At 54.5% G+C, this 461,373-nt stretch carries 436 protein-coding genes, 7 tRNA genes, 4 rRNA genes, 1 other RNA gene, 3 pseudogenes and 1 riboswitch (2 of these 452 only partly in view); of the genes and pseudogenes, 180 read left to right on the forward strand and 271 right to left on the reverse strand.

Annotated elements, in window-relative coordinates; genetic code table 11:
* Positions 1-763 carry the 5' portion of a cytochrome d ubiquinol oxidase subunit II gene (gene cydB / locus AC6I8W_RS17280; RefSeq protein WP_497835994.1) on the reverse strand. Its footprint begins 242 nt before the window's first position, so the window shows 763 of its 1,005 coding nt (coding positions 1-763); its start codon is at positions 761-763; its stop codon lies off the left edge, out of view.
* Positions 764-2,176, reverse strand: coding sequence for a cytochrome ubiquinol oxidase subunit I (locus AC6I8W_RS17285; protein WP_497835995.1), 1,413 nt, complete (start codon positions 2,174-2,176; stop codon positions 764-766). It abuts the gene before it with no gap.
* A 230-nt stretch (positions 2,177-2,406) separates the two neighbouring features.
* Between AC6I8W_RS17285 and yghX the strand changes: the two genes are divergently transcribed.
* On the forward strand, positions 2,407-3,297 hold the full coding sequence (yghX, locus tag AC6I8W_RS17290; RefSeq protein WP_497835996.1) for a YghX family hydrolase: 891 nt from the start codon (positions 2,407-2,409) through the stop codon (positions 3,295-3,297).
* Between the two features lie 94 nt (positions 3,298-3,391).
* Here yghX and AC6I8W_RS17295 read toward each other — a convergent pair whose 3' ends face one another.
* Positions 3,392-3,763, reverse strand: a complete 372-nt coding sequence (locus AC6I8W_RS17295; RefSeq protein WP_497835997.1) for a winged helix-turn-helix transcriptional regulator — start codon at positions 3,761-3,763, stop codon at positions 3,392-3,394.
* Between the two features lie 101 nt (positions 3,764-3,864).
* On the opposite strand from AC6I8W_RS17295, the gene AC6I8W_RS17300 reads away from it, so the two are divergent.
* On the forward strand, positions 3,865-4,719 hold the full coding sequence (locus tag AC6I8W_RS17300; protein ID WP_497835998.1) for an SDR family oxidoreductase: 855 nt from the start codon (positions 3,865-3,867) through the stop codon (positions 4,717-4,719).
* A 75-nt stretch (positions 4,720-4,794) separates the two neighbouring features.
* Here the strand turns inward: AC6I8W_RS17300 and AC6I8W_RS17305 are convergent, their stop codons facing one another.
* Positions 4,795-5,664, reverse strand: a complete 870-nt coding sequence (locus AC6I8W_RS17305) for a LysR family transcriptional regulator (protein WP_497835999.1) — start codon at positions 5,662-5,664, stop codon at positions 4,795-4,797.
* A 94-nt stretch (positions 5,665-5,758) separates the two neighbouring features.
* Between AC6I8W_RS17305 and AC6I8W_RS17310 the strand changes: the two genes are divergently transcribed.
* The 4 genes from AC6I8W_RS17310 (at position 5,759) to treF (ending at position 10,315) form a co-directional block, all read left to right on the forward strand.
* On the forward strand, positions 5,759-6,259 hold the full coding sequence (locus AC6I8W_RS17310) for a lactoylglutathione lyase family protein (RefSeq protein ID WP_497836000.1): 501 nt from the start codon (positions 5,759-5,761) through the stop codon (positions 6,257-6,259).
* A complete protein-coding gene (locus AC6I8W_RS17315) occupies positions 6,252-7,202 on the forward strand; it encodes a zinc-binding dehydrogenase (protein ID WP_497836001.1) in 951 nt (316 codons plus the stop codon). The genes AC6I8W_RS17310 and AC6I8W_RS17315 overlap by 8 nt, the downstream gene beginning before the upstream one ends.
* Before the next feature lie 18 nt (positions 7,203-7,220).
* Positions 7,221-8,324 carry an NADH:flavin oxidoreductase/NADH oxidase gene (locus AC6I8W_RS17320; RefSeq protein WP_497836002.1) on the forward strand — a complete coding sequence of 368 codons (1,104 nt, stop codon included), beginning with the start codon at positions 7,221-7,223 and terminating at the stop codon, positions 8,322-8,324.
* Between the two features lie 332 nt (positions 8,325-8,656).
* Positions 8,657-10,315, forward strand: coding sequence for an alpha,alpha-trehalase TreF (gene treF / locus AC6I8W_RS17325; RefSeq protein WP_497838218.1), 1,659 nt, complete (start codon positions 8,657-8,659; stop codon positions 10,313-10,315).
* 130 nt (positions 10,316-10,445) lie between these two features.
* Here treF and AC6I8W_RS17330 read toward each other — a convergent pair whose 3' ends face one another.
* Complete coding sequence (locus tag AC6I8W_RS17330) at positions 10,446-11,267, reverse strand: alpha/beta fold hydrolase (protein ID WP_497836003.1); 822 nt, start codon at positions 11,265-11,267, stop codon at positions 10,446-10,448.
* Positions 11,268-11,485: 218 nt separating this feature from the next.
* On the opposite strand from AC6I8W_RS17330, the gene AC6I8W_RS17335 reads away from it, so the two are divergent.
* Positions 11,486-13,075 carry an MFS transporter gene (locus AC6I8W_RS17335; RefSeq protein WP_497836004.1) on the forward strand — a complete coding sequence of 530 codons (1,590 nt, stop codon included), beginning with the start codon at positions 11,486-11,488 and terminating at the stop codon, positions 13,073-13,075.
* Between the two features lie 2 nt (positions 13,076-13,077).
* Here AC6I8W_RS17335 and AC6I8W_RS17340 read toward each other — a convergent pair whose 3' ends face one another.
* Complete coding sequence (locus tag AC6I8W_RS17340) at positions 13,078-13,986, reverse strand: LysR family transcriptional regulator (protein ID WP_497836005.1); 909 nt, start codon at positions 13,984-13,986, stop codon at positions 13,078-13,080.
* A gap of 122 nt (positions 13,987-14,108) precedes the next feature.
* Here AC6I8W_RS17340 and AC6I8W_RS17345 point away from each other — a divergent pair, with 122 nt between their 5' ends.
* Together AC6I8W_RS17345 and AC6I8W_RS17350 are read left to right on the forward strand one after the other, a co-directional pair.
* Positions 14,109-14,669: an antibiotic biosynthesis monooxygenase gene (locus AC6I8W_RS17345; RefSeq protein WP_497836006.1), complete on the forward strand. Its 561-nt coding sequence runs from the start codon at positions 14,109-14,111 to the stop codon at positions 14,667-14,669.
* An 18-nt stretch (positions 14,670-14,687) separates the two neighbouring features.
* Positions 14,688-16,556, forward strand: a complete 1,869-nt coding sequence (locus AC6I8W_RS17350; protein WP_497836007.1) for an amidohydrolase — start codon at positions 14,688-14,690, stop codon at positions 16,554-16,556.
* 8 nt (positions 16,557-16,564) lie between these two features.
* Here the strand turns inward: AC6I8W_RS17350 and AC6I8W_RS17355 are convergent, their stop codons facing one another.
* Positions 16,565-17,512 (reverse strand): diguanylate cyclase domain-containing protein, encoded by a 948-nt coding sequence (locus AC6I8W_RS17355; protein ID WP_497836008.1) that lies wholly within the window; start codon positions 17,510-17,512, stop codon positions 16,565-16,567.
* A 369-nt stretch (positions 17,513-17,881) separates the two neighbouring features.
* Here AC6I8W_RS17355 and uxuA point away from each other — a divergent pair, with 369 nt between their 5' ends.
* Positions 17,882-18,946: a mannonate dehydratase gene (gene uxuA, locus AC6I8W_RS17360; RefSeq protein ID WP_497836009.1), complete on the forward strand. Its 1,065-nt coding sequence runs from the start codon at positions 17,882-17,884 to the stop codon at positions 18,944-18,946.
* A gap of 58 nt (positions 18,947-19,004) precedes the next feature.
* On the opposite strand, the gene AC6I8W_RS17365 is transcribed toward uxuA, so the two are convergent.
* Positions 19,005-20,090 carry an oxidoreductase gene (locus tag AC6I8W_RS17365; protein WP_497836010.1) on the reverse strand — a complete coding sequence of 362 codons (1,086 nt, stop codon included), beginning with the start codon at positions 20,088-20,090 and terminating at the stop codon, positions 19,005-19,007.
* 203 nt (positions 20,091-20,293) lie between these two features.
* Between AC6I8W_RS17365 and AC6I8W_RS17370 the strand changes: the two genes are divergently transcribed.
* Both AC6I8W_RS17370 and AC6I8W_RS17375 read left to right on the forward strand, forming a co-directional pair.
* The gene (locus AC6I8W_RS17370; protein WP_497836011.1) at positions 20,294-21,358 is read left to right on the forward strand and encodes a sugar ABC transporter substrate-binding protein; all 1,065 of its coding nucleotides are present in this window, start codon (positions 20,294-20,296) and stop codon (positions 21,356-21,358) included.
* Between the two features lie 8 nt (positions 21,359-21,366).
* A pseudogene (locus AC6I8W_RS17375) lies at positions 21,367-22,611 on the forward strand (LVIVD repeat-containing protein).
* A gap of 30 nt (positions 22,612-22,641) precedes the next feature.
* Here the strand turns inward: AC6I8W_RS17375 and yfiB are convergent.
* From yfiB to yfiR, 3 genes are read right to left on the reverse strand one after another with little or no spacing between them, the layout of a single operon-like run.
* Positions 22,642-23,115, reverse strand: a complete 474-nt coding sequence (gene yfiB / locus AC6I8W_RS17380; RefSeq protein ID WP_497836012.1) for an outer membrane lipoprotein YfiB — start codon at positions 23,113-23,115, stop codon at positions 22,642-22,644.
* On the reverse strand, positions 23,112-24,326 hold the full coding sequence (dgcN, locus tag AC6I8W_RS17385; RefSeq protein ID WP_497836013.1) for a diguanylate cyclase DgcN/YfiN: 1,215 nt from the start codon (positions 24,324-24,326) through the stop codon (positions 23,112-23,114). The genes yfiB and dgcN overlap by 4 nt, the downstream gene beginning before the upstream one ends.
* A gap of 1 nt (position 24,327) precedes the next feature.
* Positions 24,328-24,903 (reverse strand): regulatory sequestration protein YfiR, encoded by a 576-nt coding sequence (gene yfiR / locus AC6I8W_RS17390; RefSeq protein ID WP_497836014.1) that lies wholly within the window; start codon positions 24,901-24,903, stop codon positions 24,328-24,330.
* Positions 24,904-25,378: 475 nt separating this feature from the next.
* On the opposite strand from yfiR, the gene AC6I8W_RS17395 reads away from it, so the two are divergent.
* Positions 25,379-27,916 carry a M60 family metallopeptidase gene (locus tag AC6I8W_RS17395; RefSeq protein WP_497836015.1) on the forward strand — a complete coding sequence of 846 codons (2,538 nt, stop codon included), beginning with the start codon at positions 25,379-25,381 and terminating at the stop codon, positions 27,914-27,916.
* Between the two features lie 144 nt (positions 27,917-28,060).
* Here AC6I8W_RS17395 and AC6I8W_RS17400 read toward each other — a convergent pair whose 3' ends face one another.
* Together AC6I8W_RS17400 and AC6I8W_RS17405 are read right to left on the reverse strand one after the other, a co-directional pair.
* A complete protein-coding gene (locus tag AC6I8W_RS17400; RefSeq protein WP_497836016.1) occupies positions 28,061-29,611 on the reverse strand; it encodes a lytic polysaccharide monooxygenase in 1,551 nt (516 codons plus the stop codon).
* Between the two features lie 199 nt (positions 29,612-29,810).
* Positions 29,811-29,886, reverse strand: a tRNA-Phe gene (locus AC6I8W_RS17405).
* Positions 29,887-30,080: 194 nt separating this feature from the next.
* Between AC6I8W_RS17405 and AC6I8W_RS17410 the strand changes: the two genes are divergently transcribed.
* The 5 genes from AC6I8W_RS17410 (at position 30,081) to AC6I8W_RS17430 (ending at position 34,382) form a co-directional block, all read left to right on the forward strand.
* Positions 30,081-31,403 (forward strand): methyl-accepting chemotaxis protein, encoded by a 1,323-nt coding sequence (locus AC6I8W_RS17410; RefSeq protein ID WP_497836017.1) that lies wholly within the window; start codon positions 30,081-30,083, stop codon positions 31,401-31,403.
* Between the two features lie 86 nt (positions 31,404-31,489).
* The gene (locus tag AC6I8W_RS17415; RefSeq protein ID WP_497836018.1) at positions 31,490-32,713 is read left to right on the forward strand and encodes a SpoIIE family protein phosphatase; all 1,224 of its coding nucleotides are present in this window, start codon (positions 31,490-31,492) and stop codon (positions 32,711-32,713) included.
* Positions 32,714-32,729: 16 nt separating this feature from the next.
* Entirely contained in the window at positions 32,730-33,281 is a 552-nt protein-coding gene (locus AC6I8W_RS17420; RefSeq protein ID WP_497836019.1) for a SiaB family protein kinase, read from the forward strand.
* A gap of 7 nt (positions 33,282-33,288) precedes the next feature.
* Positions 33,289-33,675: a DUF1987 domain-containing protein gene (locus tag AC6I8W_RS17425; protein ID WP_497836020.1), complete on the forward strand. Its 387-nt coding sequence runs from the start codon at positions 33,289-33,291 to the stop codon at positions 33,673-33,675.
* Positions 33,672-34,382, forward strand: a complete 711-nt coding sequence (locus AC6I8W_RS17430; protein WP_497836021.1) for a GGDEF domain-containing protein — start codon at positions 33,672-33,674, stop codon at positions 34,380-34,382. Before AC6I8W_RS17425 ends, AC6I8W_RS17430 begins: the two co-directional genes overlap by 4 nt.
* On the opposite strand, the gene mrdA is transcribed toward AC6I8W_RS17430, so the two are convergent.
* The 13 genes from mrdA to AC6I8W_RS17495 all read right to left on the reverse strand — a co-directional run bounded on the left by mrdA (position 34,379) and on the right by AC6I8W_RS17495 (position 48,049).
* Positions 34,379-36,271, reverse strand: a complete 1,893-nt coding sequence (mrdA, locus tag AC6I8W_RS17435; RefSeq protein ID WP_497836022.1) for a penicillin-binding protein 2 — start codon at positions 36,269-36,271, stop codon at positions 34,379-34,381. The genes AC6I8W_RS17430 and mrdA overlap by 4 nt on opposite strands.
* A 149-nt stretch (positions 36,272-36,420) precedes the next feature.
* Positions 36,421-37,134: a purine-nucleoside phosphorylase gene (gene deoD / locus AC6I8W_RS17440; RefSeq protein WP_497836023.1), complete on the reverse strand. Its 714-nt coding sequence runs from the start codon at positions 37,132-37,134 to the stop codon at positions 36,421-36,423.
* Positions 37,135-37,166: 32 nt separating this feature from the next.
* The gene (gene deoB, locus AC6I8W_RS17445) at positions 37,167-38,390 is read right to left on the reverse strand and encodes a phosphopentomutase (RefSeq protein WP_497836024.1); all 1,224 of its coding nucleotides are present in this window, start codon (positions 38,388-38,390) and stop codon (positions 37,167-37,169) included.
* Positions 38,391-38,485: 95 nt separating this feature from the next.
* Positions 38,486-39,808, reverse strand: a complete 1,323-nt coding sequence (gene deoA / locus AC6I8W_RS17450) for a thymidine phosphorylase (protein ID WP_497836025.1) — start codon at positions 39,806-39,808, stop codon at positions 38,486-38,488.
* A 53-nt stretch (positions 39,809-39,861) separates the two neighbouring features.
* On the reverse strand, positions 39,862-40,641 hold the full coding sequence (gene deoC, locus AC6I8W_RS17455) for a deoxyribose-phosphate aldolase (RefSeq protein ID WP_497836026.1): 780 nt from the start codon (positions 40,639-40,641) through the stop codon (positions 39,862-39,864).
* A gap of 270 nt (positions 40,642-40,911) precedes the next feature.
* Positions 40,912-41,688 carry a TatD family hydrolase gene (locus AC6I8W_RS17460; RefSeq protein WP_497836027.1) on the reverse strand — a complete coding sequence of 259 codons (777 nt, stop codon included), beginning with the start codon at positions 41,686-41,688 and terminating at the stop codon, positions 40,912-40,914.
* Positions 41,685-42,737 carry a patatin-like phospholipase family protein gene (locus AC6I8W_RS17465; RefSeq protein WP_497836028.1) on the reverse strand — a complete coding sequence of 351 codons (1,053 nt, stop codon included), beginning with the start codon at positions 42,735-42,737 and terminating at the stop codon, positions 41,685-41,687. The genes AC6I8W_RS17460 and AC6I8W_RS17465 overlap by 4 nt, the downstream gene beginning before the upstream one ends.
* A 142-nt stretch (positions 42,738-42,879) precedes the next feature.
* Positions 42,880-43,041, reverse strand: coding sequence for a DUF1328 domain-containing protein (locus AC6I8W_RS17470; protein ID WP_013510475.1), 162 nt, complete (start codon positions 43,039-43,041; stop codon positions 42,880-42,882).
* Positions 43,042-43,153: 112 nt separating this feature from the next.
* Entirely contained in the window at positions 43,154-43,768 is a 615-nt protein-coding gene (gene osmY, locus AC6I8W_RS17475; RefSeq protein ID WP_497836029.1) for a molecular chaperone OsmY, read from the reverse strand.
* A 257-nt stretch (positions 43,769-44,025) separates the two neighbouring features.
* Positions 44,026-45,615 (reverse strand): peptide chain release factor 3, encoded by a 1,590-nt coding sequence (gene prfC / locus AC6I8W_RS17480; protein ID WP_497836030.1) that lies wholly within the window; start codon positions 45,613-45,615, stop codon positions 44,026-44,028.
* Between the two features lie 188 nt (positions 45,616-45,803).
* A complete protein-coding gene (locus AC6I8W_RS17485; RefSeq protein WP_497836031.1) occupies positions 45,804-46,907 on the reverse strand; it encodes a M20 peptidase aminoacylase family protein in 1,104 nt (367 codons plus the stop codon).
* A 10-nt stretch (positions 46,908-46,917) separates the two neighbouring features.
* Positions 46,918-47,391, reverse strand: a complete 474-nt coding sequence (locus AC6I8W_RS17490; protein ID WP_497836032.1) for a YjiG family protein — start codon at positions 47,389-47,391, stop codon at positions 46,918-46,920.
* Positions 47,381-48,049, reverse strand: a complete 669-nt coding sequence (locus AC6I8W_RS17495; RefSeq protein ID WP_497836033.1) for a nucleoside recognition domain-containing protein — start codon at positions 48,047-48,049, stop codon at positions 47,381-47,383. The genes AC6I8W_RS17490 and AC6I8W_RS17495 overlap by 11 nt, the downstream gene beginning before the upstream one ends.
* 95 nt (positions 48,050-48,144) lie before the next feature.
* On the opposite strand from AC6I8W_RS17495, the gene AC6I8W_RS17500 reads away from it, so the two are divergent.
* Positions 48,145-48,399, forward strand: coding sequence for a hypothetical protein (locus tag AC6I8W_RS17500; protein ID WP_497836034.1), 255 nt, complete (start codon positions 48,145-48,147; stop codon positions 48,397-48,399).
* A 117-nt stretch (positions 48,400-48,516) separates the two neighbouring features.
* Entirely contained in the window at positions 48,517-49,023 is a 507-nt protein-coding gene (gene ftnA, locus AC6I8W_RS17505) for a non-heme ferritin (protein ID WP_497836035.1), read from the forward strand.
* 32 nt (positions 49,024-49,055) lie between these two features.
* Here the strand turns inward: ftnA and AC6I8W_RS17510 are convergent, their stop codons facing one another.
* From AC6I8W_RS17510 to AC6I8W_RS17565, 12 genes are all read right to left on the reverse strand, one after another.
* The gene (locus AC6I8W_RS17510) at positions 49,056-49,814 is read right to left on the reverse strand and encodes an HNH endonuclease family protein (protein ID WP_497836036.1); all 759 of its coding nucleotides are present in this window, start codon (positions 49,812-49,814) and stop codon (positions 49,056-49,058) included.
* On the reverse strand, positions 49,811-51,079 hold the full coding sequence (locus AC6I8W_RS17515; protein WP_497836037.1) for an AAA family ATPase: 1,269 nt from the start codon (positions 51,077-51,079) through the stop codon (positions 49,811-49,813). The genes AC6I8W_RS17510 and AC6I8W_RS17515 overlap by 4 nt, the downstream gene beginning before the upstream one ends.
* 117 nt (positions 51,080-51,196) lie before the next feature.
* On the reverse strand, positions 51,197-54,046 hold the full coding sequence (locus AC6I8W_RS17520) for a sensor domain-containing protein (protein ID WP_497836038.1): 2,850 nt from the start codon (positions 54,044-54,046) through the stop codon (positions 51,197-51,199).
* Between the two features lie 195 nt (positions 54,047-54,241).
* Positions 54,242-55,984: an ABC transporter permease gene (locus tag AC6I8W_RS17525; RefSeq protein WP_497836039.1), complete on the reverse strand. Its 1,743-nt coding sequence runs from the start codon at positions 55,982-55,984 to the stop codon at positions 54,242-54,244.
* Between the two features lie 2 nt (positions 55,985-55,986).
* Complete coding sequence (locus AC6I8W_RS17530) at positions 55,987-56,988, reverse strand: ABC transporter substrate-binding protein (protein WP_497836040.1); 1,002 nt, start codon at positions 56,986-56,988, stop codon at positions 55,987-55,989.
* A gap of 6 nt (positions 56,989-56,994) precedes the next feature.
* Positions 56,995-58,062 carry an ABC transporter ATP-binding protein gene (locus tag AC6I8W_RS17535; protein ID WP_497836041.1) on the reverse strand — a complete coding sequence of 356 codons (1,068 nt, stop codon included), beginning with the start codon at positions 58,060-58,062 and terminating at the stop codon, positions 56,995-56,997.
* 73 nt (positions 58,063-58,135) lie between these two features.
* Positions 58,136-59,857: a bifunctional ornithine lipid synthase OlsF gene (gene olsF, locus AC6I8W_RS17540; RefSeq protein ID WP_497836042.1), complete on the reverse strand. Its 1,722-nt coding sequence runs from the start codon at positions 59,855-59,857 to the stop codon at positions 58,136-58,138.
* 158 nt (positions 59,858-60,015) lie between these two features.
* A complete protein-coding gene (locus AC6I8W_RS17545) occupies positions 60,016-60,720 on the reverse strand; it encodes a proteasome-type protease (protein WP_497836043.1) in 705 nt (234 codons plus the stop codon).
* Positions 60,721-60,743: 23 nt separating this feature from the next.
* Positions 60,744-61,541 (reverse strand): transglutaminase family protein, encoded by a 798-nt coding sequence (locus AC6I8W_RS17550; protein WP_497836044.1) that lies wholly within the window; start codon positions 61,539-61,541, stop codon positions 60,744-60,746.
* Positions 61,538-62,467 carry an alpha-E domain-containing protein gene (locus AC6I8W_RS17555; RefSeq protein WP_497836045.1) on the reverse strand — a complete coding sequence of 310 codons (930 nt, stop codon included), beginning with the start codon at positions 62,465-62,467 and terminating at the stop codon, positions 61,538-61,540. Before AC6I8W_RS17555 ends, AC6I8W_RS17550 begins: the two co-directional genes overlap by 4 nt.
* Positions 62,461-63,900, reverse strand: a complete 1,440-nt coding sequence (locus AC6I8W_RS17560; RefSeq protein ID WP_013510490.1) for a circularly permuted type 2 ATP-grasp protein — start codon at positions 63,898-63,900, stop codon at positions 62,461-62,463. Before AC6I8W_RS17560 ends, AC6I8W_RS17555 begins: the two co-directional genes overlap by 7 nt.
* A gap of 124 nt (positions 63,901-64,024) precedes the next feature.
* Positions 64,025-64,645, reverse strand: a complete 621-nt coding sequence (locus AC6I8W_RS17565; protein ID WP_497836046.1) for a cupin domain-containing protein — start codon at positions 64,643-64,645, stop codon at positions 64,025-64,027.
* Positions 64,646-64,906: 261 nt separating this feature from the next.
* Here AC6I8W_RS17565 and AC6I8W_RS17570 point away from each other — a divergent pair, with 261 nt between their 5' ends.
* A complete protein-coding gene (locus AC6I8W_RS17570; protein ID WP_497836047.1) occupies positions 64,907-65,389 on the forward strand; it encodes a YlaC family protein in 483 nt (160 codons plus the stop codon).
* Positions 65,390-65,421: 32 nt separating this feature from the next.
* On the opposite strand, the gene AC6I8W_RS17575 is transcribed toward AC6I8W_RS17570, so the two are convergent.
* From AC6I8W_RS17575 to AC6I8W_RS17585, 3 genes are all read right to left on the reverse strand, one after another.
* Positions 65,422-66,834 (reverse strand): aminotransferase-like domain-containing protein, encoded by a 1,413-nt coding sequence (locus AC6I8W_RS17575; protein WP_497838219.1) that lies wholly within the window; start codon positions 66,832-66,834, stop codon positions 65,422-65,424.
* Positions 66,835-66,931: 97 nt separating this feature from the next.
* Entirely contained in the window at positions 66,932-69,022 is a 2,091-nt protein-coding gene (locus AC6I8W_RS17580) for a putative bifunctional diguanylate cyclase/phosphodiesterase (protein WP_497836048.1), read from the reverse strand.
* 152 nt (positions 69,023-69,174) lie between these two features.
* Positions 69,175-71,274, reverse strand: a complete 2,100-nt coding sequence (locus AC6I8W_RS17585) for a putative bifunctional diguanylate cyclase/phosphodiesterase (RefSeq protein ID WP_497836049.1) — start codon at positions 71,272-71,274, stop codon at positions 69,175-69,177.
* A gap of 545 nt (positions 71,275-71,819) precedes the next feature.
* Here AC6I8W_RS17585 and AC6I8W_RS17590 point away from each other — a divergent pair.
* From AC6I8W_RS17590 to AC6I8W_RS17610, 5 genes and pseudogenes are all read left to right on the forward strand, one after another.
* Complete coding sequence (locus AC6I8W_RS17590) at positions 71,820-72,389, forward strand: spore coat protein U domain-containing protein (RefSeq protein ID WP_497836050.1); 570 nt, start codon at positions 71,820-71,822, stop codon at positions 72,387-72,389.
* A gap of 29 nt (positions 72,390-72,418) precedes the next feature.
* A complete protein-coding gene (locus AC6I8W_RS17595) occupies positions 72,419-72,928 on the forward strand; it encodes a Csu type fimbrial protein (RefSeq protein ID WP_497838220.1) in 510 nt (169 codons plus the stop codon).
* A gap of 25 nt (positions 72,929-72,953) precedes the next feature.
* On the forward strand, positions 72,954-73,643 hold the full coding sequence (locus AC6I8W_RS17600) for a fimbrial biogenesis chaperone (RefSeq protein ID WP_497836051.1): 690 nt from the start codon (positions 72,954-72,956) through the stop codon (positions 73,641-73,643).
* Entirely contained in the window at positions 73,643-76,081 is a 2,439-nt protein-coding gene (locus tag AC6I8W_RS17605) for a fimbria/pilus outer membrane usher protein (RefSeq protein ID WP_497836052.1), read from the forward strand. Before AC6I8W_RS17600 ends, AC6I8W_RS17605 begins: the two co-directional genes overlap by 1 nt.
* Positions 76,078-77,054, forward strand: a pseudogene (locus tag AC6I8W_RS17610) (Csu type fimbrial protein). The gene AC6I8W_RS17605 and the pseudogene AC6I8W_RS17610 overlap by 4 nt, the downstream one beginning before the upstream one ends.
* Before the next feature lie 47 nt (positions 77,055-77,101).
* Here the strand turns inward: AC6I8W_RS17610 and AC6I8W_RS17615 are convergent.
* The 3 genes from AC6I8W_RS17615 to exbB form a co-directional block, all read right to left on the reverse strand.
* Positions 77,102-78,418 (reverse strand): MFS transporter, encoded by a 1,317-nt coding sequence (locus tag AC6I8W_RS17615; RefSeq protein ID WP_497836053.1) that lies wholly within the window; start codon positions 78,416-78,418, stop codon positions 77,102-77,104.
* Positions 78,419-78,661: 243 nt separating this feature from the next.
* On the reverse strand, positions 78,662-79,084 hold the full coding sequence (exbD, locus tag AC6I8W_RS17620; protein ID WP_021183429.1) for a TonB system transport protein ExbD: 423 nt from the start codon (positions 79,082-79,084) through the stop codon (positions 78,662-78,664).
* A 5-nt stretch (positions 79,085-79,089) separates the two neighbouring features.
* Positions 79,090-79,815, reverse strand: a complete 726-nt coding sequence (exbB, locus tag AC6I8W_RS17625; RefSeq protein WP_497838221.1) for a tol-pal system-associated acyl-CoA thioesterase — start codon at positions 79,813-79,815, stop codon at positions 79,090-79,092.
* 344 nt (positions 79,816-80,159) lie between these two features.
* Here exbB and AC6I8W_RS17630 point away from each other — a divergent pair, with 344 nt between their 5' ends.
* From AC6I8W_RS17630 to AC6I8W_RS17650, 5 genes are all read left to right on the forward strand, one after another.
* Positions 80,160-81,137 (forward strand): TRAP transporter substrate-binding protein, encoded by a 978-nt coding sequence (locus AC6I8W_RS17630; protein ID WP_497836054.1) that lies wholly within the window; start codon positions 80,160-80,162, stop codon positions 81,135-81,137.
* 49 nt (positions 81,138-81,186) lie between these two features.
* Positions 81,187-81,693 (forward strand): TRAP transporter small permease, encoded by a 507-nt coding sequence (locus AC6I8W_RS17635; protein WP_497836055.1) that lies wholly within the window; start codon positions 81,187-81,189, stop codon positions 81,691-81,693.
* 15 nt (positions 81,694-81,708) lie between these two features.
* Positions 81,709-82,995, forward strand: a complete 1,287-nt coding sequence (locus AC6I8W_RS17640) for a TRAP transporter large permease (RefSeq protein WP_497836056.1) — start codon at positions 81,709-81,711, stop codon at positions 82,993-82,995.
* 154 nt (positions 82,996-83,149) lie between these two features.
* Positions 83,150-84,340: a cystathionine beta-lyase gene (gene metC, locus AC6I8W_RS17645; RefSeq protein ID WP_497836057.1), complete on the forward strand. Its 1,191-nt coding sequence runs from the start codon at positions 83,150-83,152 to the stop codon at positions 84,338-84,340.
* A gap of 106 nt (positions 84,341-84,446) precedes the next feature.
* The gene (locus tag AC6I8W_RS17650) at positions 84,447-85,109 is read left to right on the forward strand and encodes a DedA family protein (protein WP_013510509.1); all 663 of its coding nucleotides are present in this window, start codon (positions 84,447-84,449) and stop codon (positions 85,107-85,109) included.
* On the opposite strand, the gene AC6I8W_RS17655 is transcribed toward AC6I8W_RS17650, so the two are convergent.
* Positions 85,104-86,030, reverse strand: coding sequence for an AraC family transcriptional regulator (locus AC6I8W_RS17655; protein WP_497836058.1), 927 nt, complete (start codon positions 86,028-86,030; stop codon positions 85,104-85,106). The genes AC6I8W_RS17650 and AC6I8W_RS17655 overlap by 6 nt on opposite strands.
* A gap of 204 nt (positions 86,031-86,234) precedes the next feature.
* On the opposite strand from AC6I8W_RS17655, the gene dkgA reads away from it, so the two are divergent.
* From dkgA to AC6I8W_RS17675, 4 genes are all read left to right on the forward strand, one after another.
* On the forward strand, positions 86,235-87,062 hold the full coding sequence (dkgA, locus tag AC6I8W_RS17660) for a 2,5-didehydrogluconate reductase DkgA (RefSeq protein ID WP_497836059.1): 828 nt from the start codon (positions 86,235-86,237) through the stop codon (positions 87,060-87,062).
* Between the two features lie 179 nt (positions 87,063-87,241).
* Complete coding sequence (locus AC6I8W_RS17665) at positions 87,242-87,799, forward strand: fasciclin domain-containing protein (protein ID WP_497836060.1); 558 nt, start codon at positions 87,242-87,244, stop codon at positions 87,797-87,799.
* 56 nt (positions 87,800-87,855) lie between these two features.
* Positions 87,856-88,407, forward strand: coding sequence for a sigma-70 family RNA polymerase sigma factor (locus AC6I8W_RS17670; protein WP_497836061.1), 552 nt, complete (start codon positions 87,856-87,858; stop codon positions 88,405-88,407).
* Positions 88,404-89,063: an anti-sigma factor gene (locus AC6I8W_RS17675; RefSeq protein ID WP_497836062.1), complete on the forward strand. Its 660-nt coding sequence runs from the start codon at positions 88,404-88,406 to the stop codon at positions 89,061-89,063. The genes AC6I8W_RS17670 and AC6I8W_RS17675 overlap by 4 nt, the downstream gene beginning before the upstream one ends.
* Positions 89,064-89,088: 25 nt before the next feature.
* On the opposite strand, the gene ftsP is transcribed toward AC6I8W_RS17675, so the two are convergent.
* From ftsP to parC, 3 genes are all read right to left on the reverse strand, one after another.
* Complete coding sequence (ftsP, locus tag AC6I8W_RS17680) at positions 89,089-90,516, reverse strand: cell division protein FtsP (RefSeq protein WP_497836063.1); 1,428 nt, start codon at positions 90,514-90,516, stop codon at positions 89,089-89,091.
* 120 nt (positions 90,517-90,636) lie between these two features.
* A complete protein-coding gene (locus AC6I8W_RS17685) occupies positions 90,637-91,374 on the reverse strand; it encodes a 1-acylglycerol-3-phosphate O-acyltransferase (RefSeq protein WP_497836064.1) in 738 nt (245 codons plus the stop codon).
* Positions 91,375-91,423: 49 nt separating this feature from the next.
* Positions 91,424-93,694 carry a DNA topoisomerase IV subunit A gene (gene parC / locus AC6I8W_RS17690; RefSeq protein ID WP_480365838.1) on the reverse strand — a complete coding sequence of 757 codons (2,271 nt, stop codon included), beginning with the start codon at positions 93,692-93,694 and terminating at the stop codon, positions 91,424-91,426.
* A 410-nt stretch (positions 93,695-94,104) separates the two neighbouring features.
* Between parC and AC6I8W_RS17695 the strand changes: the two genes are divergently transcribed.
* From AC6I8W_RS17695 to AC6I8W_RS17720, 6 genes are all read left to right on the forward strand, one after another.
* Positions 94,105-95,664 carry a BglG family transcription antiterminator gene (locus tag AC6I8W_RS17695; RefSeq protein WP_497836065.1) on the forward strand — a complete coding sequence of 520 codons (1,560 nt, stop codon included), beginning with the start codon at positions 94,105-94,107 and terminating at the stop codon, positions 95,662-95,664.
* 18 nt (positions 95,665-95,682) lie between these two features.
* Positions 95,683-96,153, forward strand: coding sequence for a PTS sugar transporter subunit IIA (locus AC6I8W_RS17700; RefSeq protein WP_497836066.1), 471 nt, complete (start codon positions 95,683-95,685; stop codon positions 96,151-96,153).
* Positions 96,154-96,175: 22 nt separating this feature from the next.
* Positions 96,176-96,490 carry a PTS fructose transporter subunit IIB gene (locus tag AC6I8W_RS17705; RefSeq protein ID WP_497836067.1) on the forward strand — a complete coding sequence of 105 codons (315 nt, stop codon included), beginning with the start codon at positions 96,176-96,178 and terminating at the stop codon, positions 96,488-96,490.
* A gap of 11 nt (positions 96,491-96,501) precedes the next feature.
* Positions 96,502-97,593, forward strand: a complete 1,092-nt coding sequence (locus tag AC6I8W_RS17710) for a PTS fructose transporter subunit IIC (protein WP_497836068.1) — start codon at positions 96,502-96,504, stop codon at positions 97,591-97,593.
* A 9-nt stretch (positions 97,594-97,602) separates the two neighbouring features.
* A complete protein-coding gene (locus AC6I8W_RS17715; RefSeq protein ID WP_497836069.1) occupies positions 97,603-98,454 on the forward strand; it encodes a class II fructose-bisphosphate aldolase in 852 nt (283 codons plus the stop codon).
* Positions 98,455-98,589: 135 nt separating this feature from the next.
* The gene (locus AC6I8W_RS17720; protein ID WP_497836070.1) at positions 98,590-99,453 is read left to right on the forward strand and encodes a ketose-bisphosphate aldolase; all 864 of its coding nucleotides are present in this window, start codon (positions 98,590-98,592) and stop codon (positions 99,451-99,453) included.
* Positions 99,454-99,531: 78 nt separating this feature from the next.
* Here AC6I8W_RS17720 and AC6I8W_RS17725 read toward each other — a convergent pair whose 3' ends face one another.
* The gene (locus tag AC6I8W_RS17725; protein WP_480365852.1) at positions 99,532-100,299 is read right to left on the reverse strand and encodes a transporter substrate-binding domain-containing protein; all 768 of its coding nucleotides are present in this window, start codon (positions 100,297-100,299) and stop codon (positions 99,532-99,534) included.
* Positions 100,300-100,452: 153 nt separating this feature from the next.
* Between AC6I8W_RS17725 and AC6I8W_RS17730 the strand changes: the two genes are divergently transcribed.
* Together AC6I8W_RS17730 and AC6I8W_RS17735 are read left to right on the forward strand one after the other, a co-directional pair.
* The gene (locus tag AC6I8W_RS17730) at positions 100,453-101,034 is read left to right on the forward strand and encodes an NAD(P)H-dependent oxidoreductase (RefSeq protein WP_497836071.1); all 582 of its coding nucleotides are present in this window, start codon (positions 100,453-100,455) and stop codon (positions 101,032-101,034) included.
* A 30-nt stretch (positions 101,035-101,064) separates the two neighbouring features.
* Positions 101,065-101,376, forward strand: coding sequence for a putative quinol monooxygenase (locus tag AC6I8W_RS17735; RefSeq protein ID WP_497836072.1), 312 nt, complete (start codon positions 101,065-101,067; stop codon positions 101,374-101,376).
* A gap of 60 nt (positions 101,377-101,436) precedes the next feature.
* Here AC6I8W_RS17735 and AC6I8W_RS17740 read toward each other — a convergent pair whose 3' ends face one another.
* The 6 genes from AC6I8W_RS17740 to nudF are packed head-to-tail and all read right to left on the reverse strand — an operon-like array spanning position 101,437 to position 106,848.
* The gene (locus tag AC6I8W_RS17740; protein WP_497836073.1) at positions 101,437-102,336 is read right to left on the reverse strand and encodes a LysR substrate-binding domain-containing protein; all 900 of its coding nucleotides are present in this window, start codon (positions 102,334-102,336) and stop codon (positions 101,437-101,439) included.
* Positions 102,337-102,391: 55 nt separating this feature from the next.
* Complete coding sequence (gene parE, locus AC6I8W_RS17745; protein WP_497836074.1) at positions 102,392-104,287, reverse strand: DNA topoisomerase IV subunit B; 1,896 nt, start codon at positions 104,285-104,287, stop codon at positions 102,392-102,394.
* 47 nt (positions 104,288-104,334) lie between these two features.
* Positions 104,335-104,916: an esterase YqiA gene (yqiA, locus tag AC6I8W_RS17750; protein ID WP_497836075.1), complete on the reverse strand. Its 582-nt coding sequence runs from the start codon at positions 104,914-104,916 to the stop codon at positions 104,335-104,337.
* 3 nt (positions 104,917-104,919) lie between these two features.
* Positions 104,920-105,747, reverse strand: a complete 828-nt coding sequence (gene cpdA, locus AC6I8W_RS17755) for a 3',5'-cyclic-AMP phosphodiesterase (RefSeq protein WP_497836076.1) — start codon at positions 105,745-105,747, stop codon at positions 104,920-104,922.
* Between the two features lie 43 nt (positions 105,748-105,790).
* Positions 105,791-106,216: a DUF1249 family protein gene (locus AC6I8W_RS17760; RefSeq protein ID WP_013510528.1), complete on the reverse strand. Its 426-nt coding sequence runs from the start codon at positions 106,214-106,216 to the stop codon at positions 105,791-105,793.
* Positions 106,213-106,848, reverse strand: coding sequence for an ADP-ribose diphosphatase (nudF, locus tag AC6I8W_RS17765; protein ID WP_497836077.1), 636 nt, complete (start codon positions 106,846-106,848; stop codon positions 106,213-106,215). The genes AC6I8W_RS17760 and nudF overlap by 4 nt, the downstream gene beginning before the upstream one ends.
* Before the next feature lie 213 nt (positions 106,849-107,061).
* Here nudF and tolC point away from each other — a divergent pair, with 213 nt between their 5' ends.
* From tolC to AC6I8W_RS17780, 3 genes are all read left to right on the forward strand, one after another.
* The gene (gene tolC / locus AC6I8W_RS17770) at positions 107,062-108,534 is read left to right on the forward strand and encodes an outer membrane channel protein TolC (protein ID WP_497836078.1); all 1,473 of its coding nucleotides are present in this window, start codon (positions 107,062-107,064) and stop codon (positions 108,532-108,534) included.
* 142 nt (positions 108,535-108,676) lie between these two features.
* On the forward strand, positions 108,677-109,336 hold the full coding sequence (locus AC6I8W_RS17775) for a DUF1190 family protein (protein ID WP_497836079.1): 660 nt from the start codon (positions 108,677-108,679) through the stop codon (positions 109,334-109,336).
* Positions 109,337-109,344: 8 nt separating this feature from the next.
* Positions 109,345-110,508, forward strand: coding sequence for a glutathionylspermidine synthase family protein (locus tag AC6I8W_RS17780; RefSeq protein ID WP_497836080.1), 1,164 nt, complete (start codon positions 109,345-109,347; stop codon positions 110,506-110,508).
* An 86-nt stretch (positions 110,509-110,594) separates the two neighbouring features.
* Here the strand turns inward: AC6I8W_RS17780 and ygiD are convergent, their stop codons facing one another.
* Positions 110,595-111,380 carry a 4,5-DOPA-extradiol-dioxygenase gene (ygiD, locus tag AC6I8W_RS17785; RefSeq protein WP_497836081.1) on the reverse strand — a complete coding sequence of 262 codons (786 nt, stop codon included), beginning with the start codon at positions 111,378-111,380 and terminating at the stop codon, positions 110,595-110,597.
* 155 nt (positions 111,381-111,535) lie between these two features.
* Positions 111,536-112,192: a 3,4-dihydroxy-2-butanone-4-phosphate synthase gene (ribB, locus tag AC6I8W_RS17790; protein ID WP_013510534.1), complete on the reverse strand. Its 657-nt coding sequence runs from the start codon at positions 112,190-112,192 to the stop codon at positions 111,536-111,538.
* Between the two features lie 108 nt (positions 112,193-112,300).
* Positions 112,301-112,450: riboswitch (FMN riboswitch) on the reverse strand.
* Positions 112,451-112,621: 171 nt separating this feature from the next.
* Between ribB and ubiK the strand changes: the two genes are divergently transcribed.
* Positions 112,622-112,906 (forward strand): ubiquinone biosynthesis accessory factor UbiK, encoded by a 285-nt coding sequence (ubiK, locus tag AC6I8W_RS17795; RefSeq protein WP_497836082.1) that lies wholly within the window; start codon positions 112,622-112,624, stop codon positions 112,904-112,906.
* Between the two features lie 104 nt (positions 112,907-113,010).
* Here the strand turns inward: ubiK and hldE are convergent, their stop codons facing one another.
* Genes hldE through AC6I8W_RS17810 form a run of 3 tightly spaced genes read right to left on the reverse strand, consistent with a single transcriptional unit; the run spans position 113,011 to position 118,690 of the window.
* Positions 113,011-114,435 (reverse strand): bifunctional D-glycero-beta-D-manno-heptose-7-phosphate kinase/D-glycero-beta-D-manno-heptose 1-phosphate adenylyltransferase HldE, encoded by a 1,425-nt coding sequence (gene hldE / locus AC6I8W_RS17800; RefSeq protein ID WP_497836083.1) that lies wholly within the window; start codon positions 114,433-114,435, stop codon positions 113,011-113,013.
* 54 nt (positions 114,436-114,489) lie between these two features.
* A complete protein-coding gene (glnE, locus tag AC6I8W_RS17805; RefSeq protein ID WP_497838222.1) occupies positions 114,490-117,348 on the reverse strand; it encodes a bifunctional [glutamate--ammonia ligase]-adenylyl-L-tyrosine phosphorylase/[glutamate--ammonia-ligase] adenylyltransferase in 2,859 nt (952 codons plus the stop codon).
* A 31-nt stretch (positions 117,349-117,379) separates the two neighbouring features.
* Positions 117,380-118,690, reverse strand: a complete 1,311-nt coding sequence (locus AC6I8W_RS17810) for a CYTH domain-containing protein (protein WP_497836084.1) — start codon at positions 118,688-118,690, stop codon at positions 117,380-117,382.
* 202 nt (positions 118,691-118,892) lie between these two features.
* Between AC6I8W_RS17810 and AC6I8W_RS17815 the strand changes: the two genes are divergently transcribed.
* A complete protein-coding gene (locus AC6I8W_RS17815) occupies positions 118,893-119,513 on the forward strand; it encodes a TIGR04211 family SH3 domain-containing protein (protein WP_497836085.1) in 621 nt (206 codons plus the stop codon).
* A 136-nt stretch (positions 119,514-119,649) separates the two neighbouring features.
* The gene (locus AC6I8W_RS17820; RefSeq protein WP_497836086.1) at positions 119,650-120,882 is read left to right on the forward strand and encodes a multifunctional CCA addition/repair protein; all 1,233 of its coding nucleotides are present in this window, start codon (positions 119,650-119,652) and stop codon (positions 120,880-120,882) included.
* A gap of 17 nt (positions 120,883-120,899) precedes the next feature.
* Here the strand turns inward: AC6I8W_RS17820 and bacA are convergent, their stop codons facing one another.
* Both bacA and folB read right to left on the reverse strand, forming a co-directional pair.
* Complete coding sequence (gene bacA / locus AC6I8W_RS17825; RefSeq protein WP_497836087.1) at positions 120,900-121,718, reverse strand: undecaprenyl-diphosphate phosphatase; 819 nt, start codon at positions 121,716-121,718, stop codon at positions 120,900-120,902.
* A gap of 190 nt (positions 121,719-121,908) precedes the next feature.
* On the reverse strand, positions 121,909-122,268 hold the full coding sequence (gene folB, locus AC6I8W_RS17830) for a bifunctional dihydroneopterin aldolase/7,8-dihydroneopterin epimerase (protein WP_013510542.1): 360 nt from the start codon (positions 122,266-122,268) through the stop codon (positions 121,909-121,911).
* A gap of 106 nt (positions 122,269-122,374) precedes the next feature.
* Here folB and plsY point away from each other — a divergent pair, with 106 nt between their 5' ends.
* The gene (gene plsY, locus AC6I8W_RS17835) at positions 122,375-122,980 is read left to right on the forward strand and encodes a glycerol-3-phosphate 1-O-acyltransferase PlsY (RefSeq protein WP_497829554.1); all 606 of its coding nucleotides are present in this window, start codon (positions 122,375-122,377) and stop codon (positions 122,978-122,980) included.
* 30 nt (positions 122,981-123,010) lie between these two features.
* Here the strand turns inward: plsY and tsaD are convergent, their stop codons facing one another.
* A complete protein-coding gene (tsaD, locus tag AC6I8W_RS17840; protein ID WP_480365897.1) occupies positions 123,011-124,024 on the reverse strand; it encodes a tRNA (adenosine(37)-N6)-threonylcarbamoyltransferase complex transferase subunit TsaD in 1,014 nt (337 codons plus the stop codon).
* Between the two features lie 280 nt (positions 124,025-124,304).
* On the opposite strand from tsaD, the gene rpsU reads away from it, so the two are divergent.
* The 3 genes from rpsU (at position 124,305) to rpoD (ending at position 128,475) form a co-directional block, all read left to right on the forward strand.
* Positions 124,305-124,520 carry a 30S ribosomal protein S21 gene (gene rpsU / locus AC6I8W_RS17845; protein WP_001144069.1) on the forward strand — a complete coding sequence of 72 codons (216 nt, stop codon included), beginning with the start codon at positions 124,305-124,307 and terminating at the stop codon, positions 124,518-124,520.
* Between the two features lie 119 nt (positions 124,521-124,639).
* Positions 124,640-126,385, forward strand: a complete 1,746-nt coding sequence (dnaG, locus tag AC6I8W_RS17850) for a DNA primase (protein WP_497836088.1) — start codon at positions 124,640-124,642, stop codon at positions 126,383-126,385.
* Between the two features lie 245 nt (positions 126,386-126,630).
* On the forward strand, positions 126,631-128,475 hold the full coding sequence (rpoD, locus tag AC6I8W_RS17855) for an RNA polymerase sigma factor RpoD (protein ID WP_480365902.1): 1,845 nt from the start codon (positions 126,631-126,633) through the stop codon (positions 128,473-128,475).
* Positions 128,476-128,523: 48 nt separating this feature from the next.
* Here rpoD and mug read toward each other — a convergent pair whose 3' ends face one another.
* Complete coding sequence (mug, locus tag AC6I8W_RS17860) at positions 128,524-129,036, reverse strand: G/U mismatch-specific DNA glycosylase (RefSeq protein ID WP_497836089.1); 513 nt, start codon at positions 129,034-129,036, stop codon at positions 128,524-128,526.
* Positions 129,033-129,620 (reverse strand): TetR/AcrR family transcriptional regulator, encoded by a 588-nt coding sequence (locus AC6I8W_RS17865; protein ID WP_497836090.1) that lies wholly within the window; start codon positions 129,618-129,620, stop codon positions 129,033-129,035. Before AC6I8W_RS17865 ends, mug begins: the two co-directional genes overlap by 4 nt.
* 136 nt (positions 129,621-129,756) lie before the next feature.
* On the opposite strand from AC6I8W_RS17865, the gene AC6I8W_RS17870 reads away from it, so the two are divergent.
* Together AC6I8W_RS17870 and AC6I8W_RS17875 are read left to right on the forward strand one after the other, a co-directional pair.
* Positions 129,757-130,548 (forward strand): SDR family NAD(P)-dependent oxidoreductase, encoded by a 792-nt coding sequence (locus AC6I8W_RS17870; protein ID WP_497836091.1) that lies wholly within the window; start codon positions 129,757-129,759, stop codon positions 130,546-130,548.
* Between the two features lie 193 nt (positions 130,549-130,741).
* A tRNA-Ile gene (locus AC6I8W_RS17875) sits at positions 130,742-130,817 on the forward strand.
* 24 nt (positions 130,818-130,841) lie between these two features.
* Here AC6I8W_RS17875 and AC6I8W_RS17880 read toward each other — a convergent pair.
* The 14 genes from AC6I8W_RS17880 to tssB all read right to left on the reverse strand — a co-directional run bounded on the left by AC6I8W_RS17880 (position 130,842) and on the right by tssB (position 149,697).
* Positions 130,842-131,897 (reverse strand): VasL domain-containing protein, encoded by a 1,056-nt coding sequence (locus tag AC6I8W_RS17880; protein ID WP_497836092.1) that lies wholly within the window; start codon positions 131,895-131,897, stop codon positions 130,842-130,844.
* Positions 131,898-131,938: 41 nt separating this feature from the next.
* Positions 131,939-132,379 carry a type VI secretion system baseplate subunit TssE gene (gene tssE, locus AC6I8W_RS17885; RefSeq protein WP_497836093.1) on the reverse strand — a complete coding sequence of 147 codons (441 nt, stop codon included), beginning with the start codon at positions 132,377-132,379 and terminating at the stop codon, positions 131,939-131,941.
* Positions 132,376-132,912 (reverse strand): type VI secretion system lipoprotein TssJ, encoded by a 537-nt coding sequence (tssJ, locus tag AC6I8W_RS17890; RefSeq protein WP_497836094.1) that lies wholly within the window; start codon positions 132,910-132,912, stop codon positions 132,376-132,378. The genes tssE and tssJ overlap by 4 nt, the downstream gene beginning before the upstream one ends.
* Positions 132,890-133,960 (reverse strand): type VI secretion system baseplate subunit TssG, encoded by a 1,071-nt coding sequence (gene tssG / locus AC6I8W_RS17895; RefSeq protein WP_497836095.1) that lies wholly within the window; start codon positions 133,958-133,960, stop codon positions 132,890-132,892. Before tssG ends, tssJ begins: the two co-directional genes overlap by 23 nt.
* On the reverse strand, positions 133,924-135,678 hold the full coding sequence (gene tssF, locus AC6I8W_RS17900) for a type VI secretion system baseplate subunit TssF (protein ID WP_497836096.1): 1,755 nt from the start codon (positions 135,676-135,678) through the stop codon (positions 133,924-133,926). Before tssF ends, tssG begins: the two co-directional genes overlap by 37 nt.
* 30 nt (positions 135,679-135,708) lie before the next feature.
* Entirely contained in the window at positions 135,709-137,286 is a 1,578-nt protein-coding gene (gene tssA, locus AC6I8W_RS17905) for a type VI secretion system protein TssA (protein WP_497836097.1), read from the reverse strand.
* A 20-nt stretch (positions 137,287-137,306) separates the two neighbouring features.
* Positions 137,307-140,657 carry an ImcF-related family protein gene (locus AC6I8W_RS17910; protein ID WP_497836098.1) on the reverse strand — a complete coding sequence of 1,117 codons (3,351 nt, stop codon included), beginning with the start codon at positions 140,655-140,657 and terminating at the stop codon, positions 137,307-137,309.
* Between the two features lie 77 nt (positions 140,658-140,734).
* Positions 140,735-143,359, reverse strand: coding sequence for a type VI secretion system ATPase TssH (tssH, locus tag AC6I8W_RS17915; RefSeq protein WP_497836099.1), 2,625 nt, complete (start codon positions 143,357-143,359; stop codon positions 140,735-140,737).
* Between the two features lie 131 nt (positions 143,360-143,490).
* Positions 143,491-143,991 carry an Hcp family type VI secretion system effector gene (locus AC6I8W_RS17920; protein ID WP_497836100.1) on the reverse strand — a complete coding sequence of 167 codons (501 nt, stop codon included), beginning with the start codon at positions 143,989-143,991 and terminating at the stop codon, positions 143,491-143,493.
* 6 nt (positions 143,992-143,997) lie between these two features.
* The gene (locus AC6I8W_RS17925) at positions 143,998-145,590 is read right to left on the reverse strand and encodes an OmpA family protein (protein WP_497836101.1); all 1,593 of its coding nucleotides are present in this window, start codon (positions 145,588-145,590) and stop codon (positions 143,998-144,000) included.
* On the reverse strand, positions 145,587-146,267 hold the full coding sequence (gene tssL / locus AC6I8W_RS17930; protein ID WP_497836102.1) for a type VI secretion system protein TssL, short form: 681 nt from the start codon (positions 146,265-146,267) through the stop codon (positions 145,587-145,589). The genes AC6I8W_RS17925 and tssL overlap by 4 nt, the downstream gene beginning before the upstream one ends.
* Complete coding sequence (gene tssK / locus AC6I8W_RS17935; protein WP_497836103.1) at positions 146,264-147,604, reverse strand: type VI secretion system baseplate subunit TssK; 1,341 nt, start codon at positions 147,602-147,604, stop codon at positions 146,264-146,266. The genes tssL and tssK overlap by 4 nt, the downstream gene beginning before the upstream one ends.
* Before the next feature lie 15 nt (positions 147,605-147,619).
* Entirely contained in the window at positions 147,620-149,161 is a 1,542-nt protein-coding gene (tssC, locus tag AC6I8W_RS17940; RefSeq protein WP_497836104.1) for a type VI secretion system contractile sheath large subunit, read from the reverse strand.
* A gap of 38 nt (positions 149,162-149,199) precedes the next feature.
* Complete coding sequence (gene tssB / locus AC6I8W_RS17945) at positions 149,200-149,697, reverse strand: type VI secretion system contractile sheath small subunit (protein ID WP_497836105.1); 498 nt, start codon at positions 149,695-149,697, stop codon at positions 149,200-149,202.
* Between the two features lie 576 nt (positions 149,698-150,273).
* On the opposite strand from tssB, the gene ddlA reads away from it, so the two are divergent.
* Complete coding sequence (gene ddlA, locus AC6I8W_RS17950; protein WP_497836106.1) at positions 150,274-151,368, forward strand: D-alanine--D-alanine ligase; 1,095 nt, start codon at positions 150,274-150,276, stop codon at positions 151,366-151,368.
* Between the two features lie 3 nt (positions 151,369-151,371).
* Here the strand turns inward: ddlA and AC6I8W_RS17955 are convergent, their stop codons facing one another.
* The 4 genes from AC6I8W_RS17955 to AC6I8W_RS17970 form a co-directional block, all read right to left on the reverse strand.
* The gene (locus AC6I8W_RS17955) at positions 151,372-152,796 is read right to left on the reverse strand and encodes a GGDEF domain-containing protein (protein WP_497836107.1); all 1,425 of its coding nucleotides are present in this window, start codon (positions 152,794-152,796) and stop codon (positions 151,372-151,374) included.
* Between the two features lie 254 nt (positions 152,797-153,050).
* Positions 153,051-154,505: a SulP family inorganic anion transporter gene (locus AC6I8W_RS17960; RefSeq protein WP_497836108.1), complete on the reverse strand. Its 1,455-nt coding sequence runs from the start codon at positions 154,503-154,505 to the stop codon at positions 153,051-153,053.
* Positions 154,502-155,143 (reverse strand): carbonic anhydrase, encoded by a 642-nt coding sequence (locus tag AC6I8W_RS17965; protein ID WP_497838223.1) that lies wholly within the window; start codon positions 155,141-155,143, stop codon positions 154,502-154,504. Before AC6I8W_RS17965 ends, AC6I8W_RS17960 begins: the two co-directional genes overlap by 4 nt.
* Before the next feature lie 558 nt (positions 155,144-155,701).
* On the reverse strand, positions 155,702-156,511 hold the full coding sequence (locus AC6I8W_RS17970) for a 5'-nucleotidase, lipoprotein e(P4) family (RefSeq protein WP_497838224.1): 810 nt from the start codon (positions 156,509-156,511) through the stop codon (positions 155,702-155,704).
* Positions 156,512-156,620: 109 nt separating this feature from the next.
* Between AC6I8W_RS17970 and AC6I8W_RS17975 the strand changes: the two genes are divergently transcribed.
* Entirely contained in the window at positions 156,621-157,340 is a 720-nt protein-coding gene (locus AC6I8W_RS17975; protein WP_497836109.1) for a purine nucleoside phosphorylase YfiH/LACC1 family protein, read from the forward strand.
* Here the strand turns inward: AC6I8W_RS17975 and idnR are convergent.
* From idnR to idnD, 4 genes are all read right to left on the reverse strand, one after another.
* Positions 157,304-158,317: a DNA-binding transcriptional regulator IdnR gene (idnR, locus tag AC6I8W_RS17980; protein ID WP_497836110.1), complete on the reverse strand. Its 1,014-nt coding sequence runs from the start codon at positions 158,315-158,317 to the stop codon at positions 157,304-157,306. The two genes, AC6I8W_RS17975 and idnR, sit on opposite strands and share 37 nt — an antisense overlap.
* 29 nt (positions 158,318-158,346) lie before the next feature.
* Positions 158,347-159,666, reverse strand: a complete 1,320-nt coding sequence (locus tag AC6I8W_RS17985) for a gluconate:H+ symporter (RefSeq protein ID WP_497836111.1) — start codon at positions 159,664-159,666, stop codon at positions 158,347-158,349.
* A gap of 70 nt (positions 159,667-159,736) precedes the next feature.
* Entirely contained in the window at positions 159,737-160,501 is a 765-nt protein-coding gene (gene idnO / locus AC6I8W_RS17990; RefSeq protein WP_497836112.1) for a gluconate 5-dehydrogenase, read from the reverse strand.
* Between the two features lie 9 nt (positions 160,502-160,510).
* Entirely contained in the window at positions 160,511-161,542 is a 1,032-nt protein-coding gene (idnD, locus tag AC6I8W_RS17995) for an L-idonate 5-dehydrogenase (protein ID WP_497836113.1), read from the reverse strand.
* Between the two features lie 309 nt (positions 161,543-161,851).
* Between idnD and AC6I8W_RS18000 the strand changes: the two genes are divergently transcribed.
* Positions 161,852-163,855 (forward strand): 2,4-dienoyl-CoA reductase FMN-binding domain-containing protein, encoded by a 2,004-nt coding sequence (locus tag AC6I8W_RS18000; protein ID WP_497836114.1) that lies wholly within the window; start codon positions 161,852-161,854, stop codon positions 163,853-163,855.
* Here the strand turns inward: AC6I8W_RS18000 and rlmG are convergent, their stop codons facing one another.
* Positions 163,856-164,974 (reverse strand): 23S rRNA (guanine(1835)-N(2))-methyltransferase RlmG, encoded by a 1,119-nt coding sequence (rlmG, locus tag AC6I8W_RS18005; RefSeq protein ID WP_497836115.1) that lies wholly within the window; start codon positions 164,972-164,974, stop codon positions 163,856-163,858. It abuts the gene before it with no gap.
* 81 nt (positions 164,975-165,055) lie between these two features.
* On the opposite strand from rlmG, the gene AC6I8W_RS18010 reads away from it, so the two are divergent.
* From AC6I8W_RS18010 to AC6I8W_RS18035, 6 genes are all read left to right on the forward strand, one after another.
* Positions 165,056-165,556 carry a M48 metallopeptidase family protein gene (locus tag AC6I8W_RS18010; RefSeq protein WP_480366056.1) on the forward strand — a complete coding sequence of 167 codons (501 nt, stop codon included), beginning with the start codon at positions 165,056-165,058 and terminating at the stop codon, positions 165,554-165,556.
* A gap of 72 nt (positions 165,557-165,628) precedes the next feature.
* The gene (locus tag AC6I8W_RS18015) at positions 165,629-166,552 is read left to right on the forward strand and encodes a LysR family transcriptional regulator (protein WP_497836116.1); all 924 of its coding nucleotides are present in this window, start codon (positions 165,629-165,631) and stop codon (positions 166,550-166,552) included.
* Positions 166,553-166,683: 131 nt separating this feature from the next.
* Positions 166,684-167,973, forward strand: a complete 1,290-nt coding sequence (locus AC6I8W_RS18020) for a flavin-containing monooxygenase (RefSeq protein ID WP_497836117.1) — start codon at positions 166,684-166,686, stop codon at positions 167,971-167,973.
* Between the two features lie 13 nt (positions 167,974-167,986).
* Entirely contained in the window at positions 167,987-168,682 is a 696-nt protein-coding gene (locus AC6I8W_RS18025; RefSeq protein ID WP_497836118.1) for an SDR family NAD(P)-dependent oxidoreductase, read from the forward strand.
* A 50-nt stretch (positions 168,683-168,732) separates the two neighbouring features.
* On the forward strand, positions 168,733-170,091 hold the full coding sequence (locus AC6I8W_RS18030) for an MFS transporter (protein ID WP_497836119.1): 1,359 nt from the start codon (positions 168,733-168,735) through the stop codon (positions 170,089-170,091).
* A gap of 36 nt (positions 170,092-170,127) precedes the next feature.
* Positions 170,128-170,508 (forward strand): Rid family hydrolase, encoded by a 381-nt coding sequence (locus AC6I8W_RS18035; protein ID WP_497836120.1) that lies wholly within the window; start codon positions 170,128-170,130, stop codon positions 170,506-170,508.
* A 42-nt stretch (positions 170,509-170,550) separates the two neighbouring features.
* Here the strand turns inward: AC6I8W_RS18035 and AC6I8W_RS18040 are convergent, their stop codons facing one another.
* On the reverse strand, positions 170,551-172,239 hold the full coding sequence (locus AC6I8W_RS18040; protein ID WP_497836121.1) for a chloride channel protein: 1,689 nt from the start codon (positions 172,237-172,239) through the stop codon (positions 170,551-170,553).
* A gap of 151 nt (positions 172,240-172,390) precedes the next feature.
* On the opposite strand from AC6I8W_RS18040, the gene AC6I8W_RS18045 reads away from it, so the two are divergent.
* The 3 genes from AC6I8W_RS18045 (at position 172,391) to sstT (ending at position 176,195) form a co-directional block, all read left to right on the forward strand.
* The gene (locus AC6I8W_RS18045; RefSeq protein WP_497836122.1) at positions 172,391-173,386 is read left to right on the forward strand and encodes a Gfo/Idh/MocA family protein; all 996 of its coding nucleotides are present in this window, start codon (positions 172,391-172,393) and stop codon (positions 173,384-173,386) included.
* Positions 173,387-173,755: 369 nt separating this feature from the next.
* A complete protein-coding gene (locus AC6I8W_RS18050; RefSeq protein WP_480366062.1) occupies positions 173,756-174,727 on the forward strand; it encodes a TerC family protein in 972 nt (323 codons plus the stop codon).
* Between the two features lie 232 nt (positions 174,728-174,959).
* Positions 174,960-176,195, forward strand: a complete 1,236-nt coding sequence (sstT, locus tag AC6I8W_RS18055) for a serine/threonine transporter SstT (protein ID WP_497836123.1) — start codon at positions 174,960-174,962, stop codon at positions 176,193-176,195.
* Positions 176,196-176,264: 69 nt separating this feature from the next.
* Here the strand turns inward: sstT and AC6I8W_RS18060 are convergent, their stop codons facing one another.
* From AC6I8W_RS18060 to uxaC, 3 genes are read right to left on the reverse strand one after another with little or no spacing between them, the layout of a single operon-like run.
* Entirely contained in the window at positions 176,265-177,755 is a 1,491-nt protein-coding gene (locus AC6I8W_RS18060; RefSeq protein ID WP_497836124.1) for a UxaA family hydrolase, read from the reverse strand.
* Between the two features lie 4 nt (positions 177,756-177,759).
* Positions 177,760-179,208 carry a tagaturonate reductase gene (locus AC6I8W_RS18065; protein WP_497838225.1) on the reverse strand — a complete coding sequence of 483 codons (1,449 nt, stop codon included), beginning with the start codon at positions 179,206-179,208 and terminating at the stop codon, positions 177,760-177,762.
* A gap of 2 nt (positions 179,209-179,210) precedes the next feature.
* On the reverse strand, positions 179,211-180,626 hold the full coding sequence (uxaC, locus tag AC6I8W_RS18070; protein WP_497836125.1) for a glucuronate isomerase: 1,416 nt from the start codon (positions 180,624-180,626) through the stop codon (positions 179,211-179,213).
* Between the two features lie 397 nt (positions 180,627-181,023).
* Here uxaC and AC6I8W_RS18075 point away from each other — a divergent pair, with 397 nt between their 5' ends.
* The 10 genes from AC6I8W_RS18075 (at position 181,024) to AC6I8W_RS18120 (ending at position 187,908) form a co-directional block, all read left to right on the forward strand.
* Positions 181,024-182,325, forward strand: a complete 1,302-nt coding sequence (locus AC6I8W_RS18075) for an MFS transporter (protein ID WP_497838226.1) — start codon at positions 181,024-181,026, stop codon at positions 182,323-182,325.
* 91 nt (positions 182,326-182,416) lie between these two features.
* Positions 182,417-183,190 (forward strand): transcriptional regulator ExuR, encoded by a 774-nt coding sequence (gene exuR / locus AC6I8W_RS18080; RefSeq protein ID WP_480366068.1) that lies wholly within the window; start codon positions 182,417-182,419, stop codon positions 183,188-183,190.
* Positions 183,191-183,512: 322 nt separating this feature from the next.
* Positions 183,513-184,187, forward strand: a complete 675-nt coding sequence (locus AC6I8W_RS18085) for a DedA family protein (protein WP_497836126.1) — start codon at positions 183,513-183,515, stop codon at positions 184,185-184,187.
* Positions 184,187-184,555, forward strand: a complete 369-nt coding sequence (gene mzrA, locus AC6I8W_RS18090) for an EnvZ/OmpR regulon moderator MzrA (protein WP_497836127.1) — start codon at positions 184,187-184,189, stop codon at positions 184,553-184,555. Before AC6I8W_RS18085 ends, mzrA begins: the two co-directional genes overlap by 1 nt.
* A 173-nt stretch (positions 184,556-184,728) precedes the next feature.
* Positions 184,729-185,103 (forward strand): DUF1090 domain-containing protein, encoded by a 375-nt coding sequence (locus tag AC6I8W_RS18095; RefSeq protein ID WP_497836128.1) that lies wholly within the window; start codon positions 184,729-184,731, stop codon positions 185,101-185,103.
* A gap of 154 nt (positions 185,104-185,257) precedes the next feature.
* Positions 185,258-185,563: an ElaB/YgaM/YqjD family protein gene (locus AC6I8W_RS18100; RefSeq protein ID WP_497836129.1), complete on the forward strand. Its 306-nt coding sequence runs from the start codon at positions 185,258-185,260 to the stop codon at positions 185,561-185,563.
* 2 nt (positions 185,564-185,565) lie between these two features.
* On the forward strand, positions 185,566-185,964 hold the full coding sequence (locus AC6I8W_RS18105) for a phage holin family protein (RefSeq protein ID WP_497838227.1): 399 nt from the start codon (positions 185,566-185,568) through the stop codon (positions 185,962-185,964).
* Complete coding sequence (locus AC6I8W_RS18110; protein WP_497836130.1) at positions 185,961-186,245, forward strand: YqjK-like family protein; 285 nt, start codon at positions 185,961-185,963, stop codon at positions 186,243-186,245. Before AC6I8W_RS18105 ends, AC6I8W_RS18110 begins: the two co-directional genes overlap by 4 nt.
* Positions 186,246-186,455: 210 nt before the next feature.
* On the forward strand, positions 186,456-186,866 hold the full coding sequence (locus AC6I8W_RS18115) for a DoxX family protein (RefSeq protein WP_497838228.1): 411 nt from the start codon (positions 186,456-186,458) through the stop codon (positions 186,864-186,866).
* 67 nt (positions 186,867-186,933) lie between these two features.
* Positions 186,934-187,908 carry a glutathione S-transferase family protein gene (locus tag AC6I8W_RS18120; protein ID WP_497836131.1) on the forward strand — a complete coding sequence of 325 codons (975 nt, stop codon included), beginning with the start codon at positions 186,934-186,936 and terminating at the stop codon, positions 187,906-187,908.
* A 362-nt stretch (positions 187,909-188,270) separates the two neighbouring features.
* Here the strand turns inward: AC6I8W_RS18120 and rnpB are convergent.
* Together rnpB and rsmI are read right to left on the reverse strand one after the other, a co-directional pair.
* Positions 188,271-188,649: RNase P RNA component class A (gene rnpB / locus AC6I8W_RS18125), an RNA gene on the reverse strand.
* Between the two features lie 33 nt (positions 188,650-188,682).
* Positions 188,683-189,546 (reverse strand): 16S rRNA (cytidine(1402)-2'-O)-methyltransferase, encoded by an 864-nt coding sequence (gene rsmI / locus AC6I8W_RS18130; protein WP_497836132.1) that lies wholly within the window; start codon positions 189,544-189,546, stop codon positions 188,683-188,685.
* 62 nt (positions 189,547-189,608) lie between these two features.
* On the opposite strand from rsmI, the gene AC6I8W_RS18135 reads away from it, so the two are divergent.
* Genes AC6I8W_RS18135 through dolP form a run of 4 tightly spaced genes read left to right on the forward strand, consistent with a single transcriptional unit; the run spans position 189,609 to position 193,199 of the window.
* Positions 189,609-191,657 carry a penicillin-binding protein activator gene (locus AC6I8W_RS18135; protein WP_497836133.1) on the forward strand — a complete coding sequence of 683 codons (2,049 nt, stop codon included), beginning with the start codon at positions 189,609-189,611 and terminating at the stop codon, positions 191,655-191,657.
* Positions 191,615-192,010: a YraN family protein gene (locus AC6I8W_RS18140; protein WP_480366086.1), complete on the forward strand. Its 396-nt coding sequence runs from the start codon at positions 191,615-191,617 to the stop codon at positions 192,008-192,010. The genes AC6I8W_RS18135 and AC6I8W_RS18140 overlap by 43 nt, the downstream gene beginning before the upstream one ends.
* Before the next feature lie 14 nt (positions 192,011-192,024).
* Positions 192,025-192,612 (forward strand): DnaA initiator-associating protein DiaA, encoded by a 588-nt coding sequence (gene diaA / locus AC6I8W_RS18145; protein ID WP_013510648.1) that lies wholly within the window; start codon positions 192,025-192,027, stop codon positions 192,610-192,612.
* A gap of 14 nt (positions 192,613-192,626) precedes the next feature.
* Positions 192,627-193,199: a division/outer membrane stress-associated lipid-binding lipoprotein gene (dolP, locus tag AC6I8W_RS18150; RefSeq protein WP_497836134.1), complete on the forward strand. Its 573-nt coding sequence runs from the start codon at positions 192,627-192,629 to the stop codon at positions 193,197-193,199.
* A 28-nt stretch (positions 193,200-193,227) separates the two neighbouring features.
* On the opposite strand, the gene AC6I8W_RS18155 is transcribed toward dolP, so the two are convergent.
* A complete protein-coding gene (locus AC6I8W_RS18155; protein ID WP_480366091.1) occupies positions 193,228-193,929 on the reverse strand; it encodes a pirin family protein in 702 nt (233 codons plus the stop codon).
* A 129-nt stretch (positions 193,930-194,058) separates the two neighbouring features.
* Here AC6I8W_RS18155 and AC6I8W_RS18160 point away from each other — a divergent pair, with 129 nt between their 5' ends.
* On the forward strand, positions 194,059-194,958 hold the full coding sequence (locus AC6I8W_RS18160) for a LysR family transcriptional regulator (protein ID WP_013510651.1): 900 nt from the start codon (positions 194,059-194,061) through the stop codon (positions 194,956-194,958).
* A 123-nt stretch (positions 194,959-195,081) separates the two neighbouring features.
* Here AC6I8W_RS18160 and AC6I8W_RS18165 read toward each other — a convergent pair whose 3' ends face one another.
* The 11 genes from AC6I8W_RS18165 to pmbA form a co-directional block, all read right to left on the reverse strand.
* Positions 195,082-196,992: a BglG family transcription antiterminator gene (locus AC6I8W_RS18165; RefSeq protein ID WP_497836135.1), complete on the reverse strand. Its 1,911-nt coding sequence runs from the start codon at positions 196,990-196,992 to the stop codon at positions 195,082-195,084.
* A 23-nt stretch (positions 196,993-197,015) separates the two neighbouring features.
* The gene (dagF, locus tag AC6I8W_RS18170; protein ID WP_497836136.1) at positions 197,016-197,753 is read right to left on the reverse strand and encodes a 2-dehydro-3-deoxy-phosphogluconate aldolase; all 738 of its coding nucleotides are present in this window, start codon (positions 197,751-197,753) and stop codon (positions 197,016-197,018) included.
* The gene (locus AC6I8W_RS18175) at positions 197,750-198,871 is read right to left on the reverse strand and encodes a DgaE family pyridoxal phosphate-dependent ammonia lyase (RefSeq protein ID WP_497836137.1); all 1,122 of its coding nucleotides are present in this window, start codon (positions 198,869-198,871) and stop codon (positions 197,750-197,752) included. Before AC6I8W_RS18175 ends, dagF begins: the two co-directional genes overlap by 4 nt.
* Positions 198,855-199,988 carry an amidohydrolase/deacetylase family metallohydrolase gene (locus AC6I8W_RS18180; protein ID WP_497836138.1) on the reverse strand — a complete coding sequence of 378 codons (1,134 nt, stop codon included), beginning with the start codon at positions 199,986-199,988 and terminating at the stop codon, positions 198,855-198,857. The genes AC6I8W_RS18175 and AC6I8W_RS18180 overlap by 17 nt, the downstream gene beginning before the upstream one ends.
* A 9-nt stretch (positions 199,989-199,997) precedes the next feature.
* Positions 199,998-200,639, reverse strand: coding sequence for a DUF4310 family protein (locus AC6I8W_RS18185; RefSeq protein ID WP_497836139.1), 642 nt, complete (start codon positions 200,637-200,639; stop codon positions 199,998-200,000).
* A gap of 12 nt (positions 200,640-200,651) precedes the next feature.
* Entirely contained in the window at positions 200,652-201,428 is a 777-nt protein-coding gene (locus tag AC6I8W_RS18190; RefSeq protein ID WP_021183537.1) for a DUF4311 domain-containing protein, read from the reverse strand.
* A 27-nt stretch (positions 201,429-201,455) separates the two neighbouring features.
* Positions 201,456-201,755: a DUF4312 family protein gene (locus AC6I8W_RS18195; RefSeq protein ID WP_480366104.1), complete on the reverse strand. Its 300-nt coding sequence runs from the start codon at positions 201,753-201,755 to the stop codon at positions 201,456-201,458.
* 2 nt (positions 201,756-201,757) lie between these two features.
* Positions 201,758-202,120, reverse strand: coding sequence for an SFCGS family glycine-rich protein (locus tag AC6I8W_RS18200; protein WP_480366106.1), 363 nt, complete (start codon positions 202,118-202,120; stop codon positions 201,758-201,760).
* Positions 202,121-202,139: 19 nt separating this feature from the next.
* Positions 202,140-202,472 carry a glycine dehydrogenase gene (locus tag AC6I8W_RS18205; protein ID WP_497836140.1) on the reverse strand — a complete coding sequence of 111 codons (333 nt, stop codon included), beginning with the start codon at positions 202,470-202,472 and terminating at the stop codon, positions 202,140-202,142.
* Between the two features lie 254 nt (positions 202,473-202,726).
* On the reverse strand, positions 202,727-203,113 hold the full coding sequence (cybC, locus tag AC6I8W_RS18210) for a cytochrome b562 (RefSeq protein ID WP_497836141.1): 387 nt from the start codon (positions 203,111-203,113) through the stop codon (positions 202,727-202,729).
* A gap of 68 nt (positions 203,114-203,181) precedes the next feature.
* Positions 203,182-204,522: a metalloprotease PmbA gene (gene pmbA, locus AC6I8W_RS18215; protein WP_497836142.1), complete on the reverse strand. Its 1,341-nt coding sequence runs from the start codon at positions 204,520-204,522 to the stop codon at positions 203,182-203,184.
* A gap of 115 nt (positions 204,523-204,637) precedes the next feature.
* Between pmbA and yjgA the strand changes: the two genes are divergently transcribed.
* Positions 204,638-205,183, forward strand: a complete 546-nt coding sequence (gene yjgA, locus AC6I8W_RS18220; protein WP_497836143.1) for a ribosome biogenesis factor YjgA — start codon at positions 204,638-204,640, stop codon at positions 205,181-205,183.
* Positions 205,184-205,306: 123 nt separating this feature from the next.
* Here the strand turns inward: yjgA and mpl are convergent, their stop codons facing one another.
* Positions 205,307-206,662, reverse strand: a complete 1,356-nt coding sequence (mpl, locus tag AC6I8W_RS18225; protein ID WP_497836144.1) for a UDP-N-acetylmuramate:L-alanyl-gamma-D-glutamyl-meso-diaminopimelate ligase — start codon at positions 206,660-206,662, stop codon at positions 205,307-205,309.
* Between the two features lie 169 nt (positions 206,663-206,831).
* On the opposite strand from mpl, the gene fbp reads away from it, so the two are divergent.
* Positions 206,832-207,839: a class 1 fructose-bisphosphatase gene (gene fbp, locus AC6I8W_RS18230; protein ID WP_497836145.1), complete on the forward strand. Its 1,008-nt coding sequence runs from the start codon at positions 206,832-206,834 to the stop codon at positions 207,837-207,839.
* 45 nt (positions 207,840-207,884) lie between these two features.
* On the opposite strand, the gene AC6I8W_RS18235 is transcribed toward fbp, so the two are convergent.
* On the reverse strand, positions 207,885-209,444 hold the full coding sequence (locus AC6I8W_RS18235) for a methyl-accepting chemotaxis protein (protein WP_497838229.1): 1,560 nt from the start codon (positions 209,442-209,444) through the stop codon (positions 207,885-207,887).
* Positions 209,445-209,617: 173 nt separating this feature from the next.
* On the opposite strand from AC6I8W_RS18235, the gene AC6I8W_RS18240 reads away from it, so the two are divergent.
* The 3 genes from AC6I8W_RS18240 (at position 209,618) to ppa (ending at position 211,182) form a co-directional block, all read left to right on the forward strand.
* Positions 209,618-210,031, forward strand: coding sequence for a lysozyme inhibitor LprI family protein (locus AC6I8W_RS18240; RefSeq protein WP_497836146.1), 414 nt, complete (start codon positions 209,618-209,620; stop codon positions 210,029-210,031).
* 70 nt (positions 210,032-210,101) lie between these two features.
* Positions 210,102-210,551 carry a DUF441 domain-containing protein gene (locus tag AC6I8W_RS18245; RefSeq protein ID WP_497836147.1) on the forward strand — a complete coding sequence of 150 codons (450 nt, stop codon included), beginning with the start codon at positions 210,102-210,104 and terminating at the stop codon, positions 210,549-210,551.
* A 100-nt stretch (positions 210,552-210,651) separates the two neighbouring features.
* Positions 210,652-211,182: an inorganic diphosphatase gene (ppa, locus tag AC6I8W_RS18250; protein ID WP_013510669.1), complete on the forward strand. Its 531-nt coding sequence runs from the start codon at positions 210,652-210,654 to the stop codon at positions 211,180-211,182.
* Between the two features lie 74 nt (positions 211,183-211,256).
* Here the strand turns inward: ppa and AC6I8W_RS18255 are convergent, their stop codons facing one another.
* From AC6I8W_RS18255 to tamA, 4 genes are all read right to left on the reverse strand, one after another.
* Positions 211,257-212,738 carry a glucosyltransferase domain-containing protein gene (locus tag AC6I8W_RS18255; protein ID WP_497836148.1) on the reverse strand — a complete coding sequence of 494 codons (1,482 nt, stop codon included), beginning with the start codon at positions 212,736-212,738 and terminating at the stop codon, positions 211,257-211,259.
* 177 nt (positions 212,739-212,915) lie between these two features.
* Complete coding sequence (locus AC6I8W_RS18260; protein WP_497836149.1) at positions 212,916-213,272, reverse strand: gamma-glutamylcyclotransferase family protein; 357 nt, start codon at positions 213,270-213,272, stop codon at positions 212,916-212,918.
* Between the two features lie 2 nt (positions 213,273-213,274).
* Positions 213,275-217,045: an autotransporter assembly complex protein TamB gene (gene tamB, locus AC6I8W_RS18265; RefSeq protein WP_497836150.1), complete on the reverse strand. Its 3,771-nt coding sequence runs from the start codon at positions 217,043-217,045 to the stop codon at positions 213,275-213,277.
* Positions 217,042-218,781 (reverse strand): autotransporter assembly complex protein TamA, encoded by a 1,740-nt coding sequence (gene tamA, locus AC6I8W_RS18270; protein WP_497836151.1) that lies wholly within the window; start codon positions 218,779-218,781, stop codon positions 217,042-217,044. Before tamA ends, tamB begins: the two co-directional genes overlap by 4 nt.
* A gap of 452 nt (positions 218,782-219,233) precedes the next feature.
* Between tamA and paeA the strand changes: the two genes are divergently transcribed.
* Positions 219,234-220,577, forward strand: a complete 1,344-nt coding sequence (paeA, locus tag AC6I8W_RS18275; RefSeq protein WP_497836152.1) for a polyamine export protein PaeA — start codon at positions 219,234-219,236, stop codon at positions 220,575-220,577.
* Between the two features lie 65 nt (positions 220,578-220,642).
* Here the strand turns inward: paeA and AC6I8W_RS18280 are convergent, their stop codons facing one another.
* Positions 220,643-220,849 (reverse strand): DUF1107 domain-containing protein, encoded by a 207-nt coding sequence (locus AC6I8W_RS18280; RefSeq protein ID WP_208724257.1) that lies wholly within the window; start codon positions 220,847-220,849, stop codon positions 220,643-220,645.
* 317 nt (positions 220,850-221,166) lie between these two features.
* Between AC6I8W_RS18280 and AC6I8W_RS18285 the strand changes: the two genes are divergently transcribed.
* Entirely contained in the window at positions 221,167-221,721 is a 555-nt protein-coding gene (locus AC6I8W_RS18285; protein WP_497836153.1) for a YtfJ family protein, read from the forward strand.
* 65 nt (positions 221,722-221,786) lie between these two features.
* Here the strand turns inward: AC6I8W_RS18285 and cysQ are convergent, their stop codons facing one another.
* Entirely contained in the window at positions 221,787-222,533 is a 747-nt protein-coding gene (gene cysQ, locus AC6I8W_RS18290) for a 3'(2'),5'-bisphosphate nucleotidase CysQ (protein ID WP_497836154.1), read from the reverse strand.
* Positions 222,534-222,817: 284 nt separating this feature from the next.
* Here cysQ and AC6I8W_RS18295 point away from each other — a divergent pair.
* Positions 222,818-224,765, forward strand: a pseudogene (locus tag AC6I8W_RS18295) (bifunctional 2',3'-cyclic-nucleotide 2'-phosphodiesterase/3'-nucleotidase).
* 39 nt (positions 224,766-224,804) lie between these two features.
* Here AC6I8W_RS18295 and bamJ read toward each other — a convergent pair.
* Positions 224,805-225,425 (reverse strand): BamJ family beta-barrel-assembly machinery protein, encoded by a 621-nt coding sequence (bamJ, locus tag AC6I8W_RS18300; RefSeq protein ID WP_013510680.1) that lies wholly within the window; start codon positions 225,423-225,425, stop codon positions 224,805-224,807.
* Between the two features lie 216 nt (positions 225,426-225,641).
* On the opposite strand from bamJ, the gene AC6I8W_RS18305 reads away from it, so the two are divergent.
* Positions 225,642-226,286 carry an OapA family protein gene (locus AC6I8W_RS18305; RefSeq protein ID WP_497836155.1) on the forward strand — a complete coding sequence of 215 codons (645 nt, stop codon included), beginning with the start codon at positions 225,642-225,644 and terminating at the stop codon, positions 226,284-226,286.
* Positions 226,287-226,332: 46 nt separating this feature from the next.
* Here AC6I8W_RS18305 and rplI read toward each other — a convergent pair whose 3' ends face one another.
* From rplI to rpsF, 4 genes are read right to left on the reverse strand one after another with little or no spacing between them, the layout of a single operon-like run.
* Positions 226,333-226,782 carry a 50S ribosomal protein L9 gene (gene rplI, locus AC6I8W_RS18310; protein ID WP_497836156.1) on the reverse strand — a complete coding sequence of 150 codons (450 nt, stop codon included), beginning with the start codon at positions 226,780-226,782 and terminating at the stop codon, positions 226,333-226,335.
* A 38-nt stretch (positions 226,783-226,820) separates the two neighbouring features.
* Complete coding sequence (gene rpsR / locus AC6I8W_RS18315; protein WP_000135199.1) at positions 226,821-227,048, reverse strand: 30S ribosomal protein S18; 228 nt, start codon at positions 227,046-227,048, stop codon at positions 226,821-226,823.
* Positions 227,049-227,052: 4 nt separating this feature from the next.
* Positions 227,053-227,370, reverse strand: a complete 318-nt coding sequence (gene priB, locus AC6I8W_RS18320) for a primosomal replication protein N (RefSeq protein ID WP_013510683.1) — start codon at positions 227,368-227,370, stop codon at positions 227,053-227,055.
* Positions 227,371-227,376: 6 nt separating this feature from the next.
* Positions 227,377-227,772, reverse strand: a complete 396-nt coding sequence (gene rpsF, locus AC6I8W_RS18325) for a 30S ribosomal protein S6 (protein WP_013510684.1) — start codon at positions 227,770-227,772, stop codon at positions 227,377-227,379.
* Positions 227,773-228,160: 388 nt separating this feature from the next.
* Here rpsF and AC6I8W_RS18330 point away from each other — a divergent pair, with 388 nt between their 5' ends.
* Positions 228,161-228,367 (forward strand): hypothetical protein, encoded by a 207-nt coding sequence (locus tag AC6I8W_RS18330; protein WP_497836157.1) that lies wholly within the window; start codon positions 228,161-228,163, stop codon positions 228,365-228,367.
* A gap of 49 nt (positions 228,368-228,416) precedes the next feature.
* Here the strand turns inward: AC6I8W_RS18330 and yjfP are convergent, their stop codons facing one another.
* Entirely contained in the window at positions 228,417-229,166 is a 750-nt protein-coding gene (yjfP, locus tag AC6I8W_RS18335; RefSeq protein WP_497836158.1) for an esterase, read from the reverse strand.
* Positions 229,167-229,327: 161 nt separating this feature from the next.
* Between yjfP and AC6I8W_RS18340 the strand changes: the two genes are divergently transcribed.
* Positions 229,328-231,259 carry a methyl-accepting chemotaxis protein gene (locus AC6I8W_RS18340; RefSeq protein ID WP_497836159.1) on the forward strand — a complete coding sequence of 644 codons (1,932 nt, stop codon included), beginning with the start codon at positions 229,328-229,330 and terminating at the stop codon, positions 231,257-231,259.
* Between the two features lie 55 nt (positions 231,260-231,314).
* Positions 231,315-231,641 carry a biofilm peroxide resistance protein BsmA gene (bsmA, locus tag AC6I8W_RS18345; protein ID WP_497836160.1) on the forward strand — a complete coding sequence of 109 codons (327 nt, stop codon included), beginning with the start codon at positions 231,315-231,317 and terminating at the stop codon, positions 231,639-231,641.
* On the opposite strand, the gene AC6I8W_RS18350 is transcribed toward bsmA, so the two are convergent.
* The 15 genes from AC6I8W_RS18350 to nnr form a co-directional block, all read right to left on the reverse strand.
* Positions 231,615-233,243: an isovaleryl-CoA dehydrogenase gene (locus tag AC6I8W_RS18350; protein WP_497836161.1), complete on the reverse strand. Its 1,629-nt coding sequence runs from the start codon at positions 233,241-233,243 to the stop codon at positions 231,615-231,617. The genes bsmA and AC6I8W_RS18350 overlap by 27 nt on opposite strands.
* An 89-nt stretch (positions 233,244-233,332) precedes the next feature.
* Complete coding sequence (gene rlmB / locus AC6I8W_RS18355) at positions 233,333-234,067, reverse strand: 23S rRNA (guanosine(2251)-2'-O)-methyltransferase RlmB (RefSeq protein ID WP_480366144.1); 735 nt, start codon at positions 234,065-234,067, stop codon at positions 233,333-233,335.
* Between the two features lie 111 nt (positions 234,068-234,178).
* Entirely contained in the window at positions 234,179-236,617 is a 2,439-nt protein-coding gene (gene rnr, locus AC6I8W_RS18360; RefSeq protein ID WP_497836162.1) for a ribonuclease R, read from the reverse strand.
* 16 nt (positions 236,618-236,633) lie between these two features.
* Positions 236,634-237,077: a nitric oxide-sensing transcriptional repressor NsrR gene (gene nsrR, locus AC6I8W_RS18365; RefSeq protein WP_497836163.1), complete on the reverse strand. Its 444-nt coding sequence runs from the start codon at positions 237,075-237,077 to the stop codon at positions 236,634-236,636.
* Positions 237,078-237,268: 191 nt separating this feature from the next.
* Positions 237,269-238,567: an adenylosuccinate synthase gene (locus tag AC6I8W_RS18370; protein ID WP_497836164.1), complete on the reverse strand. Its 1,299-nt coding sequence runs from the start codon at positions 238,565-238,567 to the stop codon at positions 237,269-237,271.
* Between the two features lie 160 nt (positions 238,568-238,727).
* Positions 238,728-238,925, reverse strand: coding sequence for a DUF2065 domain-containing protein (locus tag AC6I8W_RS18375; protein WP_480366152.1), 198 nt, complete (start codon positions 238,923-238,925; stop codon positions 238,728-238,730).
* A 57-nt stretch (positions 238,926-238,982) separates the two neighbouring features.
* Positions 238,983-239,987: a protease modulator HflC gene (hflC, locus tag AC6I8W_RS18380; protein WP_497836165.1), complete on the reverse strand. Its 1,005-nt coding sequence runs from the start codon at positions 239,985-239,987 to the stop codon at positions 238,983-238,985.
* 3 nt (positions 239,988-239,990) lie between these two features.
* On the reverse strand, positions 239,991-241,226 hold the full coding sequence (gene hflK / locus AC6I8W_RS18385; RefSeq protein WP_497836166.1) for an FtsH protease activity modulator HflK: 1,236 nt from the start codon (positions 241,224-241,226) through the stop codon (positions 239,991-239,993).
* 80 nt (positions 241,227-241,306) lie between these two features.
* Entirely contained in the window at positions 241,307-242,587 is a 1,281-nt protein-coding gene (gene hflX / locus AC6I8W_RS18390) for a ribosome rescue GTPase HflX (RefSeq protein ID WP_013510697.1), read from the reverse strand.
* Between the two features lie 82 nt (positions 242,588-242,669).
* Entirely contained in the window at positions 242,670-242,981 is a 312-nt protein-coding gene (gene hfq, locus AC6I8W_RS18395) for an RNA chaperone Hfq (RefSeq protein ID WP_480366160.1), read from the reverse strand.
* 102 nt (positions 242,982-243,083) lie between these two features.
* Positions 243,084-244,034 (reverse strand): tRNA (adenosine(37)-N6)-dimethylallyltransferase MiaA, encoded by a 951-nt coding sequence (gene miaA, locus AC6I8W_RS18400; RefSeq protein WP_497836167.1) that lies wholly within the window; start codon positions 244,032-244,034, stop codon positions 243,084-243,086.
* Positions 244,027-245,868 (reverse strand): DNA mismatch repair endonuclease MutL, encoded by a 1,842-nt coding sequence (gene mutL, locus AC6I8W_RS18405; RefSeq protein WP_497836168.1) that lies wholly within the window; start codon positions 245,866-245,868, stop codon positions 244,027-244,029. The genes miaA and mutL overlap by 8 nt, the downstream gene beginning before the upstream one ends.
* A gap of 43 nt (positions 245,869-245,911) precedes the next feature.
* A complete protein-coding gene (gene amiB, locus AC6I8W_RS18410; protein WP_497836169.1) occupies positions 245,912-247,561 on the reverse strand; it encodes an N-acetylmuramoyl-L-alanine amidase AmiB in 1,650 nt (549 codons plus the stop codon).
* Complete coding sequence (tsaE, locus tag AC6I8W_RS18415) at positions 247,558-248,034, reverse strand: tRNA (adenosine(37)-N6)-threonylcarbamoyltransferase complex ATPase subunit type 1 TsaE (RefSeq protein WP_497836170.1); 477 nt, start codon at positions 248,032-248,034, stop codon at positions 247,558-247,560. Before tsaE ends, amiB begins: the two co-directional genes overlap by 4 nt.
* A gap of 3 nt (positions 248,035-248,037) precedes the next feature.
* Complete coding sequence (gene nnr / locus AC6I8W_RS18420) at positions 248,038-249,555, reverse strand: bifunctional ADP-dependent NAD(P)H-hydrate dehydratase/NAD(P)H-hydrate epimerase (protein WP_497836171.1); 1,518 nt, start codon at positions 249,553-249,555, stop codon at positions 248,038-248,040.
* Between nnr and queG the strand changes: the two genes are divergently transcribed.
* A complete protein-coding gene (gene queG, locus AC6I8W_RS18425; protein ID WP_497836172.1) occupies positions 249,554-250,693 on the forward strand; it encodes a tRNA epoxyqueuosine(34) reductase QueG in 1,140 nt (379 codons plus the stop codon). The two genes, nnr and queG, sit on opposite strands and share 2 nt — an antisense overlap.
* Before the next feature lie 425 nt (positions 250,694-251,118).
* On the opposite strand, the gene AC6I8W_RS18430 is transcribed toward queG, so the two are convergent.
* From AC6I8W_RS18430 to orn, 4 genes are all read right to left on the reverse strand, one after another.
* Positions 251,119-251,194: transfer RNA gene (locus AC6I8W_RS18430), tRNA-Gly, on the reverse strand.
* A gap of 25 nt (positions 251,195-251,219) precedes the next feature.
* A tRNA-Gly gene (locus tag AC6I8W_RS18435) sits at positions 251,220-251,295 on the reverse strand.
* A gap of 26 nt (positions 251,296-251,321) precedes the next feature.
* Positions 251,322-251,397, reverse strand: a tRNA-Gly gene (locus AC6I8W_RS18440).
* Positions 251,398-251,678: 281 nt separating this feature from the next.
* Positions 251,679-252,227 (reverse strand): oligoribonuclease, encoded by a 549-nt coding sequence (gene orn, locus AC6I8W_RS18445; RefSeq protein ID WP_497836173.1) that lies wholly within the window; start codon positions 252,225-252,227, stop codon positions 251,679-251,681.
* Between the two features lie 102 nt (positions 252,228-252,329).
* Here orn and rsgA point away from each other — a divergent pair, with 102 nt between their 5' ends.
* The 3 genes from rsgA to mscM all read left to right on the forward strand — a co-directional run bounded on the left by rsgA (position 252,330) and on the right by mscM (position 257,753).
* Positions 252,330-253,379, forward strand: a complete 1,050-nt coding sequence (gene rsgA, locus AC6I8W_RS18450) for a small ribosomal subunit biogenesis GTPase RsgA (protein ID WP_497836174.1) — start codon at positions 252,330-252,332, stop codon at positions 253,377-253,379.
* Between the two features lie 127 nt (positions 253,380-253,506).
* Complete coding sequence (gene asd / locus AC6I8W_RS18455; protein ID WP_497836175.1) at positions 253,507-254,403, forward strand: archaetidylserine decarboxylase; 897 nt, start codon at positions 253,507-253,509, stop codon at positions 254,401-254,403.
* Between the two features lie 14 nt (positions 254,404-254,417).
* Positions 254,418-257,753: a miniconductance mechanosensitive channel MscM gene (mscM, locus tag AC6I8W_RS18460; protein WP_497836176.1), complete on the forward strand. Its 3,336-nt coding sequence runs from the start codon at positions 254,418-254,420 to the stop codon at positions 257,751-257,753.
* Positions 257,754-257,788: 35 nt separating this feature from the next.
* Here the strand turns inward: mscM and mdh are convergent, their stop codons facing one another.
* Positions 257,789-258,724, reverse strand: coding sequence for a malate dehydrogenase (gene mdh, locus AC6I8W_RS18465; protein ID WP_497836177.1), 936 nt, complete (start codon positions 258,722-258,724; stop codon positions 257,789-257,791).
* A 428-nt stretch (positions 258,725-259,152) separates the two neighbouring features.
* On the opposite strand from mdh, the gene argR reads away from it, so the two are divergent.
* From argR to yhcN (AC6I8W_RS18485), 4 genes are all read left to right on the forward strand, one after another.
* Entirely contained in the window at positions 259,153-259,623 is a 471-nt protein-coding gene (argR, locus tag AC6I8W_RS18470) for a transcriptional regulator ArgR (protein WP_480366182.1), read from the forward strand.
* A 490-nt stretch (positions 259,624-260,113) separates the two neighbouring features.
* Complete coding sequence (gene yhcN, locus AC6I8W_RS18475) at positions 260,114-260,377, forward strand: peroxide/acid stress response protein YhcN (protein WP_013510711.1); 264 nt, start codon at positions 260,114-260,116, stop codon at positions 260,375-260,377.
* Between the two features lie 89 nt (positions 260,378-260,466).
* Positions 260,467-260,739 carry a YdgH/BhsA/McbA-like domain containing protein gene (locus tag AC6I8W_RS18480; protein ID WP_497836178.1) on the forward strand — a complete coding sequence of 91 codons (273 nt, stop codon included), beginning with the start codon at positions 260,467-260,469 and terminating at the stop codon, positions 260,737-260,739.
* Positions 260,740-260,842: 103 nt separating this feature from the next.
* Positions 260,843-261,106, forward strand: a complete 264-nt coding sequence (gene yhcN / locus AC6I8W_RS18485; protein ID WP_013510713.1) for a peroxide/acid stress response protein YhcN — start codon at positions 260,843-260,845, stop codon at positions 261,104-261,106.
* Between the two features lie 57 nt (positions 261,107-261,163).
* Here the strand turns inward: yhcN (AC6I8W_RS18485) and AC6I8W_RS18490 are convergent, their stop codons facing one another.
* The 4 genes from AC6I8W_RS18490 to aaeX form a co-directional block, all read right to left on the reverse strand.
* Entirely contained in the window at positions 261,164-261,433 is a 270-nt protein-coding gene (locus tag AC6I8W_RS18490) for a barstar family protein (RefSeq protein ID WP_480371681.1), read from the reverse strand.
* 186 nt (positions 261,434-261,619) lie between these two features.
* A complete protein-coding gene (gene aaeB, locus AC6I8W_RS18495) occupies positions 261,620-263,572 on the reverse strand; it encodes a p-hydroxybenzoic acid efflux pump subunit AaeB (RefSeq protein WP_497836179.1) in 1,953 nt (650 codons plus the stop codon).
* Positions 263,573-263,581: 9 nt separating this feature from the next.
* Positions 263,582-264,511, reverse strand: coding sequence for a p-hydroxybenzoic acid efflux pump subunit AaeA (aaeA, locus tag AC6I8W_RS18500; protein ID WP_497836180.1), 930 nt, complete (start codon positions 264,509-264,511; stop codon positions 263,582-263,584).
* Positions 264,512-264,519: 8 nt separating this feature from the next.
* Positions 264,520-264,723 carry a p-hydroxybenzoic acid efflux pump operon protein AaeX gene (gene aaeX, locus AC6I8W_RS18505; protein ID WP_013510717.1) on the reverse strand — a complete coding sequence of 68 codons (204 nt, stop codon included), beginning with the start codon at positions 264,721-264,723 and terminating at the stop codon, positions 264,520-264,522.
* A 269-nt stretch (positions 264,724-264,992) separates the two neighbouring features.
* Here aaeX and aaeR point away from each other — a divergent pair, with 269 nt between their 5' ends.
* Positions 264,993-265,910: an HTH-type transcriptional activator AaeR gene (gene aaeR, locus AC6I8W_RS18510; protein ID WP_497836181.1), complete on the forward strand. Its 918-nt coding sequence runs from the start codon at positions 264,993-264,995 to the stop codon at positions 265,908-265,910.
* A 123-nt stretch (positions 265,911-266,033) separates the two neighbouring features.
* Here the strand turns inward: aaeR and tldD are convergent, their stop codons facing one another.
* From tldD to csrD, 8 genes are all read right to left on the reverse strand, one after another.
* Positions 266,034-267,479 carry a metalloprotease TldD gene (gene tldD / locus AC6I8W_RS18515; RefSeq protein WP_497836182.1) on the reverse strand — a complete coding sequence of 482 codons (1,446 nt, stop codon included), beginning with the start codon at positions 267,477-267,479 and terminating at the stop codon, positions 266,034-266,036.
* A 65-nt stretch (positions 267,480-267,544) separates the two neighbouring features.
* A complete protein-coding gene (gene yhdP, locus AC6I8W_RS18520) occupies positions 267,545-271,360 on the reverse strand; it encodes an AsmA2 domain-containing protein YhdP (RefSeq protein WP_497836183.1) in 3,816 nt (1,271 codons plus the stop codon).
* A 166-nt stretch (positions 271,361-271,526) separates the two neighbouring features.
* Positions 271,527-272,996 (reverse strand): ribonuclease G, encoded by a 1,470-nt coding sequence (gene rng / locus AC6I8W_RS18525; RefSeq protein ID WP_480366204.1) that lies wholly within the window; start codon positions 272,994-272,996, stop codon positions 271,527-271,529.
* Complete coding sequence (locus tag AC6I8W_RS18530; RefSeq protein ID WP_497836184.1) at positions 272,986-273,579, reverse strand: Maf family protein; 594 nt, start codon at positions 273,577-273,579, stop codon at positions 272,986-272,988. Before AC6I8W_RS18530 ends, rng begins: the two co-directional genes overlap by 11 nt.
* A gap of 8 nt (positions 273,580-273,587) precedes the next feature.
* Positions 273,588-274,076, reverse strand: coding sequence for a rod shape-determining protein MreD (mreD, locus tag AC6I8W_RS18535; protein WP_013510723.1), 489 nt, complete (start codon positions 274,074-274,076; stop codon positions 273,588-273,590).
* A complete protein-coding gene (gene mreC / locus AC6I8W_RS18540) occupies positions 274,073-275,098 on the reverse strand; it encodes a rod shape-determining protein MreC (RefSeq protein WP_497836185.1) in 1,026 nt (341 codons plus the stop codon). Before mreC ends, mreD begins: the two co-directional genes overlap by 4 nt.
* A gap of 199 nt (positions 275,099-275,297) precedes the next feature.
* Positions 275,298-276,341 (reverse strand): rod shape-determining protein MreB, encoded by a 1,044-nt coding sequence (gene mreB, locus AC6I8W_RS18545; RefSeq protein WP_003855260.1) that lies wholly within the window; start codon positions 276,339-276,341, stop codon positions 275,298-275,300.
* Positions 276,342-276,651: 310 nt separating this feature from the next.
* A complete protein-coding gene (gene csrD, locus AC6I8W_RS18550) occupies positions 276,652-278,598 on the reverse strand; it encodes an RNase E specificity factor CsrD (protein ID WP_497836186.1) in 1,947 nt (648 codons plus the stop codon).
* Positions 278,599-278,626: 28 nt separating this feature from the next.
* On the opposite strand from csrD, the gene AC6I8W_RS18555 reads away from it, so the two are divergent.
* The 15 genes from AC6I8W_RS18555 to AC6I8W_RS18625 all read left to right on the forward strand — a co-directional run bounded on the left by AC6I8W_RS18555 (position 278,627) and on the right by AC6I8W_RS18625 (position 291,961).
* Complete coding sequence (locus tag AC6I8W_RS18555; RefSeq protein ID WP_497836187.1) at positions 278,627-278,857, forward strand: hypothetical protein; 231 nt, start codon at positions 278,627-278,629, stop codon at positions 278,855-278,857.
* Positions 278,858-278,892: 35 nt separating this feature from the next.
* Positions 278,893-279,897, forward strand: a complete 1,005-nt coding sequence (gene msrP / locus AC6I8W_RS18560; protein ID WP_497836188.1) for a protein-methionine-sulfoxide reductase catalytic subunit MsrP — start codon at positions 278,893-278,895, stop codon at positions 279,895-279,897.
* Positions 279,898-280,500: a protein-methionine-sulfoxide reductase heme-binding subunit MsrQ gene (gene msrQ / locus AC6I8W_RS18565; protein WP_497836189.1), complete on the forward strand. Its 603-nt coding sequence runs from the start codon at positions 279,898-279,900 to the stop codon at positions 280,498-280,500. It begins immediately after the preceding gene.
* A gap of 232 nt (positions 280,501-280,732) precedes the next feature.
* Positions 280,733-281,185, forward strand: coding sequence for a type II 3-dehydroquinate dehydratase (gene aroQ, locus AC6I8W_RS18570; protein WP_480366222.1), 453 nt, complete (start codon positions 280,733-280,735; stop codon positions 281,183-281,185).
* A 21-nt stretch (positions 281,186-281,206) separates the two neighbouring features.
* Complete coding sequence (gene accB, locus AC6I8W_RS18575) at positions 281,207-281,677, forward strand: acetyl-CoA carboxylase biotin carboxyl carrier protein (protein ID WP_497836190.1); 471 nt, start codon at positions 281,207-281,209, stop codon at positions 281,675-281,677.
* An 11-nt stretch (positions 281,678-281,688) separates the two neighbouring features.
* Positions 281,689-283,035: an acetyl-CoA carboxylase biotin carboxylase subunit gene (gene accC / locus AC6I8W_RS18580; protein ID WP_497836191.1), complete on the forward strand. Its 1,347-nt coding sequence runs from the start codon at positions 281,689-281,691 to the stop codon at positions 283,033-283,035.
* 74 nt (positions 283,036-283,109) lie between these two features.
* Positions 283,110-283,352: a YhdT family protein gene (locus AC6I8W_RS18585; RefSeq protein WP_497838230.1), complete on the forward strand. Its 243-nt coding sequence runs from the start codon at positions 283,110-283,112 to the stop codon at positions 283,350-283,352.
* Positions 283,342-284,787, forward strand: a complete 1,446-nt coding sequence (gene panF, locus AC6I8W_RS18590; RefSeq protein ID WP_497836192.1) for a sodium/pantothenate symporter — start codon at positions 283,342-283,344, stop codon at positions 284,785-284,787. The genes AC6I8W_RS18585 and panF overlap by 11 nt, the downstream gene beginning before the upstream one ends.
* 11 nt (positions 284,788-284,798) lie before the next feature.
* A complete protein-coding gene (prmA, locus tag AC6I8W_RS18595) occupies positions 284,799-285,680 on the forward strand; it encodes a 50S ribosomal protein L11 methyltransferase (RefSeq protein ID WP_497836193.1) in 882 nt (293 codons plus the stop codon).
* A 291-nt stretch (positions 285,681-285,971) separates the two neighbouring features.
* Positions 285,972-286,937, forward strand: coding sequence for a tRNA dihydrouridine synthase DusB (gene dusB, locus AC6I8W_RS18600; RefSeq protein ID WP_013510734.1), 966 nt, complete (start codon positions 285,972-285,974; stop codon positions 286,935-286,937).
* 24 nt (positions 286,938-286,961) lie between these two features.
* Positions 286,962-287,258, forward strand: a complete 297-nt coding sequence (fis, locus tag AC6I8W_RS18605) for a DNA-binding transcriptional regulator Fis (RefSeq protein ID WP_003855228.1) — start codon at positions 286,962-286,964, stop codon at positions 287,256-287,258.
* 546 nt (positions 287,259-287,804) lie between these two features.
* A complete protein-coding gene (locus AC6I8W_RS18610) occupies positions 287,805-288,830 on the forward strand; it encodes an amino acid ABC transporter substrate-binding protein (RefSeq protein ID WP_497836194.1) in 1,026 nt (341 codons plus the stop codon).
* A gap of 66 nt (positions 288,831-288,896) precedes the next feature.
* The gene (locus AC6I8W_RS18615) at positions 288,897-290,075 is read left to right on the forward strand and encodes an amino acid ABC transporter permease (protein WP_497836195.1); all 1,179 of its coding nucleotides are present in this window, start codon (positions 288,897-288,899) and stop codon (positions 290,073-290,075) included.
* Positions 290,076-290,090: 15 nt separating this feature from the next.
* Positions 290,091-291,191 (forward strand): amino acid ABC transporter permease, encoded by a 1,101-nt coding sequence (locus tag AC6I8W_RS18620; RefSeq protein WP_497836196.1) that lies wholly within the window; start codon positions 290,091-290,093, stop codon positions 291,189-291,191.
* Positions 291,192-291,199: 8 nt separating this feature from the next.
* The gene (locus AC6I8W_RS18625) at positions 291,200-291,961 is read left to right on the forward strand and encodes an amino acid ABC transporter ATP-binding protein (RefSeq protein ID WP_497836197.1); all 762 of its coding nucleotides are present in this window, start codon (positions 291,200-291,202) and stop codon (positions 291,959-291,961) included.
* Between the two features lie 243 nt (positions 291,962-292,204).
* Here AC6I8W_RS18625 and rrf (AC6I8W_RS18630) read toward each other — a convergent pair.
* From rrf (AC6I8W_RS18630) to AC6I8W_RS18655, 6 genes are all read right to left on the reverse strand, one after another.
* Positions 292,205-292,320: ribosomal RNA gene (gene rrf / locus AC6I8W_RS18630) — 5S ribosomal RNA — on the reverse strand.
* Positions 292,321-292,353: 33 nt separating this feature from the next.
* Positions 292,354-292,429 (reverse strand) — tRNA-Thr (locus tag AC6I8W_RS18635).
* Between the two features lie 14 nt (positions 292,430-292,443).
* A 5S ribosomal RNA gene (rrf, locus tag AC6I8W_RS18640) occupies positions 292,444-292,559 on the reverse strand.
* Positions 292,560-292,705: 146 nt separating this feature from the next.
* Positions 292,706-295,610 (reverse strand): 23S ribosomal RNA (locus AC6I8W_RS18645).
* Between the two features lie 213 nt (positions 295,611-295,823).
* Positions 295,824-295,899: transfer RNA gene (locus AC6I8W_RS18650), tRNA-Glu, on the reverse strand.
* A gap of 84 nt (positions 295,900-295,983) precedes the next feature.
* Positions 295,984-297,525 (reverse strand): 16S ribosomal RNA (locus AC6I8W_RS18655).
* The 16S, 23S and 5S rRNA genes sit together here with 2 tRNA genes alongside, the layout of an rRNA operon.
* A gap of 465 nt (positions 297,526-297,990) precedes the next feature.
* On the opposite strand from AC6I8W_RS18655, the gene AC6I8W_RS18660 reads away from it, so the two are divergent.
* Positions 297,991-298,545: a gamma carbonic anhydrase family protein gene (locus tag AC6I8W_RS18660; protein WP_497836198.1), complete on the forward strand. Its 555-nt coding sequence runs from the start codon at positions 297,991-297,993 to the stop codon at positions 298,543-298,545.
* Here AC6I8W_RS18660 and AC6I8W_RS18665 read toward each other — a convergent pair.
* Genes AC6I8W_RS18665 through dprA form a run of 6 tightly spaced genes read right to left on the reverse strand, consistent with a single transcriptional unit; the run spans position 298,521 to position 302,308 of the window.
* A complete protein-coding gene (locus tag AC6I8W_RS18665; protein WP_497836199.1) occupies positions 298,521-298,769 on the reverse strand; it encodes a DUF1488 family protein in 249 nt (82 codons plus the stop codon). The genes AC6I8W_RS18660 and AC6I8W_RS18665 overlap by 25 nt on opposite strands.
* Positions 298,766-299,584, reverse strand: coding sequence for a shikimate dehydrogenase (aroE, locus tag AC6I8W_RS18670; protein ID WP_497836200.1), 819 nt, complete (start codon positions 299,582-299,584; stop codon positions 298,766-298,768). The genes AC6I8W_RS18665 and aroE overlap by 4 nt, the downstream gene beginning before the upstream one ends.
* Before the next feature lie 3 nt (positions 299,585-299,587).
* The gene (gene tsaC / locus AC6I8W_RS18675; protein ID WP_497836201.1) at positions 299,588-300,163 is read right to left on the reverse strand and encodes an L-threonylcarbamoyladenylate synthase type 1 TsaC; all 576 of its coding nucleotides are present in this window, start codon (positions 300,161-300,163) and stop codon (positions 299,588-299,590) included.
* Between the two features lie 5 nt (positions 300,164-300,168).
* A complete protein-coding gene (locus tag AC6I8W_RS18680) occupies positions 300,169-300,714 on the reverse strand; it encodes a DNA topoisomerase family protein (RefSeq protein ID WP_497836202.1) in 546 nt (181 codons plus the stop codon).
* A 24-nt stretch (positions 300,715-300,738) separates the two neighbouring features.
* Positions 300,739-301,212 (reverse strand): DUF494 family protein Smg, encoded by a 474-nt coding sequence (gene smg, locus AC6I8W_RS18685; RefSeq protein ID WP_480366244.1) that lies wholly within the window; start codon positions 301,210-301,212, stop codon positions 300,739-300,741.
* Positions 301,184-302,308 carry a DNA-protecting protein DprA gene (gene dprA / locus AC6I8W_RS18690; RefSeq protein ID WP_497836203.1) on the reverse strand — a complete coding sequence of 375 codons (1,125 nt, stop codon included), beginning with the start codon at positions 302,306-302,308 and terminating at the stop codon, positions 301,184-301,186. The genes smg and dprA overlap by 29 nt, the downstream gene beginning before the upstream one ends.
* A gap of 117 nt (positions 302,309-302,425) precedes the next feature.
* On the opposite strand from dprA, the gene def reads away from it, so the two are divergent.
* The 5 genes from def to mscL all read left to right on the forward strand — a co-directional run bounded on the left by def (position 302,426) and on the right by mscL (position 307,174).
* Positions 302,426-302,938 carry a peptide deformylase gene (gene def, locus AC6I8W_RS18695; protein WP_497836204.1) on the forward strand — a complete coding sequence of 171 codons (513 nt, stop codon included), beginning with the start codon at positions 302,426-302,428 and terminating at the stop codon, positions 302,936-302,938.
* A 21-nt stretch (positions 302,939-302,959) separates the two neighbouring features.
* Positions 302,960-303,904 (forward strand): methionyl-tRNA formyltransferase, encoded by a 945-nt coding sequence (gene fmt / locus AC6I8W_RS18700; RefSeq protein ID WP_497836205.1) that lies wholly within the window; start codon positions 302,960-302,962, stop codon positions 303,902-303,904.
* Positions 303,905-303,952: 48 nt separating this feature from the next.
* Positions 303,953-305,239 carry a 16S rRNA (cytosine(967)-C(5))-methyltransferase RsmB gene (gene rsmB, locus AC6I8W_RS18705; protein WP_497836206.1) on the forward strand — a complete coding sequence of 429 codons (1,287 nt, stop codon included), beginning with the start codon at positions 303,953-303,955 and terminating at the stop codon, positions 305,237-305,239.
* Between the two features lie 30 nt (positions 305,240-305,269).
* The gene (gene trkA / locus AC6I8W_RS18710) at positions 305,270-306,646 is read left to right on the forward strand and encodes a Trk system potassium transporter TrkA (RefSeq protein ID WP_497836207.1); all 1,377 of its coding nucleotides are present in this window, start codon (positions 305,270-305,272) and stop codon (positions 306,644-306,646) included.
* 117 nt (positions 306,647-306,763) lie between these two features.
* Positions 306,764-307,174 carry a large-conductance mechanosensitive channel protein MscL gene (gene mscL, locus AC6I8W_RS18715; protein WP_497836208.1) on the forward strand — a complete coding sequence of 137 codons (411 nt, stop codon included), beginning with the start codon at positions 306,764-306,766 and terminating at the stop codon, positions 307,172-307,174.
* Positions 307,175-307,210: 36 nt separating this feature from the next.
* On the opposite strand, the gene AC6I8W_RS18720 is transcribed toward mscL, so the two are convergent.
* The 42 genes from AC6I8W_RS18720 to fkpA form a co-directional block, all read right to left on the reverse strand.
* Positions 307,211-307,411 (reverse strand): alternative ribosome-rescue factor A, encoded by a 201-nt coding sequence (locus AC6I8W_RS18720; protein WP_497836209.1) that lies wholly within the window; start codon positions 307,409-307,411, stop codon positions 307,211-307,213.
* Between the two features lie 43 nt (positions 307,412-307,454).
* On the reverse strand, positions 307,455-307,898 hold the full coding sequence (gene zntR / locus AC6I8W_RS18725) for a Zn(2+)-responsive transcriptional regulator (RefSeq protein WP_415173407.1): 444 nt from the start codon (positions 307,896-307,898) through the stop codon (positions 307,455-307,457).
* Between the two features lies 1 nt (position 307,899).
* Positions 307,900-308,271: a DnaJ family domain-containing protein gene (locus AC6I8W_RS18730; RefSeq protein ID WP_497838231.1), complete on the reverse strand. Its 372-nt coding sequence runs from the start codon at positions 308,269-308,271 to the stop codon at positions 307,900-307,902.
* A gap of 112 nt (positions 308,272-308,383) precedes the next feature.
* Positions 308,384-308,770, reverse strand: a complete 387-nt coding sequence (gene rplQ, locus AC6I8W_RS18735) for a 50S ribosomal protein L17 (RefSeq protein ID WP_003850180.1) — start codon at positions 308,768-308,770, stop codon at positions 308,384-308,386.
* 40 nt (positions 308,771-308,810) lie between these two features.
* Entirely contained in the window at positions 308,811-309,800 is a 990-nt protein-coding gene (locus AC6I8W_RS18740; protein WP_007891688.1) for a DNA-directed RNA polymerase subunit alpha, read from the reverse strand.
* Between the two features lie 25 nt (positions 309,801-309,825).
* Complete coding sequence (rpsD, locus tag AC6I8W_RS18745; RefSeq protein WP_013510754.1) at positions 309,826-310,446, reverse strand: 30S ribosomal protein S4; 621 nt, start codon at positions 310,444-310,446, stop codon at positions 309,826-309,828.
* Between the two features lie 32 nt (positions 310,447-310,478).
* Positions 310,479-310,868 (reverse strand): 30S ribosomal protein S11, encoded by a 390-nt coding sequence (gene rpsK, locus AC6I8W_RS18750; RefSeq protein WP_004160563.1) that lies wholly within the window; start codon positions 310,866-310,868, stop codon positions 310,479-310,481.
* Between the two features lie 16 nt (positions 310,869-310,884).
* Entirely contained in the window at positions 310,885-311,241 is a 357-nt protein-coding gene (gene rpsM / locus AC6I8W_RS18755) for a 30S ribosomal protein S13 (protein ID WP_013510755.1), read from the reverse strand.
* Positions 311,242-311,387: 146 nt separating this feature from the next.
* Positions 311,388-311,504, reverse strand: coding sequence for a 50S ribosomal protein L36 (rpmJ, locus tag AC6I8W_RS18760; protein WP_004160566.1), 117 nt, complete (start codon positions 311,502-311,504; stop codon positions 311,388-311,390).
* A 32-nt stretch (positions 311,505-311,536) separates the two neighbouring features.
* Positions 311,537-312,868, reverse strand: coding sequence for a preprotein translocase subunit SecY (gene secY / locus AC6I8W_RS18765; RefSeq protein ID WP_013510756.1), 1,332 nt, complete (start codon positions 312,866-312,868; stop codon positions 311,537-311,539).
* Positions 312,869-312,875: 7 nt separating this feature from the next.
* On the reverse strand, positions 312,876-313,310 hold the full coding sequence (gene rplO, locus AC6I8W_RS18770; protein ID WP_013510757.1) for a 50S ribosomal protein L15: 435 nt from the start codon (positions 313,308-313,310) through the stop codon (positions 312,876-312,878).
* A gap of 3 nt (positions 313,311-313,313) precedes the next feature.
* A complete protein-coding gene (gene rpmD, locus AC6I8W_RS18775) occupies positions 313,314-313,493 on the reverse strand; it encodes a 50S ribosomal protein L30 (protein WP_013510758.1) in 180 nt (59 codons plus the stop codon).
* A 5-nt stretch (positions 313,494-313,498) separates the two neighbouring features.
* A complete protein-coding gene (rpsE, locus tag AC6I8W_RS18780; protein ID WP_480366263.1) occupies positions 313,499-313,999 on the reverse strand; it encodes a 30S ribosomal protein S5 in 501 nt (166 codons plus the stop codon).
* 14 nt (positions 314,000-314,013) lie between these two features.
* Positions 314,014-314,367 (reverse strand): 50S ribosomal protein L18, encoded by a 354-nt coding sequence (gene rplR, locus AC6I8W_RS18785; protein ID WP_013510760.1) that lies wholly within the window; start codon positions 314,365-314,367, stop codon positions 314,014-314,016.
* 9 nt (positions 314,368-314,376) lie between these two features.
* Positions 314,377-314,910 (reverse strand): 50S ribosomal protein L6, encoded by a 534-nt coding sequence (gene rplF / locus AC6I8W_RS18790; protein WP_497836210.1) that lies wholly within the window; start codon positions 314,908-314,910, stop codon positions 314,377-314,379.
* A 12-nt stretch (positions 314,911-314,922) separates the two neighbouring features.
* Positions 314,923-315,315: a 30S ribosomal protein S8 gene (rpsH, locus tag AC6I8W_RS18795; RefSeq protein WP_013510762.1), complete on the reverse strand. Its 393-nt coding sequence runs from the start codon at positions 315,313-315,315 to the stop codon at positions 314,923-314,925.
* Between the two features lie 32 nt (positions 315,316-315,347).
* The gene (rpsN, locus tag AC6I8W_RS18800; protein ID WP_006120592.1) at positions 315,348-315,653 is read right to left on the reverse strand and encodes a 30S ribosomal protein S14; all 306 of its coding nucleotides are present in this window, start codon (positions 315,651-315,653) and stop codon (positions 315,348-315,350) included.
* A 14-nt stretch (positions 315,654-315,667) separates the two neighbouring features.
* Positions 315,668-316,207, reverse strand: a complete 540-nt coding sequence (gene rplE / locus AC6I8W_RS18805) for a 50S ribosomal protein L5 (protein ID WP_013510763.1) — start codon at positions 316,205-316,207, stop codon at positions 315,668-315,670.
* 14 nt (positions 316,208-316,221) lie between these two features.
* Positions 316,222-316,536: a 50S ribosomal protein L24 gene (gene rplX / locus AC6I8W_RS18810; RefSeq protein ID WP_013510764.1), complete on the reverse strand. Its 315-nt coding sequence runs from the start codon at positions 316,534-316,536 to the stop codon at positions 316,222-316,224.
* Positions 316,537-316,546: 10 nt separating this feature from the next.
* Positions 316,547-316,918, reverse strand: a complete 372-nt coding sequence (gene rplN, locus AC6I8W_RS18815; RefSeq protein WP_013510765.1) for a 50S ribosomal protein L14 — start codon at positions 316,916-316,918, stop codon at positions 316,547-316,549.
* Between the two features lie 170 nt (positions 316,919-317,088).
* Complete coding sequence (rpsQ, locus tag AC6I8W_RS18820) at positions 317,089-317,343, reverse strand: 30S ribosomal protein S17 (RefSeq protein ID WP_013510766.1); 255 nt, start codon at positions 317,341-317,343, stop codon at positions 317,089-317,091.
* The gene (gene rpmC, locus AC6I8W_RS18825) at positions 317,343-317,534 is read right to left on the reverse strand and encodes a 50S ribosomal protein L29 (protein WP_013510767.1); all 192 of its coding nucleotides are present in this window, start codon (positions 317,532-317,534) and stop codon (positions 317,343-317,345) included. Before rpmC ends, rpsQ begins: the two co-directional genes overlap by 1 nt.
* Positions 317,534-317,944, reverse strand: coding sequence for a 50S ribosomal protein L16 (rplP, locus tag AC6I8W_RS18830; RefSeq protein ID WP_002438716.1), 411 nt, complete (start codon positions 317,942-317,944; stop codon positions 317,534-317,536). Before rplP ends, rpmC begins: the two co-directional genes overlap by 1 nt.
* Positions 317,945-317,956: 12 nt before the next feature.
* Positions 317,957-318,655: a 30S ribosomal protein S3 gene (gene rpsC, locus AC6I8W_RS18835; protein ID WP_009087585.1), complete on the reverse strand. Its 699-nt coding sequence runs from the start codon at positions 318,653-318,655 to the stop codon at positions 317,957-317,959.
* Positions 318,656-318,672: 17 nt separating this feature from the next.
* On the reverse strand, positions 318,673-319,005 hold the full coding sequence (rplV, locus tag AC6I8W_RS18840; protein WP_007891659.1) for a 50S ribosomal protein L22: 333 nt from the start codon (positions 319,003-319,005) through the stop codon (positions 318,673-318,675).
* Between the two features lie 13 nt (positions 319,006-319,018).
* Positions 319,019-319,297 carry a 30S ribosomal protein S19 gene (rpsS, locus tag AC6I8W_RS18845; protein ID WP_001138115.1) on the reverse strand — a complete coding sequence of 93 codons (279 nt, stop codon included), beginning with the start codon at positions 319,295-319,297 and terminating at the stop codon, positions 319,019-319,021.
* A 16-nt stretch (positions 319,298-319,313) separates the two neighbouring features.
* Positions 319,314-320,135, reverse strand: a complete 822-nt coding sequence (gene rplB / locus AC6I8W_RS18850) for a 50S ribosomal protein L2 (RefSeq protein ID WP_480366270.1) — start codon at positions 320,133-320,135, stop codon at positions 319,314-319,316.
* A 17-nt stretch (positions 320,136-320,152) separates the two neighbouring features.
* Positions 320,153-320,455 (reverse strand): 50S ribosomal protein L23, encoded by a 303-nt coding sequence (gene rplW, locus AC6I8W_RS18855; protein WP_010618574.1) that lies wholly within the window; start codon positions 320,453-320,455, stop codon positions 320,153-320,155.
* A complete protein-coding gene (rplD, locus tag AC6I8W_RS18860; protein ID WP_013510769.1) occupies positions 320,452-321,057 on the reverse strand; it encodes a 50S ribosomal protein L4 in 606 nt (201 codons plus the stop codon). The genes rplW and rplD overlap by 4 nt, the downstream gene beginning before the upstream one ends.
* A 10-nt stretch (positions 321,058-321,067) precedes the next feature.
* On the reverse strand, positions 321,068-321,694 hold the full coding sequence (gene rplC / locus AC6I8W_RS18865) for a 50S ribosomal protein L3 (protein ID WP_021186408.1): 627 nt from the start codon (positions 321,692-321,694) through the stop codon (positions 321,068-321,070).
* Positions 321,695-321,726: 32 nt separating this feature from the next.
* On the reverse strand, positions 321,727-322,038 hold the full coding sequence (gene rpsJ, locus AC6I8W_RS18870; protein WP_006120582.1) for a 30S ribosomal protein S10: 312 nt from the start codon (positions 322,036-322,038) through the stop codon (positions 321,727-321,729).
* A gap of 313 nt (positions 322,039-322,351) precedes the next feature.
* A complete protein-coding gene (gene bfr, locus AC6I8W_RS18875) occupies positions 322,352-322,834 on the reverse strand; it encodes a bacterioferritin (RefSeq protein WP_497836211.1) in 483 nt (160 codons plus the stop codon).
* Between the two features lie 101 nt (positions 322,835-322,935).
* On the reverse strand, positions 322,936-323,130 hold the full coding sequence (gene bfd / locus AC6I8W_RS18880; RefSeq protein ID WP_013510772.1) for a bacterioferritin-associated ferredoxin: 195 nt from the start codon (positions 323,128-323,130) through the stop codon (positions 322,936-322,938).
* Between the two features lie 182 nt (positions 323,131-323,312).
* Positions 323,313-324,497: an elongation factor Tu gene (gene tuf, locus AC6I8W_RS18885; RefSeq protein ID WP_013507398.1), complete on the reverse strand. Its 1,185-nt coding sequence runs from the start codon at positions 324,495-324,497 to the stop codon at positions 323,313-323,315.
* Between the two features lie 69 nt (positions 324,498-324,566).
* Positions 324,567-326,681 carry an elongation factor G gene (gene fusA / locus AC6I8W_RS18890; protein ID WP_497836212.1) on the reverse strand — a complete coding sequence of 705 codons (2,115 nt, stop codon included), beginning with the start codon at positions 326,679-326,681 and terminating at the stop codon, positions 324,567-324,569.
* 93 nt (positions 326,682-326,774) lie between these two features.
* Positions 326,775-327,245, reverse strand: a complete 471-nt coding sequence (gene rpsG / locus AC6I8W_RS18895; protein ID WP_084877349.1) for a 30S ribosomal protein S7 — start codon at positions 327,243-327,245, stop codon at positions 326,775-326,777.
* Between the two features lie 96 nt (positions 327,246-327,341).
* Positions 327,342-327,716: a 30S ribosomal protein S12 gene (gene rpsL / locus AC6I8W_RS18900; RefSeq protein ID WP_003852912.1), complete on the reverse strand. Its 375-nt coding sequence runs from the start codon at positions 327,714-327,716 to the stop codon at positions 327,342-327,344.
* Between the two features lie 130 nt (positions 327,717-327,846).
* Positions 327,847-328,134, reverse strand: a complete 288-nt coding sequence (gene tusB, locus AC6I8W_RS18905) for a sulfurtransferase complex subunit TusB (RefSeq protein WP_497836213.1) — start codon at positions 328,132-328,134, stop codon at positions 327,847-327,849.
* Between the two features lie 9 nt (positions 328,135-328,143).
* Positions 328,144-328,503 carry a sulfurtransferase complex subunit TusC gene (gene tusC, locus AC6I8W_RS18910; RefSeq protein ID WP_497836214.1) on the reverse strand — a complete coding sequence of 120 codons (360 nt, stop codon included), beginning with the start codon at positions 328,501-328,503 and terminating at the stop codon, positions 328,144-328,146.
* Positions 328,503-328,889, reverse strand: coding sequence for a sulfurtransferase complex subunit TusD (tusD, locus tag AC6I8W_RS18915; RefSeq protein ID WP_497836215.1), 387 nt, complete (start codon positions 328,887-328,889; stop codon positions 328,503-328,505). The genes tusC and tusD overlap by 1 nt, the downstream gene beginning before the upstream one ends.
* Positions 328,889-329,611 carry a helix-turn-helix transcriptional regulator gene (locus tag AC6I8W_RS18920; protein WP_013510778.1) on the reverse strand — a complete coding sequence of 241 codons (723 nt, stop codon included), beginning with the start codon at positions 329,609-329,611 and terminating at the stop codon, positions 328,889-328,891. Before AC6I8W_RS18920 ends, tusD begins: the two co-directional genes overlap by 1 nt.
* 168 nt (positions 329,612-329,779) lie before the next feature.
* Positions 329,780-330,610 (reverse strand): FKBP-type peptidyl-prolyl cis-trans isomerase, encoded by an 831-nt coding sequence (gene fkpA, locus AC6I8W_RS18925; RefSeq protein WP_021184810.1) that lies wholly within the window; start codon positions 330,608-330,610, stop codon positions 329,780-329,782.
* 272 nt (positions 330,611-330,882) lie between these two features.
* Here fkpA and AC6I8W_RS18930 point away from each other — a divergent pair, with 272 nt between their 5' ends.
* On the forward strand, positions 330,883-331,101 hold the full coding sequence (locus AC6I8W_RS18930) for a protein SlyX (RefSeq protein ID WP_013510780.1): 219 nt from the start codon (positions 330,883-330,885) through the stop codon (positions 331,099-331,101).
* Positions 331,102-331,136: 35 nt separating this feature from the next.
* Here AC6I8W_RS18930 and slyD read toward each other — a convergent pair whose 3' ends face one another.
* The 4 genes from slyD to kefG all read right to left on the reverse strand — a co-directional run bounded on the left by slyD (position 331,137) and on the right by kefG (position 334,479).
* Positions 331,137-331,694 (reverse strand): peptidylprolyl isomerase, encoded by a 558-nt coding sequence (gene slyD, locus AC6I8W_RS18935; RefSeq protein WP_480374464.1) that lies wholly within the window; start codon positions 331,692-331,694, stop codon positions 331,137-331,139.
* A 196-nt stretch (positions 331,695-331,890) separates the two neighbouring features.
* Positions 331,891-332,091 (reverse strand): YheV family putative zinc ribbon protein, encoded by a 201-nt coding sequence (locus AC6I8W_RS18940; RefSeq protein ID WP_152521888.1) that lies wholly within the window; start codon positions 332,089-332,091, stop codon positions 331,891-331,893.
* A gap of 34 nt (positions 332,092-332,125) precedes the next feature.
* Complete coding sequence (gene kefB / locus AC6I8W_RS18945; RefSeq protein WP_497836216.1) at positions 332,126-333,928, reverse strand: glutathione-regulated potassium-efflux system protein KefB; 1,803 nt, start codon at positions 333,926-333,928, stop codon at positions 332,126-332,128.
* On the reverse strand, positions 333,928-334,479 hold the full coding sequence (gene kefG / locus AC6I8W_RS18950; RefSeq protein WP_497836217.1) for a glutathione-regulated potassium-efflux system ancillary protein KefG: 552 nt from the start codon (positions 334,477-334,479) through the stop codon (positions 333,928-333,930). Before kefG ends, kefB begins: the two co-directional genes overlap by 1 nt.
* A 116-nt stretch (positions 334,480-334,595) precedes the next feature.
* Here kefG and AC6I8W_RS18955 point away from each other — a divergent pair, with 116 nt between their 5' ends.
* On the forward strand, positions 334,596-336,503 hold the full coding sequence (locus AC6I8W_RS18955) for an ABC transporter ATP-binding protein (RefSeq protein WP_480366291.1): 1,908 nt from the start codon (positions 334,596-334,598) through the stop codon (positions 336,501-336,503).
* 45 nt (positions 336,504-336,548) lie between these two features.
* On the opposite strand, the gene tauD is transcribed toward AC6I8W_RS18955, so the two are convergent.
* The 5 genes from tauD to AC6I8W_RS18980 all read right to left on the reverse strand — a co-directional run bounded on the left by tauD (position 336,549) and on the right by AC6I8W_RS18980 (position 340,745).
* Positions 336,549-337,388 (reverse strand): taurine dioxygenase, encoded by an 840-nt coding sequence (gene tauD / locus AC6I8W_RS18960; RefSeq protein WP_497836218.1) that lies wholly within the window; start codon positions 337,386-337,388, stop codon positions 336,549-336,551.
* Positions 337,385-338,218 carry a taurine ABC transporter permease TauC gene (gene tauC / locus AC6I8W_RS18965; RefSeq protein ID WP_497836219.1) on the reverse strand — a complete coding sequence of 278 codons (834 nt, stop codon included), beginning with the start codon at positions 338,216-338,218 and terminating at the stop codon, positions 337,385-337,387. Before tauC ends, tauD begins: the two co-directional genes overlap by 4 nt.
* On the reverse strand, positions 338,215-338,982 hold the full coding sequence (gene tauB / locus AC6I8W_RS18970) for a taurine ABC transporter ATP-binding subunit (RefSeq protein WP_497836220.1): 768 nt from the start codon (positions 338,980-338,982) through the stop codon (positions 338,215-338,217). Before tauB ends, tauC begins: the two co-directional genes overlap by 4 nt.
* A gap of 11 nt (positions 338,983-338,993) precedes the next feature.
* A complete protein-coding gene (gene tauA / locus AC6I8W_RS18975; RefSeq protein ID WP_497838232.1) occupies positions 338,994-339,971 on the reverse strand; it encodes a taurine ABC transporter substrate-binding protein in 978 nt (325 codons plus the stop codon).
* Positions 339,972-340,142: 171 nt separating this feature from the next.
* Entirely contained in the window at positions 340,143-340,745 is a 603-nt protein-coding gene (locus tag AC6I8W_RS18980; protein ID WP_497836221.1) for a LysE family translocator, read from the reverse strand.
* Positions 340,746-340,806: 61 nt separating this feature from the next.
* Between AC6I8W_RS18980 and AC6I8W_RS18985 the strand changes: the two genes are divergently transcribed.
* The 3 genes from AC6I8W_RS18985 (at position 340,807) to AC6I8W_RS18995 (ending at position 342,975) form a co-directional block, all read left to right on the forward strand.
* Positions 340,807-341,823 (forward strand): hydrolase, encoded by a 1,017-nt coding sequence (locus AC6I8W_RS18985; RefSeq protein ID WP_497836222.1) that lies wholly within the window; start codon positions 340,807-340,809, stop codon positions 341,821-341,823.
* A 2-nt stretch (positions 341,824-341,825) separates the two neighbouring features.
* On the forward strand, positions 341,826-342,044 hold the full coding sequence (locus AC6I8W_RS18990; RefSeq protein ID WP_497836223.1) for a YheU family protein: 219 nt from the start codon (positions 341,826-341,828) through the stop codon (positions 342,042-342,044).
* Between the two features lie 61 nt (positions 342,045-342,105).
* On the forward strand, positions 342,106-342,975 hold the full coding sequence (locus AC6I8W_RS18995; RefSeq protein WP_497836224.1) for a phosphoribulokinase: 870 nt from the start codon (positions 342,106-342,108) through the stop codon (positions 342,973-342,975).
* An 80-nt stretch (positions 342,976-343,055) separates the two neighbouring features.
* On the opposite strand, the gene AC6I8W_RS19000 is transcribed toward AC6I8W_RS18995, so the two are convergent.
* Complete coding sequence (locus AC6I8W_RS19000; protein ID WP_497836225.1) at positions 343,056-343,460, reverse strand: OsmC family protein; 405 nt, start codon at positions 343,458-343,460, stop codon at positions 343,056-343,058.
* A gap of 302 nt (positions 343,461-343,762) precedes the next feature.
* On the opposite strand from AC6I8W_RS19000, the gene crp reads away from it, so the two are divergent.
* Complete coding sequence (gene crp, locus AC6I8W_RS19005) at positions 343,763-344,395, forward strand: cAMP-activated global transcriptional regulator CRP (protein WP_000242755.1); 633 nt, start codon at positions 343,763-343,765, stop codon at positions 344,393-344,395.
* A gap of 58 nt (positions 344,396-344,453) precedes the next feature.
* Positions 344,454-346,529, forward strand: a complete 2,076-nt coding sequence (locus AC6I8W_RS19010; protein WP_497836226.1) for a YccS/YhfK family putative transporter — start codon at positions 344,454-344,456, stop codon at positions 346,527-346,529.
* Position 346,530: 1 nt separating this feature from the next.
* On the opposite strand, the gene argD is transcribed toward AC6I8W_RS19010, so the two are convergent.
* The 5 genes from argD to ppiA all read right to left on the reverse strand — a co-directional run bounded on the left by argD (position 346,531) and on the right by ppiA (position 349,881).
* On the reverse strand, positions 346,531-347,751 hold the full coding sequence (gene argD / locus AC6I8W_RS19015; RefSeq protein ID WP_497836227.1) for a bifunctional acetylornithine/succinyldiaminopimelate transaminase: 1,221 nt from the start codon (positions 347,749-347,751) through the stop codon (positions 346,531-346,533).
* Between the two features lie 87 nt (positions 347,752-347,838).
* Positions 347,839-348,414 (reverse strand): aminodeoxychorismate synthase component II, encoded by a 576-nt coding sequence (locus AC6I8W_RS19020; RefSeq protein WP_497836228.1) that lies wholly within the window; start codon positions 348,412-348,414, stop codon positions 347,839-347,841.
* A gap of 41 nt (positions 348,415-348,455) precedes the next feature.
* A complete protein-coding gene (locus AC6I8W_RS19025; protein ID WP_497836229.1) occupies positions 348,456-349,049 on the reverse strand; it encodes a putative adenosine monophosphate-protein transferase Fic in 594 nt (197 codons plus the stop codon).
* Complete coding sequence (locus AC6I8W_RS19030; RefSeq protein WP_497836230.1) at positions 349,039-349,209, reverse strand: YhfG family protein; 171 nt, start codon at positions 349,207-349,209, stop codon at positions 349,039-349,041. Before AC6I8W_RS19030 ends, AC6I8W_RS19025 begins: the two co-directional genes overlap by 11 nt.
* A 99-nt stretch (positions 349,210-349,308) precedes the next feature.
* Positions 349,309-349,881 carry a peptidylprolyl isomerase A gene (gene ppiA / locus AC6I8W_RS19035; protein WP_497836231.1) on the reverse strand — a complete coding sequence of 191 codons (573 nt, stop codon included), beginning with the start codon at positions 349,879-349,881 and terminating at the stop codon, positions 349,309-349,311.
* A gap of 263 nt (positions 349,882-350,144) precedes the next feature.
* Here ppiA and tsgA point away from each other — a divergent pair, with 263 nt between their 5' ends.
* The gene (tsgA, locus tag AC6I8W_RS19040; RefSeq protein ID WP_497836232.1) at positions 350,145-351,323 is read left to right on the forward strand and encodes an MFS transporter TsgA; all 1,179 of its coding nucleotides are present in this window, start codon (positions 350,145-350,147) and stop codon (positions 351,321-351,323) included.
* Between the two features lie 33 nt (positions 351,324-351,356).
* Here the strand turns inward: tsgA and AC6I8W_RS19045 are convergent, their stop codons facing one another.
* On the reverse strand, positions 351,357-352,640 hold the full coding sequence (locus AC6I8W_RS19045; RefSeq protein ID WP_497836233.1) for a cytosine deaminase: 1,284 nt from the start codon (positions 352,638-352,640) through the stop codon (positions 351,357-351,359).
* Positions 352,641-352,879: 239 nt separating this feature from the next.
* Between AC6I8W_RS19045 and nirB the strand changes: the two genes are divergently transcribed.
* From nirB to cysG, 4 genes are read left to right on the forward strand one after another with little or no spacing between them, the layout of a single operon-like run.
* A complete protein-coding gene (gene nirB, locus AC6I8W_RS19050) occupies positions 352,880-355,420 on the forward strand; it encodes a nitrite reductase large subunit NirB (protein ID WP_497836234.1) in 2,541 nt (846 codons plus the stop codon).
* Positions 355,417-355,743: a nitrite reductase small subunit NirD gene (gene nirD / locus AC6I8W_RS19055; protein WP_497836235.1), complete on the forward strand. Its 327-nt coding sequence runs from the start codon at positions 355,417-355,419 to the stop codon at positions 355,741-355,743. The genes nirB and nirD overlap by 4 nt, the downstream gene beginning before the upstream one ends.
* Before the next feature lie 30 nt (positions 355,744-355,773).
* Complete coding sequence (nirC, locus tag AC6I8W_RS19060; RefSeq protein WP_497836236.1) at positions 355,774-356,577, forward strand: nitrite transporter NirC; 804 nt, start codon at positions 355,774-355,776, stop codon at positions 356,575-356,577.
* A 56-nt stretch (positions 356,578-356,633) separates the two neighbouring features.
* Positions 356,634-357,998, forward strand: coding sequence for a siroheme synthase CysG (gene cysG / locus AC6I8W_RS19065; RefSeq protein ID WP_497836237.1), 1,365 nt, complete (start codon positions 356,634-356,636; stop codon positions 357,996-357,998).
* Between the two features lie 56 nt (positions 357,999-358,054).
* Here the strand turns inward: cysG and trpS are convergent, their stop codons facing one another.
* The 12 genes from trpS to pilM form a co-directional block, all read right to left on the reverse strand.
* The gene (gene trpS / locus AC6I8W_RS19070) at positions 358,055-359,059 is read right to left on the reverse strand and encodes a tryptophan--tRNA ligase (protein WP_497836238.1); all 1,005 of its coding nucleotides are present in this window, start codon (positions 359,057-359,059) and stop codon (positions 358,055-358,057) included.
* Positions 359,060-359,075: 16 nt separating this feature from the next.
* Positions 359,076-359,753 (reverse strand): phosphoglycolate phosphatase, encoded by a 678-nt coding sequence (locus AC6I8W_RS19075; protein WP_497836239.1) that lies wholly within the window; start codon positions 359,751-359,753, stop codon positions 359,076-359,078.
* Complete coding sequence (gene rpe / locus AC6I8W_RS19080; protein WP_497836240.1) at positions 359,737-360,420, reverse strand: ribulose-phosphate 3-epimerase; 684 nt, start codon at positions 360,418-360,420, stop codon at positions 359,737-359,739. Before rpe ends, AC6I8W_RS19075 begins: the two co-directional genes overlap by 17 nt.
* A 65-nt stretch (positions 360,421-360,485) precedes the next feature.
* Entirely contained in the window at positions 360,486-361,298 is an 813-nt protein-coding gene (gene dam, locus AC6I8W_RS19085) for an adenine-specific DNA-methyltransferase (RefSeq protein WP_497836241.1), read from the reverse strand.
* A 96-nt stretch (positions 361,299-361,394) separates the two neighbouring features.
* Positions 361,395-362,396: an SPOR domain-containing protein gene (locus AC6I8W_RS19090; protein ID WP_497836242.1), complete on the reverse strand. Its 1,002-nt coding sequence runs from the start codon at positions 362,394-362,396 to the stop codon at positions 361,395-361,397.
* Between the two features lie 70 nt (positions 362,397-362,466).
* Positions 362,467-363,558: a 3-dehydroquinate synthase gene (aroB, locus tag AC6I8W_RS19095; protein WP_497836243.1), complete on the reverse strand. Its 1,092-nt coding sequence runs from the start codon at positions 363,556-363,558 to the stop codon at positions 362,467-362,469.
* 38 nt (positions 363,559-363,596) lie between these two features.
* On the reverse strand, positions 363,597-364,118 hold the full coding sequence (gene aroK, locus AC6I8W_RS19100) for a shikimate kinase AroK (RefSeq protein WP_041525861.1): 522 nt from the start codon (positions 364,116-364,118) through the stop codon (positions 363,597-363,599).
* Positions 364,119-364,498: 380 nt separating this feature from the next.
* The gene (gene hofQ, locus AC6I8W_RS19105; RefSeq protein WP_497836244.1) at positions 364,499-365,764 is read right to left on the reverse strand and encodes a DNA uptake porin HofQ; all 1,266 of its coding nucleotides are present in this window, start codon (positions 365,762-365,764) and stop codon (positions 364,499-364,501) included.
* Positions 365,700-366,089, reverse strand: coding sequence for a HofP DNA utilization family protein (locus AC6I8W_RS19110; RefSeq protein ID WP_497836245.1), 390 nt, complete (start codon positions 366,087-366,089; stop codon positions 365,700-365,702). The genes hofQ and AC6I8W_RS19110 overlap by 65 nt, the downstream gene beginning before the upstream one ends.
* Positions 366,079-366,573, reverse strand: a complete 495-nt coding sequence (locus tag AC6I8W_RS19115) for a HofO family protein (protein WP_497836246.1) — start codon at positions 366,571-366,573, stop codon at positions 366,079-366,081. The genes AC6I8W_RS19110 and AC6I8W_RS19115 overlap by 11 nt, the downstream gene beginning before the upstream one ends.
* The gene (locus AC6I8W_RS19120; RefSeq protein ID WP_497836247.1) at positions 366,566-367,108 is read right to left on the reverse strand and encodes a PilN domain-containing protein; all 543 of its coding nucleotides are present in this window, start codon (positions 367,106-367,108) and stop codon (positions 366,566-366,568) included. Before AC6I8W_RS19120 ends, AC6I8W_RS19115 begins: the two co-directional genes overlap by 8 nt.
* Positions 367,108-367,923 (reverse strand): type IV pilus biogenesis protein PilM, encoded by an 816-nt coding sequence (gene pilM, locus AC6I8W_RS19125; RefSeq protein ID WP_497836248.1) that lies wholly within the window; start codon positions 367,921-367,923, stop codon positions 367,108-367,110. The genes AC6I8W_RS19120 and pilM overlap by 1 nt, the downstream gene beginning before the upstream one ends.
* Before the next feature lie 232 nt (positions 367,924-368,155).
* On the opposite strand from pilM, the gene mrcA reads away from it, so the two are divergent.
* A complete protein-coding gene (mrcA, locus tag AC6I8W_RS19130; protein WP_497836249.1) occupies positions 368,156-370,705 on the forward strand; it encodes a peptidoglycan glycosyltransferase/peptidoglycan DD-transpeptidase MrcA in 2,550 nt (849 codons plus the stop codon).
* A 73-nt stretch (positions 370,706-370,778) separates the two neighbouring features.
* On the opposite strand, the gene nudE is transcribed toward mrcA, so the two are convergent.
* Complete coding sequence (gene nudE / locus AC6I8W_RS19135) at positions 370,779-371,345, reverse strand: ADP compounds hydrolase NudE (protein WP_497836250.1); 567 nt, start codon at positions 371,343-371,345, stop codon at positions 370,779-370,781.
* A 405-nt stretch (positions 371,346-371,750) separates the two neighbouring features.
* On the opposite strand from nudE, the gene AC6I8W_RS19140 reads away from it, so the two are divergent.
* From AC6I8W_RS19140 to pckA, 5 genes are all read left to right on the forward strand, one after another.
* On the forward strand, positions 371,751-373,892 hold the full coding sequence (locus AC6I8W_RS19140) for an intracellular growth attenuator family protein (RefSeq protein ID WP_497836251.1): 2,142 nt from the start codon (positions 371,751-371,753) through the stop codon (positions 373,890-373,892).
* A 53-nt stretch (positions 373,893-373,945) separates the two neighbouring features.
* Positions 373,946-374,614 carry a GMP/IMP nucleotidase gene (gene yrfG, locus AC6I8W_RS19145; protein WP_497836252.1) on the forward strand — a complete coding sequence of 223 codons (669 nt, stop codon included), beginning with the start codon at positions 373,946-373,948 and terminating at the stop codon, positions 374,612-374,614.
* Positions 374,615-374,627: 13 nt separating this feature from the next.
* A complete protein-coding gene (hslR, locus tag AC6I8W_RS19150; protein WP_013510824.1) occupies positions 374,628-375,029 on the forward strand; it encodes a ribosome-associated heat shock protein Hsp15 in 402 nt (133 codons plus the stop codon).
* 25 nt (positions 375,030-375,054) lie between these two features.
* The gene (hslO, locus tag AC6I8W_RS19155) at positions 375,055-375,921 is read left to right on the forward strand and encodes an Hsp33 family molecular chaperone HslO (protein WP_497836253.1); all 867 of its coding nucleotides are present in this window, start codon (positions 375,055-375,057) and stop codon (positions 375,919-375,921) included.
* A 259-nt stretch (positions 375,922-376,180) separates the two neighbouring features.
* Positions 376,181-377,803, forward strand: coding sequence for a phosphoenolpyruvate carboxykinase (ATP) (pckA, locus tag AC6I8W_RS19160; RefSeq protein WP_497836254.1), 1,623 nt, complete (start codon positions 376,181-376,183; stop codon positions 377,801-377,803).
* 90 nt (positions 377,804-377,893) lie between these two features.
* Here pckA and envZ read toward each other — a convergent pair whose 3' ends face one another.
* On the reverse strand, positions 377,894-379,252 hold the full coding sequence (envZ, locus tag AC6I8W_RS19165; protein ID WP_497836255.1) for a two-component system sensor histidine kinase EnvZ: 1,359 nt from the start codon (positions 379,250-379,252) through the stop codon (positions 377,894-377,896).
* On the reverse strand, positions 379,249-379,968 hold the full coding sequence (ompR, locus tag AC6I8W_RS19170; RefSeq protein WP_001157751.1) for an osmolarity response regulator transcription factor OmpR: 720 nt from the start codon (positions 379,966-379,968) through the stop codon (positions 379,249-379,251). Before ompR ends, envZ begins: the two co-directional genes overlap by 4 nt.
* A 491-nt stretch (positions 379,969-380,459) precedes the next feature.
* On the opposite strand from ompR, the gene yjbE reads away from it, so the two are divergent.
* Complete coding sequence (gene yjbE / locus AC6I8W_RS19175; protein WP_497836256.1) at positions 380,460-380,705, forward strand: exopolysaccharide production protein YjbE; 246 nt, start codon at positions 380,460-380,462, stop codon at positions 380,703-380,705.
* A gap of 100 nt (positions 380,706-380,805) precedes the next feature.
* Here the strand turns inward: yjbE and greB are convergent, their stop codons facing one another.
* Positions 380,806-381,309 carry a transcription elongation factor GreB gene (greB, locus tag AC6I8W_RS19180; RefSeq protein WP_497836257.1) on the reverse strand — a complete coding sequence of 168 codons (504 nt, stop codon included), beginning with the start codon at positions 381,307-381,309 and terminating at the stop codon, positions 380,806-380,808.
* Positions 381,310-381,516: 207 nt separating this feature from the next.
* On the opposite strand from greB, the gene AC6I8W_RS19185 reads away from it, so the two are divergent.
* Together AC6I8W_RS19185 and AC6I8W_RS19190 are read left to right on the forward strand one after the other, a co-directional pair.
* The gene (locus AC6I8W_RS19185; protein WP_497838233.1) at positions 381,517-383,847 is read left to right on the forward strand and encodes a Tex family protein; all 2,331 of its coding nucleotides are present in this window, start codon (positions 381,517-381,519) and stop codon (positions 383,845-383,847) included.
* Positions 383,848-383,973: 126 nt separating this feature from the next.
* Positions 383,974-385,662, forward strand: coding sequence for a sugar phosphorylase (locus AC6I8W_RS19190; RefSeq protein ID WP_497836258.1), 1,689 nt, complete (start codon positions 383,974-383,976; stop codon positions 385,660-385,662).
* Here the strand turns inward: AC6I8W_RS19190 and AC6I8W_RS19195 are convergent, their stop codons facing one another.
* Both AC6I8W_RS19195 and bioH read right to left on the reverse strand, forming a co-directional pair.
* Positions 385,663-385,932, reverse strand: a complete 270-nt coding sequence (locus AC6I8W_RS19195) for a YdgH/BhsA/McbA-like domain containing protein (protein ID WP_497836259.1) — start codon at positions 385,930-385,932, stop codon at positions 385,663-385,665.
* Between the two features lie 114 nt (positions 385,933-386,046).
* Positions 386,047-386,823: a pimeloyl-ACP methyl ester esterase BioH gene (bioH, locus tag AC6I8W_RS19200; RefSeq protein WP_497836260.1), complete on the reverse strand. Its 777-nt coding sequence runs from the start codon at positions 386,821-386,823 to the stop codon at positions 386,047-386,049.
* 34 nt (positions 386,824-386,857) lie between these two features.
* On the opposite strand from bioH, the gene gntX reads away from it, so the two are divergent.
* Positions 386,858-387,535 (forward strand): DNA utilization protein GntX, encoded by a 678-nt coding sequence (gene gntX / locus AC6I8W_RS19205; protein ID WP_497836261.1) that lies wholly within the window; start codon positions 386,858-386,860, stop codon positions 387,533-387,535.
* Positions 387,536-387,593: 58 nt separating this feature from the next.
* A complete protein-coding gene (gene nfuA, locus AC6I8W_RS19210) occupies positions 387,594-388,169 on the forward strand; it encodes a Fe-S biogenesis protein NfuA (RefSeq protein WP_480366372.1) in 576 nt (191 codons plus the stop codon).
* A gap of 39 nt (positions 388,170-388,208) precedes the next feature.
* On the opposite strand, the gene malQ is transcribed toward nfuA, so the two are convergent.
* The 5 genes from malQ to glpE form a co-directional block, all read right to left on the reverse strand.
* A complete protein-coding gene (gene malQ / locus AC6I8W_RS19215; RefSeq protein ID WP_497836262.1) occupies positions 388,209-390,260 on the reverse strand; it encodes a 4-alpha-glucanotransferase in 2,052 nt (683 codons plus the stop codon).
* A gap of 115 nt (positions 390,261-390,375) precedes the next feature.
* A complete protein-coding gene (gene malP / locus AC6I8W_RS19220; protein ID WP_497836263.1) occupies positions 390,376-392,781 on the reverse strand; it encodes a maltodextrin phosphorylase in 2,406 nt (801 codons plus the stop codon).
* Between the two features lie 148 nt (positions 392,782-392,929).
* A complete protein-coding gene (locus AC6I8W_RS19225; protein ID WP_013510838.1) occupies positions 392,930-393,688 on the reverse strand; it encodes a DeoR/GlpR family transcriptional regulator in 759 nt (252 codons plus the stop codon).
* Positions 393,689-393,736: 48 nt separating this feature from the next.
* Entirely contained in the window at positions 393,737-394,564 is an 828-nt protein-coding gene (glpG, locus tag AC6I8W_RS19230; RefSeq protein WP_497838234.1) for a rhomboid family intramembrane serine protease GlpG, read from the reverse strand.
* 33 nt (positions 394,565-394,597) lie between these two features.
* Positions 394,598-394,924, reverse strand: a complete 327-nt coding sequence (gene glpE / locus AC6I8W_RS19235) for a thiosulfate sulfurtransferase GlpE (protein ID WP_497836264.1) — start codon at positions 394,922-394,924, stop codon at positions 394,598-394,600.
* A gap of 228 nt (positions 394,925-395,152) precedes the next feature.
* Here glpE and glpD point away from each other — a divergent pair, with 228 nt between their 5' ends.
* A complete protein-coding gene (gene glpD, locus AC6I8W_RS19240) occupies positions 395,153-396,661 on the forward strand; it encodes a glycerol-3-phosphate dehydrogenase (RefSeq protein WP_497836265.1) in 1,509 nt (502 codons plus the stop codon).
* Positions 396,662-396,769: 108 nt separating this feature from the next.
* Here glpD and iolE read toward each other — a convergent pair whose 3' ends face one another.
* From iolE to iolD, 3 genes are read right to left on the reverse strand one after another with little or no spacing between them, the layout of a single operon-like run.
* Positions 396,770-397,666, reverse strand: coding sequence for a myo-inosose-2 dehydratase (gene iolE / locus AC6I8W_RS19245; RefSeq protein ID WP_497836266.1), 897 nt, complete (start codon positions 397,664-397,666; stop codon positions 396,770-396,772).
* 12 nt (positions 397,667-397,678) lie between these two features.
* Positions 397,679-398,692: a bifunctional inositol 2-dehydrogenase/D-chiro-inositol 1-dehydrogenase gene (gene iolG, locus AC6I8W_RS19250; protein WP_497836267.1), complete on the reverse strand. Its 1,014-nt coding sequence runs from the start codon at positions 398,690-398,692 to the stop codon at positions 397,679-397,681.
* 59 nt (positions 398,693-398,751) lie between these two features.
* Complete coding sequence (gene iolD / locus AC6I8W_RS19255) at positions 398,752-400,686, reverse strand: 3D-(3,5/4)-trihydroxycyclohexane-1,2-dione acylhydrolase (decyclizing) (RefSeq protein WP_497836268.1); 1,935 nt, start codon at positions 400,684-400,686, stop codon at positions 398,752-398,754.
* A gap of 205 nt (positions 400,687-400,891) precedes the next feature.
* Here iolD and AC6I8W_RS19260 point away from each other — a divergent pair, with 205 nt between their 5' ends.
* Positions 400,892-401,158: a hypothetical protein gene (locus tag AC6I8W_RS19260; RefSeq protein WP_497836269.1), complete on the forward strand. Its 267-nt coding sequence runs from the start codon at positions 400,892-400,894 to the stop codon at positions 401,156-401,158.
* A 56-nt stretch (positions 401,159-401,214) separates the two neighbouring features.
* Positions 401,215-403,128: a bifunctional 5-dehydro-2-deoxygluconokinase/5-dehydro-2-deoxyphosphogluconate aldolase gene (locus tag AC6I8W_RS19265; RefSeq protein ID WP_497836270.1), complete on the forward strand. Its 1,914-nt coding sequence runs from the start codon at positions 401,215-401,217 to the stop codon at positions 403,126-403,128.
* Between the two features lie 39 nt (positions 403,129-403,167).
* Here the strand turns inward: AC6I8W_RS19265 and AC6I8W_RS19270 are convergent, their stop codons facing one another.
* Positions 403,168-404,169 (reverse strand): IS110 family RNA-guided transposase, encoded by a 1,002-nt coding sequence (locus AC6I8W_RS19270; RefSeq protein WP_497835483.1) that lies wholly within the window; start codon positions 404,167-404,169, stop codon positions 403,168-403,170.
* A gap of 464 nt (positions 404,170-404,633) precedes the next feature.
* Here AC6I8W_RS19270 and AC6I8W_RS19275 point away from each other — a divergent pair, with 464 nt between their 5' ends.
* Positions 404,634-405,476 carry a MurR/RpiR family transcriptional regulator gene (locus AC6I8W_RS19275; protein WP_013510847.1) on the forward strand — a complete coding sequence of 281 codons (843 nt, stop codon included), beginning with the start codon at positions 404,634-404,636 and terminating at the stop codon, positions 405,474-405,476.
* Between the two features lie 107 nt (positions 405,477-405,583).
* Positions 405,584-406,498 (forward strand): LysR substrate-binding domain-containing protein, encoded by a 915-nt coding sequence (locus AC6I8W_RS19280; RefSeq protein ID WP_497836271.1) that lies wholly within the window; start codon positions 405,584-405,586, stop codon positions 406,496-406,498.
* A 123-nt stretch (positions 406,499-406,621) separates the two neighbouring features.
* Here AC6I8W_RS19280 and AC6I8W_RS19285 read toward each other — a convergent pair whose 3' ends face one another.
* A complete protein-coding gene (locus AC6I8W_RS19285) occupies positions 406,622-406,903 on the reverse strand; it encodes a CBU_0592 family membrane protein (protein WP_497836272.1) in 282 nt (93 codons plus the stop codon).
* Between the two features lie 193 nt (positions 406,904-407,096).
* Between AC6I8W_RS19285 and AC6I8W_RS19290 the strand changes: the two genes are divergently transcribed.
* The 5 genes from AC6I8W_RS19290 to AC6I8W_RS19310 are packed head-to-tail and all read left to right on the forward strand — an operon-like array spanning position 407,097 to position 414,104.
* Entirely contained in the window at positions 407,097-408,686 is a 1,590-nt protein-coding gene (locus AC6I8W_RS19290) for an ABC transporter substrate-binding protein (protein ID WP_497836273.1), read from the forward strand.
* Positions 408,686-409,633, forward strand: coding sequence for an ABC transporter permease (locus AC6I8W_RS19295; RefSeq protein ID WP_497836274.1), 948 nt, complete (start codon positions 408,686-408,688; stop codon positions 409,631-409,633). Before AC6I8W_RS19290 ends, AC6I8W_RS19295 begins: the two co-directional genes overlap by 1 nt.
* A 3-nt stretch (positions 409,634-409,636) precedes the next feature.
* Positions 409,637-410,467 carry an ABC transporter permease gene (locus tag AC6I8W_RS19300; protein ID WP_497836275.1) on the forward strand — a complete coding sequence of 277 codons (831 nt, stop codon included), beginning with the start codon at positions 409,637-409,639 and terminating at the stop codon, positions 410,465-410,467.
* On the forward strand, positions 410,464-412,086 hold the full coding sequence (locus tag AC6I8W_RS19305; RefSeq protein ID WP_497836276.1) for an ABC transporter ATP-binding protein: 1,623 nt from the start codon (positions 410,464-410,466) through the stop codon (positions 412,084-412,086). The genes AC6I8W_RS19300 and AC6I8W_RS19305 overlap by 4 nt, the downstream gene beginning before the upstream one ends.
* On the forward strand, positions 412,083-414,104 hold the full coding sequence (locus AC6I8W_RS19310) for a CocE/NonD family hydrolase (protein WP_497836277.1): 2,022 nt from the start codon (positions 412,083-412,085) through the stop codon (positions 414,102-414,104). Before AC6I8W_RS19305 ends, AC6I8W_RS19310 begins: the two co-directional genes overlap by 4 nt.
* A gap of 68 nt (positions 414,105-414,172) precedes the next feature.
* Here AC6I8W_RS19310 and iolB read toward each other — a convergent pair whose 3' ends face one another.
* Positions 414,173-414,988, reverse strand: coding sequence for a 5-deoxy-glucuronate isomerase (gene iolB, locus AC6I8W_RS19315; RefSeq protein ID WP_497836278.1), 816 nt, complete (start codon positions 414,986-414,988; stop codon positions 414,173-414,175).
* Between the two features lie 22 nt (positions 414,989-415,010).
* On the reverse strand, positions 415,011-416,516 hold the full coding sequence (locus AC6I8W_RS19320) for a CoA-acylating methylmalonate-semialdehyde dehydrogenase (RefSeq protein ID WP_497836279.1): 1,506 nt from the start codon (positions 416,514-416,516) through the stop codon (positions 415,011-415,013).
* A 293-nt stretch (positions 416,517-416,809) separates the two neighbouring features.
* Between AC6I8W_RS19320 and AC6I8W_RS19325 the strand changes: the two genes are divergently transcribed.
* A complete protein-coding gene (locus AC6I8W_RS19325) occupies positions 416,810-417,625 on the forward strand; it encodes a TIM barrel protein (protein ID WP_497836280.1) in 816 nt (271 codons plus the stop codon).
* A gap of 165 nt (positions 417,626-417,790) precedes the next feature.
* On the opposite strand, the gene AC6I8W_RS19330 is transcribed toward AC6I8W_RS19325, so the two are convergent.
* A complete protein-coding gene (locus AC6I8W_RS19330) occupies positions 417,791-419,011 on the reverse strand; it encodes an MFS transporter (RefSeq protein WP_497836281.1) in 1,221 nt (406 codons plus the stop codon).
* A 234-nt stretch (positions 419,012-419,245) separates the two neighbouring features.
* Here AC6I8W_RS19330 and AC6I8W_RS19335 point away from each other — a divergent pair, with 234 nt between their 5' ends.
* The 8 genes from AC6I8W_RS19335 to AC6I8W_RS19370 all read left to right on the forward strand — a co-directional run bounded on the left by AC6I8W_RS19335 (position 419,246) and on the right by AC6I8W_RS19370 (position 429,342).
* On the forward strand, positions 419,246-419,959 hold the full coding sequence (locus AC6I8W_RS19335; protein ID WP_497836282.1) for an ABC transporter ATP-binding protein: 714 nt from the start codon (positions 419,246-419,248) through the stop codon (positions 419,957-419,959).
* Positions 419,937-420,911, forward strand: a complete 975-nt coding sequence (locus AC6I8W_RS19340) for an ABC transporter substrate-binding protein (protein WP_497836283.1) — start codon at positions 419,937-419,939, stop codon at positions 420,909-420,911. Before AC6I8W_RS19335 ends, AC6I8W_RS19340 begins: the two co-directional genes overlap by 23 nt.
* Positions 420,912-420,914: 3 nt before the next feature.
* Positions 420,915-422,567 (forward strand): ABC transporter permease, encoded by a 1,653-nt coding sequence (locus AC6I8W_RS19345; RefSeq protein ID WP_497836284.1) that lies wholly within the window; start codon positions 420,915-420,917, stop codon positions 422,565-422,567.
* Between the two features lie 289 nt (positions 422,568-422,856).
* Positions 422,857-424,461: an EAL domain-containing protein gene (locus AC6I8W_RS19350; protein ID WP_497836285.1), complete on the forward strand. Its 1,605-nt coding sequence runs from the start codon at positions 422,857-422,859 to the stop codon at positions 424,459-424,461.
* Entirely contained in the window at positions 424,436-425,395 is a 960-nt protein-coding gene (locus AC6I8W_RS19355; RefSeq protein WP_497836286.1) for a D-2-hydroxyacid dehydrogenase family protein, read from the forward strand. Before AC6I8W_RS19350 ends, AC6I8W_RS19355 begins: the two co-directional genes overlap by 26 nt.
* A gap of 257 nt (positions 425,396-425,652) precedes the next feature.
* On the forward strand, positions 425,653-427,158 hold the full coding sequence (gene proP / locus AC6I8W_RS19360; RefSeq protein ID WP_497836287.1) for a glycine betaine/L-proline transporter ProP: 1,506 nt from the start codon (positions 425,653-425,655) through the stop codon (positions 427,156-427,158).
* A gap of 123 nt (positions 427,159-427,281) precedes the next feature.
* Positions 427,282-428,259, forward strand: coding sequence for a porphobilinogen synthase (gene hemB / locus AC6I8W_RS19365; protein ID WP_497836288.1), 978 nt, complete (start codon positions 427,282-427,284; stop codon positions 428,257-428,259).
* Positions 428,260-428,373: 114 nt separating this feature from the next.
* The gene (locus AC6I8W_RS19370) at positions 428,374-429,342 is read left to right on the forward strand and encodes a GGDEF domain-containing protein (protein WP_497836289.1); all 969 of its coding nucleotides are present in this window, start codon (positions 428,374-428,376) and stop codon (positions 429,340-429,342) included.
* A 17-nt stretch (positions 429,343-429,359) separates the two neighbouring features.
* Here the strand turns inward: AC6I8W_RS19370 and AC6I8W_RS19375 are convergent, their stop codons facing one another.
* Positions 429,360-430,367, reverse strand: a complete 1,008-nt coding sequence (locus tag AC6I8W_RS19375; RefSeq protein WP_497836290.1) for an alpha/beta fold hydrolase — start codon at positions 430,365-430,367, stop codon at positions 429,360-429,362.
* Positions 430,368-430,673: 306 nt separating this feature from the next.
* On the opposite strand from AC6I8W_RS19375, the gene AC6I8W_RS19380 reads away from it, so the two are divergent.
* A complete protein-coding gene (locus tag AC6I8W_RS19380; protein ID WP_497836291.1) occupies positions 430,674-431,168 on the forward strand; it encodes a helix-turn-helix domain-containing protein in 495 nt (164 codons plus the stop codon).
* Between the two features lie 79 nt (positions 431,169-431,247).
* On the opposite strand, the gene AC6I8W_RS19385 is transcribed toward AC6I8W_RS19380, so the two are convergent.
* The 5 genes from AC6I8W_RS19385 to AC6I8W_RS19405 all read right to left on the reverse strand — a co-directional run bounded on the left by AC6I8W_RS19385 (position 431,248) and on the right by AC6I8W_RS19405 (position 435,017).
* The gene (locus AC6I8W_RS19385; RefSeq protein WP_013510869.1) at positions 431,248-431,520 is read right to left on the reverse strand and encodes a YdgH/BhsA/McbA family protein; all 273 of its coding nucleotides are present in this window, start codon (positions 431,518-431,520) and stop codon (positions 431,248-431,250) included.
* 123 nt (positions 431,521-431,643) lie between these two features.
* Positions 431,644-431,994, reverse strand: a complete 351-nt coding sequence (locus tag AC6I8W_RS19390) for a hypothetical protein (RefSeq protein ID WP_497836292.1) — start codon at positions 431,992-431,994, stop codon at positions 431,644-431,646.
* A gap of 133 nt (positions 431,995-432,127) precedes the next feature.
* Positions 432,128-433,420 carry an NAD(P)/FAD-dependent oxidoreductase gene (locus AC6I8W_RS19395; protein WP_497836293.1) on the reverse strand — a complete coding sequence of 431 codons (1,293 nt, stop codon included), beginning with the start codon at positions 433,418-433,420 and terminating at the stop codon, positions 432,128-432,130.
* Positions 433,421-433,440: 20 nt separating this feature from the next.
* Positions 433,441-433,863: a RidA family protein gene (locus AC6I8W_RS19400; RefSeq protein ID WP_497836294.1), complete on the reverse strand. Its 423-nt coding sequence runs from the start codon at positions 433,861-433,863 to the stop codon at positions 433,441-433,443.
* Between the two features lie 14 nt (positions 433,864-433,877).
* Positions 433,878-435,017 (reverse strand): ornithine cyclodeaminase family protein, encoded by a 1,140-nt coding sequence (locus AC6I8W_RS19405; protein WP_497836295.1) that lies wholly within the window; start codon positions 435,015-435,017, stop codon positions 433,878-433,880.
* Between the two features lie 179 nt (positions 435,018-435,196).
* On the opposite strand from AC6I8W_RS19405, the gene AC6I8W_RS19410 reads away from it, so the two are divergent.
* The 6 genes from AC6I8W_RS19410 to AC6I8W_RS19435 all read left to right on the forward strand — a co-directional run bounded on the left by AC6I8W_RS19410 (position 435,197) and on the right by AC6I8W_RS19435 (position 440,803).
* A complete protein-coding gene (locus tag AC6I8W_RS19410; protein WP_497836296.1) occupies positions 435,197-436,030 on the forward strand; it encodes a helix-turn-helix domain-containing protein in 834 nt (277 codons plus the stop codon).
* Positions 436,031-436,179: 149 nt separating this feature from the next.
* Entirely contained in the window at positions 436,180-437,577 is a 1,398-nt protein-coding gene (locus AC6I8W_RS19415; RefSeq protein ID WP_497838235.1) for an APC family permease, read from the forward strand.
* Positions 437,578-437,667: 90 nt separating this feature from the next.
* A complete protein-coding gene (locus AC6I8W_RS19420; RefSeq protein WP_497836297.1) occupies positions 437,668-438,579 on the forward strand; it encodes a DMT family transporter in 912 nt (303 codons plus the stop codon).
* A 361-nt stretch (positions 438,580-438,940) separates the two neighbouring features.
* Positions 438,941-439,423, forward strand: a complete 483-nt coding sequence (locus tag AC6I8W_RS19425) for an Hcp family type VI secretion system effector (RefSeq protein WP_480366449.1) — start codon at positions 438,941-438,943, stop codon at positions 439,421-439,423.
* Between the two features lie 46 nt (positions 439,424-439,469).
* Complete coding sequence (locus AC6I8W_RS19430) at positions 439,470-439,952, forward strand: Hcp family type VI secretion system effector (protein WP_497836298.1); 483 nt, start codon at positions 439,470-439,472, stop codon at positions 439,950-439,952.
* Between the two features lie 17 nt (positions 439,953-439,969).
* The gene (locus AC6I8W_RS19435) at positions 439,970-440,803 is read left to right on the forward strand and encodes a hypothetical protein (protein WP_497836299.1); all 834 of its coding nucleotides are present in this window, start codon (positions 439,970-439,972) and stop codon (positions 440,801-440,803) included.
* A 75-nt stretch (positions 440,804-440,878) separates the two neighbouring features.
* On the opposite strand, the gene AC6I8W_RS19440 is transcribed toward AC6I8W_RS19435, so the two are convergent.
* Positions 440,879-442,063: a BaiN/RdsA family NAD(P)/FAD-dependent oxidoreductase gene (locus AC6I8W_RS19440; RefSeq protein ID WP_497836300.1), complete on the reverse strand. Its 1,185-nt coding sequence runs from the start codon at positions 442,061-442,063 to the stop codon at positions 440,879-440,881.
* A 241-nt stretch (positions 442,064-442,304) separates the two neighbouring features.
* Here AC6I8W_RS19440 and pitA point away from each other — a divergent pair, with 241 nt between their 5' ends.
* The gene (gene pitA, locus AC6I8W_RS19445) at positions 442,305-443,804 is read left to right on the forward strand and encodes an inorganic phosphate transporter PitA (protein WP_497836301.1); all 1,500 of its coding nucleotides are present in this window, start codon (positions 442,305-442,307) and stop codon (positions 443,802-443,804) included.
* Positions 443,805-443,848: 44 nt separating this feature from the next.
* Here the strand turns inward: pitA and uspB are convergent, their stop codons facing one another.
* Positions 443,849-444,184: a universal stress protein UspB gene (gene uspB, locus AC6I8W_RS19450; protein WP_497836302.1), complete on the reverse strand. Its 336-nt coding sequence runs from the start codon at positions 444,182-444,184 to the stop codon at positions 443,849-443,851.
* Positions 444,185-444,594: 410 nt separating this feature from the next.
* Between uspB and uspA the strand changes: the two genes are divergently transcribed.
* Complete coding sequence (uspA, locus tag AC6I8W_RS19455) at positions 444,595-445,029, forward strand: universal stress protein UspA (protein ID WP_013510885.1); 435 nt, start codon at positions 444,595-444,597, stop codon at positions 445,027-445,029.
* Positions 445,030-445,061: 32 nt separating this feature from the next.
* On the opposite strand, the gene rsmJ is transcribed toward uspA, so the two are convergent.
* Positions 445,062-445,814: a 16S rRNA (guanine(1516)-N(2))-methyltransferase RsmJ gene (gene rsmJ, locus AC6I8W_RS19460; protein ID WP_497836303.1), complete on the reverse strand. Its 753-nt coding sequence runs from the start codon at positions 445,812-445,814 to the stop codon at positions 445,062-445,064.
* A gap of 8 nt (positions 445,815-445,822) precedes the next feature.
* Positions 445,823-447,865 carry an oligopeptidase A gene (gene prlC, locus AC6I8W_RS19465; RefSeq protein WP_497836304.1) on the reverse strand — a complete coding sequence of 681 codons (2,043 nt, stop codon included), beginning with the start codon at positions 447,863-447,865 and terminating at the stop codon, positions 445,823-445,825.
* 186 nt (positions 447,866-448,051) lie between these two features.
* Between prlC and AC6I8W_RS19470 the strand changes: the two genes are divergently transcribed.
* Entirely contained in the window at positions 448,052-448,894 is an 843-nt protein-coding gene (locus tag AC6I8W_RS19470) for a 23S rRNA (adenine(2030)-N(6))-methyltransferase RlmJ (protein WP_013510888.1), read from the forward strand.
* 5 nt (positions 448,895-448,899) lie between these two features.
* Here the strand turns inward: AC6I8W_RS19470 and rnz are convergent, their stop codons facing one another.
* Positions 448,900-449,811, reverse strand: a complete 912-nt coding sequence (gene rnz, locus AC6I8W_RS19475) for a ribonuclease Z (RefSeq protein ID WP_497836305.1) — start codon at positions 449,809-449,811, stop codon at positions 448,900-448,902.
* Between the two features lie 125 nt (positions 449,812-449,936).
* On the opposite strand from rnz, the gene gorA reads away from it, so the two are divergent.
* From gorA to AC6I8W_RS19490, 3 genes are all read left to right on the forward strand, one after another.
* The gene (gorA, locus tag AC6I8W_RS19480) at positions 449,937-451,289 is read left to right on the forward strand and encodes a glutathione-disulfide reductase (protein WP_497836306.1); all 1,353 of its coding nucleotides are present in this window, start codon (positions 449,937-449,939) and stop codon (positions 451,287-451,289) included.
* A 146-nt stretch (positions 451,290-451,435) separates the two neighbouring features.
* Positions 451,436-452,368 (forward strand): nucleoside recognition domain-containing protein, encoded by a 933-nt coding sequence (locus tag AC6I8W_RS19485; protein ID WP_497836307.1) that lies wholly within the window; start codon positions 451,436-451,438, stop codon positions 452,366-452,368.
* 321 nt (positions 452,369-452,689) lie between these two features.
* Complete coding sequence (locus AC6I8W_RS19490) at positions 452,690-453,469, forward strand: L-threonylcarbamoyladenylate synthase (RefSeq protein ID WP_497836308.1); 780 nt, start codon at positions 452,690-452,692, stop codon at positions 453,467-453,469.
* 57 nt (positions 453,470-453,526) lie between these two features.
* On the opposite strand, the gene AC6I8W_RS19495 is transcribed toward AC6I8W_RS19490, so the two are convergent.
* The 3 genes from AC6I8W_RS19495 to AC6I8W_RS19505 form a co-directional block, all read right to left on the reverse strand.
* Positions 453,527-454,543 carry a zinc-dependent alcohol dehydrogenase family protein gene (locus tag AC6I8W_RS19495; RefSeq protein WP_497836309.1) on the reverse strand — a complete coding sequence of 339 codons (1,017 nt, stop codon included), beginning with the start codon at positions 454,541-454,543 and terminating at the stop codon, positions 453,527-453,529.
* Between the two features lie 46 nt (positions 454,544-454,589).
* Positions 454,590-455,729: an epoxide hydrolase family protein gene (locus AC6I8W_RS19500; RefSeq protein WP_497836310.1), complete on the reverse strand. Its 1,140-nt coding sequence runs from the start codon at positions 455,727-455,729 to the stop codon at positions 454,590-454,592.
* A gap of 133 nt (positions 455,730-455,862) precedes the next feature.
* Positions 455,863-456,504 carry a hydrolase gene (locus AC6I8W_RS19505; protein ID WP_497836311.1) on the reverse strand — a complete coding sequence of 214 codons (642 nt, stop codon included), beginning with the start codon at positions 456,502-456,504 and terminating at the stop codon, positions 455,863-455,865.
* Between the two features lie 238 nt (positions 456,505-456,742).
* Between AC6I8W_RS19505 and AC6I8W_RS19510 the strand changes: the two genes are divergently transcribed.
* The gene (locus tag AC6I8W_RS19510) at positions 456,743-457,657 is read left to right on the forward strand and encodes a bestrophin family protein (RefSeq protein WP_497836312.1); all 915 of its coding nucleotides are present in this window, start codon (positions 456,743-456,745) and stop codon (positions 457,655-457,657) included.
* Between the two features lie 8 nt (positions 457,658-457,665).
* Here the strand turns inward: AC6I8W_RS19510 and AC6I8W_RS19515 are convergent, their stop codons facing one another.
* From AC6I8W_RS19515 to AC6I8W_RS19530, 4 genes are all read right to left on the reverse strand, one after another.
* A complete protein-coding gene (locus AC6I8W_RS19515; RefSeq protein ID WP_497838236.1) occupies positions 457,666-458,562 on the reverse strand; it encodes an alpha/beta hydrolase in 897 nt (298 codons plus the stop codon).
* A 174-nt stretch (positions 458,563-458,736) separates the two neighbouring features.
* Complete coding sequence (locus AC6I8W_RS19520; protein WP_497836313.1) at positions 458,737-459,084, reverse strand: hypothetical protein; 348 nt, start codon at positions 459,082-459,084, stop codon at positions 458,737-458,739.
* A 32-nt stretch (positions 459,085-459,116) separates the two neighbouring features.
* Positions 459,117-460,460 (reverse strand): cation:proton antiporter, encoded by a 1,344-nt coding sequence (locus AC6I8W_RS19525; RefSeq protein ID WP_497836314.1) that lies wholly within the window; start codon positions 460,458-460,460, stop codon positions 459,117-459,119.
* A 53-nt stretch (positions 460,461-460,513) separates the two neighbouring features.
* Positions 460,514-461,373, reverse strand: partial view of an MFS transporter gene (locus AC6I8W_RS19530; RefSeq protein WP_497836315.1) — the 3' portion only. It continues 349 nt past the right edge of the window; the window shows 860 of its 1,209 coding nt (coding positions 350-1,209); its start codon lies off the right edge, out of view — the gene reads right to left on this strand; the stop codon is at positions 460,514-460,516.

Raw genomic sequence — 461,373 nt, forward strand, 5'->3', positions numbered from 1 at the left:
GTGCTTCACGTTTGATGCCCCGCACAATGCCCCAGGCACACACCAGCACCAGCACCGGAACCGGCAGGAACCAGAACAGGTTCGGACGGGTGAACCAGCGCTGTGCAATGGCTTCATGGCCGAACGGCGTCCACAGGCTGATAATGCCGACAATCACCAACAACGTGATCACCAGCGGCGTTGCCAGCGCTGACATCTTACGATGCAGGTCATGTTCGGTTTTCATAATCAACCAGGTACAGCCCAGCAGCGCATACGCTACCACCAGACCGACACCGCAGAACAGCGGGAACGGTGCCAGCCAGTCCATGGTGCCACCGACGAAGGTACGGCCACTCACCGGGAAGCCGTTGATAATGGCACCAACAGACACCCCCTGGCTGAAGGTGGCGAGAAACGAACCACCGATAAAGGCTTTGTCCCAGAACGGGCGGTGCGATTCAGTCGCTTTAAACCGGAACTCGAACGCGACGCCACGGAAAATCAGGCCAATCAGCATCACCGTTAGCGGGATGGTCAAGGCATCAGCAATCACCGAGTAGGCCAGCGGGAACGCCCCGAACAACCCGGCACCGCCGAGGATCAACCAGGTTTCGTTACCGTCCCAAACCGGGGCAACGGTATTGACCATGATGTCGCGTTCAACCGCATCTTTGTTGAACAGGAACAGCAGGCCAATGCCGAGATCAAAGCCATCCATCACGATATACATCAGAATGGCGAAAACGATGATCGCAAACCAGATAATAGAAAAATCAATCATTTATCGGCTTCCTTCATGATGAGAAACAGCAGACAGTGGACGAGCCGGGGTGTTGCTCTGACCCGGACCTCCTGGATTCACATCGTGACCTTCACCGACTTTCGGCCCCTGCTTAATCAGACGCATCATGTAGACATAACCCACACCAAACACTGAGCTGTACACCAGGATAAACGCCAGCAAGCTGATACTCATATGCAGATCGCCATGGGCAGATACCGCATCAATGGTGCGCTGCACGCCATACACCACCCACGGCTGACGGCCAATTTCCGTAGTGAACCAGCCCGCCAGCAGCGCCAGCAGACCGGATGGCCCCATCAGCAGCGCAAACCACAGGAACGGACGCGACGTATACAGGCGGCCTTTGAAACGCAGCCACAGGCTGACCACGCCAAGGGTGATCATCAGCAAGCCCAGCGCCACCATCACCCGGAACGACCAGAACACCACGGTGGAATTTGGCCGATCTGCTTTCGGGAACGACTTCAGCGCCGGAACCTGTTTGTCGAGGCTGTGGGTCAGAATCAGGCTGCCAAGGTACGGGATCTCCAGCGCATATTTGGTGCGCTCCTGCTCCATATCCGGGATACCGAACAGGATCAGCGGCGTGGCTTCACCCGGCGGATTTTCCCAGTGCCCCTCAATCGCGGCGATTTTCGCGGGTTGATGCTCAAGCGTATTCAGGCCGTGTGCGTCACCGATCATCGCCTGAATCGGCGACACGATCAGCGCCATCCACAGCGCCATAGAAAACATCTTACGAATCGCCGGATTGTCATTACCTTTCAGCAGATGCCAGGCCGCCGAGGCACCCACAAAGAAGGCGCTGGCGAGGAACGCCGCCGTCGACATATGCAGCAAGCGGTACGGGAACGAGGGGTTGAAAATGATTTTCAGCCAATCCTGCGGTACCACGACACCGTTCTGAATGATGTACCCCTGCGGCGTATGCATCCAACTGTTGGACGCCAGAATCCAGAAGGTGGAGATGAGGGTGCCCAACGCAACCATGCAGGTGGCAAAGAAGTGCAGGCCTGATCCAACGCGATTCCAGCCAAACAGCATCACACCGAGAAAACCCGCTTCAAGGAAGAAGGCGGTCAAGACTTCATAGGTCAACAGCGGACCGGTGATGCTACCCGCAAACTGCGAGAAGCCGCTCCAGTTCGTACCAAACTGATACGCCATCACCAGGCCAGAGACCACGCCCATACCGAAATTGACGGCAAAAACTTTGGACCAGAAATGGTAGAGATCGCGCCAGGTCTCATTACGGGATGTTAGCCACAGACCTTCCAGCACCGCCAGGAAGCTGGCGAGACCGATGGTGATAGCCGGAAAAATAATATGAAAGGAGACAGTAAACGCGAACTGTATCCTTGCCAGGTGAAAGGCATCTAATCCAAACATTGCTTACTTCGCTACAACAGAAGGGAGGGAGCACAACTGTAAAAGGAAGTGGTGAAAACAGAAATAAACAGTGGGGATCGATAAAACTATAACAAAACCAAGCGGCCTGTTTAGATTTGGCACCAGGATAAAAAGTTATTAACCCTCTGCGGCATGAGATTTGCCAGCGGTCAAAAGCTGTGCTTTGTTAGAGCGGCAATACCATCTGGTTAATCAGCGAAGGAGAGGTTATGACACGTCTTACCGCACAGGATTTTCCGCAGGAACTGCTGGAGCTTTACGATTATTACGCCCACGGCAAAATCAGTAAACGCGAGTTCATCGCGCTGGCCGCGAAGTTCACCATTGCCGGGATGACCGGTGCTGCGCTGCTCAGCGCGATGAGCCCGAATTATGCGCTGGCACAACAGGTCGAATTTACCGATCCTGATATTGTCCCGGAGTACATTCACTATCCGTCGCCGCAGGGTCACGGCGAGGTGCGCGGTTATCTGGTACGTCCGGCCAAGGCCAGCGGCAAAGTGCCTGCCGTAGTGGTGGTGCATGAGAATCGTGGCCTGAATCCCTATATCGAAGACGTGGCACGTCGTGTGGCCAAAGCGGGCTATATCGCGCTGGCACCGGATGGTCTGAGTTCAGTGGGGGGCTATCCGGGCAACGATGAAGAAGGTAAAGCCATGCAGGCGAAGATCGATCCGGTCAAACTGATGAACGACTTCTTCGCGGCGGTGGATTTTCTGATGCATCACGAAGCTGGCACCGGCAAAGTTGGCATCACCGGTTTTTGTTATGGCGGCGGTGTTGCCAATGCGGCAGCCGTGGCCTTCCCGGAATTGGCTTGCGCGGTACCGTTTTATGGTCGCCAGCCGAAGGCAGAAGATGTGCCGCGTATTCAGGCTCCGCTACTGCTGCATTACGCCGAGTTGGATAAAGGCATCAATGAGGGCTGGCCCGCCTATGAAGCCGCGCTGAAGGCGAATAACAAAGTGTATGAGGCGTATATTTATCCCGGCGTGAACCACGGTTTCCATAATGATTCGACACCGCGTTACGACAAAGCAGCAGCCGAGCTGGCGTGGAGCCGCACACTAGGATGGTTTAAAAAGTATTTGCACGGTTAATACATTTTGCACCTGCGTAGCGGTGCGATTTATCGCGCGGATTTTCTGGCGCCACGCACAGAACTGCGCGCGATAAATCGTGCCGCTACGATCGTCAGGCATTGTCACGCACATCCAGAATCCGGTGCAAATTGCTCTCCAGCCAGTCAGCCAGACCTATCACCTGCCCTTCCACCTCTCGCCCCAGCTCAGTCAGGTGATATTCCACATGCGGCGGCACCACGTCATAGGCGATGCGTTGCACAAATCCGTCTTCTTCCATATAGCGCAGCGTCTGCGCCAGCATACGTTCGCTGACGCCGCCAATCCTGCGCCGCAGCTCGCTAAAACGCAGAGTTTCCTCGCGCAATGCCAGCAGCACCAGCACGCTCCAGCGGCTGGTAATACGCTTCAGCACCTCGCGTGACGGACAGTTAACGTTAAGCAACTCTCCGCGACTAAATTTTTCACTCAGGTTATCAGACATTTAACATCATCTCGTCAAACTAACAAATCTGTAAGTACTTACTAAAAGTTAGTTTATCTCCTAACCTGATGGCATACCAGTTCAAACTGAAGGAGAACAACATGATTGCGATTACAGGTGCCACCGGTCAGCTTGGCCGTTTAGTGATTAACGCGTTACTGAAAAAAGTCCCGGCCAGTGAAGTGATTGCCGCAGTCCGCTCACCAGAGAAGGCAGCCGATCTGGCTGCACTGGGCGTTACGCTGCGCACCGCTGATTACAGCCAACCGGAAACGCTACAAAGTGCTTTTGCTGGCGTGGACAAACTGCTGCTGATTTCCTCCAGCGAAGTGGGCCAGCGTGAAGCGCAGCATAAGGCGGTGATTGACGCGGCCAAAGCGGCAGGCGTGGGTTTCATTGCGTATACCAGCCTGCTGCATGCGGATACCACGCCGCTCGGTCTCGGTGTCGAGCACCGTGCCACCGAAGCGCAGCTGAAGGCTTCCGGTATTCCGTTCGCGCTGCTGCGCAACGGCTGGTACACCGAAAACTATGCCGCCAGCATCGCACCGGCACTGGCGCATCACGCGTTTATCGGTTCGGTCGGTGAAGGCCGCATCGCCTCGGCGGCGCGAGCTGACTACGCGGCAGCGGCAGCGGAAGTCATCAGCCGTGACGATCAGGCGGGTAAAATCTACGAACTGGCGGGTGACGACAGCTATTCACTGGCAGAATTCGCGGCAGAGATTGCTAAACAGTCCGGCGAGAAAGTGGACTATGTCAACCTGCCGCAGGCAGACTTCGCTGCGGCGCTGAAAGGCGCAGGTTTGCCGGACGGACTGGCGGAGATGCTGGCGGATTCAGATGCCGGTGCTGCGCAGGGCGGATTGTTTGATAACAGCAAAACCCTGAGCAAACTGATTGGGCGTCCGACAACCGGTTACGCTGAAGTCATCAAAGCTACTCTGGCAAAATAAGTCCTCTGTAGCGGCGCGATTTATCGCGCGGATTTTTCTTGCACCGCGCACAGAATCGCGCGATAAATCGCGCCGCTACACCAGCTTATCATCCAGCCATATCAGCGCTTGTCGCGCACGTCCCGACAACGGCCACTCGGCGCGATGGATCAACCAGATGGTATCCACCAGCGACACACCGCAACTCTCCACCTGAATATGCTCTTGCCTGCCGAACGCCAGCCGCGCCGACTGCGGGATCACCGCAAAACCTAACCCACGCGCCACCGGTTCAAGAATCAAACTGATCTGATTGCTGAAGCCACGTTGCGGCAAATTCCGCACCCCCGGATTGCCGGGGAAACGACGGCTAAGCAAACGCGTCGCCATCGCCTGACCATCAGGATGATCGATATAACCCAACGTTTCCAGATCCAGCCAGCTGTGGATTTTCACCCCGGCAGGCACCACCAACTCCAGCGGCTCCTCAGCAAATTTTTCCGCCACCAACCGCTTATCATCCGGCTTTTGCGTCACCAGCCCCATTTCATAGCGGTTATGCAGCACCGCATCCATCACCTCGCTATCCGGCGCAAAACGATGACGAATACTCAGATCCGGGTGCTGTTGTTGCAACTCCAGCAGCAGCGGATAGAGGCGCAGGCCAATGCTACCCGGCGAAATCAGGCTGACTTCGCCGCAGGTCACATCCTCCTCGCTTAAACGCAGCGTCAGATGGCGCTGGGCGCGATCCACCTCCTGACAGTAATCCAGCAGCGCCAGCCCGGCGGGTGTCAGCTCCAGCGGGCGCTTCGTGCGCAGGATCAGTGGCCCCAGTTGCTGCTCCAGATGGCGAATGTGCTGACTCACCGCCGCCTGGGTAATCCCCAGCCGGTCAGCGCTGTCAGTAAAACTCCCCAGCTCTGCCAGCATGGCGAAGGATTTCAACCATTGTGGATTGAACATAATGAAATTTTATAAAACCCATAACCGAATCACTGTTTTCATTATACCTGTTGCGCAGTAGCCTGTAGATCTTTTCGACACATGGAGAACGCAGATGACTGCTCCTTACCCTCGTACCTTTTCCCATATCGGCCTGTCGGTCACCGATCTCGACGCGGCCGTCAAGTTTTATACCGAAGTGATGGGCTGGTATCTGATTATGCCGCCGACCGAAATTCAGGAAGATGATTCCGCCATCGGCGTGATGTGCAGCGACGTATTTGGTGGCGGTTGGGAGAAATTCCGCATCGCGCATCTCTCCACCGGTGACCGCGTTGGGGTGGAAATCTTTGAATTCAAAGCGGCGGAAAAACCCGCGAACAACTTTGAATACTGGAAAACCGGCGTGTTCCATTTCTGCGTCCAGGACCCGGATGTCGAAGGTCTGGCCGAGAAAATTATCGCTGCTGGCGGAAAACAGCGCATGCCAGTGCGCGAATATTTCCCCGGCGAGAAGCCGTACCGCATGGTGTATATGGAAGATCCATTCGGCAACATCATTGAGATCTACAGCCACAGCTATGAGCTGACCTACTCGGCAGGTGCCTATGTTTAACGTGCCAGACGACTGGCGCGGCTGGGTGTGGCAGGGCGGTAACACGCCGAATGATTTGCAGGATCGTTATCTGGCAACCGAACCCTTAGCATCCGGCGATGTGCTGGTACAGAACGCGGCGATTGGCCTCAATCCGGTGGACTGGAAGGTGCTCGACAGCCAAATCGGCAAGGTGCCCGGCGTGGATGGCGCAGGCACCGTGGTGGCGATCGGCTCCGAAGTCGATCAACGCTGGCTTGGCGCGCGCGTGGCTTATCACCAGAGCCTGCAACGTCCCGGCAGCTTTGCTGAATTCACCCCGATCGCTGCCCAGGTGTTGATGCGCATCCCGGACGCTATCGATTTCGCTACCGCCGCTGCCTTCCCCTGCCCGGCCCTCACCGCCTGGCAGGCGATTGAGAAAGTGCCCGCACAACCGGGCGCACCGCTATTGATTGCCGGTGCTGGCGGGTCCGTCGGGCATTTTCTGGTGCAGTTGGCGCAGGCACGCGGTTTTGAGGTGACGACGCAGAGCAGTGAGCGCCACTTTTCGCGTCTGCAAGCACTGGGGGCGAAGTACACGGTCAGCGATCCCCGGCACAATGCAGGGCGTTTCTATGCCGTGATTGATGCCATCAGCCCGGAACATGCCGCAGGTCTGGCTGATCTATTACGGGCGAACGGCCATCTGGTGTGTATTCAGGGTCGGGTCGAGCAGTGGCCCTGCACGCCATTCGGGCGCGCGCTGTCGCTGCATGAAGTGGCGCTGGGTGCGTTGCATCTGCATGGTGACGCGCAGCAGTGGCATGCGTTGACGCAACAAGGTGAACGGATGCTGGCGCAAATCGTACAGGGAACCTTACACAGCGAGTTACTGCTGCATTTTCCTTACGACCAGCTTCCGGCGCAGTTGCAGGCGTTGCAGCATCGTAACTTCAGCGGCAAACAGATTATTTTGCTTTAACCATATTAAGGGGTTGTTATGTCAGGGTTATTTTCTCCGTTCACGCTCAAAGACGTGACGCTGCGTAACCGTATCGCGATTCCACCGATGTGTCAGTACAGCGCCATCGATGGCCTGAGCAACGAGTGGCACTATGTTCACTACAGCAGTCAGGCGCGTGGCGGTGCCGGTCTGGTGATTGTTGAAGCTACCGCAGTATCGCCGGAAGGCCGCATCACTCCGGCGTGTCTGGGGATCTGGAATGATACCCAAGCCGAAAAGCTGGCGCGTATCGCGCGGGAGATCAAAGCCGCAGGCGCGGTGCCAGGTATCCAGATTGGTCATGCTGGCCGTAAAGCCAGCGCTAATAAGCCGTGGGAAGGTGACGACCATATCGCGGAAAATGATGCCAACGGCTGGGAAACGCTCTCGCCTTCTGCCATCGCCTTTGGCAACAACCTGCCGCGCGTGCCGCAAGCCATGACGCTGGATGACATCAAACGCGTACGTGATGATTTCGTCAGCGCCGCCAAACGGGCGCGTGACGCCGGTTTCGAATGGCTCGAGCTACACTTCGCCCACGGCTATCTGGCGCAGAGTTTCTTCTCGGTTCACGCCAATCAGCGCACCGACGAATATGGCGGCGATGCCTTGGGTCGCAGCCGTTTCCTGCGCGAAACCTTTGATGCCGTGCGTGAAGTGTGGCCGGAAAACCTGCCGCTGACCGCGCGTTTCGGCGTGCTGGAGTTTGATGGCCGCGACGAAGAGACGATGCAGGAAGCCATTACCCTGACCCAATATTGGCGCAGCAACGGGATGGATCTGCTCAGCGTCAGCATGGGCTTCTCTACCCCGGATGCCAATATTCCCTGGGGCAGCCCGTTTATGGCCCCGATCGCCGAGCGCGTGCGCCGCGAAGCCGACATTCCGGTCGCGTCCGCCTGGGGTATTGATACGCCACAGATCGCTAACGCCGCTGTTGAACAAGGACAGTTGGATCTGGTGATGGTGGGCCGTGCGCACCTGAAAAACCCACACTGGCCGTATCATGCCGCGCTGGCGCTGGGTAAAAGTGAGCCATCGTGGGTGCTACCGGCACCGTATGCGCACTGGCTGGAGCGCTACAGGGTCAGTGAAGATTAAGTTTTGACACCAACCGTAGCGGCGCGATAAATCGCGCCGCTACGGGTTTGCCGCTGCGTTTGCCATCATTTGATCAATATTTTCCGCCTGATTTTGCCTGCCCGTGGCGATTTTCTTATTTACAGATAATTCTGCCTGCTTATTTATAGCTTCATTTCATATGCTGCTTTCATTTCCTGAAATATAGGGCGTTGTAATCGCTGAAAAATCGTCAAAATAGCCGATCAATCGACATGTTTTATTACGTTCATAGATATTTCGCATTGTTGCCCTGAGGGTTGAGAGATCTATAATTTGGTCTTTGTGCAAACCGGACGTTTCAGGAGGCCGCTATTAATACTAACCACCAGCAAAATAATGCGTTCGAGGAAAAACGTACTGATGCTGAACTGGAGTATCAATACGATCCTCACGAGTTAATACTTGAAGGCATGGAGGATTCTGAGCCGGAGCCGGAGCTGATTGAAGGCCTGCCCGCCCCGGATGCGTTGACGCCTGCCGATCGTTATCTGGAGCTTTTCGAGCACGTACAGATGTCGCGTATATTTGCCGACAGCAAAACCTTTCCTGACTGCGCGCCAAAATATGATCCGCTGGATATTTTAATCCGCTATCGTCGCCGGAAACGTTCTGTCGAATTCGATCTCGCTAAGTTTGTGCATGATCATTTTTATCTGCCGCAGCACCATGAAAGTTTTTATGTTTCGAATCCGGATAAAACCCTGACAGAACATATTGATGAACTGTGGCCGGTGTTAACTAAAATGCCGCAGCAACATATGCCACATTCGTCGCTGCTGCCGCTGCCGAAACCCTACGTGGTGCCGGGCGGGCGGTTTGGCGAAACCTACTACTGGGATTCTTACTTCACCATGCTCGGCCTGGCGGAGAGCGGTCGCGACGATTTACTGCGTGATATGGCGGATAACTTCGCCTGGCTGATTGATAACTACGGTCATGTGCCCAACGGCAACCGTACCTACTATCTCAGCCGTTCGCAGCCGCCTGTATTTGCGCTGATGGTGGAGTTGTTTGAGGAAGACGGCATTCGTGGTGCGAAGCGCTATCTCGACCATCTGATGAAGGAGTACCAGTTCTGGATGGACGGGGCCGGTTCGCTGATGCCGGATCAAGCGTACCGCCATGTGGTGCGCATGCCCGATGGTTCGCTGCTGAATCGCTACTGGGACGACCGCGACACGCCGCGTGATGAATCCTGGATTGAGGATGTAGAAACCGCCAGCAAATCAAGCCGTCCGGCCAATGAGGTCTACCGTGATTTGCGTGCCGGTGCGGCTTCCGGCTGGGATTACTCATCACGCTGGCTGCGCGACCCGCACCGCCTGGCGAGCATTCGTACCACGCAGTTCATCCCGGTCGATCTGAACGCGTTTCTCTACAAACTGGAGTTGATGATCTCCACCCTGTCACACGCTAAAGGCGAGGAGCTGACGGCGTTGGCGTGGCAGAAGAAGGCCGAGGTGCGTAAACGCGCTATCCACCGCTATCTGTGGGATAAAACCGCCGGGGTGTATCGTGATTACGACTGGCGTCGCCAACGTTTTGGTGCCTTCACCGCAGCGTCGGTAGTGCCGCTGTTCCTCGGCTTATCTACCCCAGAACAGGCACATTTGCAGGCTGTGGCACTGCGTCAGCTGCTGCTGACCCAGGGTGGCCTGGTCACCTCGATGGTGGAGAGCGGCGAACAGTGGGACAAACCCAACGGCTGGGCGCCGCTGCAATGGATGGCGATAGTCGGGCTGAACAACTACGGCGAAGAGACGCTGGCAACTGAGATTGCGGTGAACTGGCTGACCACAGTGAAGAACTTCTATTCACTGCACCATAAGCTGGTGGAGAAGTATGACATCAGCGGCGATCGCGCCCGTCCGGGTGGCGGTGGTGAATATCCGTTACAGGACGGTTTTGGCTGGACTAACGGTGTCACCCGCCGCCTGATGGCGATGTACGGGCATTTGCTGGCGGATTGAGATCATTGATTAACAGCGCGCGGTAAACCGCGCCGCTACAATGCGTGCAGCATTTCGTAGCGGCGCGATTCATCGCGCAAGTTTTTAGCGATTCATCGCGCAAGTTTTTAGCGATTTATCGCACGGGTTTTTAGTTGCGTTGTAAAAACGCCAACAGATCCGCATTCAACTGCTCCTGGTGCGTCACCGCAAAGCCGTGCGGGCCATTCTCATACACCTTCAACTCAGAACCTTTAATCATCTCGTGTACCAGCTTACCGGTGGCTTCAAACGGCACAATTTGGTCATTGCTGCCGTGGATCACCAACGTCGGCACATCCACTTTGGCGATATCTGCACGGAAATCGGTCTCGGAAAACGCCGTGACACAATCCAGCGTACCTTTCAGTGAGGCCAGCAGCGCAATATTCAGCGTCTGAATCATGACGCCATCCGACACGGTCTGTCCGGCATTAGTGCCATAAAAAGGAACCGCGAAATCTTTGATAAATTGGGCACGATCCTGACGTAATCCTGCTTTAATGCCGTCAAATACCGCACTTTCCACCCCTTCAGGGTGATCGCTGGTTTTACCAAAAATTGGGGTGACTGCGCCCAGCAGTACCAATCCTTTCACCTTCGCGCTGCCGTAACGACCAATGTAACGCGACACATCGCCGCCGCCCATTGAGAAGCCCACCAGGGTGACATCGCTGAGTTGCAGATGCTCAATCAGGCCATGAATATCATCGGCAAAAGTATCGTAGTCATACCCTTCCCACGGTTGTTCTGAGCGACCAAAGCCACGGCGGTCAAATGCAATCACCCGGTAGCCACGTTCCGCCAGGAAATTCATCTGGCTATCCCACATGTCGGCATCCAGCGGCCAGCCGTGGCTGAACAGAACCGGTTGGCCTTTACCCCAATCTTTGTAGTACAGGTTTACGCCGTCTTTAGTCTTGAAAGTGCTCATAATTTTTCTCCGTCAGGTGAGTGATGTTGTGTCTCGCTAATCAAACTACCCTGCGCTGCCGGAAAAACCTAAAGCAGAGATTTTGACGACTTGTTCAAACTTTTTTGCGCTTCTAAGCTGTCAAAAAAGCCTGGACAAGATGGCCGATTTTTTCCGCTATCAACCACCGCGCTGGATTCGTAAGGTGCAGATATCGCAACCTTGATTGGAGAATGACCATGAGCCAGCCCCCAACCGCCGCCGCGCGCAGCAGTGCCTTTTCCCCCTTCGCCTACGGGCTATTTGCCCTGATCTGGACCGCCTCGGTATTGGGCAACACCGGCAGCTTTATCCGTGATGTCGCCAGCGCCTGGCTGGTGACCGGACTGTCAGATAACCCTGCCGCCGTGGCACTGATGCAAACCGCCGCCACGCTACCGGTATTTCTGCTGGCGCTGCCTGCGGGCGTGCTGTCCGATATTGTCGACCGTCGTCGTTTGTTAATTGCGGTGCAGATATTGATGGCGAGCGTCAGCGGCACCCTGCTGGTGTTGTCACATAACAACTGGCTGACTACAGAATGGTTGATCGGCCTGACCTTCGTCGGCGGTATCGGGGCCGCATTGTTTGGCCCGGCCTGGCAGGCGATTGTGCCGGAACTGGTGCCGCGCCATGAGTTGAAAAACGCCGTGGCGCTCAACTCACTGGGTATTAATATCGCGCGTGCTATCGGACCGGCCACTGGCGGTTTGCTACTGGCCAGTTTTGGCGCGATGGCGGCCTACGGCGCAGATGTCGCCAGTTACTTCTTCGTGGTCGCCGCGTTGCTGTACTGGAAACGCCCGGCGAAAGCCAAAACCGAACTCAACGAACACTTTTTCGGTGCCTTCCGTGCCGGTCTGCGTTATGTGCGTGCCAGCCGCGATTTGCATCGCGTTCTGTTACGCGCTGCGTTGTACTTCGCCTTCGCCAGCGCCGTCTGGGCGCTGCTGCCGCTGGTCGCGCGTAATATGCTGCACGGCACCGCCGGATTCTACGGTCTGCTGCTCGGCGCGGTCGGTGTTGGGGCGATTGGCGGAGCGTTGTTGTTACCACGCCTGCGTCAGCACATGGGCAACGATGGCCTGCTGCTGCTCTCCGCCGTGCTCAGTGCTGGTGTGATGCTGGCGCTGGCGATCAGCCCGGCGCAGTGGCTGGCGTTACTGTTGATGGTGCTGCTCGGCGTTGGCTGGATTATCGCCCTCACCACCCTGAATGGCGTGGCGCAGGCGGTGCTGCCGGATTGGGTACGCGGACGCGGTCTGGCCGTCTATCTGATGGTGTTCAACGGTACGCTGGCTGGCGGCAGCCTGGCATGGGGCTTAATTGCCCAGCATATCGGGCTGGCATATGCGCTGTTGTTAGCCGGTGGCTTGTTGTTGATCACTGCCCTGCTGCTGAAACGCCTGGTGCTGCCTGCCGGAGAAGCGGATCTGCAACCCGCGCAGCATTGGGCTGACCCGGCCGTGAGCGGTGAAATGAATGGCCATCGTGGCCCGGTGATGATTCAGGTACGCTATCAGGTGCCGCAGTCCGATCGTGCCGACTTCAAACGCGCCATGCGCAAACTGGCTGCTGCGCGCCGTCGTGATGGTGCCTATGCCTGGGGATTGATGGAGCAGAGCGACGACCCCACCGCTCTGCTGGAGTGGTTCCTGGTGGAATCATGGCAGGAGCACCTGCGCCAGCACCAGCGCGTCTCACGTGCTGATGTGGCGCTGCAACAGGCGGTGCTGCAATATCATCAGGGTGACGAACCGCCACAGGTCAGCCACCATATATCCCTCTAAACTCAGGCTGGCAGGTAGATGTCGTGCAGCCCCGGTAGCGTGAGTAAGCGCTCACGCCACCAGCTGGCGGCATTACCGGTGGCGCTTTCGTTCCACGCCAGATAGGCCATATCGCGTCGGCACTCGCTATCCAGTTGACGCTCCACCAATGCGCCACTGCGCAGATGCGGCTCCGCCAGGTAACGTGGCAGATAACCACAACCCAACCCGGCGAGTTGCGCCTGCAATTTAGCCGGAAAATCATGCACGCTCAGGGTCTTCTGCTCATCCAGCACACGCAAATCCATTCCCGCCCCGTGACGTGATGAATCATGCACCGTCACTGCACGATATTGACGAATTTGCTCACGCAGCAACGGTTCCGGCGCGGCAGCCAGCGGATGCTCCGGGGCAACAGCAAACACATACTCCAGCCAGCCCAGCGGCTGGCAGCCAATCTCTTTGCGCGTGGCCGGTTCCTGCACCGCACCAAACACGATATCCGCCTCACCGTAATGCAGCGCTTCCCAGCACCCTGCCAGCACGTCATGGCGGAATTGCAGCTGGGTATGCGAATGCTGCTGATAAAACTCATCAATCAGCGGCGTCAGCAGGCTAAACGGCACCGAGGCATCTACGCTTATCACCAGTTGGCTCTCCCAACCACTCTCCACGTAGCGCGCCTGCTGCTCCAGCTCATTCACGGCACGCAGCAACGTACGGCCCTTTTCCAGCATCAGACGCCCGGTTGGCGTAAAGGTGGCACGATGACCAGAACGATCCAGCAGCGTGATTTTGAGATCGCTCTCCATCTTCTGCACGGTATAGCTCAACGCCGACGCGGTTTTAAACAGCCGTGCCGCCGCAGCGGCAAAAGTACCATGACGATCGAGCGCATCCAGAATCAGCAGCGCCTCGAGGTTTAAACGCATTCCAACCGCCTCCCCAAAATTTGTTAAACAACAACCCAAAAACAATCCGTTATCAATAAACGCTCTCATTTCGTATTTTTTTACTCAACGACGCAAGCACTTTCACCAGCAAGGAACCGAACATGAATTACTCACAACAGGCTCATCACGTCACGCTGGTGATCACCCACAGCATCCAGCCGGAAAAACAGGCCGACTATGAAAAGTGGCTGGAAACCATCATGCCGCAGGCAGCCAGCTTTCCGGGCCACCTCGGGGTGAACGTGCTACGCCCGGTACACGGCGATAACGCCTACACCGTGCTGATTCGTTTTGTCGGTATGGATGAGCTGTACGCCTGGCTGAAATCGCCAGCCCGTCAGGAACTGGTCAAGGAACTCCCGGCCATCCTGGCACAGCCGGAACATATTGAAGTCCGTCCCGGTGCCGCGTTCTGGTTTACCCCCACGCAAAAAGGCCAGGTCAAACCGGCAAAATGGAAACAATACTTACTCACGCTGGGGGTGATTTTTCCCTCAGCCAACCTGGTCCCCTGGTTCTGGAATACGGTGTTGCCTGTCAGCCACGGCACGCTGTGGGGGAATTTTCTCGATAATGCCAGCGTCGTGGCTTTAGTGGTTTTCCTGTGGATGCCACTGCTGACCCGCGTGTTGAAACAATGGCTGATTGGCAGCAAAGCATAATCTGACAGGAGAACAAGCATGACCACCGCTTCACTGATTTTGACCAACGGTAAATTCCACACCGTTGACCGCGCCAATCCGCTGGCAACCGCTGTGGCGATTAAAGATGGCAAATTCCTTGCCGTGGGAAGCGAAGCCGAGGTGATGCGCTTTGCCGGTAGCGATACGCAAATCATCGATGCCAAAGGCCATACCGGCATTCCCGGCCTGAATGACTCGCACCTGCACCTGATTCGCGGCGGTCTGAACTACAACCTCGAACTGCGCTGGGAAGGTGTGCCGTCACTGGCGGATGCGCTACGAATGTTACGTGAGCAGGCACTACGCACGCCCTCACCGCAGTGGGTACGCGTGGTAGGCGGCTGGACCGAATTCCAGTTTGCCGAACGTCGCATGCCGACATTGGATGAAATCAACGCGGCAGCGCCGGATACGCCGGTGTTCATTCTGCACCTGTATGATCGTGCGTTACTGAATCGCGCGGCACTGAAGGTTGTCGGCTACACCAAAGATACGCCGAACCCACCGGGTGGCGAAATCCAGCGCGACAGTCACGGCAACCCAACCGGGATGTTAATTGCCCGTCCCAACGCCATGCTGCTGTACGCCACGCTGGCGAAGGGTCCGAAGCTGCCGCTGGAGCAACAGGTCAACTCCACCCGTCAGTTTATGCGCGAGTTGAATCGCCTCGGCCTGACCAGCGCCATCGACGCAGGCGGTGGTTTCCAGAACTACCCGGATGACTATGATGTGATTTCTGAGCTGCACGCCAAAAAGCAGCTGACGGTGCGTATCGCTTACAACCTGTTTACCCAACGTCCCGGCCACGAACTGGAAGATTTCGAAAAATGGACCGATATGCTGAAGCCAGGCCAGGGCACCAATTTCCTGCGACATAACGGCGCAGGGGAAATGCTGGTGTTCTCCGCAGCAGATTTTGAAGACTTCCTCGAACCGCGCCCGGACCTCGCACCCGGCATGGAAGATGAGCTGGAGCGCGTAGTACGCCACCTGGTGGAGCATCGCTGGCCGTTCCGCCTGCACGCCACTTACAACGAATCGATCAGCCGCATGCTGGATGTGTTCGAGAAAGTAAACCGCGACATTCCGTTTAACGGTCTGCACTGGTTCTTCGATCACGCGGAGACCATCACCGAAGCCAATATTGAACGCGTCAAAGCGCTGGGCGGCGGCATCGCGGTGCAGCACCGCATGGCGTTCCAGGGGGAATATTTTGTCGATCGCTATGGCAAACAAGCGGCCAAACAGACCCCACCGGTGGCACGCATGCTGGATGCGGAGGTTCCGGTCGGTCTCGGCACCGATGCAACACGCGTCGCCAGCTACAACCCGTGGACCGCGCTCTACTGGCTGGTCTCTGGCCGTACTGTCGGCGGAATGCAGCTGTACGATGATAACGCCCGCATCGACCGCGAAACCGCGCTGATGCTGTGGACCAAAGGCAGCGCCTGGTTCTCCAGCGAACAAAGCGCCAAAGGGGAGATTAAAGTGGGGCAGTTGGCAGATCTGGTGCTGCTGTCAAAAGATTTCTTCAGCGTACCTGAAGAGGAGATCAAAGGAATTGAATCCGTGCTGACCATCGTCGATGGCGACGTAGTGTATGCGGCGGGGAGCTTCACCCCACTGGCACCGCCACCGGTGCCGGTGTTACCGGAGTGGTCGCCGGTGGTTACCGTGCCGGGTCATTACCGTAGCGCCCCACCACAGGCTGCGGGTCGTGCCGCGATGATGCCGAAAGTACATCAATGCAGCGGGCCGTGTGGCGTGCACAGTCATGCGCATGATGTTGCGCGTCAGTCATCGGTGCCGGTGTCTGATAACAACGCCTTCTGGGGCGCACTGGGCTGTTCCTGCTTTGCGTTTTAAATACTGCGTTACGGCACCAGGCCAAATCCCTGTTTGCCGTTCTTTTTAATGCTGTACATGGCTTCATCGGCGCGCGTCAGTGCGTCATTGAAGCCATCACGCTCCTGCACTTGAGCAATACCAATCGACGCGCCAATTTCTGCCGTGCCATTCCCCAGTTCGAACGGTGTGAGGGCGGCGTCCAGCAAAGTCTGAGCCATGATTCTCACTTTAGGAAAATCGATCAAAAACGGCATCAACAGCACAAACTCATCGCCGCCAATACGACCAATTACCACCGAAGGCAGCACCGCATCCCGCATCCGCTGACTAAGCTGCATCAACACTTCATCACCGCTACGATGCCCGAGGGTATCATTGACGTGCTTAAAGTTATCCAGGTCGATATAGGCGAGACACAGCGGCCCCTGCTTTTTCATCTGACTGAAATGGTTTTGCAGCGAATGACGATTGGTGAGGCCGGTGAGCGGATCGTGATTCGCCAGCGTTGATAGCTGCGCCTCATAATTCTTCTCTTTGGTCATATCGATATGGGTGCCCGTGACTTTCAGCGGGTTCCCCTGCTCGTCCCATTCGCTGACACGCCCGCGATCCAACACCCAGGTGATGGTGCCGTTTTTCGCCACCATACGATGCAGCGCTTCGTAGTATGGGGCGCGGCCTTCGATATGGTCGTAAAACGCTTTCAAGACCTCATCCGCATCCTCAGGATGCAGATGCTCACGCCAGACTTCAAACTTAGCGTTCAGCTCTTTCGGTTGGAAGCCGAGCATCGCTCCCCAGCGCCGGTTGAAAATCACCAGTTTGCCGCTGGGAATATCCAGTTGCCACAGGCATAACCCGGTGCCGTCCAGCGCCGCGCTCAGCTTGTTGCGGGCGTCATGCGCGATACGCTTGAGCCGCGCATTATGCTTTTTCAGGTTCTGAATCTGCTGGAGCAGCGCTTCATCGGCCATGGTTCACGGAGGGAGAGCAAATAAGGTTTATTGTGCCTGCCAGGAATATTCTGTAAATGCCCCAATTGAAAAGCCGATCAGTGGCGTTAAAACATCATAAAATCAGATGCTATAGCGCCATCACCACCAAATAGCAGCAAACAACGCTGTTTTCGCTATTTCTGGTAGTGGATAAGACATTTCCACATGCGTATTAGGATTGCATTTCGCGTGATTGCGGTTTATCCGTGGTCGCCTGTGCGCAAACAACGGATAAATTGTGTTCTGTGACACGGATCAAGGGTTATGGGGTGTGTGACGCTGTTATCATGAATACTAGAATGGTAGCTTATTAGTTATCACAGAAACACGATGACGATGGATGACATTATGCAGCTGACAATGCGTTGGTTTGGTCCGAAAGAAGATAAAGTTTCACTGGAATATATTCGCCAGGTACCCGGTGTGCGTGGCATTGTCGGGGCGCTCTACGATGTGCCCGTAGGAGAAACCTGGCCGAAGGATAAGGTGAAAGCGCTGGTCGATCAGGCACATGCTGCGGGTCTGACCGTTGAAGTGATCGAGAGCGTCAACATTCATGACGACATCAAAATCGGCCTGCCGAGTCGCGACCAATATATTGAGAACTATAAGCAAAGCATCCGTAATCTGGCCGAAGTCGGGGTGAAGGTCATTTGCTACAACTTTATGCCAGTGTTCGACTGGATGAAGACCGAGATGAATTACGTGCTGCCGGACGGCTCCATCACTATGGCGTTCGAGAAGAAAGGCATCGACAAGAGTCTCGACGAGGTGGTGCAGGAGGTGCTGGCCAGCTCCAACGGTTTCGTTCTGCCGGGCTGGGAACCGGAGCGCCTGGCGAAAGTGCAGGAGTTGTTTGCCAGGTATGAAGGGGTAGATGATGCAAAACTGCGTGAAAACTTGGCGTATTTCCTGAAAGCGGTGATCCCGGTGTGTGAAGAAGTGGGTGTGAAGATGGCGATCCACCCGGATGATCCGCCGTACTCGATCTTCGGTCTGCCGCGCGTGGTAAAAAACCGCGACGATCTCGACTGGATTTGTAATGTGGTCGATTCCCCAGCCAACTGCATTACCTTGTGTACCGGCTCTATCGCCGAAGACCCGCAGAATGATGTGTATGCGATTCTGGCCGAATTCTCGCGCCGTAAACGTATCCCGTTCGCCCATGTGCGTAACATCAAAATCATTCAGGACAAAGATTTCTACGAATGCGCGCACCCCACCGAATACGGTTCGCTGGATATGTATCAGGTGTTGAAAGCAATGTACGACAATGGCTTCGATGGTTATATCCGTTCCGATCATGGTCGCTTTATCTGGGGCGAAACCGGACGTCCGGGTTATGGATTGTATGACCGCGCGCTGGGTACAACCTATCTGCTCGGACTCTGGGAAGCGCTGAGTAAGCGTTGATCTGCGCGATAAATCGCGCCGCTACGGACTGTTCCGCACTGTAGCGGCGCGATTTAGTTTAAACGCCCAACGCCTCCACCTGCTCAATCGCCGCCCACAGCGTCTCGGGTGTCAACGTCACCGGCAAATAATGAATGGATTCCACCGGCCGCAGCGTGTGTTGAATGACACGTTCAACCTGATCTCGTTGGTGGATATCCACATCCAGCTGCGCCAGCGAGGTCGGTAAATCAAAACGTTTATAGGCGGCAATCAGCTGACGAGTGACCTCGTGCTGACCCAGCAATGCGCTCTGCACCAAAATCCCATAAGCGACTTTGGTGCCGTGCAGAAACTGCGCCGTTTGCGGCAGCGTGGTTAAGCCATTATGCACCGCATGGGCCGCTGCAATGCGGGTATAGCGCTCGCCAAGTCCTCCCACCATGCCTCCCCCGGCGATAATCGCGTCAACCACATCGCGGAACGCCAGCGTCAGTTGCTGTGCGCGTTGGTCGTTAAGTGCTGCTTCGCTTTTCTCCAGCAATACATCACGTAGCGTCTGCGCTACATCCAGCCCGAGCCGCACAGTCAGCGGCAGGCTTTCTGGTTGCGGTGCCAGCACCACCGCTTCGTACCACTTTGCCAACGTATCGCCGATGCCCGCCTGCAAATAACGCGCAGGAGCCTGCAAAATGATCTCCGGCTCCAGCAGCAGCAGATGGTTAGCCTGCGGGAAGATTTCAAAATGCAGCGCTTCACCCGCCTCGTTGTACCAGACGGAAAGCGGCGTCCAGGCCGCGCAGGTTGCGGCGATGGTCGGAAGAGTGACAACGGGCAAATTCAGCCGATGTGCCAGCGCTTTGGCGGTATCCAGCACCGTACCGCCGCCGACGCCAATCACTACCTGACGATCGTTGCCTGCCAGTTGCGCCAGCCGCGCGACTTCATACTCGCTGCAATGGCCGCCAAAGATATCAATAATGGCCCCCGGCAACGTCAACGGCTCCAGCCAGGGCTGTGCCGCCGCCAGTGCCTGGCGGCCACCAACCCAGATGGCGTGACGCAACTGATCTTCGCTGTAGTAATCACGCAGCCGGGCAATCGCGCCAGGATGTGAGTAGTAGTTTGCCGGGCCAGGCACGACCTGAATATGATGCTCGCTCATGATGCGGTTCCCTGAAAAAGAAACCGTTATCGTCATCCCGTGCCGCCAGCAAAGCTAATGATTTATCTGGCATTGCTTATGCCTTTTCCTTGATTGCCAACCTTACGCAGAGGATGAAAAATCCGCTCAGATCGCCCGCTTACCACAATAAAAATCGGCGGTGCGCCACCTGCTTATCATTCATCACTATTCGGGGAAATTGCATGAAATCATTGGCCGTTACGTTGTTATCGTTGAGCCTGCTCAGCAGCTTTGCCAGTGCCGCACAGACGCTGGCACCGTTACCTGCCGTGCTGGCGAATCATCAGGGACCGATTCGGGTCGCAGTGATCCGTAACCTGGGTTCCGACGATAACACCACTCAATTTGTTGCGGGTGCCATCCAGCAAGGTAAACAGCTGGGCTTTAAAGTGAGTACCTTTCTGAGTCAGGGTGACGATGCGCGTTTTCAGGACTTTGTGAATCAGGCAATCAGCCAGAAATATGACGGCATCATCCTGTCGCAGGGACGTGCGCCCTACTCCACCGAGCTGGTGAAGCGTATTCATGACAGCGGTATTGCGCTGTCCGTGTTTGATACCGCGGTGGATAACACACCGGCAGGCGTTACGGTGACGCAGCAGGATGACGCATCCCTGACGCAGCTGTCACTGCAACCGTTGATCAAAGACTTCAACGGCAAAGCCAACATCATCAAATTATGGGTGGCGGGCTTCCCACCGATGGAACGCCGCCAGGCCGCCTGGCAAGAGATCAAGAAGGCTAATCCGGGCATTCATGAGCTGGAATCAGTCGGCGCAGTTTCTGCCGATGTGCAGGGCGACACTGCCAACAAAGTCGGGGCGCTGCTCGCAAAATATCCGAAAGGGAAAATCGACGCGATCTGGGGCACCTGGGATGCCTTCAGTCAGGGCGCATATAAAGCCTTGCAGGAGAATGGCCGTACCGAAATCAAACTCTATAGCATCGATATCTCCAACGGTGATTTGCAGCTGATGCGCGAGAAAAACAGCCCGTGGAAGGTCAGCGTAGCGGTCGATCCGAAGCTGATTGGTGCCATCAATATGCGCCTGATTGCCTATAAACTGGCGGGCGAAGCCACCCCGGCTAGCTATGACTTTAAAGCCGCAGCCATTCCGCAAGCGCTGGTAACAGGTCAGCCTGGCGCGGCTAACGTCGCCGCCTTGCAAAAAGTGATCCCCGGCTGGGGTCAAAGCAATGATTTTGTCGCCCCGTGGTTCGCCACGCTGGCCGCCAAAGCGCAATGAGGCCCACCATGACAAGCTCGCTTCCTACCCCGGAATACAGCCGTAATATGCGGCTGATTGGTCACAGCGATCAGGGCGGACGCCCGGATGGCGTGCAGGTGATGGTGCATCGCGGCTTTGCTTACGTCGGCCATATGGTGTCACAGGGCTTTAGCGTAATTGACGTGCGTGATGCGCGTCAGCCCAAAACCGTCAATTATCTCGCGGCACCGCCTGGCACATGGAACGTGCATTTACAGGCCCATGACGATCTGCTGTTGGTGATCAACGCGCGCGATTTGTTTGCCGATGTACGTTTCGCGGATGAGAAGGTGTACTACACCCGCGCAGTCGGTCAGACCACGGCCGATATCTAGGAAAAAAGCTGGCAATCCGGGCTGCGGATTTTTGATATCTCTTCTCCGGCGCAGCCACGTGAAATCGCCTTTCTGTCACTCGACGGTATCGGCATCCATCGTATCTGGTATGTTGGCGGGCGCTGGGCCTATGTGTCCGCGCTGATTGAGGGTTTCAGTGATTATATTTTGCTGACCATTGATTTAGCCGATCCGCGACGCCCGACGGTAGCCGGACGCTGGTGGCTGCCGGGCATGCATACTGCTGGCGGTGAAACACCTGATTGGCCAGAGGGGAAACGCTATGCGCTGCACCACGCGATTATTAGCGGCAATACCGCCTATGGCTGCTGGCGTGATGGCGGGCTGACGCTGCTGGATGTCAGCGATCGCAGCGCACCGCAGTTAATCAGCCATCGCAACTGGAGTCCGCCGTTTGGCGGCGGCACTCATACTGCGTTGCCGCTACCTGCGCGTGACCTGCTGGTGGTGCTGGATGAGGCGGTGCTGGATAACCAGCAGGATGGTGAAAAGCTGATCTGGCTGTTTGATATCCGCGAGCCAGCCAATCCAGTGAGTATCGCCGCCTTCCCGCAGCCTGATGAACGTGATTATGTGGCTAAAGGCGCACATTTCGGCCCGCATAATTTGCATGAAAACCGCCCAGGCAGCTTTGTCAGCGACACGCTGATTTTCGCTACTTACCAGAATGCCGGGGTGCGCGCGTACGACATCTCCAATCCGTATCAACCCAAAGAAACTGGCGCGCTGGTGCCCGCAGCACCTGCACGGATGATGGATACCCGACCCGATCGCCCGCAGGTGATTCAAAGTTGTGATGTGTTTGTCGATGTGCAGGGGATTATCTACAGCACCGATTACAACGGTGGGCTATCGATTATTGAGTATTTGGGGTAGAAAATCTGTTCTGCGCGATAAGTCGCGCCGTTACGGCGCGGTAATCACCACCGCAACACGTCGGTTCTGTGCACGCCCCTGCGTGCTGTTGTTGCTGGTGACCGGAGATTTCTTCCCTAAGCCACGGGTGACGATATTACTGCGGGGCAGTGACGCCCCCTCTGCCCACTGCGCCGCCACCGCATTGGCCCGTTTCAGCGACAGCTGTTCGTTGTAACTGTCAGTGCCGTAATTATCGGTGTGGCCGTCAATACGCAAATGTTCAATACCGGTCGCGGCAAGATTGGTCGCCATGCGGTTAATGGTGGTTTTGCTTTGCGGCGTCAGTTCTGACTCATTAATTCCAAACAGAATTTTGTCAGACATGCCCAGTCCCCAGCCTTCCGCATTCGGGCTGAATCCCTCCTGACGCATGGCCGCAATCTGCTCGTCGGTAAAGGTTCGTTTCGACTGGCATCCAGCACAAGCAATGATGCATAAGAGAAGGAAAGCTTTAATTTTCATCCTGATACCTTTGTAATCCCTTTGTTTTTATACATGTGCATATCCGCACGCTCAAGAATGGAGGTCACCGAATCACCGTGCTGCGACCAGGCGTAGCCAATCGTCACTGACGTGCTGATATTGACGCCTGCGGAGATGACGATCTTTTGCGTGATGCTGGTTTCAATCCGCGCGGTGAGTTGCTGCAACTCTTCTTCACTGGTCATGCTGGTGATCAAAATAGCAAATTCATCACCGCCCAGACGCGCGACAAGGTCACTCTTCGTCACCAGTCCAGAGAGTCTGGCGGCGATGCTTTGCAACACTTCATCACCCGCAGCATGCCCCCAGGTGTCGTTAATGCTTTTAAAGCGGTCACCATCGAGAAATAACAGGACAAAATTTTCCTGCGCCAGTTGTTGATCCAGCAGTTGGTTAAGTTTGCTGATAAAGGCCGTGCGGTTTGCCAGCCCGGTCAGTGGATCTCGCAGCGCTTTAGCTGCCAGTGACTTATTATCCCGCAACAGCGAGGCCTTCAAGGTTTGCATCTCTGCCAACAACGAATTGAGGTCTTCGGAGAACACCTGAAACTCTTTAGTAGAGCTGCCGGAGATACGCGGGGAAAAATCTCCGGAACGAATCACATAATGGATGGTACTGGTGATATTTCTGAAGGAGGCGAGAATGCCACGATGTAACAGCTCGCTGACCAGAAACGAAACGATAAAGACGAATATCATGCTACAGGAGAGAATAATGACTGAATATTCAATAAAGTCAGCCACATTGGTCACTGTCCCTGACAGTGTCAGCTTACCCACGACGGCATCTTCATGGGTAACATTCACAGTTAACGGCTCGGCATAGATCCAGTGGCGGAGCGTGCGCTGAAATCGGCTGTCATCATTCGTATTATCCTGCCAGTCCACCAATACCGTTTGTTCTGACGAGGTAAGTTTTGCCGCAGAAAACATGCCCTGCGAACCGAGCAGCAGCACCTTTTTCTTCGCATCATAGCTGTCTTCAAACACAGTGGCCGCAGTCAGACTGGTACTGAGCGTAGTGGCAATCAGTTCAAGATTTCTTTTTTCATAACTTTTAATAAACAACATAGAAGTAGAAAAAAGTAATAACCAACACAGCAGCAAAATAACGGCAGCATTGATGGTACTGATTTTACGTAACTTATTTCGTATAGATGATTTTTCTGTTTTTATATTTTCGAATTTCATCTTACTGACTTCCTTTGCGAGACAGTAACAACACTTCTGGATTTACTTTCACGCCGCTTCTGGCCAGTGAGTCGAGATTGACGAAAAAAACCGGCCTATCTTTATGAAAAATAAGGCAAAAAGATGCACCAATGGTACACTCCGGGTTATTTTCCGCGATAGCCAGCACCGGTCTGCTGTTGATTTTTTCCAACAGATCAACCTGCTGCTGCGGAGATTCTTCGCCAAAATACACGGCATCACATTGCCGGGTTAACAGATCATTCTCGCTGGAGAGATAATCCACGCGATAAGCGGTGCCAACGGCAGTTGCGGGTAAAGAGAGATGCCGTGACGAGGGCAATACACAAAGCTGAGGCGGATGCAACAGACCTGGCCAATGAGTAAAACTGATAATGCCACTGACAATACGATTCGCTGCATCGTCTTGTGCAGCTACGGCACGTAAGGGCATTAAAATAAACAGTAAGATGCAGGGGAGGACGATAATAAACATCCTGGTGACGGTGATAACCGATATAAAGGCGTTTATTCCAATTCCACTCAGGATGCTGAGTTTTTCTTGTTTTTTTGGCATACATCCATCCCTGAAGGTTATGGGTAAAATTTTACCATCGTCGTCTAAATATGAATAGATCCCGACCATGAGCTCATGAGAAATAGCGCAGAATCCGGGCGAATTGTACCGGGTATTTCGATAAATACCTGGTCATTATTGGCCCTGACATTGATCATTACCTTTATATATAGCTGGCACTGATTAAATAGCTAACAAGCTATTTTATATGGGTTTTAATTATTAAATATAGATCCACTGTTAAACAAAAAGACACCAACAAGTACGGCTTCCCGCAATTTTATCGGATTTTTCTGTCCCATAAGCTAACACCTGATGAAACCTGGTATGGTTTTGGTGAGGCCGGTGTGGCGGCCAGGTGAGCCACATCTGAGTGCAAGCTGGAGTTTTCTTGATACCTCCTTCCGTCATCTGATTTCAAAGTATTGTTACAAAAAGAAAAATACAGGATTACATCTCAATGGAATGAAATATCGTGAAGTTAAATCAACTGGCTACGGGTATAGCCCTGGCACTTTCCCCGCTGCTGCTTACAGGTAATGCAAGCGCCAGCAGTTCTCCGTGGTGGGAAGAATTTAGCAGTAATACCGGGTTTATTGAGGCATTACCTCATATTGGCACCAGCCTGGAAGAGCTGCGTCAGGATACGGAGCAAGGACTACGTGATTCGGTCGACAGCCGCACGCCTTTGTTCTGGCTAAAACGAACAATGGAGATGTATCCCCCCGGATACCCGGACCGTTACAATATGCCGGTTGCCCATCATGAAACCAGAGATTGGGTTAACGCGCCTTATGCAACAATGGGCCGTGGCATTTTCTTTTTTACCCGCACATTTGGCGAAGCCGGACAAACGGTGACTGTCAGCGTTGGCAATATTCCTGCCGAAGCAAAGTGCTACGCGGCAACAGGGCGTGAGTTTGCTGATAAAGATGCAATGTATCTGGATCAACAACAATTAACTGCGCAAAGTGATAACACCTACACGTTCAAAAAATCTGGAGTGTTATTATTAGGTTGTGGTGATCCTGATAAACAACAACCCGGAGAGTTTGTTCCCTTCAAAATCAGCGGGGGCAGCAACAGTCATTTGTTTATATTGGGACAAAATAGCCAAAAAGACTGGGCTGGCAGTAAAACTATCGCCGATAATTTTGGCTTTGCACTATTGTATGATGGGCATGCAAATACGGTGGTGCCCGCCAGAATTACGCAACACACCGACGAAGTGATCGGCAAAGTATTAGGGGATAATCTTCGCGTCGCAGCATTATATGAAAAAATCAATGGGATGGATGGTTCGGATTATCTGTTTACCTCCCCAATGGGTTCGATGTTCACGAATTACGACAAATGCTGTTTCGCGGATTATCGTAACGGTTACATCGGTGTCGGGTTTCATGCCAACAGTATGAATGATAAGAATGGTGATAATTGGGGTGTCTGGCACGAAATAGGCCATGAGTATGAGCCGATTAAAGAAGCCTTTAGCACCTTCTCTGAAATTCAAGTTAACCGTTATTCCATTGAAGCCTGCCAGATGTTTATGGGTCGCGAAGTCCCACTGAATAAATGCCATGTTGATATTTCGCCTGAAGAAGGTAATTGGGATAAACAGGCAGTGGCTAACTTTATTACCTCAGGTATGCACTACCCTGACTACAGCACCATTAATAACTTATGGAAACAGCTTGACTTCTTTTCGCGTCTGCGTTTTTCCTACGGTGAAGATTTCTTCCCGAAAGTGAATCAGACGCGTTTAAAAACTATTCAGCAAGCACCCGGTAATACCATTGCAGAAAAGACCGATTACGTGATTGGTTCAAAACAAAAGGTCATCGACTTTAGTGTGGTGGCCTACAGCCAGACCGCCGGGCAGGATTTGCGTCAGTACTTCACGCAATGGGGGCTGAATTTTAGCGCACAGGCTGGAGAGAGAGTCGCTGAACTGAAGCTGCCGCAACCCGGTACAGACCAGGGGGAACAGCAGACACCGCAGATGAGTCTGAGTCGCGATAACATTATCGCCGTCGCGACGTATAACAATGGTTACGGTTATCAAGTCACAGCCAGCAGCGATCAGAATGATGTTAGCTATCAATGGAGGCGTCTTGATGGCAATGCGCGTATCTATACCAAAACTAGCAACACCGCGACCGTAGAAGTGGTGGTTCCCCAGAATGTCGCCAACGTCACGACTCGTTTTGAAGTCACTGCTACCGGTAAGTACGGAGAAGATAAAAAGATTCTGACCGTTTCCGTCGTTGCACCGAAGGTAGAAATTACGGGTCCGGTAAATATGGATTCCGCTGCCCCGGTTCAGTTACAGGCGCAGGCCAACTTTGAACAGGCCAGATATAATTGGTCACTGTTAAAAGGCAATCAGCTTGTTACCGCAGGAATTGACCAACATGGGCAGGTTAAACCGGGTCTTGAGGCGGGCAACTATACCGTCAAAGTCGTAGCGAACAGCGCTGCGGGAGCACGTACCGCTACCCAAACCCAATCCCTGAGCGTTACCGCCTCGTTGCAAAATAATGACCAGGCGTTTATTGCTGCCGCGAAACTGAAAATGAATGCCAGCGACAGAGGAGAAATAATGACCTTCAGTGGCGGTGTTGCTGCTGACGTCTCAGCAACCAGCAATCCAACTTATCGCTGGACACTGCCCGTTGGTGCCATCGGCGGCACTAACGGTTGGGCTAACCAGAGTTTCTCAGTCACCAAAACCTCTCAGCCACAAAAGCTGAAAGTTAAAGTTACCGTTACCGCGGGAAAACATAGCCGTGATTTGGAGCAGGATATCACTGTTCCAGCCGCTGTGACCGGAGGTCATGACTATCCTGACTGGGTTTATGGTTTCCAGTATGCGAAAGGTGACGTGGTGAAACATAACGGTAAACTTTTTGAGTGTACCGTTGCCGGTTGGTGCAGCCAGACAGGCCAGTGGTCACAACTGCATTATGAACCAGGTAAAGGCATCAACTGGACTCAGGCGTGGAAAGCCCATTAATCACACCTGATAATTAGCAATAAATAAAACGAGCTGCCCCAGAGATGAGGCGGCTCGTTTTGTATTGAGCTTCCCTCCAGAGGGGCAACTTCATGACGGCAAAAAAAAGCAACCCCGGAGGGTTGCTTTAGGTGATAAATCAATTTATTTGCACTGGTTACCTGAAGCGTTAACCGGCTGCCAGGTTATGCCCCATTGCCCCAGTGGGCCTGGTTCATCACCGGCATTCGCCCACCATTGGTTTTGCCAGATTTGACCTTTATGCGAAACCTTGGTGCATTTCTGCGAATAGTTGGTGGCTTTCCAGGCTGGAATGGTCTCTCCGCCAGCGCTGGCAGCGTTAACCGTGACGGTAATATCCTTTGAAGCCTTACCGTAGTCATTGGTGACTGTCAGACGGTAGGTCGCCGTGCCGCTGGTTCCACCTTTCACCCACGCACGAACAGTATGTAAATCCTCACCTTCGAGTGGTGTCGCATAATACGTCGGCGTCCCCGCTTTTTTCTGTAACTGGAAAGTGTTGTCGCCTGCAATGATCTCCCAGCGATAATGGCTGGCATAGAGCGATTGGGAGGCATCCATTGTGTAGCCTGCATTTTGTTGCTGCTGATCAACGGTGATATGCTCCGATTTCAGTTGAATAACGGGCGGTAATTTCTCTGTCTCACCACCACCGTTGCCAGGCACTTCGGTATTATTATTCTCAATCACAACAGCAGTACCGTATTTGTTGCCATTTTTACTAAAGACATCATAGTGGGTTTTGCCAGCTGGCAGCGTGATATCGTTATTTACCAGCGTACCGATGCGTACCAGATTGGTGTCAGCATTGACCGTATTTGCCAGTTGATACAACCACTGTGCTTTACCCATATTGGTTGCAACGGTGATGGTTTTTTCATAGGCAACAGTACCGTTGCGCGTATGGTCGAATAAACGGAAAGTCGCTTTTGCACCCGTACTCAGATTTTCATTGGCGTTAATACCGTCAGGATTGACTGTTTCCCAACCAGAACCGGGGTTGGCATTTTGATCGTTGTTAATCACCACATCGGCACAGTTGGTAAACACTTCATTAGTACCGTGTTGTGCAGATACCGGCCATACCGCCCAGATCAAATGACGCCCGGACTGGTTAGAAGGTAATTTGCAATGACTGAACGTGCGTGCCCCGGATCGACCACCATCATCAGGTGGTAATTCACCATCTTCACGACACAGCAATTCTAAATCATTGACCGTAAGGGTTTTGGCGGGGTCGTAATTTTGTTTAGTAATATAAAAGGCGATATGGTCTGTACCATGATAAGCGGTATAATTATATTTCAGATCAATTTCACCATTATGGGCAGTGATAGCAGTCACCGGCCAGTCACCGTTTTTGACCAGAACGTTAATTCCATGATTAGCCGCGTTATTACTATAATTGGTACTACAAATCTGCCCCTGCGGGGTGGCATTCAGATAATCACGCCCACCTTTTCCTGTATGACCACCTTGTTCATTAATACCCGGATTCCCTTCACTTTGATAGGCCTTACAACCTTCAGTTGCCGCCCCCTGATCTCTACACATCAGGTGACGTGATTTTGGTTCGGAAATATTTCCATGTGCCTGAGATAATGATGGTGCCAGTAATGCTGCGGGAAAAAGCAGTGACAGCGAGGTTGCCAATAATGTTTTGCGGAATTCCATTTGTTCATCCAGAAAATGAGGTTGGTTAAATCAAAGGGAATTATTTTAGGGAAAGATAAACGAAGCCGATTTAGGGAAGGTTTATGATGATATCAGAATGTGATAAATAATGCTGAGAAATGGCTGATCTGCTGGTGTAGCTACGGTGTTCTGCCCCCCAAAAGCAAAAACCCAGCCATTGGCTGGGTTTTCTGAATTTTGGTGCCCGAACCCGGAATCGAACCAGGGACACGGGGATTTTCAATCCCCTGCTCTACCGACTGAGCTATTCGGGCAACGGGGCGCATTAAACCCTAACCAAGCCGCACCGTCAAACGCTTTTCGGTGAAAATCGACTGACTGCCGTCTTTTGCAGCAACCAATGGACTGAATGGTAAAAAACTCTCTCCAGCCACGCTTTTTCCGGTGAATTTTTAATCACCCCTGCCGATAACCGAACTGATACCATACCAATAAAATAAGGTTCACCATGTTTACCACCATCACATCAGGAATTCTGTCACGCCTTGCGTGGCAGCGGCGCAGCCATCGTACAGCCACGCTTAACGCGTTGCATGATGCTATCGCTATGATTGAGTTCACACCGGAAGGACGCATCCTGACGGCCAATGAGCTGTTTCTCACTTGCATGGGATATACATTGGCGGAGATCGTCGGCCAGCATCACAGCCTGTTCTGTACGGCTGATCTCATCCAGTCACCACAATATGGCGATTTCTGGCGACGACTGAATCGCGGCGAAGCTTTTAGCGATAAATTTCTGCGTGTGGCAAAAAACAGCCGCCCGATCTGGCTGGAAGCCAATTATGTGCCGGTGCAGGATCGTAGCGGTCGGGTGATCAAAATCATCAAGCTGGCGACAGATATCACCGGACATATTGTCGATGCCCAGGAGCAACGCGCCATGACCGCCGCCATTGAACGTTCGATGGCGGTCATTGCCTTTAACCTGAAAGGTGAGGTGCTACAAGCCAACGCCAATTTCCTCAACACCATGCATTATGATGCCGACGAAATCGTTGGTCGCCATCACAGCCAATTCTGCACTGCCGAGTTGCGTAATAGCCCGGAATACCAGCAGTTCTGGCAAAAACTCAATCGTGGCGAGTTTATCTCCGGCCAGTTTCAGCGCCAGAACAAACAAGGTGGCATCGTCTGGCTACGCGCCACCTATAACCCGGTATTTAGCGAAAGCGGCGAGCTGTATAAAGTGGTGAAATTCGCCACCGATGTCACCGCGCAGGTGGAGAAGAACCAGCAAGAACGTAAAGCGGCACAGCAGGCGTATCAAACCGCCCAGCAAACCACAGAAAACACCCGGCTGGGTGCCACGGTCATTGAGAACAGCGTGCGAACCATGCATGACCTCGCCAGCGATCTACAAGGTATTTCCGGCGATATCAATAACCTGAGCAATTCTTCCGATCGTATCGGCGCTATCGTGGATAACATTCGTAGCATCGCGAATCAAACCAATCTGCTGGCACTCAACGCCGCGATTGAAGCCGCGCGTGCCGGTGAACATGGCCGCAGTTTCGCTGTGGTTGCCAACGAGGTACGAACACTGGCGGCCAACATTAATCGCGCCACCAGCGAAATTGAAAGCAAAGTCCAACAGAACCACCTGCTGGCTGAGAAGGCGCTGAAAGGTATTGAATCCAATCTGAAACGTGCCGATCAGGGCGTGGTGCTGGCACAGCAGGCCGGTGGCGTGATGACTGAAATCCGTGACAGCGCCGACGATGTCGTGCGCGCTATTAGCCACGTTTCCGAGACATTAAAAGGCGAGTAATCCCTCGCCACGGCACCGCTGACATAAAACTGTCATCGCGGTGTCGTACCCTCGGATTATTCTTAATATCATGCCAGATCTCCGCTATGCAGTTGCCCGACTTACGCGCAGGGCTTGCCGCCCTGTCGAGCCGTTACCGCGCACGTTCGCTCTGCATCGCGGTGCCCTTTGTCACACCCGCCAGCGATAACCTCGCCGTCATGGCGTTGTTTACCGAACACAAAGATTTGATTGGTCTTCCGGTAGTCGAAGAGGGCAAACCCTTCGGCATGATTAACCGTCACATCTTCCTGTCGCAAATGGCACGCCCGTTCTTTCGCGAGCTGTATGACCGTAAAAGCTGCATCGCCTTTATGGATAAGCATCCGCTGGTGATCGATGCCGACACGCCGCTCGACCATGTCGCGCAGCAGGTGGTCGCCAGCGGTGACAAATCCGTGACTGACGGTTTTATCCTCACCGAGGCAGGTCACTACATGGGCATTGGCCTCGGTATCGACCTGATTCGTACCGTCTCCGATTTGCAGGCGCAGCAGCATCAACAGATTTTACAAAGCATCGATTATGCCCGTGTGATTCAGGACGCGATGCTGGAGCGCTCAAGCCAACAAATGGCGTTGCAGTTACATGACTGGTGCCTGCACTGGCAACCGCGCGACGGCGTAGGCGGCGACTACTATGCCTTTCATCAGGATGAACAAGGCTGGCTGGCATTGATTGCCGATTGCACCGGCCACGGTATTCCGGGAGCCTTTATGACGGTGATTGTGCAGTCCGCGCTGGAGAATGCACTGCAACAAAATCGGCGTTCCCCGTCGGAGCTGTTGCAGGCATTGAATCGTCATATCAAACAGACCCTCGGGCAGCTTAGTGCGTCACAACAAACCTCGCACTCCAACGACGGTTGCGATGCCATCGCGCTGCGGCTGGATACCCGGCAGCATCAGCTGAGTTGGGCCAGCGCACGCCTGCATGCCTTACTGCAACCCGCCGCTGGTGCCGCCGAAGCGCTGACCGCCGATCGTACCGGCGTGGGTTATACCGATACACCACTGGATTATGTCTGGCAACAGCACCAACGCCCCCTTAACCAGGGCGATATGTTGTTGGTGATGACCGATGGTGTCACCGATCAGCCCGGCGGCGATCGACAGATTATGTTTGGTAAGAAACGTATTCAGGCGCTGGTCAGTCGCTATCAGACCCTACCGATGAGCGAACTTTCCCGGGCGTTTCAACAAGATTTTCTCCACTGGCAAGGCAACCAGCCGCGACGCGATGACGTCACCTGGTTTGGCTTCCGTTATTAACTGAGCCGTAAACATCATGAATCACGAGTCGCACGCCAGTGTCGTACTGCCCGAACAGGTGGCACTGCACTACACCGGCTTTTTTTCGCCACAGAACATCACGGCGATGGGTGAGGTGATCAAGGTTTTTCTCGAAAATCAGCAGGCACCGGTGAAGGTGCGCCGCCGCCTGTTTTCCAGCTTCGTCGAGATTGTGCAAAACATCCTGCGTTACTCGCAGGACAACCGCGCCTTGAGCCACGAAGAACAGGAATTCCGGTTTGGTACCGTGTGTTTGCGTATCGACGGAAATAACTACGTACTGGAGAGCAGCAACCTGGTTGATCAGGCGGCATGTGACCAGTTGCGTTACTGGCTCGATATGCTGCGCACCATGAGCAATGAAGAGATTAAACAGGCATATCGTGTTGGCCTGCGCAGCGAAAGCCCTGTCACCAGCAAAGGGGCGAATATTGGCTTATTAACGCTGGCGCGGGATGTCAGCGAACCGCTGGAGTATGAACTGCGCCCGCTGGAAACCAGCGACTTCGCAACGTTTTGGCTGAAAGCCACCATCCACCAGGATTGATTTTGTTATGCAAAACCTCGTTATCGCCGCGACCGACAGCACCCCCGATGTAGACTTCAATTTTGCCGATCACCTTTTCTCCCTGCGTGGTGAATCCTGGCCGGAGAATGCCGCAGCGTTTTATCGCCCACTGCTGGATACGCTGGAAGGCTGGGCACCAGCAGACCAACGTCCGCTGACAGTCAATATCGCCCTGCGCTACTTCAACAGCTCCAGCACCAAGATGCTGTTCAGCCTGTTTGATTTGTTTAATCAGCGAGCGCAGGCGGGACTGACGGTGGAACTGAACTGGTTTTATGATGAAGAGGACGATGTCTCGGAAGAATTTGGTCAGGAGCTGGCGCTGGACTTCACCGATATCCAGGTGAAGCTGCGGGCGGAAATGACCTCATGATCGATCTCAATGAGCTGTTCCGTGAAGAGAGCGAGGTACTGCATCGCTCACAGGACGTGGCAGCACAATCCTCCCTGAGCGCCGAGGATTATCGCGATGCGTTGCTCAGGCTGAATCGCCACTACCAACGGTTGATGCGTGAAACCTATCGTCTGATTTCGCGCAGCGACCGCGCCGAGCGCGAGCTAAACCGCGTCAATGAACAGCTCAACCAACTGGCGCAGGAACTGGAATATAAGGCCACGCACGATCCGCTGACCGCCGTCTGGAACCGCAGCGCTATTATTCAACGTATTACGCTCACCCTGGCGCATGGTCCGGCCGCGTTGATCATTCTCGATATCGATCACTTCAAGAAGATCAACGATGAGTTCGGCCATCCGATGGGCGACAAAGTGATTTGCGACCTGGTTGCGCGCGTGCAGGCGCACTGCCCACCAGAAGCCAACATCGGTCGTATCGGTGGCGAAGAGTTTACCGTGCTACTGCCCCATTTCCGCCTGTCCGACGCGGTGATCGTCGCCGGAGCGATTCACGCTTCACTTAACGCCTCGCCGCTGGCGGTGCTGCCGGGCCAGTTAGTGACCGCCAGTCTCGGCGTGAGCCATGGCAAACCCGGCTCTGACTTCGAAACCCTCTACAACAACGCCGACGCCGCCTTGTACGATGCGAAGAATCATGGCCGAAACCGGATATTTTTTCGTTAACGAGCCGCAGGCGCGTTGGCGATATTGGCTGTCTCCAGCGGCACGGCTGGCGGTGGCAGGAAGATATGGTCGAGGATGTTACGCATCACTGGCGCAGCGGTAATCCCTTCATTTCCCCCGTTTTCCAGAATCAGCGCCACCGCCACTTTGGGATCGTTGAACGGCGCAAAGGCGGTGTAGAAGATATGGTCACGCAGGCGCGTCGGGATCATCTTCGCGTTATAGACCTGGTTCTGCCGCAGGCTAAACACCTGTGATGTCCCACTTTTTGCCGCAATGCCATAAGGGGCGGTGTGGAAATATTTATAACCGGTGCCGTTTGGCGCATTCGCCATACCAAACATCGCATGACGCACCAGCGACCAGTAAGGTGATTTTGGGTCACCAATTTGCGGTTGCGGATCTTTTGGCGCATAAGGTTGCTGGACCGTACCAAGCTGCACCTTCCCCAACAGATGCGGATTAATCACCCGGCCATTGTTAATCAACGCCACTAACGCTTTTACCATCTGAATCGGCGTGGCAATCCAATAGCCCTGTCCAATGCCTACCGATACCGTATCGCCCTGATACCAGCCACGCTTATGTACCTTCTGCTTCCATTCACGGCTCGGCAACAGACCAGCGTACTCTTCGTTAAGATCGATACCGGTCGGTCTACCGTAACCAAACTGGCTGAGCATATGATGGATGCGGTCAATACCCATCATAAATGCCACCTGATAAAAGAAGGTGTCAGCCGATTCCTCGATCGCGCGCGTGACATCCAGCATGCCGTGGCCACTTTTTTTCCAGTCGCGATACTTACGATCGGTACCCGGCAGCGTCCAGGTTGGTGCACCGAAGAAGGTGGTTTGCGGGGTGATGACGCCGGTCAACAACGCCGACATCGCCATATAGGGTTTCACCGTCGATGCAGGCGGATAAAGCCCCTGCGTTACACGGTTGATCAGCGGCAGGTTCTTATCCTGCAACAAGGTCTTATACGCCTGATAACTGATGCCTTTCACAAACGGATTCGGGTCATAACTGGGGCTGGAGACCATCGCCAGCACACTGCCATCATGCGGATCTTCAATCAGCGCAGCAGCGCGCTGCCCCACCAGCTGGCTCTCAACATACTGTTGCAGATGCAGATCGAGGGTGAGATAGATATTTTTCCCGGCCACGGGAGGCACTTCTTTCAACACCCGGACGATACGACCATGGTTATCCACCTCGACTTCCTGATAACCGGTTTTGCCATGCAGAATTGATTCGTAATAACCTTCAATCCCCTGCTTACCGATGTTGTGGTCAGCAGCGTAGTTCTCACCCACACCCTCTTCGTTCAGGCGTTTGTAGTCGTTATCGTTGATTTTCGACACGTAGCCGACCACGTGCGCCAGGTCGGCACCGTAGGGATATTGGCGATCCTGGTAGGTATCGATACTTACGCCGGTGAAGCGGAACTGGTTTACCGCGAAACGCGCCACCTGCTCGTCAGTCAGTTCTTCTTTCAACACCACCGGTTTGTAGCGACTGTTTTGCTTGAGATTTTTCCAGAAAGTATCGATCTCTTCCGGCGTTAAATCGATAATCGGTGTCAGCGCCGCAATGGTCGCCTTCATATCATCGATTTTGTAAGGGGTCAGCAGGATGTCGTACCAGGTGACATTGCGCACCAGCGGAATGCCGTTGCGATCGTAAATCAGCCCTCGCGTCGGCGCGATGGGGATCATTTTGATGTCGTTTTCGTTGGAGCGCGTCGCGTAATAGCTGTGCTCATCCACCTGTAAATGGTAGAGGTTAACGCCGAGGATAGTGAAACAGATCACCACCAACGCAAAGGCCACGATTGCGCGGCGAACAAACAGTTTCTCTTCGGCTTCGAAATTACGAAAATTCATCGGGGGGCTTTATCTCATCGTTAGCCCGCTAATGATAGGGCGTTCTCGCCTCAGAGCCAGCAAGAAGATGCACAAGCCTGGGTAAAAGTGTGACAGATGGTTTCCGTAACGGCGCGATTCATTTAGCGCGCCGTTACGATGTGTGCGGGTTAATCCCCCAGCAGCACCGACTCCAGCGCGATCTTAATCATATCGTTGAAGGTGGTCTGACGTTCCGCTGCGGTGGTCTGCTCGTGGGTACGGATATGGTCCGACACGGTACAGATCGCCAGCGCTTTGGCACCAAATTCTGCTGCCACGCCGTAAATACCCGCTGCTTCCATCTCCACACCAAGGATGCCGTACTTTTCCATCACGTCGAACATCTGCGGGTCTGGCGTGTAGAACAGGTCAGCGGAGAAGATGTTGCCTACGCGCGCATCGACGCCCAGCGTTTTCGCCGCATCAACGGCGTTGCGCACCATATCGAAATCAGCGATCGCAGCGAAATCATGATCTTTGAAGCGCATACGGTTCACTTTGGAATCGGTACTGGCACCCATACCAATCACGATATCGCGCAGTTTCACATCGGCACGCACCGCGCCGCAGGAGCCCACACGGATAATCTTCTTCACACCAAACTCAGTGATCAGCTCTTTAGCGTAGATCGAGCAGGATGGAATCCCCATACCGTGACCCATCACCGAAATTTTGCGACCTTTATAGGTTCCGGTGTAGCCCAGCATGCCGCGTACGTTGTTCACTTCAACCGCATTTTCGAGGAAGGTTTCTGCAATGTGCTTCGCACGCAGCGGATCGCCCGGCATCAGAACCACGTCCGCGAAATCACCCATTTCTGCATTAATATGAGGCGTTGCCATCGTTATTTTCCTTATTAAAATTGGTCGCTGTTTTACAGCATGCTTTTGCCGTAGTCCATGCTGGACAGGCCAAAATAGTGCGCGATTGTCTGGCCGATATCGGCAAAGGTATCCCGATAGCCGAGGGAGCCGGGTTTAACTTTCGGCCCATAGATCAGCACCGGAATATGCTCACGCGTATGTTCAGTACCTTCCCAACTGGGATCACAGCCGTGGTCGGCGGTGAGGATCAGAATATCATCCTCTTTCACCAGTTCCATCAGCTCCGGCAGGCGACGGTCAAACAGTTCCAGGCCGCCAGCATAACCTGCGATATCACGACGATGACCCCAGGTTGAGTCGAAATCGACGAAGTTAGTGAACACAATCGACTGATCCGGTGCTTTCTTCATCTGCGCAATAGTGGCGTCGAACAACTCATCCAGACCGGTGGCTTTCACTTTTTGCGTGATGCCCTGCTGAGCATAGATATCCGCGATTTTACCAACGGAAATCACTTCACCGCCCTTCTCATCGACCAGCTTTTTCAGCATGGTCGGTGAGGGGGGTTCGACCGCGAGATCGTGACGGTTGCCGGTACGCTGGAAGTGACCGGCCTTGTCGCCAACAAACGGACGGGCAATCACACGGCCAATGTTGTAGCCGCCTTCGGTCAGTTCTTCACGGGCGATTTCACACAGCTCATACAAACGCTCAAGCCCAAAAGTCTCTTCGTGACAGGCGATCTGGAACACCGAATCTGCCGAGGTGTAGAAAATCGGCTTACCGGTTTTCATGTGCTCCTCGCCGAGTTGATCGAGAATCACCGTCCCGGACGAGTGGCAGTTGCCAAGGTAGCCCGGCAGATCAGCGCGTTGCACCAGTTTATCCAGCAGTTCCTGTGGGAAGCTGTTCTCTTTGTCGCTGAAGTAACCCCAGTCGAACAGCACCGGCACACCGGCGATTTCCCAGTGGCCTGACGGCGTATCTTTACCGGAGGAGAGTTCACTGGCATAGGCATATGCGCCGATAATTTCCGCACGCGGATCCAGCCCTGGCGGGAAGCGCCCGGTGGAAAGTTCAGCGGCTTTACCCAGTCCCAGCGCGGTGAGGTTTGGCAAGTGCAGCGGCCCTTCGCGGCCTTCATTGGCGCGGCCTGCAAAGCACGCTTCGGCGATATGGCCGAGCGTATCCGATCCTTCATCGCCGAACTTAGCGGCGTCTTTGCTGGAGCCGATCCCGAAGGAGTCGAGCACCATAATAAAAGCACGTTTCATGCAAGTCTCCTGCGCAACTGCGCGATGACAAGTCAAAAAAAAGCGATCAGATCAGTATACCTGAATGCCTTCTACCTGGCACGCAGCGGCGGCAACTATTCGCTGACGCGGCGATAAACCACCGGTGTCTCCGGCGGGGCACTATCGCTTAAGGTGATGGCCGCTTTGACCGCAGCGGCGGCCTGCTGCCACTGCGCTTCGGTTGCGGCGTGAATGATCGCCAGCGGGCGCTGTGCATCCGCCGTTGCCCCGAGGGTAATCATCTCGCTCAGACCGACACTGTAATCAATGGTATCGCTGGCGCGTTGACGACCACCGCCCAGTGCCACCACCGCCATGCCGAGTGCGCGGGTATCCATCGCACTGATGATACCCGGCTGGTCGGCATACACCGCTTTGCTCAGCATCGCGGCGGGCAGATAGTGGTCCATACGCTCGACAAAATCTGCCGGGCCTTTTTGCGCCGCAACCATGCGGCCAAACACCTCTGCGGCCTGGCCATTGTCCAGCACCCGTTGCAGTTGCTGCCGTGCCTCGGCATCATTTGCCGCCAGCTTGCCGGATATCAACATTTCACTGCACAGCGCCAGCGTCACTTCCAGCAGACGTGGATTACGCGCTTCGCCAGTCAGGAATTGCACCGCTTCCCGCACTTCCAGTGCGTTGCCAGCGCTGGAGGCCAGTACCTGATTCATATCGGTCAGCAGCGCGGTGGTTTTGCAGCCTGCGCCATTGGCAACGCCCACAATCGCCTGCGCCAGGTTTTCTGAGGCTTCGAAGGTCGGCATAAAGGCACCGCTGCCCACTTTGACATCCATCACCAACGCATCCAGCCCCTCTGCCAGCTTTTTCGCCAGGATCGAGGCAGTGATCAGCGGGATCGAATCAACAGTGGCGGTGATATCGCGCGTGGCGTAAAAACGTTTGTCAGCCGGTGCCAGCGAGTTGGTCTGGCCGATGATCGCCACACCATTTTCTTTGATGATCTCGCGGAAACGATCGTCACTCGGGAAGATGTCAAAACCGGGGATCGCTTCCAGCTTATCCAACGTGCCACCGGTGTGACCAAGACCACGACCGGAGATCATCGGCACGTAACCACCGCAAGCGGCGATCATCGGGCCAAGCATCAGCGACGTGACATCGCCTACGCCACCGGTCGAGTGTTTATCGACAATTGGCCCGTTAAGGTTCAGCGCCTGCCAGTTCAGCACCGTGCCGGAATCGCGCATCGCCATCGTCAGCGCCACGCGTTCGGCCAGCGACATATCATGGAACCAGATGGTCATCGCCAGCGCGGCGATTTGTCCCTCTGATACGCTGTTATCACGCACCCCGTTGATAAAGAAACGGATCTCCGCTTCGCTCAACTCTCGACCATCGCGTTTTTTGCGAATAATTTCTTGTGGCAGGAACAAGGTTGCCTCCCCGGCTGATAATCGCGCGAAAAATCGCGCCGCTACGAAAACAATTAATACCCAGCTTTGCTTGCGGTGGTGGCATGGCCCAACGTATTGAGCAAACTCGCCAACAGGCTGGAAGCACCAAAGCGGAAATGGCGCGCATCCGCCCAACCCGCACCGAGGATATCGTCAGCCAGTTGCAGATAATGGGCCGCGTCTTCAGCACTGCGCACGCCGCCTGCCGGTTTAAAGCCTACCTGCTGCTGCACGCCTTTATCACGGATCACACTCAGCATGATGGCGGCGGTTTCCGGCGTAGCGTTGACCGGCACCTTACCGGTGGAGGTTTTGATAAAGTCAGCACCGGCATCGATGGCGATCTCGGAGGCTGTACGGATCAACGCGGGATCTTTCAGCTCACCGCTTTCAATGATCACTTTCAACAGCACGCCCGCTTCCGCGCAGGCGTCTTTACAGGCTTTCACCAGATCAAAACCGATCTGACGGTTGCCCGCCATAAGCGCACGATATGGGAACACCACGTCCACTTCATCAGTGCCGTAAGCGATCGCAGCGCGGGTTTCTGCCAGAGCGATATCCAGATCATCGTTGCCATGCGGGAAGTTGGTTACAGTGGCGATACGGATTTCCGGTGTGCCCTGCTCACGCAGCACTTTGCGTGCCACCGGGATAAAGCGCGGATAAATACAGATAGCGGCAGTGTTACCAGCGGGCGATTTGGCCTGGCGGCACAGTGCGATCACTTTTTCGTCGGTATCGTCATCGTTCAGCGTGGTCAAATCCATCAGTTGCAGTGCGCGCTGCGCGGCTGCGGTGAAATCAGTCATGGTGCTCTCCAAAAAAGTCAGCCTGACGGATTGCGCCCGCCAGAGAATGTGAGAATTATAACAACGTAAGTGATGAAATATTCGATCCCTCATCACATGAAAAAAGTAATCTGTGTAAATAATACATTAATTTAGTGATTTTTATCACAAAAAGTCGCAGAAATGCCCGAGAATATCGATGTGACTATTATCACATGAATTGGGAAAATTGTGCCTTTACCGCCCTGTAAATGTAGTCAATTCAGAGCAGCGTGCAGGGATCAGACCGGCTCAGTTGGAGAGATTGAACACGCGCAGGCTGTTTTGCCATAGCGCATCGGCGATGACAGCCGGTGATTCGTGGCGTAGCTGGCACAGCACATCAAATACCAGACGCGCACGCTCCGGACGGTTGGGTTCGCCCTGATAACCGTTCAACGGCATATCGGGCGCATCGGTTTCCAGTAGCAGGGAGTCCAGCGGCAACGCCGCGATGGTGTTACGGGTTTTACTGGCGCGTTCATAAGTAATGGTGCCACCGACGCCGATGGCATAACCGAGCTGGATAAAACGCTGTGCCTGTTGCAGGCTACCGGCAAAACCGTGCACCACACCACGCCGCGGCAGATCGTGACGACGCAAATACAACGCCAGTTGATCGTGGGTACGGCGTGAATGCAGGATCACCGGCAGATCGTAGCGTTTGGCCAGTTTCAACTGCCCATCCAGCAGCCGGGTTTGTTTGTCGAACTGAGGATCGTCCATATAAAGATCGAGACCGATCTCCCCCAGCGCCACGCGTTTGGCATCCGGGACGTGGAGATATTCCGCCAGTTGATCGAGGTGCACATCCTGATGTACGGCAATCTGGATCGGATGCAGCCCCAGCGCGGCATACAATGCCGCATGTTGTTGTGCCAGCTGACTGACCAGCGCAAAGCGGCTGGCATCAACACTCGGTACAATAATCCGCTCGACCCCTGCCTGCGCAGCGCGCGCAATGCTCGCTTCCGCCGTATCAATAAAGGGCGGGAAGTCAAAATGACAGTGGGTATCGATAAATCTCATGCCAGCGAACCTGCATCATAATCAGCATCGTTACCGGCCACGTCTGGGGTATTGACCTCACGGTTATCCGGCGCATTCGCCACCGCAGCAGGCGGCGTGACGACAGTATGCCGCACAAATGGCTCGGCATCACTCAACCACTGACCGAGCGTGGCGAGAAAATAGCGTCCACAGCGCCGCCCCAGATGGTAATCCTGATTCAGCGAGGCGATCCGACTCCCCAGCGCATTACTGGCTAACGGTTTGGGCGGGAAGATTTCAATGACACGCAGATCACCGGGTGGCAGATCAATAAATTGCTGAATGTCGTGATAACTCTCTTCATGCTGATGCAGGATGTTGATCATCGGCTGCAAAGCGCTGTCGCTGAGCCAGCGCTCCATCCGCTTGATCCACTTCGGCGTATATGACACCTGTGAAGGTACGGTGCGGATCACCACAACGGTATCGGCCCCTCGTCGGGCTGCTTCACGCACCGGAATTGCATCGCTGATACCGCCGTCAAGATAGCTGATACCTTCCATCTCCACTCCACTGCGGTAGAACCCCGGAATCGCGCTGGAGGCTCTGATGATATCGAGCCAGGTATTACGGGTCGGGCTGAAGTAATGCGCGCTGTAATCATCGCTGCGGCAGGCGCACATATAAAACTCGCTGCCTTTAGCAAACAACCCTTCCGCCGTACTCATCGCCAGTGGCAGCTCCTGGCTGGTGATATCCACCAGCCAGTCAAGATCAATCAGATTGCCGCCACGCACAAAACGCAGCGGATCAAAGAACAGTTTGCTGGTGGTATAACGTGTGATCACCCGGCGCGCATAACCCGGTTGAGCACAGACAAATGCCGAGAGATTTTGCGCCCCTGCGGAGGTGCCAAGCATCAGATCAAAAGGATTGAAGCCTGCGCGCTGAAACTCATCCAGCACGCCAGCAGTAAAGATACCCCGCTGGCCGCCGCCTTCGCACACCAGGGCAATTTTGTTTGATTTAAAGGGGGTGAGCGCTAAGGGTTCGATGGTTCCCAGCGTCACAGGGATGCGTATACCCAAGATATGTCCCTCAGCGGTTCTTTCTCTGAGGGTGCTAAAGCGCAGAATCGCCACCGCTCGCAACCCGGAGAACCAGTCATTATTATGCCCTGACTGGTCTCCGCTTCAGGCTACTGCCGGGTGAGCGAACTATGACACAAAGTCAGGGTCGTTTACGCCCGGTAAACAGGCTGATGAGGAACAGAATAATACCGACAATAAAGACGATTTTAGCTGCCCATGCTGCCGTACCCGCCAGACCGCCAAAACCTAATGCCGCAGCAATCAATGCGATCACCAGAAAGATAATACCCCAACGAAACATAAGCCTCTCCTTTTACCATCGTGAAAATAGAACTGCTTAGTTCATCCCAGTTTGGGTGTGCAGAAAGATGTTGTTACGCTGCGGCGGATACCCATGGCCGCAGCGCCCAAGGTTAAGATTTGACCGTCAGGTCATTCTTGACACTTTTCACGCCTTCAATGGCTTTCGCAATCTGCTCAGCGCGATCTGACTGCGCCTGATTCGCAACCGTACCGGACAACTGCACCACACCATCGGTGGTTTCCACCTTCACGTTGCGTGATGGCACGATGTCATCCGCTAAAAGTTTAGCTTTGATTTCACTGGTGGTTGCCGCATCCCCGGCATAACCTTTCAGCGACGTAGTTTTGCTGTCTTTCACGTGCAGTTTGTCACTGACGGATTTCACCCCTTCAACTTTTTGCACCACGGCTACGGCTTTTTCCGCCTGGTCCTGCGAGGTGACAAAACCGCTCAACGTCACCACGCCTTGATGCGTTTTCACTGAGATATCCGTGCTTTTTATCGCTTCATCATCCACCAACGCGGCTTTCGCTTTGGCGGTGATGCCGCTGTCATCCATATACCCACCGACTTTTTTCATAGAACTATCGATTTTCGACCCTGCACTGTCGGCGGTTGCCTGCGCTTTTTGCGTCAGGGATTCGTCGGCCAGCGCTGCGCCACTCAGCAGGGCCGAGCCAGCCAGAGCAACAATCAGGGTTTTGGCAATCTTAGTCTTAATCATCGATATCATCCTTCTATCAGTTAACTCATCCGCAACCGCGAATGCGCCAGCAACAAACGGCGTTGCTGCGATAATGGACGTAATGAAACAGGAGTTTCTTTTCTCGTCCGACAGAATGATCATAGACGGGGCTGAGGGTTTTGCCGCTTTTTGTGGTTGATATCTCGCCAAAAAGCGAAAAATATAGCGTTTTTAGGATGAGTCTGGAAGGGAAAAACAGGGCCAGCGGAAACCACCGGCCCTGAGAAAAACGGCGATTAATGCTCGCGCGTTTTGCGGAAAATCACATCAGGATAACGTTCCTGGGTGATGTTGAGATTGACCATGGTCGGGGCGATGTAAGTGAGGTTATCACCGCCATCCAGCGCGAGGTTTAGCTCGCTTTTGCGTTGAAACTCATCGAATTTCTTCACGTCAGCACATTCAACCCAACGCGCGGTTGCCACGTTGACCGATTCGTAAATCGCCTCAACGTTGTATTCGCTTTTCAGGCGCGCGACCACCACGTCAAACTGCAGCACACCCACCGCACCGACGATCAAATCGTTGTTATGCACCGGACGAAATACCTGCACCGCGCCCTCTTCCGACAGCTGCACCAATCCTTTCAGCAGTTGTTTCTGCTTCAGCGGATCGCGCAGGCGGATACGACGGAACAGTTCCGGGGCGAAGTTCGGGATACCGGTGAACTTCATGTTCTCGCCCTGGGTGAAGGTGTCGCCAATCTGGATGGTGCCGTGGTTGTGCAGACCGATGATATCGCCCGGATAAGCTTCTTCCACGTGCGAGCGGTCACCCGCCATAAAGGTCAGAGCATCGGAGATCACCACATCTTTGCCGATACGCACCTGACGCAGCTTCATGCCTTTTTCATACTTACCGGACACCACACGCATAAAGGCCACGCGGTCACGGTGTTTCGGGTCCATGTTGGCCTGAATCTTAAACACAAAGCCGCTGAATTTTTCTTCTTTGGCTTCCACGGTACGGGTGTCGCTCTGACGCGGCATCGGTGCCGGTGCCCAGGAAACAAGGCCATCCAGCATATGGTCAACGCCAAAGTTACCCAGCGCGGTGCCGAAAAACACCGGGGTGATTTCGCCGCTCAGGAATAACTCTTCATCAAATTCGTTGGATGCGCCTTGCACCAGCTCCAGCTCATCACGCAGCTGCTGCGCCAGATCTTCACCGACAGCTTTGTCGAGGTCCGGGTTGTTCAGCCCTTTAACGATACGCACTTCCTGAATGGTGTGCCCCTGGCCAGTCTGGTACAGGTAGGTTTCATCGTTATAGAGGTGATACACGCCTTTAAACAGCTTGCCGCAGCCGATCGGCCAGGTGATAGGCGCACAAGCGATCTTCAGCTCGTTTTCGACTTCATCCAGCAGCTCCATCGGATCGCGGATATCACGGTCAAGTTTGTTCATAAAGGTGATGATCGGCGTGTCACGCAGACGGGTCACCTCCATCAGCTTACGGGTACGATCTTCAACACCTTTGGCAGCATCGATCACCATCAGGCAGCAGTCCACCGCCGTCAGGGTGCGGTAGGTATCTTCTGAGAAGTCTTCGTGCCCAGGGGTGTCCAGCAGGTTCACCAGGCTGTTGCGATAGGGGAACTGCATCACCGAGGTGGTGATGGAGATACCACGCTGTTTCTCCATCTCCATCCAGTCGGATTTGGCGTGCTGGTTTGATCCACGGCCTTTTACCGTACCGGCGGTCTGGATCGCCTGTCCGAACAGCAGAACTTTCTCGGTGATGGTGGTTTTACCGGCGTCCGGGTGCGAAATGATCGCAAAGGTACGGCGGCGCGCCACCTCTTGTAAAAAGGGAGCATTAGACATGAGTGAAATCTTCTTAAAAGGCAACGCACGAGCCGGGCGCTGCAAACAAAATCAGGTGACCGGGACAGAGCCAGCGGTTATTCAGGCGGCATAGCATACAATATTTCGGCGGGGTGGGGAAATTGACAACACACAGCATAGTATTCGTCGCGGCGCGATTTATCGCGCCGCGACGGAGGAAGCTCAGATTATCCCAAGACCCTCGTCACGGCGGCTTTGAAGATCTTCACCCCAATTTCCAGCGAACTCAGTTCAAAACGCATCTCCGGGTGATGCAGGCCCGGCACCAGATTGGTGCCCAATCCCCAGAACCCGGCTTTCACCGTCGGGCATTTTACCGGGTAATAGAAGAAATCTTCACTACCGGGCGTGGTTTTCGCTCCCAGCAGTCCCTCTTCGCCCAGCACGTCGACAATCGCTGCACGGATCACCGCTGTAGCTTCCTCATGGATCTCTGCCGCAGGCATCTCCTTCAGCACCACCACCTCGGCAGTCGCCCCCAGCGCCGCGACGCTATTAATTACCGCCTGTGTTACCTTGTGTTTGAGGATATCCATTGGTTCGTTTTCCTGCGAACGCAGATCCCACACCACGCGGGCTTCATCCGGCACCGAGTTGGTCACACCGGCATCACAGAGAAAACGTGTCGCTTTGACGCTCCAGTTCAGCCCCGGCGACAGGTGAATGCTATTCACGGCCTGCACAGCCTGCACTGCCGCATCCAGTGCATTGACGCCAAGATGCGGTCGAGCCGCATGGGCCGGTACGCCTTTAATGGTGGCTTCCAGCGTGCTACAGGCGGAATAGATCACCGCAGGCGTCGCTTGTCCCACATGACACTCCTCCAGCGGACGCACATGGAAACCGAGGATCATCTCGACATCATCCATCGCCCCGCCTTCGATCATCGACAGCGCCCCTGCCCCCAGTTCTTCGGCGGGCTGGAACAACAGCTTAAGACGACCTTTTTTGATTGCCCCCTCTTTCAGCAGCTCCTGCGCCGCCGTCAGCACCACCGAGGAGTGACCATCATGGCCACAGGTATGCCGCGCACAAGGAACGCCATCAATCACATGTCCCAACGCATCCATATCCGCACGCAATGCCAGCACCGGGCCGGGCACACCACTGTCAATTTCCGCTACAATCCCGGTGGTGTTGTTAATATCGCGGGTTACCTTTATCCCCGCCTGTTCCAGCTGGTCGGCGATATAGGCCGAGGTTTTAAACTCCTGAAAACCCAGTTCCGGGATTTCATGCAGAAAATGATAATGATCTAAGACGTTGGACACCGGTTAGCTCCTAAACAAAAAAACGCATCACAAGCATGGCGATCACCGCATTGATGATGCTGGTCAGCATCAGCAGCGGCCAGTATTTTTTCGGCACATCGGCAACACCCAGCAGGCGGCCCATATACTGTAGCTGCGCCCCCATCAGGAAAATGGCCGGGGCAAGGATCGAGATATCCGTGCCGCTCAGGAGACCTTTGGTCAGCAGGCTGACCGCCACCCCCACACCCGCCGATGACGATAACCAGGCCGTAAGCAGCACGGTAATGGCTTCACCCGGCAGGCCAAACAGCCCCATGACCGGCGCGAAGACATGTCCGAGAAATTGCATGATGCCGAGTAAATTCAGTACTTCCGCCAGCACATAAGCCATCACCACATTCGGCATCAGGTTATGGATAGCAATATGGAAGCCTTTACGCGCGCCAACGATAAAAATATCGAACGGGTTGTTATTCACCCTGGTCTGAGCATTATTTGACATCAGCAAAATCCTTTTTATAAACACTATTTAACATGAAACGGACAAAAGCCGCACCGACGAATTTGAGAACAAACATTAATACCAACGGAATAATGATCGGCACCGTCATCGAGGCAAACAGCGCTGAGCCGATGGCAAAATAGTTATTGATTAAACCCGCACCGGAATATTGCCAGGCAGACATAACCACCACATCTTTTTTGCTGACTTGTTGCTGGTCATACATCTCTTTGGTTAATGCGGCACCCGCATCGGTACTTTGCAGATCGGTAATTAACGCCAGGCCACAGCGCCCCGGCAAGCCCATCAATGGTTTTAGCAACGGCGTTAGCAGGGTGTGAGCGGCACGAATCGCGCCGTAATGGGTAAAGATTTCCAACACGCCCAGCGCCAGCATCACCGTCGGAGCCAACGACAGCGCGAACAGAAAGCCCGCTTTGGCACTCAAGCCGCCGGAACCGAGGAAGGTATTAGCCGACTCCTTCATGGTGCCGAAACTCCCCCCCAGCGTGGTGAAATCAAACGCTCCCAGCCAACTAAAGCCCTCTACCTTATAAAATAAGCCGGAGAAAAAGAGAATGGCCAATATCAGCGCGACGTAACTACCAATACTTGCCGTCACCCGTTCCGGTACGGCGATGTTTTTTTCTTCAGACATAGAACCCTCCTGCTGGTGTTATTTTTTAACCAGTCAGTTGCAATATATGGAACTTAGTTCTAAGCAGGATTTATGCCAGCTGGTATTTTCTTTAATTGCGAAACCGCGAATTTTGTTCAGTAACATTCAAACTGCCGCAATATCAATCCTTCGCGCTAAAGACCTTAATCGCTGCAGTCTTTATTGTCCCGGATGAATATTTTCGCCACGTCAGCAGATTGCTGAAAATAAAATCAATTAAACGCAAGGTGCACGCTTATCAGGCACAACGGCTGCACTATCATGGTGCGACGGCCCTTGATGAAAAGAAGACAAAAATGAGAATCGGTCGCATTCAAAAACCTGAATAATTCCATTTATAATCAATAAGATAAATTCAACTTTTTGACGAAAATCACTTCACAAAAAAGTGAAGATTGATGCATAATTCGTCGCACTCACCTGAAAAATTTAAAAAGGAATCAGCCATGTTAACTGCTGAAATGACCGCTCGTCTTAATGACCAACTGAATCTGGAATTCTTCTCTGCCAACCTCTATCTGCAAATGAGTGCCTGGTGCAGCGACAAAGGCTTTGAAGGTGCAGCGTCTTTCCTGAAGATGCACTCGCGCGAAGAGATGGAACATATGCAGCGCCTGTTCGACTACCTGAGCGATGCCGGTTCGTTACCGCTTCTCGGCAGCATCGCGGCTCCGCCGGTCAGCTGGAATTCCCTGGCTGAGCTGTTCGAAGAAACCCTGAACCATGAAAAGCTGATCACCAGTAAAATCAATGAACTGGCGCATGCGGCGATGACCACGCAGGATTATTCCACCTTCAACTTCCTGCAATGGTACGTGGCTGAGCAGCATGAAGAAGAGAAGCTGTTCAAAACCGTGCTGGATAAACTGGCGCTGGTGGGCAGCAAAGGTGAAGGCCTGTTCCTGATCGACAAAGATCTGGGCCGTATGAATACCGAAAGCCACGGCGCATAAGATGAACCGGCCCGCAGAACGGGCCGATTTGTTTAGCCTGCACGTTGACGGTTCAACCGCTGCGCCCGCTTTTCCAGTTTTCCTGCATGTTGAATGGCAGCTTGTTTAATCGCCACACAGAATGCCCGCATCGACCCATCAGGTTGTGGCTGCATAATTTCTTCAGCTAACCTGCGAGCCTCAGCAGCAGAAATTTCCTTACCACGCGGCCTGATGGCCCCATCAATGGCAGCGGCACGGCGAGAAACCAGCTCTGGATGATCCAGATTGAGCACCTTAACCGTGTTTATCCCCTGTGGGGTCTCACCACAGACATGACCATCACCGGTAAATGAAAAATGATGCTCAACCGCAGCGACATGCGGAAAAACAAATAGGTCATCAGCGTTTGGATCATAATCATCTTTAAATTTCGCACCATAATCGCAATGAATTTGACTTCTGCTATCGGGATAACAGGCCACCATATTCAGGTAATCAATATCTTCTCCCGACCGAAAACGATTGACTATCTTCCCGTCAAGAACTTGCTTCTCACGGCATTGCGGTAGCAGGTGCTCAATGTGGCAACTATGTGCAGTTTTGAATTCAAGAATTGCGCATTGTTCAGGTGTTTTTAAACGCTGCAATGTGTATGCACATAAATAATGCTGTTCGTTTAACAATGCGCAACGAACCTCTTCAGAAGGAAAGTTCGCTCGACCATATTTTAGATTATCCGGTATTGCTGCATTGACACGCTTCCAGTTGAGTAATGCGTGTGGCTCCCCACCTTTGTTCACCGCTCTCATTCATCCCCTCCAGAAAGCAGTTCCAGTGTGTCAATACTGCTACGCAAACGCAGTACATCTGGAATATCACCCACATCATGATCTAAAGATTGCAACTGTGCTTTTGCTTCGGCAAATTTATCTTCATCAATCAGATCGGCAATCGCCTTAATTTTCTGGCGGATCGATAGATTCTGGGCTTCACCTTCCATAACATGCTCAAGGACTTCATTGCTACTTAACCCCAGTGCCGTTGAAGGATGACCCAATAATTTACCGCCGCGTAACAACAGCACATTCTCCGGCGGGGTTTCGCCAACGATCTGCGGTGAATGGGTAGACACAATAAACTGACAGTTTGGAAAGGTTTCCTGCAATTTATTCACGACATTCCTTTGCCATTTTGGGTGGAGATGCAGATCAATTTCATCAATCAACACAATGGCTTCACCCAATAATGGATTGTTCGATTGCGGATTGACCAATGCCAGGCGGCGTGCAAGATCCCCCACTAACGCCAGTAGACACTTTTCGCCATTCGACAGCTGGTTGATGCTCAACTCGGTACCGTTTTTATTCACCACCATACGCAAGTAAGGTTTACGATTGATGTGAATATCAGTGAAACCAGTAAACAGTTCTATCGCCTTACGCACCGCAACCAGTTTGGGATCCGCATAATTTCGGTCACGACGAATGCGTTCATTTTCCACATCTTCCTGATTACGAAACCAGTTAAAGAAACGTTTGAAATCAGCTCCACCATTTGACAATGCCCCCTCATAACCTTCGAATGGGGTATTCGACAGTTTCTCACGGATGCGAAGTGGAATATCCATTACTGCACGATGCACATCATAGTAGATCGCAACAGGCAGAGATATTTCCATTACCTGATCCGATTTGAAATTTTTATTTTTTTTAGTCAGCGGTTCTACCGCAGTATTTAATTCATCAAAATAACTTGAACGTTCACCCGGATGTTTTCCTGCACGTTTATTCAGTGCAACCGCAAAATTAACATATTTCTGGTTAAGCGTAATATTAACAACAGCACGCGTATAATGACTATTGACTCGAATATCGTCCGGAGAAAAACTCCTGGCTTTTTGCGCGCTATCAAAAATGCGACTGGTAAGATGGGAGAGTGAAATAGCTAGTGCATCTAATAAGGTTGATTTACCTGCACCATTAACTCCGACAATAATGGTCGGCTTCTCATTAAACGTAACATCGAGTTGTTCGATGCCACGGAAATTGGTCAACGTTAAATTTTTCAGCTTCATGCATTCACCTGCTAAGTCAGACATTCCGTTATATTCAAACGAACTGCCCGCCAAATTAGCACGCTGGGGCAAAGCTGTCATTGCCCCAGCGCTGGAGAAGGCGATTAAGGTAGAAGATCAATCCAGTTTTTTTAAGCGCAGCTCCGAAGGCTGCGGGCGACCAAACAGGTAGCCCTGGAACAGCGTACAACCCTCTTCACGCAACCGGGCAAACTGCTCGCTGCTCTCCACCCCTTCTGCGGTAATCTGAATATCCAGACTCCGGCTCATCCCGGTGATAGCGCGGATAATTGCCAGCGCTTCACGACTGTCGCCCATATCGTTGATAAACGACTTGTCGATTTTGATCTTGTCGAACGGGAAAGATCGCAGGTAACTGAGTGACGAATAGCCGGTGCCGAAATCATCCAGCGCAATTTGCACGCCCAGCGCTTTCAGGTTTTGCAGGGTACGGATATTCCCGAGGGTATCATCCAGCAGCACCGACTCGGTGATCTCCACTTCAAGGCGATGTGGTGCCAACCCTGATTCGCGCAACGCACCTTCCACTACAGACACCAGCGAACTGTTTTTGAACTGCAACGGCGACAGGTTAACCGACACCGATTGTTCCCCTTCCCAGCTTGCCGCTTCGCGACAGGCTTCATACAGCGCGTATGCTCCCAGCAGGTGGATCAGGCCCGTCTCCTCGGCGATCGGGATAAAATCATTCGGCATGATTAGCCCTTTGATCGGGTGATGCCAGCGCATCAGCGCTTCATAACCAATGATCCCTTTTTCATTACCATCGGTGATCGGCTGATAATAGAGCTTGAGCTGACGCCCGCTGATCGCATCGCGCAGATCGTTCTCGATCACCCGGCGACTGCGCGCCAGATCATCCATCTCCAGCGTGAAATGCTCGTAGCGATTACGACCGTTGCGTTTAGCTTCATAAAGCGCCATATCGGCGCAGCGCAGCATATGTTCCGGGGTGTTGACCGCCTGCGAACTCAGCGCGATGCCGACACTCAACCCTACTGACAGATTGTGCCCTTCCAGATTGACCGGAGGACGGATGGCTTCAATCAGGCGCTGCGCCACCACTGCGGCTTCATCCGCGTTGCGGATGCCCGGCAGCACGATGGCAAATTCATCACCCCCAATACGCGCCAGGGTGTCATGGTCGCGCAGCACATTGCGCAAACGCTTCGCCACCGTGCGCAGCAGGTCATCACCAATCTGATGGCCCAGCGCATCATTGACGTTTTTGAAGTTATCCAGGTCGAGGCACAACCCCGCAGTCACGTGTCCGCCTTGATGATCAGCACGTAGTGCTTCGCTTAACTTCTGACGGAACAGGATACGGTTAGGCAGGCTGGTCAGGTTGTCATGATGCGCCATATGGTGGATACGGGCATCGGCTTCGCGCTGGTCGGTCACATCCTCAACAATCAGCATCACGAAGTTCTGACGCAGATCTTTTCCGGCGATGGTGGTAGCACGGGTATGCAAAATGCGCTCGCCGCCCGCCGTCATCAACAGTTGTTCACGCGTATGGATGCCTTCGCTACGCAGGGCAATATCCGCCAGGCTGTTGAAGTAATCACTCAACTCGGCCGACATGCATTCATGCGGCCGTTTATGCATGATCAATAGCTTGTTGATACCAAACAGCTGTTCGGCTTTGTCGTTGACCATCAGGATTTCGCGGGTGATGGCGTCTTCGACTATCACGCAGGACGGGATATGGGTGATGATGGTGTCGAGGAATTTCGACAGTTCAGACGCTTTGGCACTCTGCGCTTCGGCCAAATCCCGCGCACGCAACAGCTGCTGTTCATGTTCACGGCGTTCGGTCACGTCGCGGGTGATTTTCGCAAAGCCAATCAAACGGCCTTCTTCATTGTGGATCGCATCGATTACCACATGCGCCCAAAAGGCAGAACCATCTTTGCGGTAGCGCCAACCCTCATCTTCGAAGCGCCCGGTTTTCAGCGCGATACCAAGGTTGGCATCCGGCGCATTCGACTGACGCTCCTGCGCACCATAGAATATCGAGAAATGCTGGCCGACGATCTCTTCCGAGCGATAGCCTTTCGCCCGTTGCGCCCCAGCATTCCAGTTCACCACCCGTCCCTGCACATCCAGCATGTATATGGCGTAATCCCGCACTCCGGTCACCAGCAGACGGAAGGTTTTTTCCTGCTCACGCTGGGCACGTAATAACGCCTGCTGTTCGGTACAGTCGCGAGTGATTTTGGCGTAACCAATCAACTTGCCAGCATCATCACGAATGGCATCGATGATGACATGCGCCCAAAAAGCACTGCCATCCTTGCGGTAACGCCAGCCTTCATCCTCAAAACGACCGGTTTTGAACGCGATACCGAGGTTCTTCTCCGGGATGTGGTTAAGGCGATCCTGGGCGCTGTAAAAACGCGAAAAGTTCTGCCCAACGATCTCTTCCGCGACATAACCTTTGGCGCGTTGCGCTCCGGCATTCCAATTTTCAACGTTGCCGTCCAGATCCAGCATATAGATGGCGTAATCGGTGACGCCCTCTACCAGCAAACGGAACCGTTCTTCCTGCTCCCGCTGCCTGCGTTGTTGTTCCTGCTGTTGGGTGCAGTCACGGGTGATTTTGGCAAAGCCGAGCAGTTCGCCATATTCATCGCGGATCGCATCAATAATCACATGCGCCCAGAAAGCGCTGCCATCTTTGCGATAACGCCAACCTTCAGTTTCATAACGACCTGTGGCGCTGGCGCTGGCTAAGCCACGCAGCGGCGCACCGTTTTTACGATCGTCTTCGCTATAAAACAGCGCGAAATTCTTGCCGATAATTTCTTCAGCGGTGTAGCCCTTGGCACGTTGTGCACCGGCGTTCCAGCTCGCTACCGTACCGTCCGGCTTGAGCATGTAAATGGCGTAATCAAGCACGCTTTGCACAAGTAAGCGGTACATGACGTCAGAGTTATTATCCATTGTTATTTGCCTATTGCTGGCCTGATGCCACCTGGTAACCCAGGAAAATTCTTAATCGCTCTGCAGACTTAATAGCAAATACGCAGCGTTGACAAGCGCTATCAGCTTACAGGCGAAAGTTGGTAGTTTGGTTATCGGCAGTGGCGAGATATTGTTCAGTGGGATACTCAATCAATTATGCGGCGTTGACGGCGTTCAGGCTTGCCAGGGCAAAACCCCCTGCGGCAGTCGGCGTGCCAGACGGGTTGCCAGTGCCATTAGCAGGCATACCACCACAATCATCAGACAACCGACCGCCGCCGCCAGCGACGCTGAACCGCCTTCATCGAGAAAGACAATGGTTGGACCGATAGTCTGCGTTTGAGACGTCACCAGCAGCACCGATACCTGGATTTCATTCAACGCCGTCAGGAATACCAGTACCGTCCCGGCCAGCGTCGATGGTGCCGCCAGCGGCAGCAAAATATCGCGCATGCGCCGTAGAAAACCGGCCCCACACAGACGCGCCGCTTCATCCAGCGCCGGTTCCAGTTGAGCAAACCCGGCCAGCGTTGGGCGCAGCACCAGCGCGAGGAAGTTTGCCAGATAGGCGGCAAGGATGATCCAGACCGTGCCGTACAGCGACACCTCAATCAGCGGTAGGGGACGCAGAAAAAACAGCAGCGCCGCCACGCCCGTAACGATACCGGGTAGCGCATAAGTGAGTTCACTGGCCAGCCATAAACCCCGTACCAGTCGCGTGCGCCGCCAACTGAGGAAATACGCCAAAAACAGCGCCATCAGCGTGAGGATAATTGCCGCCAGGCTGGTGAGGCCGAGGCTGGTGAAAAACGCCTGGCGCACCGCCGGATAGCCCCATAACGCCGCACGGAAATTCTCCAGCGTCAGGGTTTGCCAGGTTAATGCCTGGCCGTAACCGTGCGTCAGCGCGGTGATCAGCAATGCGCTGACCGGCAGAAGCAAGGTCAGCACCATCCAGAGCCATGCGCTGGCCTCAACGGCATAGCGTGAGCGGCCCAGCGGTTGCCGCCACAGGCGAGGTGCGCCGCTGACCCGGACATCATGACGACCACCCAGCCAGGCACTCAGACCCATGCCCGCCAGCGTAATCACGGCGATCAACAACGCATACACCGCCGTATTGGGTAGCGCACCAGGCCCAATACCGTTCAGTTGCTGATACACCAGGGTGATCAGCGTCGGCACGCGCGCCGGAATGCCGAGCATCGCCTGGATACCAAAATTGCCCGCCGCAGCGACAAAGGTTAGCGCTGCGCTGGCAAAAATGGCCGGACGCGCTAACGGCAGGATAATGGTGAACAACACCCGCCAGCGCGAAGCACCACTCACCTGCGCCGCTTCCACCAGATCGGCAGGCAAACGGCGCAACCCGGCGCGCACGGTGAGAAACACCAGCGGCGCATTATGTATCCCCAACAACAGCACGATGCCGGTCATGGAATACAACGGTTGCTCGCCGGGGGCAAACCACGGCAACCCCAGCGCGGCAAACAGCAGCGCCAGCGGGCTGGAAGGGGCTAACGCTTGCAGCCACGCCAGTGCGGTCACCTGCGGTGGGATCATCAGTGGCAGGATAAAGGCAAACACCCAGGCGGTTTTCGCACGTAAATCGGTGAGCGCCACCAGCCAGGCGGCAAAGGTGCCGAGCAACAAAGAAAGGGCGGTTGAGCTAAGGGCGATCAGCAGCGTGTTACCGGTGGCGACCAGCACCCGCTCGCTGCCCAGCAAGCGCAACAGCCGCGTCATATCCGGTACGCCCTGCGGTGCCAGTGCGGTCCCCACCAGACGCAGCAGCGGAGCGACCGACAGGGACGCAATCAGCAGAGCCAGCAGCGCCAGCACCACCCCTTCACTGCGCAGCCGCCAACGCTGGCCGCCGCGTGCCACATTGCGCCATTCGTTGCTCAGCACGCTCATCGTCAGCCGCCGAACAGTTGGGTGAACTGATCCCGGACTTCGGCATCATCGTTGATGGCTTTGGCCACATCCGGCGTCAGAAGCTTGATCTGGCTGATGGGGGTAAAGCCTGCCGGTGCCGCCACACGATCGTCCACCGGGCGGTTGCCCTGTTCTACCACCAGTTTCTGGCCCTGTTCCGACAGTATAAAGTCGACAAAGGCTTTCGCCGCAGGCAGGTTATGCACCGTCTTCATGATCGCTACGGGTTCAGTAACATAAGAGACGCCCTCTTTGGGATACACCAGATCGACCGGTGATCCCTTTTTCTTCGCCAGAATCACGTCGGCATCGGTGATCACACCATATTTATCCAGACCACTCGCCACCGCTTTCAATGCCGGGCCGTTGCCGCCCTGCGGTGCTACGCCAATCGCCGCCAGTTTTTTGTAGAAATCCCAACCGATGTTTGGTGTGTTGATGTCGGTATGCAGTTTGTACAATGCTGCCCCGGAATAAAGCGGGCTGGGCATCGCGATTTGGCCTTTATTCGCCTCTACTGCCAGTGCATTCCAGCTGTCGATCGGTTTGGCATGCTGGGTATTATACGCAATCACCGTAGAGATAATTTTGGTGCCGAAGAAGGTTTTATCTTTGTCGTAGAACGACGGCTTGATATGGCTGACCGGCGCGTCCTGATAGCTGTAAAGCTGGTGCTCTTTTTTCAGCGCGCCGAGGTTGATGGCATCTGCAATCAGCAACACGTCAGGCTTCGCCTCACCGCTCATCATCTCGGTACGCAGCACATTCATCAATTGGGTTGTGCCGTTGCGCGTCCACTCCACCTCCACATTGGGGTAAGCGGCTTTAAAGGCATCAATAGTTTGTTGCGCAATTTCGGGTGCCTGTGAGGTATACACCACCAGCTTACCCGACGGCGTCTCGGCAGCCTGGCTGATGGCAGCAAGTAGTAATCCACTGGATAACAGCAAAACATTTAACGAAGTGCGCATAGCCTTTTCCATGAGTTGTTATGAAGGAAGAATCCAGCCGTCACGCAATGCCACACCCACAGTGGCATCGACAACGGGTACAGGGCCATCCGCCAGCATCAGCGTCAGGCTGCTTGCGGGCGCGTCCAGTGGTATCAGGTTCAGTTGATGGTAGCCGCCACGATAAATCACACGCTGCACGCGCGCGGCTAATTGTGCTTCGCGAGGCCCCGCCAGAGAGAAATCGACCGCATGAAAACTGGCTTTGCCTTGCGGACAGGATTGCTGCTGCGGTGCGCAGCGCAACGACACCCGTAGCCCGCACAGGGTGGCAAATGCACGCCCTTCACCGACGGGTTCGATATCACTGACAGGCAGCACTTTGCCATCGTCAATGAAGGTGGCGACCATCTCGTTGGCCGGTTCACGCCACAGGGTTTGCGGGGTGGCGAACTGCATCACCCGTCCGCCATCCATCACCACGACGCGATCGGCCAGCGCCATCGCTTCCTGTTGATCGTGGGTGATGTAAAGCAGCGTGGCATGACTGTGACGATGGAAGCGACGGAACTCCTCCTCCATGGTGGTGCGCAGATGCACATCCAGATTGGCGAGCGGTTCGTCCAGCAGCACCAGCGACGGCTGGGCCACCAGGCAGCGCGCCAGCGCCACCCGCTGCCGCTGTCCACCGGAGAGATCGGCCGGACGACGCCCGGCAAAGGCTTGCAACCCAACCAGCGCCAGTGCCTGTTGAGTGCGCTGCTCACGCTCGTTGCGTGCTAAGCCGTTGACTTTCAGGCTATAAGCAACGTTTTCCGCCACTGTCATATGCGGCCACAGCGCGTAACTCTGAAACACCATACCAAGCTGGCGTTCTTCCGGCGGCAGATGCAAACCGGACGCGGCAAAGCAGCGTTCGCCGACATGGATCTCACCGGCATCGGCGGTTTCAAAGCCCGCCAGCAGACGTAACAGGGTCGTTTTGCCGCAGCCGGAAGGGCCAAGTACGGCGATAAATTCTCCCTGCGCAATATGCAGGGAGATATCATGCAGAACCGGTTGTGCGCCGAAAGATTTGCACAGTCCGCGCAGGGTAATTGCCGCCATCAATTCAGGCCTTTATCTAACTGTCCGGGCAAGACCCTACCACATGCATGATGACAGCGTCGTGACACCTGGCTTAGGTTTGCGAACCAGCTCCAGACAAATGCATCGCGATATAGCGCTCGTAACGCGCGGCTTTGACGCGTGTCAGATCGACTAACACCAGGCCATCGATGCAGTGGTTAAAATCGGGATCGCTGCCGAAATCAATAAACTGCACCCCACCCGGTTCGCATAGCTCCGAATATTGCTTGTAGAGCGTCGGGATGGCAGTACCGAGGTTGGCGAGCAGATGCTTTAGACGACGCAAATCTTCCTGGTAATTGTCGCCGGTAAACTGCGCCAACACTTCGGGCAATGAAGCCGGATAGGGACGACGCGATGTCGCCAGCGGCAGCTCGGTAGGGAAATAGAGGCGATAAAACGCCACCAACAGGTCGCGGGCCGCCAGCGGCATCCCGCCGGAGATGGACACCGGGCCAAACAGATAACGGGTTTCCGGGTAGCGAGCGATATAGGCACCGATCCCCATCCACAGGTAATCCAACCCACGTTTGCCCCAGTAAGCGGGCTGAATAAAGCTACGCCCCAGCTCCAGCCCCTGGCGGATAATCGGCAGCATACGTTCGTCATAATGAAATAAGCTGTCGCTGTAGATCCCTTCCAGACCGCGTCGCTCCAGCTGTTCCCCACCCGGAATAAAACGGTACGCGCCCACAATCTCCAGCTCGGCGTCATCCCACAAGATCAGGTGATAGTAATCATCATCGTACTTATCCAGGTCACGACGCCTGCCACTGCCCTCACCGACCGCACGAAACGCAATTTCACGCAGACGCCCCAGCTCGCGTAACAGCGGCACCCAGCTTGCGCCGTTGCGTCGCCACAGGTAAATCTGCTTACCATCAGGCAAGGTGCCGAGCCGTTCGCTCTCCAGTAAAGCTTTTCTCAGCTCGGCGCGATCTTCCGGGCGGGCAATGGCCGCTTCGGTCTGAAACAGGCCGCGCCGCCCCTGACCGACACGATACAAATGCTTACGCAAGCGCTTCGCCAGCTCCTTACCCGGCGTGTGTCCATCGTGCCAATGTGCAAACGGGATCTGCTCGCCGATATGCAGCTTGATACGCGAACCGCGCTGGCGGAACATTTCACGCACCAGCATCAGTAAGGCCAGCGGAGGCGCAATCTGAGTGGCAGCATAAAAAGCTGCGCTATTGCGTCCTACCACATGTACCGGCACCAATGGCGCCCGGGCGCGGGCCGCGAGGCGCAGGAAACTGTGGTGCCAGCGCCGATCGCGCACCCCACGCGTGGACAGGCGAGATACTTCACCTGCCGGGAAAATGATCAGCGCGCCTTGATTGTCGAGATGCTGCTGCATGCGGGTAAGCTGTTCACGGCTGGTGCGGTTGCCCATGTTATCCACCGGCAGCATCAGATTATTCAGCGGCTCCAACATCATCAGCATGCGGTTGGCGACGATTTTCACGTCGCGTCGTACCTGTGACACCGCTGCCAGCAGCGCCAGGCCATCCAGAGCGCCAAGCGGATGGTTAGCGACAATCACCACCGGGCCATAAGAGGGAATTTGTTCCAGATCGCGTTCGCTTAATTCGCAGCGTACATCGAGGTGTTCCAGCACCTGCTCCACCATATCCACCCCTTGCAGGTGGCGGTAACGCGCGGCAAATTGTTGAAATTCGTTTTCACGTAGCGCCCATTTCAGCAGGCTTTTTTGCCATCCCGCCGGTTGGAAGCCAGGCCAGTAAGTATTGAGAACCTGATCAACAGAAAACATCGTTCACCTTCTTGTATGGAGCGGGTATCGCCCCGAAGGTAAAACGGCTTGTTTTCAGATTTATGAACGTCGTTATAGGGGTGAACAGACGCGCGATAAATCGCGCCGCCACGGTATCGAAATGTAGCGGCGCGATTTATCGCGCTTATTGGCAGGAATTACAATTTCAGCGGCGGTAACTGCGAGAAGACGCTCAGCAGCCCCTTGCTCCACAGCTGGCGGATCTGTGAAAAATAGGGATGCTGGTCGGTGATATGGTACTGCTCGTTGTCGCTGAAACTGTCGCTGTGATAAATCATCACATCCAGCGGCAACCCGACCGAAATATTACTCGCCAGGGTGGAATCCATCGAAATCAGCGCACACTGCATCGCCTGGCTGAGGGGAGTTTCGTAGCGCAGCACACGGTCAATAATCGGCTTACCGTATTTGCTTTCGCCAATCTGGAAATAGGGTGTATCCACGCTGGCCTCAATAAAATTCCCCTGCGGATAGATCTGGAACAATCGTGGCTCCTCGCCACGGATCTGTCCACCAAGCAGCAGTGTGCCGCCAAACTCTTCACCATCGCGCTTGATCACTTCGCGTAGCATCTCGCCCACCAGTAACGCAATGTCGTACAACGATTTTCCGTTCAACAGATTGGGTTGGTCGTGGTCATCATTAGCGCGTCGGAGCAGGCTCATCACGCTTTGCGTGGTGGCGAGATTGCCAGCGCTTTGCAACACCAGCGTGCGTTCATCATCCACCTGAAACACATGCAACTTACGAAACGACGAAATATGGTCGACGCCCGCGTTGGTGCGTGAGTCGGAAACAAAAATCATCCCTGATGATAAACGCATTGCCACACAATAAGTCATAGTCACGCCTGCAAAGAGAATTACTACTGCGAGTGCACCTGTTGCACCGCGGCCACCGCCAGCATATCTTCACCCCCACCACCCAGCCGCATGCCGCGCACCGGACAGGCATCGAGATAATCCACACCCACCGCCAGCCGTAAGTGCTGCCGGGTACTGCGCGTATTATTGGTGATATCAAAGCTGTGCCAACTGCCATCCAGCCAGGCCTCAACCCAGGCATGGGTAGCAACGTGTTCGACATTGTCAGTATAGAGATAACCACTGACATAACGCGCCGGAATCCCCAGACTGCGACAGCAGGCGAGAAACACGTGGCTGTGATCCTGGCAAACGCCAGAGCCGGCGGCAAATACTTTCGCGGCGGTATCACTCACCTGCGTGCTACCGGGTCGATACGGCATTTTCAGCAGCAGCTCACCCATCAGTTTTTCCAGGCTGGCGAGCGGCGCTCCAGGTCGCCAGTAACGCAGAGCAAAGTCGCGGATGGCGCTATCCGGCTGGGTCAGCGGCGTGCCTCGCAGGAAAATTAATGGCGACAGCGCGCATTCCGGGTCAGCAGCCAACTCACCATCATCAAGAATTTCAACCACCCCACGCGCGGCAATCTCCAGTTGTTGGTGTGGTGTATCCAGCGTCAGTACGTGCATCACGTTGCCGTAGGCATCAACGGTGCGTGTCGCTTCACAAGGTAATGACAATTCCCACGACAGAATTTGTTGATGCACCGTATCTTGCGGTGTCAGGCGCAGATACTGGGTGCTGAGTTTGACCTGCTGCTCATAGGCATACCAGGTTTTGTGCTCGATATTCAGTCTCATTTCGCCTCCAGATAGGTATGGTTGATGCTCACAGCCAATGCATTAATGTTTTCGAGAAAGTGATTCAGCCAACTGTACAGCCCGTCACGCGTCAGGCTCTCCCAGGTGCTGAAGCGCATTTCGGCCAGCATAACGGTAGCCAGATAGCGCGGGCGATTTTCGCCGCTACTGCCGATCTCCTCCAGTTGGTTGGCGATCTCTTCAATGCAGGAGTGCAGCGATCGTGGGCTTTCGCTGCGCAGAATCAGCATCTCGTTGACCAGATCGGGCATCAGTTGTTGCTTGAAGATAGCGTTGTACGCTTCACGCGCTGATACCGCACGCAGCAGGGTGTCGAGGCAGTAATATTCACGCACCGAATCGGGATGCTGTTCCAGCAATTGTTGGTTAATACTGAGCAGACGTGCACTGCCATCGGCACGCTCCATCAGCGTTCCCAGCCGAATAAAGCGCATGGCATCGCCGCGCAGCAGGGTGCCAAACATCGCGCCGCGAAACAGGTGTGAACGTTCTTTTACCCAATCGAAAAAGCTGTCGGCATTGGCGCTGGTAATCCCGCGACGGCGCATTTTTCGCATCTCAATCCAGGTGGAGTTGATGCTCTCCCACACTTCCGAGGAGAGGCTGCCACGCACTGCATGGGCGTTATTCCACGCCGATTGCCAGCAACTAAAAATGCTGCTGGGATTGCGCTCATCAAGGGCGAAAAAGTTAAACAGCTGCGACATGGTGAAACGCCCGTTGAGGGTTTCAAACAGCTGACGCGTGCCGGTGAGATTGAGCGGCAACAGCAGCTCATCACCGTGGCTGTTACGCACCGGCATCAGCGACAGCCGGTTGGTCACATCCAATACCCTGGCGAGTTGTTCCGCGCGCTCCAGATAGCGCGCCATCCAATAGAGGCCACTGGCCGTGCGGCTTAGCATGATGCGTCATCCTCCAGAACCCAGGTATCCTTGGTGCCGCCGCCCTGCGACGAGTTCACCACCAGCGAGCCTTCGGTCAGCGCTACGCGGGTTAAGCCGCCCGGCACCAGACGAATATCCGCCCCACACAACGCAAACGGACGCAGGTCGATATGACGTGGTGCCAGGCCGTTGTCGATAAAGGTCGGGCAGGTCGAAAGCGACAGGGTATTCTGCGCGATGTAATTGTCCGGCCTTGCCTGGAGACGGGCACGGAAGTCACTCAGCTCCTGCTGGCTCGCCACCGGACCAATCAGCATGCCGTAGCCCCCTGCACCATGCACTTCTTTCACCACCATCTGGTCGAGGTTCGCCAGCACGTAGGAGAGATCTTTCGGGTTACGGCACTGCCAGGTGGGGACGTTATTGAGGATCGGATCTTCGTCGAGGTAAAAGCGGATCATATCCGGCACATACGGATAGATCGACTTGTCATCCGCCACCCCGGTGCCGATGGCATTTGCCAGCACGACGTTACCGGCACGATACACCGACAACAATCCTGGCACGCCGAGCATGGAATCCGGGCGGAACGCCAGCGGATCGAGGAAGGCATCATCCACGCGTCGATAGATCACATCCACCTTGCACGGCCCGGCAGTGGTGCGCATCATCACCGCGCCATCTTTGACAAACAGATCGGCGCTTTCCACCAGCTCGACGCCCATCTGCTGCGCCAGGAAGCTGTGTTCGAAATAGGCGCTGTTGAAACGACCTGGCGTCAGCACCACCACCACCGGATCGTTCACCGGCGAGCTTTCACGCAACGTCTGCAACAGATGCGACGGATAACGCTCCACCGGTGCCACATGCTGCTCGGCAAACAACTCCGGGTAGAGGCGCATCATCATCTTACGGTTCTCCAACATATAGGAGACGCCAGACGGGGTGCGCAGGTTATCTTCCAGCACGTAATATTCGCCATCGTTGTTACGTACCATATCCACGCCGACGATATGCGCATAGATATTACGATGCAGATCAACCCCTTGCATGCACGGCTGGTACTGATCGTTGACCAGAACTTGCTCGGCAGGAATGATGCCCGCTTTCAGGATGTGCTGCTGATGGTAGATATCGTGCAGGAAGGCGTTGAGGGCTTGTACCCGTTGTCGGATGCCACGATCGAGCATTGCCCATTCGCTGGCAGGAATAATGCGCGGCACGCTATCGAACGGAATCAGGCGCTCTGCGCCACCGTCCTCGCCATAGACGTTGAAGGTGATGCCGACGCGATGAAACAAAAGTTCCGCTTCTTCGCGTTTACGCGCCACTGCCTCTTTGTCCGCCGCTTGCAACCATTCCCAGTAGTGCTGATAGTGAGCGCGGTGTTGGCCGTCGCTCAGCAACATCTCATCATAGAAGTGCGATGCTATCTGGTAGCTTTCTTTCATGATTTACCCGGCGCTTATCAGAGGACCTGTTTCCACTGCTGCACAAACTGTGCCAGGCGCGTGCGTGCTGCACCGCACGCGCACCTTATCAGTGAGTTAACGCCGGAAATGAGTGCATTGCACCTTATTGGTGCAAAATCTGCTGCGCGACCGGTAACCAGATTTCTGTCATAGCCCCCTCCCCGCCGGTGAAAGGGTCACGCTTCGGCATGGATACGCGCTGAATCTGCATCTGAGAACTCCTCAAAAAGCGCGGTTCATCACGTAGCGTTTCCGGCGATATACCTTCAGGATAGGCGCCAACGGTGAAGAAATCCTCACTGGCATGGATCTGTTTATGGCCGACACCCGCCGGGATTAGCACCGCATCCCCTTCGCGCAGCGTCACCATGCGACCACTGTCGCCACCAAATAACACTTCCGCCCAACCCGCAGCCACGCCAAGTACTTCATGCGTATTGGGGTGGTAGTGGGTATACGGGAAGATGGGAGAACGCCACGCAGCGGGCCAGCCGTTGCGGGTAAAGGTTTCTTCAAACCAGATGGCGGTGTCCTGATTTTCTTCGTCCTCGCTGTCATTGTCGGGTGCCACGCCCGGCCAGATGATCAATGGCAGCGGATTATTTGGCACCCCGCCAGACGGGATAGATAACATCAGATGCTGCGGATTACTGGAAGCCCCTGCGGAAAAGGTGCCAGCGGCGAAAGACATCAGTAACAGCAGGCTGGATGGGTAGGCAGTCATACTCTTTCTCCGGTTAGCCACGTTGCTTAAGTGTGGCAAAAACGGATGACAATACAATGTGCTCAGACCCGCAAAATTCACATAAAAGCATGATTTTGCTAACTAAAGCCAAATTAATGATTAACCTCTTTAACAATTTGAGCGCTGCCCCCGGCTGATGCGATTTTCTGCGCAACTGTTATAAAAATTCTGTACTGATCTGTGTCTGCCACGCTTCACTGTTACGTGCTTTACTGGCAGGCAGTGAAAGAGAGGTGAACAATGGACGCCATAAAACAAATCCTGATTGATGAGATCGCCACACTGAACCGCGAAGAACGCCGTGATAATTTGCCGCGTTTTAGTTTTTCGTTTCTTAAAACGCACCCGGGTCTGTGGGCGGTGATGTACCTGTGCTACGCGCTGTGCGTGGCGCTGATTTTCTCGACCGACATGCTCGGCTGGCCTGCGTTCTGGTTTGCCACGATATTCGTGCTGGTGATGAGCTTTTTAATGCTGCTGGATATCAATCCGAAATACCGCTTTGAAGACATTGATGCGCTGGATCTGCGCGTTTGTTACAACGGCGAGTGGTATTACATTCAGCCGGTGTCGTCACAGGGCATCAGCAAAATTCTGGATAATCCTGGTACGCCGGATCGCGTGCGTAGCGGCATTCATCGTCTGATGCAGCAGAAGGGCGAAGTCGATTTTTACGATGTTTATTACCTGACCTGGGGACATCAACAGGCTGCCCAAGTATAAAAACCCTCGTAGCGGCGCGATAAATCGCGCCGCTACGGGTGAAGTTGTTTGATCAAGGTGCCAAGAATTTCCACTGCCGCTTCGGCGCGCGCATCCCACGGCCAGGCGGTATTGAAGCGGAAGCAGTGACGAAAATCTTCACTGCTGGAAAATAACTGCCCCGGCGCGATACTGATCCCCTGCTCTAACGCCAGATGATACAGCTGCGTGGTGTTGATGCCCTGAGGTAAGGTCACCCACAAAAAGTAGCCTCCCGGTGTATCACTGATGCTGGCATCCGTTGGCAGCACCTGACGTAGCGCGGTGCGCGCCAGCTGTTTACGCTTTGCCAGCGTCTGGCGCAACCGTTTCAGGTGGCTGTCATAACTACGGGTTGAGAGAAAATCTGCCAGCGCCAGTTGCATCGGCGCGCTGGTGGAAAGTGTACTCATCAGTTGAATGCGCTGGACGCGTTGCGCATGTCTGCCCGCTGCCACCCAACCGATACGAAAACCCGCCACCAGGTTCTTCGAAAAACTGCCGCAATGCATCACATCGCCAGTGCGATCGAAAGCTTTCGCCGGTAGTGGTTTTTCCTCGCCAATCCAAAGCTCGCTGTAAACATCGTCCTCAATCAACGCCACGCCATAGCGCGCCAACAGCGCCACCAGTTGTTCCTTGCGCGTGTTGCTGAGGGTAAAACCCAGCGGGTTTTGCCGATTGGTCATCAGCCAACAGGCTTTAACCGGCCAGCGTTGCAGCGCCTGTTCCAGTTCTTCAAAATCCATTCCTTGCTCGACATCGCTGGCAATGGCGATAGCGTTCAGCTTCAGGCGTTCAATTGCCTGTAGTGCCCCGTAGAACGAGGGATTTTCGATCACCACCCAATCCCCCGGCTCTGTCACCGCCTGCAAACTCAGATTGAGGGCTTCCATGGCTCCATTGGTGATGACGATGTCATCTGGCGAAATGGTGATCCCCTGCTGAGCGTAGCGTTGCGCAAGGATTTTGCGCAGCTCAGGGTTACCCGGCGGCAAATTGTTGAGCGCATCAGTCGGTTTCAGGTTATGCGAGACTTTGACCAGCGAACGCATCAGCTGGCGTTGGGGAAACAGTTCCGGGTCGGGAAAGGCGGAACCAAACGGCATAATTGCCGGATCGCGTGTCGCCTGCAGGACATCAAATACGAAGCTGTTGGTATCGGTTTGCTCCGGGCGTTCAACTGTTTGCGTCGCCAGTCGCGTCCGCGCTGCCGCAGCACGTGGCGCGATGTAATAACCGGATTGCGGCTTTGACAGGAGCCAGCCCTGACTCTCCAGTACTTCATACGCGTGCATCACCGTCATCAGGCTGAGGCCCGATTGATCAGCCTGCTGACGCAGTGAAGGCAATTTTTCTCCGGGCTGCCAGATGTTGGCTTCGATTTGTTCGCGCAGTTGATCGACCAACTGCTGATATTTCGCCACCTGAATCTCCGTCAGAATGATATACGGGGGATTTTCCCTCACCGTGGCCCTTTCCCGCAAGCGATCGTAGCGGCGCGACTTATCGCGCCGCTACGGATTATTTCGCGGCGGTTTCCAGTTCTTCAGCCGAGACGACAAATTCCGGCAGTTCGCCAATACGCTCTGGCGGCAAGGGTCTGCCCAGCAGATATCCCTGCAACGAGTTACATCCCAGTCCGGTTAGGAACGCTTGTTGTTCCTCGGTTTCCACCCCTTCGGCCACCACTTTTAAATCCAGTGACTGCGCCAGTGCCACAATCGCCGACACAATGGTGGCATCTTCTGATTTCGCCTGTAACTCATTGACAAATGCACGATCAATTTTCAACTCACTGGCCGGTAATCGCTTGAGATATAACAGGCTGGAGTAACCGGTGCCGAAATCGTCAATTGAGGCTTTCACCCCCATATTGGTCAACTCGGTCAGAATGCGCACGCTCTCTTCAGGGTCACGCATCGCCGTAGTTTCAGTCACCTCCAGCGTCAGCAGTTCTGCCGGAATCTGGTGCTTTGCCAACGCCGAGGTGACGGTCTCCACCAAATTAGATTGTTCAAACTGTAACGCCGACAGGTTCACGGCAACTGACCAGTGAGGATGCCCCTGCAAATGCCAGCTATGCAGCTGGCGACAGGCTTCATTGATTACCCAGTTGCCAATATTGACGATCATCCCGGTCTTCTCTGCCATCGGCAGGAATTTGTCCGGCGTCAGTAACCCCCGCGTCGGGTGCTGCCAGCGCAACAAGGCTTCAAAACCAATAATCGGGCCGCGCGGTGCACAATATTTCGGCTGGTAGAACAAGCGTAGCTCGTCGTTCTCCAGCGCCTGCCACAAATCGTTGTTCAACTGGAGCTGGCTTTGCGCCAGGGTGTTCATTGAGGGCTGGAAGAAGTTGTAGCCGTTGCGTCCGTTGTTTTTGGTGTGATACATCGCGGCATCGGCATTGAACATCAGCTCGCGCTCGTCCACACCATCGCCAGGATAGACGGCGATACCAATGCTTAACGACACCACTAACTCGTAACGCGAGATGCTGAACGGCTTTTCAATCGCTTTCACCAGCGCATCCGCCGCTGCTGCTGCATCGTTAGGATCATCAATCTCGATCAACAGGACAAACTCATCACCCCCCATGCGTGCCAGGGTGTAATGTCCTTTCATCTGCCCGGTCATGCGCTCGGTCACGGCAATCAACAGATTGTCGCCAACGTGATGCCCAAAAGCGTCATTAACCGCTTTGAAGCCGTCCAGATCCATAAACATCAACGCAAAATGAGACTGTTCACGGTCGGCTTTATTGATGGCCTGATCGAGGCGGTCTTCCAGCAAAATACGGTTCGGCAGGCGCGTCAGATTGTCATGCAGAGCCAGCTGTGCCAGCTCCCGATTGGCCTCCGCCAGCGAACGGGCAAGGATCGAGGTGCGCGCCTGCATGCGGGCGTCGAGCATCGAGACTAGCAAGGTAATACCGAGGATGGCGAGCGTCACTACCGTCACCAGCATCGCCAGCCAGTTGCTGTTGACGCCCATATGAGTGGCGTGGCTTTGCATCGGGAAGTTGGCCGCCGCCATGCCGGTGTAATGCATACCCGCGATGGCGCAGCCCATGACCACCGACGCCCCGAGGCGCAACAAGGTGACACGGCCAGTCCCTTCGCGCAGGGTGAACGCCAACCACAGCGCCACGCCCGACGCCACCAGCGCAATTACCACCGATGCGGCGACCCAATACCCATTCCAGATGATACCGGGCGCAAACATCAGAGCCGCCATGCCGGTGTAGTGCATCGCCACCACACCAAAACCTAATACCAATGCTCCGCCGCAGAGTCGTGTCCAGGGCAATTCACCTGAACACACCAGCCACAATGCAAAGATCGATGCCAGCACCGCAATGATCATGGATGTCGCGGTGAGCAGCGGATCGTAGCTCATCACCATATCGAGGCTCATCGACAGCATGCCGATAAAGTGCATCGCCCAGATGCCGACGCCCATGGCAAAGCCACCGCCCAATAGCCATACCAACGCCGATTTGCCGCTGGAGGTTGCCACCCGTCCCGCCATATCGAGCGCGGTAAAGGAGGCCAACATCGCCACCAACACGGAGACGATGACGGTAAACCAATCGTACGAAGTCACTAACATAGTGAGTTCCCAAGTCAGAGCTGGATTCACAGCTGCGGTGTTAAAAAAACGTAAAATACATAAATATTATTGTATTATTTATCGGCAGTCATGCTGCCGTTATTGGTCGTTGAACGATGAAAGATTACGATTCAGAAAATCAAAATTACTCGTCAGGCACCCGCCAAAGGTGCAATATTATCAGGGATAGTCAGTGGTGCAGCCACTGCCACAGTGAATTCGCTGATACGCTCTGCGGGAGTCGGCTTACCCAGTAAATAACCTTGCAGGGTATCAAAACCCAGTCCGGTTAATAAGCGTTGCTGTTCTTCCGTTTCAACACCCTCGGCAACCATACGTAGATTCAGGCTCTGCGCCAGGGTTATCATTGCACTGACGACGGTGGCATCTTCGCTGTCAGCACGCAGGCTGTTGATGAAGCTGCGATCAATCTTCAGCTCCGTCGCCTCCAGATGTTTCAGATGGAGCAGGTTGGCATAACCAATACCGAAATTATCAATCGCCACCTTCACCCCCAACTGATGCAATTCAGCAATACGTTGCTGGCTGAACTGCGGGTCACGCATGGCGATGGTTTCGGTAATCTCTAACATCAGCGTCCCTTCCGGTAAGCTATGCCGTTGCAGAATTTCCCGTAGGCTGTCGATCAGATCGCGCTGATGGAATTGCAGCGCTGACAAATTGACGGAGACACTCCAGTGGCTGTGCCCCTCTTCATGCCATTGACGCAACTGACGGCAGGCTTCATTCATTACCCAATTGCCCAGCGCGATGATCTGCCCGGTTTTTTCCGCACGCGGCAAGAACATATCTGGCATCAGCAATCCGCGACGCGGATGTTGCCAGCGCAGCAGCGCTTCAAAGCCCATCAGCAACGTCCCACCAGCACGAAACTTCGGTTGGTAGAACAGGCGCATCTCCTGGTGCTCCAGCGCGTGCCAGAGATCGTTGGCCAGCGCCAGCTGATGTTGCGCAACTGTGCTCATCGCCGGTTCAAACAGGCACCAACCGTTACGTCCGCTGTGTTTGGTGTGATACATCGCTGAGTCGGCATTGAACATCATCTGCTGCTTGCTGCGACCATGCAGCGGAAAGATCACGATGCCAACACTCAGCGACACACGTAGCGAATAGCGATCGAGTTCAAAGGGTGCATCTACGGTGTTCACCAGACGCTGCGCGAGAGTCGCGGCCTGTAAGCCATCGCTGTCGGGACTTAACAGCACAAACTCATCACCACCGAGGCGAGCCAGAATGACATCCTCACGCAGCTGATTGCGCAAGCGCGCAGCCACCGCCACAAGTAAGCAATCACCAACGTGATGTCCCCAGGTGTCGTTGACCGCCTTGAAGCCATCAAGATCCATAAACATCAGTGCGAAGGTTTGATCGTTGAGCGTGGCGTGTTTAATGGCAGCATCCAGTTGCTGCTCCAGCAGCACCCGGTTAGGTAAGGTGGTGAGATTGTCATGCATTGCCAGTTGGCGCAATTCGTTGTTGGCGTTCTTCAGTTTTGCCGCCAGCCGCGCCGCACGCAGCTGCGCATCCAGCATCGACATTAACAGTGTGATGCCGAGAATGGTCAGGGTGATGATGGTGACCCATACCGCCAGCCCCTGATCGCTGACCCCATGTTCCATCATGCTGCTGGTGTTGTTGAACTGCGCGGCTGCCATGCCGACAAAATGCATCCCGGCAACGGCTGCTCCCATCACCAACGAGGCACAACCGCGCATCAGCAACAAGCCATCGCCGTGGCGCAGATGAAACGCCAGCCACAGTGCAGCACCGGATGCGGCGTAAGCAATCACTACCGACAAAGCAACCAGCTTCATATTCCAGTGAATGGCCGGTTCGATCATCAGCGCGTTCATGCCGAGGTAATGCATCGCCACTACCCCACTGCCGAGGATCAACGTACCTCGCACCAGACGGCGCAGGGTCAGGTGGCTACCGCGAACCACCTGCGCAAACGAAAAAATGGAGGCGATGATCGCCACCGCCAGCGACCATGTGGTGAGCGGCACATCATAACGCATGGTCATCGGCAGCATCATGGCGAGCATTCCGATGAAATGCATCGCCCAGACGCCAATCCCCATCGCCGTACCCCCGGCGATCAGCCACAAACGGGCGATGCAACCACGCGATACCGCGACGCGTCCGGCAGTATCCAGTGCCGTAAATGAGGCGATAAAAGCGACGATCAATGAACTCGTCACCAAAACGCTATCCCAGGTAATCAGCAACATGAGCGCTCCTCACTAACCCGCTAGCGAGCAGGTGCTGAATTATCGAACAGGAACAAAGATTAAAAAGCATGCATAAACGGTCAGTTAACTTTTTAAAAGCGATTCAGCCGCTAATCGTGCCAGCAGAGTCTGGGGACTAGCGCACCGGGACTTTTTTATGTTCATCATCTATCGCTGAGTGGAGAATCGTTATTATGTCTGATTAATGTATGAACATAACACTGAACCTTGCATCGCGGTAGAGGGAGAAATAATTCCTGGTTCAGTTTTTTTGACCTGCCGGGATCCCTTGCTATCACTGAATTATCGGCGAGTTGTGTAAATTGATTAGGGAAAAATTATTGGTGGACCTGACAGGCTTCGCTTTGCTGAACTATAGTAAAGAAAACTGATATAAATCATTTCCCTGCCGCATAAGAACATTCTTAGATGGTAGGGGTTTTGCTGTACCGCCTAATCAGGCTTCTTATTATTTTTCGCTGCATTTCATAAATACATCATCAGGTGAAAAAGCACTGACCCTGGATAATCAGTAAGGAATGATTATGAAACTCAAGCTTTTTCTTTTGGCCGCCAGCCTGAGCACTACCTTCCCGCCGTTTGCTGCTTTCGCCGCCACTACAACGGGAACCATTAACGCTACGCTCACCCTGACCACCGGCTGCCTGGTGAATGGTCAATCAGCCACTACCGGGGTGAATTTCGGTACGTTGAACTTCGGTAGCAGCGCTGCCACTTTTGATACCCTGAATGCGACCCTGGTTGGGGCTTCCGGCAACGGTATCTACGTTCGCTGCACCACCGGTCAAACCTTTAACGTGCAAGTTACCAGCAGCAATGCCGCACCGGCCACCATTTATGGCACCGTGAGTGGGCAGCCACGCTATCTAATCCTCGGCTCCAACAACACACAAGGCATCGCTTACACCCTATACAGCGATGCGGCCTTTACCACCGCCATCGCCAATAACACCAATATCGCGCCAAGCGGGACCACCGACCCGACACTGGGCACCAACTACGCCATTTATGGGCGCGTGGTGGGTGGTGGCTTTAACCCGTTAATTCCGGCGGGCACCTACACCGATGTCATTAACGTTGCTGTGAATTACTGAGGCACGCATTCCGGTTAAACAGGGTGAGAGTGGTCAAAGGGTGGACGCGTATTGCTGGCGGTCTGGCCCTGCTGATAGGGAGTGTCAATGCCTGGGGATTGCCAACCGCAACCTTCCAGGTCTCTGCCTCAGTGGTGGCTGGCTGCGTGGTCTCCGGTTCTAATCCCGGAGTTTTTGGCACGCTTGATTTTGGCACCCAATCCGGTGTTGCCAGCAGCAGCGTCAGTGCCAGCTTTGTCCAAAGCTCTACCATCAGCCTTGCCTGTACGCCAGGCACCACCGTCAGCATGTCAATTAACGGCGGCAGCAACTACGCCTCCACCCGCAACCTGAAACTGGCCAGCTTCACCAATACCGTGGCTTACAGCCTGTATAGCAACGCCAGTCACACCACCGCGATTGGGGTGAATTCTCCTGTCACGCTCAGCTACAGCAACGCCAACAATATCACGCTGCCAATTTACGGTGTGTTGCAACTACCCGGTCCAACACGTGCCGGAGTTTATACCGATACCTTAACCGTCACCCTGAGTTGGTGAGGGAACAACGAAGAAGGAAAAATGCATGAAAAACCTGCTGTTGGTATGGCTGCTCACATTCAGCGCCCTCAGCCATGCCGCCAACTCGCTGATGATCTGGCCGATTGATCCTGCTATCAATCCCGACGACAAAGCCAGCGAGCTGTGGCTGGAGAACCGTGGCGATGCAACCACCTTAATGCAGGTGCGCATTTTCGCCTGGCAGCAGGTAAACCAGCGCGAGCAGTACCAGACGCAGACGCAAGTGGTTGCCAGCCCGCCGCTGGTACGCATTGAGCCGGGGCAAAGACAGCTGGTGCGTTTAATCAAACAAACACCACCCAGTGCAGGCAAGGAGATGGCGTATCGCGTGGTACTGGATGAGATCCCCACTCCGCGTACGCCTGGAGCCAATCAGGCCGGGTTGACGTTCCAGATGCGCTACTCAGTGCCCCTCTTCGTTTATGGCAACGGCCTGACTGTCGACAGCGCCAAACCCGACCTGAGCTGGCAGGTAGAAAACAGCGATGGCAAGCGCTGGCTCCTGCTGACGAATCACGGCACCGGTCATGCGCGACTGAGCAATGTCACCATTGGCGGACGCAAATTGGGCAATGGCCTGTTCGGCTACGTGCTGGCAAACAGCAGCAACCGCTGGCCGCTTAACGGCAGCGTCAGCGGAGAGCTGGAGGCCGAGATGAATAAAGGCCACTGGCGCAGCGCAGCCCTGCGCTAATGCGATTTTCGCCCCATCCCTGTGCGCTGGCAGTGACCAGCGCCCTGTGCTGTCTGATACCCCTGATGAGTAGCGCGGAGACTTTTTCCGAGCTGCCGCCTCCCCCTGCGCTACAAAACAACGCGGCAGGCCAGCAGTACATGCTGGAGCTGATCATCAATCAGGGGGAGCAAGGCAACATCGTGCCAGTTGAACAAAAGAACGGGGATTTCTGGCTACGACGCGGCGATTTAGAACGTGCCGGGATCCCGGCGGATAAATTGCAAGGCCAGCAGATTAATGTAAACCAACTGAACAACGTTAAAGTCGATTATGACAATCAACGCCAGCGTCTGCTGCTGACCGTTCCCCCCGCATGGTTGCCGGGCCAGGTGATTGGTCAGTCGCACAATGGCCCACGCTATCCCGGCCGTAGCAGCAACGGCGCGCTTCTTAATTACGATTTCTACGCCAATCGCACCGATCATAGCGGCACACGGCTCGCCACCTGGAATGAGTTGCGTTTGTTTGGTGCTGCCGGACAATTCTCCAGCAACGGCGTGTTGCAACAGCAATTGGAGGGCAGCGCGCCGCAGCAGCAGGACGGCTATATCCGTTATGACACCTGGTGGAGTAACGAAAACGAAGAGGCGATACTCAGCTGGCGTGCCGGAGATTTAGTCACCGATTCTCTCTCCTGGACCAACAGCGTGCGTTTGGGCGGTGTGCAGATGGGTCGTGACTTCAGCGTACGTCCGGACCTGGTCACCTATCCTTTGCCACAATTTTCCGGCCAGGCGGCGGTGCCTTCCACCGTCGATCTGTTTATCAACGGCTATCGCTCCAGCCAGGCCAACGTTCAGCCGGGTCCCTGGTCGCTCACCAACGTGCCCTTTGTCAATGGTGCAGGCGATGCGGTGATCACCACCACCGATGCGGTGGGTCGCCAGGTCACCACCACCTTGCCATTTTATGTTTCCAGCAATCTGCTCAGGCAAGGTTTATCGGATTACTCGTTCTCAGCCGGGGCGATGCGTGAAAACTATGGCATCAAAAACTTCGACTATGGCGCAGCAGCGGCCAGCGGTTCATATCGCTACGGCCTGACAAACTGGCTAACGCTCGAAACCCATGCTGAAGGCAGCGATGAGGTTGCCATGGGTGGCGCTGGCGGCCAGCTGAAACTCGGCAGTTGGGGAGTGATCAACGGCGCGTTAGCGCAGAGCCAGATGAGTGGCAAACCAGGCACGCAATACAGCTGGGGTTATCAGTACAACAACAGCTGGCTCAGCCTTGGCACCCAACACACGCTGCGCACGGTGGATTTTGGCAATCTGGCTCTGGTGGGCAATCGCAGTGACTCGGAGGACACCTCCTATTCTCTGGCGCGGCGCAGTGCGCAATACACCGCCAGCGTGTCGATGAATCAATACGGCAGTCTCGGACTGGCATATCTCGATATCAATAGCGGCGATGGCGAACGCACACGCCTGTGGAATTTGTCATGGAGTAAAAATCTCTGGGGTAACAGCAGCCTGTATATTTCCGCCAGTCGCGACCAGCAGCAAGGGGAATGGAGCGGAGCCATCTCATTGGTCATCCCGTTCGGCGAACAGGGTAGCGCCTCGGTGAGTATGGAGCGCGACCAGCAGGGAGAAAATAACCAACGGATCTATCTGTCACGTGCCATGCCCAGCGACGGCGGTTATTCCTGGGACGCGTCCTGGGCCAATCAGGGTGGCAACAGCGGGGATTATCGCCAGGGCAGCCTGCGCTATCGCAACAACAAAGTGGATACTTCGGCAGGCTTTTATGGCGACGACGATAACACCACCCAGTGGGCTGATTTCAGTGGTGCGTTGGTGCTGATGGATAACCGCCTGTTCGTTGCCAATCAGATCAACGATGCCTTTGTGCTGGTGAAAACCAACTATCCCGACGTCAACATCCGCTACGAAAACCAGTCAATGGGACGCACCGACAAAGAAGGTTATCTGCTGGTGCCCTCCATCAGCAGCTATTACGCGGCGAAATACGATATCGATACGTTGGATCTGCCCGCCGATATGACCTCCCCACGTGTTGAGCAACGTTTCGCCGTGAAGCGCCAGAGCGGCTATCTGCTGAATTTCCCGGTGGAGAAACTGCGTTCCGCCAGCGTCATTTTGCATGATAGCGACGGGAAGCCGTTACCGGTCTCCAGCCAGGTGCTGCGCGCCGGACAGGCCACCGAGTATGTCGGCTGGGATGGTATCGCCTGGATGGAGAACCTGGAGGCGAGCAACCCGATTCAGGTCACCACGCCCGACGGTCGTCGTTGCCGTACTGAACTTACGATCGCCAACGGCCAACCGCAAGCACTGAAAACCTATGGTCCACTCACCTGCGCGCTGCCATCTCCCTCACCCGGTGCCGCACTGCCGAATAGCGAAAACTCCACTTCAGGCATCTCCCCATGAAAAAATTTTTGATCCTGCTGACGTTGCTGCTACTGCCAGGTCTGGCGCAAGCCGCCTGTAGCCTGCCCGCTTCCACCGCCAGCTTTGGCTCGGTCACCACCTTTGTGGCCAATTCAACCATCAGCTCCACGTCAACCACCGCGAATGTGAACTGTGGCGCGGGTTCAGCCCTGACCTTATTAGGGTCCAACCAAATCACTTTCCAGCTCGCCAGCGCTTCAAATGTCAATGGCACACGTGGCACCCTGAAACGCAGCGGCGATACCGGCAGCGATAACATCCCGCTCCGCCTGTGTATGGACAGTTCCTGCGCGACAGAACTCACCGTAGGGGGATCAACCTATACCTTTTCGCAGACGGTGCTGGCGAACCTTGCCGGTCTGTTTGGCAGTTTGAACTTTGCCTTACCGGTGTATCTGAAGACAGTGACGGGGCAGACGGTGGCGGCAGGCACCTATACCGCGACACTTAACCTGTACGTCACCTATAACATCTGTACCAGCCTTGGCATAGCGGGTCTTTGCCTGACACCACAAACTGGCACCGGCACCATTCCGATCACAGTGACGGTGGTGATATCGAATGATTGCACTACTATCACCGCCCCTAATGTTAGCTTTGGCAGTGCGCCGTTGGTCAGCAGTTTTTCCACCGTGCAGCAGACTATCAGTGTGGTGTGCAGCAAAGGCAGCACCTATACGGTGGGATTGAGTAATGGCAGCTACGCGGCTAATGGTGTGCGCAACATGGCGAGCGGCACCAATCGGTTGAGCTATGACATCTATCAGGGAACCACCACCACCACGCGCTGGGGCCGACCGGTACGGATCGCTGGGGCAGCAGTACCTCAACCACCGTCAGCGCCGATGGCCTGACGCGCGGTTATACTTACACCGCACAGATTCTGACCTCGCAGAATACCCCGGCAGCCGGTAATTACACGGATAGCGTGGTGGTGGATTTGTCGTTTTAAATTCTTCTGTAGCGGTGCGATAAATCGCGCCGCTACGACAGGAATAATCAGGCATTGACCGCCGCAGGGCTGTGACGCGTGCGATACTGCTTCACCATCCGGCCAATCAGCAACGTCCCCACCAGACCGCACACCGCCGCGAACGACAGCCATACGCCGGGCATCGCTTTATCACCCGTGGCGTGAATCAGGTAGCTGGAAATGGCCGGGGTAAAGCCACCAAACAGCGCGGTCGCCAGGCTGTAAGCCAGTGAGAAACCGGATGCGCGCACCTCCGCTGGCATGATCTCCGCCAGATACACCACCATCGCCCCGTTATAGCTGGCATAAAGGAATGATAGCCAAAGTTCAGCCACCACCAGATGGGCAAAGGTCGGCGATCCTACCAGCCAGTGCAGCACCGGCCAGGCGGTGAGAATCATCAGGATGGTGAAGAAAATCAGCAAGGGACGGCGGCCCACACGGTCCGACAACGATCCCATTACCGGTAACCAAAACAGGTTGGAGAGGCCGACAAATAACGTCACCAGGAAGCTATCCTTGTCACTCATCATCAGCACCGTTTTGCCAAATGTCGGGGTAAACGCGGTGATCATGTAGAACATCACCGTGGTCGTGACCACCATCAGCATACCGGCTAATACCAGCGCCCAGTTTTGTCCCACCGAGCGCATAATTTGGCGCATGGTCGGATGATGTTTGCGCTGGCTGAAGGCTTCGGTCTCCTCCAGCATGCGCCGAATCCAGAACAGGAATGGCACAATCATACAGCCAATGACAAACGGGATACGCCAGCCCCAATCGGTCACCGCCTCTTTTTCCAACAGATGGTTCAACCCCAGTCCCAACAAGGCCGCAAAAATCACCGCTACCTGTTGGCTGCCGGATTGCCAACTGACATAGAAGCCTTTACGCCCTTTCGGTGCCACCTCAGCCAGATAAACCGATACACCGCCCAATTCAACCCCGGCGGAGAAGCCCTGCAATAAACGACCGATAAGAATCAACACCGGTGCCGCCGCCCCGAGGGTGGCATAACCTGGCACCACGGCAATCGTTAGCGTACCCAGCGCCATAATGCCGAGGGTTAACAACAATCCTTTGCGGCGACCGTGATGGTCAATATAAGCACCGAGCACAATCGCCCCTAACGGACGCATCAGGAAGCCGGCACCAAAGGTCATCAGCGTCAGCATTAATGACGCGAAAGGGTCATCACCCGGGAAAAAGGTTTTCGCAATGGCGGTCGCGTAATAACCAAACACCATGAAATCGTACATTTCAAGGAAGTTGCCGCTGGTTACGCTAAAGATTGTTTTGGCACCGCTCTGCGATGACTTTTGTAAAGAAGAAGGTGAGCTCATAGAATTTTCCAGTGTCTTCCATGCGGAAAGTCCCTTTTAGCGTGACGCCCTGCTGATGAATGTGATCGTCTTCACCATTGCACTTTACAAAAGTACGGTTATAGGTAACCAAACATTAACAAAGTTGATCTACAGAACAATTGCCCGTTTATCTTCCCGATTCGCGGTTTTCCTGTTTGGCTGGTCACAGCGCCCATAACAAAAAGGGCGCCGATTAGGGCGCCCTCATAACTTTCAGTGCGATTACTTCTTCACCGTTTCCATACCCATCAAGCCGATCTTCAAATATCCGGCTTCACGCAGTTGGTCCATCACCGACATCAGGGTTTCATAACTGACTGATTTGTCGGCCTGGAAGAAGATGGTGGTCTCTTTATTGCCTTCCGTCTGCGCCGTCAGCGCATTCACCAGCGTCTCTTTGGTTACCTGGTCGTTGCCGATATAGACCTGATTATCTTCTTTAATCGACAAGTAGACCGGTTTTTCCGGACGCGGTTGCGGCGCACTGGTGGAAGCGGGCAAGTTGACACGAACATCCACGGTTGCCAGCGGTGCAGCCACCATAAAGATGATCAGCAGAACCAACATCACGTCGATAAACGGCGTCACGTTGATTTCATGCATTTCGCCATCGCTTTCCAGGTCGTCGTTTAAACGCATCGCCATCGCAATTACCCTACGCGCAGTTTCTGTGCGGCAGCCGCCGGACGAGCCACTTCGTTAGTCACGTTTCCCAGATCGAGGTCACGGCTTTGCAGCAGCAGTACCTGCGCCGCGACATCACCGAGTGACGCTTTGTAACCGGCGATCATACGGGCAAACACGTTGTAGATAACCACAGCCGGGATCGCAGCGACCAGACCAATCGCGGTGGCTAACAGCGCTTCCGCAATCCCAGGTGCTACCACGGCCAGGTTGGTGGTTTGTGTTTGCGCGATACCGATAAAGCTGTTCATGATGCCCCATACTGTACCGAACAAACCGATAAAGGGAGCAACCGAACCAATAGTGGCGAGGAAACCATTACCGCGACCGGCATGACGGCTGAAAGCCGCAACACGACGCTCAAGGCGGAAGCTGGTACGCTCTTTAATCCCGTCGGTGTCTTCAACACCGGCTGACAGTTCCAGCTCGTTCTGTGCATCGTTGAGCAACACGGCGCTGTGGCTGTTACCTTTGAAGCTGGCGGCAGTACTGGAGGCGTCATCTAACGATCGCGCATCACTCAGGGCGATATGTTCGCGTTTCAGACGGCGCTTCGCTGAAGTCAACTCAGCAAACTTACCAAAGAAGATTGCCCAGGTGACCACAGAGGCCATCAGCAGGCCAATCATTACCACCTTTACCACGATATCGGCATGATGATACATGCCCCAAACGGAGAGGTCCGTCTGCATCAAATCACTGGCTACCACGCTGCATCTCCAACTTCAATTGCACAATTCACGATCGAGCGCCGGATCATAACAAATTAGCTTGCCGAATTGATAGTAGTTCTCATTACTATTTACAAACGAAAAGTGCGTTTTTCCACCACAGTTTCTTCCCATTGTGAAGAGGTTTTATAAATGTGACGCACCGTATAAAATTATTAAAACAACGTTTCAAAATGTGATGCATTTCATTCAATCAACATCTGCCCACTTTTTCACCATTCTTTTTTCATTATTCTGAGCCAGCCCTGCCTTTTAACGGTGCCGTTGCACTGTCCGATTTCGATACCTGTTTGCTGGAGCAAAAAATGACGCTGAAAAAACGACTACTCGCAGTTTCGTTGTCCTCCATGATCGCCCTGCTGGCCTGCGGCGCTCAGGCCAAAGTCCTTAAGGTGGCGGAAGTGCAGCCCGCCGGTTATCCCACCGTAGTCGCGCTGGAACATATGGGGGAGAAACTCAAACAGGCCACCGATGGCCGTCTGGAGATGAAGGTGTATGCCGGTGGCGTGCTGGGCGATGAAGATCAGACCCTGCAACAGGTACAACTGGGTGCGATCGATATGATCCGCGTCTCGCTGGCTCCTGTGACTACTATCGCGCCGGAAACTGGCATTCTCACCCTACCCTATATCTTCCGCGATGAAGACCATATGCATAAGGTTCTGGATGGCAACGTTGGTGCGCAGATCGTCAAAAAATTCGAGAGCGATCCCAATGCTCGCATGATTTTCCTCGGCTGGACCGATGCCGGAACCCGTAACATGATCACCAAAAAGCCCCTGACTAAGCCCGAGGATTTGGCAGGGATGAAAATCCGTGTGCAAAACAGCGCGATCTCACTTGCCACACTGAAAGCGATGGGAGCTAATCCGGTAGCAATGGGCGTGAGTGAAGTGTTTAGTGCCATGCAAACCGGCGTCGTCGATGGCACTGAAAATAACCCGCCGACCTTTGTTGCCCATAACTATCTGCCCGTCGCGAAATACTACACCCTCACTGGCCATTTTATTCAGCCGGAAATGATCCTGTTCTCAAAACCGGTATGGGATCGTCTCTCTGCTGACGATCAAGCTCTGCTGAAAAAATTGGGGACGGAAGCGCAGAATGAAGAACGCCAGTTGTGGGCCGCTTACACTCAGCAATCGATCGACAAAATGAAAGCTGGCGGTGTCACTTTCCAGCAAATCGACCGTGACTACTTTGTCAAAGCCACCCAGCCGGTTCGGGATCAGTTTGGTGGTAAGTATCAGGATCTGATGAAGCAGATCGCCGACGTGAAATAACTCACCTGACGTCACGCCAGGGCGTGACGTCACTATCAGGACCCCAATAATGAACGCATATTCCCGCTGGATGGATGTCTTGTACCTGGTGTGCATGTGGGTAGCTGCCATCGCGTTGATGATGATGGTTACGGTGATCCCGATCGGAATTTTTGCGCGCTATGTTCTTAATGGCGCGCTTTCCTGGCCGGAGCCGATCGCCATTATCTGCATGGTGATATTTACATTTATTGGCGCACCTGTCGGGCTGCGTGCCGGTACGCATATTAGTGTCTCTATGCTCACTGACCGCCTGTCGCCGAGCGGGCAAAAATGGGCTCTGCTGGTAAGCAATCTGCTGTTGATCGTCTTATGTTTGATTCTGTTTCGTGCCAGTTACAACCTGTGCGAGGCGATGTGGGTCCAACCGCTGGCCTCTCTGCCGGATGTGACTTACGGCGAAATGTATTTGCCCATCCCGATTGGGACAGTCTTCACCTTGTTGTTCGTTCTGGAACGCCTGCTAAGTGGCGATCAAAGCCAGCGTCCCATTGTCAGCCTCGGCGGCACTCACTAACTTCGGAGCATCACGATGGACGCACTTATTCTGATTGGCAGCCTCGTCCTGCTACTGTTAGTCGGCTTTCCGGTCGCTTTCGCGGTAGGGTTTAGCGCCTTTATCGGTGCCTGGTGGATCGATCTGCCGCTGGAAGCGGTGGTGATCCAGGTGACCAACGGCATCAATAAGTTTTCGTTACTCACCATCCCATTCTTCATTCTGGCGGGCGCGATCATGGCCGAAGGCGGCATTGCGCGACGGCTGGTGAATTTTGCCTATATCTTCGTCGGCTTTATTCGTGGCGGCTTGTCGCTGGTGAATATCGTCGCCTCAACCTTTTTCGGTGCTATTTCCGGTTCATCGGTGGCAGATACCGCCTCAATAGGCTCGGTGATGATCCCACAAATGGAGGAGAAAGGTTATCCGCGTGATTTCGCGGCGGCGGTCACCGCCAGCGGATCGGTACAGGCAGTGCTGACGCCCCCTAGCCATAATTCGGTGATTTACTCCCTGGCAACCGGCGGTGTGGTGACCATTTCCTCGCTGTTTGTCGCGGGTATTCTGCCCGGGTTGATGCTGGGTGGATGTCTGATGGTAATGTGCCTTGGCTTCGCGCGTAAACGCGGTTACCCCAAGGGAGAAGCGATCCCGTTTCGCCAGGCGCTGAAGATCTTCTTTGATGCCTTCTGGGGATTGTTCACCATCGTCATCATTCTCGGTGGCATTCTGTCCGGGATTTTCACTGCCTCGGAGTCGGCGGCAATTGCCTGTCTGTGGGCATTCTTCGTTACCATGTTTATCTATCGTGACTTTAAGTGGAGCCAGTTGCACATCCTGCTGTTTCGCACCATCAAAACCGTCACCATCGTGATGGTGTTGATTGCCTTCGCGGCCGGTTTCGGCGCAGTGATGACCTTTATGCAACTGCCCACCGCGATTACCGCAGCCTTTACCAGCCTGTCGGACAATAAGTATGTGATCCTGATGTGTATTAACGTACTGCTGCTGGTGATCGGGACGCTGATGGATATGGCACCGATCATTCTGATCCTGACACCGGTATTGCTGCCGGTTGCGACTGCGCTCGGCGTTGATCCAGTGCATTTTGGTATGATCATGATGACCAATCTCGGCATCGGCCTGATCACCCCGCCAGTCGGCACTGTATTGTTCGTTGCCAGCGCGGTCAGTAAACAGAAGATTGAACAGGTGGTCGGCGCAATGCTGCCGTTCTACTGCATGCTGTTTCTGGTACTGATGCTGATCACCTATATCCCGGCGCTATCACTGTGGCTGCCGCATATCATGGGGGTGATGTAACGGCATGGCCGTCGCGGCGCGATAAATCGCGCCGCGACGGATCAGGCCTTGTCTCAACGCTGGTGACTGTCTGATATTCCACAATCGGGGGCAACGCGCAGGGCCGATTCGTGTTAACGTGGTTGTTTTGTGGAATGCGGCAGGAAAGGCAGTGATGGCAACGAAAAAAATAGACACCACGCTGGTCAGCGCGGGACGCAGCAAACGTTACACCCAGGGTTCAGTCAACAGCGTTATTCAGCGCGCTTCATCGCTGGTTTTTGACACCGTAGCCGATAAAAAACGTGCCACCGCCGGACGGGCGAAAGGCGAATTATTTTATGGCCGTCGTGGCACATTAACGCACTTCTCTCTCCAGGAGGCGATGACCGAACTGGAAGGCGGGGCCGGTTGCGTGCTCTATCCCTGTGGTGCCGCTGCGGTTGCCAATGCCATTCTGTCTTTTGTCGAAGCCGGCGATCATCTGTTGATGAGTGGCGCGGTCTACGAACCGACGCAGGATTTTTGCACCAAAATCCTCAGCAAACTTCAGGTCACCACCACCTTTTTTGATCATTGCATTGGCAGCGAAATCAGCACGCTGGTGCAACCCAACACCCGCGTGGTATTTCTGGAATCCCCGGCCTCCATCACCATGGAAGTGCAGGACATCCCGGCGATTGTCGCAGCAGTGCGTAGCAAAGCGCCGGATGCCATCATTATGATCGATAATACCTGGGCGGCAGGCGTATTGTTTAACGCTCTGGAGCATGGCATCGATATTTCGATTCAGGCGGGCACCAAATATCTGATTGGTCACAGCGATGCGATGATCGGCACCGCTGTCGCCAATGCGCGCTGCTGGGATCAGTTGCGTGAAAATTCTTACCTGATGGGACAGATGGTGGACGCGGACACTGCCTATATGGCAAGCCGTGGCCTGCGTACACTGGGTACGCGTTTACGTCAGCATGAAGAAAGCGGCTTACAGGTGGCGGAGTGGCTGGCGGCACGCCCGGAAGTCGCACGCGTCAACCATCCGGCCCTGGCGCAGTGCAAGGGCCACGAATTCTGGCAGCGTGATTTTACCGGCAGCAGCGGCCTGTTTTCGTTCATTCTGCATGAGAAGCTGAGCAGCGAGCAGCTGGCGCACTATCTCGACGGTTTTCACCACTTCAGCATGGCGTACTCCTGGGGAGGATATGAGTCGCTGATCCTTGCCAATCAGCCGGAAGAGTTGGCTGAGATCCGCCCGGCAGGTGGCGTAGATTTTACCGGTACGCTGGTGCGGGTACATATTGGTCTGGAGCACGTTGCCGACCTGATTGAGGACCTGCAAGCCGGATTTGAGCGCCTGAAAGGCTAAAATCTTCAACAAAACCTCAACCAACCCGGTGCTGCGTGGCAGAGATCAACGTCTGCTGCTACGCACACCGTTAAAATAAAATCCTTGAGACTTGATGGAATAGCAGATGGGTGTTTTACATGAGATTGTCCAAGCGCTCTGGCACCAGGATTTTGCCGCGCTGGCCAATCCGGACGTGGTGTGGATTGTCTACGGCGTGATGTTTGTGACGCTGTTTCTGGAGAATGGTTTATTGCCCGCCTCTTTTCTGCCGGGCGACAGCCTGCTGCTGCTGGCCGGTGCGATGGTTGCCAAAGGTGTGATGGATTTTGTCCCGACCATGCTGATTCTGACCACTGCCGCCAGCCTCGGCTGCTGGCTGAGCTACCTACAGGGGCGCTGGCTGGGCAACACCAAAATTGTGAAAAGCTGGCTGATGCACCTACCGGCTCAATATCACCAGCGCGCCTGGCAGCTATTTAATCGCCACGGGTTGATGGCGCTGCTGGTGGGTCGTTTTCTGGCGTTTGTTCGGACCCTGCTGCCAACCATGGCGGGCATTTCCGGTTTACAGAATGGTCGCTTTCAGTTTTTTAACTGGCTGAGTGGCTGGTTGTGGGTGTGCATTGTGGTGGCGTTCGGCTATGGCATCAGTCAGGTGCCGTTTATCAAGCGCCATGAAGACCAGGTGATGGCGATTCTGATGCTGTTACCGGTGGTTTTGTTGTTCGTCGGCCTGGCGGGCAGCATTCTGGTGATCTGGAAAAAAAGACGCCCGAAGGCGTCATAGCAGCGGCGTGGCGTCAGCGGTTGACTCAAACACCGTCTGGCGCACGCGGCTCGCCTCCTCTCCCGGTGTGACGCCGAAATAGCGTTTAAACTCGCGGGAAAACTGCGAAGGGCTTTCATAACCAACACGCACCGCCGCAGTACTGGCCCGCATTCCATCCTGCAACATCAGCAGACGCGCCTGGTGCAGACGATAGCGCTTCAGGTACTGCAACGGCGAGGTTTGCGTCACGGCTTTAAAATTGTGATGGAACGCCGATACGCTCATGTTCACCTCTGCCGCCAGCGTCTCCACGCTGAGGTTATCACTAAAATGACTCTCGATACGGCGCAGCGCGCGGGCGATCTGGCTAAACTGCGTCTGGCGGCTGGTCAATGACAGCAGCGCCCCCCCACAAGGTCCGGTCAGCACGTAGTAGATAATTTCACGCACGATTTGCGGCCCAAGCACGCGCGCATCGCGCGGTTTACGCATTACATCGAGCAGACGCTCAGCAGCACAGAGCATCTCTTCACTGAGAAAGGCAGAGTGGATACCGGAGGTTTGTGGCTGCGGCTGGAAATCTTCGTCATCACCAATCTCCAGCAACAAATCCTGTAGGCTGGCGTTATCCACCGTCAAACACATCCCCGCCAGCGGTTCTTCAGGTGTAGCTTCAGTTTCACACTCCACCGGTAGCGGTACGGTGAGCATCAGATATTTGGTGGCGTCATAATGGAACACCGTGCTGCCGAGATAACCGGTTTTACGCCCCTGGAACAGAATGACGATACCGGGCTGATACATCATCGGTGTACGTGGCAGGGGTTCGTCGGCGTAAATTAAGCGCACATTATCCAGCTGACACAGCGGCTGGCTGCCTGGCTTCATCAGCGCAATCACCTGCTGAGCCAGTTGGCGGCAAAGGGTGTCATTAGGCATGGCATATTCTCACGCAACAAAAAAAGCAGTTTGCCGCACCTCAGGCGAAAGCTCCAGTCGGCTGGAGAATCAGGCAAGATTCCAGCAGAAACAGACAGCACAAAAATGCCACAGAGTTGCCACAATGAATCCGGGGCTAAGGTTTGTTGACTAGACTTAACCTCAGCGTTTCCGGTGAGTCACTGCGACAAATAAGGAGCAACTATGGCAGACCAACCACTGATTAAACTGCACGACGGCAATATGATGCCTCAGCTCGGGCTGGGTGTCTGGCAGGCAAGTATTGATGAGGCACGTAAAGCGGTGTTAAAGGCGCTGGAGGTGGGTTATCGCTCCATTGATACCGCCGCCGCCTACAAAAATGAGGAGGCGATTGGTCAGGCGTTGCAGGAAACAGACGTGCCGCGCGAACAGGTTTTTATCACCACCAAGCTGTGGAATGATGATCAGAAAAACGCGCAACAGGCGCTGGAAACCAGCCTGGAAAAACTCAAACTGGATCAGGTAGATCTTTACCTGATGCACTGGCCCTGCCCATTTAAAGATCTGTACCTGAGCGCCTGGGAACAGATGATTAAGTTGCAGCAACAGGGGCTGACCAAAAGCATTGGCGTGTGTAATTTCAACGAAGCGCATCTGAAACGTCTGATGGATGAGACCGGGGTTTCACCGGTGGTGAACCAGATCGAACTGCATCCGATGCTACAACAACGCACCCTGCACGCGTGGAATGCCCTGCACCAGATCCAGACCGAATCCTGGAGTCCACTGGCGCAAGGCGGTCAGGGCGTGTTTGATCAAGACGTGATTAAAGAACTGGCGAAGAAATATGGCAAAACCCCGGCGCAAATCGTTATTCGCTGGCATCTGGACAGCGGGCTGGTGGTGATTCCGAAGTCAGTGACACCTGCGCGTATTGAGGAAAACTTTAAGGTGTTTGACTTCCGGCTGGAAAAGACCGAGATGACAGATATTGCCACGTTGGATAGCGGTAAGCGTCTGGGGCCAGATCCGGAGCGTTTTGGCGGATAAGGTCCGTGCGTTGTGCCCCTCTCCCGCAAGCGGGGGAGGGGAATAGTTATGCAAATCGTCTAAATGCCCCCCCAAAAAATTATTTTCACTTTTCTGCATCCGTTTAACGGGCTGAAACGTATATCGCTATGAGGGCGCAGTTGAGCCTGACCATCATTTCGATTACGAGGAAAGTGAAAATGAAAACATCCCTGTCCTGTCTGATTTTTTCTGCTCTGGTTTTGACCGCAGCCTCCCAGGCTGCCATGATGGATAACAGCGTAATGGTTGGCGGCGCGGCCATGTATCCATCGAAAAACATCGTACAAAATGCGATGAATTCAAAAGATCACACCACCCTGGTGGCAGCGGTTAAAGCCGCTGGTTTGGTAAATACCCTCGAAAGCAAAGGCCCTTTTACCGTATTTGCCCCGACCAATGCCGCCTTCGCCAAATTACCTGCGGGTACGGTGGACAACCTGCTAAAACCTGAAAATAAAGCCATGCTGACCAGCGTACTGACCTATCACGTTGTAGCCGGTAAATATGACATGAAAGCGCTGGAGAAAAAAATCAAAGCCGGAAACGGTAAAACTGAACTGAAAACCGTCAATGGTGAAACTCTGTGGCTGATGAATAACGGCCCACATAATATTCAGATTAAGGATATGAAAGGGGATATCGCCAATATCAGTACTTACGATGTGAATCAAAGCAATGGCGTAATAAATGTTATTGATACGGTCCTGATGCCCTGATTCGTTATCTATACTGGATGCAGCCACATGATGTGGCTGCCCCTTTAGGTTACTTCATGCCGATACATGAAAAAAATAGCGATGAGTTGCTGCTCAGACTGATAGTGCATCAGGATATTCATGCGCTGTCGGTGTTGTATCAACAGACGTCTCCCTGGTTATTCGCGGTTATTTTACGCCTGGTAAGGCGGCGCGATTGGGCAGAAGACGTGTTGCAGGATGCATTTATTCAGGTGTGGCAATCTGCCGCCAGCTATGACCCTGCGCTCAGTGCCGTCAGGACCTGGCTCAGCCAGATTGCCCGCCATCGCGCTATCGACTATCTGCGCAAACGTGAACATCAAAACTGTTCAACCGAAGAGATCAGCGAGGCTGAGCAGGCATTTAAGACGCCATATGATGAAGATGAAGTCGAAGATAATGAAGCGCATCGCTTGCAACATTGCCTGCAACATCTGCCCTCCGAACAGCGGCAGAGTATTGCGCTAGCCTATTATCGTGGCCTCTCTCAGCAGGAAATAGCCCTGACGCTGAATCAGCCAATGGGTACGGTTAAAAGCTGGATTCGGCGTGCTTTAGCCCATCTCAAAGAGTGTGTCGGCCTATGAATACAAAACATGACGATCTGGCAGCCGCAGAATATGTGCTGGGTACTCTGGATGAAGTGCAGCGTCTGGCACTGGAAGCACGTATGCAGCAGAACCCCGAATTAAAACGGGAAGTAGCCCACTGGCAGCGCGCGTTGGGTTATGTGGATCTTGCCATGCCAGAAGAAGTGCCGCCAGAATACGTCTGGCCACGTATTCTGGCAGAGCTTCAGGTGAAAAAAGAGGCTTGGCCGTTCACTTTCTTCAGTATGGCTGGCTGGCTCATTGCCGCCATGCTGGGCGGCATACTGGTATTTAATTTTGTACAGCATCCAGCAGAAACCGGCCTGAACCAGCCTTTGGTGGTGTTAAATGCGTCGGACGGGAAGAGTCAGTTTGTAGTATTTGCCGACCCAAACCGACAGGAAATCTCCGTTGCTGCGCTGAATGTCACCCTACCAGACAACCACAGCATGCAGTTATGGGCCATCGCCGGTAAAAATGCACCGGTGTCACTGGGACTTCTGCGACAGGATGCGAATACTCGCATGCCGATTCCGAACAATATTGGGCTAAATGGACTCACCCTGGCGGTAAGCCTCGAACCCAAAGGGGGATCTAAACTTGCCGGCCCTTCCGGACCGGTGCTGTACAGCGGAGTGGTGAAGAGGTTGTGATGGGTTTAGTACCGGCGGGAGGAGGTCAGGCCGAAGGCATAACCTGCAACTGCCCCGCCGTGCCGCGATCGGCCAGCTCCAGCGTCTGGCTGTAATAAACAAACGGGAAGTGATCCGACGAACTCTGGGTAAAGCTCACCAACAACTCCACATCACCATCAACCCACACCGTATCTTTCCAGCCGCGATCTTCACCCATTGGCTGCGCGCCGTTGACGCTTTTGATCAGGAACATCACGCCCTGAATATGCAGTGACTGCGGGCGATCGGCATGCAGGATCCAGCGTTCAAAACTGCCCTGCTGCGCCGTGGTGTCGATACGCCCCATATTCCACATTGCGCCATTGATGCCCGGCATACTGTCGCCGATGCGGAATTCACGCGTGCGCACTGCCGCGCCATCAAGAATCTGATCCGCCAGCAAACGCATCGGCAGATTGTCCGTCACCAGCGGCAACAAACCGGTCGGACGCAGCGACAGTACCAGGGTGTTAGCGAGGATCGACGAAGGCTCGAACAGCCCGCGTAAACGATCCATCAAACCCGCTGCGGTGCCTGCGGTGATCGACACTTGATCGCCCTGTGACATATCCACCAGCACTTCACGCCGTTCACCCGGAGCCAGTGACAAACGTTGCACCGCAACCGGCGCAGGCAAAAAGCCCTGATCGCTGGCGATCACCATAAAGGGTCGGTTATCGGAGAACGCCAGATCATAGCGGCGTGCGTTAGAGGCGTTCAGCAGGCGCAGACGTACCCAGCCACGGGAAACTTCCACATACGGATTCTGTACGCCGTTGACCAACAAGGTATCCCCGAGGAAGCCGCCATCCTGCGGCGGGTCGTACACCGGGGTCGCAAAATTATCGAGGCGCTTATCCTGAATCACCAACGGGAAATCATCCACCCCGTAATGCTTCGGCAGTGGCAACGCTTTACTCACGTCATCTTCGATCAACCACATCCCTGCCAGACCGTTGTAGACATGCGGGGCCATGCGGTTGGGCGTATTGGCGTGATACCACAGGGTCGCCGATCCTTGACGAATAGGTAATACCGGCGCCCAGTCAACCCCCGCCGACATCATGCGTGGTGCGCCACCCATCAGCGCACCCGGCACCTGGAGACCGCTCACCGTCATCGCCACCGGTTCGTTAAGGCGATTACTGTAAATCAGTTTCACGTCGTCGCCGCTGTACACGCGCACCGTCGGGCCAAGATACATGCCGTTGATGCCCCAAACCGGGACTTTGTTACTGTCGCCATTGAATGACCAGTGGCTACGTTGAAGCGTGAGAAAGAGCGGCTGACCGCGGCGTGATTCAATCAACGGCGGAACCGGCAGGGGGGTATCGCCGGGTGCGGAAGCGGCACGTGCGGCGTGAGGCATGGCGCTGGAAACCAGCGCAACACCGGCAGAAAGCTGAATAAACTGACGTCTGCTGCAAGACATAAAACTTCAGACCCTTTGAGCGTGGCGTGAGGACGCCGTCCATTTTTTCTAATTGCTATTGCTGTGCTGTTCCCCGAGGAGGAAATGACACGGGGCAGATTGCCTGCCCCGTGAGAACGGTCAGATTTTACCGTTTTTTTCGCGTTCGGCGACTTCGGCGTTCAATTCTTCCAACTTCGCCGACATTAATTCGCGGCAGTGAGTCGCCAGCTTGCGCACCGAGCTGTCGGCAAACGCGGCGGTATCCACCGGCGGTAGCATCTCGACAATCACCAGACCGTTGTTCCAGCGGTTGAGTTTGATTTTGTCATGGGTGTTGGAAACCACCACCGGGATAATCGGCACACCCGCCGCCATGGCAGCATGAAACGCACCGGTTTTAAACGGCAGCAGACCACGTCCACGGCTGCGCGTCCCTTCCGGAAACATCCAGAACGAAATGCGCTTCTTTTTAAACTGATCAATCAGTTCACCGATGGTGCCATGCGCTTTGGCACGGTTATCACGATCAATCAACAGGTTACCCGCCAGCCAGTACAACTGGCCAAAAAACGGGATCCACAACAGGCTTTTTTTGCCCACCGTCACCGTGGTCGGCTGCACAATTTTGGCTGCGGTAATCATGTCAAAGTTGTTCTGGTGGTTAGCGATGTAAATGGCGTTGCCATAACTTTCGGCATCGGCCGGTTTACGCAGTTCCACTTTGACACCAAACACCGTCGATAAGCGACCAAACATGTGACCAAATGTGGCCACATGACGTGGATTGCGCGGTGAAAACAGGCACCAGATACAACCCAATATGCAGACCAAAATCGAATAGATGACTACAAAAATAGTCCTTAAAATTAGTAACATAGCTTCCTCAATAATGGCATACCCTTGCCTGCTTTATCTTTTTGCAGGGTTATTCTTCACTCGCTTCACGGTGGCGCGTTGGGGCATCCAGTTCGACACGGTCGATACGTTGCAGACCACGCGGTAACAACGTACCACGACGACCGCGATCGGCGCGGAACTTCTGCAACTCTTCACTGCGCAGCACCAGCTTGCGCTTGCCCACGTGCAGAGTGATGGCACTGCCGGTCGGCAGGATCAGCAGCCACACCAGCTTGTCGCTGCCCGCCGCCGCTTCTGCGGACGGAATCGAGATGATTTTGTTCCCCTTGCCCTTCGACATTTGCGGCAGTTCCCCCACAGGGAACATCAGCATACGTCCCGCCTGAGTGATCGCCAGCAGCATGTCATCTTCGTGATTCACCGCCATTGGCGTCATCACTTTGGCATTTTCCGGCAGCGTCAGCAGCGCTTTACCGGAGCGATTACGTGAGACCAAATCGGCAAAGGTACAGATAAAGCCATAACCGGCGTCGGAAGCCATCAGCAGTTTCTGCTCATCCGGCTCCATCAGCACCTGCTCCATCACCGCCCCCGGTGGTGGCGTCAGTTTGCCCGTCAGCGGCTCACCCTGACCACGTGCCGATGGCAGCGATGTCGGGTCAAGAGTATAGCTGCGGCCGGTGGAATCGATAAACGCCACCGGTTGATTGCTCTTACCGCGCGCAGCGGCCAGGTAGTTGTCCCCTGCTTTGTAGCTGAGACCAGCAGGGTCGATATCGTGGCCCTTGGCGCTACGCACCCAACCCATTTGCGATAGCACAATGGTGACCGGCTCGGCGCTTACCAGATCAGTCTCGCTCAGCGCTTTGGCTTCTTCGCGTTCGCGCAACGGCGAACGGCGATCGTCGCCGTAGGTCTGGCTGTCGGCCTGCAACTCTTTCTTCAGCAGGTTGCTCATCTTGCGCTCAGAAGCCAGGATCGCCTGCAACTGATCGCGCTCTTTCTCCAGCTCCGCCTGCTCACCACGAATCTTCATCTCTTCGAGTTTTGCGAGGTGGCGCAGTTTTAATTCCAGAATCGCTTCAGCCTGCGTCTCGCTGATGTCAAAGCGCGACATCAACACCGCTTTCGGCTCGTCCTCAGTACGGATGATGTGGATCACTTCATCGATATTGAGGAATGCCACCAGCAAACCTTCGAGGATATGCAGACGACGCAACACGCGATCCAGACGGTAGTTCAGACGACGGGTTACGGTATCGCGACGATATACCAACCATTCTGAGATAATTTCCAGCAGGTTTTTCACCGCCGGACGGTTATCCAGTCCGATCATGTTGAGGTTAACGCGGTAGCTTTTTTCCAGATCGGTGGTGGCAAACAGGTGGTTCATCACCTGATCCAGATCGACACGGTTGGAACGCGGCACAATTACCAGACGGGTCGGGTTCTCATGATCGGATTCGTCACGCAGATCTTCCACCATCGGCAGCTTTTTATTGCGCATCTGTGCGGCAATCTGCTCCAGCACACGCGCACCCGAAACCTGATGCGGCAGCGCGGTGATCACCACTTCGCCATCTTCTTTTTTCCACACCGCACGCTGGCGGATGGAGCCGCGACCATTCTGATAAATCTTACGGATCTCATCACGCGGGGTGATGATCTCGGCTTCGGTCGGGAAATCCGGTCCGTGCACGATATCCAGCAACTCATCCAGCGTGGTGTTTGGCTTTTCGATCAGGGTGATCGCCGCCTGTGCCACTTCGCGAACGTTATGCGGTGGGATATCGGTCGCCATACCTACGGCGATGCCGGTCGTACCGTTCAGCAGGATGTTCGGCAGACGCGCCGGTAACATTTTGGGTTCCTGCAAGGTGCCGTCAAAGTTGGGGATAAAATCCGATGTGCCTTGTCCCAGCTCGCTCAGCAGAATCTCGGCATATTTGGACAGGCGCGATTCGGTATAACGCATCGCGGCGAAGGATTTCGGATCATCCGGCGCCCCCCAGTTACCCTGACCATCTACCAGTGGGTAGCGGTAGGAGAACGGCTGCGCCATCAGCACCATCGCTTCATAGCAGGCGCTGTCGCCGTGCGGATGGTATTTACCCAACACGTCACCCACGGTACGCGCTGATTTCTTAAATTTGGCGCTGGCATTAAGCCCCAGCTCAGACATCGCATACACAATGCGGCGCTGTACCGGCTTGAGGCCGTCACCGATATACGGCAACGCGCGATCCATGATCACGTACATGGAATAGTTCAGGTACGCGTTCTCTGTAAATTTGTGCAGGGCAAGACGCTCTGCACCATCCTGCGTCAATTCGCTCATTAAGCTTGCATCCTCACTTCGTGGCCCACGGCGGCGGGACATCCGGCGGTCGTTTGGCGAGGATAGTACCTTATTCCCGTGGCTTAGTCACAGGGGAAGCCATCTCGCACATCAGAATCATTGCCGAAAAATAAATGTGAGGCAGATTGAAAAAACAAAATAGAATGAGATCAGGATCACAATGAATATTTCCGACGCTCTGTGATCACGATCTCAATTAATTTTCAGATAATCCGATTCGTATTAATCCTGTCCTCTTCGGAGGACAACATTTAGTATTGTTGCTTTCCCCGTCCTTTTCTAAATTCATACTCCATAAGAAAGATTTTTTGCGCTCCTGATTTCTGGCATCTGGAAAATATAAAAAACAACCTGACGAGACACTGTTTTGCCAAAATAAAGGTGAACGAATGCAAATACTGACTTCGCGACAACACCGATTAGTAAAACTGCTGTTGCAGCAGGCCGCACCGCAGCCGCTGAAGCAACTGGCGCAACAGCTCGGCGTATCAGAAAAAACCATCTACCGTGACCTGCAATGGCTGGAGAACTGGCTAAATAACTGGGCGATGGTATTGGAGAAAACCCCTGGCCGTGGCGTACGCTTGCGTGTTGATGATATTCAGCAGCGCCTGCAACTGGAACAACAGCTGAACGGCGATGACAACAGCGAAGCGTTGAGCCACAACAGCCGCCGGGTAAAGATTGCTTCCCAGTTGCTGAGTGACGCACCGCGTGAAACCTCAATCAGCAAGCTGTCCGAACGGTATTTTATCAGCCATGCCTCGATCGTGAATGACCTGAAAGTGATTGAGGAGTGGCTGCAACCGCTGGGATTGACGCTGGCACGCGGCCCTTGCGGCACCCATATTGAAGGCAACGAACAGACGCTGCGTCAGGCGATGGTGTCGCTGATTAATGATGTGATGCAGCAAAACGTAGCCGGAACACCCTTACTACCACGGCTCGATCCCGGCAGCCATCAGGCACTGGTGCATTACTTCGGTGATGAGGACGTGGCCTTTGTCCAGGCGCTGCTGCAACAGATGGAGCAGCAACTGAGCTACCCGCTGGGCGATGCCTGGTATCTCAATCTCTGCACTCACATTTTGATCATGATGCACCGCATGGCGCAGGGAAACGTACTGGCGTTACAGACGCTGCTGGCGGCGCAGGATCTTGATAAACGCATCCTGACCATCGCACAGCAGATGGTTACGCAGATTGAAGCACGTATCGGCTGTGCGCTGCCCGCCGACGAAGTCGGGTTTATTTATCAATATATCGTCTCCTCCGGCATTGTGGTGGAAGAACGTGGAGATAATACGCCGCTGCATAATAAATTTTCCACCACTGAATCAGTTAAAATAACCTGTGAATTAATCGATCGCTTCTCAGCCTTTATTCAGCAAGATTTATCTCAGGACCGTTTATTATTTGACGGCCTGCTGGTGCATATTAAGCCATTATTAAATCGCCTTAAATATCACATCCATATTCGTAATCCGCTCCTGGATGATATTCAGCAGGAAATGAAAGAAATATTTTCACTGACGCAACAGGCAATGCAGCTGACGGCGCACACCTTCGATCTCTCGCCAGTCGCCGATGACGAAATTGGTTACCTTTGCGTCCATTTTCAGGCCGCGCTGGAGCGACAAATCGCCCACAAACGCATTCTGGTGGTGTGCTCCAGTGGGGTTGGCACATCACATCTGTTGAAAAGTCGCATCCTGCGTGCCTTTCCGGACTGGGAAATCGCGGGGGTGGTATCAGCCAGCAATCACGCGGCATTTTGCCAGCGCGAAACGGTGGATTTGGTGATTACCACCATTCACCTCAACAGCGGTGCTGTCCCCAGCGTGTATGTCAGTGCATTTTTTAACGATGACGATATCCGGCGGGTTACCGACGCCATGATTGGCAGCCAGCTGCCACAGGGGACGATCTGCGTCCTGGCTGAACATTAATTGAATGAGGTCTGACTGATGGATATTTCTCGCATTCTGACGCCGCGCCGCGTCAATCTGTCCCTGACTGCCACCAGCAAAGAAGAGGTGATCAACGAGCTGACCGAGTTGCTATATCAGGACGGTGCCATCAGCGATCGCGACGCATTTATCGCCGACGTATGGCTGCGTGAATCGGAAGGCTCAACCGGATTTGAAAACCATATCGCCATCCCGCACGGCAAGTCTGCCGCCGTGCGGCAAACCACCTTAGCTATCGGTCGAACCCAACAGGATATCCCGTGGGAAACGCTCGATGGCAGCCAGGTGCGCTGCATCATCCTGTTCGCGGTGCGACTGGAAGATCAGAACACCACCCATATTCGCCTGTTGTCGCAGGTGGCCAGCGCGCTGGCCGATGATGAGGTGATTGCCCAACTGCTGGCGGAAAACGACCCCAGCAATATCATCCGGCTGTTTAGCCAGTACGCCGAAACCGACCTCTGTTAACCCTACTTCTCTGAGGTGACACATGAACATTGTCTGTGTAGCGGCCTGCACGGCAGGCATCGCGCATACCTATATTGCGCGCGAAAAACTGATTAAGGGCGCCCGTGCACTGGGCCACACCATCCACGTCGAAACCCAGGGCACCATCGGCACCGAGACGGAGCTGACGCGGGAAGCGATCGCTGCGGCCGATGTGGTGATCCTCGCCGTTGACGTCAAGATCAAAGGCGAAGAACGCTTCCAGGGCAAACCTATTGTGAGGGTCAAAACCGAAGTGGTGATCAAATCACCGGTGAAATTCCTCGAAAAAGTGGCGGATTCACTGGCGCGTGCCTGAGGAGATCCATCATGAATGACAACAAACGTCAGTACGGCCAGGAGATCAAAGGCCATCTGCTCACCGGTATCTCCTGGATGATCCCGCTGATCGTCGCCGCCGGGATCTGTATCGCCCTCGGCCAGGTGATTGGTGGGCCGGACGTCGGTAAACAAACCGGCACCATCGCCTGGATGTTGAACCAGATCGGCGGCTGGGGAATGGGGCTGATTGTGCCGCTAATCAGCGCGGCGATCGCTTATTCGATTGCCGATCGCCCCGGCTTTGCCCCGGGTTTGATCGTCGGTTTTATCTGCGGCCAGATCGGCACCGGTTTTATTGGCGGGATTCTCGGTGGTTTCCTCGTCGGTTACACCGTGCTACTGCTGCGCCGTATCATAAAACTGCCACAATCGATGCAGGGCCTGATGCCGATTATGGTGCTGCCACTGCTCAGTACCATCATCGCCGGTCTGCTGATGATGACCTTTATCGGCCAGCCGATTGTCTGGTTGCAAAAGGCGCTGATTCATCTGCTGGAGTCAATGCAAGGTGGTTCGAAGTTTGCTATGGGCGCGATTCTCGGCGCGATGGCAACCTTCGACTTTGGCGGCCCGATCAATAAAACCATGTCGCTGTTTGCCGACGGCATGCTGGTGGATGGCATCTACGGGCCAGAGGCGGTGAAATTTGTCGGCTCAATTATCCCACCATTCGGCATCACCCTCTCCTTCCTGTTGACGCGACATAAGTACACCAAAGCAGAGAAAGAAGCGCTAAAAGCCGCCTTCCCGATGGGTATCTGCATGATTACCGAAGGGGTGATCCCGATTGCGGCCCGTGACCTGCTCCGCGTGGTTGCCAGCTGTGTGGTGGCCTCGGCGATTGCAGGTGGGCTGATTATGGTGTGGGGCGTGGAAGCACCGGTGCCGCACGGCGGGATGTTTGTGGTGCCGCTGTTTACCAAACCCTGGCTGTTCTGTCTGGCGCTCGGCATTGGCACCGTGGTGTGCGGCGTGATGCTGTCGCTGATGAAGAAGACCGTGACCCAGGCGGATGAAGAGTTCGACGATGTGGAAGCCCCCGGCGTCCGCGATGAAGAGATCAAATTCACACTGGAATAAGGAGCCACCATGTTTGCCATGATGAATGACCTGATTCAGGTTGCAGCGCAGCAGCACTACGCGGTGCTGGCGATTAACTGCTTCAACCTGGAGACCACGCGAGCGGCGATTCAGGCCGCCGAGCAGCAGCGCGCGCCATTGATCCTCAATGTTTATCAGGGACATAGCACGCATTTGCCACCACCGATTGCCGTGCCGCTGGTACGAGCGCTGGCAGAAAGCGCCACGGTGCCGATTGCATTGGCGCTCGACCATGGTAAAGCCTTCCCGTTGATTGGCCAGGCGTTTCGCGCCGGGTTTACTGGCCTGATGATCGATGCCTCGTCTGAGCCGCTGGCGGAGAACATTCGTCAAACTGCGCAGGTGGTGAAGATGGCGCATACCGCCGGGGTGTGCGTTGAGGGCGAGCTGGGCCATATCGCCGATGCCCCGACCTATGAGCTGGCGGATGCCGCGGTGAAGATGACCCAGGTGGCCGATGTGCTGCCGTTCGTCGAGCAGACGCAAATTGATCTGCTGGCAGTATCGGTGGGCACAGCACACGGGTTATACCCGGCTGGCGTCAAACCGAAGATCGACTTCCAACGTTTGCAGGAGCTGCATGCCGTGTCGCCCTTACCGCTGGCACTGCACGGAGGATCAGGCACTCCGGCCGAGGATCTGCGGCGCGTCAGCCAGTTTGGCGTCGCCAAGATCAACGTCGGTGCTGCGGTCTTTGATGCCGGTAAAAACGCGTTGCAGCAGGCACTCAAGCAACATCCCCACGCCGAGCTGGCGGATTTGCTCGGGTTGATGGAATCCGCCTGCCGCGAAGTAGTGGTCGAGTATCTGAGCTGGTCGGGGTCGGCCGGTAAGGTTTAATTTCCGGGCACAGCATCGTAGCGGCGCGATTTATCGCGCAGGTTTACGGAAGGCAGATTTCTTCCCAATTTTATTCATCATCGGGCCGGCGTTGCCGTCGACCCTGACTAAACATCACCTTAAGGAAAACATAACATGTTGATTTCTATGAAAGAGATGTTGACACCTACCCGTGAAAACCGTTTTGCCATCGGCGCATTTAACGTTGCGGATAGCTGCTTTATTCGCGCGGTGGTGGAGGAAGCTGAGGCGACACAAACCCCGGCGATCATCTCCATCCATCCCAGCGAACTGGAATTCGTAACCGATGCATTCTTTGGCTATGTGCGTGAACGCACGTTGAAAAGCACCGTCCCCTTTACCCTGCACCTTGACCACGGAGCTTCCATCGCTCAGGTGCTGCGTGCCATCCAGTGCGGCTTTACCTCGGTCATGATCGACGGCTCACTGCTGCCGTATGAAGAGAACGTGGCGCTGACCAAAGAGGTGGTGAAGCTGGCGCATGCGGTAGGCGTGTCGGTCGAGGGTGAACTGGGCACCATTGGCGATACCGGCACCACCGTAGAAGGTGGCGTCAGCAAGGTGATCTACACTGAACCAGCACAGGCCGAGGATTTTGTTCAGCGTACCGGTGTCGATACTCTGGCGGTAGCCATTGGCACCGCACACGGCATCTATCCCAAAGATATGAAGCCAGAATTGCAGATGCATATTCTGCGAGACATTTCGCAGCGTCTGAGCATTCCACTGGTGCTGCATGGCGGCTCCGCTAACCCGGATGCAGAGATTGCCGAGGCGGTGACGCTGGGCGTAGGTAAAATCAATATCTCCAGTGACATGAAGTTCGCCTACTTCCAGAAAGTTCGCGAGATTCTGGCGCGTGAAACCTGGTGGGATCCGAATGTGATCTATCCGGATGCAATTGCCGCAGCAAAAGAGGTGATTCGCTACAAAATGAACCTGTTTGGTGGATTGGGTAAAGCCAGTTTGTATCGTTGATATTGTGTCCGTAGCGGCGAGATTTATCGCGCGGTTTTTGCAAAAACGCGCAATGAATTGCGCCGCTACGACCGGTTTTTATTTAATTACACCCAACCACTGCTCCGCGATCCGCGCATAATCGCCGGTGGCGGTACTGAGATGCAGCCACTGATCAACGTACTGCTTCCAGCTCATATCATCACGCGGGATCATGTACGCCTTCTCACCATACTGCATCGGTTGCTGTGGATTGAGCGCACACAACTGCGGGTAATGTTTCTGCTGGAACATCGCTTCCGACGCATCGGTAATCATCACATCCGCTTTGTTATCCACCAGTTGCTGAAAAATGGTGACGTTATCGTGGAACAGCGTCAGCGAGGCGTTGGGCAGATGACTGTGTACAAAGGCTTCGTTGGTGCCGCCTGCTGGCTCAATCACCCGCACCTGCGGCTGGTTAATTTGTTCAATGGTTTGGTACTTCGCCTTGTCGGTACAACGTACCAGCGGGATCTTGCCGTCCACCCCCAGCGGTTGGGCAAACCAGGCAATTTGCTGACGCTTCAGGGTTACTGACACGCCCCCCAGCGCGATATCGCAATGCTGCGCCACAAAGTCGTCGCTCAGCGTTTTCCAGGTGGTCGGCACCCACTGCACTTTGGCACCGAGACTCTCGGCCAGCGATTGCGCCATGCTGATATCCAACCCTTCATACTTTCCGTCACTGCGCAGATAGCTGTAAGGCTTGTAATCCCCGGTGGTGCAGACTTTTAGTGTTTTGCTTTCACGTACCTGATCGAGATGAGATTGCGCCTGCACGACGCCGCTGACCAGAAGTAACGCACTGAATAACATGGTTTTCATTTTTCTTCTCTGTTTAGTGTTTGCACGTCAATTGTTCCACACGCTGATGCATTATTGCGTTAAAAGCAAAAGTCTTGTGATCTGACACGCATTTTTCTGTCTGGTTCTCGCGCGTAGAGTGAGCGTTAATTTCTCACAAGGAGCGCATGCAGCATGAGCAAAATTTTGATTATCGATGGTGGTAAAACCTTCGCCCATTCTAAAGGGGAGCTAAACCATACGCTAACCGAGGTGGCAGCGAGCCTGCTGCGTGATTTGGGCCATGAAGTCGATATTACGCTGGCGGATAGCGACTATACAGTGGCCGATGAAGTACAAAAATATCTCGCCAGCGATGTGGTGATTTATCAGATGCCAGGCTGGTGGATGGGTGAACCCTGGACCGTGAAAAAATATATTGATGACGTATTTACTGAAGGTCATGGCGCACTCTATGCCAGCGACGGTCGTAGCCGCTCAGACGACAGTAAAAAATACGGCTCCGGCGGCCTGATCCAGGGTAAAAAATATATGCTATCGCTGACCTGGAATGCGCCACTGGAAGCCTTTAACGATCCTGAGCAGTTCTTCGAAGGGGTTGGCGTTGATGGTGTGTATCTGCATTTCCATAAAGCCAATCAGTTCCTTGGCATGACCGGGCTGCCGACCTTTATTTGTAATGACGTGATTAAACAACCGGACGTGCCGCGCGACATCGAACGTTATCGGACTCATCTCAGCCAAATCTTTGCTTAACTATAAGTACCACAGGAAAAAGGACATCTCATGCTGACTGTCGTTGCAGAAATTTGTATCAAACCAGGGCGTCGTGCGGCGGTACTGGAGGCGATTAATCGTCTGATCCCTACCGTGTTGCAGGAAGAAGGTTGCCATCAATATGACGCGCTGGTGGATCATCAGGCGCAGGTGCCGTGGAAACACAATTCCCCCGACTCAATCTTTATGCTGGAGCAGTGGGATTCGCTGCGCCATCTGGAGCAACATCAGCAGATGCCGCATATGGATGCACACCGCGCGACTATCAAAGATGACGTAGTGGATGTGAAGATTCTGGTGCTGGAAGCTGCAGATAAATAACCACGTAGCGGCGCGGTTTATCGCGCAATTTCGTTAAAACCCGAGCGATAATTCGCGCCGCTACAGCAAGCCTTTTTCTTCGATTTGTTCGCGCAAAAAATCCAGAAAGCAGCTAATCCGTGAAGCCAGCGACTGGTTGCGGTAATACACGGCGTGAATCGGCAGCCGCAGCTCACGCGTCTCCGCTTCCAGTACCTGCACCAGCCTGCCGCTGACGCGGTCGCCGCGACTGACAAAATCGGATAACCGCACGATGCCCTGACCGGCCAGCGCCAGCTGACGCAGGGTTTCACCACTCGAAGCCGACAGCGTTGGTTTGACGCGCAGAAACTCCCCTTCCTGCTGCCAAACCGGCCAGACGTTGTGCGCCTCCAGTTGGCTGAATCCCAGCAGTTGATGATCGTGCAAACTGGCCACCGTCTCCGGCACACCATGTTTTGCCAGATAAGCCGGACTGGCCAGCAGGCGGATGGCGCTGCTACCCAGTACCCTGGCGCGTAGTGAAGAATCGCGTAATTCGCCGACGCGAATGGCGATATCGGTTTGCTGCTCCAGCAGGTCAATCACGATATCGTCGGTATTCAGTTCCAGCTGAATTTGCGGAAAGCGCTGACGAAATGCGTCCACCAGCGGCACGATCACATGCAGCATAAAGGGGGCGGCGGCATTGACCCGTAAGCGCCCGGCGGGGACATCACGCCGTTGGGCGATTTGTTCTTCCGCCATTTCCACCGACGCCAGGATTTGTCGCGCATGTTCAAGGAAGATTTGTCCCTCTTCCGTCAGCGCCAGACGGCGCGTGGTGCGATGCAGCAGCGTGGTTTCGAGCTTGCTCTCCAGACGACTCAGTGCCCGACTGATGCCGGAACTGGTCTGCTCCAGTTGCTCGGCGGCGCTGGTTATCGAACCGGTATCCACCACCGTGACCCAGGCACGTAACTCTTCCAGCGTGATCTTCACTCTTTGCTTCCTTCAGCGGTGCCGATAAAAAAGGGCGCCGTAGCGCCCTGATTTCTTAAACTTCGATGTCGGCTAAATCGCCTTTTTCCTGTAGCCAGTTACGGCGATCTTCGGATCGTTTCTTCGCCAGTAACATGTCCATCACGCGCAGCGTCTGCTCGACATCATCATCGCTGACGGTAAGCTGTACCAGGCGACGGGTGTTGGGATCGAGCGTGGTTTCGCGCAGTTGTAGTGGGTTCATCTCACCCAGCCCTTTAAAGCGCTGCACGTTCGGCTTGCCTTTCTTACGCTTCAACTGCTCCAGCACGCCTTCTTTCTCGTCTTCATCCAGCGCGTAATACACTTCTTTGCCGAGATCGATACGGTACAGCGGCGGCATCGCCACATAGACGTGGCCATTCTGCACCAGGGTGCGGAAATGCTTCACAAACAGCGCACACAATAGGGTCGCGATGTGCAGACCATCGGAGTCGGCATCGGCGAGGATGCAGATTTTGCCGTAACGCAGTTGGCTGAGATCGTCGCTGTCCGGATCGATACCGATCGCCACCGAGATATCATGTACTTCCTGCGAGGCCAATACCTCATCTGAGGAGACTTCCCAGGTATTCAGGATCTTACCTTTCAGCGGCATGATCGCCTGATATTCACGATCGCGCGCTTGCTTGGCCGATCCACCTGCGGAATCACCTTCGACAAGGAACAGTTCGGTTTTATTCAGATCCTGTGCGGTACAGTCTGCCAGCTTACCCGGCAGTGCCGGACCGCTGGTGAGTTTTTTACGCACCACTTTTTTCGCCGCACGCATACGACGCTGGGCGCTGGAGATCGCCAGCTCCGCCAGCTGTTCTGCGGCCTGAACGTTCTGATTCAGCCACAGGCTGAAGGCATCTTTCACCACTGCCGAGACAAAGGCCGCACACTGGCGCGAAGACAAACGTTCTTTGGTCTGCCCGGCGAATTGCGGATCCTGCATTTTCACCGACAACACATAGGCGCAACGATCCCAGATATCTTCCGCTGACAGTTTCACGCCGCGCGGCAGGATGTTGCGGAACTCACAGAATTCACGCATCGCATCCAACAGCCCCTGACGCAGACCGTTAACATGCGTACCACCCTGCATGGTTGGGATCAGGTTGACGTAGCTTTCTGTCAGCAGTTCACCGCCTTCCGGCAGCCACAGCAGCGCCCAGTCAACCGCTTCCACCTCACCGGCGAAGCTACCGACAAAGGGTTTTTCCGGCAGCGTCGGCAGACCATTCACCGCTTCACACAGATAATCGGTCAGACCATCCTGATAGCACCAGCTCTGTTCAGTGTTGTTCACCTGATCTTTAAACACGATCTCGACGCCCGGGCAAAGTACTGCTTTGGCTTTCAGCAGGTGACTCAGACGGGAAACGGAAAAGCGCGGGCTGTCGAAGAAACTTTCATCCGGCCAGAAGTGCACGCTGGTCCCGGTGTTGCGCTTCGCAACCGTGCCGGTAACGTGTAAATCCTGCACTTTCTCGCCGTTTTCAAACGCGATGTCATAGATTTCGCCATTGCGGCGCACCGTGACTTCCACACGTTTTGACAGGGCATTAACCACCGAGATCCCCACGCCGTGTAGGCCACCGGAGAACTGGTAGTTTTTATTGGAGAATTTGCCACCCGCATGCAGACGGCAAAGGATCAGCTCAACCGCCGGCACCCCTTCTTCCGGGTGGATATCAACCGGCATGCCACGGCCGTCATCAATGACTTCCAGTGACTGGTCAGCATGCAGAATCACTTCAACCCGTTTGGCGTGACCGGCCAGCGCTTCATCGACGCTGTTATCGATCACTTCCTGGCCGAGATGGTTCGGGCGCGTGGTATCGGTGTACATGCCAGGACGACGACGTACAGGTTCAAGGCCGGTAAGGACCTCAATGGCATCGGCATTATAACTTGATTGGCTCATCGTAACTGTCTGATTAGCAATATGAATATTGGCACACTACGCAATGATTAAGGGTGATTTAACCCAAGAAAATCAACAATCTGCGTAAAATGGCGTTCGAATCCGATAAAGGTATGATTGCCGCCCTCTTCGACCGTCTGACGACATGCGCTGTAATAATCCAGCGCCTGACGGTAGTCGAGCACTTCATCGCCGGTCTGTTGCAGCAGCCAGATTAGATCGGGCGCTTCCAGGGGGTCAATCTGCATCACTTTCAGATCGTAAATGTGGCGTGACTCTAACACATATTGCTGACCGGTGTAGGGATTCCGGTTCTCACCAAGATAATCAGCCAGCAGCTCAAAGGGCCGAACCGCGGGATTGACCACCACCGCTGGCAGCATAAAACATTGTGACAGCCAGGTCGCCAGATAGCCTCCGAGCGAGGACCCGACTAAACCCAATGTCTCCCCCGAATGCTGTAGTACCAGGTCTTCGAGCATCAGGGCGGCATCCGCCGGGAATGGCGGCAGTTGCGGCACAATCACCTCAACCGCCGGATGATTTTGTTGCATCCATTGCTGCAACTGCGTGGCTTTTGCCGAGAGCGGTGAACTGTTGAATCCGTGCAGATAAATCAGTGCCGCCATCGTTTAGTAGCCCTCAGAGTCAAGATCAGGCCGGAATGCGTCACTTTGCAGACGGTTCACCTCTGTGTGCAACGAGCCATCCGACTTGAGCGTAAACCAGCGCCAACCGGGCGCCACGGTATCAATGGTGAAGTTGGTGCAGTGCGGTTTGAACTGCACACAGGTGGATGGCGTCGCCAGCACGCGACGGCCATGCCAGTCGAGATCCAGTTCCTGATGAATGTGACCACACACCAGATTACGTGCGCGCGGAAAGTTTTGCAGCACCGCTTCCAATTGATGCGGATTGCGCAGGCTGTGTTGATCCAACCAGGTACAACCAGAGGCCAGCGGATGGTGATGCAGCAGCACCAGCGTATGGCGATCCGGGAATTTCGCCAGCGTTTTTTCCAACCATTCGAGCTGATATTCGCTCAGCATGCCGTGAGGAACGCCAAACACCTGGCTATCCAGCAATACCAGTTGCCAATGCTCTCCCAGCAACACATGCTTGTCTGCCGCAATCCCGGCATCAGCCAGCGTGTTGACCATGGCAGGCTGGAAGTCGTGATTCCCCGGCAACCAGACACAGGGTTTCGGCAGACGCGCAATGCCGGACACAAAATGCTGGTAAGCTTCGACTGAATGGTCCTGAGCAAGATCGCCTGTAGCGATAATCAGGTCATACTCTCGCTGCTGTGCCTCAATGGCGTCCAGCACCGCATCAAAACTCGACCAGGTGTTCACCCCAAGCAGCGATTGGTGTTTTCCCGCGAAAAGATGGGTATCGGTGATTTGTAAAATCCTGATATCGGCCCCACTTGCCGCAGAAAGAGTTAGCAGGCTATCCAAAGCGTTTCCTTAATCTCCACGCCATTGCGCGCATTATACGCTATCAGCAGACGGGTAGTGCCACAGCACCGTGCGCCAGACAATAGCGTAACCAATCCGCAAGGAACTGGTTTATCTGATGTTTTTCATCGCGCTGATGCAATTTTTTATTAGGATAATCATAGCGCGCTTTAAAACGATAGATCTGCTGAGTGGAACACACTTCAGCGACCATCGCATCATGGTAGAGCCGCACCGACATCGACGGCAGGCTCCAGTAACTCACCGCTGGCGCGACCTGGCGGATCTCCACCAGCGTAGTGTAACGGGTTGATTCCTCAATGGTCAGCTGATAACTGGCGCCATTCACCTGATAGGTCACCGAAGCACCTGCCTCATCGCTTTTTGGCAGCAGGCGACGTAACTGAGCGAAATTGGTTTCGCACAGGCGCATCATTTCGGGAAAGTCAGGGGTGTAGCGCTGTCTCATTTTGGCTTCCACTCTTCTCTTAGTTTTTCATGGTGCAACGCCAGCCATTGCAGAGCGATGACAGACGCGGCGTTATCGATAATCCCCTCTTCCACCCAGCGATAAGCCTGTTCGCGACTGACCACATGGACAAGAATATCCTCATTCTCTTCCTCCAGCCCGTGATTTCCCTCTGCCTGGCTGGCATCCACTTCGCCCACCAGAATCGACAGGCGTTCTGAGGTGCCGCCTGGACTGGCAAGGTAACTCACTATCGGTTTAGTGCGCCCAACCTTGAGGCCCGCCTCTTCGACGGCTTCGCGACGCGCCACCTGCTCCGTGGTTTCACCCGGTTCGATGATGCCGGCTACCATCTCCAGCAGCCAGGGCGTTGAACTGGAGTCAAGCGCCGGGATGCGGATCTGTTCGATCAGCACCACTTCATCACGCAGGGGATCATAGGGTAGCAGTACGGCAGCATGGCCGCGCTCAAAAACTTCGCGCTGCACTTCACCACTCATTTCGCCATTAAACAGACGATGACGGAAACGGTAACGCACGATGGAAAAAAAACCGTCGTAAAGTGTTTCGCGTGCAATAATTTCTACATCGTTTTTTGTGAAAGTCACAGGGGATTTTTTTTCATCTGCCATCTTCTGGCTCCTTATGCAGATTGGGATGGAGCGAAGAAAAGCCAACCCTTGTGCTCCGTCCGAGTGGTTCTTTCTGAATTATTTACGTAAATTAGGGGAAGAAGGCACGTTCAGCCAACTTATCTGTCGCGCCGTCTCTGCTAGAATCGGCGATTATTTTTTGGCTTACCTGCAGCGCTACCAGTGCAATTTGCTGCAACAAAAGGAATGCAAATGAAAAAACTGCTCCCACTTTTTATTGGACTGAGCCTGGGCGGTTTCAGCCTTGCCAGCCAGGCAGAGAACCTGCTGCAGGTTTATCAGCAGGCGCGTTTAAGTAACCCGACCCTGCGTGCCTCTGCCGCCGACCGCGATGCCGCATTTGAGAAAATAAATGAAGCGCGCAGCCCGTTACTGCCGCAATTAGGCTTGGGTGCAGATTATACCTATAACAACGGTTTCCGCGACAGCAGCGGCCTTCATTCCAACACGACCAGCGGCTCACTGCAATTAACACAAACGATTTTCGATATGTCGAAATGGCGTGCTTTGACGTTGCAGGAAAAAACCGCCGGTATTCAGGATGTCACCTATCAGATCGCCCAACAGGATCTGATTCTGAACACCGCTACCGCGTACTTCAACGTGTTAAACGCCATTGATACTCTTTCTTACACCGAAGCGCAGAAACAGTCGATTTATCGTGAACTGGATCAGACAACGCAACGCTTTAACGTCGGCCTGGTTGCCATCACCGATGTGCAGAATGCCCGCGCGCAGTACGACAGCGTACTGGCCAGCGAAGTGACCGCACGTAACAACCTTGATAACTCAGTCGAAGCGCTGCGCCAGATCACCGGCATGGACTATCTGTCGCTGGCGGAACTGAATATTGATCGTTTCAAAACCACACGTCCTGATGAGGTCAGCGCGCTCCTAAAAGAAGCAGAAAGCCGTAACCTCAGCCTGTTGTCAGCCCGTCTGAGCCAGGATCTGGCGCGTGAGCAAATCCGCTCTGCTGAAACCGGCCATATGCCGACGCTGGATCTGACCGCCTCTACCGGTTTGTCGAACAGTAAGTATGGCGGTAGCCGTGCCAACCAAAGCTCCAGCACCTCTGACTCCATCACCGGCTCTAACCAGGTGGGTCTGAGCTTCTCGCTGCCGCTGTACAGCGGTGGTTCGGTGACATCACAGGTGAAACAGGCGCAGTACAGTTTTGTTAGCGCCAGCGAACAGCTGGAAAGCGCTCATCGCAGCGCTATTCAGACCGTGCGTTCCTCCTTCAACAATGTGAACGCCTCGATCAGCAGCATTGATGCCTACAAACAGGCTGTCGTGTCTTCGCAAAGTTCATTGGATGCGATGGAAGCCGGTTATCAGGTGGGTACACGTACCATCGTTGATGTATTGGATGCCACCACTACGCTGTATAACGCCAAGCAGCAGTTAGCGGATGCGCGTTATAACTACATGATTAACCAGCTCAATATCAAATATGCACTGGGTACACTGAACGAGCAGGATCTGCAATCGCTCAACAGCCAACTGGGGAAAGAGACCTCCACCTCGCCGGAAACGGTAGCGCCGGAAAACACGCAGCAGTCTGCACGCGTGGATAATGGCCCTAAAACCACTTCCGCGTCTGCCGCCGCCAAAGCGCGTCCGGCAGCGGCACGTAGCACCAGCAATCCTTTCAGTAACTAAGTTGATTAGGGGCTGCTTGCAGCCCCTTTCTCATTCAAACGTATAGCTACGTAAAGATCCACTTCCTGCCCGGCCTGTCGCTTCAATTTCCACCACTCATCCCCTATCCTAGGCGTCACCTTTGGGCACAGGATGAAAACAAATGAAACGGACTAAAAACATTAGACATGCCGCTTTTCGTAAAAGCTGGCAGGCACGCCATTTGACGCCCGTAGCACTCGCGATCACCGCAGTGTTTATGCTGGCTGGCTGCGAACAGAGTGACGAAACAGTTTCGCTTTATCAGAACGCGGATGATTGCACCAAAGCCAATCCAGGCCAGAGCGCGCAATGTACCACTGCGTATAACAACGCGCAGAAAGAAGCCGAACGTACTGCACCGAAATACGCAACACGTGAAGATTGTGTGGCGGAATTTGGGGAAAACCAGTGCCAGCAAGCCCCAGCTCAGGCGGGCACCAATGCTGAAGCCCAGCAGAGTGGCAGCTTCTGGATGCCGCTGATGGCGGGTTATATGATGGGCCGCATGATGGGTGGTGGTGCCGGGTTTGCGCAGCAGCCGCTGTTCTCCCCCAAAACCCCCAATAGCCCGGCTAACGGCCAGTTTGTGGATGCATCCGGCAAGAACTACGGTTCGGCGACCTCTGGCCGCACCATGACCGTGCCGAAAACTGCCATGGCTCCCAAACCCGCGACCACCTCGACCATCACCCGTGGCGGCTTTGGTGAAACCGTAGCGAAGCAAAATACCATGCATCGTAGCAGTGCCACTGGCACCACGACTCGCTCGCTGGGAGGCTAAGCAGCACCATGCAACGTATTGCCATTACCGAGCGCCCGGACTGGCGCGCAAAGGCCACCGAGTATGGTTTTCAGTTTCATACCATGCACGGCGAGCCTTACTGGTGTGAAGAAGCGTATTACCAGTTCACACTGGCACAGGTTGAGCAACTGGAAGAAACCACCGCTGAGTTGCATCAAATGTGCCTGCAAGTGGTGGAGAAAGTGGTGAACAGCGAAGCGCTGCTCACCCGCTTCTGCATTCCGAAACACACCTGGGATTTTGTGCGTGATTCATGGAAATTACGTCAGCCGTCACTCTATTCACGCCTCGATCTTGCCTGGGATGGCAAAAGTGACGCTAAGTTATTGGAGAATAACGCCGACACGCCAACTTCTTTATATGAAGCGGCTTTTTTCCAATGGATCTGGCTCGAAGATCAGCTCAATGCAGGCAACCTGCCACAGGGCAGCGATCAGTTTAATAGCCTGCAAGAGAAACTGATTGAGCGCTTTGCAGCTCTACATCAACAGCATGGTTTTAACTGGCTGCACTTTGCCTGCTGCCGTGATACCGAAGAGGATCGCGCCACCGTGCAATATTTGCAGGATTGTGCGACCGAAGCCGGGTTGCCGAGTGAATTTCTGTATATCGACGAGATTGGCCTGGGAGAAAAAGGGCAGTTCACTGACGTCAATGATCAGGTGATCAGCAACCTGTTCAAGCTCTATCCGTGGGAGTTCATGCTGCGTGAGGTGTTCTCCACCAAGCTGGCAGATGCCGGTGTGCGCTGGCTGGAACCGGCATGGAAAAGCATTATCTCGAATAAAGCACTGTTGCCGTTGCTATGGGAGATGTTCCCCAACCATCCTAATTTGCTGCCCGCTTATTTCGCCGATGCCGCCAATTTGCCGCCGATGGACAAATATGTGGTGAAACCGCTGTTTTCGCGCGAAGGTGCCAATATTCGCATCATCGAACACGGACAAGAAATCGCGCGTGCTGATGGGCCATATGGCGAAGAAGGTATGATTGTGCAGCAGTTCCATCCGCTGCCAAAGTTTGGCGATAGCTACACCTTGATTGGTAGCTGGCTGATTGACGATCAACCTGCCGGGATCGGTATCCGCGAAGATCGCGCGCTGATCACCCAGGATCTGTCACGCTTCTATCCGCATACCTTTGTTGACTGAATCTGTAGCGGTGCGATTTATCGCGCAATTTCGTGCGCGGTGCTGGTAAAACCCGCGTGATAAATCACGCCGCTACGGTAAAAGCCTTATCCCACCTGAACCGACAGCATACTGATTGCGCCCATCTCCATTCCTTCCACCGGAAGAGAAATTGCCTCATCTTCGCTACGTGCGCCCAGGATATACAGCAGCGGCAGATAGTGGTCCGGGGTTGGATTCGATAACTTTGCGCCGTCATGTTGCAGATAGTTCACCAGCGGATGCGACTCGATATCGCCCTGATAATCCAGGTTATCCAGCACATATTGGTTGAAACTCTCTGCCCACGGATAGGCTTCTGTCGCGCCTTCCCAGCGCAGCATCCGCAGGTTATGCACCACGTTGCCGCTGGCAACAATCATCACGCCGCTATCACGCAACGCGGCCAACTTGTGGCCCAGTTCAAAATGCCAGGCGGGCGGTTTTGTTCCATCGACGCTTAGCTGTACCACCGGAATATCCGCATCCGGATACATTTTTGCCAGCACTCCCCATGAACCATGATCAAATCCCCATTCCTGATCGAGGTGTACCATTACCGGTGACAGCAACTCTGCCACTTCCTGCGCCAGCTCCGGTGAACCTGGTGCCGGGTAGCGCACATCAAACAACGCCTGCGGAAAGCCGCCGAAGTCGTGGATAGTGCGTGGATTGTTCATCGCCGTCACCGCTGTGCCACGGGTATACCAGTGCGCTGACACCGCAAGGATGGCGCGCGGGCGCGGTAAAGTCGCCCCCAGTCTCTGCCAGGCCTGGGTATAACGGTTATCTTCCAGTACGTTCATCGGGCTGCCGTGACCAAGAAACAGCGCTGGCATGCGAGTGTTGCTCATGATTAATCCTCTGACAAAAGTGACGATTTATTAATCGTTAAGATACGCCGATTTACATCAGGATTAACGCTGATAACTATGATGATCTTCATCAGAGAATTTGAATAAAAAAAAGGCCGGATCATCGATCCAGCCCTTTTCTCACTCCGCGCAGCTTAGCTGGCGTGACGTGTTTCGTGCTGACGGCGATACGCCACCAGATCTTCAATCGTCACCACAGGCATATCATGCTGTTTCGCAAACACCACGGCTTCCGGCGCATGCGCCATGCTGCCATCATCATTGGTCAGTTCGCACAGCACACCAGCGGGTTTAAAACCGGCCAGCGTAACCAGATCGATGGTCGCTTCAGTGTGACCACCGCGTGCCAGCACGCCGCCTTCACGGGCGCGCAACGGGAACACATGGCCCGGACGGTTCAGGTCACTCGGCTTCGCGCCATCAGCGATGGCGGTACGGATGGTGGTGATGCGGTCTTTCGCAGAAACACCGGTCGTCACGCCCTGCGCCGCTTCGATGGTCACGGTAAAACCGGTGCCGAATGAGCTGGTGTTGTTGTCCACCATCATCGGCAGGTCGAGCTGCTGACGGCGTTCTTCGGTGAGGCAGAGGCACACAATTCCGCTGCCGTGGCGAATCGTCAGCGCCATCTGCTCAACGGTCATGGTTTCGGCGGCGAAGATCATGTCGCCTTCGTTTTCACGATTTTCATCGTCAAGTACCATCACACCGCGACCATTACGCAGTGCCTCGATAGCACGTTCTACACGCTGTTCCGGCGTGCCAAATTCAGAAAGTAGCGTCTGATTCATGGTAAAAAACCTTTATTTAAAAATATGAGTTACCAGAATCAGGGCGAGCTTAGGAGTGCGTTTAAAACACATGGCAATAACGTGACACGGGCATAGCCCGTTTGATGTCGTTACCCTCTCCCATCCGGACTCTAACCGTCGGCTCCGGAATTACACCGGATCTGCTGACCTTTCACTTTGCAGCAAAAGCGCTCGCGGGCTTTCAGCCGAAACTGATTTACCGCCGGTGGGGAATTTCGCCCCGCCCTGAGAATAAGCAAAATAACTATAACGCCAATCACCTGGTCGGGCAATCAACAAAAGCGCAAATGCTTTTGCATTTCCTGCGGTGCAGATTTCAGGTTTAACCTTTTCGTTTCTGGCATTACACTTAATGCTTATTAAGACCGAATACGCGCTGTCATCGGCCCCCGTAACCAGGAAATTATCATGATCGACACGAAAAAAATTGAACAACTGGCTCGCCAGGTGCATGAAGCCATGCCGAAAGGCATTCGCGAATTTGGCGACGATGTCGAAAAGAAAATTCGTCAGGTGTTGCAGGCACAATTAACCCGTATGGATTTGGTTAACCGTGAAGAGTTTGATGTACAGACTCAGGTGCTGCTGCGCACGCGTGAGAAGCTGGCCGCACTGGAACAACGTCTGGCCCAGCTGGAAAGCCGTACCGCGCCACCTGCTGCCGATGTGATTAAGTCAGAAGAAACAAAATAATCGATTAGAAACAACCGTAGCGGCGCGAATTATCGCGCGTCTTTGACTTTCATGCAGCCAACAACACGCGCGATAAATCGCGCCGCTACGAAACATCAGGCAGCTTAATGGCTGCGAATGGTTTTGATGATATTGGTGGTGGAGATACCATCCTCAAAGTTGAGCACCCGCACGTCGCCGCCGTTGGCCCACACTTCTTTGCTGCCCGCGATATCTTCCGGCTTGTAGTCACCGCCTTTCACCAGCAAGTCCGGCAGCACCTCAGCAATCAGGCGTTGTGGCGTATCTTCTTCAAACGACACCACCCAATCCACGGCTTCCAGCGCACCCAGCACGATCATCCGATTTTCCAGCGGGTTAACCGGCCGTGTTTCGCCTTTCAGGCGTTTGGTCGAAGCATCGCTGTTGACGGCCACAATCAGACGATCGCCCAGCTTGCGGGCATTCGCCAAATAGGAAACATGCCCGGCATGCAAAATGTCGAACACACCGTTAGTCATCACCACCTTTTCACCGCGCTGACGCGCCTGTGCCACCGCAGCTTTTAACTGTTTTTCGTTCATCACACCAAAGCCGCTATCCGGGCGGGCGTGAATGGCGTTTTCCAGCTCCACGGTACTCACGGTTGAAGTACCCAGTTTACCCACCACGACACCAGCCGCCGCGTTCGCCAGGAAACAGGCATCTTCGAGGCTTTCACCGGCAGCCAGCACCGCAGCCAGCACGCCAATAACCGTATCACCGGCACCGGTAACGTCATACACTTCCTGCGCTTGCGTAGGCAGGTGCAGCGGCGCTTTACCCGGCTGCAACAGGGTCATCCCATTTTCGGAACGGGTCACCAGCAGCGCAGACAGATCATAATCCGCCACCAGCTGCATACCACGGCTGACAATTTCCTCTTCGCTTTTGCACTTACCCACCACCGCTTCAAATTCTGACAGGTTCGGCGTCAGCAGCGTTGCACCGCGATAGCGAGCGAAATCGGTGCCTTTCGGGTCGATCAATACCGGTACTTTGGCTTCGCGCGCCAGCTGGATCATAGTCTGCACGCTATTCAGCGCCCCTTTGGCGTAGTCAGACAATACCAGCGCACCCGCTTGAGCCAGTGACTGACGCAGACGTTGATGGATCGGCTCAGGATCAACCTGCTCAAATCCCTCTTCAAAATCGAGACGGATCAGCTGCTGATTACGTGACAAGACGCGCAGTTTAGTGATGGTTGGATGGCTTTTAACCGCCACAAAATCGCAGTCTACTTTCACCTGCTGCAACGTGTTACTCAGCACACGAGCCGCATCATCTTCGCCAGTCAGGCCAATCAGACGTGAAGCCGCGCCCAGTGCTGCAATGTTCATCGCTACGTTGGCCGCGCCGCCAGGGCGCTCCTCCACGGTATCGACTTTCACCACCGGCACCGGGGCTTCAGGCGAGATACGGCTGGTAGGACCATACCAGTAGCGGTCTAACATCACATCACCGACAACCAGCACAGCGGCCTGGTTAAATGCGGGCAGTGTTACTTTCATTCCAGAGACTCCAGACTGCGATAAAAATAGTGCGCAGATCATAGCACAGATGGCTTAGTGTTCCGCGTTGTCAGATTCAGCCCCGGCCAACCAGCGCTGCCAGCTGGCATTGACCGTGGCGCGTTCTGCCGCGAAGGCTTCCGGCTCCACATGACCAGGCAGTTCCTGCAATGCCAGATGGTGCAATGCATCACGCAGCGTGACATAAGCATGCGTCAGCGCACGCGCTTCTTCATCCGGCATAATGTCGTGCTGCGCCATCAGCTCAAAAATACGCACATTATCTGACCAGCGCGTTAGCACTGGCTGTTGGGCGGCGTAGCCTAAGACAAGATATTGGGCGATGAATTCAATATCGGTGATACCGCCTTCATCGGTTTTAATTTCCCAACGCCCTTTGTGTTTGTTGCTGAGATGGGCGCGCATTTTCTCGCGCATCTCGCGCACATCTTTTTGCAGGGTGTCAGCATCACGCGGCAGGCAAAGAATGCCACGCCGAATCTGATTGAATTTTTCGCACAGTGCCGACTCACCAAACACAATGCGCGCTCGTACCAGGGCCTGATGTTCCCAGGTCCAGGCTTCAGTACGTTGATAATCATCGAAAGCCGTGAAGGTGCTGACCAACATCCCGGCCGCACCGGATGGGCGCAGACGTGCATCAACTTCATACAAAATACCCGACGAAGTTCGCGTGCTGAACAGATGCATCACACGCTGCGCCAGACGCAGATAGAACTGACGGCCATCAATCGATCGTTCACCATCGGTAACCGCATCATCCGGACAATCATGCAGGAAAACCAGATCCAGATCCGAGCTGTAACCCAGCTCCCAGCCGCCCAGCTTGCCATAACCCACAACCGCAAAACCGCGTTCGCTGTCATTACTCAGATGCGACGGGCGGCCATAACGCTGCACCATCATGTTCCACGCCTGCTGTACCACCGATTCGATGATCGCCTCGGCCAGCCAGGTTAAGTGATCACTCACTTTCATCACTGGCAGCGTTTCGGCAATGTCAGCGGCGGCGATGCGCAGATGCTGCGCCTGCTTAAACTGACGCAATGCTTCCAGTTGCTGCTCTTCATCGTCGGTAGGAATGCGCATCAGATACTGACGCAGCTCATCACGGTAGGCATCCGTCGCGGTGGGTTGATACAACGTCGCCGGGTCGAGCAGTTCATCAAGCAACAAGGGATAACGTGCCAGCTGGCTGGCGACCATCGGCGAAGCGGCACACAGGCGGATCAAATGACGCAGGGCACCATGATATTCCGTCAGCAGCTCAAGATAGGTACTGCGCGTCAACACGCCCAGCAACAACGGGGTCAGGCGGTTGAGGATCACCGCGGCATCGTTGCGCGGGCACACCTCGCTGAGCAAACGCGGCATCAGTTGATCGAGCGCCTGACGACCACGCGGTCCAATAGTACGGCGCCCGACATCCAGACGAAAATCGTTCAACGCGTTGTACAACGTATGTCGCTCTGCCTCACCTAACTGCGGCACCAACGCGGCCAGCTCGCTCTCTTCCAGGGTGTCCTGCCACAACACCGCGAATTCTGCCAGTTCACGCTGATCGTCGATATCGGGTGTATCGTCACCAATTAATTCATCGAAGATAGCGCGCACACCGGCCATATGTTGTTCAAGCTCGGCGAGAAGCCCAGGCCAATCCGCCATCCCCATGCCCCAGGCCAGACGCTGGCGATCCAGCGCATTTTCCGGCAGGGTCTGAGTCTGTTCGTCATTCAGGCTTTGCAACAGATTTTCGAGGCGACGTAAAAACAGATAGGCAACACGTAAGTGCCCAACCTGTTGTGCTGTCAGTAATCCCAGTTCACCAATCGCCGACAGCGTTGGCAGCAGAGAACGCAACTGAAGTGAACGCTCACGTCCACCGCGTATCAACTGGAACACCTGGACAATAAATTCAGTTTCACGGATGCCGCCCGCACCCAGCTTGATGTTGTCTTTCAGGCCGCGACGTCGCACTTCGCGCGCGATCATTCCCTTCATATTTCGCAGCGACTGAATGACGCTGAAATCAATATAACGACGATAGACAAAAGGCCGCAGCATCTGCTGCAACTCCTGGCTCCAGCGTCCCTGGTCATCGCCCATCAGACGCGCTTTGACCATGGCATAGCGTTCCCAGTCACGCCCCTGTTCCTGGTAGTAATCCTCCAGCGCCGCAAAACTCAGCACCAGCGGGCCGCTGTCACCAAACGGACGCAGGCGCATATCCACACGATAGACAAAGCCGTCCACCGTGGGCTGATCGAGCACTTTGATCAAACGCTGCCCCATGCGGGTAAAGAACTGGGCATTATCAAGCTCGCGCCGACCACCGCGCGTCACGCCATTTTCAGGCCAGGCAAAAATCAGGTCGATATCTGAAGAAAAGTTGAGTTCATTGCCGCCCAGTTTGCCCATGCCGAGAATTAACATCGGTTGAGCTTCACCAGCTGCATTGCAGGGAGTACCAAAGTCGCGGCAGCAATCCTGCCATACCCAATCGCGCGCAGCTGCAATCAGGGTTTCTGCCAGCACGCTCAGTTGTTGCAGGCTCTCGGTAGTATTGGCCTGGTGCAGACACTGCATCCAGGCAATACGCACCAGCATATGCCGGCGAAACAGACGCAACTCGCGCATCAAGCCGTTTTCGCTGTCGATGTCTGCCAGCGCATCATTAAGCCAGGTGACGTAGTGCTGCCACTCATCAGGCTGGGGAGATTGTTGTTGCAACTGCTGCCACCACTCAGGGTGCTGTTGCAGGTTGTCGACAATAAAGTCACTGAATGCGATCGCGCCCGCTTGTTCAGGCGTTAACGCGTCTGGCGACACCTGTAATTTTTCGGCCGCACTGTTCAGTTGTGCCTGCATCAACGCTGATAACGGTAACAATATCTCCCCTCCCTGAATGATTGTGTGCCTCGCGTTAACGCGAAACGCCGCTACTCAGCCAGAACGGTGCCTGCTTAGTAGCCTGATTGACCAACGTGTTCAAACCACGTTCCTGTTGGATATAGATAGCATGCTGCAATGTCTGCCAGGCTGACATCCAGCTGTTAACGTCTTCAGCCGGGTACGCCCCCGCCAGCAGATGGACCGCCAGCAGTTGGCGATTAAGGCGGGTCGCTTTATCCTGGAACTCATTAAACAGCTGCACATCAATAAAGGTTTCTCTCAAATCGGCGGAGATACGACTCAACATAATGTCGCTGAAGCGCTTGAAGGAACCCTGCAATTTGTTTTTACTTTTATCATCCAACCAGTTTTGCCACTGAGTTTCGACCAACCAGTGAGTAAGCGCTAACTGGGCTTCGACAGAGGCCAGAGAAAAGCACAAGGTTTGTGCATCTTGATCGTTATTTACCAGCGCCTCTTCAATACGCGTTAATTTCTGACGTAAATCGCTGCTGGCCTTACGTGGCACCAGTGCGCCGAACAGAGAGAATGTCTGACGCAACGTTTCCAGTGCTTCCTGCACCGCTGCTTTCGCTGCCGGATTACCACGTAACCAGACCTCTTCATGGTATTGCCAGTGGTTCAGGCCCGCAGACAAGGCATTGATCATCCCCTGTTCTACCGTCGCTTTCGCCGGGATTTTTAGTAGGGGGAAGGTGCGCAGCGGACGTGGCGCATTTCCTTGTGCCAGTTGGTAACCCCGGGCGGCTTTGCTCAGGCTGCCAAGACGTAATCCACCCATATCGATCAGTTTTGCGGCAAGATTCAGCAAATCCGTACGGCTACCCTGTTTCAGCTCAAGCTCCACTTCATACAGCGGTTCGCTGAATTCACCGGCAGCTACGGCTCCGCGGTCAAACGCCACTTCTATTTCGCTGTCAAGAAACTGCACCAGCCACATCTCGCGCTGGAAATGGGTGCTGAATAACGGTTCCAGACGCTGCTGCAACGCCGCAACATCGGTGTCCTGCGGCCAGATTTCGGCAGGCAGCAACGCGATGTCCAGCTCCGGCGCATTGAGATCCACGTTGTATTCCGGCCGCTGATGCAATCCGCCCACCGTTTTGCCGGACGCTTTAAGCGTCATTTCATAGCGTTGGTCAACGCCACGAATACGCAGCCCCATATCCCAACGACGTAGCTGATTGTCATCGGTTTCAAAATAGATGTTGGTCAGCTCACGTGCCGCCACATGTTGATGAGGCATTGCCGCCAGGGTTGTCGCAAGTTTTTCGGCTGCTTCAGGCGTGGCAATGAACTTTAATTCAATTTCGATGGTCATAATTTTTTTGAATACGCTGCTGGCACTTTAGAAGTTAATCTGGCGAAGAGTAATGCACTGGATGCGCGCTGTCTTGGGTTTCTTTTGCTTTTACGACCCTTTTCGCACCAGATTGAGACCAGGATAGTTCTCATTCAGATTTATGAGAAGGCTCTCCAGACTGTGCCAGTGTTTTTACGCCTTTACCAAACTTTGATATCGAATGAAAAAAATTACTTTTGCCGCCCTTTCTTTGCTGGCTTTCAGCGCCATCACGCCAGCACATGCTGACGAAAAGCGTTATATCTCCGATGAATTATCCACCTGGGTACGCAGCGGGCCTGGCGATCAATATCGTCTGGTTGGCAAGCTGAATGCCGGGGAGGAAGTGCAGTTGGTGCAAACCAATAACGACTCCCAGTATGGTCAGATCAAAGACTCACAGGGTCGTACCACCTGGATTCCGCTGTCACAGCTGAGCACCGACCCGAGCCTGCGCACTCGCGTGCCGCAGTTGGAACAACAGGTGAAAGATCTCACTGACAAACTGCAAAACATCGACAACAGCTGGAACCAGCGTACGTCGGAAATGCAGAATAAAGTGGCCAACAGCGACAGCACCATCAACGATCTGAAAGACGAAAACCAGAAGTTGAAAAACGAGCTGATCGTCGCGCAGAAAAAAGTCAGTGCCGCCAACGTTCAGTTGGATGACAAACAACGCACCATCATCATGCAGTGGTTTATGTATGGCGGTGGCGTGTTAGGTGTTGGTTTGCTGCTGGGCCTGGTTCTGCCGCACATGGTGCCGCGCCGCAAGAAGAACAATCGCTGGATGAACTAAGCACATCCTTGTTCTTTTCCGGAAGGGGATCGTAAGATGCCCCTTTTGGCATGTCCGAATTTTGGCCAAACTATGTAACAATTAAAGTCAGATGCGTGGATAACACGCAAGGGCAGTTGACCTCTGGAGTAGTTGAGTGAAGACGTTTCTGGTCGGTGGCGCGGTGCGCGATGCGCTGTTGCGTTTACCGGTAAAAGACAAAGATTGGGTGGTGGTCGGCGCCACGCCTGATGCGATGCTGGCGCAGGGATATCAGCAAGTAGGCCGGGATTTTCCGGTTTTTTTGCATCCGCAAAGTCGCGAAGAGTATGCACTGGCACGGACTGAGCGCAAAAGCGGTAACGGCTATACCGGTTTTGTCACCTGGTTCGCACCGGAGGTCACGCTGGAGCAGGACCTGCAACGTCGCGATCTCACCATTAACGCTATCGCTCAGGCTGACGACGGGGCGTTGATCGATCCTTACGGCGGTCAACGCGATCTGGCGAATCGTACCCTGCGCCATGTCTCAGCGGCTTTTCATGAAGATCCCCTGCGCGTGTTACGCGTGGCGCGCTTTGCCGCCCGTTTTGCTCACCTCAATTTTCGTATTGCCGAAGAGACTCAGGCGCTGATGCGCGATATGACCACCAGCGGTGAACTGGCACATCTCACGCCAGAACGCGTCTGGAAGGAAACGGAAAAAGCGCTACTGACACATAATCCGCAGGTTTATTTCCAGGTGCTGCGCGATTGTGGCGCCTTGCAGGTACTGTTCCCGGAACTCGATAACCTGTTTGGCATTCCCGCGCCCGTCAAATGGCATCCGGAGATCGATACCGGCATCCATTCGCTGATGACCTTAACCCTCGCCGCCGCCCTCTCCGATGAGCTGGACGTCCGTTTTGCGACGCTATTTCACGACGCAGGCAAAGCCGTTACGCCGCCCGAAAAGTGGCCGAGTCACCATGGTCACGGTCTGGCGGGCGTGCCGATTGTGGCAGCGTTGTGCGAGCGGTTACGTGTCCCCAATGCGATACGCGATCTGGCGATGATTGTCGCCGAATTTCACGATATGGTGCACACCATTGAGCGTCAGTCGGCCCAGGCATTGATTGCGCTGTTTGATCGTGTTGATGCCTGGCGCAAGCCGCAGCGCGTGGAGCAGATGGCGCTGACCAGCGAAGCCGACGCACGAGGCCGGGCCGGACTGGAAAGCAACGCCTATCCGCAGGGGGATTATCTGCGCAGCGCCTTTGCACTGGCACAGACCGTGCCCACCAAAGCGGTCGTTGAGGCTGGATTCAAAGGGCCGGAAGTGCGAGAGGAATTAACGCGTCGGCGTATCAAAGCGGTGCAGGAAGGCTTGATTGACACGCGGCCAGCCTGAGTTGGCCGCGCAAGGCATTACATGAACAGCATGTAAACCACGCCCGCAATGATAAAGCGGTAAATGGCGAAGGAAACAAACGAGATACGTTTAATCAATTCCAGGAAGACCTTAATCGCAATCAACGCCACCACGAAGGCCGTCACGAAGCCGATAGCGAACATCGGCAGATCCTGCATCGTCAGGAAACTCATACTCTTGTAGAGATCCAGCACCGTTGCGCCCATCATCATCGGCACCGCCAGAATGAACGAGAATTCCGATGCCGCATAACGGCTCACACCCATCAGCATCCCGCCAGAGATGGTCGCACCAGAACGCGAGAACCCCGGCCACAGTGCCAGACACTGGAAGCAACCGATCATAAACGCCTGACGATAGGTAATATCGTCAATACCCACCGCTTTCGGCTGTTTCGGTTTGAGGAATTCTGCCACCAGCAGCAGCACCCCCCCCACCACCAACGCGTACATCACGTTAATCGGGTTAAACAACGTTTTGATTTGATCGTGCAACACCAGACCAATAACCACCGCAGGAACCATGCCCAGCAGAATGTGGATCAGGGTCAAATGACCTTTACCTGTACCCTTATGTTTGACTTCACCAAAGTGAATACCAATTAAGCCAAAGAGCCGACGCCAGAACATCACCACGACAGCAAGAATGGAACCGAGCTGAATGACCACTTCAAAGGTTTCGGCGGTTTCACCCTCAAAGCCTAACAGGTGGCCGACAATAATCATGTGGCCAGTGGATGAGACCGGTAAGAACTCGGTCAGACCTTCCACTATCCCCAGGATTGCAGCTACCCAAAGCTGATGAATATCTGCCATCAACATTTTCCTCTATCCGTTTTAAACAGTAAAAAGGCGGTCGCATCTGCCCACCGCCTTAAATTATGCCTGCACCAGTCTGAAGGAAACCTTAAGGTTTCCGGCAACTAAGCCGCACTAAACGCGACGGCTGTAACTGAGACACACCATAATTTGGTTTGGTTTCATTGTGATGGCAATCACATCGGATTTATTTAGGAATAGTCCCGCGCTCAATACGCACGCCAACCGTTGCTGCCTGCGCTACAGCCCCCGGTTTGCCTACGCGGATGCGCACGCCGGGCGTTTTGAAACGGTTCATCAACAGATCCGCAATTTCTTCTGCTACCCGCTCAACCAGGGCAAAACGCTGGCCGTTAAGATGGTTTAAGATCGCTTCCGTGACGTCAGCATAACTGAGGCAATCATCAACATCGTCACTGGCAGCCGCCTGACGGTTGTCCCACGCCATTTCGACATCGAGCACCAGCTTCTGCTGCATGCCCTGCTCCCAGTCGTAAACGCCAATGGTAGTGAATACGGTAAGTTGCTCGATAAATACGATATCCATGATGTAGTCTCTGTTTTTGGCTATGCCGGATACCACTTCCGGCGGATTATGCGTATTATCCACACTTACCGAGAACAAAACGACCCTACAGGAACGGTATGGAACTATGAGTGCTATCGCGCTTGGTATGATTATTTTCGCGTATCTTTGCGGCTCCATTTCCAGCGCGATACTGGTATGCAAACTCGCTGGCCTGCCCGATCCACGCACGCAGGGATCTGGTAATCCGGGTGCAACGAACGTGCTGCGCATTGGGGGGAAAGTACCGGCAGCTGCCGTGCTGATCTTCGATATCGCCAAAGGCATGTTGCCGGTGTGGATTGCTTATCTGCTGCATGTTGCTCCGCTCTACCTTGGCCTGACGGCCATCGCCGCCTGCCTCGGTCACATCTATCCGGTATTCTTTCGTTTTCGCGGTGGCAAAGGCGTGGCGACAGCATTTGGTGCCATCGCGCCGATTGGCTGGGACCTGACTGGTTTGATGACCGGCACCTGGCTGCTGACGGTACTGCTGAGTGGTTACTCGTCGTTGGGCGCAATTGTCAGCGCGTTGATTGCGCCGTTTTACGTCTGGTGGTTTAAGCCGCAATTCACCTTCCCGGTATCGATGCTTTCCTGCCTGATTCTGTTGCGCCATCACGACAACATTCAACGCCTGTGGCGCGGGCAGGAAAACAAAATCTGGAAGCGGAAGAAAAAAACGAAGGAATAAAAAAACCGGCGCAAAGCCGGTTTTTTTATTTTAGATGGCAGGCAATTCCGCCAACGGCCAGCGTGGCCGGACGCTGACGCCCAACTCACCACGTGTACCGCCTTTCAGACGTACCATGCCTGCGTAGGCAATCATCGCGCCGTTGTCGGTGCAAAATTCCGGGCGAGCGTAAAAGACTTCGCCACCACGCGCCTGCATCATCTCCGCCATGCGCTCACGCAGCGTGCGGTTGGCACTCACGCCACCGGCAATCACCAGACGTTTAAAACCGGTCTGATCCAGCGCACGTTTGCATTTAATCATCAGGGTATCCACTACCGCGTCTTCGAAAGCGCGAGCGATGTCAGCACGCGCCTGCTCATCTCCCGCATGTTCGCGGATGGTGTTGGCGGCAAAGGTTTTCAGGCCGGAGAAGCTGAAATCAAGGCCAGGGCGATCGGTCATTGGGCGCGGAAAGGTGAAGCGACCTGGTGTGCCCTGCTGTGCCATACGCGACAACATTGGCCCGCCGGGATAGTCGAGTCCCAGCAGCTTGGCGGTTTTGTCGAAAGCTTCACCCGCTGCATCATCAATGGACTCACCCAGCAACGCATATTCGCCAATACCCGTGACGCTAATCAGTTGAGTGTGTCCACCCGATACCAGCAGCGCGACAAACGGGAAATCCGGTGGGTTATCTTCCAGCATCGGAGCCAACAGATGGCCTTCCATATGATGGACAGGCACCGCTGGCACATTCCAGGCAAATGCCAGTGCACGTCCTACGGTCGCGCCGACCAACAGCGCCCCGACCAGGCCCGGCCCGGCGGTATAGGCCACCGCATCAATCTGCTGTGGCTGTAATCCGGCCTGTTTTAACGCCGCCTGAATCAGCGGCACCGTTTTACGCACGTGATCGCGCGATGCCAGTTCCGGCACCACGCCACCGTAATCGGCATGCAATTTTACCTGGCTATATAATTGATTTGCCAGCAGACCGGCTGCATCGTCATAAATCGCGATGCCGGTTTCATCGCAGGACGTTTCAATACCCAGAACTCGCATAGCTTTCGTACCCTCTTCTTGCGGCGCGCAGTGTAACACAGGGAGATCACCGCTCGGACAACTTTGGGTTGGAAAAAGTGTTTTTCCGCCGCGCAAAGAGTGCGCTATACTCCACGGCCTGAAAAAACCGGCAGCCGCAAAGGCAAACGCCCCTGTTGGTTTCAATTTGTCCTTGGTGCTTTACAAGCCAACCGCGGTTGGAGTAGAATTATGCACCATTTTGAAATGTGCTGGCGCCGCAGCCAGCAGCAAAACCGAATTTTATCGAGGTGAGAGTTACATGCCGGTAATTAAAGTACGTGAAAACGAGCCGTTCGACGTAGCACTGCGTCGCTTCAAGCGTTCCTGCGAGAAAGCAGGCGTTCTGGCTGAAGTTCGTCGTCGTGAGTTCTATGAAAAACCGACTACCGAACGTAAGCGCGCTAAAGCGTCTGCTGTTAAACGTCATGCCAAGAAACTGGCTCGCGAAAACGCACGCCGCACTCGTCTGTACTAATATCTTTTCGGAGGTTCGCCTCCGCCGCGTGATCAACGCAGACAGAGTCAAGTAAGAGGCCGTGCTTTCCGAAAGGAAGCGCGGCTTGTTGCCGTTTATGAGCTGAAAAATCGGGGCTTATGGCTGGACGAATTCCACGCGTATTTATCAATGACTTACTTGCCCGCACGGACATCGTGGATCTTATCGATGCCCGCGTAAAGCTGAAAAAGCAGGGTAAGAACTATCACGCGTGTTGCCCATTCCATAACGAAAAAACGCCCTCTTTCACCGTAAACGGTGATAAGCAGTTTTATCACTGCTTCGGCTGTGGTGCCCACGGCAATGCCATCGACTTTCTGATGAATTTCGATCGTCTGGAATTCGTTGAAAGCATCGAGGAGCTGGCTACCCAACACGGCCTTGAAGTGCCATATGAAGCGGGTAACGGCCCCAGTCAGATGGAACGCCATCAGCGCCAAAGCCTTTATCAGCTGTTGGAAGGTCTGAACACCTTTTATCAGCAGGGTCTGCGCCAGCCGCAGGCACAGCCCGCTCAGCAGTATCTCGCTACCCGCGGCCTGAGCCAGCAAGTGATTGATCACTTTGCCATTGGTTATGCTCCCCCGGGATGGGATAACGCATTGAAGCGTTTCGGTCAGCAAAAAGACGATCGCGAGTCGCTGATGGAAGCCGGCATGCTGGTCAGCAATGACAAAGGCCGGACATACGATCGCTTCCGCGACCGCATCATGTTTCCGATTCGCGATAAGCGCGGACGGGTGATTGGTTTTGGCGGCAGGGTGCTGGGCAACGACACGCCGAAATACCTGAACTCGCCGGAAACACCGATTTTCCATAAAGGCCGTCAATTGTATGGCCTGTATGAAGCGCAGAAAAACCATCCGCAACCCGCGCGTCTGCTGGTGGTGGAAGGATATATGGATGTGGTGGCTCTCGCGCAGTTCGGCATTGATTATGCCGTTGCCTCGCTGGGAACCTCAACCACCGCTGAGCATATCCAGTTGCTGTTTCGCTCGACCGAAAACGTGATTTGCTGTTACGACGGTGACCGTGCTGGCCGTGAAGCCGCCTGGCGCGCGCTCGAAACCGCATTGCCTTACATGAACGATGGTCGTCAGCTACGCTTTATGTTTTTGCCTGATGGCGAGGATCCGGACACGCTGGTGCGCAAAGAGGGCAAAGCAGCATTTGAAGCGAGGATGGAGCAGGCGATGCCGCTCTCCACGTTTCTGTTCGACAGCCTGCTACCGCAGGTTGATCTGAGCACACGCGACGGTAAAGCACGCCTGAGTACGTTGGCGCTGCCGTTGATCCGCCAGATCCCAGGCGAGACCCTGCGTATTTATATGCGCCAGGAATTAGGTAATAAACTCGGCATTCTTGACGATAACCGTTTAGAGAAGTTGCTGCCAAAACAGGCTGAGAGCGGAGTCGCACCTACTGCACCGCCACTGAAGCCCACCACTATGCGTGTACTGGTCGCTTTACTGGTGCAGAACCCGCAATTTGCCGCGATGGTGCCTGCTCTTGAAGGTCTTGAGCAGTCAAAAATTGCAGGCTTGCCGTTGTTTGTGGAGTTAGTTAGTCATTGTTCTGAGAATCCTGGCCTGACAACCGGACAGCTACTAGAGTTATATCGCGGGACAAATTTTAGTCAGACACTTGAAACACTGGCCACCTGGAACCACATGATAGTGGATGAGGATGCCGAAGAACAGTTTCAGGACTCGCTGGCTAAAGTATACGATTCAGCGCTTGAACAGCGACTCGAAGAACTGATTGCACGTGAACGCACGCACGGTCTCAGTGCCATTGAACGACGCGAAATATGGGCGCTGAACCAGGCTCTTGCTAAGAAATAATCGTTTTAAGCGCTCTGGTTGCCGATACCGTTAAAATGGCAGGGAACCGGGGCGATAAGCATTAGCGGAACCTGGCGAGAAGCCAGGCCCGAAAAAAGAATCCAAGCGGCTTAAGTGCCGATTAAAGAAGGGCAAAAGCCCTGGCCGCGACGAAGGCAGCGGCAAAAACACAACGCCTTCACTGTTATTGTTGGCTCGCTGCCGACCGACACCAATCTAATTAACAGAAGTGTGGATACCGTCTTATGGAGCAAAACCCGCAGTCACAGCTTAAGCTACTTGTCACCCGTGGTAAGGAGCAGGGCTATCTGACCTATGCTGAGGTCAATGACCATCTGCCGGAAGATATCGTCGACTCCGATCAGATCGAAGACATCATCCAGATGATTAACGATATGGGTATTCAGGTGGTGGAAGAAGCCCCTGATGCCGATGATCTGATGCTGAATGAAAACAGTGCCGATACTGACGAAGATGCTGCGGAAGCCGCCGCTCAGGTCTTATCCAGCGTTGAATCTGAAATTGGCCGTACCACCGACCCGGTGCGCATGTACATGCGCGAAATGGGTACTGTTGAACTGCTGACGCGCGAAGGCGAAATCGACATCGCTAAACGCATCGAAGACGGCATCAACCAGGTTCAGTGCTCCGTTGCAGAATATCCGGAAGCCATCACCTATCTGCTCGATCAGTACGATCGTGTTGAAGCGGGCGAATCACGTCTGTCCGACCTGATCACCGGTTTTGTTGATCCGAATGCTGAAGAAGATCTGGCACCGACCGCGACACACGTTGGTTCTGAGCTGTCTGAAGAAGACCGCGATGACGACGATGAAGACGACGAAGAGAGCGACGACGACAGTTCTGACGACGATAACTCTATCGACCCGGAGCTGGCGCGCGAAAAATTCGTCGAGCTGCGTACGCAGTACGAAACGACCCGTACGGTAATCAAAGCCAAAGGACGCAGCCACGCTGACGCGGTTGCTGAAATTCAGAATCTTTCTGAAGTGTTTAAGCAGTTCCGCCTGGTACCGAAGCAGTTCGATTACCTGGTGAACAACATGCGTGAAATGATGGAGCGTGTGCGTACTCAAGAACGCATCATCATGAAGCTGTGTGTTGAACTGTGTAAAATGCCGAAGAAAAACTTCATCACCCTGTTCACCGGCAACGAAACCAGTGAAAGCTGGTTTAAAGCGGCGTTGGCAATGAACAAGCCGTGGTCAGAAAAACTGCTGGAAGTGCAGGATGACGTCATGCGTTGCCTGCAAAAACTGACGCAGATTGAAGAAGAAACTGGCCTGACCATTGAGCAGGTGAAAGACATCAACCGTCGCATGTCTATCGGCGAAGCCAAAGCCCGTCGTGCGAAGAAAGAGATGGTGGAAGCTAACCTGCGTCTGGTGATTTCAATCGCCAAGAAATATACCAACCGTGGTTTGCAGTTCCTTGACCTGATTCAGGAAGGCAACATCGGCCTGATGAAAGCGGTTGATAAGTTTGAATATCGTCGTGGTTATAAGTTCTCAACTTACGCCACCTGGTGGATCCGTCAGGCCATCACCCGTTCTATCGCCGACCAGGCGCGTACCATCCGTATTCCGGTGCATATGATTGAGACTATCAACAAACTCAACCGTATTTCGCGCCAGATGCTTCAGGAGATGGGTCGCGAACCGACGCCGGAAGAACTGGCTGAGCGCATGCTGATGCCAGAAGATAAAATCCGCAAAGTGCTGAAAATCGCTAAAGAGCCGATCTCCATGGAGACGCCGATTGGTGATGATGAAGATTCACATCTGGGCGATTTTATCGAAGACACCACGCTGGAGCTGCCACTGGACTCTGCTACCTCTGAGAGCCTGCGTTCTGCCACTCACGACGTGCTGGCAGGTCTGACTGCGCGTGAAGCGAAAGTACTGCGTATGCGTTTCGGTATCGATATGAATACCGACCACACGCTGGAAGAGGTGGGCAAACAGTTCGACGTAACGCGTGAGCGTATCCGTCAGATTGAAGCCAAGGCGCTGCGTAAACTGCGCCACCCGAGCCGTTCTGAAGTGCTGCGTAGCTTCCTCGACGACTGATTCGATGCAAAACAAAAAACCCCGGCAAGCCGGGGTTTTTTATTGCCATCAAACAGGCTGTAGCGATTCACGCAGCTGGCGATAGGCGGCAGCCATCTCTTCCAGCGAGGCACGGTTCAGGCCACTCGGGTTAGGCAGTACCCATAAACGGGTATCACCGAGCGTTTGCGGCTGCTCGCCCCACTCTACCTTACGTTGGCGAAACGCGCGCTGGAAGGCATCTTTGCCCAGCACCGCCAGCGCATGAGGCTGATAACGCAGCACTTTATCCAGCAATCTGCTGCCACCATCGCGCAGTTCATCACCCGCCAACTCTGTAGCCTGCACAGTAGGACGCTCCACCAACATGGTGATACCGCAGCCCGTCTCCAGCAAGCGTTGCTCCTGCTCTGGTTTGAGCTGCTCGTGGGTAAATCCCGCCAGATGGATCACCTTCCAGAAGCGATTACCGGGGTGCGCAAAATGGAACCCCGTATGCGCCGAAGATTGGCCTGGATTAATGCCGCAAAACAGCACCTGCAAATGTGGGGCGATGATATCGCGAATATTGTGATCACTCATGCCAGCACCAACCCTGCGCGTTGTTTCACCGACTGACGGCTGGCAGCCAGGATATACTGCGCCTCGGTGTCGTCCGGGCAAGCACGAGCCAGTGCCATCGCTCCGACCATCTCGGCCAGCATACTAGCGGCAAGACTATCAGCCCGATGATTTCCCAACTGCTGCAAGGGTTCAGCCAGACGCTGGCATACCACTTCACGCCGCCGGGAAAACAGCGTGCGCGCCTCCAGCGGCAGATGCGCCATTTCACTGGCAAGAGCCGGGAGCGGGCAACCTTCACCTGGCGTAACACGATGGCTATCGGACAGGTAATTATCGATCAACTGGTCCAGCCGCTGGGCCGGGTCTTCGATCTGCACAATCTCAGCCAAACGCTGCGCGGAGTCGGTAAACATCTGCTCGATCACCGCCTCAACCAGGGCGTCGCGCGATGCGAAATGGGCATAGAAGCCACCATGCGTTAAACCGACACGCTTCATCAGCGCCGCCACGCCAATGCTCTCAGTACCGCACTCACGCATCACTTTTGCCGCCTCATCCAGAATGCGCTGGCGCGTGCGCGCTTTGTGACTCAGCTTTTCCATCTCCTGTCCCTCCCGATCATCAGTTACGACAATCATAGTAATTATTACGACCATCATATTCCAGCTTGACGATAAATATTACAATCGTCATATTTAGCATATCAAATATGATAATCATCATTCAGAGGAACCGACCATGTCATCATCTCAACTGGCTTTGATCACCGGCGCATCAAGCGGTATTGGTGCAACTTACGCAAAACAACTGGCCGCTCGCGGTTACAACCTGATTCTGGTCGCACGCGATGCCGCCCGCCTCAACACGCTGGCCCAGAGCTTACGAGAATCAGCAGGCGTGGAAGTCTCCGTGCTCCCGGCTGACCTCACCAATGCGCAGGACTTGCAGCGTATCGAACAGGAGCTGCGCGATAACCACCGCATCACCCTGCTGCTTAACAACGCGGGAATGAGCGTGGAGGGAGAATTTATTGACGCGGATATCGAGCGCATTCAAACCATGCTGGCGTTGAATATTTTCGCTCCAACCCAATTAGCCCATGTCGCTGCCCAGGCTTTTCGTGCGCGCGGGCATGGCACCATCATCAATATTGCTTCAGTGCTGGCGTTAATGCATGAGCGTTTCAATGGTGCTTATGACGCTACCAAATCTTTTGTCTTAACCCTGACGCGTGCCATGCAGCGTGAGCTGGTTGATAGCGGCGTTAACGTGCAGGCAGTGTTGCCAGGTGCAACGCGCACTGAGATTTTTGATCGATCCGGTACACCGATAAGCACACTACCGACAGAAATGTTAATGGAGGTGGAAGATCTGGTGAGCGCTGCGCTGAGTGGACTGGATTCCGGAGAGCTGGTAACCATCCCTTCACTGGAAAACACTGAGCTGTGGCAGGATTTCGATAATGCCCGCATGGCACTGCAACCTTATTTATCGCTGAACAAACCAGCATCACGTTATCAGCAGGCATGATGGCAACAAGAGGCAGGGCATTCCAGCCCTGCCTCAGATTCGTCTGCGGATTAAGGGGGCTTTGTTGCCACGGGTGTGAGATCTGCGAATTTTCTTATGGATATCAAAGAGTCAGGCAGTGTGCTAATTTTGAGCAACCAGCTATCAATGGCTGGATTGCCCTGGCGAGATACTTTATAATCCCCGCTCCGCTGGCCCCTTAGCTCAGTGGTTAGAGCAGGCGACTCATAATCGCTTGGTCGCTGGTTCAAACCCAGCAGGGGCCACCAAATTTAGTGAATAGCCCCACCCCATCACTCCACCTTCTCATCCCGCAACAACTGATACCGATACTCCAACTGCCTCAACAATATCCCGGTCTGCACCTGATCACTGCTCTGATTCCCTTCACCTTCGGCGTAACGTCGCAGTTGCTCCTCAACGGGCGGGTGCTGACTAAATGCCTGCATGGCGGAAAAGATGCTCGATTTCAGTTCACTGACTGTCAGGTATTTACCACGTGTTTTATCCAGGCCATTAAGTTGTTCGACCAGGTGCTGCAACCCGGCCATGCCCTTATGCCAGCTCTGAAGACGCTCAAGCGGGATAGCTTCTTTTATTATGCGCTGTTGTGCCAACTGAGCCTGCTGCTGCATCTGCTTATTTCCAAACCAGCAAACACCTCCCAGCACCATAGCCACAGCCAACAGCGCGCAACAGGCACCACTGACAAAAGGTTTTAACCATGAACCCGATACTTCTGGTTCTGGCTGAATGACATAAACTCTTGGGACCAGCAGTTCGGAGGGGGGCCTGGTGACAACCTGCGGCATATTCACCCCCCCTTCCTTGAAGTGAGCAATCGCAGACTTTATCTGCTCGTACAGGGTGCCAGTCTGACCAGCATCCCTCATGCCGTAGCATGTCAGCGCATCACGCAGTGACTGCAACAATTTTTCACTGCGACATAACTCGGTTAGCTCATCCTCATGCTGGAACGTCCAGCGCCGCAGAATATTTTGCAGTCGACGGACCAATGTATTGATGATATCCGTGCGCGCCTGTGGGGCTTGCGGCCACAATACCGCCCACTGACGTACGATGATCGCCTCCAGAATGCTAAGCCCTTCATTCAACCCACATGCGCCTGCCGTATACGTTCGCGCCAGGGTGTACCAGGCGGCGCTTTGCAACTCCACACCGTTCAACTCAAACAATGCCAGACAGAGTTTCTCAACCTGTATCCAGTCCACATCAGGTCGAGCGGGATGGGTAAGCTTGCCGATCTCATCACGCAACATGGCGTATTCACTGAAGGTGCGCGGGTCTCCACCGATCAGGATCGATTGGGGAGAACGTTCGGTCATCATCCGTTGATTATCCTTTTCCAGATTTACACATCACCCCGCGGTTACAGAGTCTTGTTTTCGAGAAACTGCTGTTGTTGCAGATGACGGATAAGTACACGCCCTTCCGGCATAAATACCGTGCCAAATCGCACCAATCCAACCTGTTTCATCTCGGCTTCAATGACATAACGCAGGTCGCCGGGATCAGTTTGCTCCAGCAGCACAACATCGATTTTTGCCAGTCGTGGCTCGTATTTCAGCAATACCTGCACAAGGGTGAAAAGCAACTGATGGGCGGTTGCTGGCATCCCCGCCAGAATTTGCGTCATATCTGGCAGGCCATAGTCCGGAATATGCGCCAGCGATCCAGCGCGGGTATTCAGAATGCGTTGCATATTGTCCAATACCGACAATATGATCTGGTTCTGCTCACTGACCTGATGCAGCGCTAGCCCACCGCTAAAACAACCTTTCAGCAATTCATAAAGCGAGAGCTGGCTCATGATGGCTTCTCCGCACGCAGCATCAGATGCCGACTATCCAGCTCAATCACCCTTGGTTTATCCGGGTTCAGGTCGTTACGTTCCAGCACTAACCGCCAGCTATTTTTTGCCATGTCGGGATGCTGAAACAGGCCGACAACGGCCACAAATCGGGTTCCTGGCTCCATAGGCATATTCAGTGCAATATCCCCGCCGGGCGTCACAATCAGATCGCGTTCTGCCAACAGGTCTGCATACAACACCTCCGCAGACTCATGTATCAGTTGCTGATAAACCGTGCCATCAAAGGTTTTTCGCGCTTTCAACTGATAAATTCGCACCATAACCGGCTCGGAAAGCGGATGGTGTTCGCGGGTATCGCTATTAAGGCTTTCACGGGCGGAGAAGTCGAGATGCAGGATCTTTATCTGTTTATAAAATATCGAGTTAAATGCGGAAGAGGTACTATCAACCACACTCTGCTGGAGCCCACAGGCTGAGAGATTCAACACAGCAGTGCACAGCACCAGGTTACGTAAAATGGTAGGTGACACGTCGGGTTCCTTGTGATGATGTGGCGGGTTCCATGCCGGTATAACTGCCCAATTCGGTGGTAAAAGTGGCGGGGATATCAGCAGGACAACTCTCTTCCCCCGCGCCAAGTACGCCGGTCATTCCCAGCCAAAAAGGTGCGGTGCCAAGGGCTGGAGGCGCGAGCAGCCGGGTATGCAACGTGAGTCTGATGCGTGCTTTATAACGCCAGCCAAGATACACACGCAGCATCACCTGCAAGTCCTGGTACAAAAGCCCCTCCGGCAACCAGCCCCGGGCTTCATCTGCACATTCAGTTTGCAAATCAATCAGGATCTGGCTGCTGGCATCCATCACTTCATCGCCCAGCGGAAGATTGCCATCAAGCAAACAACCCTGCTCAGTGAGGACCAGTGGATCGTTCACCAGCACCGGATGCAGACAATGCGGCTGCACCTGAACTGCCGTCTGTGGAGCAAGCAGGCGTACCAACGCCGTAATACCCTCTGCCGTTCTGCCGGGTTGACGCATGACACTCAGCAGCGCCAGAAAACGTGATATCGGCGTCGCAATATGTTTTCCGGTGCCGGGAATGCCCAATCCAATCAAACCGAGCAACGACTGAGAGGTGCTGTCCTTACCTCCCTCTTCAAAAGTGGCGGGGTAAGAATATTTACGCCAGATACGGTAGAACTGCGTCAGCACACGGTGGTTAAAGATATCGAGAAACCCCTGTAACGCTTCGTGCCCTTCATTGTGCTGCGTGATGTCATCAAGATAAGCCCCAGCCAAAGGTGCATCTACGCCATAAAGCCCAAGAAAGGTGGTGCGCACCACCGGTGGCCCCTCGCCATACTCCAGCGCCTTCAGTTCACTGACGGGAAACCCCATACCGGCATGGGGCAACAGGCGAATAGGATCATCTGCTGGATGGCTGGTACTACCGAGTGGCGGATCGTCACGGTGCTGATGTTCAATCAGTTGGCAGAAGCGGTAAAAATTCAGGCAGTTCAGTTCACGCTCAAGACGTTGCGTCAGCCGGGGATGCGGCGGTTGTGCTTCTCTTCCCATTGCAGACGTTCTCCGGTAGGTTGCAGAATCAGGATCAGGCAGTTAAACAGATGGATATCGGTATACAACGCAAAAAAACGGCTGAGCATTTCGCCAAACAGGCAAATATCACCGCTACCGGCAAAACCGTTACTGTCGAGGGTGATTTCGATCTGTACCCCACGCAGCAGATAACCCTGTTCAAAACGCGTCACTTCGTGGTGGCAAACGTGCAGAATGGCCTCCAACCTGCGGCGATTCATCTCACTGTGCGTCCAGTCATAAAGTGCCAGCGTGCCGCGCAGGACATCAGCGTTATCCATCATCCACAGGAAGCTGGAACCGAGATGGCTCAATACCCGCCAATGAAAGCGGTCGCGATTGGGGGGATAGCAGGGCAGCGTTGGCGCACAAAGATTACGCACCTGCACCTGAGAGGCGGTGGATTTAACCACCTGATCCAGTAACGTGCTTTGTAACGCCCGGCGCGGCAGTTGCCCATTAGTGCCGGTTACGCTGACGGAGAGGCTCTCATCCGGTGGCACGCTATGGTTATCAAACGCTTCGCCGCCGAGGATCAACCAGGTTTCATGTAATCCGGATGGCCCCTGACGTACCCGCGTATGGTAGTAATGTTCCGGCGCAGCGGGATGCAGCATCCCACCTTTGTGACGGAAGCTGGTAAACGGCACATAGGGGGTGTTATGGCAGGACGTCACCTCATCCACCGAATAAATTTCGGTATGCCCATCCTGCACACGCATCGGGCGTAACAGGTATTCGGTCTGTAAACCATCAATGGTCAACGGGTCAGATTCCAGCGCAAAAAGATTGATGACCGGAACCACGTTCAAACGCAGATGCTTTTCGCTGAAGATAAAATCATGTTCCCAACGTCTGGAGAGCGTCAACTCCAGCTCAAACCATGGCAGAACAGCCGGGAGATTTGCCTGCTCCAGCCCATGCAGGCCCACTGTCATAAACTTTTCCCGGAAGGTGAAATATTCCAACAGCAACTGATAGCCGCTGAAGCTACTGTCACTGCCAGGCCACAGGCGGTCATCACTGTCAAAACCTTGCGCGCTAAAATGTCCCGCGACTATCCGACTCTCACTCTCCCCCGCCAGGCGCAGTTTGATATTGGCGACATGCAGGGTCAGCGTTTCGTGCAGAGCACAAGCCAGAGGTGCGTCGGCGTTAAGATAGAGCGGAATATGGCTAACATCCATCCGGCTCCAGTCGGCCAGCTCGCCGCTCTTAAAGCGCAGACGGATCACGGATCGCCCCTGCGTATCAGTGGTAAGCGCTACCTTTTCCAGTACCAGCGGCAGCAGTTCAAGATCGCGGGTGGTGGTATAACGACAACGCGTTCCTTTCTCCCCAATCGGGCGAGACAGCACTTCAAAACCGCGCGCAATACGCTGCGGTTCCTTCATCAATCGCCAGTCAGGGGTAAACTCCACCACAGATAAGGAGGGAATGGTGCGCAGGTAATGTGGCCACAGCAGGCTTACCAGCCCTTCCGTCAATTCAGGCAGGTCATCATCCAGCTTTTCCCGCAACCTCCCCATCAGGAAGGCAAAACCTTCAAACAGACGTTCTACATAGGGATCGCGTGCACCGGCTTTATCCAGATTAAGCATTGCCGCCTGTTCCGGGTAAGCTCGGGCAAACTCTTCACCGGCTTCCAGCAGGTAGCGCATTTCAGCGTCGTAATAACGCAGAGTTAAGTTTTCCATAGGGAATTCACCTAAGAGTCTATGAGGAGATTAGCCGCAAAGTACTGTGGCCTGCGCCGGATCAAGGGCAATCAGCCCGACCAACAAACTGTCCATCTCAGATTGCAGCCGGGCTTTGTCGCTCTCGCTGCGGGCCGTTCGGTTTCTTAGCAGTTTCAGCCGTCTGGCCCTGACTTCGAACATCAATTCAGGTGACCAGTGGGTCAGCGTAAGGCTCTCCGCATGGATGTCTAATTCGCGCAATAGATGCAAGGCCATGTCATTCTTACCCAGTTGTTCGCACACCCTCGCCATCAGCAGACGCAGCAACCACCGGGCGCGCACGCTATTGACGCCAGGCCGCCGCTGTAGCCAGCAAAGTGCGGCTTCCACGCCCTCCGCATCAGCGATCGCCAGCGCTTCGCTCTCCAGCGCGAGGATGTCACCCTCCTGCTCACAAGCGGGTGCCACCGCTACCGGTTCGCGATAAGAAACATCGTTTCTCACCTGCCGGGAGATCCAACTCAGCGTCACTTCATCGGCAAAAGGCGTACCGTCGGAGAAGGTCAGGCACTCCAGTTCTGGCAGGCGTAATAACAACGCAGCCAAATCCTGCTCAACCACGGTTGCCAGTCGGGAGTCAGCCTTCCCACGACTGAGCGCTTCCCAGGCGTACCATTGCACATCCAGCCATAGATGGTTGACGCTTTGCGCGAAGAGTGAATCAGTCAGTTCCAGCAGTGCCTGCCAGCTTTGCTGCGACCAGAGGCGTTTCAGTTGTGCCAGATGTTCAGGTTTGGGCGGTGCCAGACGCGTCCTGCCACTGGTATCCAATGGCGGCAGATGATGGAGTGTGTCCCAGCGTATGCTTTTCATCAGATGATGCGCGGCCAGCCATCCCTCTGGCTGTTCACGCAGGTAGCGGGCCAGCAGCCTGGCCTGGTCAAGCAGGTCACGCCCCGAGGAGATCGGGGCCAACATTGGTGTAATGTTTTTGTCAGCATCCGTCGGTTCGCTGCTGTTTTGTGGCACCAGTGCATCCGCGCCGCCACTACGTGCCAGGCGCACCTCCAGCGCCTGAATCAGCGGTCCCAGAGTCTGGCGCTCTTCTTCACTGATCAGGTCATCTACCCACAGCAGCACCGCACAAATGCGACGGATCAGCGTCATGTCCACTTCCGGCCACAGCGCGAGACTGTTCAGCATTTTGCCACTGCCGAGCCAGGCCAGAGCGCTTTGCCTGCTACGAAGTCGCTGTGGATGCAACAGTTCACCATATTGCTGCAACGCGGCAGCCAGGAGTTCCAGACCTTCGGCCAGGCCCTGCTCTCCGTGCTGATGGAGACGCGCCCACAGGTAAAAGGTGATCACACGAATATCTTTACTGACTGAGATCAGCAATGGCTCTGCCAGCGCAATAATTAACGCCGTATCAACGCCGGAGAGTTTGTTGACCTCGGCAAAAATTTGCTGGAAATGGTCGTCATACGTCGGATCTTGCCCGGTTGGTGCCAAATCGTTGATCGGCTCCATCCAGCGCGCCCAGGCGCTGATGCGCTGTTCTGCTTCTGCACGCAAGGCAACGTCTTCTGCGCCACAGGCGCTGATTAACACGGCAATCCCTGTCATGATATTGCTCCGTCCCTGGGTTATTCATATCGCGTCAGCACCTGTGCAGCCGCGTCTGCATCTACGCTGAAGATCTCATCCGGTAAGGTGAAGCCGCGTAACCGTAACAAAGCCAGAGGGCCATCACTCATTTGGCTACGCAGCACCCATTGCAGGTTGCGTTTATCGGCGGTGGCAAAGCTCAGCATCCACTGGCTGTGATCCAGTTGCTGACGCTTCCCCTGCTCCAGCCAGCGAATAAACCCCCAGGTGCCAGCGTAATCGCCGTACACACGGCCTCCGCTGCCCACCGTCGACCAACTCAACAGCGCACCCGGTTTTACACTCTCACCCGGCCAGCGGAAGGCATGCCATTCCGCCATCTGATTGAAGTAGCGGAGCTTTTGCCCATCTATCGTCAGATGCGTTTCCATTACCTCGGACACCGGACGCCCCTGCAATTCAAAGCTGATGCCCTGGGTGCCGTCGGTGAACAGAATATCCGCCAGCTCGCGTAACTGATTGACCGCTTGCAGGAAGGCCGGATTGAACGTCAGCCCCTGGCTGTGTGCGCGATCTGGCACCCAGTGGCTGCCCTCTTTTTGCAACACCCCAGCGAGACGATGGTTCAGGAAACTATCGAGGCGGCCAGCATCTTTACGGATGAACTCCGCCAGCATTGGCAGCGAAGCGTCGCTGTTGCTGGCAGCAAACGGATAGCGGCCATCAAACGCATTACGCCAGTTGTCCACCACTGCCCGCCGCCACTGCGCATTCAGACTGACTGCCGAGGGTTGCAGGATGGTCTCCCACGCCTGCGCTAATGGCTGGACAAACAGCGTCTGACCAAAACCACTCCACTCTTCCCCGAGACTGGCCGCCATCAGGCTGCCATACTGCTGGGTGTCGGTCAGGTCTACGCTTTTGCCCTGAAAAATGGTCTGGGCCAGCGCCTGTAACATCTCCTGGGGATCAGGCGCGGCAGCTACCTGCTGTAATCTGAGACGAACCCGAGTGATACGTGTCAGGTAAGTTTGCAGGCTGAGAGAGCTGTCGGCCGCCATCAGTTGCGATCCGTTGCTCCGTCCCACCAGCGCCAGCAACGGGCCGAAGGTGCTATCCAGCGGCCCTGTGGGTTCAGCGGGTTGCTGGTCAATGACCGGTTGCGCCTTACGGCCAATCAGCGTTTTCGCCGAGTTAAGCAGGCTGGCGGCAACCGCCTCACGCCGTTGTCCGGTCTGCCCTTGCCACGCGAGGGTATTAATCAATGCAATCAACGGCGACTGACGCACGTCACTCATCAAAGTGAGTTGGTCCGTCACATCGGCGATGTTGTGGGTCGGGTTCAGCCGCAACTCGTTGAGAAAATTCAGCCAGCTGGCGGCAAAATCGGTGAAGTAGCGCTGCGTCAACCGCTCCTGTAGCGCCTCGGGTGAGACATCCTGCGCCAGCGCGCTGCGGCTATCGCTCAATACCCAATCTATCTCCTCACGGCGTTCCCGCGCGGCTTTCTCAATCGCCTGCTGCACTCCGCCTTCCCATGCCTGACGGGTAAACATGCCGGGAACCACCTTATCGCTGGTAAACAGTCGGTGTGGATCGGTGCCTGCCGTCATATCTTCCAAATCGACATCAGCATAGTTACGCCGCACCGCCTGCAACAGATTGGTATACAGCGTGCTCTCCGCATTGCGGCGACTAATTTGCTGGAGTAAGACCTGCCGCACCTGCGCAAGCAGCTCCGGGTCAGGTTGAATCGCCCATTGGGGTTGCGAGGATAACGAGGCAGCATAGAAGGCCCATAAGTCCGGTGCCAGGCTTTGCCACAGACTGGTGGAGATCCCGTCACGTTGTGGTTCCACCTCTTTCATCGTCTGCGCAAAGAAATCGGCTGCGGCACGGTCGGGGCGTGACATCATCAGCCAGGCCTGCAATTGGTTATAGCCGGAGGGCGCCAGGGACGCACGCAGCGGGCTATCAGGCGGCAATTCTGCCAGGCGGGTGAGCTGCGCTTCGAGCGCCACACGGGCGGAATCGTGAATCACACGATGACTCGTCACGCCATACCAGGGTAGCAACGCGCTATAAAGTTCACGGGTATGACTGAGAGCGAAACGTTGATACCAGGGCGTACCCTGCGCCATCCAGTGCTGCTGACGGCCAAGATCATTACGCAGATGATGTAATGTGATCAGTTGCTCGTCATTGATGGCCGGGTTCTTCACCAGCGTCCTGACCTCCTGTGCAGCACTCATCACCTGCGATCGGTTAACCATAAACGACACCAGCATACCCGTTGCCCACAGCAGCATCAGCCCCAGCAGCGACCAGACCAGCGTCTTCTGCCAGGGCAATCCGATGCGACGGCCTTTCATCTCATCGCGGGTAATCTGCTGCCAAAGAGAGGGATGCGGCAACGCATGCGGATAAACATCGATGGACGTTGCGTCTGGCAAACTAAACATCAAGCCGCATAACGGTACGGAAGATTGCGGAGCGAACCAGGGTGCCAGGTGCTGCTGCCAAAGCAGGCTGCCCCCCTCGGCAAGTTGTTGCGACAAGCGTAATAACCAATCATGACTGATGTTGTGCGCGACCTGCGCCATTCCCCGCGCGCGCAGGGCAGGTTGCACATTATCCAGCTGCTGCTGAATATCTTCAGACTTTGCACCAGCGGCAAAGGTTACACCCACCGCGCAGGGCTCATGCCCTTCCTGTGGCCATTTGCTGCCGAGTGACTGCCATAGCCAAACCGGAGCCTGCCAGCGCAGCATAGCGCTGATGCCCTCCAACGCACGCAGGGACGTATCACTGCGGTGCGCAGTTAAAACGTCATCCGCCCCCAACACCAGCACGATACCATCGAGTGGGCAGCGGGGGCGTAACGTACGCAAAGCAGCGAGTTTTTCCCGATCTACCTCGGTGCGCAGATTGCCGCCATAAATCAGTACCGTACGCTGGCCTTCCAGCCATTGTTGTGTCCTCAAACCGGGAACCAGGGCATCGATAGCGGCATCCTCCCCGGTGATCAGTAACAGACGGACGTTACTGCGCCAGAACAGGGTGTAGCGGGCGCGCAAATGGTGAAGTAACACTGTTATCATCGGTTGCTGAGTCTCTTCTGGCGGGCATTTTTCGGTTTTGGTCCTCACGGCACCACGAATATTGCCCTTGCCGATAGCAACACCAAGAACAAGCAGGCAAAGCAATCCCACCCAAGCGGCTAAGCCGCTCATCAAAAGATGGAACAGCGCGTTCCACTCCGTGGCGCGTTCCAGTAAGAAGATCCACGCCAGTACTCCCCCCACTATCACCGGCACAGCAGCAGTCACAAGGGTCACTACTACCGTTAACGCCGTTGAGAAAGTGGTCAGTTTTTCTTGCTTATTCATAGGGTCTTACAATTCCTGTTGTTACCCTTCCAGAGAGATCGCGGGCAATCAGCACCAACATCACTTAGCGCAGCGGGTTAAGCTCCGGCCACAGCGATAGTGTGATCGTGCAACGACAGTACGATGCCCTGCTCCTCATCCCAGCCCAGCGTCAGGATGGCGGGTTTCCGTCCGGCGGCGATCAGCGTCAGCAATTGTTGGCTCAGCACCGGAAGAATCTGTTGGTTCAGCAAGCTGTCGATGTTGCGGGCGCCAGTATCCGGCAACAGGCAGGCGGTGGTCAGCGCCTCATACAGGCTCTCTTCAAGGTGAGTACGGATGCCGTAATGACGAGCCAGCCGCTGGCTGACCTGCTCCAGTTTCATGGCAACGATGGTACGCAGCGCCGTCGGAGCCAACGGTCGGTATATCACCGTCTGGAAGCGCGCTAACAGGGCGGATTGGAAATGGTCGCGCAATAGCGGACGTAATCTTTGCTGTAAATCGGCATCACTGGCGTCAGGTTGTTGCTCCAGGTGCTGCATCAGTTGGTCACTGCCGAGATTGGAGGTCATCAGAATAACGGTGTTCCGAAAATCGATCTCACGCCCTTCACCATCACGCATAAAGCCGCGATCGAACACCTGATAAAACAGGTTCAACACATCGCGGTGCGCCTTTTCCACTTCATCCAGTAGCACCACGCTGTAGGGACGTTTGCGCACCGCTTCCGTCAGGACACCTCCCTGTCCATAACCGACGTAGCCGGGCGGTGAGCCTTTGAGCTGACTGACGGTATGCGCTTCCTGATATTCGCTGAGGTTGAGGGTAATCAGTGACCGCTGTCCACCGTAGAGGGTATCTGCCAGCGCCAGCGCAGTTTCGGTTTTCCCTGTACCGCTGCTCCCCACCAGCAGAAATACACCCTGTGGCCCATTTTCTGCGGCGAGACCGGTTTTTGTCGCGCGTAGCCGCTGCGCAATCGCGTGCAACGCGTGATCCTGCCCAACAACACGCTCGGCCAGGGCGACGTCCAACACCAGTAGCTCGCTTTGCTCATCTTTCATCAACAAGGAGTGTGGGATGCCGGTCCAGTCAGCCACCACATGCGCCACCGTGCGTGCGTCCACATCCAGCGCCAGTAGCGGGGTTGCCTGTTGAATCTTCACCAGTCGATCCTGTAGGGCGGCAATCTCTTGCTCCCGGGAAGGGTCGCTGCGGCAGGCCAGTAACTGCTCCGTCAGCCCTTTTTCCTGCTGATAACGCATTTCTAACGCGGCAAGATCATCATTACGCTGACGGATAAGCTGCCGGGTTTCGGCGAGACGGTTGTTACCGTCATAATGGCCCACCGCACAATCCTCCAGTAACGCCTGCTGCTCCATTTCCAGACCGGTGATCTGTGCCCTGAGTCGTGTGAGCGATTCCGGTACGGTGTCCAGGCTCATCCGCACCTGCGCACTGGCGGTATCCAGCAGATCAACGGCCTTATCCGGTAATTGGCGGCCCACCAAATAACACCGCGAAAGGCTTACCGCTGCCCGTACCGCTTCGTCCGAAATATAGACGCCGTGATGCTGTGCATAGCGGGACTTCAAACCGCGTAACATCAGGCAAGCGGTTTCATCATCCGGTTCATCAACCTGCACACGTTGAAAGCGCCGTTCCAGTGCTGCATCACGCTCGAAATATTGTTTGTATTCACTCCAAGTGGTGGCCGCGATAGTGCGTAGTTCACCTCGCGCCAGTGCCGGTTTCAGCAGATTGGCGGCATCAGCACCGCCCACCTGATTACCTGCGCCGATCAGGGTATGGGCTTCGTCAATAAACAGCAGTACTGGACAGGGTGACTGCTGCACGGCGGCAATAATATTTTTCAGCCGTTGCTCAAACTCACCTTTTACACCGGCTCCCGCCTGGAGCAGACCCGGATCAAGCGTGCGAACGCTCACCAACTTCAGGCTATCTGGCACGTTACCCTGCACGATGCGCAGCGCCAGCCCTTCCACCAGCGCAGTTTTACCTACGCCAGGTTCCCCCACCAGAATCGGGTTGTTTTTACGCCGGCGGGCCAGGATATCCACCATCTGACGGATTTCACTGTCACGACCAAAAACCGGGTCAATATGACCTGCTCGAGCGCGGGCAGTGAGATCAAGGGTAAAGCGATCCAGCACCGCCTGATGGCAATCGCTATTCGCCATGGATGGAGGCAATGCCAAAGCAGCGCTGAAAATCTCGGGCGGTCTGACCCGTTCATCAGACTGCTCCTCAAGCAGCGGGCACAAGCGATCAAGCTGGGTTTTGCCCAGCGTCAGTAACGGCCAGAGTTCATCGCACTCCAGCAGCATCGGGGTATCCGCCAGCGCCATTAGCAAATGAAGCGTACGAATCTGTGTGCTTTCATTTTCCAGCGAAGCGCACAGCCAGCCCTGTTTCAACAAGGCTTGCAAGCGTGCTGAAAGCGAGGGATTGCTGCGTACGGAGCGAGGCTGAGTCTCCAGATAACGCAACAGGGATTGCCAGATATCATCCAAATCCCACGCATAACGACGGGCGATCACCGTCAGATCGCCTTCGCCTGCTTCCAGCAGCTTCAGCAGCCAATGTTCGGGGGTGATTTCCGTGTGGGCACGGCTCTGACATAAAGAGGCCGCAGCTTCGAGCGCACGGGCGCAGAAGGGGTTGAGACGTCGTAGCAGAACGGCGGACTGGTGTTCCATTTTTATTTCTCCATTTCAGGCACGCTACCGCCCCTGGCCGTAACCCATGCCCATCAGGTGTCAACTTCCGATGTTTATTGAAAGCCCGCGCAGGCAGGAAAAGAGCGGACGGTATTACCGTCCGCATGGGTTTAGCCAGCAAGGGCGACCTGCCGCGCATTCCACTCATCAGAATGAATGATGTTGCCTTCTTTGAAGGTCCAGATGATTTTTTCGTAGTGCAGCTCAATCTCTTCCAGGTGATTGTGCTTCTCTTTGGAGGGATCTTTGATGTCATGCATCAGTGGGCTTACCTTTACGACCTTGACGTTTTCCAACGTGGTATTGAAGTACTCCACTTCGTTCCCACCGCTATCAATGAGATACCATTTAAACTCGGCGCTTTTAAGTGTCTGACCGGTGGTTACCGCCTTGTAGAGATACGGGCTCGAGGAGTCGACCGCTTTGGTAAACTGCAAGGGGGCATGCACACGAGCGCCCGTCACCTTGCCGGTATTACCATCGGTAGGAATATGCACCTGATGTTTCAGTGCCACGACCTCAACACTTCCCTCCCGATGCTCGGCCTCAACCGAACCTTTAATATCGACGCCGCCATCGTTTTTCAGCCACAGATAAACTGGAATCGCCATAATTTTTTACTCCGTTAAGTGTTGGTTACCGTCACCATCCCGTGATGACAGCAGGGTGTCATCCGGCTCCTGACAGGCATCAGCCTGCGGCACCAGACGAATTTCGACACGCCGGTTGGTTGCGCGCCCCTCCGGGGTATCGTTAGTAGCAAGTGGACGACTCACACCGTACCCCTGCACCGCAAAACAGCTCTCCGCGATAGCCCCGCTATCTCGCATCCAGTTACGTACCGCCTCCGCACGTTTTAGCGAAAGCTGCTGATTAAATCCGGGGTCACCGGTATTGTCGGTATGGCCGCTAATCACAATCAGCCAGCCCGGTTTTGCGCGAATGCCAACCAGGGCGTTGATCAACATTTTGGTGGAACCCGACTTCAGCTCTGCCTTGCCAGAATTGAACAGAGCCAGGCTATCGAGCTGCGCAATTGTCGCCTGTGGTTGGATAGCAGGCTGACGTGGATGTGATGGAGGAGGGTGCCAGCTACGAATGGCATCCAGCACCGACAGTTGCAAACGCTCGCCACGATACAGCCCCATTCCCAGTGAGAAGGGTTCACCCTGGCGCGCCCACTGATCCAACTGTGCTGCATCCTCGCGCAGCACCGCGACAGCCGCGGCTTTCGGAGCCACATCGATCATGGTGATACGGTGGTAATGGGCGAGATCGAACGCGATACGATGGATAAGCGCCTGGTTATTCCATGCGCTGCAACAGAGCGCGATAAAAGCAAACCCGAGAAATAAGCTCAGCGCCATCGGCAACACCCGGCGAAGAGGGGTAACGTCCTGCCCGCGCGGTAACAAGGGTAAAATGAAGTTGGGTTGGACATTCCCCCCATGGTTTGCCGACCAGCCAGCAACCGACCGCAGCGTGGTGCAGCCAGACAATCCTTGCTGCCAAAGCGAATCAGACTGCTCCTGTGGCAGCGTGGATTGCAGCGCGCAGAGCATGGCATGAGGGGCAACCGGCGCCACATCCGGGTGTTCTGCGGATAAAAAACCCAGCACACGCTGACTGAAGTTGCTATCCAAGGCGTTAAACAAGATCTGCTGCTGGATTACGTTGGCATCTGCCTGCGCTAACCACTGCTCACTGGATTGCGGTGCCTGGCCTTCATACCAAATCTGTGTACCCGTCCCTGCCAGGGTGACTTGCCACAGCGGTTGTGCCGTCAGTGTGATGTTGCCCGCCACCCGTATGCTTAACAGCAGCGGCAGCGCCTGCCGCACTTCACGACGCAGCATGGCAATCTGCCAACGTAATTCATGCAGCTGTTTTTCCAGGGTTGTCAGCTGTGTATGTTGTTGCGGATTCACGCTGACACAGATGGCAATCTGGGCTCCCCAGCCAGGACGCCATTGCAGCAATTGCCGTAGTACGTGCTGTAGTTCGCTGCTGGCGTGGATGCGTATCCAACATCCCTGTGGCACCAGACGGACGGCTTCCACTTCCGGCCAGTCATGCGTGTCATCACCGCAGCACAGCACCACCGGCAGGCGATAACTCTCTTCGGGCAGCGCCTCGCTGAATGGCAAGACGGAAGGTGGGCGGTGGATCGCAGCCCAACCTCTCTTTATGCGCCGCAGTAAAGCGGTCATCCCTTCACCTCTGGCAGCAGAGTCGCTATCAGTTGATCCAACCAGCTATCCAGCCCCCACCACATTGCCAACAGCATTAATCCTGAAAGCCCCAGACGCACCGACCAGTGGCTCAATATACCCCGCCTTAGACCACTATCCGCCACGGCCAGCAGGCGTTGATCGGTAGCATGCCCGAAGGGAGGAACACGCTTATTCAACGCGCTGACCAGATTTTGGCGTTCTGCGGTTTCCAGTGACGGATAGCCACCAAGAAATCCCAGCAACATCACCCTATGAAAGCACATCAACACCATGGCATCCGCCACTGGCTGGCTAAGTACCTGCCGCATTCGGTCGCACAAGGTTTCACCGGCATCGATGGAGTGCAGAAAGTGCCCCTGAAGTGGCAGGTGATACCACTGCATACAAGCGTCATCCTGCACGCCACGCCCTTTCACGGCTTCATCAAGCAATGCACAATGCGCCAACAGAATGTCCTGACGGCATTCGTCACTGGCACCCGCATCGCGCAGTACCTGCTGCACCTGCTTAACATCGGCTACGCAACGCTGCCATAGCGCTTTACCCTCCCCCTCCTTAAATCGTGGCTGATGCCGCAGACTAATGACCTGCAGCCAGCTGTTCTGCATCAGTGCATCGATATCCACAAAACCTCCCTGTTGGTTGTCACTCATGTTCTTAGTACTGCGAAGAGTTCAAGCTCCGGGTCTCCCAGTGTTCCGGGAACGTAAAACATACAGCAGCCACTCTCCAGCATCGTACGTGCAGCCGGGTGTGACAGGTCGAGGGAGAAATATTGATTTTCCAGCCGCAAAGGAAGGGCTGCGGGAACACGGCTCAATGGCTGGAGCGGAATCCCCAACTGTGAGGTATTCACCAGACTCATCACATCATCCGGGCTGCCCACTTTGCACTGGCGTGGTACTTGTTCCTGTAGTTGCACCACCGGTAAAGGTGAACGCACCGAAAGATAAAAATCAGCCTCTTCACGCAAACGCGGATCATTGAGACGAGCCAGCCACTGGCGCAGTCTTCGGTCATGGCTCATCTCAATCGCCACCACGCGCGATGGCAGGCTGGCTTCCAACAGCCTGGACAGCAGACTGAATAACGCCGGAAATACGTTGTTAAGATCATCATGTCGATAGAGCGGGATGGCATTGGTCTGATGCTCAAGGGAAAAGGTCAGCAAACCACCGGCCAGCCGCGCTAACTCCGGGTATAACCGCTCCGGCGCACTTTGTGGATGACGCAGGAAATTCGCCAACACCGGTTCAGCGCTGTTTAACGCATTCAACAGCCAGAACAGCGACACATCTGCGACGGCAAAATCGGCCATGCGCTGGTTGCTTTCGCGACGCATCGCCATCAGCCGGGTCAGCCGTGCGCGCAACTGCGTCATCAGTTGTTCCAGCGCGGTCATTAACCAGCAGCTTCCGCTCAGCACCAATAACGGGGGAAGAAACTGGTGGTCCAATGTCCAGCCCCCCTGAGTATCCCGTTGCAGACGCGCGACCGGACAAGTCAACCACTCGCTGTTGTCCTGATGGGCATAACGCAGCGCCAGCTCAGGATGTAACACGGCAATCTGTCGTGAGTCATCGCCAAACAGATTACGGATGTCACGCCAACGCTGACGAAAACGCACCGGACGTTCCGCTACCTGGTCGGGTTGTAGGCAGTTACCACCATTCGCGTACATCTGTGGCAGTGCCAGAACGACCTCCACTTCCTGGTGTTCAGCGCTCAACGTCAGTGTGGGCGGGAGCGGATCGGCATTCTGGGTATCAATCAGCGTTCCATCGCTGAAGCGAACATGCAGATGGCGAGGCTGGAGCCGCTCCTGCTTCAGTGACTCTGGTTCGAACTCGGCCTGAAACACCCCCCAGGGGTGATTAAGTCCCATCTTTGCCAGACACTCACTGCGCCACTCGGTCCATGTTGATTGCTGCTGAAAATGCTGGGGCGAGATCATCACCCCCCGCCCCCAGAGCGGTTGTTCTGTTTTCATCCCTGAATACCACCCTTACGATTTCGCTTTTGGCATCTGTGAAACCAGCGACAGGTTGACATCCATACCTTCCACCTGGAAATGTGGCACTGCGAACAACTTCACGCGGAAAAAGCCAGGGTTATCCTCAATGTCTTCCACCACCACCCTGGCATCACGCAGTGGATGTGATGCCTGGAGATCATCACCAGGGTCGGTCATCTCGGTGACCAGACTTCGTACCCAGGCGTTCAACTCCATCTCCAGCAAACGCCGATCCTTGGTCGTACCGATATTTTCGCGCTGGATCATCTTCAGGTAGTGCGCAATTCTCGACAGCAGAAAAACGTAAGGCAGACGGGCGTTGATGCGACTGTTAGCAGTCGCATCGGCAGTGTCATACTGGATGGGTTTTTGCGTCGAATTTGCCGAAAAAAAGCAGGCATAATCGCGATTTTTGTAGTAACTCAGCGGGATAAAGCCAAGATTGGCAAACTCAAACTCACGGGTTTCCGGGATCATCACTTCAGAAGGAATTTTCACCTGATTGCCGGTGCCAAGATCATAGAGATGAATTGGCAGGTCCTGCACCGCTCCTCCGGCTTGCGGACCGCGAATTTGTACGCACCAGCCGTTGTGGATAAAACTGCGCACCATATTGGTGGCAAAGGCAAAAGATGCGTTGATCCACAGATACTTGTCATGATCCGGGCCTTTTACCTCCTCCTGGTAGTTGAAGCTACGCACCGGCAGGGTATCCGGACCATACGGCAAGCGTCCCAACACACGCGGCATGGTCAGGCCGATATAACGTGCATCATCGCTTTCGCGGAAGGACTTCCACTTGAGGTATTCGGCGCGGTCGAAGTAGTTGCCAATATCCTTGATGGCCGCGACCTCTTCCATATTCTCTTTCAGGAAGAATGCTGGCCCCACGGATCCGATAAACGGCATGTGCGCCGACGCGGCGACCTGCGCAATATTACGCAACAGGGCAACATCCTGTGCGGAGGCATCAAACTCCCACGCTGAGATAATGGCAGCAATCGGTTCGCCACCGGGCGTGTCATATTCGCTGACATAAGTCTGGAGATAGAGGCCGCTCTGGATAATCTCTGGAGAATCTTCAAAATCCTGACGTAAAGCTTCTTTAGAAAGATCCAACAAGGTAATTTTGACGTTTTGGCGAAAATCAGCCTTATCAACCAGCGATTTAAGCCCACGCCAGGTGGACTCGACTTGCTGAAAAATGGGGTGATGCATCACCAGGTCAAGTTGACGGCTGATTTGCTGATCCAATTGTGCAATATGATGATCCAGCAGCGTTTTATTGAGTTTCTCTACTTTCAATCCACTCTGCTTCAGGCACTCCAATAGCACCTGCATCGCTGCGGTGACGCGTTCATCAGTGCTGGCATCAGACATGGCCTGGCTGTCCTGCCAGACCTCCAAATCACTGAGATGCGCTACTGGATTGAGATTAATTTTTTCGAACAGGGAGGTATAAACACAGGCTGATTCAGGTCTTTCAAGCACAGTCGCTTGACCGCCAGTAGCAGTTTCATTTTTTGCAGACATGACTTTTCTCTCGTATTAATCCATTAAATCGCTGGTGATCAAGCTTTTCCCGGCACCAGGGCAGTCAGTTCAGCGCGTAATGCATCGCTCAGCGCGGGATCTTTCAGGATGGCTTCAAACTCTTTGCGGAAGGTTACGTTATCGAGCAGATTGGATTTAAGATCGCGCAATAAATTGCGCATGGCGAGCATCGCTTTCAGTTGGGGAATTTGGCGGGCAACCTGTTCCGGTTCAAAATCTTTGATCTCACGGAAGGTCAGATTTAACCACTGTTCGCTACCGTCTGCAGCCAGGGTGTCCGTTACATTCAGATTGATGGCAGGCGAAAATGCCGCCAATACATTGTTGAAATTGTTTTTGTTAACCTCGATTTTTTCTCGTTCAGAGAGCAGGCGGGTCTCCTTGCCGTGACTAAAATCCCCCGTAACCAATAGCTTGAGCGGCAACTCAACTTTCTTCTGACTTCCCCCCGTATGCAGGTCGAGCTTGATATTGACACGTGCTTTAGGAATCTCATTTTGATAAGAATTGCTCATATTTACTCCTTGTAAAAATGGCATAAAAATCGACTGGACAACCCTTTCCGTGTGTAAAACTTGAGCAATATAAATGAGAATTCTTAAAAGATGCAACGCCTGAAATTATATATTTCGGTACGTATCGCAGAAAAAAACGGCTGACAATAAACAGCCTGGTGCAAATAAATACCAGGAATTTTCATATTTTTTTATGAAAAAAAATAAAGAAATCAGATTAATAATTCATTCCTCATAAATAAAAAACATCCAAAATTTCAACTCATTACGTAATGCCATCCAGTTAACCCCATCGCGTAACTGGCAAGCATTAAACGAAGTTGTCGGAATTGTCTTCCTACAGCTACTGCTCACGAGAATCAATTTTCCAATTTTTTGATCAACCCGACATTTACGCTAACTATACTTTGGTATAGTTAAGATATTATTTCCCTGGTGTTCGCCTGAATAGATTAGGCATCCCCTCTTCCGAGGGGATTTTTTTCGCCGCTATCCGCCCTTCTCCTCATCTGATTTCCCCCCTTAACACCCCGTGCTATCTTAGCCATTCGCTTTATCGTAACCGGACAAAAAACAATGGCAAAACAGCGCGTGGGGATCATTTTTGGCGGCAAGTCAGCCGAACATGAAGTGTCATTACAATCAGCCAAAAACATTCTTGAGGCCATCGATACCAGCAAATTCGAGGTGGTGCTGCTGGGTATCGATAAGCAAGGCGAGTGGCATCTGAATGATGCATCCGGCTTTCTGCTGAATGCGGAAAACCCATCGTTGATCGCTCTCAATCGCTCCGGCGAGAATGTGGCGCTGGTTCCCGGCCAGGCATCGCAGCAGCTGATTACGCGCCAGAATGCTCATCCGCTGTCGCAAGTCGATGTGATTTTCCCGATTGTGCACGGCACCCTGGGTGAAGATGGTTCGCTGCAAGGTTTGCTGCGCATGGCTAATCTACCATTTGTCGGTTCCGGGGTGCTGGGTTCTGCCGTCAGCATGGATAAAGACTTTACCAAACGCCTGCTGCGCGATGCCGGACTCAACGTTGCGCCATGGATTAGCGTCACTCAGGCGCAGCGCGTCCGCCTCGATGTACAGGCGGTGGTGGATAAATTTGGCCTGCCGTTATTTATCAAACCCGCCAACCAGGGTTCTTCGGTCGGCGTCAGCAAAGTCAGCTGCATGGAAGAATTCGCTGCGGCACTTGATCTCGCCTTTACCTTTGACCGCAAAGTCCTGATTGAACAAGGCATTAAAGGGCGTGAAATCGAGTGTGCTGTGTTGGGTAATGATGAACCTGTCGCCAGTCCCTGCGGAGAAGTGGTGGTGCACGATGCGTTTTATTCGTATGACACCAAGTACATCAACGAGAGCGGTGCCCAGGTGGTGGTGCCCGCCGCAATTAGCACAGAAGATAGCGAAGCGATTCGTGCCGTGGCACTGCAAGCGTTTCAGACACTGGAGTGCAACGGGATGGCGCGTGTCGATGTGTTCCTGACAGAAGACGGAAAGATCATCGTCAATGAAGTCAATACGTTACCCGGCTTTACCAACATCAGCATGTATCCGAAGTTATGGCAGGCAGCCGGTCTGGGCTACAGTGCGCTGATCACTCGCCTGATTGAACTGGCGCAGGAACGCCATCAGCAGAGCTGCGCACTGAAAAGTAGCATGTAAACGTCAGGCCACGTCGTTAACCAGCGCGCGTGGCTCCACAACTGGCGAAGTTTGATTGCGGCCATTGCGTTTCGACAGGTAGAGGTTTTTGTCAGCCGCCGAAATCAAGCGGTTAACCACCCCTTGCCACTCACGCTCGTTCACTGCATTGCTCAACGCCAGCCCCAGGCTGGCGGTAACCGTGACAGTATTCCCCTGCAACCAGAATTTCTCTCTGACCATTGATTGGCGGATAGCTTCAGCCAGTTGATACAGCTGGCTGTGATTGTAATCAAACACCACCACCACAAATTCTTCGCCGCCAAAGCGGCAAACCAGGCCACGATTGTTCACCACATCCTGAATGCGGCGCGCAATCTCCTCCAGCACGCCATCACCGGCATCATGACCAAAGTTATCATTAATGGTTTTGAAATAATCGACATCCAGCATCACCACCCCTGCTGCACGCTGCGGTGAGAACGGCTCCTGACGCAGATTTTCATACAGCCCGGAACGCGACAACAGTTGGGTGAGAAAATCAAAATTGGCGCGCAATGACAAACGCTGATTCAACTGCCGGATGGCATCCATACTGACGGCCACCAACAGCGGGCTAATGGTGATGGTCGCCACCCCCAGGCGTACCGAGGTCAGATGGCTGATGGGCAACAAGGCATCATCCCCTTGAATATTCATCACGCCGTGCGAGACCAGAATAATTTCGGTGATACCGGTGATCAACAGCACAAGGCTGGTGATCGGAATCGGCAATACAATGGCACACCAGATCAGCGCTGGCACCGGAAAGGTCAGGCTACCAGCCCCACCGATCATCGCGCCAATGGTGAGCGACACCACCACACCCGTCAGCGGCAGCAGTTTTCCAGGATGCAACAATGAACGCCACGGGACGGTGCGCAACGGACGCGCCAACAGCACGGGAAGCAACATTAATGACGTGGAAAATTGTTCGCTGAACCAATCGCCCCAGGCGGTAATAAAGCGTGCGTTGAAATCCACTTCCTGCACCCAGGCTCCCCAGGTGGCACAGGCCAGCGCCGCCAGCAGGCAGGCGGGGAAAATACGCATCGCGTTGATCACCTGGCTATTCGCTGAAGGTGGCAGCAGATGCTTAATTAGCATGCTCACCGCCACCAGAATAAACAGAATATTGGCCACATTGAGGGTGACCGCAGGCAGCGCCCAGCCAGAAAATACCGTGTCGTTAAACACCATCGCGACAAAGCACACCAGATAACTGGAAATGCGATGCAGAAACGGATTACGCACCATCAACCCGGCAATCAGCGCGTTGACCGGCCAGAACAGCGACAGCTCCTGCGGCACACGCAAATGGCTGCCAATAAAGCAGAAAAAAAGCGTGATGAGGAACAGTGAGAGAGCATTCTTTTTAAAATTATTCTCTGCAAACAGCTTAACGCGCATACGTCTGAACCCTGTAACCTGGAAAGTCGCTGCCATACGCCGGTGGGCATCAGCAGGCATTAGACCTGAAAAGTTAGTAATCTGATTCGTTAATTAAGCTCGTGTTCATCCTTCAACTCTACGGCTGAATCCATGTCCGACATAGAAGGATGTTGGAGAAAAGCGGGATAATTATGCCCTGTAAACAAAAAAATCGGATATCCGAGATATCCGATTTTTAAGCCAAAACACAAATTTCAGTGGCTAACCGATTGCTATTTTACCGCAACCGGCCACTGACTCAGACGAATGCCACGTTTATCTGCACTTTCGCCAAAATCCTGTAGCACTGCTTTGACGTCGGGGTCGAGATACTCGGCATTGTCGTGGTCCACAATCACCACACTATTTTCCGGGATCTCCGCCAGTAGCCCCTGCAATTTGGGGTTGTGAATAAAAGTCAGATTCTGCTGGAAGCGCAACACGTAATGGTCGTCATAGCGGGTCAGCTGCAACGCATTTCGATGGCTTTGATAGAGGCTGCACAGGAGTTGGGTCGCGATACCGATACCAATCCCCGCCAGCATGCCAAACACGATGATGCCGCCGATGGTGGCGAGGAAAGGGATATATTGCTGCGCGCCCATACGCATCTGTTCGATGAACAGCCGCGGTGTCGCCAGCTTATAGCCGGTGTAGAGCAACACCGCCGCCAGACTGGCGAGCGGGATGGCGTTCAGCAAATCGCTAAACCATAAACCGCAAATCAGCAGCAACACGCCATGCAACAGAATCGATACCTTGGTTTGCGCGCCGACACTGACGTTGACCGAACTGCGTACAATCACCGCGGTGATCGGCATCGCCCCGAGCAAACCAGCGGTAAGATTACCCACCCCCTGCGCAAACATCTCTTTATTCGGCGAAGGTGCCGGATGTTGTGGGCGCAGCTTTTTCAACGCCTCCTGACTCAGCAGCGTTTCCAGGCTAGCAACCAGCGCCAGCGTCACCGCCACTACCCACACCGACGGATTACGCCAGGCCAGCCAGTCCGGGGTTTCCAGCTCGCCTGCAAGCTGTGCCATGCTATCAAACTCTGGCAGGGCGATACGCGGCAGGCCCGCGATGCCAGACACCGTGGCCAAACATCCCACCAACACCGCCACCAATGGGCCGGGTATCCAGCTCAACGCTTTGATCGATTTGACCAGCGGCGTGGTCCACAGCCAGAGGATCGCTAATCCAACGCCCGCCACCAGCATCGCCGACGCGGAGAAAGCAAACTCGCCGTTGACCAACGACACCAGCTCCGCATCGCCTGCGGCCCCTAGTGCCACCGGAATCTGCTGGATAATCAGCAGAATACCAATCGCGGCCAGCATACCTTTGATGACGCTGCCCGGCACCAGTGCGATAAAACGTCCGGCGCGCAGCAAACCAAACAGACACTGCAATAAACCGGCAAGCATCAATGCCGTCAGAAAGGCGGAGAAGCTACCCAGCGTCTCAATCGATGCCACCACAATGGTGACTAACCCGGCAGCCGGGCCACTGACGGCAAAACGCGACGGACTCAAGGCGGTGACCAGCAAACCGCCAATCACCCCAGTCAGCAGACCGGCAAATGGCGGCAGGCCACTGGCCTGGGCAATACCGAGACAGAGTGGCAGCGCCACCAAAAAAACCACCAGACCGGCCGGAATATCCTGGCGCAAGGTTTGTAGATTCATGGTATCGATTCCTCTGTAGATTGCTGAATTAACTCTTTAAGATGCCCGGATTGCAGGTCATACACGCAACCAAACACATCCAGCGACTGACCGGCCTGCCATGCCGATCGTACCGGTTCGCTGCCAGTCAACTGAGCAAACTGGGCCAGTACGTTGGCTTCCACCAGGCGGTTCAGCTTGTGGGTCTCCTCTTCCTGCTCATCAGCGGTACGATACGCCTCCAGCCCCTGCGCCAGGCCACTGCGCAGGGTCGCAATGCGCCGCGCCAGCGCCGAATCTTCTTTAGCAAGCGGGCTTTCAGGCAGTCCCAGTGCGGCCTGAACCCCGCCACAGCCGTAATGGCCGCACAACACAATGCGTTGTACGCCAAGATAGAAAATCGCGTACTGCAATACGCTCATCAGGTTGTCGTCATCCGGCACCACCATATTGGCGATATTGCGATGGACAAACAGCTCGCCGGGGTGCGCTCCGGTCAACACTTCCGCTGGCACACGGCTATCGGAGCAGCCAATCCACAGGGAGTGCGGTTTCTGCTGATGAAGATATTTTTCAAAATAGTGCGGATTACGCTGGCGGCGCTGTAATGCCCAACTGCGATTTTTCGCTAATAAGGGTTTGAGTGTCGTCACAATTATCTTCTCTTAATGTCCGGGAATATCGCATCCAGGCGAATAACGCCGTGAATAAGATATAGCTCAGGGGAAAAAGTGGAGCTTCCTCACAGAAAATGGTTATAGACGCTTAAGAGTGGTTATGCACACTGAATATTTCCCGTGCATCTCAATGTAAATTGAGATTCAGTTTATGTCAGATGAATGTAAGGTTATGCAAGAGGCAGCGGTAATGTTACGCGGAATGATACGAATTAAAATCAACTAGTTAAATAAAATAAAAATGATGGATTTTGAATGCAATGACAAAAAAATACACACACAGCAATTAAGCCTTTAACCCTTCCATACCAGATCGGCCATTTTTACCAGGAAATATCTTAATTATAAAATTTATGATTAGATGATTTCACCATCAAATACCGATTATTACCGAATAACACGCTATTTTCGGCCGGTTAAGATGGCAAGAGATCAGGAAAATAATGAGGGGGGTAATAGTTGCAAGGAAAAGTAAATATTGCTGGACCTAAAAAGGATTAAACAGCGCCCGACCTGGCAGGCGCTTTTGGGTCTGACGAATTATTTACCGTCCCACGCTTTGAGTCGCGCTTCACGTACTTGCAATTGCTGTTCCGGCGTCAGTTTGTTGTAGTTTTCCGCCATCCCGCTCTCCCAGTCACCATACAGGGGATTAGGTAGCACGATAAATTGTGTGCCAAAACGTTGATGGTTACTGCTCACGAAGGCCTGGCGCTGCGCATTGCCTTGATGCCAGGTGGCACCACCGAAGTCATTCAGGTTATCCCCGGCGTACAGCACCACGTTATAGCCTTCTGCTTTGATAGCATCAAAACGCGCCTGTTTGTTGGAACTACCAGTACTGAGTCGCACCGTTTTTTCACTCACTCCGGTAAAACCGAGTTTCTTCAGGTTGTCCACCGTCGCGGCGTAATCTTTCTGGTCACGATTGGAGACGTAGAACATGATGCCGCCATGGCTGTTAACGTAGTTGGCAAACTCCACTGCCCCCGGCACCGCCGTTGCCTGACGTGCCTGCGTCCAGGCTGACCAGGTTTTGCCACTGAATGGCTGGCCATTTTTCGCCTGCCACGCGCTGTAGGCGCTGTTATCGATCATGGTTTCGTCGAGATCGACAATCGCCGCTTTCGGCTTACCGGCCAGCGAAGGTGCCTGATCAAACGCCATACGCGCGGTATTGAATGCCTGCCAGCTGAGCGCCTGATATTCACCCGATTGCTGGAACCAGTTGACGGCCAGCACTGATTGCTGGGCAAGTTGCGTCTGTGCCTGCTGTTTTGCTGGCTGCGCGCAGCCGGTCAGCACCAGCACCATCAGGCCAGAGCCAGCCAGCCAGGTGGTTTTTTTCATCATTTCATCCTTAAGCGATTGCGGTCAGTTTAGGTAAAGCGTTAAAAATGTAGCAGTTAACTCACGCTGTTGGCAGTACAAAACGTTCGGCAAGATAAAGGAGATACTTATGGCTCACCACCCACCCCAGGTTCCTCGTTCCGCGCTGCTGGATGCGTTGAGCTGGCTGGAGTATGCCTTTCAGCCTGCGGGCATCGCGGTACCCGACGATGCCGCCTTTGGTCATCAGCGCCACAGTGCTACCGTGGTGATGGCGTCAGATAACCTGCCGCCTAAAAGCTGTGAGTCTGATGCACTGATTGGCGAGGGGACGCGCCCGGTGGCGGTTTACACCGCTGATTGTTTGCCGGTGTTGTTTGCCGATAGTCAGAGCCATCAGGTCGCGGCGGTACATGCTGGGTTGAAAGGTACGCTCTCCGGGGTGCTGAGCAGCACCATCGATCGCCTGCTGACGTTGGGTGCGCAAACCAGCACGCTGCATGTCGCCATCGGCCCGGCAATTGGTCCCTGCTGCTACGAGCTGGGCAGAGATTTGGTGGATCAGATGCAAGCGCAGCCGGGCTTGCCGCCCTTAAGCTGGTCCGAAACCCAGCCGGAAAATCTGCGTGCCATCCGTCCCCAGGCGCGTGCGCAGCAGCAAGGAATCTGGTTTGACTTGCCGCATCTGGCGCGGGGTTTGCTGCAACAACGTGGCATTCCTGCCGCGCAGATTGAAGTGGTGGAGATGTGTACCTATTGCATGGCCGAAAGTGGTTCCAGCTACCGCTACAACACCCATTTTGCCAGCGGTTATCAGTCGCGTTTTTCGTGGATCCGTTGTCGCGACTGAAGAGTTTCGCCGACAAAAATCTGGTAGTTAAGATCGACACTGTCGACCGTCAACGCCGGATCGGCGATCTTCTTCAGCAGTAGCTCTGCCGCCTGGTAGCCAATCTCATAGCGTGGCGTGACCACACTGGCGAGGCTGGGGTACATTTCACGGCTGCTCTCCAGGCCGTGAAAACCGGTGATGGCGATCTCATCCGGCACCACAATCCCCCGGCGCTGACACCACAACAACGCGCCCAATGACAGATCGTCATGAGTACAAAAGATCGCGTCCAGTTCAGGATGCAGCCGCAACGCCTGTTCCAGCATAGTGGCCCCCAGCCGCTGGGATGACAGGGCGCGGGGATTGATGCGCGCTGCACGTAACTTCCGCTCCTGCATCGCCTTACGAAACCCCTGGAAACGACACTCATCACGCCGATCGTCCAGCGAGCCGAGATAGACGATGCAGCGCCGCCCCTGCTCCAGCAAAGTGCGCGTCATGTCGTAGCCAGCATTGAAGTTGCTGTAACCCACCTGCATATCCAGGCAGGGTCCCTGAGTATCCATCACCTCGACGATGGGGATCTTTGCCGCGCGCAGATACTTCACCGTACGGTGCGTATGCTGTTTATCGCTGAGGATAATGCCGTCAATGTGCCAGGAAAGCAGGTTGCGCACCTGTTCCTCTTCGCTGCGTGGATCATAGTTGTAGTTGGCGATCAGCGTTTGATAGTGTCCTGCACGAGTCGCCTGTTCAATGCCGCTCAGCAGGTCGGCAAAGATCTGATTTTTAAACGATGGGATCAGGACGCCCAAGGTACGGCTCGGCGGTTGACCCGCCTTGGGGGGGTTGGGTGTGTAATTGATTTCTGCCATCGCAGACGCGATGCGGTCGCCGGTGCCGCTGGCGACCTTCTCCGGTGTGCGCAGATAGCGGCTGACGGTCATCCGGGTGACGCCTGCCCGCTCGGCAATGTCCTGCAACGTTTTCGTCATAGCTCACCTCCCTGTGCAGCCATGGTGAATCAGTGGATCAACGCGTTAAGGATCAACACGCCAGCCAGACCCAGGATCGAAATCAGCGTCTCCATCACCGTCCAGGTTTTCAGGGTCTCAACCACGCTGAGATTGAAATACCCTTTGAACAACCAGAAGCCGGGATCGTTAACGTGCGAGGCGATCACACTACCGGATCCGACAGCCAGCACCATCAACGCGGGATCGGCATGGGTCGCCGCAATGATCGGCGTCACGATACCCGCCGTAGTGATCGCCGCCACCGTGGCGGAACCGAGTGCCACACGTAGCATCGCGGCGACCGTCCAGCACATCAACAGCGGAGACAGCGAGGAGCCTTTCATCATATCGGCGATATAGTTACCCACGCCGCTATCGACCAGCACCTGTTTGAAGGCACCGCCACCGGCAATGATAAAGATGATCATGGCAATGGCGGCAATCGACTCACCACACATATCCATCACCTGCTCCATCTTGCGCCCATTGCGCAGGCCAAGGGTGAAGACCGCAATCACCACGGCGATAAACAGTGCCACCGCCGGGTTGCCGATAAATTCAAAGAATTGACGCAGCGGATTCTCTTTCGGTGTGGTTAATTCAAACACCGCGGCGATCGCCATCAACACCACCGGGATCACAGCGGCGAAGATACTGATCCCGAAACCCGGCATCTCCTCCTCCGTAAAGATTTTCGGGTTATACAGTCCTTCCGGCGGCGACTTTTCAAAGCTCTTGAGGAACTTCGAGAAGATGGGGCCGGCGACGATCACCGTCGGGATGGTGATGATCATGCCATACAGCAGCGTGGTGCCGAGGTTAGCGCCGAAAATGGTCGCGATGGCGGTCGGACCGGGATGCGGCGGCAGGAAGCAGTGCGTGACCGACAACGCAGCGACCATCGGCACACCGACATACAACAACGGCAAACCGGCAGCAGCGACGATGGTGAACACCAGTGGCAGCAGCAGTACAAAGCCCACTTCATAGAACATCGCCAGGCCAACAATCAGCCCGGTGACCACCAGCGCCCATTGCAGCCGCTCCTTACCGAAGGCGGCAATCAACGTGGTCGCGACCCGTTGCGCGGCCCCGGTGTCCGACACCAGCCGCCCAAGCATGGCACCGAAGCCGAGGATCATCGCCAGTCCGCCCAGCGTGGAGCCGATACCTTTCTGGATCGACGCCATCACATTCAGCGGCGTCATCCCTTCAGCTATCCCCACCACGGCGGAGACAAATACCAACGCGATAAAGCCGTTGACCTTGAAAACAATCATTAAAACCAGCAGGAGAACCACGCCCAGAACGATTATGGTTATTGGCATTTTTTATTATCCATAGAGAAACAAGAGGTGATTAAGGTTTAGGCGCACCCGCAGGAATGCGCCAATATCCTTACACCGCCACGCGCATGCCGCCATCGACGAACAGCAAGTGACCATTGACGAAATCGGACGCTTTAGATGAGAGGAACACCGCTGCACCAATCAGTTCTTCAGGCTTGCCCCAGCGCGCCGCCGGGGTGCGTTTGGTGAGCCAGCCGGTGAAAGCCGGATCGTCTGCCAGCGCCTGGGTCATCTCGGTGACGAAGTAACCCGGTGCGATGGCGTTGACCTGAATATTGTGACGCGCCAGCTCCACGCACATGCCGCGCGTCAGCATGGTGACGGCCCCTTTGGAAGCGGCATACGGGGTGATGGTGTCGCGGCCCAATTCGCTCTGCATCGAACCGATATTGATGATTTTGCCCTGCTGACGTTCCACCATCTTCTTCGCCACGGTTTGCGACACGAGGAATACCGCCGTCTGGTTGACGGCAATCACGTCATTCCAGTCCTGCTCCGGGAATTCGAGGAATGGACGGCGACGCTGAATACCCGCGTTATTGACCAGCACATCGATGGCGCCCCACTCGGCTTCGATTTCGTCCACCGCCTGCTGCACCTGTGCCGATTGCGTGACATCAAAAGCTTTCGACTGCGCGCGCAGACCGAGGTCGCGCAATTGCGCTGCCGCCTGCTCGGCCCCTGCCGGAGTGGTGGCATTGACAATCACTTCAGCACCCGCTTCCGCCAGGCCGCGTGCCAGCAGGAAACCGATACCGCGCGCCGAACCGGTGATCAGCACGCGTTTACCTTCGAGGGAAAATAGCTGACTCATAGCATCTCCTTAAAATGTTAACTGGACTTTTGCCGCACGGGTTTTGTCGCCGGCAAACTGCAACGCCGCATCAATGTCCTGCCAGCCATATGCACAGCTGAACAGCGGCAGTGGGTTGACCACGCCCTGAGCCAGCCACTCAACGGCGGTATTGAATTCGTGGGTAAAGCGGAAGGAACCCACCAGGTTAATCTCTTTAGCGATCAGTTGCATAATCGGGAACGAGGGGATTGCGCCGCCCATACCCACCTGCACCAGGGTGCCTTTGGCGCAGGTTACATCGAGGCAGCGTTGCAGCGAAGAAGGATGACCAGAGGCTTCGAATGACACGTCAAAGTAACCTTTGTCAGCCAGGTACGGGGCGAAGTCACCGTTGGCAGCATGGATCACCTCTGTTGCTCCCATCTGCTGTGCCATTGCCAGCGAACGTTCGCTGATGTCGCTGCACACAATCGAGGCCGCGCCACGCGCTTTGGCCGCTGCGGCAATCAGGCAGCCAATCGGGCCTACGCCGGAGATAAACACATGCTTACCGGTGAGCTCGCCCGCCTGGTGGGTGGCGTGAATGCACACCGCCAGCGGCTCGGCAAACACCATCACGCTGTCATCCGCGTCCTGCGGGAAGGGCACGCACTGCGCGCTGTCCACCACTTTGTACTGGGTAAACCCGCCATCGACATGCGGCACATACATGGCGCTACCGAAGAAACGCATCGAGACGCACTGGTTCTCCTGCTCGCGACGGCAATATTTGCATTCACCGCAGGGTTTGGACGGGTTAACCGCCACTTTCTGCTCCGGCTTCAGGTGCGGATCATCACTCTCCACCACCAAACCAATCACTTCATGGCCAAGGATCATCGGCATTTTGACTTCATAGCTGCCGACTTTCCCTTCCTGGTAGTAGTGCAGGTCGGAGCCGCAAATACCGCCGCGCGTAATGCGCACCAGCGTACCTTTGCCGTTCCAATCCACCTGCTGCTGCGCCACGCTGACTTGTTGTTTTCCGGTGATCACGCAGGATTGCGTCTCGATTTTCATAACTTCCCCATTAGTGGTGTTGCAATGGGGGTCATAAAACCGGGTTACGAGGGCTAAAACTGTGATGAAGATCACTCAAAACCATGTTACGGAAAAGCTGTTACGCATAACGTGATACGGGCAAGCTCCTCCGGCGTCGGAGGCGAGATCGCGCAATATATTGCGCCGCTACCAAGCGTAGCACCTTGCCGTAGCGGCGCGATTTATCGCGCTTTTTTGACGTTTCTCACAGGATGAATACATCCCTCTTCCTTCGCGCTAAATACCCGCTACAGTCAACTCATCCGACCACTTAATTAGTGAGTGATTATGACTCAGCATCCTGCGCTGTTCGCCCCGCTGGATTTAGGCTTTACCCAACTTAAAAACCGCTTTCTGATGGGTTCGATGCACACTGGTCTGGAAGAACACGCTGATGGCGCACCCCGGCTCGCCGCCTTCTATGCAGAACGCGCACGTGAAGGAGTGGCGCTGATTGTCACCGGCGGCATTGCGCCCAATCCACAAGGGGTAGTGGCCCAGGGCGGGGCGATTCTTAACCGGGAAAGCCAGTGCGGCTGGCATCGCACCATCACCGATGCGGTGCATGCCGCTGGCGGTAAAATCGCCCTGCAAATCCTGCATGCCGGACGCTACAGCTATCAGCGCAATCTGGTCGCGCCCTCACCGTTGCAGGCACCGATCAATCCGTTTATGCCTCAGGCCCTGAGCGATGCCGATATTCGGCAAACCATCGCCGACTTCGCCCAATGTGCGCGACTGGCCCAGCAGGCCGGTTACGATGGCGTCGAAATCATGGGTTCCGAAGGCTACCTGATAAATCAGTTTCTGGTGGCGCACACTAACCAGCGGGATGATGACTGGGGTGGTGATGTGGCGCGCCGTCAACGTTTCGCGTTGGCAGTGACGCATGCCGTACGTGAAGCAGTCGGTAACGATTTCATTATTATCTTCCGCATCTCGATGCTCGATCTGGTGTATAACGGCAGCACGCTGCATGAGACGCTGGATCTGGCGGAGAAGCTGGAGCAGTGTGGCGTTACGCTGTTTAACAGTGGCATTGGCTGGCACGAGGCGCGTATTCCGACCATCGCCACCTGCGTGCCACGTGCCGGATTTGCCTGGGTGACCAAACACCTGCGCGAGCGAGTCTCCGTCCCGGTAATCGCCACCAACCGCATCAACCATCCGGCGGTGGCGGCCGAGCTGTTACGTGACGGCATTGCGGATATGGTGTCAATGGCGCGCCCGTTTCTCGCCGATGCCGCCTTTGTCAGCAAAGCCCTGGCGGGAGATGACGCGGCGATTAATACCTGCATCGCCTGCAATCAGGCCTGCCTCGACCAAATTTTTGTCGGCAAAGTCACCTCCTGCCTGGTCAACCCCCGTGCCTGCCATGAAACGCTGATGCCAGTGACCGCCGCCATCCACCCCAAACGGCTGGCGGTGGTAGGCGCAGGACCGGCGGGGATGGCGTTTGCTTTGCAGGCGGCACAGCGCGGTCATCAGGTGACGCTGTACGAAGCCGAGGCGCAGATTGGTGGGCAGTTCAATATTGCCCGTCAGATTCCCGGCAAAGAGGAATTCAGTGAAACGCTGCGTTATTTCCGCCACCAGCTCCAGGCCGCAGGCGTGGCGATACATACCCAGTGCCGCGTCAGCGCCGACCAACTGGAGGACGCCGATGAAGTGATCGTCGCCACCGGCATCGCGCCGCGTCTGCTGACGTTACCCGGCATCGACCATCCTTGCGTGCTGAGTTATCTCGACGTGTTGCGCGATAAAAAACCGGTCGGCAAACGGGTGGCGATTATTGGCGCGGGGGGCATCGGTTTTGATACCGCAGAATATCTGCTGCATCAGACGGGCCACCACGAAGACTTCTATCAAAGTTGGGGCGTTGACCGCGCGCTGGAGGCGCGGGGAGGATTGATCGCCCCCCAGCCGCTGCCCGCCGATCGGCAGATCTGGTTGCTGCAACGTAAATCGGGTAAACCGGGTGCCGGTCTGGCGCGCACCACCGGCTGGATTCACCGCGCCAGTTTGCAGGCCCACGGCGTAACTATGTGGGGTGATGTCGAGTATCTGAAGATTGACGACCAGGGTCTGCACCTGCGTCATCAGGACGAAACTCTGGTTCTGGCGGTGGATAACGTGGTGATTTGCGCCGGTCAGGAACCGCTGCGCGAACTGGCGGATCAACTCAACGCACGCGGCAAAAAGGTCAGGCTGATCGGCGGAGCCGATGTGGCGCAGGAGCTGGATGCCCGCCGCGCCATCGCACAAGCTACCGAGCTGGCGCTGAGTCTCTGATTAACGCAGTTTGACCGAGCGTAGCACCACAAACTTGGCATTCGACGCTACCAGCGTGCAGTTGCCGAACAGCTTCTTCATTTTGTGGTGATAATCGAGGTGGCGGTTGCCAACGATACGCAACTCGCCGCCATATTGCAGACAACGTTTGGCATCACGCAGCATCTGCCACGCCAGGTGGTCGGTCACCGCATGCTGCTGATGGAACGGCGGGTTACAAAGCACCGCGTGCAGGCGATCAGACGGGAAACCGCTCAGCGCGTTATTGACGCGGAACTGGCTACGCGCCAGATCCTGCGGTCGGTTAACTTCAACGTTCAGACGGCTTGATGCCACCGCCATATAGGATTCATCAAAGAACAACACCTCGGCCTGCGGGTTCTGTTCCAGCGCCATCAGGCCAATCACCCCGTTACCACAGCCGAGGTCGAGGATCTCCCCTTCCACATCATGTGGCAGATGCTGCATAAAAAAGCGCGCGCCAATATCCAGCGAGCTGCGGGAAAATACGTTGGCGTGGTTGTGGATTTGGTAATCGGTGTCGTCGAGCGGCCAGACGGTGGTTGGTGCCTGTACAGGCAGCTTCGGCGCGGTGTAACGGCTGTAAATCAGACGCGCTTTTTTCCATGCCAGCGAGGTTTTGCTTTCGCCGAGGATGCGTTCAAACAGCTGCAACGTGGAGCTATGAATGTCTTTCGCTTTTGCCGCCGCCAGAATCAGTGTGTCTGGGGTGACGACGTCGCGCAGCGCACGCAGCTGATGCTCCAGCAGCGCCAGCGCTTTGGGGATCTTAATCATCACCACCGCTGGGGCCGATGGTAGATCCGCCAGGCTATCAAGAAACGTCACCTGATCTTCATCCTGCTGATTAAGATGCAGATTCTGGCGTGCCGCCTGCTGGCTCAGCCAGGAATCGCTGACGTGCCACACCTGACGCGGATTTAATCCACAGGTCAGCGCGCCGAAGCTGTCGTTAAACACCAGCACCGGACCGTCCGGCAGCGCCTGCTGCAACAGATATTCATCTGCCGCATCCCACGCCTGCAACGGGCTTTCTTCACGCATCGGTGGAAAGCGGTGCAGTGTCAGGGTGCGTTCGGTCAGTTCAAGTTGGCTCATGGAATCTCCGGCGTGGTACACTTTGCGCGATTTTCGCCCTAAAAAGGGGGCGCAGTATACTGTCTTTCGTCAGGAATCCCAATGTCATTAATCTACCTACAGGGCTACCCTGAACATATCCTCACCCAGGTCCAGACGCTGATTGACCACCAACGCCTGGGGGCTTTTCTCCAGCAGCGCTACCCGGATACCCACGATGTGGTGAGTGACAAGGCGCTGTACGACTACACCCAAAGCCTGAAAAACCGCTATATGCGCAGCGCACCGCCGGTGAGCAAAGTCATCTGGGATAATAAAATCAAGGTGATGAAGCATGCCCTTGGCCTGCATACCGCTATTTCGCGCGTGCAGGGCGGCAATCTGAAAGCCAAAGCGGAAATCCGCATCTCCACCTTTTTCCGTCTTGCGCCAGAGCCTTTTCTGCGCATGATCGTGGTACACGAACTGGCGCACCTGAAAGAGAAAGATCACAACAAAGCCTTCTATCAGCTCTGCTGCCATATGGAACCGGATTACCATCAGCTGGAGTTCGATACGCGGCTGTGGATGACCGATCAGGCACTGCGAGGCAACGCCGCCTGACCGGTTTGCTTTTCCTGTGGTAGCGCATATGCTCAGAGGCGTCTGATTTCCCTCACTTAATGAGTTGGCGCTATGACACTCCAGCAGCTGAACTATTTTCTTGCCGCTATCGATTTTGGCACCATCTCGAAAGCGGCTGAGGCGTTACATATCTCGCAGCCGTCGCTGTCCGACCAGATTCTGCGGCTGGAAAGCGAGATGGGCACCCATCTGTTTATTCGCACCAACCGTCGTCTGATCCTCACTGAAGCCGGGCTACGTCTCGAACCCCATGCTCGCGCCACCACCCAGGCGGCACAACGCGGCTATGAAGCGGTGCAATCGGTGCGCCAACTCAAGGATGGTCTCGCCTCGTTCGGCACCTTCAGCTCCGCCTACCAATATTTTCTCGCCGATTTGATTTGTGAGTTCCGCGCGCGTTATCCAGGGGTACGGATGAGGCTGGTCGGCACCAACTCCTCAGAGGTCGCGCGATCGGTGATTGATGGCGAAATCGAAGCGGGCCTGGTGATGCTGCCAGTGAACAACAAAAACCTGGTGATCAGTGAACCAGTGTGGTCCACGCAAATTGGCTATATCTCGGCCAGCGACGCACGGCTGGAAGGCAGTAAAGACATGCAGGCGCTGCTCAATGCCCCGTTGATCCTCAGCGAGGCCACCTGGCATAACAGCGATCCGATTCGCCGCCTGCTCAACCAACGGGCGCAGGAGATTGGCGCGCGGCTGGAGCCGATCATTGAAGTGGAGCACCAGGCCACGGCGCTGGAACTGGCGGCGCGGGGATTGGGAGATCTTATCGCTACGCGTCCGATCCTCCATCATCTTGGCTACAGTGACAAACTGAAGTGGGTGCCGATCGAACCTCCGGCTTTTGAGGTGTTCGCCTTTATCCACCGCGCCGATACCGCGATCTCGTCCGCCACCCGCGAAATGATGCAGCTGATGCGACGTTATTTACATGAGGTGCAGATGGCGTACAGCCATATCGAATGCTGATGGAAAACGGTGGGTATAGGGCAAACCTATATGAACCAAAATCATAACCCTATTCATCCCGCGCAAATAGCCGCTTAAAACTATGTCAATCACGTTACCCCAATGTTGCAATAACTTTGCAGGAGAGACGTATGACATCACAGGCGCGCTATTGTGTGATTGGTGCTGGAGCTGCTGGTCTGGCGGCGTTACGCACCTTACAAGAGCTGGGTATCCATGCTGATTGCTTTGAGAAAAGCAGCCAGCTCGGCGGTCACTGGCATCATGACTACGATGCTCTGCATCTGATTACCCCGAAAAAAAGCTCCGGTTTTGATGGCTTCCCGATGCCCGAGTCGTGGCCGGTCTATCCCAGCCGCGATCAGGTACGGCACTACATTGACAGCTACGCCGACCACTTCGGACTCAGAGCGCAGATCCATTTCAACAGCACGGTAGAACGCCTTGTGCCGCTGAGTAAGGCGGGCAGTGAGGGCTGGCAGGTGACGGTAAATGGACAGACACGTCACTACCAGGGCGTGCTGGTCGCCAATGGGCATCTGTGGGATTGCGCGTTTCCAGCAGAAGCGAGCCACTTCAGTGGCATTTCGCTGCATTCCGGCCAGTATCGCAACACCGACCAGTTACAGGGCAAGGTGCTGGTGGTCGGCTGCGGTAACTCCGGCTGCGATCTGGCGGTAGACGCTGCCCAGCATCGCTTGCCCACCGATATCGTGATTCGCCGGGGTCAGGTGTTCCAGCCAAAAGCACTGCTCGGCGTGCCGCGCGCCGAAATTCCTTTCCTGAATCAACTCCCGCCAGAAATGCAGAACGCGGTCACCCAGGTGCTGACCATGATCTCAGTGGGCCGCTGGGAAAACTATCCCGGCATGCCGGAACCAGAAAGCTGGGATCTGGAACAACAGCCACCGGTGGTCAACACCCTGCTGATGTACTGGATCCAGCATGGCCGTATTGGCGTGCGCCCGGCAATCGATCATATCGACGGCAAAACGGTGCATTTCAGCGATGGCAGCGCCACAGAATACGACAGCATTCTTTGGGCCACCGGTTTTCACACCCGTTTACCGTTCCTCGATGCGTCCCTGCTCGACTGGCGGGATGGCGTACCGTTACGCACCGCCGCCATGACCCTGCCGACCACGCTGGAGAACCTGTATTTTGTCGGGCTTTCTGCCCCACGCGGCCCACAATGGCCGACCTACTGCCAGCAAACGCGGCTTATCGCGCGCATGATTCAACTGCGTGAACAGGGCATCCCCAACATCGCCAGCCTGCTGGCTGCCCAGCAGCCGCATGAGGCGCGTATCGATATCGTGCGCCGTTTGTGGCAAGCCAATCTCGACGAAACCTGGCGCACGCTGGACCTGCTGGAAACCATGCATAGCAGCCTGTTGCACAACGCTTCCTTAACCGCCTGACGGGAGAAAAACCATGAACACACAACCTGTTGCCCTGGTCACCGGTGCCGCCTCCGGGATGGGCAAAGCCGTGATGGAGAAGTTTCAGCGCGAAGGCTGGACGGTGATCGCCATCGATCGCAGCGAAATGCCGCCACAACCCGGCATCACACCGGTGGTGGCCGATATCACCAGCTACAGCGCGTTACGCGACGCGGTAGCCGGGGCGCTCCAGGGCCGTCGCGTTAGCGCGCTGATCAACGCTGCGGGGATTTTTCCGGTTTCCACGCTGGAGAGCAGCAACGATGCGCTCTATCGCCAGATCTTCGACGTCAACGTGCTGGGGAGCGTTAACACCGCCAAAGTCGCCAGTGAATTTATCAGCGAACAGGGTGGCGCGTTGTTGATGTTTGCCTCGGTCGATGCCTTTGCCGTCTCGCCGGGTCAGCTGTTGTACAGCGCCTCGAAAGCCGCAGTGGTATCGCTGGTGAAATCGCTGGCGATTGAACTGGTTGGCAAAAAAATTGTGGTAAACGCCATCGCCCCCGGCTGGGTCGAGACCGAAGGCACGCTGAAAAGCGGACGAATTCATGAAGGTGTTAAAGCCGTGCCGATGCAGCGCGCGGCCAGTGTCGGAGAGATCGCCGACTGGGTGTGGGCCTTCAGTTCACAACCGGGCTATATCACTGGCGAAACCCTGGTCATCTCCGGGGGCAGTTATATGCGTTAAGCATTTTTTCACAGGCGTCGTACTCCACTTCAAACAGACAGGGTAAGACAATGAAACAACAAACAATAAATCCAGCACTTCAGGGAGCAGTTCGCTATGTAAAGGAGCGACCAACATCGCGTCACATGGCGCGCGACGGTAATTTAACCCGCGCAGTCACCGGCGTCACACTGGGGAATATGGTGGAGTGGTTCGATTTCGCCATCTATTCCTCGATGGCGATGACGATGGCAAAAGTTTTCTTCCCCACCAGCAACAGCTACAACGAGTTGATCGCCATTTATGCGGCGTTTGCCGCCGGATTTGTCATCCGGCCGTTAGGGGGCTTTCTGTTTGGCCCGATTGGCGATAAATATGGCCGCCGTACCGCGCTGGTGGCCAGCATCAGCCTGATGTCGATTGCCACCCTTTGCATCGCGCTAATCCCCGGTTATCACAGCATTGGCATCGCCGCCCCGATTTTACTGGTGCTGATGCGCATGTTGCAGGGGCTTTCCACCGGCGGTGAATATGGTGGTTCCTGCATTTTTATCGCCGAACATAGCCCGGATAAACGCCGTACTTTTTTCACCAGTTGGCTGGAGTTCGGCAACATTTCCGGCTTTCTGGTGGGCGGGATTATCGTCAATGTGATCAGCAATGCATTAGGCAATGACACCATGGTCGCCTGGGGTTGGCGGGTGCCGTTCGTGATTGCCGGGTTGCTGGGCATTGTGGCGCTGTTTATCCGCTTGCGCGTCGAGGAAACCCCGGTATTTCGAGAAATGCAGGCCGGTAAAGCCCGGTCCGCAACACAAGCACCGGCGCGCTGGACGTTATTCCTCAAAGAGTGGCCGCAACTGCTGCGCTGCGCCGGCCTGGTCGCTACCTTCAATATCAACTACTACATCGTGCTGGGTTATCTCCCAAGCTACCTGGTGAGCTTTATGGGGAAATCCGCGGAGTTCAGTGCCCGGCTGTCGCTGATTGCTACCCTGGCGTTGCTGCTGTTTATCCCGTTGTTCGGCATGCTGGGTGACCGGGTTGGCAGAAAGCGCATGCTCATCACTGGCTGTGTGCTGATCATCCTTTCTGCGATCCCCGTTTTCTGGGCCATTCAAAGTCACGGCCTGGCCGCCATAGTTATCGGTATGGCGGTGTTGATTCTCGGCATGTTGTTCTTCGAGGGTACTATCCCCGCCACCCTGACCTCGCTGTTCGGCACCACCGTCCGCTACAGCTGCTTCGCCATTAGCTACAACTTGTCGGTTTCACTGCTCGGTGGCACTGCGCCGCTGGTGAATACCTGGCTGATCGAAAAAACCGGTATCACGCTAATCCCGGCGTTTTACCTGATGGGCGGTGCAGTGCTGGGTTTGCTGGCGCTGTGGAAAATGCAGGACCTTACCGGCAAAGCGTTGCCGTCCTGATCCCTCTTTATCACCTGTGTATCTATGGAGCATAAAATGAGCCTGACCACCAAAGTAAAAATCTCTTCCGGCGGTGCCTATGAGTCTGTTTTTGGTTACTCACGGGCGGTCAAAGCCGACAACCAGCTGCATATTTCGGGTACCTGCGCCACACCCGACTTTGAAAAAGCCGACGCTTACGAGCAAACAAAATCGATCCTGAACACTATCGCCAGCGTGATTCAACAGGCGGATATGGAAATGGAGGATGTGGTACGTACCGTGGTGTATGTGCGTGACATCAACGATGCAGAAAAGGTGGCTAAGGCGCATCTTGAAACCTTTGGCACCATCCGTCCGGCCAGCACCATCGTACAGGTGGATTCGATGCTGCGAACCTGGCAACGGGTAGAGATCGAAACTTACGCCATTCGTTAAACCACCAGCAGCGCCCCGTGGTGGGCGCTGCTCCTGACGGGATTACAAAAACTCCTGCGCCTTCTGAATCAAACTGGTTTTAGTCAGTGCGCCAAGGAAGCGACGCTCCTGCGGGTTATTCAACACCGGCAAACGCTCCAGCGTCACACGGGCAAACGCCTCCCAGCCTTCACGCATGCTTTGGTTCTGATAAATACACGGAAAATTGCTGTCCATCACCGTACTGACGGGGGAATGCAGGGTTATCTCTTCCGCCAGTACTTTGCGCGCAATATCGTGAATCGACACTACCCCAAGAAACTGGCCGCTGGCGTTGATGACATAAACATAACGCTCACGCTTCAACGAGCTGACCGCCAACGCCTGCCCCACTGATTCCTCCGGCTGCAAAGCGGCACCGGGGATGATCAGTTGATCGACACGCATATTGTCGAAATCATATTTGGCTTCGGAGCGGCTCAGATGCCCGCTGACCACCGGATAGGTGCTGGCGGATTGCAGACGGTACACCAGCATAGAGGCCAGCACCGAAGCAATCATTAGCGGGAACAACAGGCTGCTGTTAAGCGTCATCTCCAGCACCATCAACATCGCCATCAACGGTGCCTGGCTGACGGCCGCCAGCACCGCCGCCATACCGACCGCCGCGTATAACAGCGTATCACCCACCGGCAGATGCAGTAGCGCCCCGAGGCTTGCCAGCAGCGCCCCCAGCAGCGCGCCAATCAATAATGAAGGGGTGAACAACCCGCCTACCGCATTGGAACCGACCGAAAGCGTGGTCGCCAGGGTTTTTAACACCAACAGCACCAGTAGGCCGCCCAGCAGATAATGACCGTCGATGATTTTGACAATCACTTCATAGCCGTTACCCAGAATATCGGTGGAGATCAACGCCAGAAAGCCCACCGCTAACCCTCCAGCCCCCAGACGTAGCGGTAGCGAACGCACCCGTCCGAACAGCGCTTTACTGCGTGCTATCAGTTTGATCAGCAGCCAACCGGCCAGCCCGGATGCCAGCCCAATCACCACCGTCAGCAGCAGACTGGTGATATCCATCTGGAAAGTGACGTCGGCGAGTGGATAGAGCGCGCTGCGGAACCCCAGCGACCACATGGTCATCACCGCCACCGCCGACGCGATCACCAGCGGGATCAGACGCTGCAACGCCGAAATACCAAAGGCAATCTCCGCGACAAAAATGGCTGAGGCGAGCGGCGCATGATACACCGATGAGAGTCCGGCAGCAGCGGCCATCGCCACAATATCGCTGTTACGCAGGCCGAGCGATTTTGGCAACCAGCGCCCAATCAGGCTGCCGCACAAGGCCGAGAGCTGCACCATCGGCCCTTCTTTACCGATTGAGGCACCACTGCCGATACTGGCAATCGATGACAGGGCGCGAAACAGCGACGTTTTGGTCGGCACCGCATCCAGCCGGGCGTTGATCACCTCCAGATAATCGGTTTTTACCGTTTCCTGCTGCTCAATGGTCACGGCATAACGTAAAAACCACCCGGCCAGCAAACCACCCGCACCAACCAGCAGCGGCCAGAAGATCCACGGCCAGACATGCATCGCGACGGTGATTTCGCTATCACTGTTGAATAGCAGACGGTTAATCAGGTCGATCACACCGCGAAAAGCCAGCGTGACCAGCGAGGCCGCACATCCTACGGGGATAGCAATCAGCAATGTGGTCCAGTTCAGGGCATGTTTACTTCCGCTCACCCGCGCATCCTCTTCTTTCCGGGTTAAAAATCGTAGCTGCATCATCATATTGGAATGCGGATCTCAGGATCAAATTTCGCCTGCGTTTGCTAATTACGCCACCGGGTCCGCGTGTTACTCTGCCGTTTTACCCTTGCCGGAGAAACCGCACGTGATTCGCTTCGCTATTGTGGGAACCAACTGGATCACCCGCCAGTTTATCGACGCCGCGCATGAAAGCGGCAAAATGAAACTGAGCGCTATCTATTCGCGCAGCCAACAGCAGGCGGAGGCCTTCGCCGCTGATTATCCTTGTAAGCTGACATTCACCTCTCTGGAAGAGATGGCCGCCAGTGATGCCATTGAAGCCGTGTACCTTGCCAGCCCCAACGCGCTGCACTGCGAGCAGGCATTGCTGTTTATGGCACACGGCAAGCATGTAATCTGCGAAAAGCCGCTGTCCTCGAATCTGCGCGAAGCAGAAGCGATGATCGCCTGCGCACGTGACAACAACGTGGTGCTGTTTGAAGCCTTTAAGACCGCCAGCTTACCGACCTTTTTGCAGTTGCAAAAAGCGTTGCCGCAGGTGGGTAAATTGCGCAAAGCGCTACTTAATTATTGCCAGTATTCATCACGTTATCAGCGTTATCTCGATGGTGAAAACCCCAATACCTTTAATCCGCGTTGGTCGAATGGTTCGATCATGGATATTGGTTACTACTGCCTCGCCGCTGCGGTGACGCTATGGGGTGAACCGCAGCGGGTAACGGCGCAGGCCTCATTGCTGGAAAGCGGCGTGGATGCGCACGGCGTGGTGGTATTGGGCTATGGCGATTTTGATGTGACGATTTTGCACTCGAAGGTCAGCGACTCCCTGATTCCGAGCGAAATTCAGGGCGAAGCCGGATCGATAGTGATTGAGAAAATTTCCGAGTGCCAGCAACTACGCTTTACCCCGCGTGGCGGCGAGAGCCAGAACCTGACGCAGCCGCAGCACATCAACTCGATGTTGTACGAGGCCGAGACCTTTGCGCAGCTGGTCAGCCAGGGACAGGTAGAGCATCCGGGTTTGCAGGCGTCGCGCATCACCGCAGCGCTGCTGACGGAAATCCGCCGTCAGACCGGTGTGGTGTTCCCGGCGGATCATGCAGTGTCGCCTGCCAATTAAGTGCACGTATCCGTAGCGGCGCGATTTATCGCGCTGTATTTCAGGCAGTTAACGATTTAATAAAATCCGCGCGATAAATCCCGCCGCTGCGAAATGTCGCTTGTTGTGTAAATATGTCTAAATATTTCCGACATCTTATTGCTTATTCACTTTGCAGCACGTAATTTACGCAACAGCAAAGGGGAGTAACTTGTAAGCTGATTGATCGTCATTACGATGCGCTATTTGCCCATCCGGTCATCAGGCAACGCGGAATCTATTCTGAGTTGTAAGTGAGACCTTGCCGGAAGGCGAGGTTTGCTTATGCTTTAAAAAGCGGCTGACGTCTTCTGACTTCAGCCTTTTTTATTTTCAGGACAGGATACGCTTATGCAATCTGTAGGTACGCCACTACTCTGGGGCAGCTTTGCCGCCGTAGTGCTTATCATGCTGGCGATCGATCTCTTTCTTCAGGGACGACGCGGCGCACAAACGATGTCATTCAAACAAGCGGCTGCCTGGTCGCTGGTTTGGGTTTCCATCTCACTGCTGTTCAGCGCCGCCTTCTGGTGGTATCTCAATGGCACCGCCGGACGTGAAGTTGCCACCGCCCAAACCCTCGCCTTCCTCACCGGGTATATTCTGGAAAAAGCGCTGGCGGTGGATAACGTCTTCGTCTGGTTGATGCTGTTCAGCTACTTCGCTATTCCGGCCCAATTGCAACGTCGCGTGTTGATCTACGGCGTATTGGGCGCAATCGTGCTGCGTACCATCATGATCTTCGGCGGCAGCTGGCTGGTTACACAGTTCAGTTGGATTCTGTATATCTTCGGTGCCTTCCTGCTGTTCACCGGTCTGAAAATGGCGCTGGCAAAAGAAGAAGATGACAACGCGGTGGGTGACAAACCGCTGGTACGCTGGCTGCGCAAACACCTGCGCATGACCGATAGCCTGGAAGGTGAGAAATTCTTCACGCGTAAAAACGGCGTGTTGTTCGCCACTCCGCTGTTACTGGTGTTGATCATGGTGGAACTGAGCGACGTGATCTTCGCTGTCGACAGTATCCCGGCGATCTTTGCTGTCACCACCGACCCCTTTATTGTGCTGACCTCTAACCTGTTCGCCATCCTCGGTCTGCGTGCCATGTATTTCCTGCTGGCAAACGTGGCCGAGCGTTTCTCAATGCTCAAATATGGTCTGGCGATTGTGCTGGTGTTTATCGGTATCAAGATGCTGATCGTCGAGTTCTACCATATCCCGGTCGCGGTCTCGCTGACGGTGGTCGGGGTGATTTTGGGGGGAACACTGCTGATTAATGCCTGGGTAAACCGCAGAAACGACCAGAAGAAGATATCATCATAATCTGCTACAGGGGCGTTAATCGCCCCTGCTTTATTTTGCCACAACAAATAGTCACATTTTATACTGCTATCACAGTTATCAGCAGCAGCAGATCGAAAATCTAACCACCACCACAAAGACAGAATTTTCTCTTTCTTCAACGCATGTTTTCCTTATACTCCGCCCGTTAAACGAGGGCTGCGTGGTGGCTCCGCGCAGCAAACTTATTACCGCCATATAAAAAGATCGTGATATGCAAACAAACATCATTGGACGTCTGGGCGCGCTGTTTGCGGGCAGCCTGGTAAAACAAATTATGCTGGGTCTGATTGCCGGTGTGGCGTTGGCCTGGTTTTCGCGTGATGCCGCGCTGGCGGTCGGCCTGTTGGGTGAGCTGTTCGTTCGCGCACTGAAAGCCGTGGCACCACTATTGGTTTTGGTGCTGGTGATCTCCTCGATTGCTAACCATCAACAGGGGCAGAAAACCAAAATACGACCGATTATCATGCTGTATCTACTCAGTACCCTCTTTGCGGCGATGGTGGCAGTGGTTTTCAGCCATTTGTTCCCACAAATGTTGTCGCTGAATGTCGGTAAAACTGAAATCACCCCACCGTCCGGGATCGCTGAGGTTTTACATGGCCTGCTGATGAGCATGGTAGCAAACCCGATTGATGCTCTGATGAACGCCAACTACATCGGCATTCTGGTGTGGGCAGTCGGACTCGGGCTGGCGTTTCGTCATGCCAGTCCGAACAGCAAAGACTTTCTCAACGATGCTTCGCACGCTGCCACATGGGTGGTGCGTTGCGTGATCCGTTGTGCCCCCTTGGGAATTTTCGGCCTGGTCGCCTCGATTCTCGCCTCAACCGGATTTTCCGCATTGTGGGAGTATGCCAACTTACTAACGTTGCTTATCGGCTGTATGTTGGTGATGGCCTTAGTGGTGAATCCTCTGCTGGTCTTCAGCAAGATCCGCCGTAATCCCTATCCGTTAGTTTTCACCTGCCTGCGCGAGAGTGGCGTCACCGCCTTCTTTACCCGCAGTTCGGCGGCCAATATCCCGGTCAATATGGCGCTGGCTAAACGCCTCGGTTTGGAAGAAGACACCTACTCAGTCTCAATTCCGCTGGGTGCCACCATCAGCATGGCGGGTGCATCAATCACCATCACCGTGCTGACGCTGGCAGCAGTGCATACGCTGGGGATTTCTGTCGATGTGCCGACGGCGATTCTGCTTAGCCTGGTGGCCTCGCTGTGTGCCTGTGGCGCGTCCGGGGTGGCGGGTGGTTCACTGCTGCTGATCCCGGTCGCCTGTAATATGTTTGGCATTCCAAATGACCTGGCGATGCAGGTGGTTGCGGTGGGCTTTATTATTGGCGTGTTGCAGGATTCAGCCGAAACGGCGCTGAACTCGTCAACCGATATTCTGTTCACCGCGGCGGTATGTCAGGCCGAAGCAGAGCGTGAGACACGCACCGCAGCATAATCTTCCCGTAGCGGCGCGATTTATCGCGCGGGATTTAAAAGGCGCGCGATGAATCGCGCCGCTACGGGTTTACAACGTCACACCGCTTTTAAAAATCGCCAGTTCACGGAAGTCATTGGCTTCATTGCGCGCAGGCTTGCCGTTGGCAATGGCGACGATCATCTCGACAAAATCGGCCAGCATCGCCTCCATACTCATGCCCTCAATCAATCGTCCGGCATTGAAATCAATCCAGTGCGGTTTTTTCTCCGCCAATTGCGTATTGGTGGCAATTTTCACCGTCGGCACAAAGCCGCCATAAGGCGTGCCGCGTCCGGTGGTGAACAACACCATATGGCAGCCCGCACCCGCTAAGGCGCTGGTGGCAACGGCATCATTGCCTGGCGCGCTAAGCAGATTAAGGCCTGGCGTTTTCAGGCGCTCACCGTATTTCAGCACATCCACCACCTGGCTCTGCCCGGCTTTTTGCGTACAACCCAGCGACTTCTCCTCCAGCGTGGTGATGCCCCCGGCTTTATTGCCCGGTGAGGGATTTTCATAAATCGGCTGTTGATGGTCGATAAAGTAGCGTTTGAAGTCGTTAATCATCGCCACCGTTTTATCAAAGGTGGCCTCATCGCGGCAGCGGCTCATCAGAATGCGCTCCGCCCCGAACATCTCCGGCACTTCGGTCAGCACCGTGGTGCCGCCATTGGCGATCATCTGATCGGAGAAACGCCCCAGCATCGGGTTCGCCGTGATGCCGGAAAAACCGTCCGAACCGCCACACTCCAGACCAAACTTCAGCTCGCTGAGTTTGCCCGGCTGGCGCTGATCGTGACGCATCACGTTGTATAACGCGTGCAGCCGCTCAAGTCCGGCCTCCACTTCATCGTCCTGCTGCTGACACACCATAAATTGCACGCGATCGCTTTCATACACGCCAAGGGTGTCGCGGAACACATCCACCTGATTGTTCTCGCAACCCAGACCAATCACCAGCACCGCGCCGGCATTCGGATGACGCACCATATTCTGCAACATGGTGCGGGTGTTTTCATGGTCCTGGCCCAACTGCGAACAGCCAAACGGATGGCTGAACAGATGCACGCCATCGATCCCCGCCGCATCGCCCGTCTCTTTGAGAAAACGTTGCAGGATCTGGCGAGCAATGCCGTTAACACAACCCACGGTTGGCAGGATCCACAATTCATTGCGAATCCCCACCTCGCCGCTGGCACGACGGTAGATCTGCACGTCGCGATCCCCGGCCTGCGGCGGCAGTTCAAGAAAATCAGGCTGATAATCATATTCGTCGAGATCGCTCAGGTTCGTGCGCGCGTTCTGCGAATGGATGATTTCACCAGCGTCAATCGGCTGCGTGGCGTGCGCAATCGGCAATCCGTATTTGATCACCAGCGCATCGGTCGCCAGCGGTTGCAACGCAAATTTATGACCGCGCCCCACGGCCTGACGCAGCTCAACACGGACGTGATCGATTTCAACGAGGGTATTGGCTTCCAAATCGCGCAACGCCACAGCGACGTTATCGCGTGAATGTATTCTTATCGCATCTTGCATAGCGTTATCTCAGTTGTGTCAGCGCCGTTCGCATCCCGTGAACGATGATGTTTTGCAGGTGTTGGCTTACCGCAGCCACCAGCCCTGGCTGCCGGGTTAAATCTTCGCCCCAGTGGCTGGCGTCGCTCAGTACGGTGCTGACCAGTTGTTCCACAGGAAGTTGCTGCGCCTGCACCGCTGGCCAGAGTTCGGCATAGCGCTGCAACCAGTGGTCATCGTCCTGCAACGGCCAGCTTTTATCGGCCTGCTGGCCGCGATAAAACGCCAGCAACGCCGCCAGGGCGAAGGTCAGGCGCGGCGGCCAACTGCCCTGCTGTTGCTGTGCCAGTAACAGTTGCGGCAGCAGGCGGGTGCGGAATTTGGTCATGCCATTCAGCGCGATGGAAAGCAGCGCATGGCGAATAAACGGATTGCGGAATCGACGCTGCACCGCAGCGGCAAAGGCGTGCAGTTCAGCGGGCGGCAGATCGAGCGTGGGAATCACCTCGTCACGCAGCAACGCTTCAACAAAGCCTGCGATCTGCGCATCATCCATGGCTGCACCGACGCTCTCCAGCCCTGACTGGAACGCCACCGGCACCATCGCGGTATGTGCGCCATTGAGGATCGCCACTTTTTGCGCTTTGTAAGGGGTGATGTCCTCGACCAGCTTAACTTCCGGTACCAGCGCGGCCAGCTTCAGCTCCTGTGCCAGGACATCCGGTCCCTGAATCACAAACTGGTAATACACCTCTCCCGCCACCAGAAAACGATCTTCGTAGCCCAGTTGTGTGGCGATCGCTTCGCTATCCGCCGGGAAACCGGTGACGATACGGTCCACCAGCGTGTTGTAGAACGCGCAATGCTGCTGCACCCAGTGGGCAAATGCCTGCGGTAACTGCCAGTGGGTGGCATAGCGCAACACCAACTCGCGTAGCGTATCGCCGTTGTAGTCAATCAATTCGCAGGGAACGATTAGCCAGCCTTTATCCGCTGCTCCGGCGAAGTGCTGGTAACGCGCCCACAGCAACTGGGTCAGCTTGCCGGGGAAAGAGGAAGCGGGCGCATCATCCAGCCGATCCTGTTCGGCAAAAGCGATCCCCGCTTCGGTGGTGTTGGAAAACACAAAGCGCATCTCTGGCGCACGCGCCAGTTCAAGAAAGGCGTCGAACTGTTGATACGGCTGGATTTCCCGGTTGAGGCTGCGGATCAGGCGAGCTTCACTCACCTGTTCCCCCGCCGGGTTCAACCCGCGTATCAGCGTGGTATACAAACCATCCTGCTGATTCAGTGAATCTTTTACTTCCCGGTTACGCGGCCGCACCACCACCACACCGGCATCGGTGCCCTGATGTTCGTTCAGCCAGTCGAGCTGCCAGTCAATAAAGGCACGCAGAAAATTCCCCTCACCAAACTGGATCACGCGATCGGTATAGCGAGCGCCGGGAAAATCGTGACGGTTTAGCCGCTGCATCATCAGGCTCCCAACTCAATGCCGAAGTAATCACGCGCATTGTTGAAGCAGATGTTTTGTACCATCTGTCCCAGCAACGCTTCGTCAGCGGGTGCCTCGCCGCGATCCACCCAATTGCCGATCATTTGACACAGCAGGCGGCGGAAATATTCGTGACGGGTATAGGACAGGAAGCTGCGGCTGTCGGTGAGCATGCCAACAAAACGACTGAGCAGGCCAATCTGCGCCAGTTGTGTCATCTGACGATGCATGCCGTCGAGTTGATCGTTGAACCACCATGCCGAACCAAATTGCATCTTGCCCGGCTCGCCTTCGCCCTGGAAATTTCCGGCCATGGTCGCCAGCACTTCGTTGTCGCGTGGGTTCACGCAATACAGAATGGTTTTGGGTAACGCGTTCTGGCGGTTTTGCGCATCCAGCAGGCGTGCCAGCGGAATCGCCAGCGGCATATCGTTGATGGAGTCAAAGCCGGTATCCGGTCCCAGCAGCTCAAAATGATGGCGATTGGCGTTACGTAACGCGCCAATGTGGTACTGCTGCGCCCAGCCGCGACGGGCATATTCACTGCCCAGCCACACCAGTACCGCTGTTTTAAATTGGGCCGTCTCTTCGCTGGATGGCGCGGCACCCTGTAAACGACGCGTCAGGATGCCATCGAGCGTGGCCTCATCAGCGTCGGCATACACCACCACATCCAACGCGTGGTCGGAGATCTTACAACCGTGAGCGGCAAAGTGATCCAGGCGTTTGCTTAAGGCCCGACGCAGATCGTCAAAACGCTGCACGCTGACATCCGCCACTTGCTCAAGTTTTTGGATCCACGGCAGGAAGGTTTCCAGCTCGATGTTAAAGGCTTTGTCCGGACGCCAACTCGGCAGCACTTTGACGCTAAAGCTGTCATCCTGCGCCAGGACGCGATGATGCTGTAAATCGTCCAGTGGATCATCGGTGGTGCCGACCATTTTCACCTTCATCTGCTGCATGATGCCACGTGCGGTGAAGGCATCCTGCGCCAACAAAGCATTGCAGCGATCCCAGATAGCATCTGCCGTTTTGTCAGACAGCAGCACATCGGTAATGCCGAACGGGCGGCGCAATTCGAGATGTGTCCAGTGATACAACGGGTTACCAATGGTGTGCGGCACGGTAAGCGCCCAGGCGTTAAATTTTTCACGGTCAGTGGCGTTGCCGGTACAAAGCGCTTCCGGCACGCCATTGGCGCGCATCGCTCGCCATTTGTAGTGATCGCCTTTCAGCCAGATGTCATAGAGGTTGGTAAAGCGATAATTTTCGGCAATCTGCTGTGGTGGCAGGTGACAGTGATAATCGAAAATCGGTTGGTCTTTGGCGTAGTCATGATAAAGACGACGCGCAAATTCGCTTTCCAGTAAAAAATCCTCACTCATAAAACGCGACATACCTGCTTCCTCATTTTTGTAGCCTGTTGGCTAATGACACAAAGTTATCATACCAATTTTGATAAACGGCGGAATTCTTTGCGACGAACCTCACATTAATGACAGATCTTTGATGTGGATATGGATAAAAAAGCCGCAGAAATACCGCTAACCTGCTGTTATTACGTCGAGGAACAGTATCACACACCCCTTGAAGGGTTTTTGTGATGGCTCTCAACTTTTAAAGTTGTATAACAAGTTAACCTCTCGCTCCATTGATGCCACACCGATGGCACAGGCAAGGAAATAAAGGCGCGCTTTTAGCGCCAGCGGGCGTGAAGAGAGCTGTCTCACGTGCAGTCCCGCTCCAGATAACAACAGCGGCAACGCCGCAACGACAAACTGGAAGAGGTTAATGATGCGTAAGATCAAAGGGCTACGCTGGTACATGATTGGACTGGTGACCATGGGCACCGTCCTCGGTTACCTGACGCGTAATACCATTGCCGTAGCAGCACCCACGCTGGCAATCCAGCTTCACATCAGCACCCAGCAATATTCATATATCGTCGCCGCGTATTCGGCCTGTTATACCGTGATGCAGCCGGTCGCCGGTTATGTGCTGGATATGCTGGGCACGAAGGTCGGCTATGCGGTGTTTGCGATACTCTGGGCTATCTTCTGCGCCGCTACCGCGTTGGCAGGGAGTTGGGGCGGGTTTGCGCTGGCACGTGGTGCGGTCGGTGCCGCCGAAGCGGCGATGATACCGGCGGGATTAAAAGCCAGCAGCGAGTGGTTCCCGGCGAAAGAGCGATCCGTCGCGGTGGGCTATTTCAACGTGGGTTCATCAATTGGCGCAATGCTGGCTCCCCCCCTGGTGGTATGGGCTATCGTGGCACACAGCTGGCAGATGGCGTTTATCATCACCGGTATCTTAAGCATGATCTGGGCGTTGTGCTGGCTGGTGTTTTATAAACATCCTAAGCAGCAAACCAAGCTGAGCGAAGAAGAACGTCACTACATCATTGCCGGCCAGGAAGTGCAGCATCAAACCGGCAACAGCAGCAAAATGTCGGTCAGTCAGATCCTGCGTAATCGTCAGTTCTGGGGCATCGCGCTACCACGTTTTCTTGCCGAACCAGCCTGGGGCACCTTCAACGCGTGGATTCCGCTGTTTATGTTTAAGGTGTATGGCTTCAATCTGAAGGAGATTGCGCTGTTTGCCTGGATGCCAATGCTGTTTGCCGACTTTGGCTGCATTCTGGGTGGGTATCTGCCGCCGCTGTTTCAACGCTGGTTCGGCGTCAATCTGATCGTCTCACGTAAGTTGGTGGTGACGATGGGCGCAGTGCTGATGATCGGCCCCGGTACCATTGGCCTGTTTACCAGCCCGTATGTGGCGATTGGTCTGCTGTGTATCGGCGGTTTTGCGCATCAGGCCTTATCTGGCGCGCTGATCACCTTGTCATCAGATGTCTTTGGTCGTAATGAAGTGGCAACCGCGAACGGCCTGACCGGCATGGCAGCCTGGACCGCCAGTACCCTGTTCGCGCTGGTGGTGGGTGCACTGGCTGATACCCTTGGCTTTAGCCCGCTGTTTGCCGCCCTGGCGGTGTTTGACCTGATTGGTGCAGTTGTTATCTGGAGCGTGCTGAAAAATAAACCGGTTTCCGAGCTGGAAAGCGCGCCGCCAGTACAAACGGTGGTCGCCCGCAGTTAATCTCTTCGGGCTGGTGTGAGCCAGCCCATTTCTTCCGCCCGCCTGAAGTGGTATAACAACTCCTCGTTTACCTGCATAGCGGAACCGCGCAATGGACCTGACCGAATCCCGACGCCTTTATCAACAGCTGGCCAGCGAGCTGAAACGCCGCATTGAAGCCGGTGAATACCCGGTGGGTGATAAACTCCCTGCCGAGCGTTTAATCGCCGAGGAGATGCAGGTCAGCCGCACCGTAGTACGTGAAGCGATTATCATGCTGGAAGTCGAAGGCTACGTGGAGGTGCGTAAAGGTTCCGGCATTCACGTCATTGCCAGCCAACAGCAAAATCGTATCGTGACCTCCAGCCAGTTGGAATTCGCCAGTTTTGGCCCGTTTGAACTGTTGCAGGCGCGTCAGCTGATTGAGAGCAACGTGGCGGAGTTCGCCGCGACCCAGGTGACGCGTCAGGACATTATGGCGCTGATGGCGATTCAGGAAAAAGCCCGTCAGGAAGACCATTTCCGTGATTCAGAGTGGGACATGCAGTTCCATGTGCGCATTGCGCAATCGACGCAAAACAGCGCCTTAGCCGCGATTGTCGAAAAGATGTGGCTACATCGCCTGCACAATCCCTACTGGCTGAAATTGCATGAACATATTGATCAGCGCAATATCCTCAGCTGGTGTGACGATCACGATCAGATTTTGAAAGCACTTATCCGCAAAGATCCCGCCGCCAGTAAGCTGGCTATGTGGCAGCATCTGGAAAATACTAAACAGATGTTATTTAACGCCACCGCAGACGATTTTGAGTTTAATGTTGATCGTTACATGTTTGCTGAAAACCCGGTCATCCTGCCGGAAGCTACTGATAATTCCCGCTAATTTTGCTGATTTTTCAGTCAGGAAAGTCAGTTAATCTGCAATAGTGTCAGCTCATGTAAAGCTCCTTTTGACCAGTTGCATCTAAAGGTAAAACTCCTCTCTTGCGGGAACTTTCTACTGTCTCAGATCCATGATTTTTGTTACAGTTATCGCCCTTTTCTTACCCTTTGCGACAGGGCATTAAAAAGTTGCTGATTTAACAATCAATTCTGGAAGGATCCGGAAAATCCGGCTTAGCTGCGCTCCTAAAATGCATAACCAAACTGCCAGCTAGTGCTCCAGCCCTTCGGGCACGTTTAACAATGATGTTCAGGACCGATTGATGGATATTTTGCAGGCATTGCTGCATGCCTTATGGCAGCAGGATTTTGAAACTCTCTCCGACCCGACACTGGTGTGGGCCATTTATGGCGTGCTGTTCATGATTCTGTTCCTGGAGAATGGCCTGCTGCCCGCAGCATTTCTGCCCGGTGACAGTTTGCTGATTCTGGTGGGCGTGTTGATTTCCAAAGGCACCATGAACTTCCCTCTCACCATTCTGGTGCTCACCACCGGTGCCAGCCTCGGTTGCTGGGTCAGCTACATTCAGGGACGTTGGCTGGGAAATACCCCCACCGTACAAAAATGGCTTTCCCATCTGCCCGCGCAATATCACCAACGCGCGCATAGCCTGTTCCACCGTCATGGACTCTCCGCCCTGCTGATTGGCCGCTTTATCGCGTTTGTTCGCACCCTGCTGCCGACCATTGCTGGCTTGTCTGGCCTCAGCAACGCGCGTTTCCAGTTCTTTAACTGGGTGAGCGGCTTGCTGTGGGTGGTGATCCTTACCGTGCTCGGCTTCGCACTCGGCAAAACCCCCATTTTCCGTCGCTATGAAGACGAACTGATGTTCTGCCTGATGATGTTGCCACTGGTGTTGCTGGTATTTGGGCTTGTCGGTTCGCTGGTAGTGCTGTGGCGTAAGCGTCAGTCTGATCAGAACGGGAAATCACAGTGATGAACATTCTGACCCGTATCCCCAGACGTCTGCTGCCCTGGTTGTTAGGTGGTGCGCTGGCCCTCGTTGCCGTCAGCTTTACCCCTGCGCTGCTGAGCCATGAAACGGTGGTGCAGATTCGCGTTGCCAACAGTGGCACCCCGCTACCTGATGGCTTCTATCTTTATCAACAGCTCTCTGCCCAGGGTGTGCGCATCAAGAGCATCACCCCTTCTGGTGATGCATTAGTCATTCACTTCGAAAACGAAGAACAAAGTCTGGCTGCGCAGAAAGTCCTGCGTCGCTTGTTGCCACAGGGGTTTGTGGTGGCAGCGGGCCATCAGGCATCACAACAGAATCAGGACGCTAACCGTTCGATTTACAGCTAAATCAGGTTGCCTGCTTACTCCCCCAGGCAACCGTTACTCCTCGCTATCCCCGCGTCTTCTTTGAATTTTTTCATCCGCTGTCTATGCTTAAAGGTAGCGCGAGCACAAGACAAGCTGGGAAGCCTCTCCTGCCCGGTTTGCGGCAGGTCATTCACAAAGGAAGGTTTTACCTGATGAAACGTCGATTACTCCTGGGTGCTGTTCTCTTCTCCCTCTCCGGCTCACTTCTGGCAGCAGAATCACTGTGTCAGCAGAAGGAGCAGGACATTCAGCACGAAATTGGTATGGCAAAGCAGCATGATAACCAGCGCCGGGTAAACGGACTGGAGCGTGCGCTGACCGAGGTGCGCGCCAGTTGTACCGATGCAAAACTGAAAGCCGCGCATCACGAGCGTATTGAAGCGCAAAAGCATGATGTGGCCGAACGTGAGCGTGAGTTGAAAGAAGAACGCCAGGAAGGTAATGACAAAGAGAAGATCGCTAAACGCGAGCGCAAGCTGGAAGAAGCGCGCCACGAACTGAAACAACTCGAGGCTGAGCGCTATTAATCGGACTTACTGTTATATGCCCTAAATAATTCAGGTTACAGGAAGGCGGCAAGCTCATAGACTTCAGGAGCTTACTCAAGTAAGTGACTGAGGAATATGAGCGCAGCCAACGTACCTGTAGCCTGAAGTATGACGGGCATAAAAGGAGATTTTCATGGCTAAAGACACAACATCAGAACATTTGCGTGCAGAACTGAAAAACCTGGCAGATACCCTGGAAGAGGTACTGAGCAGCACGGGTGATAAATCGAAAACCGAGCTGGATAAACTGCGTCAGAAAGCGCGTGAGGCGCTCGACACCTCGCGTGAACGTCTGGGCGAATCCGGTGAACGCCTGGCGCAATCCACTCGCGAAGCCGCCCACAAAGCCGATGACTACGTGCGTGAAAATCCGTGGCACGGCGTCGGTATTGGTGCCGCAGTGGGTGTGGTCATCGGCATTCTGCTTTCACGGCGTTAATGATGAGTGACAGTCAGCAAAGCCACGGCCCAGGCAAAGGGGTCATCAACATTGGTCAACGTATTGTTACCGCGCTGGTCAGTATCGTTGAGACACGCATCCGGCTGGCAGTGGTGGAACTGGAAGAGGAAAAAGCCAACCTGATTCAAATGCTGATGATGGTGGGGCTGACCATGCTGTTTACCGCTTTCGGGTTAATGAGCCTGATGGTGCTGATCATCTGGGCGGTGGATGCGCAATATCGGCTGATGGCGATTGCGATTACCACTGCCGTCCTGTTCCTGCTGGCGTTGATTTTTGGTGTCTGGACACTGCGCAAATCCCGCCAGTCCACGCTGCTGCGTCACACGCGGAAAGAGCTGGAAACCGATCGCGAATTGCTGGAGGAACATCGCTCATGAGCCGCCGCGAGCGCGAAGCACGCATCCACGCATTGCTTAATCAGGTGCAGCAGCAGCGGCTGGATCTCAGCGCTGCCCGGCGTGACTGGCTGGAAAGCACGGTGCATTATGACCGCGGTTGGCTCACCTTCCTCAGCCTGCGACGCTATCTGGCGATTGGTAGCAGCGCGCTGGCAATATGGTCAATTCGCAGCCCTAATCGGCTGTTGCGCTGGGCAAAACGCGGCTTTGGCCTGTGGAGCACCTGGCGCATGATCAAATCAGCGATGCCGCCACGTTAAGCTAACGCCTTCTATCAACGGACCTTTTTCAGGTCCGTTTTTTCCTTCATCAGAATTCCTGAACAACATCGACAGATTATCTCGCTTACAACCTTTCCAACCCGCGATTATCATCTCTAGCCATCAGCCCAATGAATCCGCAGACGCGATTCGACGGGATACATTGCCGCAGGCCAGCAACCTGCAATAAAAACCTTGTTGGAGTAGATGATGAAAAAATTCGAAGATTCTGGCCTGTTACTGGCACGCATTCTGATGACTATCCTGTTTATCACCGCTGGCTGGGGCAAACTGACCGGTTATTCTGGCACCGCACAGTATATGCAGGCCATGGGTGTCCCTGGCTTCCTGCTGCCGCTGGTGATTCTGTTGGAACTGGGTGGCGGTCTGGCGATTCTGTTCGGTTTCCTGACCCGTTTCACCGCGCTGTTTACCGCTGGCTTCACCATTCTGACGGCGTTTCTGTTCCACAGTAACTTTGCGGAAGGTGTTAACCAGCTGATGTTTATGAAAAACCTGTCAATCGCAGGTGGTTTCCTGGTGCTGGGTCTGGTGGGCCCGGGTGCTTACAGCATCGACCGCGTGATTCGTCAGCGTTTCCAGACAGCAGCCGCACGCTAAGCACACAAGCAGCGTATACTGAAAAGGGGCGAGGATATTCCTCGCCCCATTTTTTTATGGAGGGCTTATGGGACAACTGATTGACGGTGTCTGGCATGACACCTGGTACGATACGAAGTCAACCGGTGGCCGCTTCAAACGCACAGAAGCGGTGTGGCGTAACTGGGTTACCGCCGATGGCAGCGCAGGCCCCACCGGGAAGGCGGGTTTTGCCGCCGAACGCGACCGCTATCATTTGTACGTTTCGCTCGCCTGCCCGTGGGCGCATCGCACCCTGCTGATGCGCAAGCTGAAGGGGTTGGAAGAGATGATATCCGTGTCGGTGGTGCATCCGCTGATGCTGGAAAATGGCTGGACCTTCGACAACGATTTCCCTGACGCCACCGGTGATTCGTTGTATCAGAACGAATATCTGTATCAACTCTATCTGCATGCCGACCCGCATTACAGCGGCCGCGTTACCGTGCCTGTGCTGTGGGACAAACAGCAACACACCATTGTCAGCAATGAATCTGCCGATATCATCCGTATGTTGAATAGCGCGTTTGATGCCCAGGGCGCTCGTGCTGGCGATTATTATCCCGAGGCACTACGACCACAGATTGATGAGTTGAATGGCTGGATTTACGACACGGTAAATAATGGCGTGTATAAATCGGGCTTCGCCACTTCGCAGGCAGCTTATGATGAATCGGTGACGGCACTGTTCCATTCGCTGGCACGTCTGGAGCAGATTCTCGGTCAGCATCGCTACCTCACCGGCAATCATTTAACCGAAGCGGATTTGCGCCTGTGGACCACGCTGGTACGTTTTGATCCGGTGTATGTCACACATTTCAAGTGCGATCGCCACCGGATTAGCGATTATCGCAACCTCAGCGGCTTTCTGCGCGATATTTACCAGATGCCGGGAATTGCCGATACAGTCAATCTGCCACATATCCGTCATCACTATTATTGCAGCCACAAAACCATCAACCCAAGCGGGGTGATTTCTCTCGGACCAGCATTTAACTGGGATGAACCGCACGGACGGGGATGATGACATGCATTCATAGCGGCGCGATTTATCGCGCGCCACTCCGTGCGCGGTGTCGGAAAAATCCGCGCGATAAATCGCGCCGCTACGGTTCATTGCATTCTCAAAAACAAAAACCCCGCCGAAGCGGGGTCTTTGCGTTAAAAAGTCGAAACTGACCGATAAGCCGCGTTCTTTTCATAGAAAGAGGAGTGGGCAGTCATTCATTTCCTACAAAAACAAAAACCCCGCCGAAGCGGGGTCTTTACGTTAAAAACGTCGAAACTGACCGATAAGCCGCGTTCTTTTCATAGAAAGAGGAGTGGGCAGTCATTCATTTCGTACAAAAACAAAAAACCCGCCGAAGCGGGGTTTTTGCGTTAAAAAGTCGAAACTGACCGATAAGCCGGGTTCTGTCGTGGACAGTCATTCATCTAGGCCAGCAATCGCTCACTGGCTCAAGCAGCCTACCCGGGTTCAGTACGGGCCGTACCTTGTGAACCCCTATTTGGCCTTGCTCCGGGTGGAGTTTACCGTGCCGCGAACTGTTACCAGCCGCGCGGTGCGCTCTTACCGCACCCTTTCACCCTTACCTGATCCCATTACTGGGCCATCGGCGGTTTGCTCTCTGTTGCACTGGTCGTAGGCTTGCGCCCCCCAGGCGTTACCTGGCACCCTGCCCTATGGAGCCCGGACTTTCCTCCCCTCTGCCCGTCTCCCCCCGAAGAGGGACGACGACAAAGCGGCGACTGTCTGGTCAGCTTCGGCGCGGGATAATAGGCGATCCGTCGTCATTTGTCACGCCTCTTGCTGATCGAGTGCGTAGCGATACAACGCGTTCTTCTTCACACCGTGAATTTCCGCCGTCAGCGCCGCCGCTTTCTTCAATGGCAGCTCCTGCTGCAACAGAGCCAGAGTACGCAGGGCATCAGCAGGTAAGGCTTCTTCATCAGCCTTATGGCCTTCCACCACCAGCACCATCTCACCTTTGCGGCGATTTTCATCTTCCAGCACCCATGCCAGCAGCTCGGCCACCGGCGCACCGTGTAACGATTCCCAGGTTTTGGTGATTTCACGCGCCAGCACCACATAACGATCAGCACCCAGCTCGCTCACCATATCCTGTAAGCTATCAATTAAACGATGGGTCGATTCGTAGAAGATCAGGGTGCGTGGCTCCTGCGCCACCGCACGCAAAGCATCGCAGCGTGCCTTAGTTTTCGCGGGCAGAAACCCTTCGTAACAGAAACGATCGGACGGTAATCCCGCTGCGCTTAATGCTGTAATCGCCGCGCAGGCGCCCGGTAAAGGCACCACGCGGATACCTGCTTCACGGCAGCGACGCACCAGATGATAACCGGGATCGTTGATTAACGGCGTTCCGGCATCAGAAACCAGCGCAATGCTTTGGCCTTCCTGCAATTTGGCCAACAGCACTTCGGCCTTCTGCTGCTCATTGTGGTCGTGAAGTGCGAACAGTCGCGCATTGATGGCGAAATGTTGTAGCAACAGCCCGGTATGACGTGTATCTTCCGCAGCGACCAGATCGACGCTCGCAAGCACCGTTAACGCACGCTGCGTAATATCACCCAGGTTACCGATCGGGGTAGGAACGATATAGAGCGTGCTGGCAGAAATGTCTGCCCGATCGAGTTGTTTCATTGTTTCATCCGAATTGCCGATTTAATATTGAGCATCTAGAAAAAAACATCACTGGATACAGTATGCTTCCTTCAAAAGTCTTACGTCGTAAAGCAGGACGCTTTGTACCTGTACTTCTCGCTGGGCTAATTTTAGCCGCCTGTAGCGGTCAGGGACCACAGCAAACGTCCACCGTCAATGTTCAGGGACCGATCACGGCCCAGTCTGACTATTACCTGCAACAGGTGCAACAAAGCAGCGATGATAGCAAGACCGACTGGCAATTACTTGCCATCCGTGCCTTGTTGAAGGAAGGAAAGTATCCACAGGCCAGCGATCAGATCAAACAATTGCCGCAGCAGCTCTCTGATGTGCAGCAGCAGGAATTGCAGTTGCTGCGTGCGCAGATGCAGATTGGTCAGCAGGATTTTAATGGTGCACAGCAGCTGTTGAGCCAGGTGAAAACTGACGGCCTGTCGCAGGATCAGCAGGTTCGCTATTACGGTCTGCAAATCGCTGCCGCCCAGAATCGCCCTTCGCTGGCACTGCTGCGCGCCTATATCGCTCAGGAACCGCTGCTGAAAGCGGCCGATCACCAGAGCAATATTGACGCCACCTGGCAGGCGCTGACGCAGATGACCAAAGATCAGTTGAACAGCCTGGTGATCAATGCCGACGAGAATACCTTGCAGGGCTGGCTGGATCTGCTCAACACCTGGCATACCAACAGCCAGGACCCGGAAATGCTGAAAGCCGCCATCAAAGATTGGCAAACCCGCTATCCGCTCAATCCCGGTGCCAAAACCCTGCCGACCGCCCTGAGCCAGGTGCAGAACTTCAGCAAAGCCTCTACCAGCACCATCGCGTTGCTGCTGCCACTGAATGGCCAGGCGCAGATTTTCGCCAATGCTATCCAGAAAGGCTTTAACGATGCGAAGAATGGTGTGTTAACGGCCCCGGCAGCCGCACCACAGCCGACAGCGACACCGGCCAGTGCTGATGCCAACGCCCAGCAACCACAACCAGCCGCTGCAACGCCAGATGCAACCGCCAATACCGTGGTCAGCCCGGCTGCGGCGGCCATCACCCCGGATCAAAGCGCCCAGCCGCAGCCGGCTGCTGCACCTGTCCCGGCAGCCAGCGCAGGCGACAGCAACGCTCAGGTCAAGGTGTATGACACCAGCAGCCAGCCGATTCAGCAGGTGATGCAGCAAGCACAGCAGGATGGCGCGACTATCGTGGTCGGTCCGCTGCTGAAAAGTGATGTAGAGACCGTCGCCAACAGCAACTCACCGCTCAACGTGTTAGCGTTGAACGAGCCGGAACAGATCCAGAACCATCCGAATCTTTGTTACTTTGCGCTTTCTCCTGAAGACGAAGCGCGTGATGCCGCTCACCATATGTGGGACCAGGGCAAGCGCCAGCCATTGCTGCTGTTGCCACGTAACAGCTATGGTGATCGTGTTGGGAAAGCCTTTGCGCAAGAGTGGCAGACGCTGGGTGGTTCGACCGTGTTGCAGCAACGTTTTGGTTCCGTCAGCGAGCTGAAACAAGGCATCAACAGTGGTGCAGGCATTAACTTAAGCGGCACGCCGCTGATAGTGGAACCGGCACAGCCGCAGGGTGTGTCGATTGCCGGATTGAACATCCCGGCACCGCAGACCAGCGCACCGGTGGCCGATACCAGCGGCGGGAGCCTCGATGCGGTGTATATCGTCGCCAGCCAGGATGAGCTACAGCTGATTAAGCCAATGATTGCGATGCGTACCAGCAGCCGTAGCAATATCGCGTTGTACGCCAGCTCACGTAGCTTCCAGGCGGGTGCCGGCCCGGACTTCCGTCTGGAGATGGATGGCCTGCAATTCAGCGATATTCCGCTGCTCTCCGGTAGCAACCCGGCACTGATGCAGCAAGCAGCAAAATCGTTTAATAACGATTATTCGCTGGTCCGCCTGTACGCGATGGGCATTGATGCCTGGACGCTGGCGAACCACTTTAACCAGATGCGTCAGGTTCCTGGCTTTGCCATTGATGGCAATACCGGCAAGCTGAGCGCCACCCCGGATTGCGTGATCAACAGGAAGTTGGCATGGAACCAGTATCGTCAGGGACAAATCGTTCCGGTACAGTAAACCGCCAGCGCATTGGCGCTGAGCAAGAGCAGCAGGCGCGCCGCTATCTGGAGCGCGCCGGGCTGCGATGGATTGCCAGCAATGTTCGCTGTCGCAGCGGTGAGATTGACCTCATCATGCAGGATGGCGATTGCTGGGTATTTGTTGAAGTGCGCTATCGGCGCGATGCGCGTTTTGGCGGTGCGGCCGCCAGCGTGACGCGTCAGAAACAACAAAAGCTACTCCGTACCGCAGCGCTATGGCTGCTGGGACGTAACGGCAGTTTTGACACGGTAAATTGCCGCTTTGACATCATAGCCATTACCGGGCGCGAGCTGGAGTGGCTGCCCGATGCCTTTCATGCCGATGTGTAGAACCAGGTGGTCTTGTGCAGGACAGAATTAAAGCGTGTTTTACCGAAAGTATTCAGACTCAAATCGCGGCCGCTGAGGCGCTGCCGGATGCCATTTCCCGTGCTGCCATGACGCTGGTGCAGTCGCTGTTGAGCGGTAACAAAATTCTCAGCTGTGGTAATGGCGCGTCAGCGGCTAATGCCCAGCATTTTGCCGCCAGCATGATTAATCGCTTTGAGACCGAGCGTCCCAGCCTGCCTGCGCTGGCGCTCAGTGCCGACAACGTGATGCTGACGGCCATTGGTAACGATCGGTTGCACGATGAAATTTATGCCAAGCAGGTGCGAGCGCTTGGTCAGGCCGGTGATGTTCTACTGGCCATTTCCACCCGTGGCAACACCCGCGACATTATCAAAGCGGTTGAAGCTGCGGTTACACGCGATATGACCATCGTGGCGCTGACCGGCTACGACGGCGGTGAGCTGGCTGGCCTGCTCGGCCCACACGATGTGGAAATTCGCATTCCGTCACATCGCAGTGCGCGTATTCAGGAGATGCATATGCTGACGCTGAACTGCCTGTGCGATTTGATCGATAACACCTTGTTCCCCCACCAGGAATGACTGAAGGAGCTAAGATGAAAGCATTGAACGCTATCGCCATTCTTTTCACCGCCATGATGTTGCAGGGCTGCGTTGCTGTCGTCGCAGGCGGTGCCGCAGTAGCCACCAAAACCGCCACCGACCCCCGTACTGTGGGCACCCAGGTGGATGATGGTACGCTGGAGTTGCGCGTTAGCAACGCGCTGGCAAAAGATGAACAGATCAAAAACCAGGCGCGCGTCGTGGTGACCGCCTATCAGGGCAAAGTGCTGCTGACCGGCCAGTCACCGTCCCCGGACCTCGCCAACCGTGCGAAACAGATCGCGATGGGCGTCGATGGCGCGACTGAAGTGTACAACGAAATCCGTACCGGCCAGAAAGTCAGCCTCGGAACATCCTCCACCGACACCTGGATCACCACCAAAATCCGCTCACAACTGCTGGGCAGTGATCAGGTGAAATCGTCGAACGTGAAAGTCACCACCGAAAACGGCGAAGTGTTCCTGCTGGGTCTGGTCACCCAACAGGAAGCGACTGCGGCGGCAGATCTTGCCAGTCGGGTGAGCGGCGTGAAGCACGTCACTACCGCCTTTACCATTCTGAAATAAACCTTCAGGGCGGCTCCGCCGCCCTTTTTCACACCGGAATATCAATCACCAGCGCACGTAACGGCGTTTTCGCCTGCAACGTAATTTGCTGTTCTTCGGCCAGAAACGCCCCATCGCCGCAGCTCAATTTTTCCTGATGCGCACTGCTCGCCTGCACGTCCAGCGATCCGTGAATCGATTGCAGATAGGCACGTGGACCGTTCAGCTTCACGCTGTGCTGCTCACCGGGTGCCAGTGTCACCTGATGAATCCACACCTGCTGACGCAGTTGCAAACTGCCTTCCGCACCGTCTGGTGAGGCCAACAGAAAAGACGTCTGCGCGGGCAGTGTCATTTTCTGTAACAACGGGTTCTCGCGCTCCGGGCAAGCCGACAGCCACAGTTGCATACGGGTTAGCGGTTGATCTTTGCTGAGATTGATTTCGCTGTAGTTCACCCCCTGGCGTGCCGACAACAGCAGCGCTTCACCAGCACGCGCGATGATATGGTTGCCCTCGCTATCGCGGTACTCCGCCTCGCCCTGTAGCACCAGGTTGAGCACATCAACCTGCGGATAGGTACGTGGCTGGAAGGCGGCACCGGGTGCCAGTACTTCCTGATTGAGCACGCGCAACGAGGCATAGCCCATCAGTTTTGGGTCAAAATAGTGGCCAAATGAGAAGCTGTAACGCGCCTGCAACCAACCGAAATCGGCCTGGCCACATGCTGACGCGCAGCGGGTTGTCATCATGATAGTCCTCCGACGCTCTGCGGGATAATTCGGCCGCAGGCTTTATAGGATTATGGTAAAAGGCTGGACGCCGGATTGTTAGCCAGTTAATCTGCCTGGCATGTTCAAATTTCCTGACAGAGAATCGGCATGGCAAAAGAGCGCGCGTTAACCCTTGAAGCTTTACGTGTGATGGATGCTATTGACCGGCGCGGCAGCTTTGCGGCTGCGGCCGACGAGCTGGGACGTGTACCTTCCGCATTGAGCTACACCATGCAGAAGCTGGAAGAGGAGCTGGATGTGGTGCTGTTTGACCGCTCCGGTCACCGCACCAAATTCACCAACGTGGGCCGCATGCTGCTGGAGCGTGGGCGCGTGTTGCTGGAGGCCGCCGACAAACTCACCACCGACGCCGAAGCACTGGCTCGCGGCTGGGAAACCCATCTCACCATCGTCACTGAGGCGCTGGTGCCGACCGAACACCTGTTCCCGCTGGTGACCAAACTGGCGGACAAAGCCAATACCCAGATTTCCCTGGTGACCGAAGTGCTGGCCGGAGCCTGGGAGCGGCTGGAGCAGGGGCGTGCCGATATTGTGATTGCGCCGGATATGCATTTCCGCGCCTCAACCGAAATCAACACCCGCAAGCTGTACAGCATGATGAGCGTGTATGTCGCCAGCCCGGACCATCCGATTCATCAGGAAGCTGAGCCACAGTCTGAAGTGACACGCGTGAAGTATCGTGGTATTGCCGTGGCTGATACGGCCCGCGAGCGCCCGGTACTCACCGTGCAACTGCTGGATAAGCAACAGCGTCTGACGGTGAGTAGCATGGAAGACAAACGCAAAGCGCTGCTGGCCGGTCTTGGCGTGGCGACCATGCCCTATTCCCTGGTGGAGCAGGATATTGCTGAAGGACGTCTGCGTGTAGTGAGTGCGGAATATACTCGTGAGGTGGATATCATCATGGCGTGGCGACGCGACAGCATGGGGGAAGCTAAAGCCTGGTGCCTGCGTGAAATCCCTCGTTTGCTGGCGAAGAAAGGTTAATCAGCGAAGCTGATTAACTCTTCCGTAGCGGCGCGATTTATCGCGCTCTTTTGACCTTTGCGATGGAAAAAACGCACGATAAATCGCGCCGCTACGAATGGGTGCAATGCGTATTGGGCACCGTTACAGGCGACTGAGACAATCCATCGCCACCGCTTTGAAGCTGGTGAAATCACCGCAGTCGCGCAGTCGGGTGGTTGCGCGTTCGCGCAGGAAGGTGACGAACAGGTCATAAATTGCCATCGCCTCTTCATATTCACTTTTGCTGATCGCCAGCAGGAAAATCACCGACGCGGTTTCATCGCCCCAACTGATACCCTGTGGGGCCAATACGGTGTAGACCACGGTTTTCTTCGCCAGCAGACCCAGCGAGTGCGGCAGCGCAATGCCTTCACCCAGCATGGTGCTGACAATCGCTTCGCGTTCCTCAACCGACGGATAAAAATCCGCTTCCACATAGCCTTCAAGCTGTAGCTGGTCGCACAGCTGGCGGAACAGTGCCGATTGCGTCATCGGCTGGTCCACCACCAGAAAATGCTGCGCATCGAAGTATTTTTCCAGCATATAAGGCCGGGTACGATCCACCAGCACCAGCTTGCCGAGTTGCTCCAACTGGAATTCCGTTGGAAATGGCGACATCACCACCACCGGGCTGTTTTTCTCGCGCAATCGAGCGGTAGATATAACAAAATCTTCATCAATAACTTCAAGCGTCTCATACTCACGCTGCGACAGGCGTCCCGTCACCTGTAATTGGGGATACTTACGCAGCAGCATCGCCTCAATCATACGTAACGTAGAATTGCCGCTGTCGCACACCAGCAGCACCTGTGGGTGGCGCTGATAACCCACGTCGTAATGACGCTCCAGTCCAACGCCAACATGCAGCACCAGAAAACCGATTTCGTTTTCGCTGATGGTGTAAGGCGTATATTTCCCCCAGCTGGTGACCGCCGCCAATGTCATGTCGTAGGCCATCGGGTAATGCTGCTTGATATTGCTCAGCAGCGGGTTAGGGATATGGATCTGATAACGCACGCGGGTAATCATGGTTTTGATATGGGTGAGCAGATCGGCGCGCAGTTGCTCATCTTGTTGCAGACGGTAGTTGTAGTGGGTGTTGATGTAATTCAGCAGGTAATCCACCAGTGCATCCGCGTCATCAGCATTGATAGTGCTGGGAGCCAGCGCCTGAATCTGGCGGGCAGCAATGTTGACGCGCAACCAATTCTCTTCCGCCTGAGAAATCGGTTTGCCCACCAGCGGCCGCATCAGGTTAACCAGTTGATGTGCGGCTTCACGTACCTCCTCGCCCACATCTTCCGCGCCAGGATCGTTGAGTGGGAAACCTTCGCTGATGCGCCTTACCGCCACCGCGCAATAGATTTGCAGATAACGCTCAGCTTCATCACTGAGGCGAATGGCGTGATGCGAGAAACATTGCTGGAGCAGCGGTTGCAGCTGCTCCAGCATCCCGCTGTGTAACGTTTCCACCGTCAACAGCGGGCTATCGGGCATTTCCTGATCGATTTGCCACAACAAATCAGTCAGGCAGGTGCGAATCGCCGCTTCACTGCCGAACAGCTTCATACCGTAACGCGGTTTGGTTTCGATATTCAGGTGATAGCGCCCGAACCATTCACGCACTTCGGCCATATCGCCTTGCAGGGTAGCGCGGCTGACAAACCACTCTTCCGACAGATCTTCCAGCTTGAGCGAATAGGCAGAGGTGAGAAAGCGGCTGAGCAGATAACGCACCCGGTCCTGTGAGGTGCGAGGCACGCGCAGCGGTGCTGAGGTCTGTGCCTGGAGTTGCCCAAAACGCAGCGCGTCCTCCACCTTCAGTTGATAACCCTCGCCACGCGCCAGCACAAACTGTGCGCCATGCTGCGCCAGCAGCGCATTGAGCGCCGTGATATCGGTGCGCACCGTGCGTGTCGACACGGAAAAACGCCGTGCCAGCTCATCCTGTGGCAGCGTTTCGTTTTGTAGCGCAGCGAAAAGTTGGGCCAGACGCTGGTTGGGAAATCTCACGGGCTTCACCTGTTACTTAATTGTTACAACAACTTTTTGCACGTTGCCAAAAGCTGGCGCACGTCGTCAATGCGGGTGTCACCCGTCGCGCTATCGATAATCGAGCTGTAGATATGCGGAATCACTTTACTGACGCCAGCCTCCAGCGCAATGCGAACAATCTCTTCAAAATTGTCGAGATCAATGCCACCGGTCGGTTCCAGCCAGAAGTTGTGACGCGCACAGGCTTCCGCCACCGCACGATACTCCGCCACCGCTTTCAACCCGCCCATCGGGAAATATTTCACCGAGCTGCCGCCCATGTCCTGCAACAAGCGAATGGCGCTGTCGATCGGCACGATGGCATCCGGCCCCTGCGCACTCAGCGGCCCGGTGGAGATTTTGACCAAGCCCGGCGTACCGGTAGGGGAAATCAGACCGTTGACCACGGTGTCGTGCTGGCCAAGTAGCGCACGGCTGGTGGCGACGCCAGTGAACACCTGGTTAACGTGTTGCGGTTGCAGCTCAGCCGCAATCTCACTCACCATCGCCGATTGATTGGGATCGCCGGCACCCAGCCCGACAGAAATCGCGTTATCAATCAGCGCGGCATATTCGCGCATGTCGGCAATCGCCGCCTCGGTGCTGGCGTAGTTTTTCGACAGCACCCCGACCAACACATAACCGTCCGCCGCTTCCCAGATATCACGCGCGTTCTGCTTTGAACCCGCCAGCACATTGAGGCACAGACGGCCCTGATAAAATTTTGGTGTCAGAGTCATGCGCGTTTCTCCCCGCTCAGCAGCGCCTGGATGGCGGTAAAAATGGTATGCAGTTGATCAGCGCTGACGCTGCGTACATCGGCCTCGATAATACCTTCATTGGCTTTGTAGCCACGGAAGTAGATGGCGATAGTACCGGTTTTCAGCGCCTGTACCAGCTCGCCAGTGGCCCAGCCGGTTTGCGCTTCGTCGAACTTGATTTCGGCGCGCGCAATGTCACGTCCGGCAGCATCCCACACTACGCGTGCGCTCACGCCGTTCAGGGTGTTGAGGTTGGCGATAAACGGTGTCATTTTTTCCACCATCTCTGCGCCGGTGGTTTTTTCCTGCGACAGATAGTTTTCAATCGCCTGGGTCAGACCGAGAATGCCTTCTTTACCCACCTTCATCGCACGACCGATGCCGTTGCTCTGGCGCTTTACCCACTCAACATAGTGGGTGCGGCCAATCACCAGCCCACTGGTTGGCCCTTCAATCGCTTTCGCCCCGCTGTAGATCACCAGGTCAGCCCCCATCTGGTAATAGCACTGCAAATCTTCTTCCGCAGCGGCATCGACAATCAACGGGATGCCATGCTTACGCGCCACTACCGCCGCCTGTTCGACGCTGAGGTGGCTTTTCTGCACGCAATGGTGAGATTTGATGTACAGCAACGCCGCGGTGGTCGGCGTAATCGCCGCTGCCAGCTGTTCTGGCGAACATTCGTTGCTGTAGCCTGCTTCCACCAGCCGTCCACCGCCCAGCGCCACCATGGTGCCAACCGGTGCGCCAAAATTGACGTTATGGCCTTTCGGCACCACGATATCGTGCGGCACACTGAGTGGGGCGGCGTGCAGGTTTTCCAGCAGCCAGGCGTTATCTTTGACGATAACCGCCGCCACGCTCTGGGCGATACCCGCCGAGGCACATGAGACCACCACTGCGTTTTCCACCTCAAGCAGCTGGGCGATATACGCACCGGTCTTATCTACCAGATCTTTCATCTCAAAGTAGTGGTTGAGGCCGTATTTCACGGTATCCACCACATCCGCAGCCGGTGTTGACACGCCAAGAATGGTCATGCGGCCAGAGGCGTTGATGACCTGCTTCAGGCCATATTTTTCATAAATCGAAGACATGATTGGCTTTCCCTTCATCAGTCAGATGCCACTGACCTGCCACCACGGCGGCCAGCGGCACCAGATGTTGCTCACCCAGCACCTGTTCGCCTTCAGCATCGACGAACGGGCGGGCTTCCTCTTTGACGGTAAAAATGGTCAGGTCGGCGTCGTAACCGACCGCCAGGCAACCTTTGTTGTTCAGCCGCAGACCCTCAGCGGCTTTACGTGTGACGCAGTCGATCACCTGCGGCAATGTCATGCCAATGCTGAAGAATTTCGACATCACATGCGCCAGGCTGTGCACCGGGCCATTGATACGGTTACGGCAGTAGATATCGGAGCTGATGGTGTCGGGCAGAATGCCCTGCGCAATCGCCTGACGCGCCACCTCAAAGCTGAAGCTGGCGCTGCCGTGGCCGATATCCAGTCGCACACCGCGCGAAATCGCGTTTTTTACCGCGGCTTTCAGCTCGCCCTGCGGCGTGAGGATCCGGTTAGGTTTGCCGTTGTAGCAGTGGGTGATGATGTCACCGCAGCTCAGCAGATCGGCGATCTCCTCCAGTACCGGCGGGTTGTTACCGATATGCACCATCAGTGGCAGATTACCGGCCGCCTGCTGAATGGCTTTGGCACGAACTAACGGCTGGATGCCGTTTTCACCCACCACGCTGCTGCTCATACGCGCTTTGAGGCCGACGATAAAATCGGGGCGACGCTGAATGGCCTGCACCACCGCCTCGCCGTCGATCTGCGTCATATCGGCCAGCTCGTTCTGCGTGACAATGCCAGTGCGGGCGATATTGATCAGCGCACGAACGTCGGTGGTGACCTGGCGCGTCAGTTGGTAAAAATCGTCAATATCATCAGCGCCAGTGCTACCGGCATCGACTACCGTGGTGACACCCTGCGCCACGCCAATAGCATCGGCGTCATCGTGGTAAATCGGTGATTTGGGATAACAATGAACGTGGCTGTCGATCCAGCCGGCGCTGACGTAAAAGCGCCCGGCGAGGTCGTATTCCTTTGCAGCCTGGCCGCTCACCGCGCCCAGCGCGGCGATTTTGCCGTGCTGCCACGCGATATCCAGCAATTGTCCGTCGCACAGACGCGCACGACGGAGAATAACATCAAACATACCCCCTCCTTAGAGAGAAACCGGGAAGATCGCACCCAGCGCCATGGCACCGAGAATCGCGCCGCCGGTAATGGGCTTATTCCACAGATAGAACAGCAGCGAACCCACCAGCGAGCCAAGACCAATGGGAATCGAAGCCGTCATCGCCGACAGGATGATCAATGGACCCAGGAAGCGACCCGAAGCGTTACCCGCGCCCATCATCACGTCGGCACCGTAGGTGGAGTCGCTCTGATTGATGGTGAACTTACGCGCCAGGATGATGAGGTAGCCAATCGCCACGCCAATCACCAGACCCGTCGCCAGCGATGCGGCGAAGTTCGCGACCGGGAAGACAATGCCCGCGCCCAGTAACAACGCCGGAACCCCCAGACCAACGCCGGTCTGAATCGCCCCGCCGATATCGAGAATCCCCACCAGCGAACCTTCGATGATACGGGCGAACAGAAAGCTGGCACCGAACGCCGCTACCGCGCCGTAGACCCCGGTTTCCATGCCGGAACGCAGCATGGAGACAAACGCCACTTCGTTAAAAGCACCAATGCCGTACAGGTAGTACATATGCGTACCGGCAAACACCCCGGCTGAGAGCAGGCCGACAAAAATCGGGAAAGACCAGTCGGCGTACCAGAACCCTTTGTTTTCGTTCATGCTGATGGCTCCTTATTTGCCGCTGAGGCTGTTGTGGATCATGTCCAGCCAGCCAGGAATGCCTAGTTGGAAGGATTGCAGCAGTTTCATGTCGAAGCCGCGGAAGAAGCCGCTCAGCACGAACAGCAGCACGATGGCGGTCATCATCACTTTGGTGACTTTATTCCAACCGCTCTCCTCGACACCCTTACCGATCAGGATACCCAGCACCAGACCCGGTACGGCGTTGCCCATAATCAACTGCGCCAGACCGCCGAAAATGGTGGCCCAGAAGCCCGATTTTTTACCGGCATCAATCGCTGCCAGCCAGAAAATCACTGGCATGACGGTGTTCACCAGCAGGTTAGCCGCAGGTACCAGCACTTTGACTGCGGTGACCTGCAACGCCGCCGGAACGGCAGAAGCGGTGCTGTTCAGGAAGGCGACAACGATCATGCCGATGATGCCGCAGGCAATCGCCATCTTCTTCGGGTTGTGTAGTGTTTCGGCCACGTTGCGGTTTTTCACCATCAGAGCCGCCGCACCCCAGTTGGGCAGGATGCGATGATCAACATCTTGGGTGAAGGAACCCGCTGCAACGGATGAAGCCCAGGCGTTAAAGAAAAAGCCGAGACCAAAGGAGAAGTGCGATGCCGGATCGCCCTCACAGGAGTTAAGCTCGCCCAGCGTACGGAACGCGCCCATGCCCTGTGTGGTAGGAGCATGGAACATGCGCGCCGCACCTGCCCCAACGCCAACCCCTACCAACCCGCCAATGATTAACGACTTAAACAAAATAATTAAAAACATGCGTTTACCTTTGTTTTTCGTCTGTTGTTAAGGTGCCGCCGTGAATTCCACCTGTTCGGTATCGATCACGGTGACGCTGACGGTTATCTCCAGCTCCACGCTGTAGTTCCGTCGCTCACGCGCGAGGAAAAAGAACAAAAATTTCTCTGTCTTAACGCGCTCCTGCGCGCGCAGCACCCGGACGTCCTGGGGTTCAATGCGCAGCAGAATTTTTTGTGTGGTGCGCAGCACCTGCTGCTGCACTTTACTCAGAGCATCCGCAAAGGCTTTGGCTTTGCTGTCGCCTTTGCCCTGCACCGTTACCTGAGTCACGAATTGTTGTTTCATGCTTAGCTGCCGTATTTTTTTGTCCAGGCCTGCACCAGCCGTTCCCCCAGTTCTTCTTTATCCATAAAGCCAAAACCAAGGACATTGGCACCTTCGTTAATTGCCGTGACGCCTTCTTCAATCGAACGCATACCGTGCTTCGATTTGTAGCCATACTTGTTCTGCGCGGTTATCGCCCCTGCGCCGCCGCTGCCGCAGAAGGAGATGCCGAAATCAGCATTCTCTGCCTTCATCACATCGCCCAGCTTCATATCTGCGGCCACACCTGGCACCACCACCGCACGGCCACCGGCTTTTTCCACGCCTGCCGCTACTTTTTGTCCTTTACCCAGACGATCGCCAATGACTACCGTTACCATGTTCAATTCCTCTCTGATTGCTGACTTAATTAGACTTCGCTACTTCAATATGTACCGACAACAGCCACGCCTCTTCGCGTGGCAAATTGCCAAACAGATCCACCACCTGCTGCGCCAGCGCCATGGTCTCGGGCGAGATATCCTCAAACAGCTCCGCTTCCACTTCCGGTAAGGCTTCACCGGTCAGGGAGCGCGAGGCCATCGCCCGCACATGCGAGGTCAGCATTTGCTGCTGCACCGCATTTGGTTCGATGTGGTTCGCGGCATACAGCGCGGCAATCTGCATCATCACGTTATCCGCCAGCGCCTGAATCGCTTCCGGCGTGCTTTGTTTCAGCGGAACAGCTTCACTACTCACCTGGTTTACTCCTGTTTACAGCGGACAATGACAGTTAATTCGCGTTGAGAATAAATTACGCTGTTCGCTGTTGCCTGTGGAGACGCATCTTTTCCACCTCGAAGTGGAAATCACGCGGGCAACTGTGCGCCAGATCGCAGGATGCACGAATAATGCAAAACGCATCACGTTTTACACAGAATGATGGATTTAAGGCGGATAAGCAGTCAGATATGACCTGGGAAATAAGGCCAGCCGCATGGCTGGCCTGACTGTCAGCGGAATTTCTTATGGTTGGCGTTGCGAATATCTTCCAGTTTCTTCGCTTCGGTTTTGGCTTCGTCCAGTTTGTTGGCTTTCGCCAGTTGATCGACCACATCAATCTGGGCGATCAGTGCATCAAGTCCGGCGTGGAAATCCTTGATCTGGGCGCTGTCGGCAGGCTGCCCCTCCAGTTTTTCCGGCGTGGATTTCTTTGCATCTTCCGCCGCCTGGCGCATCTTGCCAAGTGCGGTTTGCATCTCCTGAGCATCATCGGTTTTCTTCACCGTACTCAGGCCATCTTTTAGGGTATCCATATCTTTTTCCAGATCCGCCGCATACAGGCTGGCACTGGAGAACAACAACGACAGAGACAACATTGCAATCACATGCTTACGCATCGTTTATTCCTTTTTATTTTACTGACAAAAAAGGCAGCCTTGCGGGCTGCCTTCAGGAAGCGATGTCATTATTGCCCGGCGATTTTCATCTCCGGCAGCAGCACCGATCCACACTGGATGTTGCTGCGGGTTTCAATATCGTTGCCGACGGTGACCATATTGCGCCACATGTCTTTCAGGTTACCGGCGATGGTGATTTCGCTCACCGGATACTGGATTTCACCGTTCTCCACCCAGTAACCGGCTGCACCGCGTGAGTAGTCGCCAGTAATGGCGCTCACGCCCTGCCCCATCAACTCGGTCACCACCAGGCCACGTCCCATCTGCTTTAGCAAATCGTCAAAGCTGTGGCCCTGACCGGCAATGCGCCAGTTGTGGATGCCACCCGCATGACCGGTGCTTTGCAGGCCGAGTTTGCGCGCGGAATAGCTGGTCAGCAACCAGTTTTGCAGCACGCCATTTTTGATAATGTCACGCGCCTGGGTACGTACCCCTTCGCTGTCGAACGGCGTTGAGGCCAGTCCTTTGAGCAGATGCGGTTTCTCTTCGATGGTAAGCCATTCGGGCAGGATCTGCGTGCCCAGCGCATCCAACAGGAAGGTAGATTTACGATAAACGCTGCCGCCGCTGATGGCACCCACCAGATGACCAAACAAACCGGTTGCCACTTCAGGGGCGAAAATCACCGGCGCTTTCATGGTGGAGAGTTTGCGTGGCGCCAGGCGCGACAGCACTCGACGTGCGCATTCCGCCCCCACCCAATCAGCGCTTTGCAAATCGTTGATATCGCGGCCAATGGTGTAGGCGTAATCGCGTTCCATTTCCCCGTTCTGCTCAGCAATCACGCAGCTGGAGAGCGAATGACGGCTGGAACAGTAGCTCTGCAACATGCCGTGGCTGTTACCAAATACTTTGATGCCGACGTGGCTGTTGAAGCTGCCACCTTCGGTGTTGGTGATGCGCTTGTCAGCCTGCAATGCAACCTGTTCTGCCTGGGCGGCCAGCTCAATGGCGCGATCGGCATCGATCTCCCACGGATGGTAGAGATCGAGATCCGGTGCCTCGAACGCCAGCAGATCGCGATCCGCCGGACCGGCATTGGGATCGGTTGAGGTGTAGCGGGCGATATCGATCGCCGCCTGCACGGTACGCTTGATGGCATCCGGGCTGAGATCGGTGGAAGACGCACTACCCTTACGATTCTGATGATAAACGGTGATGCCGAGCGCGCCATCGCTGTTGAATTCGACGTTTTCCACTTCGCCATAGCGGGTACTGACACCGATTCCGGTAGTTTTGGTGACCGCCACTTCTGCGCCATCGGTGCTGGCTTTCGCCAGTTCCAGCGCCTGTGCGACAGCCTGTTCCAACACTTTACGTTGTTCTGCAACCTGAGTAGATACGTTCATCGACCTGCCGTCTAATCTTATGTATGAATGTTTTGAGTCTATCAGACTCAGAGAACAATTTCGCAGTCACCCGATAAACTGGTAGGATTAGCCTCTTTTTTTAGGGAGCCAAGAGATGACCAAGCAGCCCGAAGACTGGCTCGATGATGTGCCGGATAATCAGGAAGAAGAAGACGACGAGATTATCTGGGTCAGTAAAAGCGAAATCAAACGCGATGCCGAGGAGCTGAAGCGCCTGGGTGCCGAGTTAGTTGAGCTGGGGAAAAACTCCCTCGACAAAATTCCACTCGACGAAGATTTACGTGCCGCCATTGAACTGGCGCAGCGCATTAAGAAAGAAGGCCGTCGCCGCCAGTTGCAACTGATCGGCAAAATGTTGCGCTCACGCGATGAAGACCCCATTCGCCAGGCCCTGGATAAGCTGAAAAACCGCCACAACCAGCAGGTTGCGCTGTTCCATAAACTGGAACACTTACGCGATCGCCTGATTGAGCAGGGTGATGATGTGATGGCGGAGGTGATCAACCTCTATCCGCAGGCGGATCGCCAGCAACTGCGTAGCATGATCCGTAATGCGCAGAAAGAGAAAGCCGGTAACAAACCGCCGAAATCTGCACGCCAGATTTTCCAGTATTTGCGTGAGCTGGCTGAGGCAAAATAAGCTTCAAACTGCTGAACCGTAGCGGCGCGATTTATCGCGCGTCTTTTTCTTGCCACCGGCACAGAACTGCGCGATAAATCGCGCCGCTACAAAAAACGACATGATAAATCGCGCCGTTACGGATTAACGACCCAGCCTCTCCAGCAGTTTTTGATGAATCCCGCCAAATCCGCCGTTGCTCATGACCAGGATGTTATCACCCGGCAGTGCCACCTTCGCCACCATCTCCACCAACGTATCAATATCTGCGCTCCAGTGTGCCGGTTGGATGCAGGCATCAGCCACGTCGGCAACCTGCCACGGAATATGGTGCGGCTGGAATAAGAACACTTCATCGGCACGTCCCAGTGATGGTGCCAGTTCATTCTTGCTGACCCCCATCTTCATGGTATTGGAACGCGGCTCCAGCACCGCCAGAATGCGCGCCGTGCCACCCACTTTGCTGCGTAGCGCGGCGAGGGTAGCCAGAATCGCCGTTGGGTGGTGCGCAAAATCGTCATAGACCTTGATGGCGTTCACTTCACCACGCAGCTCCAGACGACGACGCGCGTTGATAAAGCGCCCCAGAGCTTCACCTGCATCTTCCGGTTTCACACCGATATGGCGCGCTGCGGCTATCGCCATCAAACCGTTATGCATGTTGTGTTCGCCCACCAGACCCCAGCTCACTTCCGCCACTTTCGCGCCATCAAGCCAGACCTCCCAGCGTGAAGCATCCGGCGTCAGCTTTTTCGCCTGCCAGTGGCCGTTGTCACCCACGGTTTCCTGCTCGCTCCAACAGCCCATCGCCATCACCTGCTTCAGGTTATGATCGTGTTCCGGCAGCAGGATCTTGCCCTGGCCCGGCACGATGCGGATCAGATGGTGGAACTGTTTCTGGATCGCCCGCAGATCGTCGAAGATATCCGCATGATCGAACTCCAGGTTATTCAGAATCAAGGTACGCGGGCAGTAATGAACAAACTTGGATCGTTTGTCGAAAAAGGCGCTGTCGTACTCATCCGCTTCGATAACAAAGAACGGGCTTTTTCCTAATTTTGCCGAAACATCAAAGTTGCCTGGCACACCACCAATAATGAAGCCGGGTTCGAGGCCACAGGCCTCCAGAATCCACGCTGCCATACCGGCGGTGGTAGTTTTTCCGTGGGTGCCAGCCACCGCCAGCACCCAACGATCGCGCAGGACGAAATCGTGCAGCCACTGCGGGCCAGAGAGGTAAGGAATGTTGCGTTCCAGCACGGCTTCCACACAGGGATTTCCACGCGTCATGGCGTTGCCAATGATCACCATGTCCGGTGCAGGATCGAGCTGACTGGCATCATAACCTTCTGTTAATTCAATGCCTTGCTGCTCAAGCAAGGTGCTCATCGGCGGATAGACGTTGGCGTCAGAGCCGGTCACCTGGTGACCCAGCGAACGAGCCAGCATCGCCAGACCGCCCATGAAAGTGCCACAAATCCCAAGGATGTGAATACGCATAAATATGTTCCATTACTCATAAGTCCGGCGCTCAGTTTAACCCCGAGTACAAACGGAAGAAACGGATTTGGCCTATGGTTTTTGAAGTTCAATCGGCTAAACTGCGTACGCATACGTTGGCAGTTTGTTACAGTGACTGCCACTCCATCGTAGATTCAGGGAATGTGTTATGAAAACGTTAGGCGAATTTATCGTCGAGAAGCAACACGACTTTCCTCACGCCACAGGTGAACTGACGGCGCTGATTTCAGCCATCAAGCTGGGCGCCAAAATTATCCACCGCGACATCAACAAAGCGGGTCTGGTGGATATTCTCGGTGCCAGCGGCGTGGAAAACGTTCAGGGTGAACAGCAGATGAAGCTGGATCTGTTCGCTAACGAAAAACTGAAAGCAGCACTGAAAGCACGCGGCATTGTGGCAGGTATCGCCTCCGAAGAGGAAGATGAGTTCGTCATCTTCGAAGGAGTTGAACATGGCAAATACGTGGTGCTGATGGACCCGCTCGACGGTTCCTCTAACATCGACGTTAACGTTTCCGTTGGCACCATTTTCTCCATCTACCACCGTGTTTCAGCACCAGGCACGCCGGTTACCGAAGCTGATTTTATGCAGCCGGGTAGCAAGCAGGTTGCCGCGGGTTACGTGGTGTATGGTTCCTCCACCATGATGGTGTACACCACCGGTGTGGGCGTCCACGCCTTTACTTACGATCCGTCGCTCGGCGTGTTCTGCCTGAGCCACGAACGTATGACCTTCCCGGAGAAGGGTTACACTTACTCCATCAACGAAGGAAACTACATTCGCTTCCCACAGGGCGTGAAGAAATATCTGAAGTTCTGCCAGGAAGAGGACATCGCGACTAAACGTCCTTATACCTCACGCTACATCGGTTCACTGGTGGCGGACTTCCATCGTAACCTGTTGAAAGGCGGAATTTATCTTTACCCGAGCACCGCCAGTCACCCGAAAGGCAAGTTGCGTCTGCTGTACGAATGCAACCCGATGGCGTTCCTCGCTGAACAGGCAGGCGGTAAAGCCAGCGACGGTAAAAACCGTATCCTTGATATCCAGCCAGAAACCCTGCATCAACGTTGCCCGTTCTTCTGCGGCAATGACGCGATGGTGGATGACGTCGAGCGCTTCCTGCGCGAGTTCCCGGATGATCACCAGAGCTGATTGCTAGCATAAAGTCGCGGCGCGATTTATCGCGCCGCGATGGATTTACGCAGTGGTGATACGAAACTGCGCCATTGATGCCTGTAGCTGCTGCGATTGCGCTTCCAGCGATTGAGTTGCCGCGCTGGCTTCTTCTACCAATGCCGCATTCTGCTGCGCAACCTCATCCATTTGCGTCACTGCCTGATTCACCTGCTCAATACCACGACTTTGCTCCTCAGATGAGACAGAAATCTCCTTCATCAGCGTCGTCACGCGCATCACCTCACTGGAGATCTCATCCATCGTTTCGCCTGCCTGTGTCGCCATGGCGCTACCCTCTTTCACCCGAGTTTGCGATTCGCTAATCAACTCACGAATCTCCTTCGCGGCGGTGGCACTGCGGCCAGCCAGGGTACGCACCTCATTCGCCACCACGGCAAAGCCTCGTCCCTGTTCACCGGCGCGGGCGGCTTCAACCGAAGCGTTAAGCGCAAGGATATTGGTCTGGAAAGCGATGCCGTCAATCACGCTGAGAATATCGGCTATGCGATCGGAGCTGTGGGTGATCTCCTGCATCTTCTCAATCACGTAGCACACCACTTCTGCGCCACGGTCGGCGGTATCAGAGACGCTGTTCGCCAGCTGGTGCGCCTGCTGGGCATTGCTGGCGTTGAGCCGCACCGTGGCAGTGAGCTGCTCCATGCTGGCAGCCGTTTGCTCCAGTGACGCCGCCGATTCTTCGGTACGCTGCGAAAGGTGCACCGTCCCGGCCGCCAGTTCGCGGCTGCCCACATCAATTTGCAGACTGGCTTCACGTACCTGGCTGACGGAATCTCGCAGGGCCAGCTGCATGGTCGCCAGAGCCTGATTAAGGCGCCCCAACTCATTATGGGTGGCTTCGGGCAGGGTTTGTGACAGATCTCCTGCGGCAACCTGTTGCAGATGACCAATCGCGCTTTCCAGCGGTCTCAGCAGTAGGCGACGCAGGATCTGCCAGGCCAGTACGATCAACACCACCGTCAACAGCATGGCAATACCAATCAAAATTTTCATCTGCGTTTCATTACGCGCCGCCTTCGCCAGACGATCGGCAGAGACCTGATCGGCATACAAGCTGAAATCGTTTACCGCTTTGGCGTAGTTGGCCGCCAGGGTGGAGAGGTTACCTTCCAGCACCGTGTAATATTCATCGGTATACTGCTTTTGCAGCGCATCCATCATCGGCGAGATGCCTTGCTTAAGATAAGCATCAAAGCTAGCTGCCACCGCATCCGCCAGAGTTTTACCTTGTGCCGTCACCGTACCCGCATCGACAAAATCTTTCAGATGCTTTTGCGAAGTGACGACATCGGCCTGGGCCTGTTTGGTCACCGCAGCGCCCTCATCCAATAAACCGATTTCGATTTTGCGCACCGCCAGCGCGCCACTGGCACGGGCGCGCATCAGATCAGCATTGCTTTGATACAGGCTATTGAGTTCAATCCCCTGGATACGATTAATCACATCCAGCGACTGATTACCTGCATTGATGGCGTAAATCCCCAGAGTGCTGACCGCCAGCAGCAGCAACGTCATAAAAGCGAGTAGTGTGAGTAGACCGGTCCGTACTGATAAATTTTTGATCATGATAGTACCCGTGTGTGTAGAAAAAGGCAGAAATCCAGCAGCCCTAAAACGGATAAGTTATCGGCAGTCACTTCGCTAAACTTTAACCATTGTTGATGGTCAATCTGCTGATGATCACCTGTTCTTCAATAATGCTAAAGTCCCCCCCATCCCACTTGAGGAAGTTCCGTATGAAAAAATGGCTCCCGGTTACTTGCCTGTTGCTGAGTAGTTATGTGACCGCACAAGGCAATTCTATCGACCAAACGTTGCAGCAATGCCTGAACAAGGAGTCCAGCACCGTTGGAATGTCTCAATGTTATGACGCTGCTAATAAGGCATGGGATCAGGAGATGAACAACCAGTACAACCAAATGATGAAAAAATTAACTGGTGAATCCAAAGCCAAACTTAAAAACGCCCAACGTGCCTGGCTGGCGTATCGCGATAGCTGGCTTGATGCCAGCAAAAGTTATTTTTCCGCCAACCAGGGCACCATGGCCGTACTTTCCATTGGGGCGCAGGGGGTAGATCTGGTGCGTAATCAGGCACTGATGCTGCAATCGATTAACAAAGGCAGTTGCGCGAATCCCGATGATTGTTGATAAATGGGGGCGGTAAAAACCGCTTCGCGTTGGCAATTGCCAGCGCCCCATCAATCCTCAGGGAGAAATCATGGCTGCTTATGCCTCCACCATCATTCTGATTTGCCTCGCCATTCTGAGTTATTTCGTCCATAACAATGCTGTCACTATCTCAATTTTGATTCTGCTGGCGATTAAAATTACCCCGCTGGCTCAGTTCTTCCCTTATGTCGAAAAACAGGGGATTCAACTCGGGATTATTATTTTGACGGTGGCGGTGATGGCACCGCTGGCAAGTGGTTCGCTGCCCGCGTCCTCGTTAATCAAATCTTTCGCCAACTGGCAATCGATTGTGGCGATTCTGGTCGGGGTGTTTGTGGCATGGTTGGGTGGTCGCGGCGTGAACTTTATGAGCGCACAGCCCTCGGTGATTGGCGGCTTACTGATTGGTACGGTGATTGGTGTCGCCTTCTTCCGGGGCGTTCCGGTCGGACCACTGATTGCTGCGGGTATCGTCTCGCTATTTGTCGCAGCGAAGTAACCCGCTGGACCATTCCGAAACGCCAAAAAGAGGGCATACTTTCGGAGTCAGTTGGCTATAATAGCCGACACTCAACTTACGACTAATGAAGGAAAGCCAGATGAGTTTGAACCAGGTGCCCGCAGGTAAAGATCTGCCAGAAGATATCTATGTCATCATCGAGATCCCGGCCAACGCCGATCCGATCAAATATGAAGTCGACAAAGAGTCTGGCGCCCTGTTTGTAGACCGTTTTATGTCTACCGCCATGTTCTATCCGTGCAACTACGGTTATATCAACCACACCCTGTCTCTGGATGGTGACCCGGTTGACGTACTGGTCCCGACCCCGTATCCGCTGGAGCCGGGTTCAGTTATCCGTTGCCGTCCGGTTGGCGTGTTGAAAATGACCGACGAATCCGGTGAAGATGCCAAACTGGTTGCGGTTCCGCATACCAAGTTGAGCAAAGAGTACGATCACATTAAAGATGTGAACGACCTGCCGGAACTGCTGCGTGCGCAGATCACCCACTTCTTTGAGCACTACAAAGATCTGGAAAAAGGCAAATGGGTGAAAGTTGACGGCTGGGATAACGCTGAAGCCGCTAAAGCTGAGATCATCTCCTCTTTCGAACGCGCACAGAAGAAATAATCTGTTAATCGCAGCGGAAGATATCCTGCAAACAGGCCCGATGTTCGGGCCTGTTTTTTTACCTCTGCCAGAAGCTAACGCTGGCATCCTTGCAACGTAAAGTCGACCGTCAATCGATTTTGATATTTATACAAATCATAATCTTGATGGTGTGCAATACGTTCCCCCTGACACAATCCTTCGCGCAGATTCTCATTCGTCACGGTAAGGGAGTCTTTCAACGGGTTCAGTAGCTGATAGCCTTTGAGCGCCATATAGGGAAACGGAAACCACCAGTTGGCGAAGTATTCGGGAATCAGGACACCCAGAACCGGATAATTTCTCAGTGAATTTTTATAAACCATGGCGCGCGGCGATGTCCCAACAAACTGCATATAAAAGTTCTGATCGGAGAGTGCTGCTGTATCATTTTTCAACAGATAAACGATACCCTGATTAATATTATCCTGCTGCTTAATCGCATTTCCGTATACATAAATGCTGGTAACGGCATAAAGCAAAGGGAATGCCATCACACCAAGAACAAAACACATTTTTCCTCTAAATGCCCAGGCAATCAACGTGGCGCTAAACAACATAAATCCGCTGATTGAAAGCAAAGCACGCGGAACCAGCAACGCATTTTCCAAAAACAACAGGCTACCCGGAATCATGACAAACGCAACAAAGGGTAAAAGCAGCGCTAATAAACTCACTGCGACACGTGAATTCCCCCTCGCCAATCTTACATAACGTAGGGCGATAACCGCGGCAGAAATAACCGATAAGACCAGAATGGTGATCAATACAACCATTCCTTTACCATCTTTATAAAATGTCTGATTAATGAAACCCCAATAAGCCTCCAGGTTATTATTTATCGTCATCCAGAGTTGATGAGCCGCGATATTGGGATGGTTAGCCGGATGATCACCAGAGAAAGTCGCTGGCAAAATAATTTTCAAATAAATTATCGATGCAAGCAGAACCTCCACCCCACGTTGCAACAAACTCATAAAAATAACCGCTGGGCGATCATTGTTTACGATTTGCCGAAAAGTCACCACCAAGGCCATCATCACAGCAATATTAACAGTGATCTGGTAAAGGCTGTAGATTGCAATAATAATAGCAACACCAACAACCAATCGAACCACTCTATTTAATGGTGGCAAGAGTACCCATGCAAAACTTAATGTCAGCGCACAACTCAAAGTCAACACATCAAAACGGTATGAGAAAATTTCCGCAAGATACGGGTTTGATAAAAAACTCAGTGTTGCCAGCACACTCATCCAGCCAGGTATATCACTAAAGTTTTTATGATGATAAAGAGAAAAAACCAGCGCCAGCAGTGCTGCTGAAATGATTAACGGTAGGGGAAATATATCTGCCATGTGGCTACTGAGGAAGAGTAATTTCATGATGACATCGGCCAATGGCCTGCCATCTCCTCCCCAGTTAGTGTATCCTTGTGTCGCCCGTCCATTGTCATCAATATAATATATATTAGCGATAAGCAATGGCAGGCAATAAAGCAATGTAGCAATAAGATAAGTATTATAAGATTTTTTCATTTCCTTTCTCGTTTATCATTTTTATCCCAACCCTGTGAACGTGTGTCATCGACCAAACCAGATAAATCTCCCTTTCAGCATCTGACCCGAGCAGTAAAAAAGGGTCATGTCCGACATGACCCTTTTTAATCACTGTAACCATTCAGTTTAGCCACGACTAACCTGAATTTTTATCGGTTACTCATCCTTTGGCAGATCCTCACGCAGCAACCAGTCACCGCTGGTGATACGAGTGAGTCCTTTGATTGAACGCTGATAAACGTAAAGCCAGGCGCTGCCGTAGGGCGTCTGGATCAATTGGCGTTTGTATTCGCCATTTCTGGTGCGCAAAGCATCCAGCTCGCCCAGGGTGCTGGCGTCGATGCGATAGACTTCGCAATAGACGCTTCCCTCCCCTTCAACCACGCCCGGGTAGTGACCGAGATTGTAGAGTTCAAACCCTTCAATCTGATGGTCACCAAGCCATTGCGCATTCGTCATCCAGTGACTGTTTCCTTGTTTGCGCCGTAAACTGCCGTAGACAATTATTCGCATTGCTAAAACTCAAACTGATAGAGCAAATCCAGTGCCTGATCAACGCCAGACACGGCTTCCAAATAGAGTTTGGGCATCAGGCGATAACGCAAGGTTAAAGTCGCCAGTGAATCAAATATGCCAACACCGTATTTTACTTGCAGACCCGGCAGCACATAACCACTTACCTGCACCTGCTGGCTGTCGCCAACCCCGGTGGTATCAAGTGCAAGGTTACTAACACCGAACGTCTCGCCGATTTTACCCATAACCTGCCCACTTTGTGCAACCCCCAAGCCAATTAACGCTGAAGTTAACGCGTTGCTGTCACCGTTAGCATCAAGTCCCTGACCACGCAACAGATAAGAAAGTGCCTCCTGCTGCGACATCGCTGGGTCAGAAAAGATTTCCACCTTAGGTTCATCGGCTAACCCGGTCACGCGGATCCCGGCAGTGACATCATCCTCGGTAGACTCCGGGTTACGGATGGCTTCAAGGTTCAGATACGGCTGATCGGGTGGTCCGGCGAATTGCAGTTCGCCTTTACGCACAATCAGATCTTGACCATAAGCACGGAAACGACCGTCTGGAATATTAATCTGGCCATTTAAACCAAGACCGGTTTTATCCTGTACCAGCTTCAGATCACCATTCAACTTCGCCTTCAGGCCGAAAGCCGACAGGCGTACATCGTTGCCGACGTGGATAACCAGATTGCTGTTAATCGGAATCGCGGTGGTTTTCGACTGAATCGGCTTAAGGTTCTGGTCCAGCATCACCTCATCCGACGATACGCCAGTGGCACTTTCCGGCACTTCCTGCACCGTGATACGCGCCCAAGGGATATCCACTCTGCCGTCAAGATTGAAGGCAGCTGGCGTCGCTTCAAACACCAGGTCTGGCGACACATCCATACGCACCATCGGCGGTACGGTGACGCGTACCCGGCTGCCCTGTGCAGCAATACGCGCACGCCAGTTATCCAGTTGGCTCCAGTCGGCATTGCCGTTGAGGTTGATATTGCCTTGTGCGGTCTGAATCAAACCATTGAGGGTCGAACTCATGCCGTTAAACACCAGGTTGAGATTGGCGGCAGTGAGGTCAACCGGCATAAAGCTGGCTTCCACATCTACGCCACTCAACGCCAACTGACCGAACACCTGCGGCTGTTGCAGATCGCCGCCGAGGCGCAGAGCGCTGTTGAGGCTGCCCTTGATCTTCTCACCCTGCATCAATGCCGGGTTGAACATCGCCAGCGAAATATTGCTGATATTGACGTTACCCGACAGCTGACGCCGCTTCTCAGGATCGGCAATTTGCACGTTACCACTCAGTTGGCCGTTATTCGCAATGCGAATCAGCCAGTCGAGCTGGGCACGGCCGTTTTGCATGGCAGCATTGAGGTTGAGGGTGTCGAAAGCAATCGGCAGTGTGTTGCCCTGCACATCCTGTTCAACTTTCACGCCATTACCCTTCAGCGAAACGGTGCCGGTTGGCAGTGCACCGTCGGCCGTCCAGTTCACACGAGCATCACCACTGAACACACCGGTCAGCTTGGTTTCATCGGTGAGGAAAGGTTTGATCATCGCTAAATCAAAACGACTCAGCACCACGTGCGCGTGACCACTGGCTCCCGCTTCAATCGGCTCCGGCACGCATACTTGCGCATTGGGGTTCTGCCAGCAGTGTGGCCCGATAGTCGCGGTCTGCTTGCTGTTGAGATAATCAATCGCCATCGCTCGTGTCAGACGCCACTCGCCCACCGGCGTATCGAAGCGGGTGTTGTTCAGCGTACCCTGCCAGTGCTGGGTTTTGCGGTCAAAGCTGCCATTCAGCGCCAGTTGGCCAGAGACCGGTTCACCCTGCACGTTGAGCTTCAGCTGATGTTGCTTTTCATTGCCGTCAGCATTAAGCGTCAGCAAATTGATCGCCAGCGCGTCCTGCTTCAGTTGCTCAACACGCAGTTGCAGTTTACCGGCCACCTGGTCGCTGGATTTCACATCCCCCTGCAACACAACACGCGCAATGCTCAGCGCCTGCCAGCGCAGGCCAGTCGCGGTGAGATCCGCCAACACCTGCGGTGCCTGTAGCGTTCCACGCGCTTTGATGTTGCCTTTCACCACACCACCCAGCCCCGGCAGCGCATTGTCGAGGTGCGGCGCATCAATAACGGCGTCGAGATTGAGGGCATCACCCAATTCGCCTTTCACATCCACATGGTTTCGCCCCAGTACCAGGTTGATGCCGGGGATTTTCCACTGGTTGTAGCTATTGCCGGTAAGCGAGCCGTCAGCACTCACGGCGTTGTTTTTCACATTCCCTTTCAGCTGTAAATGCGGCACGCTCAGCTGCCAGGTGCCGCCGTATAGACTGCCGCGCGTGGCGATTTTGCCATCCAGCTTCGCGGGCCACTCCGGGTATTGTTTGGCGGTATTGATGCCGGATAGCGTCAGTTCACTGTGCCAACTGATCGCTTTGCTCCAGTCCACCAGCGCCGTCAGGTCGATATTGCCTTGCAAAGCGGCGACGCGCAGTTTGTCGAGACTGAACTGCTGCACATTCCCCTTGCCGTCGAGTGATATGTCAGCAGGTGGGACGCCTTCCCCTTTCACCGCCGTACGCAATGACATCACGTAATCGGTAGCTTTTCCTTTGAACTGGTAATCCAGATTATCCGCCTGATACTGCACCGGCCCGGTCAGCGGCCAGCGTAGTTGGGGACTGGTCAGCTTCAGTGACAACGGCAGCCCTGCCACCGCAGGCTGGGCGGCGGCATCCAGTTGTGCCTGCACCGGACCGGACAGATTGAGCGCCAGCTTCACTTCATCACGCAGCGCGCCGCTCAGGTTCAGTTTAATCTTCTCACCTTTTATCGGGTCGAGATTCACTGCGCCGTTGAGCGCAAAATTCACCGGCCAGTTATCAGCCAGAGTGGCATCGCCGCTGGCGTTGATCTGCCCTTGCGTGGAATCAACGTCGAAGGTTTCCAGTTGCAGATGGCGATCGGTGGTCTGGGCTTTCAGCAGCAGGCTGTTGATCGTGACATCGGTATCGCCGGTCAGCCGTAGCTGTTTGCCGCTTAGCTCCTGTACGGTGATATCCAACGGCAGCTGGAAGTCTGGCAATGCAGGCAGTAGCGGTTGAGCGAACATCGCCTGCAATGTCTCACCAAGCGGTTTTTCTTCCGGCTGTGGCTGCTGAATTTTCGGCTGCACCACCTGTTCGTCGACCACTTTGGCTGCCTTGGGCAGCGCAATCAGCAGGCTTTCAATATGGGTGGGTGTCAACGTCAGCGCACGATCCTGCCAGTGCAGGCCGGTAGTGAAATCAAGCAGCGAAATTGCCGTATCATCCACTTTGACGTTGATGTTATGCAGGCCGACTTTACTGAGTGTAATCGGATAGGGCGTGCTGAGATTGGTTGTACCACTCTCCGGCTCTGGCGCAGCCTGACTGGCCGGTGCCATTTTCTTGCTATCCACCACCACGCTGACATCCTGCAATGCGATGTCGTTGACACACACCGATGAATGCAACAGGCAATTCAACCTGAGCGCCAGATGGAAGCGCCCGGCATCCACGCTGACACCCGGCATTTCATATTTCACGCCACTCAGTGTCAGATCGCGCCAGCCACCTTCAACTTTGTTGATCGATAATCCCGGCACCCAGCGATCGGCTCCTTTCAACAACAGATGCAAACCCGGAGTGGTGCCAATCAGGAACGCCACGCTGCCGAAAATCAGCAGCAGAAAAATACCAAAACCAATCAGGACCTTTTTCCACAGCTTCATAGTTCAGGCCCCAGTCCGATATAAAATTGCAATCCATGCTCCTCATCATCACCAATCGGACGGGCGATATCGAGTTTGATCGGCCCGACCGGAGAGGCCCAGCGTACGCCAAAGCCTGCACCGGTTTTGAAATTGCTTTGTTTGATATCGTTTACCGCTTCACCGGAGTCGACGAACACCGCTCCCCACCATTTACCGGTGACGTTGTACTGATATTCGACGGAGCCGGTCGCCAGTTTCGAGGCACCGGTCAACTTGCCGTTGTCATCACGGGGTGAAATTCCCTGATACTTGTAACCGCGAATGCTGCGGTCGCCCCCGGCGAAGAAGCGCAGGTCGGGCGGCACTTTTTCAAAATCGTTGGTTTCGATCCAGCCGAGATTGCCGCGCAGCACAAAGCGGTTCTTCTCACCGAGGGTGCGGATCCAGACGTTTTGTGCCTGTAAGATCAGAAAGTCGACATCCGAACCCCAGGTGGTGTCCGACACATCGGCGGAATAGCGCTGTGAATCTCCCCAATCAGGCATCAGGCCACCGCGTGAACGGGTGCGGCTGAGGCTGACGCCGGGATACAGCAACATGGTGGTGTTGGTGACGCTGCCTTGGGTAAAGTGGTCGAGACTCCAGCGCAGGTTGATCGCTTTTTGCCAACCGCTGCTGCTATCCCAGTTGCGCGACATACCGAGCGTGGTGGTGTCGGCTTTGGTGTCGTTCAGATCGGTGCGTTTTACCCCGCCGGAGAAGGTATAGTATTGTTCCAACGGGCTTTTTAGCAGCGGGACTTTGTAGCTAAGATCGAGCTGCTGTTCCGGGGCGGAAATATAGGCGCTGGTGGTCAGGCTATGGCCGCTGTCATTAATCCACGGCTTTTTCCAGGTGCCTTTCAGGCGCGGCCCTACATCCGTGGAGTAACCAATACCGGTTTCGAGGGTGTTTTCCACGCGCGGCGAAACCACGGCGTTCAGCGGCAACACCTTCGTTTGCCGCCCTTTTTCAAATTCCGGTGCCACCACCACTGAATTGAACCAGCCGGTGGCGGAAAGGCGGCGGTTAAGTTCTGCTAAATCACGCGAGCTGTAGGGGTCGCCTTCTTTGAACGGCACCAGATTGCGCAGATAGGCTTCATTAATCTGCGATCCCTGAAAGGTGACGTCGCCAAAGCGATAGCGCGGGCCGCTGTCATAATCAATGTCCCAAAACGCCTCACGACGTTCTACCGATACACCAAGCTGGCTCCGCTTAAAGTCACCGTCGAAATAACCATTACGCAGCGCCAGGCTGGAAAAACCGCTTTTAAATTTGTCGTAAGCGCCGTGATTGAGCTGGGTGCCCACTTTGGGTGTCCCTTGCTTAACCCAGGCTTTGTAGTCGGGATCGTTTTTCGCCGCACCTTCTACCACAATGGTGCTGCCACCGATCTTCACCGGCTCCCCGGCAGTGACGCGCGCGATCAATACCGGGCGGCCACCCTGCGGCGGTGCCGGGCGCGATTCGAAGTCAATCTGCGGTTCGTAGTAACCCAGCGCACGCAGACCTTCTTTTATCGCAACAGCAACGCGCGCGCGAAAACGGCCGTCGTTGGAAACCTCATCGCTACCTATAGTGGAGAGGCGCGCCCTGACGTTTTTCTCTAATTCCCCGGATAAGCCTTCCAACTGCAATCGCACCTTGGCCGCCTGGAGGGCAGGTGCAACCAGCAGCAGGCTGGCCATGCAATAAACATGAAATCGTGGCACGCTTACTCCTGTTAATAATGCCTGCCCCTATTCCGCAGGGGCATGTGTCTGTTTCGCGGGTAAAACCAGTGCAGGCATACCCATCAGCATAGCCGCTCTTTTCCCCGAACAGCTGCATAAAAACGGCAACTAAGCCAAATCGCGTCTATTGTCGGCAAATGACCGGATCGATACAACAACCAAGCGGCGCTTCTGCGTCTTCTTGACAAGCACTCAGACTAATCTTAATGGCTGTAACGTCTCCGCTGGCGGCATGATAAGCGCTGCTGCTATAATCAGCATCCAGCAGGCAACGCCTGCGTTCATTTCTGCCCCGACGTTTACTGCCTTGTCGAATTGGCGCAGACATTTTTGGCACGGATAGCCCTGTTTGACTGGTGAGTACCGGACGTACGCCCTTTCCTGAGCTGCCCAGGCCAAAAATGACAAGTGATTAACCCAACGGATCTTTTATGCTCGATAGCTTACTTGTCATTCTTTTACTGATTATTATCAGTGCGTTTTTCTCCCTGTCGGAAATCTCACTGGCGGCCGCCCGTAAGATTAAGCTCAAGCTGCTGGCCGACGAAGGGAACATCAATGCACAGCGTGTCCTGAAGATGCAGGAGACGCCAGGTATGTTCTTCACCGTAGTGCAAATCGGCCTGAACGCGGTCGCCATCCTCGGTGGTATCGTCGGTGATGCGGCGTTCTCACCCGCCTTTAATTCGCTGTTCATCCGCTTTGTCTCGCCAGAACTGGCCGATCAGCTGAGCTTTATCTGCTCCTTCACCATCGTCACCAGCATGTTCATTCTGTTTGCCGATTTAACCCCGAAACGCGTTGGCATGATCGCGCCGGAAACCATTGCGCTGCGCATCATCAATCCGATGCGTTTCTGCCTGCTGGTGTTCCGCCCACTGGTATGGCTGTTTAACGGCCTCGCCAACGTCTTCTTCCGTATCTTTAAGCTACCGATGGTGCGTAAAGATGACATCACCTCCGATGACATTTATGCCGTGGTGGAAGCCGGTGCGCTGGCCGGGGTGCTGCGTAAGCAGGAGCATGAGCTGATTGAGAACGTGTTCGAGCTGGAATCGCGTACCGTGCCCTCTTCCATGACGTCGCGTGAAAATATCGTCTGGTTCGATCTGCACGAAGACGAGGGCAGCCTGAAAACGAAAATCGCCCAGCACCCACACTCCAAGTTCCTTGTGTGTGATGGCGATATTGACCATATCGTCGGTTATGTCGATTCCAAAGAGCTGCTGTTGCGCGTGCTGGGCAACCAGAGCATGACGCTGAATAGCGGTGTGCAAATCCGCTCCGCGCTGATTGTGCCGGATACGCTGACGTTATCAGAAGCACTGGAAAGCTTTAAAACCGCGGGTGAAGATTTTGCAGTGATCATGAACGAATACGCGTTGGTGGTCGGCATTATCACGCTCAATGACGTGATGACCACGTTAATGGGCGATCTGGTCGGCCAGGGGCTGGAAGAGCAGATTGTGGCGCGTGATGAGAATTCATGGCTGGTGGAAGGCGGTACGCCGATTGATGACGTGATGCGCGTGCTGCATATCGACGAATTCCCACAGTCGGGCAACTATGAAACCATCGGCGGATTTATGATGTATATGCTGCGCAAAATCCCGAAACGTACCGATTTTGTGAAGTTCGCGGGTTACAAGTTTGAAGTGGTCGATATCGATAGCTATCGCATTGACCAGTTGCTGGTGACACGCATTGATGAGCGTCCACCGGTGCTGAATGTGGCGAAGAACGCCATCGCTGATGCTGAAAATCCATCATCTTAAGAAAAGACGCGCGATAAATCGCGCCGCAACAAAATTCAGGGCGCCATCGGCGCCCTTTCTTCTGCTTAATTGTACTCGGCCTGTAGCCGCAGCACCTGGCGATTGATTTCAGACATCACGCTTAAGTGCTGTACGTCTTTGACGCGCGGGATAAGCACCTTCCCTTTATCGAACTCGAATGCGCCAACGTCCTTGATATACAACCTTCCTTTAAATAGCGTTTTTACATATTTCGCAATTTGCAGCGGATTATAACGCTGGAAGATCTTCATACTGTTCTAACTCCTGTACAGATGTAAAACGCTTCGCCGTTGCCAAAATCGGTACGAGCCCATGAAGCGAAAATGAGGCCTAAACTATAGAACATCCTGCGATGCGGATGTTCCGAAAAAATGAATTTTTTACTGAATTGACACATCATTACAGAACACTCTGTTATCACGGTCACATAATCCAGTATAAACCTTCAGACATTAAGGAATTGTGGCGTGGGTTACAAAGCTGTGAACTCGTCGCGACAGGGCGCATCATCCGCGCTTATTATTGCAGGAACATGACCAACTGGTCGGATCACCAAGGAGCAACTTTCATGCGATTGCCACATCTGGTGTTTGCACTGGCACTACTTTTACCTAATCTCGCGGCAGCACACCTGTTCAAACAAGGGGAGCGCGTGCCTGCGGTCGGTGTGAACGACAAAGGAGAATTGCTCTGGCAACAGGATAAATTTAGTTATCGCCCGTGGAATAGCGCACAGCTGATTGGCAAGGTGCGGGTCATTCAACACATTGCCGGGCGATCGTCAGCAAAAGAAAAAAATGCAGCGCTGATTGAAGCCATCAAAGCCGCCGGTTTACCGCACGACCGCTACCAGACCACCACCGTGGTAAACACGGACGATGCGATTCCGGGGACCGGTATGTTTGTGCGCAGCAGCATCGAAAGCAATAAGCAGCAGTATCCGTGGTCGCAATTTATTGTCGACAGCAACGGCAATGCGCGTAAAGCCTGGCAACTGGAAAGTGGCGGCTCAGCTGTGGTGGTGGTGGATAAGAACGGGCATGTGCAGTTCGCTAAAGATGGCGCACTGACGCAGCTGGAAGTTCAGCAGGTGATGGCGCTGTTGCATCAACTGCTGAAGTAGCGGCGCGATTAATCGCGCGCCCTGGCTCTTAATCGGCGCGATTTCGTGCGCCGTTACGGAACACGCTAAAACAGCGACACGCGGAAGCCCGGGTTGAGGAACGATTCACGTGGGGCGTAGTCAAGGGTTTTACCGGTCCAGTCATGCACATGTGCACCTGCGGCAATCGCCACCGCGTGTCCGGCACCGGTATCCCAGATGTTAGTTGGCCCAAAACGTGGGTAGAGCTGTGCTTTTCCTTCTGCCACCAGGCAGAATTTCAGCGATGAACCGATGGCCGTGGTCTGATGCTCTCCCAGTTGCTGGATATACTCTTTCAGCTCCTCATCCTTATCGAAATGAGAACGGCTGATCACCACCAGCGGTGGACGTGCATCGCGCACATGAATTTGGGTTTTATTACCGCCTTCTTCTTTCCAGGCTTTGCCTTCAGCGGCGGAATAAAGGACACCAATGGCGGGGGCATATACCACTCCCAGCACCGGTTTACCTTTTTCAATCAGGGCGATATTCACGGTGAATTCACCATTGCGTTTGATAAACTCTTTGGTGCCGTCGAGCGGATCGACCAGCCAGTAACGCTGCCAGTGCTGACGGATTTCCCAGCCAGGAGGATCTTCTTCAGACAGTACCGGCACGTCTGGCGTCAGGTTATTCAAACCGGCGACGATCACTTTATGCGCGGCGAGGTCGGCTGCCGTGACTGGGGAGTCATCCGCCTTACGTTCGATATCCATCGGCTGCACACCGTTATAAACCTGCATAATCGCATCGCCGGCCACACGAGCCAGCTGGCAAATTTGCTCTAACATACTTCACCTCTTTTCTGCTGATTCTGCTTACTCGCCACCCTCAGTAAACCTGTATCCATTTTAGCAGGCAGCCAGTTTTATCCGGCGCTCATGTCAGGGCAGAGAGCAATCTATTTTAATATCAATACCATAGTTCATTGCCTGCCGTCACCTGCGACCTGGCGATCCATGACTCAACGGGATCAATATGGCAAAAGCCTGAAGCACATCACGTTTTCATCTGACAATTTGTCACCTTTTTACATTATTTTGAGAGGCCCAATGGACAGCAACAAGGAGAAAACATGTTCAAAGTGAGCATGGCGTTACTGACACTCGGCCTTTCAACCGCCCTGGTGCAGGCCGCAACGGTGGATCTGCGCATTCTGGAAACCACCGATCTGCACAGCAACATGATGGACTTCGACTACTACAAAGATACCCCGACGGAAAAATTTGGCCTGGTGCGTACCGCGACGCTGATTCATCAGGCGCGTGCGGAGGTCAAAAATAGCGTGCTGGTAGATAATGGCGACATCATACAGGGCAGCCCGCTCGGCGATTACATAGCGGCGAAAGGACTGAAGCCCGGCGAAGTCCACCCGGTGTATAAAGCGCTTAATACGCTGGATTACAGCGTCGGCAACCTCGGCAACCACGAATTTAATTATGGTCTGTCTTATCTTAAAAAAGCGCTGGCGGGCGCGCGTTTTCCTTATGTGAATGCCAACATTATTGACCTGAAAAGCGGAAAACCGCTGTTTACCCCCTACCTTATCAAGGAAACTACCGTCACTGACCGCGACGGGAAGCCACAAAAGTTAAAAATCGGTTACATCGGCTTTGTTCCGCCGCAGATTATGGTCTGGGATCGCAACAATCTGCAGGGAAAAGTTCGCGTTGATGACACCACGGAAACAGCGAAGCTGTTATGTGCCGGAAATGCGTACAAAAGGTGCTGAAATAATCATCGCTATCCCACATTCTGGTTTAAGCAGTGAGCCGTATCACGCCCTGGCGGAAAACTCGGTTTACTATCTCAGCCAGGTCACAGGTATTGATGCCATCATGTTTGGGCATGCCCATGCGGTGTTCCCGAGTAAGGATTTCGCGGCAATTAAAGGCGCTGATATCACCCAGGGAACGTTGAATGGTGTGCCCGCAGTGATGCCAGGCATGTGGGGCGATCATCTTGGCGTGGTCGATCTGGTGTTGAATAACACCGATGGTCACTGGCAGGTGACGCAGGGCAAAGCCGAGGCGCGTCCGATCTATGACAACACAGCAAAAAAATCACTGGCCGCCGAAGACACCAGTCTGGTGCAAGTGCTGGCGCAGGATCATCACGCCACGCGCGCATTCGTCGCCAAACCAATCGGTAAATCCGCTGATGTGATGTACAGCTATCTATCGCTGGTACAGGACGATCCGACGGTACAGATCGTCAATAATGCGCAGCGTGCTTATGTAGAACATTTTATTCAGGGCGATCCTGATCTCAGCCAGTTGCCGGTACTGAGCGCGGCAGCTCCCTTCAAAGCCGGTGGTCGCAAAAACGATCCGGCCAGTTACGTGGAAGTGGAGAAAGGTGACCTGACCTTCCGTAACGCCGCCGATCTTTATCTCTATCCCAATACCCTGGTGGTGATGAAGGTGAGTGGCGCGCAGGTGAAGGAGTGGCTGGAGTGCTCAGCCGGGCAATTTAACCAGATCGATCCGCACAGCGCTAAACCTCAGGCGCTGATCAACTGGGATTTCCGCACCTACAACTTTGATGTCATTGACGGTGTGCAGTACCTGATTGATATCACCCAACCGGCACGCTACGACAGCGAATGTCAGCTGATCAATAAAGATGCGTCACGTATTAAGGACCTGGTCTGGCAAGGTAAACCGATTAATCCTGGCATGACCTTCCTGGTGGCAACGAATAACTATCGCGCTTATGGCGGCAAATTTGCCGGTACGGGAGATAAGTTCGTGGCTTTTGCTTCGCCTGATGAGAACCGCTCCGTAGTCGCGGCCTATATCAGCAGCGAAACCAAAGCCCATGGCGAGGTGAAACCACAGGTCGACCATAACTGGCGTCTGGCACCGATTCTTAGCGATACACCGTTAGATATTCGTTTCGAAACCGCGCCTGGCGCGAAAGCGACCGGCTTTATCCAGCAACATGCGGATTATCCGATGAAAGCGGTGGGAAGTGATGAGATTGGATTTGCCATCTGGCAGGTAAATTTACAGCAGCAGTGAGAAATGGCGGGCGGCACACAGCGCCGCCCGACCAAAACCTTACAGAATTTCCAGCAGCTCAACTTCAAAAATCAGGGTGCTGAATGGCGGGATGGAAGCACCTGCGCCACGCTCGCCGTAGGCGATGTTGTGTGGGATCACCAGTTCCCATTTAGAGCCGACCGGCATCAGGGTCAGGGCTTCAATCCAGCCAGCAATCACGCCGCTTACCGGGAATTCCGCCGGTTCACCACGCGCGACAGAGCTATCAAACACGGTGCCGTCGATCAGTTTACCCGTGTAGTGCACACGCACACGGTCCTGACGAGACGGGATAGCCCCATCACCCTGTTTGATCACGCTGAATTGCAGACCAGATTCGGTGCTGCTCACACCTTCACGCTGTGCGTGCTGCTCAAGGAACTTCTGGCCTTCTGCTGCCATCGCCTGTACACGCTCACGACGCACGCCTTCAGCACGCTCGTGTACTTCGCGCAGTGCGCGATGGACCACATCAACCGGAACTGCCGGTGAATTCCCTTCCAGCGCGTCGCGCAGGCCCGCGAGCAGCGCTTCCGGTTGCAGGCCCTGCAATCCGGACTCCAGCAGCTGCTGGCCTACCTGTAAACCGATACCGTAACTTGCTTGTGCTTCGACGCTGTCGAATGAAGGGGTCGTCATCTTGTTTCCTTAATCCCGGAGAAAAATAGAAACGGCAGCATAACAGCGCTGGCCGCTGGCGTAAAATCTCACGCATCACAGATGACATTTCTCAGGGAAAGAGAAACAATACAGACGTGAAATTTTTCAATGCTGGCAGGCACTTCGCGCCGACATTGCCCATACTACAATAGAGGAGAGGATGAACCTTTCCTCCGTCGAGATAAGAGAGAATACATGGGCCAGATCGCCCCACGACGTCGCAGGACGCGCGCACCGCGTACTATTTTACCCTGGTTGCAACGTTGGCTGCCGCAAGGCAAACGCCAGGCCGCCAGTGAGGAGGATTCACGAATGGCTTCTGCTACCCCTTCCCGTGTTGCTGAAGGTCTGAACCGCGTCTGGCATCTGCTGGACAACGTCCGCTGGATGGACCCCCTGCCCGCGCTGCATCGTCGCGGTATCGTGATTGCCCTGCTGGTAATTTTACTGGCGTTTCTGTGGCCCAGCAGCACACCGCAGTACCCGGTGGAACGCCCGGTCAACGATAGTGCGCCCAAAGAGGTGCCGATGCAGGCCGAGATTTATGACAACAAAACGACGCCTGCACCTGATTCACAAGGTGAATGGCGCACCTATACCGTCGCATCCGGCCAGACGCTGGCGCAGTTGTTCCGCGATAACAATTTGCCCGTAAATGATGTGTTTGCGATGGCGCGAGTGGAAGGCAACGATCAGCCATTGAGCGCATTGCAAAGTGGTCAGCAGGTGAAGATTCGTCAGAATGCTCAGGGTGTAGTAACAGGATTGACGGTGGACAGTGGCAACGGCCAGGTGCTGTTTACCCGCCAGCCAGACGGCAGTTTTATCCGCGCGCAATAACAAAAAAGCCGGCACAAGGCCGGCTTTTCCGCATTACCGAGTAAAATTACTCAGCAACGACATTCACAACCAGTTTCGCGAATACTTCGCTGTGAACCTGGAAGTCAACTTCGTGCTCACCGGTGGTGCGCAGAACGCCGTTCGGCAGGCGAACTTCGCTCTTAGCCACTTCAACGCCAGCTGCAGTTACAGCGTCAGCGATGTCGCGAGTACCGATGGAACCGAACAGTTTACCTTCGTCGCCTGCTTTAGACGCGATGGTGATGCTGCCCAGACCGTTGATTTTTTCAGCACGTGCGTTAGCAGCGGCCAGAACGTCAGCCAGTTTGGCTTCCAGTTCAGCGCGACGCGCTTCAAATTGCTCAACGTATTTTTTAGTAGCCGGTACAGCTTTCTGTTGCGGGAACAGGAAGTTACGAGCGTAGCCCGCTTTAACGTTAACCTGATCACCCAGGCTGCCCAGGTTTGCTACTTTATCAAGCAGAATAACTTGCATTACCTTATCCTCTTAAAGTCGTGGTTGACGGCGGCCGATTACTGATGACGATCAGTGTACGGCAGCAGGGACAGGTAACGCGCGCGCTTGATAGCACGAGCCAGCTGACGCTGGTATTTAGCGCGAGTACCGGTGATACGGCTCGGTACGATCTTACCGCTTTCAGTGATGTAGTTTTTCAGCGTAGCGATATCTTTGTAATCGATCTCTTGAACGCCTTCCGCAGTGAAGCGGCAGAATTTGCGACGACGGAAATAACGTGCCATTTGGCTAGTCTCCAGAATCTATCAATTCAATCTGTTCGGCATGTAACACCATTCGGCTCTGGCCATTGCGTGCCTGATGGCAGCTAATAAAACCTTCAAGAATGAGTTGCGTGCCGACCGTTATATGTTGAGTAATCGCCTGATGGGCGCTACCGCTGATAATCACCGGCATCTGACACCAGGCTTGCCGGTGAAACCCGGCTTCCTCCTGCATGGAACGGTGCTCAAGCACGAACTGGCAGTGAGGAATTCCTGACGGACTGACTTTTCGAACCGGCGTCTTGCACACAGTGCCAGAGAGGCGCAGTCGATTGGTCGTCACGTTGGATTACTCTTCAGAATCCCCAGCATCTGAGTCATCTGCCGCTTCGTTAGCGAAATCTTCACGGCGCTCACGACGCTCGTCTTTCGCTTTAACCATCGGAGATGCTTCAGTTACCGCGTGCTTAACGCGCATAACCATGCTGCGGATAACGGCGTCGTTGAAACGGAAGTTAGTTTCCAGCTCGTCAATCACTTCCTGCGGCGCTTCTACGTTCAGCAGAACGTAGTGTGCTTTGTGCAGTTTGTTGATCGGGTAAGCCAGCTGACGGCGGCCCCAGTCTTCCAGACGGTGAATCGTGCCCTGAGCACCAGTGATAGCACCAGTGTAACGCTCGATCATGCCCGGAACCTGTTCGCTCTGGTCAGGATGGACCATAAATACGATTTCGTAATGACGCATCGAAATTGCTCCTTACGGATTATTCAGCCTCCTGTCAGGGTCAGCTGCGGCCCACGGAAGCAAGGAACGTTATAGGTTGTGATTCATTCGATAAATGAAACACACCTCTGAATGCAGCTGAAAAATTGACGCGTAATCATACTGACGTTACCCGCTAAACTCAAGCGCACAATTCATCAAATGGCGTGCTATGTGCCAGGCAAGGAGTCATTTTGTGCTAATGAGGGCAATTCAGTGAGTTAAGCGGCACGACAGCAAAAAGTCTGAACAAGAGGTTCAACTGGACTGGCTGGCAGCAATTGGGTGAAGAACTAAACTATTAATGGGCGCAACGGTTTGGCTTGTCGTCGGCGTCTGAGAGTGAATTCCCTGTAGTGAGGAGTCGATTATGAAAACTTTCGTTATCGCTACTTTACTGGGTCTCTTCCTGTCTACTCCCGCAGTTGCCAGCACGACTGATTATACGCAGCAGATGCGAAGCAACAGCAGCCAAGCGGCATCAGGCCCTGTCTACGTCAACCGGCTGGGCGCACCCAGTGATAACCACACCGGCGCCAATAGCAGCGCAGCTGATCGGTTATCGTCACAATTGTAGTCCGGTGTGTCGTAACGGGCTGGCGGTTGATTGCCAGCCCGAATTTATTTCACAGATGATGTTTGAAAAAACTCACCAGCGCGCCCAGGGCCGCAGGGGTAATTTTATGCCCAATCTGCGTCTCCGACAGATACGTTAACTTCCCGTCAAGTTGCGCTTCACGTAACGCTTTCTCCAGCCGCACCGTTTCCGCAAACGGCACCACTTCATCGGCTTCACCATGCCACAACAGGAGAGGTCGGTTCGCCAGCATGGCAAGATGCTGGCTGGGATCATAAGGGGCTAACGGTGCCAGACGTGCGGCAAAGATTTCTTTCTGCTCTGGCGTGCGCGCCACCAGCGGTGGAAACAGCGTATGGCTCAGTTGCATAAAATAACCCGACCCCATCATACAGGCGACGCTGTGAATCTGCGGATAGCGTGCCATGGCACCCAGCGCCGTCATTCCCCCCATTGACGCACCGGCCACCGCAAAGCGTTCTTCAGCAATCCAGTCGTTTTCCCGGAGCGCCGCTTCCAGCAGCGGCACTTCGTCGATGTTTTGTCTGATGATCTCCCAGAAATGCGTCATCCGGCTTTCGGTATCACCGTTATAACGCGCGCCATGCATGTCTGCATCTGGCATGACTACGCGAAAGCCGGCCTGCGCCAGAGTTACCGCAAAGTAGCTATACACCTCTTTCGACGAGGTGAAACCATGATAAAACAGCACGGTAGGTAAACGCGCCTGACGCTGTCCAGCGGGCGCTGCATGGATACACTGGATTCCCGCCAGTGTCTCCGTTGCCAGTTCAATCATGTCGCCTCCGTTGAGAATGATTATCACTTGCTCAAGTGTAAACCCTGCGCCCTAAAACGCGAGTTACTTCACATTTTTATGTGAATAATTTCTCCCCTAAACCTTTTCCCCATTTTGCCGTTGATCTTGTATCCCTTCATCCACATCAACATAGGTACTTTATGAAGCGTCTCTCTCTCAGCGCAATGGGTCTCGGCATCAAGCTGTCTGTACTGACGTCTTTAAGCGTAGCCGTGGTACTGCTGACCCTCACCCTTACCCTGAGCCATAACGCTGCCCGTCAGTTGGAAAAACTGGCGACCGACGATATGCAGAACCAGGTGCAGGGCATCAGCGAAATGGCCAGCTTATTTAATACCACCCTATCTGCCGAAGTGGCGAATTACACCCGATTGCTCCAGAGTTTTTTGCCCAAACGCTTTAGTCGCGATGAAAGCGCGCGCGTTCAGGTGGGGGATATCAGCACGCCAACCCTACGTGCCGGGCTGAAAACCCTCAACCTTGACCAGATCGCGGTGGATGATTTCTTCGATCGCACTGGCGCGGTCTCCACCGTTTTCGTGCGTGACGGCGATGATTATGTACGCATCTCGACTTCACTAAAGAAGGAAGACGGCAACCGTGCGATTGGCACCCGACTGGACCGCAGCAGCGCCGCCTGGCGCAGCGTGAATCAGGGCGAAGCGTATCGCGGTCTTGCGACCTTATTTGGTCATCGTTATATCACACAGTACCAGCCCGTCACCGATGACAGCGGTGCGGTGATCGGCATTCTGTTTGTCGGGGTGCAAATCGATAAACAGTACGCGCTGATGCGCGAAAAAGTGCTGGCCCGCCATCTCGGTGACAGCGGACGTTTCTTTGTGCTGAACGGCGCATCCGGCGCAACTCAGGGCCAATATCTGTTTGATAGCCAACACGAAGGTAAACTGCCGCAGTGGGATGCGGCGACGCAGCAACAGCTGCTGAGCCAACCAAAAGGCCTGATCGCCATTCCGCTGGGTGGTGAGACTAAATTGCTGGCCTGGCAGCAGTTGCCAGGCTGGAACTGGATTATTGCCGGAGAAGTCAGCCAGGCCAGCCTACTGGCACCGATTACCCAAAGCCGTAACCTGTTTATCGTCATAGGTCTGGCGTTGGTGATTGTCTTTGCGATCGGCTTTATGTGGTACAGCCGCCGCGCCATCACCCGTCCACTCCATCAGGTGATCCATCTGGCTGAAGAGTATGCCGCGGGTAATCTCCAGGCGCATCTCGACTCAACGCGCCATGATGAGATTGGTCAACTGGTGGCGGCGATTAACGGCATTGGCGATGGCCTGGAACAGATCGTCGGCCAGGTACGGCAAACGGCACAGCAGATAAGCCAGGGCACCGACAACATCGCCGCCAGTAGCCAGAACATCAGCGAGCAGATTGGCCGTCAGGCCAGCAGCGTGGAACAGACCTCCGCCAGCATGGAACAGTTTGGCGCAACGGTGGCGCAAACCGCCGCCAACGTGCGTCAGGCATTGGCGCTGGTTAGCGAGGCTGACCAGACTGTGTTGCAGGGTGGCAAAACCGTGTCGCGTTCGGTCAATACCATGACGGAAATTCGTGTCGCCTCGCAAAGCATTGCCGATATCACCCATGTGATTGAATCTATAGCGTTCCAGACCAATATTCTGGCGCTGAATGCGGCGGTAGAAGCGGCACGAGCAGGTGAGCACGGCAAAGGGTTTGCCGTGGTGGCCGCAGAAGTTCGTGCGCTGGCGCAGCGCAGTGCCCAGGCAGCCAAAGAGATCGATGGGCTGATCGCCAGCTCCATCAGCAAGGTGGCGGAGGGCCATAGCCTGTCTGAGCAAACGCGTGATGCCATGCAGCATATTGTTGAACATATCGCGCAGGTAAAAGCCCTGATGGGTGAGATCAATATCGCCGCTCAGGAGCAGGCATCCGGTATTGGTCAGGTGAATCTGGCGATGAACCACATCAGCCAGGCTACCCATCAGAACAGCGATCTGGTCTCTGAATCTGAGGCCTCGGCCCAAAGTCTGAGCCAGCAGGGTCATCATCTGACTCAACTGGTGAGTATTTTTCATCTCAAGTCATAATGTGGCAAGGGAAGATGGCTTACACTTGAGCCATCTTCCCTGAAGTGGAGTTGCCATGCGCGTTTTGATATTTCTGGCGTTGAGCCTGCTGCTGAGCGGCTGCTCAGCATTGACGCCAACTCCCAAAGCCCCGCCGCCCCCGACCACGCATGCCCAGGAAATTAACCGGGCGCAGAGCTATGGACTGCCGAAACTCGGCACCATCAGCGCTCAGGTGCGCGGCTCGCCGGATGATGCCCAGCGTGCGATTGCCGCCAGGGCCAATCAGTTGGGAGCCACTTATTATCAGGTTTTAATGCTGGATGAGACGGTATTGCCCGGTTTCTGGTACACCACCGCCATCCTTTACGGTCCCTCAACCGGAACAGGCTCGCAGCAGTAACCGCGAGTTGAGATCGTGACTTAACGGCCGCTGCCCGCGCGTATCGAGAAACTGTTGGCACCAGCCATCGGCCAGCGGCGGTTCCGCCACTTTGAGCAAGATGGCGGCGCTGGCCAGCTGCAACAATTCCGTCGTCACGGCGCGCGCCTGTCCCTCCGGCACATTGCCGAGACGCAAGCGCAGTTGACGCCAGCGGCGGTCAAAATGGCGATTGCAGCCTTTTACCGCTTCCAGCTCGCCACTGAGCATTGCCAGCGTATCAGATTGGCGATTCAGAACGCGTAACACGTCCAGGCACATCACGTTGCCGGAACCTTCCCAGATGCTGTTGACCGGCATCTCACGATACAGACGTGGTAGTTCGCTCTCTTCGCAATAACCGATCCCCCCGAGCACCTCCATCGCTTCTGCCACAAAGGGTGTCCCAGCCTGGCAAATAACGTATTTGGCCGCCGGGGTGAACAGGCGTGCGTAGAGGCGCTCATGCTCGCTGGCAGGAGTTGACCAGGCGCGCGCCAGGCGGAGCAACAGAGCCGTTTGTCCCTCCAGCTGCAATGCCTGCTGTGCCAGCACCGTGCGCATCAGCGGTTGATCGCTGAGGTTTTTCCCCATCACCTGGCGCTGCTGTGCATGATGCAGGGCGATAGAGAATGCGCGACGCATCAGCCCATGACTGCCAAGCGCACAGTCGAAACGAGTCATACCCCCCATTTTCAGAATCAGGCGTATCCCATCACCTTCCTCGCCCATCAGCCAGCCGATGGCGTCCTGGAACTCCACTTCACAACTGGCATTGGAGCGATTGCCAAGTTTGTCTTTCAGACGTTCCAGCCTGATGGCGTTACGCGCACCATCCGGCAACAGACGCGGCAGGAAAAAGCAGCTCAGCCCCCCAGCGGTTTGCGCCAGGATCAGATGCGCATCGCTTTGCGGCACCGAGAAAAACCATTTATGACCAACGATACGATAAGCCTCACCAGGCCCGCGTCTACCCAGCGGTTCCGCGCGCGTGCTGTTACTGAGTACATCGGTGCCGCCCTGTTTCTCTGTCATCCCCATACCAATCAACAAACCGCGTTTTTTATTGCCGGGTTGATGATGCGCATCATAACGGTCGCTCAGCAGCACATCGTGCCAGTCGGCGTAGGGTTTGGGCAGATGATTTTGCAATAGCGGGATGGCGGCATGGGTCATGGTCACCGGGCACAGGGAGCCAGCTTCCACCTGGGCGTGGAGAATAAAGCGTGCCGCGCGTGCCACCATCGCATTCGGTTGAACATCGGATTGCCAGCTCAGATTGTGCAGACGACTGGCACATAATCCCTGCATCAGCAGATGCCAGGCGGGGTGAAAACGCACCTCGTCCAGTCGCTCACCGCGCGCGTCATAGCGCAACAATTCCGGCGGCTGAACATTGGCCAGTCGCCCCAGTTCGAGGGATTCGGCGCTGCCTAGTTGCAACCCGACCGAGGCCAACCATTCACGATCCCAGCTCGCGCCTTCGCGCGCGACGGCTTCGCATAATGGCAGGTCGCGGATGAACAGGTTGCTGTTGCTGAGTGGCTGGGGTTGATTGAAAACGCTGTGGGTGGTCCAGGTCATAACCGCTCCTCGCAAGTACCCGTTATCCTGAGTAAGTATGAGAGCGATGCGCAGTTATGCCTGGCACAGAAACTAATTTGCGGCGGGGATCACGCCTGACGTTGACGCACGGCTTCGAACAGACAAATACCGGTGGCGACCGAGACGTTGAGCGAGGAGACACTACCCGCCATCGGGATGCTGATCAGTTCATCGCAATGTTCACGGGTCAGACGGCGCATGCCCTCACCTTCCGCCCCCATTACCAGTGCCAGGGCAGCCGGCAGCTTGCTCTGATACAGCGTATGATCGGCTTCACCGGCGGTGCCGACGATCCAGATTTGATATTCCTGGAGCAGGCGCATGGTGCGCGCCAGGTTAGTGACGCGGATCAGCGGGACGTTTTCTGCGGCACCGCAGGCCACTTTCTTCGCCGTGGCATTCAGTTGCGCCGAGCGATCTTTCGGCACGATCACCGCATGCACACCGGCCGCATCAGCGCTACGCAGGCAGGCACCGAGGTTATGCGGATCGGTAACGCCATCAAGGATCAGCAGGAACGGGTTCTCAATGGATTCCAGCAGATCCGGCAGATCCCCTTCCTGGTAATTTTTACCCGGCTTAACGCGCGCCACGATACCCTGATGCACCCCGCCTTCCACCTGACCGTCGAGCCACTGACGGTTCGCCAGTTGCACAGCGATTCCCTGAGCTTCCAGTGCAGCGATCAACGGCTGCAGGCGACGATCATCACGGCCTTTGAGGATAAAAACTTCCTGAAAACGCTGAGGATCGCGCTCCAGCAGTGCCTGCACGGCATGGATACCAAAAATTATCTCACTCATTACTTAGCTCAAAGTTGGGTGTCGAACATGTAGCGGCGCGATTGATCGCGCAATTTTTAAAAGGCGCGCGATAAATCGCGCCGCTACAAAATATGCCAGCACGTTACGGCATCAGGCTTCGCTGGTTTTCTTCTTCGCCGCACGCTTAGCCTTCGTGGCGGCGGCGATTTTACGGGTTTTTTCCGAGACTTTTTTGCTTTTTTTCTCGCTTTTCGCTTTCGCAGGTTTTTTCTTGTCACTGCGGAAAGCAGCATCCGGCTCGAAATTCACATTTTTACCGGCATCACGACGACGCTTCGCCGGTGGCTTTCCATCGCGTTTCTCGCGCTCGCGGGCGGTTTTGCCCTCGCCACGCGGCACACGCTTGCTGGAAATCAGCGCAAAGTCGATTTTGCGTTCATCCATATGCACTGCTTCAACCCGCACTTCCACCGCATCACCGAGGCGATAAGTACGTCCACCCGACTCACCTATCAGACGCTGACCCACAGGATCGAAGCGGTAGTAGTCGTTATCCAGCGATGATACGTGCACCAGACCATCGATAAACAGATCGTTGAGGCGCACGAAGAAGCCAAAGCCGGTCACGCTGGAGATCACGCCATTGAAGACGTTACCCACCTGATCCTGCATAAAGTCGCATTTCAACCAGTCGGCAACGTCGCGGGTGGCTTCATCAGCACGGCGCTCGGTCATGGAGCAGTGCTGACCAAGTTGCAGCATCTGCTGCATGTCGTAGTGATAACCGCCGGTAGCGGTGGTGTTGCCTTGCTCTTCACCCTGCTCTTTCGCCAGCAGATATTTGATAGCGCGATGCAGCAGCAGATCCGGGTAGCGACGGATCGGCGAGGTGAAGTGTGCATACGACGCCAGTGCCAGGCCAAAGTGACCCCGATTTTCCGGGTCGTACACCGCTTGTTTCATCGAACGCAGCAGCATGGTTTGCAGCATTTCCGCGTCTGGTCGATCGGCGATCTGCGTCAGCAACTCCGCATAATCAATCGGCTGCGGTTTGCTGCCACCCGGCAGGCTCAGGCCCAGCTCGTTGAGCACGGTACGGAAACTGGTGATGCTGTCATCACTGGGACGATCGTGATCGCGGAACAACGCCGGTTCTTCGTTCTTCTCAACAAAACGCGCCGAGGCGATGTTGGCGAGAATCATGCACTCTTCAATCAGCTTGTGCGCATCATTGCGTACCGTGCGCTCAACCCGCTCAATACGACGATCGGCGTTGAAGATAAATTTGGCTTCTTCGGTTTCGAACGAAATACCGCCACGCTGCTCGCGCGCCTTCTCCAGCACCTGATACATACGGTGCAACTCTTCGAGGTGTTTCACCAGTGGCGCATATTGCTCGCGCAGCTCCGGGTTACCTTGCAGAATATTCCACACTTTGGTGTAGGTCAGACGTGCGTGTGAATTCATCACCGCTTCATAGTGTTTATAACCGGTAAGCTTGCCAGTGGCGGAGATGGTCATTTCACACACCATACACAGGCGATCGACCTGCGGGTTAAGTGAACACAGACCATTCGACAGCACTTCCGGCAGCATCGGGACTACCTGCGACGGGAAATAAACTGAGGTCCCGCGCTGATGCGCTTCGTTGTCCAGCGCCGTGCCCGGACGCACGTAGTAGCTGACGTCAGCAATCGCGACCCATAAACGCCAGCCGCCACCACGTTTTTTCTCGCAGTAAACCGCATCATCGAAATCACGTGCATCTTCGCCATCAATAGTAACTAACGGCAATTGGCGCAGATCGACGCGGCCTTTCTTCGCCGCTTCCGGGACTTCTTCTTTCAGTTTGGCGATCTGCTTTTCTACCGCTTCTGGCCAAACATGGGGGATTTCATGGGTACGCAGCGCCATATCGACAGCCAGACCGGTGCCCATATTGTCGCCCAGCACCTCAGTCACTTTACCCAATGCTTTGGTGCGACGTGTTGGACGTTGAGTGATTTCCACCACTACCACGGAACCCATACGTGCATTCAGCGTCTGGTCCTGCGGGATCAGGATATCGAAGCTCAGACGGCTGTCGTCCGGCACCACAAAGCCCGCGCCAGCATCGGTGAAGTAGCGACCAACAATCTGGCTGTTACGCGGTTCCAGCACGCGGACTACGCGCGCCTCGCGCCGGCCTTTACGATCGGCACCGCCAGGCTGGGCCAGAATCACGTCACCGTGCAGGCAGAGTTTCAGCTGCTCTGAGGAGAGATAGAAATCATCTTTCTGTCCTTCCACGCGCAGGAAGCCATAGCCATCACGGTGGCCAATCACTTTGCCGCGTAGTAGATCGAGGCGTTCCGGCAGGGCGTAGCATTGACGGCGGGTAAAGACGAGTTGCCCGTCACGTTCCATTGCGCGCAGGCGACGGCGCAGCGCTTCCAGTTGCTCTTCGCCACTGATGTTGAGTTCCTGCGCGATGTCATCGCGGTTGGCAGGTTTTTCACGCTTTTCTAAAAGCGCCAGGATAAATTCCCGACTTGGGATCGGGTTTTCATATTTTTCAGCTTCTCTTTCCTGAAAAGGGTCTTTTGACATTACGGTTCCTCCGATGTCATTTTTGATGGATTGCCACCGGCGGTTCGGACAATAAAATTTGGTACAAAGGGTCGTTCCCTTTGACGAGGTCAGCCAACGTGTAATTGTCCAGTTCCTTTAGAAATAACTGGACCGCATCGCTTAAGGCTTTGCGCAAGCGACAGGCGGGCGTAATGGAACACTCGCTACAATTAACCAATTGTAATGGTTCCATTTTTCTGACAACGTCGCCAATGATAATTTTTTCCGGGTCCATGCCTAAACGAATTCCGCCGTTTTTACCGCGCGTTGCGGCCACGAACCCTGCCCGACTGAGTTGGTTGATGATTTTGACCATGTGATTACGCGACACCCCGTAGGTATCGGTCACTTCGGTAATGTTGGTCTGTGTGCCTTCCGGCAACGTCGCCATGTATATCAGGGCGCGCAGACCGTAATCGGTAAAACTTGTAAGCTGCACATTTACCTCAGTGAATCATCAGACGTTATTGTTATGCGCCAGTGGGCGTGGTGTTTAATTATGATGATAAACCAGTGCGTGAAGGCCGGTGCGTTTTTTTCAGGCAACTATCGATATTTGCAAGAAAAAATGGTGTGAGCGGAGTCAAAGAGCAGATAAACAGAGGCCGGACTGAGTCCGGCCTGAGGGGATTATGCGTCGAACGGATGGCGCAAAATCATCGTTTCTTCACGGTCAGGACCAGTAGAAATAATATCCACCGGAACCCCGGTTACCTCTTCCACACGTTTGATGTAGTCACGTGCGGCTTGCGGCAGACCTTCCAACGTTTTCACGCCAAAAGTGTTTTCACTCCAGCCCGGCATTGATTCGTAGATCGGCTCAATACCTTCCCAGCCCTCTGCAGCCAGCGGCGTGGTGGTGACTTCGCGGCCATCCGGCATGCGATAAGCCACACAAATTTTCACTTCTTTCAGGCCATCCAGCACGTCCAGTTTGGTCATGCAGAAACCTGACAGCGAGTTGATCTGTACGGCACGGCGTACGGCAACCGCATCCAGCCAGCCAGTACGACGACGGCGACCAGTCGTGGCACCAAACTCGTTGCCCTTTTTACACAGGAACTCGCCGGTTTCATCAAACAGTTCAGTCGGGAACGGACCTGCACCCACGCGAGTTGAGTAAGCTTTCACAATACCCAGCACGTAATCGACATAACGCGGGCCAATACCTGAACCGGTCGCCACGCCACCTGCGGTGGTGTTCGATGAAGTCACGTACGGATAAGTACCGTGGTCGATATCCAGCAGCGTACCCTGTGCACCTTCGAACATGATCAGATCACCACGCTGACGCGCAGTATCCAGCAGTTCAGATACGTCAACCACCATGCTGGTCAGGATGTCGGCAACCGCCATCACATCGTTCAGCACTTTGTCGTAATCAACGCCTTCTTCTTTGTAGTAATGCACCAGCTGGAAGTTGTAGTAATCCACCACTTCTTTCAGTTTAGCGGCGAAGGTTTCTTTGTTGAAAAGGTCGCCCACGCGCAAACCACGACGAGCCACTTTATCTTCGTATGCCGGGCCGATACCACGACCCGTGGTGCCGATAGCTTTAGCACCGCGAGCAGTTTCACGCGCTTTATCCATGGCAACATGATATTGCAGGATTAACGGGCAAGCTTCAGACAGCAGAAGACGTTCACGTACCGGTACACCGCGATCTTCAAGGCCTTTCATCTCTTTCATCAGCGCTTCAGGCGACAGAACAACGCCGTTACCGATAATGCTGGTGACGTTATCACGCAGAATGCCCGATGGAATTAAGTGAAGGACGGTTTTTTCACCGTTGATGACAAGCGTGTGGCCTGCATTGTGACCACCTTGATAGCGCACGACGTATTTCGCGCGCTCTGTGAGAAGGTCTACGATCTTACCTTTACCTTCGTCACCCCATTGGGTGCCCAGTACGACGACGTTCTTACCCATTTTTTCAAAATCACCGATTGCTTAAAAATGGATTCTACCACCTGACTTTTCCACTTTCAGCTCTTTTAGCATACGATTGCGCGGTTTTTTGCCTGAGTTTTGATCAGCTCACAACATGTTGGGGGAAAATTGACTGCAAGACACAATACTGCGTGGCGATTTAGTTCGCATGTACGCTGATCATGTAATAAATCACCACACCTGCCACTACCAGTCCGCCACCAAAGCGATGTAACAGACGATCCGGCATCTGCGCCATTGCCAGAATCATGCGTCGCCAAATACGCGGCAAAAACATCGGCCCCAGCCCTTCCAGAACCAGCACCAAAGCCAGTGCCATCCAGATGGTTGTGTTCATTATCATTCCCCAAAAAAAAGGCCGACATGATTGTCGGCCTTAAATTTATATCAGTTATTAACGCGTGGCGTTAGAGGGCGCCTTCATATAACGGAAGAAATCGCTATCCGGGCTTAAAACCAGAATATCCTGATTATCCGCAAAGCTGTTCTCGTAAGCTCGCAGGCTGCGGATAAAGGCATAGAAATCCGGATCCTGACTGAACGCATCCGCAAATAGTTTCGCCGCTTCCGCATCCCCTTCACCGCGGGTAATCAGTGCCTCACGCTGCGCTTCAGCCAGCGTACGGGTTACCTGATAATCCGCCTGGGCACGCAGTTTTTCCGCCTCTTCCTGACCTTGCGAACGCTGGCTACGAGCTACCGCTTCACGCTCGGCGCGCATACGGTTGTAGATCGCATCAGACACCTCAGCCGGCAGGTTGATTTGCTTAATCCGCACGTCAACCACTTCGATGCCAAGCGCCGCCATGCTGTTCGGATTCGGTGCCGGTTCGTTGCTGTTGGTTTCGCGCTCCACACGTGCTGCCGCGTTGGCAATCGCATCGTCAGCCGCTGGCGTCTGAACTTCGTCATCGTTGCCAGCGCTACCGGTGTTCAGCGCATCGCGGACATCGGTGGTCAAGCGGCCACGTGAGTCAGTCACGATGTCTTTCACGTCCAGACGTCCCATTTCAGAACGCAGACGGTCACTGAATTTACGTTTCAGCAGCACTTCAGCCTGCGAAACGTCACCACCACCCGTTGCCAGGTAATAACGGCTGAAGTCGCTGATACGCCATTTGATGTAGGAATCAACAATCAGATCTTTTTTCTCTTTGGTGACAAAACGATCTGCCTGGTTGTCCATAGTCTGAATGCGTGCGTCCAGCGATTTCACGGTTTCAATAAATGGAATCTTGAAATGCAGACCAGGAGCGTACACCAGCGGTTTGTTTTCGCTATCACGCAGAACCTTGCCGAAACGCAGCACGATGCCGCGCTGACCTTCCTGTACCACGAACAGTGACGCGTAAAGCACCACCAGCACTACGATAATTACGGCGATAATTGGCTTACGCATCGATTACTCCCTCCCCTGACGCTGGGTATCGTTACGTAGCGCATTAGCGCGACGCTGATCCATGATGCTGCTCGGACTGTACGATGACGTGTCGCTGCTGCTGGCGCTGCTATCCGCAGGTGGCAACTTCATCAAGTCGGTATTTTTCTGACCGGTTTGACCCGCTACGGGCTGACCGCCACGCATCAATTGATCCAGAGGCAGTACCATCAGGTTATTGCTACGATCGCTAACCAGTACTTTGCGAGTATGGCTGAGCACGCGTTCCATACTTTCGATGTACAGACGCTCTTTGGTGATCTGCGGAGCCGCCTTATATTCCGGCAGCATGAGCGCAAAACGCGCCACTTCACCTTGCGCTTCGAGCACGGTGCGCGCTTTATAAGCCCGCGACTCTTCGAGAATACGCTGCGCCTGACCATTAGCCCGTGGCTGGACTTCGTTGGCATAGGCTTCCGCTTCACGCACGTACTGCTCGCGGTTTTCACGTGCAGCGATCGCATCGTCAAACGAGGCTTTCACTTCTTCCGGTGGACGTGCCGCCTGGAAGTTAACGTCGAGCAGCGTGATCCCCATGTTGTATGGACGAATGGTTTCGTCAATTTCACGCTGGGTTTCACTACGCACCACGGTACGGCCTTCCGTCAGGATACGATCCATGGTGGAACGGCCAATGACGCCACGCAGCGCGCTGTCGGTAGCCTGACGCAGGCTGTCGTCAGCACTGGTCACGGCAAACAGATAACGCTCAGGATCGGTCACGCGGTACTGCACGTTCATTTCCACGCGCACCACATTCTCGTCCGACGTCAGCATCACGCCAGAAGCAGCAAGTTCACGCACGGCTTCCACGTTGACAGCTTGTACATGGTCGATAAAAGTGGGTTTCCAGTTGAGGCCAGGCTCAACCAGATGGCTGAATTTACCGAAGCGGGTGACGACGCCACGTTCCGCTTCTTTGATGGTGTAGAACCCGCTGGCTGCCCAGATAATCACTGCCGCAGCAGCAACGATGCCAACCAGCTTGCCACCGCTGCCACCGCTGCGCTGGCCGCTGTCATTCTGTTTGCCACCACCCAGTCCACCGAGTTTTTTACTCAGTTTACGGAAGATATCATCCAGATCAGGTGGTCCCTGATCGCGACCTCCTTTGTTTCCCCCAGAGTTGCCGCCTTGATTATTGCTGCTTCCCCACGGGTCGCGGTCCTGTCCGTTATTACCGGGCTGATTCCACGCCATGTCTCTACTCCATTTATTGTATTTACGTTTTACCTGGCAGCCGATGGTCTGGCTATTGCGGTAAATGAGTTGGGCAACGGTCAAACAATATAACTGGCTAGCGACGGCTCCTGTTTACACAGACGACGCCAGTCGACAATCGGCATTCGTACATGTAAACCCACACTGCCATCATCTTCATTCCATTCTTTCTCAATCGCCTGTAACTGGTAGAAGCGACTGCGCAGACGTCCAGCTTCAGGTGGCAAACGCAGATCATATTGCGCAATTTCACCCGCCAGACGTTCTGATAGTGCCTGCCATAATAATGGCAGACCGACGCCGGTCTGAGCGGAAAGCCAGACGCGGATCGGTTTATTTTCTTCATCACGATCAATACGCGGCACAAAACCGTCCAACATATCGATCTTGTTCATGATCAGCAGAGTTGGGATCTCATCGGCTTCAATCTCTGCCAACACTTCGTTAACCGCCTCGATGTTGTCATTGACGCGTAAATCAGCAGCATCAATCACATGCATCAGTAAGGTAGCCTGACGCGTTTCCTGCAATGTTGCCTTAAATGCCGCCACTAAATCATGAGGCAGGTGACGAATAAAACCTACCGTATCTGCCAACACCACCTCACCCACATCCGCCACATTAAGGCGGCGCAAAGTAGGGTCCAGCGTCGCAAACAGTTGATCCGCAGCATAAACATCCGCAGACGTGATGGCGTTAAACAGGGTGGATTTACCGGCGTTGGTGTACCCCACCAGCGAAACGGTTGGCACATCAGCTTTGGCGCGCGCCTGTCGTCCCTGTTCACGCTGTTTTTCCACGCGCTCAAGACGGGAAAGGATCAGGCTGATACGGTTGCGCAGCAAACGACGGTCCGTTTCCAACTGGGTTTCACCCGGACCACGCAAACCGATACCGCCTTTCTGACGTTCAAGGTGCGTCCAGCCACGAACCAGGCGCGTTGCCAGATGACGTAGCTGTGCCAACTCGACCTGCAATTTACCCTCGTGGGTGCGGGCGCGCTGGGCAAAAATATCAAGAATTAAGCCGGTGCGATCGACAACGCGACATTCGCACAGCCGCTCAAGATTTCGTTCCTGAGCAGGGGATAAGGCATGATCGAATAAAACGACCGATGCTCCACTCGCTTTCACCGCATCGGCAATTTCAACTGCCTTTCCTTCACCGACAAAATATTTGGGATGTGGCGCTTTACGACTGCCAGTAATAACCTGCAGCGCTTCGACGCCCGCAGAAGAGACAAGAGTTTCAAACTCCTGCAAATCTTCCAGCTCTTTGTCTTGGGAGAACCAGATGTGTACCAGTACGGCCTGCTCACCGGCATCATAACGGTCAAACAAGCTATAACCTCGCTAAAATAAAATAACCAGGACGGGAAAACGGTCTCGCTCTCCAGCCCTGGCTTCACGGCAACACAAAAAATTATTCTGCGTTATCGCCGTCTTGTTGTGGCTGCGACTGAGCGGCCTGGTTGCTTCCGCTGTGGTGGTAGTTGCTGCTTCCGCCGGTCGCATTGTTGCTATGGTGCGATACCGGACGAGAAGGAACCACCGTAGAGATGGCGTGCTTGTACACCATCTGGCTAACCGTGTTTTTTAACAAAATAACGAACTGATCGAAGGATTCAATCTGCCCTTGCAGCTTAATACCATTCACCAAATAGATCGAAACCGGTACACGTTCACGACGCAGTGCGTTCAAAAACGGGTCTTGTAATGATTGCCCCTTAGCCATTCTATCTTTTCCTTATATGCTTGTTGTTTGTTACTTTTTGAACCGTAGTTCAGAAAAACTGCGTAAAAAATTTGCGCACGATAACGGATCAATTGTACACAATCATCCCTGCTTCGCACTAACAACCTGAAGCACCGCATTACGCGCTAAATCTGGCTCGTCACTGTCTAACCAGTGCACGTCGGGCCAGCCACGTAACCAGGTCATCTGGCGTTTCGCGAGCTGCCGGGTTGCGCAAATTCCCCGATAAACCATTTCGTTGTAATCGATTTCGCCAGTGAGGTAAGACCACATTTGACGATAACCAACACAGCGAATGGAAGGCATATCCGTATGCAAATCACCTCGTGCAAACAGAGCGCGAGCCTCCGCTTCAAATCCTGACGCCAGCATCTGGTTGTAACGCAACGCAATGCGTTGATGTAACATTTCGCGGTTCGCCGGAGCGATTGCGAACTGATACACGTCGTAGGGTAACGCTTCACCGGATGTTTTTGTCAGTTCCGTTAAAGTTTTACCCGAAATAAAAAAAACTTCCAGTGCTCGCGAAAGTCTCTGCGGATCATTCGGATGAATACGACCACCGGCGACCGGATCGATTTCACACAGCTGGCGGTGTAAGGCGTCCCAACCTTTCTCCGCCGCCATTTGCTCTATCCGCTGACGCACGTCCGGATCGGCCGAGGGCAACGGCGACAATCCTTCAAGCAACGCCTTGAAGTAGAGCATGGTTCCACCAACAAGCAACGGAATCTTACCCCTTTGGGTGATTTCCGCCATTTCTGCCAACGCATCGCGACGAAACTCGGCAGCGGAATACACCTCCGCCGGGTCGCGAATGTCCAGCAAACGATGGGGTGCCTGCGCTAACTCCTGTTCGGACGGCTTCGCCGTGCCAATATCCATCCCGCGATAGATTAAGGCAGAGTCAACGCTAATAAGTTCCACCGGAAGATGCTGACGCAACGAAATTGCCAGTGCCGTCTTACCGGAGGCTGTCGGGCCCATCAAAAAAATTGCCTTAGGCCGGCTAGCCTGGTTCTGTTCACTCATGCTTCAACGCGTTAATCGCACTCTCAATCTCAACGGCCTGTAACAGGCCAGATGGCGGTGACTTTAACAGTTGCGGGCATAGCCGTTCCAGCTCCGTCAGCAACGCAATCGCCTGTGAGTGATTCCAGTGCACGGCCTCTGCATCGTCACGACGGGCCAGCCACTGAGCCAGCGCGAATGCAGAAACCTCTTGCTGCCGGGCGAGATAGCCTAACAGGTCTGGAATCAAGATTTGTAAATTTTGTGTTCGTAACGGTAAAGGCACCGCGCGGAGCGTCACATGCTGGCCTTCTCGTTGTAAATCAATGCCCATTGCAGTTAATAACGCCGATTGTCGACCTATTACCGCCATCTCCTCCGCTGCGACTTTCAGCCTGACAGGGATCAGCAACGGCTGCGGTTTCAATCCTTCTTCTCCAGGTTGCAACTGGGCCTGTTTTAGCCAGCGCGAGGCCACCGGTAAAGAGAGTAATTGCAGCGTTTCACCCCGCTCCAGCAAGGCATAACACTGCCGAACCACGCTCAGTACTCGCCCAAAACTTTGCACATGGGCCGGGAGCGGCGTCTCGCTTTCGGGTTTACGCATTGGCTCAGGTACGGAAGGGGATTTTATCGGCTCAGAGACGCTGACCGGGGTTTGTATCAGCTTCTGATATGCCGCCCCTTCACGTGCGCTGTAGGTCGGCTCTTGTGGCTGCCAGCCACCGCCTGATGCCCCTGAACGGCGTGGCGTTGCCGTCGGTTGGGAAAAATGATTGCCGCCCGCCGCCTGCCGATTCTCCGGCTGCCACTGCGGTGCAGGCTCCTCTGCATGGGCAATCGGTAATTCTGCAACACGGCTGGCCTGCAAGGCGCTCATCACCCCCTGCCAGATAAAATCATGGACCAGACGTGACTGGTGAAAACGGACTTCGTGCTTGGCCGGATGGACGTTAACATCCACCTGGTGCGGGTCAATTTCCAGATAGAGTACGTATGCTGGCTGCTGCTCATCACCTGGCTGGGTTTGATACGCCTGACGGATCGCATGATTAATCAGCTTATCGCGCATCATACGGCCATTGACGTAGCAATATTGTAGCTCCGTCACCTGACGTGAACCGGCCGGATCGGCCACCCAGCCGCGCAGCGCCAAATCATCATGCTGCCAGTCAATCCTCAGCGCATGTTGCATAAAAGTGGTGCCGCAAATTGCCCCAAGCCTGCGCTCACGCTGCGCATCCTGACTCACACCGCGATATTGGCGCATCAGCTTGCCGTTATGACTGAGCGAAATCGCCACATCAAAGCGCGCCAGCGCAATACGACGAATCACTTCATCAATATGGGTGAATTCGGTTTTCTCGGTGCGCATGAATTTGCGTCGGGCCGGGGTGTTGTAAAACAGGTCGAGGACTTCCAGCGTGGTGCCAACCGGATGTGCCGCCGGTTTTACCGTGACCGCCATGTCACGCCCTTCAGCATAGGCTTGCCAGGCTTCGGTTTGATCTTCAGTGCGAGATGTGAGCGTCAAACGAGAAACCGAACTGATACTGGCCAGCGCTTCGCCACGAAAGCCAAGACTCACAATGGCTTCAAGGTCGTCCAGCGAGGCAATTTTGCTGGTGGCATGTCGCGCCAGCGCCATCGCCAGTTCGTCTTTGGCGATACCACAACCGTTATCACGAATACGGATTAACTTCGCGCCGCCCTTTTCGATATCCACATCAATACGCGTCGCACCGGCATCGAGGCTGTTTTCCACCAGCTCTTTCACCACCGATGCCGGACGTTCCACCACTTCGCCCGCGGCGATTTGGTTTGCCAGCTGCGGCGGTAAAATTTGTATAGGCATGGCGGTGATCCTTGTAGCTGGCTGGCCCACCCAGGGCCAGCAATCAGGATTGCGGGATTTTCAGGGTTTGCCCCAGCATCACGTTAGATGACTTCATATTATTGGCCTGCATGATGGCATTGGGGCTGACACCATAATGAGCGGCAATTGCCGTCAGCGAGTCGCCGCGCACCACTTTATGGCGTACCGGACCACGGGAAGCACTGGTGGTCACCGTCGATTTCGCCGGGACTTTCAGGCGCTGCCCAACCCAAACGACATCACGTTTCAGGCTGTTCATCTCACGCAGCGTCGCCATGCTGACCCCGTATTTCGCGGCAATGCCTGACAAGGTTTCACCGCGTACCACGGTATGGCGTTGCGTTACGCCGGTATATTGCACCGTGCCTGTCGCCGGATTGCTGGCGACACTCACCGCTGGCGCATTACCCAGCGGTCGATTTTCTTCCTTTGGGATCGATTGCAACGGATGCGCCAGGAAATAATTACGCAGTCCTTTGTAAATCGACTGAGCAATCTTCTCCTGATAAGCGCTACTGCCCAGCAGCCGCTCCTCAGCCAAATTACTGATAAAGCCCGTTTCGACCAATAAAGATGGGATATCCGGTGAACGTAATACGCCAAGGCTGGCATGCTCAGGCAAACGTTTATGCAACGGCGTGATGCCACGCAACTGCTGCAACACTTTCACCGCTACGTCATAGCCAACACGTTGCGAATGGCCGAATTGCAAATCCAACACGGCCTGGCTCAGATAGGGATCGGCCTGAGTATTCGCCAGCAGATCGCCCGCACCGCCCAACAACTCCGATTGTTTCTCTTTCTGCTCCAGCCAGTTAGCCATCTCGCTGTTCGCACGACGGTTGGATAACACCCACACCGAAGCACCGGTTGCGGAATGGCTGGGTGCGGCATCCGCGTGAATCGAGACTAACAGGTTGGCATTCTCTTTACGCGCCACTTCAGAACGGCCCATTACCGAGATAAAGTAGTCCCCGGTGCGTGTCAGCACCGGTTTGAACATCGGGTCCCGATCCATCAACGCTTTCAGTTTGCGCGCGATAGCGATGGTGACGTTCTTCTCATGCAAACCTCGCTGCCCGGTCGCACCTGGGTCCTGCCCACCGTGACCGGCATCAATCGCGACAATCACCTGTTCGTTACGGCTCACCGTGCCACCGGGGCGGATGGTGGTATTGCTGCTGCTCACGGTGGTCACCGGGTTAGCATTGAACGGGTTTCCCTGATTGCTGCTCGGTGTTTCACGCACGGAGCTGACCGGCGCGGCATTACGTTTTGCTGTTTGCGTACCGCGAATGGTGAACACCACACGATACTGATTACCGTCGCGCTGGGTCGTTGCACGCGTGCGCGCCGCCTGGGTCAGCTCAAACACCAGACGAATGCTCTGCTTATCCTGCGCTTTGCTATTACGGATACGCTTGACGATATTTTCGCCGCTGAAGGTCAGTGGCAGCCCCTGAATATTGCCGCTCTGGCGGATATCCAGTACCACGCGGTCGGGGTTGTGCAGCGGGAAGAAACCATACACCGGCTGGCCATTAAAGCTCAGCGTGACGGTGGCCTGGTTGTCGCCGTTATCAACTTTGATGTCCGCTAAGGTGGCGGCCAATGTCGAGGTAGAAAACAGGCAGAGCAGCGCCACAAAAACGATTTTCATCCGTGACATCATGCCTGATCCCTGCGCTGCTGGAGTTGTTGCAGCAAGGTCTCGCCCTGCACTGAAATTGCCTGGAGTTCTGCTTCACGTGCGTTATCAACGTAGCGCAACGTTAACGCCAGATCCGGCTCGGGCAATACACCCGCACCCTGCTGTGGCCATTCAACCAGGCAAATGGCATCGCCGCTGAAATAGTCGCGAATCCCCATAAACTCCAGTTCTTCCGGGTCAGCCAGACGATACAGGTCGAAGTGATATAACGTACGGCTATCCAGCGTATAGGGTTCGACCAGCGTATAAGTGGGGCTTTTCACATTGCCCTGATGGCCCAGCGCCTGCAAAAAACCACGACTGAACGTAGTTTTACCAGCGCCCAGATCGCCATACAAATAAATCACCAGCGCGCTGTTGCACTCGTGGGCCAGCTGCGCGCCAAGGTCAAGGGTTGCCGCTTCATCGGGCAAAGGAATAACACAGGTCTTCATTCTTTATTGTTGGATCATCTCTGGATTAACAAACTGCCACAGCAGCTCGAACAAATCAGTGGCCAGCATGCCGCGTGTACCGCGCTGGCGGGCAACGGCATCCGCTGCTGCGCCATGCGCCACACAGCCTGCACTGGCCGCATCAAACAGGGCCAGTTTTTGGCCCATCAGCGCGGCAATGATGCCGCTTAATACATCGCCCATACCGCCAGAGGCCATACCTGCGTTGCCCACATCAGCAATCACCGGTATTCCCCGGGTATCGGCTATCACCGTACCCGCCCCTTTCAGCACCACAACGCCTCCGTAGCGTTTTACCAGTGCCTGGGCAGCATGGATGCGGTCGCTCTCAATTTCACTGGTCTTAACGCCCAGCAAACGCGCCGCTTCGCCGGGATGCGGCGTAATGATGCGATTCTGACGGTAATCCGCATTGATTGCCAGCAGGTTAAGCGCATCCGCATCCCAAAGCATCGGCTTTTCACAGGCTGCAACAGTTTTCAGCGCCTGTTTACCCCAATCGCGCTGACCTAAGCCAGGACCAATGGCAATCACATCCGCCCACTCCAGCGCCTGCTGTAGACGTTCTTGGACAAGCGCATCCACCATCAGTTCCGGCCGGGCGGTGAGTATTGGTACGATATTATCTTCATGCGTCAGTACGCGCACAAGCCCTGCCCCCGCTCGCAACGCGGCTTCTGCCGTCATGCGAATCGCTCCTGCTGTTCCGCTGTCCCCCCCCACCACCAATAAGCGACCATGATCACCTTTGTGCGAAGTGGCTTTGCGCGGCTTCAGCCAACGAACAAGAGCCTGGGCGTCAACACGCTGCATCGGCGCCGGGTTGCCAACAAGAAAGGCAGACAAACCCAGTTCATCCACATGCAACTGCCCGATATAATCACGCGCTTTGCCGGTGAGCTGCCCGGGTTTCAACACAATCATGCTTAAGGTATGGCTGGCCCGCATCGTCGCCCCTGGCGCAGTGCCGTTGGCGGCGGCCAGACCTGACGGCATATCGATCGCCAACACCGGCGCGGCATGCGCATTGGCGAGCGTAATCAGGGAGTCGTAAGGCGCAGCTGGCGCACGGTTCAGCCCGGTACCGAGCAAGGCATCAATGATCACCTCAACCTGCTCAGGCCAGACGGCATCTGCGGCATGAATTACCCCGCCTGCCGCAAGCCAGGCATCGTGTGCTTGCTGCGCCTCATCTGGCAGGGGTTTATTCCCTTCACATGCCAGCAGCGTGACCGTGATGCCTGCCGCTTGTGCCAGGCGCGCCACCACATAACCATCCCCACCATTATTGCCGTGCCCGCAGAGAATCAACCAGTGACTGGATTCCGGCCATATGCGGCGCGCCAGTTCATAACCGGCCTGCCCGGCGCGCTGCATCAGTTCATACAGGGTCAGCCCCTGGCTGTCGGCGGCATCACGCTCCAATTGCCCTATCGCCTGCGCAGGCCAGACAGAGTGTGGTAAACTGCGCGGGTTAGCATTCAATTCCTGGTTTCTCATGTCATACCCTCTCGATCTTCATCAGCTTGCTCAACAGATTAAACTCTGGGGGCGCGAACTTGGCTTCCAACAGGTAGGCATTTGCGATACCGACCTCAGCGTTGAAGAACCCAAGCTACAAGCGTGGCTGGAAAAACAATACCACGGCGAGATGGAATGGATGGCGCGCCATGGCATGATGCGTGCACGTCCTCATGAGTTACTACCCGGAACACTGCGGGTGATCAGCGTGCGCATGAACTATCTGCCTGCCAAAGCTGCCTTCGCCAGCACGCTGAAGAATCCGCAACTTGGTTATGTTAGCCGTTATGCGCTGGGCCGCGATTATCACAAAGTATTACGCAATCGACTGAAAAAGCTCGGGGAAATGATTCAGACACATTGCGGCGAACTGAATTTTCGCCCGTTTGTTGATTCCGCCCCGCTACTTGAGCGCCCACTGGCAGCCAAAGCTGGTCTGGGTTGGACCGGTAAACATTCACTGATCCTTAACCGTGAAGCAGGTTCGTGGTTTTTCCTTGGCGAATTGCTAATCGACTTGCCGTTGCCCGTCGATACCCCGCAGGAGGAACAGTGTGGCCGCTGTGTAGCCTGTATAACCATTTGCCCGACATCAGCGATTGTCGAGCCATATACTGTCGACGCGCGGCGTTGCATCTCTTACCTGACCATTGAATTGGAAGGTGCCATTCCGGAAGAGTTTCGACCGTTAATCGGTAACCGTATCTATGGTTGCGACGATTGCCAGTTGATTTGTCCGTGGAATCGTTATGGACAACTGACGGATGAAGACGATTTTTCACCGCGTGCCATGCTGCATGCTCCACCGCTCACCACGCTGTTTATGTGGGATGAAGCCAAATTTTTGCACGTTACTGAAGGATCGGCCATTCGTCGCATTGGGTATTTGCGTTGGTCACGTAATGTGGCGGTGGCGCTGGGCAATGCGCCCTGGTCAGAAGAAAATATCGCCGTGCTGCAACAGCGTGCTGGGGAGCATCCATTACTGGATGAGCATATTGAATGGGCGCTAACGCAACAACGCGAGAAACGCGCCGCTCTCAAGGTTGAGGTTCAGCCAGCACAGAAGCTGCGTCTGGTGCGTGCCGTTGAAAAAGGTTTATCACGTGATGCGTGATTGAACAAATTGGCAGGATAAAATCCTTTTCCACATGCTGTGAATAAAATTATCAGGCCGATTAGCGGTATGCCTCGTTATATCGTCCAGTAAGTTTAACAACAGTCTGAAACATGAAAATAATTATAAAAATCAATAAATTATAAATTTATCGTAAACATTTATACATACTTTCAGATATAAGAAACCGTCCAGAGCCTGTGGATAACTCTGTTCAAAACAGTTTTGCATATAGGGTAAAACGCCGTCTGAATGCGCCGGGCAGATTGTGGATAACCTGGGTGCTTCTCATGGCAGCGACTGTCGTCAGTTCATCAATTTTTGACTTTGCAGCATTGCGCAAACTTTCCAAAAAACGGTTTGGCTGCCACAGTTTTAGTTTTGCTCGTGACCGAAGACAAATAACTTAAATGAATGTAAAAATCTGGAGCGGGAAACGAGACTCGAACTCGCGACCCCGACCTTGGCAAGGTCGTGCTCTACCAACTGAGCTATTCCCGCATAGGAGGTACTGCTATACAAATTTTGGAGCGGGAAACGAGACTCGAACTCGCGACCCCGACCTTGGCAAGGTCGTGCTCTACCAACTGAGCTATTCCCGCATAGGAGGTACTGCTGAACCAAATTTTGGAGCGGGAAACGAGACTCGAACTCGCGACCCCGACCTTGGCAAGGTCGTGCTCTACCAACTGAGCTATTCCCGCATAATCATCGTATTTCTGTCTGCCACTGCGTTGGCTACCTTCACTCACCCAAGTCACTTACTTTCGTAAGCTCCCAAGGATTCGTTCAGTTGCTGCCTTGTTGCAAACTGAAATACTCGATTCTGGTTCTTTTTGCCGCACCGAAATTCTTCATCGGTACGGGGTGCGCATTATACGAGAAATCCTTTCCATCGCAAGAGCCAGAAAGCAAAATTTTGCGCTTTCCGCGCGTTTGCCGATTAATTCAGCAACCTGCTGTTTTCCTGCGCACCCGGAGGCGATTAAAGCTGCAAAAAATGTTCGCGATAGTATGCCAGTTCCGCGACTGACTCGCGGATATCATCCAGCGCCTGATGGCTGCCGCTCTTTTTAAAGCCTGGCAGGATATCGGGCTTCCAGCGGCGTGCCAGCTCTTTCAGCGTGCTGACATCAAGATAACGGTAGTGGAAATACGCTTCCAGCTCCGGCATGTATTTGAACAGAAAGCGCCGATCCTGCCCGATACTGTTGCCACAAATCGGCGAAGTATTGGCGGGCACCCACTGTTGCAAAAATTCAATGGTCGCCAGTTCAGCGGCATGATCGTCAAACTGGCTGGCCTTGACGCGACCCACCAAACCGCTATTGGTATGGGTACGTACATTCCAGTCATCCATCAGCGCCAGCTGCGCATCGGACTGATGTACCGCCATCACCGGCCCTTCCGCCAGGATATTCAGATTGGCATCCGTTACCAGCGTGGCGATCTCAATGATGCGATCGCGTTCTGGATCCAGCCCGGTCATTTCGAGGTCGATCCAAATCAGATTGTTTTCATTTCCAGCTGTCATGCATTTTCCGCCCGTTGCCAAAGTCGTCATTACACTAAATTAAGGTGTATCATAGACGTTTTGCCCAGCGGGGCGAAGCCTGGCGAAAGCCTGAGAGGATGCGTGAGCAAAAATAAACTGTCGAAGGGTCAACAACGTCGCGTAAGCGCGAACCACGAGCGTCGTCTGAAGCAACGGAGCGAGAAGCCGGAACCGGATGATAGCCTGTTTGGGGAGCCAACCGATGGCGTGGTGATCAGCCGCTTCGGCATGCACGCAGACGTTGAAGACAGCGCAGGCGAGGTACATCGCTGCAATATCCGTCGCACCATTCGATCACTGGTTACCGGCGATCGCGTGGTCTGGCGTGCGGCCAATGAGAACGGCGGCAAAGGGATCGTCGAAGCGGTATATGATCGTACCAGCGTGTTGACACGCCCCGATTTCTACGACGGTGTCAAACCGATCGCCGCCAATATCGATCAGATCATTATCGTGTCGGCGATCCTTCCCGAGTTATCACTTAACATCATCGATCGTTATCTGGTCGCCAGTGAAACTCTGGGGATCGAGCCGCTGCTGGTATTAAACAAAATCGACCTGCTGGATGACGCAGCGCGCGCCTTTGTTGATGAACAGATGGCGATCTACCGGCACATTGGTTACCGCGTGCTGATGGTGTCCAGCCGCGCCAAAAATGGCCTCGACGAACTGGAAGCGGCACTGACCGATCGCATCAGCATTTTTGCCGGGCAGTCTGGTGTTGGCAAATCGAGCTTACTCAATGCGCTGCTGGGACTGGATGTTGCGGGTGATGAAATTGTAACCAACGACGTGTCGGATGTTTCTGGCCTCGGCCAACATACCACCACCGCCGCACGCCTGTATCATTTCCCTCATGGCGGCGATGTGATTGATTCTCCTGGCGTACGCGAATTTGGTTTGTGGCATCTGGAGCCGGAACAAATCACCCGCGGATTTGTCGAATTCCGTGAGTTTCTTGGCGATTGTAAGTTTCGCGACTGTAAACACGGCAACGATCCCGGCTGCGCCATTCGTGAAGCGGTAGAGAACGGCAGCATCGACGCATCCCGCTTCGATAACTATCACCGAATTCTGGAAAGTATGGCGCAGGTAAAAACGCGTAAAAACTTTTCCGCCAGCGAGGATTAACGGGTATACCCTTCATCCTTCGAGTAGCAATACGAAGGATGAAGGGCACATTCGCCAACTGACCGGGGCGCTGCTACAATCCGCCCCCTTTTGTATAAACGATGTGTAATAAAGCCAGGAGGCTAAGGTGTTTGATCGTTTTAAGCTCGGCCTGAATCATATTCTGCCTAAGAAAGGACTGACCGAACTTGCCGGTTGGGGTGCCAGTCGTCGTGGTGGCTGGCTGACCAAAGCGGTCATCGATATTTTTGTCTGGTACTACAAAGTGGACATGGCGGAAGCCAGCAAACCAGACACCGCCAGCTATCGCACCTTTAATGACTTCTTTGTGCGTCCGTTAAAAGAAGGCGCGCGCCCGATCGATCCCGATGCCACCCTGCTGGCGCTGCCTGCCGATGGTGCTATCAGCCAGTTAGGTCGCATCGAAGGCGATCAGATTTTCCAGGCCAAAGGCCACTACTACAGCTTGCAGGCTCTGCTGGCTGGCAATGATGCGCTGGCGGAGCAATTCCAGGACGGTGAGTTTGTCACCACCTACCTCGCGCCGCGCGATTATCACCGTGTACATATGCCATGTAACGGCATCCTGCGCGAAATGATCTACGTACCCGGTGACCTTTACTCGGTCAATCCACTGACCGCACGCAATATCCCAAACCTGTTTGCGCGTAACGAGCGCGTGATTTGTGTATTCGATACCGATCACGGCCCGATGGTGCAGATTCTGGTCGGTGCGACTATCGTGGGCAGCATCGAAACCGTTTGGGCCGGCACCATCACGCCGCCGCGCGAAGGGGTCATTAAACGCTGGCGCTACCCGGCAGCCGATCATGATGGGGCCGTCGTGCTGTTGAAAGGTCAGGAAATGGGCCGCTTCAAACTGGGTTCGACGGTGATCAACCTGTTTGCGCCGAAGCGTGTCAAACTGGCAGAGAGCCTGGAAGCGGGAAGCAAAACCCGTCTCGGCCAGCCGCTGGCCATCGCTCTGCCGCAGCAGGGTGAAACCACCCCGCTCGCCGACTAACAGGACTACTCCCTGTGCGTGTCTTTCTTATCCTGCTGCTGAGTCTGTGGCTCAGTAGCCCTGTTTTCGCGGCTAGCGTGCCGCAAGCCAGTGACCTGAAACAGGAGCTGGACGCCGTCAAATCCGCGAAAAGTTCACCTGCACAAACGGAACAAATCCAGACGCTGGAAACGGCACTCAATTTCCTTGCTGAACGCGATGATTCACTGGAGCGTGCAAAGCAATATCAGCAGGTGATTGACGACTTCCCACGCCTGGCGCGCGAACTGCGCCAACAACTCGCCAATCTGACCAGTGAAAGCAGCAAAACGGTGCGCAATAATATGAGCAGCACCGAGTTGGATCAGGAGATTTTGCAGGTCAGCAGTCAGTTGCTGGAAGAAGGGCGTCAGGCGCAGCAGGAGCAAGATCGCGCGCGCGAAATCAGCGATTCGCTGTCGCAGTTGCCGCAGCAACAAACCGAAGCGCGCCGGGCCATGACGGAGAGCGATCGTCGGGTACAGGGCGCGTCAACCGCTACCACCCCACAGGAACAGGCGCAGATTTACGCACGCCAGGCGGAGAGTGCTGCCAACAAAGCGCGCGTGGATGAACTGGAACTGGCGCAGCTGTCTGCCAATAATCGCCAGGAATTAGCGCGCATGCGTGCCGAAGTGCATCAGCGCCAGGCCACGCAACTGGATAATTATCTGCAAGCGCTGCGCAATCAGTTGAATAATCAGCGACAGCGTGAGGCTGAGCAGGCACTGGAGCGTACCGAGCAACTGGCGGAAAATAGCGGCGATCTGCCCAGCGCCATTAGCGAACAGTTCCGTGTTAACCGTGAGTTATCTGCCGATCTTAACCAGCAGGCACAACGCATGGATTTGGTCGCTTCGCAGCAACGCCTGGCAACCAATCAGACGTTGCAGGTCCGTCAGGCACTGAGCACTCTGCGTGAGCAATCGCAGTGGTTGGGTGCATCGAACCTGCTGGGCGAAGCGTTACGCGCGCAGGTGGCGCGTCTGCCAGATATGCCTAAATCGCAGCAGATCGACAACGAAATGGGCCAGTTGCGTGTACAACGTCTACGTTATGAGGATTTGCTGGAACGTCAGCAGGCATTACGTAAAGAGAAGCAGGATGATGGCACGCCCTTCACCAGTGAGCAAAGCCGCATTCTGGAAGCCCAATTAAAGACCCAGCGCGAGCTGCTTAATTCATTAATTTCCGGCTGCGATACGCTGATTCTGGAAATCACCAAACTCAAAGTGTCCAATACCCAGCTACAGGATGCACTCACGGAAGTGCGCGATGCCACCCATCGCTATCTGTTCTGGACTGCTGATGTCAGCGCGGTTGATCTGAGCTTCCCTGTAGATACGGCGCAGGCTCTGGCGCGTTTGTTGTCGCTCGATACGCTGGGCCAGTTAGGCAAAGCACTGGCGATGATGTTTACCAACAAAGAGACGGTGCTACCAATTCTGGGAGCGCTGCTGTTGGTTGGGTTCAGCATCAGTTCACGCCGCCACTACCATGCTTTTCTGGCACGAGCCGCCAGTAAAGTTGGCAAGGTGACACAGGATCATTTTGGTCTGACGCTGCGCACGGTGTTCTGGTCGATTCTGGTTGCCGTGCCGATCCCGGTGTTGTGGGCCGCTCTTGGCTACGGTCTACAGGACGCCTGGCCCTATCCGATAGCCGTGGCAATTGGCGATGGTATTACCGCCACGCTGCCGCTGCTGTGGGCGTTTATGATCAGCGCCTCTTTTGCCCGCCCCAATGGCCTATTTGTGGTGCATTTCCGCTGGCCCCAGGCGCGGGTAGCGCGTGCAATGCGTTATTACTCGCTCACCGTTGGCCTGATTGTGCCGCTGATTATGCTGTTAATCGCCTTTGCCAACCTGGAAGACCGTGAGTTTTCATCAACGCTCGGCAGGCTGTGCTTCATTCTGATTTGCGGTGCACTGAGTATCGTAACCGTCAGCCTGAAACGCGCCGGTATTCCGCTGTATCTGGATAAAGAAGGTAACGGCGATAACTTTATCAACCGCATTCTGTGGAACCTGATGATCGCCATTCCACTGGTCGCGGCGCTCGCTTCCTGCATCGGTTATCTGGCGACAGCGCAGGCGTTGTTGGCCCGGCTGGAAACCTCCGTCGGTATCTGGTTCTTCCTGCTGGTGATTTACCATATTGTTCGTCGCTGGATGCTCATCCAACGCCGTCGTATCGCTTTTGACCGCGCCCGTCAGCGTCGTGCAGATATGCTGGCAAACCGTGCGCGTAGTGAAGAGGATAAGGAACAGACTTCCGCCAGTACTGAGGGGGTGGAAGCAGATGAACCTGTCATCGATCTTGACGCTATCAGCGCCCAGTCATTGCGTCTGGTACGTTCGATTCTGACGTTGATCGCCCTGGTGTCGGTGATTGTGCTGTGGTCGGAGATTCACTCGGCGTTTGGTTTCCTCGAAAATATCCGCCTGTGGGATGTCAGCACCACGGTGCAGGGAGTGGAAAGCATCCAGCCGATTACCCTCGGCTCGATTCTGATCGCCATTCTGGTGCTGATTATTACCACCCAACTGGTGCGAAATATGCCTGCGTTGCTGGAGCTGGCGCTGCTGCAGCACCTGAGCCTGACGCCCGGTACCGGTTACGCGATCACCACGGTGACTAAATACATCCTGATGCTGATTGGTGGACTGATTGGCTTCTCGATGATTGGCATTGAATGGGCGAAGCTGCAATGGCTGGTTGCCGCACTTGGTGTTGGTCTGGGCTTTGGTTTGCAGGAGATTTTCGCCAACTTTATTTCCGGCCTGATTATTCTGTTCGAGAAACCGATTCGTATTGGCGATACCGTCACCATCCGCGATCTCACCGGCAGTATCACCCGTATCAATACCCGTGCGACCACTATTACTGACTGGGATCGCAAAGAGATTATTGTGCCGAATAAGGCGTTTATTACCGAGCAGTTCATTAACTGGTCACTCTCTGACTCGGTGACGCGTGTGGTGTTGACTATTCCGGCACCGGCTGGGGTAAATAGCGATGAAGTCACCTTGATCCTGAAGCAAGCGGCCGAGCGCTGCACCTATGTACTGGATACACCGGTGCCGGATGTGTTCCTGGTCGATCTGCAGCAAGGTATTCAGTTGTTTGAACTGCGCGTTTATGCGGCTGAAATGGGCCACCGTATGCCGCTACGTCATGAACTACATCAGCTGATTTTGCATGGTTTTGCCGAGCACGGTATTGAAATGCCCTTCCCACCGTTCCAGGTGCGTATGGAAACTCTGGGCAAGAAAAGTCCTGCCAGCAATGGCACACCTGCTGCTCGGAATTACAAGTCGGGTGGGTTATAAAAATGAGGTGCGCAGTGGATGCGCACCTGGTCGGTTTATTTCACAAACTCTTCGCCCTGGGCGATATCTTTCTTCAGCGTATCCAGCATACTGCTTAACGCCTGCTGCTCAAAGGGACTGAGCGGCCCGAGTGGGCGGCGTTCAACGATACCGGTTTTGCCCAGCAGCAGTGGTTGTGAGAAGAAGCGTGCGTATTCACCATCCCCTTCCACATAGGCACATTCAACCACGTTAGCATCGCCTTGTAAGGCGCGCACCAGCGACAGGCCGAAGCGTGCCGCCGCCTGCCCCATCGACAGCGTCGCAGAACCGCCACCGGCTTTTGCTTCCACCACTTCCGTACCGGCGTTTTGGATACGTTTGGTGAGGTCCAGAACTTCCTGCTCACTGAAACTCACGCCTTTGACTTGCGACAGCAGCGGCAGAATGGTGACGCCAGAATGTCCCCCGACAACCGGCACCTCAATCTCGCCCGGTTGTTTCCCCTTTAACGCCGCTACAAAGGTGTTGCCACGAATAATATCCAGCGTGGTGACACCAAACAGGCGGTTCTTGTCATACGCCCCGGCTTTCTTCAACACTTCAGCCGCAATCGCCACCGTGGTGTTAACCGGGTTGGTGATCACGCCAATCAAGGCCCTGGGCGCGGTACTCGCCACCTGCTCAATCAGGTTGCGCACAATACCGGCGTTAACGTTAAACAGGTCGGCGCGATCCATACCAGGTTTACGTGCCACTCCGGCGGAAATCAGCACCACATCGGCTCCTTTCAGCGCGGGCGTGGCATCTTCACCACTGAAACCCTCAACTTTTACGGCGGTAGGAATATGGCTGAGATCCACCGCCACTCCCGGCGTAACCGGAGCGATGTCATAAAGCGAAAGGGCTGAACCTGCGGGTAATTGGGTCTTGAGCAACAGTGCTAGCGCCTGGCCAATACCACCAGCGGCACCGAGAACGGCAACTTTCATCCTGGACTCCTTATTAAGGTGGGGCAGAGATCTGCCGGGTTTCCATCGGGTTACGAGTTTAATCAACTTCTCAGGCGATAGCGACAAAACCTGTCGCGCAAACACTGACGCCGCAATTCGGCTCCCGAGACATCCACACTTCAGAAGTCGCCTGAATGATCATAGGTCGCAGCCAGAAGACAGGGGTCGGCAATGATCAATCATTTTGTTGTTACCACTTCAATAATATAACAACATTGCAACCTTCGCTTTTGCGCGCCACACCGCGATTTTGGCGTAGCGGTAAATCTCTGTTATGATCGCCGCCCTCGCAGACCTCCCCCCGGCGAAATCCTCACCTGTTTATTGCATAAAAATTCATTTAAATGCATAATAATTTATCTGCATGGGCCTGTTGCCCGACGCATCCCTCTTTTTATCGGTAACCTATGCGAAACCCATCTAAGCAAGACGACCTGGTTAAGGCGTTCAAAGCCCTGTTGAAAGAAGAGAAATTCAGCTCTCAGGGTGAAATTGTGCAGGCGTTACAGGAAGACGGCTTCGAGAACATCAATCAGTCAAAAGTTTCTCGTATGCTTACCAAGTTCGGTGCGGTGCGCACGCGTAACGCGAAAATGGAGATGGTGTACTGCCTTCCAGCCGAACTGGGCGTGCCGACTACCACCAGCCCGCTGAAAAATCTGGTGCTGGATATCGACTACAACGATGCGCTGGTGGTGATTCATACCAGTCCTGGTGCCGCACAGCTTATCGCCCGCCTGCTGGATTCACTGGGTAAAGCCGAAGGCATTCTCGGTACTATTGCCGGGGATGACACCATCTTTATTACCCCTGCACGCACGTTCACCGTTAAGCAACTCCATGACGCTGTGCTGATGTTATTCGAACAAGAGCTATAAAACCCTGCCTGTTACCGGCAGATTACCTGCCGGTAACAACTCCCCCATTCGCCCTTCCAGGCACCACGCTTAATGTAAAATCCACCAGAAACAAGGTATTAAACATATTCCTGTCCGTTCTCACGCCCTGATGTAATTGGTAGGACCTTTTACCCTGCTTAACCTTTCGCGCTATTTTACACTGCTTTACATACCAACATCAGCCATAAAAGCCACTCCTTATGTATCAGCCAGCGAGATCAACCGAGATATTTCGCACAGAAAGATAAAATGACATAGGCCGTTGTTTTTACATGCAATTAACAGGCATTGGGCAGAAACCAGGCGGTTTTTATAACACTCAGTTATTAAAAGTTGTCATAAGGACAAAGAATAACAACCAAACATTATTAGCAGAATATTAATTTCATGGGTGATTAGATCTATACTTCTTTTCGTGATGCAAATCACACCAAACAAAAAGAGAAAAACAGACGACGAGGAAATAATCATGAAAGTTAAAACTACTATCGCAACCCTGAGCATTCTATCTGCCCTGTCATTTGGCGCTTTCGCCGCAGATTCCATTAACGCCGACCAGGCAATGAATCTGCAACCGGCCGGCACCATCAGTGTCAGCGGCACGGCTGGTTCGCCGATGGATATCCATCAGCAACTGAGCGAAAAAGCAGATCAGCAAGGTGCTAAAGCTTATCGCGTTATCGAAGCGCGTAATGACAACACCTACCACGCGACTGCTGAACTTTATAAATAAGTTCGCCGAAACAAGACGCAATGTGAACGACAACCCATTTGAGACGCGATTGCGCTCAGGTTGTCCACCCAAATTCAGGAGAGTGAATCATGAAAACTAAATTATCTATCGCAGTTCTGAGCCTGGCCTCTGTTCTTTCTTTCGGTGCCAGCGCAGCCAGCCTGATTACCAATGAACAGGCAGACACCATGAATCTGCAACCGCTGAACCAAACTATCAGCATCAGCGGCCGTGATGGCGACCAGACCAACATCCGTCAGGAGCTGTCAGCAAAAGCCGATGCTCAGGGTGCCAGCCACTATCGCATCATTGAAAACAATCAGAATGACACCTATCACGTCACTGCTGAACTGTACAAATAATCGATAAATGATTATCCGGCGCCCGAGCGGCGCCTGGATATGCATCGACGACCCGCTCCCCACTCACCACCGCAGGTTGTTGATTGTAATGAGGAGACGAACAATGAAAATCAAAGCAACCATCGCAACCGCTAGCCTGCTCTCACTGTTGACCTTCGGTGCCTCTGCCGCACAACTGGTCACTGCAGAACAGGCTCAGAATATGCAGCCTGCGGGGACAGTCACCATCAGTGGTACTGCCGGTGCACCCATGGATTATCGTGCTCAGCTGTCACAGAAAGCCGATGAACAAGGTGCCAGCGCCTATAAAGTGATTGAAGCCCGTACCGGCGACAACTATCACATCACTGCTGAACTGTATAAGTAATTCCTCGTCAACTGCTTGACGAACCCTTTGGCCCCGCTCGCCGGGGCCCTTTTTGCGTTACTTCACATTAAAGCGGAGCTGACCATCCAGCTCCTCTTCTGCTTCATCAAACAGCAAAAGCAACGCCCCATAGCGTCGCTTCTGTCCTGATCCCAAGTGAATAAACTCAATCTCCAGCGGCAACGGCAATTGATCGCCTGTCACCACTTCCCAGAGATCGTCCAAATCAGTAATCGCCAGATCCGCCAGCGCAAAACGGTCGCTAAACTGGCGGAAGAAGTGCGCCTGATCGACGATTTCATCGAAATCAAAACGTTCGATTCTCATCATGACGACTCTCTTTTCTGTACCACTGCCCATTAGACCGGGTAGCCTGCGTTGAAATGATTGTGTTGCTGCGGGAGAAGTGAATGCCCTTCTTCCCCTGACAGTTCGCATCCCGTCAGGAAAGTATAGATGGCATTAACGGTGGGTTTGGTGAGAGTGAGCCACCGCTGGGTGCGGTGGCTCGTTTCAGATTTGAATCAATGTGTTCTGGTACTTGCTCAGCATATTGGCTAAACGTTTCACTGGCTCCGTCACACTGCTCGGTGCCGCATAGTGCTGGAGTTTCTCCTGATAGATATCCAGCTCGCGTAGCAGCTGCTCAAAATAGATACGGCGTTTATCATCGCTACGCGTGGAGATTACCTGGTCAGCCGTGGATCGCAGCTGGCGGTGATACGCCGAGAGGTCCGCATTGATCGGCACCTCCGCATTGCGTAAGCGTTGATGGCCGATAATCAGCGTCAGCGCGATACGGTATTTATTGATATCACCGGGAAACAAATTGAGCAGCAGAAACAGTTGTTGATACAGCGCTGGCAAATGGTTCTCTCGACGACGCGCCTGATTGGTGGTCATCGCTGCGACTGCCGCATACATAAAGCGGTTCAGTAATTTACGTCCGGTACGTGCTTTTGATTTATCACGAATCAGCAGGATGACCATCATCGCCACAAAGCAACCAATCACCTGACCGAGTACGTTATCGAGAAACACGTTGAACTCGAACTTCATTGGGTTATCCAGCACCAACACGTTGATGGTGCCGATCAGCGCCCCCAGAGTTCCCAACTGTCGGCGCTGCACAAAGATGCCGCCAATAAAGCCCAGCAGGCCAATGGCAATGCAAAGTAACAACATACTTTGCTGGGTCGAAGGCAGGACGTAGATAAAGTAGAGCGCCCCCAGCGGCACCGCAACCGTCATACCGTAGAGGAAGTCTTTTGCCATCATCAACGGATTCGGGGTACGCATCGCCAGCGCAGTAATTACCGCCAGCATCACCATACAGCCACTGCCGGAGGTCCAGCCGGTGTACAGCCAGAAAAGCGAGCCAATCGCCGTCGCGACAAAGGTACGCACGCCGTTGATCATGGCATGATGGGTTTCAGCAGAACGCGCCTGAATCACTACTTCACGTTGCAGGATTCCTTCTTCCAGTGTGGTGATGCGACTATTGCTCCTCACCCCATTTATCAGCAGCAGATACTCGGTGGCCGCACCAACCCAGCTGGCGAGCGTCAGCGGCGTGGATTTGCTACTGACACCAATCACCCGGCGCATAATTTTCATGCGCTTGTGCACGTCATCGACACTTTTGACTTCTTTTTCGATCAAAAGCCGATATTGCGGCGAGATGTAGTCCGGGCGGGAATTCTGGATCAGGAAGGTTTCAGCGGCCTGCGTAATCAAGGTTAAAGACAAGGTATTCAGCATCTGCAAGCGACGGCTGCTGTTCTTCCAGCGTGATGATTCCATCATCAACTGGCTGCGCATGGTGTTCAGCGCTGTGGTGCGACGCACCAGCGCGCTCCACGCTTTGTCGACTTCATCTTTATCGCCGTGCGCGACGCAGAGTTGCAGTAGTTTGTAATGCGCCACCAGCAGGGAATCCACTTCCTGGTCGATCACTTTTTTGATCGAACGGGGCGAGAAAATCATATCGGCCAGAATGGCACACAGAATACCCAGCACGATTTCGCTACAACGCTCAACCGCAAACTGCGGTGCCAGCGTCAGTCCACCGCTGGCATCGGCGGTGACGACGATAATCAGCGCGGTGTAACCCGCCAGACCAAGAGCGTAGGAGTTTTCGACTTTAATCAGCGAGGAGAGCCAGACGCAGAAACCGGCCCACAGGCAGCACAGTAGCAGCATCACCACCGGGGCGCGCACAGTGGCGATCATAATGGTCAGAGCCGCCACGCTGCCGATGAACGTTCCGATAATGCGCAAAATGCCACGATAGCGCAGCGCGCCGGAGTAGGGATCGCCTCCGGCGGCAAAGGCGGTGCCACCCGCCACAATCCCGGCGGTCATCACCGCCCAGCGCGGCGTTTCCAGATTGAAGTGAAAGCCGATGATTAGCGCCGCTACCAGCGCAAACGTCAGCTTCACCGGGAAACGCAGAAACTCAATCATATCGCCCTCTTAACCAAACTCACGCAGGCGATTAAACAATTTGCTCATCGGTGAGGCTTGCGTCTCACGATCCTTCTCGCCGGTGATCACCACGGTAGCGGTGGTGCCTGCCGGGAAGCGGTTGCCAGGTTGATCGTCGAGATGAATACGTACCGGTACACGCTGTGCCAGACGCACCCACTCCAGATTGGAGTCAACGGTGGCCATGCCTTTGCTGTCATTGGTGCTACTGCTGTCGGTAACGCCTGCTGCAATACTGTCGACGGTGCCGCGCAGCACGGTATTGCTACCCAGCGGGGTGATTTCCGCACGAAAGCCCGGACGCACACCATCCAGCTTGGTTTCTTCCATGTAGGCCAGCACGTAGAACGTATGCTGCTGCACCAGAGCCACTGCCACTGAACCACGGGTAATGAACTCGCCCTGATAGACGTTGAGGTTGGTGACCCAGCCGTCAGACGGAGCTTTGATGGTGGTGCGATCCAGATCGATCACCGCCAGATCGCGCGTCGCAATGGCTTTCGCCAGTTGATGCTCGGTGGTGGTCAGGTCGTTGTTGGCCTGATCGATAGCTTCACGCGACATCGCGCTGGTGCCGAGCTGATTACGGCGTGCCGCTTCACGACGTTTTTCGTTCGCGACAGCCTGGTAGTACTCGACATCGGCCTGCGCTTCATCCAGTGCCTTCTGATAACGGGGACGGTCAACCACAAACAACGTGTCGCCCTTCTTCACCAGTTGGTTATCACGGACCGGCACATCGGTGATCAGCCCGGTCACATCCGGAGAGATCGCCACGACATCGGCGGAGAATTTTGCATCACGCGTCCACGGGGATTCGGTGTAGAACACCCAGGCACGGAAGATGATCACGATAGCGACGACAACCAGCAGGAGAGTAATCGCGTAGCGCGCGATTTTTCTTATTAGCGCTTTCACTTAAAACCTCAGACGAATAAACGGGATACAAGGTAAAACACACAGCAATAAAGCGCTGTGTTAAAAAGTGCCGGATGCCAAACCAGATCATACAATCCGCTGGGCGTCAGCACGCGTTTCACCAGCCAGAACAGCGCCAGCGAAACAATCAGTTCAATGAAGATGGGCGGGAAAGACAGCCCAAATACGACAAATACCGGAAGCACACTCATTTCGGTTCCTTAGTTCGACCTTGCCGGATTGCACCGATACCTGCCCATACGCCACGAAGCACGACGGGTTGATGATAATGGGATGACGGGTAGACTGATGGCAACATTCAGGCCGTTTGAGCTAATCATAGCGTATCATCTGACAAACACAGGCAGATTCACTGCCGTGTTAAGGTGCGGTGAAATGACCCAGCGTGCGTATAGTAACGCGCTTGACTATACGTTATCTACATATTGTGAGCTAAATCACTTTTTAGCCAGAGTAAACAATGGAACGACTTAAAGGCATGTCCATCTTCGCCAAAGTGGTTGAATTAGGTTCCTTTACCGCCGCGGCACGTCAGCTTCATCTTAGCGTTTCGTCGATTAGCCAGATAGTCGCGAAACTGGAAGATGAGCTACAGGTCAAATTGCTGAACCGCAGCACCCGCAGTATTGGCCTGACCGAAGCGGGCAGAATCTATTATCAGGGCTGCCGCCGCATGCTGGCTGAAGCGATGCAGGTACACGAGCAACTGTATGCTTTCAACAACACACCGATTGGTATTTTACGTATCGGCAGCTCGTCGACAATGGCGCAAAATGTCCTCGCTGATATGACCAGCGATATGCTACGTGAATATCCGGGTTTAAGCGTCAATTTAGTCACCGGTATTCCTGCGCCGGATTTAATTGCTAACGGGCTGGACCTGGTGATACGCGTCGGTGAGTTGCAGGACTCCAGCCTGTTCTCGCGACGTCTGGGAGCGATGCCGATGGTGGTATGCGCCGCAAAAAGCTATCTGGCACAGCACGGCACGCCGGAAAAGCCGGGCGAGATCGATAATTTTTCGTGGCTGGAATACAGCGTACGGCCGGACAACACCTTTGAGTTGATTGCACCAGAAGGTCTGGTTACACGTCTGACACCGCAGGGACGCTTTGTCACCAATGATTCGCTGACGCTGATCCGCTGGCTGAAAGCCGGGTGTGGCATCGCCTATGTACCGTTGATGTGGGTGATTAACGAGATCAATACCGGTGAGATCGATATCCTGTTTACGCAATATCAGTCGGCACCCAGACCGGTTTATGCGTTGTATACCGAAAAAGATAAATTACCGCTGAAAGTGCAGGTGTGTATCGACTATCTGACTGAGTATTTCAAACGGGTGGCGCGCCAGTATCAGCAGCACCGTAAAAACTAAGTGTTACTTATGCATAGACTGAGACTGTAGCGGTGCAATTTATTGCGCAAGCCAGACGGGGCAAAGTGCCGACGTCTGGAAAAAACCGCGCGATAAATCGCGCCGCTACGAATCAGTGCTGAATCAGGCGGTTCCGCCGACCGTGAGTTTATCGAGCTTCAGTGTCGGCTGACCCACGCCCACCGGCACGCTCTGCCCCTCTTTGCCACACACACCGACGCCTTTATCCAGCGCCAGGTCGTTACCCACCATGGAAATCTGCTGCATAGCTTCGATACCGGAGCCAATCAGCGTGGCACCTTTCACCGGTTTGGTCACTTTGCCGTTCTCAATCAGATAGGCTTCCGACGTAGAGAACACGAACTTACCGGAGGTGATATCCACCTGGCCGCCGCCAAAGTTCGGGGCATACAGGCCATATTCCACACTGGCAATGATGTCCTGCGGTGTGGATTTCCCCGCCAGCATATAGGTGTTGGTCATACGCGGCATCGGCAGATGCGCATAGGATTCACGGCGGCCGTTCCCGGTAGGATTAACCCCCATCAAACGCGCATTGAGTTTGTCCTGCATGTAACCTTTCAGCACACCGTTTTCAATCAACACGTTGTATTGTCCCGGTACGCCTTCATCGTCTACCGCCAGGGAGCCACGCAGACCTTCGATAGTACCGTCATCCACCACGGTACAGAGTTCAGATGCTACCAACTGGCCCATTTTGCCGCTGAACACCGAGGTCGCACGGCGGTTAAAGTCGCCTTCGAGTCCGTGTCCAACCGCTTCGTGCAGCAGCACGCCCGGCCAGCCTGCGCCCAGCACCACCGGCAACGTACCGGCCGGAGCCGCAACCGCCGAGAGGTTAACCAGCGCCATACGCACCGCCTCGCGCGCCCAGGCATCCGCACGCACATCGCCGCTTTCATCGGCGAGGAAGAATTCATAACCGGTACGCGCACCGCCGCCGCTGGAGCCGCGTTCACGTTTACCCTGGTCTTCCACCTGGACGCTGATCGACAGACGTACCAGTGGACGCACATCGGCGGCCAGCGTGCCATCGGTCGCCGCCACCAGCACTTGTTCGTAAACGCCGGTCAGACTGGCATTGACTTCCTGGACGCGGGGATCGGCGGCGCGCGCCACTTTATCAACACGATGCAACAGAGCGATTTTGTCTTCACGCGTCAGGCTGTCCAGCGGATTCACCGCGGCATACAGCGAACGGTTGATCACTGCCGAGAGGGTATGGGCTTTGCCATTGCCCTGTTCGCGTACAATGCTGCGTGCGGCTTCAGCCGACTGGCGCAACGCATTCAGGGTGATCTGGTCAGCATAAGCAAAACCCGTTTTCTCACCGCTGACCGCACGGACGCCCACGCCCTGATCGATATGGTACGAACCGTCTTTAATGATTTTGTCTTCCAGCACCCATGATTCATGGAAGCTGGACTGAAAGTAGAGATCGGCATAATCCAGACGACGTTCTGAAAGCTGCCCTAACAGGGAAAAAAGGTCCTGCTGATTAATGCTGTTCGCAGTTAGCAACTGCTCACTTACCAGATTCAGAGTCATCGTTTCTCACTCATTTTACGCTCAGATATTTCATAGCCTGCGGCAATTCCCCGACGGCGTCAAATTCACTTCTTGTCGTTTTCGCGCGGTTTGCGTAGCACCTCATGGATTTCCGGCTTATCCAGCGGTCCACTGATGTGATAACGCAATAGCGAAATTTTACTCCACAGTGGCCCCAGCACTTTACTGGCGGCAAATACCGCCGCGCCCACCACCGGATTGATCACAAACGCTGTAGCCACACCCACTGAGGCCGAAATTTCGGGTGCAACCACCGCTTCCATATCGATCTCACGTTTCACCAGATCCACCTTGCCCTGCATGGCGATATCCGCTTCCAGACCATCCACCAACAGGTTATCGGTATGCATCACGCCATTTTCAATCCAGGCGGTGCCGTTAATGGAATCAAAGAAGAAGCCCTGACTGAAAGTGTCGCTGAAATCGAAGCGCAGTTTACGCAGCAATGCGTCAAAGCTCATCAGGCGCAGCAACTGCCCGGCCCGGCCGGTATTCACATCGGCGATTTGGCCTTTACCGAAATGAGTTTTCAGCGTGCCACTCAGCGTCGGCTCTGAGGGTTGCCACGGTGCAGAACGCCAGTGCAAATCGTAGTCGACTTTAAAGGATGCATCGCGCAGCGGGGTGTTAACACCAAACCAGTTGGTGGCATCGTTGATATTGTTACCACTCAGGGTTCCTTTCAGTGAAGTACGTTGCTCGCCCGGTTTATTCACCCACTCGCCATTGATACTCAGCTTTGAACTGCCGGTATCCACCGAACCGTTAGTAAGTGCTAACGTATCTCCATGAGGTTGCAATTGCGCCTGCATATGACCGAATTTCTGCCCACGCAGCCAGCACTCCTGGCAGCTCAGTTGCAGCGCCGGCCAGTCGGCGAAATTGACTGTGGTGTTGTCGCCGAAAGGTGATGATGCCTCACCCTCTTTTCCCGCCCATTCAGGATTGTAATAAAGGTAGCTGAGCGCAAGTTGCCACGGACCATGTTGTGCGGTGTTGAGACTGCCGCGTGCTTCGCGGCTCTCCAACTTCACCTGGGTGTTACCGGTCGGCCCCTGATTCACCGTGGCATTGAGGTCATGCCATTGCTGACCCGCCAGGGTCAGCGCCGGCGTATGCAGCGTGACATCGTCCGGCAGCAGCGCACCCCCAACGTTGGTCTCGCCCTGCGCATTGCGCGAACCGCCTGCGCCAGCCAGCAGCCCCATCCAGGCTTCGCCATCGATCTCTGGCAAGTTCAGCACCATGCCGCGCTTGTCCGGCAGCTTCGGTATGGTTTTCGTATCGTTGAGCCAGATACCGCGATCGACGCGCAACTGCGGTTCCAGCAACCAACGGCTGTTAAACCGATGATTTCCCAGCACGCTACCACTCAGTTCGAATCCGTTCAGGTTGCCACTGGCGGAAATCGTCACCGGCAGCGCTGCTCCCGCTTTCTTGTAGAGTGGCACAGGTAAGTGACTGCTTACATCTTTGCCATCACCTTTCAGATCTACCTTGTAGCTGGCCCCACCTTTGTGTGGCAGGGTGATGTCGACATTACCTTGCCACGCCAGGTTGCCGCTAAGCTGGCTGGTTACCGTTGCTGGCAACATTTTCAGTTTTGCCAGCGGCCAGTCTCCCAGTAGCTTAACGTTGACACCAAAGTCGTTTGGATTCTCCTGAGTACTGAAGCTGACGCCCACCGGTTGCCCAAACCAGTTCGCCTGCATCTCTTCGCTTTCAAGATTGCCGTTGTTGTAGCGGAAGCGCCCGGTAAGGTTGTTCAGCGTGGTTTTTAACGGTTTGATGTACAAGCTGTTATTGTTCATCACCACATTGCCACTGGCATGGACCAGCTCGCCATCGAGCGGAATGTCGAGGTTAAGGTGACCGCGGGTGTTGCCCTTAATCTGTAATTGTTGCAGGGCGGCACCCAGCGTCGGTTTCAACGGCGTTTGCTCGAAGTAATCCGCAATCTGCTTGCCCTCACCACTCAGATCGCCGTCAATAATCAGCTTCTCTTTCAGATAATCCGGGATGATCGCACTGATATTGCGGGCGTCGACCTCACCCAGTTTCGCCTGTTCGGCCTTCATCCACAGACCGTCATTGACGAAGTCGAGGTCAATGTCGAGATTGTTGATAGCAGGCCAGCCGGGCTGGAATTCATAGGTGGCATGACGTAACGGCACCCAAACCTCAAACATGCCGTCGTTATGCTTGAACGGGAACAACGTAGGATCACCGGCGAACAGCAAGGTGGCGTTATCTACCTGACCGCCTTTGATGGCGTTGCTGAGATAGTGGGTCAGACCGTGGCCCATCAGCGGTTCCGGGAAATAACGCCAGGCATCGCCCGCATCGGTGACACGGATGCCCGCCAGGATATCGAGACGCGGTGCTTTGCCGAGGTTTTGCTGGTAGAGGAAGTCCCCGCGCGCCCACAATGAACGCGCCTTCACGTCCAACTGATGACCATCCAGCGTCAGACCATTGTCATCATGTTGCCAGTTGAGCTTACCGGTCACCTGCTGAATTTGTAATGGAGCCTGGAACATGTCGCCATAAGGCACTTCCGCCTGCCCCATCGCCACATCCAGCGCCCCATGACTCAGGCTGCCGTTGGCGCTGCCGCTCAGGTTACTGATGCCCGGCAGTAGCTCCCAGTGCTGCCAGCTTAAATCGCGCCATTTGGCCTGCAAACGTGTCTGCTCAGGCTGTTGCAACGGAATATCCAGCGCCAGCGTATCAATGTGGCCCTGTGGCTGTAATGCCCGCCAGTTATCGAACATCGCCGGGGAGAGCGGCCTGAACAGCGGCACCAGAGGTGCCAGCCGTTGCAAATCCAGTTGGGTAGCACGCACGCGGATTTCCGGCGCGTTATTCGCCCCGAGCAACTGCTTATCTTCCGGTTTCCACAACAGCGAGAAATGACCCGGCGCCCAGGCGACACCATCGGTGCTGAGGCGAGTTTGCGGTACGGATACTATCCAGCCATTCTGGTAACGGGACAGATGGGCGGTTAACCCATCAACCTGCAACTGATGGTCGCCCTGTTCGCCGCGCCACCGCGCGCCACCCTGGCGTAGCAGCAAATCTCCAGCATAAACATCACCATCACGCAGGTTCACCCACGCGGCAAGGCTGAAACGCGCGCTTTCGAGGCTGGTGTTATCACGCAGCCAGCGGCCAATCCACGGGCGCACATCTACGTCATCCGCCTGCATCCAGATACGACCCGCATCCAGCAGACCATTGTTGTCACTGAGGTCGAGGCGTACCTGCACCACGCCATGCTGGCCGGTAAAACTGGACAGGCTCACTTCACCTTCAGCACGGTGCCGCGTTTTTTCGTTCAGCCAGGTGAGACGAGGGATCGCCAGTTCGGCGTGTTGCCCGGAAGGCGTGAGAAAACGGAGGCTGCTGTCGCGCAGGTCAAAATGGTCGAACTGCCGCAGGAAAAGTTCGTTGATTTGCGTGGGTTTGAAACTGTTTTTCTGTTCATCGCTGGTCAGTAGCTGACGATTGAGTTCGACATGCATCTGCCAGAAGGTGAGATCGCGAAACTGCCAGCGTCCCTGAAGCAGGGACTGCCAGATATTCAGCGCCAGGTTGACACGGTCGATACGCATTTGCCCCTGGTCTTTCAGGTCAACATGCAGATCGCGTATTTGCAGCGTGGGACCGAAGTTTTCCCAGCGCCCCTGCAACTCACTGGCCTGCACCGGCACGCCAGTGACGCGGGATACAGCCTGCAAAATGTCGCTGCGGTAGCTGTTGAGATGCGGCATGACGAGGCGCAACCCGCTGACCAGCAGCGCCACAATAACGATGATTGTGGCGAGCAGCAGTAACAAAATCCTCGGCAACCGCCTCACACACCTCTCCTTGTCTTCCGCCGGATTACGGATCGATACCTCTCATGCCCTGACCGTTATCAGTGCGGAACAATCGGGACGCAAGCGCATGTTACCCCAAAAAAGGGGGTATTTTTAGCCCGATTCCATGACAAAACGTCGTGCAAGGCCAGCATTAACAAGAAAGTTACATCATTACCACGTCAAACTGCTCCTGATTGTAGAGCGGTTCAACATGGACTTTCACCTGTTTGCCGACGAAGATCTCCACTTCGGCCAACGCATGTGACTCATCGCTTTTCAGCGCTTCCCCCACCGCCGGTGACACGTACACCAGAAAACGGTCCGAATCGTACGCATGATGCACGCGGACAATCTCACGCATGATCTCGTAACACACGGTTTCTACCGTTTTCAACGTGCCGCGCCCTTTACACACCGGACAATCGGCGCATAGCACATGCTCAATGCTTTCGCGTGTGCGTTTACGCGTCATCTCGACCAGGCCAAGCGCAGAAAAACCGTTGATCCCGGTTTTGACCCGATCTTTGCTCAACGCGCTTTCCAGCGAATGCAGTACGCGACGGCGATGGTCATCGTTACTCATATCAATAAAATCGATAATGATGATGCCACCGAGATTACGCAGCCTCAGTTGGCGAGCAATCGCCTGCGTGGCTTCAATATTGGTGTTGAAAATGGTTTCGTCCAGATTGCGATGGCCGACAAACGCACCGGTATTGATATCGATGGTGGTCATCGCTTCGGTTTGATCAATGATCAAGTAACCGCCTGATTTCAGCTCGACTTTGCGATCAAGCGAACGCTGGATCTCATTCTCCACATCGTAAAGATCAAAGATCGGCTGCTTACCACTGTATAGCTCCAGCTTGCTGGCCATCTCTGGAATATATTCACCGGTGAATTCCACCAGCAGATCGCAGGTCAGGCGGGAATCCACGCGGATACGATCCAGCGCGGCACCGGCAAAGTCACGCAATACCCGCTGCGCCAGCGCCAGTTCGCCATACAACAGGCAACGCGTCAGGTTACGCTTTTTACGTTCACTGACCTTGGTCCACAGACGTTTGAGGAATGCCGCATCCTGCGCCAGCTCCTCTTCGCCAATGCCTTCCGCAGCAGTACGGATGATAAAGCCGCCAAGATCATCACAATAGGCGGCCACTACCGCTTTCAGGCGTTCGCGTTCAGCTTCGCTTTCAATGCGCTGAGAAACGCCGACGTGAGAAGCACCCGGCATAAAAACCAGATAGCGCGAAGGCAGGGTAATATCGGTGGTCAGGCGTGCGCCTTTAGTACCAAGCGGGTCTTTCACCACCTGCACCATTAAGTCCTGCCCCTGACGTACCAGTTCGGCAATATCACGTACGCTGAAATTCTTTTGCTCATCACCGGCAACACATTCGGTGTGCGGCATAATATCGGAAGCGTGCAGAAAAGCAGCCTTGTCGAGGCCAATGTCGACAAACGCCGCCTGCATGCCGGGTAGCACACGACTGACGCGTCCTTTATAGATGTTGCCGACAATGCCACGGCGCGCTTCGCGCTCAATGTGGATTTCCTGCAGAATGCCGCCATCAATATAGGCGACGCGCGTTTCAGAGGGTGTCACATTTACCAGCAATTCAGCCGTCATCTTGTCCCCTTAGCGCACGCAGCGACTGGAAATTGCTGAGTAACTCGCCGGTCTCAACCAGCGGCAGCCCCACCACTGCGTGATAGCTTCCATTAATTTTGCGGACAAAGTTCCCGCCGATGCCCTGTATCCCGTAAGCGCCCGCTTTATCCATCGGTTCGCCGCTGGCGATATAGTGCACAATTTCTTCTGCCGTGATCTTGCGAAAAGTCACGTCGGTAACCACCAGACAATCCAGTTGTCGCTGACGATCGGCCAGCGCCACCGCAGTCATGACCTGATGCGTCTGCCCGGAAAGCTTGCTTAGCATCTGCTGAGCATGGGCGGAATCGCGTGGTTTTTCCAGTACCTCGCCATTCAAAACCACGATAGTGTCAGCACCAAGTACCGGCAGATCCTGTGGGGCGACACCGACGCCTGCCAGGGCTTTGTCACGCGCCAGCCGACAGACATAGGCTTCGGCGCCCTCTTCCGGCTGACGCTGTTCTTCCACCTCAGTGATCAGACGCTCAAATTGCAGGCCAAGCTGCGTTAACAGCTCACGTCGACGCGGTGAACCGGAAGCCAGATACAGGGTTATCATAGTTTTCCTTACTGAACAGCGAACTGACGGCGAATCTTTCTCATTAATAAGAATAGCCAGGGCCAGAGGATGCCGTCGACAACGCTACTCCAGAAGATTTCTGGACGAAAGGAGACATTGATCACCAAAAATTCCGCCCAGAAAACAATAACATCCACCGCCAGCGAAAGCACCATAACCATTAATGCCTGCTGCCACAATGCCAAGTTACGGAAAAGCTGGAATTTAAAGGCGACCAGATAGGCGATGATACTCAATGCCAGCGCACGTACACCCAGCGTGGAGCCTGCCACCAGATCCATAATGGCACCCAGCACGAAGCCAGTACCGACATTCACCCGATGTGGCAGCGCCAGTACCCAATAAATCAGGATCAGCAACAACCATGACGGCCTGAACATATAAATTTGTTCTGGCCAGGGCATGATTTGCAGGATGAGGGCAATCAGAAAGGACAGCCAGATGACCCAACGGCCCTGGCTGCGATAGCTACTCAAGGTTGGCCTCCACGCGAGTTCGCCGGTGTTACCTGCGAACTGCTGCCATTGCTGGCTGGCGCGGGTGGACCCATCTGTTGACTGGTTGGTGCAGGCGGCCCCATCTCACCGGCTGGCGGCAAGACCTGTGGCATCATCTGCATTAAACGTTCATTGGCGACACGATGCACTTCATCCGGCGCCATTGGCATATCGCCGTTACGATCGGCCCCCCACAGCAGCAGCAGATAGCGCAGACGCTGTAGGCCCGCAGTTGGATGCGCCTGGATAATAGTGTACGCACGCTGCGTGTCCACTTTAACCGACGACACCACACCCACTGGATAGCCTTCCGGGAAACGACCACCCAGACCCGAGGTTACCAGTACATCACCGACGCGAATGTCGATGTTACCCGGCAAATGCTCAAGTTGCAGGTCTTCATTGCAGCCGTTACCGGCCGCAATCACGCGGATATCGTTACGCAGTACCTGGATTGGCAGCGCATGGGAAGCATCACAGATCAGCAGCACACGGCTGGTCACCTGACCCACCGCCACCACCTGCCCGACGACACCTTTGTCGCTGATCACCGGCTGGCCTTCGTAAACGCCGTTTACGCTGCCTTTGTCGATAACCACTTGATCGGTGTAAGGATCGGTGCCGGTAGAGATCACCTGCGTCACCATTTTGTGTTCATCCTGACGCAGCGGTGAGCCGAGCAGCTCGCGCAGACGCGCGTTTTCCTGCTTGTATTGCCCCAGCATGAGCAGGTCGCTGTTTTTCAGGAAGAGCTCGCGGCGCAGTGCCTTATTTTCCTGCTCCAGCTGCTGACGAGAAGCCAGCGTGGCGGAGACGCCGTCAAGCAGCTCTCTTGGCCCGTTTGCCAGGAAGTAAAAGGGACTGACCGAGGTGTCCAGGTAGTTGCGAATCTGGGAAAAGGAGCCCACGCGACTGTCGGCGATAATTATCGCAATAGCCACAATGACTGCCAGAAAAAGGCGCAACTGCAGGGATGGCCCCCTGCTAAAAATCGGCTTCATAAAATCTGCGTGTTCCTCGACATCAGGGAAGAAGCGCGGGTATCAGGACCTGCGCCTCCATGGCTGGACGCATCATAGTCATATCCCCCTCCTTCAAACTGCAGATGCGTTACTTACGCGCACTCCTGCAGCCCGAATGAAGTTGGATATAGGCGCTAACTCCCTGCGCAATTTGACCAGGGTCACAGCCGATGAGGATTTACTCCTCGCTGAACAAATCGCCGCCGTGCATGTCGATCATTTCCAACGCTTTACCACCGCCGCGTGCTACGCAGGTCAACGGATCTTCAGCCACGACCACCGGAATACCGGTCTCTTCCATCAGCAGGCGATCGAGGTTACGCAGCAACGCGCCGCCACCCGTCAGCACCATACCGCGCTCGGAAATGTCGGAAGCCAGTTCTGGCGGGCACTGCTCCAGGGCTACCATCACCGCGCTCACGATGCCGGTCAGTGGTTCCTGCAACGCTTCCAGGATTTCATTGGAGTTCAGCGTAAAGCCGCGTGGCACACCTTCAGCCAGGTTACGACCGCGCACTTCGATTTCGCGCACTTCATCGCCCGGATACGCAGAACCAATCTCATGCTTAATACGCTCAGCGGTCGCTTCACCGATCAGCGAACCATAGTTGCGGCGTACATAATTAATGATAGCTTCATCGAAGCGGTCACCACCAATACGAACTGAAGAGGAGTAAACCACGCCGTTCAGCGAGATGACGGCCACTTCAGTGGTACCACCACCGATATCAACCACCATCGAACCGGTTGCTTCAGATACCGGCAGACCCGCACCGATCGCAGCAGCCATCGGTTCTTCAATCAGGAATACTTCACGTGCTCCTGCACCCTGTGCAGATTCACGAATTGCGCGGCGTTCAACCTGAGTTGCACCCACTGGCACACACACCAGCACGCGTGGGCTGGGGCGCATAAAACTGTTGCTATGAACCTGCTTGATAAAGTGCTGCAGCATTTTTTCAGTCACGAAAAAGTCAGCGATCACGCCGTCTTTCATCGGGCGAATAGCCGCGATATTGCCCGGCGTACGGCCAAGCATCTGTTTAGCGTCATGACCGACAGCGGCAACGCTCTTTGGGGAGCCGGCACGATCCTGACGAATGGCAACCACGGAAGGCTCGTTTAGCACGATGCCTTGTCCTTTCACGTAAATCAGGGTATTCGCGGTACCCAGGTCAATGGACAAGTCATTGGAAAACATGCCACGAAATTTTTTAAACATACTAAGGGATAATCCTGCAAGCTGGGGGCGGAAAATAAAATCCGCCTACTTTACCAACCACGCGAAGCCGCTACAAGGCGCAAAAACGTTCCGCTTCGGTGAAAAAATGTGCTAGCTAAATTTTACAGCATTGTATGCCACGGTTAGCTAACGATAAACGGCGCTAAGCCGCCGCTTTTACGGCTATTCGCCCAGCCAGCACGGGCGATTCTGGACATAAAATCTAACATTTCCCATCGCGCTGGAGATCGAGAAACTTCACGTTTACACCTGGAAACAACTATCAGCGCCGTTAGCAAGCTCAGAAAGGCTATATCCGGTAACGTTGTGAATGTTTTTTCACGTTACTGTTCACGGGCAACGACGGGGCAAAGAAATCGCCCTGCCCTCCGGCAACGCCAAGCCCTGCCAGCGTTTGCCACTCCGCACGCGTGCGGACACCAGCCGCAAACACCTGCGTTGGCGTGGACTTACACACCTCCAGCAGACTTTGCACAAACAGCTGATTTTCCGTGCGCCGTTCAATATTGCGCACCAGACCAGGGTCCAGTTTGATCAACTCAACGGGAAATTGCTTAATATAGGCGCTGCTTACCACCGTTAATCCCGCCTGGTTGACCGCTATGCGACAACCAAACGCACTTAGCATTTTGAAAACCGGCACTAAACGGTTGATGTGTTGACAAACATCCGCCTCGGCAAGTTCAAATAAAAAACGTTTTCTTTGCGATTTGCTGCACTGAAGTAAAAGTTTTTGCAGCCAGCGCTGAAAAGGTCGCTGCACCAGTGAATCGATATTCACCGGCAACGCCAGCGTTTCATCAGGCCACACCTCAGATAACGCCGCGATACGGGTGACCATCTGCCGGTCCCAACTCTCGGCCATCCCCAGTTGTTGCACCAACGGCATAAACTCCGCCGAAACCACTTCTTTATCACCATCAAAGATACGTGCCAGCATCTCGCGGTGATGGACTTTACCGTCCAGCATCACGGCGGGTTTCTGATACAAACGCGGCCCTCCACGGCTTTGGGTGTTTTCCAGCAAGGTGCGCCAGCGCACGCTGCCACGTCCCATATCCAGCGGATTACCCTCGCCAATTGACCAATTGTTACCGCCCTGCAAAGCAGCACGTCGCGTCGCCATCTCAACATTTTCCATCACCTGCGGCACGCTTTGCCCGCTGCGCCATGCGCTGATGCCGATGTGGATGAGATCATCGCGATCCAGCATGCGCATCGGCGGCAATGAATCCACCGCATTAATCAGTTGATCGGCAATGTTGTTGGCTTCTTTAAGGGTACGGTGCGGCAACAATACCGCAAAGTCACTGCGGAAATAGCGCGCCAGTAGCGCGCCAGGATAACGCAACACAAAGGTCGACAGCATATTGATGAGGTCAAAAAGGTACTCTTCAGCCAGAGCCGGGCCGAGGGTTTCATGATGTGTTTCGAGGTCCGGCAAGCGCACCATCATTACCACGCCATGCGTACCAACATCTTCCTGATCTTCCAGCAGGGTCGCCAGTTGGTTATCGAAGAACAAACGATTATTCAGCCCGGTGCGGGAATCCTGGGCGGCGAAGGTTCGGATTAAGGTGTCGATGCGCAGCCGCTGCTCGCCCGCTTCGCGCAAATCATGCAGCAGCAGATCGATGGCATGGCTGGCCTTCGGCGGCCACTCTGCCGCCTCCCCCTCACGCGACTGGCGGTCTCCCGCCAGAATGCGCTCAGACCGCGCTTCCAGCCGCTCCATATTACGCCAGTGACGGTTTAGCCAGCGGTGTGTCATCACCAACAGCGAGGCCATGATCAGCACCACGCTAAAAATAACGATCAAGGTATAGGCGCCGGTGAAGGAACGAAACCAGGTTTTGGCCGGATCCAGCACCACGACGCGCAACGACAGACCGGATGAATGCACCAGTGGCAGATCAAACTGAATAAAGCGGTTTGGCTCATCTTCCAGCATCGGATTTTCATGACGGGCGAGGCGAAACAGCACGCGATCGCCGCTATGTAATTCGAGCTGTTCGGCGTTGATCACCGGCATCAGGCGTGTTAGCCACTGCGTCAGATCTTGTGGCGATTGTGTGAGCAGGGCTTTGTCGACTTCAGTCGCCAGGGTTTGTACACGGGTTTCAACCCGTTGCTGTGACAGCCAGATAAAACTAAAAGCGCAGCCCACCAGCATCAACAACATCGCCAGCAAACTTAATAATGTAATAAACGCAGAAAACTTCGTGGTTAATCGCATCCCTGTGCCTGTATCACTGCGGTTATGAATGGAAAAGAACCGTCTGCACGAGCCCCACTGGCGCAAACCTGAGCAAAATAGCATAAATCACCGTCTGAAACAGCGTTCAGCCGACATCGCTGCACAGACAAAGCCGAGTATAACGATAAACATCGTTCATCAGACTTTCACAAGATTTTTTTCAGCCTATTCTCAAGATAAGCGCAGCCAGGAAATTTCACATTTTGCTGCACTTACTGGCGTGCCGCTCAGGGTTTGATCATGCTTGCTTTATTTATGACGCCGGAGATTTTCATGAAACCTAAGCATTCCCTTTCTGAAGCCGATGTCACGCCAGAAAGCATCTTTAATATGCAACGTCGTCAGGTGTTGAAAGCTCTCGGGCTGGGTGCCGTGGCGGCCAGCCTGCCAGTCGCCGCACAAGCCGATGTGCTGAGCTGGTTTAAAGGCAACGATCGCCCGGCTGCTCCGGCCGGTAAAGCGTTGCAATTCAGTAAGCCCCCCGCCTGGCAGGCCGATTTGCCGCTGACCCCGTTTGATAAAGTCTCCGGCTACAATAACTTCTACGAATTTGGTCTCGATAAGGCTGATCCGGCAGCTAACGCTGGGACGCTGAAAACCGATCCCTGGCAGTTACGTATTGAAGGTGAAGTTGCCAAACCGATAACGCTGGATATGGATGACATCTTTAAGCGTTTTGCGATGGAGCAACGAATTTATCGCATGCGCTGCGTGGAGGCCTGGTCAATGGTGATCCCCTGGGTGGGGTTTGAGCTGAATAAGCTGCTGAAACTGGCGGAACCTACCAGCAACGCTCGCTTTGTCGCGTTCCAGACGTTATACGCCCCGGACCAAATGCCCGGCCAGAAAGATCGCTTTATTGGCGGTGGGCTGGATTACCCCTATGTAGAAGGACTGCGTATGGATGAGGCCATGCATCCCCTTACCCTGCTCAGTACTGGCGTGTATGGCAAGGCGCTGCCACCGCAAAATGGCGCGCCAATTCGCCTGACTGTGCCCTGGAAATACGGTTTCAAAGGCATCAAGTCGATTGTCAAAATTACTCTGACACACGATCAACCTCCCACAACCTGGAACCAAATCGCCGCCAATGAGTATGGTTTTTATGCCAATGTTAACCCACACGTCGATCATCCGCGTTGGTCACAGGCTACGGAGCGTTTTATCGGTCCGGGAGGCATTCTGAAGGTGGAACGTCAGCCAACGCTGCTGTTTAACGGTTATGCCAAAGAGGTGGCCTCGTTATATCACGGGCTGGATTTACGGGAGAACTATTGAGTGCGTCTGACATTACGCCATATCACATGGCTGAAAGTGGTGCTGCACCTGGCGGCTTTTCTGCCACTGGTCTGGCTGTTTTTCGCCGCCAATCAGGGATGGTTGAGTGCCGATCCGGCGAAAGATATCCAGCATTTTACCGGCAGAATGGCACTTAAATTGTTGCTGGCGACTTTGCTGGTCAGCCCGTTAACCCGCTATGCCAAACAACCGTTGCTGATTCGTACCCGCCGCCTGTTGGGGTTGTGGTGCTTCGCCTGGGCTTGTCTACACCTGACGAGCTACTACCTGCTGGAACTTGGCGTCGATAATCTGCGATTACTCGGCAGTGAATTGGTTTCCCGCCCCTATCTGACACTCGGCATTATCTGCTGGGTGATCCTGCTCGCATTGGCGATCACCTCCTTTCAACGTGCACAACGCAAACTGGGACGCCGCTGGCAAACGCTGCACAATGGTATCTATCTGGTGGCGATCCTCGCCCCTATTCACTATCTTTGGTCAGTTAAAGTCTTGTCGCCCCAGCCACTGTTCTATGCCTTGCTGGCTCTGCTGCTGTTAGGCTGGCGTTACAATAAGTTGCGAAAATGGCTGTCCAGATAATCCCTGCAAGGTTGTCTTCCTGCTGCAATTTCTGTTAAAAAGTGTCGCCTTCAGGCCGTACCCGATCATCTTCGCAGATAAGACCAGTATTTTGCTGCGAATTGCGACGAAACGGATATAATGCCCGGCTTTATTGCAAGACAAGTCTTCTTTTTCACTCCGAAGAGTGACAAAGCAAGAATGTCGCGGTATTTTACGCGATGCCTGAATAATTGCAGGAGATAGCAGCAAGATGGCGCACAAATTTCACATACTGCTTTTGAACGGACCCAACCTGAATTTGTTGGGAACGCGTGAGCCTGAGAAGTATGGTCATACCACGCTGGCGCAAATTGTCAGCGATCTGACGCAACAGGCCGATCAGCACCATGTGAAATTGAGTCATTTGCAATCGAACGCGGAGTTTCAGTTGATCGATCGTATCCATGAGGCCAGAGGCAATGTGGATTACATCATCATCAACCCTGCTGCGTTCACGCACACCAGCGTCGCGCTGCGTGATGCCCTGCTAGCGGTGAGCATTCCTTTTATCGAGGTGCATCTCACGAACGTGCATGCCCGCGAACCGTTCCGCCACCACTCCTATCTTTCCGATGTATCTGCTGGCGTCATTTGTGGACTTGGCGCTGATGGATACTCGTGGGCTTTACAAACGGCGGTCAAACGCCTGACACATTCCAATTAAACAGAGTACGGAACCACACTCATGGATATTCGTAAAATTAAGAAACTGATCGAACTGGTTGAAGAGTCCGGCATCGCTGAGCTGGAAATCTCTGAGGGCGAAGAGTCCGTTCGCATCAGCCGTTCACCTGCCAATGTCGGTTATCCTATTATGCAGCAGGCTTATGCTGCACCTGCACCGCAGATGGCTCCTCTGGCCGCTGCGGTTGCCCCAGCAGCTGCTCCGGTAGCCGCTGAAGCTGCCAAGCCAGAAATCAGTGGCCATATCGTGCGTTCACCGATGGTCGGCACCTTCTACCGCACCCCGAGCCCGGATGCGAAAGCCTTTATCGAAGTCGGCCAGAAAGTGAACGCTGGCGACACCCTGTGCATCGTTGAAGCGATGAAAATGATGAACCAGATCGAAGCCGATAAATCCGGCGTAGTGAAAGCGATTCTGGTGGAAAGTGGCCAGCCGGTTGAATTTGACGAGCCGCTGGTTGTCATCGAATAACGAGGCGAACCATGCTGGATAAAATTGTCATTGCTAACCGCGGTGAGATCGCGCTGCGCATTCTGCGTGCCTGTAAAGAGCTGGGCATCAAGACTGTGGCGGTGCACTCCACGGCGGACCGTGACCTGAAGCACGTGCTGCTGGCAGACGAAACCGTCTGCATCGGCCCGGCGCAGTCGGTCAAAAGTTATCTGAATATTCCGGCCCTGATCTCCGCTGCCGAAATCACCGGCGCGGTGGCGATCCATCCGGGATATGGCTTCCTGTCTGAGAACGCTGATTTTGCCGAGCAGGTTGAGCGTTCTGGCTTTATCTTTATCGGCCCGAAAGCGGACACCATCCGCCTGATGGGTGACAAAGTGTCGGCGATCACCGCGATGAAAAAAGCCGGTGTACCGACCGTACCCGGTTCTGACGGCCCGCTGACTGAAGACATGGATAAAAACCGTGCCTTCGCCAAACGCATCGGTTACCCGGTGATCATCAAAGCCTCCGGCGGTGGTGGCGGTCGTGGTATGCGCGTGGTGCGCAGCGACAAGGATCTTGAGCAGTCCATCAACATGACGAAAGCGGAAGCCAAAGCGGCTTTCAACAACGACATGGTTTACATGGAGAAATACCTCGAGAATCCGCGTCATATCGAGATTCAGGTGATGGCCGATGGCCAGGGCAACGCCATCTATCTGGCGGAGCGCGACTGCTCAATGCAGCGTCGTCACCAGAAAGTGGTGGAAGAAGCACCGGCACCGGGTATCACCCCGGAACTGCGTAGCTTTATCGGCGATCGCTGTGCCAAAGCCTGTGTGGATATCGGCTACCGTGGCGCGGGTACTTTTGAGTTCCTGTTCGAAAACGGCGAGTTCTACTTCATCGAGATGAACACGCGTATTCAGGTAGAACACCCGGTCACTGAGATGATCACCGGTGTCGACCTGATCAAAGAACAGCTGCGTATTGCTGCCGGCCAGCCACTGTCGATCCGTCAGGAAGATGTGGTGATCCGCGGTCATGCGGTGGAATGCCGTATCAACGCCGAAGATCCGAACACCTTCCTGCCGAGTCCGGGCAAGATCACGCGCTTCCATGCGCCGGGTGGTTTCGGTGTCCGCTGGGAATCGCATATCTATGCCGGTTACAGCGTACCGCCGTACTACGACTCTATGATCGGCAAACTGATCACCTACGGTGAAAACCGTGATGTGGCGATTGCACGCATGAAAAATGCGCTGGCGGAACTGATCATCGACGGTATCAAGACCAACGTCGAGCTACAGATGAAAATCATGTCCGACGAAAACTTCCAGCAGGGTGGCACCAATATTCACTACCTGGAGAAAAAACTCGGCCTGCATGAGTAATCATTGCAGCGCAGAGACCCTTCGAGGCCGGTTAAACCGGCCTTTTTCATTTTTGTTGCCTTTGAGGTTGCATGATGGATTGGCGTTTTGTGCAAGCGAATAAAGAGGCGCGCTGGGCGTTGTATCTGGCGCTGGCGTATCTCGCTGTGTGGGGGCTTTCCGCCTGGCTGGGAGGCGACGACACCGGTATTACCGGACTGCCACGCTGGTTTGAACTCTCCTGCCTGTTAGCTCCCGTATTGTTCATTGTGTTGTGCTGGCTGATGGTGCGATTAGTTTTCCGCGATATGTCACTGGAGGACAACGATGGAAAGTGAAATCATTCTGCCCCTGCTGGCCTATCTGGTGTTGATCGCGGGGTTATCCGTTTTTGCCATGCGCAAGCAGCGTCAGGGTAACTTCCTCACCGAATATTTTCTGGGCAGCCGCTCGATGGGCGGTTTTGTACTGGCGATGACCATTACCGCCACCTATATCAGCGCCAGCTCCTTTATTGGTGGTCCTGGTGCCGCCTACAAATATGGTCTCGGCTGGGTGCTGCTGGCGATGATTCAGGTGCCCGCAGTATGGCTGTCGCTCGGCGTACTGGGGAAGAAATTTGCTATCCTTGCACGCCGCTACAATGCCGTGACGCTCAATGACATGCTATATGGCCGCTACCGCAGCCCGCTGCTGATTTGGCTGGCCAGCCTGAGCCTGCTGACCGCGTTTATCGGTGCAATGACGGTGCAATTTATTGGCGGCGCACGTCTGCTGGAAACCGCTGCGGGTATCCCCTACGACACCGGACTGCTGATTTTTGGTGGCACCATAGCGCTTTACACCGCCGTGGGTGGCTTTCGCGCCAGCGTACTGAATGACGCGATGCAGGGACTGGTGATGCTGATTGGGACTTTCCTGCTGCTGTTTGCGGTGATCCACCAGGCCGGTGGGCTGGAAACGGCTGTCAGCAAACTGCGCACCATCGATCCACAACTGGTATCACCGGAAGGCGTAGGTAATGTCATCACCCCCACCTTCCTGAGTTCGTTTGCCGTGCTGGTGTGCTTTGGTGTGGTTGGCCTGCCGCATACCGCCGTGCGCTGTATCTCGTACAAAGACAGCAAAGCAATGCATCGCGGCATTATCCTCGGCACCATTGTGGTGGTGATCCTGATGCTGGGAATGCATCTGGCTGGCGCACTTGGTCGGGCGATCATCCCGGATCTGACCAGCCCCGATCGCGTGATCCCGACACTGATGATCACCGTTTTACCGCCTATGGCCGCAGGGATCTTTCTCGCTGCGCCAATGGCGGCGATCATGTCGACCATTAACGCGCAGCTGCTGCAATCCTCCGCTACCCTGATAAAAGATCTGTATCTGCGCATTGCGCCGCAGCACAGCGAGAATGAGGCTCGTCTGCGTCTGATCTCCGGCATCATTACCTTTGTGCTGGGCATCCTGCTGCTGCTGGCGGCATGGAATCCGCCGGATATGATCATCTGGCTGAACCTGCTGGCCTTCGGCGGCCTGGAAGCGGTGTTCCTGTGGCCGCTGGTGCTCGGTCTGTATTGGCAACGTGCTAACGCAGCGGGTGCGATCAGCGGTATGGTGGTCGGTGCCGCCTGCTACACGCTGCTCGCCAGCCTGAAACTGGAGCTGTGGGGCTTCCACCCTATCGTTCCCTCCCTGATCCTTAGCCTGCTGGCCTTTCTGGTAGGTAATCTATTTGGCACCGCGTCTGATGAACCTGACGCAGCCCTGGAATAAAGAGAAACGCTATGCCGTGGATTCAAATCAAAATTAACAGTTCGGGTGAACACGCCGAAGCCCTGAGTGATGCACTAATGGAGAGCGGTGCGGTATCCGTGACCTTTCAGGATACCCACGATAACCCGGTCTACGAACCGCTGCCGGGCGAAACGCTGTTGTGGGGCGATACCGATGTGATCGGCCTGTTTGATGCCGAAACTGATATGGGCGACGTTGTTGCGGAGCTGAGCCAGCATCCGCTGCTCGGCCAGGCTTTCCGCCATAAGATCGAGCAGATCGAAGACAAAGACTGGGAACGCGAATGGATGGATAATTTCCACCCAATGCGCTTCGGCGAACGTTTGTGGATCTGCCCGAGCTGGCGTGAAGTACCGGATCCAGACGCCGTCAACGTGATGCTGGATCCCGGCCTGGCATTTGGCACCGGGACACACCCGACCACCTCGCTGTGCCTGAGCTGGTTGGATGGTCTCGATTTGCAGGGCAAAACCGTGATCGATTTCGGCTGTGGCTCCGGCATTCTGGCTATTGCAGCCCTGAAACTGGGTGCCGCCCAGGCGATCGGGATTGATATCGATCCGCAGGCAATTCAGGCCAGCCGTGATAATGCGGAACGCAACGGCGTGTCCGACCGTCTGGCTCTGTATTTACCTCATCAGCAACCAGAGAACTTGCAAGCGGATGTGGTGGTCGCCAACATTCTCGCCGGTCCGCTGCGCGAGTTAGCGCCGTTAATCAGCGTTTTGCCGAAAGCCGGTGGACATCTGGGCTTATCCGGCGTACTGGCCAGCCAGGCGGAAAGCGTGTGTGAAGCCTATACCGAGCGCTTTGCCCTCGACCCGGTGGCTGAAAAAGAAGAGTGGTGCCGCATTACTGGCGTACGTCGCTAACCGCATAATTAGCACCATTCACTCTTGACTCCCCGCCACATCTCTTGTGAATCCAGTGATGTGGCGTTTTTTATGTTGTGATTTGGCTCAAGTTTTCAGAAAAACTTTTGTTCACAATTTCAGCGTATTTTTTTAATTATCTGAATAATATAGGTATTTCTTATAGTTGTTGCTGATCGCCCCGATTTCCTTGATCTTTCCCTGCTAATTGTTCAAAGTTTGGCCTTTCATCTTCGTGAAAAAATGCGTAATATACGCCGCCTTGCGAACAGTTAGGGTCACTTCTTTTTCATGCGCATTGGACATCATCAGCTACGTAATCGACTCATCGCTGCGCCTATGGCCGGGGTTACCGACAAGCCATTCCGCACCTTGTGTTACGAGAATGGCGCTGGCATGACAGTCTCCGAGATGTTGTCATCAAACCCGGAAGTTTGGGCGAGTGACAAATCCCGTTTGCGTATGGTGCATAGTGACGAGCCCGGTATTCGTGCCGTGCAAATAGCCGGTTGTGATCCCGATGAAATGGCGGCTGCCGCGCGCATTAATGTGGCGTCAGGCGCACAGGTCATTGACATCAACATGGGCTGTCCGGCGAAGAAAGTGAATCGTAAGATGGCGGGTTCTGCGCTGCTGCAACATCCGCAGCTGGTTGAGTCTATTCTCACCGCAGTGGTAAATGCAGTTGATGTACCCGTTACGCTGAAGATTCGCACTGGCTGGGACAAAGAAAATCGTAATTGTGTAGAGATTGCCCAATTGGCTGAACGCTGTGGCATTCAGGCCCTCACCATTCATGGACGCACACGCGCCTGTTTGTTTGAAGGGCAAGCTGAATACGACAGCATTCGGACAGTTAAGCAGAGCGTTTCCATTCCGGTTATCGCGAATGGAGACATTACTGACCCGCATAAAGCCAGAGCAGTGCTCGATTATACAGGAGCCGATGCTCTGATGATCGGTCGCGCTGCTCAGGGAAGACCGTGGATCTTCCGGGAAATCCAGCATTATCTGGACACAGGGGAGCTGCTGGCACCGAAGCCGTTGGCTGAAGTGAAGCATATGCTGATCGGACACATACGGGAGCTGCACGACTTTTACGGTCAGCGCAAGGGATACCGTATTGCCCGAAAACACGTTTCCTGGTATTTGCAGGAAAATGCCCCTGATGACCAGTTTCGGCGCACATTCAACGCCATAGAGGATGCCAGCGAACAGCTGGAGGCGTTGGAGGCATACTTCGAAAATCTTGCGTAAACGAAATAAAGAGCTGAAAGAACTATGTTCGAACAACGCGTAAATTCTGACGTACTGACCGTTTCTACCGTTAACTCACAGGATCAGGTGACGCAAAAGCCTCTGCGTGATTCGGTTAAACAGGCACTGAAGAACTATTTTGCTCAACTGAACGGTCAGGATGTTAGTGACCTGTATGAACTGGTACTGGCTGAAGTCGAGCAGCCTCTGTTGGACATGGTGATGCAGTACACCCGTGGCAACCAGACCCGTGCAGCTCTGATGATGGGTATCAACCGTGGTACTCTGCGTAAGAAGCTGAAAAAATACGGCATGAACTGATTTCAGTTTGTTGCTGCGATAACGCCAGCCCCCGGGCTGGCGTTTTTGTTTCTGTTTTCCCACCGTTAACAACGCATGAAACAATTGTCACCATAATGGTAACATTAGTTGCAATTGCTCCAGTGATATTCCACGGCGAAACCCCTTCGTTTGATGTCCCATTTTGGCTCACCTTTCCTCGACTTTTCCCCACATCTTTGCCTCTCAGCCCTCTTTCCGTGTGATCCTGAACCTCTTCAGTCGCAAATCTGCAAATTCATACATTTTGTCCTGCGTCCCCGCTCACACTGCTTCCATATAGTGAAACTTTTTGCACTGTTTGTGATCGAGGCGACTCGCTTTGCTTCCTTTTGGTGCGCGATAGTAGCCAGAACTTTCTGAATGCTTCAGGTTATGAGGAGATCTTTCTAATGAATTCAGGATTCTGCAAACCTGGCATCAGCTTTGCAGAGTCTGGAATGGCTGACCGCCACAGACAGGAAAAGCGCACTTAAAAGTGTGCAACACAACCACATCACAACATGATTTCGCCACACAGGATGCTTTATGAAAAAGATGATGCTCTCCACCCTGGTCGCTGCAGCTTCTCTGTTCGCTGTTGCTCAGCAAGCGCATGCAGGCACCACGTTGGATGCAATTAAAAAGAAAGGGTTTGTTCAGTGCGGTATCAGTGATGGCTTGCCTGGCTTCTCTTATGCCGATGCCAGCGGCAAATTCACGGGTATCGACGTTGACGTCTGCCGTGCTGCTGCGGCTGCCGTATTTGGCGATGCCAGTAAGGTGAAATATACCCCGCTGACTGCAAAAGAGCGTTTCACCGCACTGCAATCAGGTGAAGTGGACATTCTGTCCCGTAACACCACCTGGACTTCTTCACGTGATGGCGGCATGGGCTTCCTGTTCGCGGGCGTGAACTATTACGACGGTATCGGTTTCCTTACCCATCAAAAAGCGGGTCTCAAAAGCGCTAAAGAGCTGGATGGTGCCACTGTATGTATTCAGGCCGGTACAGACACCGAGCTGAACGTGGCGGATTACTTTAAAGCCAACAAAATGCAATACACGCCAGTGACTTTTGACCGTTCTGATGAATCGGCTAAAGCGCTCGACAGCGGCCGCTGCGATACCCTGGCTTCTGACCAATCTCAGTTGTATGCACTGCGTATCAAGCTGGGCAAACCAGACGAATTTATCGTTCTGCCGGAAGTGATCTCCAAAGAGCCACTGGGCCCGGTGGTACGTCGTGGCGATGATGACTGGTTCACCATCGTTAAATGGTCACTGTACGCAATGCTGAATGCGGAAGAGATGGGCATCAACTCTAAAAACGTTGATCAGTTGGCGGCCAAACCGTCTAACCCTGACATGGCGCACCTGCTGGGCGCTGAAGGTGACTTCGGTAAAGACCTGAAGCTCGACAACAAATGGGCATTCAACATCATCAAACAGGTGGGTAACTACCAGGAAAGCTTTGACCGCAACGTCGGCAAAGACAGTGCTCTGAAAATCGCGCGTGGTCAAAATGCGCTCTGGAATCAGGGCGGTATCCAGTACGCTCCGCCGGTACGTTAATTCTGCCTTCCAGTCGGGCACCGCACCCTGCGGTGCCCAATGCGTTTTCTTCACTGAGGTTTCAACATGTCTCAACGCCCAACCGTAAAAAGGGATTTTTCGTTCGGTAATCCTACGGTTCGCGCCTGGCTTTACCAGATCGTCGCGATTGTGGCCGTGCTCGCTGTGGTGGGATATCTCATCCACAACACAGTGATCAATCTGGCCAATCGTGGCATCACATCAGGTTTCGGTTTTCTGGAACGCAGTGCCGGTTTCGGTATCGTCCAGCACCTGATTGATTACTCCGAGGGAGATACCTACGCGCGTGTGTTTATGGTGGGGTTAACCAACACCCTGCTGGTTTCCGCGCTCTGTATTGTTTTCGCTTCGATCCTCGGTTTCTTTATCGGCCTTGCGCGTTTGTCAGATAACTGGCTGCTACGCAGGATCTCCACCATCTATATCGAGACGTTCCGTAATATTCCGCCGTTGCTGCAAATCTTCTTCTGGTACTTTGCAGTGCTGCGCAATTTGCCCGGCCCGCGTCAGGCATTGAATGCCTTCGATCTGGCATTTGTCAGTAACCGTGGGCTTTACATCCCCTGGCCGACTTATGCAGCGGGTACGTGGCCATTTGTTATCGCTCTGGCGCTGGCAATTGCAATCAGCGTGGGATTGTTTCGCTTTAACCGTAAGCATCAGCTTAAAACCGGTCAGCTACGCCGTACCTGGCCGATTGCTACCGCGATGATCATTCTGTTTCCACTGGTCGCCCATGCGATGTTCGGCGCGGCGACGCACTGGGATGTGCCGGAACTGCGTGGCTTTAATTTCCGTGGTGGCTTCGTGATGATCCCTGAACTGGCATCACTCACGCTGGCGTTGTCGATTTATACCTCTTCATTTATCGCAGAGGTGATTCGTTCCGGTATTCAATCGGTGCCGCATGGCCAGAATGAAGCCGCACGTTCGCTCGGGTTACCGAATCCCGTTACCATGCGTCAGGTGATCATTCCTCAGGCCATGCGCGTGATTATTCCACCGCTGACCAGCCAGTATCTCAATATCGTGAAAAACTCCTCGCTGGCAGCGGCCATCGGTTATCCGGATATGGTGTCGCTGTTTGCTGGCACAGTACTGAACCAGACGGGACAAGCAATTGAGACGATTGCGATCACCATGGCGGTCTATCTGATCATCAGTCTGGTCATTTCACTGCTGATGAACCTCTACAACCGCAAAATCGCGCTGGTTGAGCGTTAAGAGAACGGGATTATTATGTCTGTTACCACACATGAAACACCGCCGGTGCCAACCAATCCCGTCAGCAAAGCCTGGGTCTGGGCACGTAAGAACCTGTTCTCCAGCTGGTTTAACACGCTACTGACACTGCTTTGCTTCTGGATTATCTGGAGCGTGATTCCGCCAGCGCTGAACTGGCTGGTCTTCCAGGCCAACTGGATTGGCTCCACCCGTGCTGACTGTACTAAAGAGGGTGCCTGCTGGGTGTTTATCCATGCGCGCTTTGGTCAGTTTATGTATGGGCTTTATCCACATGAACTGCGTTGGCGTATCAACCTGGCGCTGGTGATTGGCCTGCTTTCTATTATTCCGATGTTCATCAAATCAATGCCGCATCGTGGCCGCTATATCGCCTGCTGGGCAGTAGCCTATCCGATCATCGTTTGGTTTCTGATGTATGGCGGCTATTTTGGTCTCGATCGCGTGGAGACGCGCCAGTGGGGTGGCCTGACGCTGACGCTGATTATCGCGTCGGTCGGGATCGCCGGTGCCTTACCTTTGGGTATTTTGCTGGCGCTGGGACGTCGTTCAAAGATGCCTGTCGTGCGTACGCTTTCGGTGATTTTTATCGAGTTCTGGCGTGGCGTACCGCTGATTACCGTGCTGTTCATGTCCTCGGTGATGTTGCCGCTGTTTATGGCGGAAGGCACCACCATCGATAAGCTGGTACGCGCTCTGGTCGGGGTAATTTTATTCCAGTCGGCCTATGTGGCGGAAGTGGTGCGCGGTGGCTTACAAGCATTACCCAAAGGTCAGTATGAAGCTGCCGAATCACTGGCGCTGGGTTACTGGAAAACCCAGATTTTAGTGATTCTGCCACAAGCACTCAAACTCACCATACCAGGCCTGGTGAACACCATCATCGCATTGTTCAAAGATACCAGCCTGGTGATCATCATCGGCCTGTTCGATCTTTTCAGTAGCGTGCAGCAGGCAACCGTTGACCCCACATGGCTTGGGATGTCGACAGAAGGTTATGTTTTTGCTGCCCTCGTCTACTGGATTTTCTGTTTTAGCATGTCGCGCTATAGCCAGTATCTGGAGAAGCGTTTTCACACCGGGCGTAAATCGCACTGAGGTTTTACATGACACAATCTATGACTAATTCTGCTGACGCAATGATGATTACGCTCGAAAACGTGAATAAATGGTATGGCCAATTCCACGTGCTGAAAGATATTAACCTGCAGGTCAAACCGCGTGAACGTATCGTCCTTTGCGGACCGTCAGGTTCAGGAAAGTCCACCACAATTCGCTGCATCAACCATCTGGAAGAACATCAGCAGGGCCGTATCGTTGTCGATGGCATCCATCTGAATGATGATGTACGCAATATTGAGCGAGTAAGAACTGAAGTAGGCATGGTATTCCAGCACTTCAATCTTTTCCCGCATCTGACGGTGTTACAGAACTGCACCCTGGCACCCATTTGGGTGCGTAAGATGCCAAAGAAAGAGGCAGAAGAACTGGCGATGCATTACCTGCAACGCGTGCGTATTGCTGAACATGCACATAAATTTCCAGGACAGCTGTCCGGTGGTCAGCAACAGCGCGTGGCTATTGCCCGTTCACTCTGCATGAAACCCAAAATCATGCTGTTTGACGAACCCACCTCCGCTCTCGACCCGGAAATGGTGAAAGAAGTGCTCGATACCATGATTGGTTTGGCAGAAGACGGCATGACCATGCTGTGCGTAACGCATGAGATGGGTTTTGCGCGTACGGTTGCTGACCGGGTGATCTTTATGGATCGCGGAGAGATTGTTGAGCAAGCGCCACCGCAGGAGTTCTTTGCCAATCCTAAATCAGAACGTACGCGTGCGTTTTTGTCGCAGGTAATTCACTAAGAAAAGTATCTGGTGATGCTGCTTATATCAACCCTCTGCTTAGGCAGAGGGTTTTTTATTGCCGGATTTTGCCGTGCAGCACCTGAGAAAAGCGCGATAAATCGCGCCGCTACGGATCAGTAATTTGTGTCGTTACATATGATTTTTGTAGGGTCGCCATTGATGGCGACCGGGTTGATGTGTGTGCTTTACAGACGTAAAAAAGCCCTGAACTTTCGTTCAGGGCTTCTTCACTTAATTGATGCCTGGCAGTTCCCTACTCTCGCATGGGGAGACCCCACACTACCATCGGCGCTACGGCGTTTCACTTCTGAGTTCGGCATGGGGTCAGGTGGGACCACCGCGCTACAGCCGCCAGGCAAATTCTTTTGAATCCGAACTCATACCATAACTGGTGCTGATACCCAGAGTCGAACTGGGGACCTCACCCTTACCAAGGGTGCGCTCTACCAACTGAGCCATATCAGCACACTAAAATTGATGCCTGGCAGTTCCCTACTCTCGCATGGGGAGACCCCACACTACCATCGGCGCTACGGCGTTTCACTTCTGAGTTCGGCATGGGGTCAGGTGGGACCACCGCGCTACAGCCGCCAGGCAAATTCTTTGTGCTCTGTCCTGTGTCTTTTGCCGCCTTGCTTCAGCGCAAAATCCTTCGGACCTGAATCCGCAGGACACAACTTAATCCGGTCGAACAAGGCTGAAAATTCTCTGCGTCTCTCAACAAAACGCCTCTGGCGTTGTAAGGTTAAGCCTCACGGGTCATTAGTACCGGTTAGCTCAATGCATCGCTGCACTTACACATCCGGCCTATCAACGTCGTCGTCTTCAACGTCCCTTCAGGACCCTCAAGGGGTCAGGGAGAACTCATCTCGGGGCAAGTTTCGTGCTTAGATGCTTTCAGCACTTATCTTTTCCGCACTTAGCTACCGGGCAATGCCATTGGCATGACAACCCGAACACCAGTGGTGCGTTCACTCCGGTCCTCTCGTACTAGGAGCAACCCCCCTCAATTCTCCAGCGCCCACGGCAGATAGGGACCGAACTGTCTCACGACGTTCTAAACCCAGCTCGCGTACCACTTTAAACGGCGAACAGCCGTACCCTTGGGACCTACTTCAGCCCCAGGATGTGATGAGCCGACATCGAGGTGCCAAACACCGCCGTCGATATGAACTCTTGGGCGGTATCAGCCTGTTATCCCCGGAGTACCTTTTATCCGTTGAGCGATGGCCCTTCCATTCAGAACCACCGGATCACTATGACCTGCTTTCGCACCTGCTCGAGCCGTCACTCTCGCAGTCAAGCTGGCTTATGCCATTGCACTAACCTCCTGATGTCCGACCAGGATTAGCCAACCTTCGTGCTCCTCCGTTACACTTTGGGAGGAGACCGCCCCAGTCAAACTACCCACCAGACACTGTCCGCAGCCCGGATCACGGGCCTACGTTAGAACATCAAACATTAAAGGGTGGTATTTCAAGGTCGGCTCCACGCAGACTGGCGTCCACGCTTCAAAGCCTCCCACCTATCCTACACATCAAGGCTCAATGTTCAGTGTCAAGCTATAGTAAAGGTTCACGGGGTCTTTCCGTCTTGCCGCGGGTACACTGCATCTTCACAGCGATTTCAATTTCACTGAGTCTCGGGTGGAGACAGCCTGGCCATCATTACGCCATTCGTGCAGGTCGGAACTTACCCGACAAGGAATTTCGCTACCTTAGGACCGTTATAGTTACGGCCGCCGTTTACCGGGGCTTCGATCAAGAGCTTCTCCTTACGGATAACCCCATCAATTAACCTTCCGGCACCGGGCAGGCGTCACACCGTATACGTCCACTTTCGTGTTTGCACAGTGCTGTGTTTTTAATAAACAGTTGCAGCCAGCTGGTATCTTCGACTGGCTTCAGCTCCGGGAGCAAGTCCCTTCACCTACGCGCCAGCGTGCCTTCTCCCGAAGTTACGGCACCATTTTGCCTAGTTCCTTCACCCGAGTTCTCTCAAGCGCCTTGGTATTCTCTACCTGACCACCTGTGTCGGTTTGGGGTACGATTTCGTGTTACCTGGAGCTTAGAGGCTTTTCCTGGAAGCAGGGCATCAGTTACTTCACCACCGTAGTGGCTCGTCATCACGCCTCAGCCTTAAAGCATTCCGGATTTGCCTGGAATGCAAGCCTACACGCTTAAACCGGGACAACCGTCGCCCGGATAACCCAGCCTTCTCCGTCCCCCCTTCGCAGTAACACCAAGTACAGGAATATTAACCTGTTTCCCATCGACTACGCTTTTCAGCCTCGCCTTAGGGGTCGACTCACCCTGCCCCGATTAACGTTGGACAGGAACCCTTGGTCTTCCGGCGAGCGGGCTTTTCACCCGCTTTATCGTTACTTATGTCAGCATTCGCACTTCTGATACCTCCAGCAGACCTCACAGTCCACCTTCAGCGGCTTACAGAACGCTCCCCTACCCAACAACACACAGTGTCGCTGCCGCAGCTTCGGTGCATGGTTTAGCCCCGTTACATCTTCCGCGCAGGCCGACTCGACCAGTGAGCTATTACGCTTTCTTTAAATGATGGCTGCTTCTAAGCCAACATCCTGGCTGTCTGGGCCTTCCCACATCGTTTCCCACTTAACCATGACTTTGGGACCTTAGCTGGCGGTCTGGGTTGTTTCCCTCTTCACGACGGACGTTAGCACCCGCCGTGTGTCTCCCGCGATAACATTCTCCGGTATTCGCAGTTTGCATCGGGTTGGTAAGCCGGGATGGCCCCCTAGCCGAAACAGTGCTCTACCCCCGGAGATGAATTCACGAGGCGCTACCTAAATAGCTTTCGGGGAGAACCAGCTATCTCCCGGTTTGATTGGCCTTTCACCCCCAGCCACAAGTCATCCGCTAATTTTTCAACATTAGTCGGTTCGGTCCTCCAGTTAGTGTTACCCAACCTTCAACCTGCCCATGGCTAGATCACCGGGTTTCGGGTCTATACCCTGCAACTTAACGCCCAATTAAGACTCGGTTTCCCTGCGGCTCCCCTATACGGTTAACCTTGCTACAGAATATAAGTCGCTGACCCATTATACAAAAGGTACGCAGTCACCTAACAAGTAGGCTCCCACTGCTTGTACGTACACGGTTTCAGGTTCTGTTTCACTCCCCTCGCCGGGGTTCTTTTCGCCTTTCCCTCACGGTACTGGTTCACTATCGGTCAGTCAGGAGTATTTAGCCTTGGAGGATGGTCCCCCCATATTCAGACAGGATACCACGTGTCCCGCCCTACTCATCGAACTCACAGTATGTGCATCTTCGTGTACGGGAGTATCACCCTGTACCCTGCGACTTTCCAGACGCTTCCACTGACACACAAACTGATTCAGGTTCTGGGCTGTTCCCCGTTCGCTCGCCGCTACTGGGGGAATCTCGGTTGATTTCTTTTCCTCGGGGTACTTAGATGTTTCAGTTCCCCCGGTTCGCCTCGTTAACCTATGTATTCAGTTAACGATGATGCACAGAGTGCACCGGGTTTCCCCATTCGGACATCGTCGGCTGTAGCGGTTCATATCACCTTACCGACGCTTTACGCAGATTAGCACGTCCTTCATCGCCTCTGACTGCCAGGGCATCCACCGTGTACGCTTAGTCGCTTAACCTCACAACCCACAGGCGTTTTCACGCATGCAGACTGCAAGCATTTGAGAGACTCGAACACATCGCTTTCATTTCTTATTACGGAGAAATGAAACAACGTGTCGTTTCAAATTTTCAGCTTGTTCCGGATTGTTAAAGAGCAAATACTTCGCAGCATGCTGAATCAGCATACTCTGAAGTATTGTGGGTAACGCCTTTCACTCATTACCAGCAAGTGGCGTCCCCTAGGGGATTCGAACCCCTGTTACCGCCGTGAAAGGGCGGTGTCCTGGGCCTCTAGACGAAGGGGACACAGGGGTGTCGTCGTCAAGACGGCTTGCTCATGACTTTTATCAGACAATCTGTGTGAGCACTTCGAAGGAAGGTATCTTCAGGTAAGGAGGTGATCCAACCGCAGGTTCCCCTACGGTTACCTTGTTACGACTTCACCCCAGTCATGAATCACAAAGTGGTAAGCGCCCTCCCGAAGGTTAAGCTACCTACTTCTTTTGCAACCCACTCCCATGGTGTGACGGGCGGTGTGTACAAGGCCCGGGAACGTATTCACCGTAGCATTCTGATCTACGATTACTAGCGATTCCGACTTCATGGAGTCGAGTTGCAGACTCCAATCCGGACTACGACGCACTTTATGAGGTCCGCTTGCTCTCGCGAGATCGCTTCTCTTTGTATGCGCCATTGTAGCACGTGTGTAGCCCTGGCCGTAAGGGCCATGATGACTTGACGTCATCCCCACCTTCCTCCGGTTTATCACCGGCAGTCTCCTTTGAGTTCCCGACCGAATCGCTGGCAACAAAGGATAAGGGTTGCGCTCGTTGCGGGACTTAACCCAACATTTCACAACACGAGCTGACGACAGCCATGCAGCACCTGTCTCAGAGTTCCCGAAGGCACCAAAGCATCTCTGCTAAGTTCTCTGGATGTCAAGGCCAGGTAAGGTTCTTCGCGTTGCATCGAATTAAACCACATGCTCCACCGCTTGTGCGGGCCCCCGTCAATTCATTTGAGTTTTAACCTTGCGGCCGTACTCCCCAGGCGGTCGACTTAACGCGTTAGCTCCGGAAGCCACGCCTCAAGGGCACAACCTCCAAGTCGACATCGTTTACAGCGTGGACTACCAGGGTATCTAATCCTGTTTGCTCCCCACGCTTTCGCACCTGAGCGTCAGTCTTTGTCCAGGGGGCCGCCTTCGCCACCGGTATTCCTCCAGATCTCTACGCATTTCACCGCTACACCTGGAATTCTACCCCCCTCTACAAGACTCCAGCCTGCCAGTTTCGAATGCAGTTCCCAGGTTAAGCCCGGGGATTTCACATCCGACTTGACAGACCGCCTGCGTGCGCTTTACGCCCAGTAATTCCGATTAACGCTTGCACCCTCCGTATTACCGCGGCTGCTGGCACGGAGTTAGCCGGTGCTTCTTCTGCGGGTAACGTCAATTGCTGAAGCTATTAACTCCAACACCTTCCTCCCCGCTGAAAGTACTTTACAACCCGAAGGCCTTCTTCATACACGCGGCATGGCTGCATCAGGCTTGCGCCCATTGTGCAATATTCCCCACTGCTGCCTCCCGTAGGAGTCTGGACCGTGTCTCAGTTCCAGTGTGGCTGGTCATCCTCTCAGACCAGCTAGGGATCGTCGCCTAGGTGAGCCATTACCCCACCTACTAGCTAATCCCATCTGGGTTCATCCGATGGTGTGAGGCCCGAAGGTCCCCCACTTTGGTCTTGCGACGTTATGCGGTATTAGCTACCGTTTCCAGTAGTTATCCCCCTCCATCGGGCAGATCCCCAGACATTACTCACCCGTCCGCCACTCGTCACCCGAGGAGCAAGCTCCTCTGTGCTACCGTTCGACTTGCATGTGTTAGGCCTGCCGCCAGCGTTCAATCTGAGCCATGATCAAACTCTTCAATTTAAGTTTGATGCTCAAAGAATTAAACTTCGTAATGAATTACGTGTTCACTCTTGAGACTTGATATTTTTTAAGTCCGTAGACTTTTGATATCAATCCTGCGAGTGCCCACACAGATTGTCTGATAAATTGTTAAAGAGCAGTGCGAACAGCGGGTTAACCGTCTGTCGCGAGGTGGCGTATATTACGCTTTCCTCCTTCAGAGTCAATCTCTTTTTCGAGATTTTTCTCTGGCGGGATGAATCACTTCGTCCCTCGCTGACCGTCTGCGTTGCCGCTTTGCCGTGTCAGTGGAGGCGCATTATAGGGATCCGAATTTTTTGCACAACCCCTTTTTTCGATCTTTTTATTCGACTGGCGAGTTTTCATCCTTTCTGCCGAGATCACGAACGATCCGCTCAAAAATCAGCTTGTCTGTCGCTCTAATCGCGCTCAGGCTAGGGATAAATGAGTAAAAGGAGAAAGATCATGTCAACAGCCTTACGTCCCTATAAAAGCAGCTACCCACAAACTGGCGATCGGGTAATGATCGATAAAAGCAGTGTTGTGGTCGGCGATGTCATCATGGGAGACGATGTCAGTATCTGGCCACTGGTCGCTATTCGTGGTGATGTGAATCAGGTGGTCATTGGCGCGCGCACCAACATTCAGGATGGCAGCGTACTTCATGTCACGCATAAATCAGCCAGCAATCCTGCGGGCTATCCACTGGTAATTGGTGAAGACGTTACCGTCGGTCACAAAGCCATGCTGCATGGCTGTACTATCGGCGATCGTGTTTTGGTTGGCATGGGATCGATTCTGCTGGACGGCGTAATAGTAGAAGAAGACGTGATGATTGGTGCAGGCAGCCTGGTCCCCCCAGGGAAACGGCTGGAAAGCGGCTACCTTTATCTAGGTAGCCCGGTGAAGCAAATTCGCCCACTCAACGAAGCAGAGATCAAGGCACTCCGTTACTCGGCAAACAACTATGTTGGTTGGAAAAATGATTATCTCGCTCAGGAGAGCCAGACCCAGCCTTGATTATCAACCTCGTCATTGAGGATAAGTTGTTCGGCTTCATCTTCCAGATCCCAGCGATTGGCGCTAAATAGCGCCATCGCTTCCCCCTCCCCGAATCTGTCATGCAGTTCATCTGAAGAGATCGCACACATCAGCCCCATACCGTTGACCTGTGCCGGGAAACATACCACCTGACGATGCTGATCCCACTCTTCACGATCCGGGAACTGGATAGCCTGATTCACGACTGCATCGCTGCTTTTAACTGCGCAATGACAGGCGTGATCTCTGGCATCACACCATGCCATAACTGGAAAGCATGTGCCGCCTGCCCTACCAGCATACCTAATCCATCGGCGAGTTGCCGCGCGCCCTGTTGCTGGCACCAAAGCAAAAATGGCGTCAGACCCTGTTGATAGAACATGTCATAGCAACGGGTATGGTGAGAAATCAATGAAACCGGTAAAGGTGGCACTTTTCCATCCACTCCGCTGGAGGTGGCGTTAACAATCAGATCAAATGACTGACCAGCCAACGCGTCGAAACCACAGGCATTGATGGCACCACTGTGGCGGAAGATCTCTGCCAACAACTCTGCCTTTTCGACCGTTCTATTCGCAACCGTGAGTGAACATCCTAATGAAAGCAAAGGTAAGATCACGCCGCGCGCCGCGCCCCCCGCTCCCACCAGCAAGACACGATCGCCAGGACGGATCATCTGCAACCGCTCGAGATCGCTCAGTAAGCCAATACCATCGGTGTTATCACCAATAATCTGACCCTGTGCATCTTTCTTCAATGTATTGACCGCCCCGGAAAGCGCAGCACGTTCACTGAGTTCATCAGCAAACTCCCACGCCTGTTCTTTGAAGGGCAACGTCACGTTGGCCCCCTTTCCGCCCGACGCAAAGAACTCGCTGATGGCATGCGGGAACCCATCTAATGGCGCACACACCCGACCATAGCGATGGTCGATACCGGTTTGCTCCGCAAACAGACGATGGATAAAAGGCGATTTGCTGTGCGCGATCGGATTACCAAAAACGGCAAAGTTGTCCATAAATTAGCCCTGACGGATAAGTTCGCCGCTGATAACATCGCGGATTTCTGAAGGATTCAGACGGCCCCCGGTTTCCCCCACCAGCACCGGGAACTCTGCACCGAATTGCTGAGCGACCTCAGCAACTGTACGACAAGGTGGCTCACCGGACAGATTAGCACTGGTTGAAACTAGCGGTTTGCCCAAACGGCGACACAAAGCCTGCACATCGGGATGATCGCTAACGCGAATCGCCAGCGAGTCAAAACGCCCGGTTAACCAGCGCGGTGTGTGCGGCGATGCCGGTACGACATAAGTAACCGGTCCCGGCCAGCTGGCAAACATACGTTCACGCTGCACCACTGAAAGTTCCTGATCGGCCACATACGGCTCAAGTTGGGCATAGTCAGCAGCAATCAAGATCAATCCTTTCTCTACCGGACGTTGTTTCAATGCCAGCAGTGACATCACCGCATTTTCGCTATCTGGGTCACATCCCAGACCAAAAACCGCCTCCGTTGGATAAGCGATCACCGCCTGCTGCTGCAGTTGTTCAATACAGAATTCGAGACTTTCCGGTAAAGCGTGTTCTGGCGTCATGATAATCAGTTGTCCTGCACTACGGGTTTGCCGCAGCGTTTACTGGCGCAGAAACGTTTCATGCCCTGCGCGGTTTTCTTTTCGATTAATAGAGGGAACTGACAGTGTGAGCAGACACCTTCAACAGGTGTGGCATTCACGGCAAACTGACAGTCGGGATAACGATCACAGGAATGAAAAGTTTTGCCATAGCGCGAACGGCGCTGCACCAACTTCCCATTCTGGCACTGGGGACAAGCGATAGCTGTCTCATCAGGCTTATCGATCGTTTCGGTATAATCACATTCAGGATAGTGGCTACAACCAACAAACATACCAAACCGCCCCTGACGTAGCACCTTGTCAGCACCACATTTTGGACAGGTATGGCCCTCCAGCACTTTAACGATATGACCATCACCCTGGTTTTTCAGCGGGCGAATATAGTCGCAGGTTGGATAGTTTACGCACCCAAGGAATGGGCCATGTTTGCCGGCACGTATCACTAATTCTGCCCCGCAAGCGGGGCAGAGGTCGTGTTTACGCACGGTAAAAAGTGCTGATTTACTCATATAACTCGATGCATTAATCGCAAATTAATGCAGCATACCTTCATTGACGTCGAATAACAGTTCTTCCATCTGCTGGTAGGCATTTTCACATCCGGGGATGTTGAACAGCACCATCAAAACCACCCATTTGAGATCTTCCAGATCGAAATCGAGGGTATCGAGGGCCATCACTCGTTCGATAACCATTTCGCGCGTTTCCATATTCAACACCTGGATCTGCTCCAGGAACAGAATAAAACCGCGGCATTCAGCATCTAAACGCTGGCTCTCTTCTTCCGTGTAGATACGCATTGAGAGTGGATCGTTCGCCAGTAGTACCGGCGCGACTAAACCATCCTGGTAATCAGCCAGTCTCTCAAGCCAATTCAACGCATTATAGATATCTTCACGATGAAAACCGGCATCGGTTAAATCATCGGTAAGTTTATCCTGGTCAACGCGCATTTCGGCTTCGTTATGGATATAGGTCTCAAACAAGTACATAAGTACGTCGAACATGGCATGCCCTCCTTAATCGGACATAGCCGCCGGGTACAGCTGCGATCCATCCTGCTAACTCCAGCTCCAGCAACTGGGCTGAGATAACTGGCACAGGTTGGCCGGCACGTTCAGCGACGACGTCAACAGGTGTAACCTCATCACCTACGTTAGCCAACACGTCCGCAAATGGCAATGGAACATCGTCACTGTCTTGTGAATATATTGTTTCTGAGTGAGTTGCAGGTAGCCAGTGAAGGGTAGAATGCAGATCTTCGAAAATATGATCAGGATGGGCGACCAGCAATGCGCCTTGCTGTATCAGCCAGTGTGTTCCTTCGCTGCCTTCACTCCCCAAAGAACCTGGTAACGCATAGACATTGCGATTTTGTTCCAGCGCATAACGTGCCGTGACCAGTGAACCGCTTTTCAAGGACGCCTCCACCACCAGCACACCCAGACTCAAGCCACTGATGATGCGATTGCGCCGTGGAAAATTAGTGGCATAAGGAGGCATATCCAACGGGAATTCCGAGACCAGAGCACCGCCGTTACTCACAATATCCTGCGCCAGTTTCTGATGGCTTTTGGGATAGAGGTGTTTCAGCCCACTTCCCAATACCGCAATGGTTTTGCCGGAGGCATTGAGCGCAGCCCGATGTGCAATGCCGTCAATTCCCCGCGCCAACCCGCTGGTGATGGTTAGCCCCTTCGATGCTAACTGCTGTGAAAACCAGCCCCCCCATTCCCTGCCGTAATGCGAACATTGACGACTGCCGACGACGGCGAGTTGCGAAGTGTGTAAGGCGGCGACATTGCCCATCACATACAACAATGGCGGGAAGCGGCCGATTTCCGCTAACGCTGAGGGGTAAGCATTATCCAGAACAGAAAGCAGTTGATGCTGTGGATTTTCCAGCCAGTGCTGAGTGCGCATAAGTTGCCGTGGGCATAGCGTATTGAATTGTTTTCGCTGCGTTTCATTCAACCGCTGCATCGTCAGAAAATCATCATCAATATGCCGGGTACTATGCAACCTACTCACCAGACGGAGAATCTGATGGCCACCAAGACCTTTCACATTAGCCAGCCTGAGCATCCACTCAATTTTATCCACGTCTCACTCCCTGTTCGACCTGTGCCTTGATACGGTGGAATGCTGTCAATCATGTCCCAAAAAGTCTACAATATGAGGTAGTAATCTTTTCTTTAACGCATACAGATCTGGAAATTTATGTCAGTTTTGCAGGTATTACATTTCCCTGATGATCGCCTTCGCAAAATCGCGGCGCCGGTAAAAACCGTAGACGCCGGGGTACAGCGCATCGTCGACGACATGTTTGAAACAATGTACGCCGAAGAAGGCATCGGCCTGGCCGCAACTCAGGTAGATATCCATCGTCGCATCATCGTTATTGATGTGTCAGAAAGCCGTGAAGAACGCCTGGTGTTGATCAACCCAGAGTTGCTGGAAAAAGGCGGCGAAACCGGCATTGAAGAAGGTTGCCTCTCTATCCCTGAACAACGTGCTTTTGTACCCCGTGCTGAGTGGGTGAAAGTCCGTGCCCAGGATCGTGACGGTAATACCTTCGAACTGGAAACCGATGGCCTGTTGGCGATCTGTATTCAGCACGAAATCGACCATCTCGATGGCAAACTGTTTATTGATTATCTGTCGCCGATGAAGCGTCAGCGTATCAAACAGAAACTGGAAAAACTGGCACGCCAGAATGCACGCGCATCCTGAGTGCAAACAAAAGGTTGAACTGTGTCTGCACCGTTAAAAATCATTTTTGCCGGTACACCTGACTTTGCAGCGCGTCATCTTGACGCGCTGCTTGCTTCTGAGCATCAGGTAGTTGGCGTTTTTACCCAGCCCGATCGTCCTGCCGGACGTGGCAACAAACTCACGCCCAGCCCAGTAAAAGTACTGGCACAGGCTCATGGTGTTCCCGTTTTCCAGCCAAAGTCACTCAAACCTGAAGATAATCAGCAGTTGGTTGCAACATTGCAGGCCGATGTGATGGTGGTGGTGGCTTACGGCCTGATTTTACCGAAAGCAGTGCTGGAGATGCCACGCCTTGGTTGTATCAACGTTCACGGTTCATTGCTACCGCGCTGGCGTGGTGCCGCGCCAATTCAACGTTCACTCTGGGCTGGCGATGCTGAAACTGGCGTGACCATCATGCAAATGGATGTGGGCCTGGATACCGGCGATATGCTGCATAAACTCGCTTGCCCGATTACCGAGCAGGACACCAGCGCCACTCTGTATGACAAGCTGGCGCAGCTTGGCCCTGAAGGGATGCTCAAGACACTGGAGCAACTGGCAGACGGCAGCGCACAGCCTGAAAAGCAGGATGAAGCCCTGGTCAGCTATGCAGAGAAACTGAGCAAAGAAGAAGCTCGCCTCGACTGGACGCTCTCCGCCATGCAACTTGAGCGCTGCATTCGTGCCTTTAATCCCTGGCCGATGAGTTATTTCATGGTTGATGATCAACCGGTAAAAGTCTGGCAAGCCAGTGTGTTACCGCATCAGGCAAAACAACCTGGCGAAATACTCCACGCCGATAAGCAAGGTATCCAGATTGCGACGGCTGAAGGTGTTCTGAACCTGCTATCGCTCCAGCCTGCAGGTAAAAAAGCCATGTCCGCACAGGATCTGCTTAACTCGCGCCGTGAATGGTTCACGCCCGGCAGCATTCTGGCCTGATCCCATAGCCCGGTTAATACCGGGCTTTTTGTTTGATGAATGAATCGCATGAAAAAAACCACAAACCTGCGTAGCCTCGCCGCGCAATTGATTGAACGCGTAGTGGATAAAGGGGAATCGCTTAGCGCTATTCTGCCTGCTGCACAAAAAAACCTGTCCGATAAAGACGGGGCGCTGTTACAGGAACTCTGCTTCGGCGTGATGCGCACCCTGCCACAGCTCGAAGCGTTAATTAGCAAGCTGATGGAGCGCCCTTTAACCGGAAAGCAACGTGTGCTCCATTATCTGATCATGGTTGGCCTGTATCAGTTGCTTTATACCCGCGTCCCTCCGCATGCCGCATTGGCAGAGACCGTGGCAGGCGCGGAAGTGCTGAAGCGTGCGAATCTGAAAGGTTTACTCAATGGCGTATTGCGCCAGTTTCAACGTCAGCAGGAAACCTTGGTTACTGAAGTCGATCAGGGTGCGCAGCGTTATCTGCATCCCGGGTGGTTGCTGAAACGTTTGCAAACGGCGTGGCCAGAGCAATGGCATCAGATTGTTGAAGCCAACAATCAGCGTCCACCGATGTGGCTGCGCGTCAACCGCCAGCATCATTCTCGTGATGCCTGGCTGGCACTGCTTGTCGAGACAGAAAAAAGCGCCATTGCCGGAGATGCTCCTGACTCCCTGCGTCTGGAAGCGCCGACAGCGGTCGGCCAACTGCCTGGTTTCGATCAAGGCTGGGTAACGGTGCAGGATTTATCCGCACAACGCTGTGCGTTGTTGCTTGAACCGCAAAATGGTGAATCCGTTCTCGACCTGTGCGCAGCTCCCGGTGGTAAAACCACTCATATCCTCGAAATTGCACCACAGGCTGATGTGCTTGCTGTCGATATTGATGAGCAACGCCTGACGCGTGTGCGAGAAAACCTGCAACGTCTCGGCATGCAGGCAGATGTGCGCCAGGGCGATGGTCGAACGCCAGCGGCATGGTGTGGTGATAAACAATTTGACCGCATTCTGTTAGACGCACCCTGCTCCGCAACCGGCGTGATCCGTCGCCATCCCGACATCAAATGGCTGCGACGCGATCGTGACATCCCCGAGCTGGCCAGCCTGCAACAGGAAATCCTCAATGCGGTCTGGCCACGACTGAAAAGTGGCGGCACATTGCTTTATGCAACCTGTTCAGTTCTGCCAGAAGAGAATCATCAGCAGATCAGTGCGTTCCTCGCTGCGCATCCTGATGCGATTGCAGAAGCCCTGCCGCAAGGTCAGGATAATGGATGGCAGGTGTTCCCCAGCACAGATGGCGGGGATGGTTTCTTCTACGCTAAGCTGATGAAAAAATAGTACAGCGCAATCTGACAAGAGCTTAAAGCGATGAAAATTATAATCCTTGGTGCCGGACAGGTCGGCGGAACGCTCGCAGAAAACCTGGTCGGAGAAAACAACGATATTACCGTGGTGGATAGCGATGCCACGCGTTTACGTCAGTTGCAGGACAAATTCGATCTGCGTGTGGTGCACGGGCATGGTTCTCATCCTCGTATCCTGCGTGAAGCGGGGGCGGAAGATGCTGACATGCTGGTAGCTGTCACCAGCTCTGACGAAACCAATATGATCGCCTGTCAGATAGCTTACTCATTATTCAATACCCCCAACCGGATTGCACGTATCCGCGCTGCAGATTATCTGCGCGATGCCGAGAAATTGTTCGTGCCGGAGGCGGTGCCTATTGATCATTTGATCTCTCCTGAGCAGTTGGTGATCGACAATATTTACCGGCTGATCCAATATCCCGGGGCGTTGCAGGTGGTTAATTTTGCCGAAGGGAAAGTAAGCCTTGCTGTCGTCAAAGCGTATTACGGCGGTCCATTGGTTGGTAATCCACTTTCCATTCTGCGCGAGCATATGCCGCATATTGACACACGTGTGGCGGCGATCTTTCGTCAGGATCGTCCCATTCGCCCGCAGGGTTCGACTATCGTTGAAGCCGGTGATGAAGTCTTCTTTATCGCCGCCAGCCAGCATATTCGTGCCGTCATGAGCGAGATGCAGCGGCTGGAAAAACCATACAAACGCATCATGCTGGTAGGTGGGGGCAATATCGGCTTTGGTCTGGCACAACGGCTGGAAAAACAATACAGCGTAAAACTGATCGAACGAAATCCGCAGCGCGCAGCAGAACTGGCGGAACAGCTACAGGATACGATTGTATTCTATGGTGATGCTTCCGATCAGGAGTTGCTGGCTGAAGAACATGTCGATCAAATCGATCTGTTTATTGCCGTCACCAACGATGATGAAGCCAACATCATGTCAGCGATGCTGGCGAAAAAAATGGGTGCGAAGAAAGTCATGGTGTTGATCCAGCGTCGCGCCTATGTCGATTTGGTACAGGGCAGCGTGATCGATATTGCCATTTCACCACAGCAGGCCACCATTTCTGCGTTACTCGGCCATGTGCGTAAAGCGGACATTGTCGGTGTTTCTTCATTACGCCGTGGCATTGCCGAAGCGATCGAAGCGATCGCCCACGGTGAAGAGACCACTTCGCGCGTAGTGGGGCGTCTGATTGAAGATATCAAATTGCCACCAGGCACCATCATTGGCGCAGTGGTCCGTGGAGATGAGGTCATTATTGCCAATGCTAATGTGCGTATCGAGCAGGGCGATCATGTGATTATGTTCCTGACCGATAAGAAATTTGTGCCCGATGTGGAACGCCTGTTCCAGCCAAGTCCCTTCTTCCTTTAATCATAGCGGGCAAGCTTTTATTGCCCGCCGTGATAATCCAGTTTAATCCTTTGTTGTAATGGCAAATGTTAAAAGGTTTGTTAGACTTTAGGCATTGGCCAAGGCAAGGAGATAACAATGAGTTTTTTCAAAGAGTTTCGTGATTTTGCGATGCGCGGTAACGTAGTTGACCTCGCAGTTGGTGTAATTATCGGTGCCGCGTTTGGCAAGATTGTTTCATCGCTGGTGGCTAATATTATTATGCCGCCGCTGGGGTTACTGATTGGTGGGGTCGATTTTAAGCAGTTCAAGTGGATCATTAAACCAGCGGAAGGCGCAGCACCTGCCGTGGTAATGGAATACGGTGTTTTTATTCAGAGTATTTTTGATTTCGTTATCGTCGCGTTAGCCATTTTTATCGCCATCAAATTGATGAATAAACTGTACAAGAAGAAAGAAGTGGAAAAAGCCGATCCGAAGCCGACTAATGAAGAACTGCTACTGACGGAAATTCGTGACCTGCTCAAACAACAAAACACCAAAATCTGATAGCAAAAACCGCCTGGGCAGGCGGTTTTTTGATGCTTAAAACCTGAAGGCCAGTGGTAAACCGCTTTGCTTACCACTGGCCTCCCAGTTACCCCTCTTCGCGTGTTTGTCTTTACGCCGATAGCTGCCTTTCCCTTTCTGATTCTGTTCAATACGCTGGCGAAACAGCGGATCATGCAATAGCGCCTCAATGGCGTTGTCTTTTATCTGCCCTTTTTGATGCTGATAACGGCTCATATTTCCTCCAATGATTGACTGCGCAACTATAGGCTTATCCGCGTTAAATACAATCCTTGCCACAACAAATTTCTGGATGCGGCTCTTCGCCCTTCTCCAGTGCTTCGAGAATTGAGCAGCAGGCGCTGCTATGCAGATCGCCACAACAAGTTTCAGACAGACGTTGCAGAGAACGCTGGATCGTTTGTAGCTCCACGATCATGGTACTGACTTCATCAAGGCGCTTCGCCACAATGGCCTTTGATTCCTGGCAAGTGTGATGTTCGGGATCGATACGGATCGACAGCAAACCACGAATAGCATCAAGGCTAAAACCCAACTGACGTCCGTAACGGATAAATCGCAGACGCTGCAAGTCATCGTCGCTATACAAACGGAAACCACCTTCGGTTCTCACCTCGTGATCCATCATTTGCTGCTTTTCATAAAAACGGATGGTGTCAGGGGTAACATCAGCCATCTTCGCTAACTGACCGATACGGTACATATTATTTCTCCTGCCTCAGATGCTGCTTAAGCGCCTCGCGGTAATCTCCTCGCAAAAATGCTGTACTCATTCCTGCCTGGCGCAGTTTCAGTTCCAGTAGGTTCAGTTTTTTTGCCAGCTCGTGGGCCTGATGATCGTCAGGATCAAGCTCACGAAGAAGATCTTTCACTTCCAAGGCTTCGCGTCGCATTTCCAGTTCCGGTGGTAAAAAACCGGCATTTTTTAACAACCGATATCCCATACGCAGCTCTTCCGGTACACCGCTATCATCTTCCAGTTGCAATGGCACACCCTCACCACGCAAATTACTCAGTTCGCCTTTTTCCTGAGCGGCAAGGATGTGTTGTTCTGCAAGTTGGTCAATTAGCCACATGAGGTGCTCCTGACAGGGTTGACTGCCATCAGCATAGCGGAAGAGGAAAAAATGGGAAGAAAGTACAGGCAATAAAAAACCCGCCGAAGCGGGTTTTTTACGTTACTGCAAATTACTCTGCAGCAGCTTCTGCTTGAGCTTCTGGACGATCAACCAGCTCGATGTATGCCATCGGAGCGTTGTCACCAGCACGGAAGCCACACTTCAAAATACGAGTGTAACCACCGGCACGGCTCGCGAAACGCGGGCCCAGCTCGTTAAACAGTTTTGCCACGATCTCGTTATCACGAGTACGGGCGAATGCCAGACGACGATTAGCTACGCTGTCGGTCTTGGCAAGAGTAATCAGCGGCTCAACTACGCGACGCAGCTCTTTGGCTTTCGGCAGAGTCGTCTTAATGATCTCATGACGAACCAGAGAACCAGCCATGTTGCGGAACATAGCCTGACGATGGCTGCTGTTACGGTTCAGTTGACGACCACTCTTACGATGGCGCATGACCTTATCCTTCTCAGTGAAACCTTAACCTGTGATCGGGTTATTCATCAGCGATGCTTGCCGGCGGCCAGTTTTCCAGGCGCATGCCCAGAGACAGACCACGTGAGGCCAGCACGTCTTTAATCTCGGTAAGAGATTTTTTACCCAGGTTAGGCGTTTTAAGCAGCTCAACCTCGGTACGCTGTACCAGATCACCGATGTAGTGGATAGCTTCTGCCTTGAGGCAGTTAGCAGAGCGGACAGTCAATTCCAGATCGTCAACAGGGCGCAGCAGGATCGGATCGAATTCTGGTTTCTCTTCTTTCACTTCCGGCTGACGTACATCACGTAAGTCAACGAAAGCTTCCAGTTGTTCTGCCAGGATGGTTGCCGCACGACGAATCGCCTCTTCAGGATCGATTGTGCCGTTGGTTTCCATTTCGATGACCAGCTTGTCCAGGTCGGTACGCTGTTCAACACGCGCAGCTTCAACATTGTAGGCGATACGGTCTACAGGGCTGTAGCAAGCGTCTACTAACAGACGGCCGATTGGGCGCTCATCTTCTTCCGAATGAATTCGGGCAGAAGCCGGCACATAACCACGACCACGCTGAACTTTGATACGCATGCTAATAGATGCGTTTTCATCGGTCAGATGGCAGATCACATGCTGCGGCTTGACGATTTCGACATCACCGTCGTGGGTAATGTCGGCTGCAGTCACAGGGCCAATGCCAGATTTATTCAGGGTCAGGATGACTTCATCTTTACCCTGAACTCTTACCGCCAGCCCTTTCAGGTTAAGCAGGATTTCCAGGATATCTTCCTGTACGCCCTCTTTGGTGGAGTACTCGTGGAGCACGCCATCAATCTCAACCTCGGTCACCGCGCAACCCGGCATGGAAGAAAGCAGAATACGGCGCAGTGCGTTACCAAGAGTATGGCCAAAGCCACGCTCTAACGGCTCAAGGGTCACCTTGGCGTGCGTCGAACTCACTTGCTCGATATCTACCAGGCGCGGTTTTAGAAACTCTGTCACAGAACCCTGCATTGTGTCCTCTCTTTGGTACTAAGCTTTACTTAGAGTAAAGCTCGACGATCAGGTGTTCGTTAATGTCCGCAGACAGATCAGTACGCTCAGGAATACGCTTGAACACACCTTCCATCTTAGTCGCATCAACTTCCAGCCAGGTTGGCTTTTCACGCTGCTCAGCCAGCTCCAGAGCGGCCTTCACGCGAGATTGCTTTTTGGCTTTCTCACGGATGCTTACGACATCATTCGGAGATACCTGATAAGAAGCGATGTTAACAACGCGACCATTCACCAGGATAGATTTGTGGCTAACCAGCTGACGTGCTTCTGCACGAGTGGCACCAAAACCCATACGGTAAACTACGTTATCCAGACGACCTTCCAGCAGAGCTAACAGGTTTTCACCGGTGTTGCCTTTCAGACGCGCTGCTTCTTTATAGTAGTTACGGAACTGACGTTCCAGCACGCCGTAGATACGACGAACTTTCTGTTTTTCACGTAACTGACCGCCGTAATCAGACAGACGCGGTTTACGCGCACCATGCTGACCAGGGGCTTGTTCAATTTTGCACTTGGAATCGATCGCGCGAACACCAGACTTAAGGAATAAGTCAGTGCCCTCACGACGGCTCAGCTTGAGCTTAGGACCCAAATATCTTGCCATTTTCTTTCTCCAACTATCCTAAAAACGAAGCGTTATACGCGACGTTTTTTCGGCGGACGACAACCGTTGTGAGGGATCGGAGTCACATCAGTAATATTAGTGATGCGGAAACCAGCGGCGTTCAGAGCACGAATAGTAGATTCGCGACCCGGACCCGGACCCTTAACCATAACTTCCAGGTTCTTAATACCGTAATCTTTCACGGCTTCTGCACAGCGCTCTGCAGCGACCTGAGCAGCAAACGGAGTAGATTTACGTGAACCGCGGAAACCGGAACCACCGGCGGTTGCCCAACCCAGTGCGTTACCCTGACGATCAGTAATAGTAACGATGGTGTTGTTAAAAGAAGCATGGACATGAGCCACGCCATCTGAGACTTGCTTTCTTACACGTTTACGTGCACGAACTGGTGCCTTTGCCATTATTTACTCACCCCGATTATTTCTTGATCGGTTTACGCGGACCCTTACGGGTACGTGCGTTGGTCTTGGTACGCTGACCGCGTACTGGCAGACCACGACGATGGCGCAAACCACGGTAGCAACCAAGGTCCATCAGACGCTTGATGCTCAGGGTGATTTCACGGCGCAGATCACCTTCTACAACGAATTTAGCAACTGCATCACGCAGCTGATCAATTTGTTCTTCAGACAGCTCACTGATCTTAACATTTTCAGCGATGCCCGTTTCAGCACAGATGGCTTTAGAACGGGTTTTGCCGATACCGAAAATCGAAGTTAATGCGATTACGGTGTGTTTTTGATCAGGAATGTTAATGCCTGCTATACGGGCCACTATGCACTCCTATAATTAAATAAATGCGAACCATGCTGAAAAGCCCGTTTTCAGGATACTCAAATGGAAACGCATCGACATACAAAAGATTGGCTGGCTAATCTAGCCAGCTCAACCCGACTTTGCAAGAAAAATATGTGAGAAAATCAGCCCTGGCGCTGTTTATGCTTAGGCTCGGCGCTGCAAATCACACGTACGACGCCGTCGCGACGGATGATTTTGCAGTTACGACATAATTTCTTGACGGAAGCACGAACTTTCATTTTTACTCTCCGTAACTTCTCAAGCGCCTGAATTAACGGCCGTAGCCTTTCAGGTTAGCTTTCTTCAATGCAGACTCGTACTGACTCGACATCATCAGAGTTTGCACTTGAGCCATAAAGTCCATGATGACAACCACTACGATGAGCAGTGAAGTACCACCAAAGTAGAAGGGAACCTTCATGGCATCACGCATGAACTCCGGGATCAGGCAAATAAAAGTAATATACAGTGCGCCGATTAAGGTCAGACGTGTCATTACTTTATCGATATACTTCGCCGTTTGCTCTCCCGGACGAATTCCCGGTACGAATGCACCAGACTTCTTCAGGTTATCTGCTGTTTCACGCGGGTTGAAAACCAACGCCGTATAGAAGAAACAGAAGAAGATGATTGCAGTCGCATAGAGTAGCACATAAAGCGGCTGTCCTGGCTGCAAATACAGCGAAATTGTTGTCAGCCAGTTCCAACCGGTACCGCCCCCGAACCAGGATGCTATCGTCGCCGGGAACAGGATTATGCTGGAAGCAAAGATTGCCGGGATAACCCCTGCCATATTCACTTTCAACGGTAAATGTGTGCTCTGTGCAGCATAAACACGACGACCTTGCTGACGCTTAGCGTAGTTCACCACAATGCGGCGTTGACCACGTTCTACGAAAACAACGAAGAAGGTCACTGCAAATACGAGAACTGCAACCAACAGCAACAGAAGGAAGTGCAGGTCGCCTTGCCGCGCTTGCTCGATGGTATGGCCAATGGCCGGCGGGAGACCCGCAACAATACCAGCGAAGATAATGATCGAAATACCGTTACCGATACCACGTTCAGTAATCTGTTCGCCCAGCCACATCAGGAACATCGTCCCGGTAACCAGACTCACAACAGCGGTAAAATAGAAGGCAAAGCCTGGATTAATCACCAGGCCCTGCATCCCAGGCATATTCGGCAGACCGGTAGCTATACCGATCGACTGGAATACGGCCAGAACCAGCGTGCCATAACGGGTGTACTGGCTAATCTTACGACGGCCAGCCTCCCCTTCTTTCTTAATCTCCGCTAACGCCGGATGAACCACCGTTAGCAGCTGGATAATAATAGAGGCCGAAATGTACGGCATAATACCCAGCGCGAAGATTGAGGCACGACTGAGAGCACCACCAGAGAACATGTTGAACATTTCAATGATGGTGCCACGCTGTTGCTCAAGCAGTTTGGCAAGTACAGTGGCATCAATACCAGGGATCGGAATAAAAGAGCCAATACGGAAGACAATTAGTGCACCGATAACAAACAACAGTCTGCGCTTCAGTTCACCAAAGCCACCTTTGGCACTTTGAAAATCTAATCCCGGTTGCTTAGCCATCTGCTACTTATTCCTCGATTTTACCGCCAGCAGCTTCGATTGCAGCACGAGCACCTTTGGTGACACGCAGACCACGAACCGTTACCGGTGCAGAAACTTCACCAGACAGAATCACTTTCGCGAATTCAATCTGAACACCGACAATGTTTGCTGCTTTCAGTGTGTTCAGGTCAACAATACCGCCTTCAACTTTCGCCAGGTCAGACAGACGAACTTCTGCAGTGACCATTGCTTTGCGAGAGGTGAAACCGAATTTCGGCAGACGACGGTACAGAGGCATCTGACCACCCTCGAAACCGCGACGTACGCCACCGCCAGAACGAGACTTCTGACCTTTGTGACCACGACCGCCGGTTTTACCGAGGCCAGAACCGATACCACGACCCAGACGCTTAGAAGCGTGTTTAGACCCTTCGGCCGGAGACAGAGTGTTTAAACGCATCTCTTACTCCTCCACTTTCAGCATATAGGAAATCGCGTTGATCATACCGCGTACAGCTGGCGTGTCTTCACGCTCAACGGTGTGACCAATACGACGCAGACCCAGACCAACCAGAGTGGCTTTGTGCTTAGGCAGGCGGCCGATTGAGCTACGGGTTTGTGTAATTTTAATAGTCTTCGCCATGGTGATTACCCCAGAATTTCTTCAACGGATTTACCACGCTTGGCAGCGACCATTTCCGGAGATTTCATGTTGCCCAGGCCGTCGATAGTTGCACGAACCACGTTGATCGGGTTGGTGGAACCATAGGTTTTAGCCAGAACGTTATGAACTCCAGCGACTTCCAGGACGGCGCGCATTGCACCACCGGCGATGATACCGGTACCTTCAGAAGCCGGCTGCATGAATACACGAGAACCCGTGTGCGCACCTTTAACCGGGTGCTGCAGGGTGCCGTGATTCAGCGCGACGTTAATCATATTGCGACGGGCTTTTTCCATCGCTTTCTGGATCGCTGCTGGAACTTCACGCGCTTTACCGTAACCAAAACCGACGCGACCGTTACCATCACCTACCACAGTCAGAGCTGTGAAGGAGAAAATACGACCACCTTTAACAGTTTTAGAAACACGGTTTACCGCGATCAGTTTTTCCTGCAGTTCGCCAGCTTGTTTCTCGATGTGTGCCATCTTAGACCTCTACCTTAGAACTGAAGGCCAGCTTCACGAGCAGCATCTGCCAGTGCCTGGACGCGACCATGATATTGGAAACCGGAACGGTCGAAAGAAACATCTTTGATGCCTTTTTCGATAGCGCGCTCAGCCAGAGCTTTACCTACAGCTGCAGCGGCGTCTTTGTTACCGGTATACTTCAGTTGTTCAGCGATAGCTTTTTCTACAGTAGAAGCAGCAACCAGAACTTCGGAACCGTTCGGGGCGATTACCTGTGCGTAAATGTGACGCGGGGTACGATGTACCACCAGGCGAGTAGCACCCAGCTCTTTGAGCTTGCGACGTGCACGGGTCGCACGACGGATACGAGCAGATTTCTTATCCATAGTGTTACCTTACTTCTTCTTAGCCTCTTTGGTACGCACGACTTCGTCGGCGTAACGAACACCCTTGCCTTTGTACGGCTCAGGACGACGGTAGGCGCGCAGATCAGCTGCAACCTGACCAATCAGCTGCTTATCAGCGCCTTTCAGCACGATCTCAGTCTGAGTTGGGCATTCGGCAGTGATGCCAGCCGGCAGTGCATGGTCAACAGGGTGAGAGAAGCCCAGGGCCAGACTCACAGAGTTGCCTTTTACAGCTGCACGATAACCAACACCAACCAATTGCAGCTTCTTGGTGAAGCCTTCGGTAACACCAATAACCATGCCGTTCAGCAGTGCACGAGCAGTACCTGCCTGTGCCCAACCATCCGCATAACCTTCGCGCGGAGCGAAAGTCAGGGTGTTGTCAGCCTGCTTAACTTCAACAGCTTGGTTGATAGTACGAGTCAGCTCGCCGTTTTTACCTTTGATCGAAACTTCCTGACCGTTGAGTTTTACCTCTACGCCGGCAGGAATTACGACAGGTGCTTTTGCAACACGTGACATGTTTTCCTCCGATTACGCTACGTAGCAGATAATTTCGCCACCAAGACCAGCCTGGCGCGCTGCACGATCAGTCATAACACCTTTAGATGTAGAAATTACAGCGATGCCCAGACCAGCCATTACTTTTGGCAGCTCATCTTTTTTCTTATAGATGCGCAGACCTGGACGGCTAACACGCTGAATGTTTTCTACAACAGCTTTACCCTGGAAATACTTAAGAGTCAGTTCCAGTTCCGGCTTGATGTCGCCTTCGATTTTAAAATCTTGAATATAGCCTTCTTCCTTCAGCACGTTGGCAATTGCCACTTTCAGCTTGGAGGAAGGCATAGAGACCGCAACTTTGTTCGCGGCCTGACCGTTACGGATACGGGTCAGCATATCCGCGATCGGATCTTGCATGCTCATCTGTGTTACTCCCGTGATTCAAATGGTGACAATTACCAGCTTGCCTTTTTCAGACCCGGGATTTCACCGCGCATTGCGGCTTCACGGACCTTGATACGGCTCAACCCAAACTTCCGCAGGAAACCGTGCGGACGACCTGTTTGACGGCAGCGGTTACGCTGACGTGAAGGGCTGGAATCACGCGGCAGACTCTGCAGCTTGAGAACGGCATCCCAACGATCTTCGTCAGAAGCGTTCACATCAGAAATGATCGCTTTCAGTTCAGCGCGTTTTGCGAAGAACTTGTCTGCTAATTTCACACGCTTAACTTCGCGTGCTTTCATAGATTGCTTAGCCATGAAGTAACCCTACCTTACTTGCGGAACGGGAAGTCAAAGGCAGCCAGCAGAGCACGGCCTTCATCATCAGATTTCGCAGTAGTGGTAATGGTAATATCCAAACCACGAACGCGATCGACTTTGTCGTAGTCGATTTCTGGGAAGATGATCTGCTCACGAACGCCCATGCTGTAGTTACCACGACCGTCGAAAGACTTCGCAGACAAGCCACGGAAGTCACGGATACGCGGTACAGCAATAGTGATCAGGCGCTCAAAGAACTCCCACATGCGCTCGCCGCGCAGAGTTACTTTACAGCCGATCGGATAGCCCTGACGGATTTTGAAGCCTGCAACTGATTTGCGTGCTTTGGTGATCAGCGGTTTTTGACCGGAGATTGCTGCCAGGTCAGCTGCTGCGTTATCCAGCAGTTTCTTGTCAGCGATCGCTTCACCAACACCCATGTTCAGGGTGATCTTCTCGACCCGAGGGACTTGCATGACAGAATTGTAGCCGAACTCAGTCATGAGTTTCTGGACTACTTCGTCTTTGTAGTAATCATGCAGTTTCGCCATCGTACTACTCCAAATTACTTGATAGTTTCGCTGTTAGACTTGAAGAAACGGACTTTTTTACCGTCTTCGAATCTAAAGCCTACACGGTCAGCCTTGCCGGTTGCCGCATTGAAGATTGCAACGTTAGAAACCTGAATAGCGGCTTCTTTTTCAACGATGCCACCTGGTTGGTTCAGAGCCGGAACCGGCTTAGAGTGTTTCTTAACCAGGTTGATACCTTCAACGATGACTTTACCAGAAGTCAGGACGTTCTTTACTTTACCGCGCTTACCTTTGTCTTTGCCGGTAAGCACGATAACTTCGTCGTTACGACGGATTTTCGCTGCCATTGTTCGCTCCTTAGAGTACTTCTGGTGCCAGAGAGATAATTTTCATGAACTTTTCAGTACGAAGTTCACGAGTTACCGGCCCAAAAATACGCGTTCCGATAGGCTGCTCAGAGTTATTGTTTAAAATAACGCATGAGTTGCCATCGAAGCGAATGACAGAACCGTCCGGGCGACGAACACCCTTCTTGGTGCGCACCACTACCGCCTTCAGGACATCACCTTTTTTCACCTTACCACGCGGAATTGCTTCCTTGATGGTAACTTTGATGATATCGCCGACGCCTGCGTAGCGACGGTGCGAGCCACCCAGAACCTTGATACACATTACGCGACGTGCACCGGAGTTGTCGGCGACGTTCAGCATAGTCTGTTCTTGGATCATTTTAGTGCTCCGCTAATGTCAACTACTACTTCGGGACCCAAAACCTCAGGTCGTTAAAAAGCCCCATAATTGAGGGCGCGGCATTATAACACCGGTTCCTGCATATGGGTAGAAAAAATGAACGGCTCGCGAGAGCCGTTCATCTTATTTTTTAGAGGAAGAGGATTCTATTACAGAACCGCTTTCTCTACAACGCGAACCAGAGTCCATGACTTAGTCTTGGACAGCGGACGGCATTCGCGGATTTCAACCACGTCACCGATACCGCATTCGTTGTTCTCGTCGTGGATGTGCAGCTTAGTCGTACGTTTAATGAATTTACCGTAGATCGGGTGCTTCACGAAACGTTCGATAGCAACAACTGCAGATTTCTGCATTTTGTCACTAACAACACGACCTTGCAGAGTACGGATTTTATCGGTCATTACGAACCCGCCTTCTCAGTCAGTAAAGTCTTAACACGTGCAACATCACGGCGCACATTCTTCAGCAGATGGGTCTGCTGCAGTTGGCCAGATGCTGCCTGCATGCGCAGGTTAAACTGCTCACGCAGCAGGTTAAGCAGCTCAGCGTTCAGCTCTTCAACGCTTTTTTCACGCAGCTCAGTTGCTTTCATTACATCACCGTCTTAGTTACAAAGGTGGTTTTGATAGGCAGTTTTGCTGCTGCCAGCTTGAATGCTTCACGGGCCAGCTCTTCCGGTACGCCGTCCATTTCATACAGGACTTTACCAGGCTGGATCAGGGCAACCCAATACTCCACGTTACCCTTACCTTTACCCATACGCACTTCCAGCGGCTTCTCGGTGATCGGTTTGTCCGGGAATACACGGATCCAGATCTTACCTTGACGCTTAACTGCACGGGTCATAGCACGACGTGCTGCTTCGATCTGACGTGCAGTCAGACGACCACGGCCAACAGCTTTCAGACCGAAAGTACCGAAGCTAACATCCGTACCCTGCGCCAGACCGCGGTTACGGCCTTTGTGCACTTTACGGAATTTCGTACGCTTTGGTTGTAACATCAGCGACTCTCCTTACTTACGGCCTTTACGCTGCTGCTTTTTAGGTTGAGCAGCCGGTTCCGGTTGTTCAACAGCAGCCATACCACCCAGGATCTCACCTTTGAAGATCCATACCTTAACGCCGATTACACCATAAGTGGTGTGCGCTTCAGAGGTGTTGTAGTCAATGTCAGCACGCAGAGTGTGCAACGGTACGCGACCTTCGCGGTACCATTCGGTACGTGCGATTTCCGCGCCGCCCAGACGGCCGCTAACTTCAACTTTAATACCCTTCGCGCCCAGACGCATGGCGTTCTGAACTGCACGCTTCATAGCACGACGGAACATCACACGACGCTCCAGCTGTGAAGTGATGCTGTCAGCTACCAGTTTCGCGTCCAGTTCCGGTTTACGGACTTCAGCGATGTTGATCTGTGCAGGAACGCCAGCGATATTCGCGACGACCGTACGCAGTTTCTCAACGTCTTCACCTTTCTTACCGATTACGATACCCGGACGAGCGGTGTGAATAGTCACACGGATGCTCTTAGCCGGACGTTCGATAACGATGCGTGATACAGACGCTTTTGCCAGTTCTTTAGTCAGGAACTGACGTACTTTAAAATCGCTGTCCAGGTTGTCAGCGAATTCTTTGGTGTTCGCAAACCAGGTAGAGTTCCATGGTTTTACAATACCCAGGCGAATACCATTAGGATGTACTTTCTGACCCATTGCTAGTCTCCAGAGTCTCAGCGATCGGACACAACCACAGTAATGTGGCTGGTGCGCTTCAGGATGCGATCTGCACGACCTTTTGCACGAGGCATAATGCGCTTCATGCTTGGGCCTTCATCTACGAAAATTTTCGCAACTTTCAGATCGTCGATATCAGCGCCATCGTTGTGTTCGGCGTTAGCAATGGCAGATTCCAGGACTTTCTTAACCAGTACAGCCGCTTTCTTGTTGGTGTAAGTCAGAATATCCAGAGCCTGCGACACTTTCTTACCGCGAATCAGGTCAGCAACGAGGCGAACCTTCTGAGCAGAAGAACGAGCATGGCGATGTTGAGCAATAGTTTCCATCTCTTCCTCCTACTTATTTCTTCTTGGCTTTCTTATCAGCAGCGTGGCCGCGATAAGTACGTGTCGGTGCAAATTCACCCAGCTTGTGGCCGACCATTTCGTCGGAAACAAAGACAGGAACGTGCTGACGACCATTATGGACAGCGATGGTCAAACCGATCATGTTAGGGAAGATCGTTGAACGACGGGACCAGGTGCGCAGGGGCTTCTTGTCTCCGCTTTCCACCGCTTTCTCTACCTTCTTCAGCAAGTGCAGGTCAATAAAAGGACCTTTCTTGAGAGAACGTGGCATGGCTTATCCTCTAAAATTATTTGCTACGGCGACGTACGATAAATTTATCAGTACGCTTGTTGCTACGGGTCTTCTTACCTTTGGTCTGAACGCCCCACGGAGTTACCGGGTGCTTACCAAAGTTACGACCTTCACCACCACCGTGCGGGTGATCGACTGGGTTCATCGCAGTACCGCGAACGGTAGGACGAACACCACGCCAACGGGTTGCACCGGCTTTACCCAGAACGCGCAGCATGTGCTCAGCGTTACCGACTTCGCCCAGAGTTGCGCGACATTCGGATTCGACTTTACGCATCTCGCCTGAACGCAGACGCAGGGTAACGTAGGAACCTTCACGCGCAACGATCTGCACGTAAGCACCAGCTGAGCGAGCAATCTGACCGCCTTTACCTGGTTTCATTTCTACGTTGTGCACGGTAGAACCAACTGGGATGTTACGCATCGGCAGGGTGTTACCCGCTTTGATCGCAGCATCAACGCCAGACTGAATCTGGTCGCCAGCTTTCAGGCCTTTAGGGGCCAGGATGTAACGGCGCTCGCCATCTTTGTACAGAACCAGTGCGATGTTCGCAGAACGGTTCGGATCGTACTCAAGACGCTCAACAACTGCCGGGATACCATCTTTGTTGCGTTTGAAGTCAACAATACGGTAAGCCTGCTTGTGACCACCACCGATATGACGGGTAGTGATACGACCATTGTTGTTACGACCACCGGATTTGCTGTTTTTTTCCAGCAACGGAGCAAAAGGTTTGCCCTTGTGCAGCTCAGGGTTCACCACTTTAACTACGTGACGACGACCCGGAGATGTCGGTTTACATTTAACAACTGCCATTGTCTTTCTCCTCCGACTTACTCAGCGCCGCCGACGAAGTCCAGGTTCTGGCCTTCTTTCAGGGTGACGTAAGCTTTTTTCCAGTCGCTACGACGACCGATACGCTGTCCGTGACGCTTAACTTTACCCTTAACAACCAGGGTGTTTACGTCTTTAACTTCTACTTCGAACAGTTTCTCGACAGCAGCAACGATCTCTGCTTTGGTCGCGTCTTTCGCAACTTTGAGAACGATGGTATTGGTTTTTTCCATCGCGGTAGATGCTTTTTCAGATACGTGCGGCGCGCGCAGTACTTTCAGCAGACGTTCTTCACGGATCATGCCAGCATCTCCTCAACTTGCTTAACTGCTTCAGCAGTCATAACGACTTTGTCGAAGGCGATCAGGCTAACTGGGTCGATACCTGCTGCATCGCGCACGTCAACCTTGTACAGGTTACGCGCAGCCAGGAACAGATTCTCATCCAGTTCGCCGGTGATGATCAGCACGTCTTCCAGCGCCATGTCTTTCAGTTTCTGTGCCAGCAGCTTGGTTTTCGGTGCTTCAACAGAGAATGATTCGACAACGATCAGACGGTCCTGACGTACCAGCTCGGACAGGATGCTTTTCAGCGCGCCGCGGTACATCTTTTTGTTAACTTTTTGACTGTGGTCCTGAGGACGTGCAGCGAAGGTCACGCCACCTGAACGCCAGATCGGGCTCTTGATAGAACCTGAACGCGCACGGCCGGTACCTTTCTGGCGCCATGGCTTTTTGCCTGAACCAGTTACTTCAGCACGAGTTTTCTGCGCACGAGTACCCTGACGAGCACCAGCAGCGTAGGCAACAACAACCTGGTGAACCAGCGCTTCGTTGAAATCACGACCGAAGGTAGTTTCGGAAACAGTCAGCGCGCTCTGCGCGTCTTTCAATACTAATTCCATTGCTATCCCCTTACGCCTTCACAGCCGGTTTAACGATCAGGTCGCTACCGGTCGCACCCGGAACTGCACCTTTCACCAGCAGCAGGTTGCGCTCAGCGTCAACACGTACCACTTCCAGGCTCTGAACGGTTACGCGCTCATTACCCAGCTGACCAGCCATTTTCTTGCCTTTGAACACTTTGCCCGGAGTCTGGTTCTGACCGATAGAACCCGGAACGCGGTGAGACAAGGAGTTACCGTGAGTCGCGTCCTGGGTACGGAAGTTCCAGCGCTTAACGGTACCTGCGAAACCTTTACCTTTAGAGGTACCGGTTACGTCTACTTTTTTCACTTCAGCGAAGATTTCAACACTGATGCTCTGGCCAACAGCGAACTCTTCACCTTCGGTGCGGAATTCCCACAGACCACGGCCAGCTTCAACGCCAGCTTTAGCAAAATGACCAGCTTCAGGTTTGGTCACACGGTTAGCTTTTTTAGCACCGGTGGTAACCTGGATCGCCTGGTAACCATCGTTCTCCAGAGTTTTCACCTGGGTAACGCGGTTTGCTTCAACTTCAATAACGGTGACGGGGATAGAAACGCCATCTTCAGTGAAGATGCGGGTCATGCCCACTTTTTTACCGACTAAACCACTCATTGTTTCAACCTCTCAATCGCTCGATGACCTGATTAACCCAGGCTGATCTGCACGTCAACACCGGCAGCCAGATCCAGACGCATCAGAGCATCAACGGTTTTTTCAGTTGGCTCAACGATGTCTACCAGACGCTTGTGAGTGCGGATTTCGTACTGATCACGCGCATCTTTGTTAACGTGCGGAGAGATCAGAACGGTAAAACGCTCTTTGCGAGTCGGCAGCGGGATCGGACCACGTACCTGCGCACCAGTGCGCTTGGCAGTCTCAACGATTTCCGCGGTTGATTGATCGATCAGACGATGATCAAACGCTTTAAGACGGATACGGATTCTTTGGTTCGACATGAGACCAAGGCTCCAAACATTTTATAAACGAAAAAAATTACTACCCACACCCATTACGATTGATGGAGGAGTGTAATCGTTCAGCATATAACTCCCCAATTGGGAGTATTGTCAGGCGGTTCAGATTACAACCACCTGCGATTCTGCTCGAATCGCGCCAGCCAATATCGGCAGGCCCGCGCATTATACGCAAATCTGTTCAGGAAGCAACCCATGATGCGTTTTTAACCAGAAAAGGATGTGACACGAAAAGAAAAGCCCGCAGCGATCACAGAACGCGGCGGGCCGGGCATAACCTGGGGATGGAATCTGCTTAGCTGTCACCCGCTTCTTTGATTTGTGCCTGCAGGTAATTCTGAATCCCGATTTTGTTGATCAGTTCCAGCTCGGTCTCCAGGTAATCAATGTGATGTTCTTCGTCAGCAAGAATTTCAATCATCATATCGCGGCTGACGTAATCATGGACTTTATCAGCATAGGCGATGGCTTCGCGCAAATCCTTCGCCCCTTCCAGTTCCAGCGTCAGGTCAGATTTCAGCATTTCCGGCACATCCTCGCCAATCCGCAACCGACCAAGATCCTGCAAGTTGGGAATCCCTTCAAGAAACAGAATGCGTTCAATGTACTTGTCCGCATGTTTCATTTCATCAATGGATTCGTGGTATTCCACATCATTGAGGCGTATCAGACCCCAGTTTTTGAACATGCGTGCATGAAGAAAGTACTGGTTGATTGCAACCAGCTCATTCCCAAGCAATTTGTTGAGATGATTTATGATTTTAGTGTCGCCCTTCATTTTGCTTCCTCCGCTTCCAGTTAATAAGAGCGTAGATGCGGATAAAAAGAAGTCAAAAAAACGCGACAGTTTTTGTGGTTATTCCAGTGTCAGGCTGTGAATCAGGCGATCTCTTTATACAGCGGCACTTGCTGGAGCTCGTCATCCATGATTTCACGCGCGGCACGGATACATTTGCCACACTGTTTGCCAATAGGAACCAGCTGGCGCAAATGCTGAATAGATTTGGGTTGATAGCGACGAACCACTTCGCGGAGGGTTTTATCACTCACGGCATTACACAGGCAGACGTACATTTACAACGGACTCCGGTACATTTTCTGATCAAAGTGTAAATGAGAATGGTTTTTATTTCAAACCTGGATTTTGTGTGGGATTAGGCAAGGGAACAGAAAATTGAGGCATAAAAAAAGAGCACCGAAGTGCTCTTCTTTTCGTGCCCAAGTGGCTACCGAGGTAGCCACTTGCGTCAGCGCAATTAAGCGATAACTTTAGCAACAACGCCCGCACCAACGGTACGGCCGCCTTCGCGGATTGCGAAGCGCAGACCTTCGTCCATGGCGATCGGGTGAATCAGGGTAACAACCATTTTGATGTTGTCGCCCGGCATTACCATCTCAACACCTTCCGGCAGTTCAACTGAGCCCGTTACGTCAGTTGTACGGAAGTAGAACTGAGGACGGTAGCCTTTGAAGAACGGAGTATGACGGCCGCCTTCATCTTTAGACAGTACGTACACTTCTGATTCGAACTGAGTGTGCGGCTTGATGGTGCCCGGCTTAGCCAGTACCTGACCACGCTGGATGTCTTCACGCTTGATACCACGTAGCAGAACACCACAGTTTTCACCCGCCTGACCCTGATCCAGCAGTTTGCGGAACATTTCAACGCCAGTACAGGTTGATTTCGCAGTCGCTTTGATACCAACGATTTCTACTTCGTCGCCAACTTTAACGATACCGCGCTCTACACGACCGGTTACTACAGTACCACGGCCAGAGATTGAGAATACGTCTTCGATCGGCAGCAGGAACGGCAGGTCGATAGCACGAACCGGATCCGGGATGTAAGTATCCAGGTGACCAGCCAGCTCAACGATTTTCGCTTCCCACTCTGCGTCGCCTTCCAGTGCTTTCAGCGCTGAACCACGAACGATCGGAGTGTCGTCGCCCGGGAAGTCATACTGTGACAGCAGGTCACGAACTTCCATCTCAACCAGTTCCAGCAGCTCTTCGTCATCAACCATGTCGCACTTGTTCAGGAACACGATGATGTAAGGAACGCCTACCTGACGACCCAGCAGGATGTGCTCACGAGTCTGCGGCATCGGGCCGTCAGTCGCAGCAACAACCAGGATTGCACCGTCCATCTGCGCAGCACCGGTGATCATGTTTTTCACATAGTCGGCGTGGCCCGGGCAGTCAACGTGCGCGTAGTGGCGAGTCGGGGTTTCGTACTCAACGTGAGAAGTGTTGATGGTGATACCACGAGCTTTCTCTTCCGGCGCGTTGTCGATCTGGTCGAATGCACGAGCCTGGCCGCCGTAGGTTTTAGCCAGTACGGTGGTGATTGCAGCAGTCAGAGTGGTTTTACCGTGGTCAACGTGACCGATGGTGCCCACGTTTACGTGCAGTTTGTTACGTTGAAATTGCTCTTTCGCCATGGCGATAATCCTTACGTTATGCCTTCATCAGTGATGAAGGCATCAGTTCACAATTTTTAAACCGTAGCCTTATTTGCCACGAGCTTCAATAACGGCCTGAGCGACGTTGTTCGGCGCATCATCGTACTTCAGGAACTCCATGGAGTAAGAAGCACGGCCTTTGGTCAGAGAACGCAGCTGAGTTGCGTATCCGAACATTTCAGACAACGGAACTTCAGCGTGAATCTCAACGCCAGTAGCGTTAGATTCCTGCCCTTTAAGCATACCACGACGTCTGCTCAGGTCACCGATAACGTCACCGGTGTGTTCTTCCGGAGTCTCTACTTCAACCTTCATGATCGGCTCAAGCAGAACAGGTTTCGCTTGCTTAAAGCCTTGTTTAAAGGCGATAGAAGCGGCCAGTTTAAACGCCAGCTCTGAGGAGTCGACATCATGGTAAGAACCGAAGTGCAGACGAACACCCAGGTCTACTACCGGATAACCAGCCAGCGGACCAGACTTCAGCTGCTCCTGGATACCTTTATCAACGGCAGGGATGTATTCACCAGGAATCACACCACCTTTAATGTCGTTGATGAATTCGTAACCTTTCGGGTTCGAACCTGGCTCCAGCGGGTACATGTCGATCACAACGTGACCATACTGACCACGACCACCAGACTGTTTCGCGTGTTTACCTTCAATATCGGTAACTTTTGCGCGAATCGCTTCACGGTAAGCAACCTGTGGTTTACCCACGTTCGCTTCAACGTTGAATTCACGCTTCATACGGTCAACGATGATGTCGAGGTGCAGCTCACCCATACCAGCGATGATGGTCTGGTTAGACTCTTCGTCAGTCCATACGCGGAATGACGGGTCTTCTTTCGCCAGACGCCCCAGCGCCAGACCCATTTTTTCCTGGTCAGCTTTGGTTTTCGGCTCAACAGCGATAGAAATTACCGGCTCAGGGAATTCCATACGCTCCAGAATGATCACGTTGTTCGGATCACACAGAGTGTCACCGGTGATAACGTCTTTCAGACCGATAGCCGCAGCGATGTCGCCTGCACGAACTTCGCTGATCTCTTCACGTTTGTTGGCGTGCATCTGAACGATACGACCAAAACGCTCACGAGCAGATTTCACTGAGTTCAGTACGGTGTCACCGGAGTTAACTACACCAGAGTACACGCGGAAGAACGTCAGGTTACCTACGAACGGGTCAGTTGCGATTTTGAACGCCAGCGCAGAGAACGGCTCGTCATCACTTGCGTGACGCTCAGCCGGGGTGTCTTTGCCATCGTCCAAGATACCGTTGATTGCAGGTACGTCGGTCGGAGCCGGCAGGTACTCAACAACTGCATCCAGCATCGCCTGAACACCTTTGTTCTTAAATGCAGAACCACAGGTAACCAGGATGATTTCGTTGTTCAGAACGCGCTGACGCAGAGCAGATTTGATCTCTTCTTCAGACAGCTCTTCGCCACCAAAGAATTTCTCCATCAGCTCGTCAGAAGCTTCAGCAGCAGACTCAATCAGTTTCTGGCGCCATTCTTCAGCCAGTTCCTGCATGTTAGCCGGGATATCTTCGTAAACGAAGGTAACGCCCTGATCTTCGTCGTTCCAGTTGATGGCCTTCATTTTGATCAGGTCAACAACACCGGTGAAGTTCTCTTCTGCGCCGATAGCCAGCTGCAGCGGAACCGGAGTCGCGCCCAGACGAGTTTCAATCTGGCCTACAACTTTCAGGAAGTTTGCACCCATGCGGTCCATTTTGTTAACGAACGCAATGCGTGGAACTTTATATTTGTTAGCCTGACGCCATACGGTTTCAGACTGCGGCTGCACGCCACCTACTGCACAGTAAACCATTACTGCGCCGTCGAGCACACGCATGGAACGTTCTACTTCGATGGTGAAGTCAACGTGTCCCGGGGTGTCGATGATGTTGATACGGTGCGGCTCAAACTGCTTAGCCATACCAGACCAGAATGCGGTAGTCGCTGCAGAGGTGATAGTAATACCACGCTCCTGCTCCTGGGCCATCCAGTCCATGGTCGCTGCGCCATCATGCACTTCACCGATTTTGTGGTTAACACCGGTGTAGAACAGGATACGCTCGGTAGTAGTAGTTTTACCGGCGTCAATGTGTGCGCTGATACCGATGTTACGGTAGCGCGCAATGGGTGTTGTACGAGCCATTTGATTCCTCTGATTCTCGGACGTTCAAAGTTAGTCGACCCCAGCGGGTTGGCTGTTCGAGCGCCCGCTGGTTTAACAACAACTACGTGGTAATTACCAGCGGTAGTGTGCGAACGCCTTGTTGGCTTCTGCCATACGGTGAACGTCTTCACGTTTCTTAACTGCAGTACCTTTGTTTTCTGCAGCGTCAGAAAGTTCGTTCGCCAGGCGCAGAGCCATAGATTTATCACCGCGTTTACGAGCAGCATCTACGATCCAACGCATTGCCAGAGCATTACGACGGACCGGACGGACTTCAACTGGAACCTGATAAGTTGAACCACCAACACGGCGAGACTTAACTTCTACAGTCGGGCGCACGTTTTCGAGGGCAACATCAAAAGCTTCCAGGGCGTTTTTACCAGAACGTTGAGCCAGGGTCTCAAGAGCGGTATAAACAATTGATTCTGCAGTTGATTTTTTACCATCAACCATCAGGATATTTACAAATTTAGCCAGCAGCTCTGATCCGAACTTAGGATCCGGCAGAATTTTACGCTGACCAATGACGCGACGACGTGGCATGGAAATACTCCGTTGTTAATTCAGGATTGTCCAAAACTCTACGAGTTTAGTTTGACATTTAAGTTAAAACGTTTGGCCTTACTTAACGGAGAACCATTAAGCCTTTGGCTTCTTCACGCCATACTTGGAGCGAGCCTGCTTACGGTCTTTAACACCTGAGCAGTCCAGCGCGCCACGAACGGTGTGGTAACGCACACCTGGCAGGTCTTTAACACGACCGCCACGGATCAGGATCACGGAGTGCTCCTGCAGGTTGTGACCTTCACCACCGATGTAGGAAGTCACTTCGAAACCGTTAGTCAGACGCACACGACAAACTTTACGCAGCGCTGAGTTAGGTTTTTTCGGGGTAGTGGTGTACACACGAGTACAAACACCACGTTTTTGCGGGCAAGCTTCCAGCGCCGGCACGTTGCTCTTTGCAACTTTGCGGACGCGTGGTTTGCGAACCAGCTGGTTAACTGTTGCCATTAAATAGCTCCTGGATTTGCTTTAGCTTTTGCTTCGTAAACACGTAATAAATCGCCTCGTATTACTACGAGGAGGCAGAATTTTAGGGCTGTGTCAAAAGGGTGTCAAGAAATAACCAGGTTTTAGCGTACTACCAGGCTATTTGCTGCTGGTGCTTCGCCGTTAAAGCAACGAATTCAGTATAGTTCACACAGGATACACTGGTCGAAATTTGTGCAACCAGGCCACGTGCAGCCACATCTTCCTGCAACACCCACAGCGTTGCCGGAGATTTTTGCAGCTTTTCCAGCATCACACTGCCTGATAACGCCGCCATCACCCCATCTTGTAAAAGCAGCAAGTCATCATCCTGCTGAAGTAGCAGCACTAAGGTATCGATGTCACATTGCCAGGGGGAATGCATAAGGGTGTACAGCATGATGAAGTCTCAGAAGCGAATAATTCGATGATAAGTCGCCAGTTTCTGGCGCAGTGTAACGGCGTCCAGCACCTCGGCAGGCATCACGCGTGGTGACGCCGCGCTAAACCCGCGTGCGCGCAGTGACTCCTCACAGATAAAACACTGGTCGATATCGTAAAGCGCCAGCACGCCAAAGGTGGCGATATAGTTACGCGCCAGAATCGGCTCTGGCTGCTGACCGCAATTGAGTTGCATTACCCCGTCGCCAATAAAAAACAGCGCAAGAGTCTCGCTGAGCGCCGCAGTTGCCAGCACCGCATCCAGCCCTTCCCTACCGGCGCTATTGCCATGGGGAGACTGAGTAAAAAGAAAAGCCACGCGGTTCATCAGAATTGCACCAGACGATCACAGGTTAGTGAGGCTTCAGCTAATGCGCCCAGGCCGCTTAATACGAACCCCGGCTGTAGATTGCTGCCTGCCAACTGCAAGCGCGCAGCCTCCTGTGCGTCAGCAATACCACGTCGCAGCGCCGCTGCCACGCAGATATTCAACGCCACACCATGTGACAGCTGTAGCTGTTGCCACTCACGCACCACATCGACTTCATCGTTAGCCGGTGCCGTAAGCTGATTCGCATTCAGCACACCTTCACGATAGAAAAATACGCTCTCCAACTGATGCCCGGCCTGCAACAATGCGCGAGCAAACAGCAACGCGCTGCTGGCATGCTGGGTGCCATATGCCGGGCCAGTAACCAGCAGGGTGTAGCGCATTAACGATCCTGCCCCTGAAAATCGCCACTCTTAAACTGACGAATATAGAGATAGACCGTGTGCTTAGAGATGTTGAGACGATCGGCAACCTGATTAATGGCGTCTTTAATATCGAAAATGCCCTTCTCGTACATGTTGAGCACAATCTGGCGATTCTTGGCATTGTTCGATACGTTGCGATCGGCGCTTACTTCCTCGATGGTGAACTCCAGCGTTTGCATCACCAGGTCTTCTACCGAACTGGCAAAGTTCACGTTGGAGTCGACCTGCTGCATCTCTGGCGGCATAAAAGTCGACATAATCTGTGAGAATGGCACATCAAGGTTCATGTTGATGCACAGCAGACCAATCACTCGCTGCTGGCGATTACGAATCGCAATCGTCACCGATTTCATCAGCACGCCGCTTTTCGCGCGGGTAAAGTAGGCTTTTGAGACATTGCTGTCTGCGCCGTGCATATCGTGCAGCATACGCAGCGCCAGGTCGGTAATCGGCGAGCCGACTTTACGTCCGGTGTGCTCGCCATTCGCGATACGCACTGCGGAACATTTTAAATCTTCCAGTGAATGCAGCACGATTTCACAATGCGAGCCAATCAGCATCGCCAGACCATCGACGACCGCCTCATAAGATTTCAGGATATCGTAGTCTGCTTGCTCAAACGGACGTTGCTCCAGTAAATCGAAGTCAGTCAGTTCACCGGGATTGAATGGATTAGACATCGAAGACATCACCCTAAATGGCTGGAGCCTGTCACGGCAGCTCGGGGGCAGACTCATTTTGATAGTAGTAGTTGTGCAGGCGTTAGTCTGGCAAATGTCGCCGGGTTATGCCAGAGCTTTGTCATCCGTCAGAAATGAAACCGCCGCTCTAAGGCGGCGGTTGGCAGATTACTGCGCTTTCTTATCAGCAGCGGCCGGAGCCTGCGCTTTTTCATCGGCTTTCGGCGCCGGTTTAATGTCGAGCAGTTCAACATCAAACACCAGCGTAGAGTTCGCCGGAATGCCCGGCACGCCGTTTTTGCCATAAGCCAACTGCGGTGGGATAACCAGCTTGATCTTACCGCCTTTCTTGACGTGCTTCAGACCTTCGGTCCAGCCCGGAATCACACCATCCAGACGGAATGACAGCGGCTCGCCACGGGTGTAGGAGTTGTCGAACTCGGTACCGTCAATCAGGGTACCTTTATAGTTAACCACCACGGTATCGCTGTCTTTCGGTGCGTCGCCAGTACCTTCTTTCTCAACCTGATACAACAGACCGGATTCGGTTTTCTTCACACCTTTTTCTTTGGCGAATTTGTCAGCAAAAGCAGTGCCTTTATCAGCATTCTCTTTCGCATCTTTTTCCATCTTCGCCTGAGCAGCGCCTTTCACGCGGCCTTCGAAAGCCTGCAGGGTTTGCTCGATCTCTTCGTCAGAGAGTTTGCTCTTGCCGCCGAATGCGTCCTGAACACCCGCAATCAGCTGTTGTTTGTCCAGTTTGATGCCAAGTTTCTCTTGTTCCTTCAGAGAGTTGTCCATGTAGCGACCCAGAGAGGCACCCAGCGCATAGGCTGATTGCTGGTCTTCGTTTTTGAAGGCAGCATTTTTCGGTGCCTGCGGCGCAGCCTGGGCAGCGTCGGCCGGTGCAGTGGTCGCTTCTGCTGCCATTGCCAGCGGTGCGTTCAGTGCGATGGCCATGGTGGTAGCTAACAATGTGACTTTAAACAGTGATTTCATCCTTTCTCCAAAACCGAAGCCTCTCGCTCCGGGAATCATTGCGGACTGTGGCCCACACTATAACTTTACGTGGCAGCGGCGAACACTCCCACAACGTAATTATCCGGTCAACCTCTGACCTTTTTTGCATCAGGAAGTTTCATCAAAGATGGTGGCATAATGCCCAGATTCAAGCACCCGGTCGGATTTACGCAAAAAACCAGACGATTCCAGGGCAAAACACCGTAGAATCTCGCCCGGACCAGGCAAGCACCGTTATATGAGGAGTGGTGATGGAACAAGCAGAATGGGAGCAACGCCTTGAGGCACTGGAGAGCAAACTGGCTTTTCAGGAACACACCATTGATCAACTCAATCAGACGGTGGTTCAGCATGAGCTGGAAATGAGCAAACTACGTGAGCAGGTTCGTCTGCTGGTCGATAAGGTCAAAGCTGCCGCACCGTCCATGATTGCGTCGCAATCGGAAGAAACGCCGCCGCCACATTATTAAAGAAAAGGCCACCGCGAAGGTGGCCCTGAAAATGCTTAGTGGTTGCAACCGCAACCGCCGTGACCGCCGCAGCCACCCTGGCCGTGATCATGATCGTGGTCATGATCGTGATCGTGGTGATGACCGTGCTCACCGTGAACGTGGCCATGTGCCAGTTCTTCCGGCGTCGCTTCACGAATCGCCACAACTTCGACGTTGAAGTTCAGGTTCTGACCCGCCAGCATATGGTTACCATCAACCACTACGTGCTCGTCTTCAACTTCGGTGATTTCAACCGGAACCGGGCCTTGATCGGTTTCTGCCAGGAAGCGCATGCCAACTTGCAGTTCGTCCACGCCCATAAATACATCTTTCGGTACACGCTGTACCAGGTTGTCATCGTACTGGCCGTAAGCATCGTTTGCCGGGATATGCACGTCAAACTTGTCGCCTGGCTCATGATTTTCCAGCGCTTTTTCCAGACCAGAAATCAGGGAACCATGACCGTGCAGATAGTCCAACGGTGCACTCACCGGTGACTCGTCAACCAACACACCGTCTTCGGTACGAACCTGATACGCCAGGCTCACCACCAGGTCTTTTGCTACTTTCATGATATCTCCTAACCGTTGAGAAGTGCGAATCCCGTCTCATTGGTCCATTTTTGCGAGCAAAAACACCAACCAGAAAGGTTCAAGACTGAGGATGCTGACAACGCAATGCCGCATGCTGCTCAGCGTTAATGGCGCCGATTGTAACGGAATTCAATCCCGCTGTAAGTTTAAGCTTAAAAAAAGCTGCGCCATTGCGCTACTCAGGATGAAAAATGCCGATCACCTGTTCCTGACTGCGTACCTGATCGCGCACCTGCTTATCGGCTTCGCGCATTTGATGGCCGCACTTCACGCACTCCACCACATCCACATTGTTTTCACGCCACATCGCCAGCGTGTCCTTCTGCTGACAGTGCGGGCACACCGCACCGGCAATAAAACGTTTACGCATACTGATTCCTGCCCGTCAAAAACGGATAAGGTAAGTGTAGTTACTCATCATCCCAGCCATCAAACTGACGTTTCTCATGCTGCATTTCGCGCTGGAAGATATCTTCCAGCTCGCGCCTCGCCTCACGCACGCGTGAAACGGTCGCACTGTCGGTTTGGTTGGGCACCAGTTCGCGCAGCATTCGCATATCCAGACGACGGAAATGATGTTGCGCGCGCTGCGCCTGATGCGGATGCATGCCCAGCGAGATCAGCGCTTTGCGCCCCAATTCCAGCGCACTGGAGAAGGTCTCACGCGAGAACAGCGTCACGCCCGCCTGCAACAGTTCGTGCGCTTCCACACGACCGCGCGCCCGCGCCAAAATCTTCAACTGCGGGAAATGCTGTTGGCAGAGATGCACAATGGTCATGGCATCTTCCGGCTCATTACAGGTGATAACGATCGATTGCGCCGTCGCGGCACCCGCTGCACGCAGCAACTCCAGCTCGGTCGCATCACCATAGTAAACCTTGTAGCCATACTTACGCATCAGGCTGACGGCCGAGATATCACGCTCCAGCACCGTGATGCGTTTGTTATTTGCCATCAGCAAGCGCCCCACCACCTGCCCAAAACGACCAAAACCAACCACAATCACCTGCGGTTGATCATCTTCAACAAAAGGCTTCTCGCTATCATCTTCCGGCTCATTAAAGCGATGCGCCAGCAGGCGATCAATCCCCTGCATCAGCAACGGCGTAGTCATCATCGACAATGTCACCGTCACCAGCAGCAACGGCAGTTGGTCGCCACTGAACAGCTTCGCCGACGCCGCCGCAGAGAACAACACAAAGGCAAATTCACCCCCCTGGCTCAGTACCCCGGCGAACTGCTGACGCTCTGAACTGCGCAGTCCATACACCCGCGCCAGCACGTACAGCACCAGGGTTTTCACCAGCACCAGAATCACCACGCCCAGCAATATTTCGACGATGTGGGTGTAGAGCACACCAAGGTTAAGCGCCATGCCGACGGAGATAAAGAACAACCCCAGCAACAAACCTTTAAACGGTTCGATTGCCACTTCCAGCTCATGACGATATTCACTTTCCGCCAGCAGGATACCGGCGATGAAGGTCCCCAGCGCCATCGACAGGCCCAGTGCATCCATAAACAGCGCCGAACCGAGCACCAACAACAATGAGGCTGCCGTAAAGACTTCACGTACGCCAGACGCAGCAATAAAGCGAAATATCGGACGCAACAGAAAACGACCACCAATCAGCATCCCGGCAAAAGCCAGCACCTTCATACCCACTTTCAACCAGTCCACATGACCGCTGTCGCTACCGGCCAGCAGAGGCACCAGCGCCAGTGCAGGGATCACCGCCAGGTCCTGGAACAACAACACCGAAAAGCCGAGCTGCCCGGCTTCGCTGCGGTTCATGCCTTTATCACGCATCAACTGCAACGCCATCGCGGTAGATGACATCGCCAGACCGATACCGCCAATCACTGCCGCCTGCCAGGAGAAATCAGTCAGCCACAGCAACACACCGAGAATCGCGGCGGAAATCAGCACCTGGGCTGCACCGACACCAAAAATCGAACGCCGCAGCGCCCAGAGTTTTGCCGGATTCAGCTCAAGCCCGATGATAAACATCAGGAACACCACGCCAAGTTCGGAGAAGTGCAGAATCTCATCCACATCGCTGATGAAACCCAGCCCCCAGGGGCCGATGGCGATACCTGCCAACAGGTAGCCCAGCACCGCGCCAATACCCAGCCGCGCGGCGATCGGCACAATCAGTACCGCCGCCACCAGATAAATAACACCAGCGGTAAGCAGCGTTTGTCCTTCCATTACACGCCTCCCTGTGGCAACGGTGAAGAAAGCCAGTCGCTGTAAGACTGGGCAACATTACGCAGCACCGCTGGCGTCTGACGTCGCGCCCAGTAGATCACCATCGGCGTCATCCAGTGCATACGACACATCTGTGCCGTCAGCTCAAACGGCCGCATGATGTCACTCATCGGGTAGCGATTCAGTCCCTGCTGAGAATAGGCGGTTTCCGGCTCACCGGTGGTAACCACGCTGCGCCAGTATTTCCCTTCCAGCGCATTGCCATCCGCACCGCTGGCAAAACCACGCGACAACACGCGGTCCAGCCACTCCTTCAACAACGCCGGGCAGCTGTAGGTATACAGTGGATGCTGGAAAACCACGATTTGATGTTCACGTAGCAGCTGCTGTTCATAGTGAATATCGATAAAAAAATCCGGATAGTGGGCGTATAAATCGTGCACCGTGACGTGGTCCAGTTCCATAGCCGACTGCAGCAAAACCCGATTGGCAATCGAATCCTGTGATTCCGGATGGGCGTAAAGCAGCAGGATTTTGGGTGGCTGCGACATCGTTCCCCTCCAAAGCGTCGTCACAGCGCAGGATTTCCGCTACCATGCTCGACGCAACTAACAGTTCATCTAATTATGTTGCCAGTAAATTAACATATTCTGACGATACGGCGCTTATGATTGTCTTCTCCTCGTTACAAATTCGCCGCGGCACCAATGTGCTGCTGGATAACGCAACCGCGACCATTAACCCCGGTCAGAAAGTCGGCCTGGTGGGTAAAAACGGCTGCGGCAAATCCACGCTGTTATCGCTGCTCAAAGGTGAAATGAGCAGTGACGCCGGTAGTGCCACCTTCCCTGGCAACTGGGCGCTGGCGTGGGTCAATCAGGAAACCCCGGCATTGAGTAAAGCCGCGCTGGAATATGTTATCGACGGCGACCGCGAATATCGTCAGCTGGAATCCGAATTAGCGGATGCCAACGCACGCAACGACGGCAATGCTATCGCGCTGTTGCATGGCAAGCTGGATGCCGTGCAGGCGTGGAGTATCCATGCCCGTGCCTCAAGTTTGTTGCACGGTCTGGGTTTCAGCCAGGAGCAGCTCCAGCGCCCGGTTAGCGACTTCTCCGGTGGCTGGCGTATGCGCCTCAACCTCGCCCAGGCGCTGGTGTGCCGTTCCGATTTGCTGCTGCTCGATGAACCGACCAACCACCTCGATCTTGATGCAGTCATCTGGCTGGAACGCTGGCTGAAAAGCTATGAAGGCACGCTGATCCTGATTTCGCATGACCGTGACTTCCTCGATCCGGTGGTGGATAAGATCATCCACATCGAACAGCAAACGATGTTTGAATACACCGGCAACTACAGCTCATTTGAACGCCAGCGCGTCGCCAAACTGGCGCAGCAGCAGGCGCTGTATCAAAGCCAGCAGGAAAAAGTGGCGCACCTGCAAAGTTACATCGATCGTTTCCGTGCCCAGGCCACCAAAGCCAAACAGGCGCAGAGCCGTATCAAAATGCTGGAGCGCATGGAGCTGATAGCCCCGGCACACGTTGATAACCCGTTCAGCTTTAGCTTCCGCCCGCCGGAAAGCCTGCCAAATCCCTTGTTAAAAATGGAAAAAGTCACCGCAGGCTACGGTGATCGCATCATTCTCGATGCCATCAAACTTAACCTGGTGCCGGGGTCGCGTATTGGCCTGCTGGGCCGTAATGGCGCGGGTAAATCGACGCTGATCAAGCTGCTGGCCGGTGAGCTGGCACCGATCGATGGCGAAATTGGTCTGGCGAAAGGCATCAAGCTGGGTTACTTCGCCCAGCACCAGCTGGAATATCTGCGCGCCGATGAGTCGCCATTGCAGCATCTGGCACGTATCGCGCCGAAAACCCTTGAGCAACAGCTGCGTGATTATCTCGGCGGCTTTGGCTTCCAGGGCGATAAAGTCAGTGAAGTGACCGAGCGCTTCTCCGGCGGGGAAAAAGCCCGCCTGGTGCTGGCATTGATCGTCTGGCAGCGCCCCAACCTGCTGCTGCTCGATGAACCTACCAACCACCTCGATCTCGATATGCGCCAGGCATTGACCGAAGCGTTGATTGATTTTGAAGGCGCGTTGGTGGTGGTTTCGCATGACCGCCATCTGCTACGTTCCACCACCGACGATCTCTATCTGGTGCATGATCGTAAAGTGGATATCTTTGAAGGCGACCTGGAAGATTATCAGCAGTGGCTGAGCGACCTGCAAAAACAGCAGGCGCAACAGGATGCTGCACCGAAGCAGGAGAGCGGCAATAGCGCGCAAGCACGTAAAGATCAGAAGCGTCGTGATGCGGAACTGCGCGCCCAGACTCAGCCACTGCGCAAAGAGATTGAGAAGCTCGAAAAGCAGATGGCAAAGTGGCAGAGCCAGTTAAGTGAAGCCGAGCAGCTGCTGTCCGACAGTGCGATTTATGATCAGAGCCGCAAAGCTGACCTTACCGCCGCATTGCAACGTCAGGCAGAGAGTAAATCAGCCCTGGAAGAAGTTGAAATGGCGTGGCTGGATGCCCAGGAACAGCTGGAGCAGATGCTGGCTGCTCCATAGCCATATCGTCCGTATCGGCGCGATTTATCGCGCCGATACAACGTGTTAAACCGGGATATCCCCTAAAACCGTCGCGCGATGCATCACCCGCCGCGCCGGATAATAATCCGCATTGGCGTAATGCTGCGTCACGCGGTTATCCCAGATCGCCACATCGTTCTCCTGCCAGCGCCAGCGCACCTGAAACTCCGGCTTGGTAATGTGGGCAAACAGGAAGCCCAGCAGCGCATCGCTCTCCTTCTCGCTCAGCCCGACCAGCCGCGTGGTAAATCCTTCATTGACGAACAGCGCCTTGCGACCACTGACCGGATGGGTACGGATCACCGGATGTGTCACCGGCGGATGTTTCGCCACCGCCTGCTGCCAGCGCCGATGCTCCTCCTCGGTTTTGCGATATTTAAACTCCTGGAATGACTTCTTAAAGTCGTGCTCCGCCTGCAAGCCCGTCAACAAGGTCTTAAAGGGTGCAGATAACGCCTCAAACGCCGCAATGCCACTGGCCCATAGCGTATCACCACCGCTTTCCGGCAGCAGCTTCGAGGCCAGAATGGCAATCGCCGGAGGCGTTTCGATAAATGTGACATCGGTGTGCCAGTTGTCATTATCCGGCGGATTGTCCTGATGGGTATCCAGTACGATAATTTCCTCCACGCCAGCGGCATGGGGATAGACCGGGTGGATATGTAAATCGCCGAAACGCACCGCCAGTGCGCGCTGCTGCTCAGGCGTAATCACCTGATTACGCAGGAACAACACCTGATGGCGCAGCAGGCCGTGATAAAGCTGTTCAAATTGCGCATCGCTCAGCGGACGGCTGAGATCCACATCGCTCACCTGCGCGCCGATATTCGGCCCCAGCGCGGTAAAAGTCACACGTTCGTTCATTGCTGCTCTCCATTCCAGGGCGTCAGGCGTCGCTGCAAGGCGCGCAGCCCGAGTTCTAAACTAAAAGCGATCAGCGCGATCACCAGGATACCCGCCAGCACCACATCGGTGGCGAGAAATTCCCCCGCCGATTGCACCATAAAGCCAAGACCACGGGTGGCGGCAATCAACTCTGCGGCCACCAGCGTTGACCAGCCAACCCCAAGGCCAATGCGCAGTCCGGTCAGGATTTCCGGCAATGCACCGGGCAGAATAACCCAGCGCAACAACTGCCAGCGCGTGGCTCCCAGCGCCTGTGCCGCGCGAATGCGCACCTGCTGCGCATTTTTCACCCCAGCCAATGTCGATAAGGTAACGGGAGCGAAAATCGCCAGATAAATCAGTAAGATTTTTGAGGTTTCACCGATGCCGAACCAGATCACCATCAGTGGCAGATAAGCCAGCGGCGGCACCGGACGATAAAGTTCAATCAAAGGATCAAGCAACCCACGTATCGCCGGACTCAACCCCATCGCAATCCCTACCGGAATGCCGATCAGTGCGGCAAAGAACAGCGCCACCAGCATACGTGCCAGGCTGGCACCGAGATGCTGCCACAAGGTCGCATCCATAAAGCCTTGCGGACTGGCAATCAGCAGCAACTTTTTCAGTACTTGCTGCGGCGAAGGCAGAAACAGCGGCGCAATCAGCCCCAATGCCGTGACGCCCCACCACATCAGCAGCAACAGCGCGACACTCAGCAAGCTGAGTGAGAGCTGACGAGAAAGCGGCCAGCGCAGGTCACGGTGGCGGCGTGCCGCGCGTGCTTTATCATCAATTAACGCGCTCATGCGAAAGCCTCCCGTTGGGCAAACACCTGATTCAGTACGTATTCGCGCCGTTCAATAAACGCCGGATCGGATTTGATGCTGCGGCAGGGTTCACCGTCAGCAAAGCGCTGGCCAAAATCGAGTTTCAGCCGCTCAACCACGCGTCCCGGTCCTGGCGACAGCAGCACCAGCTCGCTGGCGAGGAATACCGCCTCTTCAATATCGTGGGTAATCAACAGGATCTGCTTACCGGTATCGCGCCAGAGCGTCAGTAACAGGGTTTGCATCTGCTCACGGGTAAAGGCGTCGAGCGCCCCAAAGGGTTCATCTAACAGCAGCAGCTGAGGGTCAGCAGCCAGCGCACGGGCAATCCCCACGCGCTGACGCTGCCCCCCAGAGAGCTGCCAGATAAAACGCTTTTCCGCACCCTCCAGCCCAACCTTACGAATCAGACGGCGGGCGATAGCATGGCGCTCCGCTTTTGCCATCCCGGCCAGTTGCAAACCAAAGGCCACGTTGTCGATCACATTGCGCCACGGCAGCAGCCCTTCGTTCTGAAATACCACGCCACGCTCGGCTCCCGGCCCGTTAACCGTTTTGCCATCCAGCATGATGCTGCCCGACTCCAGCGGCAGAAAACCTGCGATTAAGTTCAGCAACGTGGTTTTGCCACAGCCTGACGGTCCCAGCACCACCAGCAGTTCACGCTGATCCAGTTGCAGATTGATATCCTGCAACGCAGGTTGTCCGGCGTAACGCGCATTCAAATGGGTGATGCTGAGCATAAGACCTCCGGTTATTTCACTAAAGGGGCAACGAAGCGGGTAGCCACGAAGCTGCTGTAATCACTGGCAGCATCCGGCACTTTGCCTTGCTCTTTCAGGAAGTGCGCAGTGTCGACGATCGCCTTATTCACTGGCTTGCCAAGCTGCTCCAGCTGCTGCTGTGCGGTCAGGTAGGTGTTACCCTCGACCAGCCCCGGGACCTGTGCTTCCGGCACGCCGCTCAAGCGTGACAGCTTGCTGAGGTTATCCGGCTGTTTCAGCCACTGTTGTGGATTGTCGATATAGGCTTTCTGCGCGTCCAGTGCGCTACGGGCAAAGGCGGTAACGATCTCCGGATGCTGCTGAGCAAAGTCTTTACGGACCACCCAGACATCCAACGTTGGCGCGCCCCATTTGCCCACCTGCGAGGAGTCAGTCAGCACCTTGCCGTCTTTCTCCAGTTCGTTGACGGCCGGTGCCCAGACGTAGGCACCATCAATATCGCCACGCTGCCAGGCAGCAATAATCGCTGGCGGTTGCAGATTCACCAGTTGTACGTCTGTCGATTTGATACCCCAATGCTTGAGCGCCGCCAGCAGGCTGTAATGGGTGGTGGAGATAAAGGGAACGGCGATACGTTTGCCGATAAGATCTTTGGGCTTGTTGATGGATTTTTTCACCACCAGTGCTTCGGAGTTGCCGAGCTGCGAAGCCAGCAGGAAGGCCTCGATCGGCAGTTGCTGCGTGGCCGCTACCGCCAGTGGGCTGGAACCGATGTTACCAATCTGGACATCGCCGGAAGCCAGCGCACGCAACACGCTGGCTCCACTATCAAACTTACGCCAATCAACGGTAGCACCACTCTCTTTGGCGAAGGTGTTGTCAGCCTGCGCCACTTTGGCCGGTTCCGCCGAAGTCTGGTACGCCACCGTGACGTTAACCGCCTCGGCCTGGAAGGTCAGCAACGCCAGCGCTGCCGCCAATGTGGTTAAGGTATTTGTAACTGCCATCATCTTACACCCCAATATTTTTATGTTGGGTGCAGTGTCGCCAGCAGCAATGCTTTCATAAAGGAATTAAAAATTATCCCTAATGAAAATCGGTTCTTAGATCATCATCAGGCAAGGCTATGCAGAATACGCAAATACAAAAAAGGCGCGTTGCACGCGCCTCGGGTTAACTCAGTGCCAAATCAACAGTACGCAGGCGGCGGTCAGGATCCCCATCGCCAGGTTAAAGATTTTCCAGGCTCGCGGGCTGCGCAGCAGGCGGCCAATCATCGAGCCGAAACCCATCCAGATCACCCCGGAGACCACATTCACCAACGCCATACCGATACTGATGGCCACCACGGAGTGCAGATAAGCCGCACCTGCCAGACTAAAGCTGGCTACCGCGCCCAGCGCCATGAGCCACGCCTTCGGGTTAATCAGTTGCAGTAAGCCCCCCTGCCAGAACGGTGTGGGCACCGGCGGGGCCGAATCAGTATCCAGTTGTTCATACTCGGCGGTGGCGATTTTCCATGCCAGCCACAGCAGATACAGGCTACCGGCGATTTTCAGCACCAGGTGCAAGGCAGGATAGAGTAGGATAAGACCACCCACGCCAAAGGCCACCATCAGCAGCATGACCTGCATACCGATCATGATGCCAATTAACAACGGGAAGGTGCGCAGAAAGCCAAAGTTGGCAGCGGAGGCGGTAAGTAACATATTATTAGGCCCTGGCGTGATCGCAGCGACCCAGAGAAAGCCCAGCATTGACAAAAACAGACTCAGTTCCATGTTGATTCGGGTGCTCCTCACCCAGGAAAGCCAAAAAACCTATCGAAACTATCAGCGAGATATGCATCAGACAAGCGTTTACCACAGTAATTTTGACTCCCCGCCCGAAGAGGACTTCATTCCTCTCAGCGGTTTTCGCAATCCGCATCTGCAAACTCTGCTGCCGCGTCTGCTCAGGCGGCGCGTTACCCTGCGCCCGCACTGGCAACGCCTCGATTTGCCGGACGGTGATTTTGTCGATCTCGCGTGGAGTGAAGACCCGGTTCAGGCCGCACACAAACCGCGCATGGTGTTGTTCCATGGTTTAGAGGGCAGCTTCCACAGCCCCTATGCGCACGGACTGATGCAGGCATGTCAGGCACGCGGTTGGCTGGCGGTGGTGATGCATTTTCGTGGCTGTAGCGGTGAGCCGAATCGGCTGCACCGTATTTACCACTCGGGCGAAACCGAGGATGCCAGCTACTTCCTGCGCTGGCTCAAGCGCGAATGGGGTGATGTGCCAACCACTGCGGTCGGGGTGTCGCTGGGCGGCAATATGCTGGCGTGTCTGGCCGGGCTGGAGGGGCATGATGCGCCCCTTGATGCAGCGGTCGCGATCTCTGCGCCCCTGCTGCTGGAACCCTGTAGCCAGAAACTGGAGAATGGCTTCTCACGTTTTTATCAGCACTACCTGCTGACGCAGCTGAAAAAGAACGCCAAACGCAAGCTGAAAGCCTGGCCCGGCACGCTGCCGGTGGATTTACGTCAACTGCGCGCCCTGCGCCGTCTGCGTGACTTTGACGACGCCGTCACCTCTCAGGCGCACGGTTTTGTTGATGCCGGCGATTATTATCATCGCGCCAGCGCCATGCCGCTGCTGACCGGCGTGCGCAAACCGCTGCTGATCATCCATGCTAAGGATGATCCCTTTATGACCGACGCGGTGATACCGCAGCCGGAGCAACTATCGCCCTCGATTCAATATCAGCTAACGCAACAAGGCGGCCATGTTGGCTTTGTCGGCGGTACACTGCTACGCCCGCAAATGTGGCTGGAACAACGTGTGCCGCAGTGGTTATCAACTTATCTGGATGTGTGATCGTGATTATTCCGTGGCAACAACTCGACCCCGAAACGCTGGAAAACCTGATTGAAGCCTTTGTGTTACGCGAAGGCACCGACTACGGTGAACAGGAGCGCAGTCTGGCGCAAAAAGTCGCTGATGTACGTCACCAGCTGGAGCGCGGTGACGCGGTGCTGGTATGGTCAGAACTGCACGAAACCGTCAATATCATGGCCCGCGGTGAATTTCGCGGCTAATGCACATCCCGGCTTTTCGTGCTAACAATGCTCATCGCCGGACTTCACAGGGAGCTTTGTTATGTCAGCCAGGCATCCGATCATTGCCGTCACCGGTTCCAGCGGTGCCGGAACCACCACCACCAGCCTTGCCTTTCGCAAAATATTCCAGCAGTTGAATCTGCATGCTGCGGAAGTGGAGGGTGACAGTTTTCACCGCTACACGCGCCCTGAAATGGATATGGCGATCCGTAAAGCGCGCGATCTTGGCCGCCACATCAGCTATTTCGGGCCAGAGGCGAACGATTTTGGCCTGCTGGAGCAGACCTTCAGGCAGTACGGTAAAACCGGTCTCGGCCAGTCGCGCAAATATCTGCACACTTATGACGAAGCCGTGCCATGGAACCAGGTGCCAGGCACCTTCACCCCGTGGCAGCCGCTGCCGGAAAACACTGATGTGTTGTTCTATGAAGGCTTGCATGGCGGCGTGGTGACGCAGCAGCACAACGTGGCCGAACATGTCGATTTACTGGTGGGCGTAGTGCCGATCGTCAACCTTGAGTGGATTCAAAAGCTGATTCGCGATACCAGCGAGCGCGGCCATTCCCGCGAAGCGGTGATGGATTCGGTGGTGCGTTCGATGGAGGACTACATCAACTTCATCACCCCGCAGTTCTCACGTACCCATATCAACTTCCAACGCGTGCCGACCGTTGATACCTCCAATCCGTTTGCCGCGCGTGAAATTCCGTCGCTGGATGAAAGCTTTGTGGTGATCCATTTTCGCGGGCTGGAAGGCATTGCCTTTCCCTATCTGCTGGCGATGATTCAGGGTTCTTTCATTTCACATATGAACACCCTGGTGGTGCCCGGCGGCAAGATGGGGCTGGCGATGGAGCTGATTATGACGCCGCTGGTGCAGCGACTGATTGAAGGCAAACGGATCGAATAATGTAGCGGCGCGATTTATCGCGCAAGATGGTGCGCGCTGCGGGAAAAATCCGCGCGATGAATCGCGCCGCTACGTTCGAGCTAGAGTTCGATAACCTCGTAGCTGTGGGTGATTTCTACTGCTTTACCCAGCATAATCGCCACCGAGCAATATTTTTCTGCCGACAGGTCAACCGCCCGCGCCACCGCTTTATCACCCAGCGCTTTGCCGCTGACAATAAAATGCAGGTTGATAAGTGTGAAAATGCGTGGCGCTTCTTCACGACGTTCGGAGGTGAGTTTTACCTCACAATCCACCACATCGTTGCGCCCTTTTTGCAGGATGGACACTACGTCAATCGCGCTGCAACCGCCTGCCGCCATCAGCACCATCTCCATCGGACTCGGTGCTTTGTCGCCCGAATTGCCATCCATTAATATCTGGTGACCTGATGAGGATTCTCCGAGAAAGGTAAGCCCTTCCACCCATTTAACCCGTGCCTGCATTATTCTTTCTCCTGAATCGGCTGATTTGCCGCCAGAGTACGCTTTCACCTGAGAAACAGCAATCCAGACTAATCGCCCTTTTGCTGAAGCGAGACAACAGAAGACAGCTAGCAAAAGCTGTGCTACAAACAGTGCTGAAAATATTTTCGTCGCAATAGACGAAGGCGGGAAGAATCAGAAGCCTGGCTTAAGAGTCCACCCGAATAATTTTCCTTTACAGGAAGCGCTCTACGATTTCACCGCCTGACAGGGAAAACTGCCCCCTGTGTTTTGGGCACGATTACAACAGAGGATAATAGCGAATGGTTCTCGGCAAACCGCAAACAGACCCTACACTCGAATGGTTCCTGTCCCATTGCCATATTCACAAATATCCATCCAAAAGCACCCTGATTCATCAGGGTGAGAAAGCGGAAACGCTCTACTACATCGTGAAAGGTTCCGTTGCGGTACTGATCAAAGATGAAGAAGGCAAAGAGATGATCCTCTCCTATCTCAACCAGGGGGATTTCATCGGCGAGCTTGGCCTGTTTGAAGAAGGTCAGGAACGTAGTGCCTGGGTACGAGCTAAAACTGCCTGCGAAGTGGCTGAAATTTCCTACAAAAAATTCCGTCAGCTGATTCAGGTAAACCCGGATATTTTAATGCGTCTTTCGGCGCAGATGGCACGTCGCCTGCAGGTGACATCAGAAAAAGTAGGCAACCTTGCCTTCCTTGATGTGACCGGTCGCATTGCGCAGACGCTGCTCAATCTGGCCAAACAGCCTGATGCCATGACCCACCCGGACGGGATGCAGATCAAAATCACCCGTCAGGAAATTGGTCAGATCGTCGGCTGCTCACGTGAGACAGTTGGCCGTATTCTGAAAATGCTGGAAGATCAAAACCTGATCTCCGCACATGGTAAAACCATCGTCGTTTACGGCACCCGCTAATTTCTTCTCACCCACGGCGTGATGGCAGCATCGCGCCGTTTTTGTCTGCGATGAGCTGATGTGGCGTCGAATCATCTATCATCCCGAAGTTAACTACGCCCTGCGGCAAACGCTGGTGCTGTGCCTGCCCGTGGCTCTCGGCTGGCTGTTTGGCGACCTGCAAAAAGGCCTGCTGTTTTCCTTAGTACCCGCCTGTTGCAACATCGCTGGCCTCGATACGCCGCATAAGCGCTTCTTTAAACGCCTGATTATTGGCGGTTCCCTGTTTGCGACCGGCAGCTTTCTGATTCAATGGCTGACGGATTATCACGTCCCTCTGCCGTTGATTCTGTTGGTGCTGCCGTTGTTAGTGGGCGTGACCGGTGAGATCAGCCCGCTGCATGGCCGTTTGTTACCCGCCACACTGATCGCCTCCATCTTTACCCTGAGCCTGGTGGGACGCATGCCTGTCTGGGTGCCACCACTTCTCTATATCGGTGGCACCTTGTGGTACGGGCTGTTTAACTGGTTCTGGTTTTGGCTGTGGAAAGAGCAGCCAATGCGCGAGTCGCTAAGCCTGCTGTACCGTGAGCTGGCGGATTATTGCGATGCCAAGTATACCCTGCTGACGCAGCTGACTGACCCGGAGAAAGCATTGCCGCCGCTGCTGGCACGCCAGCAGAAAGCGGTCGATCTGATCACCACCTGTTATCAGCAGATGCATATGTTGTCGGCCAGCCGTGATAACAGCCATAAACGCCTGACGCGCGCCTTTCAGGTGGCGCTCGATTTGCAAGAACACATCTCCGTCAGCCTGCATCAGCCGGAAGAAGTGCAAAAGCTGGTGGAACAGAGCCATGCCGAGGCGGTGATTCGCTGGAATGCCAAAGTCATCTCGGCTCGTCTGCGCCTGCTGGCTGATGCCATTCTGTATCACCAATTGCCGGAACGGTTTCAAATGGATAAGCAGCTGGGGGCGCTGGAAAAAATTGCCCGCCAGCACCCGGATAATCCGGTGGGTAACTTCTGTCTGTATCACTTCAGCCGCATTGCGCGCGTGTTGCGCACCCAGAAACCGCTGTATACCCGTGATCTGATGGCCGACCGCCAACGGCGTCTGCCATTTTTTCCGGCGTTGCGCAGCTATCTGTCGCTGAAATCACCCGCCTTACGCACCGCTGCACGTTTTGCCGTGATGCTGATGTTTGGTAGCTCGCTGGCGCTGTTCTTCAATATCCCCAAACCTTACTGGATTCTGATGACCACCATGTTCGTCAGCCAGAATGGCTACAGCGCCACGCGGGTGAGGATTCAACACCGTGCGCTCGGCACCTTTGCCGGATTGTTGATTGCTGCCGCCTCGTTGCGGCTTGCCGTGCCGGAAACCATCACCCTGTTGTTTATGCTGGCGATCACCCTCGCCAGCTATCTGGTGACGCGCAAATATTACGGCTGGTCGATGATTGGTTTCACGGTAACTGCGGTGTATTCGCTCCAGTTGTTGTCGCTCAATGGAGCACAATTTCTGCTGCCGCGCATGCTGGATACGCTGATGGGGTGTCTGATTGCCTTTGGCGGCATGATTTGGCTGTGGCCACAGTGGCAAAGCGGGTTGCTGCGTAAGAACGCACACGATGCGCTGGAAGCCGATCAGGAAGCCATGCAGCTATTGCTTGGACCGGAGCAATCACCGGAGAAGCTGGCCTATCAACGTATCAATGTCAACCAAGCGCATAACGCGATGTTTAACTCGCTAAATCAGGCGATGACCGAGCCAGGTTTTAACTCCCAGTATCTGAAGGATATGCGGCTGTGGGTGACGCACAGCCAGTTTATCGTCGAACATATCAACGCCATGACCATCCTGGCGCGCGAGCATACCATGCTGACACCCAAGCTGGCGGAACGTTATCTGCAATCCTGTGAAATCGCGTTACAGCGCTGCCAGCAGCGGTTGGAGCATGACGGCCCCGCTAACGACAGCAATATTCTGGAAGCGCCGGAAAACATCAATGAGGGGGCGGTGACGATTGTCGAGCAGCACGTGAAGCGCATTCTGCAACATCTGAACGTGATGCACACCATCTCTTCTCTGGCATGGAGCCAGCGACCGCATCATGGCCGCTGGCTGACCGGACTACGGGTGAAAAACTGAGTTACGCCGCCAACACCTTCTCGATGGCTACCGCGAACCGCGCCATACCCTCTGCGATATCGGTCGGTTCAATCACCAGTGACGGCACAAAACGGATCACCTCGTTGCCAGCAGTCAGGATCATCAGACCTTCGGCGGCAGCGGCATGCAGAATATCGCGCGCCTTGCTGGCATGCTGCGGCTTCAGCGCTGCACCAATCAACAAACCTTTGCCACGAATATCTGTGAACAGGTCAAATTTGCTGTCCAGCGCTTTCAACGCCTCGACAAACTGCTGACGACGTGACTCAACACCTTCCAGCACTTCAGGGGTGTTGATGATATCGAGGGCAGTTTCGGCAATCGCACAGGCCAGCGGGTTACCGCCGTAGGTGGTGCCATGTACGCCTGGTGCCATCACCGAGGCGATTTCATTGGTGGTCAGCATCGCGCTCACCGGGAAACCGCCGCCCAGCGCCTTCGCCGTGGTGATGATATCCGGGGTGATGCCGTAATGTTCATAGGCAAACAACTTGCCGCTACGGCCCATGCCGCTCTGCACTTCATCCAATACCAACAGCGCGTTGTGCTCATCACACAAAGCGCGCAGACCCTGCATAAACTCCGGCGTAGCAGGCATCACACCGCCTTCGCCCTGAATCGGCTCAACCACGATAGCGCAGGTGTGATCGTCGATCACCGCTTTTACCGCCGCCAGATCGTTAAAGGGAACATGCACGATATCAGCCGGTTTCGGGCCAAAGCCGTCGGAGTATTTCGGCTGACCGCCAACCGACACGGTGAACAAGGTGCGTCCGTGGAAGGCGTTATGGAAGGCGATGATTTTGCTTTTGAACGGGCTGTGTTTTTTGCAGGCGTAGTAACGTGCCAGCTTAAACGCGGCTTCGTTGGCTTCAGCACCAGAGTTGCCAAAGAACACGCGCTCAGCAAAGGTCGCGGCAATCAGTTTGCTCGCCAGGCGTAACGCCGGTTCATTGGTGAACACGTTGCTGGTGTGCCACAGGGTTTCACCCTGGGTTTTCAACGTCTCCACCAGCGCCGGATGACAATGGCCCAGCGCAGTCACCGCGATGCCGCCAGAGAAATCGATATATTCTTTGCCCTGCTGATCCCAGACTCGGCTACCTTTGCCTTTCACCGGCACAAACTGCGCGGGTGCATAAACAGGCAAAATAACGTTATCGAACGTTTCCCGGGTTACCGCTAGCTTTTCTGCTGCCATTGCCTACCTCATCGGATTACTTGTTGAGCTGACGTGAAATTATAATCACAAAATATGCATAAAAAATCACACAAAGGCAAACACAACTTAAGTCTTCAGGAAATTCGCCAGCAGCTGATGCCCCTGCTCGCTGAGGATACTTTCCGGGTGAAATTGCACCCCTTCCAGCGGCAGCGTTTTATGGCGGAATCCCATGATCTCGTCCGGCTCGCCATCACGCAGGCTCCAGGCGGTGATCTCGAACTCATCAGGCAGGGTAGCGCGCGCCACAATCAGCGAATGATAGCGGGTGACGTTGAGCGGATTATTGAGTCCGTGAAATACGCCACGGTCGTTGTGCTGAATTGCCGACGTTTTGCCATGCATCACCTGACGCGCGCGCACCACCTGCGCGCCATACGCCTGGGCAATCGCCTGATGGCCGAGGCACACACCAAGAATCGGTAAACGGCCAGCAAAGTGGCGAATGGCTGCCAGCGAGATGCCAGATTGATCCGGCGTACAGGGACCCGGTGAAATCACCAGATGCGTGAGCGGCAACGCCTCCATTTCGTCGAGGGTGATGGCATCGTTGCGCACCACCTTGACGTCAGCGCCCAATTGGCAAAAGTATTGGTAGAGATTCCAGGTGAAGGAGTCGTAATTATCGATTAGCAGCAGCATAGCGCCCTCAGGCAGGTCAAACCGCCGCTATTCTACGCATTTTACCGGGCGGGGCTTACCACTTTTGCAAACTGCGCACTCAGCAGGGTTAAATCGCCGCTGACCGCCTCGCGGATTGCCTCTCGCCAGCTATCACGATCCAGTTTATCCCACGTCAGCAAATAACCAGCATGCAGCGCCAGTTGCTCGAAGAAGATGCGTTGCGCACGACCATTCCCGGCACGGAACGGATGCAGCACGTAAATCTCGCAATAGTAATGTGCCAGACGCGCAACAAATTCATCCTGCGCCAGATGGGCCAGCCCCTCTTCCTCTGCCAGCGCGCTCATCAGGTTATTCCCCTCTTTCTCAATGTACGCGCAGTGGCAATACGGCGTCTCATCGCTCCAGATATCTACCGTGCGCAGATCACCAGCCCAGCTGTAGAGATCCTGAAACAGGGTGCGATGAATATGACACAACCACGGCATGCCGGTGCGCCGCGGCCCCAGCTCCAGCGTGCCAAGCCGTGCAGCGCTGAATGCCAGCTCGGCTTTACGCAGTTGGACGCTGTCGTGAATATCCAGACGATTTTTCAGCACGCTGTCGTTATGCCACAGGTAGGGATCGCGTACCGCCAAAGTATTATCCGCCATATTGCCTCCTTAGCGAGGTCAGCCGCTCACCGGCTTGTTCAAGCGTGATGGCCGGTTCGCTCAGTGTATAGCCTGCCAGACGGCAGCTGGCCTGGTAGCTGGCAGCACGGCGCTGTTGCCACAGCGTGGCTTTCTGTTTGTCGGTCAGTTTGCTGGTCATAGAGCCTCCGGCAAGCAATTTGCCCTAAGTATAAGCAGCAAATATTCGCTCTGCCGGAGAGAGGGAGGTCGCGCCATCGCGAAATGGCGCGCAGATAAATCAGGGCAAAACTTTAGCGGAGAGGATAACAATCGGTTTTGACGGCACATTCTGGTACGGACCCACATCTTTGGTCGGTACCTGCGCAATCTTATCGGCCACATCCATTCCTTTCACAACTTTACCAAATACCGCATAACCAAAATCACGCTGGCCGTGATCAAGGAAAGCGTTGTCAGTGACGTTGATAAAGAACTGGCTGGTCGCACTGTCTTTCTCGGCGGTTCGCGCCATGGCGATGGTGCCACGCAGGTTACGCAGGCCGTTATCCGCCTCGTTTTTGATCGGTGCGTTGGTTTGCTTCTGCTGCATATCCGTGGTGAAACCACCGCCCTGCACCATGAAGCCAGGGATCACGCGATGGAAAATGGTGTTGTTGTAGAAACCATTATTGACGTAATCGACGAAGTTTTTCACCGAAACCGGGGCTTTCTGGTCATTCAGTTCGAGTTCGATATTGCCCGCAGAAGTGGTGAGCAGAATATGAGTATCGCCTTTCGCCGCCAGAGCAGAAGCGGAAACAGATGAGAGCGCTAACAGGGCAACGGCCGCTGTCAAAGTACGTTTAAACATGAAAGATTCCTTACCATGAAGTGCAAGCTCAAAACGAGATTGATTGTAAAGAGCATGTAATACAAGAGCCAGCGTTTTACCTATATTTACGCGGCGGTGGCAAATGACCGTAAAACGACGTTACGCAATCATTTGCGTGACGTAAATCACACTATTAATGAAATCTGATAACCTTATTTCACTCTTTGTTTATTAAGATCACGGTTGCATTTACAATTCATGACACTTTTTGCCAACTTCGGTGCTCAAAACAGGTCCCCCACATGACAAACCGTAATCGTATTGGCCTTACCTGGATCAGCTTTTTCTCCTATGCGCTGACTGGCGCATTGGTCATTGTGACCGGGATGGTACTGGACAATATTGCACAGTATTTCCAGCTGCCAATCTCAGAAATGAGCAACACCTTCACCTTTCTCAATACCGGCATTCTGGTCGCAGTATTTCTCAACGCCTGGTTGATGGTGATTGTGCCGTTAAAACGCCAGCTGATTTTTGGCTTCGTGCTGATGGTGCTGGCGGTATTTGGCCTGATGACCAGCCATAATCTGTCGGTGTTCTCGCTGTGCATGTTTGTGCTCGGCGTGGTGAGCGGTATTACCATGTCGATAGGCACCTTCCTGATCACCCATCTGTATGATGGTCGCCAGCGCGGTTCACGCCTGCTGTTTACCGACTCGTTCTTCAGCATGGCCGGAACCGTGTTCCCCATTATCGCCGGTATCCTGCTGGCACGCGCCCTGCCGTGGTACTGGGTCTATGCCTGCATTGGCATTATTTATATCGCTATCTTTGTGCTGGCACTGTGCGTTGAGTTCCCGGTTTTGAAAAACAACACCGAAACACAGGCGGCGGAAAAAGAGAAATGGGGTATCGGCGTGCTGTTTCTGTCGATTGCAGCGCTGTGCTACATCCTCGGTCAGCTCGGGTTTATCTCCTGGGTGCCGGAATACGCCACCAAGACCATGGGCATGGATATCGCTGCTGCCGGTCAGTTGGTGGGTAACTTCTGGACTGCCTATATGGTCGGTATGTGGGTGTTCAGCTTCCTGCTGCGCTTCTTCGATCTGCAACGCATCCTGATGGTGTTGGCGGCGATTGCCACCGTGCTGATGTACTGGTTTGTCAGCACCAACGACGCCAATATGTTGCACTGGATCATTATGACGCTCGGCTTCAGCTCCAGCGCCATCTACACCACTATCATCACCCTGGGTTCACTGCAAACTAAGGCATCATCCCCGAAACTGGTCAACTTTATCCTGACCTGCGGCACCGTGGGTACCATGTTGACCTTTGTGGTCACCGGTCCGATAGTGGCGAAAGGCGGTGCGCATGCCGCACTGGCAACCGCCAACGGCTTATACGCCGTGGTGTTTGTAATGTGTGTGCTGCTTGGCTTTGTCACTAAACATCGCCAGCACGGCCATATTACGCACTAACCTGCGTGGGCGGACGCCAGTCCGCCCTGCTTCTCAACGCCGAAAAGTCACCGCTTCCGTTTCCTCCAGATAGATCTCACTGCTCGCAGGCAAAGTTGCCGCCACCAGCTCGCCTTTACGCAACGAATAACGCACCGGCACCTGACGCCGTACCGCATCAAACCCGCTTTCTGCTGGCAGGATAATCAGGCTGGCATCGTTACCCGGCTCAAGACCATAACCGGTAAGTTGCATGGTTTTAGCGCTATGGGTGGTGATTAATTGCAAACCCGCATCAATCTGCTCATAACCCATTAACTGGCAGACATGCAGCCCCATATGTAGTACCTGCAACATGCTGGCGGTGCCAAGCGGATACCAGGGGTCAAACACATCATCGTGACCAAAACAGACGTTGATATTAGCTTCCAGCAGCTCCTTCACCCGGGTAATGCCACGCCGCTTCGGATAGCTGTCAAAACGACCTTGCAAATGAATATTGACCAGCGGATTGGCAACAAAGTTGATTTCAGACAGGCGCAGTAAACGGAACAGCCTTGAGGTGTAGGCGTTGTTATAAGAATGCATCGCCGTCGTATGGCTGGCGGTCACTCTGGGCCCCATCCCATCGCGATGGGCCAGCGCCGCCACAGTTTCCACAAAGCGCGATTGCTCGTCATCGATTTCATCGCAATGCACATCCACCAGGCGGTCGTAGCGATTCGCCAGCGCGAAGGCCTTATGCAATGACTCAACGCCATACTCGCGGGTAAATTCGTAATGGGGAATCGCCCCCACCACATCTGCACCGAGGCGCAGAGCCTCTTCCAGCAGAGCTTCTCCGTTGGGATAAGAGAGGATACCTTCTTGTGGAAAGGCGACAATCTGGATATCAATCCACGGCGCCATCTCCGCTTTCACTTCCAGCATGGCTTTAAGTGCAGTCAGCGTAGGGTCCGAGACATCCACATGGGTACGCACATGCTGAATACCGTTGGCAATTTGCCATTTCAGCGTCTGCTTCGCGCGCTGTTTTACATCATCATGGCTGAGTAGCGCCTTGCGCTCGGCCCAGCGTTCGATACCTTCAAACAGCGTGCCGGATTGATTCCATGCCGGCTCACCGGCAGTTTGCGTGGTATCAAGATGAATATGCGGTTCAATAAATGGAGCGCATGCCAGCCCGCCTTCCGCATCCAGCACACCTTCCTGCACACTGCACTCGGCTGACTGGGGAACGATACGGGAAATTTTTCCCTCTCCGATTTCAATTTGCCACAACCCCTGCTGGCCGGATAAGCGCAGGTTGTTGATCCATTTCAGCGACGTCTTAGCCATGCCTTTCTCCTGTTGAAACGCAACACCTTAAAATAGCGTCATTACCTTTCTCTTGCACAGACGTATTAGCGGCCGATGCAACTGCCTGAAAAGAGCGCGATAAATCGTGCCACTGCGAATCTGTTCAAAATCAGTTACATACCTCTTAATGGGTATATAAAAGTGCATTTGATATGCATCAATAAGCACTCCTGCGCACGCGATAAGGTAGTTGCAGATATTTTGATTTTGAGGCAAGCATGAGCAAACATAACGTCGTCATTATTGGCAACGGCATGGTCGGCCACCGTTACATAGAAGAATTAATCGATAAGGCCGAACCTGGCCAGTTTGCGATCACGGTTTTCTGTGAAGAACCCCGTGTCGCCTATGACCGTGTCCACCTGTCTGCGTATTTTTCCCACCACACTGTGGAAGAACTCTCTTTGGTTCGTGAAGGCTATTACGAAAAACATCAGGTCGACCTGCTGTTGGGCGAACGCGCTATCACGATAAACCGCGAAGAAAAACTGATTCATTCCAGTGCTGGCCGAGTGGTGCACTACGACACCCTCATTTTCTCTACTGGCTCGTATCCGTGGATTCCGCCAATTCTGGGTGCGCAAGGCAGCAATTGTTTTGCCTATCGAACCATTGAAGACCTGAACGCGATTGAAGCCTGCGCACGCCGTAGCAAGCGCGGCGCGGTGATTGGCGGTGGCCTGCTCGGCCTGGAAGCAGCAGGTGCATTGAAAAATCTCGGTATTGAAACCCATGTGATCGAGTTCGCACCGGTGCTGATGGCAGAACAGCTGGATCGCCAGGGCGGCGAACAGTTGCGCCGTAAGATTGAACAGCTAGGGGTGCAGGTTCACACCAGTAAAAATACCCGCGAAATTGTCCACCACAGTCATGGAGGGAAAACGCTGCAATTCCAGGATGATAGCGCGCTGGACGTCGATTTCATTGTGTTCTCCACCGGAATTCGCCCGCAGGACCAGTTGGCGAAACAGTGTGGCCTGCAACTCGGTCCACGTGGCGGTGTCGCCATTGACGATCGCTGTCAGACCAGCGATCCCGCCATCTTTGCCATCGGCGAATGTGCCGCCTGGCAGAATCGAACATTTGGTTTGGTCGCGCCGGGCTACAAAATGGCGCAGGTTGCCAGTGATACCTTACTGGGTCGCGACAATACCTTCACCGGTGCCGATATGAGCGCCAAACTCAAGCTGTTGGGCGTGGATGTCGGCGGCATTGGCGATGCGCATGGTCGCACGCCTGGTGCACGCAGCTATGTCTGGCTCGATGAACAGCAATCAATTTATAAGCGCCTGATTGTTAGCGAAGACAACAAAACGCTGCTCGGCGCGGTGCTGGTGGGCGACACCAGTGACTACGGTAATCTGCTGCAACTGGTGCTGAATCGCATCCCCCTGCCGGAACATCCCGAACTGCTGATTCTGCCCGCCAGCAGCGGTGAAAAACCGGCGATCGGTGTCGATGCGCTGCCGGACAGCGCGCAGATTTGTTCCTGCTTTGACGTCAGCAAAGGCGATATCGTCAGCGCCGTGAAAAATGGTTGTCACACCGTAGCAGCGCTGAAGACCGCAACCCGTGCAGGCACAGGCTGTGGTGGCTGTATTCCGCTGATCACCCAAGTGCTGAATGCGGAGCTAAGCCGTCAGGGCATCGAGGTGAAAAACCATCTGTGCACCCACTTCCCTTACTCACGTCAGGAGCTGTACCACCTGATTCGCGTTGAGGGGATTACCTCGTTTGACGCGCTGCTGGCGAAATACGGCCAGGGTTACGGTTGTGAAGTGTGTAAACCCACTGTCGGTTCGTTGCTGGCCTCCTGCTGGAATGAACACATCCTTAAACCGCAGCTTACCCCATTGCAGGACAGCAACGACCTGTTCCTCGGCAATATCCAGAAAGACGGCACCTACTCGGTGATCCCGCGCTCCGCAGGGGGTGAAATTAGCCCGGAAGGGCTGATGGCGATAGGCAAAGTCGCACGCCAATACCATCTCTACACCAAGATCACCGGCTCGCAGCGCATTGGCTTGTTTGGCGCGCAGCGCGACGACCTGCCCGCCATCTGGGCACAACTGATTGCTGCCGGGTTTGAAACTGGCCAGGCTTACGCCAAAGCGTTGCGTATGGCGAAAACCTGCGTCGGCAGCACCTGGTGCCGCTACGGCGTCGGTGACAGCCTTGGCTTCGGCATCGAACTGGAAAACCGCTACAAAGGTATCCGTACCCCACACAAAATGAAGTTTGGCGTCTCTGGATGTACCCGCGAATGCGCCGAAGCCCAGGGCAAAGACGTTGGCGTGATTGCCACGGAAAAGGGTTGGAATCTGTACGTATGCGGCAATGGCGGTATGAAACCACGCCATGCCGACCTGCTGGCCGCCGATCTTGATAACGACACCCTGCTGCGCTATCTCGACCGTTTCATGATGTTCTACATCCGCACTGGCGACCGCCTGCAACGCACCTCAGTTTGGCTGGAGAATATGGAAGGCGGTATTGATTATCTGCGCAGCGTCATCGTCGATGACAAACTCGGTCTGAACAGCCAACTGGAGAACGAACTGACCCGTTTGCGCAGCCTGGCGGAATGCGAATGGGCAGCAACGATCAAGGATCCGCAGCAACAGGCGCATTTCTCTACCTTTATCAACAGCAGCCAGCGCGACCCGTTGGTACAGAACATCAACCTACGCGAACAACATCGCCCGGCGCGTCCTGCTGAGCGTATTGCCGTCACCCTGATTGAGGAGACCAACGCATGAGTCAGTGGCATTCCGTATGTGAATTGAACCAGATTCTGCCCGCCACTGGCGTGTGTGCGCTGGTGCAAGGGCAACAAATCGCCATCTTTCGTCCGCGAGATGATGAACAGCTGTTCGCCCTGAGCAATATTGATCCCTTTGCCGAAGCCAGCGTGCTGTCGCGCGGCATTATTGCCGAACACCAGCAAGCGCTGTGGGTTGCCAGCCCGCTGAAAAAACAACGCTTCCGCCTGAGCGACGGCCAGTGCTTTGAGGATGAAACACGATCGGTGGCGAGCTATCCGGTTCGCATCAGCCACGACCGGGTTGAAGTGTGCGTTTGAAAAAATTCTTTTACTTTTTGAGATATTACTATGTTTACTGACACCCTGGATAAATGCGCCGCCAATGCGGCGCGCATTGCTCGCACCGCTCAACACAGTCCACTGGCTTTCTGGATCAGTTCAGCAATGGCGGGGGCATATGTCGGGCTGGCGATTATCCTGATCTTCACCCTGGGCAACCTCGCCGACCCGGCATACCGTCCGCTGATTATGGGCTCGACTTTTGGACTCGCACTAACGTTGGTGATCATCGCCGGTTCGGAATTGTTTACCGGCCACACCATGTTCCTCACCATTGGCGTCAAAGCAGGCAGCATTCACGCCGGTCAGATGTGGTGTATTCTGCCGCAGACCTGGCTGGGCAATCTGATCGGTTCCGTTGCTGTAGCGCTGATTTATTATTACGCGGCGGGTGCGCTACTGCCCAATGCTGGCTCACTGGTCCACAGTGCCGCGCTGGCGAAAACCACCCAAACGGCCAGCGCGCTGTTCTTCAAAGGCGCGTTGTGTAACTGGCTGGTTTGCCTGGCGATTTGGATGGCAGTGCGCACCGAAGGAACCGCGAAGTTCCTCGCTATCTGGTGGTGTCTGCTGGCGTTTATCGCCTCTGGCTATGAACACTCTGTTGCCAATATGACACTCTTTGCCTTGTCGTGGTTTGGTCAGCATAATGCCGACCTGACGTTAGCGGGCATTGGTCACAACCTGCTGTGGGTGACGCTGGGTAATATGTTCTCCGGCATGGTGTTAATGGGCCTCGGTTACTGGTACGCCACGCCGCAGGCACAGCGACCACGGGCGGCAACCCAGAGCAGCGAACTTAAATCTGCATAATATTTTTCGCCATGATCCGTCGCGACGGATCATGGCGGTCTTTTTTAGGATGAGCTATGGACTACTTTCCCCTGTTTTGCCGTCTTCAGGGCAAACGTTGTTTATTAGTCGGCGGCGGTGATGTCGCGGAACGTAAAGCACGTTTGTTGCTGGAAGCCGGTGCTGACCTGCACGTTGGTGCGCTGGATTTCTCCCCTGCTTTCTTGCAATGGGAGCAACAAGGGAAAGTGTTACTTCTACAGGGCACCTTCACTGAGGCATGGCTGGAAGGCTGTTGGCTAGTGATTGCCGCCACCGATGATGATGCGGTGAATCGACAGGTGGGCGCAGCCGCTGAAACCCGGCGGATTTTTTGTAATCTGGTCGATGCCCCTGAACAGGCCAGCGCCATCATGCCTTCCATCGTGGACCGTTCGCCGTTAATGATCGCCGTATCGAGCGGTGGCCGTGCACCGGTGCTGGCCCGTCTGCTGCGTGAAAAGCTGGAAGCCATGTTACCGCAGCATCTTGGCCAACTGGCCACGCTGGCCGGTTCATTACGCGCCCGGGTGAAAAAACGTTTTAGCAGCATGGCTCAACGTCGCCATTTTTGGGAACGTTTCTTTGCCAGCGACCGTCTGGCACAAACGCTGGCTAATGGGGATCAACCCCGCGCAGATGCGCTGGTCGATACGTTGTTTGATGCGCCGCTGTCACAGCAAGGCGAAGTGGTACTGGTCGGTGCCGGACCCGGCGATGCCGGGTTGCTGACGCTCAAAGGCTTACAACATATCCAGCAGGCTGATGTGGTGGTGTATGACCGTCTGGTATCCGATCCGATACTGAACCTGGTACGGCGCGATGCGGAGCGTATCTTTGTCGGCAAGCGCGCCGGACACCACTGCGTTCCGCAGTCGGAGATCAATCAGTTGCTGTTAGAACAGGCACAACGCGGCAAACGCGTGGTGCGCCTCAAAGGTGGCGATCCCTTTATTTTTGGGCGTGGCGGCGAGGAGTTGGAGATGTTGGCACAGCATAACGTCCCGTTTAGCGTGGTGCCGGGGATTACCGCGGCATCGGGCTGTGCAGCCTACAGCGGCATTCCCCTGACCCACCGGGATCATGCGCAGAGCGTGCGTTTTGTCACCGGCCATTTGCAGCAACATGGTGACATTGAGTGGCAGAAACTGGCCGCTGAGCAACAGACGTTGGTGTTTTATATGGGCCTGACGCAGGCACCGGAGATTCAGCGTCAGCTGATGTCGCATGGCATGGACGCAGAAATGCCGGTGGCGCTGGTGCAAAATGGCACCACCCCACAGCAGCGCGTCGCAACCGGCACGCTGGGTGAATTGGCAGCGATGGCGCAGCAGTTCACCAGCCCAGCGCTGATTATTGTCGGTCGCGTGGTCGAATTACGCGACCGACTGCGCTGGTTCTGATAAACAAAAACGGCGGACCATCATGGCCCGCCGTTTCAAGTTAGTTGCGTTAGCGCTTAAGGCTGGGCAACAAAGCCAACCGCTTCGTATACCTTCTTCAGCGTTTCCTGCGCATGCGCACGGGCTTTAGCCGCACCATCACGCATCACCTGATTGAGGAACGCTTCGTCATTGCGGTAGCGGTTGTAACGCTCCTGCAACTCGGTCAGCATGCCTGAAACCGCATCGGCAACCGCGCCTTTCAGGTGGCCGTACATCTTGCCTTCGAACTCCTGCTCCAGCTCAGAAACGGGTTTACCCGTCACACCTGAGAGAATATCCAGCAGGTTCGATACCCCGGCCTTCTCTTTGATGTCGTAGCGCACCACTGGCGGTTCTTCGGAGTCGGTAACCGCACGTTTGATTTTCTTCACCACCGATTTCGGATCTTCCAGCAGGCCGATCACGTTGTTGCGGTTGTCGTCGGACTTCGACATCTTCTTGGTCGGCTCCAGCAGCGACATCACGCGAGCACCCGATTTCGGAATAAACGGCTCCGGCACTTTGAAGATGTCACCATACAGCGCATTGAAACGCTGGGCGATATCACGACTCAGCTCCAGATGCTGCTTCTGATCTTCACCCACCGGGACCTGGTTGGTCTGATACAGCAGGATATCGGCCGCCATCAGCACCGGATAATCAAACAGACCGGCGTTGATGTTCTCTTCATAGCGTGCGGATTTGTCTTTGAACTGCGTCATGCGGCTCAACTCGCCAAAGTAGGCGTAGCAGTTGAGGATCCAGCTCAGCTGAGTATGCTCTGGCACGTGCGATTGAACAAAGATGGTGCTCTTGTTCGGATCGATGCCACAGGCAAGATACAGCGCCAGGGTATCCAGCGTTGCTTTACGCAGCGCAACAGGGTCCTGACGAACGGTAATGGCGTGCAGATCGACGATGCAGTAAATGCAGTGGAAATCATCCTGCATCTGCACCCACTGACGCAGCGCCCCCATGTAGTTGCCAATGGTCAGTTCACCGGAAGGCTGGGCGCCGCTGAAAACGATGGGTTTGCTCATGCTTATGTCCTGATAATCACAGCCCGAGTGTGGGCAAAAGTTCGTCAAAAGAGTCGAGTGTTAAATCGGGTTGGCTGCTGGCGATGGGTTCGCCGTAGTTGTAACCAAAGGTCATGCCAATATTCGGTACGCCTGCTGCCTGGGCTGCGAGGATATCATTGCGTGAATCGCCAACAAACAGCAATTGCTGCGGCAACACACCAAATCGTCCCAGTACGAGGAAAATCGCCGCCGGGTGCGGTTTTTTCACCACCACATCATCACCGCCGATAATCAGAGAAAAGTAGTCGGCAATGCCCAGTGAAGCCAACAGCGGAGCGACAAACGGCGTCGGTTTGTTCGTAACAATTGCCAGCGGCAACCCTTTCTCCGCCAATTTTGCCAGCGTGGCTTTTACCTGGGGGAACAGCGTACTGCCCGCCTCCACGGTTTCGGCATAATATTTGTCGAACAGCGTACGGGCATCATGCTGTTCATTCTCCTGCGGTGCACGCCCCAGCGCCCAGGTCAGAGCGCGGGCCATCATCACGTCAGCACCGTTACCAATCCAGGTTGAGGCCAGCGCTACGCCCGGTGGCGGCAATTGCAGATCACCCAAAGCATGATCGATGGCTTGCGCCAGACCCGGCGCGCTGTCCACCAGCGTACCATCCAGATCAAACGCCAGCGCGCGAATATCAGTGAAATGAGCCATTAACTTTCTCCAGTTCGCCGCGCATCGCATCGATCACTTTTTTGTAATCGGGGTGACCAAAAATGGCTGAACCCGCGACAAACATGTCCGCACCGGCTGCGGCGATCTGACCGATGTTGTCGATCTTTACGCCACCATCCACTTCCAGGCGAATATCATAGCCGCTCTGATCAATGAGACGACGTGTCTGGCGCAGTTTATCCAGCGTACCGGGGATGAAAGACTGGCCGCCAAAACCAGGGTTGACCGACATCAGCAGAATGACATCCAGCTTGTCCATCACATAGTCGAGATAGCTGAGCGGGGTGGCCGGGTTAAACACCAGACCCGCTTTACAACCGTGTTCTTTGATCAGTTGCAACGTGCGATCAACATGCTGGCTGGCTTCGGGGTGAAAGGTGATGTAGCTGGCACCCGCTTTGGCAAAGGCCGGGATCAGTTCATCCACCGGTTTTACCATCAGGTGCACATCAATGGGTGCCGTGATGCCGTAGTCGCGCAATGCTTTCAGCACCATCGGCCCCATAGTCAGATTGGGAACATAGTGGTTATCCATCACATCGAAATGCACCACATCGCCGCCTGCCGCCAGCGCTTTGGCGGTATCTTCACCCAGGCGGGCAAAGTCAGCAGACAGGATTGAAGGGGCCAGTAAAAATTGTTTCATCCGATTCTCCCAATTTTGTGCGCCAGTGCGAGCTGGCGTAATGCGTTGGTCGCGGACGAAACAGGCTAGCGGAAAAGCGCCAGCAGTTCGTCAACCTGAGTGCGACCACTTATGCTTCGGCTGATGGAACGCCGGGCTTTGACAACGTGTAATACCGCATTCCGATACCACTCACGCGTCAGCAGGGTATCGTGGTTGGAAATCAATACCGGAATCTGATTCTCTTTTGCCAGCTGTGCCGCCAGTTCCGCCAGATGCTGCTGCTCGCGCATGCTGAAACTGTTGGTATGGTAGGCGGTAAAGTTGGCCGTCGCTGACAATGGCGCGTACGGCGGATCGCAGTACACCACCGAGCCTTTATGCGCGCGGTTCAGAGTAACATCGTACGATTCGCAGACAAAAGTGGCTTTTTGCGCTCGCTCAGCAAACCACAACAGTTCCGCTTCAGGAAAATAAGGTTTGCGATAACGACCAAAAGGCACATTAAACTCACCGCGCAGATTGTAACGGCACAAGCCGTTATAGCCATGACGATTGAGATACAGAAACAGCAAGGCGCGCTGATACACATCACGGCTGGCGTTAAAAGTAACCCGCTGCGCGTAGTAAAACTCAGCGTTGTTAACTTCCGGTGTGAATAACTTTCGAGCATCGTCAATAAACTCTGTCGTGCGGGTTTTGACGATGTTGTACAGGTTGATCAAGTCACTATTGATATCCGCCAGGTGATAACGGTCGTAATCCGTGTTGAGAAACACAGAACCGGCACCGACAAATGGCTCAATCAGGCAGTCGCCTTGCGGCAAATGACGACGAATGTCATCAAGGAGCGGGTATTTCCCTCCGGCCCATTTCAGGAAAGCGCGATTTTTTTTCATGCTGTCGTGGTTATTACATCTTAATTATTGGCTGTGGCGATACCGACAGCAGCTTTGCGCTTAAAACGGGGCCACAGTGTTGCGACCCCACAATGATTACTCGCTCTCTTTTTTCACCTGGCTCAGGGGTTTCACCCACGGATTCTGCGCCCGTACTTCGGCTGGCAACGAAGATACCGCGCGTTTGGCATCTGCCGGAGTGGCATAAGAGCCGCTGACCAGAACATACCAGGGCTGACCATTACGGGTGGTTTTATACACGTGATAGCCACTCAGATTTTGTTTCTTCGCCCAGGCATTAAGGCTTTCCGCTTTCGATGCCCCGCTCAACTGCAACGTATAATTACCCGCAGGCAGCGACTTGCTGGCACCGCTGCTGGCCGGTGCAGTGCTGTGCGCGACTGTCGACTGCGGTTTGCTCTCTCGTACTGCTGGCTTAGCAGTCGCAGGGGTTTTATGCGTTGAGGTATGGGTTTCACGCTGGCTGCCAGCACGCGGTTTTTCTTCACGCGCGATCGGCGGGGAAATTGCTTTTCCGCTGCCGCTGACTGTCGCGGGTGCGGTTGGCAGCGAACTGTTACCCTGCGCACCTTGCGCTGCGTTATCAACCTGACCCTGCTGATTATTCAGTGCCGTATTGAGATCACCCGGTAAGGTCACGCGTTGTTGATTCGTCGGCGTGTCAACCGGTGCAGCCTGAGTTGGCGTCGATGACACAGGAGGCATGGAGATGGATTGTGAACCGTTGTCAGTCGCGGCAGTCTGAGGTGCGCTGCCTTCCGGCGCTGGCGTCGCGTTCTGCTGGCCGCTCATAGAGGTGGAGCCGGAGAGATCAATATTCTTTTCCGCACCACCAGAAGCAGGGGCTGTGCTGTTATTTCCTGCGGTATTCGCTGGTTTGCTTTCATCCGGGCCGTTCAGTGCAGAACCAATACCCAGTACCAGCAATAACAGGACCAGAATCCCGATACCCATCATCATATGCTGACGGGAAACCGGTACTTTTACTTTTGGCGCAGACGACGATTTGCGGGGCCGCGTGGGACGACGGTCACTGGCATCAGGTTTTAACTCGTCTTCCGGTTTAAACTCATCCATTTAGCCTCCTCCGTAAAACGGCACGCATCCGACGCGCCGCATCACCACTCTTTTCTCTACCCGTCGGGTATTATAATGATTTCTGACAATCGTTAATTGCAGCCAGCACCATATCATGTGCTACGCCTGCACGCACTTCAGAGCGACCAATAGCGAGAGGCAGCACCAGACGCAGTTCGCCCGCCAGTACTTTTTTATCACGCATCATATGCGGTAAATACGCTTCAGCCGCCATGCTTTCCGGGCCATGCACCGGTAAACCGGCACGCAGTAACAACGCAATAATACGGTCGGTATCCGCTGCACTGAACTGACCAAGACGCTCAGCAGTACGCGCAGCCATCACCATGCCAGCCGCCACCGCTTCACCATGCAGCCAATTGCCATAACCCATATGGGCTTCAATGGCATGACCAAAAGTATGGCCCAAATTCAGCAGCGCACGCAGACCAGTTTCACGTTCATCGGCTGCCACTACCTCGGCTTTCAGCTCGCAGCAGCGGCGAATACAGTAAGCCATAGCTTTTTCATCCAGGGCCAGCAGAGCATCAAGATTTTGCTCCAGCCACTGGAAAAAATCACCATCAAGAATGATGCCGTATTTAATGACTTCCGCCAGACCGGACGCCAGTTCACGCGGCGGCAGTGTGGCAAGGCAATCGGTATCAACCACCACTGAGGCAGGCTGATAAAACGCGCCTATCATGTTTTTGCCGAGTGGATGGTTAACGGCGGTTTTACCGCCAACGGAGGAGTCCACCTGAGAAAGCAATGTGGTCGGTACCTGAATAAAACGCACGCCGCGCTGGTAGCTGGCCGCAGCGAAACCGGTGAGGTCACCAATCACACCACCGCCCAGCGCAATCAGCGTGGTATCGCGGCCATGAGGTTTCTGCAACAAGGCAGTAAACACCTCGTCCATCACCGCCAACGTTTTATACTGTTCACCATCAGGCAGGATCACCTGATCCACTTTCACCCCTGCTGCACCCAGCAGCGCTGACAACTTCTGCAAATAGATCGGTGCCAGGGTCTGGTTAGTGACCAGCATGGCATTGTCACCGGCTTTCAGCGGCCAAAAAGAAGCCGGATCGTTAAACAGCCCTGCAGCAATGGTGATGGGGTAACTACGATCCCCGAGTGAGACAGTGATCTTCTCCATGATGACCGATACCTATGACTTAGCCCTCAGGCGCTGGATTAACTTTTTTCCAGCATATTGATGATCTGATTCGCCACTACTTTTGCACTCTGGTCGTCAGTGCGGATAGTGACATCAGCGATCTCTTCATAAAGCGGGTTACGTTCGCCAGCCAGTGCTTCCAGTACTTCACGCGGCGGCGAGTCAACCTGCAGCAACGGGCGCTTTTTATCACGCTGCGTGCGGGCAAGTTGCTTTTCGATGGTGGTTTCGAGGTAGACGACCACACCGCGGGCGGAGAGACGATTACGGGTTTCTCGGGATTTGACGGAACCGCCACCAGTAGCCAGCACGATGCCCTGCTTCTCGGTCAGTTCATTGATAATCTTTTCTTCACGATCGCGGAAACCCGCTTCGCCTTCAACGTCAAACACCCAGCCCACATCCGCTCCGGTACGTCGCTCAATTTCCTGATCGGAATCGAAAAATTCCATATTGAGTTGCTGAGCTAACTGACGACCAATAGTGCTTTTGCCGGCACCCATCGGCCCAACCAGAAAGATATTGCGTTTCTCTGCCATTTTGTCGGTATTACTAAGAATTCGTTGATGATACCCCGCGTTCAGCTTTAGCTGGCGGGACAGGAACTGAGACCTCATGAGCGTTAGCAAGAGTCAGACGAAAAATTATCTCAACACTCATGGCCGTTTGGCAACCGAATAAATTGCCCCCGGCGACCTCTTAACAGGACCGGTCTGTGGTTCGCGAGACGGTAACGCACCTCCGCAACCCCTTTAGACCTCAGGGTATATGTTCATTTGGCGTCAGTATCGCTTGTGACTGACGCCCATCGGGAGATTTTTTGTCGCGTTCCGTTACACCGTTTAAAAATCGCTAAACCTTGTAAGCTAATTCCTGTCCTGCGTCAACGCAGTTGGCATCACAGAGCGAATTTTCCTCTTTATCCGGTCGTAAGCGCTGCTTCCCTGACCAGTCTCGGTGTAATAAAGATCACCAACTCCTTTTTCTTGTGCTCATCCGTTTGATGGCGAAAAAGATTTCCTACTACCGGTAGTTTCCCCAGCCAGGGCACGCGATTTTCATTTTGCGAACGCTGCTGCTGGAAAATACCGCCCAGCGCCAGGGTTTCACCATCGCGCAACGTGACCTGGGTGTCGATTTCCTGCTTATCAATACTTAAGGTTTGATGTTCACCGGTGTTGATACTGCGGCCCGGCATATTCTGGCTCAGACGGAGTTTTAACTGAATGCGCCCGTTGCCCAGAACCACCGGAGTCACCTCCATACCCAGCACTGCTTCTTTGAATTCGATCGCCGTCGCGCCGCTGTTACCGGATTTCACCTCATAGGGTATTTCCGTACCTTGTTTAATGGTGGCGGTTTGCTGATGTGAGGTAAAAAGCCGTGGGCTGGCGATGATTTCAATCTGACTTTCCTGCTCCAGCGCACTCAACTCAAGATTAAGCAGCTCTCCTCCCACCTGACCTAGCGTAACCCCCATACGAAAGGTGGGGTTGCTCACCGCCAGCGGGATCCCCAGTTGAGGATTGCGCAGGGTTTGCATCACCTCTTCCGCCGGTGAAAGTCCCCAGTTCACCCCCAGCTCGCGCAAATGTTCCTCGCTGATGGTCACAATATGGGCTGACAACTCGACCTGCTCCAGCGGCAGGTCCAGCGCCCTGAGCCAACGTATCGTCTCCTGTAACGCCTGGGGAGTGTCACGCAGCAGCAAACTGTTGGTGCGGCTATCCACAGTGGCGCTACCGCGCGGGGTCATGAGCGAGCGATCAGCTTGCAAACTGCGCAAGGCATCACTGGCATTGGCGTAGTGGAAAGTCACCGTTTGTTGTGTCAATGGGATGTGCTGCTGTTGTTCCTCGCGCTCTGCCTGTATTTTTTGTGCCTGCCACTGCTGCCAGCTTTCCGGATAAACCAGTAGCACCCCCTCCTCCTGAGCGACACTCAGTCGCGCCAGCCGGGAAACCAGCGTCAGCGCACGCTGCCACTCGACATTCTCCAGGCGCAGCGAAAGACGCCCTTCAACACCCGGAGCAATCAGCAGATTAGTTTGTTGGTAATCTGCCAGCGCCTGCAAAATGTTTTCAACGGGTGCATCGTCGAAGACCAGACTCAATCGCTGCTCAGTGGCGTGCAGTGGTGCGATCAGACACAGTAGCAACAGCAGCCATACCTTCATCCGTGGCATAAAAACCTCCTTTTATACGAAATTGCATATGCTGTGGTGCACAGCCTTGCTCCACCTGCAAAAGTATTGAACGAGCCGTCAGTTGTTGCACACGCCAGGGCAACTGAGGCAAGTACATTTGTTCCGTCAGCCTGATGTTTTTTCCCTGCGGTGAACGTAGCCAGGCGACATAGTGATCAGGAACACCAACAATGCCTTGCAACCGCCATCCTTCCGGCGGGGCTATTGCTGCCTCGCAGAGTGCAGGTGTCACGGGCTGGAAAGGATCTCGCGCCAGCACCACCGGGCTACACAGCAGGAAACACAGGAGAGCGCTACTCCGCATCACTGTTCTCCAGCCACAACTGCGTCATGAGTGTTCCCAGCTCCGACTGCAGTTGAAAACGTTCCGGCACCGGCAGCGCCGTCCGCCCCAGCTCAGCAAACAACGGCGTAAATTGCTGCCAGTTCAGCTTGAGTACAACGTGCTGTGGCTGACTTTCGGGCTGCCAGGCATCCAGTTGTGTTCCCCGATCGGCCAACAGGCTTTCGAGTAACAGAAGCTGTCTGGTGGTGGCGGCAGGTTGTTGCAGCTCGTTGATTTCAGCCAGCAAACCAGTAACGGACGGGCGCAAAGCGAGTTGTTGCAGACGCTGCGTTTCAAGCTGCGCCTGTTGCATGAGTTGGCGTTCCTGCCGGGCATTGACCTGCTGTTGCGGCAACAGCATCACCAGCCAACCCAGCATCAACACCAACAGTGGCAATCCCAGCAACAAGGCGGCTCGCCACGGTAGCGCCAGTTGCATCCAGCGCTGTAGTCCTTCATTCACCGTTAACCTCCGCAACCTGTGCCCGCAATGTAAAACGATAGTGGCCATCCGGTTGACGCCGCACACTCCCCTGGCGAATCACCGGAAACAGTGATTGCCTCCCCAACTGGCGGCGAAAATCACCTATATCCGCCATACTGGATGCCATGCCTTCCAGCACCAGTTGTCCTTGCCTGCGCTCCATGCGGCTCAGCCACAGCGTTTCCGGCATCAATTGCGGTAATTTCTGCCAAAACTGCTGCCAGGCCAGATGCTGTAACTGACGCGTCTGTTGCCGGTGTTGCGTTTGCAATAACGCATCGCGCTGACGCAGCAATCTCTGTTGCTCACTCAGTTGCTGATCAAGCTCGCTAATTCGTTGCGCGAGTTGCCGTTGTTCAGCCTGCTGCTGCTGACTGACGAGATATCCTCGCCAGCCACACAACAGTAAAATCAGCAGGCAGATACCTGAACCACTCGCCAGCAGCATCAGATTCTGCCGCCGCTGACGCCGCCATTGCCTGAGACGCCAGGGAAGTAAATTAACCGTCAGCATCAGGCATCCTCCGGACGTAATGCCAAACCGAGTGCCAGGGTAAAATCCCCCTCGTGATCCGGTAGCGGTAACTGCAAATAGTGCAGCAGAGAAAAGGGGTGAACAGAGGTGAATCCTGCCATCGGTGTGGTACTCAGCGCTGATTCCATCTGCGGAAATGTCTCCCGCAAATGTGCCAGCGAGAGAGGTTCTGTGCATGCCCCTGAGGTACACATCTCACCGGCCAGATACCACAGCCAGTGATCGCTCAACGAGTGAATCAACAATTGCTGATGACGCAAAGGTAAACGCCGTGCAACTTGAGCCAGTGCGAGACTGCTTAATTCGAACACATCAGGTTGCAGACCAGCCTGCTCGAGGGGAGCGAGCCACTGCGCAATCACTTCACGCCGTGCTGCGGTGATGCATAGCTGGGTTGATGCGGAGGATGCGGAGGATGCGGAGGATGCACGATAATCCAGCGCCAGCGATGCGGGTTCAACTGGAAACAAGCGCTGTGCCGATGCCTGAACATAGCGATTTAATGCCGGTTCACGCAGCGTGACTTCCGGTAACGCTAATGTGCGTTGCAGCACCAGTTGCGGCGGCAAGCCGACGCGCAATGAATAGCGGCCTGGCAACTGGCACCTCCACTGGCGTAGCGCCGCCAACAAAGCGGGTGATGACTGGAGTACACCATTTTTTAACGTATCTTCCGGCAGCGCCTGCTGCTGCCAATGCCTGAGTTGCCAGCCTTGACGTCGGCGCTGAATCGCCACCGTACACAATTTTCCATTCTGAATATCCAGGCCAATTTGCCAGCACTGAAAAGCCATGCGCGCGATCTCCTTATCGTAAGAGGTAAATACCCGAAATATCTTGTGTCGCCGCAGGGCTGCTACTGCATAAACTCTCGGGTTAGCCACCAGGGGACCTGCGCGTCTGTCCCAAAAGTCGCCCCCCAGGGGACTTGAAGTATGCCGGGTATATCAAAGCGTCAGGCTTGCCTTTATACTACCGCGCGATTGTTTATAAACTGCCCAAACGACAACAGATGGGAAATCTCAGGTGAAGTTCGTAAAGTATTTATTAATCCTTGCAGTGTGTTGCATCTTGCTGGGAGCCGGCTCGATTTATGGTTTGTACAAATACATAGAGCCGCAGTTGCCCGACGTAAACACATTAAAAGATGTGCGCCTGCAAACCCCGATGCAGGTTTACAGTGCGGATGGCGAGCTGATCGCCCAGTACGGTGAGAAACGCCGTGTGCCGCTTACCCTGCAACAAATGCCGCCTGAGCTGATCAAAGCGTTTATTGCCACCGAAGATAGCCGTTTTTACGAGCATCATGGCGTTGATCCGGTTGGTATTTTCCGTGCTGCCAGCGTTGCGTTGGTATCCGGCCATGCCTCACAGGGTGCGAGTACCATTACTCAACAGCTCGCCCGTAACTTCTTCCTTAGTCCGGAGCGCACGCTGATGCGTAAGATTAAGGAAGCATTCCTGGCGATTCGTATTGAACAGCTGCTGAGCAAAGATGAAATTCTGGAGCTGTATCTCAATAAAATTTACCTCGGTTATCGCGCCTACGGCGTCGGTGCGGCCGCACAGGTCTATTTTGGTAAGTCAGTCGATCAGCTATCGCTGAGTGAGATGGCGATGATTGCCGGTCTGCCGAAAGCGCCGTCCACCTTCAACCCGCTTTACTCGCACCAGCGCGCACTGGCGCGTCGTAATGTGGTGCTGTCGCGTATGCTGGACCAGAAGTACATCACCCAGCAACAGTACGACGACGCCCGTAACGCTCCGCTGGCCGCCAGCTATCACGGCCCGGAAATTGCCTTTTCTGCGCCGTATCTGAGTGAGATGGTGCGTCAGGAAATGGTGAAACGATACGGTGACAATGCCTACGAGGATGGTTATAAGGTTTACACCACGGTGACCCGCCGTTTGCAGGAGGCGGCACAGCAGGCGGTACGCAATAACGTGATGGCATATGACATGCGCCACGGTTATCGCGGCCCCACCAACGTGTTGTGGAAAGTGGGTGAAGCCAGCTGGGATCAAACCCGCATTCAGAACGCGCTGAAAGATCTGCCGCTTTACGGCCCGCTTAATCCGGCAGTCGTTACCAATGTGAGCAACGATGAAGCCACAGCGATGCTGAAAGATGGCAGCAGCGTGTCGTTGACGATGGCCGGTGTGCGCTGGGCGCGCGCCTATAAATCCGACATGCTGCAAGGCCCCACGCCGCGTAGCGTGTCGCAGGTGTTGCAGACAGGTCAGCAGATTTGGGTACGCAAAGTTGACAATGATTGGTGGCTGGGTCAGGTGCCGGTAGTAAACTCCGCACTGGTATCGCTCAATCCTGAAGACGGTGCGGTTCGTGCGCTGGTGGGTGGATTTGACTTCAACCAGAGCATGTTTAACCGCGCAACCCAGGCCCTGCGCCAGGTCGGGTCCAACATTAAACCGTTTCTCTACACCGCAGCGATGGACCGTGGCCTGACACTGGCCTCGATTCTCAACGATGTACCGATTTCCCGTTGGGATGCCGGTGCCGGTGCTGACTGGCGGCCGAAAAACTCACCACCCACCTATGACGGCCCTATTCGCCTGCGTCAGGGCTTAGGCCAGTCGAAAAACGTAGTGATGGTACGTGCCATGCGTGCAATGGGTGTAGACTACGCAGCACAGTATCTACAACGTTTCGGCTTCCCGGCACAGAACATTGTGCATACCGAATCGCTGGCACTGGGTGCGGCTTCGTTCACCCCAATGCAGGTGGTGCGGGGCTACTCGGTAATGGCGAACGGCGGTTTCCTGATCGATCCCTATTTCATCGCCAAAATTGTCAATGAACAGGGGACCACGGTATTTGAAGCCAAACCGAAGATCGCCTGCCCGCAGTGCAATCTGCCGGTGATTTACGGTGATACGCAGAAGTCGCTCGCGCTGAATGAAGAGAGCGTTGAAAACGTTGCGGTGTCCAATCAGGCGCAAAACCAGACGGTGCCACAGCCTGAGCTGGAGCAAGTGCCAGCCCAGCCGCAACCAGCGGGCGACCAGCAATATGCGCCGCATGTGATCAATACACCGCTGTCGTTCCTGATTAAAAGCGCCCTGAACACCAATATCTTTGGCGAACCGGGCTGGATGGGTACAGGTTGGCGCGCCAGCCGTGACCTGAAACGTAACGACATCGGTGGTAAAACCGGTACGACCAACAGCTCGAAAGATGCCTGGTTCTCCGGTTACGGCCCTGGCGTAGTGACCTCCGTCTGGATCGGCTTTGATGATTCACGCGCGCTGGGTCGCACCACGGTTTCAGGTGCCATTCCGGATCAGATTTCTGGCTATGAAGGCGGCGCGAAAAGTGCGCAACCAGCGTGGGATGCTTATATGAAAATCGCGCTGGATGGCGTGCCGGACCAACCACTCACGCCACCAGATGGCGTGGTGACAGTGACCATTGATCGCAGCACCGGCAAGTTGGCCAATGGCGGCGGTAATTCGCGTCAGGAGTATTTCATCAACGGCACACAGCCGACGGAATACTCGGTCCATGACGTGGGTACCACCATCATGGACAACGGACAAAGTCACGAACTGTTCTGATAAAAAAAGCCGGCAAAGATTGCCGGCTTTTTTATGATAGTGAGATCAAATCCGCGCGATTTATCGCGCTATATCAATAACTCAGACGCCCCTGCTGCACCAGCCACTCGCGCACCAGAAACAACGCGCTGACATTGCGGGCTTCACGAAAATCGGGTTCATCAAGTAACGCCAGCAGATTGTTCAGCGGCCAGCGGCGCACAATCAACGGCTCTGGCTCATCCCCTTCCAGCCTCTCTTCATACAACCCTTCTGCCACCACGATATTCATCTTGCTGGAGAAATAAGAGGGAGCCATAGTCAGCTTGCCGAGCGTTTCCAGTTTAGTGGCACCGAAACCCGCTTCTTCTTTTAACTCGCGATCCGCCGCTTCAAACACGCTTTCGCCGGGATCGATTAGCCCCTTGGGAAAGCCCAGCTCATAACTTTCCAGTCCGACGGCATATTCCTGAATCAGGATTACATCATCGCCTAGAATCGGCACAATCATCACCGCTTCGCGCTCAGAAGGCTTCATGCGTTCATAAACCCGCTTCGCGCCATTACTGAAAGCGAGATCGACAGCTTCAATGGTAAATAATCGGGAGCGAGCCACCGTCTCGACGTTGAGGATGTCAGGTTTTTTCTGTGGAGTTTTCATATCAGCCTCAAACTTTGCACAACCTTGTGATGCGATAATGCCAGCATCGACACAGCATACCGAAGCCTGAACAATTGTGCGACAAACAGCACAGGTAAACTATGCTGTCATATATTTGCTAACGGGTACTAACAACATATTGTTATTTCTGCATTAAAATTCTCACAATAAGTCAATGACGAGTGGGGAAATTCAGAAAATACCGATGTTTAATTGAGTGGAGTCCCGATAACATTCCTATAAGGAATAATCTAATAATTTCTAATTCAATGATTTTGCGCGTTATTTTATCTGACATTTCACTTGTCAGAATGACATCAGCTCGCCAAAATTGACCTGTATTGATCATTCATCGGGAGCAGATCGTTAACGTGAAGGCAGTTTTTTGGCTGAACTGAGCAAAGCATGAGCACAATTATCATTATTTTAGCCATTGTGATGGCTTGCTCCATGCTCGCGGGCATAGGTTATTGGTACGCTATGCGGCATCGTCCGCCGTTGGCGAAACCTCTGCCGTTCATTAATCCGCCCTACCGTAAACTCACCGATGAAGAACGTGCAGCTGTTGAAAAATACATTGCCGCCCTGGCCAAACAGCGCCAGCAACCCGTCACACGAGCGGGTAAAAAACAGCAGGAGTCGGAAGGCCTGACGCTGACCGCACAAAGCAACAACGTCTACCCCGTCACTCGCGCCATCACCCGTTATGGTTTATCGACCGATGACCCACAAAAATGGCGCTATTATCTGGATGCCGTCGAAGTTCATCTGCCGCCGCTGTGGGAACAGTACATCGCCGATGAAAACTACGTCGAACTTATCCGTACCCAAACCATGCCGCTGGTCATTTCCCTAAATGGTCATTCTCTGGTGAATTACGTGGTGGAACAGCCCGCTCTCCCCCCGCTGGTGCGAACCATGTCGACCAACGCCTCAATTCGCAAAGAAGAGAGCGAAAACGTTGAGCTGCTGCACGTACGTAAAGAGACGCCTGAAGAATACCAATTGTCACGCCCCGACGGCACTCGAGAAGCCGCGACCATCTGCTTTGCCTTTTTGTTGTTCTTCCTCAGTCTGCTATTGCCCGGCAGCATGATGATATGGATGGCCCTGCTCGCCAGCGCGATGATCGCCGTTAGCCTGTGGTTCCTGTACCGCTTCCCCGGTGAAAACGGCCTACGTGACGTGCACTGTCTGCGCGGTGCTCCGAAACGCTGGGGCTTGTTTGGTGAGTCAAATCAGGAGCAGAGTAATATCTCTCTGGGCATCATCGATTTAGTCTATCCGTCACACTGGCAGCCCTATGTGGCGCACGATTTAGGCCAGGTCACGGATGTCGATATTTACCTGAACCGCCAGGTGGTACGTCAGGGACGTTTTCTGTCGTTACAGGACGAAGTGCGTAATTTCCCGGTGCAGCGCTGGCGTAAGAATCTGGTACTGGCCTGCGGTTCGCTGCTGGTGCTGGTGATGTTGGTCAGTTGGATACCCCTCAGCATGCCGATCAAACTCAGCCTCGCCTGGGTCAAAGGCACCGAAAGCCTGGAAGTGAATAACGTCTATAAACTCAACGCCATGCCGTTGCACATTGGCGATAGCCTGAAGGTCAGTGGCACCGGTATGTGTTCCGTACCCGGTAACTATCAAAGCAATCGCAGCTATGCGTTTATGCCGTTCGACTGCTCCGCCATCTACTGGAATAACGCATCACCGCTGCCGCAACCGCAGTCCGATATTATTGATAAAGCTGCCGCGCTGCTCGACACCACCACACGCCAGTTGCATCCCGAAACCAACACCGATCCGAAACTCAATCCACAGCTCGCCTCAGCCATTCAGAAATCGGGCATGATTCTGCTGGATGATTTCTCCGATCTGGTGCTGAAAACTCAGGACCTGTGCAGCCAGCAGCAGGATTGCGTGCGCCTGAAAAATGCGCTGGTCAATCTCGGTAACGCGAAAGATTGGGACACCTTGATTCATCGTGCCGATTCCGGCCGTCTGAATGGCATGAACGTGTTGTTGCGTCCGGTCAGTGCCGAAGCGCTGGAAAACCTCGTCAACACCGCCACCTCCACCTTCTTCTCACGTGAGACACGCCGCGCAGCGGAAAACCTCAATAGCCCACCGCCGGGTGGTTTTCTCATCATCAGCGATGAAGGCCGCCAGTTGGTCAATCAGCCACAGCCATCCGTCCCCTTGTTCGATCTGGATGCGCCATCGCAATGGCGTGAGCTGCAACATATGTCCGGTATGCTGCTGCACACCCCCTTCACCGCTAGTGGCATCATTACCAGCATCACCACCGATGCCAATGGCACTCGCCATATCGCACTGCACAATGAACCGGATGCTCTGGCGCAGTGGCGCTATCTTGGCACCGCATTATTGATGGTGGTACTGGCGGGTTGTGCATTGATTAATGGACTGCTGGCGTTACGCCGCGTCCACCGCAATCGTCTGCGGATGGCCGAGATTCAGCAGTACTACGACAAATGTTTTAACCACAATCTCAGCACTATGCAGAGCGTGCGCTCGCTGTTCTGAGCCTTTCCCTTCTGTGCTACCCTGTCGCCCTGTTTTCAGGGCGGGGGAAAAACATGCAGATTACGCTTAACTGGACCGGGATCGATACCGTGCTGCTGGACATGGACGGCACCTTGCTCGATCTCGCTTTTGATCGCCATTTCTGGCTGGAACACGTCCCGGAAACCCTGAGTCGCGAGCGCGCTATCACGCTGACCGAAGCCCATCAGTTGATCCGGGAAAAGTATCACGCCGTTGCGCATACGCTAAACTGGTACTGTCTGGATTACTGGTCGCAGGAGCTGGCATTGGATATCCGCGCGATGACCTTCGCACAGCGCGATCGCGCAGCGATGCGCGAGGATACGTTACCGTTTTTACAGGCGCTGCGGGCAGCAGGAAAACGCACCATTCTGCTGACCAATGCCCATCCTTACAATCTGGACGTCAAACTGGCGCAGACCGGATTGGCTGCCCACCTTGATTTATTACTTTCTACCCATACTTTTGGGTATCCGAAAGAGGACCAGCGTCTCTGGCAAGCGGTACAGCAACAAACCGGCTTCAACAATGCGCGCACGCTGTTTATTGATGACAGCGAACCGATTCTTGATGCCGCTACGCGCTGGGGCATCGGTTGGTGTTTAGGCGTCAGCAATCCGGACTCAGGCCGCCCGGACCAATCTTTCAGCCGTCATCCAGCGGTGCGAGATTATCGGGAGCTGCTGGAAACGCTCGGTTAAATCAGGAGCCGCAATGAAAGAGAAAAACAGTGAAGGCGTGCGTCTCGACAAATGGCTGTGGGCGGCGCGCTTTTACAAAACCCGTGCCATCGCCCGCGAGATGATTGAAGGCGGCAAGGTGCATTACAACGGCCAGCGCAGCAAACCCAGTAAGCTGGTGGAGCTGGAAGCGGAACTGACGCTACGTCAGGGCAATGATGAACGCACCGTCATCATTACCGCCATCAGCGAGCAGCGGCGTCCGGCCACTGAAGCACAGGGACTTTATGCTGAAACGGCTGCCAGCATTGAGAAACGGGAAAAGCTGGCGCTGGCGCGCAAGATGAACGCGCTGAGTATGCCGCACCCGGATCGTCGCCCGGACAAGAAAGAGCGCCGCGATCTGATGAAATTTAAATTGTCGGGCGATGAATAACTCGCGCCCCAACGAGAGAAAACCTATGTCTGTTCAAGATCAACTGCATCGTTATCTGTTTGAAAATGTGGCCGTGCGCGGCGAGCTGGTGAATGTTTCCCAGACCTGGCGTGACATCGTGGAAAACCACGACTACGCCGAACCGGTGAAAACCTTACTGGGCGAACTGCTGGTAGCCACCAGTCTGCTGACCGCAACGCTGAAATTCGATGGCGATATCACCGTGCAGTTGCAGGGCGATGGCCCGTTGTCACTGGCGGTGATCAATGGTAACAACCGCCAGGAACTGCGTGGTGTGGCACGCGTAAAAGAAGAGATCGCGCCAGGCAGCAGCCTGAAGCAAATGGTCGGTAACGGTTATCTGGTGATCACCATCTCCCCGGAGAAAGGCGAGCGTTATCAGGGCGTCGTGGGTCTGGAGGCAGATACGCTGGCAGGCTGCCTGGAAGATTACTTTATGCGCTCCGAGCAGTTACCAACCCGTCTGTTTATTCGCACCAGTGAAAAAGGTGCGGCCGGGATCCTGTTGCAGGTGCTGCCGGCTCAAGAGCCAAATCTTGATGACTTCAACCATCTGGCAACCCTGACCGAAACGGTGAAAAGCGAAGAGTTGATCGAGATGCCTGCCACTGACGTGCTGTGGCGTCTGTATCATCAGGAAGAAGCCACGGTATACGATCCGACGACGGTCAGTTTCAAATGCACCTGTTCACGTGAACGCTGTGGCGAAGTGCTGAAAACGCTGCCGGTTGAAGAAGTCGATGAGATCCTCGAAGAAGACGGTGAAATCGACATGCATTGCGACTACTGTGGTGCGCATTACGTATACGATGCGGTCGATATCGCGGCCATCCGTAATAAGCCGACAGGCAGTAGCGATCAACTACATTGATCGTTATCGGGCGGCCTTGCCGCCCTTTCATATCCCCTTCATTTTCAAAGAAATTACCTTCTTTTCCCTGACTTTAGTTTCATAAGTGGTATATCCATCCACTTAACGCGCCCTGAGTCGCATTTCTGACTGACAAATCTTCCCCAACCGGTTAACTGGAGTACACTGCGCGCGATCATCCTCTGCCCCTGAACGGGCCGACCTGCAGGATTATCTTTCATCATTAAAAATAGAACCGACCCCGATGAGGAGCATTCATATGCGCGTTAACGGCCTGACATCGCACGACCTCGCCGCTTTGGGCATCAATGGCACCACGGAAGTGGTGTACAACCCTGACTTCGACACCCTGTTTCAGGAAGAAACCCGCCCCGAACTGGAAGGTTATGCACGGGGCATCCTGACGCAAAGCGGGGCTATCGCTGTCGATACCGGTATCTTCACTGGTCGTTCTCCGAAGGACAAATACATCGTGCGCGATGACACTACGCGCGACACGCTGTGGTGGAACGACACGGGCGAAGGCAAAAACGACAACCAACCCCTCACCACCGAAACCTGGCAGGCGCTGAAGCAATGCGTCACCGCACAGCTCTCTGGCAAACGCTTGTTTGTAGTGGATGCATTCTGTGGCGCCAATGCGGATACACGCCTCAGCGTACGTTTCGTGATGGAGGTGGCGTGGCAGGCACACTTTGTCAAAAACATGTTTATCCGCCCGAGTGACGCCGAACTGGCACAGTTCACACCGGATTTCGTAGTGATGAACGCCGCCCAATGCACCAACCCGAACTGGCAAGCCCAAGGGCTGCATTCAGAAAACTTCGTCGCCTTTAATCTGACCGAACGCATGCAGCTGATTGGCGGGACCTGGTATGGCGGCGAGATGAAGAAGGGCCTGTTTGCCATCATGAACTACCTGCTGCCGCTGAAGGGTATTGCGTCCATGCATTGCTCAGCCAACATGGGTAGAAGCGGCGATGTGGCCGTGTTCTTCGGCCTTTCCGGCACCGGCAAAACCACACTGTCGACCGATCCGGATCGTCAGCTGATCGGCGACGATGAGCATGGCTGGGATGATGACGGTGTCTTCAACTTTGAAGGGGGTTGCTACGCGAAAACCATCAACCTGTCTGCCCAGGCCGAGCCGGAGATCTATAACGCGATTCGCCGTGATGCCTTGCTGGAGAACGTGGTGGTTCGCAGTGATGGCAGCGTTGATTATGCCGACGCCAGCAAAACTGAAAACACGCGCGTCTCTTATCCAATCGAGCATATCGAGAACATCGTGCGCCCGGTTTCCAAAGCAGGTCATGCGAAGCGGGTGATTTTCCTCACCGCCGATGCCTTCGGGGTGCTGCCACCCGTCTCGCGCCTGACGCCAGAGCAGACGCAATATCATTTCCTCTCAGGCTTTACCGCCAAGCTGGCCGGTACGGAACGCGGCGTAACCCAGCCGACACCAACCTTCTCAGCCTGCTTTGGTGCCGCGTTTCTCACCCTGCATCCAACACAGTACGCCGAAGTGCTGGTGCAGCGAATGGAAGCGGCAGACGCACAGGCTTATCTGGTGAATACTGGCTGGAACGGCACAGGCAAACGTATTTCGCTGAAGGACACGCGCACCATTATCAACGCGATTTTGGCGGGTGAACTGGATGATGTGCAGACACAAACGCTACCGATCTTTAACCTGCAAATGCCCACCACCCTGCCACAGGTGAATGACGCGATGCTCGATCCTCGCACCAGTTGGACCAGCGCAACAGCATGGCAGGAAGCGGCACAGGATCTGGCACAGCGTTTTATCAACAACTTTGAAAAATACACCGACAACGCAGCCGGAGCCGCATTGGTGCAGGCTGGGCCACAACTGCCGTAAAAAGCACGCGTAGCGGCGCGATTTATCGCCCACGTTGACAGCAAAGGTCAAAGGCACGCGATAAATCGCGCCGCTACGGTTCGTGCCCTGTCAGGCGTTATGATTATTGTTGACCAGTACCGTTCCGGTTGCCGGCACCGGCAGCCAGGCACGAATACGCAGGCCACCACGCTCGCTGACACCAATCTCCAGTGAGCCGTCATGGGCATCAATAATACGTTGCACAATTGCCAGACCCAGACCGGTGCCGCTGGTGCTACGCGCACTGTCGCCTCGCACAAAAGGCTGGAACAGATGCTGTAGCTGCTCCGGCTTAATCCCCGGACCATCATCCTCCACCTGGAACCAGGCGCGATTCAGTTCCTGACCGCTGCTGACCTTAATCCAGCCATTGCCATAGCGCGCCGCATTCACCACCAGATTCGCCACCGCACGTTTAATCGACAGCGGGTTGATATCCAGCATTAACTCTTCTGGCATTACCGCGTTCTCAATCTCACGTTCGTAGCCGCTTTCCGCTGCGACCACCTCACCCAGCACGCTATTCAAATCGGCGCGCTCAGTCTGCATCTCCTGGCCGGTGCGCAGATAATCGATAAACTGCTCGATAATCGCGTTGCACTCCTCGATATCTTTGTTAATCGACTCCGCCAGATAGCCATCTTCCTCGCTCATCATCTCGGTCGCGAGACGAATACGCGTCAACGGGGTACGCAGATCGTGGCTGACACCGGCCATCAACAGGGTGCGGTCATCGGCTAATTGCTTCACGCCCGCGGCCATCTGGTTAAAAGCCCGCGTCACCGAACGGACTTCGGATGCGCCATATTCGCGCAGCGGTGGCGGAATAATGCCTTTCCCCACCTGCAAGGCCGCATGTTCGAGGTCAACCAATGGTCGGTTCTGAATACGGATAAACAGCCAGGCCCCGCCTATCGCCAGTAGCATAATCGCCAGCGTGTAGCGGAACAGCGGTGAAAAATCGCCCTGGTGAATTTCGGTCAACGGCACGCGAACCCAGATATCGGGTGACAGCCAGGTTTTCAGCCATACAACCGGGGAGTTTTTATTCACCTCGACCCGGACATCCGTTGGCCCGCCAAGCTGCTGCGCCATCTGCTCGCTGAGGAACTCGTAATGCTGTGCCCAGCGCAACCCACTCTCTTCCGCGGCCGCATTGGTATACAGCGAAATGCCCAGTTCACGATAGATTTCACGCCGGAAGGCCGGTGGCACCTCCAGCTGCGTACCATCCTCCAGTTGCAGGCGGTCGGTCATCAGCATACGGACTTCATAAGCGAGGACTTTGTTGAACTGCTGCAAACTGGGAAGAATAGCGAAATTGAGCACCACCAGATAGGTCGTTACCAGGCTGACGAACAGCAAGGTAACGATCAATAACAAGGTGCGGGCAAACGAACTGCGAGGTGAGAAGCGCAATCGCCTCATGCTTTACTGCCGTCCGGAACGAAGACGTAGCCAAGACCCCAAACGGTCTGAATGTAACGCGGATGTGCCGGATCTTCTTCTACCATGCGACGCAGACGAGAAATCTGCACGTCGATAGAACGTTCCATCGCACTGTATTCACGACCACGCGCCAGGTTCATCAGCTTATCGCGTGACAGTGGTTCACGCGGATGGCTAACCAGCGCTTTCAGCACGGCAAATTCACCGCTGGTGAGCGGCATCGGCTCATCTTCACGGAACATTTCACGCGTACCGAGGTTCAACTTGAACTTACCAAACGCAATCACCGCTTCTTCCTGTGACGGTGCGCCCGGCAGTTCATTCGCCTGACGACGCAGCACAGCACGGATACGCGCCAGCAGTTCACGCGGGTTGAACGGCTTCGGAATATAATCGTCAGCGCCGATTTCCAGCCCGACGATACGATCCACTTCTTCCCCTTTCGCGGTAACCATAATGATCGGCATCGGGTTGCTCTGGCTACGCAGGCGACGGCAGATTGACAGGCCATCTTCGCCTGGCAGCATCAGGTCAAGGACCATCAGATGGAAAGATTCGCGGGTTAACAGACGATCCATTTGCTCGGCGTTGGCAACGCTGCGCACCTGAAAGCCCTGTTCGGTGAGATAGCGTTCGAGCAACGCGCGCAAACGCATATCATCATCGACGACCAGAATTTTGTAGTTCTCTTGCATGTTCAACTCCCAAAGGCGCCATTGCCTGAACCATTATTGTTAAAAAAAGATGCCTTACAGTGACAGTCATTAATGGTTTATATTCTAGCCGAAATTGTTACAAAGCATATTAAACAGCAGCTTATCTTTAATTTCACTGCTTAATTGTGGCCCATTTCGCGCTTTTTGCCCAACCTATCAATATGTTTGCGGGATATCTGAAAAATCAGCGCATTTTCTTTTTGTTGCTGGCTCAGCCGCGCACAGCATTCAGGCTGTGGATATTCCTGTTGAGAATATCCCATCGAGCAACATCAGGAAGCATAAAATGTGGCGTTAGTTTATTACGCTGCGCTTCCGTTCTCGGATGAATCCCACGCGGGTGGAAAATAAAGACCATTGTAAAATAAAGCAATAAAAATCAGTCACTAACAACCACCTCCTTCTCCCGACACGATCTCCCACACTGCTTCCGAAGCGGGTGTCATTGCGTTCATGTGGAGAGACAGAAAATGAAAAAAATCGCTGTTCTGCTGAGCATTTTAATCCTGACGGGCCTCACTCAAGCTAAGGCCGCAACTGCCATCGGTGAAGCCGCCGGTAATCAGGCTTCCTCAAATGCCAAAGGCACCTCTGAAGCCATCGGGGTTGGTGCTGTTGCCGCATTGCTGGGTGTCGCCTTAGCCTCCGCGAGCGGCGGCGGTCATGGCACCAACACCTCGACCTCAACCACGACCACTACGATGCCTGCTAAGTAATTGATTTCAGGCGCGGCAGGAACGCGGCGCCTTCCCTGTTATTACCAGCCCTTTCGCCACCGGAGAATAAGTGTCACCCCCGGCTTTGTTACAAAAGCTATTATTCTCCGCCTCTTTTTTCTTCCGCGTCTTGCACGTACTCAATACGGTTCACAAACCACATCTTTTGACCTTCTGGCGTATTCACCGTCACCTCGTCATCGACTTCTTTTTTGATCAAGGCACGCGCCATCGGGGAATCAATCGAGATGTAATCCTTCACCTCGCCATAGATCTCATCCGGGCCGACAATTCGAAAGCGTTTCACTTCGCCCTGTTCGTTCTCCACCTCAACCCAGGCACCAAAAAATACTTTCCCCTCCTGCTGCGGGGCATAATCAACGATCTTCAGCTCCGCCAGACATTTACGCAGATACCGCACCCGGCGGTCGATTTGTCGCAGCAGGCGTTTGTTGTAGGTGTAATCAGCATTTTCCGAGCGATCGCCCAGGCTGGCAGCCCAGGAGACAATTTTGGTGATTTCCGGACGCTTTTCATTCCACAAATGATCGTGCTCAGCACGCAGTTTGTTATAGCCCTCGCGGGTAATCAGTTGGGTTTTCATCGCGTCAACTCGTGATACAGGTCTGATTTAGCATAGTGGAGGCTAACAATATGCGACCCGCTCAACATCAGCAAGGTAAGCGCGATGTTCTGCGTGCTGCATTCAGAAAATGACGGATTCACCTGCCATCGTCTGGCAATTTTCAGCCTCAGCCCGTATAACTGTCCCCTGTTTCTTAACCCCGTGTAAGCAAGACAGTAACTGATGATGAAAGATTCACTGAGCCAGATTATCGCAAGTGAGCTGAAGGCGCGTGACGAACAGGTTGACGCCGCCATCCGCCTGCTTGACGAAGGGAATACCGTGCCATTTATCGCACGCTACCGTAAGGAAGTCACCGGCGGACTGGACGATACCCAGCTGCGCCAGTTGGAGAGCCGCCTCGGCTATCTGCGTGAGCTGGAGGAGCGCCGCCAGTCGATTCTGAAATCTATCGACGAACAGGGCAAACTGACCGCCGATCTCGCCAGTGCCATTAATGGCACCCTCAGCAAAACCGAGCTGGAAGACCTTTACCTGCCGTATAAACCGAAGCGCCGCACCCGTGGTCAAATTGCTATCGAAGCAGGTCTCGAACCGCTGGCAGACACGCTGTGGCAGGACCCGTCGCACGATCCAGAGCAGTTAGCTGCCGGGTATGTCGATGCCGACAAAGGCGTCGCCGATGTACGTGCCGCGCTGGATGGCGTTCGCTATATTCTGATGGAGCGTTTTGCCGAAGACGCCACGCTGCTGGCAAAAGTGCGTGATTATCTGTGGAAAAATGCCCACCTGGTTTCCCGCGTGGTCGAAGGTAAAGAAGACGAAGGCGCGAAGTTCCGCGACTATTTCGATCATCATGAAGCCCTCAGCACCGTGCCTTCACACCGTGCTCTGGCGATGTTCCGTGGCCGCAATGAAGGTGTGCTGCAATTATCGCTGAATGCCGATCCGCAATTTGACGAAGCACCACGCGAAAGTCACGGTGAAACGCTGATTGCCAGCCATCTGAATCTGCGCCTGAATAACGCCCCGGCAGACAGCTGGCGTAAAGCAGTGGTGAGCTGGACATGGCGTATCAAGGTGTTGCTGCATCTGGAAACCGAACTGATGGGCACGGTGCGTGAACGCGCCGAAGATGAAGCCATCAACGTGTTTGCCCGTAACCTGCACGACCTGCTGATGGCAGCACCGGCTGGCATGCGCTCCACGATGGGCCTCGATCCTGGCCTGCGTACCGGCGTGAAAGTCGCGGTGGTCGATGCGACGGGCAAACTGGTCGCGACCGATACCATCTATCCGCATACCGGACAGACCGCTAAGGCAGCGACTGCTGTCGCGACGTTGTGTGCGAAACATCAGGTTGAACTGGTGGCGATTGGTAACGGCACCGCATCGCGTGAAACCGAACGTTTCTTCCTTGATGTGCAGAAACAATATCCGCAGATCAAAGCACAGAAAGTGATTGTCAGCGAAGCTGGAGCCTCGGTCTATTCTGCTTCAGAGCTGGCCGCACTGGAGTTCCCGGATCTCGACGTTTCACTGCGTGGTGCAGTCTCCATCGCCCGCCGTTTGCAGGATCCACTGGCCGAACTGGTGAAGATCGATCCGAAATCCATCGGCGTGGGCCAATACCAGCATGATGTCAGCCAGAGCCAGTTAGCGAAGAAACTGGATGCAGTGGTGGAAGACTGCGTCAACGCCGTGGGTGTCGATCTCAACACCGCCTCGGTGGCGCTGCTGACCCGCGTGGCCGGTTTGACGCGCATGATGGCGCAAAACATCGTCAGCTGGCGTGACGAGAATGGTCGCTTCCAGAACCGTCAGCAGTTGTTGAAGGTCAGCCGTCTCGGCCCCAAAGCCTTTGAACAATGTGCGGGCTTCCTGCGCATCAATCACGGCGACAACGCGCTGGATGCCTCCACGGTTCACCCGGAAGCTTATCCGGTAGTTGAGCGTATTCTGGCAGCCACTGAGCAAGCACTCGGTGAACTGATGGGTAATCCGGGTAGCTTGCGTAACCTCAGCGCGCGTGATTTCACCGACGAGCGTTTTGGCCTGCCCACTGTCACCGACATCATCAAAGAACTGGAAAAACCAGGCCGTGACCCACGTCCTGAGTTTAAAACCGCGCAGTTTGCCGAAGGGGTGGAGACACTCAACGATTTGCTGCCGGGGATGATACTGGAAGGTGCGGTGACGAACGTCACCAACTTTGGTGCCTTTATCGATATTGGCGTGCATCAGGATGGCCTGGTTCACATCTCCTCACTGTCGGATAAGTTTGTCGAAGATCCGCATCAGGTAGTGAAAGCCGGTGATATCGTCAAAGTTAAAGTGATGGAAGTCGACCTGCAACGTAAGCGTATTGCGCTCACCATGCGTCTGGACGAACAGCCAGGCGAGAGCAACGCGCGCGGTGGTGGCAATCGCAGCGCCAATAAAGAGTCGGCACGTCCGGCACAGGCCAACAAAGGCCGGGCGAAACCGGCCAGCCAGCCTGCCGGTAATAGCGCGATGGGTGATGCGCTGGCCGCCGCTTTCGGCAAAAAACGCTAACCTCCTGCCCCAAAATGCACGGCGGCTGTATAGTCGCCGTGCACATCAGGTTGATAAATCGTTCCTTCCAGCTACGCTGAAAAAATCCGTGTGAAAAAATGACCTTCCGCGTGGCACAGCGATCTGATGGATATTATCAACGGCTTAATTGATGAGATTTATGCAGGCACCTTCCCTGTGGCGGCTCGTGAGCGTCTGCTTTCCCACATACGTGCGGCACGTGATACCGTCAAAATTCCGCGTAAACCGCACTGGGATGAGAAGGATGTGGTGCTGATTACCTACGCTGACCAGTTGCGTGAGCCGGATGTTCCCACCCTTGCCACCTTTTCGCGTTTTTATCAGCAACATCTGCAAGGCACCTTTTCTCTGGTCCATCTGTTGCCTTTTTTCCCTTACTCCTCGGACGATGGCTTTTCAGTTATCGACTATCACCAGGTCAACCCCATTTGCGGAGAGTGGCAGCACGTAGCGGCGCTGCACACCCACACGCGCCTGATGTTTGATTTTGTCTGTAACCATATGTCGGCGCATAGTAGCTGGTTTCACCACTTCCTGGCGCAGGACCCCGGTTGGGATGACTTTTTTATCAGCATGCCGCCGGCGACCGATCTCAGTGGCGTGACCCGCCCTCGGACCTCGCCGCTGTTGACACCATTTGAGATGGCAGATGGTGTAACACGCTACATCTGGACGACCTTCAGCGCCGACCAAATCGATCTCAACTTCGCCAATCCTGAAGTGCTGATCCGTATGGTCAACGTGCTGCTTGATTATTTGAAGAAAGGTGCCGACTACGTGCGGCTTGATGCGGTGGGCTATATGTGGAAAACGCCGGGCACCAACTGCATCCATTTGCCGAAAACCCATCAGTTGGTGAAGTTGTTTCGCGCCATTGCCAATGTGGTGGCGCCTGGCACGGTGATCGTTACCGAGACCAACGTGCCGCACAAAGACAATATCAGTTACTTTGGTGACGGCCATGACGAGGCGCAGATGGTGTATCAGTTTTCACTACCGCCGCTGGTGCTGCATGCCATTCATTCCGGCTCAGGCCGTGCGCTGCGTCAGTGGGCCAGTTCGCTGGATATTGGCAGCGGCGATACCACCTTCTTCAACTTTCTCGCCTCGCATGATGGCATCGGTCTCAATCCGGCACGTGGCATCTTGTCTGAGGTGGAAATTGTGGCGCTGGTGCGCGATCTGGCGCTGGAGGGGGCGCTGGTCTCCTACAAAAACAACCCGGACGGCACCACCAGCCCATATGAAATCAACGTCACCTATCTTGATGCGCTCAACCGCCAGGACGACGATGACAGCACGCGGCTACGCCGTTTCCTGCTGGCGCATGCCATTCTGTTAGCCTTTCCCGGTGTGCCCGCTATCTATATTCAAAGCATCCTCGGTTCACGTAACGACAACGAAGGGGTACATGCCGCCGGACATAACCGCGCCATCAATCGTGAGAAGTACAGCTTACGTGAGATGGAACAGTTTCTGACTGGCGGCAATGCGCTGCGCCAGCAGGTGTTTGAACGCCTGAGCGCGCTGATCCAGTTGCGTACACGCCAGCCCGTTTTTCACCCCGACAACCCAATGACGTTGTTCGACAGCGATAACGCCTTGCTGGTCCTGCGCCGTCACAACCCCGACAGCCAGGAAGCGGTGCTGTGCGTATTTAATCTTAGCGGGCGCGATATTGAGACGATGTTGCCGCAGGCACGGCAATTTCACGATTTAATCAGTGGTGGGAATATTGATGGCAGCCAGCCTGTGCGGCTGGCTGCCTGGCAATTTATGTGGCTAAAAGGCTAATTATTTATACACATCCGCGACGGCACTGAATTTGCCATGCTCGCGGCCGGCAATCACCAGGAAATATTGTCCACCCTTCTCATCTGCAAGTTTTGACAACTCTTTTTTCGCATCCATCGGTGACGTGGTTTCTGCCGTAGTGGTCACCGTACCAATTTTTTCCAGATTCATTTTCTGCACTTCTTCTTTGGTCACCTCTTTGGCTGCCAGTGCCGAAAACGAAATCGCGCCCATCACCATTGCCGCCACAACCATGTTAATGACTTTCATATTGTTGCCCTCAGTTATTATTGGATTTTCCGAGATGTAAGCAGATGATTCATTTCAGAGGTAAAGCCGTTTTGCTTACCCGGAAAGTATTGACCTTTCCGGGAGAATTGCCAGCTAGCGTGGCAGAGAAGCGCTAAAGGTAAGAATATGCTGACAAAATTCATCGGGATGGGAAATGAACGGTGCATGGGCCGCTTTCTCCATCACCACTGAAGGCGAGTGCGGCCAGCGTGCATCCAGCTCTGCCGCGATACGGCGTGGCACCAGTCCATCCAGATAGCCATACAGACGCAGAAATGGCAGCGGGAGGTCATCCAACGACGCGCGTAAATCACAGTGGCGCAGAATCTCCAGTCCTCCTTCCAGTACCGCCACCGATGGCATCGGCTGCGATAGCACCACCTCTTTCAGCTGGCGGGCATCCTGGCGCGCGCTTTCCGTTCCCAGCGTCTGTAAGGCCAGAAAGCGCTCCACGGTACGTTGAAAGTCGCTGCTTAATTGTTGCTGAAAGCCATGCAGCGTCTCCGGTTTGATGCCGGGCCATTCCGCACTGGCGGTAAAACATGGCGACGAAGCCACGCTGATCAGCCCGCTGACGCGTTCCGGTACGCTGAGCGCCAATTGGCTGGCGACCAGGCCACCCAACGACCAGCCCAAAAGCAGGCTGCGTTCCGGCAAATGGGCCACCAACTGTTGCGCCATATCGGGCAGTGCCATGGCCGCAAAGCCCTGGCTGCGACCAAAGCCCGGCAGGTCGACCAGGTGCAAACGAAAATGCGGGCTGAGTCGCGGAATGATGTTTTGCCAAACTTCGGCGTTCAATCCCCAGCCGTGCAACAGCACAAGATCGCGATCGCCCGTGCCTGTGATGTGCCAATAAAGCGAACTCATCAGTTACTATCCTGAAAGTGAAAAGGAGGTCGCTATGCTATCAATCCCTGCCCTGTGTTGGCTATGCCGTTTGCCGCTACAACTGGCGCACCACGGCCTGTGTAGCAGTTGTTTACGCCAGTTGCCGGTAATACCTGAACTCTGCCCACGCTGTGGTCTGCCCGCCCGCGCCGATCAGATTTGTGGGCGCTGCCTGCAACGACCACCGCCGTGGCAGCAGCTCATCTGTGTCAGCGGTTATCAGCCCCCACTTAGTCACTGGGTGCACCAGTTGAAGTTTTGCCGCGCCACCGCACTCAGGGTGATGCTGGCGCGGCTGCTTTTGCTAAAGTGGTTAGCCATGCGGAGACGCTATGCGCTACCCCGACCGGATATCATTCTCAGCGTTCCTTTGCATCAGCGCCGCCACTGGCGACGTGGCTACAATCAGGCGGCGCTGCTGGCGCAACCGCTGGCGCGTTGGCTGGGGTGTGATTACGTGGATGGCATACGCCGCGTACGTCAAGCTGCGGTGCAGCATAAGCTAAGTGCGGCGGCGCGTAAAAGGAACCTGCGCGGCGCGTTTCGCCTTGAAATTCCGGTAAATGGACGCCACATCTTGCTTATCGACGATGTGGTGACCACCGGCAGTACGGTGGCAGAAATCAGCCGCATGTTGCAGGCCGCAGGCGCGGCCAGCATACAGATTGGATGCCTGTGCCGTACCTTGTAGAGCGTCGGCGTTGGGCGTATTATAACCAACTAAATTAGTCAACTATTGAGCAATCGCCATGATCCGTATTACTGATGCTGCCCAAGAGCACTTCTCAAAACTTCTGTCAAAACAGGAAGATGGCACCCAAATTCGCGTATTCGTGATTAATCCGGGTACACCAACCGCCGAGTGCGGCGTGTCTTACTGCCCACCCGATGCAGTGGAAGCCACCGATACCGAGCTGAAGTTTGAAAAGCTGTCAGCCTATATCGACGAGCTGAGCGCCCCTTACCTGGAAGACGCGGAGATCGACTTTGTCACCGACAACCTGGGTTCACAGCTGACGCTGAAAGCGCCGAACGCCAAAATGCGTAAAGTCTCTGACGATGCGCCAATGGTAGAACGCGTGGAATATCTGTTGCAGGCGCAGATCAACCCGCAGCTGGCAGGCCACGGTGGTCGCGTTTCACTGATGGAAATCACCGATGACGGTTACGCCATTCTGCAATTTGGCGGCGGCTGTAACGGTTGTTCGATGATTGACGTGACGCTGAAAGACGGTATCGAGAAAGAGCTGCTGGCAGCCTTCCCGGAACTGAAAGGCGTGCGCGATCTCACTGAGCATCAGCGCGGCGAGCACTCCTACTACTGATTCTCAACGCATGGCAGCGACCCGACGCTGCCGTGCGTACTATTTCCCTTTGCGCCCGGCGCTGACCCCCTTTAACAAACGCTGCACTTCTTCCTGCGCAAACATCACCTCCAGCGTTACACTGATTTTCCGACGCCAGTTAGGATATTGTTCGACGGTTCCCGGCACATTGACCGGTGATGTCATGCCCAGCCAGTCTTCCGGTTGCAGGCCCAATAACGCGCTGTCAGTCGCCGCCAGAAAACGGTGAATCGCCAGATTAAGCGCTGGCGACATGGCTAACTTCGCCGCCTGCTTACCACTGCGTTTGGGTAGCGCACCCGCCTGATGCAACGCGTCGAGCAAGGCCTGTTTTTGTATTGCCCGTTGTTGCTGCAATGACCGCAACACGCTTTCACCGGGATACAACCCAAGCTTATTTCCCAGCAGCAAATCACCCGCATCCCAGAATCCGGCCAGTGTAGGCAGGTCATGCGTGCTGGCGCTGGCAATCGACTGGCGGGGATAATCCTGCGGCAGGCGATAGCTTCCATCGCGATTCTGTTCGAACCACAGCACCTTCCAGGAAAAAATACCGCTCTGCCGCAGCAGGCTGACAATCTCTTTCGGCACCGTCCCGAGATCTTCGCCGATCACCATACAACGATGACGCTGGCTCTCCAGCGCGAGGATCGCCAGCAGATCCTCGACCGGGTAAGCGACATACGCCCCTTTATCCGCCGTCTCGCCATAAGGGATCCACCACAGTCGTAGTAACCCCATGACATGATCGATACGCAATGCGCCACAATCGCGCATGTTGGCTCGCAGCAGGTCGATAAACGGCTGGTAGCCGCGCGCGCGCATTACGTGGGGATCGAGCGGCGGCAGCGACCAGTTTTGTCCGAGTGGGCCAAGGCGGTCTGGTGGTGCCCCCACAGACGCACCTAACTTATAAAGTTGCGGATCCTGCCAGGTTTCAGCGCTACCCTGCGCCACACCCACCGCCAGATCGCGATAGAGTCCGATGGACATCCCCAGTTGTTGGCTACGCTGCCAGCACTGCGCAAACTGCTGTTGTGCCAACCACTGCAACCAACTCCGGAACGCGATTTCGTCTTCATGCTGCGCACACCACTGCTGCACCTCTGGCAGCCGGGCGTTATGCCAGCCTTCCGGCCAGCCAGTCCAACCCCACGCCTCTGTGCGCCATTCCGCCTGAATGCCGTCAAATGCCGCCTGATAGCGCAGGTGATCACCACCTTCCACAATAAACTGCTGAAACGCGCTGTCTTGTTCATCATGCTGACGAAATGTCTGCCAGGCGAGACGCAACGCGTGGATTTTCAACTCCGCCACTGCGCTGTAATCCACCCACTCACTGGCACGCGTTTTCTCCAGTACCCGACGGGTTTTAGCGCTGTTCCACCAGCGTTGCGCCGCGCGGCTTTGCTGGAAATCCTCCAGTTGACTGACATCGATATACAGCACATTCAGCCAGCGACGCGAAGTGGGGCTATAGGGACTGGCCATCTCCGGCTGCGCCGGATAAAGCGCATGCAACGGATTAAGGCCGACAAAATCACCGCCCTGTGCCGCTACCTGCTCCAGCATCCGCGCCAGATCGCCGAAATCTCCCATGCCCCAGTTGCGATCGGATCGCAGGGTATAGAGCTGAACCAGCGCGCCCCATCGCTTTTCACCTTGTTCCAATGGTGCAGGAAGATAACAACGACGTGGTGCGAGGATGATGCGGGTTTGCCACTGCTGACGTCCTTTACGCAACGTCAGTTGATGGTAGCCCTGCGGCAGCCGGGGTGGCAGCGTCAGCGGCTCACCACCCTGTACACTGCCCTGAAAGGGTTTGCCTTGCTCGGAGATCAGCTGCCAGTGGAATTCGCCGCTGCCCTGTGGCGTCAGCTGGCGTTTCACCCGCCCGGCAAAAACCTGCACCGGTGGCAGCGGTGGCGTATTACCCGTAGGCGTATCCATCACCGCCAGCAGCGCCCGCTTGGTTTCATCACTGATGGTCTCAGGCTCGCCTTTGGCATTGATAAAGCGCAGCGCGATACCCGCAGCCTGCGCGGCTTGATCCAGCTTGTTTAGCGCCATTGCATCTCCTGAATCGCGTAAGGCACATTCGGTAGCAGCGCGATTTATCGCGCAAAATTAAGCAACCGTGGAAAACAGCGCGATAAATCGCGCCGCTACGCTCAGACGTACTGGTTTACCGTTTTGCCTGCCAGATGCGTTTCTGGTAATCACGGATGGAGCGATCGGAACTGAACATCCCGGTGCGCGCGGTATTGAGGATGGTCGCTTTGGTCCAGGCTTCCTGATCTTTCCACAACGCTTCCACCCGTTGCTGTGCCTCGACGTAAGCATCGAAATCAGCCAGCACCAGCCAGGGATCACCGTTTTTCGTCAGGCTATTGAGCAGCAAATCAAAGGCATGTTTATCGCCGTCACTGAATTTGCCCTTCTCCAAATCTTTCAGCAGCCCGTCGAGGTGTTTATTGGCCTTACGCAGTTTTTTCGGATGATAACCTTCGGTCTTCAGCGCTTTGACCTCATCCACGGTGTGACCAAAGATAAAGATATTCTCCTCACCAACTTCCGCCGCAATCTCAACGTTGGCACCATCCAGCGTGCCAATGGTGAGCGCACCATTCAGGGCCAGCTTCATATTGCCGGTGCCGGAAGCTTCATAGCCGGCAGTCGAAATCTGTTCAGAGAGATCGGCTGCCGGGATCATCAGTTCGGCGGCGGTAATGCGGTAGTCAGGAATGAACACAACCTTCAGCTTGTCGCCCACTTTCGGGTCGTTATTGACCACTGCGGCGACCTTGTTGATGGCATAGATAATATTTTTCGCCAGGTAATAACCCGGTGCGGCTTTCGCGCCAAACAGGAACACTCGCGGCACAAAGTCGGGATTTTGCGGATCGTCACGCAGCTGGCGGTAACAATGGAGAATATGCAACAAGCTGAGGTGCTGACGCTTGTATTCGTGCAGACGTTTGATCTGCACGTCAAACAGCGCCTCGGGATTGACCTGAATGCCGGTGACCTGACGGATATACTCCGTCAGCTGTTGTTTGTTGGCCTGCTTAATTTTGCGGTACTTCTGACGGAAGGCTTTTTTGGCGGCAAACGGCTCCAGCGCTTTCAGCGCCTCAAGATTGTTAGCCCATTCCACCTGCAATGTCTCGTCGAGCAGCGCCGACAACCGTGGGTTGCACTGCTGTAGCCAACGGCGCGGGGTGATGCCGTTGGTGACGTTATGGAATTTCTTCGGCCATAGTTGGTGATATTCCGGGAACAGATCTTTCACCACCAGCTCAGAATGCAGCGCCGCCACGCCGTTGACGGCGAAACCACTCACCACACACAAATTCGCCATCCGTACCTGACCGTCTGCCACCACCGCCAGTTTCTGCCACACCGCCTCATCATCCGGCCACTGCCGTTGCACCTGCTTCTTCAGGCGACGGTTAATCTCACGGATGATCTGCATATGGCGCGGCAGCAAACTGCGTACCAGGCGCTCGTCCCAGCGCTCCAGCGCTTCCGGCATCAGCGTATGGTTGGTATAGGCAAAGATACGGCTGGTGATGTGCCAGGCATCATCCCAACTCAGCTGATGTTCATCCAGCAGCAGGCGCAACATCTCAGGAATCGCGATGGTTGGGTGGGTATCATTCAGTTGGATCACTTCGAAATCCGGCAGCGCGTGTACCGAACGTCCGGCCAGATGATGTCGCCGCAAAATATCGCCCACCGCGCAAGCACACTGAAAATATTGCTGCATCAGGCGCAGGCGTTTACCTTCCTGATGGTTGTCGTTGGGATAGAGCACCTTGGTCAGTTTTGCCGCTTCAATGCCCGGCTGCTCAGACTGAAGAAACTTACCGTCATTAAACAGCGTCAGATCAAACGGGTGATCGCTGGTCGCTTTCCATAACCGCAGCGGTAAGGTCACGCCATTTCGATAACCCACCACCGGCAGATCCCAGGCTTCTCCCTTCAACCAGAAAGCAGGCTGCCAGTACCAACCTCCGTTTTCGGTTTTCTCGACTTTGCCGCCGATACCGACCTGCACATCATGCGCCGCGTTATGACGAAACCACGGATAACGGTCGCGCTGCCAGTCATCCGGTGCTTCTTTTTGCTGACCATCATCAAAGGATTGACGAAAAAGGCCGTATTGATAATTCAGGCCATGCCCCATCGCCGCTTGACCTACGGTGGCCATTGAATCCATGTAGCAGGCGGCTAAACGTCCCAGCCCACCGTTACCGAGCGCGGGATCGACTTCTTCCTCCAGCAGCTCGCTCAGCGAAACCTGATGTGCTGCCAGCACCGACTGTACCTCTTCGTACCAGCCGAGATTCATCAGGTTATTGCCCGTCAGACGGCCAATCAGAAACTCCATCGAGAGATAATTCACATGGCGCTGGCCTTTGCGCGGCGTCAGTGGTGGTTGCGTCGCCAACAACTCCGCCAGCGCAGCACTCAGCGCCTGCCACCATTGATGCGGCGTCATTTGTTGTGCTGAAGAAAGACCAAGATATTGCCACTGGCGGGTAAGTGCGGCGTCAAAACGCGCTTTATTGAATTTTTGTTGCGACATATCAATCCCTTCCGAGTCCGGTAACGGTGAAGCGAAATTGGGGAGCGCATGGCCGGATGCTGGCCTGAATGGATAAGTAAAGACGGGTCAGGAGAAAAAAGCGACAGGAAAACAAGGCGGGAGAGAAAAAAAACCGCCTTGCGGAGATTTAGCAAAGTTCGAGCTGCACTTCGTGTTGCTCAATCACCTTCATCACGCTGGCAGGTGGCGTGAGGTCAGTATACAGATAATCGATCAGGCTCATGTTGCCCAAATTCACCATGGCATTGCGGCCAAATTTTGAGTGATCCACTACCAGCATCACGCAACGCGAGTTTTCGATGATCGCGCGCTTGGTGCGAACCTCATGGTAGTCAAACTCCAGTAGCGAGCCATCCATATCAATTCCGCTGATGCCGAGAATGCCGTAATCAAGACGGAACTGGGAGATAAAGTCGAGGGTGGCTTCCCCCATAATGCCGCCATCGCGGGTGCGGACTTCGCCACCCGCAATGATGACGCGGAAATCCGGTTTGGCCATCAGCAGCATCGCAACGTTGAGGTTGTTGGTAACGACACGCAAATTGCTATGGTTGAGCAACGCATGCGCTACCGCCTCTGGCGTGGTGCCGATATCGATAAATAATGTCGCCCCATCGGGGATCTGGCTGGCTACACGCTCGGCAATGCGCGCTTTTTCTGCCGACCACATCATTTTTCGGTCCTGCCAGGCGGTGTTTTCCGAACTGGAGGGTAGTGCTGCACCGCCGTGATGACGCTGAATTTTGTTCTGATCGGCCAGGTCGTTCAGATCACGCCTGATGGTTTGTGGGCTGACTTCAAAATGATCCACCAGCTCTTCCGTGCTGACATATCCCTGACGCCGGACCAGATCGATAATGGCGTCATGACGTTGCGTCTGCTTCACATCTCTCTCCTGTTCACGGCTTGATGCCGTGTTTTTCTTCTTCTGGTATTAACGGCGCACCACTTTTTTGCGTGTATCGACAAACGCCATTGCCAATCCAACCAGCAAGCCCGTAACGTGTGCCGCATTGGCAATCGACAGGCCGAATGCGCCGTACCAGCCAATAATCAACCACACAATAGCGAAACCCATCAAACCACGCTCGAGATAAATACCACTTTCGGGATCGCGCTCGCCTCGCAGCCAGCAATACCCCATCAGCGCATACACCACGCCAGACAAACCGCCAAACAGCACGCCGCTAAATTTGGCCTGCATCCAGCCGGTGAGAAGCGCGGAAATGAGCATGATCACAAACAACTTGCCGCTACCGAGACGTTTTTCTACTGCCCCGCCGAGATACCACCACCACATCAGATTGAACAAAATATGCAGCAGGGAAAAATGCAGCAGTGCGTGACTAAACCAGCGCCATACCTGGAAATATTGCGCTGGGCCATCAGGCCAGCCCAGCCAACCGAGCATGGTTTCATCTCCGACTATCTGCATCAGGATAAACACCGCCACACAGGCGATCATCATCGTCATAGTGAGCGGGCCTGCGCGTTCGCGAATGTTCGCCCAGATATTGCTGCGCTCATATCTCAACCCACTTTCCGTGCTACCGGTATGCCAGCTGGCGGCCTGATAACGTGGATGGTTCGGATCACGCACGAACTGCGCGAGTTCGTTTTCGACCATATCCAGCTTGCTTTCATCTTCCAGCAGAATGACAAAATGGCTTTCGCGTTCAATCGTTAACCTGACGCCACGTGACGCCATATAGTCAACAAAAGCCTGGGCCATGCGCGGATTATTGAACTGGGTAATGCGCATCATGCGGTGCTCTCCGTACCTTTATTTAAAGGCTCACATCGTACCAGTGATTACCTGAGCCGGAAACGCCGCACGCCAGGCGTCAAATCCCCCGTCAATACTGTAGGCCGCGCTAAACCCTTGTCCCAGCAGGAACTGCGCGGCACCTTTGCTGCTATTGCCGTGATAGCACATCACCAACACCGGCAGGTCATGATTGGCCTGACTGATAAAATCGGCAAGGTTGTCATTCGACAGGTGCTGCGCCCCTGCGGCATGGCCCAGAGAGAAGCTTTGCGGATCGCGGATGTCCACCAGCTGCGCACCTTGTGCCAGATGCTCCTGAGCCTGTAGGACGTTAATACATTCGAAGGTTTCCATGGTTTCTCTCATCACATCGTCACAATTAACCCCTAGTTTACCCTGAGTTGCGAGCGCCATAACCTGACAGAGAGTATGGCTTTGTGTTTTTTTTCCTGCCGGAATGTTAGCTGTATCACGCAAAGATGTTTTTATTAGGTTAACCGCTGGCATCAATGTTGGTTTCCGATTATTATTATGCTCGAAAACGAACATTTAAGAACGATTCCGAACATCGGAGGAGATGACGTGGAAACCAAAGACCTGATCGTTATCGGCGGCGGCATCAACGGTGCCGGCATTGCAGTGGACGCTGCAGGACGCGGACTGTCGGTGTTAATGCTGGAGGCGCGGGATTTGGCCTGTGCAACCTCCTCTGCCAGTTCCAAACTGATCCACGGTGGCCTGCGCTACCTGGAACACTACGAATTTCGCCTGGTTGGCGAAGCCCTGGCGGAACGTGAAGTGCTGCTGAAAATGGCACCCCACATTGCGTTCCCGATGCGCTTCCGTCTGCCGCACCGCCCGCATTTACGCCCGGCGTGGATGATCCGCATGGGCCTGTTTATGTATGACCATCTCGGCAAACGCACCAGCCTGCCGGGTAGCAAAAGTCTGCGTTTTGGCGCGGACTCGGCACTTAAGTCTGAAATCACGCGCGGATTCGAATATTCCGACTGCTGGGTGGACGATGCGCGCATGGTGGTGCTCAATGCCCAGGAAGTGGTGAAACAAGGTGGCGAAGTGCGCACTCGCACCCGCGTTACCCGCGCCTGGCGCGAATCTGGCCTGTGGATGGTGGAAGCCGAAGATATCGATACCGGCAAAACCTACACCTGGCGCGCCAAAGGTCTGGTGAACGCTGCTGGCCCGTGGGTTAAACAGTTCTTTGACGACGGCCTGAAGCTGAAATCACCGTATGGTATCCGTTTGATCAAAGGCAGCCACATCGTGGTACCGCGCGTCCATCGTGAAAAGCAGGCTTATATTCTGCAAAACGAAGATCATCGCATCGTGTTTGTCATTCCGTGGATGGATGAGTTCTCGATCATCGGCACCACTGACGTCGAGTACAAAGGCGACCCGAAAGACGTGAAGATCGATGAGAACGAAATCAATTATTTGCTGAAGGTGTACAACGCGCACTTCAAAAAACAGCTGACGCAGGAAGATATCGTCTGGACCTATTCCGGCGTACGCCCGCTGTGTGATGATGAATCCGATTCACCTCAGGCCATCACCCGTGATTACACGCTGGATGTCCATGACGATCACGGCCAGGCCCCGCTGCTGTCGGTATTTGGCGGCAAGCTGACCACCTACCGTAAACTGGCGGAACACGCGCTGGAAAAACTGGCGAAGTATTATCCGAATGCTGGCCCGGCCTGGACCAAAACCGCGGTGCTGCCAGGCGGCAATATCGCCGGTTCGCGCGAAGATTACGCCGCCAGCCTGCGTCGCCGCTATCCGTTTATCAGCGAAGGCATGGCGCGCCATTATGCCCGCACCTTTGGTAGCAACACCGAAGTGTTGCTGGAAGGCGCGCAGAGCCTGGAAGATCTCGGTGAAAACTTCGGCCATGAGTTTTATGAAGCCGAACTGCGTTATCTGGTGAAACACGAATGGGTGTATGAGCTGGATGATGCCATCTGGCGTCGTACCAAACAGGGGATGTGGTTGAGCGAAGCCGAACAGGCACGCATTCGCGAATGGCTGGCAACCCACCGTCAGAAACCGACGTTGTCGCTGGCATCGTAAGCGGTTAAGTCATTAAAAGGCCGTAACTCTCTTCAGGGTTACGGCCTTTTTTTGCGCGATAAATCGCGCCGCTACAGCATACGTATGATTTATCGCGCGTTTTTAACCTTACAGCCCGGTTTGCTCGCGAATATATTTGCGTGCTTTCACCGCATATTCGAACGGGTTAGCCAGCGCCGGGTCCTGCTCCGCTTCCACCACCATCCAGCCTTTGTAACCGAAATCGTCGAGGATTTTGAACACCGGTTGGAAATCGATCACCCCATCGCCAGGCACGGTAAAGGTGCCTTTCTTCACGCCATCAAGGAACGACAGCGAATTCGCACGGACTTCCGCTACCACGCTGTCACGCACATCTTTCAGATGCACATGGAAAATACGCGGCAGGTATTGCGTCAGCACATCCAGCATCGCCTGTTGCGAACCTTCCGAGTAGTAAATGTGGCCGGTGTCGTACAGCAGTCCAACGTTATCGTTGGTTGATTCCATAAAGCGGTCGATCTCCACCGGGGTCTGAATCGCCGTGCCCATATGGTGATGCAGGCAAACACGCATCCCTTTCTGCGCTGCGATTTCCGCCAGCTCGTTGTACCCTTCCGCCGTCAGACGCCACTCTTCATCGCTGAAAATCGGTTTCTGCTCCAGCACCGCCAGGGTGGTGCCCTGAATACTTTTGCTTTGTTCCGAGCAACCAATGACTCGCGCGCCCATCGCATGCAAGAAATTCATGTGATTGGTGAATTCGTCGATGGTTTTCGCTTTTTCACCATTGGCGAAGAAGGTGCTGAACCAGGCATTGCAAATCTGGATGCCGCGAATATCCAGCAGCGGTTTCAGCACTGCCGGATCACGCGGGTATTTGCTGCCGACTTCACTGCCGGTAAAGCCCGCCAGCGCCATTTCGCTGACCGTCTGCTGAAACGTGTTTTCGCTGCCCAGTTCCGGCATGTCATCGTTGGTCCAGCCGATTGGCGCAATCGCCAGTTTTACATTCTCTTTGTTCATGGCAAGCCCTGATTATTTGTTGTAGAAAGTCGGACGCGGTGGCATTTCAACCGCTTCGATAGCCCCGCTGTTTTGCGCTTTCAGGCAGGCATCTGCCGCCACCGAAGCCGCAAAACCATCCCAGGCTGAAGGCCCGGTCAATTGGCCGGCTTTCACATCATTGATAAACGCCTGCAACTCCACGTCGTAAGCTTCGATAAAGCGATCTTTCCAGTCGGTCAGAATGGCGTTACCGAGACGGGCGTTTTTACGCATCTGAATGGCTGAAGGTTCTGGCAGTTTCGCGATGCCCTCTTCCCCTACCACTTCACACTGAATGTCGTAGCCGTATGCACAGTTAACGAAGATCTCCACGTCAATCCGGATGCCTTTCTGCGTTTCAAACAGCACGATTTGCGGATCTTTAAGCTTCGCATGCGACTTAGAGGTGACGCGTGGGAACACCACCTGCACGCTTTTGTAATCGTCTTCCGTCAGCCAGCGCAGTACGTCCAGCTCGTGAATCAGGGTGTTGGTGATCGCCATGTCAGTGGTGTAGTTCTCACCGACGCTCTGGTTGCGGTGCGCGCAGTGCAGCATCAGCGGCTCGCCGATTTCACCGTCGGTGATGACCTTTTTCAGGGCGCGGTAACCGGCATCGTACGGGCGCATAAACCCGACCTGTACCAGGCGTTTACCGTGTTTGATTTCCGCATCGACGATGCGACGGCAGCCTTCGGCGCTCAGTGCCAACGGTTTTTCACAGAACACCGGTTTGCCCGCCGCAATCGCCGCCAGGGTAAACTCTTCGTGCGTCGGGTCCCACGAGGTCACCAGCAGCGCATCGACTTCGGGCGAGTTGATCACCTGATGCCCGTCCTGATACACCTCTGCATCGATATTCAGACGTTGCAGCGCAGCACGCGCCCCTTCCACATTAATATCTGAAACCGCCACCACCTTCGCACCCTGTAGCACATTGTTGCAGCGGCGGATATGTTCCTGGCCAATGGCACCGGCACCGATAACACCGAGTTTGAGCGTCATAATTACACCTGTAGAGTCAGATAAGGGTAAATAAAGGCCGGAGACGTCCGGCCTGAAGATCAGTACTTACGCGCCTGTTCGATATGCGCGTTAAGGTTGTCAGCCACTTGTTGCGTGCGCTCGGAGGTTGAGGCTTGCGCCACACCGACGTGCCACCAGCTGAAATATTTGTGCACCATGGTTTTGGGCAGCACTTTAATATCAATCAGGGTCGAAACCGTCTGCTGCTGCGCATCGGCCAGCGCGGCTTTCAGTTGCTCCAGGGTGGTGACGCGGTAGGTTTTGCAGCCGTAACCACCAGCAATCGCGGCAAAATCCACCGGTACGAAACCGCCATCCAGCTTGCCGCCTTCCGGGTTACGGAAGCGGAACTCGGTGGTGAAGCTGTCCATACCGTGCTCCATTTGCAGGTTATTGATACAACCGTTGGTCATGTTATCCAGCAGGATGACGTTGATTTTCGCCCCTTCCTGAATCGAGGTAACCAACTCGGAGTGCAGCATCATAAATGAACCGTCACCCACCATCGCGTAGACTTCGCGCTGCGGCTGGGCCAGCTTGACACCCAGCGCCGCATTGACCTCGTAGCCCATGCAGGAATAGCCATATTCAACGTGGTACGAGTTGTAATCTTTGGTGCGCCACACGCGTTGCAGGTCGCCCGGCAGACTGCCCGCGGCCGCAACAATCACCGCATCCTTTGGGAGTTGCTCGTTTAAGGTGCCCAGCACACTGCTCTGCGTCAGAACCGACTGTGTCAGGCGCTGAAACTCGGCAAACAACGCTTCACGGTCGATATGGTCGGCGATTTCCGGGATGAAATCGTCGGTGTTATAAGTGGCGGCATACACGCGCTGGGTCTCTTTCAGCAGCTTGCTCTGCGCCTGGTCGATCTGGCCGCCCCAGTGGTTTTCAAAACCCTGCAAGCCATTTTCCAGTGCGGTCAAGGCTTCACGTGCATCAGCCAGCAATTGCACCGCATCGAGCTTGTAGCTGTCGAAGTTGTTGACGTTGATATTGAGATAGCTGACGTCCGGGTTCTGGAAAATCCATTTTGAGGCGGTGGTGAAATCGGTATAGCGCGTCCCCACACCAATCACTAAATCAGCTTCTTTTGCCAGCAGGTTAGCCGCCAGGCAGCCGGTCTCGCCGACACCGCCAACATTGAGCGGATGATCGGAAACGATGGTGCCTTTACCCGCCTGAGTTTCAGCAAACGGAATATTAAAACGCTCGGCAAACTGACGCAGCGCCTCACCCGCTTCGGAATATTTCACGCCGCCACCGCAGACAATCAGCGGCTTATGTTTACGTACAATCAATGCCAGCGCGTCTTCCAGTTGTGCCGCCGTGGGCAGACGACGATCCAGACGATGGACGCGTTTCTGGAAGAAATATTCCGGGAAGTCCCAAGCTTCACCCTGTACATCCTGAGGCAGCGAGATAGTCACCGCACCGGTTTCCGCCGGATCGGTCAGCACACGCAGCGCATTAATACAGGCGGTCATCAGCTGTTCCGGACGGCTAACGCGGTCCCAGTATTTGCTGACGGCGCGGAAGGCATCGTTAGTACTGAGGCTGAGATCGTGGCTCTGCTCGATCTGTTGCAGCACCGGGTCCGGCTGGCGCGTAGCGAACACATCGCCCGGCAGCAGCAGCAAAGGAATACGGTTGGCGGTCGCGGTCGCGGCGGCAGTAATCATATTGGCGGCACCCGGTCCGACTGACGACGTACAGGCGATAATCTGACGGCGCAGCGATTGTTTGGCAAAACCGATGGCAGCATGCGCCATGCCCTGCTCGTTTCGGCCCTGATGCACCACCAGATCGCCGCTGTCCTGCTCCAGCGCCTGTCCCAGCCCCAGTACGTTGCCGTGGCCGAAAATAGCGAAAATGCCTTTCACAAACTTGGTTTCAACGCCATCAACGTTCAGATACTGGTTATCAAGAAATTTCACCAGCGCCTGTGCCGTGGTTAATCTGATTGTGCCCATATGCTCATCCTTTACATGCTGGTACCTGCGGACCAGGTACAACGCGGTTAACGTCAACGCACCGGAAATGGCGACCGCGGATAAGTGAAACGTGAGGCGATTATAAACAAATATTTTTTCCATAAAATACAATTACAGAAGAAACATTTCATTTTGCGATGGAGATCAAATTCAGGGATGAAACGGACTCAGGAGCAGGTCGAAAATGGGGCAAAATGGAACAACAATAAAGCATCATAGCATTATAAAGAAATTTCATTTCACTTCAGCAGCTTCCATTATTTCTCAGGGATTTCCTGAGACCTGGCTCACAAGCCAGAGCATCCGCGAAACTTGTCCTGTCGCTCTCCCCCGTATGCTGCGTTGTTCAGAGTTTTACCTGGTTCACAAAATCGTGACGGATATTTCATTTCATATTGAATTTGGAATTTTTATTCCCCATACTGCGACCATAGCCAATCAGGCACCTTGAGAACCCGGAAGCACAGCGCCCGAAGTGTCTGCTTATCACAGAAGGAAACCACAGGTATGAGTACACAACAGAAGCGGCTTGATGTGATTTGTATAGGACGCATCGCCGTCGACCTCTACGGTCAGCAAATTGGATCGCGACTGGAAGATATGAGCTCCTTCGCCAAATACCTTGGCGGATCTTCCGGCAACGTCGCCTATGGCACGGCTATCCAGGGTCTGAAATCGGCCATGCTGGCACGCGTTGGGGACGAGCATAATGGCCGCTTTTTGCGTGAAACCCTGCAACGCGTGGGCTGCAACACCGAGGGGTTGATCACCGATAAACATCGCCTGACCGGGTTGGTGATCCTCGGGATCAAAGATGAAGAGACCTTTCCGCTGATTTTCTACCGCGACAACTGCGCGGATATGGGGCTGGTGCCGGAAGATATTCAGGAAAGTTTCATCACTTCCTCACGTGCAGTGGCGGTAACCGGCACCCACCTGTCGCATCCTCATACCCGTTCTGCGGTATTGAAAGCGTTGGATATCGCGAAACGTAACGGCCTGCGCACTGCGCTGGATATCGACTATCGTCCGGTGTTGTGGGGTCTGACCTCACTCGGCGACGGTGAAACGCGTTTCATTGAATCCAGCCAGGTGACAAAACAGCTACAGGAAGTGGTGCACTATTTCGATCTGATTGTCGGAACAGAAGAAGAGTTTCATATTGCCGGGGGCAGCACCGATACCCTGACTTCACTGAAAAATGTGCGTCAGGCCAGCCAGGCGACGTTGGTATGTAAACGTGGGCCGCTGGGTTGTGTGGTATTTGAGGGTGACATCCCGGATAGCTGGGAACAAACCGAGCTGCACAGCGGTGTACGCGTGGAAGTGCTGAACGTACTCGGTGCAGGTGACGCCTTTATGTCTGGCCTGCTGCGTGGCTGGCTGAACGATGAAGGCTGGGCGCAGGCGTGTCGCTACGCTAATGCCTGCGGTGCGTTGGTGGTGTCACGCCACGGTTGCGCCCCGGCGATGCCGACCAAAGAGGAATTGGATGATTTCCTCAGCCGTGATCAGGACGTTAAACGCCCGGATCTCGATACCCGTCTTAATCATCTGCATCGTGTCACCTCGCGCACCCGTGAATGGCCAGAGCTGAATGTGTTCGCCTTCGACCATCGCAAACAACTCGCCGATATGGCGCGCGAAGCGGGTGTCGATGAAAGCCGCATCCCGCAACTTAAGCTGCTGTTGTTGCAGGCGGCGCAAGAGGCATCCCAGCAGGCCGGTCTCGACAGCAAAAGCGGCATCCTCGCGGATACCACCTATGGCCAGAAAGCGCTGAACGCCATCACCGGGAAAGGCTGGTGGATTGGCCGCCCGATTGAGTTACCGAGTTCACGCCCGTTGCGTCTGGAGCATGGCAATATCGGATCCCAGTTGATCGATTGGCCGCAAGAACACGTGGTGAAATGTCTGGTGTTTTACCATCCGCATGACAGCGCAGAACTTCGCAAAGAGCAGGACGACCTGATTCTGGATGTCTGGAAGGGGTGTAACAAGAGCGGGCACGAGCTGCTGCTGGAAGTGATTCTGCCGGAGAGCAACCCGGACAAGCAAGAGTCTTACTATGTCGATATGCTGAGCCACTTCTACAGCCTCGGCATTCAGCCGGACTGGTGGAAATTACCCCCGTTGTCAGCAGAAACCTGGCAGGCGGTCAGCGCCCTGATTGAACAGCAGGATCCTCACTGCCGCGGCATTCTACTGCTCGGCCTCGACGCGCCGGAAGAGAAACTGAAAGCCGGTTTCGCTGCTGCGGCCCAGGCACCGTGGGTGAAAGGCTTTGCCGTCGGTCGCACCATCTTCGGCCAGCCATCACGCCAGTGGTTGCAGGGGGAGCTGGATGACCAGGCGCTGATTGAGACGGTCAAAGGCAACTATCTGCGGCTGATCGAGTACTGGCGCGTGGCACGCAGCTGAACCTCAATGCCTGCATAATGCATGAACGTAGATACTCTGTTAAGCATCAACACTTTCCCGATGCTTGGTACTAAAAAGTCTCGCTGAATCAAAATCCTGACCGTGCTTTATACAGCTCCATAAGCCGGTCAGGTATTTCCGCATTACTGCGCATATCGCCTGGATTTTCTTCTTACCTCTTTTTATCAGCCCCTGATAAAACATCGCGGCGCGGGGTTCATGCTGCGCAGCACTCAGCGCGGCCATATACAGCGCCCTACGCAGATGACCGTTGCCCGCTTTACCCAGACGTCCCGGACGGTTCACGCTGCTGCCCGACTGGCTCTGCCTCACATGCAGGCCCGCATGACGGCTTACCTGATTTGCCTTCATATCCCGGGGCAGCAGGCTCAGCTCGCCCAGTACAGTAATGGCCGTTGTCTCTCCGACGCCTTTGGCTGAACACAGGCACATGAACGCCGCTTTCAGGGCGCTATTTTTCGCGATGATTTTCAGCGCCAGCGCGTGCAGCTTCTCTACCTTACGGCTGTAATATTCCACGTCTTCTTCTTCCAGCTCCAGCAGGACATCGGCAGTTCCGGCGCGGGTTTCCAGCGCATGAAGACGGTTTTTTGAACGTGTCCGGGACTGAACGGCTCGCGTCATCATGCGGGCGATATCGCGCAACGCCATGCAGTCATCATCCGGAGCCTGCCAGAGTGCAGGCCTCATGCTTTCTCCATATTCAGCCAGCAGTACCGCATCACGGGCGTCAGTTTTGGCAGCGTTCAGGCGCATGGCGGCATAGTGGTGATAACTGGCGGGATTAATGACGCAGACGGGCAGCCCGGCACGGACAAGAGCCACCGCAAGGTCAAAATGGTAGACACCGGTTGCTTCCATAACGATGCGTTCGGGGGACAGCGATATCAGCTTTTTCGCAAAAGCCTGATAGTCCTCAGGTGTCTGATTAAGCTCAGAAACCAGCGTTGTTTTACCGTTAACGCGTACGGCAAAGGTAAAGGTTCTGGCAGAAATATCGATCCCGGCAAAACAGGTCATGTGGCCTCCGGAAGGCAAAATAGCGTAAACTGTTAACCGGTTCCCGACCTCGTCATCTGAGATTGTTCAGCCTGCCTTGTAATGCGAAGTCAGTCTCGCGAGAGAAAGCTTCCTGGTACTCTTCGGCCTGAACAAGGAGGCGGGAGCCACTCTACGTACGAAGTCACTGTAAAAGCTGCTTCCAGCGGCGCACGGCTTCCCGGTTATCAGAACTGATTTCAGGGAAATCATAATCTGACCCTCCAAACATACAAGCGGCGCGATTTATCGCGCGGGGGTTTCTCACCGCGCGTATGACATCGCCCGATAAATCGCGCCGCGACAATTACCCCCTGCATTTTGTGAGGCGTTTCATAAACCGATGAAATAACCGTCACGATGCTGTCAAACAAATGAAATTTTCCATCCATCTGGTACTATAGCGCTCATTATCCAGCCATAATTCTTATTAGCAGGCCGAAGTAATGACCAATAACCCCACCCAACTGACTTTGTTACAGGACGACATTCGTCGTCGTTATGAGACGCTGAGTAAACGCCTGAAGCAGGTGGCGCGTTATATCCTTGATAACAGCAACAGCATCGCTTTTGACACCGTGGCATCTATCGCGCAGCAGGCGGATGTACCGCCCTCCACGCTGATCCGCTTTGCCAACGCCTTTGGTTTCAGTGGTTTTAACGAGATGAAACAGGTTTTCCGTCAGCATCTGATGGAAGAAACGGTGAACTACACCGAACGTGCCCGCCTGTTCCGTCAGACCGCCACCGACGACAGCGCCTCTTCACCGGAAAGCCCGGTCGAAATCCTTAACGTCTTCACCATGGTCAACAGCCAGGCGCTGCAACAGCTGGCGATGCAGGTCAACCCGGACCAGCTCAACAAAGCGGTGAAGATGCTGAATGAAGCAGAGAATATCTACATCATTGGTCTGCGCCGCTCGTTCAGCGTGGCGTCGTATCTGGTGTATGCGCTGCGTCATCTGGAGCGTCGGGCGTTCCTGATTGATGGCCTCGGCGGTATGTTCACCGAGCAGTTGAGCATGGTGAACCCGAAAGATGTGGTGATTGCCATCAGCTATTCTCCGTACGCGCGTGAGGCGGTGGAACTGGTGGAACTGGGTGCCAAGCGCGGCGCACATCAAATCGCCATCACCGATAGCCAGGTCAGCCCACTGGCGGCCTTCAGCGACGTGTGCTTTGTGGTACGCGAAGCACAGGTCGATGGCTTCCGTTCACAGGTGGCATCTCTGTGTCTGGCGCAAACCCTCGCGGTTTCTCTGGCCCTGAATAACGTCGAAAAAGCCTGAGCCTCCGGCTGGTAGCGAGACGCTTGCCAGCCTCCCCCGCGATGGTTAGTGTGTGAGGATCGCGACCGCTGTGGCGGCGCATTCTCCCCCGCACCGAGGCAGGATTGATGCAGATCGAACCTTTACCGCCCCTCAACACCCTCATCGCCTTCGAGTGTGTGGCGCGCTACGGCAATATTTCGCGCGCGGCTGAAGAACTTAACCTGACGCAAAGCGCCACCAGCCGCCAGATTTTGCAGCTGGAAGAGATGCTCGGTTGCAAACTTTTTACCCGCACCCAACGGCGCGTGTTACTCACGCCGCGCGGCGAAGCCTATGCCACTCAGGTGCGTCAGCAACTTTCCGCGCTCTCCCATGCCACCGCTGAAGTGATGGGCTGGAATGGCCTGCCACAGGTGACGATTGCCTGTACCAGCGCGATGGGATCGCTATGGTTAGCCCCGCGTCTCTCCGCACTGCACGATGAATTGCCCGATCTGCAAATCCGCATGAAGATCTCTGACAGCTTCGCCGATATGCGCTCGTCGGAGTTTGATCTGGCGATCTTCTATCTGCGCGAAGCGCCGCCGGGTTTTCAGGCCACCCCGCTATTTGATGAAATCTGTTATCCGATGTGCGCCCCTGAATTTCGGGCGCGACTGGAGGACAATGCCTCAGCCGAATCGTTACTGCACCAAATGCTGCTCATTCAGGATGATCCACAACGTGAATGGACAGGCTGGAGTGACTGGTTTGCCTCGCAAGAGGTGCTGAATTTTGTACCACGCCAAACCTGGCGGGCGAATAATTATCCGTTTTTGGTGCAGGCAGCGTTGCGTGGTGACGGGATATTACTCGGCTGGGAGGGCTTAGTGCAGGATCATCTCAACCGGGGCGAGCTGGTGCCCGCACATGCCGGGAAGCTGGCCGCCAACGGCAAATGTTTTCTGCTGATCCCGCAGGACCGCTATCTTAAGCCGATTGTGCGCCATGTTATAGGCTGGCTCCAGCATCAACATCAGACGGAAATGTTGCCAGTATAAAAAACGGTGATGCAGCAGATTATTTGCCACATCACCGCTTATACAAAACATAAGTAAATTAATATCACGTCATAGGTTTTTCTTATATTTAAAATAAAAACCTATTCCGCTATTTCCCTTTCTTTATTGTTGGGTATCCATCGGTGGCAGTTTATTTTTTATCGCGCCACGTCGACGGTGCGAAGAATGCATACCAACCAGCGTAAAAATTAACCACATCGTCTGGGAAATCACCATCGCCAAATTAAAGTCGTGACTCAGTGAATAGAGTCCGCAAACCCCTCCGGCGATATTCAGACACGCGTAAACATCTGAATCAATGACTAATTTACGCAACTGAACCAGTGCGTAAGCCAGTAAGTAACAAAAAACGCCAATTAGCCCAACTATCGTATGCAGTTCCACATGCATTTTCCCTGGTGTTGCCTGGTGCAAAGGAAATTATCTTTTTTGTGGGTGTTCTGCTGCGCGTTTTTCGCATAGTCTGATACCAAAATCTCATACCTCAGGTTTTATTGGTTTTGATATAAATCAGAAATAACTGCGCTAAGGCTCAGGTGATTAGTAAAACAGGGCGAATAACAACGGAGAAAAATAAATGAAAGACGAGCAGGACAAATTTAACAAATATCTTCAGGGCGCGAATTTAAGCCGCCGTTCATTTATCAATACTGCTGCGCTGATTGGTGCAGGTACGGCATTATCACTTTCTCCTTTCGCCGGTTTTGCGGCTGAGGCTACCCCGAAAAAAGGCGGCGTGCTGAAACTCGGCATGTCCGGCGGCAATACCAGCGATTCACTGGATCCCACGCTGTTCAGCGACTGGGTGCCGCTCAACCAGGCTTATATGCTGATGAACGGCCTGATCGAAATTGATGAGAACAACAAGGCCACGCCTGAGCTGCTGGAAAGCTGGTCGGCGAAACCCGGCGCACAGGAGTGGACCTTTAAAGTACGCCAGGGTGTCACCTTCCATAACGGGAAGACCCTGACGGTGGAAGATATTCTCTACTCCATCAACCTGCATCGCGGTGATCAGTCGCGCAGCGCCATCAAAACCCAGTTGGCAAGCATTACCGAGCTGAAAAAAAGCGGTGATAACGAAATCACCCTGACGCTGGACAGCGGTAACGCCGACTTACCTTACCTGCTGGCGGATTACCATCTGGTGGTAGTACCGGACGGTTTCACCGACTGGAAGCACCCGATCGGCACCGGTGGTTTTGTCTTCGACCAATACCAACCCGGCGTGCGTTCATACTTCAAACGCAACCCGAACTATTGGAAACCGAATCGTGGCTTTGTTGATGCAGTCGAAGTATTGGTGATTAACGACGCCACCGCGCGCACCAATGCGCTGATCTCCGGCCAGGTTCACGCCATCAACCGCGTGGATTTCAAAACCGTTGATTTCCTGAAACGCAGCCCGGCGCTGAACATCATCCGTTCATCGGGCGGCCAGCACTTTACCTTCCTGATGGATTGCCGCGTTGCACCGTTTAATAACAACGACGTACGCATGGCGATTAAATACGGTATCGATCGTGAAAAACTGCTGGCGACCGTGCTACGTGGCTACGGCACCCTCGGCAATGACCATCCGATCCCGAAAACCGATCGCTTCTTCAACAAAGCGCTGCCGCAGCGCGCCTACGATGCCGACAAAGCGAAATTCTATTTGAAGAAAGCTGGGCTGAGCAGCCTGCCGGTAGAACTCTCCTCCTCGGATGCCGCCTTCGCCGGTGCGCTCGATGCCGCGGCGCTGTTCCAGGGCCAGGCCGCTCAGGCCGGAATTCAGGTCAGTATCAAACGTCAGCCCGCCGACAGTTACTGGGACGACGTATGGATGAAAGCACCGTTCAGCATGGGGTACTGGGGAGGACGTCCCACCGCTGACCAGATGTTCTCCACCGCATGGCAATCCACCGCCAAATGGAACGATACCCATTGGAAGAACGAGAAATTCGACAGCCTGCTGATTCAGGCGCGTTCGCTGTTGGATGAGCAGAAACGTGCTGAGATCTATGGTGAATTGCAGCAAATCGCCAGCGATGATGGTGGTGCGATGATCCCGCTGTTCGGTGACTACCTGGATGCCACCAGCAAAAAACTGGGCGGTGTGAAGCCACATCCGATGTTCAACTTTATGGGTGGTCGCCTGGCTGAACGCGTCTGGCTGGAGTCGTAATGAAAAAGCAGATTTTACATCGCCTGCTGCTGGGCCTACTCACGCTCTGGCTGGTGTCGTTGCTGATTTTTGTCGGGACGGAGTTGCTGCCTGGTGATGTCGCCAGCGCGATTCTGGGACAAAACGGCACGCCGGAAACCATCGCCGCGCTGCGCACGCAGCTCGGGCTGGATCAGCCTGCCATCTGGCGCTACCTGCACTGGCTGGGCGGCGTACTGCACGGCGATCTCGGCAACTCACTGGCGAACAATCAGCCGATTAGCGCGGAGCTGTTGCCGCGCCTGGCGAACACGCTGTTCCTCGCCGGTTATGCCGCCGTCATCGCCATTCCGCTGGCGGTGCTGCTCGGCATCGCCTCGGCGGTGTGGCGCGGTTCCTGGTTTGATCGTGTAGCCAACTCGCTGACGTTGCTGAGTATTTCCGTACCGGAGTTCTTCGTGGGCTACGTGCTGGTGATCTTCTTCGCCATCCGTCTGGCGTGGTTTCCCAGCCTGGCGTTGGTCGACCCCGATGCCGGTTTCCTCGCACGCCTGTATGCCTGCACCCTGCCGATGCTAACGCTGGTGCTGGTGGTGCTGGCGCATATGCTGCGGATGACCCGCGCCTCCGTGGGTGCGGTAATGTCGAGCAGCTATATCGAAACCGCGTTGCTGAAAGGCCTGTCGCGCTGGCGCATAGTGCTGGGCCACGCGCTGCCGAATGCGCTGGCACCGATCATCAACGTCGTCGCCTTCAACCTTGCCTATCTGGTAGTTGGCGTGATTCTGGTCGAGGTGGTGTTTGTTTATCCGGGCATCGGGCAACTGATGGTAGATGCGGTGACCAAGCGCGACCTGCCAGTAGTGCAGGCCTGCGGACTGCTGTTTGGCGGTACCTACATTCTGCTCAACACCGCCGCCGATTTGCTGGCGATTTGGTGTAACCCACGACTGCGCCACGCGAGGTAAGCGATGAAAAAACTTAAAAACCGCGCGGTGCCGATTTCCGCCATGCTCGGTCTGGCGATCATCGCCATTAACTTAATTGCCGCATTGTTTGCGCCGTGGCTGGCACCGCACAGCGAAACTGCGCAGGTGGGCGATATCTGGATGCTACCCTCCGGCGCACTGCCGCTCGGCACCGACAGCCTTGGCCGCGATATGCTGTCGCGTATTCTGTTTGGCGCTCGCACCACCATCGCCATCGCGCTGGCAATTACCGCCATCTCGTTTGTGATCGGCATTCTCACCGGCTTCACCGCCGCCATTTATGGCCGCTGGGTAGATGTGGTGCTGACGCGTATCGTCGATACCCTGATGTCGATCCCGGTGCTGATTCTGGCGCTGATTGTGTTGTCGGTACTCGGCACCTCGATCCCGGTGCTGGTCGGCACCATTGCCCTGCTGGATGCCACCCGCGTCTATCGTCTGGCGCGTCTGGTGGCGCAGGGCATTGTCTGCCAGGAATATGTCGAAGCGGCACGTCTGCGCGGTGAAGGTCTCGGCTGGATCGTGCGTAAGGAGATTTTGCCGAATGCCATTCCCCCGCTACTGGCGGAGTTTGGCATGCGTTTCTGCTTCACCTTCCTGTTTATTGCTGGTTTGAGCTTCCTCGGTCTGGGTATTCAGCCACCGTGGGCCGACTGGGGCAGCATGGTGCGTGACAACGCCCAGGCGATTAACTTCGGCCAACTGGCTCCACTCTACCCGGCCGCCGCCATCGCCCTGCTGACCATTGGTGTCAACCTGGTGGTTGACTGGCTGCTGGTGCGTAACAACCTCTCGCTGGGGGAAGAAGGATGATGCAACCGATTCTGGAAATGCGCGATCTGCGCATTGAAACCGAGCAAGGCATTCCGCTGGTGCAGGGCATTTCCCTCAGCCTGAAACCCGGAGAAGTGCTGGGGCTGATTGGTGAATCCGGTGCCGGTAAATCCACCATTGGCCTCGCGGCGCTGGGCTATGCGCGCTCCGGCTGCCGTATTGCCGGTGGCGAGGTGCGTATCGCCGGGCAGGATATCGTGCCGCTTTCCAGCAAAGAGAAACGCGACATTCGCGGCAGACGCGTGGCCTATGTGGCGCAAAGCGCCGCTGCGGCGTTTAACCCGGCGCTGACCATCGGTAAACAGGTATGCGAAGGCCCGATTCGTCACGGTCTGATGAACGCTGCCGAGGCGCAGGCCTGGGCGGTGACGCTGTTCCGCGCCCTTGATTTGCCGGAGCCGGATACCATCGGCCAACGCTATCCGCATCAGTTGTCGGGCGGCCAGTTGCAGCGCGCGATGGCGGCGATGGCAATGTCCTGCAAACCTGACCTGCTGGTGATGGATGAACCCACCACCGCGCTGGATGTCACCACCCAGATTGAAGTGCTGGTGATGCTGCGCAAGCTGGTACGCGAGTTCAATACCGCCGCGCTTTACATCACCCACGATCTGGCGGTGGTGGCGCAAATTGCTGACCGCATCATGGTGCTGCGTCAGGGCTGCGAAGTGGAATGCGGCAGCACCGCTGACATCCTGCAAAATCCGCTGGAAAGCTATACCCAACGGCTGGTGTCGGAGCGTGCTCATGCGTTGACGGCGGTACACGCCGAAAACGTGGCACAGGGGCAACTGCTGACGCTGCAAAATCTCTCCACCGGTTACAACGGGAAAACCGTGGTACACGGCGTGTCGATGAGCATTGCCAAAGGCGAAACCCTGGCAATCATCGGCGAATCCGGCAGCGGTAAAAGCACCCTGGCGCGCGCGCTGTGCGGGTTGTTGGGTGATACCGCCGGTAATGTCAGCTTTGCCGGACAGGTGCTGCCGAACCGTTATCAGCAGCGTGACAAAGAAACGCTGCGCCGCATCCAGATGATTTACCAGTTGCCGGATGTGGCGCTCAACCCACGCCAGACCATCCTCGAAGCGATTGGTCGCCCGATTGCCTTCTATTTCGGACTGGATAAGCGCCAGGTCCGTGCGCGTGTGGAAGAATTGCTGCGTCTGACCGAGCTGCCGCTCACCCTGATGGATCGCTACCCCTCCGCGCTGTCAGGTGGTCAGAAACAACGTGTCTGCATCGCGCGCGCGCTGGCCGCCGAGCCGGAATTGATCATTTGTGACGAAGCCACCTCCGCACTCGATCCGCTGGTGGCGGAAGAAGTGCTGAATCTGCTGCGCCGTTTGCAGGAACAACTGGGCTTGTCGTACCTGTTTATCACCCACGATCTCAGCACCGTGAAGCGCATCGCGCAGCAGGTGGCGGTGATGTATCAGGGCAACGTGGTGGCGCAGGGACCGACCGAGCAGGTGTTCAGCGCACCAATGCACAGCTACACCGAAAAACTACTGACCTCAGTACCGGAAATGCGCACCTCCTGGCTGGATGAGGTGCTGGGTCAGCGTCAGAACAACGTCATGGCAGGAGCCTCATGAAAACCTTCGTAACGCAATTTCCCCACAGCGTCAGCGTGACGGAACATCTGTGGATTACCCTGAAAGACGGCACCCGCCTTGCCGCACGCATGTGGCTGCCGCTTTCCGCCAGCCAGCAGCCGGTGCCTGCCATTCTCGAATACATCCCCTATCGCAAACGCGATGGGACACGTACCCGCGACGAGCCGATGCACGGTTATTTCGCGGGTCAGGGTTATGCGGTGCTGCGCGTCGATATGCGCGGCAGTGGCGAGTCAGACGGCCTGCTGGCAGATGAATATCTGTTGCAGGAACAGGAAGACGCGTTGGAAGTGATCGACTGGATTAGCCAGCAATCCTGGTGCAGCGGTGCCGTCGGCATGATGGGTAAATCCTGGGGGGGCTTTAACTGCCTGCAACTGGCGGCACGCCGTCCGCCTGCGCTGAAAGCCATCATTACCGTGTGCTCCACCGACGATCGCTATAACGACGATATCCACTACAAAGGTGGCTGCCTGCTGAATGACAACCTGTGGTGGGGCGGCATCATGCTGGCATACCAGAGCCGTCCGCAGGACCCGGCGCTGCTGGGCGAAAGCTGGTATCAGGACTGGTTGAATCGGCTGGAAAACATGCCGTTCTTCCCGGCACTGTGGATGGATCATCCGCTGAAAGATGCCTACTGGAAACACGGTTCGGTCGGAGAGGATTGGTCGGCGATTCAGTGTCCGGTGATGGCGGTCGGCGGCTGGGCTGATTCCTACAGCAACGCGGTGTTCCGTCTGATGGACAACCTCGAGGTGCCACGCAAGGCGATCATCGGCCCGTGGGCGCATATTTACCCGCAGGATGGCACCCCGGAACCGGCGATTGGTTTTCTCCAGGAAGCGGTCACCTGGTGGGATCGCTGGCTGAAGCAGGTGGATAATGACGCGCTGGCTGGCCCGCGCGTGCAGGCATGGTTGAACGACAGCCAGCGTCCTGGTTCACAACGTCCCCAGGCGTTTGGCGAGTGGATCGGCCTTGATGGCGATACCGACGAGGTGACGCAGCCACAACGCTGGCATGTGCAACCCGGCATCCTGAGCATCACACCGCTGGCACAGGAGAACTGGCAAGCCATCTGCACCCAGCAAAATCACGGCCTGTTTGCCGGTGAGTGGATGGGCGCGGGCGTACTGGGTGAAAGCCCGAGCGACCAACGTATGGATGACGGGCTGGCAGAGAGTTTTGACAGCGCGCCGTTGAGTGAAAGCCTGAGCATTTACGGTTTCCCACAGTTCAGCGTAAAACTGAGCAGCGACAAACCAGCAGCAATGCTGTATGTCCGTCTCTCCGATGTCGCACCGGATGGTGCCTCAACCCGCGTCACGCACGGCTGGGTTAACCTGAGCCATTTGCAGGGGCAGGATAAAAACGTGCCGCTGACGCCGGGTGAAGTGGTGGATGTGCAGGTGCAACTGGACGGCATCGCCTGGCGCTTTGCCGCCGGACATCGTCTGCGTATTTCGCTGGCTACCACCTTCTGGCCGATGATTTGGCCGATGGCGGAAGTCGCCACCCTGCAGGTGAATCTGGCGAGTGCCACGCTCGACCTGCCGGTATGTCGTCAGGTAACACCGATTGCCGGTCCCAACCCGCAACCGGCCACCGCCGCCAATACGCCGCTGACATTGCTGTCGCCGGGACGCGTGGAGCGCGAGTTGCGGTATGACGTGGTCAACGACAGCTGGGAAAGTATCACTCACGGTATCGGTGGGGTATTCGGTGAAGGCGTATATCGTTTTGACGATATCGATACCACCGTCGATCACAGCCTGCGCCGCCAGTTGACCTGCCATAACGATGATCCGCTGTCAGCCCATTACCTGCTGACGCAGAGCATGAAAATTGGCCGGGAAGGTTGGTGGACAGAAACCGATATCGTGCTGGAGATGCGTAGCGATTTGACGCATTTCATCATCAGCGGCGAGATGAAGGTGCAGCATAACGGCGAAGCGGTGTTTAATCGCCGTTGGGATCGACGGATTAAACGTTAAAAAAAGCGCGATAAATCGCGCCGCTACAGATACCTGCCCCCATTGTAGCGGCGTGATTCATCACGCAATCAACTGCGCGGATACTTGTCGCTATTCACCCAGGCGTGATCTTTCTCCCAGGTAAATTTCCACAAACGCACCGGCCCCGCCATCACGTTCAGGTAATAATTGTCGTACCCTGCCAGCGTCGCCACCGGATGGTAGCCACGCGGCACCGTCACCACGTCGCGGTTGTAGGGCGCCATACATTCGTCGAGCGAGCGGTCGTCGGTGTAGACACGCTGCATGGCAAAACCCGGCTCCGGATCGAAACGGTGATAATAGGTCTCTTCCAGATAGGTTTCGTCCGGGCTGTCTTTCTGGTCGTGTTTGTGGCTCGGATAAGAACTGGTCGCGCCTTCGTCGGTGTAGACTTCCACCACCAGCAGGCTGTCAGCAGGCTGGTTGTCCGGCAGAATGTTATGCACCAGACGCTGGTTGCGTCCCTTACCACGATGCTCAACCCCGACATCTTCTGGCGCAATCAGACGCGCCGGCAGGTTGCCCTGGCTGGGGGCGTTACACACCGCCAGCTCCAGATCGCTATCGGCATAGACTTCCACCTCATCGTTATGCGGCACATAAACCGCATACGGTGGAATACGCTCAAACGGTGAAAGACGCTTACCCAGATTCGGGAACTCAGCATGACGGGTTTTCACCGAGGCAAACCCCGCCACCAGCACCAGGCATAGCTCTTTATCATCGCTGCTGAGTTTCAGCGTTTGTCCCTTCTTCAGCAGATACGCATCAAAGCCGACGTATCCCCAGCCCGCGCTTTCCGGCGTGACGTGCTGGATACGACCATTGCTGTCTGGCTGCTGCGCTTTCGCAAGTAGTGACATCCCCATCTCCTCCGTTGGCTCATTAACCCAGGGTCGGCATGCTGAATTCAGACACCGTCTGCTGACCGCTCGGCCAGCGCACGGTGGCGGTTTTCATCCGGGTGTAGAAACGTACGCCATCCGGACCGTGCACATTCAGCGCGCCGAACACCGAACGTTTCCAGCCACCGAAGCTGTGGAACGCCATCGGAACGGGCACCGGGACGTTAACGCCAACCATGCCAGCTTCCACATCCTGCACAAACTCACGTGCGGTGTGACCGTTGCTGGTGAAGATGGCGCTGCCGTTGCCGAATTCGTGGCTGTTCACCAGTTGCAGCGCGCTGTTGAAATCCGGTGAACGCATGATGCTCAGTACCGGTCCAAAAATCTCTTCACGCCAGATGGTCATGTCTGAGGTCACGTTGTCGAACAACGTGCCGCCCACGTAGTAACCTTCAGCATGGCCCGGTACCTGATAGTTACGACCATCAACCACCAGTTTCGCGCCTTCCTGCTCACCTTTATCGATATAGCCCAGCACTTTTTTCTGGTGCGCGGCAGACACCACCGGCCCCATTTCATTCTCTTCCGCACCTTTCTGGATGCCCGGACCGACGCGCAGCGCCTTGATCAGCGGCGTCAGACGCGCAATCAATTTATCAGCCGTACCTTCACCCACGGCCACCACTACCGGCAGCGCCATGCAACGCTCACCGGCAGAACCGAACGCGCCGCCCATAATGGCGTTCACGGTGGCATCGAGATCCGCATCCGGCATCACGATGGCGTGGTTTTTCGCCGCGCCAAATGCCTGGACACGTTTACCGTGGGCGCTGGCAGTTTTGTAGATATGCTCCGCCACGCCGGAAGACCCGACGAAGCTCACCGCCGCAACACGGGGATCTTTATACAGCTGTTCGGCATCTTCGTTGGAAGAGTGAACCACATTGAACACACCATCCGGCAGACCGGCTTCTTTCAGCAGCTCCGCCATGCGTACTGAAGCGGACGGATCCAGCGCCGGTGGCTTGAGAATAAAGGTATTACCGCAGGCCAACGCAATCGGGAACATCCACAACGGCACCATCGCCGGGAAGTTGAACGGGGTGATCCCCGCCACCACGCCTACCGGCTGCATCAGCGAGTAGCTGTCAACGCCGCCACCCACGTTCGGCGAGTTTTCACCTTTGATCAGGTGCGGAATGCCGCAGGCAAACTCAATCACTTCAATACCACGCGTCAGCTCACCCAACGCATCGGACCACACTTTGCCGTGCTCAGAGACAATCAGCGCCGCCAGCTCCTCACGGTGCTGTTCCATCAACGCTTTGAAGTTGAACATCACACGGGCACGACGCAGCGGAGAGGTCTTCGACCATTCCGGGAAGGCCGCATGAGCGACTTCAATCGCCTGGGCAACTTCTTCCGAGGTGCTCTGCGTCAGCTCACGTACTACTTTGCCGGTCGCCGGATCGTAAACAGGGATAGTTTCGTTGCTGGCGCTGTGGGTAATCTGGCCGCCGATAAAGTTTCCTACGATGTTCATGTCGTTGCCTCTTTAATATGTAAACCAGCGAGAACTAAAAGCGTGATATGAAGCTATTACAATGAAATAAATTTTTCAAATATTTCTTTTTGGAAAATTTCCTTTTAGCGGACTGGATCGCATTTTTCCGCCCGCCACATCCACGATACCCGCCGTAGAGATCAGGTATACAAAACGAAATATGAAATTTTTGCGAGGCAGATCCAATATCTGGTATTTCATAATTCACTAACAATGAAATAAATGTTTTCTTTGGCTCCATCTTACCCGCATCCCCTTACAGGAGCCGCAGCATGGCCATCGATCCCACCCGTTTCTGTATTAACCGTAAAATTGCCCCGACGTTATCGCTGGAAGCCTTCTTCCAACTGGTGCAGCGTCTGGGATTAAATAAAGTCGAACTGCGTAACGATATGCCGGGCGGCAAAGTGACCGATGACCTCAGCGCCGCCGCATTGCGCGCGTTAGCCGACAAATATCACATCGAAATCGAAACCATTAACGCGCTCTATCCGTTCAACCGTGTTGATGACACGCTGCTGGCGAAAACCGAAGTCCTGTTGCAAGAAGCGCAACAGATCGGTGCCAAAGCGCTGGTGATGTGTCCGCTGAATGAAGGGATCGCCATCTCCCCGGAACAGACGCTGGCGGCGCTGCAAACCCTCGCTCCACGCTTTGAACATTACGGTATTCAGGGACTGGTGGAGCCGCTCGGTTTCCCGGTCAGTTCGTTGCGCTCGGCGGTGAAAACCCAGCAGCTGATCCGCGATGCGCAGGTGCCGTTCAAACTGCTGCTGGATACCTTCCATCATCATCTGTACGAGAACGCCGAGCTGGAGTTCCCTCAGGAGATTGATGTGAATCAGATTGGGCTGGTGCATCTGTCTGGTGTCGAGGATAGTCGTCCGACGGCGCAGCTCACCGATGAAGAGCGCATCATGCTGAGCGATAAAGATGTGCTGAATAGCGTGGCGCAGGTGAAACGTCTGGAGCGGCTCGGCTACAAGGGCATCTACGCCTTTGAACCTTTCTCTTCGGAACTATCGAAGTGGAGCGCCAAAGATATCGAACGTGAAATCCGCGCCAGTATCGAATTGCTGCAAGCCTGACCCCTCGTAGCGGCGCGATTTATCGCGCGTCTTTTAAAACTTGCGCGATAAATCGCGCCGCTACGAATATCTATCCGGGAGGCATCCGCTGCCTCCGTCTGCCCTACCCTTATCTGTGTCTCTGACACAACTTTGTAGTGATTGGCCTCGGTCGGAGGCCTCTTTTTAATTCTCTTTGATTTCGACTACCGGCGTGGCAGGCTGACGTCGGCTCATCCGCAAGGTACATACCAGCGCCAGACACACCAACAACGCGGTGAGAAAGTAGACCAACGGTACGCCCGCGTAACTCATGATAAAACCGGCAATCGGCCCGGTGATCCCCAACGATAAATCCATAAACGCGGTATAGGTGGCGAGCGCGCTGCCCTGATTCTGCTGCGGCACCACTTTGACCGCCACTACGCCAATCGCCGGGAACACTAACGAGAAACCCGCTCCGGTAAAGAACGCACCGACTTTCGCCATCCAGGGATCAAACGACGCTGCCACCAGGAACAGACCCACCGCCTCCACCGCGAAACAGATGCTGGCAACCCGCAAACCGCCGAGACGATTGATGGCGTTGGGAAACAGCAAACGAGTGCCGACGAAGGCAGCGCTAAACAGCGTCAGGGCGAATGCCGCACCATCCCAACCTTTATCCTGATAGAACAAGGTGATAAAGGTGGCGATCACGCCAAAGCCCGCCGATCCCATCGCCAGAATCAGACCAAAACCGTAAATCTTGCCCAGCACATCGCGGAACGGCAGCGGTTTGGCTTTACTGCCTTTCACCGGCGCACGCGGCAACGCCAGCGCAATCGCCAGCACACAGATAGCAATGATCACCCCGGAGAGCAGCAACAGCCCGCCGCTACGGAAAATCACCACGCCGAGCGGCGCACCAATCGCCATCGCCCCGTAGGTGACGATACCGTTCCACGAGATCACCCGGCCAATATGTAACGAGCCGACGCGCGCCACGCCCCACAGCGAGGTGCCGGTGCCGGAGAAACTCTGGCCGATACCGAGAATCACCCTGCCGAGACAAAGCAACCCAAGGCTGAGCACCGTCCAGCTTTCGGTCAACGCCGAAAGTAAAATACATAACCCGCTGATAAAGCAGCCGAACAGGCCGATCACCACCACTTTTTTCGGTCCCCACTGGTCGGCATAGCGTCCGGCATGGGGGCGACTGAGTAGCGTGGCGAGATATTGCAGGCTAATCACCAGCCCGGCCCAGAAGGCGCTGTAGCCCAGTCCGTCATGGACAAAACCGGGTAACACCGCCAGCGGCAAACCGATGGTGAGATAACTGGCAAAGTTGAACATCACGATGGAGAGGATCAGTAAATTCAGACGGAAAGGCGTTAAAGCAGGTTCCGCGGCAGGCTGGTCAGGCATGAGTAATTGCGCTCGTGTTTGACGAAGTTTTTATAACAGAACCTTTACTATACGCCTTTTATCCCCTGGCGCATCATAGCCTCTGATGATATTTGGTCATCATTTCGTCATATCGCCACCGTAGACTCGCCGCCAGTGAAATCCCAAAGAGGATAACAATCTGATGACGCTCCTGATAAACCATCGGGTGCGCGTGGCGTTTGACCGCTTCCTGTGTTGCACGGGAGGTGGGCGATGACGCGTGTCGCGCAACCCATCCAACTGAAAAACCTCAGTTGGTCAGCGGGTAACCTGACCATTCTGCACGATCTCTCCCTGACCATTCCGGCCGGGCAAACGCTGGCGCTGCTCGGTCCCTCCGGCTGTGGCAAAAGCACGCTGCTGAAACTGCTGGCAGGTTTGCTACAACCCAGCTCCGGCGAAATCTGGATCGGCGATCAATGTGTCGCCTCAGCCACGCACTGCACCGCGCCGGAAGCACGCAACCTCGGCATGGTGTTTCAGGATTACGCGCTGTGGCCGCATATGAGCGTGGCGCAAAACGTGTCCTTTCCGCTGCGTATGCGCGGCATAAAAAAAGCCGTGGCGCTGGATCAGGCACAAGCCGCACTGGCCCAGGTGGGCCTGAGCGACTTCGGCGAGCGTAAACCCGCGATGTTATCGGGTGGCCAGCAGCAGCGGGTGGCGCTGGCGCGTGCGCTGGTGGCACAACCGGCGATTTTGCTGTTCGACGAACCTTTGTCCAACCTCGACCGCGATCTGCGCGAATCCCTCGCGCAGCATATGGCGCAGTTGCTGCGCGCCGCAGGGATCACCGCTGTTTACGTCACCCATGACCGCGAGGAAGCCAACACCCTCGCCGACCGCATTATCCAGCTGGCGCAGGGCCAGATTGTTTCAGTCACTGACCTCTCAGGGGAAAACCATGCCATCTCTCAAGTCTGTTAAAACAGGAGCCATCAGCGCGATGATTTTGACCTCCGCCATGATGATGATAAACGATGCTGAAGCACTGACGGTGTACACCGCCGGGCCGGGATCGCTGGCGAAAAGCCTCGCCGCCGGGTTTGAAAAACAAACCGGGGTTAAGGTAAATATTTTCCAGGCCACCACCGGCAAAGTAATGGCGCGCCTGGAAGCCGAACAGGCGAATCCGCAGGCCGATGTGCTGATCTCCGCCTCCTGGGATACCGCCGAAGATCTGCAACAACGTGGCTGGCTGCTACCTTACCAAAGCCCGAATGCGGCTCACGTCCCGACAGCGTTTAAAACCGATGCTTACGTAGCACAAGGCATTTCCGCACTCGGCATCGTCTGGAATACCAACAGCCACACTCCGGAACCGAAAACCTGGCAGGACCTCACCGGCACGGCATTTAAAGATCTGGTCACCACCCCTGATCCGGCGCTCTCCGGGGCATCCCTCGATTTGTTGATTGGTTTGCAGAACGGTGAAGGCGAAAAAGCCTGGCAGCTGTTTGATCAACTGAAAGCCAACGGCATGGTAATCAGCGGCCCGAACGCCCAGGCGGTGACTCCGGTGTTGCAGGGTGCAAAAGCGGCGGTGTTTGGTGCGGTGGATTACGTGACCTACAACAACATCGCGCAGGGCGAAGCGGTCAAAGTGATTTTCCCGGAAAACGGCACTGTGGTCGCCCCGCGTCCCATGATGATCCTGAAAACCAGCCAGCATGCTGTAGATGCCAAAGCCTTTATCGATTATGTGTTGTCGGATGAAGGCCAGCAGCAGGTGGCGAAAGCCTGGCTGATGCCTGCGCGGACCGATATTAAGGCGCAACGTCCACTGATCACCGAGATCAAACTGTTGCCGGTGAATCAGGATGGCAGCAGCGAACGCGCGGCGGTGCTGAAACGCTTTGCCACGCTGTTCGGACAATAAACCATGTCGCGCGCCCTGCTTAATGGCCTGATCCTGCTGGCGTTACTGGTGCTGGTGGCGCTGCCGCTACTGTTTATCGTGCTCCAGGCGCTGTTTCCGCATCTGAGCGAGGGCGAGTGGCGTGGCGCTTTCAGTGCGCTTCCGACATTGCTGGAAGACCCGCAGTTAGTGCCAATGTGGCTGGGCACGCTGAAAATTGGCCTGGGTGTGGCACTCGGCAGCCTGCTGCTCGGGCTGCCACTCGGCGCGCTGCGCGGGCTGTTTCGCTTGCCCGGCGCGGCGCTGTGGGACCTGTTGTTTCTTATCCCGTTCCTGACACCGCCCTATATCGTGGCGCTGGCCTGGACGCTGGCGCTGCAACGCAATGGATATGTTGCCCAACTCACCGGGCTGAACTTCGACAGCCTGCTGTTCAGCAGCAGCGGCATGACGCTGGTGATGACGCTGAATATCTTTCCGGTGGTTTACTTTGCGGTGTCGCGTTCGCTGATGGCGAGCGGGCAGCGTCTGGCGTGGGTGGCGCGGGTACATGGCGCTTCCGCGTGGCGTGCTTTTTATCAAATCACCCTGCCGCTGACCTTACCGGCACTGGCGGGTGGCGTGCTGCTGGCTTTTACCCTGGCGATTGAAGAGTACGGCGTCCCGGCGGCGCTCGGCGCACGTGCCGGGCTGACGCTGATGACCGTCGGCATTGAACAGAAGCTGGCCGACTGGCCGATCGACTTACCGGGTGCCGCTTCGCTGTCGCTGATGCTCAGCCTGGTGGCACTGCTGGCATGGTTTTGCCAGCGCAAACTCACCGCAAGCCACGATGTCACAGCGGTGAGCGGCAAACCGGTGGCGCAGGAGGCCGCCAGCGCCGGTCGCTGGCAGTTACCCATGCTGCTGTTGTTCGTCGGCACCGCGCTGCTGGCGGTGGCGTTACCGCTGGGGGCGATGACGCTCAGCGGCTTGCTGAATACCTTGTCCGGCGGTATTCATACCAGCAACCTGACATTACGCCATTTCGGCGCGTTGTTTAGCCAGCAAGGCGATGCTCTGGCGGCCTTCTCCACCAGCATCGGGCTGGCGCTGGGGGCGGCGTTATTTACCGGGCTGCTTGGCTTTCTTATCGCCTGGCGCGTTGCCGAAGGCAAAACCCGGCTGCTGGCGCTGATGGATGGCCTGGCGTTGCTGCCCGCCGCGATGCCGGGGGTGGTGATTGGCGTGGGGTTAATTCTGCTGTGGAATCGCGGTTTCTGGCCGGTTTCACCTTACAACACGCTGGCGATTTTGCTGCTTTCCTACAGTTGCCTGCTGCTGCCATGGCCGGTGCGCTATGTCAGCAGCGCCCTGCGTCAGATTGGCCCGACGCTGGAACCCGCCGCCCGCGTACATGGGGCTTCACGGTTGCAGGCGCTGCGCTTGATTGTGCTGCCGCTGGTGGCGCCGAGCCTGCTGGCGGCAATGATGATGGTGTTTGCCGTCGCCTCGCGCGAGCTGGTGACCTCACTGATTCTCGCCCCGGCGGGTACGCAAACCGTGGCGATTTTTATCTGGCGGCAGTTTGAGCAGGGATCGGTCGGACAGGGCATGGCGATGGCAACCCTGACGTTGCTCGCCAGCCTCAGTCTGATGCTGGCCGCGCTGGCGCTGCTGCGTCGGCAATCGTCTTAACCTGTTTTTGCGCGATAAATCGCGCCGCTACCCATGATGGCGCAGGACCGAACCGCGCAATAAGTAACCGCATATCTCCGTCGCGGCGCGATTTATCGCGCTTTTCTCCCTGGGAAACGCCAAAAACGGCAAATCATTGTCAATACACGCAAAGCAGAGTCGATAATTGACCTGGGTCAGTTTTGTTCAGAATCAAAACGCTAACATGCACGCCCCTGGGAAAGTGCTATGCTGCTGAAGCAGCAGCCTATCTCCCTTCCCGCTGCTTAAACCTACCGAGGGACGCCTGGTGCCACCGCAGAGACGAAATCGCGATTTTGGCTGGCTGTTGATTGTCTGTGCCGGGCTGCTGCCGTTGGTGCTCGGTATCCTGTGCACGGCAATCGAAGCGCGCCATAACGTGCATCAGCAGCAAATCAATACGGCCAACTCCCTGCTGGCTCAGGCGGAAAGAATGAGCGACAGCGCCTGGGATATGATCACCGATTTGCGTCAGTTCCACTATCAACCCTGCTCGGCAATTGAAGACAAACTGCAACGTGAAGGCAACCTGAACGCCTATTTTCGCTCCATCGGCAAGTTGGAAGGCGATAACGTGGCCTGTTCCTCGGCGTACGGTATGAATCCGGGAACCCTGAGCGAAATGATGCTGCGTCAACCGCCAGTGACCGGCAAAGCCTGGTGGAGTCTCTCGATTCGCGGCACTTCTGGCGTACCGGATCGCCCGGCGGTGATTTTTGTCCGCCAACTCCCGGATGGTGAAGGTTTTTGGGCGGTGATCGATGGCCAGTATCTGATGGATTTTATGCGCGCGCTGGGTGAATCACGCAGCTATCGCATGACGATGCGTTTTAATAACGGTGCCCCCATCACCAGCGGGCCTGCTGAAGCACAGCCGGAAATCTGGTTAAAAAGCGAGCCGTTCCTGGCGCAATCCAACCGTTATCCCATTAGCGTCGAAGTGGTGGTCCCGCCCAGCGAACTGTTAAAGGCGTGGCGACAGGCGCTGTTTATTTTCCTGCCGATGGCGGCGATTTTTGCCATTTTACTGATGATCCTCACCGCCAACTGGCTGCGCCGCCGCATCTCGTGGCGTGATGAAATTCGTCGTGCAATGCGCAGCCGCCAGTTTTCGGTCCATTATCAGCCGGTGTATAGCGTGGCTGAGCAACGCTGCAACGGTGTCGAAGCGTTGCTGCGCTGGCACTTGCCGAACGGCGATACCATCCGGCCCGACATCTTTATCAGCGCGGCGGAAGAAGAAGGGATGATTGTGCCGCTGACGCGGCATTTACTGGAGCTGATGGCGGAAGATATTCAAAGCTGGCAGGTGGAACCGGGCTTCCATGTTGGGCTGAATCTGGCGGCAGAACATCTGCAACACGCGGAATTCGTCGATGATATCCAGCTGTTCGCCAGACGGGTGCAGGACAAAAACCTGCAAATTACGCTGGAACTGACCGAGCGCAGTTTGATTCACGACGGTGAGGATGTGGCACGCAAGCTGGGATTATTGCAGGCGCAAGGCATGAAAGTAGCGATCGACGATTTCGGCACCGGTCATTGCTCGCTCAGCTATCTCCTCACCTTTCCGCTGGATTATCTGAAAATCGATCGCGGCTTTATCAACGCCATTGAGCGGCTGGATGGCGAAACGCCGGTGCTGGACGCGATTATCAATCTGGCGCGTAAGTTACAGCTTGAGGTGCTCGGCGAAGGCGTTGAAACCTCGTTACAATTCCAGTACCTGCAACAGCGTGGTGTGGTATTTATTCAGGGCTATTATTACGCCTGGCCAATGGATAATGACCGGCTGCGCGCGTGGCTCATCGAGCAGGGGCAGCAGCCGCTACATGCTGAGGAATCCCATGACTCTGAACTGCATCATTCTTGATGATTACCAGAATATCGCCCTGACGCTTGCCGACTGGACGACACTCGCCCCTCTGGTCCACACTACCGCCCTCACCACCCACATCGGCGATCCCGATACGCTGGTCAGCCAGATTGAACACGCCGACATCCTGGTGGTGATGCGCGAACGTACCCCGCTCAGCGCTGAGCTGATTGGCCGCCTGCCCAAACTGAAGCTGGTGGTCACGTCTGGCATGCGTAATGCCTCCATCGATCTTGATGCCTGCCGCGAACGTTATATCGCGGTATGCGGTACTGGCAGCAGCAGCGCACCGCCGCTGGAACTGACCTGGGGATTACTGCTGGGCCTGGCGCGCCATATCGTCAGCGAAAATCAGGCGTTGCGCAGCAATGGTCCGTGGCAGCATACGTTGGGCATTGGGTTGCAGGGCAAAACCCTCGGGCTGATTGGGCTGGGCAAAATTGGCGGTGAGATGGCGAAAGTGGCACAGGCATTTGGCATGCGAGTGTGTGCCTGGAGCCAGAATCTGACCGCTGAACGCGCGGCTGCTTGTGGGGCGGAAAAAATGGCCTCGCTGCGCACTTTGTTACAGGCGAGTGATGTGGTGTCGATTCACCAGGTACTGAGCGATCGTACCCGCCATCTGCTGGATGCCGACGCGCTGGCACAGATGAAACCGGGCGCGTTGCTAATCAATACCTCACGTGCTGGCCTGGTTGATCAGGCGGCGATGATGACCGCCTTAAAAAGTGGGCAACTGGCCGGTGCGGGTCTGGATGTGTTTGATCAGGAACCGCTGCCTGCCGATCACCCGTTACGCCAGTTACCCAACGTCCTCGCTACGCCCCATTTGGGTTACGTAGCCGACAATAATTACCGCACGTACTTCACCGAAGCCGTGGAAAATATCGCCGGTTGGGTGAAAGGCGCTCCGCTGCGCTCGCTGCTGTAAACCTGCGTTTTACGTCCATTCATAGCCATAGTTTCAGCCACGAACTTGCTGGTTTTTGGCTGAAACATGACAAATATCACACAAAAACGGTATACTCTGTCGCGGGATGCAATAATTTCCAGCGTAATTATTGCTATGGCAAGCCAGAGAAAAGCACTTTTTAAGGCTATGCTTTAATTTTCTCAACGCCGCGGACTGACAGCTGCAATCCGGTCCGCGCCGTTGAGGACTTTCTGATTCCAGGATAGGGTAACCTCATGAAAATTCGTAGGAAACGTGTAAAACCGATCGGGCTGGATGATGTCACCATCATCGACGATGCCCGTTTACGTAAGGCCATCACCGCGGCATCTCTGGGTAACGCGATGGAATGGTTCGATTTTGGTGTGTACGGCTTCGTGGCGTATGCGCTGGGTAAAGTGTTTTTCCCTGATGCGACACCGGGTATTCAGATGATCGCCGCACTGGCGACCTTCTCGGTGCCCTTTTTGATCCGTCCGCTTGGTGGTTTGTTCTTCGGTATGCTGGGTGACAAATACGGCCGTCAGAAGATCCTCTCCATCACCATTGTCATCATGTCGATCAGCACCTTTTGTATCGGCCTGATCCCTTCTTATGCCTCAATCGGCATCTGGGCGCCGGTACTGCTGCTGCTTGCCAAAATGGCGCAGGGTTTCTCGGTGGGTGGTGAATATACCGGGGCGTCGATCTTCGTCGCCGAATACTCGCCGGACCGTAAGCGCGGTTTTATGGGCAGCTGGCTGGATTTCGGCTCCATTGCCGGTTTCGTGCTGGGTGCCGGTCTGGTGGTACTGATCTCCACCATTATCGGCGAAGATCGCTTCCTTGAGTGGGGCTGGCGTCTGCCGTTCTTCCTCGCGCTGCCATTAGGCATTATCGGGCTTTATCTGCGCCATGCGCTGGAAGAGACTCCGGCGTTCCAGCAGCATGTGGACAAACTGGAACAGGGCGACCGGGAAGGCTTACGTGACGGCCCGAAAGTCTCGTTTAAAGAGATCGCCAGCAAGCACTGGAAAAGCCTGCTGGCCTGCGTGGGGCTGGTGATTGCTACTAACGTCACCTATTACATGCTGCTGACCTATATGCCGAGCTACCTGTCGCATAACCTGCACTACTCGGAAGATCACGGTGTGTTGATTATTATCGCCATTATGATTGGGATGTTGTTTGTGCAGCCGGTGATGGGGATGCTGAGTGACCGTTTTGGCCGTCGTCCGTTTGTCATTATCGGTAGCATCGCGTTGTTCATCTGTTCTATCCCGGCATTTATGCTGATTAACAGCGGCGTGATTGGGCTGATTTTTGCCGGTCTGCTGTTGCTGGCGGTAATCCTGAATGCCTTTACCGGCGTGATGGCCTCCTCGCTGCCTGCGATGTTCCCAACCCATATCCGCTACAGCGCACTGGCCAGTGCTTTCAATATTTCGGTGCTGGTTGCCGGTCTGACGCCGACCGCCGCCGCCTGGCTGGTCGAGTCCACCAATAACCTCTACATGCCGGCTTACTATTTGATGGTGATTGCGGTGATTGGTTTGGTCACGGGCCTGTATATGAAAGAGACGGCGAATAAACCGCTGATCGGCGCAACGCCTGCGGCATCTGACATTGAAGAAGCGCGTGAAATCCTCCAGGAACATCACGACAACATTGAGCAGAAAATCGAAGATATCGATGTCGAGATCGCGAAGCTGGAAGCGAAGCGTAAAAATCTGGTGCAACAGCACCCGGATATCAACGAGTAATTCCCGCCTTCCCTCCCGCTTCGGCGGGAGTTTTCATTTGCCACGCAGCACACAAACCTTCATCGACCAGCGTGAAAAGGAGTAGACTGTCGCTACTTTTTTCACCTGTAAGTAAGAATGAGCATGTCTGATTTTTCCCTTATCCAGCGTCCAAGAAGGCTGCGTAAAAGCGCCGCGATGCGTGAAATGTTCCAGGAAACCAGCCTGAGCCTCAGCGATTTGGCCTTGCCGATCTTCGTTGAAGAAGGGGTGGACGATTACAAACCGATTAACGCCATGCCGGGCGTGATGCGTATTCCAGAAAAACGCCTGGCGTATGAAATCGAACGTATCGCCAAAGCGGGTATCCGTTCGGTGATGACCTTTGGTATTTCGCACCACACCGATGCCACCGGCAGCGATGCGTGGAACGAAAACGGTCTGGTGGCGCGGATGTCGCGCATCTGCAAAGAGACCGTGCCGGAGATGATCGTCATGTCCGACACCTGTTTCTGCGAATACACCAGCCACGGTCACTGCGGCGTGCTGTGCGACCACGGTGTCGACAACGATGCCACCCTGATTAATCTGGGTAAACAGGCGGTAGTCGCCGCACAAGCCGGGGCCGATTTTATTGCACCGTCGGCGGCGATGGACGGTCAGGTTAAAGCCATTCGCCAGGCGCTCGATGCCGCCGGATTTACCGATACCGCGATCATGTCGTACTCCACCAAGTTTGCCTCCTCGTTCTATGGTCCGTTCCGTGAAGCTGCGGGTACGGCGCTGAAAGGCGACCGCAAAACCTATCAGATGAATCCAATGAATCGCCGCGAAGCGATTCGCGAGTCGCTGATTGATGAAGCGGAAGGTGCCGATTCGCTGATGGTGAAACCGGCCGGAGCCTACCTCGACATCCTGCGTGATATCCGCGAGCGCACCACGCTGCCGCTGGCTGCCTACCAGGTAAGCGGTGAGTACGCAATGATCAAATTCGCCGCGCAAGCCGGTGCCATCGATGAACGCAATGTGGTACTGGAAAGCCTCGGTGCCATTAAGCGCGCCGGTGCTGATTTGATTTTCAGCTATTTTGCCCTTGATCTCGCCGAGCAAAAAATGCTCTGATCACCGTTACGCTTATCAGCCGTTTTTTGGCGGCTGATAAGCCATTACGGCCATCTTTATTTGTGGCACAACACCAGTTCCGTAGTACCTGCATCTAATAAGAAGAGTAACGCGATGAAAGCACCTGCACTGCCCGCAGACGAGTCATATCGTCTGGCTCAGTTACGTGCGCTCAACATTCTGCATACCCCGGCAGAAGAGCGTTTTGACCGTCTGACCCGCCTCGCCCGTCGTCTGTTTGGCGTGCCGATTGCGCTGGTAAGCCTGCTGGAGGAGGACCACCAATGGTTCAAATCTATTGCGGGCCAGTCCGGCCAAACCGCGCCGCGCAACACCTCCTTTTGCGGTCACGCCATCCTGCAGGATGATGTGATGGTGGTGGAGAACGCGCTGGATGACGATCGCTTTTACGATAATCCCCTGGTCACTGGCGAGTACCCGGTACGCTTCTATGCGGGCTGCCCGTTACGTACCCCTGCCGGTGCCAAAGTCGGCACGCTGTGTATTGTCGACCACCATGCACGTTCGTTTGACGCCGATGATTGCCACACGCTGCGCGATCTGGCGGCGATGGCGGAAGCCGAACTGGTGGCTTTCCAGACCGCAACCTCCGACGAGCTGACGCAAATCACCAACCGCCGTGGCTTTATGACGCTGGGACAACTGGCGCTGAACGAATGCCAGGTGAAACAGTTGCCCGCCAGCCTGACGTTTCTCGACCTCGACCGCTTTAAAGAGATCAACGATACCCTCGGCCACCGTGAAGGCGATCGTGCGTTGATGGATTTTGCCGATGCGATGAAGGTGAGTTTCCGTCATGCGGACCTGTTTGCCCGCTTAGGCGGTGATGAGTTTGTGGTGCTGTTTAACGGCCTGCAACAGGCGGATGCCGAAGGGGTACTGGCGCGCTTTGATCAACTGTTGCAGAAACAGACGCGTGACCTGAATCGGCGTTATCAGCTGCATTTTTCGTCCGGTATCGTTGAGTTTGATCCGCACCATCCTCTGACGCTGGAGCAACTGCTGGAAAGCAGCGACGAACGTATGTACGCCGCGAAAAAGCTGCGTAAGCAGGCGCGATAAATCGCGCCCTGTTGGCCTTAGCGCGCCAAATCGTCAATCAGCGTCTGGTTAAACTTCTGCGGTTCTTCCATCTGTGGCGCATGGCCCATGCCGGGGAATTCAATCAGGCGCGCACCCGGAATCAGTTTCGCCACCTGTTTCCCCAGCACATTGTAATGCCCCAGTTGCGCTTTCACAGCGGGCGAGGCGATATCACTGCCGATGGCGGTGGTATCAGAGGTGCCGATCATCAACGTGGTCGGCACTTTGAGATCTTTGAATTCGTAATACACTGGCTGAGTAAAAATCATGTCGTAGATCAGCGCCGAGTTCCAGGCGACCTTCTGATGCCCCGGCCCGCTGTTTAGCCCCGCCAGCATATCCACCCATTTGTCATATTCCGGCTTCCACTGGCCGACGTAATAGGTCTGCTGCTCATATTTTTTGATACCCGCTGCATTCAACTTCAGTTCGCGCTGATACCACTGATCTACCGAACGCCAGGGGGCACCTTTCGCTTTCCAGTCTTCCAGACCAATCGGGTTCACCAGCACCAGTTTTTGCGTTTGCTGCGGATACATCAAGGCATAGCGCGTTGCCAGCATGCCACCGGTCGAGTGACCGACAATCACCGCCTTATCCACACCCAGCTGCTGCAATAACTGATGCGTGTTCTGCGCCAGTTGCTGGAAGGTATATTGATAATTCGCCGGTTTGCTGGAACTACAGAAGCCGATTTGATCCGGGGCCACCACGCGATAACCGTGCTGGCTCAGTGCCTTGATGGTGTCTTCCCAGGTGGCACCGCAGAAGTTTTTACCGTGCATCAGCACCACGGTCTGCCCATTGGCATGTTGCGCGGGCTGCACATCCATATACCCCATGCTGAGCGTCTGCTGCTGTGAGGAGAAGTTGAAGTGCTGCAACGGATAAGGGTACTGGAATCCTTCCAGCTGCTCGCCATAGACGTCGGCAGCCAGTGCCGATGCGCTGCCCATCAGCAGCAGCGAAGAGATCAATAACTTCACGGGAAAACGTAACGCCATCGGGACATCTCCTGACAGATCAAAAGATCGAGTGTGGCATGTTACGCGTATCGCTGTATTGATGGGGCGTGCCATCAGTAAATTTCCCAGATGTATAAAGGTTATAGGATTTTACGTTAATCAAATCGGGTTAACGGCGAATATTTCCTCAACAAATAAATAACATATAACGGTCAAATCTCACGAGTTGCGAGAATAGTCTGATAGCAAAAAAATAAACCTCAACTTCCTGATAAAACTTTACGTAACAAGGCACACAGAAAGATTAATCAAATTACACTGTGCGCACTGACCTGGAGGTGCTATATGCAAGAGAGAAAGTATAATGAGGGTGTCATTCTCGCCATTACGGATTGGATTGTTGATAACTTAGATCAGCGTTTGAGTATTGATGATATTGCGCAAAAATCTGGTTATTCAAAATGGTATTTGCAGAAACTTTTTGCCCGTTGCCACAATGAAACTCTGGCGCGTTATATCCGCAAAAAGAAACTGGCCGCCTGTGTTGTCGAACTGAAAAATAGTGAAGCAACCATTATCAGTCTGGCCGTGAAATACCATTTTGAAAGCCAGCAATCTTTTACCCGCTCTTTTAAACAGATGATGGGTTGTACACCACTTTCATGCCGTAAAAAACAATTAAGCGGCGAGCGGCAACAGCAACTGGCAGAATGTGATGATCCTTGCGTATTATGTCGCCTGGAATCCGTCGCCAATAGCAAAGAGATACCAGAGATTCTGCCACCACCGATGCGGTCGGGTCAGTTTCCGGTTCAACGTATTGACTGTGTGATGCAATGATTAAAAAAGCGCGATAATCGCGCTTTTTTTATATCTGAAAAAAAGTCATAAAAAAAAGCCTCTTACGAGGCTTTTCATATTATTTGTACACCTGGGCTACCGCGTCGAAATTATTTCCGTGCTGGCGTGCAGCTTCCACCACATAATATTTTCCGCCTTTCTCATCGGCCATTTCTGACAGGCGCTGATGCAGATCCATCGGCGAGCTAATGGCACCGCCAGTATCGGACACGCTAATATTTCCCAGCGACTCAAGTTTAAAGTGTTCAGCTTCCTGTGCAGAAATATTATTGGCAGCCATGACCGGCACACTCGCACCGAACAGCAACGCAGACAGAATATATTTTTTCATCAGCTCGTCCTCTTCAATTGTCGTGGTAATTTTCTATGGCTATTGTCTAATTAATCGCCACCAGACATTGATCTTTTTGAGCACTTATTATTTGTAGCGGCGCGATTTTTCGCGCCAAACCGTTTACCCCTGTAATTCCTGACCCGGTAATAATTTTTCCGACATCAGACGGCGGCATTCGGTACGGTCCTGATGGGCCTGCTGTTGCAGTTCAGGCGATAAGCCTTGCCACACCATTTGCAGATGCTCACCGAGGTCGCGCTGGAAGTGAATCTTCTGCAACGCATAGTCTGAATTGCTGCCTTCAATAATCTGCTGCATATCCTGCACCGAATTACTGCGTCCATCATGGGTCAGCGTACAAAACATGGCGATGTAATACGCTTTGTCCTCATCGCTGTAATGCGGCGTAAACCACCAGACCAGGGCACTGATGATGATCAGCAACGGCAGGATAAATTTTAGTTTTAACATGGAGAGAGTAACCAAATGGAAAAAACGCCGCGATAGTAACAGATTCGCAGCGTTGCGGTTTAGTGCAGGATGCCACTTAGCCCGTGATAACCCATATAAAGTGCCACCAGCGCGATAAATCGCGCAGTTTTTCTCAAAACCGGTCAAACCGATACGGCGTGGGGTCAATCAGCGGCGTATAACCGGAAACCAGATCCGCCGCCAGCTGCCCGGCAGCCGGTGAAGTGCCGAAACCGTGGCCGGAAAACCCCGTCGCCAGCGTCAGGCCCGGCATGGCCGCCACCGGGCCAATAACCGGGTTCGAATCGGGTGTCACATCAATCACCCCGGCCCAGGCCTGCGCCAGCTCGGCTTTCTCAAATACCGGCCAGGCAGCGCGCAGGTTGCGTATCGCCTCCTGATTGAGCGCCGGATTAGCCGCCGGATCGAGGGTACGAATACGTTCGAACGGTGAACGACGATCGCCACGCCAGCGGCGAGCCAATGCCAGATCTTTGACAAAATAACGGCCAAGCGAGATGCGCAGATTGTCCCGTGCATGACGTAACTGGGGTAAATAGCGCGTACCCAGCAGCAGATGGTCGAGGGTCAGCGGTGCATCCAGCGCGCCACGCTGGGTAATGACAAATCCACCATCCTGGTGTTTGCGGAACGAGAAATCCGGCGCACCCACGGCGATATTGGTTGGTCCTTCCAGCGGTTTGGTTCGCATCACCGAACAGATCAGCGGCAACGTCGGCAGCGCAATCCCGAGATTGCCAAGGAAGCGCCGCGACCAGGCTCCCGCCGCCAGCAGCACCTGATCGCAGCGAATTTCGCCACGTTCGGTAATCACCCCGCTGACTTTGCCGTCGCTGGTCTCCAGCGTGCGCACCGCGCACTGCTCAACAATGATCGCCCCGCGCGCGATGGCCGCTTTAGCAATCGCGCTGGCAGCCAGCGTCGGTTCCGCCCGACCATCGGAGGCGGTGAAAATCCCCCCGGCCCAGTTGCCCTGTCCTCCCGGTACCCGCTCAGCAATCTCAGCTTTACTCAGCAACCGGGTATCCAGCGCTAAAGGTGCTATCGCCTTAAACCAGTTTTCATGCAACGCCATCTGGGCTGCGTTACGGGCGATAAACATGATGCCCGCCTGACGATACCCCACATCGCTGCCAACACGTGCCGCCATTCCCGCCCACAGGCGATCGGCAGCCTGCGCCAGCGGAATATCATCGGCGGCACGGCTGGTTTTACGAATCCAGCCCAGATTACGTGATGACTGCTCACCCGCGATGCGGCCTTTTTCCAGCACCACCACCGGGATGTTGCGCTCCGCCAGGGTTAAGGCGGCGGTTAAACCGACAATGCCGCCGCCAATAATCACCACCGTAGTGGCGGCGGGAAAATCGGTAGAAGTGGTAACGGGGGTAATTTGCGGTGACATAGCTCGCCTCCTGTGACGCCTTATAGCGCCACGGTGATTTCCTGTACGTCGGCCTGACCGGCCCCACGATACGCCGTGACCTCCAGCTCCACCTTGTAAACCGTGGAACCGAGCGGTGGGCAGGTCACGGTAGTGGCCGGGTTGATGCCACGAAACTTCTCGCCGATGATCGCCATTACCGTCGGTACATCATCCGGTTCCTGAATAAATACCCGCGAGAACACCACATCCTTCAGCGAAGCATCAATGGACGCCAGCGCTGCTTCGATATTGGCGAACACTTGTAAGGTTTGCTCCGTGACATCGGCCGGTATCTCCTTGCTGACCGGGTTACGGCCAGCGGTGTTGGAGACATAAATCCAGTTATCCACCGCGACAATGCGCGAATAGCTGCCCATTTCTTCAAATTTCGAACCGGTTTTAACTTTAATAATCTGCGTCATGCTGGTTTCCTTGGTTAGCTCAGTACCGGGGTTTCCCACAGGTTTAATTTCACGCCGATGCCTTTGGCGAGCGCGTTGCGATACACCACCGTGCCCCAGGCCACATCTTCCACCGGCATTCCGCCGACGGACATGATGATAATCTCGTCATCGTTTTGGCGGCCTGGCGCATCACCGGCGACGATTTTGCCGATGTCCTCGAGTTGTTCCGCCGCCAGCTTGCCCTCGGCGATCATGTCCATAAAACGCACGCCGATAACCGGGATGGTCTTGTGGGCGGGTTTCGGCACTTCCTCGAACCACGCCTGATACAGGCCGGTGTTATCCAGCACTTTGCGTACGTCAGCCTGTTCCATGCCGGTGTCGATATTGCACAGCGCGGGCATGGCAAGGAACGTGCCCGGTTTCACCCACTCACGTTTTACCAGCGGATAGCTGTCCGGGTCGCCCACCTCGCCGGAACTGCAATAGGTCACGATGTCAGAGTCGCGCACTACGGCTTCGAGGGTGTCGACGATTTCGATGTGTTTGATTTGCGGATACGTTTCCTGCACCCAGGTGAGGAAGTTATCGAGGCTGCGCTGCCCACGGCCTTTCACTTTAATGGTGTCGATCAGCGGGCACACGGCGATAAAGGCGGCGACGGCGGTTTTACCCATCACCCCCGGTCCCAGCAGGCCAATCACGCGGGAATCCTTGCGTGCCAGATGGCGTGCGCCGACCCCCGGCACCGCGCCGGTGCGATACGCCGACAGCAGGTTAGCCGACATATGTGCCAGCGGTGCGCCGGTATCCGCATCGTTGAGGGTGAACATCAAAATCGAGCGCGGCAGCCCCTTTTCGCGATTGGCAATATTCGAGCCATACCATTTCACCCCGGCGGTACAGAAGCTGCCGCCGAGATAGGCGGGCATCGCCATTAAACGTCGGTCAGCAGTGGGTTTCGGCATTGTGGGAAACGGTGAGTTCTCCGGGAAGGTTACCATCGCGCCGTGTGAATCATTATTGGCACCGGCCATGCGGTAGTCGCCCTGATACAGCAGGCCAAACATCTCCTCCATGGTATCGACGCAAGCAGGCATATCAGTGACGCCTGCGCGGATCATGTCCTGCTCCGACAGGTAGATAAAATCAATCCGGGTTGAATCGGTCATGGCTAACCCCTTTTTCAGTCTTCGTTCGTATTCCCGCCAGCGCAGTGCGTCTGGCGTGCAGGTGGATGCCTTTAGGAATACGTGACTGGATGCGGGCTGTATTGAATATTTGCGACATCCGCGTGGCACAGCGCTTGCATGATCCAGATACCCCTGTTCAGTCTGTAGCGGAGCGCGTGATGTCAGAGAATCGCCTTTATCGTCATGGCGGCAGCTTTCACCCGGAACAGCCGTGGTTCGTGCTGAATGCCGCGCAACATTACTCGGTGATCGCCTCAGAAAACCCGGCGATTTCACACTTTTACAGCTTTGATGTCGCGCAATCGGCAGGCATGACGCTGGCGATCCCCGATGGCTGCGTCGATATCGTATTTGATTGCGACCCGCTTAACCCACAAGGGCGTGTGTGCGGCACCACGCTGGAAGCACGTGGCGCGGACATGCTGCACAACCATCATTATTTCGGCGTGCGTTTCGCGCCTGGCGTTATCCCCGACTTTCTTGATGTGATGGCAGAGGAGATCCCCGACCATGAATTCAGCTTTCTTGATGTGGTACCTGATGCCCGACTGGCGTTTGAACAAATTGTGCAAAGCCACAGCTTTTCACAGCAAATTTCGTTATTTAACGCCCACTTCACGCCACGGCTGGTGCGCAAAGCCTCATCGGTAACCGCCTTTATCATCCACGCGATGCGCCAGCAAAAGGGCAATATTCGCGTCGACCAACTGGAAGCCCTGACCGGTTATACCTGCCGCACCATTCAGCGGCAGTTCCGCCAGGATACCGGTTTATCGCCCAAAGCCTTTAGCCGCATCCTGCGCTGCCAGTCGGCGCTGACCAGCATCCATGCGCAGGGGAATATTTCCTTTAGCGATCTGGCGTTTAACCTCGGATTCAGCGACCAGTCCCACTTCTTGCGCGAGTTTAAGAAGTTCGTCAGCACCACCCCCTGCGACTATCAACGTCGGATTGCCCACGACGCGTTGTTCCATCGCTTGCGCTATCATTGAGCACCAAAACGGTGCAGTTCTGCACCGTTGCTCTGTCCGATTTTTTCTATCCGCCGCCGTCGTCGCTGAGAAATGATGCAGCGAAGTTACCTGCTTCAGGCGACGCAGATCGCCTGAGAAATCTCACTCTCTCTATAGAGGCGCTGGCGATGAACAACGATACCGGTTTACGCAAAAATACGTTGGGCTTGTTTTCTCTGGTCTTTTTTGTGGTGGCGGCGGCATCGCCGCTGACTGGCGTGGTCGGTGGTCTGCCGGTGGCGATTATTTCCGGCAACGGCGGCGGCATTCCGGTGTTTTACATCCTGTCGTGCGTCATTTTGATGCTGTTCGCGGTGGGCTTTATCGCCATGAGCCGCCACGTGAATAACGCCGGAGCCTTCTACACCTATATCTCCAAAGGCCTGGGGGAAAACTGGGGCGCATCGGCTTCAGTGTTGGCGTTGATGGCCTACTTCTCCATCCAAATCGCGATTGTCGCCATGCTCGGCTTCTTTACCCAGTTGTTCCTTGAAGAACATCTGAGCACCCACATTCCCTGGTGGGCGCTGAGTATGCTGTTTGCGGTGATTGCCTGGGTGCTGGGCATCAAGCGGGTCGAGGTGGGCGGTAAGTTACTGGGCGTGCTGATGCTGGCCGAGGTCGCGATCGTGCTGTTGACCGATGTGATGCTGCTGGTGAAAAAAACCGGTCCTTACACCTTCCAGTCGTTTGAACCCTCAGTATTTATGCAGGGTAATCTCGGTATCGCCTTTATCTTTACCATCGCCGCCTTTATCGGTTTTGAATCGACAGCGATTTATGCCGAAGAGTGCCGCGATCCACAGAAAACCGTACCACGCGCCACGATTTGCGCCCTGCTGCTGATCACCGCTTTTTTCTGCTTCACCAGTTGGTCGCTGGTGCAGGCATACGGTTTCGATGAAATTGTCGCCATCGCCAGCAAAGATCCCGGCAATTTTGTCTTCAACATCACCCGTCAGTATGTCGGCCAGTGGGCGGTAGATACCATGTCGGTGCTGTTGATCACCAGTCTGTTCGCCGCAACGCTGGCGTTTCACAACAATATCTCGCGCTACCTGTTTAGCATCAGCCGTGATGGCCTGATCTGGAAAGAGCTGTGCAAAACCCATCCCACCAACGGCACGCCGCATAACGCCAGCCATCTGCACAGCGTGATTCTGCTGTTGTTGCTGGCGGGGATGGGCAGCGCCGGGCTGGATCCGATGGTGCATATCTTTGCCATCGGTTCGGCGGTTGCAACCCTGTGTATCCTGATTCTGCAATTAGGCGTCTCCGCTGCGGTGGTGCTGTTTTTCCGCCGCGTCGCGACCGATGACAGCCGTTTTCAGGTGTTCTGGGCACCTCTGCTGTCGATTATTTGTATGACACTGACCATCATTCTGGTAGTGAACAACCTGCAATCCCTGAGCGGCAGCGATTCCAGCGTGGTGAAGATGATTCCGTGGTTTATCGCCGCTTGTGCGCTGGCGGGTTACGGCATGTCATTGAAGCGTGGGATGAAAATGGCGGTGATAAAAAAATAATCTGCCTTTCTGGCGGCGAATTTCAGTGCCGGATGCTTAACCGCATAGGGTAAGGTGGGGAAATCACTTTTCAGGCGGTTTTCTCACCTTATGAGCGCGGGCACCGGGATTTCAATGAAGATTATGGCAGCACTCAGTTCAACTCTGATGCTGGCCTGCGTTAAAGGTCTTGATGGCACTATCCCGGTAGGTGAAGTGATTTTCTTTCGCTCGGTGATCGCCCTTATCCCCTTGCTATGCTGGCTTAAGTTGCAAGGTGGCGTGCTGCAGGGCATTCAGACCCATAATGTGCGCGGCCATTTTGTCCGTGGTCTGGCGGGTTCCACCGCCATGTATCTGAGTTATCTCTCGCTGCTGTATATTTCGCTGACGGATGCCACCGCCCTGAATTATGCCGCCCCACTGTTTACCGTGTTACTGGCGGCTGCGGTGTTGCGCGAAAAGGTGCGCTTTCATCGTTGGGCCGCCGTGGTAGCAGGGTTTTCCGGCATTTTGGTCATGCTGGCAGGTAAGTTGACGTTCAGCGGTGTACATTTTAGTTTTGGTGCCTCTGCCGGGATTATGCTGGCCTTACTTGCCGCGCTCTGTACCGCAGGTGCTTCGATTCAAATCCGGGCGCTCAATCAAACGGAAAAACCCGGCGCTATCGCCTTCTGGTTTGCGGTGATGACGGCCTTAACCTCACTGGTAACCCTGATTGCAGGCTGGAAAGTTCCGCAAGGTAGCGCATGGCTACTGCTGATCGGCTGTGGGTTATTTGGCGGCATCACGCAGATACTATTGACCCTCAGCCTGCGCTTTGCCGATGCCTCTCTGCTTGCCCCTTTTGATTACACTACCCTGCTGTGGTCAGTGATTATTGGTTTTCTGTTCTTAGGTACACTGCCCGAGCAAACCACTTTGTTCGGTGGTGCCCTCGTTGCACTTGGCGGTCTTTATTCACTTTGGGGTGAACATCGCCAACGCCGCTTACTGGCTGCGGTGAAAGCCACGGCTGAGTAAGGATTTAGCGCACCCTTCCCTCAATGCTGAATGCGATCATTCAGTTTCAGAATCATCCTAATAAAATCGTTAACACTGTTAATTTATTGACATGAAGCCGTGTTAAATTTTACTAATGTATTACGGTGCTATCGCATGTTAACGCGATGATATTCAGATCCAGCCTCAACAAAAATACGCGACATATCGGCTTCAGCGAGCCGCAATACCACCTGGTATTCATCAGATAAATCAGATGAAAAGTGACATTGCGGTGACAGAATTATTTCAAGATTAACTGGCTCGATGTCATTTTCACATAACCGAGTGAGATGTTTATCTCATTTATCTTTCATGGAAATAGCAATCAGGAAATCAGGTAATGGCCATTGATATTTATTTGAAGGTTGACGGAACAACGGGTGAGTCCCAGGACAGCAATCACAAAGGATGGACCGATGTACTCTCCTTTACCTGGGGGGCTTCACAACCGGGAAATATGTCAGTTGGTGGGGGCGGCGGTGCCGGTAAAGTGGCTTACCGCGACCTCAATATTAAGGCGCTGATTGATAAATCCACTCCGGCGATTTTGAAGTTCTGCTCCAGCGGCAAGCATGTCGACAAAGTCGAACTGTCAATTTGTAAAGCCGGTGGCAACCAGGTGGAATATTCAAAGATCACCCTTGAAGATGTGCTGGTCACGCAAACCGATTTCAACGGTGTGGGCCAGAGCGACACCATCGTCGTAGATTATGCTTTCCAGGCGGCCAAAGTCTCCATGAGCTATTGGGAGCAGGGCGAGAGCGGTACTAAAGGTGCCGAAAGCAAAGTGAGCTGGGACATTAAGCAAAATAAAGAAAGTTAAACAAACGTAGCTCCCTGATATCACCACAAGACGATGGTAAAAAACGATGGCAATAGATATTTTTTTAAAAGTCGATGGCATCAATGGCGAATCACAAAATGCGAATCACCAAAACTGGATCGATGTTTATTCATTTAGCTGGGGCGCAAAGCAGCCAGGCAATATGGCGGTAGGCGGTGGAGGCGGAGCAGGTAAAGTGAATTACCGCGATCTGACGGTACAGACGTTAATTGATAAAGGCACCCCGGCGTTACTGAAATATTGCTCCAGCGGCAAACATATCTCCAAAGTTCAACTCTCGATCTGTAAATCAGGTGGTCAGGAAGTCGAATATACCCTTATTACACTTGAAGATGTGCTGGTGACTCAGACTGAATACATTGGCGTAGCACATGGTTCAACTCTCGGTATGGAATATGCTTTCCAGGCCAGTAAAGTGGCGATGGAATATTGGGAGCAAACCTCACAAGGAAATAAAGGCGCGTCAGTGCAGATGGGCTGGGATATCAAACAGAACAAAGAAGTCTAATCACGCTCGGGGGCGTTATGGCATTTCCTAAATCGCATGAGATCTTAGCACTGACAGTGCAGCCCGAATTAAATAATCGCGTGTCCGCCAACTTTTTGACTCCCGATGTTTTAAATGAGGCACTGATTTTCGTCAAAACACTGTCACCCGATGAAGTATATCGGCTGTCGAAAACCGAGACCAGTGTGATTGCCTATTCTCTGGGTGATTACAAAGATCAGACCAATCGTCGGATGTACTCAACAGATATTGAGTCAGGCCAACGACCTGGTGGCACCATTAAACACCTGGACAACCGCATTGCCGGTTCGCGTTTTCGTGTGCAGGATGTGGACAACTACACCAAAAGCGGCCTGGGCTTAGGTGCAGTGGCCCTCGGTGCAGGTCTATGGGCCGGATTAGGTTCCAGTGTGGGCAGTATCATCGGCAGAAATGCCGTGCAGTTTGGCGTCACCGCCATTACCGGTGTCGGGACGCACTTTATCAGCAAGAAAACGCTGTACGTGAATCAGATCGCCTCACATATTAAGACACTCGCCGATGTGTTCAATGCAACGCACAACGCCTTTTCTGAATTTAAAAATGAGGTTTACGTCAAACGCGCACAATACAAACCCGACGAAGACTATCCGGTGCAATTCGCGGAAAAAGTCACCAACAGCAACGACATTATTCCGCAACACGCCGCTGAGATGCAGCAAATACTGGGGTATTTTCTGACTTATCGTTATCAGCGTGTCGATATCGCCGGGCCAGCGGGAATATTTATGCGCGTGTATTTTGAAGGAACAGACCCGCTGGATATCTCGCGTATCCAATACGACTATCTGATCAATTTAAAATTACCGTGATCGTAGCGGCGCGATTTATCGCGCGAATTTAAAACCGCAGAAAACAGCGCGATAAATCGCGCCGCTACAGCATGTTTATAACGCCTGCGCGCACGCCCAGGCGGAACTCCACGCCCATTGGAAGTTATAGCCGCCCAGCCAGCCGGTCACATCCACCACCTCGCCAATAAAAAACAGTCCCGGCACATCACGTGCCTCCATGGTTTTTGACGACAACAGCGTGGTATCCACGCCGCCCAACGTCACTTCAGCCGTACGATAGCCTTCGGTGCCATTTGGCTGTACCCGCCACTGATGCAGCGTCTGCACCAGTTCACCCTGCTGCTTGCTGTTGAGCTGCTTCAGGGTGACGTCAGGGATATGGTTCAGCGCCTGCAACACTTCCACCAGACGCTTCGGCAAAATTTTCGCCAGGCTGTTTTTCAGGCTGAGATTCGGATGGGCTTCGCGCTGCACATTAATGAACCCCTCCAGCGGCGTTGCCGGGGATAAATCCACCGTGACGAACTCGCCGGGCTGCCAATAGCTGGAGATTTGCAACACCGCCGGACCGGATAACCCGCGATGCGTGAACAACAGCGCCTCTTTGAATAAGGTGCCATCCTGTGCGGTAATGGTGGTGGGTAAAGCCACGCCGGACAAGGTATTCAGCTGTTCCAGCAGCGGCTTATGCAGGGTAAAGGGCACCAGTGCCGCACGCGTCGGGAACACCTTCAGGCCGAACTGCTCCGCCACTTTATAACCAAAGGGTGAAGCACCTAGCCCCGGCATAGACAGGCCGCCGCTGGCAATCACCAACTTCTCTGCCTGCGCCGCCATGCCGTTCAGTTGCAAGGTGTACCCTGCATCGTCGCGTTGCACGCTCAGTACTTCGCTGCGTAACCGTACCGTCACCTGTCCGGCTTCACACTCGGCCAGCAGCATATCCACGATTTGCTGCGCCGAATCATCGCAGAACAACTGGCCCAGCGTTTTCTCGTGATAAGCGATGCCGTGGCGATTGACCAGATCGATAAAATCCCACTGGGTATAGCGTGCCAGCGCAGATTTACAAAAGTGCGGGTTATGGGAGAGGTAGGCCGCAGGCTCGGTGTACATATTGGTGAAGTTGCAGCGTCCGCCGCCAGACATCAGAATTTTGCGGCCCGCTTTTTTGCCGTTATCAAGCAGCAGCACACGCAGGCCACGCTGTCCGGCCTGTGCAGCACAGAACATGCCAGCGGCACCTGCGCCAACAATGATAACGTCAAACTTTTCCACTGCTTTTTCTCACTTCACCCGAAAGGCGCTGATTGTAGTGATCTGTCCCGTTTGACGCCAGTGTCAAAAAAATGCCGTAAATATGTCATATTGTAAATGACTCATATTTCGGCATTTTTCCCTTATTTTGGCGTGTGGCTTCCAACATTAAGACAAAAAAAGACTATATTTCCCTTTCCCATACAGCACGTTGTCGCGGATAATGCGCCGCGTTCATGTCCTCCAAAATGGCGTAACGTTTATGCTACATCTGTTTGCTGGTCTTGACCTGAGTACCGGCCTGTTATTGGTTCTTGCCCTGCTGTTTGTATTGTTTTACGAAGCAATCAACGGTTTCCACGACACAGCCAACGCGGTCGCGACAGTTATCTACACCCGTGCGATGCGGGCGCAGCTGGCGGTTGTGATGGCAGGTGTTTTCAACTTTTTCGGTGTTTTGCTGGGCGGTTTGAGTGTGGCCTATGCCATCGTTCATATGCTCCCCACCGATCTGCTATTAAATGTTGGTTCAGCTCACGGCCTGGCTATGGTGTTCTCCATGCTGCTGGCTGCGATTATCTGGAACCTCGGCACCTGGTATCTTGGCCTGCCGGCGTCCAGCTCCCATACCCTGATTGGTGCCATTATTGGTATCGGTCTCACCAATGCCCTGATGACCGGGACTTCGGTGGTTGACGCGCTCAACCTGCCCAAAGTTCTGAATATCTTCCTTTCTCTGATTCTGTCGCCGATTGTCGGTCTGGTGATTGCCGGTAGCCTGATTTTCTTGCTGCGCCGCTACTGGAGCAGCACCAAGAAACGCTCGCGCATTCATATGACGCCAGCCGATCGCGAGAAAATTGACGGCAAGAAAAAGCCACCGTTCTGGACGCGTATCGCCCTGATTGTTTCCGCCATTGGCGTGAGCTATTCACACGGTGCGAACGATGGTCAGAAAGGCATCGGCCTGATCATGCTGGTGTTGATTGGTGTCGCGCCCGCAGGCTTCGTGGTCAACATGAATGCCTCCGGTTATGACATCACCCGTACGCGTGACGCGGTGAACCATCTGGAGCAGTATTATCAGCAGCACAGCGAAACGCTGACGCATATCGTGCAGATGGCACCGCCTGCGGTGCCTGCGCCAGAAGAGTCCATCAATGGCCCGCATGAGTTCCACTGCGACAGCGCCCGCGCACTGCCAGCAATTCAACGTGCACAAGGGCTGCTGAACAATCTGCAAAGCTACAGTGACCTGACCCCAGACCAGCGTAGCCAGATGCGTCGTTTGCTGCTGTGCATCTCCGATACCGCGGATAAAGCTGCGAAGCTGCCGGAAACCAGCGCTGACGATCAGCGTTTCCTGAATAAGCTGAAGAGCGATCTGCTGGGAACCGTTGAGTATGCGCCAGTGTGGATCATCATGGCCGTAGCCCTGGCGCTTGGCGTCGGCACCATGATTGGCTGGCGTCGTGTGGCAACCACCATCGGTGAGAAGATTGGTAAGAAAGGTATGACCTACGCGCAGGGTATGTCAGCGCAGGTCACGGCGGCGGTGTCGATTGGCATTGCCAGCTACACCGGGATGCCGGTCTCCACCACGCATATTCTGTCGTCGTCAGTCGCCGGAACCATGCTGGTTGATGGTGGCGGTTTGCAAAGCCGCACCATCAAGAATATCGCGATGGCGTGGGTGTTTACCCTGCCGGTGTGTATTCTGTTGTCCGGTTCGTTGTACTGGATTGCCCTGAAGCTGGTGTAATCACCGCTCCAGGCACCGAAGGGCGACAGCAATGTCGCCCTTTTTTATTGCCAGATTGCCATCGCGATCAGGCTGATAATCACCAGCCCACATAGCCCGCTGGTTAAAATAAATTGCCCACGCACGCGTTCACAGCGACGGATAAATTCATCGTCGTGGTGGTCACGATAGCGCTTCTCCCAGATGTAGCGCACCAGGCGCACCTGTTTGCTGGGCTGGCCGTGCGACGTGAAGAAACCGCCACCATCCACATATTGATACAGCAGCGGGTCGCAGCCGCGAAGCACCGCCAGTAACGAGCGCAGAGAAGAGAAGTAGCGCGCCATATTCACCAGACAAACCACACAAAGAGCCCAAAAAAGCGCGATAGTGCTGATCATGATCCCCTCCCGGCTGGAGCCGTGGAGACGCAATGCTGTAAACGCCCCACGAGAAAGCCTTCCACTGAATGAATCGAATTGCGTTGTTTTTTTGCGAGTCAGGCGGTAAGTCATCAGGAGATGTATGACCGTCATTTTCAGTGTAGGAGATTTGGTAAAAATTTTTCCAGCGATGATTTTCGTTCACCGCGAGCGAAAAAAGCGATAACCCTTGATCTTCCTCACAGCGGCGCAGCGCCTTGCAGCATTTGTTAACAACTCTGGCTATACTGAACACATAACAACAAACCGCCTGCAAAGCATAAATCTCGATGGGTGGCGCTTATCGCCGTTATGCGCAAAGGATTTCGCCAGCCGTGACGTGGCAGGAATTCGGGTTGCCCCCAGAATCTTGTGAAAGGAGTTATATCATGGCTTATAAACACATCCTGATTGCAGTAGACCTTTCCCCGGAAAGCCAGTTACTGGTTGAAAAAGCCGTCTCGCTGGCACGCCCTTACGATGCGAAAATCTCGCTGATCCATGTTGATGTGAATTATTCAGACCTCTACACCGGGCTGATTGACGTCAATCTGGGTGACATGCAGAAACGCATTTCTGAAGAGACGCATACCGCGCTGAAAGAGCTGTCGACCAATGCCGGATATCCGATCAGTGAAACCCTGAGCGGCAGCGGTGACCTCGGTCAGGTGCTGGTGGATGCGATTAGAAAATATGACGTGGATTTGGTGGTGTGTGGTCACCATCAGGACTTCTGGAGCAAGCTGATGTCTTCAGCGCGCCAGCTGATCAATACGGTGCATATTGATATGTTGATTGTGCCGTTGCGCGATGACGACGAATAACTGAAAACAGGCCAGCTTGCTGGCCTGTTTTTTCATCCCACCAACGGCGGATAGATATCAAAACGGTGGCTTTTGGTCACCACCGCGGACTGCGTTGCCACCCCCGCTAACGGCGGCGCGTAGTCAGGGCGTTTCACCACAATACGTTTTTTCGCCAGACGTCGTGCCGGTTCCAGCAGCGCATCGGCATCCTCATCCGCACCCACCAGCGACTGAAATACCCGCATCTCCTTCTTCACCATCGCGCTTTTCTGGCGATGGGGATACATCGGGTCAAGATATACCACATCCGGTGCGGGGGTAATTTCGCTCAGCGCCAGCTGGCTAACCACATGCAGCAGCGTTAACCTTTCGCGCAGCCAGCCGCCAATTTCCGCATCGTCATAGCCCCGGCGTAAACCATCCTCCAGCAGCGCCGCCACCACCGGATGGCGCTCCAGCATGCGTACCCGACAGCCCAACGCCGCCAGCACAAAGGCATCGCGCCCTAATCCGGCCGTCGCATCGACCACATCCGGCAGGTAATCACCCTTGATACCCACCGCTTTCGCCACCGCCTCACCGCGCCCACCGCCAAAACGACGCCGGTGCGCCATCGCGCCAGAGACGAAATCAACAAAAATGCCGCCCAGCTTTGGCTCGTCGCGTTTGCGTAGCTCAAGATGACTGGCGGTCAACACCAGTGCCAGAGTGGACTGCTCATTCTGCTCCAGCCCCCAGCGCTGTGCCAAATGTAATAAGGCACCGTCTCCGGCGCCTGTTTCATCAATTAAACCGATTTTCACAAGCAGGCTTATCCCTGAATCCCGTAATGTTCCAGCATCGCATCGAGCTGTGGTTCACGGCCACGGAAGCGTTTAAACAGCTCCATTGGCTCCTCAGAACCGCCGCGCGTCAGGATGTTGTCGAGGAACGACTGACCGGTTTCGCGGTTGAAGATACCCTCTTCCTCGAAGCGTGAATAAGCATCGGCAGCCAGCACGTCGGCCCACAGATAGCTGTAATAACCTGCGGCATAGCCACCAGCAAACACGTGGCTGAAGGCATGCGGGAAACGGCCCCATTCCGGGCTTGGCACTACCGCCACCTGCTTCTTCACTTCACGCAGGGTTTCAAGGATTTGCGCGCCCTGCTGCGGATTAAACTCGGTGTGCAGACGGAAATCGAACAGGCCGAACTCCAGCTGACGCAGGATAAACAGCGCCGCCTGGTAGTTTTTCGCCGCCAGCATTTTATCCAGCAGCGCCTTCGGCAGCGGCTCGCCAGTTTCATAGTGGCCAGAGATAAACGCCAGCGCGTCCGGCTCCCAGCACCAGTTCTCCATAAACTGGCTTGGCAACTCCACCGCATCCCACGGCACACCGCTGATACCGGACACCCCTGGGGTTTCGATACGCGTCAACATATGGTGCAGACCATGGCCGAATTCGTGGAACAGCGTGGTCACTTCATCGTGGGTGAACAGCGCGGGTTTGCCCTGCACTGGACGGTTGAAGTTACAGGTGAGATAAGCCACCGGCTTTTGCAGGCTGCCATCGGCTTTGCGCATCTGGCCGACACAGTCGTCCATCCAGGCACCGCCGCGTTTATGCTCGCGGGCGTAGAGGTCGAGGTAGAAGCTGCCGCGCAGCTCGCCAGTTTCATCGAACAGGTCGAAGAAACGCACATCCGGGTGGTAAACATCGACATCTTTGCGCTCTTTCGCGCTGATGCCATAGATACGTTTCACCACCTCAAACAGGCCATTCACCGCACGTGCTTCCGGGAAATACGGGCGCAGCTGCTCATCGCTGATGGTGTAAAGATGCTGCTTTTGCTTTTCGCCGTAGTACGTCAGATCCCACGGATTCATCTCATCGACACCAAATTCTTTTTTGGCAAAGGCGCGCAGCTGAGCCAACTCCTTCTCACCCTGCGGACGAGCGCGTTTGGCGAGGTCGGTGAGGAAGTCGATCACCTGAGACGGGCTTTCCGCCATTTTGGTCGCCAGCGATTTGTCGGCGAAGGAATCAAAGCCAAGCAACTGAGCCAGTTCGTGGCGCAGTGCCAGTTCTTCCGCCATCACCGGGCCGTTATCCCATTTACCGGCGTTCGGGCCTTGATCAGACGCACGGGTTGAGTAGGCGCGATACATCTCTTCACGCAGCGCCGCGTTGTCGCAGTAGGTCATCACCGGCAGATAGCTCGGGATATCCAGCGTCAGCAACCAGCCTTCCTGCTCCTTGGCTTCGGCCATCGCTTTAGCTGCCGCCAGCGCGCTTTCCGGCATACCGGACAACTCCGCTTCATCGGTGATCAGTTTGTTCCAGCCCTGAGTGGCATCGAGGACGTTGTTGCTGTAGGTCGAGCCCAGTTCAGACAGGCGCGCCGCAATCTCGCCGTAGCGTTTCTGTTTTTCTTTATCCAGACCGATACCGGACAGCTCGAAATCACGCAGACTGTTATCCACCGCTTTTTTCTGCGCCACATCCAGCGCCGCGTAGTTGTCACCCTGCTTCAGGTCGCGATACGCCTGGTACAGCCCTTCGTGCTGGCCGACCCAGGTGCTGTATTCCGACAGCAACGGCAGCGTCTGCTCGTAGGCTTCACGCAGTTCCGGGCTGTTTTTTACCGAGTTCAGATGGCTGACCGGCGAGAAAATACGCCCGAGACGATCATCCACTTCCGCCAGTGGTTGTACCAGGTTATCCCAGCGATAAGGCGCGCCCTGCGCCACTACGCGTTCCACCGCCGCACGGCAGTCGTCCAGCGCTGCGGTCACAGCGGGAACCACGTGCTCAGGTTTGATGGCAGAAAAAGGCGGAAGGGTAAAAGGCGTAAGTAACGGATTGGTCATAAGCGCAGTCCTTTTATGGAGTGTGGGGCGCGAAAGGTCGCGCAACGCAATCTTACTAACATGCGGCCTGATTAGCGGAAAATCAATGCTGCCCCGAAACGTCAGCAATTTTTATCCAGCGCGGCTATAATCGCGCCAGACACGATGTTCTGAATTCTTTGATCCAACCGCGGACCCCTCTTTTTTATGCTGAGTTATCGCCACAGTTTTCATGCCGGCAACCACGCCGACGTGCTCAAACACACCGTTGAGAGCCTGATCCTGACCGCCCTGATGGAAAAGGAAAAACCTTTCCTCTATCTGGATACCCACGCCGGTGCCGGACGTTACCAGCTGAGCGGTGAGCACGCCGAACGTACCGGTGAATATCTGGAAGGTATCGCGCGTATCTGGCAGCAGCCGGATGCGCCAGAACTGCTGAAGCCTTACTTCTCGGCGATTCGTAACCTGAACCCCAACGGCACTCTGCGTTACTATCCGGGTTCGCCGCTGATTGCTCGCCATCTGCTGCGCCAGGACGATAAACTGCAACTCACCGAGCTGCACTCCAGCGATTACCCGCTGCTGCGCAATGAATTCAGCAAAGACAGTCGCGCACGTGTGGAACGTGCCGATGGTTATCAGCAGTTGAAAGCCAAGCTGCCACCGCCGACCCGCCGTGGCCTGATCCTGATCGATCCGCCGTATGAGCTGAAAAGCGATTATCAGGACGTGGTGAAAGGCATTCAGGAAGGTTACAAGCGTTTCAGCACCGGTATCTACGCGTTGTGGTATCCGGTGGTGCTGCGTCAGCAGATCAAACATATGACCAAAGACCTGCAAGCCACCGGCATTCGCAACATTTTACAGATCGAGCTGGCCGTACGCCCGGACAGCGACCAGCGCGGCATGACCGCCTCGGGGATGATTGTGATTAACCCACCGTGGAAACTGGAGCAGCAGATGAAAGAACTGCTGCCGTGGCTGCATCAGAAACTGGTGCCCGCAGGCACCGGTCATACCCGCGTTGAGTGGATTGTGCCGGAGTAAGCGCACTAAATCTCGAACACCGCGAAATCGTGTGCCAGCTCCGTCGCCGCAAAGATGGACTGGCACTCCGCCAGCAATCTTTCCCGATCCTGTGACAAATAGCGCGAGCTGAAATGGGTGGCGATCAACCGCTTAGCGCCGGCCTGTTTGGCCACTTCTGCCGTTTGTACCGTCGTAGAATGGCCGCGACTGTTGGCCTTCTCTGCCAGCGCTGCCTCCAGCGTCGTTTCGTGTACCATCACATCGGCATGGGCAGCCAGTTGTAACGCAACCTCGGTCGGCCCGGTATCGCCAAAAATCGCCACCACTTTGCCTTTGGTGGCTGGACCCAGATACTCAGCGCCGTTGATTTCCCGCCCATCTTCCAGCCGGATACGTTCGCCCTGTTTCAATTGCTGATACCACGGCCCGCGCGGCACCCCTTCGGCTTTCAGGCGTGGTGCATCAAGGAAGCCAGGTTTATCATGCTGTTCAATGCGATAACCGTAGCACTCAACAATATGGTTCATCGGCCAGGCGGTGACGCGGAAATCACCATCGTCAAACACCAGACCGGCGGCGATCTCCACGATTTCCAGCGGAAAACTGGTATAAGAGCCACTCAGGCTCAGCGCCGTCTCGATGAATTGGCGGATGCCTTGTGGGCCATAGATGGTCAGCGGTTCTTTTAAGCCTGCCATCGAACGGCTGGTGAGCAGCCCTGGCAGGCCAAAAATATGGTCGCCGTGCAAGTGAGTAATAAAAATTTTTTCCAGCTTGCTCGGTTTCAGCGCCGAACGCATATATTGATGTTGCGTCGCTTCGCCACAATCGAACAACCAGGTATCACCCCGTTTGGATAAGGTCAGCGCAATCGCGGTGACGTTACGTTGCAGGCTTGGCGCACCTGCGCCGGTGCCGAGAAATGTCAGTTGCATACGGTGCTTCCCTGTAATGGGTTTTGCTCCAACCCTATCACAATCATAGGTGCAATCTTTGCGCCCTTTCCCCTGTCAGCGTTACACTCTAACCCAATTTTTCTTCCTGCAAATGGACACATCTGATGACCAGACATTTTGACTACCTTGCCATTGGCGGCGGCAGCGGCGGTATCGCCTCCATTAACCGTGCGGCGATGCACGGCCAGAAATGCGCCCTGATTGAAGCCAAAGAGCTGGGCGGCACCTGTGTCAACGTGGGTTGCGTACCGAAAAAAGTGATGTGGCATGCGGCGCAAATTGCTGAAGCCATCCATCTTTATGGCCCGGATTACGGTTTCGATACCACGGTCAACCGCTTCGACTGGTCAACCCTGGTAAAAAATCGCAGCGCCTATATTGATCGTATCCACACCTCATACGACAACGTGCTGGGTAAGAACAATGTTGAAGTGATCAAGGGCTTCGCCCGTTTTGTGGATGCGCACACCGTGGAGGTGAACGGCGAAACGATTACTGCGGACCATATCCTGATCGCGACCGGTGGCCGTCCAAGCCATCCCAACGTGCCGGGTGCAGAGTACGGCATCGATTCCGACGGTTTCTTTGAGCTGGATGCACTGCCAAAACGTGTGGCCGTAGTCGGTGCCGGTTATATCGCGGTAGAGCTGGCGGGCGTGGTCAACGCGCTGGGTGCGGAAACCCACCTGTTCGTGCGTAAGCATGCGCCGCTGCGCAGCTTCGATCCGCTAATCACCGATACGCTGGTTGAAGTAATGCAAGCAGAAGGCCCCTCATTGCATACCGACTCTATTCCGAAGGCTGTGATCAAAAACGCTGATGGCAGCCTGACGCTGCAACTGGAAAACGGCTTTGATCAAACCGTAGATTGCCTGGTATGGGCGATTGGCCGTGAACCGGCCAACGATAACTTCAATCTGGCCGTTACCGGTGTGGCGCTGGATGAGAAGGGCTATATCAAGGTGGATAAATTCCAGAACACCAGCGTACCGGGCATTTACGCGGTGGGCGACAACACCGGTGCGGTGGAGCTGACGCCGGTAGCAGTGGCGGCAGGCCGTCGCCTGTCTGAGCGTCTGTTCAACAACAAGCCGGACGAGCATCTGGATTACAGCAATATCCCCACCGTGGTGTTCAGCCACCCGCCGATTGGCACTGTCGGTCTGACCGAACCACAGGCGCGCGAGCAGTACGGCGATGATCAGGTGAAAGTGTATAAATCGGCCTTTACCGCCATGTACACCGCCGTCACCCAGCACCGCCAGCCGTGCCGGATGAAGCTGGTCTGCGTGGGACCGGAAGAGAAAATCGTCGGTATCCACGGCATCGGTTTTGGCATGGATGAGATACTGCAAGGCTTTGCGGTGGCGCTGAAAATGGGTGCCACCAAGAAAGACTTCGACAACACCGTGGCAATCCACCCGACCGCCGCGGAAGAGTTTGTGACGATGCGTTAAACCACCCAGCCAGCATGCTATGGCATGCTGGCTTTTTTTCCCTTCCTACCAGACAAAAATCCTGTTTCTTTACTACTCAATCCCAGCTGCACGGGATAACATTTCCCTTTTTTCAGGTGGTTAAGTAGCAAGGATTAAAAGCAGGCATGAATATCATCAGCATTATTATGTCGGCGGGCAAAGCCTCGGTAGATGTGGCGCTATACACGCTGATTCCGATCATGGTTGTCATGTTATTTGTGATGAAATATCTGGAGGCGAAAGGCGTACTCGATTTTATTGTGCGGCATACTACGCCGATATTAAAACCATTGGGTATTACCGGGTTGGCGCTATTTGCCCTCATCCAGTTAAATTTTGTCAGTTTCGCCGCTCCGCTCGCCGCGCTGGCGATTATGGAAAAACGCGGTACCTCCGATCGCCATATGGCTGCCACGCTCAGCATGTTATTTGCCATGGGCCAGGCAAATGCCTTTTATCCGTTGATTCCCGCCGGTTTGCATTGGGGAGCCGCCATCCTGATCTCCATTTGTGGGGGAGTACTGGCGGCTTCCGTCACCTACCACGCCTTTGGCCGTAAGCTGTCTGGCGTCGCGCTACGTGATGAAGACGAAGGGATCAGCCATGCTGAAGCAAAACCCGGGCTGATTGCCATCATCAATAATGCCGGTTCCGATGCGATTCGCTTGGCACTCGGTTCGCTACCGATGCTGATCCTTTCCTTATCGGTGGTCGGCATCCTGAAAGAAGCCGGTGGCGTGGAGTTACTTACCCGCTTGTTGTCCCCGCTGCTGGATCGGCTGAATATTTCCGAGGTCTACATTCTGCCCGCGCTTACCAAGTGCCTGGCAGGCGGTACGGCCTACTATGGCGTGATCTCAGGTCTGGTGGAAAAAGGGTTGTACAGCGCGCACAATATTAACGCGTCGGCAGGGTTGCTGATCCAGACCTTTGACCTGCCCGGCATCGGGATTTTTCTCGGGCTGTCCAGCCGCTTCCCGCGCCTGTTCCGTTTTGCCGTGCCGGGTATTTTGTTAGGTATCGCCCTGCGCGCCACTGCGCATTCTCTCCTTTTTTAAGCCCAACGCTAAGCAGGTAACCACCTGTTTAGCGTTTCTATTTTTAAAATAACATTACAGTTTTTAAGCGTTATTTAAAATTAACCCTATCTATTCTATCGTTATTTTCATCAGTTGCATGCCAGTTATTGTTAGTATTATTATTCCAGGAAGATTATTGCTGAAACGTGCAATTAACCCCATAAGTCTAATGGTTTGTCTGCTAATAAATCATGGCAATGCATATCCTGATGAAATATCCGGTTAATAACGTAATCCCTTATATTCATCGCAGGTAATATTCCTGTGCGTCATATTTTCGTATGCAGATAGGGTCGATCCATGAGCGGTAAAAAAATAACCTGGAATGGCGGGTTACAGCACGAAGCCATCGAAATTCTGGCCAAAGAGGGCGGCATGATTGTCAGCCCTACCAAAGTCGGCTACATCATTATGACCTCCGACAAAGCTGGTCTGGAGCGCAAGTTCGAGGCGAAAAATCGTAATCGCAACAAACCGGGCGTGGTGCTGTGCGGCTCGCTGGAACAGCTGCGTTCACTGGCCCAGCTCAACCCGGAAATTGACGAACTTTATCAACGCCACTGGGATCAGGACATTCTGCTGGGCTGCATCTTACCGTGGCGCGAGGATGCGCTGGCGCGTATTCCGGCTGACGGTTCCAAAGAGTTAATGATGGATGGCCGCCAGACCAGTTGTTTCGTGATTAAATTCGGCAAGCCGGGTGAAATCCTGGCAAAAGAATTGTGGGAAAAACACGGCAAGTTTTCCTTTGCCAGCTCTGCTAACCCATCAGGCCAGGGTAACCGCGGTCTGGTTGAGGGTATTGGCGAACGTATTGAATCACGTGCGGATTTAATTATTTCTGCCAACGATTACGTCAAATCCATTCAGCCTAACGACGACAATAAAGTGCGTTATGAGCAGGGGGTGATGGTGTCGATGGTGGATAACCAAGGCCGTTTGATCCCGGAGCAAAAAGGTGAGCGTAAAATCACCCCTTGTCCGATATTGATCCGCAAAGGTCTTGATGTGGATAAGATTATGTCGCTGCTGTCAGATATTTTCCCTTCGTGGGATTATCGCCACGGCGATTATTATTGATAACAGCGCGATAAATCGCGCCGCTACCACAGCGGTGCGATTTATCACACAATGCGGCTACCACTCCACCGTAATCTTGCCGAAGTGACCTGCACTCTGCTGATGCTGAAACGCCGCCGTCAGATCCCCCAACGAACCGTAACTATCGCTGATCACCGGGCGAATACCGGTCTGCTCCAGTGCCCGTACAAAGTCCTGCTGTTGGCGACGATGGCCGACAATCAATCCCTGAATCCGCGCCTGTTTTGCCATTAACAGCGAGGTGGGAATCACCCCTTCACGCCCGGTCAGCACACCGATCAACGCAATATGCCCCCCCACGCGCACCGCTTCAATAGATTGCGCCATAGTGCCAGGCCCGCCCAGCTCAATCACCACGTCTGCGCCCTGGCCCTGTGTCAGTTGCTGCACCGCTTTGCCCCACTCCGGCGTGCTGCGATAGTTAATCACCTCGTCAGCACCCAACTCACGCGCACGCGCCAGCTTTTCATCGGATGAGGAGGTGACGATCACCCGAGCGCCCATACTTTTGGCGATTTGCAGCGCGGTGATGGAAACACCGCCAGTGCCCAGCGTCAGAATGGTATCGCCCGCTTTGATCTGCGCATCGCCCACCAGCGCACGCCAGGCAGTGAGGCCAGAGGTGGTGATGGTGGCCGCTTCGGCGTGTCGCCAGCCTTGAGGTGCCAGGGTGAAGTGGCTGGCCGGGCGTACCACCACTTCAGCGGCGAAGCCGTGCGCACCATCGCCCGGCGTCCGGGCAAAATTACCGACCTGTGCAGAGGGTAAACCGTCCTGCCACTGCGGGAAGAAGCCGGATACCACATGATCGCCAGCCTTAAATTCACTAACGCCAGCGCCAACTTCTTCCACCACGCCCGCACCGTCCGCCATCATAATAAGGCCATCAGCGGCAGGAATGGCACCCTGAGCTACCAGTAAATCGTGGAAATTCAGCGAGGTGGCGTGGATTACCACCCGGATCTCACCCGGCCCTGGTTTGCCGGGGTCCGGCAGATCCACCAACTGCAAATTCTCCAGTCCACCCGGGCTTTTTAAGATCATCGCTTGCATTGTCAGTCATCCTCATCAGTAAAAAGGTCAGTGATGCGCGCTGTGGTTAACCACGCAAAGGGCGGAAAAAATCCCGAATCTCCTGCGCCAGCAGCTCCGGCTCCTCCATCGCGGTAAAATGCCCGCCGCGCGGCAATTCATGCCAGTGCCGGATATCCAGGTTCTGCTCCGCCCAGCGACGCGGTGGCGGCATCAGATCATACGGAAACCGCGTTAGTCCGGTCGGCACCGTGATTTTACCGATTGGGGGCAGCGAATGGCTGTTTTCGTAATAGAGGTTGGCCGATGAACCAAAACAACCGGTCAGCCAGTACAGCATGATGTTATTAAGCAGCTCATCTTTGCTGAAGCGGCTAAACACCTTGCCCTGGCAATCTCCCCAACTGCGGAATTTCTCCAGAATCCAGCTGGCCAGTCCGACCGGTGAATCATTGAGCGCAAACGCCAGGGTTTGCGGTTTGGTGGATTGCAACGCCATATACGCCCCTTCCTGCGTAATCCACTGCTGCGCTGCGGCCTGATAGTCACGCGCTTCATCGGTCAGGTCATCGCCAGTGGCCTGCATCAGCGGACGTACCAACCCGATATCAGTGAGGTGAATACCCACCAACCTGTCGGGGTGTTGCACCGCAAGATAACGGGTGACACCAGAACCAATATCACCTCCGCTGGCGGCAAAGCGCGCATAGCCCAACTCGGTCATCAACTGCGCCCAGAGATCGGCGATTTGTGCGTTGTGAACCCCATTCGACGGGCAGGTGGAAAAGGCGAAGCCCGGTAGCGACGGCACGATAACATCGAACGCCTCCTCCGCCTTGCCACCAAAACGCGCCGGATCGGTCAATAGCGGGATGATTTTTTGGTAGCGCAGAAATGAATCGGGCCAGCCGTGCGTTAACAACAGCGGCAACGGATTTGGCCCGTTGCCGCGTTGATGGATGAAATGGATCTGCGTCTCTCCCTGCCGCCAGTAATAATGCCCAAGCTGGTTAAGTTCACGCTCCTGCTGACGCCAGTCATACTGATGCAACCAGTAATCCACCAGCGCCTTTAATTCATCGGGAGCGGTGCCTTTCTGCCACGCAGCGCCGGGCAAGGTCGCCGCCCAGCGCGTCTGACGCAGACGCCATTCGAGGTCATCCAGCTGCGATTGCGCAATGGCAATCTGGAAAGATTGCACAGACATAGTGATTCCTTCAGGTTAAACAGGCTAAGACTTTACTGTAGCCCTGTTCCCGCCTGAAGGCATCGGCGAGCTCATTCGTGTGTTGTTTGCCAGCACAAATTCGTAGCGGCGCTACGGAATGTGCCCGCAATAATTATGCCTGACGCTGTGGCGCGTGATGCACCATGGTGTAGGCATAATCAACACCCATACCGTAGGCACCACTGTGCTCGCGCACCAGGTCCATCACCGCGTCGTAAGTCTCTTTGCGTGACCAGTCGCGCTGGTACTCCAGCAGCACCTGCTGCCAGGTAACCGGCACCGCACCCGCCTGCACCATACGCTGTACGGAACGTTCGTGGGCATCCACGCTGGTGCCGCCCGAGGTATCGGTCACTACATAGACTTCGTAACCCGCTTTCAGCGCCATCAGCGCCGGAAAGGTCAGGCACACTTCAGTCCACAGGGCAGAGATAATCAGCTTTTTACGGCCGGTTTTCTCAACCGCTTCAACGAATTTGGCATCTTCCCATGAGTTCATTGAGGTACGCTCAATCGGCTTCGCTTCCGGGTGTACCGCCAGCAGTTCCGGCCAGATGTAGCCGCTAAAGCTTTCGGTTTCCACCGAGGTGTAAATCACCGGCACTTCGAAAATCTTGCCCGCTTTTGCCAGGGCAACGGTGTTATTTTTGAGCTGCTGGCGATCGATATTGGCCACGCCGAAAGCCATCTGCGGCTGGTGGTCGATGAAGATCAGGGTAGAGTTTTGCGGGTCGAGCAGGTCAAGTTTAGACATGTTAAATTCCTCAGCGGTATGGGTTTTGTGTGTTGTGTCGTTGAGATGAACTTTAAAAAAAGCTGCGCTGAAGAGATAACGGAAAGAATTTTATAAGTTGTTCAAAATGATTTTAGAAGATTGATTTAAATAGAAAAAAAACCCATCCCCTCGCAAAACACCGGTGAAACAACGTTGATAAGTTGATGAATACAGGCGTAACCTGTGATCACAAAATCAAAAATTCACCATCGCAAAAATGATTGTTCGTCCTCACCAGCACTGGTTCCTGCGGCTGTTTGACTGGCATGGTTCGGTGCTCACCAGCATTCTGTTTCGCCTGTCACTCAACCTGTTGATGTCGCTGATCGCGGTGCTTGGCTTTCCCTGGTATGAAACGCTCGGCATCCATCTGACCACCGCGCCGTTTAGCCTGATCGGTGTATCGATTGCCATCTTCCTTGGCTTTCGCAACAACGCCAGCTATGCGCGCTTTACCGAAGCTCGCACCCTGTGGGGAACACTGCTGATTACCCAGCGCTCGCTGCTGCGTCAGGTCAAAAGCATTCGCACGCTTAGTCTCGATCAGGCACGTGAGTTTACCGATCTGCAAATTGCCTTCAATCTGAGCCTGAAACATCAGTTACGCCACTCTGATCCGCGAACGGATTTGCAACGTGTGCTGCCGTCGCGTTGGCATGACAGCGTGCTCAACAACCCGCTGCCAACGACGCAGATTCTGATGTGTATGGGGGAGTGGCTGGCACAGCAGCGGCACGAAGGGCATGTGTCGGATATTGTCTGGCAAAGCATCGATGAAAACCTGAATCATCTGTCTACGGTGCTGGGCGGTTGCGATCGTATCGCCACCACGCCGATTCCCTTCGCTTACAGTTTGATTCTGCACCGCACCGTGTATCTGTTTTGCACCCTGCTGCCGTTTGCGCTGGTGTCGGATCTGCACGCCATGACGCCGCTGGTGTCGGTGTTTATCTCCTACACCTTTTTGTCACTGGAATCGCTGGCGGAAGAACTGGAAGATCCATTTGGCACCGCACCCAATGATCTGCCGCTGGACGCCATTTGTGTGGCGATTGAGCGTAACCTGAAGGCGATGAATGGCGATGCGCTGCCTGAACCGTTGCAGCCGGATAAATATTTTAATCTGACATAAGCAACGGCTTAGCTCAGATGATCCAGCCAGCGCGTATAAGCCTGATCCCACAATGCCGCTGGCGTGCCCGCTTTACCCAAGCCAAAACCGTGCCCTCCACTGCTCAGCTCGATCAGCTCCACTGGCACCCGCATACGGCGGCAGGTATCACGCATCAGTTCGGTATTGTGCGGATTGGAGGTGTGATCATCTTCCGCCTGCGCCAGAAAGGTGGGCGGATAGCTGCGGGTAACAAAATTCTGTACCGACCAGTTGGCCTCTTCGGCCGGGGTGGCATGGTTCCCCACCATCATCAAATGGGTGTTGGTGTGTTGGTAAGGCGCTTCGAGGGTGATCACCGGATAGATCAGGCCAACGCTGTCGACTTTCGGCACCACCTGATCAAGCGGGTCCTGCGCCGGGTAGGTGTCGAAATCCGGGCGTGCCGCCGCCATCCCCAGTAGATGCCCCCCCGCCGAGAAGCCGAGGACATGCACTTTGCGTTCAAAGGAACGCACCAGACGGATAGCGCGCTGCGCATCCTGCAACGGAGCCAGATGGCCCGCCTGCCACTTCTCGCCCGGTAAGCGATAGCTCAGCACATAAGCGGTGTAGCCGTTGGCATTCAGCCAGCGCGCCACCGGCCAGGCTTCACGTCCCATGCCGATCCATTTATAACCGCCGCCCGCCGCAATCAGCACCGCTTCGCCATTGGGATTTTCCGGACGAAAACGTTGAATGGCTGGCGAGACAATATTGGACCAGGAACCGTTGGCACTGACGCGCAGCAACCCCGATGGGCCACCGCCGCCGGGCGGATCATCCGGCCAGAGAGGAATAATGTCATCACGGGCAAACAATTTGCCTGTGGTCATCGAAAGTACCGTTGCCCCGGTTGCCAGCAAAAGGCGGCGACGCGTTATCATCATGCTGTGAAGCCACTGTCAGGATAGGGACAGCCTTAAGGCTGTGTCTCGTTATGGTGATGCAAGTCCAATGCCAAACGCTGGCGATTATGTACGCAATCTGTACAAAAAAGCTATAAAAAAACGCGCCAAAAATGGCGCGAGTTTTAATGTTAAAGCGGTCGATAAAAAGATTTAATCTTCCTGCTGGAATTGCGTCATCACCGTCTGTTCACATTGCTGCTGGTTATGACGCAACTGGCTGCGTTCATCATCACCCAACTGCAACCAACCGCTGATCACTTCCTGCGCGATTTCTTCATCAAATTCTGGCTTGCTGATGGCCGACGGCGACTGGCTGGCGGCCATTTGTGCCTTCATTTTTTCCACATAGCTTTCCATCGTCCCGGTGCTTTTTTCGCTGCTGACCAGATGGCACAGCTGGCTGGCATAGACGTTTTGTTCTGTATCCGCGTTAGCATCATCGGCCAATGCACTGGCCGACAGTGACAGGCCGAAAAAGGCTAGTAACCACATTTTCATAACAGGCTCCTGTTGTTTCCAGAAAATCGCAATCAGTCTTGTTGCGCACGTGCCGCCTGACGGGCTGCACGCCAATTCAATAACGGGGTTACCGTCACGCCATGCAACACAATGCTGCACACCACCAAGGTCAACGCCATGTCCACCATCTGTTCCGCCTGTGGGCCGTGCATACCGTGCACCCAAGCGTAAGCAATATAATTGATACTGCCGATGCCGCGAATACCCAGCCAGCCAATAAGTAAGCGGCGTGGCCGCGACAGACCGCATCCCAGCGTGGTGATCCACACCGCCAGTGGCCGTACCAGCACAAATAACATGAGCGCCAGACCGATGCCGGTCAGATTCCAGTGATGCGCCAGCGTCACCCCCAGCACTACCATCATCGCTGCTGCCAGCAAGCGCTCGATGGTATCGCCAAATGACAGCGCATCGCCAACCACCAGGCCAACTGATTTGATCATACCGTTGCCGCCCTGCGCCAGACGCTGGTTGGGATTGACACGCGCTTCGGCGGGCAACAAATGCTCCTCTTCTGAAGCCTCATGCTGAGGAAAGCGCCGCACCACCCGCAACTCAGCGCGCCGTAACCCTATACCCGCCGCGAAAGTAGCAAGAAAGCCAGATGCATCAACGGCCTGTGCGGCCGCATAGCTGAGGGCGATTAACGCCAGCGCAAAAAAATCATTCGGCGCTTCATCCTTATGGATGTTGCGCAGGTGGGTAGTTAGTTGACCGATTAATCGGCCCAACGCATAACCGATTGCCAGCCCGGCACCTATCGCCCAGAAAAAATCTTTCATCGCCCACAGGCCAAAATCGGACAACGTTAAGGCAGGATGGTGCAGCAACAGCAACGCCAGCATCAGCAGCGGTAACGCTGAGCCATCGTTCATCCCCGCTTCGCTGGAAAGAGCCACCCTTAGGGCATCATCATCGCGCGCATCGTTGACAGAAATCAGGCTGGCGAGGACCGGGTCGGTCGGCGCGACAATCGCCGCGAACGCTAACGCCAGTGGCCAGTCAAACCCGGTGATCCAGCGCACCAGTAACGTCATTCCGCCAACAGTCAGCAGCATCGCTGGAAATGCCAGCCGGATGCCGACCCGCCAGGCATGGGCGCGTAACGGCAGACGCAGCTTCAGGCCGGTAATAAACAGCGACGCAGCCATGGTGATTTCGGTGATGTGGGTGGCGAGATCGGCGTGTCCGAGGATATCGATTTGCAGCAGATTGAGCATCCACGGGCCACACAGGATACCCGCGAACAGATAGAGTCCAAATGAAGTGACTGGCCCCCGGTGAATCCAGCCGGAAGCCAGTGACATCAGCAGCAACAAACCGCCGGTTGCTGCCGTCCAGGCAAGAAAATCCATAACGCTCCGTTTTGCTAAAGGATGTTCTTTAAGCCTGGCACAGGATATCGCGATCAGTTTTTCAGGTGACGGCTCGCCAGACGAATCATCAGACTCAACGCTGCCGCCAGGGTCGAGAGCGCCACTACGCCAGTCCAGCCCCAGTGCGCCAACGCCAGGCTACCCAGCGCCGCACCGGTTGCCATGCCGATAAACACCACGGTGAACATCAGGGCATTAAGACGACTACGCGCTTCCGGTGCCAGGCTGTAGACCAGCGTCTGATGCGCGACCAGCGTCGCCTGCACACCCAGGTCAAAACCGACGGTGCTGATGATGATCAACCCAAGCTGGGCGGATACCGGCAACACCGGCAACAGGAACATCAGTGCAAAGGACACCATCACCAGCGTGGCACCGTATTGGGTCACACGGGCTGGGCCGATACGGTCAGCAAAGCTCCCCGCCAGCGGTGCAGCCAGTGCACCGGCTGCACCCGCCAGACCAAAGGCACCCGCCACGGCGCTATCCAGATGGAAGCGATCGCTCAGCATCAACGCAAGGGTTGACCAGAAGGCGCTAAAACCTACCGACAGCAAACCTTGCGCCAGTGCGGCACGGCGCAGCGTCTGGTGGTGTTGCCACAGATGCGCCAGCGACAGCAGCAGACGTGGATAACTCACCGAGGTGCCCGGTTTAAAGCGTGGCAGCACGCGCCACAGCGCCAGACTGATCAACAACACCGCCACCGCCGCCACCAGATACATGGTGCGCCAGCCGAAGTATTCCGCCACCACGCCGCTCACCACCCTGGAGAGCAGGATGCCGACCAACAACCCGGTCATCACCGTACCGACGGTTTTCCCCCGGCTACGTTCCGGGGCCAGAGCTGCTGACGCCGGGACGATATCCTGCGCCACAGTGGCGGTTAAGC

This window comes from Pantoea sp. X-Soil-TKNS-1211, from assembly GCF_059730495.1.

Coding starts and splice junctions, on each gene's coding strand:
- tauC (WP_497836219.1), bottom strand. CDS start 338,218: ATGAGCGCGTTAATTGATGATAAAGCACGCGCGGCACGCCGCCACCGT.
- AC6I8W_RS19490 (WP_497836308.1), top strand. CDS start 452,690: ATGAGCGGTAAAAAAATAACCTGGAATGGCGGGTTACAGCACGAAGCC.
- fbp (WP_497836145.1), top strand. CDS start 206,832: ATGAAAACGTTAGGCGAATTTATCGTCGAGAAGCAACACGACTTTCCT.
- hslO (WP_497836253.1), top strand. CDS start 375,055: ATGTCTGTTCAAGATCAACTGCATCGTTATCTGTTTGAAAATGTGGCC.
- AC6I8W_RS18050 (WP_480366062.1), top strand. CDS start 173,756: ATGCAATCTGTAGGTACGCCACTACTCTGGGGCAGCTTTGCCGCCGTA.
- tusC (WP_497836214.1), bottom strand. CDS start 328,503: ATGAACCGCGTGGCTTTTCTTTTTACTCAGTCTCCCCATGGCAATAGC.
- tsaD (WP_480365897.1), bottom strand. CDS start 124,024: ATGCGAGTTCTGGGTATTGAAACGTCCTGCGATGAAACCGGCATCGCG.
- pitA (WP_497836301.1), top strand. CDS start 442,305: ATGCTACATCTGTTTGCTGGTCTTGACCTGAGTACCGGCCTGTTATTG.
- AC6I8W_RS17675 (WP_497836062.1), top strand. CDS start 88,404: ATGAATACAAAACATGACGATCTGGCAGCCGCAGAATATGTGCTGGGT.
- AC6I8W_RS18085 (WP_497836126.1), top strand. CDS start 183,513: ATGGATATTTTGCAGGCATTGCTGCATGCCTTATGGCAGCAGGATTTT.
- pckA (WP_497836254.1), top strand. CDS start 376,181: ATGCGCGTTAACGGCCTGACATCGCACGACCTCGCCGCTTTGGGCATC.
- AC6I8W_RS17605 (WP_497836052.1), top strand. CDS start 73,643: ATGCGATTTTCGCCCCATCCCTGTGCGCTGGCAGTGACCAGCGCCCTG.
- rnr (WP_497836162.1), bottom strand. CDS start 236,617: ATGTCAAAAGACCCTTTTCAGGAAAGAGAAGCTGAAAAATATGAAAAC.
- tsaC (WP_497836201.1), bottom strand. CDS start 300,163: ATGACGCCAGAACACGCTTTACCGGAAAGTCTCGAATTCTGTATTGAA.
- AC6I8W_RS17400 (WP_497836016.1), bottom strand. CDS start 29,611: ATGGAATTCCGCAAAACATTATTGGCAACCTCGCTGTCACTGCTTTTT.
- rplF (WP_497836210.1), bottom strand. CDS start 314,910: ATGTCACGTGTTGCAAAAGCACCTGTCGTAATTCCTGCCGGCGTAGAG.
- rplP (WP_002438716.1), bottom strand. CDS start 317,944: ATGTTACAACCAAAGCGTACGAAATTCCGTAAAGTGCACAAAGGCCGT.
- AC6I8W_RS17960 (WP_497836108.1), bottom strand. CDS start 154,505: ATGAATCTACAAACCTTGCGCCAGGATATTCCGGCCGGTCTGGTGGTT.
- rplD (WP_013510769.1), bottom strand. CDS start 321,057: ATGGAATTAGTATTGAAAGACGCGCAGAGCGCGCTGACTGTTTCCGAA.
- crp (WP_000242755.1), top strand. CDS start 343,763: ATGGTTCTCGGCAAACCGCAAACAGACCCTACACTCGAATGGTTCCTG.
- hofQ (WP_497836244.1), bottom strand. CDS start 365,764: ATGCCACGGATGAAGGTATGGCTGCTGTTGCTACTGTGTCTGATCGCA.
- AC6I8W_RS17515 (WP_497836037.1), bottom strand. CDS start 51,079: ATGAAGCTGAAAAATTTAACGTTGACCAATTTCCGTGGCATCGAACAA.
- AC6I8W_RS17630 (WP_497836054.1), top strand. CDS start 80,160: ATGACGCTGAAAAAACGACTACTCGCAGTTTCGTTGTCCTCCATGATC.
- plsY (WP_497829554.1), top strand. CDS start 122,375: ATGAGTGCTATCGCGCTTGGTATGATTATTTTCGCGTATCTTTGCGGC.
- def (WP_497836204.1), top strand. CDS start 302,426: ATGTCAGTTTTGCAGGTATTACATTTCCCTGATGATCGCCTTCGCAAA.
- AC6I8W_RS19425 (WP_480366449.1), top strand. CDS start 438,941: ATGGCCATTGATATTTATTTGAAGGTTGACGGAACAACGGGTGAGTCC.
- AC6I8W_RS17565 (WP_497836046.1), bottom strand. CDS start 64,645: ATGACTGCCTACCCATCCAGCCTGCTGTTACTGATGTCTTTCGCCGCT.
- AC6I8W_RS19020 (WP_497836228.1), bottom strand. CDS start 348,414: ATGCTGCTGCTAATCGATAATTACGACTCCTTCACCTGGAATCTCTAC.
- bacA (WP_497836087.1), bottom strand. CDS start 121,718: ATGGCAGATATTCATCAGCTTTGGGTAGCTGCAATCCTGGGGATAGTG.
- AC6I8W_RS18260 (WP_497836149.1), bottom strand. CDS start 213,272: ATGCGAATAATTGTCTACGGCAGTTTACGGCGCAAACAAGGAAACAGT.
- dagF (WP_497836136.1), bottom strand. CDS start 197,753: ATGACTCTGACACCAAAATTTTATCAGGGCCGTCTGTGCCTCAATGTG.
- hemB (WP_497836288.1), top strand. CDS start 427,282: ATGTCTGATTTTTCCCTTATCCAGCGTCCAAGAAGGCTGCGTAAAAGC.
- AC6I8W_RS17365 (WP_497836010.1), bottom strand. CDS start 20,090: ATGAGCGAGCATCATATTCAGGTCGTGCCTGGCCCGGCAAACTACTAC.
- rpoD (WP_480365902.1), top strand. CDS start 126,631: ATGGAGCAAAACCCGCAGTCACAGCTTAAGCTACTTGTCACCCGTGGT.
- rsmB (WP_497836206.1), top strand. CDS start 303,953: ATGAAAAAAACCACAAACCTGCGTAGCCTCGCCGCGCAATTGATTGAA.
- AC6I8W_RS18680 (WP_497836202.1), bottom strand. CDS start 300,714: ATGAGTAAATCAGCACTTTTTACCGTGCGTAAACACGACCTCTGCCCC.
- AC6I8W_RS19525 (WP_497836314.1), bottom strand. CDS start 460,460: ATGGATTTTCTTGCCTGGACGGCAGCAACCGGCGGTTTGTTGCTGCTG.
- bsmA (WP_497836160.1), top strand. CDS start 231,315: ATGCGCGTTTTGATATTTCTGGCGTTGAGCCTGCTGCTGAGCGGCTGC.
- yqiA (WP_497836075.1), bottom strand. CDS start 104,916: ATGGCGGCACTGATTTATCTGCACGGATTCAACAGTTCACCGCTCTCG.
- rpsK (WP_004160563.1), bottom strand. CDS start 310,868: ATGGCAAAGGCACCAGTTCGTGCACGTAAACGTGTAAGAAAGCAAGTC.
- AC6I8W_RS19310 (WP_497836277.1), top strand. CDS start 412,083: ATGAAAACCTTCGTAACGCAATTTCCCCACAGCGTCAGCGTGACGGAA.
- aaeX (WP_013510717.1), bottom strand. CDS start 264,723: ATGAGTGTGCTTCCGGTATTTGTCGTATTTGGGCTGTCTTTCCCGCCC.
- envZ (WP_497836255.1), bottom strand. CDS start 379,252: ATGAGGCGATTGCGCTTCTCACCTCGCAGTTCGTTTGCCCGCACCTTG.
- AC6I8W_RS19345 (WP_497836284.1), top strand. CDS start 420,915: ATGTCGCGCGCCCTGCTTAATGGCCTGATCCTGCTGGCGTTACTGGTG.
- AC6I8W_RS18985 (WP_497836222.1), top strand. CDS start 340,807: ATGCATCAGACAAGCGTTTACCACAGTAATTTTGACTCCCCGCCCGAA.
- ygiD (WP_497836081.1), bottom strand. CDS start 111,380: ATGAGCAACACTCGCATGCCAGCGCTGTTTCTTGGTCACGGCAGCCCG.
- AC6I8W_RS17495 (WP_497836033.1), bottom strand. CDS start 48,049: ATGTCTGAAGAAAAAAACATCGCCGTACCGGAACGGGTGACGGCAAGT.
- AC6I8W_RS18095 (WP_497836128.1), top strand. CDS start 184,729: ATGAAACGTCGATTACTCCTGGGTGCTGTTCTCTTCTCCCTCTCCGGC.
- tssL (WP_497836102.1), bottom strand. CDS start 146,267: ATGAGTGACAACCAACAGGGAGGTTTTGTGGATATCGATGCACTGATG.
- AC6I8W_RS17880 (WP_497836092.1), bottom strand. CDS start 131,897: ATGATGACCGAACGTTCTCCCCAATCGATCCTGATCGGTGGAGACCCG.
- bamJ (WP_013510680.1), bottom strand. CDS start 225,425: ATGACGACCCCTTCATTCGACAGCGTCGAAGCACAAGCAAGTTACGGT.
- yjbE (WP_497836256.1), top strand. CDS start 380,460: ATGAAAAAAATCGCTGTTCTGCTGAGCATTTTAATCCTGACGGGCCTC.
- nfuA (WP_480366372.1), top strand. CDS start 387,594: ATGATCCGTATTACTGATGCTGCCCAAGAGCACTTCTCAAAACTTCTG.
- nudF (WP_497836077.1), bottom strand. CDS start 106,848: ATGGCAGATGAAAAAAAATCCCCTGTGACTTTCACAAAAAACGATGTA.
- rplR (WP_013510760.1), bottom strand. CDS start 314,367: ATGGATAAGAAATCTGCTCGTATCCGTCGTGCGACCCGTGCACGTCGC.
- AC6I8W_RS18730 (WP_497838231.1), bottom strand. CDS start 308,271: ATGTGGCTAATTGACCAACTTGCAGAACAACACATCCTTGCCGCTCAG.
- AC6I8W_RS18180 (WP_497836138.1), bottom strand. CDS start 199,988: ATGTTTGATGTTATTCTCCGTCGTGCGCGTCTGTGCGACGGACAATTG.
- AC6I8W_RS18350 (WP_497836161.1), bottom strand. CDS start 233,243: ATGACCTGGACCACCCACAGCGTTTTCAATCAACCCCAGCCACTCAGC.
- rpsE (WP_480366263.1), bottom strand. CDS start 313,999: ATGGCACACATCGAGAAACAAGCTGGCGAACTGCAGGAAAAACTGATC.
- AC6I8W_RS17550 (WP_497836044.1), bottom strand. CDS start 61,541: ATGAGACTGAATATCGAGCACAAAACCTGGTATGCCTATGAGCAGCAG.
- rnz (WP_497836305.1), bottom strand. CDS start 449,811: ATGCAACTGACATTTCTCGGCACCGGCGCAGGTGCGCCAAGCCTGCAA.
- kefB (WP_497836216.1), bottom strand. CDS start 333,928: ATGGAAGGACAAACGCTGCTTACCGCTGGTGTTATTTATCTGGTGGCG.
- tssB (WP_497836105.1), bottom strand. CDS start 149,697: ATGAGCAATTCTTATCAAAATGAGATTCCTAAAGCACGTGTCAATATC.
- AC6I8W_RS18030 (WP_497836119.1), top strand. CDS start 168,733: ATGAAACAACAAACAATAAATCCAGCACTTCAGGGAGCAGTTCGCTAT.
- AC6I8W_RS18135 (WP_497836133.1), top strand. CDS start 189,609: ATGCTTCCTTCAAAAGTCTTACGTCGTAAAGCAGGACGCTTTGTACCT.
- prfC (WP_497836030.1), bottom strand. CDS start 45,615: ATGTCTAATGCTCCCTTTTTACAAGAGGTGGCGCGCCGCCGTACCTTT.
- AC6I8W_RS19010 (WP_497836226.1), top strand. CDS start 344,454: ATGTGGCGTCGAATCATCTATCATCCCGAAGTTAACTACGCCCTGCGG.
- tusB (WP_497836213.1), bottom strand. CDS start 328,134: ATGCTGTACACCCTTATGCATTCCCCCTGGCAATGTGACATCGATACC.
- tssC (WP_497836104.1), bottom strand. CDS start 149,161: ATGTCTGCAAAAAATGAAACTGCTACTGGCGGTCAAGCGACTGTGCTT.
- nirC (WP_497836236.1), top strand. CDS start 355,774: ATGTTTACTGACACCCTGGATAAATGCGCCGCCAATGCGGCGCGCATT.
- AC6I8W_RS18340 (WP_497836159.1), top strand. CDS start 229,328: ATGAAGCGTCTCTCTCTCAGCGCAATGGGTCTCGGCATCAAGCTGTCT.
- AC6I8W_RS18160 (WP_013510651.1), top strand. CDS start 194,059: ATGGCAAAAGAGCGCGCGTTAACCCTTGAAGCTTTACGTGTGATGGAT.
- mzrA (WP_497836127.1), top strand. CDS start 184,187: ATGAACATTCTGACCCGTATCCCCAGACGTCTGCTGCCCTGGTTGTTA.
- ompR (WP_001157751.1), bottom strand. CDS start 379,968: ATGCAAGAGAACTACAAAATTCTGGTCGTCGATGATGATATGCGTTTG.
- cysQ (WP_497836154.1), bottom strand. CDS start 222,533: ATGTTAGAGCAAATTTGCCAGCTGGCTCGTGTGGCCGGCGATGCGATT.
- AC6I8W_RS19395 (WP_497836293.1), bottom strand. CDS start 433,420: ATGTCACCGCAAATTACCCCCGTTACCACTTCTACCGATTTTCCCGCC.
- AC6I8W_RS18720 (WP_497836209.1), bottom strand. CDS start 307,411: ATGAGCCGTTATCAGCATCAAAAAGGGCAGATAAAAGACAACGCCATT.
- miaA (WP_497836167.1), bottom strand. CDS start 244,034: ATGAGTGAACAGAACCAGGCTAGCCGGCCTAAGGCAATTTTTTTGATG.
- AC6I8W_RS18305 (WP_497836155.1), top strand. CDS start 225,642: ATGGGCCAGATCGCCCCACGACGTCGCAGGACGCGCGCACCGCGTACT.
- tuf (WP_013507398.1), bottom strand. CDS start 324,497: ATGGCGAAAGAGCAATTTCAACGTAACAAACTGCACGTAAACGTGGGC.
- gorA (WP_497836306.1), top strand. CDS start 449,937: ATGACCAGACATTTTGACTACCTTGCCATTGGCGGCGGCAGCGGCGGT.
- AC6I8W_RS19500 (WP_497836310.1), bottom strand. CDS start 455,729: ATGTCTGTGCAATCTTTCCAGATTGCCATTGCGCAATCGCAGCTGGAT.
- hslR (WP_013510824.1), top strand. CDS start 374,628: ATGAAAGAGAAAAACAGTGAAGGCGTGCGTCTCGACAAATGGCTGTGG.
- secY (WP_013510756.1), bottom strand. CDS start 312,868: ATGGCTAAGCAACCGGGATTAGATTTTCAAAGTGCCAAAGGTGGCTTT.
- glpE (WP_497836264.1), bottom strand. CDS start 394,924: ATGGAAACCTTCGAATGTATTAACGTCCTACAGGCTCAGGAGCATCTG.
- uxuA (WP_497836009.1), top strand. CDS start 17,882: ATGCAGCTGACAATGCGTTGGTTTGGTCCGAAAGAAGATAAAGTTTCA.
- rplI (WP_497836156.1), bottom strand. CDS start 226,782: ATGCAAGTTATTCTGCTTGATAAAGTAGCAAACCTGGGCAGCCTGGGT.
- nudE (WP_497836250.1), bottom strand. CDS start 371,345: ATGAAAACTCCACAGAAAAAACCTGACATCCTCAACGTCGAGACGGTG.
- fkpA (WP_021184810.1), bottom strand. CDS start 330,610: ATGAAATCACTGTTTAAAGTCACATTGTTAGCTACCACCATGGCCATC.
- AC6I8W_RS17470 (WP_013510475.1), bottom strand. CDS start 43,041: ATGTTTCGTTGGGGTATTATCTTTCTGGTGATCGCATTGATTGCTGCG.
- osmY (WP_497836029.1), bottom strand. CDS start 43,768: ATGATTAAGACTAAGATTGCCAAAACCCTGATTGTTGCTCTGGCTGGC.
- AC6I8W_RS17335 (WP_497836004.1), top strand. CDS start 11,486: ATGAGCCAGCCCCCAACCGCCGCCGCGCGCAGCAGTGCCTTTTCCCCC.
- AC6I8W_RS17975 (WP_497836109.1), top strand. CDS start 156,621: ATGGCTCACCACCCACCCCAGGTTCCTCGTTCCGCGCTGCTGGATGCG.
- AC6I8W_RS18120 (WP_497836131.1), top strand. CDS start 186,934: ATGGGACAACTGATTGACGGTGTCTGGCATGACACCTGGTACGATACG.
- AC6I8W_RS19110 (WP_497836245.1), bottom strand. CDS start 366,089: ATGCGGAGTAGCGCTCTCCTGTGTTTCCTGCTGTGTAGCCCGGTGGTG.
- AC6I8W_RS19355 (WP_497836286.1), top strand. CDS start 424,436: ATGACTCTGAACTGCATCATTCTTGATGATTACCAGAATATCGCCCTG.
- AC6I8W_RS19190 (WP_497836258.1), top strand. CDS start 383,974: ATGGATATTATCAACGGCTTAATTGATGAGATTTATGCAGGCACCTTC.
- rplE (WP_013510763.1), bottom strand. CDS start 316,207: ATGGCGAAACTGCATGATTACTACAAAGACGAAGTAGTCCAGAAACTC.
- AC6I8W_RS17295 (WP_497835997.1), bottom strand. CDS start 3,763: ATGTCTGATAACCTGAGTGAAAAATTTAGTCGCGGAGAGTTGCTTAAC.
- AC6I8W_RS18100 (WP_497836129.1), top strand. CDS start 185,258: ATGGCTAAAGACACAACATCAGAACATTTGCGTGCAGAACTGAAAAAC.
- fusA (WP_497836212.1), bottom strand. CDS start 326,681: ATGGCTCGTACAACACCCATTGCGCGCTACCGTAACATCGGTATCAGC.
- hflC (WP_497836165.1), bottom strand. CDS start 239,987: ATGCGTAAGCCAATTATCGCCGTAATTATCGTAGTGCTGGTGGTGCTT.
- AC6I8W_RS17810 (WP_497836084.1), bottom strand. CDS start 118,690: ATGACCATCGAAATTGAATTAAAGTTCATTGCCACGCCTGAAGCAGCC.
- idnD (WP_497836113.1), bottom strand. CDS start 161,542: ATGAAAATCGAGACGCAATCCTGCGTGATCACCGGAAAACAACAAGTC.
- AC6I8W_RS18195 (WP_480366104.1), bottom strand. CDS start 201,755: ATGAAACAACAATTCGTGACTCAGGTAACGGTGCAGGGCAAAGGCGAC.
- AC6I8W_RS19495 (WP_497836309.1), bottom strand. CDS start 454,543: ATGCAAGCGATGATCTTAAAAAGCCCGGGTGGACTGGAGAATTTGCAG.
- AC6I8W_RS19140 (WP_497836251.1), top strand. CDS start 371,751: ATGAGCACAATTATCATTATTTTAGCCATTGTGATGGCTTGCTCCATG.
- AC6I8W_RS19120 (WP_497836247.1), bottom strand. CDS start 367,108: ATGCTGACGGTTAATTTACTTCCCTGGCGTCTCAGGCAATGGCGGCGT.
- AC6I8W_RS18280 (WP_208724257.1), bottom strand. CDS start 220,849: ATGAAGATCTTCCAGCGTTATAATCCGCTGCAAATTGCGAAATATGTA.
- bfd (WP_013510772.1), bottom strand. CDS start 323,130: ATGTACGTCTGCCTGTGTAATGCCGTGAGTGATAAAACCCTCCGCGAA.
- AC6I8W_RS19045 (WP_497836233.1), bottom strand. CDS start 352,640: ATGGCTAAGACGTCGCTGAAATGGATCAACAACCTGCGCTTATCCGGC.
- mrdA (WP_497836022.1), bottom strand. CDS start 36,271: ATGAATTTTCGTAATTTCGAAGCCGAAGAGAAACTGTTTGTTCGCCGC.
- rpmJ (WP_004160566.1), bottom strand. CDS start 311,504: ATGAAAGTTCGTGCTTCCGTCAAGAAATTATGTCGTAACTGCAAAATC.
- AC6I8W_RS19030 (WP_497836230.1), bottom strand. CDS start 349,209: ATGACCAGCAAACTGACCGACAAACAGAAAGCCACGCTGTGGCAACAG.
- AC6I8W_RS18245 (WP_497836147.1), top strand. CDS start 210,102: ATGGCTGCTTATGCCTCCACCATCATTCTGATTTGCCTCGCCATTCTG.
- tssA (WP_497836097.1), bottom strand. CDS start 137,286: ATGACAGGGATTGCCGTGTTAATCAGCGCCTGTGGCGCAGAAGACGTT.
- hldE (WP_497836083.1), bottom strand. CDS start 114,435: ATGAAAGTAACACTGCCCGCATTTAACCAGGCCGCTGTGCTGGTTGTC.
- exuR (WP_480366068.1), top strand. CDS start 182,417: ATGGACCTGACCGAATCCCGACGCCTTTATCAACAGCTGGCCAGCGAG.
- AC6I8W_RS19075 (WP_497836239.1), bottom strand. CDS start 359,753: ATGGCTCATTTCACTGATATTCGCGCGCTGGCGTTTGATCTGGATGGT.
- AC6I8W_RS19520 (WP_497836313.1), bottom strand. CDS start 459,084: ATGAAAATGTGGTTACTAGCCTTTTTCGGCCTGTCACTGTCGGCCAGT.
- kefG (WP_497836217.1), bottom strand. CDS start 334,479: ATGTCGCAGCCACCCAAAATCCTGCTGCTTTACGCCCATCCGGAATCA.
- AC6I8W_RS19435 (WP_497836299.1), top strand. CDS start 439,970: ATGGCATTTCCTAAATCGCATGAGATCTTAGCACTGACAGTGCAGCCC.
- tldD (WP_497836182.1), bottom strand. CDS start 267,479: ATGACTCTGAATCTGGTAAGTGAGCAGTTGCTAACTGCGAACAGCATT.
- rpe (WP_497836240.1), bottom strand. CDS start 360,420: ATGAAACAATTTTTACTGGCCCCTTCAATCCTGTCTGCTGACTTTGCC.
- AC6I8W_RS18585 (WP_497838230.1), top strand. CDS start 283,110: ATGGATTGGCGTTTTGTGCAAGCGAATAAAGAGGCGCGCTGGGCGTTG.
- ubiK (WP_497836082.1), top strand. CDS start 112,622: ATGATCGACACGAAAAAAATTGAACAACTGGCTCGCCAGGTGCATGAA.
- AC6I8W_RS19270 (WP_497835483.1), bottom strand. CDS start 404,169: ATGACCTGTTTTGCCGGGATCGATATTTCTGCCAGAACCTTTACCTTT.
- AC6I8W_RS19195 (WP_497836259.1), bottom strand. CDS start 385,932: ATGAAAGTCATTAACATGGTTGTGGCGGCAATGGTGATGGGCGCGATT.
- AC6I8W_RS17870 (WP_497836091.1), top strand. CDS start 129,757: ATGTCATCATCTCAACTGGCTTTGATCACCGGCGCATCAAGCGGTATT.
- AC6I8W_RS17650 (WP_013510509.1), top strand. CDS start 84,447: ATGGGTGTTTTACATGAGATTGTCCAAGCGCTCTGGCACCAGGATTTT.
- AC6I8W_RS19260 (WP_497836269.1), top strand. CDS start 400,892: ATGGGGCAAAATGGAACAACAATAAAGCATCATAGCATTATAAAGAAA.
- tauB (WP_497836220.1), bottom strand. CDS start 338,982: ATGCTCAGCATCACCCATTTGAATGCGCGTTACGCCGGACAACCTGCG.
- AC6I8W_RS18615 (WP_497836195.1), top strand. CDS start 288,897: ATGTCTCAACGCCCAACCGTAAAAAGGGATTTTTCGTTCGGTAATCCT.
- aroB (WP_497836243.1), bottom strand. CDS start 363,558: ATGGAGAAGATCACTGTCTCACTCGGGGATCGTAGTTACCCCATCACC.
- AC6I8W_RS18980 (WP_497836221.1), bottom strand. CDS start 340,745: ATGGAACTGAGTCTGTTTTTGTCAATGCTGGGCTTTCTCTGGGTCGCT.
- aaeB (WP_497836179.1), bottom strand. CDS start 263,572: ATGATTGAGTTTCTGCGTTTCCCGGTGAAGCTGACGTTTGCGCTGGTA.
- idnO (WP_497836112.1), bottom strand. CDS start 160,501: ATGAGTCAGCTATTTTCCCTCGAAGGTAAACGCGTGCTGATCACCGGT.
- AC6I8W_RS17345 (WP_497836006.1), top strand. CDS start 14,109: ATGAATTACTCACAACAGGCTCATCACGTCACGCTGGTGATCACCCAC.
- rplO (WP_013510757.1), bottom strand. CDS start 313,310: ATGCGTTTAAACACTCTGTCTCCGGCCGAAGGGTCTAAACACGCTTCT.
- AC6I8W_RS17815 (WP_497836085.1), top strand. CDS start 118,893: ATGAAAAAAATTACTTTTGCCGCCCTTTCTTTGCTGGCTTTCAGCGCC.
- AC6I8W_RS17545 (WP_497836043.1), bottom strand. CDS start 60,720: ATGACTTATTGTGTGGCAATGCGTTTATCATCAGGGATGATTTTTGTT.
- AC6I8W_RS19185 (WP_497838233.1), top strand. CDS start 381,517: ATGAAAGATTCACTGAGCCAGATTATCGCAAGTGAGCTGAAGGCGCGT.
- trkA (WP_497836207.1), top strand. CDS start 305,270: ATGAAAATTATAATCCTTGGTGCCGGACAGGTCGGCGGAACGCTCGCA.
- AC6I8W_RS17520 (WP_497836038.1), bottom strand. CDS start 54,046: ATGGATAATAACTCTGACGTCATGTACCGCTTACTTGTGCAAAGCGTG.
- AC6I8W_RS17910 (WP_497836098.1), bottom strand. CDS start 140,657: ATGAATAAGCAAGAAAAACTGACCACTTTCTCAACGGCGTTAACGGTA.
- uxaC (WP_497836125.1), bottom strand. CDS start 180,626: ATGTCGCGTTTTATGAGTGAGGATTTTTTACTGGAAAGCGAATTTGCG.
- AC6I8W_RS19430 (WP_497836298.1), top strand. CDS start 439,470: ATGGCAATAGATATTTTTTTAAAAGTCGATGGCATCAATGGCGAATCA.
- AC6I8W_RS19000 (WP_497836225.1), bottom strand. CDS start 343,460: ATGCAGGCACGGGTTAAATGGGTGGAAGGGCTTACCTTTCTCGGAGAA.
- tssK (WP_497836103.1), bottom strand. CDS start 147,604: ATGAAAACAGAACAACCGCTCTGGGGGCGGGGGGTGATGATCTCGCCC.
- olsF (WP_497836042.1), bottom strand. CDS start 59,857: ATGTTTTCTGTTGATCAGGTTCTCAATACTTACTGGCCTGGCTTCCAA.
- AC6I8W_RS18995 (WP_497836224.1), top strand. CDS start 342,106: ATGTCAGCCAGGCATCCGATCATTGCCGTCACCGGTTCCAGCGGTGCC.
- cybC (WP_497836141.1), bottom strand. CDS start 203,113: ATGCGTAAGCATGTGATTGCAATGTTGTCTCTGTCGTTGTTGTTCTCC.
- rlmG (WP_497836115.1), bottom strand. CDS start 164,974: ATGAGCCAACTTGAACTGACCGAACGCACCCTGACACTGCACCGCTTT.
- AC6I8W_RS18075 (WP_497838226.1), top strand. CDS start 181,024: ATGCGTAAGATCAAAGGGCTACGCTGGTACATGATTGGACTGGTGACC.
- AC6I8W_RS17970 (WP_497838224.1), bottom strand. CDS start 156,511: ATGAAAAAAACCACCTGGCTGGCTGGCTCTGGCCTGATGGTGCTGGTG.
- AC6I8W_RS18010 (WP_480366056.1), top strand. CDS start 165,056: ATGTCATTAATCTACCTACAGGGCTACCCTGAACATATCCTCACCCAG.
- AC6I8W_RS18490 (WP_480371681.1), bottom strand. CDS start 261,433: ATGAGAATCGAACGTTTTGATTTCGATGAAATCGTCGATCAGGCGCAC.
- AC6I8W_RS17665 (WP_497836060.1), top strand. CDS start 87,242: ATGAAAACATCCCTGTCCTGTCTGATTTTTTCTGCTCTGGTTTTGACC.
- tusD (WP_497836215.1), bottom strand. CDS start 328,889: ATGCGCTACACCCTGCTGGTTACTGGCCCGGCATATGGCACCCAGCAT.
- AC6I8W_RS17425 (WP_497836020.1), top strand. CDS start 33,289: ATGCAAAACCTCGTTATCGCCGCGACCGACAGCACCCCCGATGTAGAC.
- glpG (WP_497838234.1), bottom strand. CDS start 394,564: ATGCGCATTACCCAGTTCAATAATCCGCGCATGGCCCAGGCTTTTGTT.
- AC6I8W_RS17635 (WP_497836055.1), top strand. CDS start 81,187: ATGAACGCATATTCCCGCTGGATGGATGTCTTGTACCTGGTGTGCATG.
- ribB (WP_013510534.1), bottom strand. CDS start 112,192: ATGAATCAGACGCTACTTTCTGAATTTGGCACGCCGGAACAGCGTGTA.
- AC6I8W_RS17775 (WP_497836079.1), top strand. CDS start 108,677: ATGAAACGGACTAAAAACATTAGACATGCCGCTTTTCGTAAAAGCTGG.
- rpsU (WP_001144069.1), top strand. CDS start 124,305: ATGCCGGTAATTAAAGTACGTGAAAACGAGCCGTTCGACGTAGCACTG.
- AC6I8W_RS18930 (WP_013510780.1), top strand. CDS start 330,883: ATGGAACAAGCAGAATGGGAGCAACGCCTTGAGGCACTGGAGAGCAAA.
- nirD (WP_497836235.1), top strand. CDS start 355,417: ATGAGTCAGTGGCATTCCGTATGTGAATTGAACCAGATTCTGCCCGCC.
- rpsL (WP_003852912.1), bottom strand. CDS start 327,716: ATGGCAACAGTTAACCAGCTGGTTCGCAAACCACGCGTCCGCAAAGTT.
- bfr (WP_497836211.1), bottom strand. CDS start 322,834: ATGAAGGGCGACACTAAAATCATAAATCATCTCAACAAATTGCTTGGG.
- uspA (WP_013510885.1), top strand. CDS start 444,595: ATGGCTTATAAACACATCCTGATTGCAGTAGACCTTTCCCCGGAAAGC.
- nirB (WP_497836234.1), top strand. CDS start 352,880: ATGAGCAAACATAACGTCGTCATTATTGGCAACGGCATGGTCGGCCAC.
- AC6I8W_RS17525 (WP_497836039.1), bottom strand. CDS start 55,984: ATGAGCGTGCTGAGCAACGAATGGCGCAATGTGGCACGCGGCGGCCAG.
- csrD (WP_497836186.1), bottom strand. CDS start 278,598: ATGCGATTAACCACGAAGTTTTCTGCGTTTATTACATTATTAAGTTTG.
- AC6I8W_RS18620 (WP_497836196.1), top strand. CDS start 290,091: ATGTCTGTTACCACACATGAAACACCGCCGGTGCCAACCAATCCCGTC.
- AC6I8W_RS17330 (WP_497836003.1), bottom strand. CDS start 11,267: ATGAGCACTTTCAAGACTAAAGACGGCGTAAACCTGTACTACAAAGAT.
- ppiA (WP_497836231.1), bottom strand. CDS start 349,881: ATGTTTAAACGTACTTTGACAGCGGCCGTTGCCCTGTTAGCGCTCTCA.
- AC6I8W_RS19280 (WP_497836271.1), top strand. CDS start 405,584: ATGCAGATCGAACCTTTACCGCCCCTCAACACCCTCATCGCCTTCGAG.
- AC6I8W_RS17555 (WP_497836045.1), bottom strand. CDS start 62,467: ATGCTAAGCCGCACGGCCAGTGGCCTCTATTGGATGGCGCGCTATCTG.
- metC (WP_497836057.1), top strand. CDS start 83,150: ATGGCAACGAAAAAAATAGACACCACGCTGGTCAGCGCGGGACGCAGC.
- aroK (WP_041525861.1), bottom strand. CDS start 364,118: ATGGCAGAGAAACGCAATATCTTTCTGGTTGGGCCGATGGGTGCCGGC.
- iolD (WP_497836268.1), bottom strand. CDS start 400,686: ATGGGCACAATCAGATTAACCACGGCACAGGCGCTGGTGAAATTTCTT.
- AC6I8W_RS17655 (WP_497836058.1), bottom strand. CDS start 86,030: ATGCCTAATGACACCCTTTGCCGCCAACTGGCTCAGCAGGTGATTGCG.
- AC6I8W_RS17585 (WP_497836049.1), bottom strand. CDS start 71,274: ATGTTGCTGATTACCTGGGATAGCGTTTTGGTGACGAGTTCATTGATC.
- parC (WP_480365838.1), bottom strand. CDS start 93,694: ATGAGCGAATTGACGCAGGATGGTGCAGAGCGTCTTGCCCTGCACAAA.
- AC6I8W_RS19275 (WP_013510847.1), top strand. CDS start 404,634: ATGACCAATAACCCCACCCAACTGACTTTGTTACAGGACGACATTCGT.
- AC6I8W_RS19320 (WP_497836279.1), bottom strand. CDS start 416,516: ATGAACATCGTAGGAAACTTTATCGGCGGCCAGATTACCCACAGCGCC.
- rpsQ (WP_013510766.1), bottom strand. CDS start 317,343: ATGACCGATAAAATCCGTACTCTGCAAGGTCGTGTTGTTAGTGACAAA.
- AC6I8W_RS19470 (WP_013510888.1), top strand. CDS start 448,052: ATGCTGAGTTATCGCCACAGTTTTCATGCCGGCAACCACGCCGACGTG.
- accC (WP_497836191.1), top strand. CDS start 281,689: ATGCTGGATAAAATTGTCATTGCTAACCGCGGTGAGATCGCGCTGCGC.
- uspB (WP_497836302.1), bottom strand. CDS start 444,184: ATGATCAGCACTATCGCGCTTTTTTGGGCTCTTTGTGTGGTTTGTCTG.
- AC6I8W_RS17410 (WP_497836017.1), top strand. CDS start 30,081: ATGTTTACCACCATCACATCAGGAATTCTGTCACGCCTTGCGTGGCAG.
- AC6I8W_RS17735 (WP_497836072.1), top strand. CDS start 101,065: ATGCTGACTGTCGTTGCAGAAATTTGTATCAAACCAGGGCGTCGTGCG.
- pmbA (WP_497836142.1), bottom strand. CDS start 204,522: ATGAACGTATCTACTCAGGTTGCAGAACAACGTAAAGTGTTGGAACAG.
- orn (WP_497836173.1), bottom strand. CDS start 252,227: ATGACAGCTGGAAATGAAAACAATCTGATTTGGATCGACCTCGAAATG.
- msrP (WP_497836188.1), top strand. CDS start 278,893: ATGAAACCTAAGCATTCCCTTTCTGAAGCCGATGTCACGCCAGAAAGC.
- mug (WP_497836089.1), bottom strand. CDS start 129,036: ATGAGTGATCACAATATTCGCGATATCATCGCCCCACATTTGCAGGTG.
- rpsH (WP_013510762.1), bottom strand. CDS start 315,315: ATGAGCATGCAAGATCCGATCGCGGATATGCTGACCCGTATCCGTAAC.
- rplB (WP_480366270.1), bottom strand. CDS start 320,135: ATGGCAGTTGTTAAATGTAAACCGACATCTCCGGGTCGTCGTCACGTA.
- rplV (WP_007891659.1), bottom strand. CDS start 319,005: ATGGAAACTATTGCTCAACATCGCCATGCTCGTTCTTCTGCTCAGAAG.
- AC6I8W_RS17720 (WP_497836070.1), top strand. CDS start 98,590: ATGTTGATTTCTATGAAAGAGATGTTGACACCTACCCGTGAAAACCGT.
- ppa (WP_013510669.1), top strand. CDS start 210,652: ATGAGTTTGAACCAGGTGCCCGCAGGTAAAGATCTGCCAGAAGATATC.
- AC6I8W_RS17285 (WP_497835995.1), bottom strand. CDS start 2,176: ATGTTTGGATTAGATGCCTTTCACCTGGCAAGGATACAGTTCGCGTTT.
- AC6I8W_RS19335 (WP_497836282.1), top strand. CDS start 419,246: ATGACGCGTGTCGCGCAACCCATCCAACTGAAAAACCTCAGTTGGTCA.
- AC6I8W_RS18240 (WP_497836146.1), top strand. CDS start 209,618: ATGAAAAAATGGCTCCCGGTTACTTGCCTGTTGCTGAGTAGTTATGTG.
- AC6I8W_RS17670 (WP_497836061.1), top strand. CDS start 87,856: ATGCCGATACATGAAAAAAATAGCGATGAGTTGCTGCTCAGACTGATA.
- AC6I8W_RS18920 (WP_013510778.1), bottom strand. CDS start 329,611: ATGTCTAATCCATTCAATCCCGGTGAACTGACTGACTTCGATTTACTG.
- aroQ (WP_480366222.1), top strand. CDS start 280,733: ATGGCGCACAAATTTCACATACTGCTTTTGAACGGACCCAACCTGAAT.
- AC6I8W_RS19510 (WP_497836312.1), top strand. CDS start 456,743: ATGATTGTTCGTCCTCACCAGCACTGGTTCCTGCGGCTGTTTGACTGG.
- AC6I8W_RS17570 (WP_497836047.1), top strand. CDS start 64,907: ATGGACGCCATAAAACAAATCCTGATTGATGAGATCGCCACACTGAAC.
- AC6I8W_RS17300 (WP_497835998.1), top strand. CDS start 3,865: ATGATTGCGATTACAGGTGCCACCGGTCAGCTTGGCCGTTTAGTGATT.
- AC6I8W_RS17580 (WP_497836048.1), bottom strand. CDS start 69,022: ATGTTAGTGACTTCGTACGATTGGTTTACCGTCATCGTCTCCGTGTTG.
- yfiB (WP_497836012.1), bottom strand. CDS start 23,115: ATGAAAATTAAAGCTTTCCTTCTCTTATGCATCATTGCTTGTGCTGGA.
- AC6I8W_RS18105 (WP_497838227.1), top strand. CDS start 185,566: ATGAGTGACAGTCAGCAAAGCCACGGCCCAGGCAAAGGGGTCATCAAC.
- yhcN (WP_013510711.1), top strand. CDS start 260,114: ATGAAAGTTAAAACTACTATCGCAACCCTGAGCATTCTATCTGCCCTG.
- AC6I8W_RS18480 (WP_497836178.1), top strand. CDS start 260,467: ATGAAAACTAAATTATCTATCGCAGTTCTGAGCCTGGCCTCTGTTCTT.
- AC6I8W_RS19330 (WP_497836281.1), bottom strand. CDS start 419,011: ATGCCTGACCAGCCTGCCGCGGAACCTGCTTTAACGCCTTTCCGTCTG.
- AC6I8W_RS18060 (WP_497836124.1), bottom strand. CDS start 177,755: ATGCAAGATGCGATAAGAATACATTCACGCGATAACGTCGCTGTGGCG.
- AC6I8W_RS17695 (WP_497836065.1), top strand. CDS start 94,105: ATGCAAATACTGACTTCGCGACAACACCGATTAGTAAAACTGCTGTTG.
- AC6I8W_RS17535 (WP_497836041.1), bottom strand. CDS start 58,062: ATGGCGGCAATTACCCTGCGCGGACTGTGCAAATCTTTCGGCGCACAA.
- queG (WP_497836172.1), top strand. CDS start 249,554: ATGTCATACCCTCTCGATCTTCATCAGCTTGCTCAACAGATTAAACTC.
- AC6I8W_RS17920 (WP_497836100.1), bottom strand. CDS start 143,991: ATGGCGATTCCAGTTTATCTGTGGCTGAAAAACGATGGCGGCGTCGAT.
- AC6I8W_RS18370 (WP_497836164.1), bottom strand. CDS start 238,567: ATGGGTAAGAACGTCGTCGTACTGGGCACCCAATGGGGTGACGAAGGT.
- yfiR (WP_497836014.1), bottom strand. CDS start 24,903: ATGCCAAAAAAACAAGAAAAACTCAGCATCCTGAGTGGAATTGGAATA.
- AC6I8W_RS19415 (WP_497838235.1), top strand. CDS start 436,180: ATGAACAACGATACCGGTTTACGCAAAAATACGTTGGGCTTGTTTTCT.
- slyD (WP_480374464.1), bottom strand. CDS start 331,694: ATGAAAGTAGCAAAAGACCTGGTGGTGAGCCTGGCGTATCAGGTTCGT.
- tolC (WP_497836078.1), top strand. CDS start 107,062: ATGAAAAAACTGCTCCCACTTTTTATTGGACTGAGCCTGGGCGGTTTC.
- tssH (WP_497836099.1), bottom strand. CDS start 143,359: ATGGAACACCAGTCCGCCGTTCTGCTACGACGTCTCAACCCCTTCTGC.
- AC6I8W_RS18660 (WP_497836198.1), top strand. CDS start 297,991: ATGTCAACAGCCTTACGTCCCTATAAAAGCAGCTACCCACAAACTGGC.
- AC6I8W_RS17600 (WP_497836051.1), top strand. CDS start 72,954: ATGAAAAACCTGCTGTTGGTATGGCTGCTCACATTCAGCGCCCTCAGC.
- AC6I8W_RS18035 (WP_497836120.1), top strand. CDS start 170,128: ATGAGCCTGACCACCAAAGTAAAAATCTCTTCCGGCGGTGCCTATGAG.
- AC6I8W_RS19290 (WP_497836273.1), top strand. CDS start 407,097: ATGAAAGACGAGCAGGACAAATTTAACAAATATCTTCAGGGCGCGAAT.
- argD (WP_497836227.1), bottom strand. CDS start 347,751: ATGGCAGCAGAAAAGCTAGCGGTAACCCGGGAAACGTTCGATAACGTT.
- AC6I8W_RS17305 (WP_497835999.1), bottom strand. CDS start 5,664: ATGTTCAATCCACAATGGTTGAAATCCTTCGCCATGCTGGCAGAGCTG.
- AC6I8W_RS18115 (WP_497838228.1), top strand. CDS start 186,456: ATGAAAAAATTCGAAGATTCTGGCCTGTTACTGGCACGCATTCTGATG.
- deoC (WP_497836026.1), bottom strand. CDS start 40,641: ATGACTGATTTCACCGCAGCCGCGCAGCGCGCACTGCAACTGATGGAT.
- AC6I8W_RS17560 (WP_013510490.1), bottom strand. CDS start 63,900: ATGAAAGAAAGCTACCAGATAGCATCGCACTTCTATGATGAGATGTTG.
- rplC (WP_021186408.1), bottom strand. CDS start 321,694: ATGAGTGGTTTAGTCGGTAAAAAAGTGGGCATGACCCGCATCTTCACT.
- dusB (WP_013510734.1), top strand. CDS start 285,972: ATGCGCATTGGACATCATCAGCTACGTAATCGACTCATCGCTGCGCCT.
- argR (WP_480366182.1), top strand. CDS start 259,153: ATGCGAAACCCATCTAAGCAAGACGACCTGGTTAAGGCGTTCAAAGCC.
- AC6I8W_RS18025 (WP_497836118.1), top strand. CDS start 167,987: ATGAACACACAACCTGTTGCCCTGGTCACCGGTGCCGCCTCCGGGATG.
- malQ (WP_497836262.1), bottom strand. CDS start 390,260: ATGGCGCTAAACAAGCTGGATCAAGCCGCGCAGGCTGCGGGTATCGCG.
- rpsF (WP_013510684.1), bottom strand. CDS start 227,772: ATGCGTCATTACGAAATCGTATTTATGGTCCATCCTGACCAGAGCGAA.
- AC6I8W_RS17350 (WP_497836007.1), top strand. CDS start 14,688: ATGACCACCGCTTCACTGATTTTGACCAACGGTAAATTCCACACCGTT.
- AC6I8W_RS17985 (WP_497836111.1), bottom strand. CDS start 159,666: ATGCCAATAACCATAATCGTTCTGGGCGTGGTTCTCCTGCTGGTTTTA.
- accB (WP_497836190.1), top strand. CDS start 281,207: ATGGATATTCGTAAAATTAAGAAACTGATCGAACTGGTTGAAGAGTCC.
- AC6I8W_RS17925 (WP_497836101.1), bottom strand. CDS start 145,590: ATGACCGCTTTACTGCGGCGCATAAAGAGAGGTTGGGCTGCGATCCAC.
- ddlA (WP_497836106.1), top strand. CDS start 150,274: ATGGCAAAACAGCGCGTGGGGATCATTTTTGGCGGCAAGTCAGCCGAA.
- panF (WP_497836192.1), top strand. CDS start 283,342: ATGGAAAGTGAAATCATTCTGCCCCTGCTGGCCTATCTGGTGTTGATC.
- AC6I8W_RS17865 (WP_497836090.1), bottom strand. CDS start 129,620: ATGGAAAAGCTGAGTCACAAAGCGCGCACGCGCCAGCGCATTCTGGAT.
- mreC (WP_497836185.1), bottom strand. CDS start 275,098: ATGAAGCCGATTTTTAGCAGGGGGCCATCCCTGCAGTTGCGCCTTTTT.
- malP (WP_497836263.1), bottom strand. CDS start 392,781: ATGTCGCAACAAAAATTCAATAAAGCGCGTTTTGACGCCGCACTTACC.
- amiB (WP_497836169.1), bottom strand. CDS start 247,561: ATGATGTCACGGATGAAAATCGTTTTTGTGGCGCTGCTCTGCCTGTTT.
- AC6I8W_RS19410 (WP_497836296.1), top strand. CDS start 435,197: ATGTCAGAGAATCGCCTTTATCGTCATGGCGGCAGCTTTCACCCGGAA.
- AC6I8W_RS18610 (WP_497836194.1), top strand. CDS start 287,805: ATGAAAAAGATGATGCTCTCCACCCTGGTCGCTGCAGCTTCTCTGTTC.
- smg (WP_480366244.1), bottom strand. CDS start 301,212: ATGTTCGACGTACTTATGTACTTGTTTGAGACCTATATCCATAACGAA.
- AC6I8W_RS19400 (WP_497836294.1), bottom strand. CDS start 433,863: ATGACGCAGATTATTAAAGTTAAAACCGGTTCGAAATTTGAAGAAATG.
- AC6I8W_RS17705 (WP_497836067.1), top strand. CDS start 96,176: ATGAACATTGTCTGTGTAGCGGCCTGCACGGCAGGCATCGCGCATACC.
- rplN (WP_013510765.1), bottom strand. CDS start 316,918: ATGATCCAAGAACAGACTATGCTGAACGTCGCCGACAACTCCGGTGCA.
- rplQ (WP_003850180.1), bottom strand. CDS start 308,770: ATGCGCCATCGTAAGAGTGGTCGTCAACTGAACCGTAACAGCAGCCAT.
- AC6I8W_RS17490 (WP_497836032.1), bottom strand. CDS start 47,391: ATGTCAAATAATGCTCAGACCAGGGTGAATAACAACCCGTTCGATATT.
- rpsJ (WP_006120582.1), bottom strand. CDS start 322,038: ATGTCGAACCAAAGAATCCGTATCCGTCTTAAAGCGTTTGATCATCGT.
- rplX (WP_013510764.1), bottom strand. CDS start 316,536: ATGGCAGCGAAAATCCGTCGTAACGACGAAGTTATCGTGCTTACCGGC.
- exbD (WP_021183429.1), bottom strand. CDS start 79,084: ATGGCGATGCGTTTAAACGACGACCTGGAAAGCGATGGCGAAATGCAT.
- AC6I8W_RS18255 (WP_497836148.1), bottom strand. CDS start 212,738: ATGAAAAAATCTTATAATACTTATCTTATTGCTACATTGCTTTATTGC.
- sstT (WP_497836123.1), top strand. CDS start 174,960: ATGCAAACAAACATCATTGGACGTCTGGGCGCGCTGTTTGCGGGCAGC.
- pilM (WP_497836248.1), bottom strand. CDS start 367,923: ATGGCTTTTCAGTGCTGGCAAATTGGCCTGGATATTCAGAATGGAAAA.
- AC6I8W_RS17590 (WP_497836050.1), top strand. CDS start 71,820: ATGAAACTCAAGCTTTTTCTTTTGGCCGCCAGCCTGAGCACTACCTTC.
- AC6I8W_RS17780 (WP_497836080.1), top strand. CDS start 109,345: ATGCAACGTATTGCCATTACCGAGCGCCCGGACTGGCGCGCAAAGGCC.
- AC6I8W_RS17685 (WP_497836064.1), bottom strand. CDS start 91,374: ATGTTACTAATTTTAAGGACTATTTTTGTAGTCATCTATTCGATTTTG.
- fis (WP_003855228.1), top strand. CDS start 286,962: ATGTTCGAACAACGCGTAAATTCTGACGTACTGACCGTTTCTACCGTT.
- AC6I8W_RS17355 (WP_497836008.1), bottom strand. CDS start 17,512: ATGGCCGATGAAGCGCTGCTCCAGCAGATTCAGAACCTGAAAAAGCAT.
- AC6I8W_RS17415 (WP_497836018.1), top strand. CDS start 31,490: ATGCAGTTGCCCGACTTACGCGCAGGGCTTGCCGCCCTGTCGAGCCGT.
- AC6I8W_RS17725 (WP_480365852.1), bottom strand. CDS start 100,299: ATGAAAACCATGTTATTCAGTGCGTTACTTCTGGTCAGCGGCGTCGTG.
- AC6I8W_RS19340 (WP_497836283.1), top strand. CDS start 419,937: ATGCCATCTCTCAAGTCTGTTAAAACAGGAGCCATCAGCGCGATGATT.
- AC6I8W_RS18190 (WP_021183537.1), bottom strand. CDS start 201,428: ATGTTTTTAATTATTTTGTTTAAGTCGTTAATCATTGGCGGGTTGGTA.
- AC6I8W_RS17700 (WP_497836066.1), top strand. CDS start 95,683: ATGGATATTTCTCGCATTCTGACGCCGCGCCGCGTCAATCTGTCCCTG.
- AC6I8W_RS17340 (WP_497836005.1), bottom strand. CDS start 13,986: ATGCGTTTAAACCTCGAGGCGCTGCTGATTCTGGATGCGCTCGATCGT.
- rpsS (WP_001138115.1), bottom strand. CDS start 319,297: ATGCCACGTTCTCTCAAGAAAGGTCCTTTTATTGACCTGCACTTGCTG.
- AC6I8W_RS17640 (WP_497836056.1), top strand. CDS start 81,709: ATGGACGCACTTATTCTGATTGGCAGCCTCGTCCTGCTACTGTTAGTC.
- zntR (WP_415173407.1), bottom strand. CDS start 307,898: ATGTACCGTATCGGTCAGTTAGCGAAGATGGCTGATGTTACCCCTGAC.
- aroE (WP_497836200.1), bottom strand. CDS start 299,584: ATGGACAACTTTGCCGTTTTTGGTAATCCGATCGCGCACAGCAAATCG.
- rpsG (WP_084877349.1), bottom strand. CDS start 327,245: ATGCCACGTCGTCGCGTCATTGGTCAGCGTAAAATTCTGCCGGATCCT.
- AC6I8W_RS17955 (WP_497836107.1), bottom strand. CDS start 152,796: ATGCGCGTTAAGCTGTTTGCAGAGAATAATTTTAAAAAGAATGCTCTC.
- trpS (WP_497836238.1), bottom strand. CDS start 359,059: ATGAGCAAACCCATCGTTTTCAGCGGCGCCCAGCCTTCCGGTGAACTG.
- tssG (WP_497836095.1), bottom strand. CDS start 133,960: ATGGGAAGAGAAGCACAACCGCCGCATCCCCGGCTGACGCAACGTCTT.
- exbB (WP_497838221.1), bottom strand. CDS start 79,815: ATGCAGACGGACCTCTCCGTTTGGGGCATGTATCATCATGCCGATATC.
- rng (WP_480366204.1), bottom strand. CDS start 272,996: ATGACGGCTGAATTGCTGGTAAATGTGACACCCTCTGAAACGCGCGTC.
- dam (WP_497836241.1), bottom strand. CDS start 361,298: ATGAAAAAAAATCGCGCTTTCCTGAAATGGGCCGGAGGGAAATACCCG.
- AC6I8W_RS17310 (WP_497836000.1), top strand. CDS start 5,759: ATGACTGCTCCTTACCCTCGTACCTTTTCCCATATCGGCCTGTCGGTC.
- deoD (WP_497836023.1), bottom strand. CDS start 37,134: ATGGCAACGCCTCATATTAATGCAGAAATGGGTGATTTCGCGGACGTG.
- AC6I8W_RS18065 (WP_497838225.1), bottom strand. CDS start 179,208: ATGCAGCGGCTAAACCGTCACGATTTTCCCGGCGCTCGCTATACCGAT.
- tsgA (WP_497836232.1), top strand. CDS start 350,145: ATGACAAACCGTAATCGTATTGGCCTTACCTGGATCAGCTTTTTCTCC.
- mscL (WP_497836208.1), top strand. CDS start 306,764: ATGAGTTTTTTCAAAGAGTTTCGTGATTTTGCGATGCGCGGTAACGTA.
- tsaE (WP_497836170.1), bottom strand. CDS start 248,034: ATGAAGACCTGTGTTATTCCTTTGCCCGATGAAGCGGCAACCCTTGAC.
- yjgA (WP_497836143.1), top strand. CDS start 204,638: ATGACCAAGCAGCCCGAAGACTGGCTCGATGATGTGCCGGATAATCAG.
- AC6I8W_RS19485 (WP_497836307.1), top strand. CDS start 451,436: ATGAATATCATCAGCATTATTATGTCGGCGGGCAAAGCCTCGGTAGAT.
- AC6I8W_RS17430 (WP_497836021.1), top strand. CDS start 33,672: ATGATCGATCTCAATGAGCTGTTCCGTGAAGAGAGCGAGGTACTGCAT.
- AC6I8W_RS19325 (WP_497836280.1), top strand. CDS start 416,810: ATGGCCATCGATCCCACCCGTTTCTGTATTAACCGTAAAATTGCCCCG.
- AC6I8W_RS18955 (WP_480366291.1), top strand. CDS start 334,596: ATGATTGTCTTCTCCTCGTTACAAATTCGCCGCGGCACCAATGTGCTG.
- rpsR (WP_000135199.1), bottom strand. CDS start 227,048: ATGGCACGTTATTTCCGTCGTCGCAAATTCTGCCGCTTCACTGCGGAA.
- AC6I8W_RS18375 (WP_480366152.1), bottom strand. CDS start 238,925: ATGAACACAACCATCTGGATGGCACTGGCTTTGGTGCTGGTTCTGGAA.
- AC6I8W_RS19420 (WP_497836297.1), top strand. CDS start 437,668: ATGAGCGCGGGCACCGGGATTTCAATGAAGATTATGGCAGCACTCAGT.
- AC6I8W_RS18285 (WP_497836153.1), top strand. CDS start 221,167: ATGCGATTGCCACATCTGGTGTTTGCACTGGCACTACTTTTACCTAAT.
- AC6I8W_RS18140 (WP_480366086.1), top strand. CDS start 191,615: ATGGAACCAGTATCGTCAGGGACAAATCGTTCCGGTACAGTAAACCGC.
- idnR (WP_497836110.1), bottom strand. CDS start 158,317: ATGACGAAAACGTTGCAGGACATTGCCGAGCGGGCAGGCGTCACCCGG.
- prlC (WP_497836304.1), bottom strand. CDS start 447,865: ATGACCAATCCGTTACTTACGCCTTTTACCCTTCCGCCTTTTTCTGCC.
- AC6I8W_RS17715 (WP_497836069.1), top strand. CDS start 97,603: ATGTTTGCCATGATGAATGACCTGATTCAGGTTGCAGCGCAGCAGCAC.
- rpsC (WP_009087585.1), bottom strand. CDS start 318,655: ATGGGTCAGAAAGTACATCCTAATGGTATTCGCCTGGGTATTGTAAAA.
- AC6I8W_RS18625 (WP_497836197.1), top strand. CDS start 291,200: ATGACACAATCTATGACTAATTCTGCTGACGCAATGATGATTACGCTC.
- AC6I8W_RS19025 (WP_497836229.1), bottom strand. CDS start 349,049: ATGGCGGATAATACTTTGGCGGTACGCGATCCCTACCTGTGGCATAAC.
- AC6I8W_RS18155 (WP_480366091.1), bottom strand. CDS start 193,929: ATGATGACAACCCGCTGCGCGTCAGCATGTGGCCAGGCCGATTTCGGT.
- yjfP (WP_497836158.1), bottom strand. CDS start 229,166: ATGATTGAACTGGCAACGGAGACACTGGCGGGAATCCAGTGTATCCAT.
- AC6I8W_RS17460 (WP_497836027.1), bottom strand. CDS start 41,688: ATGAGATTTATCGATACCCACTGTCATTTTGACTTCCCGCCCTTTATT.
- AC6I8W_RS19305 (WP_497836276.1), top strand. CDS start 410,464: ATGATGCAACCGATTCTGGAAATGCGCGATCTGCGCATTGAAACCGAG.
- AC6I8W_RS19375 (WP_497836290.1), bottom strand. CDS start 430,367: ATGGCGTTACGTTTTCCCGTGAAGTTATTGATCTCTTCGCTGCTGCTG.
- rpmC (WP_013510767.1), bottom strand. CDS start 317,534: ATGAAAGCAACTGAGCTGCGTGAAAAAAGCGTTGAAGAGCTGAACGCT.
- hfq (WP_480366160.1), bottom strand. CDS start 242,981: ATGGCTAAGGGGCAATCATTACAAGACCCGTTTTTGAACGCACTGCGT.
- nnr (WP_497836171.1), bottom strand. CDS start 249,555: ATGAGAAACCAGGAATTGAATGCTAACCCGCGCAGTTTACCACACTCT.
- AC6I8W_RS17760 (WP_013510528.1), bottom strand. CDS start 106,216: ATGAGACAGCGCTACACCCCTGACTTTCCCGAAATGATGCGCCTGTGC.
- AC6I8W_RS18530 (WP_497836184.1), bottom strand. CDS start 273,579: ATGATAACCCTGTATCTGGCTTCCGGTTCACCGCGTCGACGTGAGCTG.
- ftnA (WP_497836035.1), top strand. CDS start 48,517: ATGTTAACTGCTGAAATGACCGCTCGTCTTAATGACCAACTGAATCTG.
- AC6I8W_RS19505 (WP_497836311.1), bottom strand. CDS start 456,504: ATGTCTAAACTTGACCTGCTCGACCCGCAAAACTCTACCCTGATCTTC.
- mreB (WP_003855260.1), bottom strand. CDS start 276,341: ATGTTTAAAAAATTTCGTGGCATGTTTTCCAATGACTTGTCCATTGAC.
- AC6I8W_RS18740 (WP_007891688.1), bottom strand. CDS start 309,800: ATGCAGGGTTCTGTGACAGAGTTTCTAAAACCGCGCCTGGTAGATATC.
- tauA (WP_497838232.1), bottom strand. CDS start 339,971: ATGGCAGTTACAAATACCTTAACCACATTGGCGGCAGCGCTGGCGTTG.
- rpsD (WP_013510754.1), bottom strand. CDS start 310,446: ATGGCAAGATATTTGGGTCCTAAGCTCAAGCTGAGCCGTCGTGAGGGC.
- AC6I8W_RS19265 (WP_497836270.1), top strand. CDS start 401,215: ATGAGTACACAACAGAAGCGGCTTGATGTGATTTGTATAGGACGCATC.
- cysG (WP_497836237.1), top strand. CDS start 356,634: ATGGACTACTTTCCCCTGTTTTGCCGTCTTCAGGGCAAACGTTGTTTA.
- AC6I8W_RS17615 (WP_497836053.1), bottom strand. CDS start 78,418: ATGAGCTCACCTTCTTCTTTACAAAAGTCATCGCAGAGCGGTGCCAAA.
- AC6I8W_RS18175 (WP_497836137.1), bottom strand. CDS start 198,871: ATGTCTTCGATTTATGAAAAATATGGCCTGAAGCAGGTCATCAACGCC.
- rplW (WP_010618574.1), bottom strand. CDS start 320,455: ATGATCCGTGAAGAACGTCTGCTGAAAGTACTGCGCGCGCCGCACGTA.
- AC6I8W_RS19380 (WP_497836291.1), top strand. CDS start 430,674: ATGCAAGAGAGAAAGTATAATGAGGGTGTCATTCTCGCCATTACGGAT.
- rsmI (WP_497836132.1), bottom strand. CDS start 189,546: ATGAAACAACTCGATCGGGCAGACATTTCTGCCAGCACGCTCTATATC.
- tamB (WP_497836150.1), bottom strand. CDS start 217,045: ATGAAGCTGTGGAAAAAGGTCCTGATTGGTTTTGGTATTTTTCTGCTG.
- parE (WP_497836074.1), bottom strand. CDS start 104,287: ATGAGCCAATCAAGTTATAATGCCGATGCCATTGAGGTCCTTACCGGC.
- AC6I8W_RS18185 (WP_497836139.1), bottom strand. CDS start 200,639: ATGAACGAAAACAAAGGGTTCTGGTACGCCGACTGGTCTTTCCCGATT.
- folB (WP_013510542.1), bottom strand. CDS start 122,268: ATGGATATCGTATTTATCGAGCAACTTACCGTATTCACTACCATTGGC.
- AC6I8W_RS18330 (WP_497836157.1), top strand. CDS start 228,161: ATGAAAACTTTCGTTATCGCTACTTTACTGGGTCTCTTCCTGTCTACT.
- mutL (WP_497836168.1), bottom strand. CDS start 245,868: ATGCCTATACAAATTTTACCGCCGCAGCTGGCAAACCAAATCGCCGCG.
- mdh (WP_497836177.1), bottom strand. CDS start 258,724: ATGAAAGTTGCCGTTCTCGGTGCCGCTGGTGGTATTGGCCAGGCGCTA.
- tauD (WP_497836218.1), bottom strand. CDS start 337,388: ATGAACGAACGTGTGACTTTTACCGCGCTGGGGCCGAATATCGGCGCG.
- AC6I8W_RS19090 (WP_497836242.1), bottom strand. CDS start 362,396: ATGGATGAGTTTAAACCGGAAGACGAGTTAAAACCTGATGCCAGTGAC.
- dolP (WP_497836134.1), top strand. CDS start 192,627: ATGAAAGCATTGAACGCTATCGCCATTCTTTTCACCGCCATGATGTTG.
- AC6I8W_RS17320 (WP_497836002.1), top strand. CDS start 7,221: ATGTCAGGGTTATTTTCTCCGTTCACGCTCAAAGACGTGACGCTGCGT.
- AC6I8W_RS19390 (WP_497836292.1), bottom strand. CDS start 431,994: ATGTTAAAACTAAAATTTATCCTGCCGTTGCTGATCATCATCAGTGCC.
- AC6I8W_RS18015 (WP_497836116.1), top strand. CDS start 165,629: ATGACACTCCAGCAGCTGAACTATTTTCTTGCCGCTATCGATTTTGGC.
- AC6I8W_RS19370 (WP_497836289.1), top strand. CDS start 428,374: ATGAAAGCACCTGCACTGCCCGCAGACGAGTCATATCGTCTGGCTCAG.
- tssF (WP_497836096.1), bottom strand. CDS start 135,678: ATGGAAAACTTAACTCTGCGTTATTACGACGCTGAAATGCGCTACCTG.
- AC6I8W_RS18020 (WP_497836117.1), top strand. CDS start 166,684: ATGACATCACAGGCGCGCTATTGTGTGATTGGTGCTGGAGCTGCTGGT.
- AC6I8W_RS17370 (WP_497836011.1), top strand. CDS start 20,294: ATGAAATCATTGGCCGTTACGTTGTTATCGTTGAGCCTGCTCAGCAGC.
- iolG (WP_497836267.1), bottom strand. CDS start 398,692: ATGACGCTCAAACTCGGTGTTATCGGTGCCGGTGCCATTGGCCAGGAA.
- AC6I8W_RS17530 (WP_497836040.1), bottom strand. CDS start 56,988: ATGGAAAAGGCTATGCGCACTTCGTTAAATGTTTTGCTGTTATCCAGT.
- deoB (WP_497836024.1), bottom strand. CDS start 38,390: ATGAAACGTGCTTTTATTATGGTGCTCGACTCCTTCGGGATCGGCTCC.
- greB (WP_497836257.1), bottom strand. CDS start 381,309: ATGAAAACCCAACTGATTACCCGCGAGGGCTATAACAAACTGCGTGCT.
- rlmB (WP_480366144.1), bottom strand. CDS start 234,067: ATGAGTGAGATAATTTTTGGTATCCATGCCGTGCAGGCACTGCTGGAG.
- rpmD (WP_013510758.1), bottom strand. CDS start 313,493: ATGGCGAAGACTATTAAAATTACACAAACCCGTAGCTCAATCGGCCGC.
- proP (WP_497836287.1), top strand. CDS start 425,653: ATGAAAATTCGTAGGAAACGTGTAAAACCGATCGGGCTGGATGATGTC.
- AC6I8W_RS17730 (WP_497836071.1), top strand. CDS start 100,453: ATGAGCAAAATTTTGATTATCGATGGTGGTAAAACCTTCGCCCATTCT.
- AC6I8W_RS19300 (WP_497836275.1), top strand. CDS start 409,637: ATGAAAAAACTTAAAAACCGCGCGGTGCCGATTTCCGCCATGCTCGGT.
- aaeR (WP_497836181.1), top strand. CDS start 264,993: ATGGAACGACTTAAAGGCATGTCCATCTTCGCCAAAGTGGTTGAATTA.
- AC6I8W_RS17315 (WP_497836001.1), top strand. CDS start 6,252: ATGTTTAACGTGCCAGACGACTGGCGCGGCTGGGTGTGGCAGGGCGGT.
- AC6I8W_RS19295 (WP_497836274.1), top strand. CDS start 408,686: ATGAAAAAGCAGATTTTACATCGCCTGCTGCTGGGCCTACTCACGCTC.
- dkgA (WP_497836059.1), top strand. CDS start 86,235: ATGGCAGACCAACCACTGATTAAACTGCACGACGGCAATATGATGCCT.
- hflK (WP_497836166.1), bottom strand. CDS start 241,226: ATGGCGTGGAATCAGCCCGGTAATAACGGACAGGACCGCGACCCGTGG.
- paeA (WP_497836152.1), top strand. CDS start 219,234: ATGCTCGATAGCTTACTTGTCATTCTTTTACTGATTATTATCAGTGCG.
- AC6I8W_RS19515 (WP_497838236.1), bottom strand. CDS start 458,562: ATGATAACGCGTCGCCGCCTTTTGCTGGCAACCGGGGCAACGGTACTT.
- yrfG (WP_497836252.1), top strand. CDS start 373,946: ATGCAGATTACGCTTAACTGGACCGGGATCGATACCGTGCTGCTGGAC.
- AC6I8W_RS17510 (WP_497836036.1), bottom strand. CDS start 49,814: ATGAGAGCGGTGAACAAAGGTGGGGAGCCACACGCATTACTCAACTGG.
- rpsN (WP_006120592.1), bottom strand. CDS start 315,653: ATGGCTAAGCAATCTATGAAAGCACGCGAAGTTAAGCGTGTGAAATTA.
- AC6I8W_RS18000 (WP_497836114.1), top strand. CDS start 161,852: ATGACTCAGCATCCTGCGCTGTTCGCCCCGCTGGATTTAGGCTTTACC.
- mpl (WP_497836144.1), bottom strand. CDS start 206,662: ATGCGTATTCACATCCTTGGGATTTGTGGCACTTTCATGGGCGGTCTG.
- AC6I8W_RS19405 (WP_497836295.1), bottom strand. CDS start 435,017: ATGACCGATTCAACCCGGATTGATTTTATCTACCTGTCGGAGCAGGAC.
- AC6I8W_RS18555 (WP_497836187.1), top strand. CDS start 278,627: ATGGAAAAGAACCGTCTGCACGAGCCCCACTGGCGCAAACCTGAGCAA.
- dnaG (WP_497836088.1), top strand. CDS start 124,640: ATGGCTGGACGAATTCCACGCGTATTTATCAATGACTTACTTGCCCGC.
- tssE (WP_497836093.1), bottom strand. CDS start 132,379: ATGAGCCAGCTCTCGCTTTATGAATTGCTGAAAGGTTGTTTTAGCGGT.
- dgcN (WP_497836013.1), bottom strand. CDS start 24,326: ATGAAATTCGAAAATATAAAAACAGAAAAATCATCTATACGAAATAAG.
- yghX (WP_497835996.1), top strand. CDS start 2,407: ATGACACGTCTTACCGCACAGGATTTTCCGCAGGAACTGCTGGAGCTT.
- AC6I8W_RS17710 (WP_497836068.1), top strand. CDS start 96,502: ATGAATGACAACAAACGTCAGTACGGCCAGGAGATCAAAGGCCATCTG.
- prmA (WP_497836193.1), top strand. CDS start 284,799: ATGCCGTGGATTCAAATCAAAATTAACAGTTCGGGTGAACACGCCGAA.
- iolB (WP_497836278.1), bottom strand. CDS start 414,988: ATGTCACTACTTGCGAAAGCGCAGCAGCCAGACAGCAATGGTCGTATC.
- iolE (WP_497836266.1), bottom strand. CDS start 397,666: ATGAACAAAGAGAATGTAAAACTGGCGATTGCGCCAATCGGCTGGACC.
- AC6I8W_RS19385 (WP_013510869.1), bottom strand. CDS start 431,520: ATGAAAAAATATATTCTGTCTGCGTTGCTGTTCGGTGCGAGTGTGCCG.
- ftsP (WP_497836063.1), bottom strand. CDS start 90,516: ATGTCTTGCAGCAGACGTCAGTTTATTCAGCTTTCTGCCGGTGTTGCG.
- yhcN (WP_013510713.1), top strand. CDS start 260,843: ATGAAAATCAAAGCAACCATCGCAACCGCTAGCCTGCTCTCACTGTTG.
- AC6I8W_RS18110 (WP_497836130.1), top strand. CDS start 185,961: ATGAGCCGCCGCGAGCGCGAAGCACGCATCCACGCATTGCTTAATCAG.
- AC6I8W_RS17420 (WP_497836019.1), top strand. CDS start 32,730: ATGAATCACGAGTCGCACGCCAGTGTCGTACTGCCCGAACAGGTGGCA.
- bioH (WP_497836260.1), bottom strand. CDS start 386,823: ATGAGTTCGCTTTATTGGCACATCACAGGCACGGGCGATCGCGATCTT.
- gntX (WP_497836261.1), top strand. CDS start 386,858: ATGCTATCAATCCCTGCCCTGTGTTGGCTATGCCGTTTGCCGCTACAA.